Source organism: Bradyrhizobium sp. 45 (genome assembly GCF_023073155.1).
Lineage (GTDB): Bacteria > Pseudomonadota > Alphaproteobacteria > Rhizobiales > Xanthobacteraceae > Bradyrhizobium > Bradyrhizobium canariense_D.
This window is the reverse complement of sequence record NZ_JADPIX010000143.1, coordinates 285841-670432: the sequence shown is the minus strand read 5'-3', so window position 1 is coordinate 670432 and position 384592 is coordinate 285841. Positions and strand designations below refer to the sequence as shown.

General features: G+C 63.9%; 366 protein-coding genes, 6 pseudogenes and 3 riboswitches (1 of these 375 cut by a window edge). Of the genes and pseudogenes, 174 read left to right on the top strand and 198 right to left on the bottom strand.

Translation table 11 applies throughout. The features are described from left to right. Positions 1 to 437 precede the first annotated feature (437 nt). A complete protein-coding gene (locus IVB42_RS35670; RefSeq protein ID WP_247397007.1) occupies positions 438 to 824 on the top strand; it encodes an H-NS histone family protein in 387 nt (128 codons plus the stop codon). 69 nt (positions 825 to 893) lie between these two features. Here the strand turns inward: IVB42_RS35670 and IVB42_RS35665 are convergent, their stop codons facing one another. From IVB42_RS35665 to IVB42_RS35655, 3 genes are all read right to left on the bottom strand, one after another. Then, positions 894 to 1919, bottom strand: coding sequence for a nucleotidyltransferase family protein (locus IVB42_RS35665; RefSeq protein ID WP_247397005.1), 1026 nt, complete (start codon positions 1917 to 1919; stop codon positions 894 to 896). A 37-nt stretch (positions 1920 to 1956) separates the two neighbouring features. After that, positions 1957 to 3072 carry a serine/threonine protein kinase gene (locus IVB42_RS35660; RefSeq protein ID WP_247397001.1) on the bottom strand — a complete coding sequence of 372 codons (1116 nt, stop codon included), beginning with the start codon at positions 3070 to 3072 and terminating at the stop codon, positions 1957 to 1959. 213 nt (positions 3073 to 3285) lie between these two features. Beyond that, positions 3286 to 3531 carry a hypothetical protein gene (locus IVB42_RS35655; RefSeq protein ID WP_247396998.1) on the bottom strand — a complete coding sequence of 82 codons (246 nt, stop codon included), beginning with the start codon at positions 3529 to 3531 and terminating at the stop codon, positions 3286 to 3288. A gap of 693 nt (positions 3532 to 4224) precedes the next feature. On the opposite strand from IVB42_RS35655, the gene IVB42_RS35650 reads away from it, so the two are divergent. Beyond that, the gene (locus IVB42_RS35650) at positions 4225 to 4440 is read left to right on the top strand and encodes a hypothetical protein (protein WP_085349052.1); all 216 of its coding nucleotides are present in this window, start codon (positions 4225 to 4227) and stop codon (positions 4438 to 4440) included. Between the two features lie 2058 nt (positions 4441 to 6498). On the opposite strand, the gene IVB42_RS35645 is transcribed toward IVB42_RS35650, so the two are convergent. Then, a complete protein-coding gene (locus IVB42_RS35645; RefSeq protein WP_143273084.1) occupies positions 6499 to 6792 on the bottom strand; it encodes a hypothetical protein in 294 nt (97 codons plus the stop codon). Here IVB42_RS35645 and IVB42_RS35640 point away from each other — a divergent pair. From IVB42_RS35640 to IVB42_RS35605, 7 genes are all read left to right on the top strand, one after another. Continuing rightward, positions 6785 to 8242: a hypothetical protein gene (locus IVB42_RS35640; protein ID WP_247372050.1), complete on the top strand. Its 1458-nt coding sequence runs from the start codon at positions 6785 to 6787 to the stop codon at positions 8240 to 8242. The genes IVB42_RS35645 and IVB42_RS35640 overlap by 8 nt on opposite strands. A gap of 118 nt (positions 8243 to 8360) precedes the next feature. Beyond that, positions 8361 to 9380 (top strand): TAXI family TRAP transporter solute-binding subunit, encoded by a 1020-nt coding sequence (locus IVB42_RS35635; protein WP_085349055.1) that lies wholly within the window; start codon positions 8361 to 8363, stop codon positions 9378 to 9380. After that, a complete protein-coding gene (locus tag IVB42_RS35630) occupies positions 9377 to 9928 on the top strand; it encodes a hypothetical protein (protein ID WP_085349056.1) in 552 nt (183 codons plus the stop codon). The genes IVB42_RS35635 and IVB42_RS35630 overlap by 4 nt, the downstream gene beginning before the upstream one ends. Before the next feature lie 34 nt (positions 9929 to 9962). Beyond that, positions 9963 to 10559, top strand: coding sequence for a DsrE family protein (locus IVB42_RS35625; RefSeq protein ID WP_085349057.1), 597 nt, complete (start codon positions 9963 to 9965; stop codon positions 10557 to 10559). Between the two features lie 482 nt (positions 10560 to 11041). After that, complete coding sequence (locus IVB42_RS35620) at positions 11042 to 11338, top strand: hypothetical protein (protein WP_085349058.1); 297 nt, start codon at positions 11042 to 11044, stop codon at positions 11336 to 11338. 391 nt (positions 11339 to 11729) lie between these two features. Further along, positions 11730 to 11972 (top strand): hypothetical protein, encoded by a 243-nt coding sequence (locus IVB42_RS35615; protein ID WP_247397010.1) that lies wholly within the window; start codon positions 11730 to 11732, stop codon positions 11970 to 11972. 690 nt (positions 11973 to 12662) lie between these two features. After that, positions 12663 to 12821 (top strand): hypothetical protein, encoded by a 159-nt coding sequence (locus tag IVB42_RS35605; protein ID WP_018456767.1) that lies wholly within the window; start codon positions 12663 to 12665, stop codon positions 12819 to 12821. Positions 12822 to 13493: 672 nt separating this feature from the next. On the opposite strand, the gene IVB42_RS35600 is transcribed toward IVB42_RS35605, so the two are convergent. Beyond that, positions 13494 to 13709 (bottom strand): hypothetical protein, encoded by a 216-nt coding sequence (locus IVB42_RS35600; protein ID WP_018456770.1) that lies wholly within the window; start codon positions 13707 to 13709, stop codon positions 13494 to 13496. Between the two features lie 80 nt (positions 13710 to 13789). On the opposite strand from IVB42_RS35600, the gene IVB42_RS35595 reads away from it, so the two are divergent. The 6 genes from IVB42_RS35595 (at position 13790) to IVB42_RS35570 (ending at position 17170) form a co-directional block, all read left to right on the top strand. Further along, on the top strand, positions 13790 to 14215 hold the full coding sequence (locus tag IVB42_RS35595) for a hypothetical protein (RefSeq protein WP_157642985.1): 426 nt from the start codon (positions 13790 to 13792) through the stop codon (positions 14213 to 14215). Positions 14216 to 14987: 772 nt separating this feature from the next. Continuing rightward, positions 14988 to 15356 (top strand): hypothetical protein, encoded by a 369-nt coding sequence (locus IVB42_RS35590; RefSeq protein WP_143273771.1) that lies wholly within the window; start codon positions 14988 to 14990, stop codon positions 15354 to 15356. After that, on the top strand, positions 15356 to 15568 hold the full coding sequence (locus tag IVB42_RS35585) for a hypothetical protein (protein ID WP_085409711.1): 213 nt from the start codon (positions 15356 to 15358) through the stop codon (positions 15566 to 15568). Before IVB42_RS35590 ends, IVB42_RS35585 begins: the two co-directional genes overlap by 1 nt. A 322-nt stretch (positions 15569 to 15890) precedes the next feature. After that, positions 15891 to 16064, top strand: coding sequence for a hypothetical protein (locus IVB42_RS35580; RefSeq protein WP_162847236.1), 174 nt, complete (start codon positions 15891 to 15893; stop codon positions 16062 to 16064). 697 nt (positions 16065 to 16761) lie between these two features. Continuing rightward, the gene (locus IVB42_RS35575; RefSeq protein ID WP_247366697.1) at positions 16762 to 16923 is read left to right on the top strand and encodes a hypothetical protein; all 162 of its coding nucleotides are present in this window, start codon (positions 16762 to 16764) and stop codon (positions 16921 to 16923) included. Between the two features lie 34 nt (positions 16924 to 16957). After that, the gene (locus tag IVB42_RS35570; protein WP_018456774.1) at positions 16958 to 17170 is read left to right on the top strand and encodes a hypothetical protein; all 213 of its coding nucleotides are present in this window, start codon (positions 16958 to 16960) and stop codon (positions 17168 to 17170) included. Positions 17171 to 17269: 99 nt separating this feature from the next. Here IVB42_RS35570 and IVB42_RS35565 read toward each other — a convergent pair. Together IVB42_RS35565 and IVB42_RS35560 are read right to left on the bottom strand one after the other, a co-directional pair. Continuing rightward, positions 17270 to 17465: pseudogene (locus IVB42_RS35565) on the bottom strand (cold-shock protein). 396 nt (positions 17466 to 17861) lie between these two features. After that, positions 17862 to 18161 carry a hypothetical protein gene (locus IVB42_RS35560; RefSeq protein WP_026233247.1) on the bottom strand — a complete coding sequence of 100 codons (300 nt, stop codon included), beginning with the start codon at positions 18159 to 18161 and terminating at the stop codon, positions 17862 to 17864. A 765-nt stretch (positions 18162 to 18926) separates the two neighbouring features. On the opposite strand from IVB42_RS35560, the gene IVB42_RS35555 reads away from it, so the two are divergent. The 3 genes from IVB42_RS35555 to IVB42_RS35545 all read left to right on the top strand — a co-directional run bounded on the left by IVB42_RS35555 (position 18927) and on the right by IVB42_RS35545 (position 21111). Further along, positions 18927 to 20273 (top strand): IS5 family transposase, encoded by a 1347-nt coding sequence (locus tag IVB42_RS35555; protein ID WP_247357271.1) that lies wholly within the window; start codon positions 18927 to 18929, stop codon positions 20271 to 20273. Positions 20274 to 20573: 300 nt separating this feature from the next. Next, positions 20574 to 20744 carry a hypothetical protein gene (locus tag IVB42_RS35550; protein WP_166517563.1) on the top strand — a complete coding sequence of 57 codons (171 nt, stop codon included), beginning with the start codon at positions 20574 to 20576 and terminating at the stop codon, positions 20742 to 20744. Further along, positions 20668 to 21111, top strand: coding sequence for a GcrA family cell cycle regulator (locus IVB42_RS35545; RefSeq protein WP_311979542.1), 444 nt, complete (start codon positions 20668 to 20670; stop codon positions 21109 to 21111). Before IVB42_RS35550 ends, IVB42_RS35545 begins: the two co-directional genes overlap by 77 nt. A 128-nt stretch (positions 21112 to 21239) precedes the next feature. Here the strand turns inward: IVB42_RS35545 and IVB42_RS35540 are convergent, their stop codons facing one another. The 3 genes and pseudogenes from IVB42_RS35540 to IVB42_RS35525 form a co-directional block, all read right to left on the bottom strand. Further along, complete coding sequence (locus IVB42_RS35540; protein ID WP_247366731.1) at positions 21240 to 21794, bottom strand: hypothetical protein; 555 nt, start codon at positions 21792 to 21794, stop codon at positions 21240 to 21242. A gap of 1247 nt (positions 21795 to 23041) precedes the next feature. Continuing rightward, a complete protein-coding gene (locus tag IVB42_RS35530; protein ID WP_247370638.1) occupies positions 23042 to 24703 on the bottom strand; it encodes a cytochrome b5 domain-containing protein in 1662 nt (553 codons plus the stop codon). 550 nt (positions 24704 to 25253) lie between these two features. Beyond that, positions 25254 to 25574, bottom strand: a pseudogene (locus IVB42_RS35525) (MBL fold metallo-hydrolase); the annotation flags it as partial. A gap of 427 nt (positions 25575 to 26001) precedes the next feature. On the opposite strand from IVB42_RS35525, the gene IVB42_RS35515 reads away from it, so the two are divergent. Further along, on the top strand, positions 26002 to 26154 hold the full coding sequence (locus IVB42_RS35515) for a hypothetical protein (protein WP_157643068.1): 153 nt from the start codon (positions 26002 to 26004) through the stop codon (positions 26152 to 26154). 28 nt (positions 26155 to 26182) lie between these two features. On the opposite strand, the gene IVB42_RS35510 is transcribed toward IVB42_RS35515, so the two are convergent. Beyond that, positions 26183 to 26488 (bottom strand): response regulator, encoded by a 306-nt coding sequence (locus IVB42_RS35510; RefSeq protein WP_247370640.1) that lies wholly within the window; start codon positions 26486 to 26488, stop codon positions 26183 to 26185. A 197-nt stretch (positions 26489 to 26685) separates the two neighbouring features. On the opposite strand from IVB42_RS35510, the gene IVB42_RS35505 reads away from it, so the two are divergent. From IVB42_RS35505 to IVB42_RS35480, 6 genes are all read left to right on the top strand, one after another. After that, positions 26686 to 26943: a response regulator gene (locus IVB42_RS35505; RefSeq protein WP_345946361.1), complete on the top strand. Its 258-nt coding sequence runs from the start codon at positions 26686 to 26688 to the stop codon at positions 26941 to 26943. A 184-nt stretch (positions 26944 to 27127) separates the two neighbouring features. Continuing rightward, positions 27128 to 27403: a hypothetical protein gene (locus IVB42_RS35500; protein WP_247370642.1), complete on the top strand. Its 276-nt coding sequence runs from the start codon at positions 27128 to 27130 to the stop codon at positions 27401 to 27403. Between the two features lie 201 nt (positions 27404 to 27604). Beyond that, positions 27605 to 28198: a hypothetical protein gene (locus IVB42_RS35495; RefSeq protein ID WP_247370644.1), complete on the top strand. Its 594-nt coding sequence runs from the start codon at positions 27605 to 27607 to the stop codon at positions 28196 to 28198. A gap of 16 nt (positions 28199 to 28214) precedes the next feature. Continuing rightward, positions 28215 to 28640, top strand: coding sequence for a hypothetical protein (locus IVB42_RS35490; protein WP_244560462.1), 426 nt, complete (start codon positions 28215 to 28217; stop codon positions 28638 to 28640). A 5-nt stretch (positions 28641 to 28645) separates the two neighbouring features. Continuing rightward, positions 28646 to 28801: a hypothetical protein gene (locus tag IVB42_RS35485; protein WP_240543190.1), complete on the top strand. Its 156-nt coding sequence runs from the start codon at positions 28646 to 28648 to the stop codon at positions 28799 to 28801. Between the two features lie 248 nt (positions 28802 to 29049). Further along, positions 29050 to 30252, top strand: coding sequence for a hypothetical protein (locus IVB42_RS35480; protein WP_247370646.1), 1203 nt, complete (start codon positions 29050 to 29052; stop codon positions 30250 to 30252). Positions 30253 to 30558: 306 nt separating this feature from the next. Here the strand turns inward: IVB42_RS35480 and IVB42_RS35475 are convergent, their stop codons facing one another. From IVB42_RS35475 to IVB42_RS35450, 6 genes are all read right to left on the bottom strand, one after another. Beyond that, the gene (locus IVB42_RS35475) at positions 30559 to 32184 is read right to left on the bottom strand and encodes an FGGY-family carbohydrate kinase (RefSeq protein WP_204510827.1); all 1626 of its coding nucleotides are present in this window, start codon (positions 32182 to 32184) and stop codon (positions 30559 to 30561) included. A 24-nt stretch (positions 32185 to 32208) separates the two neighbouring features. Continuing rightward, the gene (locus tag IVB42_RS35470; RefSeq protein WP_085350868.1) at positions 32209 to 32937 is read right to left on the bottom strand and encodes an SDR family oxidoreductase; all 729 of its coding nucleotides are present in this window, start codon (positions 32935 to 32937) and stop codon (positions 32209 to 32211) included. Between the two features lie 27 nt (positions 32938 to 32964). Beyond that, on the bottom strand, positions 32965 to 34221 hold the full coding sequence (locus tag IVB42_RS35465; RefSeq protein WP_247393660.1) for a sugar ABC transporter permease: 1257 nt from the start codon (positions 34219 to 34221) through the stop codon (positions 32965 to 32967). After that, positions 34218 to 35042 (bottom strand): ATP-binding cassette domain-containing protein, encoded by an 825-nt coding sequence (locus IVB42_RS35460; RefSeq protein ID WP_247393663.1) that lies wholly within the window; start codon positions 35040 to 35042, stop codon positions 34218 to 34220. Before IVB42_RS35460 ends, IVB42_RS35465 begins: the two co-directional genes overlap by 4 nt. A 60-nt stretch (positions 35043 to 35102) precedes the next feature. Next, the gene (locus IVB42_RS35455) at positions 35103 to 36176 is read right to left on the bottom strand and encodes a sugar ABC transporter substrate-binding protein (protein ID WP_247393665.1); all 1074 of its coding nucleotides are present in this window, start codon (positions 36174 to 36176) and stop codon (positions 35103 to 35105) included. Between the two features lie 206 nt (positions 36177 to 36382). Further along, complete coding sequence (locus tag IVB42_RS35450) at positions 36383 to 37270, bottom strand: AraC family transcriptional regulator (RefSeq protein WP_247393667.1); 888 nt, start codon at positions 37268 to 37270, stop codon at positions 36383 to 36385. Between the two features lie 170 nt (positions 37271 to 37440). Between IVB42_RS35450 and IVB42_RS35445 the strand changes: the two are divergent. Then, positions 37441 to 37614, top strand: a pseudogene (locus IVB42_RS35445) (acetyl-CoA C-acetyltransferase); the annotation flags it as partial. 18 nt (positions 37615 to 37632) lie between these two features. On the opposite strand, the gene IVB42_RS35440 reads toward IVB42_RS35445, so the two are convergent. From IVB42_RS35440 to IVB42_RS35410, 7 genes are all read right to left on the bottom strand, one after another. Then, a complete protein-coding gene (locus tag IVB42_RS35440; RefSeq protein ID WP_247393670.1) occupies positions 37633 to 37929 on the bottom strand; it encodes a YciI family protein in 297 nt (98 codons plus the stop codon). A gap of 147 nt (positions 37930 to 38076) precedes the next feature. Further along, entirely contained in the window at positions 38077 to 39087 is a 1011-nt protein-coding gene (locus IVB42_RS35435; protein WP_247393673.1) for a nitronate monooxygenase family protein, read from the bottom strand. Positions 39088 to 39109: 22 nt separating this feature from the next. Then, positions 39110 to 40297, bottom strand: coding sequence for an acetyl-CoA C-acyltransferase (locus IVB42_RS35430; protein WP_247337499.1), 1188 nt, complete (start codon positions 40295 to 40297; stop codon positions 39110 to 39112). 14 nt (positions 40298 to 40311) lie between these two features. Continuing rightward, on the bottom strand, positions 40312 to 41442 hold the full coding sequence (locus IVB42_RS35425) for an acyl-CoA dehydrogenase family protein (RefSeq protein ID WP_018458776.1): 1131 nt from the start codon (positions 41440 to 41442) through the stop codon (positions 40312 to 40314). Between the two features lie 23 nt (positions 41443 to 41465). Then, positions 41466 to 42647: an acyl-CoA dehydrogenase family protein gene (locus IVB42_RS35420; protein WP_247393679.1), complete on the bottom strand. Its 1182-nt coding sequence runs from the start codon at positions 42645 to 42647 to the stop codon at positions 41466 to 41468. A 9-nt stretch (positions 42648 to 42656) separates the two neighbouring features. Continuing rightward, positions 42657 to 43394: an SDR family oxidoreductase gene (locus IVB42_RS35415; RefSeq protein ID WP_085362432.1), complete on the bottom strand. Its 738-nt coding sequence runs from the start codon at positions 43392 to 43394 to the stop codon at positions 42657 to 42659. A 14-nt stretch (positions 43395 to 43408) separates the two neighbouring features. Beyond that, entirely contained in the window at positions 43409 to 43654 is a 246-nt protein-coding gene (locus tag IVB42_RS35410) for a hypothetical protein (RefSeq protein ID WP_247393682.1), read from the bottom strand. Between the two features lie 228 nt (positions 43655 to 43882). Between IVB42_RS35410 and IVB42_RS35405 the strand changes: the two genes are divergently transcribed. Then, a complete protein-coding gene (locus IVB42_RS35405) occupies positions 43883 to 44626 on the top strand; it encodes an SDR family NAD(P)-dependent oxidoreductase (protein WP_247393684.1) in 744 nt (247 codons plus the stop codon). 1 nt (position 44627) lies between these two features. After that, positions 44628 to 45305 carry a glutathione S-transferase family protein gene (locus IVB42_RS35400; protein WP_085350860.1) on the top strand — a complete coding sequence of 226 codons (678 nt, stop codon included), beginning with the start codon at positions 44628 to 44630 and terminating at the stop codon, positions 45303 to 45305. 33 nt (positions 45306 to 45338) lie between these two features. On the opposite strand, the gene IVB42_RS35395 is transcribed toward IVB42_RS35400, so the two are convergent. Both IVB42_RS35395 and IVB42_RS35390 read right to left on the bottom strand, forming a co-directional pair. Then, positions 45339 to 46538: a CaiB/BaiF CoA-transferase family protein gene (locus tag IVB42_RS35395; RefSeq protein WP_247393692.1), complete on the bottom strand. Its 1200-nt coding sequence runs from the start codon at positions 46536 to 46538 to the stop codon at positions 45339 to 45341. Between the two features lie 99 nt (positions 46539 to 46637). Further along, entirely contained in the window at positions 46638 to 47270 is a 633-nt protein-coding gene (locus IVB42_RS35390; RefSeq protein WP_018458769.1) for a 2-hydroxychromene-2-carboxylate isomerase, read from the bottom strand. Positions 47271 to 47509: 239 nt separating this feature from the next. Between IVB42_RS35390 and IVB42_RS35385 the strand changes: the two genes are divergently transcribed. Beyond that, a complete protein-coding gene (locus tag IVB42_RS35385; protein ID WP_018458768.1) occupies positions 47510 to 48022 on the top strand; it encodes a helix-turn-helix domain-containing protein in 513 nt (170 codons plus the stop codon). A 26-nt stretch (positions 48023 to 48048) separates the two neighbouring features. Here IVB42_RS35385 and IVB42_RS35380 read toward each other — a convergent pair whose 3' ends face one another. The 5 genes and pseudogenes from IVB42_RS35380 to IVB42_RS35360 form a co-directional block, all read right to left on the bottom strand. Then, complete coding sequence (locus IVB42_RS35380; protein WP_247393695.1) at positions 48049 to 49851, bottom strand: AMP-binding protein; 1803 nt, start codon at positions 49849 to 49851, stop codon at positions 48049 to 48051. Positions 49852 to 49909: 58 nt separating this feature from the next. After that, positions 49910 to 51109: an ABC transporter substrate-binding protein gene (locus IVB42_RS35375; protein ID WP_247393697.1), complete on the bottom strand. Its 1200-nt coding sequence runs from the start codon at positions 51107 to 51109 to the stop codon at positions 49910 to 49912. Positions 51110 to 51539: 430 nt separating this feature from the next. Further along, positions 51540 to 51917: pseudogene (locus tag IVB42_RS35370) on the bottom strand (efflux RND transporter permease subunit); the annotation flags it as partial. Between the two features lie 70 nt (positions 51918 to 51987). Then, positions 51988 to 52443, bottom strand: a complete 456-nt coding sequence (locus IVB42_RS35365) for a nuclear transport factor 2 family protein (RefSeq protein WP_018458764.1) — start codon at positions 52441 to 52443, stop codon at positions 51988 to 51990. A 39-nt stretch (positions 52444 to 52482) separates the two neighbouring features. Then, positions 52483 to 53589: an efflux RND transporter periplasmic adaptor subunit gene (locus IVB42_RS35360; RefSeq protein WP_247370660.1), complete on the bottom strand. Its 1107-nt coding sequence runs from the start codon at positions 53587 to 53589 to the stop codon at positions 52483 to 52485. Positions 53590 to 53675: 86 nt separating this feature from the next. Between IVB42_RS35360 and IVB42_RS35355 the strand changes: the two genes are divergently transcribed. The 3 genes from IVB42_RS35355 (at position 53676) to IVB42_RS35345 (ending at position 55887) form a co-directional block, all read left to right on the top strand. Further along, complete coding sequence (locus IVB42_RS35355) at positions 53676 to 54254, top strand: TetR/AcrR family transcriptional regulator (RefSeq protein ID WP_026233656.1); 579 nt, start codon at positions 53676 to 53678, stop codon at positions 54252 to 54254. 35 nt (positions 54255 to 54289) lie between these two features. Beyond that, positions 54290 to 55450, top strand: coding sequence for an iron-containing alcohol dehydrogenase (locus IVB42_RS35350; RefSeq protein WP_247393698.1), 1161 nt, complete (start codon positions 54290 to 54292; stop codon positions 55448 to 55450). 125 nt (positions 55451 to 55575) lie between these two features. After that, a complete protein-coding gene (locus IVB42_RS35345) occupies positions 55576 to 55887 on the top strand; it encodes a hypothetical protein (protein WP_247370663.1) in 312 nt (103 codons plus the stop codon). A 225-nt stretch (positions 55888 to 56112) separates the two neighbouring features. Here IVB42_RS35345 and hydA (IVB42_RS35340) read toward each other — a convergent pair whose 3' ends face one another. Both hydA (IVB42_RS35340) and IVB42_RS35335 read right to left on the bottom strand, forming a co-directional pair. Continuing rightward, the gene (hydA, locus tag IVB42_RS35340) at positions 56113 to 57534 is read right to left on the bottom strand and encodes a dihydropyrimidinase (RefSeq protein WP_247394646.1); all 1422 of its coding nucleotides are present in this window, start codon (positions 57532 to 57534) and stop codon (positions 56113 to 56115) included. Beyond that, complete coding sequence (locus IVB42_RS35335; protein WP_018458758.1) at positions 57534 to 58274, bottom strand: aspartate/glutamate racemase family protein; 741 nt, start codon at positions 58272 to 58274, stop codon at positions 57534 to 57536. The genes hydA (IVB42_RS35340) and IVB42_RS35335 overlap by 1 nt, the downstream gene beginning before the upstream one ends. A gap of 206 nt (positions 58275 to 58480) precedes the next feature. Here IVB42_RS35335 and IVB42_RS35330 point away from each other — a divergent pair, with 206 nt between their 5' ends. Continuing rightward, positions 58481 to 59197 carry a GntR family transcriptional regulator gene (locus IVB42_RS35330; RefSeq protein WP_018458757.1) on the top strand — a complete coding sequence of 239 codons (717 nt, stop codon included), beginning with the start codon at positions 58481 to 58483 and terminating at the stop codon, positions 59195 to 59197. After that, positions 59194 to 59943 (top strand): aspartate/glutamate racemase family protein, encoded by a 750-nt coding sequence (locus IVB42_RS35325; protein WP_018458756.1) that lies wholly within the window; start codon positions 59194 to 59196, stop codon positions 59941 to 59943. The genes IVB42_RS35330 and IVB42_RS35325 overlap by 4 nt, the downstream gene beginning before the upstream one ends. Here IVB42_RS35325 and IVB42_RS35320 read toward each other — a convergent pair. Continuing rightward, entirely contained in the window at positions 59940 to 61379 is a 1440-nt protein-coding gene (locus IVB42_RS35320; RefSeq protein ID WP_247393700.1) for an amidase, read from the bottom strand. The genes IVB42_RS35325 and IVB42_RS35320 overlap by 4 nt on opposite strands. A gap of 40 nt (positions 61380 to 61419) precedes the next feature. Here IVB42_RS35320 and IVB42_RS35315 point away from each other — a divergent pair, with 40 nt between their 5' ends. The 4 genes from IVB42_RS35315 to IVB42_RS35300 are packed head-to-tail and all read left to right on the top strand — an operon-like array spanning position 61420 to position 65287. Then, complete coding sequence (locus IVB42_RS35315; protein WP_247393702.1) at positions 61420 to 62514, top strand: ABC transporter ATP-binding protein; 1095 nt, start codon at positions 61420 to 61422, stop codon at positions 62512 to 62514. A gap of 30 nt (positions 62515 to 62544) precedes the next feature. Continuing rightward, positions 62545 to 63591, top strand: coding sequence for an ABC transporter substrate-binding protein (locus tag IVB42_RS35310; RefSeq protein WP_007608710.1), 1047 nt, complete (start codon positions 62545 to 62547; stop codon positions 63589 to 63591). Positions 63592 to 63608: 17 nt separating this feature from the next. Then, on the top strand, positions 63609 to 64472 hold the full coding sequence (locus IVB42_RS35305; protein WP_247471919.1) for an ABC transporter permease: 864 nt from the start codon (positions 63609 to 63611) through the stop codon (positions 64470 to 64472). Beyond that, a complete protein-coding gene (locus tag IVB42_RS35300) occupies positions 64472 to 65287 on the top strand; it encodes an ABC transporter permease (RefSeq protein ID WP_018458752.1) in 816 nt (271 codons plus the stop codon). Before IVB42_RS35305 ends, IVB42_RS35300 begins: the two co-directional genes overlap by 1 nt. Here IVB42_RS35300 and IVB42_RS35295 read toward each other — a convergent pair whose 3' ends face one another. Continuing rightward, the gene (locus IVB42_RS35295; RefSeq protein WP_026233653.1) at positions 65288 to 65623 is read right to left on the bottom strand and encodes a hydroxyisourate hydrolase; all 336 of its coding nucleotides are present in this window, start codon (positions 65621 to 65623) and stop codon (positions 65288 to 65290) included. It abuts the gene before it with no gap. Positions 65624 to 65649: 26 nt separating this feature from the next. On the opposite strand from IVB42_RS35295, the gene IVB42_RS35290 reads away from it, so the two are divergent. Both IVB42_RS35290 and IVB42_RS35285 read left to right on the top strand, forming a co-directional pair. Further along, on the top strand, positions 65650 to 66846 hold the full coding sequence (locus IVB42_RS35290; RefSeq protein ID WP_026233652.1) for an MFS transporter: 1197 nt from the start codon (positions 65650 to 65652) through the stop codon (positions 66844 to 66846). Then, positions 66827 to 68194 carry an amidase gene (locus IVB42_RS35285; RefSeq protein WP_018458749.1) on the top strand — a complete coding sequence of 456 codons (1368 nt, stop codon included), beginning with the start codon at positions 66827 to 66829 and terminating at the stop codon, positions 68192 to 68194. The genes IVB42_RS35290 and IVB42_RS35285 overlap by 20 nt, the downstream gene beginning before the upstream one ends. 33 nt (positions 68195 to 68227) lie before the next feature. On the opposite strand, the gene IVB42_RS35280 is transcribed toward IVB42_RS35285, so the two are convergent. Further along, the gene (locus tag IVB42_RS35280) at positions 68228 to 69106 is read right to left on the bottom strand and encodes a MurR/RpiR family transcriptional regulator (protein WP_247299698.1); all 879 of its coding nucleotides are present in this window, start codon (positions 69104 to 69106) and stop codon (positions 68228 to 68230) included. Between the two features lie 317 nt (positions 69107 to 69423). On the opposite strand from IVB42_RS35280, the gene IVB42_RS35275 reads away from it, so the two are divergent. From IVB42_RS35275 to IVB42_RS35155, 25 genes are all read left to right on the top strand, one after another. Next, the gene (locus tag IVB42_RS35275) at positions 69424 to 70965 is read left to right on the top strand and encodes an ABC transporter substrate-binding protein (protein WP_026233651.1); all 1542 of its coding nucleotides are present in this window, start codon (positions 69424 to 69426) and stop codon (positions 70963 to 70965) included. 78 nt (positions 70966 to 71043) lie between these two features. Then, a complete protein-coding gene (locus IVB42_RS35270; RefSeq protein ID WP_007608695.1) occupies positions 71044 to 71988 on the top strand; it encodes an ABC transporter permease in 945 nt (314 codons plus the stop codon). Between the two features lie 11 nt (positions 71989 to 71999). Further along, positions 72000 to 72845 (top strand): ABC transporter permease, encoded by an 846-nt coding sequence (locus tag IVB42_RS35265; protein WP_240543193.1) that lies wholly within the window; start codon positions 72000 to 72002, stop codon positions 72843 to 72845. A 3-nt stretch (positions 72846 to 72848) separates the two neighbouring features. Further along, entirely contained in the window at positions 72849 to 73823 is a 975-nt protein-coding gene (locus IVB42_RS35260; RefSeq protein ID WP_026233650.1) for an ABC transporter ATP-binding protein, read from the top strand. A gap of 29 nt (positions 73824 to 73852) precedes the next feature. After that, a complete protein-coding gene (locus tag IVB42_RS35255; RefSeq protein WP_247363395.1) occupies positions 73853 to 74785 on the top strand; it encodes an ABC transporter ATP-binding protein in 933 nt (310 codons plus the stop codon). A 339-nt stretch (positions 74786 to 75124) separates the two neighbouring features. Beyond that, the gene (locus IVB42_RS35250; protein ID WP_026233649.1) at positions 75125 to 76375 is read left to right on the top strand and encodes an ABC transporter substrate-binding protein; all 1251 of its coding nucleotides are present in this window, start codon (positions 75125 to 75127) and stop codon (positions 76373 to 76375) included. A 130-nt stretch (positions 76376 to 76505) separates the two neighbouring features. Further along, positions 76506 to 77333 carry an AraC family transcriptional regulator gene (locus IVB42_RS35245; RefSeq protein WP_027569321.1) on the top strand — a complete coding sequence of 276 codons (828 nt, stop codon included), beginning with the start codon at positions 76506 to 76508 and terminating at the stop codon, positions 77331 to 77333. A gap of 200 nt (positions 77334 to 77533) precedes the next feature. After that, positions 77534 to 78544: a branched-chain amino acid ABC transporter permease gene (locus tag IVB42_RS35240; RefSeq protein ID WP_085350842.1), complete on the top strand. Its 1011-nt coding sequence runs from the start codon at positions 77534 to 77536 to the stop codon at positions 78542 to 78544. 1 nt (position 78545) lies between these two features. Continuing rightward, the gene (locus IVB42_RS35235) at positions 78546 to 79667 is read left to right on the top strand and encodes a branched-chain amino acid ABC transporter permease (RefSeq protein ID WP_247471918.1); all 1122 of its coding nucleotides are present in this window, start codon (positions 78546 to 78548) and stop codon (positions 79665 to 79667) included. After that, entirely contained in the window at positions 79660 to 80442 is a 783-nt protein-coding gene (locus tag IVB42_RS35230) for an ABC transporter ATP-binding protein (protein ID WP_007593014.1), read from the top strand. Before IVB42_RS35235 ends, IVB42_RS35230 begins: the two co-directional genes overlap by 8 nt. Continuing rightward, complete coding sequence (locus IVB42_RS35225; protein WP_247393705.1) at positions 80435 to 82648, top strand: ABC transporter permease; 2214 nt, start codon at positions 80435 to 80437, stop codon at positions 82646 to 82648. Before IVB42_RS35230 ends, IVB42_RS35225 begins: the two co-directional genes overlap by 8 nt. A 3-nt stretch (positions 82649 to 82651) precedes the next feature. Continuing rightward, entirely contained in the window at positions 82652 to 83485 is an 834-nt protein-coding gene (locus IVB42_RS35220; RefSeq protein ID WP_018458736.1) for a phosphoenolpyruvate hydrolase family protein, read from the top strand. A gap of 25 nt (positions 83486 to 83510) precedes the next feature. Further along, positions 83511 to 86414, top strand: coding sequence for a flotillin family protein (locus IVB42_RS35215; protein WP_247393706.1), 2904 nt, complete (start codon positions 83511 to 83513; stop codon positions 86412 to 86414). Positions 86415 to 86423: 9 nt separating this feature from the next. Beyond that, positions 86424 to 86861: an SRPBCC family protein gene (locus tag IVB42_RS35210; protein ID WP_247393709.1), complete on the top strand. Its 438-nt coding sequence runs from the start codon at positions 86424 to 86426 to the stop codon at positions 86859 to 86861. A gap of 5 nt (positions 86862 to 86866) precedes the next feature. Further along, entirely contained in the window at positions 86867 to 87316 is a 450-nt protein-coding gene (locus IVB42_RS35205; protein ID WP_247393712.1) for an SRPBCC family protein, read from the top strand. After that, a complete protein-coding gene (locus tag IVB42_RS35200; RefSeq protein ID WP_085350839.1) occupies positions 87313 to 88131 on the top strand; it encodes an FAD binding domain-containing protein in 819 nt (272 codons plus the stop codon). The genes IVB42_RS35205 and IVB42_RS35200 overlap by 4 nt, the downstream gene beginning before the upstream one ends. Positions 88132 to 88136: 5 nt before the next feature. Then, positions 88137 to 88613 carry a (2Fe-2S)-binding protein gene (locus IVB42_RS35195; RefSeq protein ID WP_085350838.1) on the top strand — a complete coding sequence of 159 codons (477 nt, stop codon included), beginning with the start codon at positions 88137 to 88139 and terminating at the stop codon, positions 88611 to 88613. 11 nt (positions 88614 to 88624) lie between these two features. Further along, a complete protein-coding gene (locus IVB42_RS35190; RefSeq protein WP_204510806.1) occupies positions 88625 to 90226 on the top strand; it encodes a molybdopterin cofactor-binding domain-containing protein in 1602 nt (533 codons plus the stop codon). Position 90227: 1 nt separating this feature from the next. Continuing rightward, positions 90228 to 91250, top strand: coding sequence for a molybdopterin cofactor-binding domain-containing protein (locus IVB42_RS35185; RefSeq protein ID WP_085352430.1), 1023 nt, complete (start codon positions 90228 to 90230; stop codon positions 91248 to 91250). A gap of 7 nt (positions 91251 to 91257) precedes the next feature. Further along, positions 91258 to 92139, top strand: coding sequence for a MoxR family ATPase (locus tag IVB42_RS35180; RefSeq protein ID WP_247393715.1), 882 nt, complete (start codon positions 91258 to 91260; stop codon positions 92137 to 92139). Beyond that, complete coding sequence (locus IVB42_RS35175) at positions 92136 to 93257, top strand: VWA domain-containing protein (protein ID WP_247393718.1); 1122 nt, start codon at positions 92136 to 92138, stop codon at positions 93255 to 93257. Before IVB42_RS35180 ends, IVB42_RS35175 begins: the two co-directional genes overlap by 4 nt. Beyond that, positions 93254 to 94138, top strand: coding sequence for an amidohydrolase family protein (locus IVB42_RS35170; RefSeq protein WP_247393721.1), 885 nt, complete (start codon positions 93254 to 93256; stop codon positions 94136 to 94138). The genes IVB42_RS35175 and IVB42_RS35170 overlap by 4 nt, the downstream gene beginning before the upstream one ends. A 41-nt stretch (positions 94139 to 94179) precedes the next feature. After that, positions 94180 to 95028, top strand: coding sequence for an MBL fold metallo-hydrolase (locus IVB42_RS35165; RefSeq protein WP_007593031.1), 849 nt, complete (start codon positions 94180 to 94182; stop codon positions 95026 to 95028). Between the two features lie 18 nt (positions 95029 to 95046). Next, the gene (locus IVB42_RS35160; RefSeq protein WP_247393725.1) at positions 95047 to 96621 is read left to right on the top strand and encodes an isochorismatase family protein; all 1575 of its coding nucleotides are present in this window, start codon (positions 95047 to 95049) and stop codon (positions 96619 to 96621) included. A 3-nt stretch (positions 96622 to 96624) separates the two neighbouring features. Next, positions 96625 to 97251 (top strand): NAD(P)H-dependent oxidoreductase, encoded by a 627-nt coding sequence (locus tag IVB42_RS35155; RefSeq protein WP_247338704.1) that lies wholly within the window; start codon positions 96625 to 96627, stop codon positions 97249 to 97251. Positions 97252 to 97274: 23 nt separating this feature from the next. Here IVB42_RS35155 and IVB42_RS35150 read toward each other — a convergent pair whose 3' ends face one another. Genes IVB42_RS35150 through IVB42_RS35125 form a run of 6 tightly spaced genes read right to left on the bottom strand, consistent with a single transcriptional unit; the run spans position 97275 to position 103140 of the window. Then, positions 97275 to 98324 carry a LacI family DNA-binding transcriptional regulator gene (locus IVB42_RS35150; RefSeq protein WP_247393728.1) on the bottom strand — a complete coding sequence of 350 codons (1050 nt, stop codon included), beginning with the start codon at positions 98322 to 98324 and terminating at the stop codon, positions 97275 to 97277. Continuing rightward, positions 98321 to 98965: a ThuA domain-containing protein gene (locus tag IVB42_RS35145; RefSeq protein WP_085352425.1), complete on the bottom strand. Its 645-nt coding sequence runs from the start codon at positions 98963 to 98965 to the stop codon at positions 98321 to 98323. The genes IVB42_RS35150 and IVB42_RS35145 overlap by 4 nt, the downstream gene beginning before the upstream one ends. Before the next feature lie 10 nt (positions 98966 to 98975). Beyond that, positions 98976 to 100073, bottom strand: coding sequence for a Gfo/Idh/MocA family oxidoreductase (locus IVB42_RS35140; protein ID WP_247393731.1), 1098 nt, complete (start codon positions 100071 to 100073; stop codon positions 98976 to 98978). A gap of 22 nt (positions 100074 to 100095) precedes the next feature. Further along, positions 100096 to 100944, bottom strand: coding sequence for a carbohydrate ABC transporter permease (locus IVB42_RS35135; RefSeq protein WP_247370710.1), 849 nt, complete (start codon positions 100942 to 100944; stop codon positions 100096 to 100098). Continuing rightward, positions 100937 to 101830 carry a sugar ABC transporter permease gene (locus tag IVB42_RS35130; protein WP_247338721.1) on the bottom strand — a complete coding sequence of 298 codons (894 nt, stop codon included), beginning with the start codon at positions 101828 to 101830 and terminating at the stop codon, positions 100937 to 100939. Before IVB42_RS35130 ends, IVB42_RS35135 begins: the two co-directional genes overlap by 8 nt. 50 nt (positions 101831 to 101880) lie before the next feature. Beyond that, positions 101881 to 103140, bottom strand: coding sequence for an extracellular solute-binding protein (locus tag IVB42_RS35125; protein WP_247393733.1), 1260 nt, complete (start codon positions 103138 to 103140; stop codon positions 101881 to 101883). Positions 103141 to 103303: 163 nt separating this feature from the next. On the opposite strand from IVB42_RS35125, the gene IVB42_RS35120 reads away from it, so the two are divergent. Beyond that, a complete protein-coding gene (locus tag IVB42_RS35120) occupies positions 103304 to 104062 on the top strand; it encodes an SDR family NAD(P)-dependent oxidoreductase (RefSeq protein ID WP_018458719.1) in 759 nt (252 codons plus the stop codon). A gap of 34 nt (positions 104063 to 104096) precedes the next feature. Here the strand turns inward: IVB42_RS35120 and IVB42_RS35115 are convergent, their stop codons facing one another. After that, positions 104097 to 105245, bottom strand: coding sequence for an ABC transporter substrate-binding protein (locus IVB42_RS35115; RefSeq protein ID WP_247393735.1), 1149 nt, complete (start codon positions 105243 to 105245; stop codon positions 104097 to 104099). A 1066-nt stretch (positions 105246 to 106311) separates the two neighbouring features. Here IVB42_RS35115 and IVB42_RS35110 point away from each other — a divergent pair. Continuing rightward, on the top strand, positions 106312 to 107448 hold the full coding sequence (locus IVB42_RS35110) for a GNAT family N-acetyltransferase (RefSeq protein ID WP_204510800.1): 1137 nt from the start codon (positions 106312 to 106314) through the stop codon (positions 107446 to 107448). A 29-nt stretch (positions 107449 to 107477) separates the two neighbouring features. Here the strand turns inward: IVB42_RS35110 and IVB42_RS35105 are convergent, their stop codons facing one another. Next, complete coding sequence (locus IVB42_RS35105; protein ID WP_247393738.1) at positions 107478 to 108701, bottom strand: NAD(P)/FAD-dependent oxidoreductase; 1224 nt, start codon at positions 108699 to 108701, stop codon at positions 107478 to 107480. Positions 108702 to 109134: 433 nt separating this feature from the next. Here IVB42_RS35105 and IVB42_RS35100 point away from each other — a divergent pair, with 433 nt between their 5' ends. The 3 genes from IVB42_RS35100 to IVB42_RS35090 all read left to right on the top strand — a co-directional run bounded on the left by IVB42_RS35100 (position 109135) and on the right by IVB42_RS35090 (position 113525). Next, positions 109135 to 110481 (top strand): polysaccharide biosynthesis C-terminal domain-containing protein, encoded by a 1347-nt coding sequence (locus tag IVB42_RS35100; RefSeq protein WP_018458715.1) that lies wholly within the window; start codon positions 109135 to 109137, stop codon positions 110479 to 110481. A 302-nt stretch (positions 110482 to 110783) separates the two neighbouring features. Next, positions 110784 to 111959: a glycosyltransferase family 4 protein gene (locus IVB42_RS35095; protein WP_018458714.1), complete on the top strand. Its 1176-nt coding sequence runs from the start codon at positions 110784 to 110786 to the stop codon at positions 111957 to 111959. 30 nt (positions 111960 to 111989) lie between these two features. Next, positions 111990 to 113525, top strand: a complete 1536-nt coding sequence (locus tag IVB42_RS35090) for a hypothetical protein (RefSeq protein ID WP_085395552.1) — start codon at positions 111990 to 111992, stop codon at positions 113523 to 113525. Here IVB42_RS35090 and mdlC read toward each other — a convergent pair. From mdlC to IVB42_RS35060, 6 genes are all read right to left on the bottom strand, one after another. Further along, entirely contained in the window at positions 113522 to 115129 is a 1608-nt protein-coding gene (gene mdlC, locus IVB42_RS35085; RefSeq protein ID WP_247393740.1) for a benzoylformate decarboxylase, read from the bottom strand. The two genes, IVB42_RS35090 and mdlC, sit on opposite strands and share 4 nt — an antisense overlap. A 35-nt stretch (positions 115130 to 115164) precedes the next feature. After that, positions 115165 to 116613 (bottom strand): aldehyde dehydrogenase, encoded by a 1449-nt coding sequence (locus IVB42_RS35080; protein WP_247393742.1) that lies wholly within the window; start codon positions 116611 to 116613, stop codon positions 115165 to 115167. A 34-nt stretch (positions 116614 to 116647) separates the two neighbouring features. Next, positions 116648 to 117973 carry an MFS transporter gene (locus tag IVB42_RS35075; RefSeq protein ID WP_247393744.1) on the bottom strand — a complete coding sequence of 442 codons (1326 nt, stop codon included), beginning with the start codon at positions 117971 to 117973 and terminating at the stop codon, positions 116648 to 116650. 89 nt (positions 117974 to 118062) lie between these two features. After that, the gene (locus tag IVB42_RS35070) at positions 118063 to 119772 is read right to left on the bottom strand and encodes an FAD-dependent oxidoreductase (protein WP_247455616.1); all 1710 of its coding nucleotides are present in this window, start codon (positions 119770 to 119772) and stop codon (positions 118063 to 118065) included. Between the two features lie 46 nt (positions 119773 to 119818). After that, on the bottom strand, positions 119819 to 120286 hold the full coding sequence (locus IVB42_RS35065; RefSeq protein ID WP_247393748.1) for a MarR family transcriptional regulator: 468 nt from the start codon (positions 120284 to 120286) through the stop codon (positions 119819 to 119821). 43 nt (positions 120287 to 120329) lie between these two features. Continuing rightward, on the bottom strand, positions 120330 to 121253 hold the full coding sequence (locus IVB42_RS35060; RefSeq protein ID WP_247471917.1) for a LysR family transcriptional regulator: 924 nt from the start codon (positions 121251 to 121253) through the stop codon (positions 120330 to 120332). Between the two features lie 108 nt (positions 121254 to 121361). On the opposite strand from IVB42_RS35060, the gene IVB42_RS35055 reads away from it, so the two are divergent. From IVB42_RS35055 to IVB42_RS35005, 11 genes are all read left to right on the top strand, one after another. After that, positions 121362 to 121685, top strand: a complete 324-nt coding sequence (locus IVB42_RS35055) for a Dabb family protein (protein ID WP_247393752.1) — start codon at positions 121362 to 121364, stop codon at positions 121683 to 121685. Then, complete coding sequence (locus IVB42_RS35050; RefSeq protein WP_247393755.1) at positions 121682 to 122761, top strand: maleylacetate reductase; 1080 nt, start codon at positions 121682 to 121684, stop codon at positions 122759 to 122761. The genes IVB42_RS35055 and IVB42_RS35050 overlap by 4 nt, the downstream gene beginning before the upstream one ends. Positions 122762 to 122765: 4 nt before the next feature. Then, positions 122766 to 124136 (top strand): amidohydrolase family protein, encoded by a 1371-nt coding sequence (locus IVB42_RS35045; protein ID WP_247393757.1) that lies wholly within the window; start codon positions 122766 to 122768, stop codon positions 124134 to 124136. Positions 124137 to 124156: 20 nt separating this feature from the next. Beyond that, entirely contained in the window at positions 124157 to 125059 is a 903-nt protein-coding gene (locus IVB42_RS35040; RefSeq protein WP_247393760.1) for an NAD(P)-dependent oxidoreductase, read from the top strand. Positions 125060 to 125074: 15 nt separating this feature from the next. Beyond that, a complete protein-coding gene (locus tag IVB42_RS35035) occupies positions 125075 to 125959 on the top strand; it encodes an intradiol ring-cleavage dioxygenase (protein WP_247393762.1) in 885 nt (294 codons plus the stop codon). Between the two features lie 55 nt (positions 125960 to 126014). Further along, entirely contained in the window at positions 126015 to 127409 is a 1395-nt protein-coding gene (locus tag IVB42_RS35030; protein ID WP_247393764.1) for an FAD-linked oxidase C-terminal domain-containing protein, read from the top strand. Next, the gene (locus IVB42_RS35025; RefSeq protein WP_085352395.1) at positions 127406 to 128932 is read left to right on the top strand and encodes a sugar ABC transporter ATP-binding protein; all 1527 of its coding nucleotides are present in this window, start codon (positions 127406 to 127408) and stop codon (positions 128930 to 128932) included. Before IVB42_RS35030 ends, IVB42_RS35025 begins: the two co-directional genes overlap by 4 nt. Further along, positions 128925 to 129875, top strand: coding sequence for an ABC transporter permease (locus tag IVB42_RS35020; protein WP_247370737.1), 951 nt, complete (start codon positions 128925 to 128927; stop codon positions 129873 to 129875). Before IVB42_RS35025 ends, IVB42_RS35020 begins: the two co-directional genes overlap by 8 nt. Next, on the top strand, positions 129872 to 130849 hold the full coding sequence (locus IVB42_RS35015) for an ABC transporter permease (RefSeq protein WP_204510789.1): 978 nt from the start codon (positions 129872 to 129874) through the stop codon (positions 130847 to 130849). Before IVB42_RS35020 ends, IVB42_RS35015 begins: the two co-directional genes overlap by 4 nt. 42 nt (positions 130850 to 130891) lie before the next feature. Beyond that, a complete protein-coding gene (locus tag IVB42_RS35010; RefSeq protein WP_247393767.1) occupies positions 130892 to 131866 on the top strand; it encodes a sugar ABC transporter substrate-binding protein in 975 nt (324 codons plus the stop codon). A gap of 80 nt (positions 131867 to 131946) precedes the next feature. Beyond that, the gene (locus tag IVB42_RS35005; RefSeq protein WP_018458696.1) at positions 131947 to 132234 is read left to right on the top strand and encodes a YciI family protein; all 288 of its coding nucleotides are present in this window, start codon (positions 131947 to 131949) and stop codon (positions 132232 to 132234) included. Between the two features lie 179 nt (positions 132235 to 132413). Here the strand turns inward: IVB42_RS35005 and IVB42_RS35000 are convergent, their stop codons facing one another. From IVB42_RS35000 to hydA (IVB42_RS34940), 13 genes are all read right to left on the bottom strand, one after another. Then, a complete protein-coding gene (locus IVB42_RS35000) occupies positions 132414 to 133406 on the bottom strand; it encodes an oligopeptide/dipeptide ABC transporter ATP-binding protein (protein ID WP_018458695.1) in 993 nt (330 codons plus the stop codon). Then, positions 133403 to 134392, bottom strand: a complete 990-nt coding sequence (locus IVB42_RS34995; RefSeq protein ID WP_247338679.1) for an ABC transporter ATP-binding protein — start codon at positions 134390 to 134392, stop codon at positions 133403 to 133405. The genes IVB42_RS35000 and IVB42_RS34995 overlap by 4 nt, the downstream gene beginning before the upstream one ends. Positions 134393 to 134411: 19 nt before the next feature. Next, positions 134412 to 135335 carry an ABC transporter permease gene (locus IVB42_RS34990; protein WP_018458693.1) on the bottom strand — a complete coding sequence of 308 codons (924 nt, stop codon included), beginning with the start codon at positions 135333 to 135335 and terminating at the stop codon, positions 134412 to 134414. Further along, positions 135332 to 136273: an ABC transporter permease gene (locus IVB42_RS34985; protein ID WP_085352392.1), complete on the bottom strand. Its 942-nt coding sequence runs from the start codon at positions 136271 to 136273 to the stop codon at positions 135332 to 135334. The genes IVB42_RS34990 and IVB42_RS34985 overlap by 4 nt, the downstream gene beginning before the upstream one ends. Before the next feature lie 17 nt (positions 136274 to 136290). Beyond that, complete coding sequence (locus IVB42_RS34980) at positions 136291 to 137892, bottom strand: ABC transporter substrate-binding protein (protein ID WP_085352391.1); 1602 nt, start codon at positions 137890 to 137892, stop codon at positions 136291 to 136293. A gap of 141 nt (positions 137893 to 138033) precedes the next feature. After that, a complete protein-coding gene (locus IVB42_RS34975) occupies positions 138034 to 139704 on the bottom strand; it encodes an ABC transporter ATP-binding protein (protein WP_018458690.1) in 1671 nt (556 codons plus the stop codon). Further along, on the bottom strand, positions 139701 to 140549 hold the full coding sequence (locus IVB42_RS34970) for an ABC transporter permease (RefSeq protein ID WP_247393769.1): 849 nt from the start codon (positions 140547 to 140549) through the stop codon (positions 139701 to 139703). Before IVB42_RS34970 ends, IVB42_RS34975 begins: the two co-directional genes overlap by 4 nt. Continuing rightward, a complete protein-coding gene (locus IVB42_RS34965; RefSeq protein ID WP_247393771.1) occupies positions 140546 to 141577 on the bottom strand; it encodes an ABC transporter permease in 1032 nt (343 codons plus the stop codon). The genes IVB42_RS34970 and IVB42_RS34965 overlap by 4 nt, the downstream gene beginning before the upstream one ends. A 57-nt stretch (positions 141578 to 141634) precedes the next feature. Then, positions 141635 to 143254 carry an ABC transporter substrate-binding protein gene (locus IVB42_RS34960; RefSeq protein ID WP_247393774.1) on the bottom strand — a complete coding sequence of 540 codons (1620 nt, stop codon included), beginning with the start codon at positions 143252 to 143254 and terminating at the stop codon, positions 141635 to 141637. Positions 143255 to 143373: 119 nt separating this feature from the next. Next, positions 143374 to 144810, bottom strand: a complete 1437-nt coding sequence (locus tag IVB42_RS34955; RefSeq protein WP_247393775.1) for an NAD(P)/FAD-dependent oxidoreductase — start codon at positions 144808 to 144810, stop codon at positions 143374 to 143376. Beyond that, on the bottom strand, positions 144807 to 145556 hold the full coding sequence (locus IVB42_RS34950) for an SDR family oxidoreductase (RefSeq protein WP_085352387.1): 750 nt from the start codon (positions 145554 to 145556) through the stop codon (positions 144807 to 144809). Before IVB42_RS34950 ends, IVB42_RS34955 begins: the two co-directional genes overlap by 4 nt. Position 145557: 1 nt before the next feature. Further along, entirely contained in the window at positions 145558 to 146532 is a 975-nt protein-coding gene (locus tag IVB42_RS34945; RefSeq protein ID WP_247393777.1) for an NAD(P)-dependent oxidoreductase, read from the bottom strand. 16 nt (positions 146533 to 146548) lie between these two features. Then, a complete protein-coding gene (hydA, locus tag IVB42_RS34940) occupies positions 146549 to 148018 on the bottom strand; it encodes a dihydropyrimidinase (RefSeq protein WP_247393780.1) in 1470 nt (489 codons plus the stop codon). Between the two features lie 56 nt (positions 148019 to 148074). On the opposite strand from hydA (IVB42_RS34940), the gene IVB42_RS34935 reads away from it, so the two are divergent. Continuing rightward, positions 148075 to 148737 carry an aspartate/glutamate racemase family protein gene (locus tag IVB42_RS34935; RefSeq protein ID WP_247393783.1) on the top strand — a complete coding sequence of 221 codons (663 nt, stop codon included), beginning with the start codon at positions 148075 to 148077 and terminating at the stop codon, positions 148735 to 148737. Here the strand turns inward: IVB42_RS34935 and IVB42_RS34930 are convergent. The 7 genes from IVB42_RS34930 to IVB42_RS34900 form a co-directional block, all read right to left on the bottom strand. Continuing rightward, complete coding sequence (locus IVB42_RS34930) at positions 148734 to 149402, bottom strand: flavin reductase family protein (protein ID WP_247394664.1); 669 nt, start codon at positions 149400 to 149402, stop codon at positions 148734 to 148736. The two genes, IVB42_RS34935 and IVB42_RS34930, sit on opposite strands and share 4 nt — an antisense overlap. 5 nt (positions 149403 to 149407) lie before the next feature. Next, positions 149408 to 150340 (bottom strand): N-carbamoyl-D-amino-acid hydrolase, encoded by a 933-nt coding sequence (locus IVB42_RS34925; protein WP_085352384.1) that lies wholly within the window; start codon positions 150338 to 150340, stop codon positions 149408 to 149410. Positions 150341 to 150477: 137 nt separating this feature from the next. Beyond that, on the bottom strand, positions 150478 to 151773 hold the full coding sequence (locus tag IVB42_RS34920) for an aminotransferase class III-fold pyridoxal phosphate-dependent enzyme (RefSeq protein ID WP_085352383.1): 1296 nt from the start codon (positions 151771 to 151773) through the stop codon (positions 150478 to 150480). Between the two features lie 10 nt (positions 151774 to 151783). Next, positions 151784 to 153364, bottom strand: a complete 1581-nt coding sequence (locus IVB42_RS34915; protein ID WP_247393785.1) for a hydantoinase B/oxoprolinase family protein — start codon at positions 153362 to 153364, stop codon at positions 151784 to 151786. Next, entirely contained in the window at positions 153361 to 155367 is a 2007-nt protein-coding gene (locus IVB42_RS34910; protein WP_247393788.1) for a hydantoinase/oxoprolinase family protein, read from the bottom strand. Before IVB42_RS34910 ends, IVB42_RS34915 begins: the two co-directional genes overlap by 4 nt. Before the next feature lie 469 nt (positions 155368 to 155836). Continuing rightward, positions 155837 to 157273 carry a PepSY domain-containing protein gene (locus IVB42_RS34905; RefSeq protein WP_247393791.1) on the bottom strand — a complete coding sequence of 479 codons (1437 nt, stop codon included), beginning with the start codon at positions 157271 to 157273 and terminating at the stop codon, positions 155837 to 155839. Positions 157274 to 157284: 11 nt separating this feature from the next. Further along, entirely contained in the window at positions 157285 to 159642 is a 2358-nt protein-coding gene (locus IVB42_RS34900; protein WP_247393794.1) for a TonB-dependent receptor, read from the bottom strand. A gap of 115 nt (positions 159643 to 159757) precedes the next feature. Further along, positions 159758 to 159960, bottom strand: a riboswitch (cobalamin riboswitch). Positions 159961 to 160032: 72 nt separating this feature from the next. Here IVB42_RS34900 and IVB42_RS34895 point away from each other — a divergent pair. Beyond that, positions 160033 to 160605 (top strand): histidine phosphatase family protein, encoded by a 573-nt coding sequence (locus tag IVB42_RS34895; RefSeq protein WP_247393796.1) that lies wholly within the window; start codon positions 160033 to 160035, stop codon positions 160603 to 160605. On the opposite strand, the gene cobT is transcribed toward IVB42_RS34895, so the two are convergent. The 8 genes from cobT to cbiE all read right to left on the bottom strand — a co-directional run bounded on the left by cobT (position 160606) and on the right by cbiE (position 167812). Further along, the gene (gene cobT / locus IVB42_RS34890; protein WP_247393798.1) at positions 160606 to 161658 is read right to left on the bottom strand and encodes a nicotinate-nucleotide--dimethylbenzimidazole phosphoribosyltransferase; all 1053 of its coding nucleotides are present in this window, start codon (positions 161656 to 161658) and stop codon (positions 160606 to 160608) included. Positions 161659 to 161673: 15 nt separating this feature from the next. Then, a complete protein-coding gene (gene cobF / locus IVB42_RS34885; RefSeq protein ID WP_247393801.1) occupies positions 161674 to 162423 on the bottom strand; it encodes a precorrin-6A synthase (deacetylating) in 750 nt (249 codons plus the stop codon). Between the two features lie 45 nt (positions 162424 to 162468). Further along, on the bottom strand, positions 162469 to 163146 hold the full coding sequence (locus IVB42_RS34880; protein ID WP_085352375.1) for an energy-coupling factor ABC transporter permease: 678 nt from the start codon (positions 163144 to 163146) through the stop codon (positions 162469 to 162471). 36 nt (positions 163147 to 163182) lie between these two features. Then, positions 163183 to 163403: riboswitch (cobalamin riboswitch) on the bottom strand. 45 nt (positions 163404 to 163448) lie between these two features. Next, complete coding sequence (cobA, locus tag IVB42_RS34875; RefSeq protein ID WP_247393804.1) at positions 163449 to 164180, bottom strand: uroporphyrinogen-III C-methyltransferase; 732 nt, start codon at positions 164178 to 164180, stop codon at positions 163449 to 163451. Beyond that, entirely contained in the window at positions 164177 to 165487 is a 1311-nt protein-coding gene (locus IVB42_RS34870; RefSeq protein ID WP_247393806.1) for a cobyrinate a,c-diamide synthase, read from the bottom strand. Before IVB42_RS34870 ends, cobA begins: the two co-directional genes overlap by 4 nt. Further along, positions 165487 to 166269: a precorrin-4 C(11)-methyltransferase gene (cobM, locus tag IVB42_RS34865; RefSeq protein ID WP_018458668.1), complete on the bottom strand. Its 783-nt coding sequence runs from the start codon at positions 166267 to 166269 to the stop codon at positions 165487 to 165489. The genes IVB42_RS34870 and cobM overlap by 1 nt, the downstream gene beginning before the upstream one ends. Beyond that, the gene (locus IVB42_RS34860) at positions 166266 to 166634 is read right to left on the bottom strand and encodes a cobalamin biosynthesis protein (RefSeq protein ID WP_018458667.1); all 369 of its coding nucleotides are present in this window, start codon (positions 166632 to 166634) and stop codon (positions 166266 to 166268) included. The genes cobM and IVB42_RS34860 overlap by 4 nt, the downstream gene beginning before the upstream one ends. Beyond that, entirely contained in the window at positions 166631 to 167812 is a 1182-nt protein-coding gene (cbiE, locus tag IVB42_RS34855; protein ID WP_247393808.1) for a precorrin-6y C5,15-methyltransferase (decarboxylating) subunit CbiE, read from the bottom strand. The genes IVB42_RS34860 and cbiE overlap by 4 nt, the downstream gene beginning before the upstream one ends. Here cbiE and IVB42_RS34850 point away from each other — a divergent pair. Further along, positions 167811 to 168557: a cobalt-precorrin-6A reductase gene (locus IVB42_RS34850; protein ID WP_247370795.1), complete on the top strand. Its 747-nt coding sequence runs from the start codon at positions 167811 to 167813 to the stop codon at positions 168555 to 168557. The genes cbiE and IVB42_RS34850 overlap by 2 nt on opposite strands. Here the strand turns inward: IVB42_RS34850 and cobJ are convergent. Genes cobJ through IVB42_RS34815 form a run of 7 tightly spaced genes read right to left on the bottom strand, consistent with a single transcriptional unit; the run spans position 168533 to position 176464 of the window. Continuing rightward, complete coding sequence (gene cobJ / locus IVB42_RS34845) at positions 168533 to 169267, bottom strand: precorrin-3B C(17)-methyltransferase (protein WP_018458664.1); 735 nt, start codon at positions 169265 to 169267, stop codon at positions 168533 to 168535. The two genes, IVB42_RS34850 and cobJ, sit on opposite strands and share 25 nt — an antisense overlap. Beyond that, positions 169264 to 169995, bottom strand: coding sequence for a precorrin-2 C(20)-methyltransferase (locus tag IVB42_RS34840; RefSeq protein WP_026233633.1), 732 nt, complete (start codon positions 169993 to 169995; stop codon positions 169264 to 169266). Before IVB42_RS34840 ends, cobJ begins: the two co-directional genes overlap by 4 nt. A 2-nt stretch (positions 169996 to 169997) precedes the next feature. Beyond that, entirely contained in the window at positions 169998 to 170627 is a 630-nt protein-coding gene (locus IVB42_RS34835) for a precorrin-8X methylmutase (RefSeq protein WP_018458662.1), read from the bottom strand. After that, positions 170627 to 171790, bottom strand: coding sequence for a precorrin-3B synthase (gene cobG, locus IVB42_RS34830; RefSeq protein ID WP_247393812.1), 1164 nt, complete (start codon positions 171788 to 171790; stop codon positions 170627 to 170629). Before cobG ends, IVB42_RS34835 begins: the two co-directional genes overlap by 1 nt. Then, a complete protein-coding gene (gene cobN, locus IVB42_RS34825; RefSeq protein ID WP_247393816.1) occupies positions 171787 to 175035 on the bottom strand; it encodes a cobaltochelatase subunit CobN in 3249 nt (1082 codons plus the stop codon). Before cobN ends, cobG begins: the two co-directional genes overlap by 4 nt. After that, entirely contained in the window at positions 175035 to 176084 is a 1050-nt protein-coding gene (cobW, locus tag IVB42_RS34820) for a cobalamin biosynthesis protein CobW (RefSeq protein WP_247393819.1), read from the bottom strand. The genes cobN and cobW overlap by 1 nt, the downstream gene beginning before the upstream one ends. Next, positions 176081 to 176464 carry a DUF1636 domain-containing protein gene (locus IVB42_RS34815; protein ID WP_085395474.1) on the bottom strand — a complete coding sequence of 128 codons (384 nt, stop codon included), beginning with the start codon at positions 176462 to 176464 and terminating at the stop codon, positions 176081 to 176083. The genes cobW and IVB42_RS34815 overlap by 4 nt, the downstream gene beginning before the upstream one ends. 94 nt (positions 176465 to 176558) lie before the next feature. After that, a riboswitch (cobalamin riboswitch) is annotated at positions 176559 to 176777 on the bottom strand. A gap of 40 nt (positions 176778 to 176817) precedes the next feature. Between IVB42_RS34815 and cobO the strand changes: the two genes are divergently transcribed. Both cobO and IVB42_RS34805 read left to right on the top strand, forming a co-directional pair. Beyond that, the gene (gene cobO / locus IVB42_RS34810) at positions 176818 to 177453 is read left to right on the top strand and encodes a cob(I)yrinic acid a,c-diamide adenosyltransferase (protein WP_085352366.1); all 636 of its coding nucleotides are present in this window, start codon (positions 176818 to 176820) and stop codon (positions 177451 to 177453) included. A gap of 10 nt (positions 177454 to 177463) precedes the next feature. After that, entirely contained in the window at positions 177464 to 178912 is a 1449-nt protein-coding gene (locus IVB42_RS34805) for a cobyric acid synthase (RefSeq protein ID WP_247471916.1), read from the top strand. Here the strand turns inward: IVB42_RS34805 and cobD are convergent. Further along, positions 178901 to 179863, bottom strand: a complete 963-nt coding sequence (gene cobD, locus IVB42_RS34800) for a threonine-phosphate decarboxylase CobD (protein WP_018458655.1) — start codon at positions 179861 to 179863, stop codon at positions 178901 to 178903. The two genes, IVB42_RS34805 and cobD, sit on opposite strands and share 12 nt — an antisense overlap. Positions 179864 to 179874: 11 nt before the next feature. Further along, a complete protein-coding gene (gene cbiB / locus IVB42_RS34795) occupies positions 179875 to 180816 on the bottom strand; it encodes an adenosylcobinamide-phosphate synthase CbiB (RefSeq protein ID WP_247393825.1) in 942 nt (313 codons plus the stop codon). 121 nt (positions 180817 to 180937) lie between these two features. Here cbiB and cobU point away from each other — a divergent pair, with 121 nt between their 5' ends. The 6 genes and pseudogenes from cobU (at position 180938) to IVB42_RS34765 (ending at position 187696) form a co-directional block, all read left to right on the top strand. Next, positions 180938 to 181441 carry a bifunctional adenosylcobinamide kinase/adenosylcobinamide-phosphate guanylyltransferase gene (gene cobU / locus IVB42_RS34790; protein ID WP_247393829.1) on the top strand — a complete coding sequence of 168 codons (504 nt, stop codon included), beginning with the start codon at positions 180938 to 180940 and terminating at the stop codon, positions 181439 to 181441. After that, positions 181438 to 182220: an adenosylcobinamide-GDP ribazoletransferase gene (gene cobS, locus IVB42_RS34785; protein WP_085395480.1), complete on the top strand. Its 783-nt coding sequence runs from the start codon at positions 181438 to 181440 to the stop codon at positions 182218 to 182220. The genes cobU and cobS overlap by 4 nt, the downstream gene beginning before the upstream one ends. Before the next feature lie 4 nt (positions 182221 to 182224). Continuing rightward, positions 182225 to 182857, top strand: coding sequence for a 5,6-dimethylbenzimidazole synthase (gene bluB, locus IVB42_RS34780; RefSeq protein ID WP_026233630.1), 633 nt, complete (start codon positions 182225 to 182227; stop codon positions 182855 to 182857). A gap of 177 nt (positions 182858 to 183034) precedes the next feature. After that, the gene (locus IVB42_RS34775; RefSeq protein ID WP_204510761.1) at positions 183035 to 184066 is read left to right on the top strand and encodes an ABC transporter substrate-binding protein; all 1032 of its coding nucleotides are present in this window, start codon (positions 183035 to 183037) and stop codon (positions 184064 to 184066) included. Next, entirely contained in the window at positions 184063 to 186738 is a 2676-nt protein-coding gene (locus IVB42_RS34770; protein ID WP_247393831.1) for a hybrid sensor histidine kinase/response regulator, read from the top strand. Before IVB42_RS34775 ends, IVB42_RS34770 begins: the two co-directional genes overlap by 4 nt. Before the next feature lie 76 nt (positions 186739 to 186814). Beyond that, positions 186815 to 187696, top strand: a pseudogene (locus IVB42_RS34765) (alpha/beta hydrolase). 52 nt (positions 187697 to 187748) lie between these two features. On the opposite strand, the gene IVB42_RS34760 reads toward IVB42_RS34765, so the two are convergent. Then, positions 187749 to 188660, bottom strand: coding sequence for a LysR family transcriptional regulator (locus tag IVB42_RS34760; protein WP_018458647.1), 912 nt, complete (start codon positions 188658 to 188660; stop codon positions 187749 to 187751). 130 nt (positions 188661 to 188790) lie between these two features. Between IVB42_RS34760 and IVB42_RS34755 the strand changes: the two genes are divergently transcribed. Then, positions 188791 to 189729, top strand: coding sequence for a ring-cleaving dioxygenase (locus IVB42_RS34755; RefSeq protein WP_247393834.1), 939 nt, complete (start codon positions 188791 to 188793; stop codon positions 189727 to 189729). Continuing rightward, positions 189726 to 190352 (top strand): alpha/beta hydrolase, encoded by a 627-nt coding sequence (locus IVB42_RS34750; RefSeq protein WP_247393837.1) that lies wholly within the window; start codon positions 189726 to 189728, stop codon positions 190350 to 190352. Before IVB42_RS34755 ends, IVB42_RS34750 begins: the two co-directional genes overlap by 4 nt. 42 nt (positions 190353 to 190394) lie before the next feature. Here IVB42_RS34750 and IVB42_RS34745 read toward each other — a convergent pair whose 3' ends face one another. From IVB42_RS34745 to IVB42_RS34715, 7 genes are all read right to left on the bottom strand, one after another. Then, complete coding sequence (locus IVB42_RS34745) at positions 190395 to 191369, bottom strand: magnesium transporter CorA family protein (protein WP_204510757.1); 975 nt, start codon at positions 191367 to 191369, stop codon at positions 190395 to 190397. Between the two features lie 354 nt (positions 191370 to 191723). Further along, a complete protein-coding gene (locus IVB42_RS34740) occupies positions 191724 to 193220 on the bottom strand; it encodes an ABC transporter substrate-binding protein (RefSeq protein WP_018458643.1) in 1497 nt (498 codons plus the stop codon). Positions 193221 to 193275: 55 nt separating this feature from the next. Then, positions 193276 to 194280, bottom strand: coding sequence for an oligopeptide/dipeptide ABC transporter ATP-binding protein (locus IVB42_RS34735; protein WP_018458642.1), 1005 nt, complete (start codon positions 194278 to 194280; stop codon positions 193276 to 193278). Then, a complete protein-coding gene (locus IVB42_RS34730) occupies positions 194277 to 195290 on the bottom strand; it encodes an ABC transporter ATP-binding protein (RefSeq protein ID WP_247393840.1) in 1014 nt (337 codons plus the stop codon). The genes IVB42_RS34735 and IVB42_RS34730 overlap by 4 nt, the downstream gene beginning before the upstream one ends. 2 nt (positions 195291 to 195292) lie before the next feature. After that, positions 195293 to 196186: an ABC transporter permease gene (locus IVB42_RS34725; RefSeq protein WP_018458640.1), complete on the bottom strand. Its 894-nt coding sequence runs from the start codon at positions 196184 to 196186 to the stop codon at positions 195293 to 195295. Then, a complete protein-coding gene (locus IVB42_RS34720) occupies positions 196183 to 197133 on the bottom strand; it encodes an ABC transporter permease (protein WP_026233628.1) in 951 nt (316 codons plus the stop codon). Before IVB42_RS34720 ends, IVB42_RS34725 begins: the two co-directional genes overlap by 4 nt. Before the next feature lie 99 nt (positions 197134 to 197232). Beyond that, positions 197233 to 198654 carry an amidase gene (locus IVB42_RS34715; protein WP_247393842.1) on the bottom strand — a complete coding sequence of 474 codons (1422 nt, stop codon included), beginning with the start codon at positions 198652 to 198654 and terminating at the stop codon, positions 197233 to 197235. Positions 198655 to 198775: 121 nt separating this feature from the next. On the opposite strand from IVB42_RS34715, the gene IVB42_RS34710 reads away from it, so the two are divergent. Then, positions 198776 to 199663 carry a LysR substrate-binding domain-containing protein gene (locus tag IVB42_RS34710; RefSeq protein WP_018458637.1) on the top strand — a complete coding sequence of 296 codons (888 nt, stop codon included), beginning with the start codon at positions 198776 to 198778 and terminating at the stop codon, positions 199661 to 199663. 7 nt (positions 199664 to 199670) lie between these two features. Here IVB42_RS34710 and IVB42_RS34705 read toward each other — a convergent pair whose 3' ends face one another. The 25 genes from IVB42_RS34705 to IVB42_RS34585 all read right to left on the bottom strand — a co-directional run bounded on the left by IVB42_RS34705 (position 199671) and on the right by IVB42_RS34585 (position 227230). Next, a complete protein-coding gene (locus IVB42_RS34705; RefSeq protein WP_247393844.1) occupies positions 199671 to 200606 on the bottom strand; it encodes a carbohydrate kinase in 936 nt (311 codons plus the stop codon). 5 nt (positions 200607 to 200611) lie between these two features. Next, a complete protein-coding gene (locus IVB42_RS34700) occupies positions 200612 to 202258 on the bottom strand; it encodes an FGGY-family carbohydrate kinase (RefSeq protein WP_247393845.1) in 1647 nt (548 codons plus the stop codon). Positions 202259 to 202296: 38 nt separating this feature from the next. Beyond that, complete coding sequence (locus tag IVB42_RS34695) at positions 202297 to 203070, bottom strand: SDR family oxidoreductase (protein ID WP_018458634.1); 774 nt, start codon at positions 203068 to 203070, stop codon at positions 202297 to 202299. A gap of 30 nt (positions 203071 to 203100) precedes the next feature. Further along, positions 203101 to 204108 carry an ABC transporter ATP-binding protein gene (locus IVB42_RS34690; protein ID WP_247471912.1) on the bottom strand — a complete coding sequence of 336 codons (1008 nt, stop codon included), beginning with the start codon at positions 204106 to 204108 and terminating at the stop codon, positions 203101 to 203103. A 16-nt stretch (positions 204109 to 204124) separates the two neighbouring features. Next, on the bottom strand, positions 204125 to 204955 hold the full coding sequence (locus IVB42_RS34685; protein ID WP_085352347.1) for a carbohydrate ABC transporter permease: 831 nt from the start codon (positions 204953 to 204955) through the stop codon (positions 204125 to 204127). Positions 204956 to 204958: 3 nt separating this feature from the next. Then, positions 204959 to 205831, bottom strand: coding sequence for a sugar ABC transporter permease (locus IVB42_RS34680; protein ID WP_085385945.1), 873 nt, complete (start codon positions 205829 to 205831; stop codon positions 204959 to 204961). Between the two features lie 90 nt (positions 205832 to 205921). Continuing rightward, positions 205922 to 207232 (bottom strand): sugar ABC transporter substrate-binding protein, encoded by a 1311-nt coding sequence (locus tag IVB42_RS34675; protein WP_247393847.1) that lies wholly within the window; start codon positions 207230 to 207232, stop codon positions 205922 to 205924. A gap of 372 nt (positions 207233 to 207604) precedes the next feature. After that, positions 207605 to 208555 carry a sugar-binding domain-containing protein gene (locus IVB42_RS34670; RefSeq protein ID WP_085352344.1) on the bottom strand — a complete coding sequence of 317 codons (951 nt, stop codon included), beginning with the start codon at positions 208553 to 208555 and terminating at the stop codon, positions 207605 to 207607. 8 nt (positions 208556 to 208563) lie between these two features. Continuing rightward, the gene (locus IVB42_RS34665) at positions 208564 to 209223 is read right to left on the bottom strand and encodes an HAD family hydrolase (protein WP_018458628.1); all 660 of its coding nucleotides are present in this window, start codon (positions 209221 to 209223) and stop codon (positions 208564 to 208566) included. 70 nt (positions 209224 to 209293) lie between these two features. After that, positions 209294 to 210484, bottom strand: a complete 1191-nt coding sequence (gene mmsB, locus IVB42_RS34660; protein ID WP_007608442.1) for a multiple monosaccharide ABC transporter permease — start codon at positions 210482 to 210484, stop codon at positions 209294 to 209296. After that, positions 210481 to 212058 carry a multiple monosaccharide ABC transporter ATP-binding protein gene (mmsA, locus tag IVB42_RS34655; RefSeq protein ID WP_247393849.1) on the bottom strand — a complete coding sequence of 526 codons (1578 nt, stop codon included), beginning with the start codon at positions 212056 to 212058 and terminating at the stop codon, positions 210481 to 210483. Before mmsA ends, mmsB begins: the two co-directional genes overlap by 4 nt. A gap of 184 nt (positions 212059 to 212242) precedes the next feature. Beyond that, positions 212243 to 213316, bottom strand: coding sequence for a multiple monosaccharide ABC transporter substrate-binding protein (chvE, locus tag IVB42_RS34650; protein WP_007593237.1), 1074 nt, complete (start codon positions 213314 to 213316; stop codon positions 212243 to 212245). A gap of 70 nt (positions 213317 to 213386) precedes the next feature. Then, positions 213387 to 214265 carry an SMP-30/gluconolactonase/LRE family protein gene (locus IVB42_RS34645; RefSeq protein ID WP_247393850.1) on the bottom strand — a complete coding sequence of 293 codons (879 nt, stop codon included), beginning with the start codon at positions 214263 to 214265 and terminating at the stop codon, positions 213387 to 213389. Next, entirely contained in the window at positions 214265 to 215341 is a 1077-nt protein-coding gene (locus IVB42_RS34640; RefSeq protein ID WP_204510746.1) for an aldose epimerase family protein, read from the bottom strand. Before IVB42_RS34640 ends, IVB42_RS34645 begins: the two co-directional genes overlap by 1 nt. Before the next feature lie 2 nt (positions 215342 to 215343). Next, positions 215344 to 216270: a Gfo/Idh/MocA family oxidoreductase gene (locus tag IVB42_RS34635; RefSeq protein ID WP_247393852.1), complete on the bottom strand. Its 927-nt coding sequence runs from the start codon at positions 216268 to 216270 to the stop codon at positions 215344 to 215346. Continuing rightward, a complete protein-coding gene (locus tag IVB42_RS34630; protein WP_204510744.1) occupies positions 216267 to 217046 on the bottom strand; it encodes a FadR/GntR family transcriptional regulator in 780 nt (259 codons plus the stop codon). The genes IVB42_RS34635 and IVB42_RS34630 overlap by 4 nt, the downstream gene beginning before the upstream one ends. Then, positions 217043 to 218023 carry a galactofuranose ABC transporter, permease protein YjfF gene (gene yjfF / locus IVB42_RS34625; RefSeq protein WP_247393855.1) on the bottom strand — a complete coding sequence of 327 codons (981 nt, stop codon included), beginning with the start codon at positions 218021 to 218023 and terminating at the stop codon, positions 217043 to 217045. The genes IVB42_RS34630 and yjfF overlap by 4 nt, the downstream gene beginning before the upstream one ends. Continuing rightward, on the bottom strand, positions 218020 to 219012 hold the full coding sequence (locus IVB42_RS34620; RefSeq protein ID WP_204510742.1) for an ABC transporter permease: 993 nt from the start codon (positions 219010 to 219012) through the stop codon (positions 218020 to 218022). Before IVB42_RS34620 ends, yjfF begins: the two co-directional genes overlap by 4 nt. After that, positions 219009 to 220553 (bottom strand): sugar ABC transporter ATP-binding protein, encoded by a 1545-nt coding sequence (locus IVB42_RS34615; protein ID WP_204510741.1) that lies wholly within the window; start codon positions 220551 to 220553, stop codon positions 219009 to 219011. Before IVB42_RS34615 ends, IVB42_RS34620 begins: the two co-directional genes overlap by 4 nt. A gap of 121 nt (positions 220554 to 220674) precedes the next feature. After that, positions 220675 to 221640: a galactofuranose ABC transporter, galactofuranose-binding protein YtfQ gene (gene ytfQ, locus IVB42_RS34610; protein WP_247471911.1), complete on the bottom strand. Its 966-nt coding sequence runs from the start codon at positions 221638 to 221640 to the stop codon at positions 220675 to 220677. Positions 221641 to 222083: 443 nt separating this feature from the next. Continuing rightward, positions 222084 to 223256: a fumarylacetoacetate hydrolase family protein gene (locus IVB42_RS34605; protein ID WP_026233621.1), complete on the bottom strand. Its 1173-nt coding sequence runs from the start codon at positions 223254 to 223256 to the stop codon at positions 222084 to 222086. Positions 223257 to 223367: 111 nt separating this feature from the next. Continuing rightward, positions 223368 to 224345, bottom strand: a complete 978-nt coding sequence (locus tag IVB42_RS34600; protein WP_247393861.1) for a HEAT repeat domain-containing protein — start codon at positions 224343 to 224345, stop codon at positions 223368 to 223370. Positions 224346 to 224347: 2 nt separating this feature from the next. Further along, positions 224348 to 224581: a ferredoxin family protein gene (locus tag IVB42_RS34595; protein ID WP_007593252.1), complete on the bottom strand. Its 234-nt coding sequence runs from the start codon at positions 224579 to 224581 to the stop codon at positions 224348 to 224350. Between the two features lie 28 nt (positions 224582 to 224609). Further along, entirely contained in the window at positions 224610 to 226352 is a 1743-nt protein-coding gene (locus IVB42_RS34590) for a fumarate reductase/succinate dehydrogenase flavoprotein subunit (RefSeq protein ID WP_026233620.1), read from the bottom strand. 104 nt (positions 226353 to 226456) lie between these two features. Beyond that, the gene (locus IVB42_RS34585; protein ID WP_018458612.1) at positions 226457 to 227230 is read right to left on the bottom strand and encodes a ferredoxin--NADP reductase; all 774 of its coding nucleotides are present in this window, start codon (positions 227228 to 227230) and stop codon (positions 226457 to 226459) included. A gap of 209 nt (positions 227231 to 227439) precedes the next feature. On the opposite strand from IVB42_RS34585, the gene IVB42_RS34580 reads away from it, so the two are divergent. The 5 genes from IVB42_RS34580 (at position 227440) to IVB42_RS34560 (ending at position 232084) form a co-directional block, all read left to right on the top strand. Beyond that, positions 227440 to 227736, top strand: a complete 297-nt coding sequence (locus IVB42_RS34580) for a gamma-butyrobetaine hydroxylase-like domain-containing protein (RefSeq protein ID WP_018458611.1) — start codon at positions 227440 to 227442, stop codon at positions 227734 to 227736. A 195-nt stretch (positions 227737 to 227931) separates the two neighbouring features. Continuing rightward, complete coding sequence (locus IVB42_RS34575; RefSeq protein WP_198293387.1) at positions 227932 to 228708, top strand: Crp/Fnr family transcriptional regulator; 777 nt, start codon at positions 227932 to 227934, stop codon at positions 228706 to 228708. Positions 228709 to 228888: 180 nt separating this feature from the next. Continuing rightward, on the top strand, positions 228889 to 230310 hold the full coding sequence (locus IVB42_RS34570) for an ABC transporter substrate-binding protein (RefSeq protein WP_247393864.1): 1422 nt from the start codon (positions 228889 to 228891) through the stop codon (positions 230308 to 230310). 68 nt (positions 230311 to 230378) lie between these two features. After that, complete coding sequence (locus tag IVB42_RS34565; RefSeq protein WP_162496367.1) at positions 230379 to 231215, top strand: ABC transporter permease; 837 nt, start codon at positions 230379 to 230381, stop codon at positions 231213 to 231215. Then, positions 231212 to 232084 carry an ABC transporter ATP-binding protein gene (locus IVB42_RS34560; protein WP_026233618.1) on the top strand — a complete coding sequence of 291 codons (873 nt, stop codon included), beginning with the start codon at positions 231212 to 231214 and terminating at the stop codon, positions 232082 to 232084. Before IVB42_RS34565 ends, IVB42_RS34560 begins: the two co-directional genes overlap by 4 nt. A gap of 74 nt (positions 232085 to 232158) precedes the next feature. Here the strand turns inward: IVB42_RS34560 and IVB42_RS34555 are convergent, their stop codons facing one another. Beyond that, the gene (locus IVB42_RS34555) at positions 232159 to 233217 is read right to left on the bottom strand and encodes a putative sulfate exporter family transporter (protein ID WP_085352331.1); all 1059 of its coding nucleotides are present in this window, start codon (positions 233215 to 233217) and stop codon (positions 232159 to 232161) included. A 149-nt stretch (positions 233218 to 233366) separates the two neighbouring features. Then, positions 233367 to 233585, bottom strand: coding sequence for a hypothetical protein (locus tag IVB42_RS34550; protein ID WP_007593267.1), 219 nt, complete (start codon positions 233583 to 233585; stop codon positions 233367 to 233369). Positions 233586 to 233786: 201 nt separating this feature from the next. On the opposite strand from IVB42_RS34550, the gene IVB42_RS34545 reads away from it, so the two are divergent. Beyond that, positions 233787 to 234422 (top strand): DsbA family protein, encoded by a 636-nt coding sequence (locus IVB42_RS34545; protein WP_204510736.1) that lies wholly within the window; start codon positions 233787 to 233789, stop codon positions 234420 to 234422. Positions 234423 to 234431: 9 nt separating this feature from the next. Here IVB42_RS34545 and ald read toward each other — a convergent pair whose 3' ends face one another. Then, complete coding sequence (ald, locus tag IVB42_RS34540) at positions 234432 to 235547, bottom strand: alanine dehydrogenase (RefSeq protein ID WP_085362406.1); 1116 nt, start codon at positions 235545 to 235547, stop codon at positions 234432 to 234434. A gap of 134 nt (positions 235548 to 235681) precedes the next feature. On the opposite strand from ald, the gene IVB42_RS34535 reads away from it, so the two are divergent. The 4 genes from IVB42_RS34535 to IVB42_RS34520 all read left to right on the top strand — a co-directional run bounded on the left by IVB42_RS34535 (position 235682) and on the right by IVB42_RS34520 (position 240017). Further along, positions 235682 to 236161: an Lrp/AsnC family transcriptional regulator gene (locus IVB42_RS34535; protein WP_018458603.1), complete on the top strand. Its 480-nt coding sequence runs from the start codon at positions 235682 to 235684 to the stop codon at positions 236159 to 236161. A 139-nt stretch (positions 236162 to 236300) separates the two neighbouring features. Beyond that, a complete protein-coding gene (locus IVB42_RS34530; protein ID WP_018458602.1) occupies positions 236301 to 236792 on the top strand; it encodes a (2Fe-2S)-binding protein in 492 nt (163 codons plus the stop codon). Next, on the top strand, positions 236789 to 237805 hold the full coding sequence (locus IVB42_RS34525) for a xanthine dehydrogenase family protein subunit M (protein WP_018458601.1): 1017 nt from the start codon (positions 236789 to 236791) through the stop codon (positions 237803 to 237805). Before IVB42_RS34530 ends, IVB42_RS34525 begins: the two co-directional genes overlap by 4 nt. 7 nt (positions 237806 to 237812) lie before the next feature. Then, entirely contained in the window at positions 237813 to 240017 is a 2205-nt protein-coding gene (locus tag IVB42_RS34520; RefSeq protein ID WP_247471910.1) for a xanthine dehydrogenase family protein molybdopterin-binding subunit, read from the top strand. A 60-nt stretch (positions 240018 to 240077) separates the two neighbouring features. Here the strand turns inward: IVB42_RS34520 and IVB42_RS34515 are convergent, their stop codons facing one another. Next, a complete protein-coding gene (locus IVB42_RS34515) occupies positions 240078 to 240290 on the bottom strand; it encodes a hypothetical protein (protein ID WP_007608382.1) in 213 nt (70 codons plus the stop codon). A 185-nt stretch (positions 240291 to 240475) separates the two neighbouring features. Beyond that, positions 240476 to 241525, bottom strand: coding sequence for a hydroxyacid dehydrogenase (locus tag IVB42_RS34510; protein ID WP_247471909.1), 1050 nt, complete (start codon positions 241523 to 241525; stop codon positions 240476 to 240478). Positions 241526 to 241789: 264 nt separating this feature from the next. Between IVB42_RS34510 and IVB42_RS34505 the strand changes: the two genes are divergently transcribed. From IVB42_RS34505 to IVB42_RS34495, 3 genes are all read left to right on the top strand, one after another. Further along, a complete protein-coding gene (locus IVB42_RS34505) occupies positions 241790 to 242356 on the top strand; it encodes a thiamine pyrophosphate-binding protein (protein ID WP_247393873.1) in 567 nt (188 codons plus the stop codon). An 11-nt stretch (positions 242357 to 242367) separates the two neighbouring features. After that, positions 242368 to 242970, top strand: a complete 603-nt coding sequence (locus IVB42_RS34500) for a thiamine pyrophosphate-dependent enzyme (protein WP_247393883.1) — start codon at positions 242368 to 242370, stop codon at positions 242968 to 242970. A gap of 75 nt (positions 242971 to 243045) precedes the next feature. Further along, positions 243046 to 243423, top strand: coding sequence for a VanZ family protein (locus IVB42_RS34495; protein WP_247393886.1), 378 nt, complete (start codon positions 243046 to 243048; stop codon positions 243421 to 243423). 43 nt (positions 243424 to 243466) lie between these two features. Here the strand turns inward: IVB42_RS34495 and IVB42_RS34490 are convergent, their stop codons facing one another. The 11 genes from IVB42_RS34490 to IVB42_RS34440 all read right to left on the bottom strand — a co-directional run bounded on the left by IVB42_RS34490 (position 243467) and on the right by IVB42_RS34440 (position 256435). Continuing rightward, a complete protein-coding gene (locus tag IVB42_RS34490; RefSeq protein ID WP_018458594.1) occupies positions 243467 to 243850 on the bottom strand; it encodes a DUF1236 domain-containing protein in 384 nt (127 codons plus the stop codon). A gap of 115 nt (positions 243851 to 243965) precedes the next feature. Continuing rightward, entirely contained in the window at positions 243966 to 244853 is an 888-nt protein-coding gene (locus IVB42_RS34485) for a 2-hydroxy-3-oxopropionate reductase (protein WP_085352323.1), read from the bottom strand. Positions 244854 to 244865: 12 nt separating this feature from the next. Next, positions 244866 to 245651, bottom strand: a complete 786-nt coding sequence (gene hyi / locus IVB42_RS34480; RefSeq protein ID WP_247393889.1) for a hydroxypyruvate isomerase — start codon at positions 245649 to 245651, stop codon at positions 244866 to 244868. 12 nt (positions 245652 to 245663) lie between these two features. Beyond that, on the bottom strand, positions 245664 to 247454 hold the full coding sequence (gene gcl / locus IVB42_RS34475) for a glyoxylate carboligase (protein WP_018458591.1): 1791 nt from the start codon (positions 247452 to 247454) through the stop codon (positions 245664 to 245666). A 153-nt stretch (positions 247455 to 247607) separates the two neighbouring features. Further along, positions 247608 to 249410, bottom strand: coding sequence for an adenine deaminase C-terminal domain-containing protein (locus tag IVB42_RS34470; protein WP_247393892.1), 1803 nt, complete (start codon positions 249408 to 249410; stop codon positions 247608 to 247610). An 85-nt stretch (positions 249411 to 249495) separates the two neighbouring features. Continuing rightward, positions 249496 to 250296, bottom strand: coding sequence for an NYN domain-containing protein (locus IVB42_RS34465; RefSeq protein ID WP_085352320.1), 801 nt, complete (start codon positions 250294 to 250296; stop codon positions 249496 to 249498). Positions 250297 to 250348: 52 nt separating this feature from the next. Continuing rightward, entirely contained in the window at positions 250349 to 251848 is a 1500-nt protein-coding gene (locus tag IVB42_RS34460; RefSeq protein ID WP_247393907.1) for a tripartite tricarboxylate transporter permease, read from the bottom strand. Beyond that, positions 251848 to 252333 (bottom strand): tripartite tricarboxylate transporter TctB family protein, encoded by a 486-nt coding sequence (locus tag IVB42_RS34455; protein WP_247393909.1) that lies wholly within the window; start codon positions 252331 to 252333, stop codon positions 251848 to 251850. The genes IVB42_RS34460 and IVB42_RS34455 overlap by 1 nt, the downstream gene beginning before the upstream one ends. Then, a complete protein-coding gene (locus tag IVB42_RS34450) occupies positions 252330 to 253298 on the bottom strand; it encodes a tripartite tricarboxylate transporter substrate binding protein (RefSeq protein WP_247393911.1) in 969 nt (322 codons plus the stop codon). The genes IVB42_RS34455 and IVB42_RS34450 overlap by 4 nt, the downstream gene beginning before the upstream one ends. 103 nt (positions 253299 to 253401) lie before the next feature. Then, the gene (locus IVB42_RS34445; RefSeq protein WP_018458585.1) at positions 253402 to 254244 is read right to left on the bottom strand and encodes an IclR family transcriptional regulator; all 843 of its coding nucleotides are present in this window, start codon (positions 254242 to 254244) and stop codon (positions 253402 to 253404) included. A 61-nt stretch (positions 254245 to 254305) separates the two neighbouring features. Next, positions 254306 to 256435, bottom strand: a complete 2130-nt coding sequence (locus IVB42_RS34440) for an acetate--CoA ligase family protein (RefSeq protein WP_018458584.1) — start codon at positions 256433 to 256435, stop codon at positions 254306 to 254308. A 348-nt stretch (positions 256436 to 256783) separates the two neighbouring features. On the opposite strand from IVB42_RS34440, the gene IVB42_RS34435 reads away from it, so the two are divergent. The 4 genes from IVB42_RS34435 to IVB42_RS34420 all read left to right on the top strand — a co-directional run bounded on the left by IVB42_RS34435 (position 256784) and on the right by IVB42_RS34420 (position 261186). Continuing rightward, positions 256784 to 257476, top strand: a complete 693-nt coding sequence (locus IVB42_RS34435; RefSeq protein ID WP_162496371.1) for a GntR family transcriptional regulator — start codon at positions 256784 to 256786, stop codon at positions 257474 to 257476. 78 nt (positions 257477 to 257554) lie between these two features. After that, on the top strand, positions 257555 to 259288 hold the full coding sequence (gene oxc, locus IVB42_RS34430; protein WP_007608367.1) for an oxalyl-CoA decarboxylase: 1734 nt from the start codon (positions 257555 to 257557) through the stop codon (positions 259286 to 259288). A gap of 64 nt (positions 259289 to 259352) precedes the next feature. Further along, a complete protein-coding gene (frc, locus tag IVB42_RS34425; RefSeq protein ID WP_018458582.1) occupies positions 259353 to 260630 on the top strand; it encodes a formyl-CoA transferase in 1278 nt (425 codons plus the stop codon). A 373-nt stretch (positions 260631 to 261003) separates the two neighbouring features. After that, positions 261004 to 261186 (top strand): hypothetical protein, encoded by a 183-nt coding sequence (locus IVB42_RS34420; RefSeq protein WP_007608360.1) that lies wholly within the window; start codon positions 261004 to 261006, stop codon positions 261184 to 261186. Between the two features lie 64 nt (positions 261187 to 261250). Here the strand turns inward: IVB42_RS34420 and IVB42_RS34415 are convergent, their stop codons facing one another. From IVB42_RS34415 to IVB42_RS34405, 3 genes are all read right to left on the bottom strand, one after another. Continuing rightward, positions 261251 to 261475, bottom strand: coding sequence for a hypothetical protein (locus IVB42_RS34415; protein ID WP_026233616.1), 225 nt, complete (start codon positions 261473 to 261475; stop codon positions 261251 to 261253). A 54-nt stretch (positions 261476 to 261529) separates the two neighbouring features. Continuing rightward, a complete protein-coding gene (locus IVB42_RS34410; protein WP_026233615.1) occupies positions 261530 to 261772 on the bottom strand; it encodes a hypothetical protein in 243 nt (80 codons plus the stop codon). Positions 261773 to 261869: 97 nt separating this feature from the next. After that, entirely contained in the window at positions 261870 to 262079 is a 210-nt protein-coding gene (locus IVB42_RS34405) for a cold-shock protein (RefSeq protein ID WP_007593324.1), read from the bottom strand. Positions 262080 to 262477: 398 nt separating this feature from the next. Here IVB42_RS34405 and IVB42_RS34400 point away from each other — a divergent pair, with 398 nt between their 5' ends. After that, entirely contained in the window at positions 262478 to 262921 is a 444-nt protein-coding gene (locus IVB42_RS34400) for an SRPBCC family protein (RefSeq protein ID WP_026233614.1), read from the top strand. A 39-nt stretch (positions 262922 to 262960) separates the two neighbouring features. Here IVB42_RS34400 and IVB42_RS34395 read toward each other — a convergent pair whose 3' ends face one another. After that, complete coding sequence (locus IVB42_RS34395) at positions 262961 to 264292, bottom strand: Hsp70 family protein (protein ID WP_018458577.1); 1332 nt, start codon at positions 264290 to 264292, stop codon at positions 262961 to 262963. Between the two features lie 278 nt (positions 264293 to 264570). Between IVB42_RS34395 and IVB42_RS34390 the strand changes: the two genes are divergently transcribed. From IVB42_RS34390 to IVB42_RS34330, 13 genes are all read left to right on the top strand, one after another. Next, entirely contained in the window at positions 264571 to 264708 is a 138-nt protein-coding gene (locus IVB42_RS34390; protein WP_018458576.1) for a hypothetical protein, read from the top strand. Positions 264709 to 264959: 251 nt separating this feature from the next. Further along, entirely contained in the window at positions 264960 to 266246 is a 1287-nt protein-coding gene (oxlT, locus tag IVB42_RS34385; RefSeq protein ID WP_026233613.1) for an oxalate/formate MFS antiporter, read from the top strand. 255 nt (positions 266247 to 266501) lie between these two features. Further along, a complete protein-coding gene (oxlT, locus tag IVB42_RS34380) occupies positions 266502 to 267824 on the top strand; it encodes an oxalate/formate MFS antiporter (protein WP_018458574.1) in 1323 nt (440 codons plus the stop codon). Between the two features lie 174 nt (positions 267825 to 267998). Continuing rightward, a complete protein-coding gene (locus IVB42_RS34375; protein ID WP_018458573.1) occupies positions 267999 to 268424 on the top strand; it encodes a CBS domain-containing protein in 426 nt (141 codons plus the stop codon). Positions 268425 to 268527: 103 nt separating this feature from the next. Then, positions 268528 to 269547 carry a 2-dehydropantoate 2-reductase gene (locus tag IVB42_RS34370; protein ID WP_018458572.1) on the top strand — a complete coding sequence of 340 codons (1020 nt, stop codon included), beginning with the start codon at positions 268528 to 268530 and terminating at the stop codon, positions 269545 to 269547. Next, complete coding sequence (locus tag IVB42_RS34365; RefSeq protein WP_204510720.1) at positions 269547 to 270332, top strand: fumarylacetoacetate hydrolase family protein; 786 nt, start codon at positions 269547 to 269549, stop codon at positions 270330 to 270332. Before IVB42_RS34370 ends, IVB42_RS34365 begins: the two co-directional genes overlap by 1 nt. A 274-nt stretch (positions 270333 to 270606) precedes the next feature. Next, the gene (locus IVB42_RS34360; RefSeq protein WP_085385855.1) at positions 270607 to 272013 is read left to right on the top strand and encodes a hypothetical protein; all 1407 of its coding nucleotides are present in this window, start codon (positions 270607 to 270609) and stop codon (positions 272011 to 272013) included. Positions 272014 to 272196: 183 nt separating this feature from the next. Further along, positions 272197 to 272397 (top strand): hypothetical protein, encoded by a 201-nt coding sequence (locus IVB42_RS34355; RefSeq protein WP_007608336.1) that lies wholly within the window; start codon positions 272197 to 272199, stop codon positions 272395 to 272397. 70 nt (positions 272398 to 272467) lie between these two features. Beyond that, a complete protein-coding gene (locus IVB42_RS34350) occupies positions 272468 to 273115 on the top strand; it encodes a hypothetical protein (protein ID WP_247471903.1) in 648 nt (215 codons plus the stop codon). Between the two features lie 1028 nt (positions 273116 to 274143). Then, the gene (locus tag IVB42_RS34345) at positions 274144 to 275139 is read left to right on the top strand and encodes a nitronate monooxygenase family protein (RefSeq protein ID WP_018458568.1); all 996 of its coding nucleotides are present in this window, start codon (positions 274144 to 274146) and stop codon (positions 275137 to 275139) included. A 25-nt stretch (positions 275140 to 275164) separates the two neighbouring features. Further along, the gene (locus tag IVB42_RS34340; RefSeq protein WP_018458567.1) at positions 275165 to 276133 is read left to right on the top strand and encodes a zinc-binding dehydrogenase; all 969 of its coding nucleotides are present in this window, start codon (positions 275165 to 275167) and stop codon (positions 276131 to 276133) included. Positions 276134 to 276347: 214 nt separating this feature from the next. Beyond that, positions 276348 to 277721 (top strand): cation-efflux pump, encoded by a 1374-nt coding sequence (locus IVB42_RS34335; RefSeq protein WP_085362399.1) that lies wholly within the window; start codon positions 276348 to 276350, stop codon positions 277719 to 277721. A gap of 227 nt (positions 277722 to 277948) precedes the next feature. Then, complete coding sequence (locus IVB42_RS34330) at positions 277949 to 280279, top strand: PAS domain-containing sensor histidine kinase (protein WP_018458565.1); 2331 nt, start codon at positions 277949 to 277951, stop codon at positions 280277 to 280279. A gap of 3 nt (positions 280280 to 280282) precedes the next feature. On the opposite strand, the gene IVB42_RS34325 is transcribed toward IVB42_RS34330, so the two are convergent. From IVB42_RS34325 to IVB42_RS34260, 14 genes are all read right to left on the bottom strand, one after another. After that, a complete protein-coding gene (locus IVB42_RS34325; protein ID WP_018458564.1) occupies positions 280283 to 281176 on the bottom strand; it encodes a LysR family transcriptional regulator in 894 nt (297 codons plus the stop codon). A gap of 152 nt (positions 281177 to 281328) precedes the next feature. After that, positions 281329 to 284319, bottom strand: a complete 2991-nt coding sequence (locus IVB42_RS34320) for a bifunctional [glutamine synthetase] adenylyltransferase/[glutamine synthetase]-adenylyl-L-tyrosine phosphorylase (RefSeq protein WP_247300167.1) — start codon at positions 284317 to 284319, stop codon at positions 281329 to 281331. Further along, on the bottom strand, positions 284316 to 285770 hold the full coding sequence (locus IVB42_RS34315; RefSeq protein ID WP_018458562.1) for an ATP-binding protein: 1455 nt from the start codon (positions 285768 to 285770) through the stop codon (positions 284316 to 284318). The genes IVB42_RS34320 and IVB42_RS34315 overlap by 4 nt, the downstream gene beginning before the upstream one ends. Beyond that, positions 285754 to 286434, bottom strand: a complete 681-nt coding sequence (locus IVB42_RS34310; protein ID WP_035969420.1) for a response regulator transcription factor — start codon at positions 286432 to 286434, stop codon at positions 285754 to 285756. The genes IVB42_RS34315 and IVB42_RS34310 overlap by 17 nt, the downstream gene beginning before the upstream one ends. 283 nt (positions 286435 to 286717) lie before the next feature. Continuing rightward, positions 286718 to 288301, bottom strand: a complete 1584-nt coding sequence (locus tag IVB42_RS34305; RefSeq protein ID WP_018458561.1) for a Do family serine endopeptidase — start codon at positions 288299 to 288301, stop codon at positions 286718 to 286720. A gap of 232 nt (positions 288302 to 288533) precedes the next feature. After that, entirely contained in the window at positions 288534 to 289016 is a 483-nt protein-coding gene (locus IVB42_RS34300) for a cytochrome c-type biogenesis protein (RefSeq protein ID WP_026233610.1), read from the bottom strand. Between the two features lie 4 nt (positions 289017 to 289020). Continuing rightward, complete coding sequence (locus IVB42_RS34295; RefSeq protein WP_018458559.1) at positions 289021 to 291003, bottom strand: heme lyase CcmF/NrfE family subunit; 1983 nt, start codon at positions 291001 to 291003, stop codon at positions 289021 to 289023. Further along, positions 291000 to 291509 (bottom strand): cytochrome c maturation protein CcmE, encoded by a 510-nt coding sequence (gene ccmE / locus IVB42_RS34290; RefSeq protein WP_026233609.1) that lies wholly within the window; start codon positions 291507 to 291509, stop codon positions 291000 to 291002. Before ccmE ends, IVB42_RS34295 begins: the two co-directional genes overlap by 4 nt. A gap of 37 nt (positions 291510 to 291546) precedes the next feature. After that, the gene (gene ccmI, locus IVB42_RS34285) at positions 291547 to 292662 is read right to left on the bottom strand and encodes a c-type cytochrome biogenesis protein CcmI (protein WP_026233608.1); all 1116 of its coding nucleotides are present in this window, start codon (positions 292660 to 292662) and stop codon (positions 291547 to 291549) included. A 131-nt stretch (positions 292663 to 292793) separates the two neighbouring features. Beyond that, positions 292794 to 293063, bottom strand: a complete 270-nt coding sequence (locus IVB42_RS34280) for a hypothetical protein (protein WP_007593394.1) — start codon at positions 293061 to 293063, stop codon at positions 292794 to 292796. Positions 293064 to 293163: 100 nt separating this feature from the next. After that, positions 293164 to 294564 carry a hypothetical protein gene (locus IVB42_RS34275; protein WP_018458556.1) on the bottom strand — a complete coding sequence of 467 codons (1401 nt, stop codon included), beginning with the start codon at positions 294562 to 294564 and terminating at the stop codon, positions 293164 to 293166. A 158-nt stretch (positions 294565 to 294722) separates the two neighbouring features. Next, the gene (locus tag IVB42_RS34270) at positions 294723 to 296099 is read right to left on the bottom strand and encodes a sensor histidine kinase (RefSeq protein WP_018458555.1); all 1377 of its coding nucleotides are present in this window, start codon (positions 296097 to 296099) and stop codon (positions 294723 to 294725) included. Between the two features lie 121 nt (positions 296100 to 296220). Then, entirely contained in the window at positions 296221 to 296892 is a 672-nt protein-coding gene (locus IVB42_RS34265) for a response regulator transcription factor (RefSeq protein ID WP_018458554.1), read from the bottom strand. A gap of 231 nt (positions 296893 to 297123) precedes the next feature. Beyond that, on the bottom strand, positions 297124 to 297279 hold the full coding sequence (locus IVB42_RS34260; RefSeq protein WP_007593402.1) for a hypothetical protein: 156 nt from the start codon (positions 297277 to 297279) through the stop codon (positions 297124 to 297126). A 233-nt stretch (positions 297280 to 297512) separates the two neighbouring features. Here IVB42_RS34260 and IVB42_RS34255 point away from each other — a divergent pair, with 233 nt between their 5' ends. The 7 genes from IVB42_RS34255 to IVB42_RS34225 all read left to right on the top strand — a co-directional run bounded on the left by IVB42_RS34255 (position 297513) and on the right by IVB42_RS34225 (position 303110). Continuing rightward, the gene (locus tag IVB42_RS34255) at positions 297513 to 298496 is read left to right on the top strand and encodes a Ku protein (RefSeq protein ID WP_018458552.1); all 984 of its coding nucleotides are present in this window, start codon (positions 297513 to 297515) and stop codon (positions 298494 to 298496) included. A gap of 57 nt (positions 298497 to 298553) precedes the next feature. After that, positions 298554 to 298790, top strand: coding sequence for a hypothetical protein (locus IVB42_RS34250; RefSeq protein WP_018458551.1), 237 nt, complete (start codon positions 298554 to 298556; stop codon positions 298788 to 298790). A gap of 169 nt (positions 298791 to 298959) precedes the next feature. Further along, complete coding sequence (locus tag IVB42_RS34245) at positions 298960 to 299142, top strand: hypothetical protein (RefSeq protein ID WP_018458550.1); 183 nt, start codon at positions 298960 to 298962, stop codon at positions 299140 to 299142. Between the two features lie 192 nt (positions 299143 to 299334). Then, a complete protein-coding gene (locus IVB42_RS34240) occupies positions 299335 to 299499 on the top strand; it encodes a Flp family type IVb pilin (protein ID WP_018458549.1) in 165 nt (54 codons plus the stop codon). Between the two features lie 185 nt (positions 299500 to 299684). Next, complete coding sequence (locus IVB42_RS34235) at positions 299685 to 301247, top strand: hypothetical protein (protein ID WP_018458548.1); 1563 nt, start codon at positions 299685 to 299687, stop codon at positions 301245 to 301247. Between the two features lie 175 nt (positions 301248 to 301422). Then, the gene (locus IVB42_RS42405) at positions 301423 to 302418 is read left to right on the top strand and encodes a glycosyltransferase family 2 protein (protein WP_018458547.1); all 996 of its coding nucleotides are present in this window, start codon (positions 301423 to 301425) and stop codon (positions 302416 to 302418) included. Positions 302419 to 302426: 8 nt separating this feature from the next. Further along, complete coding sequence (locus tag IVB42_RS34225) at positions 302427 to 303110, top strand: class I SAM-dependent methyltransferase (protein ID WP_018458546.1); 684 nt, start codon at positions 302427 to 302429, stop codon at positions 303108 to 303110. A gap of 1 nt (position 303111) precedes the next feature. Here IVB42_RS34225 and IVB42_RS34220 read toward each other — a convergent pair whose 3' ends face one another. Together IVB42_RS34220 and IVB42_RS34215 are read right to left on the bottom strand one after the other, a co-directional pair. After that, positions 303112 to 303513: a hypothetical protein gene (locus tag IVB42_RS34220; protein ID WP_247471899.1), complete on the bottom strand. Its 402-nt coding sequence runs from the start codon at positions 303511 to 303513 to the stop codon at positions 303112 to 303114. Beyond that, on the bottom strand, positions 303507 to 304556 hold the full coding sequence (locus tag IVB42_RS34215) for a hypothetical protein (protein WP_247471896.1): 1050 nt from the start codon (positions 304554 to 304556) through the stop codon (positions 303507 to 303509). The genes IVB42_RS34220 and IVB42_RS34215 overlap by 7 nt, the downstream gene beginning before the upstream one ends. Positions 304557 to 304754: 198 nt before the next feature. Between IVB42_RS34215 and IVB42_RS34210 the strand changes: the two genes are divergently transcribed. From IVB42_RS34210 to IVB42_RS34200, 3 genes are all read left to right on the top strand, one after another. Continuing rightward, the gene (locus IVB42_RS34210; RefSeq protein WP_026233607.1) at positions 304755 to 305174 is read left to right on the top strand and encodes a hypothetical protein; all 420 of its coding nucleotides are present in this window, start codon (positions 304755 to 304757) and stop codon (positions 305172 to 305174) included. Between the two features lie 215 nt (positions 305175 to 305389). Continuing rightward, positions 305390 to 307024 (top strand): thiamine pyrophosphate-requiring protein, encoded by a 1635-nt coding sequence (locus IVB42_RS34205; RefSeq protein ID WP_018458542.1) that lies wholly within the window; start codon positions 305390 to 305392, stop codon positions 307022 to 307024. A 114-nt stretch (positions 307025 to 307138) separates the two neighbouring features. Then, positions 307139 to 309640, top strand: a complete 2502-nt coding sequence (locus IVB42_RS34200) for a GAF domain-containing protein (RefSeq protein ID WP_247393932.1) — start codon at positions 307139 to 307141, stop codon at positions 309638 to 309640. Positions 309641 to 309646: 6 nt separating this feature from the next. On the opposite strand, the gene IVB42_RS34195 is transcribed toward IVB42_RS34200, so the two are convergent. Together IVB42_RS34195 and IVB42_RS34190 are read right to left on the bottom strand one after the other, a co-directional pair. After that, entirely contained in the window at positions 309647 to 311227 is a 1581-nt protein-coding gene (locus tag IVB42_RS34195) for an MDR family MFS transporter (protein ID WP_018458540.1), read from the bottom strand. A gap of 155 nt (positions 311228 to 311382) precedes the next feature. Then, the gene (locus tag IVB42_RS34190) at positions 311383 to 311898 is read right to left on the bottom strand and encodes a YcgN family cysteine cluster protein (protein WP_026233606.1); all 516 of its coding nucleotides are present in this window, start codon (positions 311896 to 311898) and stop codon (positions 311383 to 311385) included. A gap of 295 nt (positions 311899 to 312193) precedes the next feature. On the opposite strand from IVB42_RS34190, the gene IVB42_RS34185 reads away from it, so the two are divergent. From IVB42_RS34185 to IVB42_RS34170, 4 genes are all read left to right on the top strand, one after another. Beyond that, positions 312194 to 314482, top strand: coding sequence for a PBP1A family penicillin-binding protein (locus tag IVB42_RS34185; RefSeq protein WP_085352296.1), 2289 nt, complete (start codon positions 312194 to 312196; stop codon positions 314480 to 314482). 8 nt (positions 314483 to 314490) lie between these two features. Beyond that, positions 314491 to 315069, top strand: a complete 579-nt coding sequence (locus IVB42_RS34180) for a DUF1214 domain-containing protein (protein ID WP_247471893.1) — start codon at positions 314491 to 314493, stop codon at positions 315067 to 315069. After that, positions 315066 to 315650, top strand: a complete 585-nt coding sequence (locus IVB42_RS34175; protein WP_018458536.1) for a DUF1254 domain-containing protein — start codon at positions 315066 to 315068, stop codon at positions 315648 to 315650. The genes IVB42_RS34180 and IVB42_RS34175 overlap by 4 nt, the downstream gene beginning before the upstream one ends. Positions 315651 to 316074: 424 nt before the next feature. Beyond that, entirely contained in the window at positions 316075 to 316251 is a 177-nt protein-coding gene (locus tag IVB42_RS34170; RefSeq protein WP_247393934.1) for a hypothetical protein, read from the top strand. An 81-nt stretch (positions 316252 to 316332) separates the two neighbouring features. Here IVB42_RS34170 and IVB42_RS34165 read toward each other — a convergent pair whose 3' ends face one another. From IVB42_RS34165 to IVB42_RS34135, 8 genes are all read right to left on the bottom strand, one after another. After that, a complete protein-coding gene (locus IVB42_RS34165; protein WP_018458534.1) occupies positions 316333 to 317235 on the bottom strand; it encodes a universal stress protein in 903 nt (300 codons plus the stop codon). Between the two features lie 253 nt (positions 317236 to 317488). Then, positions 317489 to 317617, bottom strand: coding sequence for a hypothetical protein (locus IVB42_RS42105; protein WP_018458533.1), 129 nt, complete (start codon positions 317615 to 317617; stop codon positions 317489 to 317491). A 408-nt stretch (positions 317618 to 318025) separates the two neighbouring features. Beyond that, complete coding sequence (gene mnhG, locus IVB42_RS34160) at positions 318026 to 318376, bottom strand: monovalent cation/H(+) antiporter subunit G (RefSeq protein ID WP_018458532.1); 351 nt, start codon at positions 318374 to 318376, stop codon at positions 318026 to 318028. Then, entirely contained in the window at positions 318373 to 318654 is a 282-nt protein-coding gene (locus IVB42_RS34155) for a K+/H+ antiporter subunit F (protein ID WP_018458531.1), read from the bottom strand. The genes mnhG and IVB42_RS34155 overlap by 4 nt, the downstream gene beginning before the upstream one ends. Beyond that, a complete protein-coding gene (locus IVB42_RS34150) occupies positions 318651 to 319139 on the bottom strand; it encodes a Na+/H+ antiporter subunit E (RefSeq protein WP_018458530.1) in 489 nt (162 codons plus the stop codon). The genes IVB42_RS34155 and IVB42_RS34150 overlap by 4 nt, the downstream gene beginning before the upstream one ends. Then, the gene (locus IVB42_RS34145) at positions 319136 to 320767 is read right to left on the bottom strand and encodes a monovalent cation/H+ antiporter subunit D (protein WP_018458529.1); all 1632 of its coding nucleotides are present in this window, start codon (positions 320765 to 320767) and stop codon (positions 319136 to 319138) included. Before IVB42_RS34145 ends, IVB42_RS34150 begins: the two co-directional genes overlap by 4 nt. Beyond that, positions 320764 to 321105 (bottom strand): Na+/H+ antiporter subunit C, encoded by a 342-nt coding sequence (locus tag IVB42_RS34140; protein WP_018458528.1) that lies wholly within the window; start codon positions 321103 to 321105, stop codon positions 320764 to 320766. Before IVB42_RS34140 ends, IVB42_RS34145 begins: the two co-directional genes overlap by 4 nt. Next, the gene (locus IVB42_RS34135) at positions 321105 to 324026 is read right to left on the bottom strand and encodes a monovalent cation/H+ antiporter subunit A (RefSeq protein WP_018458527.1); all 2922 of its coding nucleotides are present in this window, start codon (positions 324024 to 324026) and stop codon (positions 321105 to 321107) included. The genes IVB42_RS34140 and IVB42_RS34135 overlap by 1 nt, the downstream gene beginning before the upstream one ends. A gap of 797 nt (positions 324027 to 324823) precedes the next feature. Here IVB42_RS34135 and IVB42_RS34130 point away from each other — a divergent pair. The 3 genes from IVB42_RS34130 to IVB42_RS34120 all read left to right on the top strand — a co-directional run bounded on the left by IVB42_RS34130 (position 324824) and on the right by IVB42_RS34120 (position 326590). After that, positions 324824 to 325315 carry a GreA/GreB family elongation factor gene (locus IVB42_RS34130; RefSeq protein ID WP_018458525.1) on the top strand — a complete coding sequence of 164 codons (492 nt, stop codon included), beginning with the start codon at positions 324824 to 324826 and terminating at the stop codon, positions 325313 to 325315. A 9-nt stretch (positions 325316 to 325324) separates the two neighbouring features. Next, positions 325325 to 325738, top strand: a complete 414-nt coding sequence (gene rnk, locus IVB42_RS34125) for a nucleoside diphosphate kinase regulator (RefSeq protein ID WP_039800433.1) — start codon at positions 325325 to 325327, stop codon at positions 325736 to 325738. A 657-nt stretch (positions 325739 to 326395) separates the two neighbouring features. Beyond that, complete coding sequence (locus IVB42_RS34120; protein ID WP_026233604.1) at positions 326396 to 326590, top strand: hypothetical protein; 195 nt, start codon at positions 326396 to 326398, stop codon at positions 326588 to 326590. Positions 326591 to 326626: 36 nt separating this feature from the next. Here the strand turns inward: IVB42_RS34120 and IVB42_RS34115 are convergent, their stop codons facing one another. The 3 genes from IVB42_RS34115 to IVB42_RS34105 form a co-directional block, all read right to left on the bottom strand. After that, complete coding sequence (locus IVB42_RS34115) at positions 326627 to 327022, bottom strand: response regulator (protein ID WP_085352290.1); 396 nt, start codon at positions 327020 to 327022, stop codon at positions 326627 to 326629. Positions 327023 to 327286: 264 nt separating this feature from the next. Beyond that, entirely contained in the window at positions 327287 to 327475 is a 189-nt protein-coding gene (locus IVB42_RS34110; protein WP_018458521.1) for a hypothetical protein, read from the bottom strand. Between the two features lie 236 nt (positions 327476 to 327711). Beyond that, the gene (locus IVB42_RS34105; RefSeq protein WP_247300173.1) at positions 327712 to 329673 is read right to left on the bottom strand and encodes a PAS domain-containing sensor histidine kinase; all 1962 of its coding nucleotides are present in this window, start codon (positions 329671 to 329673) and stop codon (positions 327712 to 327714) included. Between the two features lie 408 nt (positions 329674 to 330081). Between IVB42_RS34105 and IVB42_RS34100 the strand changes: the two genes are divergently transcribed. Continuing rightward, entirely contained in the window at positions 330082 to 330342 is a 261-nt protein-coding gene (locus tag IVB42_RS34100) for a DUF1127 domain-containing protein (protein ID WP_083926524.1), read from the top strand. A 113-nt stretch (positions 330343 to 330455) separates the two neighbouring features. On the opposite strand, the gene IVB42_RS34095 is transcribed toward IVB42_RS34100, so the two are convergent. The 7 genes from IVB42_RS34095 to IVB42_RS34070 form a co-directional block, all read right to left on the bottom strand. Continuing rightward, on the bottom strand, positions 330456 to 330956 hold the full coding sequence (locus tag IVB42_RS34095) for a heme-binding protein (protein ID WP_026233603.1): 501 nt from the start codon (positions 330954 to 330956) through the stop codon (positions 330456 to 330458). A 29-nt stretch (positions 330957 to 330985) separates the two neighbouring features. Then, positions 330986 to 331579 (bottom strand): hypothetical protein, encoded by a 594-nt coding sequence (locus IVB42_RS34090; protein WP_039800453.1) that lies wholly within the window; start codon positions 331577 to 331579, stop codon positions 330986 to 330988. 238 nt (positions 331580 to 331817) lie between these two features. Beyond that, positions 331818 to 332567 carry a sulfite exporter TauE/SafE family protein gene (locus IVB42_RS34085; protein ID WP_018458517.1) on the bottom strand — a complete coding sequence of 250 codons (750 nt, stop codon included), beginning with the start codon at positions 332565 to 332567 and terminating at the stop codon, positions 331818 to 331820. A gap of 90 nt (positions 332568 to 332657) precedes the next feature. Next, positions 332658 to 332792, bottom strand: a complete 135-nt coding sequence (locus IVB42_RS42100; RefSeq protein WP_018458516.1) for a hypothetical protein — start codon at positions 332790 to 332792, stop codon at positions 332658 to 332660. 403 nt (positions 332793 to 333195) lie between these two features. Beyond that, entirely contained in the window at positions 333196 to 333507 is a 312-nt protein-coding gene (locus IVB42_RS34080; protein ID WP_240543400.1) for a conotoxin, read from the bottom strand. 153 nt (positions 333508 to 333660) lie between these two features. After that, positions 333661 to 334569, bottom strand: a complete 909-nt coding sequence (locus tag IVB42_RS34075) for a DUF1259 domain-containing protein (RefSeq protein WP_018458514.1) — start codon at positions 334567 to 334569, stop codon at positions 333661 to 333663. 16 nt (positions 334570 to 334585) lie between these two features. Beyond that, a complete protein-coding gene (locus IVB42_RS34070; RefSeq protein ID WP_026233600.1) occupies positions 334586 to 334819 on the bottom strand; it encodes a hypothetical protein in 234 nt (77 codons plus the stop codon). 481 nt (positions 334820 to 335300) lie between these two features. Here IVB42_RS34070 and IVB42_RS34065 point away from each other — a divergent pair, with 481 nt between their 5' ends. Genes IVB42_RS34065 through fetB form a run of 3 tightly spaced genes read left to right on the top strand, consistent with a single transcriptional unit; the run spans position 335301 to position 337731 of the window. Further along, on the top strand, positions 335301 to 336344 hold the full coding sequence (locus tag IVB42_RS34065; RefSeq protein WP_026233598.1) for a Cj0069 family protein: 1044 nt from the start codon (positions 335301 to 335303) through the stop codon (positions 336342 to 336344). Then, entirely contained in the window at positions 336338 to 336934 is a 597-nt protein-coding gene (locus IVB42_RS34060) for an ABC transporter ATP-binding protein (protein WP_018458508.1), read from the top strand. Before IVB42_RS34065 ends, IVB42_RS34060 begins: the two co-directional genes overlap by 7 nt. Next, on the top strand, positions 336931 to 337731 hold the full coding sequence (gene fetB / locus IVB42_RS34055; RefSeq protein ID WP_018458507.1) for an iron export ABC transporter permease subunit FetB: 801 nt from the start codon (positions 336931 to 336933) through the stop codon (positions 337729 to 337731). The genes IVB42_RS34060 and fetB overlap by 4 nt, the downstream gene beginning before the upstream one ends. Before the next feature lie 12 nt (positions 337732 to 337743). Here fetB and IVB42_RS34050 read toward each other — a convergent pair whose 3' ends face one another. From IVB42_RS34050 to IVB42_RS34040, 3 genes are all read right to left on the bottom strand, one after another. Further along, positions 337744 to 338925 carry an MFS transporter gene (locus IVB42_RS34050; protein ID WP_018458506.1) on the bottom strand — a complete coding sequence of 394 codons (1182 nt, stop codon included), beginning with the start codon at positions 338923 to 338925 and terminating at the stop codon, positions 337744 to 337746. 115 nt (positions 338926 to 339040) lie between these two features. Next, positions 339041 to 340408 carry an NAD(P)-binding domain-containing protein gene (locus IVB42_RS34045; RefSeq protein ID WP_247393938.1) on the bottom strand — a complete coding sequence of 456 codons (1368 nt, stop codon included), beginning with the start codon at positions 340406 to 340408 and terminating at the stop codon, positions 339041 to 339043. A gap of 50 nt (positions 340409 to 340458) precedes the next feature. Next, on the bottom strand, positions 340459 to 340776 hold the full coding sequence (locus tag IVB42_RS34040; protein ID WP_247393941.1) for a helix-turn-helix domain-containing protein: 318 nt from the start codon (positions 340774 to 340776) through the stop codon (positions 340459 to 340461). Positions 340777 to 340905: 129 nt separating this feature from the next. Between IVB42_RS34040 and IVB42_RS34035 the strand changes: the two genes are divergently transcribed. The 3 genes from IVB42_RS34035 to arsC are packed head-to-tail and all read left to right on the top strand — an operon-like array spanning position 340906 to position 342363. Next, positions 340906 to 341268, top strand: a complete 363-nt coding sequence (locus tag IVB42_RS34035; protein WP_018458503.1) for a metalloregulator ArsR/SmtB family transcription factor — start codon at positions 340906 to 340908, stop codon at positions 341266 to 341268. Next, entirely contained in the window at positions 341261 to 341965 is a 705-nt protein-coding gene (locus IVB42_RS34030; protein ID WP_247393944.1) for an MIP/aquaporin family protein, read from the top strand. Before IVB42_RS34035 ends, IVB42_RS34030 begins: the two co-directional genes overlap by 8 nt. Next, entirely contained in the window at positions 341962 to 342363 is a 402-nt protein-coding gene (gene arsC, locus IVB42_RS34025; RefSeq protein WP_018458501.1) for an arsenate reductase (glutaredoxin), read from the top strand. Before IVB42_RS34030 ends, arsC begins: the two co-directional genes overlap by 4 nt. Before the next feature lie 34 nt (positions 342364 to 342397). Here the strand turns inward: arsC and IVB42_RS41940 are convergent, their stop codons facing one another. From IVB42_RS41940 to IVB42_RS34005, 5 genes and pseudogenes are all read right to left on the bottom strand, one after another. Beyond that, complete coding sequence (locus tag IVB42_RS41940; RefSeq protein ID WP_346732240.1) at positions 342398 to 342772, bottom strand: carbohydrate porin; 375 nt, start codon at positions 342770 to 342772, stop codon at positions 342398 to 342400. Between the two features lie 92 nt (positions 342773 to 342864). After that, positions 342865 to 343776: pseudogene (locus IVB42_RS34020) on the bottom strand (carbohydrate porin); the annotation flags it as partial. A 177-nt stretch (positions 343777 to 343953) separates the two neighbouring features. Continuing rightward, entirely contained in the window at positions 343954 to 344931 is a 978-nt protein-coding gene (locus tag IVB42_RS34015; protein WP_026233596.1) for a tripartite tricarboxylate transporter substrate binding protein, read from the bottom strand. A gap of 75 nt (positions 344932 to 345006) precedes the next feature. Then, positions 345007 to 345912, bottom strand: coding sequence for a VOC family protein (locus IVB42_RS34010; protein ID WP_018458498.1), 906 nt, complete (start codon positions 345910 to 345912; stop codon positions 345007 to 345009). A gap of 16 nt (positions 345913 to 345928) precedes the next feature. Next, on the bottom strand, positions 345929 to 346921 hold the full coding sequence (locus tag IVB42_RS34005; protein WP_247393947.1) for a zinc-dependent alcohol dehydrogenase family protein: 993 nt from the start codon (positions 346919 to 346921) through the stop codon (positions 345929 to 345931). A 112-nt stretch (positions 346922 to 347033) separates the two neighbouring features. Between IVB42_RS34005 and IVB42_RS34000 the strand changes: the two genes are divergently transcribed. From IVB42_RS34000 to IVB42_RS33990, 3 genes are all read left to right on the top strand, one after another. Next, positions 347034 to 347735, top strand: coding sequence for an FCD domain-containing protein (locus IVB42_RS34000; protein ID WP_018458496.1), 702 nt, complete (start codon positions 347034 to 347036; stop codon positions 347733 to 347735). Positions 347736 to 347828: 93 nt separating this feature from the next. After that, entirely contained in the window at positions 347829 to 348692 is an 864-nt protein-coding gene (locus tag IVB42_RS33995; RefSeq protein ID WP_018458495.1) for a fumarylacetoacetate hydrolase family protein, read from the top strand. A gap of 9 nt (positions 348693 to 348701) precedes the next feature. Then, positions 348702 to 349295 (top strand): amino acid synthesis family protein, encoded by a 594-nt coding sequence (locus IVB42_RS33990; protein ID WP_018458494.1) that lies wholly within the window; start codon positions 348702 to 348704, stop codon positions 349293 to 349295. 9 nt (positions 349296 to 349304) lie between these two features. Here the strand turns inward: IVB42_RS33990 and IVB42_RS33985 are convergent, their stop codons facing one another. Then, positions 349305 to 350132, bottom strand: a complete 828-nt coding sequence (locus IVB42_RS33985) for an MBL fold metallo-hydrolase (RefSeq protein WP_026233595.1) — start codon at positions 350130 to 350132, stop codon at positions 349305 to 349307. A 95-nt stretch (positions 350133 to 350227) separates the two neighbouring features. Here IVB42_RS33985 and IVB42_RS33980 point away from each other — a divergent pair, with 95 nt between their 5' ends. Next, the gene (locus IVB42_RS33980; RefSeq protein WP_018458492.1) at positions 350228 to 351085 is read left to right on the top strand and encodes a LysR family transcriptional regulator; all 858 of its coding nucleotides are present in this window, start codon (positions 350228 to 350230) and stop codon (positions 351083 to 351085) included. Here the strand turns inward: IVB42_RS33980 and IVB42_RS33975 are convergent. Both IVB42_RS33975 and IVB42_RS33970 read right to left on the bottom strand, forming a co-directional pair. Further along, positions 351082 to 351843: a hypothetical protein gene (locus IVB42_RS33975; RefSeq protein WP_018458491.1), complete on the bottom strand. Its 762-nt coding sequence runs from the start codon at positions 351841 to 351843 to the stop codon at positions 351082 to 351084. The genes IVB42_RS33980 and IVB42_RS33975 overlap by 4 nt on opposite strands. Positions 351844 to 351858: 15 nt before the next feature. Continuing rightward, positions 351859 to 352047 (bottom strand): hypothetical protein, encoded by a 189-nt coding sequence (locus IVB42_RS33970; protein ID WP_018458490.1) that lies wholly within the window; start codon positions 352045 to 352047, stop codon positions 351859 to 351861. A gap of 253 nt (positions 352048 to 352300) precedes the next feature. Between IVB42_RS33970 and IVB42_RS33965 the strand changes: the two genes are divergently transcribed. Further along, positions 352301 to 353287, top strand: coding sequence for a DUF2336 domain-containing protein (locus IVB42_RS33965; RefSeq protein WP_018458489.1), 987 nt, complete (start codon positions 352301 to 352303; stop codon positions 353285 to 353287). On the opposite strand, the gene IVB42_RS33960 is transcribed toward IVB42_RS33965, so the two are convergent. The 3 genes from IVB42_RS33960 to IVB42_RS33950 are packed head-to-tail and all read right to left on the bottom strand — an operon-like array spanning position 353284 to position 356288. After that, a complete protein-coding gene (locus IVB42_RS33960) occupies positions 353284 to 353628 on the bottom strand; it encodes a DUF1491 family protein (protein WP_018458488.1) in 345 nt (114 codons plus the stop codon). The two genes, IVB42_RS33965 and IVB42_RS33960, sit on opposite strands and share 4 nt — an antisense overlap. A gap of 55 nt (positions 353629 to 353683) precedes the next feature. Further along, positions 353684 to 354379, bottom strand: a complete 696-nt coding sequence (locus IVB42_RS33955; protein ID WP_018458487.1) for a peptidoglycan-binding domain-containing protein — start codon at positions 354377 to 354379, stop codon at positions 353684 to 353686. Continuing rightward, on the bottom strand, positions 354372 to 356288 hold the full coding sequence (locus IVB42_RS33950; protein WP_088930786.1) for a PAS domain-containing sensor histidine kinase: 1917 nt from the start codon (positions 356286 to 356288) through the stop codon (positions 354372 to 354374). Before IVB42_RS33950 ends, IVB42_RS33955 begins: the two co-directional genes overlap by 8 nt. Positions 356289 to 356672: 384 nt before the next feature. On the opposite strand from IVB42_RS33950, the gene IVB42_RS33945 reads away from it, so the two are divergent. Further along, the gene (locus tag IVB42_RS33945) at positions 356673 to 357098 is read left to right on the top strand and encodes a DUF5330 domain-containing protein (protein WP_018458485.1); all 426 of its coding nucleotides are present in this window, start codon (positions 356673 to 356675) and stop codon (positions 357096 to 357098) included. 68 nt (positions 357099 to 357166) lie between these two features. Beyond that, entirely contained in the window at positions 357167 to 357598 is a 432-nt protein-coding gene (locus IVB42_RS33940) for a SufE family protein (protein WP_018456863.1), read from the top strand. 5 nt (positions 357599 to 357603) lie between these two features. Here the strand turns inward: IVB42_RS33940 and IVB42_RS33935 are convergent, their stop codons facing one another. Further along, the gene (locus IVB42_RS33935) at positions 357604 to 358020 is read right to left on the bottom strand and encodes a MucR family transcriptional regulator (RefSeq protein WP_018456864.1); all 417 of its coding nucleotides are present in this window, start codon (positions 358018 to 358020) and stop codon (positions 357604 to 357606) included. 189 nt (positions 358021 to 358209) lie between these two features. Beyond that, positions 358210 to 359085, bottom strand: coding sequence for a DUF308 domain-containing protein (locus IVB42_RS33930; protein WP_247393949.1), 876 nt, complete (start codon positions 359083 to 359085; stop codon positions 358210 to 358212). Positions 359086 to 359398: 313 nt separating this feature from the next. On the opposite strand from IVB42_RS33930, the gene IVB42_RS33925 reads away from it, so the two are divergent. Then, complete coding sequence (locus IVB42_RS33925; protein WP_247300178.1) at positions 359399 to 361048, top strand: glycosyltransferase family 39 protein; 1650 nt, start codon at positions 359399 to 359401, stop codon at positions 361046 to 361048. A gap of 187 nt (positions 361049 to 361235) precedes the next feature. After that, the gene (locus tag IVB42_RS33920) at positions 361236 to 362015 is read left to right on the top strand and encodes a class II aldolase/adducin family protein (RefSeq protein WP_018456867.1); all 780 of its coding nucleotides are present in this window, start codon (positions 361236 to 361238) and stop codon (positions 362013 to 362015) included. A 196-nt stretch (positions 362016 to 362211) separates the two neighbouring features. Here IVB42_RS33920 and IVB42_RS33915 read toward each other — a convergent pair whose 3' ends face one another. From IVB42_RS33915 to IVB42_RS33905, 3 genes are all read right to left on the bottom strand, one after another. Beyond that, positions 362212 to 363606: a M20/M25/M40 family metallo-hydrolase gene (locus IVB42_RS33915; RefSeq protein ID WP_018456868.1), complete on the bottom strand. Its 1395-nt coding sequence runs from the start codon at positions 363604 to 363606 to the stop codon at positions 362212 to 362214. Between the two features lie 53 nt (positions 363607 to 363659). Continuing rightward, positions 363660 to 364988, bottom strand: a complete 1329-nt coding sequence (locus tag IVB42_RS33910; RefSeq protein WP_026233257.1) for a glycosyltransferase family 87 protein — start codon at positions 364986 to 364988, stop codon at positions 363660 to 363662. A gap of 133 nt (positions 364989 to 365121) precedes the next feature. Then, the gene (locus IVB42_RS33905) at positions 365122 to 366750 is read right to left on the bottom strand and encodes a helicase HerA-like domain-containing protein (RefSeq protein WP_018456870.1); all 1629 of its coding nucleotides are present in this window, start codon (positions 366748 to 366750) and stop codon (positions 365122 to 365124) included. Positions 366751 to 367096: 346 nt separating this feature from the next. Between IVB42_RS33905 and IVB42_RS33900 the strand changes: the two genes are divergently transcribed. The 15 genes from IVB42_RS33900 to IVB42_RS33830 all read left to right on the top strand — a co-directional run bounded on the left by IVB42_RS33900 (position 367097) and on the right by IVB42_RS33830 (position 381360). Continuing rightward, positions 367097 to 367462 (top strand): hypothetical protein, encoded by a 366-nt coding sequence (locus tag IVB42_RS33900; protein WP_018456871.1) that lies wholly within the window; start codon positions 367097 to 367099, stop codon positions 367460 to 367462. A gap of 26 nt (positions 367463 to 367488) precedes the next feature. Continuing rightward, entirely contained in the window at positions 367489 to 367896 is a 408-nt protein-coding gene (locus IVB42_RS33895) for a DUF4332 domain-containing protein (RefSeq protein WP_018456872.1), read from the top strand. 271 nt (positions 367897 to 368167) lie between these two features. Continuing rightward, on the top strand, positions 368168 to 369028 hold the full coding sequence (gene folP / locus IVB42_RS33890) for a dihydropteroate synthase (RefSeq protein WP_026233258.1): 861 nt from the start codon (positions 368168 to 368170) through the stop codon (positions 369026 to 369028). Continuing rightward, the gene (folB, locus tag IVB42_RS33885; RefSeq protein WP_018456874.1) at positions 369025 to 369393 is read left to right on the top strand and encodes a dihydroneopterin aldolase; all 369 of its coding nucleotides are present in this window, start codon (positions 369025 to 369027) and stop codon (positions 369391 to 369393) included. The genes folP and folB overlap by 4 nt, the downstream gene beginning before the upstream one ends. 1 nt (position 369394) lies before the next feature. Next, positions 369395 to 369886, top strand: coding sequence for a 2-amino-4-hydroxy-6-hydroxymethyldihydropteridine diphosphokinase (gene folK / locus IVB42_RS33880; protein ID WP_018456875.1), 492 nt, complete (start codon positions 369395 to 369397; stop codon positions 369884 to 369886). Between the two features lie 81 nt (positions 369887 to 369967). Beyond that, entirely contained in the window at positions 369968 to 371839 is a 1872-nt protein-coding gene (locus IVB42_RS33875) for a methylmalonyl-CoA mutase subunit beta (protein WP_018456876.1), read from the top strand. After that, complete coding sequence (locus IVB42_RS33870; RefSeq protein WP_007608185.1) at positions 371836 to 372300, top strand: GFA family protein; 465 nt, start codon at positions 371836 to 371838, stop codon at positions 372298 to 372300. The genes IVB42_RS33875 and IVB42_RS33870 overlap by 4 nt, the downstream gene beginning before the upstream one ends. Before the next feature lie 9 nt (positions 372301 to 372309). Continuing rightward, positions 372310 to 372495 carry a hypothetical protein gene (locus tag IVB42_RS33865; RefSeq protein ID WP_018456878.1) on the top strand — a complete coding sequence of 62 codons (186 nt, stop codon included), beginning with the start codon at positions 372310 to 372312 and terminating at the stop codon, positions 372493 to 372495. Further along, the gene (gene scpA, locus IVB42_RS33860) at positions 372492 to 374648 is read left to right on the top strand and encodes a methylmalonyl-CoA mutase (RefSeq protein ID WP_018456879.1); all 2157 of its coding nucleotides are present in this window, start codon (positions 372492 to 372494) and stop codon (positions 374646 to 374648) included. Before IVB42_RS33865 ends, scpA begins: the two co-directional genes overlap by 4 nt. Before the next feature lie 366 nt (positions 374649 to 375014). Next, the gene (locus IVB42_RS33855) at positions 375015 to 376007 is read left to right on the top strand and encodes a tripartite tricarboxylate transporter substrate binding protein (protein ID WP_018456881.1); all 993 of its coding nucleotides are present in this window, start codon (positions 375015 to 375017) and stop codon (positions 376005 to 376007) included. A gap of 174 nt (positions 376008 to 376181) precedes the next feature. Beyond that, positions 376182 to 376676 (top strand): tripartite tricarboxylate transporter TctB family protein, encoded by a 495-nt coding sequence (locus IVB42_RS33850; protein WP_007608177.1) that lies wholly within the window; start codon positions 376182 to 376184, stop codon positions 376674 to 376676. A 4-nt stretch (positions 376677 to 376680) separates the two neighbouring features. Beyond that, positions 376681 to 378195: a tripartite tricarboxylate transporter permease gene (locus IVB42_RS33845; RefSeq protein WP_247393952.1), complete on the top strand. Its 1515-nt coding sequence runs from the start codon at positions 376681 to 376683 to the stop codon at positions 378193 to 378195. Positions 378196 to 378246: 51 nt separating this feature from the next. Beyond that, positions 378247 to 379236 carry a methylmalonyl Co-A mutase-associated GTPase MeaB gene (gene meaB, locus IVB42_RS33840; RefSeq protein WP_018456883.1) on the top strand — a complete coding sequence of 330 codons (990 nt, stop codon included), beginning with the start codon at positions 378247 to 378249 and terminating at the stop codon, positions 379234 to 379236. Further along, complete coding sequence (locus IVB42_RS33835; RefSeq protein ID WP_018456884.1) at positions 379233 to 379886, top strand: pyroglutamyl-peptidase I; 654 nt, start codon at positions 379233 to 379235, stop codon at positions 379884 to 379886. Before meaB ends, IVB42_RS33835 begins: the two co-directional genes overlap by 4 nt. Before the next feature lie 103 nt (positions 379887 to 379989). Further along, a complete protein-coding gene (locus IVB42_RS33830) occupies positions 379990 to 381360 on the top strand; it encodes a TIGR03808 family TAT-translocated repetitive protein (RefSeq protein WP_247471887.1) in 1371 nt (456 codons plus the stop codon). Between the two features lie 27 nt (positions 381361 to 381387). Here the strand turns inward: IVB42_RS33830 and IVB42_RS33825 are convergent, their stop codons facing one another. The 3 genes from IVB42_RS33825 to IVB42_RS33815 all read right to left on the bottom strand — a co-directional run. Beyond that, a complete protein-coding gene (locus tag IVB42_RS33825; RefSeq protein ID WP_018456886.1) occupies positions 381388 to 382029 on the bottom strand; it encodes a TIGR03809 family protein in 642 nt (213 codons plus the stop codon). Between the two features lie 508 nt (positions 382030 to 382537). Further along, positions 382538 to 384244: a S8 family serine peptidase gene (locus IVB42_RS33820; RefSeq protein ID WP_247471885.1), complete on the bottom strand. Its 1707-nt coding sequence runs from the start codon at positions 384242 to 384244 to the stop codon at positions 382538 to 382540. 15 nt (positions 384245 to 384259) lie between these two features. Continuing rightward, positions 384260 to 384592 carry the 3' portion of a hypothetical protein gene (locus IVB42_RS33815; protein WP_026233260.1) on the bottom strand. 363 nt of this gene lie beyond the right edge of the window, so the window shows 333 of its 696 coding nt (coding positions 364-696); its start codon lies off the right edge, out of view; it ends in the stop codon at positions 384260 to 384262.

Genomic DNA, 384592 nt, shown 5'->3' with positions numbered 1-384592 from the left:
ATGGTCAGCCCTCCAAGAGCCGACCACCCATGAATCATTGAAAAATTGATTCGGGAATCCTATAAATCGCGGCAAAATCAACAATCTGCCAAAGTAGTGCTAGTCGCCTGGGCTCGATTTGAGCCTTCAGGTCCCCAATGTCCGACCGTGCAGCCGCGGGAAGAACGCTCCGAATGTATCTTTGAAAACTTGAAAATGCCCAAGAGGAACTCGATTGTGGTTTCCTCTCTGTTTTGCCCTGCGGCAAATCACTGGATCTGCCCGTCCCATTTAATGAAATAACCCTCGCAATAATTATTAAATAATATATTATTTATTTATTGTAGTGTGAATTTGAAGCACTGACTTTGCCCTATCGTTGATCCGCTGCTCGGGCAACGATGCCTCGAAAGCTGAGGATGACAGATGCATCAGGCGTCGATCGAACGGTGACGAGAATGCTGCGACGGCAAGATCTCGAAGCCATGGACTTTGAGGAACTTTGGCTCCTTCACGAAGAGCTGACAAAGATACTTGCCGAAAAAATCACAGTCGAGAAGCGGGAGCTCGAAAAACGTCTTGCGCAACTCAACCAGCCGGACCAATTCGGTGACGCTGAAAGCCGGGCCGCCAGCGCCGGAACGAGCGAGCCGCCGCGCCGCAAATACCCAAAAGTCGTGCCAAAATACTTCAATCCACTCCACCCGACAGAGACCTGGTCCGGACGTGGTAAACAGCCTCGCTGGCTAGTTGCCGCGCTCCAATCGGGGCACACGCTCGAAGAGTTCAGGATTCGCGAGAACGACGAGTCGTCCGATCGGAATGCCGGTGGACAAGGGCATTAACTCCGCGCAACTGCAGACATGTCGTTTGCTAAAACTGTTTGGCCTTGAAGGCGTGCGAGCGTGCTGGCTTTACACCTTTCCGACACGAACGGCGGTGGCGGCCCTCAACAGGAACTGTAAGGTGTCCGTTCTTGGCACAGACCACAATCCAGGCCGCCGCATGCCGGTTTGCGTGCAACCAGAGGTCGCCTCCCGCCGGTAGTTTCTGAGGTCCAGGACCGTCATTGCGAGGAACGGCACACGTGTGGCCGGAAGGCGCGCTTGCATTAATTGTCGCATGAACTGCAGACGAGGAATCAGCCGGGTGCGCATTGAGCGCGGGATATCGACCCCAAGCAGCGCAGCAAGGGCGAGCAGTTGGGTTTCGACCGCGTTTTTCATCAGTTCGCCCGAGAAATGAGAGGCAAGTTCCTGCCAGTCCAGCCCTTCGGAATCATTCAAGTCGCGCAACTCAACCAGATGCCGCAGATCGAGTTCGCCAAGCCAGTAGCCGTAGTCTTGAAACTGATCGTGGATGATCAACATCAGCGCTCGATAAGTGGGCGTCGGGACGTACACGCGTCCCCGCCCCAGCAGCGCGGGGACGCAATGGTTCAGGGCATGTCCGGAGCCAGCATAGAGGTACGCGGGGCCTGGAGCGGCCCGTTGCAGATCGATGGTTCCGACATCCCGCGGTCGACTTAGCTCGACATACCATCTCCGGCTTTCGGGGCGCGCTTGATCATGAATTTCATAGCCAATTGCGCCCAGAGCGGCGACCGCCCTTTCAGCTTCGTCCGGCACGACCATAATATCCAGATCACACATCAGCCGAACTCCTCGCCGCTCGACAGGTGCTGTGGCTAGCGTTGCCGCACCCTTGAGCAACACCGGCGTAACTCCCTGGCCGTTCATCGCAATGACGGCCTCTTCCAGTTGACCGGCCAACCGATCGTTGCGCAGCACGTTTCGGCGATGGATCTGGCGGATATAGGTGCACACGTCCTCTGGCAACACCGATGCAAATTGATCAACGAAGTCAATGAGCGCAGGCGTCGTCAACGTCTGGTTTGCGAGCCCGATGACGGAGGTCCACTCCACTTCGACGGGCGGCAAGCCTCGCAAGCAATTGCATAGGCTTGTCAGTGCCGCACTATGCCTTGTCATCGCACAAGTCCATCAGCAGCTGTCGAGCCTGCGCCGATTCCGAATAGATAAGTTGGAACGATCGTGCGCCCGCAACAATCCGCTTCAAAGCGAAAAAGCCGGACTGCGACAGCTTCCCGTCTGCGGCAAAAGCTCCCTCAATGAGCCGCTTGATCGAATCAAGCTGATCCAGGGGGGTCAGCTCGACGGGGCCGCTTGCGACCCGGTTCAGAAAGATGATCCACTTGGCAGAGAGGCTCCCATTGTGCGCATCCGGAATCGGCAAATACCGCACTTCGGCGCCATCGGACCGGCGGTGCGTCACGTCGTTCCAATCGCCATACAGTCGGGATAGCAACCGCCACGATCCCTGCTTGAGGGTGAGGGCAAATGGGATGCCGCAGATCGTTCCGTCAGCCCCAATCAGCGCAACGTCATCGCCGGCATACTGAAATCCAGCGTCTACCAATTCTAGTGCAAGAGTCGACTTGCCGGCTCCCGGTTGGCCGCACAGCAGTAAGCCCATGCCGCACTTTGCAAGAGAAGCGGCGTGGAGCGCGAAAGCCCACTGATTGCTTCGGATAAGTCGCTCGGTGATGTGAGCTTTGATTGTAGGGGCCAGAGCTGCGGCTTCACATCTATGGATGCTCCCGTCATTCCCGCGGAAGAATACCCGATCGCCGAGCATCATTGTCTCGATCGCAATATCCTCCTCCTCGCCGCTGTCGTCCGTAACACAAAATAGCGAAATCAACTGTTGCGAGAGCTCCCGATTTGCAGCCCGGACGCTGATCCTGCGCTGACCAAGAACCGTTGAGAAGGCACAATCGGCCGACATTCGCCAGTCGAGATCGAGCACCCCTCGATCGATCCAGACGTTCATCGCCTGCCACGTGAACTCGCGCGCTGCGCGCTCGCCAATGCCTAGCTGCCCGAGCTCCTGATGGACGTCTTCCAAAGAAGCGCCTTCTGCCAACTTGCACCAAATGAATGCCCCTAGCTGGTCCAACTCATAGAGCTTCTGCCTTGTCTCGCTGAAAAGCACTGATCGACCGTCCACCAGCGCGAAGACTGCACCCGCGGCGGGTCTCAACACCATCTCTGCCGATGTTTTTTCCAGCATGGCTATTCCCGATAGCAACGATATCTGTTTCGCCGCCGTGTCGACGCGGTGGCGACAACATCCTGCAATGTACTGTCCGCGGTGCGTTCAAACGAGCTGCAGTTGCCGAGGAAATTCGGCTTGATTGCCGTGCTGCAGCGGTGCAAATCCACCTTCAGTGCGGATGCACATCGCCTGACTGAGATTCGTTTCGAATGACCATACGGCCCCGGGTCACGCCGCCAGCTGACCACCCTCGTTCACCCCAGATGGAGAAATATTCAACACTTGTCCTCCGAGAAAGGTCGCCGGCGCGGTCGACCGGTGAGAGTCCAGCAGATAGCGGTAAAGTTCGCGAGCAGCACTCCGCTCTCCTAGAACGCGCTCCCTCTCGCTGATGCTCGCTAGGTTCTCGCGCATTTGAGCCAACTGCTTCGCAGCCGAGGTGGAGTTGCGCTTCTTCTGGACTGATTCCCGCATCGTCTCCTCCGACCAAGAAAATGACGAAAACAGCTTACGTCATTGACAACAATTAACAACGATATTTATATGATTTCAATATAATCAATATTTATTTCATGTTTGAACCGGATGCAACCATTCAAATACCAAGAAGCGGGTCCTGCGTAGAAATAACAGCCTACCGAGAACAACATCGCAGAAATCGCCGCGATGATCTTGGCCTCCTGCGTGCAGGACAGCAAAAATAAAACTTGACGAGAGTCGCAAACCAGACCGACAGCGCAAGGCTTAATTTGCAGGATTAAATCCTAACGACGAATATCTCGCTGACGAGAGTGGAGTGAAACCGGTGATCGAATTAGCCAATTTGCCCATCACGGGCGACATGATCGTCTTCGTCGCGAGCGGCATAGCACGCCCAAAACTCACACCCGCTCAGATTGGCCCATTTTCAGTGGCGCCCCAGGAGCTTTCGAGAGACGAATAATCAACGCCCGCGCTGTCGAGCCAAAGAGCGGCGGCGTCCAAGGAATCGCTCAAGCAGCGATCCGGCCGGTTGGAAAAACGTCGTCACGAGCAACCCGCCCTGCTCGAACAAGCACTCCCAGTGTGCGATGCCCCCCAAGTAACCCACACTGAGATGACGACGCGCTCCAGCCGGCCGGTTCTCTTTCGTTCGACAACGAATAATAATTTCCTAGGGAGGCTCGCATGGGAATGATCATGGTCAAATGTCCGCAAACCGGTCGCGCGATTCCTACTGGTATTAGGTCGGACCGTGAGGCTTTCCTGCGGAGCGTTGTGTTTTATGGCAATACTCGTTGCCCGGTCTGTCGCGCCAATCACAACTGGTTCGCTCGCGAGGCCTGGGTCGATGAGCCGGTCGTGCGGCCCGGGGAGATATTCGAGGAAGCGCCGCTGTGCTGATGCGTAGCGGGCTTCGGTACAGACGCGGAGCCGAACTGACTAGCATTACACGAGTTTGGGCCGACCGCCTCATTTGACGCCCCGTGTGCGGAGTTGACCTGTTGCGGCATGGTTGCCGCACCGACTAGTCTTGGTACGGGCTGGATGCGCTCAATCATGGCGCAGCGTTCATCCAGATTCCTGTCTTGGCGGCTATTTCTGCCAGGGCTTACTGGAGGGATGCGAAATATTTTGGCCTATCGCCGTAAAGCGAACTGACGCCCTCATGAACCGTAAGTTAAGCGTCACACCGGCAGGTCGGCGCAAACTAACGCTTCCGATCGCTGATCCTGCAAGGGCCTGTTTGGGGGTATTGTAGTGAGTAGTGGGGTTTGCAGCCGCTTGGCTGTTCTGCGTCAAACGGCGATGGAGCTCGTTAGCCTGCTTGCCCAATTGCACAGGCTACGAGAGCAAGTGCGAAGGGCGGAAGGGCGAAGCCTCGGAGAAAGAGCGAGACTAGGGCCGGCGTCACGGATGCGTAGGCCCCGGTTTGGGACGAGTTGCCGCACGCGGATTCAATGATGGCGAGCGGCGCGCGTAATTTCAGCGAACTCGAAGACGATCGTTTCACGGATCGACCTTGAAGCCTCCGATAACCCTTGCACAGCTCCAAGCCGCCCGATCGCTCCCCAATGAGGCGTGCGCACAGCGGGGTTTCAAGGCAGGCCGATGCGAGTGAAGGCTCTGTGTCGGGAAAAGTGCTGCACTTGGATCCGGCGTCCCTTTCCGGCTCTGACCGAGATCATCCACGAGCGGCATGCTGCGGATCATGTCCCGCACCTGAGTTGGTTTAAGCCTGACTTTTTATCTGTTTTAGTCTTTTGAAGCAGCGCTTCATCTGAAAGACAATTTGAAAGCAAAGCCGAAAGTCGTTCGCGTCAAATCGTTTCGGTAGTCGCGCCACGGAAGGCAAATTTGATTATCCGGTATAATCATAATTAATATGACGCAAAACAGAAAATAAGGTGGGGAAAAATAATGGGAGGAGTGGATGGAGACCGTACGCCGCTTGCGCGCGATGGCGTCGCTGTGCCGACAGACTTCTGCGCATCATCCAGATCGAAGCTGGAAGCTTCTCGCCGAAGCTGAGTTCTGGGAGCACTTGGCTAATGACATGCTTCGCGAGCATTTCGAACAATGCACGGCTGGCTCCTCGCTCCGACCGATCGGACGTGATCCGAATGCCGCGGAATCGAGCGCTCGCATAACCGCGTGAATGCTCTCGCCTAGCCCAAATCCCACTCGGCCGTGTGCCGGGCGTCAGTCCTCTTCAAGGCGCCCCATGGAGAACCAAGCCCTGCCGGCGCCTTCGTCGGGCGGCGCGCAGACCTGAGCAGGGACGCCAAAGCGCGCTCGGCTGCCCGGCTCGGTCCGCTCAGACTACCGAGTTCTGTTTTCTGAGGCGGGAATGCGCTTATGCGAAACTGTCGTTCGCCGTTGGACTTGCACTTTGGCGTCCAGCGGCGTCCAGCACTTTTTCCCCAGTTCGTGCGGCGCGCGGCCGGCTCACTTGGTCCGAAAGGCTGGAGCCCCTACCAACTATTCCAGCGATATTTCCGTCGACCTTCGCTGCCGGTATTTTTCGGTTAGGTGACGGTCCAACGATCATCTGCTCCTCGTTGCTCGTGCCGGTGCCAAAAGCTCCGATCGGCAGACCATTTTGAGCGTGGCCAGCGCAGGCAGTTCTCTTGGCCTCGCCGCCGCCCGCGACTTCGACGTGGTGGGTTGAACGTCCGGGCTGTTGGTTTGACTGGTGCGGTTCAGGTTTGCACCGGTACCAACGTCTCGTGTCCCTATTCCTGGAGGCGCCGATGGACCAGGGTTGGCGCTGCTCGCATTTGTACCCATGCCGGACGGAGCTGACCCACCAGTGTTGGCGCTGCCCGTGCCCGTCCCAGTGCCGGCACCCGCGGAGCCCGCCACTGCGCCGCCTGCTTGGGCCAGGGCCAGTACAGCTACGCTCGTGATAATCGCAATGATCAGCGAGGGGAGTCGGTGCAGCATTGGACGATCTCCTTCTCAAGCGACCGGCAGCATCGGCCGAACATTTAATTGGCGATAAATGATTGAATAAAATAAAATATGGTTTATTTTTGCCTGAGGGTAAATTGAAATTGAGAAACGGATTGACGCATTAATGTCGCGGATGTGGGCACAAGCGTCGATGCAGGCAGGGTCGGGCCTTGGATCGCCCGTTCGCCGCGCAGACGTGTGGATTGCCTCGGATTGTGTTCGTAGCTGTGCGCGCACCTGCGCAACAAGGTCGGCGTGGGTTGCACCGACTGTCCTGACGATAATATCGGTTTTGACCATACCCGTTCTCGCGCAGCAGCCAAATCGGCCGGCGAGCGACGCCCATGTCATGGCGACGCACTTGCGCGGCACGACCGGCTCGGGAGGGTGGCGCGCGGCGCGGCTGAAACCATCTGCCGACACGACACCCCTGAAGCTCGCACAAGCCACAATCAGCAATACCGAGCGATCGCGGCAAGTGCTCGCCACAGAACAGGAGAGGATACGGGCCCTTGCTGCTGACCTTCGAACATGCCGACGGGAGCAGGATACCGTGCTGGGGCTGTTGCAGCATGCACGCGAGCAATGGACCAGCATTGCGGAGGCCACCGAGAATGAAACCGATGAGCTCCAGAAATCGCTCCGGGAGGAGCGCTTGCACACGCAGCGTCTGGAACGGGAACTTGTCAAGGCGCGCAACGATTTCGAAGTGCAGGCACGGCTAAGCCGCGAAATCGGCGCAGAGGGTCGCGAACCCGAACGCCGGGCACAGAGCGATCCGAGAGAGCTGCAACAGGCTGTCGAGCGGGAGAAAGATCGGGCAAACCGGCTGGAGCAGAATCTGACAGCCGCTCATCACGACCTGGAGACCCAGTCCGCAGAGGTAACCAGACAAGCCGCAGAGATCAGTGCAAAAGAGGCAGCGGAGGCTCAGGTACAGGCAAGCCTCCGACAGGAGCACGATCGTACCAAACAGCTGGAGGAGACGCTCGCGACGACGCGAATCGAGCTCGACAACCGATCCCAGCAGATCGCGAAGGCAACCGAAGAAACGGTGCAGACCAAACGAACGGCGGAGAATACCTCGGCTAAACTGAAGCTCTCATTAAAGGAGGAGCACGAAAGAGCAGATGCGCTGGCGCAAGAGCTCTCGTTGGCTCGTTCCACGCTGTTCGCCTATGAAGCGCAAGCCGCGGCAAACGATGATCGAGCCGAACAGTTGAAAAAGCGGCTCCGGCGAGAATGCAACCAATCCGGCCGAGATGAGCAAGAACTTGCCGCAGCGCGCCCGAGTATCGGACCGTGGCTACCCGCCGGGGTGTCGGGCGAAGGCGGAGCCGGCAATTCGCCAACAAGGGAACTGCTCCGAACACTGCTGCTGGGATCGCCGCAGGCGCCGCCCGCGCAATTCGCGCGAGAGCTCGTGGTCACAGCAGCTGAGCCGAAGGCGCCATCCCCGGTTCCCCGGAACGAAAACGCCGCCGAACTCGTGCGATTGATCGCTCGCGCAACCGGATTGCTTCGACAAGGCGATATTGGCGCGGCACGAGTTGTCCTGGAGCGTGCTGCTGAATTAGGGAGCGCACCGGCAAGTTTCGCCCTCGCGGAAACGTATGATCCGAGCCTGCTTGCAAAATGGGGCGCGAGCGGAACGCGCGGCGACACGTCCAAGGCGCGAGAGCTTTACGCCAGAGCAGCAGCCGGAGGGGTCAAGGAGGCAAGGGAGCGATTCGACGCACTTGGTCATTAGCAGCATCGGTGCAGACAAATGGTCGTGCGCTGTATCGACAGATCGAACTTAAACTTACGTGTCGAAGTGAAGAGCGCAGCGGACAAAACAGAGTAGACGTTCCTGGGGAGCCGGATCGATGAAGCAGCTGGTTGGAATACGCTCTTGGTTTCTCCTCATCGTGATAGCCACTCCGCTTTTGATCATGGGCTGTTGCCCAGCAATGGCCCAGCAGACTCCGCGGGCACGTGCGGATCATGCAAGGGCGGAAATTGCGGCCATGAACGATTGGACTGTCGGAATAGCCGGAGGTCTGCTGGAAGGAGCTCCCATTCGGCTTGCCGCGGAAATGGCGCGAGTGGCCGATGATGGAACGGACCTCCACGTGCTGCCCATCGTGACCCGTGGCGCAACCGAAAACGTCAATTCGCTGCTGTATTTGCGGGGCATTGATGCAGCAATCATCAATTCCGACGCACTTGACGAGTACAAGAGCCAAGTGCCGGACATCCAGCGACGGATCACCTATGTGCTCAACCTGTTTCCATCTGAACTGCACGTATTCGTCAGGCCCGAAATTCAGAGCTTGAGTGATCTGGTCGGAAAGAAGGTCAATTTCAACACCCAAGGTACCGCCGCAGCTTATTCGGGCCCGCTGATCTTCAGCCGGCTGGGGATCGAGGTCGATAAGGCATTCATCCCCCATCAGGTTGCGATGGAACAAATGCGCAGGGGTGAGCTGGCCGCCGTCGTTTTCATAACATCGAAGCCGGTGGATGCATTCATACGTGGTCGCTGGGATGCCGGCTTCAAGTTCTTGCCGGTCCCCTACGAGAGCAAGTTCGAAGATTATTATCTGCCATCTTGGCTGGACGCAGCTGATTATCCAAACTTGATCAGGCAGGGGGAACGCGTGACAACTATTGCCGTTCCAACCGTGCTGGTCGCTTTCAATTGGCCGATCAAATCCAATCGCTTTAATCGTGTGGCGCGCTTTGTTGACCGCCTGTTCTCGCGGATCAACAAACTGCAGGAGCCCGGTTTCGATCCGAAATGGAAGTCGATCAACTTGGCGGCGACGGTCCCTGGCCTGACGCGTTCTCCCGCGGCGCAGGCCTGGCTCGATCGTCTGCCGCGTTCGAGCCAGGCGGCGCAATGACGTTCACCCTGATCGCTCTCGTCGTGACGCTCGCGATCGCAAATGACCTCGCTCGGGCCCGAGGCGCCGAAGACCCTATGGCGCCGGTTCGCGTCTCTGATCGGCCCGCAAATGGAGCCGGGGCGTGGATCGTCAGCGAGACCACCTCGCCAGTTGATTATTCATCGATCATCAAGGCGACACTACCATCTCAAGGGGACGCAGCAATGAGCCTGTCGATACGCTGTCGCGGCGGCCTGACCGAAGTGTTGCTTGATGGAGCCGGCCTGTCGGGCCGTCGCGAGGATTACACCCTATCCCTGCGCATCAATGATGATCCACCTCTTCAGGTCTCAACAATTACGTCGGTACGCGGTGTCGCGCTTGAAGGCGATGTCGTTCGCCTGTTGCAATCGATCCCAGGCCACAGCGAACTTTCCGTGCATGTGTCACGCCGAACGGGGACTAGCGCCGGTGCAGTGTTCGCTCTCGATGGTATCGAGAGCGTACGTGCAAAATTGGCGGCAACATGCAAATGGCCACGCGCGATCGCGAAGCCCAACAATTGATCATGAACCTCAGCTTGCTTGGAGAAACAACATAATGCACAAATTTCCGAAGATTATCACAGCGATGATCGCGACAATCATCTCGCTCCCGGTCGGGCTGTCTAGTTCCGCGGCACAGGAGACTCGCCTGCTCTCGGCACAGCCCAGTTTGCCTGCAGCCTCAACACATGGCGCGGCAAGAACGCACGCGAATTCATCGGCGCGGGCCGCGACGCCAAAACAATTTGAGCTGGCGCGCATCGCGCCATCGTCTGCTGCCAAGAAAGAGCACCGCTTAATCCTTCAGGTCAACACAAGCGACTCCGCGTCAATGAATCTTGCATTGAACAATGCACTCAACGTCGCGCAATACTACAAGGAGGTTGGTGAAGGAGTGAAAGTGGAGGTGATTACCTTCGGCCCCGGCCTCCATATGCTCCGCGATGACACATCGCCGGTGAAAGCGCGAATTGAGGAAATGGCTCTGAGCACGCCGGAAGTATCATTCAAAGCCTGTGGAAACACGCAAGAGAAAATGCAAAAGGCCGAAAATAAAGACATTCCGATCGTTGCCCAAGCCCAAGTGGTGAGGTCGGGCGTCGTTAGGGTGATGCAGTTGCAGGAGCAGGGATGGACCTACGTCAAGCCATGAAATGGCGACCAGACAATGCCTATCGAGCGGCTAGGTGCCGGCCTGCGGTCGCGACACCCCGATCGAGTGGGTCGCCGCAGCCGATGCAAATTGACTGGCCTCGATCGGGACAGATCTATCGCGCGCTATTGACCGGGCAGCGCCAGACCGACTGTCTGATCATGCGCACGAGAGCGACTTCGGGAGCGGGTTGAGCGAACATCGGTTCGTCTCAGTCACTTGCGAGGTCTGGTAGCAATTTTGCGGGGCAGCCCCTGCCCCGCCCATCCTACTCGGCCGCCTGCTAAGGTCGATTGTCCCGTAGCAGCATAGGGTATCGGAGATGCAGGGCGGCGCGAGCTGTGACGCACAGTGCTTCGATTTACGTCAGTTCTGATGACCTCTTTTTCGAGGGCAAGCGATTAAATTACACTGGATTTTATTTTGTTAACGCGTCAGATTTCTAAACTTAAAGCGAGTCGATTTTACGTTGGGGATGTTAAATGGCAAAACCTGCCGTTTCCCGTAATGCCTTTCGAGCGTTATTCGCTCTTTATGCGAAAGCTGATCACAAGCACAATGGCGATTATTGTGTGTTGAAGCTGCCTGGATCCGCTCAAGGCATTCCTGATCGGCTGCTACAGCAGTGGTCGCACCAGGCTGATCTACCCGGCGCTGAAGCCATCGCCAGCACACTGGAGCCGCGCACCCGCGAGATCGTGAATGGTCGTAAACGCTATGACCACGCCAGCGACTTTCTCCACGTGCTGCTGAGAGACCTAGAGCTAAGGGAACACTGAAGAGACGTCGCTGCGTCAGGCTCCGCGAGGTCTTGCAGACCTGAATGATAATGCCTTTTGCCTCCGCGCTCTATATGCACCAGTCTGCTATTCCAATGCCGGGCAGCCGGCCCATTTTGTCGATATGGTGCTCGCATGCCGAGGTCGATTTACCAGCCATTGCATGAAAGGCTGCGAACGGAGAACGGTCAAAGTCTCCGCCTCACCTTTTCAGAAATTGAAGCGATCTTGGGGAAGCCTCTGCCGAGATCGGCCTACACCTTCACTGCGTGGTGGAGCACACTGAAGAGAGCAGGTCCTCAAGCGAGAGCGTGGATATCCGCTGGTTATCGTGTCCGGGTCTCAATGAAGCACCGCATCGTCGAATTCTATCGTTCTGATGTGAACACCAATGATCGTCATGGAACGCCCTGGCTGCATTGAAGCTTCCCATGATGGCGGACCTATCAACCTCGGTGTTCGGGACAAACTGCGAGAACAAGCCGGCGCAGAATCAAGTTGCAACTTCAGGGGCGCAGCGAAAACTGCTGCGGCCCTGTTTTTGAGCGGAAGCCGCGAACCGGATGCTCCGGAACGTGGCGAGAAAACTCTAACGGGAACGCTGCGCGATGGCTTTAAGCCGCATGAGGGTTGACGATGGTGTACCCTCGCAGGGAGCGCGGGTGAATTCGCGTTGCGTGCCCACCTGAGTTGGCATCGTACGCCTTCCAGATGTCACCAGCGATGTGCTGTTCAAGGACGAAGACGTGTCCACGTCGCGCGGCAACCATTCCCGGTGCTGGCGAGGTGCGGGGAAAGCGCAGCCAATTGGCTGCGAGGTTCAGTTCCGGTACTACCCGACCAAACACTCGGATCGCCGCACCACATCCGCAGAACGATCGAGGGCAACCGGCCGGACGACCGCTAACGATCTCACTACTTAAGGCCCCTGAGCTGGCCACAGACATCCGTAGGCTAGCAACGGCACCTCGCTGCAGGCGCGGTGCCGGTCTCGTGTATCTCTGCGCCTGCACCAGCGAAGATGAAAAGTCGCATGGCATAATCACGTTGCATTCAGGTGGCAAAGCGGCGCGCAAGGGGCGCGCTTCAGATGAAATGGATGTCGCAAAAGCGAGCAATAAAGCTACGACTACTCGAGTGAACATGCAGGACTCCGGGTTAATAGCCCTGCCCCGACGCGCAGAAAGCGCCTTTTAATTTGGCGAAATTAAGTTGCAAAACTAGCATTAAATAGGATTTTATGGCCGAGTTAAATCAAGAAAGGAACGTTTCGATTTGCCTCGAGTCCTTGTGCGACCGATCCCTTGTTGTCGTGGATCGATAGATGGAAAAGGCAGTCGCCTACGCAATCTCAGCGGCCCTCGTAGGTATCGGTGTTTTGATACTGGTCGTTGGCCTGTCCTCCAGCTCGCCCGCTTTGTGGGTGATGGTCGCGCTCGTGCCGATCACGATCGGGATCGTGAGCGCTTTTGGCCCCGTGTAAGGATGGGGAAAACGGCCGATGCGTCAGATCGTCTGCATTTTCCGAATCGCGCCTCTGTGCACGCTCTCAACTGGTTTCAGATTTGCGGGTACACGCGCGTGAGCCATTTCGTCTCTATGCTTCTGCTTGCCCTCGCCCTGACGCTGACCTTGTGCTTCGGGGTGGCAGCCTGGCGCGTGTCGGCCGGCAATGACGTCGAGATCACCGCAACGATTCCGCATGGGGAATACGGATGGAGATCGAGGTCGAGGAACTGAATGCCTTGCGCTCACCCTTCGGCTACATCCTGGCGACTATGAACGTGGACCTTGACGACTCGCCATCGAGCGGAGGCTGCCCCGCGTCTCCTACCGTTCCTGCCTCGGGCTCGCCGACGGGCCTTTAGGACCGCAGGTCGTCCGTTCGCAACATAGCGATCAGGTTCGCGACCGCCAGCTCCAGGTGCGGCAGGGCATCACAGGGCTCTGCGGCATCGAGATCGTCTACGTGCCAATTCTGGACCCGGTCCGCGATGGCCAGGAAAGCGGCGTTCGACCATCGATTGATGCTCCGCCTCTTTTAATCCTATGACGATATCTGCTTGCCGGAAGTCAGGTAAGGTGCACGGCAGCGGAAGTTCATCAGCATCGTTGCCGAAAAATCCCCGACACGCGGCGAGGTCATAGCTTACCGTCAACTATTCTGACGAAGGAGGAATGGCATCAGCTTCTCAAAGATTTCTATCCGAAAGCGATCAATCTCCCAACTGAGCGCATCGCTGAATCCCGCGGCATACGCATGGATGATCGCTCGGTCCGCAGTCACTTTGGTCGTCACGCCATTTACGACCACCGAGCCTGTCAGGATCTTTCCGTCCCATTCAACAGCGCGACCATAACCCACCGACATGGCAACTCCAAACACAAGAAGGGTTGGTCTTATGCCGCACCAGGCGGTTATCTCACACCCACGTCGTCGCTTGTTTGTTCGTGCTGCCGCTCATCGTCCTCATCTCGGATAAGTTTGTGAGATTAGCGCAAACCAAAGCAAGGCACGACTGCGCACCACAGTCAGTTCCTTCCGATTCTCTCGATGAATTCCAACGCGGCTGGCGCAATGTCATCGAACTCGACAAAGCAGCGGCGCAGTTCATCTGCGATCTCTACGGTTACATCACGCGACCATCCCTCAACCGTGTTGAAGACCACGATCCGAGCAGGGTGCTTGTATTGACCTTCCATTATTTGGCGCATCAGCGTCGCTCGACCAGTGTCGTCTTCGGAGGTTTCGCTCCAGGCACGGCCGAGCCCACCTCCATAATCCTCGAGCACAAGATAGACGTCACGTGGATATGGATGAGGCACGATGGACGGAGAATGAGGCATGATCCCAAAACTCTGAAAATCGTCATTTAATTTCTATATTAAACTATATTAAATATGGAATTTCAATCTAATTTACAGCCGTCCGGCTGCGCTTTCGATCGGTCGACACTGCCTATCGAGCGACCCACTCGCCGGCACACGCGCTTTTGGAGGCGAGCAAAAAGCGAGCCGTGGGGTAACGGCGGCGGCGATGGCTGTCCCGATGGCAAGGACGACAGGGGCCGCTAACGTTTTTCGGAGGCACGGCGGTTGGTACGGGCTCGCCAATTACCGCGTTTGCCCGATTCCTCTCCCCAACTGGGCGATGCAGTCGGGCCCCAGCTTTCCCCACTGCCCCAAGGCAAGGCTCATTTTGTTCGGCTTGGAACGACTTACTGATTGCCAAGTTTTCCCGTGCCTCCCCAAGGGGCAGCTGCCTTCACCAAGGCGGCTCGATAGCCCCAGCTTCACCGCCCTGAGGCTGGGGTCCTTTTGCTGTCTGGATAGCTGCAGACTCAGGAGGGCGTTGATGCAGGGTTATAGCTCGATCCTTCTTGTCCAACGGTTGAACGACCTCGTTTGTCAACTGTCAGAGCTGGAAGATCTGCGGCTTAAAGTCCAAGAGGCGGAGCGACGCGCCTCGGCTGTACCTGCATTGCAGTCGCCTCCGAGCACTCAATCGCAGCGACGGCGAGCCGCGGGGGAGCGGACCCCCGAGGAGTGACTGGAACCCGATTTATCCTGCGTTAGCGAACGAGCGTAGAGGCTGTGCAGCTCGACTGCCCTGAAGGGAGTGAACTTCACGATCCTCGCGTGGTGAGGCTTGAGCAAGGGGCTTCGCATTCCGCATTTATCTTCGGCTTTCTCGCGCGACAACACGCGCCAGTCAATTATCCGCGCAGAGCGACTGGCCGCCGAACTGATTGAAAATATCGATCGGCTGTTTGCCCCTCTTCCTCTCGATGAGGGAAATAGGGCGCAGCGCGCTCGAGCGGTCGACCAGCGCAAGCGTGTATTGGCGGATTGGCGCAGGCCGCACGCGACAGCAATGGCGATGAGACAGCATGGCGTTCTGAAGCCTTGCCCCACGCTGATGTTCGTCAATGGCGCCAGCGAACTCGACCAAAGCACGACCAGGACTTACGTGATACCTGCGTCATGCTGCTCGATCGGGCTGGCTGCGACTTGCTGATGACCTGCGACATCACTGGGCATTCATACCGAAGCGCGCAGACCATTGTGAAACACTACCGCGCCCGGAAGGCGGCTCAGGCCGAGTCCGGCATCGACTGGCTTGAATTGCAGGTGCGGAAGGAAGGGCTGAACCTGGATCGTCATTCTGTCGGTATTCAGCGGTGCATGGCTCCGGCCAAAGCCTTCGGCTATGCGCGCTCTCGGGCGTGAGAGAGGTGCGCGTGAGCTAGTTCATGTCCGCGCTGCTAGTGGTGACTGCGTTGACGCTGACCCTATGCTTCGGCCTGGCAGCCTCGCGCCAGTCCACCGGCAGGGCAGCCGATTTCACCATTGCCTCCCAAAATTCCAGACTGGGACGCGGATGGGATGCCCCTGAAGACTAATGGCCTCGCCTCGGAAGCAGTAGCATGGCTTCCATTTGACGGGGGCTCCCCACCTATCGTGAGCACCGCATCATCAACCGGCAATAAAGGATCTGGAACTATCTTACACGTAGGTTCTTCCGTTCTGATTGGCCACTGGGGGCTAACAGATGACGGATGAACAGCTAGCTCTTCAGGCTGTGAGTGACGCCCAGCGCATTTTGGAAAAATACTTAGAACCGAGGCCCCGGAATAACGAGCGCATCATCTTGGACAAGCTGGTGGAGGTGCTCGAGCGGCCAGATCTTCTGGTCGCTGTTCATCGGATGCAGCGCGGCTCGTAAGCGCGCCGTTGCTGGTCGGCTCGTGCGAATTCGAGCCAGTCCTCAGCAAGCTTTAGCCACGGCTCCGCGTCGACGGGACTGACGGGCTTGCGCCGTCCGTTCCCTGCACACGTCAGCTAACTGGTAGAAGCGAAGTACATCTTCAGACATGCAAAATGACGCGACTAGGCCCATCACCCCGCCTCAAGAGTATCGCCTCTTCCGACACTGCCTGTCGAGTATCTTACATATCATCCTGATTGGGTGACTCCTCGCCCACTGTGCTAACTGGCAACCCCGCCGGCCCGCAGACGCTTTCAAGTGCCGGCTTTGCCGGTTGCCAGCACCATATAGGCAGACGCCGCGTCACAACTCAGCAGGTGGCGTACCAGCCATCAGGAAACGGGAGCGGAGGCCATTCGCCCGCGGTGTCATTCGCGGCCTCCGGCTCGGCGTCGATTGGTCCACCTGCCGAAGGACGCCACGCAGGAGGCGCACCCGGCTCGCGATCATAGGGGTGCTGGTCGGAAGGCGCTGTGCTGCCGAAGTGCATAGACTCTATCGAGGGCATAAGTGCACCCCGCGCTCTTGATATCTCGCAATTAAATAGACAATGCATCTATTAAATATATTAAATGTTTGACTTGTTCAATCGCGAAATGATTGAATAGGTTTGTCCTACGGCGCCCGTGAGCGCGGTATTTTGAGGCCAGCGACCATGTCCTTGGCATTCCCGCACTGGCTGATGATCGCAGGGCAAGGTGACGGCTATATTGGTGTCCTCGTCAGCGGAAAGAAAGCGAACCGGGTTGATCGACCGCCAGGCGAGCCGATCGATGTGCCGGCTTTACCGCTCCTCAACTCGCATGACCCGCAGTAGCTCGCGCGCGTTCCGCTAAGAGCGAGGGTTAGCAATGGCTGTCAGAATTGAATGGGGTCCGCTTGAGGCGATAACGAACGTCCGCAACGAAGCGTGCAAGGCCCGAGACTTCATCATCCAATCCCATGATGGACACGTGCAGGGGCAGATTGTCGTGCCTGACGACGCCGATCAGTTCGTCATGGGGGCATGTGAAATCCGGCTTCTCGAGCTGCTAAAGGACGCCATCAAGGAACTGGAGCGGTGAAAGCGCCGAAGATTGCCGCCAAAGCGAGTACTAAATTCGATACGTGGTCAAAGCGCCCGGCCCGCCTGTGCGAACCGGCGGGCCCTGTCCCAGCCACGCCTACCGTCTCAGATTACCTGCGGACTGCTCGCCCCGATCGCTCACGATCTCGTAGCTCACCTTTGCACCTTCTGCCAAACCACTGAAGCCAGCCTTCTCCACCGCTGAAATGTGGACAAAGACGTCCTTCCCGCCGTCGTCGGGCTGAATGAAGCCATAGCCTTTGGTTGAGCCACTTCACAATACCTGTCGCCACGCACGTCTCTCCTAAATGACCGTCGCCACATGACAGAAGCTGATAAAAACGAAAAGCCCACCAACTTAGGATTTAGTTCAAAATGCGAGTTGGATGAATGACCGCCTGTACTGGGACAGGCGTCATGTTGCCCACATGAGGAAGGCAGCCAACGTGAACCGGCGCCCTCCCGTCAATTTCCCACGGTGGACCAGCAGGGAACGAACACCTCGATAGGGAGCTTGAGAATCTTGCCGGCTCCTCGCGAGCTAACTGAGCGGCCGCGGCCACCCAAAAGTCGGCCTGAAGCCGGAGCAATCTCACTGCTGGCGCCTACACAGCCGGGACGAACTCGTCGGCTTGGAAATGGCCCGCAGTGTGAACCGGCGAATTTTTGTCGCAATCAAATGCGACGCGCTAACGCACTGAGCGCAGATAATGGTCTGGTCGGTTGGCGCGATTCATCTCAGCGAAGGCCTTCCCCAACTCTTCCGCCGTATGCTTCGCCTTGAAATTCTCCCATGCGATCATGAACCGCCCCTTCGCTTCATCGAGTGAGCCAGCTTTCCCGAACGGCGGACCGGGAAGCGTCACGATGCACGTCCACAACCAGAACCCCGGGGAGCATTCGTTGGCATAGCGGATGCGCCCGACTAGCTGCCGGTCCTCGTGAACCGTGTAATCATCCAGGCCTATCATCCGCAGTGTCAGAGGCATTGTGGCTTGCCGCAGGGTAGAAACGAAGATAAGGCGCGGCGGATTACATTGTGCCAATTAAACCTCGCCTGACCTGCGCGGCGAGGAACCCGTGTCCTCCACTGCGCCGTTGCTGTCTCGCTAGCTTGCCCAAGCTGGCGGAGCGGCTCCGGCGTACCTCAAAAGCCAACCCTGAAGCCGGGGCCGTCTCTCCGCCATCGGTCTTTTCGGAGCATATGTTGTTGCGCGGCGCACAACGCAGGTCCTACCGCCATAACCCCAGCTTGAGTCACGACCGCGTGCAGGAAACCGTTTCGAGCCTCACACGCAATGACGCGAAACAACGCCCTCCAAGACTGAACGGCATTGACGTCCTCTCGAGGAGAGTAAGATGAGGAAACTATTTTTCGGTGCGGCCTTACTCGCGATCGCATTCGTGGGGTGTTCAACGATTATCTCGGCCGCTCTTTCTGCAGCCCCGGAGCCAAGGCCGCAACATTCTCCGAACGCTTTGCGCCCGCGCTGAAGTCCGCCTCGAGCGGCTAAATGCACTCATAGCCGTTATGAACCTGATCTGGCGGCGCCTTACTTACATGATACTGGCCGGCATGCGGTCTAGTCGTCCGTGAACAAGGCACTAAGCGATTGAGCAGGAGTCAGTTTTCCGGTTGCGGCGGCATTTGAGATTGCAGGGATTGGGGGCTTGAGGCCCCCAAACCTTGCAATTTTCGTTTGTGGATTCCCTTTCGCTGCGGACCATGATTCTGTGGTGCATCGGAGGGGCCGATGCGACCGAAGAAGCACAGGACGACGGGATCGAACGATCTGTTCCGGGCGCGGCTGGACCAGATCATCAATCTGAAGCACGAGTTGGTTCTGCTTGCCGGCAAGATCGATTGGGACTGGATCGACGGCGAGATCGCGCCGCTCTACAGCGAGAACGGCCGGCCCGGGATCGAGACCCGCTTCATGATCGGGCTGTTGTTGCTCAAGCATATCTACGGGCTGTCCGATGAGGGGGTGTGCGAGCGCTGGGTCCACGACCCTTATTTCCAGTTCTTCACCGGCGAAGAGTTTTTCCAGCACGCTTTCCCGCACGAACGCTCGGACCTGAGCCATTGGCGCAAGCGGCTCGGCGACAAGCTGGAGCTGCTGCTGGCCGAGAGCCTGCGGGTGGCGCACGAAGCCGGCGCCTTACGCAGCCAGGACCTCAAGCGCGTCACGGTTGATACCACGGTGCAGCCGAAGGCCATCACCTTTCCGACCGACGCCAAGCTGCTTCATGCGGCCATCCAGGGCCTCAATCGCCTGGCGAGAAGGCACGCCGTCAGGCTGCGGCAATCCTATTCTCGCGTGGCCAAGGCCGCTGCGATGATGGCGGGCCGCTACGCCCATGCCAAACAGTTCAGCCGGCATCAGCGGCAGTTGCGTATCCTGCGCAGCCGGCTGGGCCGGATCATCCGCGACATCCGTCGCAAGATCGAGCGCCAGCCAGCCCTCGAGGAGGCATTCGCCCTTCCGCTTGGCCGAGCCAGCCAGATCCGCTCCCAGCAGCAGCGCCAGCGCGGCTGGAAGCTCTATTCATTTCATGCCCCGGAGGTGGAGTGCATCGGCAAAGGCAAGGCCTCAGCCCCTTACGAGTTCGGCGTGAAGGCCTCCATCGTCACCAACAATCGCCGAGCTCCCGGTGGCCTGTTCGTACTGCATGCCAGGTCGCTGCCCGATAATCCCTACGACGGTCATACCCTGCGGGACGTCATCGACCGCACCGAGGCGCTCACCGGCTGTCCGATCGAGCGGGCCTATGTCGACAAGGGATATCGCGGCCACGACACGCAAAATCCACGTCGCGTCTTCATTTCGGGCCAGAAGCGCGGCGTGTTCGGCGCCATCAAGCGCGAGCTCCGGCGCCGCTCCGCCATCGAGCCCATCATCGGACATCTGAAGGCCGAAGGTCACCTTGGCCGCTGCTATCTCAAAGGCCGCGCCGGCGACGCCGCCAACGTCGTGCTCTCAGCAGTCGGCCACAACTTCCGCCGTATCCTCGCCTGGCTCAGAGAACTCTTGTGCCTCTTCCTGATCCAGCTATCGCATACGCTTGCCTGTCCGCTCCCGCTCAATTCGGCTTCTTAACGGACGACGAAAGCGCCAATGCAGCGAACGACAAGATACTCGCGTTTGTTCAAGCAAGTCTACATGACCTCGATCTTGGAGTTCCCGAAATCACCACCGGCGAGGTTTTGGTGAACATAGAGCCGAATGAGTTCTCGGGCATAAAGTAGCTGAAACGCCGCCATTTGCGTGCCGGTTGCCCTCCTTTGCTCATGTCGTCGACTTGATGTTTCCATCTCGTTTGCACCGATCGCGCCCTGGACGCGCGTGCCATCCGCCATGAATATGCGACTACGCGTATTCTCGAGGAGTAGCAGCCACATGAAGCAACATACCTTCGAAGCATTTTCCACCGCCGCGATCTACTGGACACCGCTTGTGCTTATGGGCACCGCGATGCCGCCAAGAGATCCCGATGAAGACGACGAGGACGACGAAGAGGAAGATGACGCTGACGAACCGCCGGTCGTGCGCGAGCCGGACGAAGACTAGACTGGCGTGTTCGGCAGCCGGCGCTATAATATCTCTCATGGGCTGGGATGCGAAAGACATAGCGCTCCTCAACAGGCTCTGGTCCGCAGGACAGAGCGCGGCGCAGATTGCGCGTCGTCTCGGGTGCAGTCGTAACGCGGTCTGCGGCATGCTGACCCGTCTGGGGTTGAAGCGCGGCCACAAGCCGCCCACAGCAACGCCCAAGATAAGGCCGCGCCCGAAGCTGAGGCCGACCTCGTCGGCTGCCTGCGCCCGTCCAGTCGCACGGAAGGTGTCGCGGAACGCAGTGCAGAGGCAGCCGCCCAAGGAATTCAGCAAGCAGCAGCTCTACTCCATGCTGGCAGAGGCGGTCAGAAACACTGGCTAAGAGCTCACCAAGAATGTGGTTGTGCTCCCGCAAGTCCCTGGCCCAGTTCGACGGGTTCGGCAGTCGTATACCCATCCCAAGGCTTCATCTGCTTGGAGTCAACAGCAGCGGTAGATGATAGGCTGAACTTACTTGTGGTTTGCCGCCGAAAGCCGACATGTCACCGATTCAAGAGATCTTCGAGTAAGCGGCACGAAGTGGAAGCCGTAATGCCGGATCTGGCCCTTTGAATGACCTGCCGTCGATATCGATGACGCCGCAACGTCGGTGGCGATCGTCGTGCGCTCGAAAAGCGATGCTTGCCAACGGTAAGGCGCTGCTTGCGGCCAACTCACCTGTTCCGCCGCGAGGAACGATTGCATCAGCCGTGCTTTAACCGTCCGCACCTTTAATTGTTCGATCAGCAGTTTGCGAAAGCCGCCGCCGATCGAAGGACCAGTCAATGCGCATCCGTCTCGTTGGTGGCACGGGGCTTGTTCGATCGGCAATCCAGGCCAGACTGTCCGCCGAAGGGCCCGAATGCGTATTGGTGTCGCGCCACCCACCGCACCTGATACGCACCACATCACCCTCGATATGGTCGGACCACCGACGCTTCGAAATGGAAGGACGCTCTTGCCGGCGTTGATGTCGTTGTCAATGCGGCGGGTGCCCTGCAGGAACGGGACATGCAGGCGGTTCATGTTGCTGGCAGCGCGGCGCGGGGGCCAATGCAACAGTGCGAAGTCATTGGAGGTCTCAGCAGGCAGTTGCTGGGCCCGGCCCGGACCTAGCAGAATCCCGCGCTAGCTTCATTGTATGCGGCGCGCGAACCGTTGGGGCTGACTGACATCAGCGCCGAACTGAACCAAGGCTGGAGCCGAGTGACTTCCGCAGTTTGCCCGAAGCTGCAAATCAGAGTCCTCTGCTCTTGTCGCCGTTTGACCCTGAACGGACGTGCTAGGCATAAACAGCTGGACGCGGTGTGGTGTGAGGTCTTGGCTTTGGTTTGCTCGGACGTCCGCATCACGGACTGACGCGCTCGCACCAAACCCCTGTCTTACTGGGCTTGATCGCAGGCCTGCAGGATCCGGACAAAATCAGCCATGCTGGATCGATCTTCAGCCATAGCTGCAACCTGAGTATTGGACACGCGTTGGCTTCCCCGTCTGAACCACATCAGGAGGTCGGCGATGTTTCTCATGGCGGACTCTCTGCACAAACTACGGCCGTAAGCGTCTGTTGAGCGGCGAAGCGCCGCTAGATCGGGAGAAGGGCCGGCGGGCGCTACGCCGCCGGTCTCGTCCCGCAACTGCCGGCTCGCAGGGCCGGTTCCGTTACTTTTCAGTCTGGATGTATCAGTAACATTAGCCCTCGGTCGGCGCCATCGCGCGCAGGTATGAAGTGACCATACTTAGGTAGACGTGGGTTAGTGAATCGGGATCGGGAGCCATCCCGACCGGCACCGTTCGAATTGGAGGCTGCCGCCGACCAGGCCATCGCTGCCTGCGGTCGAGACACCCGGGAGGCGGTCAAGGCGCTCATTGTCGCGAACGGCTTCCTCGAGGCGCAGGTCGAGGATTGCGAGCCTCGGTTTCCCCCGGCTACTCGCGCGGCCGGTTCGTCGTCCGCGCGACCGTCCCCCGAATTGATCAAGTAGGACCTCGAAACCGCCGTCGAAAAGGCGTCCTCGATCAAGCTGCAGATCCGAGCTTCATCCTCCACGACCAGAACTCGAATGGCATTACTCGCCTCGGCGACCGATGCGGTCGTCTCGCGTGACGGTAAGTGCGTTGGCCCGCGAATGTCGTGCGCCTCAGCCGTCGCGAGCCGTTATTTGGAAGTCTACCGGTTGTCGGAATGCTCTTCGCGATGTGCGAGGCGGGTCGACGGCGCGGCTCGGATGCGGCCTACGGCAGTGCCGCCAGGTGCCCGGCTACGACGAGGTGGTTCAATTCTCGACGAGAGCGCCCACGCAAAAATTTGCCATGTGCGCGACGGCCTCGGTGCTGTGATAGTCACCGAATTCGGCAGTGGCCTCCTTGCCAGCGTACATTCGTGCGATTCCAGCGCCGCCAGGGTGATGAGGGGCCCACTCGGTGATGTCATAAACTTTTCCCGAGATGATGATCCAGCAGTCGTTCTGTGTGTTGTGCAGAGCGACCTCTTCGCGCGTGACGCGGCGCGTACCCTTCGCCGGATTGGCGGGCATCCAGAGCTTGATCCCACCGTACCTTACCTTGGCGGTTCGGCGGAAGTCCCACGGACCTAGCCTCTTGGCAGGCAACTCGCTGCCGATCTTGCGGGCGTCGTAGGCGTAGATCCAGGAATCGTCCTCGCCGCCGCGCTTATCGTGGGCAAAGGCAGGACTCACACGCTCATCGAGTCTCTCCAGTAGCGCCTTCTGCTCAGCGGTGTCCTTCGCTCGCAAATGGTCGAAGGCGAATTTGGATCCCAATTGAAAGCGGGTAGCGCGGTAATGCCGCACGCGTTCGTAGTGCAACAAGGCTGTAGGCACATCGCGCTGGTGAAGCGCAAAGGCGCTGGCAAGGGCGGCGGCGTCTTCGAAGGACTGAGCAGCTCCTTGACCGAATGTGGGAAGCATCGGGTGCGCCGCGTCACCGAGCAGGCAGATGCGGCCCTGCACCCAGGTTTCGAGCGCATCGCGATCGTAGAGACCCCACTTGGTAGGACGAACGATCGCCCCCGACAGAGCGATGAGGTCGTCTCTGCTGGGATGGCCCGCGAATGCCTCGCCGACCTCGCGAACGATCTCCTGCTGACTGACGGGAAACCAGTCGCCCTCCTCCTGCTCGAACGCGGCGGACTCAGGCTCATAATGCGCGATCCACACGTTCAACAACTCGCCGCCGCGTACCCAGTACGTGGTCGCGCCGCTCCTATCCGCCCGATGGCGGTCCATGCTGAAGGAGTTGATGGGATTGTGGTCCAGCGGGTTACCGTTCGCTTTGCGGAGGGACGCAACCCCCGTCCGCGGAATGAGTCCTCGAAAGCAGGTTACCTCCGTCCAACGCTTGGGACGCGAATTCGGCCACGCCAGCTGTAACGTCGCAGAGTTGATCCCGTCCGCACCTACGAGAAGCTCTCCCGTGGCGGTTCGACCATTCGAAAAGGTCGCTATTACCTCGCCTGCGGTCTGACGCAGCTGCGTCAGTCTGCAGTCCATGTGCACCGCGATCGGGCATGGCGCGCCGCTGTCCATACCGAAGTCGGACACTCGCTTGTACAGGCACATCAAAAGGTCCAGCCTGTGCATGTGATGAAAGCCGGCGCCGTCGCCTGCGGCGGTGACATGATCGAATGGCCTCTTTGTCACGCTCCCATCTGCGTTGAACTGTCGTGTCGACTCCAGGATTGCCGCGCGGCCGCCGTCAAGGACCCCGTCGGGGCCTTTGGAATCTCCCCCATCCAGGTCGACGCCTAGCCAACGACATATTCGCGCCCCGTTGGGCGGGATGTTCAACCCGGCGCCTGCGGTGCTAGGCACCTTCGCTTGCTCGTAGACATCGACCGATGCGAACACTCCCGACTGACGCAGCGCCAAGGCCGTCATCAACCCGCCCATTCCCGCACCGACGATCACTGCCCTCATCCATCTTCCTTCCGATGCAATCGAACGCCCCTCAACTCGCGGCTGGAATAAGTTTAAGGCGCCTCAATGGGCTCGAGACTAGCGCCGGGCTGATTGGCAATAAAGGATCTTGTCGCACGCCAAATAGAGTTCTGGAGTTCCTCGGTCATCGGCCTCCGTGAGCAAACGCGCCGACCGAGCGCCAACTTCCATTGAGGATGAGCCAGTCGCGTCGGCTTGGCGCTGCGTTGCAAACCTCGGTCCTCGTCTACGAACCGACATTTGGCGCCGCCTTCCGAAGGGAGCGACCGGGCAGTGCGAAAGGTCGTCGGACCTACCCGATCCTTTCATTGGCCCTCGCAGCCAGCAGCCAGACGGTGCGGTATACTCGGCGGTACAGGCATCATCGGCAGCACCGGCACGAATGGCGGCGCCCTGGCGCCCGGCAGCGGGTCCGGTACCCTGCGGCCCAAGGCAGCCTGGTATTCACGGCAGCATCGAGCCATTTGGTCGAGGTCTCGTCGGCGAGCAGCGACCGCACCGATGTAACGTGCACAGCTTGCTTCCCGGCATCCTCGACTTCGAACGAATGCGACAGCCGAGGATAAAGCATGTAGCGCCCGGGCGCACAGGCAAGCTCGCGCTCCTGAAGGTGAAACCGCGCATGCGCAAATCGGTCGAAATTGCCGGCGTGGTCGTAGTGCAGATGCGTGAGAATCACGTCCTTGACGTGGGCAGCGTCGATATCGAACGCGGCAAGCGTCTCTACCGGGCAGCGCAGGTAATTTCGCCTGCGCTGCTTCGCGACCTCGGCATTGAACCCGGTGTCGATGACGAAGATGCGGCCGCCTCCCCTCGCCAGCCACACGAAATAGTCCATCGGCATTGGTCCAAACGCGCCCTTGATCATGGGCCGTTTCGCTTTTGCGTCACCAGTCGCAGCGGGATGTTATGCAGGTTGGCGCGGCCTCGCACGGCCGGCTCTGTCCTGCCGAGCGCCTGGGCGATCTCGTCGGGTCGGCGCCCAGCCGCCGCCATCACCAGCAGCTGTTGATGCTCTTCCGGTGTCCACCTCCGGATCAACGGATAGCGTGACTGTGCCATCGTCCCGCGTCCCCAGCCTGTTGCCAGGTTATCGGGCTGCAATTGCTGAGTCGCGCTTTAACATATGATGCCTATCTCGCAGGACGAGGCGAGCGGATGGCGCCGGACTGAGCCAGCACAGGGCTTGGATGGAGGCTCCACGGCGGGGCAAGCCGGTAGTTTTCCGGGCCGTAAATTTTCGTCGGCTTTAATAATTCGAGCGAATGATCGCTCCGATGACCGGAGACCTTGACCATCAAGCAGAGGCCATCGCCGCAATGCGCAAAGCGGTCGCCGCGACCTGTGCTGCCGAGCGTTTGAAGTGGTTGAGGGCCGCTTTGGCGTGGAAACATCTTGAAAGCTTGGCGAAGGGCAAGTTGGCAGCGTGAAACTCCCCGCGAGCGGCCTGTTCGCTGGTCAAGACCTGGCGCAGTTTTCGATCATCTCCGCGAGCGCGGAGCAGAGGACGGGCTTCTCCAATCGGGGAGCATTGCGGAAGCCGCCCGGCAATCCATCGGATGTGTGGCCGGTCAGGAAGAAAAATTGCAACCCGCGACCACGAGTGATCTCCGCCACCAGTTCAGTTGTTTCATCGGCAAGCCTCAGGTCGAGAATGGCCAGATCGAAGTCAGCCACCCGCGCGACTTCGATTGCTTCCTTCAGGGTGCCTGCTTCGGCGATGACCTTGTCGCCCAACTCCTCCAGCATGTCGCAGAACATCATGCGGATCGGCGCTACGTCCTCCACCACGGAAGATTGAGAGTGCGCCCATGCTCCGTCTCGTCGGCCTTGATATCCGCCATGCAGCCGGCCAGCTCCCTGGGGCCCTCGGATCGGCCTATGTTCACTTTTGGACACATTTTCAGGGAACAAAGCCGCCGCAACATAGGTAGGTTCCAGCGTTCCGAGACGGAGTGAACATGACAGCGCCGTCGCCTCTCATCTTGGTGGTGGAGGATGAATACCCATTGCAGGCGGTGGTTGAGGAAGCCCTGCTGGAGGCAGGCTTCGCGACTGACATCCTCTCGTCTGCCGAGGAAGCTCTGACTCTCTTCAGAAGCGGCATGAAGGAGTACCGGGCGCTCGTCGCGGATGTGAACCTCAAGGGCACGCTCAGCGGTTGGGAATTGGCCAGACAGCTCAGACACGAGAGCCGACGTTTCCCGTGGTCTACATGACGGGCGCTGCGGCGAACGATTGGGGTTCGCAGGGCGTCCCAAATAGCATCCTGTTGCAGAAGCCGTTTGCACCGGCCCAGCTTGTCACTGCGGTCTCGAAGCTCCTCAATGAGGTCCCACCGACGCACAAGTAAAAACCGCGGCCGTCATTGGCTCACACAGCAAGCCAGCTTCCCAACCGTCCATGGCGGCAGGAACGAAGCTCGGCAATGAACATTTTTTAGTCCCAGGTGGCTCGTTCGCTCTGCCTGCAATGGCGCAGGGTATGCTCACGTGCGGCAAATGCGATGAGATCAACAACAAGATCGCGCACCATAGCCGGTTGTTGTCTCTTGTCACTGACAAGATCGCGAGAGAGGGTATCGCCGACTTGATCGAGGAAATGACGACGGAGAAAGCGGCACTTCATCCCAACCAGAGGAGAAGTAAGCTCGCAGTCGATTGCGCCAATCCGCGGTAGATCCTCGCCGACAGTTCCATCAACATTCTCTTTCTCGCAGCGCGACCGCAGATGCGAGCAATCAAACTCTCTCCTGAATTCTTGCAAATCTCTGCCATTTACCAAGGGCAGATTTGCTTCCGGTGAAGCGTGTCGATCAAGCGTGTCGCAAGACTGGTGCACACGTCAGGCCCGCTACCGACATGAAATGGGAGTTACGCCATGCAGCATCTGCCGAACGATACCTTCGACGTCATCCTTGACCAGTTTGGTCAAATCGAGACCGTGTACGGAGATCTCGGATTTCCCGCAGCCAAGGACGTCTGGGGCGGCAACGACACCGTGACGGCAACCGTCACCGAGCTCAATACGAGGCTCACGATCTTCGGCGATGACCAATCGATGCTGCTTGGTCACTCGCAAGGCGGAAACGACACATTGTTCGCCGATATCGGCGGCGGCTGGAACACCGCTCTCGTGGTAGGCGATGCCCAATCGATGATCGACGACGCCAACGGCGGCAACGACACCATCGTCGCGGATGCCCATGGCACGGTCTACACCACTGTCTCGGCCTTCGGCGACGTCGCGGGCGACATGTCGGGCAACGCGCAGGGCGGCCATGACGACATAACCGGCTCGATCGCGTGGCGCGGTGGCGCCAACCTGTTCGCCGGCGATGCCGGCGGTTCCATGATGACACCTCGCACGGCGGCAACGACACGCTCGATGTCAGCGTGCTCACCACGACGGCGTGGCGACCGTCAGTGGCGACGCCATCGGCGCCTTGCGCGGCCTTGCGCAAGGCGGCAATGACAATATGACGGTCACCTTGAACGGCGACAGCGCCATAGCCGGCGCGACCTTGTCGGGGGACTCGTCGACGTCCCTGATGGATCTTACCGAGGGCGGCGACGATGTCCTGACCGTCAAGATCGAAGGCCAGTACGCGGATGCGGTCTCGTCAGTGTACGGCGACGCGCCGATCATGGCCGGTCATTCTCATGGTGGCAACGATATCAATGGCGGCGTCGGCCGGGATTTCATGTATGGCGATGCAGGAATCTATGAACCGGCGGCGCCAGGCTCGATCACCGGCGGCAGCGACACGCTGAACGGCGGATCGGGCGACGACTGGATGTGGGGCGGAGGAAACAGCGACTTCTTCGCCTTCAGCACCGGCTCCGGCAACGACACGATCGCCGACTTCGATCAGGGCACAAGGCCGTCGGCAGCACCGCAGCGGAACACGATCTGATCGATGTGCAGGATTACGGCTTCGCGGACTGGGCGGCGCTGTCGAGTCTGATCAGCGACAATGCTTCCGGCGATGTCGTGATTCATCTCTCCGGCAACGACTCGATCACGCTGGACGGGATTCACGCGGCGAACCTGCATCCGACCGACTTCATCATCTGAGGGAATAAATCAAAGCGGCGATGTCGTACCCCGACGCGCGGGGCGACATCGCAATCGCGAGTGCGCAACGACCAGTTTCGCCGCACGGCGCAGCGAAGCCTGTCGCGAACAAACTCTGTCCCGAATTCCAGCAAATCTCCGCCATCGACCAAAACTAGATTCGTCTCCGTGAAGCGTGGTCACAGCACGTCGCGCAAGAGTTTTGCCGATGTCAGGCCCGCCTCCGACAATGAAATGGGAGTTACGCCATGCAGCATCTGCCGAACGACACCATCGACATCCTGCTCGACCAATTTGGCCAAATCGAAACCGTCATCGGAGATCCGAACTTTCCGACCACCACGGACGCCTGGGGCGGCAACGACACCGTGACCGCAACCATCACTCAGCCCGAAGCAGAGGTCACGATCTTTGGCGACGACAACACGACGCTGCATGGCCAGTCCCACGGCGGCAACGACACGCTCACGGTCAACGTCAACTACGGCTGGAACGCCGCCCTCGTGGTCGGCGATGCCCAGGCGATGACCGACGACGCCAAGGGCGGCAACGACACGATCGATACCCAAGACCACTCGATGTACACCAACGTGCATGCTTTCGGCGATGTCGCCGGCGACATGTCCGGCAATTCGCACGGCGGCAGTGACACCATCACGGGCGCTGTGGGCTGGCGAGGCTTCGACAATGTGTACGCCGGCGATGCCGGTGGCTCCATGAGCGGCACGGCGCAGGGCGGCAACGACACGCTCGACATCAGCTTGAACACCCGGGAGGGTTCAGCGAGAGCCAGCGGCGATGCCATCGGCTCCATCAGCGGCGATGCGCATGGCGGCAACGACAACATCATCTTGACCATGAGCGGCGAAAACGTCTGGGCCGGTGCGTCGCTGTCGGGAGATTCCTCCACGTCCCTGACCGACAACGCACAGGGTGGCGACGACATCCTCAAGGTCAAGATCAGCACCGAGTACACCGACGATGCGCGCGATCTGCTGTTCGGCGACGCTCCGACCATGTCCGGCAATGCCCATGGCGGCAACGATATCCTCACCGGCGGAGCGGCCACCGACTTTCTGTATGGCGATGCGAAGGTCTATGATCCCGCAACACCGGGCTCGATCACCGGCGGCAAGGATATGCTCAACGGGGGCGCCGGAAATGACCAGCTTTCGGGCGGCGGAAACAGCGACACCTTCGTCTTCAACACCGGGTCCGGCAACGACCTCATCACCGACTTCGATCAAGGAAACAAGGCGGCCTGCAGCACCGTGACCGAGCACGATCTGATCAACCTGCACGATTACGGCTTTACGGACTGGACGGCGCTGTCGAAGCTGATCAGCGACAATGCCGACGGCGATGCCGTGATTCATGTATCGGCGAGCGACACCATTACACTCGACGGTGTCCACGCCGCGAGCCTGCACCCGACCGACTTCCTCATCTGAGAAAAGCAGGCATCTCGCCCCGCCTACAGCGGGGCGAGACCCGGGTTCCTCCCCGCCCACAGGATCCCTTCAGCCGCCCCCTGACGCTGGCCACCCGCCTTTGGCCGCGACGAGCGAGTTGATGTCGTCGAACTTCTCCGTCAGGTCCGCGACCAGATGCGTCGTGCCGGGATGTAGCGGTCCTGCCTCATTGGCGGTCACCGTTCACGAACTTGCCCCATGGGCTCTCCGAACCGCGGATAGTCTAGGATCGCGGCTCGGCCCGGGTCAGATGCCGTGCTTGGTGCCGGGTCCAGTTGGCAAGAGCTAAGAAGCTCTTCTAATTGCCCGGCCGACCTTCTGCAGAGCCTCGAAGGCTCCCATGCGCTGATCAACCCAGCCTGCCAAAGCGGCCTGGGGTTGATGGATGTCTCCCAAGACCGACATCGCCTGCATCGCCTCACTGAGGTCGGAATGGTCGCCCGAGGCAACTGATCCAAGCATCGCGGAGCCGAGCAGGACGGCCTCCGGAGAGGCTGGCGCAGCGACCGTCAAACCCGTCATATCGGCGAGGACCTGCCGCACGAGGCGGCTCTTTGCGGCACCGCCGCTGACCACGATCGTATCGACCGCAATGCCCTTGTCTTGCTGAGCGCGAACGATCTGCCGGGCCCCGCAGCCGAGGCCGCAAAGCCCTGCAAGATAAAGCGCGAGCAGACTCTCCAGATCCGAGCGCATATCAAGGCCCGCAATCAGTGCGCGCGCGCCGGGATCGGCGAACGGCGCTCGATTGCCGAGGAATTCGGGGACGACATGAAGCTGGCCGACCAAATCCGGGAGCATTTCGGCACCGCCGCGTGATTCGATTTCCGAGGCAAGCCAATCGGCAAGCGTCTGCTGCTTCTGGCCCGCAGCCTGTGTCGCTTGCGCGGAATTCGGATGCATCTGCAACAGATGCTCGATCGCAGCGCCGGCGGCCGACTGTCCGCCTTCATTGAGCCAAAGCCCAGGCACCATGGCGGAGAAATAAGGTCCCCAAACGCCAGGGACGAAGGATGGGTCCGGTGTGGTCGACATGGTGCAGGCGGACGTTCCGAATACATAGGCCATGCGCGTGAGCACCGTACCCGCCGCTCCGCGCGCCCCCACCGTACCAACCCCGCCGGCATGTGCATCGATGAGGCCGGCGGCGACCGGCGTACCCGTCGCGAGTCCGAGATCGGCCGCGGCCTTCGCCGTCAGGCCCGCTGCCAGCCTGGTCCCGCCGGGCACGATCTCGGTGCCGATCCTGCGGAACTGCTCATCCGGCAGCACGCCGAGGCCAATCCTGCGGAAGAATTGATCGTCCCAGCGGTCTTCGTGGCCCAGATAGGTCCACTTGCACGTCACGGTACAAATGGAGCGGGACAAACTCCCTGTTGCACGCCAAGTGAGAAAATCAGTCAAGTCCATAAACTGCCACGCATGGGAGAACGTCTCGGGCATGTTTTCGGCGAGCCACAACAGTTTCGGCGTCTCCATCTCGGGAGAGATCGTTCCGCCGACATAGTCGAGAACTTTCTCGCCCGACTGGTTGATACGGCGCGCCTGATCCGCAGCGCGGTGATCCATCCATACAACGACGTTGCGAGCAGGATCGCCGGACGGCCCGACGGGCAGCGGCACACCCGCCTCGCCAAGCACCACCAGCGAGCAGGTCGCGTCAAAGCCGATGCCAGCGATACTGTCCGCCGCGATACCCGCCTGCACCACCGCGCTACGCACGCTGCGGCATACGGCACGCCAGATATCCTCGCTCGACTGCTCGACCACGTCGCCAGCCTCCCGCCAAAGTGCAACAGGGGCGCTGTCACTCGCCAGGAGCCTGCCGGAGCGGTCGAAGAGTCCGGCCCGTGCGCTGCCGGTGCCGACATCGATGCCAAGGAAATGGCGGTTATCGGGTTGCTTGTTCATCTCAGGATCGCCGATCGGAAGATGTTACAGATCGTTGCTCTGCGGCAGAATGACGAGGTCGCGGATGGTGACGTTTCTCGGGCGCGTCAACATGAAGAGCACTGCCTGCGCGACTTCCACGGGCTGCATCAAGCCACCGGCCGCCATTTCCTCCTCGATCTTCTCTTTGGGCCAATCCTTGATGAGCGCGGTCACGACTGGACCGGGCGCAACGGCGCCGACGCGCAAACCGTGTTTCGCGACCTGCCGGCGCAGAGTATGCACAAAAGCCTGCACGGCGTGCTTGGACGCGGTATAGATCGGTTCCCAGACGACAGGCACGAGACCTGCGATCGAACTGGTGACGATGATGTCGCCGCTCTTGCGCTCAACCATGTGCGGCAGCACCGCATGGATCGACCGGAACAGCGCATTGACGTTCAAATTGAGCATGCGGTCCCACGCGTCGGGATCGCCGCCAAGCACCTCGCCGCCGACATAGGCACCAGCATTCGCATGGAAGATGTCCAGTTGACCCGCTTTCTCCAGCACCTGCGGCATCATCTCTTCCATGCTCAGGGGATCGGTGAGGTCGATACGTAAAGGAATCGCCTGATCGCCCAGCGCAACGCAGGCGCTGCTCAGCGCCTCCTCCGCCCGATCGATCAGCACTACCCGCGCGCCGGCCCCGATCAATGTTCTAGCGCATTCGAGACCGATGCCCGATGCGGCGCCGGTGATCGCCGCGACTTTTTCTGCAAGTTCCTGGGCCAAGGCTTGTCCTTTTCCTATGAGAGTTGTTCAAGCTCGGCCGTGGGAAAGGCGCGAGCGCCGTGCCAGCGAATCGACGATGACTGCAATGGCAAGGACTGCGCCCGTAATCATGTACCGCAGCGACGAGGAGAGATCGAGCAGCGTGAGGCCGCTCGCGATGGACTGGATGACGATGACGCCGAGGAGCGCGGAATAGGCGCTCCCGCGGCCGCCAAACAGGCTCGTGCCACCGATGACCGCGGCGGCGATCGCGTTGAGGTTCACATCCCCGGTCCCGGCCTGCTGGCTGGAAGATGCCAGCCGCGCTGCGGCCAGAATGCCGCCGGCAGCGGCCAGCGTGGAGCACAACATGAATGCGGTCGAATAGACCCGGCGAACGTTGATGCCAGCCCGACGGGCCGCCTCGCGATTGCCGCCGACGGCAGACATCGAGCGGCCCCATTTGGTTCTCGTCAATGCGTAATTCATGATCACGCACAAGCCGACGAACAGACCAAACATCCAGGGAATGCCGCGCCCGAGATTGAGATAATAGACAACGAATTCGAGCACGATGGTGACCAGCAGCGCCTTCAGCACCATGCGGCCAAGCGAACTGGCCGATAGCCCCGCCGCCCGCCGGCGCGCGGCCGTTCGGTAGCCGGTCACGAACATAACCACGCTCGCGACCGCCGCCAGCACGTAGGATACGATCGACGGCATGACGAGCATCTGTCCGAAATTGACCAGCGCCGATCCATACGGAAGGTTGATCGAGCCGGAGGAGCCGAGCAGATACAGCTGCAGGCCGAGCCACGTCAGCAGGCCGGCCAGCGTCGAGACGAAGCTCGGCATACCCAGACGATTGAACAAAAATGCATAGAGCGCGCCGATGGCAGCGCCCAGCACCAACGCCGTGACGATCGCCACGGCGACCGGCCAATCCTGAGCGACCCAAAGCACGCCGACGAGCGCCGAAGAGAACCCGCTCACCGATCCGACCGACAGATCGATCTCGCCGACCATCAGGATACAGACGATGCCCAGCGAGATCACACCCACTGTCGCGCAATCGAAAAGCAAATTGACCAGATTGTTCGGCGCGAAAAAAACAGGGTTGAGAGTCTCGAACGCCGCGCAGATGACGATGAGCCCGACGACCACCGGCAGCGATCCGAGATCACCCGACCGCACACGGTCCACAAAGGCGCCGATCATGTTTCCAAGCGTGTCCGCGTGCTTGACTCGTTCGTCACTGCGGTCGAGCAACCGCGCCGTCGAAACCTGTTGCGTGTCGTCGGTCATCGCCCAAGCTCCGGCGACTGAAGGGCGCGGCGCCGCCTGGCGCGGCGCGAGACAGAATTTTCGTCCGCTCCGGTAATCGCCGTAACGAGATCCTGATTGGACACGTCGGGATCGAACTCGCCGTTGTTGCGACCGAGGCGCAGCACCACGATCCGATCGGCAACCGCGCGGACGTCCTCCATGTTGTGACTGATCATGATGACGCCGAGACCGCGTGCGCGAACGCGTTCGACGAGGTCTAGCACCTCAGCGGTTTGGGCAACGCCGAGCGCCGCAGTCGGCTCGTCGAGCAGAATGAGTTTCGGCTCAGTCAGCAGCGAGCGCGCGATCGCCACGGTCTGGCGCTGTCCGCCGGAGAGCGACGCCACGGGCTCTCGCACGCTCGGGATCCGCGCTGACAGCTCGTTGAGCAAGGTCCAGGCGCGAAGCTCCATGGAGACCTCGTCGAGCCGCAGCGGGTTGAGCTCGCGGCCGAGGAAGATGTTTGCGACCACGTCGAGATTCTCGCAGAGGGCCAAATCCTGGAAAACGGTGGCGATGCCGAGGCCGAGTGCCATGGATGGGTCGGACAGGACAACATGTTCACCGCCGAACGTGATCGTTCCGGAGGTGGGTTGGTGCACGCCGGCAAGGATCTTCACCAGCGTCGATTTTCCTGCACCGTTGTCACCCACAAGCGCCACGACTTCGCCGGCATGCACATCGAGATCAACATCGGTCAGGGCGGACACGGCGCCGAAATGCTTGGAAATTCCGCGAAGACTCAAGACCGGCTTGCGCGGTCCGCCCTGCGCGTCATCGGCATCCGAGATCGTGGTCATGTCCCAATTCGCCCTCTCATCCTTCGCCCCGGCCGCCGGAAGCGGCCGGGACCGACGTCGTCACTGCGTGATGCCAAGCTTCTTGCAACCCGCGGCATATCGGCCCGTGCAGAGCTGATCGGCCGTCTGGATCTTCTTATCGATAATCTCCGCCTTCAGGTTCTCCTGAGTGACGACGGCCGGCACGAACAACTTCGATGGCGCATTGAATAGCGTAGCTTCCGCCTTGGGCATCTCTCTGGAGAGGAATTTCACCGCCGCTTGCGCCGCAGCAGCTGCCACGATCTCACTGGGTTTGGAGATCGTGTTGTACTGATCGCCTGCGATGACGAGCTGAAGCGCGGCAATCGTCGCATCGTTGCCCGTCACCGGCGGCACCGGCTCGATACCTGCGGCCTTGAAGGCGGCAATTGCGCCACCGCCCGTGCCGTCATTGGCAGCTACGACGCCGAGGATCTTCTTGCCGAAGCGGGTGATCTGGCCACTCGCCCATTGCTGCGCCTTCGGCGGCGCCCAGTCCGGCGTGTCGTATTCGGCCAGAATTGGATAGCCGCTCTTATCAAGCCCCTCGTGGATCCCCTTCTTGATGAGTCCCGCAGCGGCATCGGTCGGCGATCCATTGATTTCGAGTACGCCTTCGCCCTCCTTCGCCGTCGCGTTGGCGGCCTTAAGATGCTTGACGAACGATTCGGAGATAGCCTTGCCGATGGCTTGATTGTCGAAGGACACGTAAAAATCGACCTTGGCGTCGGGGACCGGCCGGTCATAGGCAATGACCTTGATGCCTTGCGATTGTGCCATCTTGACCAGGGATGCCGCGGCAGTGGAGTCGACGGAGTCGAGCACGATTACCTTGGCGCCCTGCGAAATCACCGAGTTGAATTGCTGTTGCTGCCGCGCGGCATCCGCGCTGGCGTTCTGGTAGATCACCTTGCAACTGTCGCACAGCTTCTTCATCTCTGCGACGAAACCCGGATAATCATGTTGTTCATAGCGGGTGGAGGCCTGGTCCGGCATCAGGAAGGCGACGGTCGCGTTCTTCACCTCTGCGGCCCGCGAAGAAATGGCTGTTGTGCCGAGCAGCGAGAAGGCTATGCCAATTGTGCCCGCATATTTAGCAGAGAACTTTCTCATTTCAGATTTCCTTTCCAGACTGGGTGTCAGGGTGTCGTCGTTGATCCTTCGAAGTCAGGCCCTCGCTGCTTCCGTTTCCGACGGCACGATGAGCGCCGGTGCTCGGAGCCGCGCAGAATTCTGGTCGAACGATTGCTGTCGCGGACCGCCGTCGGCGTGTCCGCGTCATTCTTCCGTAACGATCCTCCTTCTTTGCTCCTATGCGGCTAGGCCGCGTGCGCCGCATCGATGTTGTGCGCCAACAATCGTCTGAAGCGCGAAGGGGGCATGCCTTTCTCGGCCAGGAACTGCCGGTTAAAATTGGAGAGATTGTTGAAGCCGACCTCGAAGCAGATGTCGGTGATGGAAGCCTGCTCGTCGCTCATCAATATCTGACAAGCGAGATTGATACGCAGCCGCTTAACGTATTGCACCAATGACATGCCCGTGTGCCGGCGGAACGAGCGCGAAAATGCGCTTTGCGATTGACCGGCGATCGCAGCAAGCTCCGCTTCGCCGAAAGGTTGCGTCAGATTCTTCCGGATGAATGCGAGTGCCTTGTTCATTCCCACCGACATGTAGCCAGACGGATCGGGCAGATAGTTTGGGCCGGACAGCGGACGCGCCTGTCGGGCGGCGCGACAGAGTATCCCCAAGATCATCAAGAATAGCTCGATCCGGCGCACGCCGTTCGCCGTGACGATCTCCTCCATGAGTGGGACGAGCGCATCGCTCGTGCTGCGGGTGAACAGCGCACCACGCCGGGAAAAATCCAGCAGTGCGGCAAGGCCCGAAAGCTCAGGCATGACCTTCATCAGGTCGCCGATGAATTCTTCGCTGAATTGAAGGATGCGTCCGCGTAGCGGGATGGCGCACTCTGCCGGCAGATCGCTCACCCAATTGTGCGGCAAATTGGGGCCGGTGAGCACGAGATTACCTGGTTCGAAGTCGCCGATGAAGTCACCGACGAAATAGCGTCCGCCGGTGGCCACGACCTGATGGAGCTCGTACTCGGGATGGAAATGCCAGCGGACGGTGTGGAATGGGTAGCCGTGCGACCACGCCTTGAATGACTCGCCGCGCCGTATCTGGACAACTTCCAGGTCCGGTTCCATGTCCGCTCCCTTCAGGCCGGTGCGGCTTGTAATGATCCGCCTCCGCTCCCTTATCGGCTGATTGGTTCAGCGCTTCCTCTCGTTGGCAGAGTAGCGACCAGTACCTAGGCACGCCACCACCATTTCAGATGTGAACTGATACTTTTTTGACGTGCAGCACGCCGTCCGGCCAAGTTCCCGGATTGAAGGCAGCGTTCCGCACCAACGGCACTATTACGCCGGCCGCCTCCCCCGCCAATGCCGACGGCGCCGCGGCTCCCATCCTTGCAAAACGCTGTCTCGCCGATCGCGATGGCCTACCCGTGCTGGCACAGATCAAAGGTCATGCCACCCACGCTGCCAAATTGGTCCAGGGGAGGATCTCAGCCGCGCGCCTTCATATACATCATCGGGTAATGCTCATAGTGGCCGGCGCCGTTCTTCACGACAGGATCTTCCGAGGTGACCGCCTCGATGTCGAGATCGTCCGGGATCTGATAGAGCGACACGCCATAACCGCCACGCGGGTCCGTGACGGGACCGTGCGCGACGATCTGCCCCTTTGCGAGCAGATCATCCAGGAACGCACCGTGCTGCTTCATCCATTGTTTCTCAGCGGCGCTCATGGTCGCCAGGAAATCCGCCCGGGGCGGAATGTACTTGCAGAGATAGTACTTCATTGGCCGCTCCTCGGTGAAAACGACATTTCAGCTTGCTTGTCGGCCTGCCCCCCCAACTTGAGAGATCAATCGGTCACGCCGATCCGCTGCTCAATGCGATCAGCGAGCATTGATCTCGGCACTGAAGCTCTCGCATGCAAACCTTTGTCAAACAACGGCGCGCGTGGCCAGATCGGCGACAGTACCGTCAAGAAATCCAGTCAGCCGCTGCCGGATGATCTGCTCGGCTTCCCTCATGATGCGGTCGATCAGCTCCTTCACCGTCGGGATATCGTGGATCAGTCCGACCACCATGCCGCAGCTCCAAGCACCGGCATCCATGTCACCATCGACCATCACCCTGGGGTAGACACCCGCGACCTGCTCATGGATGTCCTCGATCTTGAGGCTCGCCCCCTTCTCGCGCTCGACCTCGAGCAATTGATCGACACCCTTGTTCTTCAGCACGCGCTCGGTGTTACGCAGCGCGCGCATGACCAGCACGGTATCGAGTTCGGTGGCTTTGACGAGGGCCTGCTTGACGTTGGCGTGGACGGGAGCTTCCCTGGTTGCGACGAAGCGGGTACCCATGTTCATGCCGGCGGCGCCCATCGACAGCGCAGCAACGAGGCTGCGCGCATCCGCCATGCCACCCGACGCCACGAGCGGAATCTTCAGTTCATCCGCCGCGCGCGGCAGCAGGATCATGTTCGGGATATCGTCCTCGCCGGGATGGCCGCCGCATTCGAAGCCGTCGACGCTGACGGCGTCGCATCCGATCTTCTCGGCTTTCAGCGAATGCCGCACCGAAGTGCATTTGTGGATCACCTTGATGCCGGCAGCCTTCAGCGCGGGCATGTACGCTTCCGGGCTGCGGCCGGCGGTCTCCACCGCCTTGACGCCACCTTCCTTGATGGCGGCGATATATTCCGGATAAGGCGGTGCAGTGAAGCTCGGCAGGAAGGTCAGGTTCACACCGAACGGCTTGTCGGTCATGTCGCGACAGCGCGCGATTTCCTTCGCCAGCAGCTCCGGCGTCCTCTGGGTCAGGCCGGTGATGATGCCGAGACCGCCGGCATTCGAGACCGCGGCGGCAAGCTCGGCAAAGCCGACATAATGCATGCCGCCCTGGATGATCGGATGCTGGATGCCGAACAGTTCAGTGATTGCTGTCTTCACGTGCGCTTTCTCCGCTTTCCGATCAGTTGACGAGTTCAAATAGGCCGGCCGCGCCCATGCCGCCGCCGATGCACATGGTCACCACGCCGTACTTCGCCTTGCGCCGCCGCCCCTCGATCAGAATATGGCCCGCAAGCCGGCTGCCCGTCATGCCGTAGGGATGGCCGATCGCGATCGAGCCGCCATTGACGTTCAGCTTGTCCGGATCGATGCCGAGCTTGTCGCGACAGTAGATCACCTGGACAGCATAGGCTTCGTTCAGCTCCCAAAGATCGATGTCATCGATCCTCAGGCCGTGGCGCTTGAGAAGGCGCGGGATCGCCGCGACCGGACCGATGCCCATTTCGTCCGGCTCGACTCCGGCGGCGACGAAGCCGCGGAAGATGCCGAGCGGCTTAAGGCCCTTCTTGGCGGCGGTCTTGTCGCTCATGAGCACGCAGGCCGATGCTCCGTCGGAGAGCTGGCTGGCATTGCCGGCCGTGATGGTCTTGCCTTCGAATACCGGCTTGATCTTCGCCAGTCCTTCCGCCGTGGTCTCGGGGCGCGGCCCTTCGTCCTTCGACAGCGTCACCTGCTGATAGGAGACCTCCCTGGTGTCCTTGTTGACGACGGCCATCGTCGTTGTGATCGGGACGATCTCGTCATTGAAGCGACCGGCCTGCATCGCGGCACCAATGCGGCGCTGACATTCGAGGCTGTATTCGTCCTGCCGGTCGCGACCGATCTTGTAGCGCTCGGCGACAATCTCGGCAGTGTCGAGCATCGACATGTACATCTCGGGCTTCATCGCCATCAGCTCGTCGTCGACGGCGTGGAACCTGTTCATGTGTTCGTTCTGCACCAGGCTGATCGATTCGATGCCGCCTCCGATCGCGATCTCGACGCCATCCAGCATAATCGAGCGGGCCGCGACCGCGATCGCCTGCAGGCCGGAGGCGCACTGCCGATCGATCGTGGTGCCGGCGACGGTGACCGGCAGGCCGGCACGAACCGCCCCCTTGCGTGCGACGTTCATCACCATGGTGCCCTGCTGCATCGCGCAACCCATCACCACGTCTTCGACCTCGTCCGGCTCAACGCCCGCGCGCCTCACCGCTTCGGCCATCACATGGCCAGCCATGGTCGGCCCCTCGGTGTTGTTCAGCGCACCGCGATAGGCCTTGCCGACGCCGGTGCGGGCGGTGGAAACGATAACTGCCTCTGTCGTCATGGCTGCCTCTTTGGTTACGCTGCCGCGTCGAGCTGCACATAACGCAGCAAGTGGTGAGCGGGATCGCCGAACTGGATATTGATCGAGGAGATTCGCTTAAAGTAGTGACCGACGTTCAATTCGTCGGTCATGCCCATGCCGCCGTGGAGCTGCACCGCCTGGTCGGCGATGAACTTGCCGGCATAGCCGACCCTCGACTTGGCGCCGGAGGCGAGGCGCGAGATGCCACTTTCGCCGGCACCGAGGCTGAGACTGAGATGCTGCATCAGGGAAAGCGCCTCCTGATGCGCGATGAACATGTCGACCATCCGGTGCTGCAACACCTGGAAGCTGCCGATGGTGACGCCGAACTGCTTTCGGGCCTTGGCGTATTCCAGCGTCGCAGAGTTCAGTTCGGCCATCGCGCCGACCGCCTCGGCGCAGAGCGCGCCGATGGCCCTGTCGCGGCAGCCTTCCAGCAGGGCGACGCCTTCGCCCTCGCTGCCGAGCAACTCGCCGCGCACATCGCGGAAAGTGATCTCCGCGGCACGGCGGCCGTCGATGGTCTTGAAGCTCCGCAATTCGAGATTCGCCGCCCGGGCGTCGACGACGAACAGGCTGACGCCGCCACAATCGTCGCGCTTGCCGGCAGTCCGGGCGGAGACGATGAGATAATCGGCCCAAGGCGCCGCTATGACGGCGGTCTTCTCACCACTAAGCGTGTAGTCCTTTCCCTCTCGCCGCGCCGTGGCCGCGACATTGGCGAGATCGAAGCGCGAGTTTTTTTCGGTCCAGGCCAGCGCCCAGATCTTGTGTCCGGCGATGATATCGGGAATGAAGGCCTGCTTCTGCTCTTTCGTCCCTGCCTGCTCGATCAAGCCGCCGACCAGCACGACCGTCTCCACGTACGGCTCCACGACAAGGTGGCGGCCGAACTCCTGGGCAACGATCATAGTAGAGAGCGGGCCGCCACCAAGTCCGCCGCTCTCCTCGGAGAATGGCGCGGCGAGCAGGCCGAGCTCCGCAAAAGCGCCCCACTGCTTGCGGCTCCAGCCCTCTTCGCTGGCCACGATCTTGCGGCGCGCCTCGAAGCTGTATTGGTCGCGTAGCATACGCTGTACGCTGGAGCGCAACAGTTCCTGCTCTTCCGTGAACTGGATATCCATCCGATCCTCTTGTTGCGCTGTTGCTAGAGACCGAGCACCGCTTTGGCGATGATGTTGCGCTGGATCTCGTTTGATCCACCGTAGATGCTGAGCTTGCGCGCGTTCAGGTATTTCTCCGACGCTGTGTGGCCGTAATCGGCACCCGGCATGAACTGGTTTGCGCCCGACGGTTGCTCGCGAAGCGCCAGGCCATAGTTGCCGATGGCACGATGTGTGAGCTCGGTAATGCCCTGGAAGATCTCGGTGCCGCGGATCTTGAACAGCGAGGCCGCGGGCCCCGGATCGATGCCGCGCGCCATCTGGGCAACGACCCGCAGCTCGGTGGCCTCGAGCGCGAGCACATCGAGCTCGAGCCGGCCGATCTCCTTGCGAAATTCGAGATGCGCCGGATCGTCCGCTGCGATCTCCGCTTTCACGATCTTCTTCAACCGGTCGAGGTAGCGCGTCGACCGGCCGATCCCGGCCATGCTGGTGCGCTCGTTGCCCAGCAGGAATTTTGCGTAGGTCCAGCCCTTGTTCTCCTCGCCGATCAGGTTCTCGACGGGAACGCGGACATCCTCGAGGAAGACGTCATTGACCTCGTGCGAACCGTCGATCGTGATGATCGGACGCACGGTCACGCCTGGCGACTTCATGTCGATCAGGAGGAACGAGATGCCCGCCTGAGGCTTGGCGCTCGAATCAGTACGCACCAGGCAGAAGATCCAGTCGGCGTGCTGCGCCAACGTTGTCCAGGTCTTGTGACCGTTGACGATGTAATGGTCGCCGTCGCGCACAGCCTTGGTCCGGACGGTGGCGAGGTCTGAGCCTGAGCCCGGCTCGGAATAGCCTTGGCACCACCAGTCTTCACCCGACAGTATCCGCGGCAAGAACTTCTGCTTCTGGGCATCATTGCCGAAGGTGTAAATGACCGGACCAACCATGGTGACGCTGAACGCCAACGGCGGCAGCGTCCCGGCCCGGCTGGTCTCCTGCTCGAAGATGAAACGCCGGGTGATCGACCAGCCGGGGCCGCCAAATTCCTTGGGCCAAAGCGGCGCGATCCAGCCCTTCTCGTAGAGAATTTGGTGCCAGAGCAACGATTGCTCTTTGGTCAGGTCGGTCTCCGGATTAGGGACCCGCATTTCCTTCGGATAGTTTTCGGCGATGAAAGCGCGCACCTCATCACGGAAGGCCGCATCTTCGGGAGGCAGTGCGAGTTCCATCTGCGCTTCCTACCACTTCTCACCGAAGGGGCGGATTTCCAGCTCAAAGGTCCAGGCGCTCTTCGGTTGCTGATACAGCTGCCAATAGGACGCCGCGACCGAGGCCGGCGGCATCAGCAGATCCGGATCGTCGAGCGCATTAGGCCCGAGCGCTTCCAGGCGCCGCTGGCGGACCCATTCGGTGTCGACGCCGGAATCGATAACGAGGTGCGCGACGTGGATATTCTTCGGGCCGAGCTCTCGCGCCATCGCCTGCGCCACAGCGCGCAGCCCGAATTTGGCACTGGCAAAGGCGGCATAGCCGCTGCCGCCGCGTAAGGACGCGGTCGCGCCGGTGAAAAAAATGTTGCCTTGCCCGCGCGACAGCATCAGCCGGGCCGCCTCGCGGCCGGCGAGGAAGCCGGAGTAGCAAGCCATCTCCCAGACCTTGCGAAACACGCGCTCGGTCGTGTCGAGGATCGGGAAGTTGACGTTGGCACCGATGTTGAAGATGCAGACATCCAGAGGCGCGTGCTTGTCGGCGTCGCTCAGGAAGGAGACGATCTCCTCCTCCTTGCGCGCGTCGAGCGAACGTGCGTGGATCTCGCCGCCGGCGGCCTCGATCTCCTTGACCAGCGGCGCTAGCTTGTCGCCGTTGCGGCGACCCGCGAAGACAGTAAAGCCCTCGGAGGCAAATTTCTTGGCGATCTCGCCGCCGATGAAATCGCCCGCGCCGATCACGGCGACGGTTGCATTTCTCTTTTTCAAGGAACTTCTCCCAGTTAGGTTAGGCGCGCTGTGTGCGAAGCTGTTCTATCGGCCCTGGTGGACCACGTTTTTTGAGCGAGACCAGAACGATCGGGATTCGCCATCGCGCCGATCGAGGCTACCATGGTCGTGGCGCAGTCCTCGATCGGCCCGATCTGGTCCACCGCTTTGGCAAGATGGCGATCTGTCGATTGGTCGATGCGGCCAGCAAACCGAAAAGCGGTTTGATCGAGACCGAGTGCTTGCGACAGCTTCGCCACGACTAACCGCCTCCCGACTGAAAAACATCGGCGCCTTTTTCAGCATTGCGCCCCGAGGCGGAACATGCGTTCTTTTTTAGAACTCGTCAATCGCTATTTTATTATCGCGGTCAAATCAGAAAACGGCAAGCTCACTGCCCTACTTCAGCGCTCTGAGAACACCGTTTACAACCGGACTTCCAACCGATACCCATACCGTATCAAATAAGAACTTATGGGAGAGGCAGCATGGGAGAAAGTCGCGGGGTCGCGATGCTGGTCGGCGCGGGTGATGCCATCGGCGCTGCCGTTGCGCGGCGGTTTGCCAGCGGCGGCTACACTATTTGCATCTGCAGACGCGATCCGACCAAATCTCAGGCGCTTGTCGACGAGCTCAGGGCGAAAGGCCACAACATCCACGCCTTCAGCGTCGACGCCCGTCAGGAAGCAGAAATCCAGAAGCTATTCGCGGGCGTCGAGCGTGACATCGGTCCGATCGAGATCTGCCTGTTCAATGCCGGTTCGAACGTCAACAAGCCCCTGCTGGAGACTACCGAAAAGCTCTTCTTCAAGGCCTGGGAGCTGGCCTGTTACGCCGGCTTCCTGGTCGGACGCGAAGCCGCGCGCGTCATGCTGCCGCGCCGATGCGGCACCATTCTTTTTACCGGTGCGACCGCAAGCATCCGGGGCAGCAAGGGATTTGTCGCGTTCTCGTCGGCAAAATTCGGCCTTCGCGCGCTGGCCCAGGCGATGGCGCGCGAGCTCGGGCCCAAGAACATTCACGTCGTCCATCTCATCATCGACGCTGGCGTCGATAGCGAGGCTATTCATCAGCGCATGAAAGCGGCCAGGGGGATCGAGGCCAGTGAGATCCCGCCCGACAGCCTGACCAAGACCTCCTCAATTGCCGAAGCGTATTGGTTTGCCCATCAGCAAAGCCGCGACGGCTGGACCCATGAACTCGATCTTCGCCCCGCCGTAGAGAAATGGTGACATGAGCGACAATCCAGACCTCACTTTGTGGGGCGTCGGGACAAGCCGCACCGTTCGGCCGCACTGGGCGATGCACGAGCTGGGGCTGGCCTACGAGATCAAACCGATCGGCCCACGGACCGGCGAGACCAAGACCGCCGAATATACCAGGCTCAATCCGCGCCAGAAGATTCCGCTGCTGCAGGACGGTGATTTCCGCATCGGCGAGAGCGCCGCGATCGTCGCTTATCTGTCGCGGATGTACTCGACGCCGGAGCGTGCCTTGATTCCGGAAGCCACGCGCGACTATGCCGCGTGGCTGGAATGGTGCTTCTTTATCGTCACCGAGCTCGACTCCACCAGCCTGTACGTGATGCGCCGTCACAGCGCCGATGCGCTCGGCCCGATCTACGGCGTCGCGCCGGAGGTCGTAGCTCAAGCCGCAGAATACTTTCGGGCGCAGCTGCGCCATGTCGAGGTCGCGCTGGCCGACGGCCGACATTTTATCATGGGCGAGCGATTCAGCAGCGCCGACATCCTGCTGACGACGTGCCTGGACTGGGCGATCGCCTACGGGGTAGGCATCTGCGACAATGCGCAGCCCTATCTCGAGCGCATGCGAAGCCGGGAGGCTTACCAGCGAGCGGTTGCCGCGAATGCTCCGCGCGCACCAATTAAACCGACGCCTGCCAAGGCCTGAGAACCGTTCGCCGGACGCGCGAAGCGCTTCGACCTACATGGCCACGCCTAGCGTCCGTGCAGCGACCATATCGTCGATCGCGCCATCATCGTAGCCCAGTTCGCGCAGCACCTCGCGCGAGTGCTCCCCGACGCGCGGGGCCGGTCCGCCGATGGCAGCCTGGTTGACCTCGAAGCGGGCCGCGGGTTTGGGCTGGCGCACACGACCGACCTTCGGTTGGTCGAACTCCGCGATGATTCCTCGCGCCACGACCTGCTCATTGTGGATGATCTCGCCGCGCCGCAGGATCGGCGCGCAAGGGACATCCGCAGCGTCCAACCGCTCCAGCCATTCGGCGGTCGTGTGCCGGCCGATATACTCCGCCATCTTGTTGATGCGCGCCGTGGCGTTCACCGAACGCGCGGACGGGGTCGCAAACCGGGCATCGTTGGCGAGCTCGGGATCGCCGGACGCGCGGCAGAAGCCCTGCCATTCGGAATCTGAGATGGTGCCGGCCGTGATGTAACCATCGCTGGTCTTGAACACGAGATCCGGGCGGTCGTTGGGATCGGCGGCAGCGGCCTCGGCTCCGACCACCGTGTACTGCATCATGCCTTCCGGCCAGAGGTAGGAAATCATCGCGTCCAGCATCGCGACCTGGATATGATCCCCCTGCCCCGTCTTCTCACGCGCGTAGAGCGCCGCCGCCACCGCCTGCGCGGTGAACACGGCGGTGGTCTTGTCGCACACGATGGTGCGGATCATCTGCGGGCGATTGGTGACCGGCTGCGACTGGATATCGGCAAAGCCCGACAGGCCCTGAATGATTGGATCGTAGACGCGCTTCTTCACATAGGGCCCGGTGTCGCCGACGCCGCTGATCGAGACATAGATCAAGCGCGGATGACGCTGGCGCAGTTCTTCGACGCCGAGGCCGAGGCGCTCCATGGTGCCGGGCCGGAAGTTCTGCACCAGAACATCGGCCTGCGCGACCAGCTTGGCCAGCACCTCGTGCCCGGCGGGGCTCTTGACGTCGATCGAGAGCGAACGCTTGCCGCGGTTGGACGAGATGAACAGCGCGGAGAACTCGCCGTCCTTGTCGATGGTGGCCCGGCTGCGACGGGTGATATCGCCACCGATCGGCTCGATCTTGAGCACGTCGGCGCCCTGGTCCGCCAGAAACATGGTCGCAAACGGGCCCGACACCACGCCGGTCAGATCGAGGACACGAACGCCGCTAAGCGGACCAGCCATTTCACTCTCCCTGGATTGTTTTTCTGCCGACGGGCTGAGGATAAACTCCGGCTTACCGTCAGCCCTTCGCCTCAACCCGCACGGACCGCAAGTCGGTAACTAGCCGGTCTTGGAAACGGGCTGCCGGGTCTGTTCGACGATCGATTCCTCGACGTCCCGGAGTTGATCCTTGCCGAAAAACATCTCCTTACCGACGAAGAATGTCGGCGAGCCGAAGGCACCGCGGGCGACCGCGTCATTGGTCAGGTCAATCAGCTTCTTTTTGACGTCATCCTGCTGCGCGCGCGTAACCAGCCTGTCGATGTCGATCCCCGAGGAGGCAAATGCGGTCCGGAACACTTCGGGATCATCCATCTTCTTGGGCTCCTCCCACATGTGATGATAGGCGGCGCGGAAATAGGGTTCGAATACGCCTTCGAACTGGGCCGCGACGGCGCCGCGCATCAGCATCAAAGTGTTGACTGGAAAGAAGGTATTCTGACGAAATTTCGTGATGTTGTGGCGGCGGATAAACCGCTGGGTCTCGAGCGCCTGGTATTCCGGCTTGTTCTTGATCCCGCGAAGCGAGTCGAACGGGGACATGTTGCCGGTCGCCTTGTAGATCCCGCCGAGCAGGACCGGGACGTACTCGAATTTTACCCCGGTCCGCCGCTCGATCCCGGGGATGGCGACCTCCGCCAGATACGCGTTTGGGCTGCCGAAATCGAACTGGAATTCAACCTTGAGGGTCATGACCGCTTTCTCCCGCAGAGCGTATTGGATGGTCAGGGACCGGCGATCCAATCGCATGGCTTGCCTGTTCTCACTTCTACAGTTCTAAAAACGAACTGTCAAATTCGGCTAGATTTATGCTGGTTTGACCGTTTCATCGGGTATTGTTTGGAATTCAGTACCTATCTAGAATGCAAGGCAAACATGGCGGCCTCGGCAGCGATTCGAGCGGGTCTCGCTGGGATGACTGGAGAATACGGATGAAGTGGAAAGAACTGGAGGAAGAGCCGTGTTCGATGGCCCGAACCATCGGCGTGATCGGTGACCGCTGGACCCTTCTGATCCTGCGCGAATGTTTTTTGCGCACGCGGCGCTTCGAAGGATTCCAGTCGGCGCTCGGAATTACACGTCATCTCCTCGCCGAACGGCTGAAGAAGCTGGTCCGGCAGGGCATTCTGCGCCGCATTCCCTACCAGGAGGCGCCAAAGCGGCACGAATATATCCTGACCCAGAAGGGTCTCGATCTTTATCCGATCATGATGGCGCTCGTGCATTGGGGCGACACTCACATGGTCGACGAGCGCGGCCGGCCGCTGCTGCACCAGCACCGCAAGTGCGGAAAGGACTTCGACCCGGTCATGGTGTGCTCTGAATGCGGCGAGCCGCTCTCGGCCAAGGAGGTTCATACCCATCCAGGCCCCGGCGCCCAAAGCCCGCTGACGACAGCCGCACCTGACAAGCCGAAGGCAAAGGCGCGCCGCAGCGCCGCTTGAGCCGGCCACCGGCGTCAGGCACTGAATCAGACTCGAATCACGGCTGCGTCGGGTTCGTTGCAGTGGAGACGGTCCGCTTGTTCAGCCCGGTGCTTGAGCACAGCACGTTGATTGACATAGGCCTTGTCGGTGATTTCTCCCGCGGCCAATGAGGGCGGATCCTTCAGCAGGGTGAACGTGCAGATTTTTTCGCTGCTTCCGACGGCCTCATTGTATTCCTGCAAACGATGTCTCAGGAATTCGATCACCTTGGGGTCGCAGGTCAAATCCGCAGCCGGCGCGTTCGAAATCCGCGCCGCCTCGGTTGGATTCAGCCAGCATAGCAGCGCGCAGGCATCACGGTTTTCTCCGGCAACGACAATGTCCAGTAGGACGCCGCGCGTTGCGGCCAGGATGGCGGCACGCATATTGCCGATCGCAACCCAGGTGCCGTTCGCGAGCTTGAAGTTCTCCGAAATTCTGCCGGTGAAACGCAGACCGAACTCCGGCTTCTCGGGATCGATAAACGACACGGTGTCGCCGATGCGGTAGAACCCCTCCTCGTCGAAAGCCTTCTCCGTCAGATCGGCTCTGCCGAGATAACCGGGGGTGACGTTGGGGCCCTTGACCCTGGCCTCGTACGTGTCGGAAACAGGGATCAGTTTCAGCTGCACGCCCGGCGCGGGAAGGCCAATCTCGCCCGGCCGATCCGTTGCCCAATGCGTCGTGCTGATTGTCGGCGCCGTTTCGGTCGTCCCGTACCCCGACATCACCGGAATCCGCCGGCCCGTGACCGATGAAGTCAGCCGATAGAGTTTTTCGAGCGTTCCTTGCGAAATGGCAGCCCCCGCGTAGCTCAATCGATCCAGCCGTTTGAAGATGCTGGCGCCGAGGGCGAAGTCGTTCTCGATGGCATCGCACAACAGGTTATAGCCGGCGGGAACGTTGAACATCGCCGTCGGCGAGATCTCCTTGAGGTTCGCCACCGATTTGTGAAAGAGCTGAGGCAGCGGCCGACCGTCATCGATGTAGAGCGTCCCGCCGTTCCTGAGAATGCCGTGAAGAATGACGTTGCTGCCCATCGTATGGTGCCACGGCAGCCATTCGACCTGAACCGGCGCCTCCGGAGGCGACACCAGCAGGCTCCCCATTTGCAGCGAGCTCGCCATCATGCGATGCGTGTTCAGCACGCCCTTTGGCAGGCCGGTCGAACCGGAGGTGAAGAGAATTTTTGCAGCGGCGTCGCTGGGAATTGCACCCGACGCACGCGTGAATCCTTCACGGTCCGTTCGATCCGTCAGGACCCGGAAGGGCGTCGTCTCCGGCGCGCCATCGACGCTGATCCAGGTCGAGTCTGCCAATTCGGGAATGGAACGGGCCGCGGAAAAGTCGCGTCCACTCTGAACGAAAACGAAGTTCGGACGCAGCACCTGCGCGATGTCCTTGAGGCGCGCAAGGCCGCCGGGCATCAGCGTGTAGTTCGGCGATATAGGCGCCAGAATGACACCTATCGACATCGCCGCAAAGGAGATCACCGCGTTCTCGATGGAGTTGCCCGAAAGCACTGCCAGCCTGTCAGCCGGCTTTGCGCCCATGTCGATCAAGCTCTGGCCGACCGCCTGCACCTGCGACCATGCCTCGCTATAGGTGATCTCGTCCCATCCCCCTTTGGGATTGCGTTGCGCGAGGAATATTCTGTCCGGAGCCGCGTTTGCCCAGCGCGGCAGAAAATCGGTGACGCGCCAGTCGCATGGCCCCAATTCGAGCGGCGACCTCAATATGAGCGTGCCGTCGGTGCGGCGCTCGACAGAGAGCTCCCGTGGCGCAAACGTCAATGGCTTCGCCGACATCGAAAACGATCTCCTGAATTACCGCGGATGGATAGAACGGGGCGGGCTGCGCCAAGCGTCACTCCGACCTGGCGTCCAAGACGTCTCCGAACGCTTGCCACGTCGTGCCGGTCCAGCGCTGCAGCCGCATCTGCGTCCAGATCATGTTCTCGGTCTCGCTCGTGTTGACCTTGATCCCGGGCAGCACAGTCGGAACGACGACGTCTTTCAGGTTCTTCGCCTGCGCCAGAATATTCTTCCGCGACAGATCATCACCGCATTGCTTGAGGATCCGCTCGAGCAGGACGCCTTGCTGATAACCGGTCAGATAGCTGCCGTTGGTGATATCGGCGCCCATCAGATACTTTTCGAAAAACGCCCGGTAGGCCTGCATACCCGGGTCGTCTTTCCATGTCTCGTCCAGGACGTCCTTGTTGGTGGTCCCGACCATCACGCCGACCGATTTGTCGAGGCCGGCCGGTGCGAGCGTGCCTCCGACCGATCCGGACGGGAAATTGATGATTACGGTCGCCTTCCAGCCAATCACCGAAGCTTGCCGGATGGCCTGCGCCGCAAACTTCGGCGTCCCGGCGATCACCAAGGCCTCGGCACCCGAGCTCTTCAGATTGGTAATCTGTGAGTCAATCGTCGGTTCAGTGACCTCGTAGGAAGCACTGACGACCTTGCGGTCGAAATCCTTGCCGAGAAACGCCTTGAAGGCAGCGACGTAATCTTTGCCAAGATCGTCGTTCTGATAGAGGATGGCATACTTGGCGTTCGGTAGCGTTCTCGTCAGGTATTTGGCGTAGATTTTTCCTTCGGTGTCGTAGCTGACAAGACCCGTGGTGATCAGCGGGTAATTGGCGACGTCCGTGAACTTGGACGAGCCGCTGACGATGGCGACACTCGGTACCCCTTTGGCCCTCAGGTATTTTGCAGTGGCCGAGATGCCGGGCGTGCCGAGCTGGCCGAACATGAACGACACTTCGTCGCTTTCGACCAGCTTGCGGACGTGCTCCACCGCTTTGGGAGGACTATATCCGTCGTCATAGGCGATGTAGTTGATCTTGCGTCCTTTGACGCCGCCGCGGTCGTTCAACGCCTGAACGTAGGCCATGAGCCCCTTGCCCACGAGACCGATCGATGATGCCGGTCCGCTGAAGGGAAAAACCCCGCCAATCTTGATTTCGGTAGCAGAGATTCCCGGCTCGTCGGCGGCGAATGCGGGACCACTCAGGAATAGAGCCAGAGCCGCGACGATCTTCCATCTCACCAGCATTGCGTCCTCCCAAACTTGCACCCCTTCTCGAGTGTGCGGCTTTGTTTTGTTGCGCCGGTGGCGGCTCGTCGCGCCCTTTGCGAAGAGGCATCGCGCAGAACAGGTCCAGCCGTAAATCCGGCACGTCGCGGCCGTTGCGTTCGGCCATCTCGTGCGCAGCCTACAGTTCTTTTTTTGAACTCGTCAAGCGATTAGATGCTCACGTGCCGTGACTTGGACGACAGGCCCCGTCCTCGTACTTGGAAATAATTTGGTCTAGATCCTGCGTATAAGGCCGCGTTTTCGGCTGTTCTAGGACAGGATCGCTGGCGCATTTCCATGCTGCTGCACACATTCTTTTTTTGAACTATAAGGCCGCCGCGAGACCACGCAGTGCCTGGCTTATCTAGCCAGGCACCCACGGCGCAGCAGGGATAGATTTCGCCGAGCCCTACTCGGCGGCGATTGCTGTTCGCAATTCTGCATCCTTCGCCGAACGCTCATAGGGGGCTGGCTTGATGCGAAACCAGGCCACATAAAGCGCAGGAAGGAACAGCAGGATCAGGACCTTGCCAACTGCCGTGCCGCCAATCAGCGTATAAGCCATCGATCCCCAGAACACGGAATGCGTCAGAGGAATGAAGGCCAGCACGGCGGCAAGTGCGGTCAGGATCACCGGCCTGGTGCGTTGCACGGTGGCTTCGATGACGGCGTGATAGTCATCGAGGCCGGCAGCACGATTCTCCTTGATCTGTTCGGTCAGGATCAGGGTATTGCGCATCAGGATGCCTGCCAGTCCGATCAGGCCAAGAATGGCGTTGAACCCGAACGCAGGATGATGAAGACAGGGTAACGGCCCGTTCGCGAACGGCGATCGCGGAAAGATTAAGGTTCATCTGCTAACTTACAATTGGCTGGGCGGCAGCTTCCTTGAGGCCAGCTGCCGCTTGGGCGGCAAGCCCGCGCGCGGCTTCCTGTGAATCTTGAAATTCCTCGAGGGCATGGACTCTGCCCCACCGCAGGGTGAACACGTGGAGACCGCGGTTGACGTACGAGCCGTCGCCATCGAGCAGCGTTGCGGTGCCGTCCCATTCGACAAACACGGTGGTGTTCCAGGGCCAGCCCTTCACCCAGACGTTGTTGACCCTGATATGGAGCGTGGGCAGGACGCGTCCGAGCCGCTCGAACCAGCGGCGCAGGGCCGCTTTGTCGTGGCGCTCCCCGCCCAACGCGTGATGGCCGGAAACACGGTGATGGATGTGCGGCGCGACCGCCTTCACCGCTTCATCCCAGCGATGGTTGTTGACATGGTCGAAGGTCTTTCGGATTTCCTGCTCGACGATGTAGCTGTACATGTGCTTCTCCAGCGGCTGGGGCGGAACGATTGAGACTCTTCAGTTGCTCCGGCTTTCAGCGGCGGTCCTGACACGAGCGCCCTCCTGCAGGAGGTGAGCGCCGAGCGAAACAATTGGATCACCAGAATTCAAGCCGGAGATCACGGCGGTTTCGTCGGTCACCCGAACAAGCTTGATCGGCCGAAAGCGTACGGTTGAGGTGGCGCTGTCGAGGATCCAAACTCCGGTCTTGCGGCCATCATCGAGCACTGCTCGGAGCGGCACCTGAACTTGCGGCTCGCTCGTTTGGCTCGGTAGCCGAATGGTCACCGTCGCGCCAAGTGGTGCGGCCGCGGCTTCACCGTCCAGGACATACCGGGCTTCATAGGTTCGGGTCTGGGCATCGGCGGCGTCGGACAATTGCCGCAAACGCGCCGTATAGCGCCACCCTTCGGCTGCTCCGTACACGCTGGCCTCGGCCACGGAGTCGATTGCCGGCCGGATCGTTTCAGGGAGCGCGACCACCGCCTCGCGAGGACCGGCCTTGGCAATCCGAACAACCGTCTGGCCGGCCGAAACGACCTGCCCGGGCTCGCCAAGCGTTTCGACCACCGTTCCGTCCGCGTCCGCGACCAGGATCGAGTACGTCGCCTCGTTCTCGGCAACCCGTGCATCGGCTTCAGCGCTCGCAAGCTGCGCCTCGGCCGTATCCAGCGCGGCCTTGGCTTGCTCGTAGCGCTGTCGGGAAGCCCAGCCGTTGCTCACCAACTTGGCGTATCGCGGTTCGTCCGCTTCGGTCTGCACGACGGACGCGCGCGCGGCAGCAACGGCGTTGCGCTTCGCCGTGACCGCAAGACGAAGGTCGGTTTCGTCGATCCGCATCAGCGGCTGACCGGCTTTGACCTGCTCACCGGTATTCACAAGCCGCTCCACGATCTTGCCGGGAACGCGAAAACCGAGGCTGCTCTGCACCCGCGCCCCGATGATGCCGGTGAAGCCACGCTCCGATCCGGTCACCCGCGCCGCGGCCGCGATCCTGACGATCGGGGCTTCTTGCCTCGGATCGCTCACGGCCGAGGCCGCCGGCGCGCGAAGCGTAACGAATGCGGCCACCGCGCATCCCGCGATCAGGACGCTCCCCAGCACGATCATCTGTCGCTTTTTCATAACGTGGCCTCATGCCAGATAGATTGCGTTCGAGCTCTATACCGGATAATAGATGTCGAACGCAATCTAAAATGGGGAGACCAATGATGCGAGTGAGTCGCATTCAGGCTGAGGAAAACCGGCAAAACGTCATCAATGTCGCAAGCCGCCTGTTTCGGTCGCGGGGATTTGACGGCATCGGCCTCAAGGACCTGATGGAAGCTGCCGGGCTGACCCAAGGCGCATTCTACAAGCAGTTTGAGTCAAAGGAGGACCTGGCCGCGCAGGCGTCGACGCGCGCGCTGGAGAGCGCCACGCTGCGATGGTCGACCGCCATCGCCGCGGCCCCTGAGGATCCCCTCGGGGCGGTGATGGGGTTCTATCTCAGCACGGATCATCGCGACGAAAAGATGGACGGTTGCCCGATCGTGGCGCTCGGCTCGGATGTGGCCAGACAGAGCAGCGAGGTGAAAGCGTCGTTCGAAGGCGGGATCAAAGCGCATATCGAAATCCTCAGCCGCCTGATTGCCGAAACGAGCGACGAGGAATCCAGGAGCAAAGCCATGGCCATTCTTTCGACGATGGTCGGAGCGTTGACACTCTCACGCGTCGTCAACGATCCCGATCTCGCTCAGGCCTTTCTGGAAACGGCGTCGCGACAGATTCGCGACACTGTCGCCGCTTGAAGATCGGTGCTTGATAACTCACAGGGAGAACGCAAATGCGCAAAGCAGGGATACACAATTTTCCGGCGATCGACCGTGTCGTTTACGGCAAAGCTGCGTCTGAGGCCTTGAACGATGAAGCGGTGCGGCTGGATGCCAAGCGCGTCTTCCTGATCGTCAGCCGCACCTTGAATACCAAGACCGACGAGATCGAGAAGATCCGGCGTGCGCTCGGCGAAAGACATGTCGCGACCTTCGATGGAATTGCAGAGCACACCACGCGCAAGCAAGCTGCCGAGGTTGCCCGTCAAGCCAAAGACGCCGGAGCCGACCTGGTGGTCGCCGTCGGGGGAGGCTCGGCGATCGATCTCGCCAAGATCGTCATCATGGCGATGGAACATGACGTCCGTGACGAAGCGGGTTTCGATCCATTTCCCATGGGCCCGGGCGTCACCGTCTCTCCGTTCCGATCGCCAAAAGTTCGACAGATCGCGGTGCCATCCACGCTGAACGGCGGCGAATACAATGCAGCAGCGCTCGTCACCGATGAACGCAGCAGGCTGAAGCAGATCTTCTTCCATTCTCTGATGATGCCGGTGGCGATCATTCTCGACCCTGCCCTTACCGTCCATACGCCCTCGAAGCTCTGGATGGGATCGGGAACGCGCTCGATGGACCACGGCATCGAAGCATTGTGCTCACCCGCCGGCACGCCGCTTAGCGACGAGGTGGTCCTGGCCGGCATCCGCACGCTTCGGGAGGGAATGCAACGGACCTTGCAGCAACCCGATGATCTGGAGGCGCGTCGACTGTCTCAATATGGCGCGTGGCTCGCCGCTTTCGGCCTCCAGGCGCGGGTCCCGATGGGAGCCAGTCACGGCATCGGCCACGTGCTTGGCGGGACCTTCGGCGTACCACACTATTATTGCACACCGGTCATCATGCCGAGCCTACTTCGCTACAACAAGGCGTTCACAGAGGATGCGCAAACGCGCTTAGCAGCGGCTCTTGGCGAGCCGGGCATGGAAGCGGCAGCCGCCTTCGCAGAATTCACCAGGAGACTTGGACTACCCGGTCGCCTTGCCGACGTCGGGATCGGCGAAGACAAGTTCGAGCAGATCAGCAAGATTGCGATCAATCATCGCTTCGTGCAGGCCAATCCGCGGCCTTTTAAAAGCGAAGCCGACATCGTCGATCTGTTGCGAATGGCCGCCTAGCCAAATCCGAATGAACTGATACTTGCCCAAATTGACGTGCGGGAGAATCCAGCCATGACATCAGCTCCGCGCCCACGCCGGCAAGTAGGGCCGGCGACGCGCCGGCAACCGTCTATCAACTGTTCATGCAGGAGAGCGCGGATGCTGCCCGCTGGCATGAACATCCAGGCGGAGAAAGCCGTAAAGACAAGGAAGCGATCCCTTGCTCAACCTGTCACATGACTTCGACGCAAGTAAACGAACCGGCTCCCGCTCCGCCCCGCGCCGGCATCGACTGGCAACTCGCTCCCGTTGACTTCATCCGGTTCGGAAAAAGCGGCGCCGAGATCTGCGCGCAAATGAAGGATCCCAAGCGCAATGGCGGCCGCGATGCCGCCGGGCTGGTCGAACATCTGCGCCATGACGCTTCGTTGAACGGCTTCATTCCGCGCGGCTGAGCGCCCGGCACAGGTCGGACGACGCCACCAGGCAGCTTCGAGAATCGTGTCAAGGACGTCGCCTTATGGGGGACGGCCTGACAACCTTGTCCGAATTGATTAGATTCGTTTTGCCGCATGCGAAGGCTGGATACGAACATATGACCGGCATGATCTGTGGACTTGAGACGGCCGTCGCGCCGCGCGCACGGGCGCCATAGTTGAGCAGCAACGCGTTGAGTCCGATCAGATCAGGCTCGACCTGCCGCGGCTGAGAATGTCGCCTGCGCCTTTGTCGCCGACGATCCTGCCGTGTTCGTACACCACCCGGCCACGGGCGATCGTCGTTACCGGCCATCCGGTGACGTCGAACCCTTCCCATGGCGTGTAGTCCGAACCGTGATGCAGATCGGCCTGCCGAATAGGCTTCTTCAATTTGGGATCCCAGAGCACGATATCCGCATCGAAGCCGACGCCGATCGAGCCCTTGCGCGGATAGAGGCCGTAGATGCGCGCATGGTTGGTCGCGGTCAGCTCGACGAATTTTTGCAGGCTGATCCGTCCCTTCGACACGCCTTCGGAGAACAGAATCGGCAGCCGGGTCTCGACACCTGGAATGCCGTTCGGCACCCAGCGGAACGAGGTGCGGCCGTTCGGCGTCAGCTTGCCCCTGGGATCGTCGTAACGGAACGGGCAGTGATCGGACGAGAAAGTCTGGAACACGCCCGTGGTGATGCCTTCCCAGATCGCCTGCTGGCTTTCCGCGTCGCGCGGCGGCGGCGAGCAGACATATTTCGCGCCTGACATGTCCATGTTCAGACCCTTCATGTCGTCAGCCGTCAGCGTAATGTATTGCGGGCAGGTCTCGGCATGAACAGGCAATCCGCGCTGCTGAGCCCAGCGCACCTGCTCCATCGCCTCGCGCCCGGAGACGTGCACGATCATGATGGGAACGCCGATCACCTCGGCATGACTGATGGCGCGATGCGTGGCTTCGCGCTCGACCGCCTGTGGCCGCGACACGCCGTGATAATAGGGCGCGATATGGCCCTCGCGTTCCAGCTTGGAGGTCAGGAAACGGATGGCGTCGTAACCCTCGCAATGGACCATCACCAGCGCCTCCTCGCGGCGCGCGACCTCGAAGACCTCGAGCAGCTGCTTGTCACTGAGCACGAGGTCGTCATAGGTCATGAACACCTTGAACGAGGTGTAGCCGTCCTTGACCAGGGCCGGCAACTCCTGCCCGAGCACGACCGCGGTCGGATCGGAGATGATGAGATGGAACGCCGTGTCGATATAGCACTCGCCTTCGGCAAGCTTGCGGTAGTTCTCGACACAGGTCCGCAGCGACGTGCCCTTCTGCTGCAGCGCGAACGGCAGCACCATGGTGTTGCCGCCGGCGGCTGCCGAACGGGTCGCTGAGGCGAAGTCGTCGGCCATCACCACGTCGGGGCCGGAGGCCTGCGAGATGTGGACATGGCTGTCGATCCCGCCCGGCAGGGCCAGCAGCCCGGTCGCGTCGATCTCGCGCGCTGGGCCTTCGAGATGATCGGCAATGCTGACGATGCGGCCGTCGCGAATGCCGATATCGGCGCGGAACTCGTCGTTGGCCGTCACGATGGTGCCGCCGCGAATAGCAAGATCGAGGTGCGTCACAGGAGTCTCCATCACTTGATGACCGTCGATGTCTGGAAGATCCGCCCCCAGTCGGCAAGAGCCCCGGCATCGCCGCCGGCGAGCTCCAGGGTTCGCCACAGCGTGACCGCTACCGAATCGACCACCGCGACATTCAATTCCCGTTCGAGCGAAGCCGCCAGCGCGGCGCCGTCGAGGTTGGTGCAGAGGATGACGACAGCATCGGCGCCGTCAGCCGCCACAGCGCGGATCATGCCAGCAATCGTCGCAGGCGCGACCTCGCCGAAAGAGAAATTGTCGCGCAGTCCGAGGTGCCGCTCCGCGTGCGGGGCGATCCCCTCCTCGGCCCAGACGTGACCGATCCGCCGCTGCACGTCGTCGGTATAGGGCGAGACCAGGCCGACACGTTTGGCGCCGAGCGCGCGAGCGGCATCGATGCAGGCGAGCGTGGAGGTCGTCGCCGGCACGCCGGTGCGCACCGTGATTGCCTCGCAAAGGCTCCGGTCTCTGCCGATGCCGAGCCAGCTTGCGGACGTACCGTTCCAGGCGATGGCATCGACCTTCGCATCGGCCAGCAGGTCCGCCGCAGGCAGCATCACCGAGGCGTCGAACTGGTTCAGCGCGGCGGCGTCGAGTGCGATCTCGGTGACGCGGAAACGCGAGAAATGCGCGGTGACATCGGCCACGCCGGCGAGCATCGCACTGGTGACGGGCTCCAGCACCGAATTGGAGGACGGCGTGATCATGCCGAGGCGTTTGCGCACAATTGACATCGATCGCAGTCGCTCCGTTGCGGCGAAAGCGCTCCTCCGCTTCCTCAAAAGGATCATCCGCGTCCGCATCGGTCCACGCAACCCGCAATCTGCATGCTGCATACAATTTATTCGATATGCACGTGTTTTGAGCCACATACGTCTTCTATTTGGGCACCTCACGTGAAGGAAATTAGCTACGATCGCACGTCAGCAGGAAGGCCGGCGTGCCGCAAAAATCCGAACCGAACCCGGGCCGAAAGTCGCCCAAACTCAAACGGATGGGCCTGCATGAGCGCGCCGCCGCGCGGATGCGGACGATGATCATTCGCGGCGAGCTGCCGCCGGGATCGCAGACCCAGGAAACCAGGCTGTCGAAGGAGCTGGGCGTATCGCGCACTCCGCTGCGCGAGGCGATGAAAGTGCTCGCGGCCGAGGGATTGATTGAGCTCCGCCCCAACCGCAGCCCGCGCATCGCCGACCTCGCCGTCGACGGCATCTCGGAATTGTTTGAGGCGCTGGCCGGCATCGAGCGGCTGGCCGCCGAGCTCGCCGCCGAGCGCGCCACCGAGCGCGATCTCGCCCGCCTGCGCACGCTTCAGACCCGCATGGAAGGTCATCATCGCAACGGCAAGCTCGACGAGTACTTCGCCATCAACGGCGAGATCCACGACACCATCGTCCGCATGGCGCGCAACACGCCGCTGCGCGAGGCGCACGTGACGCTGATCTCCCGCGCCGAGCGCGCGCGTTACCTCGCGCTCGGCGCCGACCGGCGCTGGAGCAATTCGGTCGACGAGCATGCCGGCGTCCTGGCCGCGCTCGAGGCGCGCGATAGCGAAACCGCAGGACGCCTGCTCGGCGCCCATGTTCGGCGCACCGGCACGGCGCTGCTCGAAGTCATCGCGGCCTCTCAAGCCAAGCAGACGGCGGCGCAATCATGAAGCTGCTGCTGCTCAACCCGAACACCAGCACCGCAGTCACCCAGTTGATGACGGATGTCGGGCAGCGCGCGGCTGCGCCCGGGACCGAGCTGATCCCCTGCACCGCGACCCGCGGCGTGCCCTATATCTCGACACGCACCGAGGCACAGATCGGCGGTGCCATTGCGCTGGAGATGCTGGCCGGGCAGCATCGCAAGGTCGACGCCGCGATCATCGCCGCCTTCGGCGACCCCGGCCTGTTCGCCGCGCGCGAAACCTTCGACATTCCCGTAGTCGGCATGGCGGAAGCGGCGATGCTGACCGCCTGCATGGCCGGACGGCGTTTCGCCATCGTCACCTTCGCCCAGGCGCTCGGCCCCTGGTACGAGGAATGCGTCCGCGCCCACGGGCTGTGGGAGCGCTGCGCCGGCATCCGCATGCTCGATACGCCGTTCCAGGCGATCTCCGAGGTCGGCACCGAGAAGGAGGATGTGCTGGTCGATCTCGCCCGGCGCGCGATCGTGGAGGACGACGCGGACGTCTTGATTTTTGCAGGTGCGCCGCTCTCGGGCCTCGCTGAGCGCGTGGCCGACCGGATCCCCGTCCCAGTCGTCGATCAAGTCATCGCGTCGGTGAAGCAGGCCGAAGCCCTGGTCGCGCTTCGCCTGCGCAAGGCAACCGCAGGCACGTACCGCCGGCCCGCCGCCAAACCCACCCTTGGTCTTGCCGATGCGCTCGCCGCCCGGCTCGAGCATCGCGATAACTAGGGGAGCTGCGGCCAGCGATGCGAAAAACCAAGCTTGTTCTCAATCGCACGGCCGAAGGCAAACAGGCGGGATTCGCATCCCAGCGGTGCAATGATCTGGATACCGAACGGCAGCTCGTTCTCCGCTCGGGGGGCCGGCAGGGTCAGCACCGGGAAACCGACCAGCGACACGATGAAGGTGACGGCGAGATAATCGATCGGCGTCTCCAGCGCCGCGCCATCGATCGTGGTGACGTCGCTGATCTCATTCGGCCAGGGCAAAACGGACGCCGCCGGCGCCACCAGGAAATCGGCGCGGCTGAACAGCTCGCGAAAGCTGCGGTAGATCGCGGTGCGGCGCTGCTCGGCATTGAGATAGTCCTCCGCGGAGAGCTTTGCGCCCGCCTCGATATTCCAGATCACGGTGGGCGTCAGCTCGGCGCGGCGCGACTTCAGCAGCTCGCCATAGCCGTTGGCGATGTGCGCGGCGCGCAGCGTCCGAAATGCCTCGATCGCACCGCCGCAATCGGGCGCGGACGGCACCACATCGGCCACGGCTCCGAGCGCCTCGCAGGCCGCGGCGAAACGTGCACGGACATCGCGCGCGACGGCCGCGATCCCGAAATCGGGCGTCGCGGCGATCCGGGGACGCACTGCAACCGGCCGATCCTCATTGACGACACCGATCGAGAGTGGGTCGTGCACATCGCCTCCCCCACAGATCGACAGCGCAAGCTCGAGATCGTCGACGCCGCGGGCGAGAAAACCGTGGGTGGCGAGCATGTCCCAGCCGAGGGGGCGATGCGGCGCCGGGATGCGACCGGGCGTCGGCCGGATCGAGGCGACGTCGCAAAAACTTGCGGGCGTGCGCACGGAGCCACCGAAATCGGTGCCATGGGCCAACGGCACCATGCCGGCCGCGACCGCAACCGCGGAGCCACCGGAAGATCCACCCGAAGTCAGTACCGGATCGAACGGATTGCGCGTCGGCCCGCACAATTTGTTGGTACAGACCGCGCCGAAGCCGAATTCGGGTGTGTTGGTCTTTCCCAGAATGATCGCGCCAGCGCGCCGCAATCGCGCGACCACGAGATCGTCTTCGGCCGGAATATGATCGCGGAACAGAGCCGATCCGTACGTGGTCGCAACCCCCGCAGTGTCGGTGAGGTCCTTGATCCCTATGGGCACCCCATGCAGCGGGCCGACCCGCGTTGGCGCGGCGTCGCAGATATCAGCGGCACGGCGGGCCCCCTCCGCATCGACAGTCACGAAGGCCGCCAATTGGCTATCAAGACTCGCGATCCGCGCCAGATGCGCCTCGACCGCGTCGCGCGAGGAGAGTTCGCCCTTCGCGAGGGCGCGTGCGAGGGCCGTGGCAGTGAGGTCGCAAACCGATCGATCCGACGTCATCACGCCACCATGCCAAACCTCGCGGCGAAAAGCGACCGGTGCGGGCATGAGACTTGCTTTCTACTCCGGGGCAACGGGAGGCAACACCATGGCTGAAGCGCAAGGCGGCCGATCGCTCGTGGTCGACGCCGTCACCCACCGCTATCCGAGCGGCGCGCTCGCGGTCGAGAACATCAATCTCAACATCAAAGGGGGCGAGATCATCGCCCTGCTCGGCCCCTCCGGCTGCGGCAAGACTACCCTGCTGCGCATCATCGCCGGCTTCATCGCGCAGACGCAGGGGCGGATCATCATCGGCGACGACATCGTCGACGCGCTACCGCCGAACCGCCGCGCGGTCGGCATCGTGTTCCAGAACTACGCACTATTCCCCCATCTCAGCATCAGCGAGAACGTCGCTTATGGGCTTGCCGCGCGCGGGATCGACAAGGCGACCCGCCAGCGCGAAGCACACCGCTTGCTGGATCTGGTGCAGCTGCCGACCATGTCGGAACGGTTGCCACGGCAGCTCTCCGGCGGCCAGCAGCAGCGCGTCGCGCTGGCCCGCGCGCTCGCGATCAAGCCGTCAATCCTGTTGCTCGACGAGCCCTTTGCCGCGCTCGACAAGAATCTGCGGCTCGACATGCAGATCGAGGTCAAGCGGCTCCAGCGCGTCTCCGGCATCACCACGCTGATCGTGACCCACGACCAGGAAGAAGCGCTGTCGATGGCCGACCGCGTCGCCGTCCTGAGCCACGGCAAGCTCGAGCAGTTCGGGTCGCCGTCGGACGTCTACGACCGGCCGCAGACCCTGTTCGTCAACACGTTCGTCGGCGCCAGCAACCGCATGCCCGGCGTGGTCGTCTCGGCAGACCGCACGGCCGCAAAAGTCCGCCTCGATGCCGGCGCGGAAATCATTGCGCGTCCCGCCGGCGGCGCTCTCACCGAGGGCGGCCGCGTCACCGTGTGCATACGCCCCGAGCATCTGCAATTCGTTGGCGACGAGACCGGCTTTGCCGGCGTGGTCGGCATGTCGCTGCCGTTAGGAGCCACCGTCGTCCACGAGGTCACCACCGCGGACGGCTCCGGCGTCAAGATCTCCCAGGCGCGCATCGGCGAGACGCGCACCCTGGAGAGCGGCGCCGCGGTGCGCCTCGCGCCGCTCGCCCCGTCGCTCGCAAACGCTTTTCCTGCAACGCTTTGAATTCAGTTTTTGTCCAGAGGGAGTTCGACCATGATCATGAACCGCCGAAGCCTGATGACGACCGCACTCACACTCGGCGCCATGAAGGCGTTTCCCGGACTGAGCTACGCCCAGGCCCGCCCGCTGGTGTTTGCGACCTTCACCGGAAGCTGGGAGGAGGCGCACAAGGCCGTGCTGGTGCCGGCCTTTCGCAAGGCGAACGCCGATGCCGCGATGGTGCTCGACCCCATGCTCTCGGTCGACCAGATCGCCAAGGTGAACGCCGCCAAGGCCAATCCGCCGATTGACGTCATGCTGCACGATCCCGGCCCGGCCCTGGTCGCAATCGGCCAGGATCTGGTCGAGCCATACCCCGTCGAGAAGAGCGCCTATTACAAGGACCTGATCGCCGAGGCCCAGGAGCCGATGGGCCCTGCCCCCTTCTTTCAGGTCGTCGGCCTCACCTACAATCCGGAAGCCGTCAAGACGCCGCCGACCTCCTGGGCCGATCTGTGGAAGCCCGAGTTCAAGGGCCGCGTTGGCATCACCAACCTTAACTCGACGCTCGGCACCGGCTGGCTGGTCGAGATCGCCAAGATGCGCGGCGGTTCGGAAGCCAATGTCGATCCCGGCTTCAAGGCGATCGAGGAGCTGAAGCCCAACCTCGCCGCGGTCGCCGCCAATCCCGGCGCGCTCGCCACCCTGTTCCAGCAGGGCCAGATCGATATCTCGCCCGGCAATTTCAACGCCATCCAGATCCTGAAAGCGCGCGGCGTGCCGGTCGAGTTCGTGGCCCCGAAGGAAGGTGCCATCGCCTTCAAGACCACGATCCACATCGTCAAGAACTCGCCCAACCGCGAGCTCGCCTTCAAGCTGATCGAGGCGTCGTTGACCCCGGAAGTGCAGACCACGCTGATGAACCCGCCCTACCTGATCGTGCCGACCAATTCCAAGGTGGCGATGGGCGGCGAGATCGCGCGCGTGCTCGCCAAGGACACGGCCGAGCTGAAGCAGAAATTCGTGTTCCAGGACTGGAAGAAGATCAACGAGCAGCGCTCGGCCTGGATCGAGCGTTTCAACCGCGAGATCAAGATCTAGAGCTTCAAGGACTCATGATGGGCACAGCACCGGCATCACGAGACGTCACGTCCTACAGGATGGGATTGGCAGCGCCGCTGGCGCTGTTCTTCCTAGTGTTCTTCGTGGCGCCGCTGCTGCAATTACTGTGGCTCTCGTTGCACAACGACACGGCCGCGCTCCATTGGGGACTCGGCCAGTATCTGCACTTCCTCACCGATCCCTTCAGCCTCAGCGTGCTCGGCTCGACGCTGCTGCTTGGGGCCGAGGTGACGGCCGTCTGCCTCGTGCTCGGCTTTCCCATCGCCTGGCTTTACCAGCGGGTCGGGCCGCGGCTTCAGACCATCATCATCCTGATCGTGCTGCTGCCGCTTTTGACCAGCGTCGTGGTCCGTACCTTCGCCTGGATCGTCATCCTGGGCCGCCAGGGCATCATCAACGCGACGCTGCAATCGCTCGGCATCATCGAGACGCCCCTGAAACTGCTCTACACCCAGTTCGGCGTCGTCCTCGCGCTGGCGCAGGTGCAGATGCCGCTGATGACGCTGCCGCTGATCACCGCGCTCGGCCGGATCGATTCCAATCTCGACGACGCCTCCTGCTCGCTCGGCGCTGGAAGCTGGCGCACGTTCTTCCGGATCGTGCTGCCGCTGTCGCTGCCCGGCGTGATCGCCGGCTGCACGCTGACCTATGCCGCCGCGATCACGGCCTTCATCACCCAGTCGCTGATCGGCGGCAGACAGATGCTGTTCATGCCGATGTATCTTTACCAGCAGGCTTCGACCCTGCAGAACTGGCCGTTTGCCTCCGCAATCTCGATCATCTTTTTGCTCGCGGTGCTCGCGGTCGTCTCCGTCTTCACCACGCTCGGCCGCCTGTCGCGCGGCTATGGAGGTGCGTGATGAGCGGGCGCAAGCGCACCCTGGAGGCGTTCAGTTTCGAGCTGGTCATGAGCCTGATCGCCGCGATTGCGCTGATCATCATCATCGCGCCGTCGCTGGTGGTGCTGATCGTCTCGTTCACCAGCGGCTTCTCGCTGCGTTTTCCGCCGCCGGGCTATTCGCTGCGCTGGTACGCCGAATTGTGGAACGCCTGGCAGCTGCACTTCGCAGCCAAGAACAGCCTCATCGTGGCACTGTGGGCGACGGGCCTGTCCGTGGTGCTCGGCGTTGCCGCCGCGCTCGCGATCTCGCGCTCACCGACGCTGTCGGCGCGGCTGCTCGATTCCCTCTTCATGTCGCCGCTGGTTCTGCCGGCGCTGGCCTTTGGCCTTGCCGCGTTGATGCTGTTCTCGCTGGTCGGCCTGCCGGTGTCGCCGTTGACGCTGGTAATCGGCCACACCGTGGTCTGCGTGCCCTATGTCGTGCGCAATACGATTGCGGCGCTTGCCCAGCTGGAGCCGACCCTGCTGGAGAGCTCGGCCGTGCTGGGCGCCGGCCGCATCTACACGTTCCGGCGCATCGTGCTGCCGCTGATCCGGCCGGGCATCATCGCGGGCGCCTTCATCGCCTTCATGTCGTCCTTCGACAACGTGCCGGTGTCGCTGTTCCTGCGTGATGCCGCCACCGACATGCTGCCGATCCGGATGTGGCAGGACCTCGAGGGCAAGCTCGACGTCACCATCGCCGCGCTGTCGGGCGTGCTGATCATTGCAACCGTCGCGTTGGTCGCGATTATGGAGCGCGTCACGGGGTTATCGCGGCGGCTGACCAACTGATCAGGCGCCGCGGAACAGCGAATAGCCCCAGCGCGTGAATTTCAGCGGCAGGTGAAAATGCTCGTCAACATTCTTGATGCGAAAGCGGAACGGCGTCACCGTGAGAAACCCGTCGCGCTCGCCAAAGAACTCGCCGAGATGAAACAGGACCTCATACTCGCCCGCCGTCACGCCCGCCCCCTGCGCAACGGGATGATCGAGCACGCCGTTGACACCAAGCCGTCCGTCGGCGACGCGCAGCGAGTCCGGATCGATCCGCCAGATCTCGACGCGCAGACCCTGCGCCGGGCGTCCGCTCGCCACATCGACCGCGTGAATGGAAATGCCACCTGCCACAATGTTCCCCCCGAGAGCGCTGCACCATGGTAGACGCAAACACGGCCGTTCGACCAGCGCCCGCATTGCTGCCCGCGCTTGGCGCCACGACCTCATTGCAGGCGCTGGTGGCTCTGGCTCTGTTCGCGCCGGGCGTGGTGGCACCGCGCGCCCATATCGAGGTCTGGCAGCTCTCGATGTTCTCCTGCGCCGTGTTCGCGGTCGGCATTCCCGCCTCGTTCTGGGGCGGCGGCTTCATCGCCCGCCTGGGCTCGATGCGGATCGCGAGCCTCTGCGCGGCGGCGATCATCGCCAGCATGGCGCTGGCTTCGCTCGGCTCGACGGCGGCCCTGCTCGCAGCCGGCCTCTGTCTTGGCCTCGCCTTCGGACCGGAGACGCCCGCAAGCGCGGTGCTGCTGGCGCGGCTCGTGACGGCCGAGCGGCGCGCGTTCGTGTTCTCGGTTCGCCAGACCGGAAACCAGATCGGCGCCGTCTGCGGCTCGCTGGTTCTGCCCGCGATCGCAATCTCGCTCGGGCCCGCCTGGTGCTATGCCGCCGTGGGCGCCTGTGCGCTGCTGGCGATAGCGTGGTTCGAGCGCCTGCGGCCCGCCTACGCCGTCAAGGTCGTGCCACTGCCGGAGCTTAGCCTTCGCACGCGGCTGGCACTGGTGATCGCGGACCGGCGCATCGCAATGCTGGCGCTGGCCTCGATGCCCTTCAGCGCGATGCAGGTGTCGCTCAATACGGTCTTCGTCACGCTCGGCACCCGCGAGCTCGGCCTCAGCCATGTCGAGGCCGGCATGGCGCTTGCCTGCGCCCAGGCCGGCGGCCTGATCGGCCGGCTCGGCTGGGGCTTCGTCGCAACGCGCCTCAATGCCTCGCGCGGAGTTCTCGTCGTCATCGGCCTCGGTATGACGTTCTGCGCCGCGCTGCTGGGTCTCGATGGCGTATCGCTCGGGCGGACCGGCCAGTTCGCGATTGCAACTCTGTTCGGCCTGACGGCCTCCGGGTGGAACGGTGTCTTCGTCGCCGAGATCGCACGCCTCGCCCCGCAGGACAGGATTGGCGAAACCACCGGCGCGGTGCTGACCGCATCCTACGCCGGCCTCTTGGCAGCACCGGCGCTGGTGTCCTTCCTGGACAGCGCAGCCAGTCTCGGTGCCGCCTTCTTCGCCTTGGCTTGCCTCGCCCTCTGCGGCACATTGGCACTGGTCTGGGGAGGCCATGACAAAGGGAAGAAGTAGCGCGTGCGAGATTGCGGCCGACGTCTCCGCCGGACGAACGAGTGCGGTCGAGACCGCCAAGGCCGCGCTTGCGCGCATCGAGGCCGCCAAGGCGCTGAACGCAGTGGTGACGACCGCTCCTGCGCGTACGCTTGCCGACGCCGCAGCGGTCGATGATCGCCTGCGTGCCGGCGAGACGATGCCGCTCGCCGGTGTCCCCGTCGTCGTCAAGGACAACATCTGGGTCCGTGACTGGCGTGTGACACAGGGCTCGCGCCTGTTCGCCGAATTCGTCGCGCCGCAGGATGCGATTGCGATCGAGCAGCTGCGCAAGGCCGGCGCCGTCGTCGTCGGCATCGGCGCAACGTCGGAATTCGCCTGCAAGGGCGTGACCACCTCGCCGCTGTATGGGCCAACGCGGCATCCGCTGGATCCCACGTTGACGCCCGGCGGCTCGTCGGGCGGCCCTGCCACGGCGGTTGCGGCCGGCCTCGTGCCGCTAGCGATCGGCACCGATGCGGGCGGCTCGAGCCGCAGGCCGCCGGCCCATGTCGGCGTCGCGGGGTTCAAACCGTCCTATGGCGCGATCCCCTATGGGCCAGGCTTCGCCGAACCGTTTTTCGGCCTCTCCGTCATCGCGCCGATCGCCACTGACGTTGCCGATATCGCGCTGGCGTTCGAGGCCATGGCCGGCGTCGATCCGCGCGATCCGGATTCAGCCGGCATCGCTCAAGAGGCCAAAAACATCGCCGGTCTGCGCATCGCGTTCTCGCCGCGCCTTGGGCTCGACGTCGCCGTCGACGATGTTGTCGCTGAAGGGCTCGCTTTCGCCATCGCGCGTCTCTCCGCCGCTGGCCTCAGCATCGCGCAGCGCGATCCCGTCTGGCCGGCGGGCGCGACGGAAGAGGCTATCATGCCGCTTCAGCAGGCCGGCCTCGCCGCACTCTATCGAGATGCCTTCCGCGAGGATCCGACCGTGTTCGATCCTGACATCGCCAGACAGATCGAGCGAGGGCTGTCGTGGTCGGGCGCCGACGTTGCCGGTGCGCTGCTGGCAAGCGCCGCAATCGCCAATGCTTTCGCGGCATTCTTCACCGAGGTTGATCTGCTGCTGGCGCCAACCGTTCCCTGTGTCGCCTGGCCATTCACCCAGCTCGGACCCGACATGATCGGTGGCCGCGCGGCGAGCCCGCGCGCGCACGCGGCGTTAACGCCCTTTGTCAATCATGCTCGTCTGCCGGCGATTTCGCTGCCGTGCGGAACGGATCGGTGCGAACTTCCATTCGGCCTTCAGGTCATCGCCGCGCGCGGACAAGACCGCACGCTGCTTGAAGCAGCGCAAGAGATCGAGGCCATATTGCGAACATAATCCCGAGAGGCGGGCGGTGGGCTAATTGCCCGCTCAGTCTCCCAGCGGCCCTTTGGCGTCCCCGTCGCTCCCCTTCAGCAACTCGTATTTGATCCGCCGCATGCGCGCCTGGGCTTCGAGCGGTTTGCAATAGGCAGTTGACGCCGCAAGCAGATCGATGGTGGCGAGAAATGCATAGCGCGACGCCGTCGGCTTGAGCGCGTCGGGCGCCTCGGGCACGTGTACGCCAAGCGCAATATCGGCGATCGAGGCCAGCCTGCTTTGCGGCTTGGTAATTGCGATGACCAAGGCGCCGTATTGCTTGGCGATACTGGCTGCCTCGATCACCTCGTTGGCTGCACCGGTGGTCGAGATGGCAACGACGACATCATCCCGTCCGAAGGTCGCGGCAATCATGCGCATCAAGCTCGGATCGGAGGCATGCGAGACGGCAATCCCAAGACGAAAGAACCGGTTCTGAACCTCCGCCGCCGCAAGAGTGGAACCGCCCCCCACCCCGAACGCTGCAAGCTTCGAACAGCGGGAGATAGCTTCGGCAGCCCGCTCGATGTCCTCCTTGCGAAGTCCCTCCTCGGCAGCGGCAATTGCACGGCGAATTTCCTGAAACACCGACCGCCAGAGCGCGGGGCGCGCCAGATCGGTCCCGACATGCGGGGGAAGCTCAACGTAAATCCGCCCGACCGCCATTGCTTGAGCCAGCCTCACCTTGAGGTCGCGGACGCCCCGGCAACCGACGGAGCGGCTGAACCGGGTTACCGTCGGCTCGCTGACGCGCGCCCGACGGGCCAACTCGGAATTGCTGGCGTGAACGGCAAACTCCATATCGGCCAGCAGCACCGTGGCAACGCGTTGCTCGGACGGGCTGAGGCTTAGAGCGCTCTGCCTGATGAGGGAGATGATGTCGCCGGCCACGACATTGTCGTCGCCGGGCGGCTTCGAGATTGCTGCACCAACGGCTCTCGCCGGGTGATTTCGCTTTGCACGCGCCATTGCCCGCCCTTTCCCAGGTCAGATCAACCTGCGCCCTTGGCAAGAAGCTGCCGTAAGAAACCTTCAGCGTCGACCAAACGTATATCGGCATGCCACATCAATAACAGCATTTTCTGCTTGATAATTGCCAAATTGTGTATGTAACTTTCAAACAAGCAATAGCGTGCCGTCAGCCCAGCAGCTGAAAGGCACATCCCTGCACCGGGAAGCAGGCGGCTCAACAAGGCGGGAGGGCGATCATGAGATACGGTCCAAGTGTCTTGATGCGTGGCGTCGTGGGGCTGGCCACCGCGTCATTTTTGATTGCGCAGGCCAATGCCGCCACCCTGCTACGCGAAGCCACCATCGGAGAACCGCCGCCGCTCGATGTCATGCTGACGACCGCCGACGTCGCATCGGTCATCGGCCGCCACATCTTCGAGACCCTGTATGCGCTAGACTCGACCTATACGCCGCGTCCGATGCTGGCCGAGAGCGATCGCACGGAAGACGGCGGTCGGACCATCGTCATCAAGCTCCGCGAAGGAGTCCTCTTCCACAACGGCAAGGAGATGACCGCCAAGGACGTAGTCGCCTCGATGACGCGATGGGGCAGTTTCGGTGCACGCGGCAAGCTCCTGATGGCGGCGGCTACGTCGGTCGAGGCGACCGGAAAGTATGAAGTCACGCTGAAATTGTCCGCGCCGAACGGCGCCTGGAAGGCTCTCATTGCGGACGTCAATGGCGGTCTTGCGATCTATCCGGAAGACATAGCCGCCAAAGCGGGGAACCGGCCGATCGAGCAGAAGGACTATATCGGCACCGGGCCCTACAAGTTCGTGGAGTGGCGGCCGAACCGCTATGTCGAGGTGGAGAGGTTCGAGGGCTACAAGCCGGTGAAGGAAAAGGGTGACGGCTTCGCCGGCGCCCGCGTTGCGAGCTTCGACAAGATCCGGTTCATTCCGGTGCCTGACGTCGGCACGCGCGTGAGCGGCGTGCAGGCGGGTGACTACGACTATGCGGAAATGATCTCCGGCGATCTGTACGAGTCCCTGAGCAAAGATCCATCGGTCCAGGTGCAGCGTACCAACGCGCCGATCTTCGGCCTTTTCTTCATGAACTCGAAGCAGGGAATCCTGAAGGACAATTACAAGCTCCGCCGCGCCATCCAGACCGCGCTGGACAAGTCGCAGGCGCTGCGCGTCGCCTTCGGTCCCAAAGACCTGTGGAATGCCGAAGGATCGATCTTTCCCAATGGCACCCCCTGGTACTCGACGGAAGGCGCCTCAAATTATAGTGCGCACGATCCGAAGAAGGCCAAGGAGCTCGCAAAGGAGGCGGACTACACGGGGACGCCGATCCGCCTGCTGGTCTCGACGAACTATCAGGCACACTATGACGAAGCCTCCGTCTTCACCCGTCAGCTGGCCGACGCCGGAATCAATGTTCAGATGATGGTCGTCGATTGGGCGACCCTTCTGAAGATGCGCGGCCAGCCGGAACAGTGGGACATCTTCGTCACGCACCATTCCTTCGCGCCGGACCCGCTGCTGCTCACGTTCCTGAATGCGAGCTATCCCGGCTGGTGGGACAGCCCCGAGATCGGCTCGCTTCGGGCCGAGTTGATCAACACGACCGATCCAGCCGCGCGCAAGTCGACATGGGACAAGATCCAGTCGCTGATCTATGAGCAGGTACCGGTGATGAAAGTAGGCGATGCCTACACCTACGACATTGCTTCTCCCAAGCTCAAGGGGCTCAACCCAAACGGTCCGGTGTTCTGGAATGTGTCCACGAAATAAGGACGGGCAATGAGGCCGCGAGGACTGTCGAGCGCCGGCGCCGGCGCGCATCGTTGCCGCTGACAGGCGCCCAATCACATGTGGTCTTACGCATTCAAGCGCGCAGGAACGACGGCGGTGACGCTGCTGGCAGCGTCCATCATCATCTTCGCGTTCATCCATATCGTGCCGGGTGACCCGATCTATGTTTTGCTCGGTGATACCGCGACTCCCGACCAGATCGACGCCTTGCGACACCAGCTCGGTCTCGACCAGCCGATCATCCTGCAATATCTCACTTGGGCCGGCCATGTGCTCGAGGGCGACCTCGGGCGGTCGATCTTCTTCCAGGCGCCCGTGCTGTCGGTGATTGCCGATGGCGCCGAGACCAGCACCTTGCTCGCCACCATGACGATGATCTGGGTTGCCGTCATCGGCGTGCCGATCGGAATGATTGCGGCGGTCCGGCACGGCACGTGGCTCGATCAGGGATTGTCCGGTGGGGCGATGCTGATGGCCTCGATACCCACGTTCTGGGTCGGGCTCTATCTGATCCTGATCTTCGCCGCGTGGCTCGGCTGGTTTCCGAGCTCCGGCTATCCGTCGATCTTCGAAGGCGGTGTCGTCAATCTCCGCTATCTCGTCCTCCCCAGCCTGGCGCTTGCGGCTCCGAATGCTGCTTTGATCCTGCGGCTGACGCGCGCCAGCATGCTCGACGTCTCCCGGGAGGACTACGTGCGCACGGCGCGGGCAAAGGGAATCCGGCCGTGGCAGGTCGTGCGCCGCCACATCTGGCGCAATGCACTCCTGGCGGTCGTCTCGGCCTTCGGCTTCACCTTCGCCGCGCTGCTGTCCGAGGCGGTGGTGACCGAAACCGTGTTTGCCCTGCCCGGCATCGGCCGCCTCGTCGTTCAGTCGATCCTTCGCCGAGACTACCCTGTGATCCAGGGCGTCATCCTGGTCATCGTGGTGGTTTATCTCCTGATCAATCTGATCGTCGATCTGAGCTATCGTCTGCTCGATCCGCGGGTTGAACTTCAATGAGCAGCAACAGCGTGACATTGTGGCTCAAGCCGTTCATCGCCCGCCCGATCGCGCTGGCCGGGCTCGGCGTCCTTCTGGCGACTGTGCTCGCCGCGGTCTTCGCACCCTGGCTGTCGCCTTACGATCCGTATGCCATCGATCCCCTGATCCGCCTGACGCCCCCGAACATGACCCACTGGTTCGGCACCGACCAATTCGGCCGGGATACCCTGTCGCGCACCATTCATTCAGCACGCATGGCACTTTTGATCGGCTCGGGCGTGGTCGTCTTCGCTCTCGCGACAGGCGTTCCGGCCGGCGTACTTTCCGCACTGTTCCCGCGGCTGGGTCACCTGCTGATGCGCATGGTCGACGTGCTGATGGCCTTCCCGACTCTGCTTCTCGCACTTGGCCTGATTGTCATCTTGAGCCCGAGTGTGGCCACCGTCATTCTGGCCATTGGGATCGGCTACATGACGACGACGACCCGCATCGTCTACGGACTGACGCTGCGCTTGCGCGCGGAAACCTATGTCGAGGCGTCCCGCAGCATGGGCGCCGGAGCGGCATGGCTCATCAGTCGGCACATCTTGCCGAACCTGGTCTCGCCACTTCTCGTGCAGGCCAGCTTCGTCTTCGCGTTCGCGCAGCTCGGCGCGGCTTCACTCGATTTCCTGGGCCTCGGCGCCCCTCCGGACATTCCGAGCTGGGGCAATATGCTGGCGGAGTCACGGACCTTCATCACCCGCGCGCCGTGGCTGCTCTTCTTCCCGGGCATGATGATCGTGGCGACGGCATTTTCTCTGAACCTGGTCGGCGATGCATTGCGCGATCGACTCGATCCGCGGTTCCGTCAAGTCTTTGGTGAGAAGGGTTAGGCCGTGCTGACAGTTTGCGACCTTACGGTGTCAGTGGGGCCGGAAACCGCGCCGGTCGACATCGTCGCGGGCGTGTCCTTCGGCTTGGCCAAGGGCGAAATCCTCGGCCTCGTCGGCGAGTCCGGCTGCGGAAAGAGCATGACCTCGCTTGCGGTCATGGGATTGCTGCCGCAGCCCGGTCCCCGAGTCCGGGCCGGGCGCGTCCTGTTGGAGGGCTGCGACGTAACGCAGCTGCAGCCCTGGCAACGTGTCGAAGCGGGCCACGGCCGCATGGCAATGATCTTTCAGGAGCCGATGACCTCACTGAACCCTGTTCGTCGGATCGGCGATCAGATCGCCGAAGCCGTACGCGTGCATGAGGGAATTTCGGGCGCAGCGGCGCTGGTCCGTGCGCGCGAACTGCTCGAACTGGTACGTATGCCCGACCCCAAAATGCAGCTGTCCGCGTATCCCCATCAGTTGTCCGGAGGCCAACGCCAGCGGGTCATGATCGCGATTGCGCTGGCCTGCAGGCCACAGGTGCTGGTCGCCGACGAACCGACCACTGCGCTGGATGTCACCATACAGGTTCAGATTCTCGGGCTCTTGCGCGAGCTCTGCAATCGGCTCGATATGGCGATATTGTTCATCACTCACGACATGGGAGTCATTGCGCAGCTCGCCGATCGTGTCGCTGTCATGTACGCCGGCCAGATCGTGGAAACCGCTTCAGTCGATGCGCTGTTCGGCGCACCCCGTCATCATTACACCCGCGGACTGATGGATTGCATGCCGTCGCGAAATTCCGGCGCGCGCCGGCTGCCGACCATTTCTGGTCAGCCGCCGCTGCCAGGTTCGGTCGCCGCTGGCTGCGTGTTTGCCTTGCGTTGCGCAGCGGTGCGCGATGAGTGCCGCGTGGCGACCCCGCCCCGCCTGGAGGCTTCCCAAGGGCACGAGGTGCTCTGCGCGTTTCCGCTGGCCGGCGGAGAGCTGCCATGAGCGGCAATGTAATCCTCGAGGTCCGGGACATGATGGTCTCGTTCAGTGCCAGGCGGGCCGGTCGGAAATACCGGGTGCAGGCGGTGGATGGTGTATCGCTGTCGCTGGCCGAAGGCGAGGTCCTCGGGATCGTGGGCGAGTCCGGCTGCGGCAAGACCACGCTGGGCCGAGCCCTCGTCGGGCTGGTCCAGCCCGACAGCGGCAACTTCAATTTGAAGGGAACCGAAATGATCGGAGCCCGCGGCTCCGGCCTCCGCGAGATGCGTCTGAGCGTCCGGATGGTTTTCCAGGACCCCAATGCATCGCTCAACCCGCGGCGCGCAATTGGAGATTCGGTGGCGGAGGCGGCCGACATCAGCGGCTTCTTCAAGAACCGCGCCGAGCGCAGCGCGGCCATAGCTGCCACCTTGACGGCCGTCGGGTTGAACCCGTCTTTCGCCGCTCGCTACCCCTACGAACTGAGTGGCGGGCAACGGCAACGGGTCGGAATCGCACGCGCCATTCTTCCCACGCCGTGCATCATCGTCGCCGACGAGCCGGTCTCGGCCCTCGACGTGTCCGTGCAGGCCCAAGTGCTCAATCTGATGATGGATCTGCGTGACCAATTGAGACTGTCGATGCTCTTCATCTCGCACGACCTTGGCGTGATCGGGCAGATCAGCAGCCGCGTTGCTGTCATGTATATGGGCCGCATCGTGGAGCAGGCCGGGACGCGGACGGTCCTGGATCATCCGCTCCATCCCTATACGCGCGCGTTGGTGGCGGCAATTCCGAAGCCCGATCCATCGAAACGGATCCAGGGCGCGATCGAAATGGGTGAACCGCCAAGCCTCTTCACGCGACCGCACGGCTGTGCATATGCGCCCCGCTGCCCTATGGCCAGCGATCGCTGTCTCGTCGATGTGCCACAACTTCGATTTGTCGGTGCGGACGGTCGGACGATCGCCTGCCACAACGTATAACCAGCGAGTGCCGCGCGCCGCGAAATGACGCAACGCCTACGATTGATTTCTCCTCTATTCGAGCGATCCAATTCAAGCGGCGGCAGTCCGCGGCCGCCATGCGGCTGGCGGGTGCAAATCGGGAAGCCTGACGCCTGTTGCACCGCGATGTTAATCGCGACGCAACATTCAAAATGAGACTGCCCGTTAAGCCGCGCACGGCTCCAGCACGTGCGCTGCATCGGAGTTCGGTTAGCCTCCGTTTCAAGAACCGTTAGCCTTGTCCGAACGCCGCACCGCGCGGCGGGCGCGTCAAGGCGCGGTGAAAAACAGTGACAAGAACGCCCAGGGAGGAGAGCAATGTTGAAAGGCAGTCTAGGACTGATCGCGTTGAGCAGCCTGTTACTTTCGGGCACCGCCTTCGCACAGGAGAAGATCAAGGTCGGCGTCACCGCGACGCTCGAAGGCACCTACACCGTACTCGGCGAGGACGGCATCCGCGGCTTCCAGACGGCCCTCAACGTCCTCGGCAAGAAGGTCGGCGACAAGGAACTCGAATTTGTCATCGCCTCGACCGACGCGACGCCGGACTCCGCCGTACGAGCCGTGCGCAAGCTGATCGAGCAGGACAAGGTACAGATCCTGCTGTCGCCGCTCTCTGGTGACGAAGGCATCGCGGTCAAAAATTTTGCAAAGACCCATCCCGAACTGACCTTCATCAACGCCGCCTCCGGGGCCCAGGAAACGACCTATGTCGATCCGGCTCCGAACTTTTTCCGCTACAACATGGACGGTGCGCAGTGGCAGGTGGGCCTCGGCAAATATGCTTATGACGAAAAGAAGTATCGCAAGATCGCGACCGTCGGCGAAGACTACTCCTTCATCTATACGCAGGTGTTCGGCCTCGTGCTCGAGTTCTGCGGTGCCGGCGGACAGGTCACCAACCGGCAATGGGTGCCGCTCGGCACCAAGGACTTTGCCTCGGTCATCGCCGCACTGCCCGACGACGTCGACGCAATCTATCTCGGCCTCGGCGGCGCCGACGCCGTCAACTTCCTGAATCAGTACCAGCAGGCCGGCGGCAAGGCGCATCTGATGGGCGGCTCGATCATGATCGACCAGACCATCCTGTCGTCCAAGGGAAACGCCAAGAATGCCCTGATCGGCACGCTGGCCGCGAGCGGCCAGGCCGACACTTGGGAGAACCCAAGTTGGCAGAAGTTCGTGAAGGACTATCAGGACGCCTTCCCGCCCAACAAGCGCTTCCCGAGCCCATCGCTGCTCGCCACCAACTATTACGGCTCGACCATGGCGCTGATCCAGGCGCTCCGCCAGGTCAATGGCGATCTCTCCAACAATCAGGCCAAGTACAAGGAGGCCCTTGCCAAGATCGAGATCGACGCACCCAACGGCAAGATCAAGCTGGACTCCAACCGCCAGGCGATCGGCACCAACTTTGTCACCGAGGTCGTCGACGACGGCAAGGGCGCGCTGTTCTCAAAGGTCGTGAAGGTGATCCCGGACGTCAACCAAACGCTGGGCTACGATCCCGCGGTGTTCGCCAAAATCGGTTTGCCGAGCCGCACAGTACCGGAATGTAAGAAATACTGACCTAGTCTCATTCGCGAGCGATGACCGGCCGGGGAGAGATTTGCCAGAAGCGCGACACGTGCGCCCTTGCATTCTCTCCTCGGTTGTTGAACGCTACCAAAAAATACCAAGAGCTTTTGGGAGGAGAGGCATGAGCCGGGCGCTCGCCGTCTTCCACGGCCGCTTTGGTCGGGCGACGGTCTATCAGTTGAACCGCCCTTTCAACATCCACGCACATCGCGAAGGTCATTTGATCTTCCATGTCGGCGGGCGTTCCGCATGCATCGATGTCAGTGACGGACGTTACGAGCTCACCGAAGGTTCCGTCGTCGCGGTCAATCCGTGGGAGCCGCATAATTTCCTGCCGTCCGATCTCGAAGGCGGCGCCGTTTTCTTCGTGCTCTACGTCAATGCGGAGTGGTTTGCGCCCGACGCGCCCGGCGCCGACCGCCTGCGCTTCGGCCGCACCCAGTTCACGCGGTCCGTTGCGCTGGACAAGCACATCAGGCACGCAGCCGCCCTCGTGTGCGGCGCTCCCTCGCTCAACAGCCTCGATGGCGAGCTGAGAAGCCTGATCGACATCTGTTATGACGAAAGCTGGCAACAGGCGGCGACCGCGCGCGATCCGCGCGCAAACGGTTCCGTCACGGATTTTCGCGTGCGCAAGTGCATCAAGATGATGTCGGAGAGTCCTGGCGCCGAGATCGAGCTCGATACCATCGCGCGCGAATCTGGCCTTTCCCGGCCGCATTTCTACCGGCTCTTCCGCACCCAGACCGGCGTCACGCCACACCTCTATCTCAACACGCTGATGATGGAGCAGGCGCTGGAGGCGCTGGTGGCGAGCGAAGCGCCGATCGCCGATATCGGCTTCGATCTCGGCTTCTCGTCGCAGAGCGGATTCACCCGCTTCTTCGCTGCCAATGTCGGCATGGCGCCGACCGATTATCGCCGCGCGGCCAAGGTTTTGCGCGCCTGAGGTCACGCGAAAAGATACTCACGATCAAGCGCCTCCCTTACAGCCGCATTAGGATGCGACAAACGCGATCCCGAAACGAGGATCGCGCGCGATAGGGAGCGCACGTTCATGGCAGGGCTTGCGGCCGGCGACGGTCTGCGTGCCCCTCCGCCCCGCTTGCGGGGTGAGAGATGGGGTGACGCGAAGACGGAGCGGCGATCATGACCCGCTTTGTCGAACGCCATCCCGCCTGGGCACTGATTGTCATCATCGCAATCGCGGTAGCACTCTGGCTGATTTTCGCAGTGTGGCCGCAGAGCGTCGAAGATGCGTTCGGCCGCAAGCGGGTCTTCCTCAACGCGCTCTTCAACGGCATCACGCTCGGCGGTCTCTATTTCCTCGTCGCCAGCGGCTTTACGCTGATCTTCGGCTTAATGCGTAACGTCAACCTCGCGCACGGCTCGCTCTATTTGTTCGGCGGCTATGTCGGCTACGCCATCAGCGTCGCGACCGGTTCATGGGTCCTCAGCTTCATCGTCGCTTTCATCCTGACGGCACTGGTCGGCGTCCTGCTCCAGGTCCTCGTCTTCCGCCGCATGGAAGGCCAGGACCTGCGCCAGACCATGGTGACGATCGGACTCTCGATCGTGTTCGCCGATTTGATGCTGTGGGCATGCGGTGGCGATTTCTATCAGATCCAGACCCCGAACTGGCTGATCGGACCTGTGGAGCTGCCGCTGGTCACTGCGGTCAAGTCCTCAGGTGAGCCGGTCTATCTCCGCTATCCCCTGGTCCGACTCGTGATCTTCGTCGCCTCCGTCGTGATCGGCGTGGCGATGTGGCTGGCGCTCAACCGCACGCGCATCGGCATGATCATCCGCGCCGGGGTCGACGATCGCGACATCCTGGCTGCGACCGGAGTACGGATCCAACTCGTTTTCGTGGTGGTGTTTGCGCTCGGCGCCGGCCTCGCTGGCGTTGCGGGCGTTGTCGGCGGAACGTTCCAGTCGCTCTCACCCGGCGAGGATATCCGCTTCCTGCTCGCCTCCCTCGTCGTTGTGATCGTCGGTGGCATGGGCTCGATCCCAGGGGCTGCGCTGGGCGCGCTCATCATCGGCCTCGCCGAACAGCTCGGCTCAGTCTACATCCCGACCTACGCCATCGTCGTGACCTTCCTGATCATGGTTTTGGTGCTGGCAATTCGGCCGCAGGGCCTGTTGGCGAGGCGCTGACATGTCCCTCGCTCATGACGCCCGCGTCCCGGTTCGTCCCGCCACTGCGGTGCAGCGCTCGAAATTGCGCGGATGGCCGGAGATCGACAATCCGGCGGCCTGGGCCGTCGCGGCCATTCTCCTAATCATGCCCCTGATCGCCAACGGCTTCTTCCTGATCGAGATCTTTGCGACCACGCTGATCCTCGGAACCATGGCGCTGAGTCTGATGTTTCTTGCCGGCTATGGCGGCATGGTCAGCCTGATGCAGCTCACCATCGCGGGTTTCTCCGCCTATATGGTCGCGGTGTTTGGCGTCAGCGGCAACGCCAATATCAGCCTGGGCTGGCCGTGGTGGCTTGCGGTCCCAATGGCGCTCGCGCTCGCGACCATATTCGGCACGCTCGGCGGCGCGCTGGCGGTGCGCACCGAGGGCATCTACACCATCATGATCACGCTCGCGATCGGCGCGGCGTTCTATTATTTCACTAACCAGAACTGGGCGATCTTCAACGGTCATACCGGCATCAATACCGTTGCCACACCGCATTTCTGGGGCGTCAACTGGCGCGCCGACATTCCATTCTACTATATCGTCCTCGCAGTAGCCGCGCTGTGCTACTTCGCCGTCGACTACATCTCCCGCGCACCGTTCGGCCTCGCGTTGCAAGGTGTCCGCGACAATCCCCGCCGCATGGCGGCACTCGGCTTCAACGTCAATGCGCATCGCGTCGCGGCCTACGTCTTCGCGTCCTTCGTCGCGGCGCTGGCAGGGGTACTCCAGGTCTGGAATTACCGGCAGATTTCGCCGGGATCCGTGAGCGTTGGGGCCTGCATCGATATCCTCATCATCGCAGTCGTCGGCGGCATCACGCGTCCCATCGGACCCTTTATCGGCGCGCTGATCTTCGTACTGCTGCGGACCTTCGCACTCGACTTCCTGGTCAAGCTGGGGCTCGACGGCAACCGCTTTCGGCTCCTGATCGGCCTCGGCTTCCTCGCTATCGTGTTCTGGTCCTCGGACGGCGTCATCGGACTCTGGCAGAGCTGGCGGCGCCGCCAACGCTCCGGCGCGGCAAGTTCAGGCGGACGACGTGGCCGAGAATCTGACCAAGGATCCAGCCAAGGATCCCACCATGGATAGCGTCGCGCAACGCCTCTCTGTCGTGGGCGCCGGCGCGGCGCTGGAGCTGCGCGGCGTGACACGTCTGTTCGGCGCGCTGGCGGCACTCACCGACATCACCATTACCGTCCGCCCCGGCGAACGGCGCGCCGTGCTTGGCTCTAACGGCGCCGGCAAGACTACGCTGTTCAACTGCATCACCGGCGACTTCCCACCTTCTTCCGGCACCATCCGCTTCTTCGGCGAGGACGTCACGCACTTCCCGCCCTATGAGCGCATCCGCCGTGGCCTGCGCCGGACTTACCAGATCTCCGCGCTGTTTCCGGGCCTTACCGTCCAGGACAATGTCTACCTCGCCTGCCGTGGCGTCTCACGGGGACGCTTCTCGTTTCTCCGCCCCGGTCAGAACGATGCGTTGATGCACGCGGCCGAAAATCTCGTGCAGGCCGTCCATCTCTCGGGCGTGAAGGATCAGCGCGTTGCCGAGCTCGCGCATGGCCAGCAGCGCCAGCTCGAGATCGCACTTGCGCTTGCCGGCGCGCCGCGATTCGTCCTGTTCGATGAACCCGCCGCGGGGCTGTCGCCGACCGAGCGTGCCGAGCTGATCGAGATATTGACCTCCCTGCCCGCGCATATCGGCTACATCATCATCGAGCACGACATGGACGTCGCCCTGCGCGTCGTCGAGAGCGTCACGATGATGCACAACGGGCGGATCTTCAAGGAAGGCCGTCCGCAAGAGATCGAGTCCGATCCCGAAGTGCAGGAGCTTTACCTCGGAGGCGGCCATGAATGAGGTCCGCCGTACCGCCGCCGCGCTCGAAGTCCGCGGCCTGGACGTCTATTACGGCCATTCGCATGCGCTGCAGGGCGTGGATCTGACGCTCGAGGCCGGCGTGTTCTCGGTCGTTGGCCGCAACGGCATGGGCAAGACCACGCTATGCAAGGCCATCATGGGGCTGGTGCCGGTCAGCGGCGGCTCGATCCGCATCCGCGGGGATGAGATCACCCGACAGCCGCCTGCCCACATAGCCCGACTCGGCGTCGGCTACGTTCCGCAGGGACGGCGGCTGTGGCGTTCACTCAGCGTCGATGAGCATCTGCGGCTTGCCGCCGGCTTGCGCCGCGGCGCCTGGACGGTCGAGCGCATCTACAAGACGTTTCCGCGGTTGGCCGAGCGCAAGGATCACGGCGGCGGCCAGCTCTCCGGCGGCGAGCAACAGATGCTTGCGATCTCGCGCGCGTTGCTCACCAACCCGCGGCTCCTGATCATGGACGAGCCCACTGAGGGGCTCGCGCCCGTCATCGTGGCCCAGGTCGAGGAGATGCTGCTACGACTTGGCGAGGACGGCAACATGTCCGTGCTCGTGATCGAGCAGAATATCGGCGTGGCGACCGCCGTGTCGCGCAATGTCGCGATCATGGTCAACGGCCGCGTCAACCGCATCATCGATTCGGTGCGGCTTGCCGCCGATCGCGAACTGCAGCAGCGCCTGCTCGGTGTCGGAATGCACGCCGGACTCGAGCTCGACCTCGACGTGCCACCGGCGGATACGGAAGCGAAGCCTCCTCCGCAGCAGACGCGTCCAGGCGGCGCGATCCGCATCTACATGTCAAACCCGACGCCGCCGACACGGTGGTCGCAACCTGTGCCGATCGCCCGCATCGAGGCTGCGGCCCGCATGTTCTCGACACAGGTGATGCGACTCGACGAGACGGCACGGCGACGGCGCGAACCGGTCGCCGCACAAACGCAGGGCCCTCCGGTCGTCCTCGTCGTCGGTACGCTGGACACCAAGGGCACGGAGCTCCGCTTCATCCGCGACATCATCGCCGGGACCGGCCTGCGAACCCGATTGGTCGATGTCTCCACCAGCGGCAGGCACGCGGCCAGCGACGTCTCCGCCCAGGAGATTGCCTTGAACCATGGTCGCGGCGGATCGGCGGTACTCGGACCCGACCGCGGCGCCGCCGTCGCCGCGATGGCCGAGGCCTTCGCCAGCTGGTTGCGACGCCAGAACAATGTTGCCGGCGTGATTTCTGCCGGTGGCTCGGGCGCAGCGTCGCTGGTCGCGCCCGGTATGCGGATGCTTCCTGTCGGGGTGCCGAAGCTCATCGTCTCGTCCGTCGCCTCTGGCGACGTCGGGCCCTATGTCGGCCCCGCGGACATCACCATGATGCATTCGGTTACCGACGTTCAGGGCCTCAACTCGATCTCGCGCGCCGTGCTGGCCAACGGCGCCAACGCGCTGGCCGGCATGGTCAAGGCGCGCCTTGATCAGCATTCGCGGAAGGATCGCGGCGACAGCGGATTGCCGTCGGTCGGCATCACCATGTTTGGTGTCACCACGCCGGCGGGGCAGAAGATCGCGGCCGACTTGCGCGAGGATTTCGAGTGCCTGGTCTTCCACGCCACCGGCGTCGGAGGACGCTCAATGGAGAAGCTCGTCGATTCCGGACAGCTCGCAGGCGTCATCGACCTCACGACCACGGAGGTCGGCGATCTCCTGATGGGCGGCGTGTTCCCGGCCATCGACGACCGCTTTGGCGCCATCATCCGCAGCCGGGTGCCTTATGTCGGCTCGGTGGGCGCTCTGGACATGGTGAATTTCGGCGCCCCCGAGACCATCCCGGAGCGCTACCGCGGCAGGAAATTCCACGTCCACAACCCGCAGGTCACGCTGATGCGCACCACTGCAGAGGAGAACGAGCGCATGGGGCACTGGATCGCCGACCGGCTCAACCGGATGGACGGCCCGGTGCGCTTCTTCCTGCCTGAGGGCGGTGTCTCCGCGCTCGACGCGCGAGGACAGCCATTCTGGGATCCGGACGCCGATGCGGCGCTGTTCCGCACGCTGGAGCGCAACGTGCGGCAGACCGCCAACCGTCAGCTCATCCGCATTCCCAAGAATATCAATGACCCCGAGTTCGCCTCCACCATCGTCAGCGCGTTCCGAACATTGTTCGGCCGCATTGGGGCGCGCCGGAGACTAGCGAGGTGACCGATGGCCCGGTTTGAACGCGCTGCACTGTTGAATCGCTTCCGCGAGATGGCAAGGCGCGGCGAGCCCATCGTCGGCGGCGGCGCCGGCACCGGCCTGTCGGCCAAGTGCGAGGAGGCCGGCGGTGTCGACCTCATCGTCGTCTACAATTCCGGCCGCTACCGCATGGCCGGCCGAGGCTCGCTCGCGGGATTGATGGCTTACGGCGACGCCAACGCCATCGTGCTGGAGATGGCCGGCGAAGTGCTGCCCGTGGTGACCAGGACGCCAGTGCTCGCCGGCGTCAATGGCACGGATCCGTTCCGCGACATGGATCTTTTCCTGGACCAATTGAAAGCGCTCGGATTCGCTGGCGTACAAAACTTTCCGACCGTCGGCCTTATCGACGGCGTGTTCCGCGCCAATCTCGAAGAGACCGGTATGTCCTATGCCCTCGAGATCGACATGATCGCAAAGGCGCGCGAGAAGGACCTGCTGACGACGCCCTACGTCTTTAGCGAGAAGGAAGCTGCCGCGATGGCGATCGCAGGCGCGGATATCATCGTCTGTCATCTGGGCCTGACGACCGGGGGCAGCATCGGCGCGCAGACCGCACTCAAGCTGACCGATTGCCCAGCGCACATCGACACCTGGGCCTCCGCCGCGCTCGGCGTCAATCCGGACATTCTGGTGCTCGCTCACGGCGGACCAATCTCCGATCCGGACGATGCCGATTTCATCATGAGGAACACACGCAACTGCCACGGCTTCTACGGCGCCTCCTCAATGGAACGGCTGCCGGTCGAGCGGGCGCTGACGGATCAGGTTCGCAAATTCAAGGCGATCGGCGCGCGATAACGCCGAAAGGTCGAGGGAGAGAAACATGTCAGGGACTCTGGTCGGTGAATTGATCCTCTGGCTGATCGTCGCCGTCGTGGTGATCGTGGTCGGCGTCTACATCGTGAACTGGCTCTATCACCGCTCGTCCAAGGAGACCTCATTCGTCCGGACCGGCCTGCTCGGCGAGCGCGTTGTGATCAACGGCGGCGCCTTCGTGCTGCCGTTCATCCACGACTACACGCCCGTCAACATGAACGTGCAGCCGATGGGCATCGTGCGCTCCCGCCAGGACGCCGTGATCACCCGTGACCGCATGCGCGTCGACATCGAGGCCGATTTCTATGTCCGCGTGCAGGCGACCCGCGAAGCCGTGTCTATCGCGGCCGCCACACTCGGCCGCCGCACCATGGAGCCCGAACAGCTCCACGCCCTCCTCGCCGGCAAATTCATCTCGGCCATTCGTTCCGTTGCCTCGGAGATGACCCTCGAGCAGATGCACGAGCAGCGCGGTGAGTACGTCGCCCGCCTCAAGGCGAACGCCGCAGAGGCCCTCGCCCAGAACGGGCTCGAGCTGGAATCAGTCGCGATCACCGATCTCGACCAGACCGATCTCGAATTCTTCAACCCCTCGAACCGCTTCGACGCCGAAGGTCTGACCCGCCTGATGGAGGACATCGAGGCCAAGCGCAAACTGCGCAACGACATCGAGCAGGATTCGATGATCAAGATCCGCTCCCGCAACCTGGAGGCCGAGCGGCAGGCTCTCGAGATCGAACGCGAAAGCGAGACGGCGCGCCTCGAACAGGAGCGTGACATCGAGATGCGCCGCGCCCTGCAACGCACCGAGGTCGCACGCGAACGGGCCCTGCGCGAGACCGAAGCTGAGCAGGCGCAGATTTCCGCCCGTGAAACCATCGAGAAGGCGCGAATCGCCAACGACCAGGCGATCGCCGAAGCCCGTATCGCCTCGGAGCGTGAGACCCGCCAGCGGGAGATCGAGCGCACCCGCACCATCGAGGAGAAGGAACTGCTCGCACGGGAGGAAATCGAAAAAGCCCGGATCGCCAACCAGCGCTCGATCGATACCAGCCGCATCGCTTCCGAGCGCGAGGTGCGCCAGCGCGAAATCGAGCGGATGCGGACCGTCGAGGAAGCCGAGATCACCGCCCGCGAAGCGATCGAGAAAGCGCGTATCCAGCAGGACCGCGTCGTGACCGACGCCCGCATCGCTAACGAAGAGGAGACCCGGCGCCGCGAGATCGACCGGACCCGCGCCGTGGACGAAGCCGAGATTGCTGCCCGCGAGACGACCGAAAAGGCCCGCATCGCCCAGACCATGATTGTCAATGTCGAGCGCATCGCATCCGATGAGCGCACCCGTGCGCTGGAGATCCAGCAGGTGCGTAACATCCAGGAAGCCGAGATTGAGGCGCAGCGCGCGGTCGAGGCGGCGCGAATCGACCGGGAGCACAGGCTCGCCGTCGAGCGCATCGCGGTCGAGCAGAATACCCGGCAGTTGGAAATCGAGCGAAATCAGACGCTGGAAGTCGCAGAGGTCGCGGCGCGCGAAGCCACTGAAGCTGCCCGCATCACCCAGCAAGAGCGCGTGCGGTCGCTGGAAATCGCCCGCAACCGCGCCGTCGAGGAAGCCGACATTGCCTCGCGGGAAGCCATCGAAGCCGCCCGGATCGCGCAGGAGAAGTCCGTTGCAGCCGAGCGTATCCAGGCCGAGCGTGACACACGCGCGCTCGAGATCGAGCGCTCAGCCGTGCTCGAGGCGGCCGAGTTGAAGCGCCGCGACGCCATCGAGCGCCAGCGCATCGGCGTCGATCTCGCGCTCGAGGCCGAGCGGATCACGTCCTCCAAGAAGCGCGAAGTCCTCAATATCGAGCACAAGAAGGCGATCGAGATCGCGGATGAGGACCGCGTCATCGCGCTCTCGACCAAGAAGTCCGAGCGCATCGACGCCGACCGCCAGGTCAGGCAGGCCGAGATTGTCGCGCGCAAGGAGGTCGAGACCACCGACGTCTCGCGCGAGCATGCGCTGGACGCGGCGCGAATCGAGCGCCGCCGTTCGATCGAACAGCTCGAAGTCGCTCGCGTCCAGTCGCTCCAGGAAGCCGAGATTGCCGCGCGGGAAGAGGTTGAGCGCTCCCGCATCGCCTCCGATCGCGGCCTCGACGAGGCCCGCATCGGCCGCGAGCGCGAGTTGCGCAAGCTCGAAATCAATCGCGAGAAGGAGGTCGAGACCGTCTTGATGGAAAAGGCGATTGCTATCCACCTCAAGTCGCTGGAGGAATCCGCGGCCAAGGCCTCGGCTGAGGAAGCGCGGGTGCATGCCACTGAAGCCACCGAGCGCGTCATAACCGCGCGCGAGAGCGAGATCGCGAAGCGTCGCAAGACCGTGGAGATCCTGATCGCCGAGAAGCAGGCCGAAGAGACGCGAATTGCCGCGGAAGCCGAACGGATCCGCGCTGCAGTCGAGGCCGAGGCGCAGCGTATGCTCAACGAGGCCGAGAACGTGCTGACCGACCAGGCGCGCTACTCGCTATTCCGTAGAAAGCTGCTCGACCGCATCGAGGGCATCGTCCGTGAGAGCGTCAAGCCGATGGAGAAGATCGAGGGCATCCGCATCCTGCAAGTCGATGGTCTCAACGGCAACGGCCATGGCGGCAATGGCGGCCGTAGCGCCACCGACGAGGTGATCGACTCGGCGCTGCGCTACCGCGTCCAGGCGCCGCTGATCGACTCGCTCCTGGCGGACATCGGCGTCGAAGGCGGCAGCCTCGCCAAGATGCCAGGCCTGATCCGGGAAGCTCGCGACATGCAGGGCATCAAGGACTCCGCGCGCAAGAGCGGCGGCGGTGGCGAGAAGCCAGCCGCTGCACCCTCGCCTTCGGCCGACGGCGAGCCGCCCGCCGAGCGCAGCCCCCGGAAGAAGAGTTGAGGTCGCACCATGGCCCGCGTCTACGTCTCAACCGTCGTCAACGCACGCAACGATCGCGTCTGGGCGCGGGTACGCGACTTCAACGGTCTGCCGAACTGGCATCCCGCGATTGCGGAAAGCCGCATCGAGGGCGGCGAGCCCTCCGACAAGATCGGCTGCGTCAGGGATTTTCGCCTGCGCAACGGCGATCGAATCCGGGAAAAGCTGCTCGGCCTGTCGGATTACGACATGTTCTGCACCTACTCGATCCTCGAATCCCCGATGGGGGTCGAGGACTACGTCGCGACGCTTCGGCTGACGCCGGTCACGGATGGCGACCAGACCTTCATGGAATGGACCGCTGAGTTCGAATGCGCACCCGAGCGGGAGGCGGAGCTTGTCGCGAATATCGGCGGCGGCGTGTTCCAGGGCGGCTTCGACGCCCTCAAACGCCAGTTCGGAGGCTGAGCGCAGTGCCGCATATCGTCAAGAGCACGATCCTGGATGCGCCGACCGGCTCCGTGTGGGGCGTGCTGCGCGATTTCAACGGGCACGATCGCTGGCATCCGGCGGTCGCGACCTCCACGATCGAGCGCGCGCAGGCTTCGGACAAGATCGGCTGTGTCAGGCGCTTCAAGCTGCAGGACGGCTCGGAGCTGCGCGAGCAATTGCTGACGCTGTCGGATCTGGAGCAGGCCTTCAGCTATTGCCTGCTCGATACGCCTGTCCCGATGTTCAACTATGTGGCCCACGTCCGCCTGCTGCCCGTGACCGACGGCGACCGCACCTTCTGGCACTGGGAATCCCGCTTTTCGACACGGCCGGAGGACAAGGACCGGATCACCCACATGGTCGCGGAAGATATCTACCAGGCGGGATTCGAAGCGATCCGCCGGTACCTCAAGGAGGCTGTGTCAACATGACTGTGACGGTGAAGACCTTCACGAGCTCGAGCGAGGCCGCCGCCGCGCTGTCGTCCGATCGCACCGCGCGCTATCTCGGTGGCGGCACGCTGGTGATGCGCGCGCTGAACGAAGGCGATATCTCGCTCTCGACCATCGTGCGCGCCAATGACCAAGCCTTGACGCGCATCGACCCATCTGGTCCGCGGATCACCTTGGGTGCTGGCGTAACTTTCGCCCGGATTCTGGGCGAGCGTGACCTCGCTTTCCTGCACGCCCCTGCCCGCTCGATTGGCGGCCCGGCGGTGCGCAACATGGGTACGGTGGGCGGCAATCTGTTTGCGCCTAATCCCTATGGCGATTTCACCGTCGCCCTGCTTGCGCTCGATGCCACGGTGGCCCTGCAAGGCGGCTTTGGATCGCGCGACATTCCAATTGAGGAGTTTTTGCAGTCGCGTGAAAGGCAGGCGGGCATGCTCGTGCTGTCGGTGTCCTGCACGCGACCGACAAGCCCGGAGGCTTTCCGCTACCGCAAGATCGCGCGGATCAAGCCCAAAGGCGGCTCGGTCATCACGCTCGCCGCACATCTACCCATCAGTGGCGGACGGATCGCCGGGGCACGAATTGCATTGGGATCGATGGCGCCGACGCAAATACGTGCGCGGGCGGCCGAACGCGCTTTGGAAGGCCGATCGCTCGATGCCGCGACCGTTGCGGCCGCAGCCTCCGCAGCCGCGGAAGGAACATCGCCATCCGACAACGCGCTCGGCAGCGCCTGGTATCGCCGCGAGATCGTCGGCGTCCATCTGCGTCGTCTTCTCTTGGGTCAGGAATAGATCGTATGGCCAAGACTGCCCTGCAATTTCGTCACAACGGCAGCGAGGTCGCCATTTTCGTCGATGGCGGCACCAACCTGCTCGTCGCCCTCCGCGAATTGATCGGCGACATAACGCCGAAATTCGGTTGCGGCCAGGGCGGCTGCGGCACGTGCAGCGTTCTGATCGATGGCGAGCTTCATCTCTCCTGTCTGACGCTGGCCGAGACGGTCGCGGGCCGCTCCGTCGAGACGCTGGATAGCCTGAAGCAGGGACCGAACCTCCATCCGCTGCAACGCGCCTTTGCCGAGAATTTTGCTGCCCAGTGCGGATATTGCACGCCGGGCATGCTGATGGCTGCCAAGGCATTGCTCGATCGCAATCCCTCCCCGAGCCGCGCTGAAGTCGTCGAGGCGATCTCCGGCAACATCTGCCGGTGCACCGGCTACGAGCCGATCATCAACGCCATCCTCGCCGCCTCCGGCGGCAGGGTGAGCGCCTGAAGGACCAGATCATGCTGGAACTACGCAAGGACATCTTCGCCGACGAGCGCGACGATAATCTCAACGAGATCGGCAAGGGCACACAGCGCCAGGACATGCTCGGCCATGTCACGGGCACCTCGAGCTATTTCAACGACCACAAGCTCCAGGGCATGCTGCACCTGAAAGTCGTTCGCTCGACCCATTCGCATGCAAGGATCCGGCGGATCGATACCGCGGACGCCGAGCGCTCAGCCGGCGTGCGCCGGATCATCCGCGGCTCCGACGTGCCCCGCAACCTCAACACACTTTTGAGCCTGATCAATTTCGGCAAGGACGACGAACCATCGCTGGCCGTCGACAAGGTCCGCTACAAGGGTGAGCCGATCCTGGCCATCGTCGCCGACAGCGAGCGCGAGGCGTTCGAGGCGATCGCAAAGGTGCGGATCGACTATGAGCCGTTGCCAACCGTGTTCGACGTGGAAGATGCGCTGAAGGCCGGCGCGCCCGTCGTCAACGATACCTATCCGAAGAATGCCTTCATTTATCACGACACATACGACCACCAAAAGCTCCGCTTCGGCGATGCCGATGCCGCACTCGCGACCGCCGATCACGTGCTTGAACAACGCTACCAGATGTCACCAATCGAGCACGCGCCGACCGAAACCAATGGGTCGATCGCGGCGCCCGACACCAACGGGCGCTATGTCGTCTATACGTCGACGCAGGCGCTGTTCTTCTCGGTCGACACCTGCGCCAAGATCCTCGACGTCCCTTCCAACACCTTCCATTTCATTGGCGGCACCGTCGGCGGCGGCTTTGGCGGCAAGGTCGACACGCTGACCGAACCGTTATGCATCCTAGGTGCGATGCTGACGGGACGTCCCGTGCGCTACGTGTTCGGACGCGAAGAAGAGATGCAATACGGCCCGCCGCGCGGCGCCGAGCGCATCTACATCAAGGACGGCGTGATGCGCGATGGCCGCGTCGTCGCGAGAAAGATCCGCGCATATTTCGACAGCGGCGCATATACGCGGCTCTCCAGTTATGCAGCCGTGAAATGCGCAGCCCATCTGCCAGGACCCTACACCATCCCGAACGTCTATGGCGACGTCTACTGCGTCTTCACCAACCGTACGCCTGCAACCGCGATGCGCGGCTTCGGCGTCACCGCCATGGACTTTGCGATCGAATGCCAGATGGACAAGCTCGCGAACCTCGTCGGCATGGATCCGATGGAGTTCCGCATCCTCAATGCCTATCGCGACGGCGACATGAAGGCGCATCGGCGCGAGGCCAAGAACACGGCGCTGATCGAGTGCGTCCAGGTCGCGGCCGAGAAAGCCAAATGGCCGATCCGCGACGAGTTCAAGCGCGCCTCCTCCCGCAAAGACGGAGGCGGCAGCCGCGCTGCCATCCCGCGGACGCCTGCCGACATCCACGCACGGACGACCGCGCCGGCGCAGCAGCGCACGAGCTATGATCGCCTGCCAACGGCCGCGTCGCGCGAACCCCCGCGCGAGCCCCCACCGCCCGCGCCGCCACCGCCATCGCCGTCGCCACCGCGACCAACATCATCCTCGCATGGGGCGGGCCGATTCTCATCCGTGTTCGGCACCAGGAGGCGTTGAGATGACGCGACATCGCGGACGCGGCATCGCGTCGGTCAACTATCCCATCGGCATGAACCTCGGCGGCGATCCCAGCCAAGCCCTGGTTCATTCCAATCCAAGCGGCAAGTTCACCGTAGCGCTGTCCTCGATCGACCTCGGCCAAGGCATGAAGTCGGTCACGCGGCAGATTTGCGCAGAGACGCTCGGCGTACCCGTCGAGGACGTCTATGTCGATACCGCCGATTCCGATACTGGCCCGCATTGCATGGGCTCGTTCGCCTCGCGCGGCACCCATCGCGTCGGCAATGCAGTGATGGCGGCGGCGCGCGAGGCGCGCGGCGTGATGATGGAGGCGGCCGCAGAAGAACTCGAGGTCAACGCCGCCGATCTCGAAACCGACGGACGTGGCAACATCCACGTCAAGGGCGCGCCGCACCGCTCGATCTCCACCAAGGACGTCGCCATCGCCGCGCAGTTCAAGCAGGGCAAGACTATCGCGGGTCGTGGCATCTTCCTGGTTCCTCTGTCCAATGTCGATCCGGAAACCGGCGAGATGTCGCCGGCGACCTGTTACGCCCATGCCTGTCTCGTCGCCGAGGTCGAGGTTGACGACGAGACCGGCGAGGTCACGATGATCCGCATGGATTCTGCCTATGAGCTCGGCCGTGCGCTCAACCCGCGCCTGGTCGAGCAACAGCTCGTCGGCGGCGCCTGGATGGGCGTCAGTCACGCGCTCTACGAGACGCCAGAACCCTATTATCCCGACCCGGTCCACGGCCCTCGCGACTTCGTCGAATATGTCATGCCCGGTCCTGGCGATATCTGCCCGCACGACATCGCCGTATTGGAACGCCCCGCTCCCGATGGCCCCTTCGGCGCCAAGGGGCCCGGCGAAATGTGCGCGAATCCCGTATTGCCGGCCGTTGCGAACGCCATCTTCAACGCCGTCGGCGTGCGCATCGACGATCTGCCGATTACGCCGGAGAAGGTGCTGCGCGCGATCAAGGCCGAGGGCGGCGCGCGCCCTCAGGCGCGGCGCTGAGGTCTCGATGGCCGTCCGCAGCAACATCGTCGGCATCGATAGCCCAGAGGCACTGGAGAAAGCGCTTCGGGCAGCCTATTACCTTGCCGACGAGGGGCTGGCGACCGCAGCCTATCTCGGGCTGGCACTCGGCAAGCCATTGCTGCTCGAGGGCGCGCCGGGCGTCGGCAAGACCGAGGCCGCCAAAGCCATTGCCGCGGTCCTCGGCCGCCGCCTGATCCGCCTGCAATGCTACGAAGGCATCGACGCATCTGCCGCACTCTACGAATGGAACTATCCGCGCCAGATGCTCGCAATCCGCCAGGCCGACGATGAGAGCGTCGACATCTACGGCGAAACGTTTTTAATCGAGCGACCGATGCTGGCGACGCTGCGCGCACCTGACTCAACTGTGCTGCTGATCGACGAAATCGACCGCGCCGACCAAGAATTCGAAGCCTTCCTGCTCGAGTTCCTGTCCGACTTCCAGATCTCGATTCCGGAGCGCGGTACGGTTCGCGCCTCTGAGCGCCCGGTTGTCGTCCTGACCTCGAACCGCACGCGGGATCTTCATGAAGCGTTGCGGAGGCGATGCGTCTATCACTGGATCGACTATCCCTCCGCCGAGCGCGAAGCGCGCATCGTGATGATGCGGGCCTCCAGCGTCGCCGAGGGCACCGCGCGGGCCGTCGTCGCCGCCGTCGAGAAGCTGCGACGCGAACCACTCAGCAAGGCGCCCGGGATCGCCGAGGCCGTCGACTGGGCCGAGGCCGCCACGCTGCTGCACAAGGGCGGCGCACGGTGGCCTGATGCCTTCAGGCGCTCGATCGGCGTTGCCTTGAAAGACGAGGAGGATCTGCACTTCATTTCGCCGCGCCTCGATGCCCTGCTGGCGGAGGCCTCTGCATGAGCGCCGAACCCGAACTGCCGCGCGCTGCGCGTGTATTCATCTCGTTCGTCGGCTTGTTGCGAACGAACGGATTTGCCGTCGCACCGGAACAGACGACGTCGTTCCTGGCCGCAATCCAGTTGCTCGGTCCCCGCAGCCTGGAGGACATTCGGCAGGCAGCCCTCGCAACACTAGCCCCTCCACCAGAGCGTCGCGCAACGTTCGACCGGCTGTTCGATCTGCACTTTCGCGGGAACGAGGCAATCGACCGCGTCGATGACGGTGAGGACGACGAGACTGTTCGGCTGCAAGAGGAGGCCCGTGGAAACGACGAGCCGCTGTTGTCGGACGAGGCCAACGAGTCCGGTCTCGCAGCTGCGCGCGCCGAAGCCCTGGTCGAGCGCCGCTTTGCGCAGCTCTCGACCACCGATGCGCTGCGCCGGCTGTCCCGCGAGGCGCCGAGGCGCCTGCCGAAGCGGCGCGGCCATCGCCGCATGCGGGCTCGCAGCGGACCCTACGCGGATTTGCGCCGCACCCTGCGCGACTCCGTTCGCAGCGATGGCGAAATCCTCCGGATGGGGCGTTTGAAGCGGCGGCAGCGCCCACGCAAGGTGTTGCTTCTGATTGACGTCTCCGGCTCGATGAAGACCCGCACCGAAGAGAATATGAAGTTCGCGCACACGTTGGTGCAGGCGGCGCCCAACGTCGAGGTCTTCACCTTCGGCACGCGGCTGACCCGCATCACCCGCCCGTTGCGACTCAAACGCCGAGAGCAGGCGCTCAGGGCGGCGGCCCATGCGGTCAGCGACTGGGACGGCGGCACCCGAATCGGTGACGCCCTTCAGGCCTTTCTCGCCGTGCCCCGCTTCGGCGGATACGCTCGGGGCGCTGCCGTGATCATCGTTTCCGACGGCCTGGAACGGGGCGAACCCGATGCACTGCGCGATGCGGTCGCGAAACTATCGCGCCGCGCGTGGCGCGTGAGCTGGCTGACACCGCTCGCGGCTGGTCCCGACTTTCGCCCGCAGACCGAAGCGCTGGTCGCGATCGAACGCTTCGTCGACGACCTCGTCGATGGTGGCTCGAGCGCGTCGATCGTCGCGCATGTGCTGGCGCTGGGACAAAGGAGAGTTGCGTGACCGACGTCGTCGATGGACACCATCATATCTGGCGCCAGACCGACCTGCCCTGGCTGGTGGGTCCGATGCAGCCGCGCATCTTCGGTCCATACGAGCCGATCCGGCGCGATTACCCGATCGAGGAATATCTCGGCGACATCGAGGGCAGCGGCGTTACCCGCTCGGTCTATGTCCAGACCAACTGGGCCAATGACCGCTTCGAGGACGAGGCCGCTTGGGTGCAGCAGACCGCCGAGGAGCACGGCTGGCAGCATGCCATCGTAGCTTACGCCGACTTTTCGGTGGACGACGTGCGTCCACAGCTCGACCGCCTGAAGCGCTATGCCCTCGTACGCGGCGTTCGCATGCAACTGCATTGGCACGAGAACCCGCTTTATCGCTTTGCCGGGCGGCCGGACCTTTGCACCGATCCCGTGATCCAGCGCAATATCGCCCGCCTTGCGGATTATGGCTGGAGCTTTGACCTTCAGGTGTTCACGCCACAGATGCCTGACGCTGCGCGCCTTGCGGAATCCTGCCCTAAGGTGACCTTTATCCTCCAGCACGCCGGCATGCTGGAGGACCTTTCACCGGCAGGCCGCGCCGCGTGGCGCGCCGGGATGGCCCGCCTCGCCGCATGCCCGAACGTCGTGTCGAAACTATCGGGGCTCGGAACCTTCATCCACCGCAACGACCCCGCGCATATCGCATCCGTCCTGACCGATACGATTGCAATCTTCGGCGCCGAACGCTGCCTGTTCGGCTCGAATTTTCCGATCGAGAAATTGTGGACCAGCTATCGCGCGTTGATCGATGCATTCCGTGCCGCCGCGGCGCCGCTACGCGATGATCAGCGCGAAGCCATTTTCAAGACCACCGCTATGCGCGTCTATCGGCTCTGAGCGCCGAGGAAACAACGAGAACGGACACAGGGAGGGACGGAATGCCGCTGGAGATCAAGATTTTGGACTATGGCGATATTGAGCTGGAATCGAGCTTTTTGGTTCTCGGCCGCGATTGCGGCCGCACCCGCCGCGTCCTCACCCTCGGTTTCCTGATCCTCGGCGGCAAGTATCCGGTCGTGGTAGACACCGGTTACCGTTCCAACCAGATCATGGAAACGCTGGGGATGCGCGGCCTGCAGTATCACGAGCACATGATCGAGAACCAGCTTGCGCGGCACGGCGTGCGGATGGGCGATGTGCGTTTCGTCTGCCACACCCATCTGCACATCGACCACGCCGGCAAGGACGATCTGTTTCCGATGAACACGACCGTCGTCCTCAACCGTCGGGAGCTTGAATATTCTGTGTCCGGCCTGATGCATCCGCAATATCCGGCGCCGGATATCAAGCATCTGATCGACCGTCTGCACACCAAGAGTGCGCTGCGCTTTCTCGACCTCGAGATCACAGGTCCCATCGAGTTGATGCCGGGTGTCTACTGCGACGCCGCGAATGCGCATACCGAGGGATCGATGAATATCATCGTCGAAACGGCCGACGGCATCGCCACCATCTGCGGCGACGTCATCTATGATTTCAACGACCAGATCGTGACGCCCTTCAACGAGATCCACGACTGGGAGCCGCGCACCACTGGCAACCACGGCACCACCAAGCGGGCCGAGAAGGCCGCCATCAAAAAGCTGCTCAGCAATTCGCGCTATCTGCTGCCGGTCCACGACCGCCCCGCCAAGATCGAAGGCGGCAACGTCGTCGGCCGGCTGCACGACCAGGTGCCTGGGCCGGTCGTGCAGTCTCTGCCCCAGCGCAACTGGTTTCCGGCCTAGACGCCAGAGGATCGACCGATGACCCACGTCACCTTGCGCTCCGAATTCGAGACCCTGATCGATCCCTACGCACCAGTCGCGCAAATCGGCACCGGTTTTGACTTCACGGAGGGACCGATCTGGCATCCGGTCGATCATTATCTGCTGTTCTCAGACATGCCGGGCGACGTGCGCCGGCGCTGGGATTCGCGGCACGGCATTGCCGAGGTCAAACGCCCGTCGAACAAATGCAACGGCATGACCTATGACGCCGAACTTAATTTGGTCGTTTGCGAGCACGCGACATCGTCGTTGATCCGCGAGCGGCCGGACGGGCGGCGCGAGGTGCTGGCCTCGCACTTTGGGGGACAGGAGCTCAACAGCCCCAACGACGTCTGCGTGCACTCCTCCGGCGCGATCTATTTCTCGGACCCCTGGTATGGCCGCATGCCGGTCTATGGCGTCGAGCGGCCGAGGCAGCTCGGTTTCCAGGGCGTCTATCGCGTCGTGCCCGGCGCCGAGCCGAAGCTGGTCGTGGATCGCAATCTGTTCGACCAGCCGAATGGGCTGTGCTTCTCGCCCGACGAGCAATTGCTCTATGTCAACGACACCGTGCAGGCACTCATCCATGTATTCGACGTCAACGGTGACGGCTCGCTGTCGAGTGCGCGTGTGTTCGCGAGCGGTATCCGCTCCGAGCTCGAGCCCGGCTTGCCCGACGGCATGAAGTGCGACCAGCACGGCAACATCTGGGTTACGGCACCCGGCGGGGTCTGGGTCTATTCGCCGCGGAGCGAGCTGCTCGGCAAGCTCCGCTTGCCCGAACTCGTCGCCAACCTTACCTGGGGCGGGCCGGATTTCCGCACGCTGTATCTGACTTCGACGCACTCGGTCTATGCCATTCCCACCAGGGTCGGACCGCGCCACGAGCCCTATATGAGCGGCAAGCGAGGCAGCGGCACGGCGGCCGCGGGCTCTGCTTCCGCTGCCCCCATCCTTGCCGACGGCGAAATGCAGCTCGACCCGCGACGCTGCGCCATGATCATCCAGGATCTCCAGAACGACGTCATCATGGACGGCGGCGCCTTTGCCGATTCCGGCGCGCCAGGTCACGCGAAGCAGCAGCGCGTCGTCGAGAATGTCCGCCGCCTGGCCGAATCGGCGCGGGTGCGCGGCGTCGCTATCATTCATGTCTGGTTCGTCGTCGAGCCCGGCGCGCCCGGCGTGACGCTGAATGCGCCGCTGTTCGAGGGTCTCGTCGACAGCAAGGCGATGGTGCGCGGAAGCTGGGGGGCGGCACCGGTGTCAGGTCTCGAACCACGGCCCGGCGATTTCGTGGTCGAGAAGGTACGAATGAGCGCCTGGGAGGGCACGAGGCTCGAAACGATCCTGAAAGCCACCGGCCGCGACATGATCATCAACACCGGCGCCTGGACCAACATGTCGGTCGAGCACACGGCGCGGACCGGTGCCGACAAGGGCTACTTCATGATCGTTCCCGAGGATTGCTGCTCGACCATGAACGCCGATTGGCACGCCGCGTCGATCAATTTCGCCATGCAGAACGTCGCCGTCGTGACCAAGGCCGATGCGGTCATCAAAGCGCTGGGATGAACGGTGGCGAAGCTCCTGCACCTGTCCTGCTCGCCCCGCGACGACTCCTGGTCAGGCGCCGGCGCACGCGTTTTCCTCGACGGCTTTCGCCAAGCTCGGCCCGACTGGGACGTGGACGTTATGGATCTCTGGCGCGAGCGCTTGCCGGAATTTTCAGGCCCCATTGTCGAAGCCAAATATGCACGGATGAAGGCGCAGGCCTTCAACGACGCGCAGCGCGACAGCTTCGCGGAAGCCGAGCGGATGGCGGTGCGCTTAGCGCTCGCCGAGCGGGTGCTGATTTCGACGCCGATGTGGAACTTCGGTATTCCCTATAAGCTCAAGCAATGGTTCGACATCATCGTCCAGCCCGGGCTCACCTTTCGGTTCGATCCGTCGCTGGGGTATATCCCGTTGCTGAAGGACCGGCCGACCATCGTCATCATTGCCAGTGGCAGCGATTTCGCCACCGGAATGAACCGCGGGCGCATCGACATGGCAACGCCTTACCTGCGCGAAATTTTGCGTTTTGTCGGCATCAGCAATGTCCGTTTCATTCCGATCGGACCAACCACTGGACCACAACAGCCCATCGAGGCGTCCCGCGAAAGAGCCCACCAACGTCTGGCCGCAATGGCCGAGAGCTTCTGATGCGCCCCGCAGGTCAGTCGAGGCTACGGCAGATTGTCCCGCAGAAAAATGTCGATGCGGATGCGCTCCTGGTCGGGGCTGATCGGCTCACCCGAACAATGCGCGAGCAGGACTCGCGCCGCAGACCGTGCCTCGTGGCCGGGATCCTGGTTGATGATGGCATCGAGCGTGCCGCGGACCAGGAAACGCCGCGTGTATTGGGTCAGCTCATGGGCAATCCAGACCACCTCGCGCGACCGTCCCGAGGCCTCGAGCGCGTCGGCGATGCCACGGTTCCCGGCGCCGCAGCAGTATATGCCGCGCAGATCGGGCTGGCGCGCGAGCAGTGCCGCAGTGAGCTCCCGGGTGCGCTCGCTGTCGTCGCGGCCCTCGATCACGGGCAGCGCGTGCAGGTTCGGATACTCGCTGGACAGGATCTGGTGGAAGCCGAATTGCCGTTCGGTGTGATCGCGCAGCGACAACGATCCCGCGATGACGGCCACCGTCCCCTTGCGACCAGTGAGGAACCGTCCCATCAGCGTTGCAGCGGTGCGGCCTGCCGCCGGGTTGTCGATGCCGACATAGTGCAGCCGGCGCGAGCTCGGCGCGTCCGACACGAGGGTCACCACAGCGACCCCGCGCGCAGTGAGTTCGTCGATCGCGGCGCGCACCCTGGGATGGTCGAGCGCGATCACGGCGACGCCCTGATAGGAAGGCGAGAGATTTTCCAGCGCGGCGGCGAGTACGTCCGGATCGAACACGTCGACACGCAGGATATCAATGAAGCCGCGCTGGCCGGCGAGCCAGTCTGCGGTGCGCTGGACCTGCTCGGTCAGGTTGGTCATGAAGCTGTTGCTGCCCGTCGGCAGCACAAAGGCAAAGCGGAACGTCTGCCCGCGGGCAAGCCGCGCGGCCGCGACGTCGGCTCGATAGCCGAGTTTTGCCACCGCGGCCTCGACCCGCGCGACGGTCTTGGCGCGCACGCCCTCGCGCCGGTTGACGACGCGGTCGACCGTGGCGAGCGAAACACCCGCCGTGCGCGCAACGTCCTCAAGCGTGGCACGAATCACCGGCTGGCTCGCACCAGCATTCATTCGCGCGCCGCCCACAGCATGCCGCGGGTCATCAACGTTCGGATTTCCGGTACGTCGAGTTCGTAAGCGCGGTGGCCGAGCGAGGAATAGAACACCCTGCCCGCGCCGTATCGCTTCTTCCAGACCACGGGCATTACCACGCCCTCGATCCAGGGCGCGTGCTCGCCGGTGAAGGTCGTCGTCGCCAACACCTCGTTGGCGGGGTCGACATGCATGTAGTACTGCTCGGAACGATGCTCGAAACTCTTCAGGCCCTTCATGATGGGATCATCCGGCTTCGTCAAGTCGACCTTGTAGTCGATGATGTTGCCGGGATGCGCAACCCACTGCCCGCCGCACAGGAACTGGTAGTCGACGGAATCGCGGAATGCGTCGCCCATGCCGCCATGATGGCCGGCGAGCCCGACGCCGCTCCGGACCGCAGCGCAGAGATTGAGCGCTTCCGCCTTCTCGATTGTCGACATGGTGTAGATCGGGATGATCAGCGACAGGTCGTGAATCGCGGGATCGGCGAACGCGGCGGTGGTGGTTTCGATCCGCACCTCGAAGCCTTCAGCCTTCAGCCAACCACGGATCATCGAAGCACAGAGATCGGGATCGTGCCCGGGCCAACCGCCCCATACAATCATTGCCTTGCGCATGTTTCTGTCCTCAGTCGATCTGTCCGGTTTCACGCCCGGCCGGCAGCATCGCCGGCCGCTCGACGCGGCTCTCGATCTTGACGCGCCGGCCTTCCTCGGCAGAGATCTGGAACGCCTCCATCACCTCCAGCACGTGGAAAGCGAGCGCGCCGCTCGCACGATGCGGCCGGTTGTTCAGTATCGCGGAGGCCATATCGGCGGCGCCAATGGAACGGAACTCGCCATCGACATGACCGTGGGTCAGCGACACCGGTTCCCAGTCGCCGCCGGTCTTGGCGACCTGCACCTCGCCACCGAAGCGGTTCGGATCGGGCACGAGCATGCTGCCCTTGTCGCCATAGATCTCGATCGGCGCGTGCCGGTGCTTCGGCACATCAAAGCTCATCGCGATCGAGACGACCGCCCCGCCCTCGAATTCGAGCGTGCCGGCGACATGGGTCGAAACTTCGACCGGGATCAGCGTTCCGTTCATCGGCTGGCTGGTGACCAGCCGCTCGGATTTCGGACGCGCGGTCGAGCCCATCACGCTCGCCACCGGGCCGAGCAGCTGCACGAGATCGGTGATGTAGTACGGGCCCATGTCAAGCATAGGGCCGCCGCCGCGCAAATAATAGAAACCCGGCGCCGGATGCCAGCGCTCATGGCCGGGGCAGCCGAAGAACGCGCTGCCGGCCACGGGCGTGCCGATCGCGTCATCGTCGATCAGCTTGCGCGCGGTCTGGTGCCCACCGCCCAGGAACGTATCGGGCGCGCAACCGACGCGAAGATTCTTCTGCGCGGCGAGCTCCATCACCTTGCGCGCTTCGGCGACGTTAATGCCGAGCGGCTTCTCGGAATGAACGTGCTTGCCGGCGTTCAGCACCGCCAGGCTGACGTCGGTGTGGGCGAGTGGCACAGTGAGATTGATGACGATCTCGACGTCGTCTCGCTTGAGCAGCTGATCAACCCGCATCGCCGGCAACCCGAAGGCGGCGCCCTGCCGCTCTGCCGCATCGCTGCGCATATCGGCGAGCGCCTTGATTTCCATGACCGCGAAGCGCTGGGCCGCCTTCAGATAAGCGGTGCTGATATTGCCGCAGCCGATGATGCCGATGCCGACTTTTCTCATTGTGATCTCCGTGAGGTACCGTTCATCCCTTGACCGCGCCGGCGGTGAGGCCTGCGACTATGTGCTTCTGCGCCAGGAGGAAGAGAATGATCGTCGGCAGGATGGTCAACGTGATGAAGGCCAGGATCAGATGCCACTCGGACGAATACTCGCCCTGATAAATCATGATACCGAGCGGCCAGGGATAGAGCGCGTCGGTGTTGAGCATCACCAGCGGCAGCAGATAGGCGTTCCAGCTGTTGACGAAGGTGATGGTACCGACGGTCGCCAGGATCGGCCGGGACAAAGGCAAGGTCACATAGCGGAAGAATTTGATATAGCTGCAGCCGTCGACCAGCGCGGCCTCCAGCAATTCGTACGGGATGTCCTTGAAGAAACGCCGCAGCAGCAGCACGCTCATGGCGAGACTGAAAGCCGTCTGCGGCAGGGCAACGCCAAAATATGTATCGAGCAGCCCGAGATCGCGGACCTTGATGAAGAGCGGCAGCACCGCCGTCGCGGCCGGAAACAGCAGGCCCAGCGTCAGGTAGCTCAGCAGCATCGAGCTGCCGTAGAACCTGATATGGGCGAAGGTGAACGCCGCCATCGAGGCGACGATCAGGGTCAAGGCTACCGTGAGGGTCGAGATGATCAGCGAGTTGCGCAAGAGCTGCCAGTAGCGTGCCGAGAACAGGATGTCGGCATAGTTCTGCCACTCCCAGTGACGTGGCAGGCCGAACGGATTGACGCGCAGTTCGCCGAGCGACTTGAAACCACCGAACAAGGTCGCGAGCAGCGGCACCATTACGATGATGGCAACAACGGCCAGGAACACCAGCTTGAACAATACTGAGGGATCGAACGGCGCTCGGATGGTCCTGACGTTACTCATCGCGCATGAACCATCGCTTGTACGTGAAGGCAAAGGTCACGCAGATCGCAAACAAAATGACGCCGATGGCACTGCCGTAGCCGACCCGCATGCGCGAGATGCCGTTGTTGTAGAGAAAGCTCACCATCGTGTTCGAGGAGTCCGCTGGCCCCCCGCGCGTCAGCGGCATGACGAGGTCGAACAGCTGCAGCGAGCCGACGATGGCGAAGAACACGGAGAGCCTTATCGTCGGATAGAGCAAGGGGATGACCACATGTCGCAAGGCTTGCGATCGGGTCGCGCCGTCGATACGCGCCGCCTCGACCAGGCTCTTGTCGAGGCCCTGGAGCGCTGCGATGAATAGCATCATGTGGAAGCCAAAGTACTTCCAGACGACCACGATCAGCACCGCCAGCATGGCCGTATCCGTCGATGCAAGCAGATGCGGCGGCTCGGCGCCGAAGCTGCGCCAGATCGAGGCCACAAGGCCGTAGTCGCCATCATAGACGAAGCTGAAGATCAGCCCGGTTGCGATCTCCGCCAGGATATAGGGCATGAAGAACAGCATGCGCAGCGCCACCGCCCCTCGAAAGCGTTCGGCGAGCATCAAGGCCAGGGTGAGCGCAAGCGGCAGCTGGATGGCGAGCGAAACAGCGATGATCAGGCCGTTGTTGCGCAGAGCGAGCCAGAAGGCGCGGGTCTCCAGCACAAAGCGGTAATTGTCCAGGCCAATCCAGTTGGTCGGCCTGCCGAATCCGTTCCAATTGAAGCCCGAGTACCAAGCTGCTTCGCCGATCGGCAGCACAACGAACAACGTGAACAACAGCAGCGCCGGCGGCAGGAACAGGATGAGCACCGTCAGCCTGCCGTCCCAACTCGGGCCACGGACCGTGACCTGCGGGACCATCTCGCCAGCAGCGCCGATCGCCGACACGCTCGCGGTCCGCCGCGTCACCGTCAGTTGCCCTGTTTCCACGCCGCCTCGATCGCCTTGGCAGCCTCTTGCGGGCTCATGCTGCCGCCGGCGATCTCGGCCGTGACGTCGTTGACGACGCGGCCGACGGACGGACCCAGGCTCTGGTCATAGAAGTTCTGGTGGTAGTTCGACTTCGCCAGATTGGCGGCGATCAGCTTCATGAAGCCGTTGTTGAGGCCGACATCCGCGCCCTGCACCACCGGGATGATGAAGTTGCCGGCGGCAAGCCGCGTCTGCACCTCTTTGGAGACGAAGTACTTCAGGAAATCGACAGCCTCCTTCGGCGAGCCTTTCGTAATCAGCCAACCGGTGATGCCCCCGAGCGTATCGGTCGGCGCGCCCTTACCGCCGGTCACGACCGGGAAGTCGAACCAGCACATCTTGTCCTCGGTCAATCCGATCTTGTCGGCGGCGAGAGCGCGCTGCAGATGATAGACCGTGCTGATCGCGAGCGTCATCGCCGCCTTGCCGTCGCCGAAATAGCCGACCGCCTGCGGGTTCTTGAAACCCAGGAAGCCATTCTGGAACGGTTGGAGATCCACGAGTTGCTTGAACAGCTCGCCGGATTTCTGGAAGGTTCCCCCGGCAAAGCCGCCGTTCTCGCCACGCAGCGCCGCATCGAACGCCGCCTTGCCGCCGATGCGCACAGCAAGATGCGTCCAGTAGAAGTGCAGTGGCCACTTATCGGCGCCGCCGACCACGATCGGGGTCACGCCGGCGGATTTCAACGTCTTCACGGCAGCAAGCAGATCGTCCCAGCTCTTGATCCCGGCAGGGTCGACCTTCGCCTTGGCCATCAGCTCCTTGTTGCAGAGGAAGCCGACCTGCGAGAGCGCCGTGGGCAGACCATAAACACGGCCGTTGCTGGTGAAGGCGGCGAGCGCCGCCGGTGTGAGACTGTCGCTGTAGCCCTTCACAGAATCGGTGATGTCGTCGAGCACACCGGCCTCGATCTGCGTCTTCAGGACACCGCCGGCCCAGCTGTAGATGATGTTGGGCCGGTCTTTGGATTGCAGGATGGTCGGCAGCTTGGCCTTGTAGGCCTCGTTCTCGAGGAACTGCATCTCGACCTTGACGCCGGGATGCGACCCCTCATAGGCGCGCGCAACCTCCTCCCAGATTTTGACCTGGGCCGGGTTGGCCTCGATGTGCAGCCACTTGACCGTCGTTTCGGCCGCAGCGAGTTTCGCTCCGAACAGGCATGCGACAACGGCTAGTCCCAGTTTCCCGAGCAGTCTCATCACATTCCTCCCAAGGGCTCTTATTCTTTGATGCAATCCTGCCTTCGATTTTTGAGGTACGCAACTGAAATTCTGACCTATGCACCTCACGAGGGAGGTCGCTAAGGTGAGCGGGAGAGTCGGGCCGCGTCGCGCTGCCCCCAACGCAAATCGAGGGATATCCATGGCTGCCGTTTATTCCGACCTCGCCGGCAAGGTCGTTCTCGTCACCGGAGGCGCATCGGGAATTGGCGCTGCGATCGTGCGGCGCTTCGCACAGCAGAAATCCAATGTCGTGTTCTTCGACATCAATGTCGACGCGGGCCAATCGCTGGCACGCGAGCTCTCGGATCAAGGTCTTAGCGCGCGTTTCATGCGTGTCGACTTGACCGATATTGCCGCGTTACGTGCCGGTGTCGCGGAGGCGCGCAATGTGCGCGGCGCGATCAACATCCTCGTCAACAATGCCGCGCATGACGAGCGGCACAGCACCGAGGAAATGACACCGGAATATTGGGACGACCGCATCGGGGTCAACTTGAAGCACCAGTTCTTTGCTGCGCAGGCCGTGTTGCCGGACATGAAGGCGGCGAACGCCGGCGCTATCATCAATTTCGGCTCGGTATCGTGGATCGCCGGACAAGGCGGCATGGCCGCCTACACCGCCAGCAAATCGGGTGTGATCGGTCTCACACGCTCTCTGGCGCGCGATTACGGCGCCTACAATATCCGCGTGAACGCGATAGCGCCTGGATGGATCATGACTGAGCGCCAGCTCGATAAATGGATGACACCCCAGGGCGAGGTCGAGCTCATGCAACGACAATGCCTGAAGCGCAAGCTCATGCCCGACGAGGTCGCGAAGTTCACCATCTTCCTCGCTTCCGACGAGGCTTCTGCCTGCACAGCCCAGCACTACATCGTCGATGGCGGCTGGGTCTGAGGCGGACCAGACCAGATCGTGCATCGGCGCGCCGCTACTTTGCCAGGCGGAACTTCCCGCCTTCGACCTTGATGAGAAAGGCCGAGCGCTCATCATAGCCGTTGTGATCGGCCTTGCTCATGTTCGACAGCCCATTGTTGAGATAGATGTTCTGCCCACGCTCGAGTGCGTCCCGCAGCGCCGCGCGAAATTCGATTGTGCCAGGCTTTGCCGTCTTCAGCGCATCCGGTGCAGCTTTTCCGATCAGTGCCACGACATCCCAGAGGTGAGCAGCGAACATGTTGGGCTTTTGTCCGTTGGCCGCTTCATACGCGGTCACGAACTCCTCCGTCGAACGACGGAACGGATCTCCTGCGGGAAGATCGGCGGCAATGGTAAAAGCTTCGCCCGCGAATACCGCACCTTCGACGTTCGCGCCGCCGAGCTTGATGAACTCCTCACTGGCCACGCCGTGTGTCTGAAATATCTTCCCGGCGTATCCGCGCTCGCGGAGCGCCTGCTGCGGCAGGACGGCCGGAGTTCCTGCGGACGCGATGAAGACGGCATCGGGATTGGTCGACATCACCTTCAGCGCCTGACCGGTGACGCTGGTGTCGGCGCGCGCGTAGACCTCATGTGTGGTTACGGTCAGCCCCAACGCAGGCGCGAGGCGGCTCACCTCCTTGTAGTAGCCCTCGCCGTAGCCATCCGAAACGCCAATATAGCCGAGCGTCTTCACGCCTGATGTCGCGATATGCTTGAGGATGGCGGCCGCCATGAGGTCGTCATTGGGAACGACCTTGAAAGCCCAGACGCGCTTCTCATCCATCGGTTGAACGATGGCGGTAGCGGCAGCGAGCGACAGCAGCGGCGTCTTCGATTCGAGTGCAACATCCAGCATCGGCATGGTCACCGGGGTCAGAGAGGAGCCGACCAGCACGTCGACCTTATCCTGGATCACCAGCCGGCGTGCGTTCTGGACCCCTTTGGTCGAATCCGACTCGTCGTCCAGGACGATATAGGTCACCTTCTCTCCACCGATCTCTTTCGGAAGAGCTGCAACCGTCTTGAGCTGCGGCTGTCCCAGAGCGGATCCCGGGCCGCTTGCCGAAATCACAATTCCAATTTTGATGTCCGCGTGAGCAGCATTTCCAAAAAGGACGCATGCCACAAGAAGCGAGGCTCGCGCGAAACCGACCTTCATGTCCCGTTCCTCCCTGTCCGCTTTGATGACTCCGCCGGCTGCATCGGGCGCCCCGGCTCGAGCTTGCACTGCTCTCCGGGACGCACCGACGCTGCCCAGAAGGCATGTCGTCCGACATACGCGTTCCCTCCTGCGGTCCCGAGCAAGCGGGCGGATCATGCTAAGCGGATCGCGGCAACGTGTCTGTCCCTAGCGTTAGGGACAAGACATCGGTGCTCGAACCGAATCTCGAGGTCGGCGGACACGCCGTCGCGTTCTCGCGGCTGATTCCGCCCGAGCTTTGCTTCGTCGCTTCACCCTCTTGTCCAAGAGGGCGCAGGGAAGGCCGGGTGCCGGCTGGCACCCGCGGTCCGCTGCGCGAAAAGCACACGCAGAGAGAACCGCACAGCAGCATACAGGTGTAGCCAATCACTCGGCCTTCCCTGCGCGATGGTTGGACGGCTTATGCCGTGCTCTCCCGGGAGCCGAGTTCCTGCTGGCCTCCCTCACCCTGCGAAAGTCACCGACACCGCGCCGGTTGACGCAGATGCCGCATTCGCCAGGGCTTGACCGTAGCAACGACGGCCAGGACCACACGGTTTTGCCGTACGCACGGCCCGCCATTTCGCCGCAGTTTTCCCAGCCCTGTCGACGGAGCCGGAAACTTACAGACGAGACGAAGCCTAGCAGCGCCGCTCGTCGGAACGCAGCCTTGGGCTCACGGAGAGCAATCCGCCCTGCCCTTGGCCTCTCGCACCCGAACGCTGCCGCGTCCACCGCAAGCCCGGCTCGCGAACATGACGACCACAAGATCGCCCCTCAAGGATGAGCCGGGATGCGCGACACATACGCCGTTTCCGAATTTCGGTAAAGCGGAATATATTTGACGAGGGGGGTTGACGCGGTCTTGGCTGTTTCGGCTGCGAGGCCGCTCGATGAGGAATTAACGGTTTGGTAACCATACGCGCCTCGCTCGAAGGATTAATGCAAATCATACGCCGCCGGTGTCTCCCCCGTAACGACCCTGCTATAGAGCGTAGATCCGGCTCCATCAATCGTCCCGAGCCATCTGCTTTCTTGGTTGCGTATGAACAGACCTAGCAACACATTCGACATCGCCATCGAGCAGGGATTCGACTTCCTGTCGCCGGACTACGCGGAGCTGTTCGACAACTCGGCCGCCACCGCGTTCCAGCATCCGCTCTGGCTCGACACCCTCTACACCAGGCTCGCGTCTCATGTGGGCGCAACTCCTCTGGTTGTCGTGGTCCGCCACCGCGCGACGGGCGCCCTTGCGATGGTGTTGCCCTTGCTGCGGATCCGGCGCGGCCCGATACGGACCGTCGAATTCGCCGACCTCCGCGTTTCCGACTACCTCGCGCCCGTATGCAGCCCGCAGGTATTTTCCGAGCTGCTCAAGGACGAGAGTGCCTGCGCAGAAATCCGGTGCCTCGTCCGCCCGTTCGATCTGCTCCGGATGACCAAGCTGCCGGATGGACGGCTTCCGATCGAGAACCTGCTGGCTGCGCCCCGCCGCATAGCGATGGACACCAATGCCTATGCGACCGTTCTGGTCGCGCCGTTCGAGCAATGGCGCGCCAGTGCGCTGGACCGTTCCTACCAGAAGGAGCTCGCAAAGAAAGCCCGGCAGCTCCAGAAGAAGGGGGACTTGAGTTTTTCATGCTGCCGCGACAGTGCCGCTGTCTTGGAGGTGCTGGACGTGATGAAGAAATTTCGCGGGCCGCGCTTTCAGGCACACGGCGACGGAGATCTGCTCCAGCGCCCCGAATATTACGGCTTCTATTCCGACGTGGCGCAGCGCGGCCTCGGCTCCTTTGTCCGGCTCTATGCGATGAAGATGAACGGCGAGGTAATCGCAGCCGTGCTCGGACTCAGCCATCACGGCAGCTTCCTCGTGATCATGGGCGCCTTCGACATTGCCGGATACAAAAGCCAGTCCTTGGGCGCGCTGATGTTCGAGCAGGTGGCGAAGGATTGCATCGAGCGCGGGGATCAGATGCTCGATTTCACCATCGGCGACGAGCCCTACAAGAAGCAGTTCGGCGCTCAGCCTTCACCGATGTGGACGGTCACGCAGGCGGGCAGCACCACGGGCGCCATCTCCTTGTTCGCACTGAAACAGGCGCCTTGGCTCAAGCTGGCCGCCAAGCGGATGTCGGAGTTCAGGTTCCTGCCGACCCGGACCTCAACGCCGACGCGCTGACCGGTGCGAGGGCCGACCGGGTGCCGCTCTCAGGCGCGTAGCGCGCTTCGAACCTGCGCGAGCCAGCCGGGCCGCATCTGATCGACCCGGTGGGTGATACTGCGTCGCAGGAAGTGCAGCCGCCGCCGCACGTCCCAGCCAATATCGTTGCGGGACGTCAGGGCCTGCCGGAAGCGCGCCATCTTCAGTGACTGCTGGTCCGCCGCGACCTTGTCGGGATCGGAATAGAATTCAGAAATCTTCTCCCGGCCCATGCCCTCGGTCCCGAGCCAACGCGGCGCATATTCGGTGCAGAGGCGCTCGACGTCGACCAGCAGACGGGCGACGCCCGTGCCGGCGGCCGGACAATTCGTTTGGAACGCATCACCGATGAGCACGACGCCGGGCTGGAGATGTCCTTCCACGACGGACAGGTCCATCACCCAATTCTGCACCCGGTCGATCACGTGGAAATCGCCAAGGTAGGGCCGCAATCCCGGAAGCAGGCGCAAGACCGTCGCCTCCGGTTCACGGCGCAGCTCGCGCATGATCGGATCGGTCGGGTCTCGGAACATGAAGAGATTTGCCCGCATGCCGGCACGCACGGGAAACAGGCTGAGATAATCGATGCCGTCCGCTGTGCGCTCCCCATAACAGGTCAACGCCTCGAAATCGAACGGCGCGTGGTCGCGGCGGGCGATCGTGAAGCCGAACGAAACCGAATGGCGCTCGGCCAGCACGCGCCGCTTGATGCCGAGCTTGTAGCCGAGCACGCCCGCCATGCCCGTGGCCAGCACGACGAGGCGCGCAGTTATGCGCCCCCCTGACGCGAGCTCGACATGTTGGAGATCGTCGCGACAATTGACCGCAGTGACCTCGTCGACAATGAGGCTGGACGGATCTGGCAGCTGGCTGCGCGCCATGGCGACGAGATCGGCATATGGAAGCCCGTAAGCCCGGCCGACGCTGACATCGACCACCTTGCCTTCCCTGATGTTGAGCACCTGATCATATCGACAGGCCACGTTGTCGAGCGCATCGAGGAAGCCCAGCTTGCGCAACATCTCCAGCTGACGGCCGCCTATTTTTTCGACCCGAAACTCGTCCGGATGGACCGCGCGCTTGTCGACGAGAGCGACACGATGCCCTGCCCGCGCGAGCACGGCCGCCGCGAGCGAGCCCGCAAGGCCGCCGCCGACGATCGCGATATCGACGACGATCGCCGCGGTCGCAGATCCAGCGCTCGGCTCGGTCACGTTGCTATCCGCCGTCATGGTTCAGGCTCCCACGGTCAACGATGGTTGCCCGTGCAATTCTCTCGCCTGATGTCGCATCGTAGGACCAAACGCGATCATTTCTCGATATCTCGGTTAACGCAGCGGAGACCTGCCCGGCCCGATGAGATCAGGCACGCGCCTTGCTCGGGATGGCCATTCCCGTTGAGCCGGTCCGCATTCCAATGGCTCATCTCGCCTCATCGGCCGTCGATGCGGCGCTCTGCCGCCACGCGACCGGGCCGCACTTTGCTCTATCTGGGACAATGGGGTCAGCGATGTTCCATAGTGAAGCAACAGGCATGGCCGCGACGTCGCCGCGGAGGGCGGGATCATGGAGGCCGTCCATTAACACTCGCGGTTTTTCGGCATGCTAGGCTGTCGCAGGTAATCGGAAAATGTCTCTTCAGGGGAAGTTGCCCCTTAAATCTCCATGATCGAATCCATCGTCCAGTTCATGCGGCGCGACGTGACGCGCGGTGTTGCCGGAACCATCCTTCTCAAGGTTGGTAGCGGCGCGCTTGCGTTCGCGTTGTTCTCGCTTGCGGCACGAACGATGTCGCCCGATGGGTTTGGCATCTTTGCGACCTGGCTTTCGGTCGCCCAGATGGCAGCGGTCGTCGGTCTGGTGGGCCAGGAATCGCTGCTGGTGCGTTTTCTGAACGAGTATCGGGTGGGAAATCAGCCTGATCTCACCAAGGGCGTGCTGCTATCGAGCTTCAAGATTTCCTCCGTCGCGATGCTGATTGCGATCGGCGCGATCGCGATCGGCGCGAACATCAAAGGCGCCTCGTGGCTGCTGGTTGTCGCGGTGTCGGCCTACACAGCCGTGAATGCCGGACTGATGCTTGGCAGCCAGATCGCACGCTCGCTGGTCAGCATTCTCATGGGGGAAGGAAACAGGGAGTTCTTCTGGCGAGTCAGCGTGGTGCTGTTTCTGCTCGCAATCATGTTCGGCCATCGGCAGCTTGATCCCGCCGAATTGATCGCCGTGATGACGATTGCCATGTCGGTCGGACTGGTCGCACAGATCATCGCGATTGCGCGAGTTCTACCGGATTTCCGCGGCACGGCGGTGCGTTCCGAGCCGTCGCGCTGGAGATCGAGCGCGCTTCATTTCTGGGTCGCATCCATTCTCGAAGCCGCGAACCAGTATTTCGACGTCATTCTGGTCTACTGGATGCTGGACCCGGCAACCGCCGGAATTTATTTTGCCGCTTCGCGCCTGGCCAACATCTTCGCCATGCTGTCGGCCGCATTGTACAGCTTTGGCGCACGTCGGCTCCCCTCGCTGTACTTCAGCAAGAACCATCAGGAATTCGAGCGAACGTTGCGGCTCATGGCGGAAGTGACCGCGGTGTGCGTGGTCAGCGGACTCCTCCTGATCTGGGTTGGAGGTCCCCATCTACTCAACTTGTTCGGGCCACATTTCGCTGCGCAGCACTGGGTCCTGATCGTGCTCGCGATCGGAACGGCGGTCCAGGCGGCGGGCGGTCCGTCTGCGGCGATATTGCAACTGACCGGCCATGAGCGCGAGTATGTCCCCGTGATTGCCGGGAACGTAGCGCTACGGCTGGTTGGATTTCTCGTCCTCATTCCCTGGCTCGGCGTTCTTGGCGCGGCGATCTCGGCCACTGTGTCGCTCGCGTTAGCGACCATCGTCCTCAACATCCTCTGTCGCCGGCGAACCGGCGTCGATCCTTCGATTCTAGGGCTTCTGCGCTTCTCGGCATCGAAGCCCAGCGCCTACGCGGTCCGTGGCGCGGACTCCGGCGAATAGAGCGTCAGCATATGTCGCGCGTGTCCCGCATGAAGGAGAGCGCACCAGCAGCCGTCGGCGCACCGGCGGAATGTGCGTCGTTTTCATATGCTTTAGTGGGCCCGCTCCAACCCAAATATCGATGGTTAATCGGCGGTTGCCCGCGTCCTCTGCACTTCGTCGGGAACCAGCGGAATTCCCTCATGCCCTTGCGGCAGGGCGCATTAACTCCGTTTATTGCTAGTCGGTGTCCGCGCGATGCCCGCATGGTAGATACGGAGTTAAGAAGGTGAAAAATTCGCTTCTCTAATGGGTCGGGATCCGTGCTGCATTACCAGCCAAACAAGGCGTTGGGCGAGACGACTGCGACAGCACTCCCGTCGCCCAACGGTGGCGGACGCAAGCCGCACGTGCTGCTCGTACAGACCCAGGCTGAGAACGCCGGTGCGCAGGAGATCTCGCGCCTGCTTGGCGCCGGGCTGACCGCCCGCGGCTACCGCGTCACCAATCTTTTCTTCTTCCGCAAGTCGGATTCGTTCGATGAGCCGCCCCACACGGTCTATTGCGCGTCGAGCCGGCCGGGAAATCCGCTGGCGCTGCTGCAAATGCTGTGGACGCTCGGCCGCCATATCAGGGCCACCAGGCCTGACGCCGTTCTGACCTTTCAGCACTTCGGCAATGTCATCGGCGCCGGTGTGGCGCGCCTGATCTGCCGCGCACCTGTCATCGCCAATCAGGTTTCATCCGCGCTGTCGATGAGCTGGCCGGTCCGTACGGCCGACATCGTCATGGGCAGCCTCGGCTTCTTCGACCGCATCACGCTCAACTCGCTGGACATGCAGCGCGAGTATTCGCGCTACCCCAGGGCTTATCGCGCGCGCATGGTGCATGTCCCGCACGGCTTCGACGACAAGGCGCTCACCCTGTCGAAGCAAGCTGCGCGACAGAAGTTCAATCTCCCGCCGGATAGCCCCCTGCTCGGCTGCGCAGCAAGATTGCACCCGCACAAGCGGCTCGACGCGGCGATACGTCTGTTGCCGGATCAACCATCCTGGCATCTCGCGCTGGCCGGCCAGGGAGCCGACGAGGCCCGGCTGCGGCAGTTGGCGGATGAGCTGAGAGTATCGGACAGGCTGCATCTGCTCGGCGAAATCACCCCGCGCCAGATGGCGGAGTTTCTCGCCGCTCTCGACGTGTTCGTATTTCCGACGCAGGCGGAGACCTTCGGCCTCGCCGCTGTGGAGGCTGCAAACGCCGGCGTTCCCTCGGTCGTCACCGATCTTCCGGTCTTGCGCGAAGTGTTGTCCGTCGAAGGGAAGCCGACAGCGCTGTTCGTCGATACCTCCGATCACGCCAAGCTGTCAGCGGCCGTCTCGAGGCTCCTGACGGACCAAAGACTGAGCGACGAACTGCGGCAAAACGCCAAAGGCCTGAAGCTGCGCTATTCAGTGGACGCCATGGTGGAGGAATACGTTCGAATTCTCGGCCAGGTCATTTGATCGGGGCGCATGGAAACGGATCGGCTCGACATGACCATCGAGTTTCGCTGTGAAATTGAGAATGCGCGGCGGTGGATGGGCCGCGAGACGCTGTCGATCGACGGGCGGGATGTACCGGTCCAGATCGCGTGGACGGCAACGGCGGAGCCGCGGCCGGCGGGTCTCGACATGCTGTTCGAGCTCGAACGTTTGGTGTTGCACAAGGGCAAACACAGCGGCACCGAAAGGCTGAAGATCAGTCCGGACCGGATGCAGGCTCGCGCCGGCACGGCAGACGTCATCGTCGATTTCACCGGTGGCGCGCGGGATCCGAACTGCTCCGCCCGGCAGTATCTCCGCCCGCTGTTCAATGGAGTGGCAGGCGAAAACGCAGCTCTTGCCGCCATTCTCGCCGGCGATCTGCCGGTGATCGAAATCGTCGACGAGGTCGACGGTGCAGTCCTCGATCGTGGCCATCCCTCCGCCGAAATCGCGGCCGGTCTGAGCGGGGGCCTGGAAACGGTGATGGCGCGAACCCTGACCATGGTGGCCGCCATCCTGTCGGGACGACCGCGCATCGTGCCGCAGCTGGCACGACCGGCCCGAGCGGACAACGGCCGCCCGCCAACGGCTTATGTCGCGCGCGGCCTCACCATATCGATCGCCAAGGAGATCTATCGCCTCTGCTGCTATGCCCCGCATTGGCATGTCGGATGGCGCATCAACAAGGGCGCAGGCGTCTGGCAGACCGGAGACCTGTCAGGGCCTCGCTGGAACGTCCTTGCCGATCCCGGAAACCACTTCTACGCCGATCCTTTCCCCATCACGTGGCAGGGAAGAACATTCGTCTTCTTTGAGGATCTCGATCACCGGATTGGAAAAGGAATCATTTCCGCGATCGAGTTCGACGATAAGGGCCCGGTCGGAGCGGTCGTGCCCGTATTGGACGAGCCCTGGCACCTCTCCTATCCGTTCCTGATCGAGGACGATGGCGCATTGTGGATGATCCCGGAGAGCTCGACCAATGGGGACGTCGCCATCTATAAATGCGTTCGGTTCCCGGACAAATGGGAGCGCCACGCGACGCTGCTTTCAGGACTTGAACTCGCCGATGTGACGATCACGCGGCACAACGGCCTGCACTATCTGTTCGGAGCCTGGCGCGATGGCACTGGCGGGTATTCGGATTCGTTGGCGATCTATCACGCCGAGCACCTCATGGGCCCGTGGTTGCCGCATGCCAGCAACCCGGTCCTGATCGACCGCGCGAGCACGCGGCCTGCGGGGAATTTCGTCACCATCAATGACAAATTGTGGCGCCCGGTCCAGGATTGTGCCGGCGGATATGGGGCAGCGCTCGCCCTGGCGGAAATCGTCGAACTGTCGCCGACGACGTTCAAGCAGATTATCCGCCACTCTCTGCGGCCAGGGCCAGCATGGCCCGGCAGGAAGTTGCATACCTTGAATCGCTGCGGACAACTCGAGGTGATCGACGGGTCGCGTGTCCAACCCAAGACCCGTGCCTTCGGAGGCAAATTTCCATCGGCTGTCTTGTCGCCGCGGACCAGCCCCTCTGCCGCCAGCTAGCGCGGATGGCTGAACAGGTCCGTCGTGGCGTCGTCGACGGCGATATCGACCAGCGCGGGACCGCTTGATGCCAACGCTTCGGTCAAGATGGCGTCGACGTCGCCGACATCGGTCACGCGCTGCCCCGGACAACCCATTCCCCTTGCGAGCGCCACGAAGTCGAGCCCGGGCAGGTCGATCCCGGGCGGGCGATGCGCCTGCATCAGCTGGCTGAAGGCGCGCATCGCGCCATAGCCTGAATTGTTCATGATCACGAAAGTGATCGGCAGGCGGCGTTGCACCGCGGTCCAGATTGCCTGGATGCAATACATCGCCGATCCGTCACCGATCAGGGCGACGATGCGGCGGCCTGGCCGCGCCAGCGCCACGCCGACCGAGGCCGGCAGGCTATAACCAAGTCCGCCGCTCGCCATCGTGTAGAAGCTGTCCGCGCCAGGCCGTGGTAGGAATTGTTGGATGGCGGGACGATGCGACGGCGCCTCCTCGACCACGATCGCATCGGCCGGCATCAACGCGGAGAGCCGGGCGAGCGCATAAGCGGGCGGAAGCGGATTTTGCGCGGCAGGAACGGCAGGCCGCATCCGCGCGGCCGGCACCTCGCGCTCCGCGATCCCTGGCATCGCCGACAGCAGCCCAGCCAGCGCCTTTGGGAGCGTGCTGATGATGGTGTCACCGACAGAAGCGGATGCGGCTTCCGTCGGATCATCCGTGATCTGCCAGACCGGCGTTCCGTCGTCGAGCAATTCACATTGTCCTTCGACATGGAAAGTAAACACCGGCGCGCCGACCACGACGATCAGATCGGCGCCGCGCAATGCGCGGGCGAGCCCTCCCGGTGCTGCCGGAAGGAAGCCGGCGAACAGCGGATGCAATTCCGGAAAGCTCGAACGGCTCGACATCGGGCTTGCCCAAACGGCCGCGCTCGCCTGCTCGGCCACAGCGACCATCGCGTCGACGCAGCCGCTGCGATCGATCTCGGGTCCGACAACGAAGATAGGTTTTTTGGCGGCTCGGATCGCCGCGCCGAGCCGAACGATCGCCGCCGGATCGGGCGCAAACTCCGTCGCGATGCAGCGGACCGGTGGAGCGGTTGCGGGCCGCGCCCAATCATCCGACGGGACCGACACGAATGTCGGACCGCGGGGATGCTGCATGGCGGTGAGGAAGGCCTGCGCGATCGCCGCTGGAACATCTTCGGCGCGCGCCGGTTCGGCGCTCCATTTCACATAGGGCTTTGGAAACTGTGCGGCGTCCTCGGAGAAGAGATAGGGTCGCATCCGCAATAGGCTGCGCGCCTGCTGCCCGGCTGTCACGACCATCGGTGTCTTGTTGCGGAATGCGGTGAAGAGATTGCCGAGGGCATGACCGAGCCCGGCCGCCGAGTGCAGATTGACGAACGCCGCTCGTCCCGTGGCCTGCGCATAGCCGTCTGCCATACCGACGACGCAGGCTTCCTGCAATCCGAGCACGTAGTCGATGTCGTCGGGCCAGTCGCCAAGGAAGGCAAGCTCGGTCGAGCCGGGGTTGCCGAAAACGCGATCGACGCCAAAGGAGCGAAGCACACCGAGGGTCGCTTCCCGAACCGTGAGAACTTTCGAATTCATGAATAGCGTCCTGATGGGCTTCGCTTGTTGCGCGGTCAGAAGGGATAGTGCTGCGGCTGGGTCTCGATGGTGATCCAGCGCAGATCGGTGAACTCGGCGATCCCGGCCTGACCTCCGAAGCGGCCGTAGCCCGATCCCTTCATGCCGCCGAACGGCATCTGCGCCTCGTCATGCACGGTCGGGCCGTTGACGTGGCAGATGCCGCTTTCGATCCGCTGCGCCACCGTCAGCGCGCGCGCGACGTCGCGGCCGAACACGGCGGCCGAGAGGCCGTACTCGGTATCGTTGGCGAGCCGCACCGCGTCATCCACGCCACTTGCCCGGATCACCGAGACGACGGGACCAAAGCTCTCCTCGGTATAGATGCGCATGCCGGGCACCACGCGGTCGAGCACGGTGGCCGGAACGACCGTGCCAACCCGGTCGCCGCCCGCGAGCTTGACGGCGCCTTTGGCGATCGCGTCGTCGATCAGTGCAACGACATGCTTGGCCGGCGCTTCGTCGATCATTGAGCCGATGACGACCGGACCGGAGCGCGGGTCGCCGGCCGGAAGCGCAGCTGTCTTCTTCGCGAGCTTGTCGACAAAGGACGCCGCTACCGCCTCGTCGACGATCACCCGCTCGGTCGACATGCAGACCTGGCCCTGATTGATGAAGGCGCCGAATGCGACCGCCGCGACGGCGGCATCGAGGTCGGCATCGTCGAGCACGACAAGAGGCGCCTTGCCGCCAAGCTCGAGCAGCACCGGTTTGAGGTGGCGCCCGGCGAGCTCGGCGATGACGCGCCCGACGCGGGTCGAGCCGGTGAAATTGATCCGCCGCACGGCCGGATTGGCGATCAGACGCTCGACCAGAGCGGGCGCATCGGCCGGTGCGTTGGTCAGGACATTTACGACACCGGGCGGAAAGCCTGCGTCCTTGAAGACCTCGCCGATCAACCGGTGCGTCCCCGGGCATATCTCGGAGGCCTTGAGCACGACGGAATTGCCGCAGGCGAGCGCCGTCGCCACGGCGCGAACGCCGAGAATGATCGGCGCATTCCACGGGGCGATGCCGAGGCACACGCCGGCGGGCTGTCGAATGGACATCGCGAGACATCCAGGCTTGTCCGACGGGATCACCTCGCCGGCGATCTGCGTGGTGAGCGACGCCGCTTCGCGCAGCATGCCGGTCGCGAACTTGACGTTGAAGGCCGACCAGATCTCCGTCGTGCCGATCTCGGCCATCATGATCCGGACGAAGGCGTCGCGCTTGGCCTCAAGCGCATCTGCGGCCTTCAGCAACAGGGCTCGCCTCGCATTCGGGCCAAGTGCCGACCATGCGGCAAACGCGGCGGAGGCCGCCGCCACCGCGGCGTCGGCATCGGAAGCGGTCGCGGCGGCCGCGCGGCTTGCGACCTCCTGCGACAGCGGATTGCGCCGCTCGAACACCTTGCCGCTGGAAGCGGCCCGATCCTGCCCGTTGATGAGAAGACTGACGTCCATGAAAACCTCCCTGGTGTTGATGATGGCGCTCGCTCTAGCCGAGCAGCCGCGATTTTCCGGTTTCACGCGCAAAGCCGAGCGCAATCATCGCCGCGAGCGCGAGCGCAACGTAGTATCCTGTGATCGCGTAGGTGGAGCCCGTCTGCGCAAACAGGCTGGTGGCGACCAGCGGCGCAATGCCGCCGCCGAGCACCGTCCCGAGCTGCTTTCCGATCGACACGCCGGTGAAGCGAATGCGGGTCGGAAACAATTCCGGAAAATAGCTTCCTTCGCTGCCGAACATCAGCGGATGGATCACCCCCGCGGCGAGGATCACCGCGCCCGTCACCAGCACCATGTCGCGGCTCGCGACCACACCGTAGAATGCAAACATCGAGATGGCTGCAAGCACCACGCCGGCCAAGAACAGACGCTTTCGTCCGATACGGTCGGACCAGGCGCCGATGAGTGGCATCGCAACGAGCCCGACGAGATTGGCGAACAGCACGGCCTGCGTGATGACGTCTTTCTGGACGCCGAGCTGACGGGTCGCGAAGGAGATGGTGAAGATGGCTGTCAGATAGAAATAGGACGTCTGCGCCATCTCGGCGAAGAATACGATGAGGATCGGCCGCCAATGTTCCCGCAGCGCTTCGACCACAGGCGCGACTTCCGTCACCTTCGCCTTTCGGAATGTCGCGCTCTCCTCGATGCGCAGGCGCATATAGACGCCGAGTGCGACCAGAACCGCGCTGATCAGGAACGGCACGCGCCAGCCCCATGACAGCAGGTCCGCTTCCGGCAGCCGCGCGATCGTGAGCGCCGCAAACGAGGCGAGCACGACACCGACAGGTCCTGCGGCCTGGATCACCGCGGCCGAGAAGCCGCGCCGGTGCCCGGGCGCCGTCTCGATCGCCATAAGGATCGCCGCGGTCGACTCGCCGCCGAGCGCAAACCCCTGAACGAAGCGCAACGCCACGAGCGCGACGGTCGCAGCCACGCCTGCACTGGCATAGGTCGGCAACAGCCCGATCGACATGGTCGCAAGTCCCATCATGAGCAGCGTACACAGCAAGACGGACTTTCGGCCGAGACGGTCACCGAAATGGCCGAATACAAGCCCGCCAAGCGGACGCGCCAAAAATCCGACGGCAAACGTCGCGAACACCGCAATCGTCGCCGTGAGCTGGTCGAACTTCGGAAAGAACAATTGATCGAACACCAGCGGCGCGATCAGGCCGTAGATGAAGAAGTCGTACCATTCGATCGCGGTGCCGATGGTGCCGGCGATCAGGATACGCCGGCGGCTGCTCGCCGTCTGCTCGGCAGTGGCGCCGGCGGCGGCATGGTCGTCGTAGTGCTCCAATGCTCTTGTCGTCACGGTTTCCTCCTCCGGTGTCATTTGTCGTTTTGTTGTCTTGTTGTTATTGGCCGCCGCAGCCGCTGGTCGGGTGCAACGGCGAGAGTCGATCAGCTTGCCAGCCGTGCGCCGTCGCTCGCGTTGTGTCCGAGTGCTCGGGCAAGGACGCGCCCGATCGTACCAGCCTGTGACGCGCTGCCGCGCCAGGCCACGATCTGGTCGGGGCGTATCAAAGCCACATCCGCCTCATAGAGATCGCGCAGGGATTTCGGCAGCGTGACGAGTTTCACATCAACCCCGATCGCACGGATGGTCTCGACGACTGACGCATGAGCGGTCATGACCTCGCCGAACTGGAGCAGCGTCCACTCGAACCCGAACAGGTCGTACAGCGAGACGCCGTCCTCCAACCACGTATGCGGGGCGCGGCCGCCGGGACAGGCGCTCGGAACGTAGACGTTCGCGGCATCGGGCGGCGGCTGGCTGCCGTCGGAGACGATGATCGGCGAGCCGTCGTAGCGCCCACCGAAGGTGACGCCGGGAATGTTGAATTCCGCGCGGGCGTGCTGTTCGAGATAGACGCCCGCCGTCCGCCGCGCCTCGTCGCCGGCCTCGGTGGCGTCCTCGATGTCAGGCGCAGGCGCGAACAGACCGAGCGAGTCGGCAAAGCGACGCGCATAATCGGTGTTGCGCAGCGCCACCGGACGCCGCTCGACCTCATAGCTGTCGAGCAGCCCCGCCGGGCTCACACCCTTGACGACGCTTGCGAGCTTCCAGCCGAGGTTGACCGCATCCTCGATCGCCGTGTTGTAGCCAAGGCCTCCGGTCGGCGTGAACAGATGCGCCGCGTCGCCGCCGAGGAACACTCTGCCCCGCTGCATTCCGTTCGCGACCAGCGCGTGGCCGGCGGTCCAGGTCACGAATGACAGCACTTCGCAGTCAATCGGCGCGTCGCAGGCACGCTGGAACGCTGCTTTGGCCTCGTTGATTGTGATCGCACTCTCGTCTTCGCCGGGCCGAAGCTGCGTGTGAAACGCAAATTCGTCGCGACCATTCACGGATGCCATGAAGGCGCGGCGGTCGCCGTTGAAGCAATTGTACATCCACGCCTTGGCATGCGGGATGCTCGCGTAGAAGCCAGGCGAACGGAGATAGACCGCCAGCATGCGGCCGCCCATGAAATCGCGCTGCGTTCCGGTTTCGCCGCCGTAGACGATCCCGAGCGATTGCCGGACCATCGAGCGCGGCCCGTCGGCTCCGACCAGGAAGTCGGCCCGGACCTGAAAGCGGCTGTTGTCATCGAGACATTCGATCTCGGCGATAACGCCGTCATCGCTCTCGACGTAGCTGATCAGACGATGACCGTAGCTGAGCCGTATTCCGGGAAGCCGTTCGGCGTGGCGGCGCAGCACCGCCTCGACGTATTTTTGCGAGACCCGATGCGGCAGCTCGGCGGCGCTCCAGGAGCCCGACATGCCCTTGACGAGCTCGCCCGCGCGTGACGATGACGGCAACTGAAATCGGGCCAGCTCGTAACCGGTGTAGCGCGTGAAATACGCAACGTCGGTCGGGTAATCCGCAGGCAGACCTTCGCGTCGGATCTCGTCGGCAAAACCCAGCCGCCGATAGTGCTCCATCGAGCGCGCTTGCGTCGCATTGGCTTGCGGATTGAATGCTGTGCCCGGCTTTTCATCGACCAGGATCGCGGACACGCCGCGCCGGCCGAGCTCGTTGGCGAGCATCAGGCCGCAGGGCCCCCCACCCACGATGAGCACCGAGGCCGTCAGACATGTTTCCAAGGCGCTTCTCCTTACCAGCATTATTCTGCATGGTAAGGTCGCCTGACGATATCGTCAAGTAGCCTGACTAATTGGCGTCGTCGAGCGTATCGAACGTCGCGCCATAGACCGTCAGTCCCTTCAGGATCGCGTCCATCGTGGCCTTGCCGAGCTCGGCGCGCATCTCCTGCTCGGCGACGTCGACCGCATCGCGGAACGCATCGAGCCATTTGCGCCCGGCCGGCGTGAACATGACGATGCGCGCGCGCCGATCGGTCGGATCGGCGATGCGATCGACCAAGCCGAGCTCAGCGCATTGATCGACCAGCTCGCCCATCGCCTGCTTGCTCATGGAGGCGCGGCGGGCGAGCTCCGTCAGTCTGGTCCCCTCCACGTCGAGATTACGTGTGAGGCCGACATGCGCGATCCGCGTTTCGCCATGCCCCTTCTCGCTCATCAGTTCGAGCACACGACCTTCGAAGCGCCGCACCGCGTTGTTGAGCAGCCGACCGATGTTGGCATGCCGCCATGCGGTGCCGGATGTCCTGGCTTTCAATGGATGTGCCTTCTACAAAGCCGCCTGAATTCGAAAATGTCGCTCACTTCGCCGCGTCGATCCAGATCCCCGGCTGCGAATGCTCGCGGATGTGGGTGACCAGGAAGTCGGAAAAGACCCTGATCTTGGCAGGCAGTCCGGCACGGTTCTGGTAGGCGATGTTCATCGTGAGCAGCGGCAGCTCCCAGTCCATCAGAACGGGGACGAGGCGGCCGGCAGCGATATCGCTTTGCACGATATAGAGCGGCTGGATGAGGATGCCGAGCCCCGCCAGCGCGGCGCCGCGGATGACCTGGCCGTCATTGCTGTCGAGCGTCGGCGTGATGCGAACAGTCTGGGCGCTATTGCCCTTGCGCAGGCGCAGCGAATAGGGATCGTTGGCGAGATTGTAGACCAGCATGTTGTGGCGCGCGAGATCGGCGGGCTGCTCCGGCTCGCCGCAGCTTGCGAGGTAGGACGGCGCAGCAGCGAGCACCCGCCGCATCTGGCCGATGCGGCGGACGATGATGTTGGAATCCGGCTCCTGCTCGCGCGTCCTGATCGCCACGTCAATGCCGGCCTCGATAAAATCGGAGTACCGGTTGGCGGTGGTGATCTGCATATTGAGCTTCGGATAGCGCGCGCGGAAGGCTGGCAGCATCGGCGCCAGATAGATCACCGCAAAGGACAGCGAGCTCGTGACCCGCAGCATGCCTTGCGGCGACAGCGCGCGATCGCTGACGATGTCCTCGGCCTCCGCCAGCTCGCTCAAAACCCGGCTCGAGCGCTCCAGCAGCTCCTGCCCCGCCTCAGTCAACCACAGCCGACGGGTGTTGCGCTCGATCAGCCGGACTGCAAGGCGCTCCTCGAGAGCGCTGAGATGGCGGCTCGCGGCAGCATTCGACATGCGTAGGGCTTCGGCAGCTTTGGACATGCTGCCGAGCTCAGCCGTCTTGGCGAATACTTCCAACTGGAGCAGGCGGTCCATTTTTTCGCAAACGGGAAAAGAGACTTACGATTATTGAGCTTTATTTCCGTATCCCGCAAGTCAAAATGGCCCAAACACAAGCAAGATAGCAGGCGAGGAAACAGGGAAATGTCGGGCCGGATCAGGCACATCGTGATGTGGCGGCTGCGCGGGGAGACGCCCGCGGAGCGGGCCGCCGCCCGGGTCAAGGTCAAGACCCTGTTCGAGGGCTTGCGCGGCCGGATCGACGGCCTCACCCATATCGAAGTCGGTCTCGATGTCAGCGATGTCGACTACGCCTGCGACGTCGTTCTGTTCTCCGAATTCACCGACCACGCTGCGCTCGCGGCCTATGCCACCCACCCGGAACATCTGCGCGTGCGCGAGGCGCTGGGCGACTTGCGGATCGGACGCTTCCAGGTCGATTATCCCATCAAAGAGACCGGCGCATGATCGGTACGTTCACCTTTGAAAACCTGCCCTGCCGCGTCGTGTTCGGCAGCGGAACTTTGGCCTCGGCCAAGGCCGAGGTCGAGCGGCTCGGTGGCAAGCGCGCCCTGGTGCTGACGACGCCGCAGCAGGAGGCGCAAGGCAAAAGTTTGGGCGCGGCGCTCGGTCCGCTCTACGGCGGCATCTTTCCGGGCGCGACCATGCACACGCCGGTCGAGGTCACGGAGCGGGCGCTCGCGGCGATGAAGGCGTGCGAGGCCGACTGCGTCATTTCCCTCGGTGGCGGATCCACGACCGGCCTCGGCAAGGCGCTGGCCTTGCGCACCGGCATCAACCAGCTTTGCATTCCCACGACCTATGCCGGCTCGGAGATGACGCCGATCGTCGGCCAGACCGAGAATGGCCTGAAGACCACGGTCCGCGACGCCGCCATCCTGCCGGAGACCGTGATCTACGATGTCGATCTCACTTTGACGCTGCCGGCGAGCCTGGCCGCGACATCAGGCATCAACGCCATCGCACATGCGGTAGAAGCGCTCTACGCGCGCGACACCAATCCCGTCACCTCGCTGATGGCAGAAGAAGGCATTCGCGCGTTGGCATATGCCCTGCCCGCCATCGCCGCCAAGGGCGACGATCGCGAGGCTCGCACCGAGGCGCTCTATGGCGCCTGGCTGTGCGGCGTCTGCCTTGGTACCGTCGGCATGGCGCTGCATCACAAGCTCTGCCACACGCTCGGCGGCACCTTCGACCTGCCGCATGCCGAGACCCACACCATCGTGCTGCCGCACGCGCTGGCCTATAACGCGCCGGCCGTGCCCGATGCGATGGCGCGGATCTCACGCGCAATCGGCGCCGCCGATGCACCGCAAGGACTTTTCGAGCTCGCGAAGCGGCTGGGTGCGAAGGTCGCATTGCGCGACATCGGCATGCCCGAAGGCGGCATCGACAAGGCTGCGGATCTCGCCGTCACCAACGCCTACTGGAACCCGCGCCCGCTTGATCGCAACGCCATTCGCGACCTGATCGCGCGCGCCTGGGCCGGCGAGCCGCCCGGCGCCATCAAAACGGCAGTTTGATTCGATGCGGCGCACGCTCATCAAATCCGCTGTCATCATCAGCATGGATGACACGATCGGCGATTTACCTGGCGGCGACGTGCTGATCGAGGGCAGCCGCATCGTTGACGTCCGTCCATCGATCGACGTCGGCGGCGCGGCCGAAACCGAGATCGTCGACGGCACCGGGCGCATCGTCATCCCCGGCCTGATCAACGCCCATATGCACACCTGGCAGACGGGCTTACGCGGCTATGCCGCCAACTGGACGCTGCTGGAATACTTCCGCCGCATGCATGCGGGGCTCGCTACGGTGTTCAGGCCCGAGGACATTTATATCGCGACCTTGGTCGGCGCGCTGAACCAGATGAACCAGGGCACCACCACGCTGGTCGACTGGTGCCACAACAATCCGACGCCTGATCATACCGACGCCGCCGTGCGCGGCCTGATCGAGAGCGGTATCCGTGCGGCCTTCTTCCACGGCTCGCCCAAGCCCGAACCGAAGCCGGGCGAGCGGCACTTCTCGGAAGTGCCGCATCCACGCAATGAGGTCGAACGACTGCTGGCGGGGCCCCTCGCCGACCGCGACGGCCTCGTCACGCTTGGACTCGCGATCCTCGGCCCGCACTATTCGACGCTGGACGTCGCCATGCACGATTTTCGCATGGCGCGGGAATTCAAGCTGATCGCATCGATGCATCAGGGCGGTGGTCCTGCGAAGACGCCCGGTGGCTGGGAGAAGCTGATCGAGGCGGGTCTCGTGGGCGCCGGAATCAACATCGTCCACGGCAACGACCTGCCTGACCCACTGCTGGACCGGATGGTCGATCTCGGCGTCTCCTTCTCGGTGACGCCGGAGAACGAAATGATCCAGGGCCACGGCTTTCCGATCACCGGACGGCTGCTCAAGCGCGGCGTGCGGCCGACCATCGGCATCGATCTGGAATCCGTACTGGCGGGCGACCTCTTCTCCGCCGCGCGCGTTGCGCTCTCGATGCAGCGGGCGCTCGACAACGCCGAGTCGCTCAAGGCCAGCGGCACCATTCCAGCGACGACCACGATCCCCGTCCGCGAGGCGCTGCGCTGGATCACGACGGAAGGCGCCCGCATGCTCGGCCGCGAGGACCAGATCGGCTCGCTGACACCGGGCAAGCTCGCCGACCTCGTCATCATCAATTGCTCCGATCTCAACCTCGTCCCGGTGCACGATCCCGTTTCCACCGTGGTGATGCAGACGAGCCTTGCCAATATCGAGGCCGTGATGATCGGCGGCGTGTGGAAGAAGCGGAATGGTCGGCTGCTGGCCGAGGGCCTGGGGGCGAAGAAGGAACTGCTCGTGCAATCCGGCCGGCGACTGGTGCACGACATCGAACGACAGGGACACGCCGCCTGAGGGCGTCAAGGACAACAACGATGACGGACGCTTCGAAACACATCGCTTTCATCGGGATCGGCAAGATGGGCCTGCCAATGTCGGTGCTCGTCGCCAAGGCCGGTTATGCCGTGACCGCGTTCGACCGGAGCGCCGCACGGCTCGAGGAGGCTCGCACGCAAGGCATTTCGATTGCCGCTTCACCGGCCGAGGCCGTGGATGGCAAGGCCGCGATCGTCACGTCCTTGCCCGATGACGCTGCCTTGCGCGGCGCATTGCTCGGCTCCACCGGCCTCATCGCCGCGATGGCTGCCGGATCTGTCCTGATCGAGACCAGCACCGTGAGCGTCGAGGCGTCGGCAGAGGTCGACGCCGCCGCCCAGGCGCGCGGCGTCTTCTACCTGCGTACGCCGGTCTCGGGCAATGCCAGTATCGTCCACACCGGCGCGCTGAGCTGCTTCGTCTCCGGCCCGGAGGACACCTACGAAAACGCAAAGCCGCTGCTCGCCGCCTTCACCCGCGCCCAGACCTATCTCGGGCCTGGCGAGGAAGCGCGATATGCGAAGCTTGCGGTCAATCTGATGATCGCGGTGTCGGCCGCGATGATGGCGGAGAGCCTGGCGCTGGCGCGCAAGGGCGGCATCGGCTGGCAGGACGTTCTGAAAGTCCTCGACGACAGCGCGGTCGCCTCGCCGATGGTGAAGTACAAGACCGCGCCGCTGCGTAACCGCGATTTCGGCTCGACCTTCTCCTGCAGGCAGATGGCCAAGGATCTCGATCTGATCCTCGGTGCCGGCCACGCCATCGGCGTGCCGCTTCAGCTCGCAGCCCAGGTGCGCGAGACTTATGGCTCGCTGGTCGCGCAGGGCGACGGCGACGCCGACTTCATCGCGACCGTCAAGCACCTCGAGCGGCTGTCCGGCCTCGGCGAGCCCAAACTCTGATTCACGGAGGCACCTATGCGAAATTTCAACGAGAACACGATCACGGACGCGGTGCTGGAGCGGATCGCAGGCGCGACCGATCCGCGGATCAAGCAGGTCAGCGAAGCGCTGGTGCGCCACCTTCATGCCTTCGTCCGCGAGGTGCGACCGACCCAGAAGGAATGGGAATACGGCATCGAGTTCCTGACCCGCACCGGCCACATGTGCGACGACAAGCGCCAGGAGTTCATCCTGCTGTCGGACGCGCTCGGCGTCTCCATGCTGGTCGACGCGATCAATCATCCCGTGCCGGAAGGCGCCACCGAAACCACGGTGCTCGGTCCGTTCTTCGTGCAGGCGTCGCCCGAGAAAGACAACGGCGCTGACATCTCCGGCCCGATGGAAGGCGATCCGATGCTCGTCACCGGCTCGGTGTCGACCGTCGACGGACGGCCGCTTGCCGGCGCCGTCGTGGATGTCTGGCATTCCGACGATGATGGCTATTACGACGTGCAGCAGCTCGACAAGATCGGCGATCTTGCGATGCGGGCGCGCTTCCACACCGACCAGAACGGCCGCTTCAATTTCTGGTCGATCAAGCCGGCTGCCTATCCGATCCCACATGACGGCACAGTTGGGGACATGCTGGCGGTCCAGGGCCGCCATCCCTGGCGCCCGGCGCACGTGCATTTCATGATCTCGGCGCCCGGCTTCGAGCAACTCGTGACCCATGTGTTCGTGGCCGGCGACCAGTATCTCGACAGCGACGTGGTGTTCGGCGTCAAGGACAGCCTGATCCGCGAATTTGTGCAGTGCCCGCCCGGCCGTGCGCCCGATGGTCGCATGGTAGACAGCGAGTATTTTCACCTCAACTATGATTTCGGCTTGAAGCAGGTCGCGAGCAGCGCGAGAGCCGCATAAGCTGAACACCGCGGACCAGACAAGAGTCCGACAACAAGGCAGACAGGGAGCAAGGATGGGACCGCGGGTCAGCACGAGCATATTGGCCGATCGCCTCATGGGCATGATCGGCCCGCGCGCGAGCGTCGCGCGTGGCGTGCTCGATCAGCATGGGCAGAGCGAGTCGCATTATCGCAACCTGCCGCCCGACATCGTCGTCTTTCCTGAAACCACGCAGGAGGTCGCGGAGATCGTCAAACTGTGCGCCGGCGCGAATATGCCCATCGTTCCGTTCGGCGCCGGGACCTCGCTCGAAGGCAATGCGGCCGCGGTCGCGGGCGGCGTCTGCTTCGACTTCGCACGCATGAACAAGGTGCTGACGGTGCACGATAGCGACATGGACGTCGTCGTGCAGCCCGGCATCACCCGAAAGCAGCTCAATGCGGAGCTGCGCGGCACTGGGCTTTTCTTTCCGATCGATCCCGGCGCCGACGCCTCGATCGGCGGCATGACGTCCACGCGAGCTTCCGGCACGATGGCGGTGCGCTACGGCACCATGAAGGACAACGTCATGGCGCTGGAGGTGGTTCTGGCCGACGGCCGCGTGATCCTGACCGCCAGACGCGCGCGCAAGTCAGCCGCCGGTTACGACCTGACGCGCATGTTCGTCGGCGCCGAGGGCACGCTCGGACTCATCACCGAAATCACGCTGAAGGTGCATCCCGTGCCGCAGGCGATCTCGGCCGCGGTTTGCAGCTTCGACACCCTGCACAACGCCGTGGACACCGCGATCTCCGTGATCCAGTCCGCGATCCCCATCGCGCGTATCGAGTTGCTCGACGACGTCATGATGCGCGGCATCAACGCCTACGCGAAGCTCGGCTATCGCGAAGCCCCGACGCTGTTCTTTGAATTCCATGGTTCCGAGACTTCCGTCGCCGAGCAGGCCGAGGCCGCACAGGCCATCGCCGCCGACCATGGCGGCCACGGCTTTGCCTGGTCCAAGGCACCGGAGGATCGCAGCCGGCTCTGGCACGCCCGCGACAACACGCTCTATGCGGGCCTGGGCCTGCGCCCCGGCGCGCGTGCCGTGATCACCGACGTCTGCGTGCCGATCTCGCGACTGGCGGAATGCCTCACGGATACCCGGCGCGACGCGGACGAGCACGGTTTTACGGCGCCGATCGTCGGGCATGTCGGCGACGGCAATTTCCACATGCTGATTCTGATCGATCCGGCCAGGCCCGAGGAAGCCGAAGGCGCCAAGGCGCTGCAGGCCCGCATGGTCGCCCGCGCGATTGCCATGGACGGCACCTGCACCGGCGAGCACGGCATTGGGCTCGGCAAGATCGATTATCTCACCGACGAGCTCGGCGAGGCCGTCGATGTGATGCGGTCGATCAAGACCGCGCTCGACCCTGACGGACTGATGAACCCCGGAAAGATCTTTGCAGGCGGAGCGCAGGCATGAGCACCGCCGCATTAGCCGTCGAGCCCGCCTCACCTGTCCCGCTCCTTGAGCTGCGCGACATCAGTAAGGAGTTTCCCGGCGTCAAGGCGCTGGACGACGTCTCCTTTGCCGTCTTCCCCGGCGAAGTCCACATGCTGCTGGGCGAGAACGGCGCCGGCAAGTCGAGCCTGATGAAGGTGCTGTGCGGCGCCTATCGCGCCGATGCCGGCGAGTTCTACTACAGAGGCGAGCCGGTCGCGATCCACTCGGCCGCGGACGCGCAGAAGCTCGGCATTGCCGTGATCTTCCAGGAATTCTCCCTCGTCCCCCATCTCGATATCGCCCAGAACATTTTTCTCGGCCGCGAGCCGAAGGGCCGCATCCCCGGCACGATCGATCGCCGCAAGATTTTGGCCGACGCGGCGCGCGTGCTCGGCACGATCGGCTTTGACATCGATCCCTCCACCATCGTTGACAAGCTGGGGGTGGCGCAGCAGCAGATGGTCGAGATCGCGAAGGCGATCAGCCAGAACGCCCGCATCCTGGTGATGGACGAGCCGACTGCGGCGCTATCCGATCGCGAGACCGAGCTGCTGTTCGCGCTGATCGCGCGGCTGAAGGCCGACGGCGTCTCGATCGTCTACATCTCGCACCGCATGGCGGAGGTGTTCGCGCTCGGCGACCGCATCACCGTGCTGCGTGACGGCCGCCGCATCGACGGCGTCAAACCTGCTGACGTCACGCCGGACCAGCTCGTCCGCATGATGGTCGGTCGCAACGTCGACATGACCTACCCGCGCAATTTTGCCGACAAGCCCGGCGAGCTGCTGCTCGAGGTCAAGGCCTTGAGTTCATCGACGGGGATCGCCGACATCAACATCGAGGTGCGCCGCGGTGAGATTGTCGGCCTGTGTGGCCTGGTCGGCTCCGGTCGCAGCGAAGTCGCGCGCGCGATCTTCGGTGCCGATCCCGTGACATCAGGCGAGATCGTGTTCGACGGCAAAGTCATTTCCGGTGAGCCCGACCTCGCCGCCCGCCGCGGCATTGCGCTGATCCCGGAGAGCCGCAAGAGCGAAGGTCTCGCGCTGCTGCGATCGGTGAGCGACAATCTGGTAGTGTCGGCGCTGCGAAAACTGTTCCCGAGCGGGTTGTTCGACCAGCGCAGTGCGCAGCGCACTGCCGACGGCCTGATCCGTCAGCTACGCATTGCGACGCCTAGCGCACGGCAGACCGTCGGCCTGCTTTCAGGCGGCAATCAGCAGAAGGTCGTGATCGGCAAGTGGCTCGCCGCCGGCTCGAAACTTTTCATCTTCGACGAGCCGACCCGGGGCATCGACATCGGCGCCAAGGCCGAAATCTTCGCCCTGATCGACCGCCTTGTCGCGGAAGGCGCGGCCGCGCTGATGATCTCGTCCGAACAGGTCGAGATCTGCCACGTCTGCGACCGCGCCTATGTGATGCGCGAAGGGCGCATCGCCGGGCATCTCGCGCGTAGCGAGCTGACCGAGGAGAACATCGTGCGACTGGGGATGCATCATGCGTGAGGCCGCGGTCGTCTCTCAACCGAATCCGCTGCAACGGGTTCCCGGCGTTGCCATCGTGCTGGTGCTGCTGATCGCGCTGTTCAGCACGATCGCGCCCGGCTTCCTGTCGGTCGCCAACCTCTCCAACGTGCTGGTGCAGTCGACGATCCTGACCATGCTCGCGCTGCCGATGACCTTGATCATCATGACCGAGGGGCTGGACCTGTCGATGGGCGCGGTGCTGACGCTGACCTCGCTCTGCGTCGCCATCGTCTCGCTCACCACCCACTCGATGTTGCTCGGCCTCGGTGCCGGGCTCCTCGTCGGCGCGGCCTTCGGCTTCGCCAATGGCTGGCTGGTCGCCATCGTGGGCATCCCGCCCTTCGTTGCGACCTTGGGCACGCTCGGCATGGCGCAGGGCCTATCGCTGATCGTCAGCGACGGCCAGAGCGTGGTCGGCATCCCCCACAGCGTGCGCGACATCTATTCGGCGACGCTTTTGGGAATTCCCGTGCCGATCGTGATGGCACTAGTGACCTACGCGGTCTTCCACGGCCTGCTCTATCACACCCGCTTCGGCACCTACATCTTCGCGCTCGGCGGCAACCGCGAGGCGCTGCGCTACGCCGGCCTCTCACCGAACAAGCTGCTGATCGCGGTCTATGCGATCGGCGGCGCCATGGCCGGCATCGCCGGCCTCTTGATGACTGCGCGGATGAATTCCGGGCATCCAACCGCGGGCCTCGGTCTCGAATTCGATGCGATCGCGGCCGTCGCCGTCGGCGGCACGTCGTTCGAGCGCGGCAATGGCTGGCTGCTCGGCACGCTGCTCGGGGTGCTCTCGGTCGGCGTGCTGCGCAACGGGCTGAACCTGATCTCGCTGCCGTCCTCGGTGCAGGTCGCAAGCGTCGGCGTCCTCGTCATCGTTGCCCTCTTCCTTGACGGCCTGCGGAGCCGCGCATGACCGACATCAGCAAAGACGCCATCGCGCCGCCCCGCTCGTTCCTGTCGCAGGACGCGATCCAAATGTTCTATCGCCTGCTTGCGGCGCTGCTGATTTGTGCGGTGCTCGCCGTGCTCAGCGATTCCTTCCTGAGCCTCGGCAACATTCTCAATGTGCTCAGGCAGGCGAGCCTGACCTTCTTCATCGCCTCCGGCCTGACCCTGGTGGTGCTGACCGCGGGCCTCGATCTCTCCGTCGGCGCCAATGTCGCGCTGTCCGCCTGCATCGCCGGGACCGTGATCCACAAGACCGGCTCGCCGGCGCTCGGCATCCTCACCGGACTTGCCTGCGGCGGCATCGTTGGGCTCCTCAACGGCGTCATGGTCACCGCGCTGCGCATCCCCTCCTTCATCGCCACTTACGGCATGCTCTGGGTGCTGAACGGCCTCACCTATTGGTACATGGCGGGTGAAACCCTTCACGGCTTCCCGGCCGGGTTCCGCCAGATCGGCAGCGGCTATCTATTCGGCCTGCCGATCCCGGTCTATCTGCTGCTGGTGTTCCTCGGGATCGGAACGCTGTTTGCGCAGCGAACGATCTGGGGCCAGGAGATCTACGCGATCGGCGCCAATCCGGTCGCGGCGCGGCTCTCCGGCATTCCGGTCGCCCGACGCCTGCTGCTGGTCTACGCCGTCTCCGGCACCATGGCGGGGCTCGCCTCGATCATCTTCCTGTCGCGGCTCAATTCGGCCGAGGCCGACATCGGCGAAAGCCTGACGCTGCCCGCGATCGCCGCGGTGCTGATCGGCGGCACCTCCCTGTTCGGCGGCGTCGGCACCGTGTTCGGCACTTTCATCGGTGCGCTGATCCTGACGCTGGTGCTGAACGGCATGAACCTCTTGTCGGTCAGCGCCAACTGGCAGCCGCTGGTGACAGGCATCATCGTCATTCTCGCGGTCTGGCTCGACATGAAGACCCGCCGCCGCGCGCAATGAGCTCTTGAACGACCAACAAGCAAAATGAGGGATGGAGGCAACATGAAACAGACACTGGGTTATTTGGCGCTGCCGCTGCTGATGGCGGCCGCGCTCACCACGCAAGCGCGAGCCGATGGCGAGACCATCGCCGTCTTTACCAAGAACCAGACCAATCCGTTCTTCCAGACGGTGCGGGTCGGCGCGGACAACATGGCGAAGACGCTGAACGCGAAGACGCTGCAATACATCCCGACCAAGCCCGACAGCATTCCCGAGCAGCTCAGCCAGATCGAGGACGTCGTGGTGAAGAAGCCTAGCGCCATCGTCTTCACGCCGGTCGACTACAAGGCGATGGTGCCGGGCGTGGAGAAGATCAACGAGGCCAAGATCCCCGTCGTCAACATCACCGATCGCTCGGCCGGCGGCAAGTTCCTGTCTTTCGTCGGCGCCGACGATTACAGCCTCGGGCTCGAGACCGCGCGCTTCCTGCTCAAGAGGCTCGGCGGCAAGGGCAACATCGTCATCATCGAGGGCGTCAAGGGCTCACTGACCAATGTCGACCGCGTCCGCGGTTTCAACGACGCGCTGAAGGAAAATGCCGGTGCGAAGCTGCTGGCCTCGCAGCCCGGCAATTACCAGCGGCTCCAGGCGCTCCAGGTGATGGAGAATCTGATGCAGTCGAACGCGCAGATCGACGGCGTGCTCGCCGCCAACGACGCCATGGCGGTCGGCGCGATCGAGGCCCTCGACGGCGCCAACCGCAAGGCGCAGGTGATCGGCATCAACGGCACCAAGGAAGCGATCGACGCGATCAAGTCCGGCAAGCTGCTCGCGAGCGGCGATTACAACGGATTCTTTCAAGGCTGCCTCGGCACCATGATGGCGATCCGCTCCTTGCGCAACCAGCCCGTCATTGCTGAGATCGTGCTGAAGCCGACCGTGATCACCAAGGACAATTACCAGCCGTTCGACGTGCCGCTGGAGCAACGGAGCTGCCCGACTTTCGAAGAAGCCAGCAAGCTCGGCGGCAAGTAACCAACCGCCGCCATCACGACAAGCCCGGACGGCCGCAGCCGCGGCCGTCCCAAGAAAACGTGATATAAACGGAGACCATCATGCTGTTCGCCATTCACGCCCTCGACCGCGCCGGCGCGCTGCCGATCCGGCTCGCCAATTACGACGCCCACAAGGCTTTCCTGAGCGACACCTCGCGCTTCGGCGTCAAGATCGTGATGTCAGGGCCGCTGGTCTCCGACGACGGCGAGAGGATGATTGGCAGCCTGTTCCTGATCGAGGCGCCCGGCCGCAGCGAGGTCGAGGCTTTCAACCAAGCCGATCCGTTTGCCGCGGCCGACATCTGGGAAAAGGTCACGATCACGGGCTTCCTGCGCCGCCAGGGTTGAAGGCGGCTAAAACAAAAAACGCGAAAACAACCCCATGCACAGTAGAATGAGGTTGTTTTTACACATGAATTTTCGTCGCAAACGTTTTTGACTCGTCGGGCAAAACAGGAGCAGAGTGTCATCCTCGCCCGATTGACGCCCCTGCGCCTCGATCCAGAGCTTTGCGACCGCCCAGACGGCTAGCCGCTCGTCACCGTCGCACCTTCTTCGAGATGACAGGCCACCCACTGCTCGGGTCCAGCCGCGCGCAATGTCGGCTCCTCGGTCCGGCAGCGATCGAATACGTATGGGCAACGGGTGTGGAAGCGGCACCCGCTCGGCGGGTTGATCGGACTCGGCACGTCTCCCTTGAGGATGATGGGATTGCGCTGAGCGCCAGGCTCGGGCAGCGGCACCGCCGAGAGCAGCGCCTTGGTGTAAGGATGCTTTGGCGCGGCGAAGATCTCGTAGCGCGGCGCCACCTCGACGATCTTGCCGAGATACATCACCGCGACGCGATGGGTCATGTGCTCGACGATCGCGAGGTCATGGCTGATGAACAGCAGCGCCAGGCCGAACTCGCGCTGCAGATCCTGCAGCAGATTGACGATCTGGGCCTTAACCGAGACGTCGAGCGCCGACACCGCCTCGTCGCAGACGATCAGCTCGGGCTCGGCGGCGAGCGCACGCGCGATGCCGATGCGCTGGCGCTGGCCCCCGGAGAATTCGTGCGGCCTGCGGTTCAGCGCCTCGCGCGGCAGGCGCACGGTGTCCATCAGCGCCGTCACGCGTGTCTCGAGATCGATCGCGGATTTGGCGAGGCCGAAATTGCGGATCGGCTCGGCCAGGATGTCGCGCACGCGCATGCGCGGATTGAGGCTCGAGAACGGGTCCTGGAACACCACCTGCACGCGGCGGCGCATCTGACGCATCGTGCTCGGATGAGCGTCGTCGATACGCTGGCCGTCGAGGATGACCTGCCCTGCCGTGATGTCGAACAGGCGCAGGATCGCACGGCCGACCGTCGATTTGCCGCAGCCGGACTCGCCGACCAGCGAGAGCGTCTCGCCGCGCGCGATCTCGAACGACACACCGTCCACCGCATAGACCCATTCGGACTTGCGGCTGAACAGGCCTTTTTTGACCGGGAAGTGCTTCTTGAGGTCGTTGACCTGGAGCAGCGGAGGACTCATGCCGCGACCGCTCCCTTGGCCGCATAATGGCAGGCCGCGACGTGACGTGGGCCCTTCTCTTCGAGCCCCGGCGCATACTGCCGGCAGAGATCGGTCGCGAGCGCGCAACGTCCGGCGAAGACGCAGCCGACGATGGGCTTGCGCAGATCAGGCACCTGCCCGGGGATCTCCGCCAGCCGTCTCGCCGTGCCGGTCAGCGACGAGCCGAGCCGCGGCACTGCGCCGAGCAGGCCTTGCGTATACGGATGACGCGGCGAACGGAACAGTTCCGCCACCGGCGCCTCCTCGACCTTGCGGCCGGCATACATGACCATGACGCGTTCGGCGATCTCGGCGACGACACCGAGATCGTGGGTGATCAGGATGATGGCTGCGCCAACCCGGTGCTTGAGATCCAGCATCAATTTCAGGATCTGCGCCTGGATCGTCACGTCGAGGGCGGTGGTCGGCTCGTCCGCAATGAGAAGCTTTGGATTGCAGGCGAGTGCAATGGCGATCATGACGCGCTGGCGCATGCCGCCGGAGAGCTGATGCGGATATTCACGCACGCGACGCGTCGGCTCGGGAATGCCGACCAGAATCAACATCTCAATGGCGTGCGCCTCCGCGGCCTGCTTGTCCAGGCCCTGGTGGATCATCAGCGTCTCGCGGATCTGGCGGCCGACAGTCAGGACCGGATTGAGGCTGGTCATCGGCTCCTGAAAAATCATCGAGATGTCGTTGCCGCGGATCGCGCGCATCTCGCGATCCGACATTTGCAGCAGGTCCTTGCCCGCGAAGCGGATGCTGCCGGCGATCCTTCCCGGTGGTTCCGGAATCAGCCGCATCAGCGACATGGAGGTCACCGACTTGCCGCAACCGGACTCACCGACGATGGCGAGGGTCTCGCCCTCGTTGACATGGAACGACACGCCTTCCACCGCGCGGTTGATGCCGCTGGGCGTGCGGAAGTGGGTCTGGAGGTTTTCGACTTCAAGCAGCGCCATCGGGATCAGCCCCTCGCCATTACAGGCTCTTGGCCATGCGCGGATCGAGCGCATCGCGAAGACCGTCGCCGAGCAAATTCACGGCGAGCACGGTGACGGACAGAAACGCCGCCGGAAAGAACACGATGTAGGGCTTGACCTGCCACAGCGCCCGCCCCTCGGCCATGATGTTGCCCCAAGACGGAATGGTCGGCGGCGTTCCCGCGCCGATGAAGGACAGGATCGCTTCCGTGATCATCGCACTGGCGCAAATGTAAGTTGCCTGGATCAGCATCGGCGCCAGCGTGTTGGGCAGGATGTGGCGCAGGATGATCATCGGTGTGCGCGTACCGCAGGCGACCGCCGCATCCACGTAAGGCTGTTCGCGCAGCGACAGCACCACACTACGGACAAGGCGGGAAACCCGCGGGATTTCGGCAACCGTAATCGCCAGAATGACGTTGCCGACGCTGCCGCGTGTCAGCGCCATCAGCGCGATCGCCAGCAGGATCGGCGGGATCGACATCAGGCCGTCCATGAAGCGCATCAAGATGCCGTCGGCCCAGCGGATGAAGCCGGAGACGATGCCGATGGCGAGACCGGCCGCGGAGGCGAAGATCGCAACGGACAAGCCGACCGTGAGCGAGACGCGCGCGCCGAACAGCACGCGTGAATAGATGTCGCGACCGAGCACGTCGGAGCCAAACCAGTAAAGCGCCGACGGCGCGCGGGTGCGCTTGGCCGGCGCAAGTGCGGTCGGATCCACCGTGCCAAGATAAGGCGCAAAAATCGCGATCAGGACGAGTATCAGCAGCAACGTGCCACCGATGGCGACGGTGGGATGGCCCCGCAGCAGGCCGATGAAGCCGCGCCGGATCACGACGGGCCGAAGAATCTCCGGCAGTTGCGGCGCGAGGACGAAGCCCGCCGGCAGCGCTTGCGGATTGACGGTCGTGTCGGTCAATAGCGGATCCTCGGGTCAACGAGCGTATAAACGACGTCGATCATCAGATTGACGAGGACGTAGACGAAGCTGAACAGCAGCACGATGCCCTGGATGACGGGATAATCGCGGCGCAGGATCGCGTCGATCGTGAGCCGGCCGAGGCCGGGAATCGCGAACACGCTTTCCGTGACGACCGCGCCGCCGATCAGAAGCGCAATGCCGATCCCGATCACCGTGACGATCGGCACTGCCGCGTTCTTCAGCGCGTGGACGAACAGGATGCCGCCCTGCCCGAGGCCCTTGGCGCGCGCGGTGCGGATATAATCCTGTTGCAGCACTTCGAGCATGGTGGCGCGCGTGATACGCGCGATCAGCGCGATGTAGACACAGCCGAGTGCGATCGACGGCAGGATCAGGTTTTGCAGCCAGGGCCAGAGGCCCTGGGCGAGCGGCGTATAGCCCTGCACGGGAAGCCATTCGAGCTCCAGCGCAAAGACGTAGGCGAGGACATAGCCGACGACGAAGACCGGCAGGGAGAAGCCGAACACGGCAAAGGCCATGATGGCCCGGTCGATCAGGCTTCCCGCCTTCCAGGCCGCCAGCACGCCGAGCGGCACCGCGACCACGATCGTGAGCAGGAGCGTGACCATCATCAGCGACAGCGTCGGCCCGAGACGCTGGCCGATCATGGTCGAGACCGGCAGATTGGTGAAGATCGAGGTGCCGAGATCGCCGTGCAGAATGCGCCAGACCCAGCTGCCGAACTGGATCAGGAAGGGTCGGTCGAGCCCGAGGCTCTGACGGATGCGCTCCACATCCTCCGGACTTGCCTGATCGCCCGCGATCACCACGGCGGGATCCCCCGGCGCGATGTAGAGCAGGCTGAACACGAACAGCGCGACGATCGCCATCACGGGCAAGGTCGAGGCGATACGCCGGAGGATGTAGGAGAGCATCTGGCTTCAGCGCAGGGTCATGCGGATTTCGACACGCCCCAGAAGAACGGCAGCGGCCCTTTCGTGATGCCGGAGACGTTCTTGCGCCAGGCCGTGTAGCTGAGGAAGAAGCCGGTCGGCGCGTAGACGACGTCCTCGAGCGCGACCTTGTTGAGGCGAGCGACCGCGGCCTTCTCCTCGTCGAGGTTCTTGGCCTCGAACCAGGACGTGACCTCCTTCTCGGTGCCGGGGCTGCTCGGCCAGCCGAACCACGCCTTGTCGCCGTTGGCGCGAATGGCGGTGTAGGGCGCCGGATTGATGCAGTCCGAGCCCGCATGCCAGGTGTGGAACATGTTCCAGCCGCCCTGTCCGGGCGGCGTCTTCTGCGCGCGGCGGGAGCCGACCGTGCCCCAATCGGTCGCGACGAAATCGACATTCATGCCGAGCTGCTTCAAGAGATCGGCGGTCACATCGCCGAACGCCTTGGTGATCGGCTGGTCCTGCGCCACCAGGCACGTCACCGGTTGGCCGGAATAGCCGCTCTCCGCGAGCAGCTTCTTGGCGGCGTCGAGATCGCGCTTGCCCTTCAAGACTTCGCCGCCCGCCTCGGTGTAGAGCGGCGTATCGGGCGTGAAGAAGCCCGGCAGCGACTTCCACAGCGAATTGTCGTCGCCGACGAGCGCACGCATATAGTCTTCCTGGCTCATCGCCATCAGCACTGCGCGCCGCGCCCGCACGTCGTTGAAGGGCGGATACAGGAAGTTCATGCGGAACGAGCCGACATTGCCGAGGGGATCGCCGATGTCGACGCTGATGTTCTTGTTCTTCTTCAGGACCGGGACGAGGTCCGCGATGGGGTTCTCCCACCAGTCGATCTCGCCGTTTTGCAACGCGGCCGCGGCGGTCGCCGGATCCGGCATCACGATCCATTCGACGCGGTCGAGCAGCATCTGCTTGCCGCCGGCGAGCCACGATGCCTTCTCCTGCCGCGGCACATAGTCGGCGAATTTTTCGAACACGGCTTTGGCGCCCGGGACCCACTCACCCTTGGCGAACTTCATCGGCCCCGAGCCGACATAATCGCCGATCTGCTTGAACGGGTCGGTCTGCGCGATGCGCTCCGGCATGATGAAGGCGCAAGGCGAGTTGTTCTTGCCGAGCGCATAGAGCATCTTCGGGAACGGCTGCTTCAGCACCCATTTGAAGGTGCGGTCGTCGACAGCGGTGAGTTCCTGCTGCAGCGCCTTGAGCATCAGCCCCATCGGATCGCGTGCCGCCCAGCGAGTGAGACTCGCAACGACGTCCTTGCTCAGCACCGGCTCGCCGTCATGGAATTTGAGCCCCGGCCGCAATTTGAACGTCCAGGTGGTGCCGTCGTCGGTCACTTCCTCGGCCTCGACCATCTGCCGCTGCGGCTGCAGCGCGGAATCGACGCCGTAGAGCGTATCCCAGACCAGCGCGGCGGCATTGCGCACGACATATTGCGTGCCCCAGATCGGGTCGAAATTGGCAAGGTTTGCTTGCGGCACGAAGCGCAGGGTGCGCGCGGAGGCGCCTTGTGCGATCGCCGGGGCCGAGAGGCCGCTCAATGCCAGACCGCCCGCGCCGGCCAGTCCCTTCAATACGGTCCTGCGATCCATGAAATCCTCCCAATAGTGCCGTGATGCCGGCCATCGTTGGCCAAGAACAGGTGAAACCAGAGCTCATTGGCGTGCAAATGGTATGCCACTAACCAGACCTTCGCCAGCGCGATATCCGCACTAGCTGGGCCAGTCGAGACCTCAAAGCGCGGCCGCCAGCACCGGGCCGGTCTCGATATGCGGGATCGCCTCGACCAGCTTGCGCGTGTAGTCGGTCTTGGGATTGTCGAACAACGCCCGGCTCTCGCCCTGCTCCACGATGCCGCCATTGCGCAGCACGATGGTGCGGTCGCAGAGCATCCGCACCACGTTGAGATCGTGGCTGACGAACAGCAGCGCGATGTCGTTCTCGCGCCGCAGGCGGTCGAGCAGTTGCAGCACCACGGCCTGAACGGAGACGTCGAGCGCAGCGGTCGGCTCGTCCAGCACCAGAAGGCGCGGCCGGCAGGCGATGGCACGGGCGATGCCGACGCGCGCCTTCTGGCCGCCGGAGAGCTGATGCGGAAAGCGCGGCAACAGATCCAGCGGCAGCCCCACGCGATCGGCGCAGTCTTCCACCCGCTTGCGCAGCGCATCGCCCCCACGCATACGATCGAGCCGCATCAGGGGATGGGCGATGCAGTCGAAGGCGGTGAAGCGCGGATTGAGGCTCTCGTTCGGGTCCTGGAACACCATCTGGATATCTTTGCGGAACTGCGAGCGGTGAAAGTCGCGCGACGCCACATGGCCGATCGCCTGGCCGTCGAACACGATCTCGCCCTCGCTCGGGTCGATCAGGCGGCAGATCATGCGCGACGTCGTGCTCTTGCCGGAGCCGGATTCACCGACGAGGCCGACGCTCTCGCCGCCCGCCATCGTCATCGAGAAGTCCGCCACCGCCGCAGCGCCCTCGTCGAAGCGTTTTGCGAGCTTGCGCACCTCCAGCAGCGGCGGAGTCCCGTGGACGGGCTCCCGTCTGGGCCTGCCGATGACAGCCGCGTAGCCTTCCCGCTCCTCTTCCGTCACGAGGTCCGCGATCCCGGAGGTCGCGGTTGGCGACGCCGCCACCAGCCGCCTGGTATAGGCGTGCTGCGGCGCGCCGAAGAGCGTCCTGGGGCTTGCCTCTTCGACGATGCGGCCGCGTTCCATCACCGCGATACGGCGGCAATATCGCGCCGCTAACCCGAGATCGTGCGTGATCAGGATCGTCGCCATGCCGCGCGCGGCGGCAATCTCCGCCAGGAGGTCCATCACCACCTTCTGCGTGGTGACATCGAGTCCGGTCGTCGGCTCATCGGCGATCAAGAGCGCGGGATTGCAGGAAATCGCGATCGCGATCATGACGCGCTGGCACATGCCGCCGGAAAGTTCGTGCGGATAGGCGTTCATCCGCGTCTCGGGGTCGCGGATCTGGACGGCGCGCAACAGCTCCAGCGCTTCGGCGCGGGCGGCATCCTTCGATATCCGCTTGTGCGTGAGGATCGCGTCCGCGATCTGCAAACCGATCGCGCGGATCGGATTGAGCGCCGCCCGCGGGTTCTGGAAGATCATCGACATCGCGGCGCCCTGGAGCTGCCGGAGATCGTCACCCCTGAGTTTTGTGACGTCCTGCCCGCGAAACAGTATCTTGCCTGCGGTGACGCGGCCGGCCGCATCGAGCAGCCGCGTCGTGGCAAAACCGGTGACCGACTTACCAGAGCCGCTTTCGCCGACGAGGCCAAGCATCTCGCCGGCTTCGACCGTGAGCGTCACACCGCGCACGGCCTCGACCATCCCTCGTCGCGTCGAGAATTCGACGTGGAGGTCGTCGATCCTGAGCAATTCCTCGCTCATGTGCGCATGCGCGGATCGAGAATGTCCCGCATCCCGTCACCGAGGAGGTTAAAGCACAGCACGGCCATCATCAACGCGAGGCCCGGAAAGGCCACCAGCCACCACCGCCCCGTCGAGATGAAGCGCGCCCCCTCCGCGACCATGATGCCCCATTCCGGGGTCGGCGGCTTGACGCCAAGGCCGATGAAGGAAAGACCGGCGGCGTTCAGGATCGCCCAGCCGAGGTTGAGTGAGATTTGCACCGCCATCGCCGGCAGGATGTTCGGCAACAGGAAGCGCAGCACCACCGAGAAATGGCTCTCGCCGCAGGAACGCGCCGCCTCCACCCAGCCGACATTGCGCCGGACGTTGACCTCGGCACGGGCGAAGCGGATGTAGAAGGGCAGATTGATGATCGCGGTCGCAATCACGATGTTCTCGATCCGGTTGCCGAGCGCCGCAACCATCGCCATCGCCAGCACAAACAGCGGAAAGGCCATCATGACATCGACGAAGCGGCCGACCGAGCGGTCGAGCCTGCCGCCGGCATAGCCGCAGAACGAGCCCACGACGGCGCCGATGACGAAGGAGATGCCGACCGCCGAGACCGCGATGGCGAGGTCGAGCCGTGCCGCAACGACGAGGCGGCTGAACACGTCGCGCCCGAGCTGGTCGGTGCCGGCAAGGTGCGCCGCGCTCGGCGGCTGCAAGGCCTCCGAGACATTGGAGACGATGGGATCATAGGGCACGAGCCACGGTCCGAAGATCGCGATCAGGACGAACAGCAGGACACCGGCCGCGGCGACGCCGGTCAGCGGGTTGCCGCGCAAAATCCAGACCGAATGGCGGAGGGTTGCGCTGATCATCCGATCGACACCCTGGGATCGGCGATGCCGTAGCAGATATCGACGACCAGATTGACCAGCACGAAGATGCCAGCCATCAGCAGCACAAAACCCTGCACCGGCGCATAGTCGGACGACAGCAGCGCATCGAGCGCGTAGGAGGCGACGCCCGGCCAGGAGAACACCTTCTCCACCAGGACATTCGCGCCAAGCATGGTCGAGAACACGATGCCTGCAATGGTGATGACGGGAAGGATCGCATTGCGCAGCGCATAGGTGACGACGACCTTCTGCCAGGACAATCCGACGGAGCGCGCGGTGCGCACGAAATCGCTACCGAGCGAGACCAGCATCGAGGCACGTGTGATCCGCGCCAGCGGCGCGATGACGAACAGGGCCATGCTCAGCGCCGGCAGGATCAACTGCTTGCAGGCCGCCCACCAGCCTTCGATGTCCCCCGCGAGCAGGAAATCGATCGACAGGAACCCGGTGCGCTGCGGCGGCAGTGAGGTGAAGACGTCGATCCGCCCGGTCGGATCAGGCGCAAGACCGAGCAGATAGTAGAACACATAGATCAGCAGCAGGCCCGAGACGAAGGTCGGCACGCAGACGCCGAGCGCACAGAACAGCCGCACGCCGTGATCGACCAGCGATCCCGGTTTCAAGGCTGCGACCACGCCGAGCGGGACCGCCGCGATCAGCGCGATCAGCAGCGCCGTGAAGGTGAGCTCCAGCGAGGCCGGCAGCCGTTCGCGAAGGTCCTTCAGGACCGGCTGTCCGGTCATCATAGAGCGGCCGAGATTGCCGCGGCCGATATCGGACAGATAGAACACGAGCTGCTCCGGCACCGACTTGTCGAGCCCCATCTGCTTGCGGATTTGCTCGATCTCATCCTTGCCGGCATTGGGCCCCGAGGCGAAGAACACCGCGGGATCTCCGGGGAGGACCCGCATCAGGAGAAAGGTGAAGACCAGCACGCCGAACAACGCCGGCAGCGACGACAGAAGCCGCCTCCCCGCCCGCGCCACCGTCGCACCAAGACCTGTCATCACCTTCAGAGCCTCTGGTTTGCAGACATGATTTCTTGCTCAAGTTACTTTTTGAAGTCACTTGCGGCTGACGTCGCGATAGTCGACCTGACGATGGAATTCATAGGTGTAGCCCTCGATCGACGAGGCCATCACGGCGTCCTGGTTGGGCTGCCACAGCGGGATCTGCGGCATCTCGCTGAAATGGATCGCGTTGAGCTTGCGGCCGGCTTCCTCGTACTTGGCCTTATCAGGCTCGAAGCGCGCTTCCTGCGCGATCGTCGCCAGCTCCGGATTGTTGATCGAGCTGTAGTTCCAGCGCTGATTGCCGGTGTAGAAATTGCGGTAGAAGTAATCGGTCGAGGGCAGCCAGGCGACGATGCCTTCCGTGAACAAGGGCAGCTTCTTCTCGTTGATTTGCGTGGACATCTGCGCATCCGGCAGCTTCTGGATGTCGACCTTGATCCCGATCTTGGCAAGCGATTCCTTCACGAGGGCCGCCATCGGCTCGGCGGTCGAGGCCTGGCCGACGTTGAAGCTGAAGGTGGTCGAAAAACCCTCCGGGAGTCCAGCAGCTTTCAGATACTCCCTCGCCTTGTCGAGATCAGTCTTCACCGGCGCCTGGAACGGATAGATGCCGTTCAACGGCTTGCCATCCGGCCAAGTCGCACCGAACAGCGGGGCTCCGCGACCGAACAGGGCAGCCTTGAACATGTCCTCATAGGGCAGCGCGAAGGCGACGGCGCGGCGGACGTTGACGTTGTCGAAAGGCGGGATCTGGTTGTTCATCGAGACGAAGGTGATCGAATTGTATTGCGGCGTCGAGATCACCTTGAGCTTGCCCTTGACTTCGAGCGACTGCACGTCGCTGGCCTGGAGATCAACGACGAGATCGGCATCGCCACGCTCGACCAGATTGGCCCGGGTCGCGGGCTCCGGCACGGACTGCACGATCACGCGCTTGAAAAAGGCTGGCTTGTCGGGCGAGCCGCGGTTCCAGGCCTCGTTGCGCTTGATGATCACCTGCTCGCCGGGCTTGAAGCTCTCGATCACATAAGCACCGCTGCCGGCGGTGTGCTCCTTCAGCCAGGCCGTGGCCCATGGATCCTCTGGTGTCGCATGCTCCTTGGCGACTTTCGAGTTGATGATCAGCGGGTAGACGGTCGCGAGATTCGGCAGCGCGAGCTTGTCGGGTTTCGGCAGCGTCACTTCGATTGTGAGGGGATCAATCACCTTGAACTGGTCAGCCGACGTCAATGATCCCGTCAGCAATTGTGCCTTGCCGAGGATCGGCGCGGTGACGCAGCGATCCAGCGACCATTTGACGTCCTCGGCGGTCACGGGCGAGCCGTCCTGGAACTTAGCATCCTTGCGCAGACGGAACGTCAGCTTCAGTCCGTCCGGACTGACGTCGTAGGATTCGGCGAGCTCGCCGGTGATCTTGTCGAGATCGAACACCCATTTGCCGTTGAGCTGCTTGCGGCCGAACGCCACAAGGCGGTCGTAAGTGCTCATGCTCAGTGCGAAGGATTCCCGCGTCGAGCCCGGGATGTTGGGATCGAGCGTGTTGACCGATGCACCGGTGACATAGCGCAGCGTCTCCGCCCTGGTTTGCGCTTGCGCAGGCGCAGCGGCGACAAGCAGAAGCGCAGTGGTGGCGAGCACGGAGGATGCCATCCTGAAAGACACAAAACGCATTCGTTTTCCCCAAAATTTTCGACAAGAACGCCGACAGGACAGGTTAAGAAAGAAGCAAGTTGCGCGCCAGTCTCTTGATGCGCTCTTGTGGACGCTTTGTCGCGGCGGCGCATGGACGATCATCGCGATTCCTCCAAGTTTCGCGCTGGCCGCGTCACCACGGCCTGCGGCACGTCATAGGCGCGAAGCGAGGCCCAATGCCGTTCGACATCGGCACGAAACAGGCCGCGCGTCAGGCCATTCACTAGCTTCGGCGCCGCGGTCGTCATCGCGTTGATCGACGATCCCGACGGACCGAAACTCATGGTGGAGGCGATGGCGAAGAGATGGATATTCGAGATCCACGGCGTATCGCCCGCGACACGCTCGGTGAAGGCATAATCGTCGGCGAGATAGGGAAAGCGACCGAGCCGCGCGCTGCGCTCGCTCTCCGGGGGCTGGTAGCGGTCGGCCCAGGTTGCGATATTGCCGGCAAATGCGCGCAACTCGCCACGGCCGGAAAAATCCATGTCGATGCCGGTGCCGCAGATGACGAAATCCGCAGGTATGGCGCCGCGCGGCGTCTGCAATTCCACACCACGATCGGTCTCGCGGGCCGCCTCGATCGGGGCGCCCTCGTGCAATGTGAAATTGGCGTGATTTGCGCAGCGATCGTAAGTTGCCTGCGGAAAGCCTTCGCGCATGTCGAGGATGGTGCGCATGAAGCGCCACCGCCAGGCATCGTCGAGATCGCTGAGATGGCGGAGGAAGCCGCGGAAAGTCAGCCAGCGATAGGGCTGGATCAGCTGGATCTGCGCACGACGACACAGCAGGTGCACCTCCGCCGCGCCCGCTTCCAGCGCGGTTGCTGCGTTGTCGAAGGCAGATGCGCCGGCACCGATCACGGCGACGCGCTTGCCGCGAAGGTTTTCGAAGTCGATGTCGTCGGCGACGGTTGCGACCGAGCTCATGGGCAGATGGCTCAGCGGCTCGGGGATCATCCAGTTCCCCATCCCCTCCTGCCCCGTCGCAAGCACGATCTTGCGCGCATGGAGTGTCTCGACGCCATCGCCACGTTTCACGCGTGCGGCCAGCAAACCATCCCGCGCCGGCCGGATTTCCAGAAGCTCGCTCCCGTTGCGCACCGGCAAGCCGACTGTGCGCCGCAGCCAGAGCAGATACTCAGCCCAGTGGCCGCGCGGGATCAGGTCGAGTGTCTGCCAGCTCTCCGTGCCGAAGCGGGCCTCATGCCAGGATTGATAGGTCAGGCTGGGGATGTCGAGGTCAGGTCCCGTATAGTCCTTCGGGCTGCGCAGCGTCGGCATGCGGGCATAGGCGAGCCATGGCCCCTCCTTCCCCTCCTCGGCCTTGTCCAGCAGCAGGATGTTGCTGACGCGGGAGCGCAGCAGGCCGAAGCCGATGGCGATGCCGGATTGGCCGGCGCCGATCACGAGCACATCCAGCGCCGGCTTGCCATCCGGTCCCGTCTTCGGTTCGAGCCAGGCGGCACCGGGATGCGCGATCCGCGCGAGATCGGCGCGAACGTTCGCTTCCAGCTCTGTCAGCGCATCACTCATGCCGCGAGCCAGCCTCCGTCGACCACCATCACGGTGCCGGTCGTAAACGAGGAGGCATCGCTTGCGAGGTGGAGCGCGGCCTGCGCGATCTCATCGGCCTGGCCGAACCGCTTCATGGCATGGCGGTCGCGGGAGGCTTCGCGCACCTCGTCCGCATTGGCGTGGCGCGCAAAGCTGCGGCGAAGCATCGGCGTGTCGATCGCACCGGGCGCGATGGCGTTGACGCGAATGCCGTCCGCCGCGAAATCCACCGCCATCGTCCGGGTCAGGCTGACAATCGCGCCCTTGGCGGCGATATAGGCACTGTTGCCCTTGCCGCCGGCAATCGCAAGCTGCGACGCCAGCGTGATGATCGAACCGCTGTTCTGCCGCTGCATCTGCGGCACGGCTGCCCTCGCCCACAGCCAGGTGCCGCCGACATTGGTGCGGAACACCGCATCCCAATCGGCGGGGTCCGTTGTCAACACGGTGCCGCCACAGGAGAAGCCAGCGGCAGTCATCAGGATATCGAGCTGGCCGTGCCGTGCTACCACATCATTTGCCACCGCCTCGGCGAAATCGGCATCGCCGACGTCGCCAATATGCGTCGTTGCCTCGCCGACCAAGCTCAACGTTTCCTGAAGTCCGGCTGGATCGCGATCGACCAGAGCAAGACGTGCGCCCTCTTCCGCGAACAGCTTTGCACTGGCGCGGCCGATGCCGGAGCCTGCGCCCGTGATGATGGCCGTGCGCCCCTGCAGCCGCATGTCAGATCCACTCCTTGTGCTGCGTCAACCAGGCACTCATCGCGGCCCCCGACTCGGCGCAGCCGAACTGCGCGCGCCAGCCGAATTCATCCGCCATCCGGTTCACCGACAGCGGCGCGCGATAGGGCCCATGCAGCTTGATGACGGTTTTCTCGCCGGGCGCCGCGACCCGGCACTCCAGGCCGGGATGCAATGCCGCAAAGGCCTCGCCCCATTGCAGCGCAGGCCAAAGTTCTCCGCGGGAGATGTTGTAGAGCCGGTGGCGCGGCCGCTCGGCTTCGATCAGCAGTGCGACGGCCTCGGCCGCATCCGGCGCGTAGATCCAATCCCGCATGCCCGCTTCAGGCATGATCGCCGGCTCGCCGCGCGCGAACGCGGCCAAGATCTGGAACTGGAGGCTTGGCGTGTCGCGCACGGAACTCGGTCGCTCCCACGGTCCGAATAGCGCGCTCAGCCGCACATTTAGGAAATCACCGCCGAAGAGCTCGGCGTGACGCGCAACCGATCGCTCCGATGTGAACTTGCTGATCGCGTAGAACGAGACCGGATCGCAAGGCGTGTCCTCGTCCAGAATCTCGACCCGCGCGCCCGCGGCGCCATAGGCCGATGCCGAGGAGAGATTGACGACCCGGCGCACGCCATGCCGGATCGCGGAGAGCAGGATCGGGATCTGCGCCATCACATTAATTTCGAGAACGCGCGCGGTCGATGCCCTCTCCAGTTCATCACCGGCGGTGATGGCCGCGCCGAGCATGATCGCATCAACGCCTTCGGCGATGAGGGCATCGATGGCCTCTGCGTCGGTGATATCGCCCTGTACGGCTTGGAGCCGTGCGCCGTATTTGGCAAGAGACCGCCGCGCGGCTGGCGGCAACTCTGCACGGTCATACAGCGTGACGTCATGCCCGCGCGCGAGCAGCGCCTCCGCAACATTGAGGCCGACAAACCCCGTGCCGCCGAAGATGACGATCTTCATCGCGCGCGATCCACCGTCACAGTAGCTTCGCTCCGAAATTGCGCTCGGGATCCATGTCGGCCACGAGCCGGCCGGTGGGCATGGCCGCCTCGCCGCCGCTGCGTGCCAGGAACTGGCCGCTGCCGGCGCTCGCGAGGCACTTGTTTCCGTCGATGATCACCCGACCACGCGACAGCACCGACACCGGCCAGCCCTTCAGCTTGCGGCCTGCAAACGGCGTGTAGCCGGCAAGGTCGTGCATCATCTCGTCGGCGATCACGGTCTCGCGATCGGGGTCCCAGATTGCAATATCGGCATCGGCGCCGACCGCGATCGAGCCCTTGCGCGGATGCAGATTGTAAATCTTGGCCGGCGCCGTCGACGTCAGTTCGACGAACTTTTCCAGGCCCAGCCGCCCGTTCGACACCATCGCGTCGAACAGCAGCGGCAACCGCAGCTCCAATCCCGGCAGGCCATTCGCGACCTGCTTGAAGTTCGGATTGGGGCCGGCGCGCAGCTTGCCGGTCTCGTCGTAGCGATACGGCGCGTGATCCGACGAGATGGTCTGGAGATCGCCGAGCGACAGCGCCTGCCACAGCGCCTCCTGGTCTGAATGCGTCCGCGGCGGCGGGCTGCACATCCACTTGGCCCCTTCCACCCCGGGCTTGTCGAGATCGGCTGCGGTGAGGAACAGGTATTGCGGACAGGTCTCGGCAAACACCTTCAATCCCAGCCCGCGCGAATCGCGGATCACCTTGGCGCCTTCGGCGGTGGAGACGTGGAAGATCATGATGGGCTGGTCGATCAGCGCAGCCATGCCGATCAACCGGGTAAAGGCTTCCGCCTCCGACACGCGGGCGTGGCTGACGGCGTGATATTTCGGCATTGTGTAGCCGCGCGCGAGCAGGCGCTTCACCATCCAGGCGATGATGCCGTGGTTTTCGGCATGGGCGCACAACATCGCGCCGGACTGGCGCGCGGCAAGAAGGATGTCCAGCAGCGGCTCATCATCCACCTTGAGCCGGTCATAGGTCATGAAAATCTTGATCGAGGCATGGCCCTGCTTCACCAGCGCCGGAATATGCTCCTCGACCGTTTCCTTGGTCGCATCCGCGATGATCATGTGAAAGGCGTAGTCAATCACGGCGCCCTCCTTCGCCAGCGCGTGGTAATCCTCCACCACCTGCGGCAGCTTCATGCCGACATGCTGGGCTGCAAACGGGATCACTGTGGTGGTGCCGCCGAACGCGGCCGAGACGGTCGCGCTCTCGAAGGTGTCGGCGTTCATGATGCCGGCAGCGGACAATTGCTCGATATGGGCGTGGCTGTCGACGCCGCCTGGCAGCACCAGCTTGCCGCGGGCATCAATCTCGCGCTTCGCGGACGGAAGCCCGCGCCCGATAGCGGCGATGGTCTCGCCGGAGATGGCGACATCGGCTTCAAAGACGTCGGTTGTCGTCGCGACGCGTCCGCCGCGAATGATCAGGTCGTAAGCGGGTTCAGTCATGAGGCACTCCATGATAGGCTCAAGCCAAGTGATCGAAATTTTGCAGGAAGACCAGCATGTCCCGACCGCGCATTCTCGTCATCAATCCAAATTCCAACCCTGCGGTCACGCGAGGGCTGGAGGACGCGCTGAAGCCGCTCGGTTTCGAGGGCGGGCCGGAACTGGTCTGCCAGACGCTGGCCGAGGGTCCCTTCGGCATCGAAAGCCAGGCCGATGTCGATGGCGTCGCCATGCCGCTGCGCCGGCTGGTCGAGGGCGACAACAGCTCGGCGGCCTTTGTCATCGCCTGCTACAGCGATCCCGGGCTTCAGGTCTGTCGCGAAGGCACCGACCGCCCCGTGTTCGGCATCGCCGAGTGCGGCGTGCTGACCGCACTGGCTCGCGCCGAAACCTTTGGCGTCATCGCGATCGCCCAGCGCTCGATCCCACGTCACATGCGCTATCTCAGGCAGATGGGACTGACCGAACGGCTCGCCGGCGAGCGGCCGCTCAACATGAGCGTCGCGGAAACCGCCTCGGGCGAAGGCACGCTGGCGAAGATGATCGAAATCGGCCGCGCGCTGCGCGACGAGGACGGCGCCCGCGCCATCGTGATGGGCTGCGCCGGCATGGCGCGGCACCGCCGCCCGCTGGAAGACGCGCTCGGCATTGCCGTGATCGACCCGACACAGGCGGCCGTCACCATGGCGCTGGGTACGGTGCAATTCTCGAATCACTAGGCGTCCTTCAGCTCTTTGGCGTCCTGCCGCGCGAGCCATTGCGCGTGGCTCTCGCGGACTAGCGCGAACGTGTCCCGCTGCGTCGTGTAGAGATTGCCGAACATGCGGCCGATCGGCCGGTAGGCGTCGAGGTCGACATACATATTGGCCTCGTCGACGAGTCCCTCGCGGGCGTGAACCCGGAGCACTTCGCCGACCAGCAGTTCGCGATCGGGGGAGAAGGTCAGCGCGACGTGGCGCCGGCATTCGAGCGCAAAGGGAGCGGCGGCGAGCCGCGGTACCTTCACGTCTACAGAGGGAAGCGTCACCAGCCCGGCCGCAGCGACCTCGCTGTCACCGGACGGAAAATCGACCGCGCAGTCGTTCATCGCCACCGACAGCGCCTCGTCCACCATGTGAACGACGAACTCGCCGTCGCGATGGATATTGCGGGTGGTGTCCTTTGGGCTGTGATCCGGCTTGTGCTGAAGCCCGAGTACGATCAGCGCCGGGCTCTCCGAGAACACGTTGAAGAAGCTGAAGGGCGCGGCGTTGACCGCCCCGTTGGCATCGAGCGTCGTCACCAGCGCAATCGGCCGTGGCACCACCACGCCGCAAAGCAGCTTGTAGCGGTCGCGCGGATCGAGCTCGCGCAAGGGAATACCTGATGTGCCCTTGTCCGCCATCGACATCACTTCTCCGGCGGTGGCACCGCGCCGGTCTGGCTGGTGATCAGGCCGTAATGCTCGATGCGGCGGTGCTGCGCGAAATTGAAGATCGTGGTCTTGCCGAATGTGGTGGCATCGAGATCGCAAGGGTGGACCAGCAGCTCGTCCTCCTCCGTCTTCGCTTCGGCGACGATTTCGCCATTGGGATCGACGATCAGGCTGCCGCCGAACAGCGGGTGTCCGTCCTCGTTACCGGCCTTGGCCACCGCGACAACCCAGGTCGCGTTCTGATAGGCGCCGGCCTGCGCCGAGAGGCGGTTATGGAACAACCGTTTCTCGACGCCTTCATCGCTCCTCTCCGCATTCACCGACGGGGTGTTGTAGCCGATCAGCACCATCTCGACGCCCTGCAGGCCCATCACGCGATAGGTCTCGGGCCAGCGCCGGTCGTTGCAGATGGCCATGCCGATGATGCCGCCCAGCTCGCGCCAGACATTAAAGCCGAGATCGCCCGGCTCGAAATAGCGCTTCTCCAGATGCTGGTGCGAGCGCTTGGTGTCGTATTCCACATGGCCCGGCAAATGGATCTTGCGATATTTGCCGACGATCTTGCCGGATTTGTCGGTGAGAACAGCAGTGTTGAAATGATGCCCGTCCGGCGTCAGCTCCGCATAGCCGAAATTCATCGCCATCTCGTGCTGTGCCGCGCGCTCGAACAACGGCCGGGTCGCCGCATTGGGCATCTCGCGCTCGAACCAATTGTCGAACTCGGCCCGGTCCTCCACGTACCAACGCGGAAAGAAGGTCGTGAGCGCCAGTTCCGGATAGACGATCAGGTCGGCGCCCTTGCTCTTGGCCTCATCCATCAGCGCGATCATGCGCTTGACCACGGCCTCGCGGCTGTCCGCTTTCTGGATCGGGCCCATCTGGGCGGCGGCAACATTGACGATACGCATCAGCGATTTCCTGGTGATGTCTTTGAGCTAAGCTACAGTTTCAAGCACGTGCCGGCGCGCGCAGCATAACGCAGCATCGCCCGGACTTGCCAGCCGGCGCCTGCACATCGGCATCGTGTGCGCTGCACGCTCCATCCTCATGTCTGCTCCTCATCCGCAACATCGAGACCGTGGTCCAGCGCGTCCAGAAGCTGTCCGGCCTCATGCTCGGAAATCACGAGTGGCGGCGCGAGGAACAGGGAAGTCTGCTCGCCGCTGGTCCCGATCACGGCGCCCGCCTCCAGCGCCCGCTCCGCGACGCGCGAGGCAATCGGCACCTCGGTGGTGTCGGCATGCCAGGAGCGCCAGTCCGGCCCGTGCAACTCCACGGTCCAGTGCAGCCCCTGCCCCGCCAGGCGCTGCACGCTTGGATGTTTCTGCGCGATGGCCAGAAGGCGGCGGGTGAACAGCTTTTCGAGACCCCTGACGTGCTCCAAAATCTCGTCATCGCTGATGACTTTCAGATAGGCGCTGACGGCAGCCATGCTGATGGGATGCCCGCGCAACGTGCCGTAATTCTGCCAGCTCGTGCCCTTGAGCCGCTCGACGATGTCTTTCGACACCACGACCGCGGCAACCGCCGCCGCGCCACCGCCGAGCGATTTTCCGAGCGTCACGATATCGGGACGACTTTCGGCTCCCTGGAACGCGAACCAGCGCCCGGCACGGCCCGCACCAGTCACCACTTCGTCGGCGATCCAGTAGGAGCCGGCCTGCCGCGCGCACCGCGCCACCTCGTCCTGATAGGCGCCATCGTAGTAGATGCCGCCTTGCGTGTAGTCGATGATCGTCGCTGCCGTATCCGAAAGCAGGCGCGTGGCATCGGCCAGATATTCGCTGGGGGGAACATTGTTGGCCGGCGCGCCGTAGATCGCGCCCTGCGGCGCCGGCAATATCCGCACCGGCGCCATCGGCGCCGGCAGCTTCGAGCCGCCTGAGTGCACCGCGAGGCCGCCATGCCATTGCGGCTGCACGGTCATGCTGCGCGACAGGCCCGTAATGCCGTGATAGGCGCGTTCGCGCGTCGCCAGCGCGGACCGCTGCGTCAGGGCCTGACAGAGCGACAGCGCCATGTCATTGGCCTCGCTGCCGCTGATGCAGAAGCGCACCGCACCGACCCAATCGTCTTCGCCCTTGAACGCGGTGGCCATCAAGTCGTCAGCCGCCTGCTCGCGGCCGACCCAGGTCCAGCCCTCGTTCACGACGGGCGTATCCGCGGCGCGGCGGATCGCCTCCACCATCGCGGGATGACGATGTCCGAGACCGCCGCCGGTGTTGCTGCCGTCGATGAGCTTGCGACCATCCGACAGATGAAAATAGACGCCCTCGCCGCCGACCACGTCCATGGGCGCGCTGTCGCCGGCATTCAGCCCGGTTCGCAACAATCTGCTCATTGCAATCCCCTCATTCCGCAGCCTCGGCGCCGTAGCCACCGCCACCACAGGTCTCGATCGTGACGAGATCGCCTTGCTGCAGCACCAGGTTCGACTTGCCGTCGATCGCGACGTTCGCGCTCTGCCTGATCAGCGAGATGCGGCAGGCCTTGCCGGGTTCGCCGCCTTGCATGCCGAACGGCGCAATCACCATGCGCTCGATGCAGGTAGTCAGATGCATCGACGGCGCCAGGATGCGATAGGTACGGATGACGCCGTCCCCGCCGCGATGGACTCCCGTGCCGCCGGAATTCCGACGAATGGCCTGCTGCTCGACTTGGATCGCGTAATTCGCCTCGATCACCTCGATTGGCGTGTTCGAAGTGTTGGACAGATGCACCCGCGTCGCGGAGATGCCGTCCCGATCATGCCGCGCACCCTCGCCACCACCGTGGACCTCGTAGAGCATCTTCCACGAACCGTTTTGCCGCGGCTCGGCGAAGAAGAGGACGCCTGCCGTGGTCGCCCCACCAGCCGACAGACGTTCGGGAATGGTGTCCTGCATAGCGCGGAAGATCGCATCGACGATGCGCATCGAGGTCTCGTGATTGCCAGCCGCAACCGAGGCATTCCACCCCGGCTCGAGAATGGAGCCCGGGCGCGTGATGATGGTCAGCGGCCGCAGCGCGCCCGCGTTCTGGTTCATGTCGCGCCCGCTCATGATGCGCGCGGCATAGGCCACCGCAGAGCGCGCCATGAACGGCGTCGTGTTACAGAAATTCGAGACGCGGTCGCAGCTTCCCGAGAGATCGAAGGTCGCTTCGTCGCCTGCAATGGTGATCTTGACATGAATGCGCGCGGGCGCGTCGTCGACGCCGCCGTCGTCCAGATAATCCTCGCCCTCGTAGACGCCGTCAGGCAGATCGCGGAGCGCCTCGCGCATCTCGATTTCGGAAAGATCGTGCAGGCGCGACTGCGCCGCCGTGAAGACCGCCTTGCCGTGCTCGCGGCATAGCTCGACGATGCGCTTCTCACCGGCTTTCGTTGCGGCGATCTGGGCGAGAAGATCGCCCTCGCAGGATTCCGGATCTCGAACATTGGCCTTGAGCAGCTGCACGATCGGCGTATTGACGCCGCTTGCCGTGGCGATCAGAACCGGCGGAATGCGCATCGCCTCCTGGAAGGTGTCGATGGCTTTCGCAAAATAGCTGCCGGGCCAGGTGCCGCCGATATCGGGCCAGTGTGCGAGGCTGACCGCGAACGCCACGATCTCGCCGTCGATGAAGACCGGGCGCACGACCTTGACGTCATTGAGATGATTGCCGCCGAGCGGGCCGACATTGTAGATCAGAGCGTCGCCGTCCTTCAGGCTGTCGCGCGGCACCACTTTCAGCAATTCGAGGACCGTATAGGCCATCGCGCCGAGATGGATCGGGATGTCGCGGCCCTGCCCGACCAGGTCGCCGCGGCCGTCCGTGATCGCCGACGACAGGTCGCCGGCTTCACGCAGCAGCGGCGAGCGCGCCGAGCGCGTCATCACCAGGCTCATCTCCTCTGCCGCGGCCGACAGCCCGTGCCTGATGACCTCGACGACGAACGGATCGAGCTTCATGCGGCCCCCCGCGTCAGGAACAGATTGCCTGAAACATCGGGCCGCGCCTGCCAACCGGGCGGGACCACCACGGTCGACCATGCGTCTTCAATGATGGCCGGGCCGCTGACGATCTCGGTCAGCGAGGCGCGATCGATGATGCTTGTGGCGATGTCATGAAAGCCGTCGAACGAGCAAATGCGATTGCCGGCGGATACCCTGGCCGCGACGGCCGGCCGGCTCACGACGGTCGTCGACGGACGGCGTGCCTGCACCCGCACGGATTCGATGACGCAGCTCTCGCTCGTCGCATAGCCGAACAGCTCGTGGTGCCGGGCCAGAAAATCCTTCTTCAGCCTGATAATGTCGAGCGGTCGCACGAACGGCACCGGAATGGCGTCGTTCTGCGCCGCGTAGCGCATCAAGGCCACCAGCTCGATCTGAATCTCGGTCGCGGCAACCCCGTTGGCGATCAGCGGCGCCGAGGCATCGTCGATCAGCACCCCGATCCGCTCCGACACACGGGCGAGGTCGATGCCGTCAAGCGCCGCGCGCAGGGTTTGCTGCTGGAGGAAGCTGAAATCGGCGGTGAGACAGCCCAGCGCCGAGAACGCGCTCGATGCACTGGGAACGACGACCTCGGCAATCCCGTAGAGATCGGCTAGGCCCGCGGCGTGCATCGGGCCGCCACCGCCAAAGGCGAGCAGCGTGCAGTCGCGCCCGTCGATGCCGCGCTCGACGGTGACGCGGCGGAGGGCGCGCGCCATTGTCGCGTTCGCGACCTTGATGATGCCGAGCGCGGTGTCGGTCAGGCTCAGCCCCAGAGTGCCCGCGATCGGTGCGATGACATCAGTCGCTGCCTTGATATCGATTCCGATCCGGTCGCCGAGTTTGGTTTCGGGATTGAGATAGCCGAGCACGGCGTTGGCATCGGTGATGGTCGGCTCGGTACCGCCGCGGCCGTAGCAGGCCGGTCCAGGCTCGGAGCCGGCGCTTTCCGGTCCGACCGTCAGGCCACCGGAGCCGTTGCGCACGATCGAGCCGCCGCCCGCCCCGATCGAGTGCACCGCGAGCATCGGCTGGCGCAGCGGCTTGTCGCCGAGCATGCGGCCGTCGGTCATCTCGGCCTGACCGTCGACGATCAGGCACACGTCGGTCGTGGTGCCGCCCATATCGAACGTCAGCATCCGGGACGTGCCGAGCTGGCGCGCGATGCTGACCGATGCGGAGACGCCGGCCGCGGGGCCCGACATCGCCATCACCAGCGGCCGCCGCTTCACGGCCGAGATCGGCACCATGGCGCCGGCCGAGTGAAACACCTGCAGGCCGGGACCGATCGGCAGCCGCAGCTCCAGTTCGCTGAGATATTCCACCGCAATCGGCATCGCCGCGGCGTTGAACACGGTCGCCGAAGTCCGCTCGTATTCGCGCGCCTCGGGATTGAGCTCGTGCGACAGCGAGACGTGGGCAACGACGCCCTTGAGCCGCTCGCCGAGCATCTTCTCGTGCAGCGGATTGGCATAGGCATGCAGCAGCGCGACCGCGACACTCTGCACGCCGGTCCCCTTCAGCCAGGCCACCAGACGCTCGATCTCCGCGTCATCCAGCGCCTTCAGCACCCGGCCCTCGTGATCGAGGCGCTCAGCAAGCCCGAAGCATCGTTCCGGCGGCACCAGCGGCAGCGATTTTGGTGGGACGTCGAGACGATAGAGATCGCGGCGGCGATAGCGCGCGATCTCCAGCACGTCGGCAAAGCCTTCGGTCGCCACCAGTGCCACTTTCGGCAGCCGTCCTTCGACAATGGCGTTGGTCACGCGCGTGGTGCCATGGACGAAGCGCTTGACCTCGCTCTTGCGCAGGCCGACCGCCTCGATCGCCTCCAGCATCGCCTGAACCGGAGCTTGAGGTCGCGACGGCACCTTCGCGATCCGTGCCTCCGCGGGGGAGTGTCGGATCGCGATGATGTCGGTGAAGGTGCCGCCGATATCGGTGCCGACTTCCCAGTGGTTTTCGTCAGTGCTCATGTGTGGGTCAGCTGCGGACGACATTCGAACCGGACGCCGGGTGGTTACCGTCCTTCGCGAGGTTCAATCGCAAACCGAGAGCGCTCATCATCATCCCCTGTCATGCCACCGCTGGCGAGCGTGCGACAGAGCGATGGCCTCGGGATAGGGCCAGAGTTGTCGCAATGCACTGGACCAGCCCGCGACCGGCGCGGCGCGGCGAGGCACATTTTAGTGCAGCCCTGCCCGCATGGAGAGCACGTCGGTGTGGATCGTTCGACGCGACATAAGTGCGGCGCACCACGAATTTTCCCGGACGAAACACCACATCCGCTGCAGCGCAATCCACGCGCCCCGCACGCACTGTCTAATTTGCAGGCGATCGACCGGCCCTACGGACCATCCGATTGCTTATGAGCTATGCATGGCAGTCGGCTCAGCCTCTCTTTATTGTACGATCAGTAAGCGGTGGTTTTGCCCGCTCCGGCTCTCAGGCCGCGAAGGACGGACGCAGGCGGCGCCAGCCGATGAGGATGCCCGTGATGGAGAAGAGAAAGCCAAGGGAGCAGAGCCCGACGACCAAGCCGTCGCGCAGCAACGGATGCGCGACGAGAACCGGAAAATCCAACGTATGCAGCGCGCCGTAGAACCAGCGATAAGCCCGCCGCGATGAATCCAGCCTTTGCAGCAAATTGCCGTCGGCGCCGTCGATGTCGAACCAGAGGTCACCGCAATACGAGCGGTAGACCGGGGCGCCCGGGACAGTGGACCGCGCGGGATAGTTGTCGTCCTCGGCAAGTACAGACGGACCGCCGCAGCCGGCCGCGAGGCGCGCGGTCAGCCCCTGGACCTCGTGCACATCCAGAGATCTCGTTGGTCCATCGCGGGGCGCATCCCCTGCCTCGATCAAGGTCTGACCGGCAAGGGCGATCCGATCCCGCCGATAGAGATTGCCGTTGAAGGCAAACCATTCGATCTCACGGGCCGACGGCGATACAGGCTGCCGATCGAGCGATGGGGCCGCCGTCCAGTTCGGTGAAGCGTTCATCACGCTGGATTCAGCGGAGGCCCATTGCCCGCGCGAGAACAGCCGCCCGTGATCCATGGAGAGCCAGCCGCTGAAAATCCAGCTCAGCACGAACACCATCGCAGCGAGGCCGATGAGATGATGCAGCGCGTGCCAGCCGCGATAGGGCGAGCCGATCAGACCGCTTCGAGGTTTGATCCGCGCAAGGCCGAGCACAGCGCCCAGCAAGGCCGCGATCAGGGCCAGCAGCGACAAGGTCCAGACCACGCGATCCCACAGCGACCAATTGCTTCGCAGGATCGTTGGATAGATCCAGTGCAGCACGCTGCCGACGAGATTCCAGGTCCGCTCGCTGCGCGTCGTATCCAGGACGATCTCGCCGGTGAGCGAGGAGACATAGACCTCCGTTCCAGCGGCGTCGCCCAGGGCAACCCGAAACAAGGGCCGGTGGCGGTCAAAGCCGTTCGGCACGCTCCATTGGTCATAGTCCGCGCGCGCAAGGATTGCGGCCCGCGCGGCATCCAGCCCGCGGCTGCGCGCGTGGTCTCGCGCGATGGCCAGCGCGACGTCGGAAGATGCGACCGAGGCGCCGGCTCCGTCGGAGGCGCGCACTGCGCCCGCGCGCGACGGCCCCGAGACGACATAGACCGGTCCGTCACTGCGCTGGATCAGGCGAACGCGAGTCGCATCAGCAATGCCGCTCGCGGCCACGGCATCGGCGACCGCAAGCTGCCTCGTCTCGGCGCCATCCAGCGGCCCAAGCCCGGCGAAGCGTTCCGCTTCCGTCAGAGACGGAAACGGAACGAAGTGCATCACGATTCCCGTCGCGAACCACATCGCGAACAGCAGGCAGAACGCGATCCCGAGCCATCGATGCAGCAGGACGATCGCGCGCATCATCGATCAGCATCCTACCATTTGAATGCGGCCGAGAGTTCATAGGTGCGCGGTGCACCCAAGAGGATCTGGTCGGGATAGAACGGATCGCCCCAGATCGCATAGCGCTTGTCGGCGATGTTGCGCACCCGGAAAGTCAGGCGAGCCTGGTCGACCGCGTTGAACACCGTCTTCGGGATGTCGACGAAGGCATAGACGTCCGCGACAGTGTAGGCCTTCATCGTCACGACATTCGCATCGGTGTTGTAGCGGTCGCCGACGTGACGGCCGGTGACGCCGACTTCCACGGGCCACGGCGTGAAGAACCGATACGACGCTCCGGCATTCGCCACGACGCGCGGCACGTTCGGCGGCGTGCTGCCGGAGAACGAGCCGCCGACAAAATTAAAGTCGGCGTAGCGCGCATCGACATAGGCGATGTTGCCCCAGAGACGCAGGGGATCGATCGGACGCACGGACGCGGCAAGCTCGACGCCCTTCGATTCCTGCCGTCCGGCAAGGTTGAGCTGCATGCCGCCGGCCGCGGCATAGACGTTCTTGCGCAGGATGTCGTAGGCCGAGAACGACCACTCCGCCCGGTTGTCCCAGAACAGGTGCTTGACGCCGGTCTCGTAGGTGCGCGCGGTGGTCAGGTTCAGCGGATCGGTCGGATTGAGCAGGAAGATGTTGTTGGCCGAGATGTCGGCGCCGGTGGCGTATTGGCTGAAAAAGGTCAGGCCCGGTACGGCTTCCCAGGTGTAGCCGATACGGCCCGTGGTCGGGACCCAGGATTGCGAGAACGGGAAGTTCGCCTTCTCCAGACCGAACTTGTCGGTCGAATTGCGGTCGAGCCCGATATGCTCGACGCGCAGGCCGCCGACCAGCGCAAAGCTGCGCGTGAACTTCAGCCGGTCCTCGAATGACAGCGCCTCATTGTCGATGCGCGCGGTCTGCTGCTGAATGGTGAGCAGGCCGTAATAGCCGCGAGGCGGATCGACCAGCGGAACGGAATCGCCGGGGAAATTTGCGGCGCCCGGCCTCACGAAATCAAGGTAGCTTGAGGAAAGCGTCGTGACCAAACGGTTGTCAAAGCCGGCGATATTCGCATCCCAGATCAAATCGGTGACGTTGCCGACCAAGCGTTGGCTGTGCGCGACATAGAAGCGCTCACGATCGACCATGTTGGTCCCGGAATTGAACGCCTCGATCTCATTGTTGAACCATGTGCGCTCAGCTCCGTAAGCATAGGCTTGACTTTTCAGCGTCAGGTCGGGCGCCAGATTCAGCTCGAAACCGCCGCGCAGCCACACCTCCTTCGCCACGTTCTTGTTGTCGAGGACGTTGTAGTTGGTATTGAAGGTGCGGTCGTCGATCGTGACCGCACCGAGATCGGTTTTGTTGTAGTTCGAGACGTAATTGCCGGAAACGATCCCCGTCGTCGCATGCGAGCCGCTGAAGGCAATCGGCACCAGCGGCGCACCCCAATAGGCTTTCGAGCGATCTTCGCGATACTCGATCGCGCCCCAGACCTTGAGGCTGTCGGAGATGCGGTAGTTGAGCTGGCCGGAGACATCGACCGTCTTGGTGTTGGTGTCGTCGGCAAAGCCGTTGAGCGAGGAACGGCTGACGTCGAAGCGGTAGTCCAGCCCCTGCACATTGGTGCTGCCGCCCGAGCCGTAATGCGCCCGGAACGAGTTCAGCGAGTCCCAGGAGAAATCCGCCTCGTTCCGGATCGGACCGGTGTGCGGCTGCTTGGTGACGAAGTTGATCGCGCCGCCGGCGGCGCCCTCGCCTGACATCAGTGATGCCGGACCCTTCAGGAATTCGACAGCCTCCAGATTGGCCGTGTCCATGATCCGCGAGGTCATGTTCTGCGGACCGATCTTGATGCCGTTGTAGAGCGTGTTGATCTGGCTGTTGGTGAAGCCGCGCATGGAGAAAGCCGAAGGCTCGGCCGGATTGTCGCCGGCTGTGACGCCCACCGCTCCCTGCGCGACGTCGGAGACTGTGCGGTAGCCCTGCTCGCGCATGGTTGCGGCCGAGATCACCTCCACGGTCGCGGGTGTTTCTCGCACGGTCAGGTCGAGGCGCGAAGCGCTTTCGGCGACGGCATTGGTGTTGAGCGGCGTCTGTGCCGCCGTGGTCGGCACGACGGGCTTGGGCACTGCGGATGCAGTCCCCGGCCGGCGCGCTGCTGCGCGGCGTGAGCTCTGCGCGTCCCGTCCGGCCGGGCTGGACTGCCTGCGGGATTGTGGCGCCGACACCTCGACGGGCGGCAGTGGCTCGCGGGCCTGCTGCGCCAAGGCCGCTGGCATGTCGATGGCGACGAAAGATGTGAGAGCGGCGGATGCCAGTAGGAAACGGCGTGGTCGTACGATACGAAGGGAATACACGGTCTTGGACCTCGGAGTGACGTCAGTGGCACGTCACCGCGAACCAGGGTCCCATCGTCCGGCTTGCAGCCTTCCGATGAAGCCGAATGTCTGTACTCCCCGACCGACATCTTCGCGTGTGACCACGGCTGACGGCAGGTCTCCTGGCTCGCGGGTCAGTACCTTGCATCGCCTTCCCGGGACCGAGATACCCAGTGGCTCGTGACGCAAGATTCGCCGCTTACAGTTGCGGGGGCAGCCACGGCATTGGGGACAAACTCCCCGCACCGCATTCCCTTTTCATCCCCTCTCGGGGAAACCGTCGCGAGCATCTAGGATTACGATCCAGACAGAGTCAATGTGCCAGTTGCGGCGTTATTGCCACAACGACCAGTTTCCTTGGAGATAAGCATGGGAGGCGAGACCTTCCTCTGGCTGATACGGCACGCGCCCGTCGATGGCGTCGCGGGGACGATCCATGCGGCCGACGCACCGGCCGATCTCGGCGCTCGGGCGCAGCTGGAGGCACTGCGGCAGCGCCTGCCACGGGACGCCGCGAGCTATGCGAGCCCGTCGCGGCGCACCGTCGAAACGGCCCGCGCGCTGGGGCTCGAGCCGCTGCAGCTGGACGAATTCAGCGAGCAAGACTTTGGCGACTGGACCGGCCGTCGGCATGACGAACTCGCCGCGACCGGTGGCGAGGCCTATGCACGGTTCTGGAGCGATCTGGCGCGCGGACGGCCGCCCGGCGGCGAAAGCTTTGAGGAACAGGTCGCGCGGGTCCGCCTGGGTTTGTCGAAGATCGGCACCGGGGCCGCAACGCTCGTCGTGCATTCCGGCACGATCCGGGCGGCGCTGTGCATCGCGCTCGACCTGACGCCACAAGCGGCCCTGCGCTTCATGATCGATCCGCTGTCGCTGACCAGGATTGACCGCCTCGCGACCGGCTGGCGCGTCGTCTCCGTCAATCAGCGGACGATTTGATCAGGCCGGACGATCAGGCACATTGGCCTGCGCAAAGGTCGCCATGCCGTTGTGGAGCGCGCAGGCCGACCGCACCAGCGGCAGCGCGATGGCCGCGCCCGATCCTTCGCCGAGCCTGAGATCCAGGCTGATCAGCGGCTGCACGTTCAGCGCGCGCAGCACCAGCCGATGCCCCTGCTCCGCCGACTGGTGCGAGGCCAGCAGGAACAGCTGGCACGAAGGGTTGAGCCGCACCGCCGCCAGCGCCGCGACCGACACGATGAAGCCGTCGATCAACACGGGGATGCGGTGCTGTGCAGCCGCGATAACGGCACCGCAGATGGCGGCGATCTCGAGACCGCCGACGGCGCACAGGATCTTTTCGGGCGCAGCGCCCGCAATGTCATGGCGTGCGATTGCAGCGTCGATCACCCGCGCCTTGTGCACACGGCCGGCCGCGTCGATGCCGGTACCGCTGCCCGCGACCTCCGCGGCGCTCACGCCGAGCAAGCCGGCCGCGATCGCCGCCGATGTCGTGGTGTTGCCGATGCCCATCTCGCCGAAGATCAGAAGATCGGGCTGCCCGGCCTGTGCGCGCGTCACCGCACGTCGGCCGGCTTCGAACGCAAATGCCAGCTCCGTGGGGGTGAGCGCAGCTTCGACGCTGAAATCGCGCGTACCGCTGCGCGGCTTGTCGGTCATGATTCCAGCCATCTCCCCCTGCGCCAGCGTGCCGGCGTCGACGACCTCCAGGCTGGAGCCCAGCTCACGCGCGAGCACCGAGATTGCCGCACCGCCGGAGGCAAAGTTCGCCAGCATCGCGATGGTCACTTCCTGCGGATAGGCCGAGACGCCCTGCGCGACGATGCCGTGATCGCCGGCGAAGATGATGATCGGCACCCGCGCCGCGCGCGGCTGCTCGGTTGCTTGCAGGCCCGCAAGCTCGATCGCGAGCTGCTCGAGCCGGCCGAGCGCGCCGGTCGGTTTCGTCAGTTGCGCCTGCCGCGCCACCGCCGCCTCGCGGTGGACTGCGGAGATATCGGGGCATTGTTGGGTGACCCATTCGGGGAGCATGCTGCCTCGCTTGCCTCACGGCCTGCGCTTGAGGATGTAACTGTCCATGATCCAGCCGTGCCGTTCGCGCGCCTCTTGCCGCACGGCGACGATGCGCGGGCCGATCTCGGCCAGCGCGCCGGACATCACGATCTGATCGGGCATGCCGAGATAGGCCCCCCACCAGATGTGCAGGCCCGCCGGATCAAGCGACTGGAATGCCGTGCCGCCGTCGAGCATCACCACCACGGTGTCGACACCTGCCGGCCAACCGCCATCGCGCAAGCGGCGTCCGGTCGTGATCAGAAACGGCTCGCCGATGTCGTTGAGCGGCATCGCATGCGCCGCGCACAGCGTCTGGATCGAGGTGATGCCGGGCACGACTTCGATTGTCGGCAAGGGATCGAGCCGCCGCGCGATACGCAGCGAGGAATCGTAAAGCGAGGGATCGCCCCAGATCAACAGCGCGACCTTGCCTTCGCCTTCGAGATGATCCCCGATCGTCTGCGACCAGACGGCGGCCACGGCATCATGCCAATCGTCCACGCCCTTGCGATAGTCCGCTTCAGCGGCGTCCCGCACGGGCAGATCGAACTCGGCAATACGCGTCCTGTCGCTGGTGAGCGCATCCGCGCAGATCGTCCGCCTGAGATCGGCGAGATCGGATTTTGTAGTCCCCTTGCGCGGGATCAGGACGAGATCGGCCGCGTCGATGGCAGTAATCGCGGCGCGCGTCAGCTGCTCGGGATCGCCGCAACCGATGCCTATCAGAGAGAGCGTGAGCATCGTGGCTGCGAAGGGCGGCCATCATGGCCGCCCGTTCGCTTGTCTCTAGGCCGCGTTGTGCAAACGCGGCGTGACGAGGCCGGGCGCGGTGACGCCGCGCAACGACTTCGCCAGCGCGAGCACGCCGAGATCGGCGAGCGGCTCGATCACGATGACCAGCGCATAGGACGCCGCGAAGGTCGCGATGTTGGCGAGGTTGGTCGCGCCGAAGCCGGAGCCATAAATCGCCCAGAACGCCACCCAGGCGATGACGCCCGCCTGATAGGTCGTCGAAAGCGCCAGCGCCTGGCGGTACTTCAGATCGACATAGGCCGTGTTGCTCGAAATGATCCGCGTGGCGATCGCCTGGATTCCGAACAGCGGCACCAATAGCGTGGTGACGTTCATGCCATATTGCGGCAGGTCGGGCGGCTCGAAGAAGATGCCCTGGAACAGCAGGCCAAACGCGAGGCCGAAGGCCGCAGGCGCCGCGCCAAACAGCAGGAACAAGGTCGAGCCGAGGATGAAGTGCACTTCGGAGACGCCGACCGGGAAGTGCGGCAGGATCTCGAAGAAGATAAACACAAGTCCCGTGGTGGCGAGCGTCCGCGCCGCGAACGACGTGATGCCCTGCTCGCGCACGGTCTCAGCCGCGAGCTTCAGGGCAACACCGCCGACAGCGATGCCGGTTGCGTAACTCAATACGAGCTTGGCGTCCGAGACTAGTCCGGGTTCGATATGCATGGCTCAGATCCTTCTTGCCGTCACACCCGACGGCCTTGGCCTCAAAACATGCACGGCCGGTCTCCTGGCTCGCGGTTCACTGGGAGTCTCCGGCCTTCCCGGGCCTCGCGGCCCAGTGGCTGATCGAAGTCCCTCACCGCTTACAGTCGCGGGGGCGGCTGGGGTTTTGGGCGCCGCAACTGGGTCCGCCCATCCCCATTCCCGATTATGCTCCGGCGCTTTGCGCCGCGTCGAGCACCATGCGTCTCCTGTGTGCCTCTTTCGCCGGCCGGGCGTCAAGGGGCGACGGGCGGACGAGGCGGTCATGACGGATAATTCCCCGCCAGCGCGCCGAACAGGATGACGGCCGCCGTGGAGGCCGCTCCCTCCCGCGCAAGCTGCTCTGCAAGTTCCGAAATGGTGGTGCGGACCAGCCGCTCATCGGGACGGCCGAGCGATTCGGCAAACAACGCCGGCGTGGTTGGGGCGAGCCCGTGCTCGATCAATTTGACGACCAACGCCGGAAACGTCCGGCGGCCCATATAGACCACGGTCGTCGCCTCCGGATCGGCCAGCGCCGCCCAATTGAGATCTGGCGGCAGCTCGCCGGTGACGTCCGCCCCGGTCACGAACTGCACGCGGCGCGAGGTGTGACGCCGGGTCAGCGGAATGCCGGCTTGCGCGGCGGCGACACAGGCCGAGGTGACGCCGGGAATGATCTCGTAGCCGATGCCCGCTTCACGCAGCGTCTCGAGCTCCTCCTCGAGCCGGCCAAAGATGCCGGCATCGCCCGACTTCAACCGGACCACGCGCGCGCCTGTCACGGCATAGTCGACCAGCAGGCGGTTGACATGGTGCTGCTTGGTCGAGGCCCGCCCTGCCCGCTTTCCCACCGCGACGAGATTGGCGCCGGGCCGGGCCAGATCGAGGATCGCGCCTGAAGCAAGATCGTCATAGAGCACAACGTCGGCCTCGCGCAGCCGCGCTGCACCCTTGAGCGTGAGCAGCTCGGGATCGCCGGGCCCGGCGGAGACAAAGGAGACAAAACCGCTCACCGGTCCTCCGCGATCAGATGGAAGAACGTGCCGGTAGCTTGTCCCCGCCGCGAGCCGGTCTCGGCAATGACCGCACCTGTCGCGTCGTGCACGACCGCCAGCGCCGTGTCGGGCTGCGCGACTATGGTCGAATAGTGGAATTCATGGCCACGCAGGCGTGCACCCGCCTGATGACCCGGCATCGGCGCGGCGAGCTCGGCCAGACGATAGCCCAGATGCATGCGGCGCTTGGCAAAGCTCGTCTCCAAGCCGAGCAGGCCCGTCATCTCGTGGCTGATGCCATCGGCGTCGGTCAAAGCGGTGCCCAGCACCATATAGCCCCCGCATTCGCCGTGCACCGGGCGCGTCTCGGCGAAGGCGCGCAATCCGCTGCGGAAGCGCGCATTGGCCGCGATCCTGCCGGCCTGCAGCTCGGGATAGCCGCCAGGCAGCCAGCACACATCGGCGACCGGATCAGGGGCTTCATCGGCGAGCGGCGAGAATGTCGAGATCTCCGCACCCGCCGCGCGCCACGCTTCCAGCATGTGCGGATAGACGAAGGAGAACGCGGCATCACGGGCAAGCGCAATGCGCTGGCCGGGGGGCGTCACGTTGACGCCGCTTGCGGCAGGTTGCGGCGACCAGGTGGCCGCCGAACGCAGCACCGCGTCGAGATCGACATGCTCGGCAACGAAGCGCGCGGCCTCGTCGATCAGCTTGCCGATCTCCGCCTGCTCCTCGGCCTGGACCAGTCCGAGATGCCGTTTCGGCAGGCTGATCTCCGCATGGCGCGGCAACGCGCCGAACACGGCGATGCCGGCATCCAGCAGCGCGCGCCGCACGAGGGCTTCGTGGCGCGGGCTGGCAACGCGATTGAGCACGACGCCTGCAAGGCGCACACCGGGGCGGTAGTCGCGAAGGCCCCCGGCAATCGCGGCCGCCGTTTGTGCCTGGCCCGAGGGATCGATCACCAGCAGCACCGGCCAGTCCAGCATCTCTGCGATGTCGGCGGTCGCTCCGGTGCCGCAGACGCCGCGCGCGGCAACGCCGTCGAACAGGCCCATTGAGCCTTCGGCCAGCACGACATCGGCGTCAATGCCACGACTGACGAGATGCGAGATTGTCCCGCGATCCATCGCCCAGCTGTCCACGTTGACCGAGGCGCGTCCCGTCGCGGCGGCATGAAACGCGGGATCGATGTAATCGGGGCCGCTCTTGAAGCACTGCACCCGCAATCCGCTGTTGCGCCAGGCGCGGGCAAGCGCCAGCGTCAGTGTGGTCTTGCCGACGCCGGAGGCCGGCGCGGAGATAACGAGCCCTGCCGCCATCACGACACCTCCGGAAAGCGCGGCTCGGCGCCGACCGGCCGATAGCGGCGGTCATAGTCGGCAGCATAGAGACGGCTCTCGGAAAAATCCGCCGAGCCCAGCGTCTTGCCGACCAGGATCAACGCGGTGCGCTCCATCTCGCCCCCGACAGCAGCGTCGAGTGTTGCGAGCGTGGCGCGGATGATGCGCTGCTCGGGCCAGCTCGCACGCCAGACGATCGCGACCGGGCAATCCGCGCCATAATGCGGCGTCAGCTCAGCGACGACCTTGTCGAGCAGATGAATCGACAGATGGATGGCGAGCACCGCGCCGGTGGCGGCGAAGGCGGCAAGCTTCTCGCCTTCGGGCATCGCGCTGGCGCGGCCCGGCGTGCGCGTCAGCACCACGGTCTGGGCAAGGCCGGGCAGCGTCAGCTCGGCCTCCAGCGCAGCCGCGGCGGCCGAGAAAGAGGGAACGCCGGGCGTGACCGTGTAGGGAATGTCGAGCGTGCGCAGGCGGCGGAGCTGTTCGCCCATCGCCGACCAGATCGAGAGATCACCGGAATGCAGCCGCGCAACGTCCTTGCCATCGGCATGGGCGGCGGCGATCTCCGCGACGATCTCATCGAGCGACAGCGGCGCGGTGTTGACGATCCGCGCCCCGGGCGGGCAATGCGCCAAGACGCCCTCGGGCACAAGTGAGCCAGCATAGAGGCAGACCGGACAGGCGGCGATGAGATCGCGGCCGCGCAACGTCAGCAAGTCAGGAGCGCCTGGCCCTGCCCCGATGAAATGCACCGTCATGCGCCGTCTCCTTCCGCGATCGCCGCGGTCGCGGTGCGATCCTGCGAGACCACCCGCGTCGCAATCAATCGAGCGCGAGGTCCGGCCGCTGCGAGCGCCGCCGCCTCGGCAACCGATCCCGTCCCGAACTTTTCCACGACGAGCTTTGACTGCGTCGGCGTGTCGATGCCAACAAGCATTTCGGCGGCAACCGCCTTGATCGGCAAGCCGCATTCGCGCGCGAGCTGCTTCAACACCTCCTCGTCGGCCTTATCGCTGACCGTCGCCACTGCTGCGAGGCCTTCGGGACCACCGGCCGCCAGAAGCGCCTCACGCAGCGAGGCCAGCGTGACGTCCCGCTTGAATCCGAGCCCGGCGACCTTCATCGGACCGCGCTCCATTGCACCACGGGCCGCACGGCCTCCCAGGACCGGTAGCGGCCGAGCGAAGCGGCATGCGCAATCTCGACCCGCATCAATTCGCCGCCGTGGCGCTGGTGCAGCTCACCGAGCAACGCTTCCGTCTCCAACGTTACTGAATGCGCGACCAGCCGCGTACCGGGCGAGAGCCGCGGCCAGATGGCGTCGAACATCGCGATGTCGAGACCGCCGCCGATGAACACGGCGTCAGGCCCGTCCAGCGTAGCAAGGGCTTCAGGCGCTTTTCCCGCGATGACTGTGATCCGATGTGCCAACCCGAACGCCGTCGCATTGCTGCGAATGTTCGCTGCGCGATCCTCGCGCGCCTCGACGGCGATCGCGGTGCCCCCGCACAGCGTCCACTCGACCGAGATCGAGCCCGAGCCCGCACCGATGTCCCATAGCCGTTCACCGGGACGCGGCGCCAGCGCCGAAAGCGCGAGCGCACGGACCGGACGCTTGGTGATTTGGCCGTCATGGACGAAGAGTTCGTCCGATAGTCCCGAGCTGTGGGGGATGCCCTGCGCGCCCGCCGCCTCAACGGCTACCGCGACCAGATTTCCGGCAAGATCGCCTGCGAAGCTGTCGGCGCGATGCGCGTTGATCCTTTCGCGCGGCCCGCCAAGCGCAGCGAGTGTCCAGAATGCCGAGGCACCCCATCCGCGCGCCGTCAGCCATTTCGCGAGATCGCCTGCCGCCTTTGCGTCGCGCACGAGACAAATGATGCGTGCCCCTCGCGCCAGGTGTGGCACGAGACGCTCGAATGGCGCGGCGTGGAGACCGAGACAGGCAACGGATTCCAGACGCCAGCCAAGCCGCGCAGCAACGAGCGAGAATGTCGAGGGAGCCGCATACGCGATCCATTCGTCGCCATGGAGCTTCTCGGCGAGGCTCGCGCCGGCCCCGTGCCAGAACGGATCGCCGGAGGCGAGCACCGCCGTCGGGCGACCACGGCAGCTCAACACGATTTCTGCATCGAACGGCACCGGCCATGGACGGCCGCGCCCGGTTATGCCGGCGAGTGCAAGATGCCGTTCACCGCCAAAGACAGTTTCGGCATCATCGAGCGCCTTTCGGCTTGCCTCGGACAGCCCGGCAAGGCCATCTTCGCCGATACCGATGATGGTCAGCCAGGGATCAGCCATGACGCGCGCCCTCATTCTGGGCGGAACGGCCGACGCGAGCCTGCTCGCGGCGGAGATCGCGCGCGCCAGCGTCGATGCCGTGTATTCCTATGGCGGCCGCACCCGCGCGCCCGCCGGTCAGCCGTTGCCGACGCGGATCGGCGGTTTTGGCGGCGCAAGCGGACTTGTCGATTACATTGGTCGGGAACACATCACGCATGTAATCGACGCGACGCATCCCTTTGCCGCCGAGATGAGCCGCAATGCGGTCGCGGCATGTGCGGAAACCGGCACGCCGCTGATCGCTCTCGAGCGAGCGCCGTGGACCAAAGCGCCCGGCGACAACTGGATCGAAATACCTGATGTCGACGCCGCGGTCACCGCACTGCCTGAAGTGCCGGCAAATGTGTTCCTCCCCATCGGCCGCCAGCACATCGCGCCGTTCGCGACCAAGCCGCAGCACGCCTACACGCTGAGATTCGTCGATCCGCCCGATGCGCCGCTGCCCTTCGCCGCGGACGTCATCGTGTCGCGTGGGCCGTTTACGCTTGAGGGCGAACTGGAGATGCTGCGCGCGCGAGGCATCACCCGGATCGTCGCCCGCAATTCCGGCGGCGACGGCGCGCGCGCCAAGATCGACGCCGCCCGCAGGCTCGGCCTGCCCGTGATCATGATCTCGCGGCCGCAACTGCCGGAACGCTTGCGGGTCGAGAGCGTGGCCGAGATCATGCAGTGGCTCGGTCATCGGGCCTGCCTCGGCGCATAGACCCAGCGGCCGACGCGGCGTGTCTGCGAGTTGCCGACGATCACCAGCGTGCGCATGTCGGCCATCTCGGGCCGGGCTTCGTTCAGCCTGACGGTCTCGATCTTTTCGTCGGCGGCGCTGATCGCGCGCGCGAAAATCACAAGACGGTCGCCACAGCCGGCCTCGTTCAGCACCGCGAGCGCACGGCCAAATCCTTCCGGCCGGCTCGCCGAGCGCGGATTGTACATCGCGATGGCAAAATCGGCTTCCGCGGCGAGCCGCAGGCGCTTCTCGATCACCGCCCACGGCTTGAGATTATCGGAGAGATTGATCGCGCAGAAATCATGGCCGAGCGGTGCGCCGGCGCGCGCGGCAGCCGCCAGCATCGCAGTGACGCCGGGCAGCACGCGGATCGGCAGCTCCTGCCATTGCGGCGCCTGTTCGAGCGCCTCGAACACGGCGGACGCCATCGCGAAGACGCCGGGGTCGCCGGAGGACACGATGACGACTTGGCCGCCTTCGGCCGCGAGCCGCAGCGCCTCGCTCGCGCGCTGCAGCTCTTCGCGATTGTCGGAAGGATGCAAAGTGAGCCCTGCCCGCGCTGGCACGCGCGCGACATAGGGCGCGTAGCCCAGAATGTCGGTCGCGGCGGCAAGCGCGGCGGAGACCTCGGGCGTCACCAGCGCAGCGCTGCCCGGGCCGAGGCCAGCGATGGTCAGCGTGCCCGTCATTCGGCGGCGTCCGGATGCCGGCCCTTGCCGTGCACGAGCACGATCGCAAAATAGGGGCAGTCGGCGGCGTCGATCTCCGCAAGCCGCACCACGCGCTCGCCCGGCATGGTGCCGCGCTCGACCAGCCACGCATCGTCCAGCCGTCCGGCGGCAGCGAGCGCGCGGCGCACTTTCGCGAGATTGCGCCCAGTCTTCATGATCACGAGCGCATCGGAATCGCGCATGCGGCGTTCGAGCTCGTCCTCGGCGAGCGTGCCCATGAGCACCGTCGTCACGTCGTCGCCGAGCGCAATCGGCTGTCCCACGCCATTCCAGCAGCCGACCATGCCGGGAATGCCGGCGATCACCTCGATCTCGACGCGGCCCTGCAGGCGCATGTGCAGATGCATGAAGGAGCCGTAGAAGTAAGGATCGCCCTCGCAGAGCACGACGACGTCGACCGCGCGCGCCAGCCGCGCCAGTCGCTCCGCCCATTCGTCGTAGAAGCCGGCAAGCAACTGGACATATTCAGGCGTGTCGAAGGCGATCTCGGTCGTAACAGGATATTCCATCGGATATTCGGTGACATCGGCAGCCAGCATGCCCTCGACGATGCGGCGCGCCTGGCCGGGCCGGCCCTTTTTGCGGAAATAGGCGACATGCCTCGCGCCGCGCACCGTGCGATCGGCGCGCACGCTCATCATATCAGGGTCACCGGGGCCGAGACCGCAGCAGATGATGCGTCCCATCGCTATTCGCTCCGGCTCGCCAGCGCGTTCACGGCGGCGACCGTGATCGCGGAACCGCCAAGGCGGCCCTCGACCGTCAGCGCCGGCACCGGGGAAACGGCCATCAGCGCAGCCTTGGATTCGGCCGCGCCGACGAAGCCGACCGGACAGCCGATGATTGCCGCGGGCCGTGGGCAGTCCCGGTCCTCCAGCATGTTGAGGAGATGGAACAGCGCGGTCGGCGCATTGCCGATCGCCACGATCGCGCCGTCGAGATGCGGCCGCCACAGCTCCAGGGCCGCGGCCGAACGGGTGTTGCGCATGGACTGCGCGAGCGCGGGAACGGTCTCGTCGCCCAGCGTGCAGATGACGGCGTTGGCGGCGGGAAGCCGCGCCCGCGTAATTCCTTCAGAGACCATGCGCGCGTCGCACAGGATCGGTGCGCCCTTCTGCAAGGCCGCGCGTGCGGCGACCGCCATGCCTGATGTGAAGCGGATATGCGCTTCGAGGCCCACCATGCCGGCGGCATGGATCATCCGCACCACCACCTGCTCCTCGTCCGGCGTGAAGCGCGCAAGATCGGCTTCGGCCCGGATGGTGGCAAAGGACTGCCGGTAGATCGCCGCGCCGTCGGTCTCGTACGTGTGCGGCATCAGTGCCCTCCCATCAGGATGGAGGGATCTTTGACGATGTCGTCGCGATTCAGCCCGCGCAGGATGGGCTCATCGCGCGTCGACCCGGCGCGCACGAGATCGAAGCCTGCGCCGGTCGCGACCAGAGTGATGGCGGCGGGACCAGAATGGGCGCAGCCCTTGGCACAGCCGGAGACGTGTAGCCGTGCGGCCGCGCCGATGTTCGGCGCCAGGGCCGCGGCAAGGCCACGGGTATCGGCATACGCCTCGCCACAGCGTGGCGCACCGCTACAGGCGATGACGCGCAGCGCAGGGTCGTAGGCCTCGGTGATCAGGCCGGTCGCGTTCGGCATCACGCGCTTGCCTTCGCTCAAAACCATTCGCCACGGCGTCATGCGCAGCGCATGTCCGCAACCGGCGAACTGGTTGAGCGTTGCATGCGCCATCTGTCCGAAGGCGACCCCGACCATCGCACCTTGCGCATAGAGGCCGGGACGCGCCGCGGCCATGATCGGCGCCGGCTCGGCCTCGCCGCGCAATTCCGCCGGCAGGATTGCACCGGCCGCAAGATGCGCCGCCATCCGCCCTCGCCCGCCTCTCGCGCCGCCTGAGGTCACGAACCAGCCGGCGAATGCGAGCGCGGTGCTCACGGCCTCGCCACGGGCGACGGAGCGGCCGAGTTTGTCGCCATCAGCCCGCACCAGCAGTCCGCCGGAACGATCGCGCTCGATCCGCACGTCCGCGGAAGCGCCCGCCAGCACGCGTGAGGTGCCGTCATCGATGGCGAAGCCGAACTTGGTTGGAAGTTCGAGCCGGCTGTCGGCAAGCGCCTCCTCGAGTTCGGCGGCGAGCGATTGGGTCGCGTCGCCGCTACGCCAGAACGGCGTCACGAGGATGTTGCGACGGGATTCGGTCTCCGCATCCGGGTCGAGCAGCGCCAGTTGGGAGAGGCCATCGAGCAGCAGCCTGTGGCTGGTCTCGTTGACGCCCCTGATCTGGAGATTGGCCCGGCTGGTCACGTCGATCAGGCCATTGCCATGGCGTTCGGCGAGATGAGCCAGTCCGGAGATCTGCGCCGCGTCGAGCCGTCCGCCGAACGGACGCACGCGGACCACCAGCCCGTCGCCCGATTGCATCGGGCGCAGCGCGCCGGGACACCAGCCCTTGACCACGGAAGCACTCATGAGGCCTCCCGCAGCGCAGCCGCAATCGAGTTGCGGCGCGTTCGCCAGAGCGAGGCTTCATGCAGGCGCGTGAAACACGCTTCCATCGCGGCGAGTGCCGCCGGATTTTCGCGGGCCATGAAGGCGCGGACGTCGTCATGGCCGAGCGTCGCATCGTAGTAGAGGTCGAACAGATGCGGCGGCACGGCGCCGGCCAGATGCGCGAAGGCGGCCATGTGCTCGAGCGTCGCGGTGATCTCGGCCGCCCCGCGAAAACCGTGGCGCATCATGCCCCCGATCCAGGCCGGGTTGGCCGCGCGCGCGCGGACGACACGGGAGATTTCCTCGGTCAGCGTACGCGCATGCGGCTGCTCGGGGCGCGTCGCGTCGAGATGATAGAGCGATGGTCCTGCCGCGCCGAGATGTGCTGCGGCGGCCGCAATGCCGGCCTCATGCGCGGCATAGTCGGCCGCGAGCAGAAGATCGGTTTCCGGCAGATCCTGCACGTGAACAAAAGCATCGGCCGACAAAAGCCGCTTCTCGATGCCGGCGCGATCGGGCTTGACCTCGCCATCGGCCGAGAACGCCCATGACGATGCCGAGAGCCACGCTTCGCCGGCGGCTTCGCGCGTCTCGGGCGTGAAGGCGTCCGGGATTGCCGAGAGGCCCACGCCGTATTGCCCGGGACGCGGCGCGAACACGCGCGATGTGCGATGGCGATAGGGATTTTCGTCGCCCTCGTCCTCGCGGGCCGACAGCGCCTCGGCTGCCGCCTGGAACAATTGCGCAAGGCCTGAGAAGACGTCGCGAAACAGGCCCGAGACGCGCAGCGTGACGTCGATGCGGGGTCGGCCAAGCTCGGCGGGCGCGATGATGTCGTAGCCGGTCACACGGCCGGAAGCATGATCCCAGCGCGGTGCGAGGCCAGCCAGATGCAGCGCCATGGCAAACTCTTCGCCCGCGGTGCGCATCGTCGCCGAGCCCCAAAGATCGACGACAAGGCCCTTTGGCCAGTCGCCATGATCCTGCAAATGACGACGTAGCAGTTCTTCGGCGAGCTTGATGCCTTGCGCGTGCGCCGACGGCGTCGGCACCGCGCGTGGATCGACGGCAAAGAGATTGCGACCCGTCGGCAGCACGTCCTGACGGCCGCGATAGGGTGAGCCTGACGGCCCCGGCGCGACGCGCCGGCCCGCAAGCGCGGCCCGCAAAGCGTCGCGTTCCGCGTCGCCGCAGGCGCCGCGGCCGAACACGTGCAGGCCGTCGCCGAACTGGCTTTCCTTGAGATCGCAAACGAAACGGTCGATCCGCGGGATCGCTTCGGCCGGCGCGGCCGCTGCATCGAGGCCAAGATCGTCTTCGAGGCCGGCCGCGCGTGCCTCATCGCGGATCGCGGCGATCAGACGCTGGCGGCGGGCGGGATCGAGGCCATCGGCCGTCGAGTACTCGTCGAGGAGCTGTTCGAGCCTGCGCAGCCCGTCCGGCACCGCTGATGCGGCGAGCTGCGGCGGCAGATGGCCGATCGTGACGGCACCCAGGCGCCGCTTGGCCTGCGCGGCCTCGCCGGGATCGTTGACGATGAAGGGATAGATGACGGGCAAATCGCCGACCAGGGCTTCCGGCCAGCACGCCTGCGACAGCGCCACGGATTTTCCGGGCAGCCATTCCAGCGTGCCGTGCGCGCCCATGTGCACGACGGCATCACAGCCCTGCTCGCGGAGCCAGAGATAGAACGCGACATAGGCATGGCGCGGCGTGCGGGCGAGATCGTGATAGTCGGCATCGCGCGCGGTCGCATCGCCACGCTCCGGCTGAACCGCGATGATCGACCGGCCGCATTGAATCGCAGCGAAATGGAACGCGCCGTCGCGACAACCCGGATCGGTCTCCAGCGCGCCCCAGGCTTGCGCGAGATCATCCTGCAACACTTGCGGAAGGCGCGACAGTGCAGCACGGTAATCGGCGACGCTCCAGCTCAAGGTCTGCTTGAGCAGCGTCTCACCGAGCGCATGGACCGGATCGAGATCGAAGCCGGCCTCCGCGAGATCGGACACCAGGGCCTCGACCGACGCCAGCGCATCGAGACCCACCGCGTGCGCGATCTGATGCGGACGGCCCGGATAGTTGGAGAGCACGAGTGCCATCCGCTTGTCAGCGGCCGGCGTCTCCGCAAGACGCCGCCAGGCCGCAACGCGCGCGGCCACGGCCTTCACGCGCTCCTCGTCGGGCTTGTGTGCCAGATGCGAAAATTGCAAATCGGGATCGCGCATCGCGGCAGACTTGAAGCTCACCACGCCCGCGAACAGGCGGCCGTCGACCTCGGGCAGCACCACATGCATCGCGAGGTCGCCGGGCGACAGGCCGCGGAGCGAGCTCGCCCAGTCCTCGCGGCGGGCCGTGGAGAGCGCGACCTGGAACACGGGGCAGGATGCGGCATCGAACGGCGTCGTGCCGTCGTCGCCCATCGCCGAGAACGCCGTCGCATTGACGATCGCGGCCGCAGGATTTTGCGCAAGATGCACCCGCAACCAATCCGCGACCCCCGCGGCTTTCAGCGAGGTGACGAACACACCAAACACGTCGAATCCCTTCTCGCGCAATGCGGCGATCAGGGCATCGACCGGGCCGGTGTCGGCAGCGGTGAGATAGGAGCGATAGAAGGTCACGAGCGCGCGCGGCCTGCCCTCACCCGACGTCGGCGCGGCGACGACGCCGCGCGCGGGGTCGTAAAAGCCCATCTCGGGCACTGTCATCTCGCCGATAACTGGCCCCGCATAGAGTCCGGAGGCCAGCGCAAGCTGCGCGATCGCGGCTTGCGATGGGACGGGGCCGCCGGTGTCGCAGAGCACCTTGAGCCGCCGCAACGTCGAGACCGGCAGGGTCGAATACGCGTCCAGCCGCGTATCGTCGCGGCCGTCGGCCGGCAGCACGGCCAGCACGATGCCGCGCTCCTTCGCCAGCTGCTGCAGGGCCGCGAGCCCATACGGCCAATAGGATTCCCCGCCGATCAAACGCACGAGAATGCCGCGCGCGTGCGCAAGCGTGCGTTCGACATAGGTGTCGACCGAGAGCGGATGACGAAGTTCTGCGAGATTGACGAGCCGCAGCGACGGCAGGCTGTCGCGGCCACGGCGCCAGCCGGCCGCGAACGCGGCAAGATCGGAATCCGAATACGAGAGCACCACGAGATCGGCCGGGTCCTGGCCAATGTCTCTTGGTATCGCGGTCTCCTCGAGACCGCGGCTCTCGCGGAAGACGACGTGCATCAGATACCGGATCCTGAAAGACCGAGTCCCGCCTTGATCGCGGCCTCGTCGATATCGCCGTGCTCGCCGATCACGACCAGCTTTGACTGCCTCGCACCCGCGCCCCAGGGCTTGTCGAACTGGTGGCGCACGCGCTCGCCGACCGCTTGCAGCAAGAGGCGCATCGGCTTGCCTTGCACCGCGATGTAACCCTTGACGCGCAGCACATTCTGCTCGCGCGCCAGACGCTGAACGGATGCAACCAGCGCTTCGATATCGGTGACCTCAGGAAGATCGATCACGACGGACGCAAAATCGTCGTGCTCGTGATCCTCTTCGCCGTCGTGATGCGAGGGACGCGCGGCGAGATCGTTCTCGGCGGCAGCACCGAGGCCGAGGATGAGGCGCGCGTCGATCGCGCCGTCGGTGATCGCCAGCATCGGCACGCGGCGCGACATCTCGGCGGTGATCGCCGCCTTGGTTGCTTCGAGGCCTGCCGCGCCCGCAAGATCGGCCTTGGTCAGCAGCACGATGTCGGCGCAGGCGATCTGGTCCTCAAACACTTCCGACAGTGGCGTCTCATGGTCGAGATTGCCGTCCGCCGCGCGCTGCGCTTCGACGGCGTCAGGGTCGGGCGCAAAACGGCCGGCGGCGACAGCTTCGGCGTCGGCCAGCGCGATCACGCCGTCGACCGTGATGCGCGAACGGATCTCCGGCCAATCGAACGCCTTGAGCAACGGCTTGGGCAGCGCCAGGCCCGAGGTCTCGATCAGGATGTGATCGGGCTTGACGGCCCGCGACAGCAGCTTCTCCATGGTCGGAATAAAATCGTCGGCGACGGTGCAGCAGATGCAGCCATTGGCGAGCTCGATGATGTTCTCTTCCGGGCAATTCGCATCGGCGCAGGATTTCAGAATCTCGCCATCGACGCCCTCGCTGCCGAACTCGTTGACGAGCACCGCGAGCTTCTTGCCGTTGGCATTGGAAAGCAGATGCTGGATCAGCGTGGTCTTGCCGGAGCCGAGAAAGCCCGTGACGACCGTGACCGGGACTTTTGCGAGCGAATTCATTCGGCGGCCTCCGGCACGACGGCCAAGGGGGAAATGGGGGGAATGCGGGCAAGCGATTGCTTGCGGAATATCTCCGGGCGGCTGCGCCAGGGCACGAGGCCGTCGGGCGCGGCCGCATAGGCCGCGGCGCCCGCGACCACATCGCTCGCATTCGCATCCGACAGACGGCCATAGACATAGGACCAGCGGCCGGGCGCGCTGAGCGCGACGGAGCAACCCTGGTTGCATGCAGACAGGCATTCGACGGGAACCACGCTGACGCCGTCGGGCACGCCGGCCTCGAGGATCGCGCCATGCAGGCGCTTGCCGGGCGTCGTCTCGCCTTCGCCAAGTGTCTGGCCGGCGCGGCAGGTAATGCAGACATGAAGTGTGACGGTCATCGCTTCTTCCAGAATAAACAGCGGGAAGCGATGAGGCCCACGAACCGTTCTTGCGAAGGCCCGTTTCCCCGTCGCGGAACACCCCGTCCGCCGGTCCAAAATCGTCCGCGTTGGCAGGTCTCCCGGCTTGCGGAGCAGGGTTTCCCCTTCGATCCCCGCCTTCCCGATCCCCTAGGGGTCAGTGGCTTCGGGCATCTCTCCGGTCACGGTCGCGGGGGCGGCTGCATTTTGGAACCAAATCTTGCCGATTCGGACCCTATCGCATTCCCTCTTCGCCTGTCGTAGGACAGGAACCAACGCCGGGCCACCATTTGCCCCCGACCGCCTCTTGTCAAGCCGAAGGACCCCGTCCGATGACGCCCGAACCGGATACCCAGACGGCCGACGAAACCGACGCCCGTCACGCCTCGAAAATGGCGAAGAAGAAGGTCGCCCGCGACAAGATCATGGCGACCAAGAGCGGCGAAAAGGGCCTGATCATCGTCCACACCGGCGCCGGCAAGGGCAAGTCCTCCTCGGCCTTCGGCATGATCGTCCGCTGCGTCGCCCATGGCTTCCCCTGCGCGGTCGTGCAGTTCATCAAGGGCGCCTGGGACACCGGCGAGCGCCGCATGCTGACCGGCCATTTCGGCGACCTCTGCCAATTCCACGCCATGGGCGAGGGTTTTACCTGGGAGACGCAGGACCGCGCCCGCGACATCGCCGCCGCGCGCGCCGGCTGGGAGAAGGCCAAGGAGCTGATCCTCGACCAGAATCTCCGCATGGTCGTGCTCGATGAGATCAACATCGCGCTGCGCTACGACTATCTCGACATCGCCGAAGTTGTCGATTTCCTGGTGACCTCAAAGCCGCCGATGACGCATGTCGTGCTCACCGGCCGCAACGCCAAGGACGAGCTGATCGAGATCGCCGATCTCGTCACCGAGATGACGCTGGTCAAGCATCCGTTCCGCTCCGGCATCAAGGCGCAAGCCGGCGTCGAGTTCTAAGAAACTCGCGATGGCGCGCGCATTGATGATCCAGGGAGCCGGCTCGGACGTGGGCAAGTCGCTCATCGTTGCCGGCCTCGCACGCGCCTTTGTGCGACGCGGCCTGCGCGTGGTCCCGTTCAAGCCGCAGAACATGTCGAACAATGCAGCCGTCACCGTTGACGGCGGCGAGATCGGCCGCGCCCAGGCACTCCAGGCGCTCGCCGCCGGCGTCGAGCCGCACACCGACATGAACCCGGTGCTGCTCAAGCCCGAGACCGATGTCGGCGCGCAGGTGATCGTGCAAGGAAAACGCATCGCGACCGCGCGTGCGCGTGAATATGCGGCGATGAAACCGTCATTGATGGGCGCCGTGCTGGAGAGCTTCGAGCGGCTGAAGGCGCGCGCCGATCTCGTTCTGGTGGAGGGTGCCGGCAGTCCGGCCGAAGTGAACCTGCGCAAGGCCGACATCGCCAATATGGGTTTTGCGCGCAAGGCCGACGTGCCGGTCGTGCTGGTTGGCGACATCAACCGCGGCGGTGTCATCGCGCAACTCGTCGGCATCAAGACGGTGATCGACCCGGACGATGCCGCGATGATCCAGGGATTTGTCATCAACAAGTTCCGCGGCGATCCCACATTGTTCGACGACGGCTACAGACTGATCGAAGAAAAGACCGCATGGCGCGGCCTCGGCGTGCTGCCCTGGTTCGCGCGCGCCGGCGAGCTGCCGGCCGAGGATGCGCTGGGCCTGAGCGATGCGCGCAAACCGGGCCAATGCAAGATCGCCTGTCTCGCGCTGTCGCGAATCGCCAATTTCGACGATCTCGATCCGCTCAAGCTCGAGCCTGGCGTCGATCTCGTGATGGTGCGGCCGGGCGAGGCCATTCCCGGCGACGTGCGCCTCGTCATCATTCCCGGCTCGAAATCCACTCGTGGCGACCTCGCCTTTCTGCGCGCGCAGGGCTGGGACATCGATCTCCTGGCGCATTACCGCAGAGGCGGCCATGTGCTCGGCCTCTGCGGCGGCTATCAGATGCTCGGACGCAGCGTCGCTGATCCCGAGGGGATCGAGGGCCCCGCCGGCGACACACCGGGTCTCGGACTTCTGGATGTGGAAACGGTGATGAGCTCGGAGAAGACGTTGACACGCGTCGCGGCGCTGCATGCCGCCACCAATCAGCCGATCGAGGCTTATGAAATCCACATCGGCCGCACTGATGGGCCGGATCGCGCGCGGCCATTCGCAAGGCTGAATGGCGAACCGGAAGGCGCGATCTCGGGCGACGGACGCGTGCAGGGCAGCTATCTGCACGGCCTGTTCACGTCGGATGATTTCCGCAAGGCCTTTTTGGCGAAGCTCGACATTCCCGCCGGCGACGAGCCCTATCACGCCAGGGTCGAGAGTGCGCTCGACGCGCTCGCCGATCACATCGAGCGACATCTCGACGTCGGCGGCCTGCTCGCGCTAGCGCGCTAGAGCCTCGGCCAGGCGCGACCATTCGGGTTCGCCGCCCGGAAGCCCGAGGCGCAGCCATGTCGGCTCCCGCGCGAATACGCGCGACCAGATATGGCGACGCGCCAGCTTCTCCTGCGCGGCAAGGGCGTCGGGCGTCTCGTAGAGACGAAACAGCTGCGTCCCGCCAACGAGCGTCCAGCCTTGCGACTGAACAATGCGATCGAGGCGACCGCAGTCTCGCGCGAGCCGCGCGGAGGTGGCCTCGGCCCAGGCATCGTCACCCAAAGCGCGGCAACCGATCGCGATTGCCGCTCCCGAGACCGGCCAAGGTCCCGACATCGCCGCAAGCCTAGCGATATCGGACGAATTGCCGAGCGCGAAACCGAGCCGCAGGCCGGCAAGGCCGTAAAACTTTCCGAAGGAGCGCAGGATCAGCAGCCCCGGCCGATCCTCGGATGCAAGCGATAGCTGCGGGGCCACATCGGCAAAACTCTCGTCGACGACGAGACGGCCGACGCGCGGCAGCAGCGCCAGCAAATCCTTTGGCGTATGACATCGGCCGTCGGGATTGTTGGGATTGACGACAATGGCGAGGTCGGCGCCCGCGAGCGCGTCGAGCGCGCTGACCTCTTCCACCTCCCAGCCCGCGGCCGAGAGCACACCCGCATATTCGTTGTAGGTCGGCGCGAGGATGCGCGCGCGGCCGGGCGGCGCAAGTTGCGGCAGCAGTTGAATCGCCGCCTGTGCGCCGCCAAGCGCGACAACCGCCGCGCTCGTGCGGTAAGCGTGCCGCGCCGCCTGATGCAGCGCCTCGATCTCGGCGCGCGACGGCAACGCGCTCCACGCGCGCGAACTCACCTCGCCCACGGGATAAGGCAGGCGGTTGATACCGGTCGACAGATCGATCCAGTCCTCCGCGCGACCGCCGAAGCGCTGCTGGGCCTGATCGAGATTTCCACCGTGCTCGCGCATGCGCTGTTCTTTCACGCGAAGGCCAGGATCGCAAGGATGCCGGCGAGCAGCAGCATGGTGCGGCGGTAAACCGTCAAGCCTCGATCGATGTCGGCGGCAAGCGGATCGCGCGCAGCTTCATTCAGCCATGGCTCGTTCGTGATGCTGCCGTGATAGATCCGCGGACCGCTGAGCCGCACGCCGAGTGCTCCCGCCATGGCTGCTTCCGGCCAGCCGGCATTGGGCGAACGGTGACGACGTGCATCCCGCGTCATGCACGACAGCGCCTCTGATCGCCGGGGCGCCAGCAGCACGAACAGAAATCCGGTCAGCCGCGCCGGAATGAAATTGGCGACATCGTCGATGCGCGCCGCGGCCCAGCCGAAGGCTTCGTGGCGTTCAGAGCGATGGCCGATCATGGAGTCCAGCGTGTTGATCGCCTTGTAGCCCAAAATGCCGGGCAGACCGAACAGCGCGCCCCAGAACACCGGTGCGACGATGCCGTCGGACGCATTCTCGGCGAGGCTCTCGATTGCAGCGCGCGCGATCCCGGCCTCGTCGAGCGCGGCGGGATCGCGGCCAACGATGCGCGAGACCGCGTCTCGGGCGGCGGCGATGTCACCGGCCCGCATGGGATTTGCGACGGCAGCAACGTGGTCGTGCAACGAGCGCAAGGCGATCAGCGGCCAGGCCAGAACCCCGACCAGCACGAGCTGGATCAATCCCAAGGGAAGCAGAGACTGCAGCACCCAGCCGAGCGCGACAGCGAGCGCGATCACGACGAGTGCTCCGGCAAGACCCGCGGCGCGGCGAAATGCCGGCGGATCGGACGGTCGATTCCACGAGGTGTCGATGGCAGAGATCAGCCCGCCCAGCCAGGTGACGGGATGGCCGATCCGCGCGAACAACCACAACGGCCAGCCCAACAGGGCATCCACCACCATCGCCACCGCCATCGCACCCGCAAAACCCACACCCGCCTCCTGTCCCGCCCCTGTTGCGCAAACGACGGCCGGAGCGCAAGCCCCCGGCTGGCGGATTTCGGCTTTGTTTTTGGCCGCGTTTGGTGATTAGTCAGACCCACAGGAGATTTTTATGGCCGTCATCTTGATCACGGGCGGAGCGCGATCGGGCAAGAGCGCCCATGCGGAAAAACGCGCACGCAGCTTTCCGGGCCGACCCGTCTACATCGCGACGGCCGAGGCGCTCGACGCGGAAATGGAAGCACGCATCGAAAAGCATCGCAGACGCCGCTCAACCGATTGGATCGAGCGGGAGGTACCGCTCGATCTTCTGCAGGCGCTGATCGAGACCGATGGCGGCGGGCCTAGACTGGTGGACTGCCTGACCCTGTGGCTCTCCAACATGATGCATGCGCAGCGCAACTGGGATCACGAAGTCATGAAGCTCGCCCTCTTCCTGCGCGGCCAGGAGAGCCCCGTCGTCTTCGTCACCAACGAAGTCGGCCTCGGCATCGTCCCCGACAATGCGCTGGCGCGGAGCTTCCGCGACGCCGCCGGCTTCATGAACCAGGCCATCGCGGCCGTTGCGGACGAGGCCGAGTTCGTCGTCGCCGGCCTGCCGATGAAACTGAAATGATGCCGCGCGACCAATTTTTGCGAGACGTCATCGCCGATCTCAGGATGGCGGCATCGTTCGTGACAATCCTCCCCGTCGCATTGTCGAAGCCCGCAGCTGACGGCGCCGTCGCACGCGCGACCTGGGCTCTTCCAGTCGCGGGACTGCTGGTCGGCCTTGCCGGCGCCTTGGTCTACAAGGTCGCGAGCCTGTTGGGTCTGTCGCCGAACCTGGCCGCCCTGCTCGCGCTGGCCGCGACCGCCCTCGTCACCGGCGCGCTGCACGAGGACGGCCTTGCCGATACCGCCGACGGGCTCGGCGGCGGCCGCACCCGCGAGCGCAAGCTCGAGATCATGCGCGACAGCCGGATCGGCACCTATGGCCTCTGCGCGCTGATCCTGTCGTTCGGCCTGCGCTGGAGCGCGCTCGCGACGATCGCCAATCCGTGGGCCGTCGCGCTCGCACTGTGCGCTGCGCACACTGCGGCCCGCGCGGGCTTGCCGGCCTTCATGTCGCAGGTCGCGCCTGCGCGACCTGACGGCCTGTCGGCGAGTGCGGGATCACCGCCGGGCCGCAGCGTTGCGATCGCATTCGCTGTTGGAATCCTCGCGCTCGTGCTCGCGCTTGGGCCGGGCAAGGCGCTGGTGAGCCTGATCCTGCTCGCCCTCTCCGGCCTGATGCTGGCGCGACTTGCCATCCGCCAGATCGGCGGGCAGACCGGCGACATCCTTGGCGCGTTCGAGCAGACCGGCGAGATCCTGATCCTGCTGGTTGCCGCAGCTGTCCAGATCGGAGGCTGACGTGATGGTCGAGTTCGACGACACCTTTCGCCAGCACTTGCGCGAGCTGTTCGTGTGGCGCCGCGACGTGCGCCGCTTTCGCGCCGATCCGTTGCCGGACGGCGCCATCGATCGCCTGATCGAGACGGCCTGTCTCTCGCCCTCGGTCGGCCTCAGCCAGCCCTGGCGCTTCGTCATCGTCGATGACGCCGCACGGCGTCGCGCCGTGATCGACGACTTCAAAGCGTGCAACGCGGACGCGCTGAATTCCTATGCCGGTGAGCGCGCAGCACGCTATGCCACGCTGAAACTCTCGGGTCTCGAACAGGCCCCGGGCCACCTCGCCGTATTCGCGGACAAGGCCAGCGACACCGGTCACGGCCTCGGCCGCGCGACGATGCCGGAGACGACGGAATATTCCGTGGTTGCGGCGATCACCGCGATGTGGCTCGCCGCGCGCGCCGAGGGCATCGGGCTTGGCTGGGTATCGATCCTCCATCCGGATCGCATCCACGCCATTCTCGACGTGCCCGACACCTGGAAATTCATCGCCTATCTCTGTATCGGCTATCCGGAAGTCGAATGCGACCGGCCCGAGCTGGAACAGGCGAAGTGGGAGCAGCGGCGGGGGGCAGAGGAATTCACGCTGCAGCGTTAATCAGGCCACGCCGGATATCCATCTTCCGTGTTGCGAGCGACTGCCGACGTAGGAATACGGTATCGGACTGCCAAACGCTACGAATGAGCAGTCACAAGCGCATTTTTTCGTCAATTGTGGATGCCGGCCGTTCGCGCTAAGCATGCGCCTGGGGCTAGCCACCATGCAAAGAATGTCATGACCGAACGGCCTTCCGCTCTCGCGGTCGATCGCCGCGGGTTCATTCGTCTTGCCAGCACGACCGCCGCGGGGTGGCTGGCGCTCGGCGCAACATCTGATCGCGTGCGGGTCGTGGGATCGCTGACGGCGTTGCCGCTCGACGACGAGCTGACCAGAAGGAGCATGATCGACAGCCCGACGTCCCGCCTGGGTGGCCTCATCGTGGGCTTGAGGCAGCGAGGCTGGGTCGAAGGCGTCAATTTCCGCCTCGAGCTCCGATCGACCTTCGGCGCGCCGGATCGGCTGAAGACCGCGGTTCAGGAATTGCTGGCGCTCAAGCCGGATGTGATCCTGACCGGCTCGACGGTCGAAACCGCGGCCGTCCTGGAAGCCACAAAAACCATCCCGATCGTGTTCGCGACCGCCAACGATCCCGTCGGCAACGGCTTCGTCGAAAGCCTTGCTCATCCCGGCGGCAACGTGACCGGCTTCACCAACAGCACCGCCGAGATGGGCGGCAAATGGCTTCAGCTCATCCGGGAGGCCGTGCCGGATCTTGCGCGCGTCGGTATCCTGTACAACCCGGCGACCACTCCTCGCGGCGGCCGTTTCTTCCTCGATTCCATCGAGCAAGAGGCAGCACTGGCCGGCGTGTCCGTGATCCCCGCCCCCGTCAGCGCGCCAACGGAGATCGACGAAGCCGTCAGGCCCTTTTCCGCTCCCCCCAAGGCGGCAATGATTGCGCTGGTCGACAGCTTCCTGGTGGTCCACCGGCAGGCGGCGGTGGCGGCGGCGGCCAAATATCGCGTCCCTGCGATTTACCCGTTCTATTATTTCATGGATGCGGGCGGGCTGATGAGCTACGGGCCGACGCTCGAAGTGCGCTCGGCCGACTATGTCGATCTCATCCTGCGCGGTACCAAGGCCGGAGATCTGCCGGTGCAATCGCCGCGAAAATACGAGCTCCTGATCAACCGCACGGTCGCTCGCACGCTGGATTTGACGATACCATTCACACTGCTCGCGCGCGCCGACGAGATTCGCGAGTGAACGAGACGATCGATCAGGGAGATTTGCGGCCACCTCCCGGCCGGCTGTTCCGCAAATACCTCTACTCGATCGTCGCGCTCGCTTTTGCCGCGCTCGCCATCAACACCGGCTTCGACGTCTGGTTCTCCTATCGCGAGCAGAAGCAACTCCTGGCGGCGACCCAGCGCGAGCAGGCAGCAAGCGCCGCCCTCCAGATCGGCCAGTTCATTGGCCAGATCGAAAACCAGATCAGATGGCTCTCGCGCCTGCCCCCGGAGCTGTCCACGAACGAGGACCAGCGCCTGAACGCCATCCGCCTCCTGCGCCTCTCGCCTGCGATTGCGGACATCGCCGAGCTCGACGCCCAAGGCCGCGAGCAGGTGCGCGTGTCGCGCCGTGTCGCGGACAGGATCGGCAGCAAGACCGACCTCTCCGCCTCGCAGGCCTTCCGCGGCGCCAACGAAAGCCGCGCATATTACGGGCCTGTCTACTTCCTCGGCGACACCGAGCCGTTCATGACGCTCGCCACGCGCGGAACGGGCCTGGCGCCGGATGTGATTGTCGCCGAGGTCAATCTTCGCTTCATCTGGGACCTCGTCGCCGGAATCAGGGTCGGCAACACCGGCAAGGCCTATGTGGTCGATCGCATGGGTATCCTGATCGCGCATCCCGATTTGTGGCGGGCGCTGCGCCGCAGCGATCTCTCCGGCCATCCCGACGTCCGGGCCGCGCTCGATGGCATCGGGCCCCCCTCCGGCGGCCTGGTCAAGGAGGATCTGTCCGGTCAACGCGTGCTGTCGACCTATGCGACGGTCCCCTCGCTGGGCTGGCTGGTGTTTGTCGAGCTGCCGCTCACCGAAGCCTATGCGCCGATATATGCGTCGATCGGGCGCTCGACTTTCCTCCTGGTCATCCTGCTGGCATGTGCGGTGCTGGTCTCTCTCTTTCTGAGCCGGCGCATGACCGTGCCGATCCAGATCCTCACGCAGGGCGCGCGGCGGATCGGCAGCGGCGACCTCGGGCTGCGGCTCGCGATCAAGACCGGTGACGAGCTCGAGGCGCTCGGCGATCAGTTCAACCGGATGGCCGCTCACTTGCGCGAATCCTATGCGACGCTCGAGCGTAAGGTGATCGAACGCACCTCCGAGCTGGAAAAGACCCGCGACCAGGCCCTTGCCGAGCACGATGCCGCCGAGCGCGCGCGCAGCGCAGCGGTCGCGGCCAACGAGACCAAATCGCGCTTTCTCGCGGTCGTCAGCCACGAGCTGCGCACGCCGCTGAACGGCGTCATGGGCGTGCTGCAACTGCTCGACGACGGCAGCCTCGGCGAAGCGCAGCGGCGCCACCTTACGACCGCGGCCGCATCGGGCGAAACACTGATCGCGCTGGTCGACGGCATCCTCGAATACGCGCGCCTGGAGGCCAGCGCCGAGACTCTGGAGACCCGCGATTTCCGCCTCGACCAGCTCATCGAGACGGCGGCCGATCTGATGCGTCCGCAGGCCTCTCACAAGGGCCTCTCCTTCGATCTCGCCTGCGATGCGACGGTCAATACCTCCGTGCACGGCGATCCGGTGCGGCTCAATCGCATCCTGCTCAATCTGATCGGTAACGCGATCAAATTCACCCCGCGGGGCGGCATCGGCTTGAGCGCGGCCGCCGAGAGACATGACGGTCATGTGCTGCTGCGCATCACTGTGCGCGATACCGGCATCGGCATCGCGCGCGACATGCACGAGCGGATTTTCGAGGATTTCGTCCAGGCTGACGACAGCATCGCGCGGCGGTTCGGCGGCACCGGCCTTGGACTGGCGATCGCGCGGCGGCTCACCCGCCTGATGGGCGGCGAGCTGACGGTGGCGAGCACGCCCGGTAGCGGCAGCTCGTTCATGTTTGAGGTACCGCTTGGCCTCGCCACGAGCGGCATCGCGCAAGGCGCGGTTCAGCCGCCATCGCGGCAGCTTCGCGTGCTGCTGGTCGACGACGATCCCGTCAATTGCGAGGTTGGTGAAGCGATGCTCGAGAGGCTCGGCCACCGCGCCACCATCGCCACGAACGGCGCGTCGGCCATCGCGCTCGCCCGCGATCAGGCGTTCGACATCATCCTGATGGATCTGCACATGCCCGACGTCGACGGCGTCGAGGCGGCATCGCGGATCCGCAAGCTCGGTCTGCCGACCATGCCGCGCATCATCGCGGTAACCGCGGACATGTCGGGCCGCGCCCGCGAGCGGCTCGCGGGGGCAGGCATTGCCAGGATCGTCAGCAAGCCGATCCTGATCAATGCGCTGCGCGAGGCGATCGAGGACGATGCCCAGAACCAGCCGGCCGCGCCGCAACTCGCCGCAGGCGCATTGATCGACCGGCATTTCCTTGACGACCAGAAGGAGCTGCTGGGCGCGGCGCAGATCGCAAAACTCCACGACCTGCTGGAACAGACCAGCGAAAAGCTGGTCGAGGAGATCGCCAAGGCAGCAGTGATTGGCGATCCCGCGCAGCTCGCACGCTGCGCGCATCAACTCGGCAGCGGCGCGAGTGCGCTCGGCCTCGTCCGCCTGTTCGAGCGCTGCCGCGAGGTCGAGCTGGCAGCAGCCTCGATGTCCTCTCCCGAATCCCAGAGCGCCGCCCGCGAGCTCGCCGCGCTTCGAGAGGCCTCGATGAGCGCGCTGGACGATCTGCTTCGGCCAGCCTAAGAGCGTTCGGTCACTGGACTGAAATACAAGATGATCGGAGGCGCCGGTGCGCGCAAGATATCTCGCCATTCTTCTTATGCTGCTCGCCCCTGCCGCGCGCGCCGAGGTCGAACAGTTTCCGTCCGGCTTCAAGACCAAAATAATCGCGGCCAACGGCACGCACGTTCACGTTCGCGTCGGTGGTCAGGGGCCTGCCGTGATCCTGATCCACGGTTTTGGTGATACCGGCGACATGTGGGTTAAGCTCGCCGCTGAGCTTGCGCGCGACCACACCGTTGTTGTGCCAGATCTGCGTGGTATGGGCCTCTCGAGCAAGCCCGACAATGGCTACGACAAATGGACCCAGGCTGCCGACATGCGGGCCGTTCTCGCAGCGCTCGGCATCGAAAAGGCCGTCGTCGTCGGCCACGACATCGGAACCATGGTGGCCTAGGCCTACGCGGCCCGTTATCGCGACCTGGCCGAGAAGCTGATCGTGATGGATGCCCCGGTGCCTGGGGTGCCGCCATGGGACGAGGTGGTTCGCAGCCCGCAGCTTTGGCATTTTGATCTCGGAGGCCCGGACATGGAGCGGCTGGTCAAGGGCCGCGAGCGCATCTACCTCGACCGCTTCTGGAATGACTTCGCGGGGACGCCTTCCAGGATCGCGGACGCAACACGCCGTCATTACGCAGCGCTCTATGCGCGGCCGGGCGCCATGCGTGCTGCGTTCGCCCAGTTCAGGTCGATCCGAACCGACGCCGAGGACAACAAGAAGGCGATCGCGACCAAGTTGACCATTCCCGTGCTGGCTGTCGGGGGCGAAAAATCCTTCGGTGCGACAGAGGCGGTCGTGATGCGAAACGCCGCGACTGACGTCACCGAATTGGTCATTCCGGACGCCGGTCATTGGCTGATGGAAGAGCAACCGGCGGTGACCGTGAAGGCGTTACGCCAATTCCTCGATACCAAAAAATAGAGCAGCGAGCCGCGCGGAGCCGACATATCTCGGCTCAGCCCTTCCGCGCGGGTCATTTTGATCGGGTTGACGCCTCGCCCTCCCGGCCAAAGCGCTCGACCAGGAAATCAATGAACAGCCGCACTTTCACCGACAGATGTCGGGTCGGCGGATAGACCGCATAGAGCGCAAGCGGCGGCGCAGAATACTTGTCCAGCACCGTCCGCAGCTCGCCTGTCCTCAAGGCGTCGGCGGCGATGAACTCCGGGAGCAGCGCGAGCCCCCTGCCCTTGATCGCGACATCGCGCAGCACCTCGGCATTGTTGACGCAGAGCGACCAGGCCGGCTGGATCCAGTGGTCGCCGCCCGCTCCCGTGAGCTTCCACTGATTGCCAGTGAGCAGGAAGCCGTAGGTCAGCGAGACATGTTCGCGCAGATCCTGCGGATGTTTTGGGGTGCCGTGACGCGCCAGATAATCGGGCGAAGCGCAGATCATGCGCGCCACCGGGATGATCTTTCGCGCGATCAAACTCGACGATTCCAATTCCGCGATGCGCAAGGTCACGTCAAAACCGTCCTGCACGGGATCGAGCAGGTCGTCGCTGAGCACGAGCTGGAGCTGCAGCTCCGGATATCGCGCCATGAAATCGGCAAGCACCGGCCCGAGCCGCAGGGTGCCGAACGACATCGGCGCGTTGACGCGCAACAGGCCGCGCGGCGCCGATTGCGCTTGCGCCACGGCCTGGTCGGCCGCCTCGATCTCCGACAGGATCACGACCGCGCGCTCGAAATAGCGCTGGCCGTTCTCGGTCGGGCTCGCATGGCGCGTGGTCCGGTTCAGGAGCTGCACGCCGAGGCTTTCTTCGAGGTCGGCGATGTATTTGCTGATCGCCGAGCGTGACAGCCGCAACTGCCGGCCCGCCTCGGCAAAACTGCCGCTTTCGACCACCTTTACGAAGGCTCGCAGGCTGGCGACCTTATCCACGGGCTGGCGCCGGCGATTGTTTCCAAATCGTAGACATAGCCGTCATATTTGCATGGATTGTCTCCAATCCAAAGCGGAACGATATTTCCCTGCAGAGCAAGACCGCTCCCCGAGCTTTGGAGGACCGACAATGTCTGGACTGCACCATGTGACCGCGATCGCGGGCGACCCCATCAGGAATTTCGGCTTTTACACCCGTGATCTCGGTCTGCGCTTCGTCAAGAAGACGGTCAATTTCGACGATCCCGGCACCTATCACTTCTATTATGGCGACGAGACCGGCCGCCCCGGCACCATCCTGACGTTCTTTCCTTGGGCCGGCGTGCCGGCCGGGCGCCGCGGCGTCGGCGACACGCACCAGACCGCCTTCCGCGTGCCGCAAAGCTCGCTCGGCTATTGGACGCAACGCTTCGTCGAGAAGGGCATCGCTTATGAGGCGCTGGAGAAGCGTTTTGGCGAGTCCGTGCTGCCGTTCACAGACCCTGATGGCATGGCGCTCGCGCTCGTCGGTATCCCCGGCGCCGAGAGCGAGCCCGGCTGGAGCAATGGCGAGGTGCCGGCCGAGCATGCGATCCGCGGCTTCCATGGCGTGACCTTGCTGCTCGACAGCGCGGCAAAAACGGCTGCCGTCCTCACCGACGTGTTCGGCTTCAAGGGGACGGCGCGCGAAGGCTCGGTGATCCGCTTCAAGGCACCGGGCGATGCCGAAGGCAGCGTCGTCGACATCTACGAAGCCAAGGGCTTCCTGCGCGGACACCAAGGTGGCGGCTCCGTGCATCACATCGCCTTCCGCGCGGCCGATGACGCCGAGCAGGGCAAGATGGCGCAAAGGCTCGTGAGCAATCACGGCCTGCACCCGACCGAACAGCGCGACCGCAACTACTTCCGCTCGATCTACTTCCGCGAGCCCGGCGGCGTGCTGTTCGAGATCGCGACCGACATCCCAGGCTTCGCCGTCGACGAGCCCGTGGCAACGCTGGGACACGACCTGAAGCTGCCGAGCTTCCTCGAAGCACAGCGCAAGCAGATCGAGGGCGTGTTGCCGAACCTGGAAGAGAGGGTGTCGTGACCGAGAGTTCATTCATCCATCGTTTCGAGCCCGCGCGTGACGCGGGCTCTCCTCCTCTCCTGCTGCTGCACGGCACCGGCGGCGACGAGAACGACCTGCTCGGGCTCGGCAAGATGATCTCGCCCGGCTCGGCCCTGCTATCGCCGCGCGGCCGCGTGCTCGAACACGGCATGCCGCGCTTCTTCCGCCGCCTCACTGAGGGCGTGTTCGACGAAGACGACGTGCGCCGCCGCGCCCTTGAGCTCGGCGACTTCGTTGCGGAAGCGCGGCAGCGATATGGCCTCGCCGCGCCGGTCGCGGTCGGCTTCTCCAACGGCGCCAACATCGCAGCCGCGCTGTTGTTGCTGAAGCCGGACGCGCTTGCTGGTGCGATCCTGCTCCGCGCCATGGTGCCGCTGTCGGATCCGCCCAAGGTCAACCTCGCAGGCAAGCCGATCCTGCTGTTGTCCGGGCAGGCTGATCCGATCGTGCCGGCGAGCAATTCGGCCCGGCTCGCATCACTGCTTTCCGAAGCGGGCGCGCAGGTCGGTCACAAGGTCCTGCCGGCGGGCCATCAATTATCGCAGGCCGACGTGACGCTTGCCCGCGACTGGATCGGCAAATTCGCCGCCGAAGTCGCCTGACAGAAGAAGCGGCGCATCGATTTCGAACGGTGCGCCGCGGCTTCATTCGAACCAGCCGCGCCGCTTGAACCAGATCAGCGGCAGCACGCCGCTGGCAATGATGGCGAGCCACGCCAGCGGATAGCCGAAGGTCCAGTCCAGCTCCGGCATGTGCTTGAAGTTCATGCCCCAGATGCCGACCAGAATCGTGGGCGGCACGCCGACGACCGAGACGATCGTCAAGATCTTGAACAGCTCGTTCTGCTGGATGTTGATGAAGCCGAGCACGGCATCGAGCAGAAGCTGGATCTTGTCCGACAATCGCGTCTCGTAATCGCCGAGCGAAGCGACATCCTTGGAGACGGCTTCGAGCCGCTTCTTCGACGCGGCGGTGATCCATTCACCCCCGACATCGCCGGCGAATGAAGCGATGCGGCCAACGCCAAGCAGGACATCGCGCGCCTTGGCGAGCCGATCCGCCAACTCGCCGATGTTTTCCAGCGCCTCGCGCATCCGCCGGCTGGAGCGGACCGGCCGCTTGCTGCGAACGAGCCCGCCCTTGAAGACGTCCCGCGAGAGCCTGTCGACCTTCGCGCCGAGATGCTCAAGGACATCGGCGCCGCGGTCGACCATGGCCTCGATCAGGCTGGTGAACACGCACATGCCGTTCTCCAGGCTGTCATCGGAACCGATGCGCTTGCCGATGTCCTCGAAGATCGGCAGCTGCGCGAAACGCACCGTCACCAGCACGTGCGGTCCGATGACGAATCCCACCGGCGTGATCTCGGCCTCGTTGTTCTCGTTGAGCCGGACCGCCGGCGAGCTGAGATAGAGCGTGCCGTTGTCGAGGATCAGGCGGCTCGACGCTTCGATCTCGCTGAGCGAATCCTCGGACGGAACGCGTATCCCGAGCAATCGTTCGACGAACTGCTTTTCCTCCGCGGTTGCGTCCAATAGATCAGCCCAGATGATCTCGGAGGGCATCTCCGCGCCGATCTTCTGCCAGTCGTCGGATGGCCACCTGTATAGTTTGAGCAAGAACCGAACTCCGCATACCCTCGCGCCGGATCGCACGGCCTGCGGCCATCCTGCGCCAAGCTAACGCATGAGGGTTCCGAACGTTCAAAGTCGGGGGAGCATCGAGCGGCCCAATCAAACCAAGCGGGCGCGGCCCTCTTCGATGATGCCATCATGCCAGTGTTTTGCCCGACGCGTCAACGGCATCGCGCGACGCGCAACTCATCAATCGCGTCGCGCGCAAGTCATTGAAATCACTACCCTCGGCTACTGTGCATGGGGTTGTTCTTCAGGTTTTTTGTTTGGACCGGTCTCGTGACGATCTCTTCCGTTGGGAGAGATCGTCACCGACATCGCGCAATCGACATGCGCGCCCTACTCCCACGCCCATGTCGAGAAATCGTTCTCGTATTGGGGTACGTCCTTCCAGACGCCCTTCAGCTTCTTGTTGGTGATGGTGATCAGCTGCGGCTGGTACAAATAGCCCGAGACTGCATCGGTGGCCAGCATGCGCTGGGCGTCGCCGAGAAGCTTGGCACGGGCGGCTTCATCCGGCGTCGACACGATCTGCTTGTAGAGCGCATTGAAGGCGTCGTTGTTGTAGCCGAGATAGTAGTCCGGCTCGGTGATCTTGACGAGATCGAACGGCTCGACATGGCTGACGATGGTGAGGTCGAAATTATGCGGACCATTGCCGGCAAACACCTGCGACAGCCATTGCGCCCATTCGACGTTCTCGATCTTGGCGATGATGCCGACCTTGGCAAGCTGGGCCGCGAGGACCTCGCCGCCCTGGCGCGCATAGGACGGCGGCGGCAGCTTCAACGACAGCTCGAGCGGGGTGGTAACGCCGGCTTCGGCCAGCAGCTTCTTGGCCTTCTCGGGATCGTAGGGGTTGATGCCTGTCGTGTCGACATAGCCGAGCGCGCCCGGCACGTAGAAGCTTCCGATCGGCGTGCCGAAACCGTCGACCGCACCGTCGATCATCGCCTTGCGATCGATCGCGGCGAGGATGGCACGGCGCACGCGAACATCGTCGAGCGGCTTTTTGCGATGGTTGATACCGACGATGGTCTTGGCCCTGGAGCCGCCGACCATAACGTTGAAGCGCGGATCCGCCTTGAACTGCGCGATGGTGCGCTGGGCCGACACCCGGGGAAACGCGTCGACGTCGCCCGACAGCAGCGCCGCCGTCTGTGCGGACGGATCGGAGATGAAGCGGATCGTCACCTTCGCGAGCTTGATCGCGGCGGCGTTGCGATAGTCAGCCCATTTGGTCAGGGTCATCGAGGAGCCCTTGGCCCAGGCGCCCAGCTGATAGGGCCCGGTCCCGACCGGCTGCGTGATATTGGTGGCAGCGCTCTTCGGCTCGACGATCGAGCCGCTCGCCTGCCCCAGCAGGAACGGCAGGTTCGGCTCGGAATTTTTCAGGCTGATCACGACCGTGTCGGCGTCGGGCGCATCGACCTTCTCGAAGCTCTGGAACAGGCTCTTGTCCTTGTTGGTGCTGGTGGGGACCGCGTTGCGCTCGAACGAGAACTTCACGGCTGCGGAGTCAAACGGCTCGCCGTTGTGGAACTTGACGCCCTTGCGCAGCTTGAACGTATAGGTCTTCAGATCGGGCGCTGCAGTCCAGCTCTCCGCCAGCAGGGGCGAGGTGGTGCCGTCCTCGTTGATCTTGGTCAGGGTCTCATAGATGTTGTAGAGCGTGACCTCGGCGATCGCGGCGGCGGCGGCGTTGGTGGGATCGAGCCCCGGCGGTTCCAGCGCCATCGCCATGACGACGCTGTCCTTCTTGCTCTGAGCCAGCACCGGCAACGGAGCAGCGGCAAGTGCGGCGGCGAATGCGACGATCGATAGTTTCCTGAACATGCGTAACTCCCCGGCCTTGTCTTGTCTCAAGCCTACGCCAATCCTGCCGCGGACGCTAACCTTCCACGGGCAATTGCGGCAACGCCATCACGGCTTCCGCCTTGTGGCAAGCGGCCAGATGCGTCTCGCCCACCTTGCGTAGCTCAGGCAGAACCTCGCGGCAATGCTGGTCGGCTAGCGCGCACCGCGAGACATAGGGGCAGCCGGTCGCGGCCGCCGATTGCGAGGCGATCGCCTGGGCTCCGCGCCGCCGCCGGCCTCCGCCGGCGCGCACCCGCGGCACGGCCTCCAGCAGCGCTCGCGTATAGGGATGGGCGCAACGCTCGAACAAATCCTCAGGCCTGCCCTGTTCGACGATCCGGCCCAGATACATCACCGCGACCTCGTCGCAGAGATAGTCGACGACGGCCAGGTCGTGGCTGATCAGGACGTAACTGAGGCCGAACTGCTCCTGGAGGTCCTGCATCAGGTTCAAGACTTGCGCCTGCACGGAAACGTCGAGCGCGGAGACCGGCTCGTCGGCGACGATCAGCTTCGGCTGGGTGATCAGCGCGCGCGCAATGGCGATGCGCTGGCGCTGGCCGCCGGAGAACTCGTGTGGATATTTCTCCATGTCGGCATCGCGCAGACCCACCTGCCGTAGCACTGCGGAGACGCGGGCACGTAGCGTCGTGCGATCAATCCCCTCCAGCACGGTGAGCGGTTCGGCGACGATGCGCGCGATGGTCTGGCGCGGGTCGAGCGATCCGTAGGGATCCTGGAACACCATCTGGAAATCGCGGCGGGCGCGGCGCAACTCGTCGGCGGAGATGCGGTTGAGGTCGCGGCCGAGCAGCGCGACCTGCCCCGATGTCGGCCGCTCCAGCGCCATCACCACCCGCGCGAATGTCGACTTCCCGGAGCCGGATTCGCCGACGATGCCGAGGCTCTTGCCGGCGTCGACCCGCACGCTGACACCGTTGAGCGCGCGCACCTGCCCGGGCGGGCGGAACACGCTTTCGCGCGGCAACGTGTAGCGCTGCTCGAGATCCTTCACGTCGAGAAGAGGCGCCGTGCTCATACGGTCAGCGCTCCGACGCGTTCGGCCATCGACACGTCCGTCCGGATGCAGCGCACGAAATGGCCCGGTCCGACGTCCACCATTGCTGGAAGCGCAGCCCGGCACTGCTCGATCACGAGCGGACACCGATCGGCGAAGGTGCAACCGGAAGGCAGATCGGCGAGCTCCGGCACCGTGCCCGATATCGTCGTCAGCCGCGTCCCCTTGCGTGCGCCGAGTTTCGGTCGGGCGCGGAACAGGCCCTGCGTGTAGGGATGGCCCATCCGGCGGAACACCTCGTCGGTCGGTCCGCTCTCGATGATCGTGCCGCCGTACATCACCATCATGCGCTGCACGTTCTCGGCGATGACGCCGAGATCGTGCGAGATCAGGATCATCGACATGCCGCGCTCCTCGATGAGATCGGCGATGAGGTCGAGGATCTGGCCCTGGATGGTGACGTCGAGCGCCGTGGTCGGCTCGTCCGCGATCAGAAGGTCGGGCTCGCAGGCGAGCGCCATCGCGATCGTGACGCGCTGACGCTGGCCGCCGGAAAACTGGTGCGGATAAGCGTCGACGCGCCTGGCCGGATCAGGCAACCCGACGCGGTCGAGCAAGGCGATCGCCTCTCGCCGCGCCTGCGATGCCGAAAATTTCCTGTGACGCCGCAGCGGCTCGGCGACCTGGTTGCCGATCGTGTGCATCGGATTGAGCGCGGTCATCGGCTCCTGGAAGATCATGCTGATGCGATTGCCGCGCAGCCGACAATATTCCGCGTCCGACAAACCAGCGAGTTCGCCGCCATCCAGCTTGATGCTGCCGGTGACGGACGCGCTATCCGGCAGCAGCCCCATCAGCGACAACGCGGTGACCGACTTGCCGCAGCCGGATTCGCCGACGAGCCCGAGCGTCTCGCCGCGCTTCAGCGCAAAGCTGACGCCGCGCACGGCCTGCGCCGGCCCGCGGCTGGTGTTGAGGCGCACGCCGAGATTGACAACCTCGATCAACGGCATGGACGAGCGCTCGCTCATCATCATCGCTCCCGCGCCAGTCGAGGGTCGAGCAGATCGCGCAGTCCGTCGCCGAGCAGATTGAGGCCGAGCACCGCGATTGCAATCGCAGCACCCGGGTAGACGGCGAGCATCGGCGACTGGAACAGCAGCGACTGCGCGTCGTTCAGCATCCGTCCCCAGGACGGCTGCGGCGGCTGCGTGCCGAGACCGAGATACGACAAGGCGGCTTCGGCAAGGATCGCGAGCGCAAACTGGATCGTCGCCTGTACGATCAGAATCGACATGATGTTGGGCAGCACGTGCTCGATGGTGATGCGAAAGCGCCCTTTCCCCGCGGCGCGCGCGGCCAGCACGAATTCGCGCGCCCAGATCGCGTTGGCCGAGCCGCGCGTCAGCCGGATCAGCGTCGGGATCTGGAAGATGCCGATGGCGACGATCGAGGTCACCATGCCGGGCCCCACGACCGCGGCGAGCATGATCGCCGAGAGCACGGCCGGAAAGGCGAAGGTGAAATCGGAGAAGCGCATGATGATCTCTTCGGTCCAGCCGCGCCTGGCCGACGCGATGAGGCCGAGACAGACGCCGAAGGTGAGCCCGATGCTGACCGCGATGATGCCGACCATGATGGTGGAGCGGGCGCCGGCGAGCAGCAGCGAAACGATGTCGCGGCCGAAGACGTCGGTGCCGAGCCAGTGCGCGGCCGAGGGCGGCCGGAGCTTTGACGCGATGTCGATCTCATAGGGCGACCAGGGCGTCCACACCAGCGACAGCAGCGCCGAGGCGAGAACCAGCAGGCTCAGCGCGCCGCCGAGCACGAAGCTGCGATGACGCAGCGCGCGGCGCCAGAAGGTCCGGGCCGGCAGAGGGCGCGCTACGGCCGGCGCGTCGACGAGGGTGGTCAACGGCGCGCTCACAGATCATGGACCTTGATGCGGGGATCGACGAAGGCATAGAGCACGTCGACCACGAAATTGACGATGACCACCATGGTCGCGAGCAGCATCACGCAGTTGCGCACCACGATGAGGTCGCGGTTGGCGATCGACTGAAAGATCAGGCGGCCGAGCCCCGGCAGATAGAACACGTTCTCGATCACGATGGTGCCGGCGAGCAGATTGGCGAATTGCAGGCCCATGACCGTCATCACAGGGATCATGGCGTTGCGCAGCACATGACTCCACAGTACCTCGCGCTTGCCGAGGCCCTTCGCGCGCGCCGTGCGGACGAAGTCTTCGCGCAGCACTTCCAGCACAGCCGAGCGCGTGACGCGTGCGAGGATCGCGGCCTGCACGACCGCAAGCGACACCGCCGGCAGCAGCAGCGACTTGATGCCGAGCCAGACGCCGTCCTCCCAACCGGGAAAGCCGCCCGCGGAGAGCCATTGCAGCCGTACCGAGAACAGTAGCACCAGCAGGATTGCGAACCAGAAATTCGGCAGCGCGATGCCGATCTGCGTCAGCGACATCACGCCGACGTCGCCGAGCTTGTTGTGGTTGGCGGCGGTGTAGATGCCGGCCGAGAGCGCCAGCGTCACCGTGATCAGCATGGACATCATCGCGAGCGGGATGGTCAACACCAGCCGCTCCACGATCAGGCTGGCGACCGGTGTGCCGTAGACATAGGAGTTGCCGAGATCGCCGACGAGCAGCCCTTTGATCCAATGCAGATAGCGAACCGCCAGCGGCTGGTCGAGCCCGAGCTTGACGGTGAGCGCGCGGACCGCATCTGGCGAGGCGTCGGCGCCCATCAGCATCTGCGCGGCGTTGCCCGGAAGCGCATCCAGCACCAGGAAAATGATCACGGACGCGCCGACCAGCGTCGCCAGCAGGGTCAGCACACGTCGGAGGACAAATACGCTCATGCGCGCTCGGATTCAGGGCTCATCCGCAGCACGATCAACATGTCCGGGCATCGGAGGCAAGTGCTTTGCAAACAAGTCCCTTGCGGCATGTGCCTCACCTCAGCCGGGCCAGCGGGACAGGAGGTCATGCGACGCCTCGAACAGCGCGCTCACGCGCAGCAAGTCCGCATCAGCGCGGAAGCGGCCGACGAGTTGCAAGCCGATCGGCAGGCCGTCGCGGCCGAAGCCGCAGGGCAGACTGAGCGCGGGGTGTCCGGTCATGTTGAACGGCATGGTCCAGGGGAACCAGTGCGGCCGGACGCTGTCAAACTGCTTGCCGTCGATCTCGATGGTGCCGAACAGGTCCTGATCGATCGGCAGGGCGGTGCGGGTGAGGGTCGGCATCGCCAGCAGATGCCCATGCGCAAGCAGGGACTGCACCCGGCGGAACAGCGCCGTGCGCGCGAACATCGCCTCCTGATAGGCAACGCCGCTGAAGTCGGTGGCGAGCGCAAGCTGCCTGAGGAAGGCCTCGCTCAGCGCGTCCCCATGCTCGGCCGCGAATTTTGCAAAGCGCGTCCGCCAGACCGTGTGATTGATGGCGCGCCAGATCGGCTCGATGTCGAACCCCTCGCCCGAAAACTCCTCGAGCTCGGCACCTAGGCCCGCGAGTCGATCGAGGCTCGCCTTGAAGCCGGCCTCGACGTCGACAGATACCGGGCGTCCGGGTGGCGACAGGCAATACAGGATTTTCTGCCCACGCAGATCGCCACGCGGGGCGGCCGTGCCGATGAAGTCGGGCACGGGAACCCCGATCGACCAGGGATCGCAAGAATCCTCGCCGGCCATCGCCTGCATCATCAGCGCGGTGTCGGGGACGGACCGCGTCATCGGCGTGACATAGGTCTGGTTGCCGAACACGTCCAGCGCCTGGCTATGCGGGATGACGCCATTGCTCTGCTTCAGCCCGACCACGCCGTTGCAAGCGGCGGGAATCCGCGTCGAGCCGCCGCCATCGGTTGCGATCGCAAGCGGCGCGATGCCGCTCGCCACCGCCACCGCCGCGCCGCCACTGGAGCCGCCCGACGAGCGCTCGGCGCTCCACGCATTGCGGGTGCGGCCGAACAGCGGCGAGTCGGTCAGGCATTTGCTGCCGAATTCGGGCGTCGTGGTCTTGCCGATCAGAATGGCGCCTTCCGCACGCAGCCTTGCAACCGCGACGGCATCCTCGTTCGGAACATTATCCTTGTAGGGAATGGCGCCGAAACTGGTCGTGACACCCCTGGTGTTGACGATGTCCTTGACGGTTGCGGGGATGCCGTGCAGCAGGCCGAGCGGCTCGCCCGCCATCAGCTTGCGCTCGGCTTCGCGCGCGGCGGCAAGCGCCTCGTCGCCGCAGATCGTGATGAAGCAGTTCAGCTCGGGCTGGAGCGCTTCGGCGCGGGCGAGCACCGCGCGGGTGAGCTCGAAGGGCGAGATCTGCTTTGTCGCGATGAGACCGCGCAGCACGGTTGCGGATAGCAGGCAAGGATCGCCGTTCATCGTCACATCGCTCCGAAGCGGGCCGCCGTTGGCCGATAGCATTGACAGCCAGGATGACAGTTTTGTTAACTCGCCGTCCAATACGATTTTGAGCACCAACCCATACGATTTCGGTATGCCAATGGATCTTCGCCGGCTCCGCTATTTCGTTGCCGTCGCCGAGGCGCGCAGCGTCGGCAAGGCGGCCGAGCGGCTGCGGATGGCGCAGCCGCCGCTCTCGGTCCAAATCCGCAAGCTGGAGGCCGAGGTCGGCGCGCCGCTGTTCCGCCGCGGCACGCGCGGCATGGATTTGACCGAAGCGGGCCAGGCGCTGCTGGCGCGCGCCGGCGAGGCGCTGGCGCTGGCGGCCGACGGCATCGAGGCCGCGCGCGCGGTCGCGGCCGGCAGCCGTGGTCGGCTGTCCGTCGGCTACATGTTCGTACTGGCGAACGCGATGCTGCCGCGTCTCATCCCCGAGTTGCGGCGATCCGTTCCCGGCGTCGATCTCGATTTCGCCGAGCTCAGTGCCACGACGCGCGAGCCGCGTCTGCTCGACCGCAGCGTCACGGTCGCGCTGTGCATGCCGGCGATCCACCATCCCGAGATCCAGGTGGCCCGAATCGGCGCGCAGCCGTTCGTGCTGGCGGTGCGAAACCGTTCGCCGCTTGCGCGCCTGAGCGCGGTGTCAATGACACGACTACAAGGCCGTCCGCTGATCGCGTTGCCGCCGCCGGAGCGGGACCCCTCCTCCTCCGCGGTCGCGGCCCTGCTGCGGCGGCATCAGATCGTGATGCCGATTGCGAGCCGGGTAGAGACAGTGCATTCGGCGATGAACCTGGTTCTCGCCGGTGAAGGCCTCGCCATCCTGCCCGCCTGCGCCCAGCTCGGGGCGCCGCGCGGCATCGTGTTCCGGCCGTTGCGGGATGCGACCGATTCCATCGACATCGCGGTCTGCTGGCGGCGGGATTCTCACAGCCCGCTGATCCGGACCTTCCTCAAATGCGCCGAGAAGGTCGTGGCACCGCTGTGACGCGACGCTACAAGCTCCAGATAATCTCGTGACTCCACGGCGGATCGGCACCGGGACGGGTGCAGGTGAGACCGGCGCAATTGGCAGCAAAGGATAGTGCACCGCGAAGCTCGTCCGCGCCGATATCCTTCAGTTGCTGTCGGGCGAGGCGTCCCTGCTTGTGCAGGGCGAACAACAACGCCGCCTGAAAACTGTCACCCGCGCCGATGGTGTCGGCGACCACGACCTTGGGGGCGGCGACCTCGATCTGCCCTGCCCCCGCATGCCACGCGATCGCACCGTTGTCGCCACGGGTGATGACGACGAGGCTCGCGCCGCGTGCAAGCAGCGTGCTCGCACGCTGGTGATACGGCTCGTCGGCGAACAGATAGGTAAAATCGACGTCTGACATCTTGATGAGATCGGCACAGCCGGCAAACTCGGCCATGCGGGCGAGATAAGCCGGCTTGTCCTTCACGAGGTTGGGCCGGCAGTTCGGATCAAAGGAGATTGTCGAGGACGCTCGTGCGTCCGCGATCAGGGCCATGGTCTCGCTCGCGCCCTGGTCATTGACCAGCGTGGTCGAGCCGACATGGAGAACTTCGACCGTATCGAAGGGAATAGAGCCGCGCCGGTAGGTCCAATTCCGCGTCGCGGTCTCGGCGTCGTAGAAAGCATAATGCGACTCTCCCGCGACGATACGCACGAAGGCGAGCGTGGTCTGGTGATCGCTGCTTGTGGCGAGACCGAGCTCGACATTGGATGCAGCGGCGTGGTCGGTGATCATGCGCCCGAACATGTCCGTCGAGATCCCGCCGACAAAGCCGGTCGGCGCGCCGAGCCGCGCCATGCCGATTGCGACGTTGAGGCAGGAGCCGCCGACCGCCGGCATCACCGCTTCGCGCCTGTCGGTATTTCGCGTCGGGACAAAATCGATCAGCGCGTCGCCGCAGGAAATCAACATCCGTTTCAACCTCCGGCCATTCCACGCATCGCCGCGCGGCTGCCGCGATCGACCTCGCGCAGCAACTTGTAGACCTCGCGCTTGCGGGCGTGAAAGGCGGCAATGTCGGGCGTAGTGGGCTCGCTCTTCCGTCCCAGCGCCGACATCTTGGCCATGGTTTCGCCGATCGAGGCATAGGCGCCGCCGGCGACTGCGCCGAGCATCGCGGCGCCGAGCAGCACGGGCTCCCTGGTCTGCGGCAGCGCCACGGTGAGGCCAGTCGTATCCGCCATGATCTGCCGCACCAGCGGACTGCGGCTGGCGCCGCCGCCCATGATCATGATGCTGGAATGGACGCCATGCGCGGCAAAGGCCTCGATCACCTCGGCAAGCCCATAGGCGAGCCCGCACAGACCGGCGACGAACAGCCGTTCCATCGAGGCGATGTCGGTGTCGAGATCGAGGCCCGCGATCACCGCGCGCGTGTCAGGGTCGGCATAGGGCGAGCGGTTGCCGATGAACTCAGGAAGCACATGGACGTTGCGGGCCAGCAGCACGGCGCGGCTGGCGCCGCCTGCGCGCGCGATGATGCGGCGCTCGAGAAACTCGATGAGGTCGAGGCCCTCGCTGCGCGCCGCCACGCTCGCCTCGGCGTGGCCGGGATGCGACTTGAGAAGATGGTCGATCGCAGCGCCCGCAGCCGACTGCCCGCCCTCGTTGAGCCAGAAATTTGGTACCATGCCCGAATAGTAAGGACCCCACACGCCCGGTACGAAGCACGGTTCTTTCGTCGTCGCCATGATGCAGGCCGACGTTCCCATGATGTAGGCGAGGCGGTCGCAGACATCTGTCGCGCCCTCCGATTCATCGCGGCCGCCGATGGCGCCGATGCCGCCGGCATGGGCATCAATCAGGGACGCTCCGACCGGCGTGCCCGGTGACAAGCCGAGATCGGCAGCTGCCGTACCGGTTAGACCGGCGCCGAGCCGCGTGCCAGGCGCGACGATCTCGGTGCCGATGCGGGCGTATTTCTCGTTGACGAAGTCCGACAGGCCGATGCGCTTGAAGAATGGCGCGCTCCAGCCACCGCCGTCATGCGCGAGGTAGTTCCATTTGCAAGTGACCGTGCAGGTCGAGCGTTGCAACGAGCCGGTGGCGCGCCAGGTCAGGTAATCCGCCAGATCGAAGAAGTGCCCTGCGGCGTCGAAGCTCGTGCGCATGTGCCGCTTCAGCCACAGCAGTTTCGGCATCTCCATCTCGGGCGAGATCGAGCCGCCGACATAGCGCAGCACGGCATCACCGGTTTCGTTGATCAGCCGCGCCTCGGCCGTGGCGCGGTGATCCATCCAGACGATGACGTTGCGCTGCCGGTCGCCGGAGGCGCTGATGGTGAGCGGCTCGCCTTGCCGGTCGAGCACCACGAGGGAGCAGGTGGCGTCGAAACCGATACCGCCGACGCTGTCGGGCGCGATTGCAGCTTCCGCCATCGCGGCCCGCACCGACGCCGTGCAAGCGTCCCAGATATCCTGGGACGACTGTTCGACGATGTCACCGGCCTCGGGCCATATCCTGATCGGATGCCGTGCGATAGCCAGCAAGGTGCCCGCCTCGTCGAACACCCCTGCCCGCGTGCTTGTGGTCCCTACATCGACGCCGATATACGCTCGCGGCATTGTCGCCCCCGGAAGCTCTCGTCAGTTTTGACGCAAGCCTACCAGCAAGTGTAGCCGCCATCCACCAGCACGATGCTGCCGGTCATCAGGCTCGCGGCCTCGGACGAGAGAAAGAGCACCACGGAGGCGATCTCCTCGACCTGCCCCATCCGCGCCATCGGGGTTCCACCGATCCAGGCGTCGTACATTCTCGGATTGCTCTTCACGAAGGCGTTGAGCGGCGTCTCGATATAGGTCGGCGCCACCGCGTTGACGCGGATGCCGCGCGCGCCCCATTCGGCGGCGAGCGATTTCGTCAGATGGTGCACGCCGGCCTTGGACGCATTGTAGAAGCACTGCTCCTGCGGCTTGTTGACGATGAAGCCGGACATCGAGCCGACATTGACGATGGCGCCGCTCTTCGCCTTGAGCATGTGCTTGCCGAACTCGCGGCAGCACCAGAAGGTGCCGTTGAGATTGACGTCGATCACATTGAGCCAGTGCTCGTCGGTCACGGTCTCCGCCGGCGTCTCGCTGCGGGCGATGCCGGCGTTGTTGACGAGGATGTCCACCTTGCCGTGCCGGGCAACGACGTCGTTGGCCACTTCCGCCACGCGCTTGGTATCGGTGACGTCCATGATCGCCGTCTCGGCGTCATACCCCTTCGCCTTCAGGCTGGCTTTTGCACTGTCGGCGACCTTACTGTCGCGATCGCCGATGACGACCCTGGCGCCGGCTTCAGCCAGCGCTTCGGCGCAGGCGAAGCCGATGCCTTGCCCGCCGCCGGTGATGAAAGCGGTCTTGCCGTTCAGCTTGAATTTTTCCAGGTACATGTTGCTTTTTCCGATTCTTGCCGTTTCTTGTCAGCCCCGGATGGCGCTGCCGCTTGCGTCGAAGCGATGGATGCGCGCGGGCTCCGGCAGCAGCGATACATGGTCGCCGGCGTGCAGGCTCAACTCACCGATGTAGCGCGCCGTCAGCATGCCGAGCTGACCGGCATCGACATAAAGGAAGGTGTCGCTGCCGAGGTGCTCGGCCACCGCGATCGTTCCCTGCCAGCCGCCGGCACCGTCGCGCTCGATCTTGAGATGCTCAGGCCGTACGCCGATCGTTGCTGCGCCCTTCTGCAAGGCGTGCTCGCCGGTCACGAAGTTCATCTTGGGCGAGCCGATGAAGCCGGCGACGAAGAGGTTGGCCGGCTTCTCGTAGAGCTCCAGCGGCGAGCCGTATTGCTCGATCTTGCCGCCGTTGAGCACCACGATCTTGTCGGCCATGGTCATGGCCTCGACCTGGTCGTGGGTGACATAGATCGCGGTGGTGCCGAGCTGCTTCTGGAGCCGCGTCACCTCGATCCGCATCTGCACGCGCAGCGCCGCGTAGAGGTTGGAGAGCGGCTCGTCGAACAAAAACGCCTTGGGCTCGCGGACGATGGCACGCCCGATCGCGACGCGCTGGCGCTGGCCGCCGGAGAGCTCGCGCGGCTTGCGATCGAGATAGGGCGTGAGGTTCAGCGTTGCGGCGGCGGCCTCGACCTTACGGTTGATCTCGTCCTTGGCCAGCCCCGCCATCTTCAGGCCGAAGCCGATGTTGCCGCGCACGCTCATATGCGGATAGAGCGCATAGGACTGGAACACCATCGAGAGCCCGCGCTTGGCCGGCGGCGTGTCGACCACGTTCTTGCCGTCGATCAGGATCTTGCCGCCGGAGACGTCCTCGAGCCCCGCGATCAGCCGCAAGAGCGTGGTCTTGCCGCAGCCCGACGGCCCCACGAACACCACGAACGACCCATCGGCGATCTCCAGGTCCGCGCCCTTGATGATGTGCACGGGGCCGAAGGATTTCTGCACGTCCTGAAGTGTGATCTGACCCATGATCCGGCAGCCCTTCCTACTTTACCGCGCCAAAGGTGAGCCCGCGCACGAGCTGCTTCTGGCTGAACCAACCGAGGACGAGAATGGGCGCGATCGCCAACGTGGAAGCCGCCGACAGCTTTGCCCAGAACAGCCCTTCCGGGCTCGAATAGGACGCGATGAACGTGGTGAGCGGCGCAGCGTTCGAGGTCGACAGATTGAGCGTCCAGAACGCCTCGTTCCAGGCCAGGATCAGGTTCAGCAGCATGGTCGATGCGAGCCCCGGGATCGCCATCGGCGTCAGCACGTAGATCAGCTCGCGGCCGATGGTGGCGCCGTCCATGCGCGCGGCTTCCAGGATGTCGCGCGGAATCTCCTTGAAATATGTGAACAGCATCCAGATCACGATCGGCAAGTTTCCGAGACACAGGATGAAGACGAGGCCGATGCGGGAATCGAGCAGGCCGAATGACTTGTAGATCAGGTAGATCGGCACCAGCACGCCGACCGGCGGCATCATCTTGGTCGAGAGCATCCAGAGCAGGATGTCCTTGGTGCGCTTGGTCGGCGAGAACGCCATCGACCAGGCCGCGGGGATCGCGATCAAAAGCGCGATCAAGGTCGAGCCGCCGGCGATGATGATCGAGTTCATCGCGTGGAGGACATAATCGCTGCGCTCCTGCACCGTCGCGTAGTTTTCCGCGGTCCAGTGGAAGAACAGGAAGGACGGCGGGATCGCGAAAGCCTCGAGCTCGGTCTTGAAGCTCGCCAATACCATCCAGAGGATCGGGAAGAAGATCAGGAAGCCGAAGAACCACGCCCCGATGGTCGAGACCACCACCCGCTGCCTCGTCGCCGTACGCGCCATGTCTTATGCCTCCAGGTTGCGACCGACGATACGGACGAGGAAAAAGGCAACAACGTTGGCGATCACGACAGCGACGAGGCCGCCTGCCGAGGCAGTACCGACATCGTACTGGATCAGTGCCTGCGAATAGATCAGGAAGGCGATGTTGGTGGTCGAGAGTCCCGGGCCGCCGCCCGTGGTGACGTAGATCTCGGCAAAGACGGTGAGCAGGAAGATCGTCTCGATCAGGATCACCACCGTGACGGGGCGCGCGAGGTGCGGCAGCGTGATGTAGATGAAGGTCGAGACCGCGCTGGCACCGTCCATTTCAGCGGCTTCCTTCTGCTCCTCGTCGAGCGACTGCATCGCGGTGAGCAAAATCAGGGTCGCGAACGGCAGCCATTGCCAGGACACGATCAGGATCACGGCGAGCAGCGGCGCGTCGGTAAACCAGTCAATCGGCGTCAACCCGAACAGCGAGGCGATCCAGGCAAACAGCCCGGACACAGGATGCATCAGCAGGTTCTTCCAGACCAGCGCGCTCACCGTCGGCATCACGAAGAACGGCGCGATCACCATCAACCGCACGATGTTGAGGCCGATCACCGGCTGGTCGAGCAATAGCGCCAGCGGAACTCCGAGCAGGACGGTCAGCGCCAGCACCGAGCCGACCAGCACCAGCGTGTTCTGGAGCGAGGCGAGGAACGCGGGGTCGGTGAGGAAGTAGCGGAAGTTTTCCAGCCCGACGAACGCTTCCGAGCCGGGATCGAGTAAGCTGTAATGCAGCGTCGAGAAATAGATCGTCAACGCGAGCGGGACGATCATCCAGATGAACAGCAGCCCGACGGCCGGCGTCAGGAGCGTCCGTGCGAGAAGCTGCGTCTGCCGGGTTGCCATTCTTGGCTTCTCCGCTTGCGGGAAGAAGGCGGCCATCCACCTGGAGCGGTGGATGGCCGCAAGTCTGAGCTCAGGAGGGAGAGCTCGAGCTCACTTGATGTAACCCGCGCGCTTCATCTCGCGCTCGGTTGAAGATTGCGCCGCGGTGAGCGCGGCATCGACCGTCATCGATCCCGCAAGCGCGGCCGAGAAATGCTGGCCCACCTGCGTACCGATGCCCTGGAATTCGGGGATGGCCGCATATTGCACGCCGACGTAGGGCACCGGCTTCACCGTCGGCTTGTTCGGATCGGCGGCATCGATCGAGGCCAGCGTCAGCTTGGCGAACGGGGCGACCTTCAGATAATCAGGGTTTTGGTAGAGCGAGGTTCGGGTGCCCGGCGGCACGTTCGCCCAGCCCTCCTTCGCAGCCACGACCTTGGTGTAATCCTTGCTGGTGGCCCAGGCGATGAACTTCTCGGCGGCTTCGGCCTTCTTCGAGCCGGCGGGAATTGCGAGGCTCCAGGCCCACAGCCAGTTGGCGTTCTTGCCGAGCCCGGTGTTGGGCGCCAGCGCGAAGCCGACCTTGTCGGCGACCTTGGAGTCCTTCGGGTTGGTGACGAACGACGCCGCGACGGTGGCATCGATCCACATTGCGCACTTGCCGGCATTGAACAGCGCGAGGTTCTCGTTGAAGCCGTTCGAGCTCGCACCGGGAGGGCCGGCCTGCTTCATCAGGTCGACATAGGTCGTGAGCGTCGCCTTCCATTCCGGCGTGTTGAACTGCGGCTGCCACTTCTCGTCGAACCAGCGCGCGCCGTAGGAATTGGCCATGGCGGAGAGGAACGCCATGTTCTCGCCCCAGCCGGCCTTGCCGCGCAGGCAGATGCCGTAGACGCCGGCGCTCTTGTCGGTGAGCTTCTTGGCGGCGTCGACGACGAAATCCCAGGTGGGGCTTTCCGGCATCTTGAGGCCGGCCTTGTCGAACAGGTCGGTGCGGTACATCACCATCGAGCTCTCGCCGTAGAATGGCGCGGCGTAGAGCTTGCCGTCGACCGAGACCGCATCCTTGATCTTGGGCAGGAGGTCGGCGACGTCGTAGTCGGCGCCGAGATTGGCGAGCGGCACCAGCCAACCCTTCTTGGCCCAGATCGGCACCTCGTAGGTGCCGATGGTGAGGACGTCGAACTGGCCGCCCTTGGTGGCGATGTCGGTGGTGACGCGCTGGCGCAGCACGTTCTCTTCCAGCGTCACCCATTTGACGCTGATATCGGGGTTCTTCTTGGTGAATTCACCCGTCAGCCCCTGCATGCGGATCATGTCGCCGTTGTTCACGGTGGCAATCGTCAGGGTCGTTTCGGCCATCGCGGGGACAGCCAGCAGGACAGACGCGCCACAGACGGCGCCGAGGACGTGTTTCACGGTGACCTCCCTAAGCTCGCGCTTTTGAGCATATGCCCACGCGTTGGGCGTATGTTCGGCTGAGGGCGGGCCGTTGTCAAGCAGGCGCGCGGACGTTTCGGCAACTTATGAGTGCTGCGATGCGGGGAGCTCGTGCGTCGCCCTCCCCGTCATGCCCCGCGAAGGGGCATCCAGTACTCCGTGCCGTCTGTCGGTTTGCCTCAAGCGGCGCTGCGGCGTCCTGGATCGTCCGCCTGCCGCCTTCGCTAAACCTTCGGCGCCCCCAGACCTCAACCCCGGCGAAGCCTTGGCGTAGCCGGGTCGCGGACGACGACAGCGGCGTGGGTGGCGAAATCCCTGCCTCGCGCCCCGCGCGGGAAACGACGAACCGCCTCAGCGCTCCAGAATCGCCCTTGCGGTCGCCTCGTCCGTAATCAGACCGTTGATCAGCCGCCCATTCAGCGCCGCCGCGATCGCCGGCACCTTGGCTGCGCCGACGGCGGCGCCGATCGTCGTGGTCTTCGCCGGGACCTCCGGCGGAATGCTGGTCAACCGTTTGTTGGTGCCGGCCTTCAGCAGGCGGCCCTTGGAATCATAGGCCCAGCCCGTGATCTCGCCGATCGCCCCTTGCCGCATCATCTCGAACAATTCGTCGCGGGTGACGAAGCCGTCGACATGGACCTGCGCCTTCTGGTCCATCTGGCCGATGCCGACGAGGCGCAAATCCGCCTTCTCCGCGACCGCCTTCACCTTCGCGATCGGCTCGATCCGGACCATCTTGTTGCGCTCGTCCTCGGACGACATCAGGAACGGTAGCGGCATCGGGTAATGCCGTGCGCCGGTGCGATCGGCGAGCCGGCCGACGGTATCGTAGAAGCTCGCAGAACCGTCGGCGGAGATGTTGCCGACGAGCGAGACGATCTGGTGATTGGGCCGGTCGATCGGCGTGACGCGCTCGACCGCGGCGCGCACGGCGCGTCCCGTCCCGAGCGCGACGATGACGGGGGTTTCCGAACGCAGAGTGGAATCGAGCAGGTTGGCGCAGCGTTCGGCTATGCCCGCTGTGGCCTGCGGCGCGGCGGGATCAGCCGGCACCACCTCGCAATAGGTAAGCTCGAAACGCTCCTTCAGACGCGCCGCCAATTCCATGCACGCGGCGATGGGGTGTTCGAGCCGGAAGGTGATGAGCCGTTCGGCGAGACATAGCGACACCAGCCGCTGCGCCGACGCGCGCGACACCTGGAGCATCTTCGCGATCTCGTCCTGGGTGTGACCGGCAATGAAATAGAGCCAGCCGGCACGCGCGGCGTCGTCGAGCCTGGACTTTTCGTTCTCGGCGGCCATGGCAGGCGTCAGTCGTCTTTCCAGAAATCGATCATGCGCGCGAAGACCCGGTCGGCCCCCGCACCCGACAATATAGCCTGCCCGTCGCGTCCGCGATAATGGCTGCCGCCGGCAAATCCCCAGACCGTCATGCCGGCCGCCTTGCCCGCCTGCACGCCGCTCGCACTATCCTCGATCACCAGCGTGCGCGCAGGTTTCGCGCCCATCTGCTCGGCCGCGTAGAGAAAGAGATCGGGCGCCGGCTTGCCGTGCCTGACCATCTGCGCGGTGTAGATCCGGTCGCCGAAATGCGCCCGCAGGCCGGTGACGTCAAGGGAGAGCGCGACACGGTCGATGTCGCTGGAGGAAGCCACGCAGAATGGTGCCCGCAGGCCCGACAAGATCATATCGACATCAGAAACCGGATGAAGCGCCTTTTCGAACGCCATCAACACGCGCGACTTCAGCCGGGACGGAAAATCGACCGGCATTGCGTGGCCGAGCTCGCGATAATGCCGAGTAATTGCGCTCGTGCTTCGTCCAAGGAACAGCTCCAGCGCTTGTGCAAGTGTCAGCGATATCCCGGATTCGGACAGCTCGTCCGACAGGCATTGACAGCTCAACAGCTCGCTGTCGACGAGCACACCGTCGCAATCGAAGATAATGAGATCGAACTGACCAGGATCCATTCGGCCATTCGATCATATGCTCACCTGTTGAGCAATAGCTCACTGAAGCCGATCGTAGTCGGCGGCAGCCTCATCTCCGCTGATTATAAACGTCGATGCACACCGCCCCGAGCAGGACCAGGCCCTTGATGACCTGCTGATAGTCGATGCCGATGCCGAGGATGGACATGCCGTTGTTCATCACGCCCATGATCATGGCGCCGACCACGGCGCCACCGACGCGGCCGACACCGCCATAGGCCGAGGCGCCGCCGATGAAGCAGGCCGCGATGACGTCGAGCTCGAAGCCGAGGCCCGCCTTCGGCGTTGCTGTGTTGAGGCGCGCGGCGAAGACGAGGCCGGCGAGCGCAGCGAGCACGCCCATGTTGACGAAGGTGAGGAAGGTCAACCGTTCCGTCTTGATGCCCGACAGGCTTGCCGCTTTCGCATTGCCGCCAACCGCGTAGACCTGCCGACCGATGACGGTGCGGCGGGTGACGAAACCGTACAGCGCGATCAGCGCGGTCATGATGACCAGCACGTTCGGCAGACCGCGATGCGAGGCGATCAGATAGGTGAAATAGAGCACAGCGCAAGCCAGGAGAATGCTCTTGCCGAGGAAGAACGCGTAAGGCTCGACCTCGATGCCGTGCAGCTGCTCGCGCGAGCGCCCCTTGGCGCTGGCGTAGACGAGGCCGAGCGCGAGCACCGCACCGACCAGCATCGACGTCGGATGCAGCGTGCCGGCCTCGGGCAGCATCTCCGGAATGAAGCCGGAGGACAGCTTCTGGAAGGTGGCCGGGAACGGTCCTAGTGACTGGCCTTGCAATACCGCAAGCGCGAGGCCCTTGAACACCAGCATGCCGGCCAGCGTCACGATGAAGGACGGTATCTTGAAATAGGCCACCCAATAGCCCTGCGCGGCGCCGATTGCCGCGCCCAGCAGCAGGCAGGCGATAAAGGCGAGCGTGTAGTCGACCTTGTAGGTCACCATGAGCACGGCAGCCACCGCGCCGACGAAGCCCGCGACCGAGCCGACCGAGAGGTCGATATGGCCGGTGACGATGACGAGCAGCATGCCGAGCGCCATGATAACGATGTAGCTGTTCTGGAGCACCAGATTGGTCAGGTTGAGCGGCTGCAGTAGCGTGCCGCCAGTCATGACCTGAAAGAACAGCATGATCGCGATCAGCGACATCAGCATGCCGTAATTGCGCAGATTGTTCTTGATGAAGCTGCCGTGCCGACCCTCCTCGGGCAGCGAAACCGTCTTGTCGGTCATGGCTGCGATCCTCCCATCTCTGCACCCGCCAGGGCGCGGCTTCCATAATTTGTGTCGTTGCGCATGATGGCGCGCATGATCTTTTCCTGTGTCGCTTCGGCGCCGGGGAACTCGCCGACGAAGGCACCGTCGTTCATGACGCAGATGCGGTCGCAGATGCCGAGCAGCTCGGGCATCTCCGATGAGATCACCACCACGCCGCGGCCGGCCTCTGCAAGCTCGTTGATGATACAGTAGATCTCGTATTTGGCACCGACGTCGATGCCCCGGGTCGGCTCGTCCAGGATCAAGACCTTGGGGTCGGTCATCAGCCATTTCGACAGCACGACCTTTTGCTGGTTGCCGCCGGAGAGCTGGCTGGTCTCCTGATAAACGTCGGAGCAGCGGATGCGCATCCGGTTGCGGTAGTCGCTGGCGACCTTCAGCTCGGCGATGTCGTCGATGACGCGGCGAGGAGCGACCTGGTCGAGGCTTGCGAGCGTGATGTTCTTGCGGACGTCGTCGGCGAGGATCAGTCCCAGCTGCTTGCGGTCCTCCGTGACATAGGCAAGGCCGGCGTCGATCGCGGCCGCCACGTTTGGCAGCACGATCTCATGGCCCTCGAGCCGGATGCGACCGCTGATCGTGGTGCCCCACGACCGGCCAAACAGGCTCATGGCGAATTCGGTGCGGCCGGCGCCCATCAATCCGGCAATGCCGACGACCTCGCCGCGCTTCACGCTGAAATCGACGTTCTTGATCACCTGCCGCTCGGGATGGATGGGATGGTAGACCGACCAGCTCTCGACGGTGAGAACGGGCTCGCCGATCTTTGCGCTGCGCTCCGGAAAGCGATGGGCGAGATCGCGGTTGACCATGCTGCGGATGATGCGGTCCTCCTGGATCGGCTCGGCGCGGCAGTCGATGCCGTCGACGGTGCGGCCGTCGCGCAGGACGGTGATGTGATCGGCAACGCGGGCGACCTCGTTGAGCTTGTGCGAGATCAGGATCGAGCCGATGCCCTGCTCGCGGAAGGCCATGAGACGTTCGAGCAGCGCGGCACTGTCGGCCTCGTTGAGGCTGGCGGTCGGCTCGTCCAGGATCAGCATCCGCACCCGCTTGGACAGCGCCTTGGCGATCTCGACCAGCTGCTGCTTGCCGACGCCGAGATCGGTGATCAGCGTGTCCGGCGATTCCTTGAGGCCGACCTGAGCCAGGAGTTCCCGGGTACGCCGATAGACCTCGTCGCGATCGATCACACCGAGCTTGGACGGCGGATGCGACAGGAAGATGTTTTCGGCAATCGACATCAGCGGGATCAGCGCCAGCTCCTGATGGATGATGATGATGCCGAGCGCCTCGGAATCGTTGATGTCGCGGAAGCGGCGCTCCTCGCCATCGAAGATGATGGTGCCCTCGTAGCTGCCGGCCGGGTAGACGCCGCTGAGGACCTTCATCAGCGTGGACTTGCCGGCACCGTTCTCGCCGACGAGGGCGTGGATCTGCCCGGCTTCAACCGAGAAGTTGACATCACGCAGCGCCTGCACACCGGAAAAGCTCTTGCTGACGTTACGCATCTCCAGCATTGCGGTCATGATTTCACGTCCCTCAATCAGTGTTAGATCACCTCTCCCCGCTCGCGGCGAGAGGTCGGATCGCATCGTTCGATGCGATCCGGTGAGGGGGAGTCTCCGCGAGACGCACTGCTTCCTTCCTCGCGGAGGCTTCCCCTCACCCTAACCCTCTCCCCGCAAGCGGGGAGAGGGAAAGAAAAGAAGCCTACTGGAACTGCGACTTCTTGTAGTAGCCGCTGTCGACCAGGACCTTCTCCCAATTGTCCTTGTAGACCACGACCGGCTTGAGCAGATAGGACGGCACGGTCTTGGCGCCGTTCTCGTAGGTCTTGGTGTCGTTCACGGTGACCTGCTTGCCGGCAAGCGCAGCGTCGACCATGTCGGCGGTCACCTTGGCGAGATCGCGGGTGTCCTTGAAGATGGTCGAATACTGGTCGCCGCGCAGCATCGCCTTGATCGAGGGCACCTCGGCATCCTGGCCCGAGATGATAGGCATCGGCTGGCCGGCGCTGCCATAACCGACGCCCTTCAGCGAGGAGATGATGCCGATCGACAGGCCGTCATACGGCGACAGCACCGCGTTGACCTTCTTGTTGCCGTAGTAGGCACTGAGCAGATTGTCCATGCGGGCCTGCGCGGTGGCGCCGTCCCAGCGCAACGTCGCGACTTTATCCATGCCCATCTGGCCGGAGACGACGACGAGCTTGCCGCTGTCGATGTACGGCTTCAGCACGCTCATCGCGCCGTTGTAGAAGAAGTAAGCGTTGTTGTCGTCGGGCGAGCCGCCGAACAGCTCGATGTTGAACGGGCCCTTGCCGTCCTTAAGACCGAGGCCCTGCACGATCGATTCGGCCTGGAGCACGCCAACCTGGAAATTGTCGAAGGTGGCGTAATAGTCGACGTTCGGCGTGCCGCGGATCAGGCGGTCATAGGCGATCACGGTGATGCCTTTTGCTTTCGCCTGCTTGAGCACGTCGGAGAGCGTGGTGCCGTCGATCGCGGCGATCACCAGCGCTTTCGCGCCCTTGGTCACCATGTTCTCGACCTGCGAGAGCTGGTTCGGAATGTCGTCCTCGGCATATTGCAGGTCGGTGTTGTAGCCGCGCTCCTTCAGCACCTTCACCATATTGTTGCCATCGTCGATCCAGCGCGCCGACGATTTGGTCGGCATGGCGATGCCGACTGTTGCTTTGTCCTGGGCCGAGGCGGTGACGCCCGCGGCCATCGTCGCAGCGCCGGCCAGCGCCAGCGCGAGGAAGGTCGTCTTCAGTTTCAACATGTTTCACTCCCTTGGATGTCAGACTGTTTTTTCGTGTCGTCGAGAAATTTGGTGTGCGGCTTCTAGCCTCCTATGCGAGCTTGACGTCAGGCTCCGCGCGACCGCGCGCGGTGGCCTCCAACAGGAAGGTGTAGCCGGCTTGCGGATCGGCGGCACGCGCCGCCGCATCCATGTCCTGCCAGGCCGAGGTGACGAGGAGACGCGACAGACCAGGACCGACAAAAGCGGGGCAGCTCGCCTGCTTTGCCGGCACGCTCAGCGAACGCAGGCGTTCGCCTTGCGGAGAGTAGACGTCGATGCGGCTCGCGCCCCAGCACGCGTTCCAAATCTGCCCGTCGGCATCGCACACCGAACCGTCGAGGCCGCCAACGCCGGTGTGGCGCAGCAGCACCTCCGGCTCGCCGCGCGGCAGGCCGGTGACGGGATTGAGCGGCACCGCGTAGAGCACCGCGCGCGCCGTGTCGGCGAAGTAGCCCGTGGCGCCATCGGGCGAGAAGCAGATCGAGTTGGGAATGCTGATGCGCGGAAACAGCATCGATATCTCGCCGTGATGGAACGCGTAGATCGCGCCTGCCCCTGCTTCCGCCTTCCGACCCATAGTGCCGATCCAAAACGTGCCGGAGGGATGCACGCGGGCATCGTTGCAGCGGGTCGCGGGATTGTCGGCTTCAAGCGGACAGAGCAGCCTCATCGCGCCGTCGGCAATTTTGCGGATATAGAGGCCGTCTTCCGCGACGATCAACTGCCGTTCAGCATCAATCCGCCCAAGCGCGCTCGCCATCCGGCCCAGCGCATGAACGCGAATGCTGCCGCTGCCGAGCTGCGCCTCGAACAGTCGCCCCTCCCGGATATCGAACCACCAGGCGGTGTCGGTGGTCACGTCATAGGTCGGTCCCTCGCCGAGATGGCAAGGATCGTCCGAAAGAACCGAGGTCGGCACCTGTTCCATCAGGACCTCCTCACCGCAAAGCGATAGACCGTATGATGGCGATAGACCTCGCCGGGCGCTAGGCGCGGGCTCGGGAAATCCGGCCGGTTCGGTGCGTCCGGCCAGATATGCGGCTCCAGGCACATCGCGTCCGACTGCCGGTAGAGCTTGCCGCCCTTGCCCGAAATCGTGCCGTCGAGATAATTGCCCGAATAGACCTGCAGACCGGGCTGATCGGTGAACAGCTCCATGATGCGCCCCGAGCGCGGCGCCTCCAGTCGCGCCGCGAGACTGAGCTTACCGTCGCGCGCGAGACAGTAGGTATGGTCGTAGCCCCTGCCGTTGCGCAATTGCTGGTCGCTCTCGCGGATGCGCTCGCCGATCGCCCGCGGCTCGCGGAAGTCGAACGGCGTGCCGGCAACGCTGCGCGGCGGCTCCGGCAACGGAATGGCCGTGGGGTCGATCGCGAGGAAATGCCCGGCCGCGACCGTCAGCTTGTGATCGAGAATGGGCGTGCCTGATGTCGCGCCCTCCAGATTGAAGAAGCTGTGGTTGGTCAGGTTGACGATGGTCGGCCGGTCGGTCCGCGCCTCCATGATCAGGGATAGCTCAGCCGGGCCGGTAACACGATAGGTCAGGCGCACATCGAGCCGACCGGGATAGTTTTCCTCGCCATGCGAGCTCGTGTAGGTCAGCGTGACCGCGGGCTCGGCGCCATCGTCGATCTCCGCAATGTCCCAGAGCTTGCGGTCGAAGCCGTCGAGGCCGCCATGCAGCGCATTCGGACCGTTGTTGACGGGAAGCTGCACCGTCTCGCCGTCCAGCGAAAATTGTCCGTTGGCGATGCGATTGGCGTAGCGGCCGACGGTGGCGCCGAAGAACTTTCGTTCGGCGAGATAGCCGGCAAACCCATCATGGCCGAGCACGACGTCGTCGTGGCCGCCCTTGCCGTCCGGCGCGATCAAGGCCTGCAAGACTGCACCATGGGTGATGATGCGCGCCTCGAACCCGCCCTCGCTGCGCAGCACGATGCGGTCCACCTTGCGGCCGTCCGGCAGCGTTCCGAACACGTCTCTTTCTGTTTTCGATCCAGCCATGATCAATCCACAAACGGTTCGACGATCGTGCGCCTGCCGAGCAGGAAGGCGTCCGCGACGAGACGAAGCGGCGCCAAATCGACGTCGCTCGCGCCTGTCGCGGCGAGCGCGACGAAGCGCCGGTAAAGCTCCCGATATTCCTCATCGGGCGCCTCGGCAACGGTCTTGCCGTCGATCACCATGATCCGGCCGCCGCGTGATAGCGTCATCCGGCCCTGGTCGGTTTCGACGAGGATATCCCAGCTCTGCGGCCCGGTCTGGCGGAAGTCGAACTCGGCGGTCACAGGTAGGCCGTCGATGTCGGTCAGCGTCAGCTTCGCGGCGATCGGCGCCTGGCAATTGGCGGGGAAGGCGAGCTCGGCCGCGGTGACGAACACGGGCTTCGGCAGGATCCTGGTCAGGATCGACAGCGCATTGATGCCGGGATCGAACACCCCGAGCCCGCCCGGCTCCCAGATCCACGCCTGCCCGGGATGCCAGACGCGGACGTCCTCTTTCCAGTTGACGTGCACGGAACGGATGCGGCGCGCGGCGAGCCACTCGCGCGCCGGCTCGACTGCCGGCGCATGGCGCGAATGCCAGGTCGCAAACAGCGTTCGCTTGGTTTCACCCGCCATCGCGATCAGCGGATCGAGCTCGGCAACGCCGGCGCCGGGCGGCTTCTCCAGCATGACGTGCTTGCCGGCCCTCAGCGCTGCGATCGCCTGGGCGCGGCGCACTTGAGGCGGCGTGCAGAGCGACACCGCGTCGATCGGCGGACCTTTTTCCAGCAGCTCTTCGATGGTCGCGAAATGCGGCAGATCCGGCAACGAGGCATTGCGGCTGGCGACGGCCGCCAGCGTCGCGCCGGGAACCGCTGCGATGGCGCCGACATGCTGGTCCCGCGCGATCTTGCCGAAGCCGACGATGGCGATGCGAAGTTCAGTCACGATCTTTCTCCAGCTTCCGCGGACGGCAGCGCTTCGGCCGGTACAGTCTCGATCACTGTACCCTCGTGGCGGCGCATGCCGTTGTGAATGACGTAGACCATCGCCTCCGCCGCGGTCGTGGCATCACCGGCCGCGATGGCATCGACGATCTTCTGATGCCAGAGCAGAACGGTGTCGCGGTCCTCTGGTTCGACCGGTGCGCTGAGCAGGAATGAGGCGCGCAACGCAGCCTCGATGACGTGCCCGATCGAGCGCATGAACAGATTTCCGGAGGCGCGCGCGACGGCGACGTGGAGCGCGAGGTCGGCATCGGCGAAGCCAACGGAGTCGGAGGCTTCAAGTCGCATCCGCTCCATGCAGCGCCGGAGCTCGGACAGATCCTGCTCCGACCGCTGCGCCGCCGCCAGCATCGCCGCGCGCGGCTCGACCGCAAGGCGGATCTCGGCGAGGTCGTTGAGGAAACGCTTGTCGATCCCGGCGTCCAGGTGCCAGGCCAGCACGTCGGCGTCGAACATGTTCCAGGCGACGCGTTCGCGCACGACAGTGCCGACGCGGGCCTTGGTGGTGAGCAGACCCTTGGCGACCAGCGTCTTCACGCTCTCCCGCAATACCGGCCGCGACACCCCGAACATCGCAATCATTTCGGCATCGCCAGGCAGGCGCGTTCCCTCCGCGTAGCGGCCGGCAATGATGTCAACGCCGATCGAACGGGCCACCTCCGCGTGATTGGAGTGCGCCCGGCGCGTCGGGATGACGAGGATGCGCGAGGTGGTCATGAGACTGCTCCCGCGCGCTTTGCCACAGGCCGGCGCGCGAGCGCGACCAATCCTTGTTGCAAGGCGATGAAGGCGAACAGCAGCACGCCGGTCGCGATCTTGGTCCACCAGCTCGACAGTGTCCCGTCGAAATTGATGTAGGTCTGAATCATGCCCTGGATCAGCACGCCGAGGAAGGTGCCGATCACCGAGCCCTGACCGCCCGTGAGCAGCGTGCCGCCGATCACGACGGCCGCGATGCTGTCAAGCTCGACGCCGACGGCGGACAGCGAATAGCCGGCGCTGGTGTAAAAGGAGAAGACGATGCCGGCGATGCCGGCGAGCAGGCTCGACAGCATGTAGATCTTCACCGTCATCTTGCCGACGGCGACGCCCATCAGGCTAGCGGTCGCCCGGCTGCCGCCGAGCGCATAGACATTGGCGCCGAACCGGGTGAGCTGCAGCAGCAATGCGCCGCCGATCACGATCGCAAGCATGATGATCGCGACCGCCGTCAGCCGCCCGCCGCCGGGTAGTCGCAGTGCGAAGTCCGACACGGTGGAATAGACCGGTGCTGTGATCGGCACCGATTCCGTCGAGAGCAGGAAGCTGGCACCCCGGGCCAAGAACATGCCGGCGAGCGTCACGATGAAAGGCGGCAAATCGAAGACGTGGATCACCGCGCCCATCGCCGCTCCGAAGGCGGCCGAGAGCGCGAGAATGGCGACGAAGGCGACCAGGGGCGGCATTCCCCAGCGCTCGATCGCCAGCGCGACGAACACCGTGGTGAAGCCGATCACCGAGCCGACCGAGAGATCGATGCCGCCGGAAATGATGACGAAGGTCATGCCGGTCGCGACGATGCCGAGGAAGGCGTTGTCGGTGAGGAGATTGCCGACCACGCGGGTGGAGGCGATGTTGGGAAACTGCATCGCGCAGAGCGCGAATCCGGCGACGAGCACGATCGCCGTGATGAGGACGGGCGGCAGGCCTTTCATGCCTTGGTCCTCCGCAGCCGCGCCACGGCGCCGGCAAAGCCGGACAGCTTCGGCGATTGCAGCAGCAGCACGGCGAGCACCACCACCGCCTTGACCAGCAAATTGAACTCCGGCGGATAGCCCGACAGCAGAATGCCCGTGTTCATGGTCTGGATGATCAGCGCGCCGAGTACGGCCAGCACGAGACTGAAGCGGCCGCCGAACAGGGAGGTGCCGCCGATCACCACTGCGAGGATGGCATCAAGCTCGAGCCAGAGGCCGGCATTGTTGGCATCCGCGCCCATAATGTCGGCCGCCGCGATGACGCCGGCAAGCGCTGCGCAAACGCCGCACCAGACATAGACCGCCAAAATCATCGCGCGCGTGCCGACGCCGGCGAGCTCGCTTGCCCGCGCATTGCCGCCAGTGGCCTCGATCAGCAATCCGAGTGCCGAGCCGCGCACCACCGCGCCGGTGAGGATCAGCATGCCCAGCGCAATCGCGACCGGCACCGGCAGGCCGAGGATAGAGCCATTGCCGAGCCAGACCAGATCGGGCGAGGAGAAGGTCACGATGCGGCCTTCGGTAATGAGCTGGGCGATGCCGCGCCCCGCCACCATCAGGATCAAGGTCGCCACGATCGGCTGCATGCCGAGCACCGCGACGAGAAATCCGTTCCACAACCCGCAGATCAGGCCGGTGCCGAGCGCAGCCGCCAGCACCACGACCAGACTGTGGTTGTCGGCGAGGCTCGCCGCGATCGCGCCCGAGATCGCCATCACAGCGCCAACTGACAGATCGATGCCGCGCGTCGCGATCACCAGGACCATGCCGAGCGAGAGCAGCGCCACCGGCGTGCCGCGGTTGAGCACGTCGATCAGGCTGCCGAACAGCCGGCCGTCCTGGAGGCGCAGATCGAAGAATTGCGGCGACACCACGCGATCGACCGCCAGGATGACGATCAACGCGAGGATCTGGGCAAGGCCGCGGCGCGGCAACAGCGCGGTCATGCCCAGCCCTCATGCGCTGTCGCGGCGCCGTCGGCCGCAATGGCCGCGAGAATGTTGCCGACATCGATCGCCTCGCCGGCGAGCTCTTCGACATGCGCGCGGTCGCGCAGCACCACGACCCGGTCCGAATAGGTCACGATCTCGTCGAGCTCGGAGGAGATCACGAGCAGCGCGAGCCCGTCGTCGCAGAGCTCGCGTATCAGGCGGATGATCTCGGCATGCGCACCGACATCGATGCCGCGGGTCGGCTCGTCCAGCACGAGCAGCCGCGGCGAAGTCGCAAGCCACCGTGCCAACAGGACCTTCTGCTGATTGCCGCCGGAGAGCAGGCAGACGGGACGCTCCGGATCGGGCGGACGGATGTCGAGCATCTTGACGTAACGGCTTGCGATCTCGTCCTGCTCGCGTCGCGACAGCGGCCGATGCAAACCGCGCTTGGCTTGGAGCGCGAGCACGATGTTCTCGCGGACGGTGAGCTCGGCGACGATGCCGTCGGTTTTGCGCTCCTCAGGGCAATAGCCAAAGCCGTGACGCACCCCGTCGCGCGGCGACTGAAGCCGGACAGGCGCGCCTTCCACCCTCGCCTGTCCGCGATCGGCGCGCTCGGCGCCGAACACCAGCCGCGCCGTCTCGGTCCGGCCCGAGCCGAGCAGGCCGGCGAGACCGACGACCTCGCCATGGCGCAGCTCGAGATTGAACGGCGCGACATAGCCTGATTTGCCATAGTTCTCGAAGCTCGCGCAGACTTCGCGGGCCTGATGCTCGCGCGTCGCGGTCCGCGCGCTGGTGGTCTCGGCCAGTTCGCGGCCGAGCATCATCCGGATCAGCTCGAGCCGCGACAGCGACGCGGTCTCGCGCTCGCCGACCAGGCGACCATTTCGCAAAACCGTGATGCGATCGGAGATCTCGTAGACCTGGTCGAGGAAATGGCTGACGAAGACGATGCCAATGCCGCGCTTGGCAAGCTGACGCATGATGCGAAAGAGGATCTCGACCTCATGGCGATCGAGGCTCGCGGTCGGCTCGTCCAGGATCAGCATGCGCGCCGAGAGATCGACGGCACGCGCGATCGCGGTGACATGCTGGATCGCCACCGAATAATTGCCAAGCGGCGCTGATACGTCGATGTCAAGTCCGAAATCCGCGAGCAGCGCCTTGGCGCGGCGTCGCATCTCGCCTTCGCGCACGATGCCGAAGCGCATCGGTTGCCGATCAAGAAACAGGTTCTGCGCCACCGAGAGATTCGGCAGCAAATTGACTTCCTGGTAGACCGTGGCGATGCCGGCCTGAAGCGCCGCCTTGGCCGACCGCGGCGCGACCTCTTCGCCGCCCAGCCTGACGATGCCGGCATCGCGCGGAAATACGCCCGTGACGACCTTGATCAGCGTGGACTTGCCGGCGCCGTTCTCACCGAGCAGCGCATGGATCTCGCCGGCGCGAAGCGTGAAGTCGACCTCCTGCAACGCACGCACGGCGCCAAAGCTCTTGCTGATCCCACGCACCTCCAGCAGGGAAGCAGCGGAAATCGGGCTGTTCTCCATGACAAATATACTCCCAAGGGCGCCCGCTGACGATGCGGACACGGAGCCTGTTCGTTCGCGCAGCGGTTTAGAGCGGGATCGCCGGACTGCCGACACACGGCCGTCCGGCAACGCACCCGCCTCAGTAACCGAGGCCCTTCTTGCTGTCGTAGATCTTCTGCGGATCATTGGTGGGCGTGTAGAGCTTGGATTCCGTCTGGATCCATTTCGGCGGAACGGTGCCCTTGTCCTTGAAGGCCGCGATGGCATCGAGCGCGGGGCCAGCCATGTTCGGCGTCAGCTCGACCGTGGCATTGGCTTCGCCGGCGACCATCGCCTTGAAGATGTCGGGGACCGCATCGATCGAGACGGTGAGGATCTCCTTGCCGGGCTTGAGGCCGGCCTCCTTCATCGCCTGGATCGCGCCGACCATCATGTCGTCGTTATGCGCATAGACCGCGCAGATCGACTTGCCGCCGCCTTCGGCCTTGATGAAGCTTTCCATCACTTCCTTGCCCTTGGCTCGGGTGAAGTCTCCGGTCTGGCTGCGCACCACCTTCAGGTTCGCATGCTTGGCGATGGCGGTGTCAAAACCCTTCTTGCGGTTGGCGGCGACGCTGGCGCCGACGGTGCCCTGCAATTCGACGATGTTGCAGGCCTTGGACCCGACGGTCTTGGCCAGCCAGTCGCCGGCGACCTCGCCTTCGTGCACGCTGTCGGAGGTCACGGCGGTGAGATAGAGCTCCTTCCCGGAGGGATCGATGTCGCGGTCGAGCAGCACGACCGGGATCTTGGCCTCCTTGGCTTCCTTCAGCACCGAGTCCCAGCCGGTTGAGACGACGGGCGCGAGGAAGATCGCATCGACATTCTGCGCGATGAAGGAGCGGATCGCCTTGATCTGGTTCTCCTGCTTCTGCTGCGCGTCGGCGATCTTGAGATTGACCTTGCGCTTGGTGGCCTCCTGCTTGGAGACCGAGGTCTCGGCCGCGCGCCAGCCGGATTCCGATCCGATCTGCGAGAAGCCAATGGTGAGCTCGGCGGCATTCGCCGGCAGCGCGAGCAGCAACGCGGCCGTCGCGCTGGCCGCAAAGAGGGCTTTGACGATCATCAGGCGTGTCTCCCAAAATGTTATCCGGGGGCGCCGATTGGTAGCATCGCACCCACAGGCCGGCCTTTGAGGTGGCGGGAGGGACTATTTCACGGAAGTTTGGTTCCGACTAGTCATATTATTTGACTATTGAGGGGGAAAGCGCGCGCGAGCGGATGAGCCTTCTATGTCACGCGCAGCGCGATTTTATTCCACGGATGCAACGCGGAGATGAACGAAATGATGCGGCAGTTGGGGCGAGGACACTGTCTAGGAGGATGGTGAAAGGCGAACCCGCAACCCCTCCCCCCATCACCGCGAGCGCAGCGAAGCAATCCTGAGTCTTTCCGGGGAGGGATTCTGGATTGCTTCGCTGCGCTCGCAATGACGGTGGGGAGAGAGTTTCTGCGTCGATCGAGGCAAAGCGACTCGTGGAGAGTCCCCCACATCCGGCGTGCAGTGAGCTAGATCAGCTTGCGCTGCGCGAGATTCTTCATCAGCGCGCCGATGCCGAACGTCCAGGGCTCGCATTCGTCGCTGGCCCGCATGCGGTTGACGAGTTTGCCAAGCTGGGGCGCCGAGATCGTGACGATGTCGTCGCGTTTGTGGGTGAACCCCTGTCCCGGCGCGTCGCGATCCTTAACCGGCGCGAACATGGTCCCGAGGAACAGCACGAAGCCATCGGGATATTGGTGCACCTTGCCGATGGTCTGCTCGACCAGATCGGTCGGATCGCGGCTGATCATGCTGATCGAGGAATGGCCGTCGAGGACGAAACCGTCCTGCCCCTTGACGTTCAGGCTGATGTCGAGCTTGCGGGCGTCGTCGAGGGTAAAGCTGTCGTCGAACAGGCGCAGCAGCGGGCCGATGGAGCACGAGGCGTTGTTGTCTTTGGCCTTCGACAACAGCAGTGCCGAACGGCCCTCGAAGTCGCGCAGATTGACGTCGTTGCCGAGGGCGCCACCGACGATCGTGCCGCGGCTCGAGACGAACAGCACCAGCTCCGGCTCGGGGTTGTTCCAGGTCGACTTCGGATGCAGCCCCGCATCCATGCCGGTGCCGACCGACGACAAGGTCGGCGCCTTGGTGAAGACCTCGGCATCGGGGCCAATGCCGACCTCGAGATATTGGCTCCAGGCGTTCTGGTCGATCAGCACCTGCTTCAGGTGCATCGCCTTGTCCGAGCCCGGCTTGAGCTTCGACAGATCGTCGCCGATCAGCCGGGTCACTTCCTTCCGGATCGCTTCGGCCGAGGCCGGATTGCCCTTTGCCCGCTCCTCGATCACGCGCTCCAGCATCGAGATGGCAAAGGTGACGCCGGCCGCCTTCAGCGTCTGGAGATCGACGGGCGCAAGCAACCACGGCTTTTTCGGATCGCGCTGATCGGGAGGCGTGTTGGCGACGATGGCCTCGAGATCGCCGATGCGCTCGCCCTTGGTCGCGGCAAGCGCCTTCGCCGGATTGTCTTCCTCGCAGAGTGCGCTGACGGTCGGGAATTTTGCGGTGACGTCGAACACACCATCGCCGCGCACGGCGACCACGGCCGGGCCATTCGCCTGCGGCAGCCAGACGCGGCCGACGAGCGTTCCCCGCGTGCCGTCCTCGGGAAGAAGGTCCTTTACCGTCAATGTCGTCATGGGCGTATCCTCGCTCTTTTCGGATCGGCCTCGCTCGCGGAGGCCTATCACATTGGCGAAGACCAATAAACGTCTGGGACGGGAAGTCCAGCGCGGCAGCCCGCCGCGCTTCTATGCCCCCGGCCGCGCTTTTCGGGCCGCAATCTGCTGAAGCGCCCAGCGCGCGTTCTTGCGCACCTCGGGATCGGGATCGTCGGCGATGACGGCAAGGAACGCTTCGCCGTCGTGGTGGGCGATCTCGCCAAGCGCAGCCGCCGCCTCTTTCCGCAGATTGGCCTGCTCATGGTTCACGCAGTTGCCGATCGGGCGCACCGCGCGCTCGATTTTCATCCGGCCAAGGCTGCGGATTGCCTTCAGCCGCACCTGCCAGAACTCGTCACTGAGCGAAGCGATGAGCTGGTCGGCGGCAATCGATCCGTTGACGTTGAGGCCCAGCGTTTCCGCGGCCATCTCCCGCACCATCCAGTCCGAATCCTTCAACGCGCGCGTGATCATCTCGGCCGCGGGCTTCATCTGCGAGAAGGCGAGCGCGCTGACGGCGGCACGGCGCACATGCGCGTCGGGATCGTTGATCAGCGCGGTCAGCGCCGGAATTGATTCCTCCAGCTTGAGGAACCCGATCACGCCGATCGCCTGCACCCGCACGGCGGCATCGGAATCCTGGAGCGCTTCCAGCGCCGGTTTCAGTGTGTCCTTGCAGCGCAGCTCCTTCAGCGCACGCAACGCGCCCATGCGGACGAAGGCGTGGGCATGCTTGACCAGCGGCAGGATGATCTCGGCGCAAGCCGGATCCTTGAACTCCGCCATGCTGTCGGCCGCGGCGGACGCAACGATTCGTTCAGGATCGACGAGCAGCTTCACCAGCGCAGCCGCGGCCTCCGGCCCGTCGAACTCGCCGAGCGCCATCGCGACCTGCTGGCGGACGCCGGCATCAGGATCGGCGACCATTTTGGCGAGATGGCCGACGGCGGCGGGATCGCCGGAATGGCCGAGCGCGATGATCGCGACGCGGCGCTCCCCTGGATCGGCAGCCTGGAGCCGCTCGTCGGCGTCTTCGAGATCGTCGTAGGATTCGAACGGGCTCGACATGGCTACCTCAGGAGATAAGGAATGTTGACGGTGACGGCGCCGGTCGGGCAATCCGCCTCGCAGGGCATGCAGTACCAGCATTCGTCATAGGCCATGTAGGCCTTGTTGGTCATATCGCTGATACGCAGTACGTCGAGCGGACAGACGTCGACGCACACCGTGCAGCCCTTGTCCGCGATGCATTTGGCGTCATCGACGACCACCGGAACCGATGTCTGATAGGAAGCGAGAGGCATCGTATGTCTCCTGTATTTGTGCGGCGGGTCAGGCTGTCGCGCGGATGCGCTGCTTGTCGTAGAGATCCTTCTCATCGTCGGCGATCGGTACGATATAGGGCTCCACGGCACGCTTCTCGCTGGTCATCTTGCCATCCTGCTTGCTGAGCAACGTGTGGCAGAACCAGTTCTCGTTGTCCTTCTCCGGGAAATCCGTCCGCCAGTGATAGAGGCCCCAACGGCTTTCTTCGCGGTAGAGCGAGGCATGCACAGCCATGTCCGCGCAATCCATGATCGACTGGACTTCGAGCGCGCGGAGCAGTTCGTGCGCATTGCGCGCGATCATGCGCTCCTGCATGTCTTCCCTCGCTTCAGCGAGCCGGCGCATGCCGAGCTCGTATTTGCGCGTGACTTTCGGCGGCTGGAGATAGTCATTGACGAGACGCCGCGTCTTGTACTCGATCTGGTTCGGCGGAATACCGTCCTCGCGTTTGGTCGGCGCCATGACGCGGTCACGTTCGCGGGCGACCTCAGCCGCGTCGAATTCCGCGAAGTCGTGATTGTCCGCAAACTCCATCGCGTCGACGCCGGCGACCGAACCGTTGGTGAAGGCGCCGAGCATGTAGTTGTGCGGCACGCTCGCCATGTCGCCGGCGGCATAGAGGCCCGGGACGGTGGTGCGCGCGTTGTCGTCGACGAACACGCCCGACGCGCTGTGACCGGAGCAGAAGCCGATCTCGGAGATGTGCATCTCGATCGACTCGCTGCGGTAGTCGACCCCGCGCCCCTGCTGGAACAGGCCGCGCGTGGGACGTTCGACCTTGTGCAGCGTCGATTCGATCTCCGAGATGGTGTCGGGGTGAAGATGCTTGAGCTGGAGAAACACCGGGCCCTTCCCGGACAACAGCTCGTTGTAGAACTCCAGCATCATCTGGCCGGACCAGTAATCGCATTCGATGAAGCGCGATCCCTCGTTGTTGGCGGTGAAGGCGCCGAAGGGACCGGCGACGTAGGCGCAGGCCGGGCCGTTATAGTCCTTGATTAGCGGATTGATCTGATAGCATTCGAGGTTCGCCAGTGCTGCACCGGCGTGATAGGCCATGGAATAGCCGTCGCCGGAATTGGCCGCGTTCTCGTAGGTGCCGAACATGTAGCCCGAGGTCGGCAGGCCGAGACGGCCGGCGGCGCCCATGCACAGGATGACGGCCTTGGCCTTGATCACCAGCATCTCGGCGGTGCGGGTGTTGACGCTGATCGCGCCGGCGATGCGGCCATCGGCGGATTTGAGCAGCCGCGTCGCCATATAGCGGTTGGAGATCAGGATGCGGGCACGCCGGAGCTGGCGATACAGCGCCTTCTTCACGGTCTCGCCGTTCGGCATCGGCAGCACGTAGGTGCCGATGTGGTGCACCTTCTTGACGGCGTAGTCGCCGTTCTCGTTCTTCAGGAAGCGGATGCCGAAACTGTCGAGTTCCTCGATGATCGAGTAGCAGTTCTGCGCGTATTTGTAGACCGCCTTCTGATCGACGATGCCGTCATTGGCGATGGTGATTTCCTTGGTGTACTGCTCCGGCGTCGCGTAGCCGGGAATGACGGCATTGTTTAAGCCGTCCATGCCCATCGAGATCGCTCCGGAGCGCTTGACGTTCGCCTTTTCGAGCAGGACGACGTTGGCCTTCGGATTCTTCAGCTTCGCCTTCAACGCCGCCATCGGGCCGGCAGTGCCGCCGCCGATAACGAGCACGTCGCAGGAAACCTCCGAAAGTCCGTCGACGATCTGATCTAGTGACATCGCTTGCTCCTGGTCCGCCGGCAGATCCGGCGCCTTTGCATCAGATTTGTTCAGCAGGCGTCCCGGCGATAGCAATTAGTTGTCGCCGGGCTGCGATTTGCGCCTCAGCGCTCGACAAAGGCCTTTTCGATCACGAAATGGCCGGGCCGGCTGTGATTGCCCTCGACAAAGCCGCGCGCAGAAAGCATCGCGGGAAGTTCCTCCAACATCGCCGGGCTGCCGCACAGCATGATGCGGTCGGTCTCGATGTCGAGTCCCGACTGCCCGATATCGTCGAAGAGCTGGTTCGACGCGATCAGGTCGGAGATGCGGCCGCGATTCCTGAACGGCTCGCGGGTGACGGTCGGGTAGTAGACGAGCTTGTCACGGATAAGCGGCCCGAAGAACTCGTGATCTCGCAGGCCTTCCACGAGGTGCTCGCCATAGGAGAGCTCGGAGACCTGGCGGCAGCCATGGGCGAGCACGATGGTTTCATAATTCTCGTAGACGTCGGGGTCCTTGATCAGGCTGGCGAACGGCGCGAGTCCCGTTCCGGTCGAGAGCAGCAACAGGCGTTTGCCGGGAATGAGATTGCCCGTGATCAGCGTGCCCGTGGCCTTGCGGCCGACCAGGATGACGTCTCCCTCCCTGATCTTCTGAAGGCGTGAGGTCAGCGGACCGTCCTGTACCTTGATCGAGAAGAACTCGAGCGCCTCCTCGTGATTGGCGCTCGCCATGCTGTAGGCCCGCAGCAACGGCTTGCCCTCGACTTCCAACCCGATCATCGCGAACTGGCCGTTCTGGAAGCGGAAGCCCGGATCGCGCGTCGCGGTGAAGCTGAACAGGCTATCGGTCCAGTGCCTGACCGACAGGACCGTTTCCCTCTGAAATGCACTCATTGTCTCTCCTGATCTCGATTGCGCACAAGGTTTCGGAGAGACAGGAATCCGGCAACGCCGAACTGAAATTGCCGGTCGATTAGTTTCACATTTCGTGGGCGATGATCGAACAGCAGGCAGCGACGATCAGCGCCGCGCACCCTGCGCCTGGCAATTAGTTGCTATCGCGGCAGTGCTGCGGCAAGGTAGAGAAGGGTCGGAGACACGTCATGACCTTGGTGGGACCGACCGTGGCAGATTACGAAGCAAGCGCCGACCTCGCGACGCTCCGCGTCCGCACCGCTCAGGACGACACGCTGGACTTGGCGGCGGAAACGCTCCGCCTCTCCTGCAAATGCGCCCACTGCACCCGCGCCCGCTTCGACGGCCGCTTTCCCGAGCGGTTTCCAGGCATCGCGATCACCGAGATCGGCGATCTCGGTTACGGGCTGAACATCTCGTTTTCGGATGGGCACAATCGGGGGATTTACCCGAAGCCGTATTTGCTGAGCCTGGTGGGGCGGTAGACGCCACAGGTCGTCTTCCAAGCTTCGCTGTCATTCCCCGCGAAGGCGGGAATCCAGTACGCCGCGGCTTCTCGATAGCCCATTGACGTCTCTGGAATACTGGATCGCCCGGTCAAGCCGGGCGATGACAGCGGAGTGAATCTGGCACGGACATTGCTCCTCTTTAGAACGGTTTGAACGTTCCGGAGGCAGATGATGTTGCAGGCGGCGGCCAATGTGGTTCGCGGGACGGTTCCCGCAACGGTCCGGCCTACCGGCGGTTCCTCGCTGCTGCTCACCGAGAACCAGCAATGGATCGGCGGACCGCCGCCCTTGATGGACAAGCTCAGCCAGCGCGAGCGGGAGCTGGTGCTGAAGCAGGGCCGCCGAAAAGTGCTCAACCGTGGCCAGACGCTGTTCAGCCAGGGTGGCAAGCATGACGGTATCTGGCTGATCGAGAGCGGCCGGATCCGGGTGTTCTACACCTCTCCGCTCGGCCGCGAGATCACGCTGGCCTATTGGCATGTCGGCAATTTCGTCGGCGGGCCGGAAGTGTTCGAAGGCACCGTGCATCAATGGTCCGGCGTTGCATCCAGCAATTGCAGCGTGGTGCATCTGCCCGGAAAGGAGCTACGATCCCTTGCGGTCGAGATCCCGAACCTCGCGATCGGCCTGATCGAAGGCCTGACCTTCAAGGGCAAGTGCTATTCGGCGCTGGCCCAGATGTTGGGAACGCGCTCGATCACACAGCGCCTTGCGCATCTGTTGCTGCATCTCGTCGACCTCTATGGCGTCGATGACGCCGACGGCCGGGTGATCGCGGCCGCCTTCACCCATGCCGATATCGCCCACATGGTCGGTGCCACCAGGCAATGGGTCACGATCAGCCTGAAGCGCATGCAGGAAAAGGGAATCGTGCTGACCAAGCGCTCGCAGATCGTGGTCTGCCGGTCCGACGTGCTGGAAGAAATGCGAGGGCAGGCGGCCGACTGACCGAGCTTGCGACCAGGCCGGTGCCCATGCAAGCGGCTTAATAGTGCAGGACTGCCCAAGGAGTAGGCAATCAACTTTTCCCGGCAACTAATCGACTGTGGCGCTCATTCCGGATTTGCCCTGCCCACGCCCTCACCCAATCATGGCAACCACAGCACATCCAACCGAATGAGGATGAGAATGGTCCGCCATCTTCCCACGCTCTCGATCGCGATGTCGGTGACGTCGCTGGCGCTTCTCCTCGCGCAGCCGGCCGCGGCGGAAACCGTCACGCTGGGCATCGGAACGCAGGACACCACGACCAACACGGTGACCGCCGGCGTCGTCATCCGCCAGCTCCATCTCCTCGAAAAATATCTGCCGAAGGACGGCAAATACGCCAACATCAAGTTCGAGCTGGAGTGGCAGAACTTCACCTCCGGCCCGCCCGTCACCAACGCGATGATGGCCAACAAGCTGCAGATCGGCATGATGGGCGACTATCCGCTGATCGTGAACGGCTTCACTTTCGACAGCAATCCCGAGAGCAAGAGCCGGCTGATCGGTATCGCCGCCTACAGCCTGTCGGGCTCCGGCAACGGCATCGTCGTTCACAAGGATTCGCCCTACTACGATCTCGCCGATCTCAAGGGCAAGCTCGTGAGCGTGCCGTTCGGCTCTGCCGCGCACGGCATGGTGTTGAAGGCGATGCAGGACCGCGGCTATGCATCTGATTTCTTCCAGCTGGTCAGCCAAAGCCCGGAGGTCGGCTCGACCAATCTCCAGGAGAAGAAGATCGACGCGCATGCCGACTTCGTTCCGTTCGCCGAGTTGCTGCCGTTCCGCGGTTTCGCGCGAAAGATCTTTGACGGCGTCGAGACCAATCTCCCGACTTTCCACGGCATCGTCGTGCGAACCGATTTCGCCGAGAAATACCCGGAAGTCGTCGTCGCCTACTTCAAGGCGGTGATCGCCGCCAATCAATGGCTGCGCGACGATCCCAAGCTCGCCGCCGAGAAGATCCAGGAATGGACCGGCATCAGCAAGGAGGTCGTCTACATCTTCCTCGGCCCCAGCGGCAACATGACCACCGATCCCTCGATCAAGCCGGCGCTGATCGACGCCGCCGCGGCTGACGTCAAGGTGCTGCAGAACCTCGGCCGGATGAAGGAGTTCGAGCCGAAGAAATGGGTCGACGACAGCTACATCCGTAAAGCTTATTCCGAGATGAAGCTCGACTACGACGCGCAGCTTGCGAGCACCAAGAATTACGAGATCTCCGGCGACGATTCCTTCTGCAAGAAACCGATCGCCGATCCGCGCAAGGCCGGCGAGGTCTGGGTCGACGATTCAGGCATCGTGCCCTTCTCGTCAGCCAGCTGCACGCTCGGGGCCTATGCCGACTACAAAGCCAAGGGCAAGAAGATCAACGTCGCCTACGTTTTCGATACAACCCGCGGCATCAAGCTGTTCGCCGACCAGGCTTTCTTCGCGGTCGGCAATGGCGAGGTTGCGCCGTTCCTGTTGAAAAAGGACGCCGAAGCCTATGCCGCCAAGATCAGCGGCAAGGTGCTCGGCTTCGACGACGCGGTGAAGGCGGCGGTCGGCGGGGGTAAGACGTGAGCAGTCCCGCCCTCCGCAGACATTCCGAGGACAGCATGCCGGCAAGTGCAATCGCGGAGGCAAGCGCCATGCCCGCCTCCACTCCACCTGCATCTCCACCCTCCTTCGGCACGCTCGCACTGCGCTGGTACCGGCTCAACCGCGGCGGGCTGCGTGCGACCGCGATTGGCATCATCTCCCTGGTCACCTTTCTGCTGGTCTGGCACCTGCTGACAACCTATCGCGTCGTGTTCTTCGTGCGCTTCACCAACGTGCCCTCACCGCTCGCCGTCTATGCGAGCTTCACCAAGGCGATCCACGATCCGAAATTCCTGCTGCACGTCCTCTTGAGCTGCCGTCGCATCTTCTTCGGTTTCTCGCTCGCGGCGATCGTCGCGGTGCCGCTCGGCCTGATCATGGGCCGCTTCAAGCTGATCCACGAGATCATCTTCCCAGTAGCGGAGGTGCTGCGGCCGATCCCGGCGATTGCCTGGGTGCCGATGGCCATCATGCTGTGGCCGACCAACGAGCAGAGCATCGTCTACATCACGTTCCTCGGATCGTTCTTCCCGATCCTGGTCAACACGCTGCACGGCATGTCGCTGGTCGATCCCGTGCTGGTGCGTGCCGCGCAATGTCTCGGCGCGCGGGAGCGCTCGATCTTCCGCGATGTGTATTTTCCGGCCTCGCTCCCGCACATCTTCACCGGCCTCACCGTCGGCATGGGCGTGGCCTGGGTGTCGCTGATCGCTGCCGAGATGATCTCCGGACAGTACGGCATCGGCTATTTCACCTGGGAGGCCTATTCGCTGGTCCAGTATGCCGACATCGCGCTCGGCATGATCGCGATCGGCGTGCTCGGCCTCGGATCGAGCATGTTGATCCGAGGCGCCGGACAATTGGTGATGCCGTGGAGGTCAAGATGAGTGAGATCGTTGTCAAGGCACCGCAGGGCCATATCGAGGTCAAGAACTTCTCCCTCAGCTACGACAGCATCGAGGGGCCGGTCGAAGCCGTCGCCGATACGCAGATTCATGTGAAGCCTGGCGAGTTCGTCTCGATCGTCGGGCCCTCCGGCTGCGGAAAGTCGACGCTGCTCAACGCGGTTGCCGGCTTCCTCAAGCCGACCACGGGCATCGTCACCGTCGACGGCGAGAAGGTGAACGGCCCCAGCGCGGAGCGCGGCATGGTGTTTCAGCAATATTCGCTGTTTCCCTGGAAGACCGTGCGGGAGAACGTCGAGTTCGGCCTGAAGATGCGCGGCATGCCGCGCTCGCAGCGCGAGCGCGCCGCCCGCACGCTGCTGGGACTCGCGGGCCTCGAAGCCTTCGAAAAGCATTACCCCGAGAAACTCTCAGGTGGCATGAAGCAGCGCGTCGGCATCGTCCGCGCGCTCGCGACGGGACCCAAAGTGTTGCTGCTCGACGAACCCTTCGGCGCGCTCGACGCGCAGACCCGGGTCATCATGCAGCAGATCCTCACCAACATGTGGCAGCGGCTGAAGATCTCGGTGCTGTTCGTCACCCACGACATCGACGAGGCGATCTTCCTGTCCGACCGTGTCTACTGCATGACCGCACGCCCCGGCTCGATCAAGGCGGAGATTCCGATCCCGCTGGAGCGGCCGCGGCAGCAGTCGATGATGATGTCGTCGGAATTCCTGGCATTGCGCCGCGGACTGATGTCGCTGATCCGCGAGGAGAGCATCAAGGCGATGGGCGGCGAGCTCAACGACATGGGCATGCAGGGGCTGAACATCGAGCTGCACGGGCATTCGCTCGCGGATGTGATTTAGGGATCCTCGACTTGCGCGCTGACTTCCTTCTCCCCTTGTGGGAGAAGGAAGTGGAGTATGCGCAGCAGCTTGCCTTACTTGAACCAGTGCACCAGCGCGATGCTAATGCCGAGCAGCAGCAGTAGCGACAAGGTCACGGCCGCCGTCACCCGTCCCCCGACATTGGCAAGCACCTTCACATCGACGCCGAGGCCAAGCGCGGCCATCGATACCACCGTGAGAAAACCCGTGATCCGCGTGATCGGGGCAATCACCGTGGACGGCACGATCTCGAGCGAGCGCAAGGTCGCCAGCGCAAGGAAGCCGAGGATGAACCACGGGACCAGGCGGAAGAAGCCGACATTGGTCTTCTTGGCATCGCTGTGCCAGCGCGACGCCGTCAGCGAGAGGCCGACGACCACCGGCCCGAGCATCAGCACGCGCATCAGCTTGACGAGCGTGCCGATCTGCGTCGAGACGAGTCCCGCCGGCACCGTCGCAGCCAGCACCTGCGGCACGGCATAGACAGTGAGGCCTGCAAGGATGCCGTATTGCGTAGCCGATAGCTGCAGCAGCGGAATTAGCAGCGGCAGGCCGAGCACCATCATCACGCCGAGGATCGCGGTGAAGGAGATCGAGGATGCGATCTCGTCATTGTTGGCGCCGATGATCGGCGCCACCGCCGCAATCGCCGAATTGCCGCAGATCGAGTTTCCGCAGGCGATCAGGATCGAGAGCCGCGTCGAGAGACCAAGCAGCCGGCTGATGCCGAAGGAAACGCAGAGCGCGACCACAACGACGGCCGCGATCGAGGCCAACAGCGCGACGCCGGACGCCGCGATAGCAGCGAAGCTGATCGAGGCCCCCAGCAGCATGACGGCGACTTCGAGCAGCTGCTTGGCGCTGAAGGCGATGCCGGACTGCCAGCGCGGCGCGGGCTTCCAAAAGCTGCGCACAGCCATGCCGAGCAAGATCGCCATCACCAGCGCCTCGACATAGGGATGTTCGAAGATGCCCAATTCCGCCCGTTCGAGCAGGGCCGAAACGCCGGCCACGGCGATGCAGAGGAGGATCCCGGGAATCAGCGCGACGATGCGGCTGATGGCCGTGGTCCGCTTGGCGTCGGCCGGGCTGGATGCTTGATTCTGCGACACAAATCTCTCCCCAAGGAGAAGGATTTATACGCAGCGCCATCCGATTGGGAAATAAGTTTTCGACATATCAGGGCCGAGGGAAGTTCTATCCTCAATCCGGAATAATCTGGCTCGGAAGATCAGGCGCCCGTTGGAAGATCAGGCGCGCCTCAGAAGATCAGGCTCTTGGCCAGCGAGGCGACGCGGCTGAAGCCGTCGTAGACGCCGGGCTCGAAGAAGGCCGCACGCGCCAGCACGATGCCGGCGACCAGCGACCAGAACAGACCGGTGCCGACCCGCAGCAGCAGCTTTGACCCGCGCGAGCGCGGCTGGGTGTCCGTTGCGGACACCAATTGCTCGCCGAAAGGCTCAAACCTGGTGCGTTCCATAGCAGTCAATCCATCAATTTCTGATGGAAATGTCGTCGTTTCGGCCCCAAACAGCAATGGAAGCGATTGGCTTTTTTGCCTCCCGAAGAGGAAACTCCTTCCGCCGGACGGACCCGGGGCAATAGTTTTCTTCTTCCGGCCTATTTGAGCACCGGCGCCACGGCGAGTAGGTAGCGCCGCGCGTATGAAAGGAATCTGCCAATGCCAAACCCCCGCGTGCGCGTCTACACCGACTACAAGAGCCCCTACGCGTTCGTGGCCAACAAGCGCCTATTCGAACTGCAGGAGACGCACGGCGTCGAGCTCGAATGGCTGCCCTATACGCTGCGCGTTGCCGAATTCATGGGGACCGTGGAACAGCGCACGCCGCATTTCTGGCGCAAGGTGCGCTACGCCTATATGGATGCCCGGCGCTATGCCAATGCGCAAGGGCTCATCATGAAAGGGCCCCGGCGGATCTACGACGCGTTCTATTCCAGCGTCGGCATGCTGTTCGCCCAACAGCATCGCTTCTTCCGTCCGTATCACGACACGGTGTTTCGTCGGTTCTGGAGCCATGAGCTCGAGATCGACGATCTCGCCGCAATCACGGACGTCATCACGTCCTGCGGTGGCTCGGCCAGTGAGTTCGAAGCCTACGTCCATGGCCCCGCCCGCGCCGAGCATGACCGTATCATCGACGAGGCCGAAGCGCTCGGCGTGTTCGGCGTGCCGACCATGGTGTTCAACGGCGAGTTGTTCTGGGGCGGCGACCGTATCGACATGCTGATCGAACGCATCGAGAAGCCTGAGACGATCGAAGCCGCGCTCGGCAGACGCCATCGCAAGCCAGCATGAGCAGCAACGCTACGCCGCCAGTCCGCTCCCCAGCGGAGCAAACTCCAGCCCGAGGCTCTCCGCCACCGCCTTGTTGGTGATACGGCCGCGATGCACATTCAGTCCGTTGCGCAGATGTGGATTTTCCAGCACAGCAGCAAACCCCTTGTTCGCGAGCATCAAGCCGAACGGCAGCGTCGCGTTGTTCAGCGCCTGGCTCGACGTCACCGGCACCGCGCCGGGCATATTGGCCACGCAATAATGCACGATGCCGTCGACAAGATAGGTCGGATCGGCATGCGTGGTCGGGTGCGAGGTCTCGAAGCAGCCGCCCTGATCGATCGCGACGTCGACCAGCACGGCGCCTGGGCGCATCGATGTCAGCATCGCACGCGTGACGAGCTTGGGCGCACTCGCGCCCGGCACCAGTACCGCGCCGATCACGACGTCGGCGGCGAACACCTCCTCCTCGACCGACTCGATGGTGGAGAAGCGGGTGCGCACGCGTCCGACAAAGAGATCATCAAGCTCCCGCAACCTTGGAATGGAGCGGTCGATCACGGTGACTTCGGCGCCAAGGCCCGCGGCCATGCGCGCGGCTTGCGTTCCCACCACGCCGCCGCCGAGCACGACGACCCGCGCCGGCTGCACGCCAGGGACACCGCCCAGCAGCAGCCCGCGACCGCCAGCGGAGCGCTTGAGCGCGGCGCCGGCGGCCTCGATAGCGAGGCGGCCGGCGACTTCGCTCATCGGCGCAAGCAGGGGGAGGTGACCGGCCGCGTCGGTGACGGTTTCATAGGCGATCGCAGTACAGCCGGAGGCGAGCAAACCCCTGGCCTGTTCGGGATCCGGCGCAAGATGAAGGTAAGTAAACAGGATCTGGCCTTCGCGGAGCTGGGGCCACTCGCTTGTCTGCGGCTCCTTCACCTTCACGATCATGTCGGACTTCGCGAAGATGTCGCGCGCGCTCTCGGCAATGGTGGCCCCTGCCCGCCGGTAGTCTTCGTCGGAGGCGCCGATGCCGCCGCCCGCACCGGTCTCGACCGTCACCTCGTGCCCCGCGGCGACATATTCGCGGACCGCACCCGGGGTGAGCCCGACGCGATATTCCTGCACTTTGATTTCCTTGGGCACACCGACGCGCATCCCGGGCCTCCTTGTGATTCACCTCATGATCGTAGCGACGTGCCCTGTTTGGTTTCGTGCAAATATCCGCTAGCTTTGGCCTCCCTGCGCCGGTTTCCGGCGCGCAAACGCCCTTTCACGCTGGAAACGAAACCTTGGCCCTCGACAGGAAAGATCTCGCCATCCTCGCGGAGCTCACGACCAACGCGCGGGCCAGTCACACCGAGCTCGCGCACAAGGTCGGGCTATCAAGCACCGCGCTCGCGCGGCGGCAGAAGGCGCTGCAAGACGACGGCTATATCCAGGGCTATCAGGCCACGCTCGACCTCGCGCAGTTCGGCCTCACCACCACGGTGCTGGTCCGTATCGCGCTGGAAAGCCAGAGCGATGAGGCGCTGAAGGCGTTCGAGGCGGAGGTGGTGAAATGCCCGTCCGTCGTGCGCTGCTTCCTGATGTCGGGGACCGACGACTATATCCTGATCGTGCTCGCCCGCGATATCCAGGATTTCGAGCGCATCCACCGCATGGAGCTGTCGCGCCTGCCGCGCGTCGCGAGGGTACAATCGAGCTTCGCGCTGCGCGAAGTTGTCGACCGCGCCGTGCCGAATGTGGTGTTCGGCGAAGCAAAGCGCTGACCGCAACCTCTCGGAAAGGCGAACTGCTGGCAAGGAACCAACCGGTCGGTGGTCCGTTGGGCGCTATTGGCCGGCGGAGGCGTGCCCCCGCGTCAACACGGCTGACGTCCGGCACGGTCGCCGTCGCAGGGAGCAGGACATGGGCGATGTCACGCATCAGATTTCCGAACGCATTCCGATCCATCTTGTCGTCAACGGCGTCAGTCACACGCTCGATCTCGTGCCATGGACCACGTTGCTCGATGCCTTGCGGGACCATCTTGCACTGAGCGGCACCAAGAAGGGCTGCGACCATGGTCAGTGCGGCGCCTGCACGGTGCTGGTGGACGGCCGGCGCGTCAATTCCTGTCTCACGCTCGCCGTCATGAAGGACGGCGCGGAGATCACGACTGTCGAAGGTCTTGCCAAGGATGGCGCGCTGCATCCCCTGCAACAGGCGTTCATCGACCATGACGCCTTCCAGTGCGGCTATTGCACGCCGGGACAGATATGCTCGGCGGCCGGACTGCTCGCCGAAGGCCGTGCCAAAGATACCGACGAGATCCGGGAGCTGATGAGCGGAAACCTTTGCCGCTGCGGCGCCTATCCAAACATCGTCGCCGCCATCCAGCAGGCAATGGGCCAGCCATGAACAACTTCCAGTACGCTCGAGCCACTGATGTCGCCGACGCCATCCGCTTGCTCGCCGCCGGTCCCGGCGCCAAACTGATTGCCGGCGGCACCAATCTGATCGACCTGATGAAAGAGAATGTCGAGCGCCCCTCCCGGCTGATCGACATTTCCCGCCTGCCGCTCCGCAAGGTCGAAGAGACGCCCGACGGGTCCTTGCGCATCGGCGCCTTGGTGCCGAACTCGGACCTCGCCTATCATCCATTGATCGAGCAGCGCTATCCCCTGCTCGCCAGCGCCATCCTGGCCGGCGCCTCGGCGCAACTGCGCAACATGGCATCGGTCGGCGGCAATCTGATGCAACGAACGCGCTGCGCTTATTTCTATGACACGGCCACGCCGTGCAACAAGCGACATCCCGGCAGCGGCTGCTCGGCAATGGACGGGCTGAACCGCAACCATGGGATCCTGGGCACGAGCGCCGCCTGCATCGCGACCAATCCATCCGACATGAGCGTGGCGCTCGCCGCGCTCGATGCGCTCGTGCACATCGCGGGTCCCTCCGGCGAACGCACCATCGCGCTGACCGATCTCCATCGGCTGCCCGGCGACAAGCCTCATGTCGATACCAATCTCGGCACCGGCGAGATCATCACCGGGATTGAGCTTCCGCCGCGCGGCTTTGCTCAAAACTACAGCTATCTAAAAATTCGCGACCGGATGTCTTATGCTTTTGCTTTGGTCTCGGTTGCCGCCGCGCTCGAATTGGAGGGCAACGCGATCAGCGGGGCACGCGTGGCGGTCGGCGGCGTGGCTCACAAGCCTTGGCGCAGCCTCGAGGCCGAAGCTACGTTGCGCGGCCAGGCCGCAACGCCCGATCACTTCTCGCACGCCGCGGATCTCTTGCTCCAGGGAGCAACGGCCCGCTCACATAACGGCTTCAAGGTCGAGCTCGCACGCCGCGCCATCGTGCGGACGCTGACACAGGCGGCGAACGCCACGCCGCAATCTCAGGCGCACAAGAAGATCGCGTGAGGACCCCATGAACGCTTATGTCGGAACGCCAACGTCGCGTGTCGACGGCCGGGCCAAGGTCACCGGCGCCGCCAAATACGCCGGCGAATTTCCAGCCGACAAGCTCCTCCATGGCTTCGTGGTCGAGGCCATCATTCCATGCGGGCGCATTGCCCGCCTCGACGCGAGCGAGGCGTTGAAGGTCGAGGGCGTACTCAACGTGCTCACGCATGCGAACCGTCCGCCGCTGGCCGACAAGGACGAGGCGTGGAAGGACGAGGTGGCGCCCGAGGAAGGCTCGCCTTTCCGTCCGCTTTATGATGACAAGATCAAGTTCAAGGGCCAGCCGATCGCACTTGTCGTCGCAGAGGACTGGGAAACCGCGAAATTCGCCGCGACGCTCGTGCGGGTCGAATATGAGCAGCATGGTTTTGCAACCGACCTCGAAGGCGAACGCAGCAACGCCGCCGAGAAGAACGAGCCGCATAAACCGCGGGGCGACGCCGCAGCCGCCCTTGCGGGAGCTGATGTGCGCCACGAGGCGGACTACGTGATACCGACCGAGCATCACAACCCGATGGAGCTCTATGCGACCACGGCGGTCTGGGACAGCAATGGCAAGCTCACGATCTACGACAAGACCCAAGGCGTCCAGAACGTCCACAAATTTCTCTGCAGCGTGTTCGACAAGAAGCCGGACGACATTCGCGTGGTCTCGCCGTACGTCGGCGGCGCCTTCGGCTCCGGCTTGCGGCCGCAATATCAGGTGGTGTTGGCAACACTCGGCGCGCTCGCGCTGAAGCGGTCCGTTCGCGTCGTACTGACGCGGCAGCAGATGTACGGGCTCGGCTACCGGCCGATGACCATCGAGCGCGTCGGGCTCGGCGCAAGATCCGATGGCGCCCTCGACGCGGTCACGCACGAGGCCATTGCCGTCACCTCGCGCTATGAGGATTTTGCCCGCAACGATACCGGCTGGGCCGAACAGCTCTACAAGAGCCCGAACAGCCGCTTCTCCCACAAGCTGGTGCAACTTGACGTCTCCACCCCCTGCGACATGCGCGCACCGGGCGCTGCGTCGGGCGTCTGCGCGCTGGAATGCGCGATGGACGAGCTCGCCGTCGCACTCAAGCTCGACCCGATCGAATTGCGGCTGAAGTGCTACTCGGATCGCGACCAGAGCGAAAACCTGCCCTACACCAGCAAGCAGTTGCGCGAATGCTACGCGCGCGGCGCGGACGCCTTCGGCTGGAGCAGACGCGATCCTGCGCCGCGCTCGATGCGCGACGGCAAGGATCTGATCGGCTGGGGCATGGCGACGGGTGTGTGGGAAGCACTGCAGATGCCGGTCGCCGTCCGTATCGTGCTGACGTCGAACGGACATGCCGAGGTGTCCTGCGCCGCATCCGACATCGGCACCGGCACCTACACCATTGTGGCTCAGGTCGCAGCCGATGCGCTCGGCCTGCCGATTGAGAACATCAGCGTCCGGCTCGCAGATTCCAGTCTGCCGCAGGCGCCTGTGGAGGGCGGCTCCTGGATGGCCGCTTCGAGCGCGCATGCGGTGCTCGCAGCCGCCGAGGAAGTGCGCAAGGAACTGTTACGCCTGGCCGGGAAGATGCCAGGCTCGCCGCTCGCCAGCGCCGAGCTAGCCGATACGGTGCTGACCGACGGCAGCATTGCCAGCGCCAGCAACAACAGCCGCGCGGTCTCGATCGCCGACGCGATGCGTCACGGCGGCGTCGAACGCATCGAGAAGGAAAAGCTCAATCAATTCGGCGAGGACAAGAAGCACGCGCGTAACACCCACTCGGCCGTCTTCGCCGAGGTCAAGGTGGACGAAGAGCTAAACGTCATTCGCGTGACGCGGGTCGTGAGCGCCGTCGCGGCCGGGCGGATTCTCAACACCAAGACAGGCCGCAGCCAGATCATGGGCGGCGTGGTCTGGGGGATTGGGATGGCCCTGCACGAGGAGACGGTGATGGATCACCGCTTCGGGCGGATCATGAACGCGAACATCGCCGAGTACCACATTCCCGTGAATGCCGATGTTCACGACATCGACGTGATCTTCGTCGACGAGCCGGACGCGCACATCAACGCGCTCGGCATCAAGGGGCTGGGCGAGATCGGCATCGTCGGCGTTCCCGCCGCGATCGCGAACGCCGTCTATCACGCCACCGGCAAACGCATCCGTCGATTTCCGATCACACTGGACAAGCTGCTCGACTGAGACGGTGCAGCAGTCCCCTCTCGGCGCCGGCGTCACCTCACGGCGCCCGGCCGCCAGGCCTCACGAGGGAAAGTCAGCCGGTCTGACTTGGATGCGGTCGGCATGCAGCGACCAGTGGTGCAACGCCTGATCCTCGCAAAACCTCGCCTTCGCCCGCTCTCTGGCTTCGTCCTCGTCGGAAGCGTCGATCTCGAGCGTGCCCTGGCACACCTCGATCTGCCGGCCGTACTGGCCGAGCACGTCCTTCATGAACCTGACCACATAAGTTGACATGGGACCTCCTGCCTGCCCCGGCGGCGCTCACTCTTATCCCATTTAGGCGGAATCCGGGAGGGAGATTTTGACACGGATCAAAGTCGGGCGCGGTTCCCCCCGCCGATCGTTCCGTGGCGCGTAGCTCTAACCGGGACATTGGGCAGCAGGAGCATCGCACCCCGGAAGGACAGAGCGACTGTCAACTACGCCGGCGTCACACCAAACGCCTGCTTGAATCGCTCCACATAGCGTGGCCAGACCTCCGGATTGATGATGCGCGGCGGCCGCTTGCCATCGAGCGTATCCAGCACCTGCTCGGCCGCGATGCGGCCCATGTTCTGCCGCGCCTCGATCGTGACGCCCGCGGTATGCGGGCTCGCCAGCACGTTGTCGAGCTGGAGCAGCGGATGCTCCGGCGGCGGCGGCTCCTTGGACCAGACGTCGAGACCGGCGCCCGCAATGCGCTTCTCGCGCAAGGCCTGGAGCAGCGCATCCTCATCGTGGATGAAGCCGCGCGCCGTGGTGATAAAGTACGCATGCGGCTGCATCAACGCAAATTCGCGCACGCTGATCATGTTGCGGCTGCCCCTGTCGAGCGGGCAGGAGATGGAGACGAAATCGGCGCGGCGCAGCAGCTCGTCGAGCTCGACCTTCTCGCCGCCCCGCTCGGCCATCACCTCGGCCGCGAGGTAAGGATCGTAGGCCAGCACCTTCATGCCGAACAGGCCCTTGCACAGCGCGGCGATGCGGCGACCGACATTGCCGAGGCCGATGATGCCGACGGTCTTGTGCTCGATCTCGTTGCCGACGAGTTCGTTGCGGTTGACGTTGGACTCCCTGCGGAGCTTGCGGTCGGACTGGATGATGCGCTTGGACAGCGTCAGCATCATCGCCAGCGCATGCTCGGCGACCGAGTGGGCATTGCCGCCGGACTGGTTGACGACCAGCACGCCGGCATCGGTGCAAGCCTCGACATCGACAGGATCGAATCCCGCGCCGTTGCTGGAGACGAGCAGCAGGTTCGGCGCGCGCTTCAGGAAGGCAGCATCGACATGGAAGTGCGGGGCCAGTTCGTCACGGGCGGCGCCGATCTGGTAGACATGAGCCGCCTCGATGATCGGCGCGAAATAATCCTCGGGGCTCTCGTTCTCGATGCGATCGAGCCGGACGTCGGGCCGCGCCTTCAGGATGTCGATATAGATCGGATTGGCCAGATATTTGACGTAGAAGACGCGCTTGCTGTTGACGGACATCAGGACCCTTCCGGCTTTCTCCAGGAGATCCGCAGGGCCAGCGCTTCGCGCGTTCCTGTCATGCGTTCCTCCGTTCTCTTGTTGTTGCCGCTTATGACACGGCGGCACCAGCTGCGGCAGGCCGTCTGGCGCAGATCACGGTGCAGTCCGGACATGTTGACAATCCCGCTGCCTGCGTCAAGTTCGGCAGACCGCCGCGACGGAAGACGACGGCCAAGACAATGGCAAAGACCAAGAAGCATGCGCGGCCGAAGGGAGAACGCAATGCCGATTGCGGAGCAACAAACCTCGACCGAGGCGGCGCAGACCTCCAGTGACAAGAGCTGGCACGGCATCATCCTGCAAACCCTAAAGCGGAATGAGATCAGCCTCGTCCCTTACGTGCCCGACCGCGTGCTGACGCCGCTGATCAAGAACCTGCACGCCGATCAGTTCTTCACCACCTTTGCCACCGCCCGCGAGGAGGAGGCCGTCGGCATCGTCTCGGGCGCCTGGATGGGCGGACGGCGCGGTGCGGTGCTGATGCAGACCTCAGGCTTTGCGACGCTCGCCAACGTGCTGGCCTCGCTCGCGGTGCCCTACCAGATTCCGCTTATCATGTTCGTGTCCGAGCGCGGCACGCTCGGCGAGTTCAACTACGGCCAGTCACTGGTCTGCCGCACCATGCGTCCGGTGCTGGATTCGCTGGCGCTGGAGCATCACACCATCACCCGGCTCGACGAGCTCGAATTCATTGCCGATCGTTCGATCAAGCAGGCCGTCACGACGCAGGCGCCAGTCGCGCTGATCCTCAACCCGCTGCTCACGGGCGGCAAGGTGTTCGACAAGTGAGTCCGGCCCAAATGAATACAGACGTGCGCAACACCAAAGTGATGAACCGCTTCGACGTCACCTCGCGCCTGATCGCGAAACTCGAGCACGAGGAAGCCGTGATCGGCGGCATCGGCAACACCAATTTCGACCTCTGGGCCGCCGGCCACCGTGCGCAAAATTTCTACATGCTCGGCAGCATGGGGCTCGCCTTCCCGATCGCGCTGGGCGTGGCGCTGGCGCAGCCGGACCGGCGCGTCTTTGCGCTCGAAGGCGACGGCTCGCTGCTGATGCAGCTCGGCGCACTCTCGACGATCGCGGCGTTGAAGCCGAAGAACCTCATCATGATCGTGATGGACAACGGCATCTACCAGATCACGGGCGCGCAGTCGACACCGGCCGCGAACGTGGCTGACATCGTCGCCATCGCAACCGGCTCCGGGCTTGCCAACAGCGCCTGGGCCGCGGACGAGGCGGATTTCGAGCGTCTGGTCGAGGAAGCCATGTCGGCCGGCGAGCCCAGCCTGATCGCCGTCCGCATCGATGACAAGCCCGGCGTCGGCGCCACCCGACGCGATCCCGTACAAATCCGGGAACGCTTCATGCACGGCCTTGGCGTGCGCGAGCCACTTTAACTTTCGTCATTAACTACACGGCGATCTGATCCCGACGCCTCGGCAGGCTGCTGCAATCCGTGCTAAGCGGTGCGGATGTCCATTTTGCTTCGCTCCTCTGCCTGGCTGCTTGCCGCCGCCGTCGCCTTTGCAACCCTCGGCCCGCCCGGCCTGCGGCCCCATTCCGACCTTGGCCAGGACGGCGAACATGCCCTAGCCTTCGTCCTGGTGGGACTAGCCTTCGGCCTCGCCTATCCGCGCCGCCGCCTGTCGGCCACAGCGATCGCGATGGTTCTGATCGGCCTGCTCGAACTGATGCAATTCTGGGCACCGGGACGGCACGCGCGGCTGGAGGACTTTCTGGTCGATGCCGGCACCACCTGCATCGGTTTCGTGCTCGCGGCCATCGCCGATTGGGCCATGACGCGGTTTCGCGCAAATTCGGCCCTGACGAGCCAAGGCCCCGCGGAGTGACGCTCCGCAGGGCCCGCCTCTTCAAAGCTCACGCTTCGATCGATCAGTCGATGATCTTGACGACGCGGCGCGTGCGCGGCTCGACGATCACGCGGCGATCGTTCACGACCGCATAGCGGTATTCGGTGTAGTTCGGCACCGGCCGCAGCACCACGGTCGGCGGCAGTGGCTCGCCGACCACGACGCGCTCGTGGACCACGACGGAATCATCGCGCGGAATTCCGCCGAGGATCGCATTCGGGATTTCCAGGCCAGCGCCGACCGCCGCACCGACGGTACCACCGACCATCGCTCCGACCGGGCCGCCGATGTCGCCGCCCGCGCGAGCGCCGTCCCTGGCGCCCTGTTCGGTCGTCGACTGGGCAAAGGCTGCACTCGACGCCAGCAGCGACGCGGCAGCGAACGTAATCGCAAGACGGGTCTTCATGTGCTTATGTCTCCAGTGATTGTTGTGCGCCTTCAACCGCGGGGCCGGATCATTGTTCCGGTTCCCCGCCGGATCTAGGCAGAACTACAAGTGGAGACTGTTACCTGGTAACAGTTCAGGCTGCGGCGATCTCGTGCCGCGCCATCAGTTCCAGCGCACGCACCATTGCCGAGTGATCCCAACCCTTGCCGCCATGTGCGGTGCAAGACGAGAACAATTGCTGCGCCACTGCCGTGCTTGGCAGTGACAGGCCGAGCGCGCGGGCGCCTTCAAGCGCGAGGTTGAGATCCTTCTGGTGCAGCTCGATGCGGAAGCCGGGATCGAAATTGCGCTTCACCATGCGCTCGCCATGCACTTCGAGAATCCGGGACGACGCAAAGCCGCCCATCAGGGCCTGCCGCACCAGCGCCGGATCCGCACCGGCTTTCGACGCGAACAGCAGCGCTTCGCTGACCGCCTCGATCGTCAACGCGACGATGATCTGGTTGGCGACCTTCGTCGTCTGGCCGTCGCCATTGGCGCCGACCCGGGTGACGTTCTTCCCCATCCGGTCGAAGATCGGCTTCATGGTGTTGAAAGCGCGCTCGGGGCCACCCACCATGATGGTGAGGCTTGCCGCCTTGGCACCGACCTCCCCGCCTGACACCGGTGCGTCGAGATAATCCGCGCCGAGCGCCTCGATCTTCTTCGCAAACTCCTTGGTCGCCAGCGGCGAGATTGAGCTCATGTCGACCACGATCTTCCCCTTGGAAATGCCGCCCGCGACGCCGTCCTTGCCGAACAGCACGGCCTCCACATGCGGCGTATCCGGCACCATGATGATGACCGCATCCGCCTCCTCCGCGACCTCCTTGCTTGACTTGCAGCCAACGCCGCCGGCCGCGATCAGCTCGGGCGCGACCGGCCCGACATCGTGCAGGAGAACGCGATGGCCTGCGGTCAGAAGATGGCCGGCCATCGGCCGTCCCATGGTGCCAAGTCCGATAAAGCCGATGTCGATCATGTCAACGTTTCCTCAGGTCTCGAACGTCTGCGCCGCGTGCCAGGACAGGCCTTCCAGCGTCGTGGTGCGCGGCTTGTATTCGCAGCCGACCCAGCCGCGGTAACCGATCGCGTCGAGATGGCGGAACAGGAAGGGATAGTTGATCTCGCCGGTGCCAGGCTCGTGACGGCCGGGGTTGTCGGCGAGCTGGATGTGCGCGATCTGCGGCAGGTATTCCTGCATAGTACGGGCGAGGTCGCCCTCCATGATCTGCATGTGGTAGATGTCGTACTGGACGAACAGATTGTTCGAGCGCACCTCGGAGATCAGCTGCACGGCCTGCTCGGTGCCGTTCAGAAAGAAGCCGGGCATGTCGAGCGTGTTGATCGGCTCGATCAGCAGCTTGATGTTTTCCCGCGCCAGCGTCGACGCCGCAAAGCGCAGATTCCCAACCAGCGTTTCGTTGAGCTCACGCGGATCGGCATCCGCAGGCGCGATGCCGACGAGACAGTTGAGCTGCTCGCAATCGAGCGCCTTGGCATAGTCGATGGCGCGAAACACACCGTCCCTGAACTCGCTGATACGATCAGGCAGGATCGCGATGCCGCGCTCGCCCGCCCCCCAATTGCCGGCCGGCAGATTGTGCAGCACCTGCGTCAGCCCATGGCCGTCGAGTTGCTCGCGCAGCTGCGCCTTGTCGAATTCGTAGGGGAAGAGGTACTCGACCCCGCCGAAGCTCGCTGCTTTGGCCGCTGCGAAGCGGTCCACGAACGGCATTTCGTTGAAGAGCATGGTGAGGTTGGCGGCGAATTTCGGCATGATGCTATCTCCCTATTCCGCCGGCTGCAGCACGCCGGGCCGCGCGGTCGCGACCTCGTCGAGCGGCAGATCCAGCACCTCCTCGAATTCGACGATGTTGTCGATTTCCGTGCCCATCGCGATGTTGGTGACGCGTTCGAGGATGAACTCGACCATCACGGGCACGCGATGCTTGGCCATCCATTCGCGCGCGGTCGCGAACGCCGCCTGCGAGTCCTTCGGGTCGGTGACGCGGATCGCCTTGCAGCCGAGCCCTTCGGCGACAGCGACGTGATCGACACCGTAGCCGCCGAGCTCAGGCGCGTTGATGTTCTCGAACGAGAGCTGGACGTGATAGTCCATGTCGAAGCCGCGCTGGGCTTGGCGGATCAGGCCGAGATAGGAATTGTTCACGACGACGTGGATGTAGGGCAGATTGAATTGCGCCCCAACTGCGAGCTCCTCGATCAGGAATTGGAAATCGTAGTCGCCTGAGAGCGCGACGATATCACGATCCGGACACGCCGCGCGCACGCCGAGCGCCGCGGGTAGCGTCCAGCCGAGCGGGCCCGCCTGCCCGGCATTGATCCAGTTGCGCGGCTTGTAGACGCCCAGGAACTGCGCGCCGGCGATCTGCGACAGGCCGATCACGGAGACGTAGCAGGTGTCACGGCCAAACGCCTTGGTCATCTCCTCGTAGACGCGCTGGGGCTTGATCGGGACGTTATCGAAATGGCTCTTGCGCAACATTGTCTTCTTCCGGTCGCGGCAGGCAGCGGGCCACGCCTGGCGCTCGCGCAACCTGCCGGACCGGCGCCACTCCCTGGCGACGGTGACGAAGAGTTCGAGAGCGGCCTTCGCGTCCGAGACGATGCCGAGATCGGGATTGAACACGCGCCCGATCTGCGTCGGCTCGATGTCGACATGCACGAAGGTGCGCCCCTTGGTGTAGGTCTCGACCGAGCCGGTGTGGCGGTTGGCCCAGCGATTGCCGATGCCGAGCACGAAATCGGATTCGAGCATGGTGGCATTGCCGTAACGGTGACTGGTCTGAAGACCGACCATGCCGGCCATCAGCACGTGGTCGTCGGGGATGGCCCCCCAGCCCATCAGCGTCGGCACGACCGGCACGTTGGCAATCTCGGCGAATTCCACCAGCAGATCCGAGGCGTCGGCATTGATCACGCCGCCGCCCGCGACGATCAGCGGCCGTTCGGCCGCATTGAGCATCTCCAGCGCCTTCTCGACCTGCTTGCGGGTCGCGGTCGGCTTGTAGACCGGCAATGGCTCATAGGTCTCGTCGTCGAACTCGATCTCGGCGAGCTGCACGTCGAGCGGCATGTCGATCAGCACCGGGCCGGGCCTTCCCGAGCGCATCACGTGAAACGCCTGGCTGAACACGCGGGGCACCAGCGCCGGCTCGCGCACCGTCACCGCCCATTTGGTCACGGGCTTTGCGATCGACTCGATGTCGACGGCTTGGAAATCCTCCTTGTAGAGCCGCGCGCGCGGCGCCTGCCCGGTGATGCAGAGGATCGGGATGGAATCAGCGATCGCGGAATAGAGCCCGGTGATCATGTCGGTCCCGGCCGGCCCCGAGGTGCCGATGCAGACGCCGATATTGCCGGCCTTGGCCCGCGTATAGCCCTCGGCCATGTGCGAGGCACCCTCGACATGGCGCGCCAGGATATGGCGGATCGAGCCGCGCTTCTTCAGCGCCGAGTAAAGCGGATTGATCGCGGCCCCGGGAACGCCGAAGGCAGTCGAGATGCCCTCCTTCTCCAGAATTCGCACGGCAGCATCGATGGCTCGCATCTTCGCCATATCGGACCTCGCTTGAGTTGCATTGGCTCGAGCGAGATCATCGGGCCCGCGAGGGCTTCACTCAACGAGATCGATTTTATTTTCCACGATGCGGCAGCCGCGGAAAAAACGTGGCGGTCTCAATCGGTTAGATCGAGATATCCGTGAAAGCGATCACTCGAACAGCGGCGCCAGCTGCATCTGCGGCACCAGCACGAGGCCCTTGTCGGTGATACGAATTTCCGGAATGACCGATAGCGGAATCAGATTGAAACCCATGTAGGGGATGGTGCAGCCGGCCTCCGCCCATTCCTTCTTCAGCGCCTTGACCTCTTCCGCCACCTCCGTGACGCGCTTGTCGGACAAGAGCCCAGCGATCGGCAGCGGCACTAGCGCCCTCACCTTGCCCTCGGCGACGAGGCAGACGGCGCCCTGTTGCTCCTTGATGGCGGCGACCGCGACCTGCATATCGGCCTCGTTGGTGCCGGCAACGATGATGTTGTGGCTGTCGTGCCCGACGCTGGAGGCGACCGCGCCGCGCTTCAGTCCAAAGTCCTTCAACAGGCCGTAGGCGACATTGCCGGCCGACTTGCCGTGGCGTTCGACCACCGTGACGAAGCATAGGCCGTAGCGGGCGAACAGTGAGGGCCAGTCCTTTGCGGGCTCGATCGCGATCTTCTCATGGATCAGCGTGATGCCGGGCAACGCGGTCTTGATCGCGTTGACAGTGCAGGCCTTCGCCGGCAGCTCCGGCGTCAGCTTGACCTTCTCGGGCAGCTTCACCGTCGCATAGGCCGCCTGCGGATATTGATAGCGCTGCGACAGCGCCTGCTCGAGCTTCGGCGTGATTTTTCGGTTTTCGACCACGAGTTCGCCGCCATACCAGGTGCATTGCGGCTTCAGATTGTCGTCCATCAGCACCAGATCGGCGCGGCGCCCGCCGCCGAGCCCGCCGATATCGCTGTCCATGTTGAAGCGCGTCGCGCCATGCAGCGAGCCCATCGACCAGGCCTGCTCCGGCGACATCCCTGCTTTCACGGCTTCGCGCACAACCCAGTCGAGACCGAACAGCAGGAGATCGTCGGCGTCGCGATCGTCGGTGCACACGGCCGTGCGCTTGTGCGAGGCGCCGAGCTCGGTGATGGTCCGGATCGCCTGCGGCAGCGAGTGCCAGGGCGTGGTCGGCGGTCCCCCGCGCAGGAACACCCAGACCCCGGCATCGAGCAGATCGTCGGCGATGTCGCGGTCGATCGCCTCATGGGTGTCGGTGATGCCGCTCGCCGCATAGGCCGCAACGAAGTCGCGGCCATAGATATGGCCGGACACCGGCCGGCCGCGCTTCAGGGCGGCAGCGAGGATGGCGTGGCTTCGCTCATCGCCCATGGTGACAGGCACGAAATCCATCTTCTCGCCGAGCCCGACGGCTTCCGGCCAACGGTCGAACAGGCCGGCGATCTTGTCGGGCGTCAGATCGCCGCCCGCAGTCTCCAGTGCGGCCGAAGTCGCAGGAACCGTCGAGGGCACCGTCAGGAAGATCGAGAGCGGAGCCTCGCGTGCGTCCTCCAGCATCGCCTCGACGCCGACGACGTCCATGACGTTGCCGATCTCGTGGCTGTCGCAGAAGATTGTGGTGGTGCCGTTGAGCAGGGCGGCCTCGGCATAGGCGCAGGCCGTCACCATCGAGGATTCGATGTGGATGTGCGGGTCGACCAGCCCCGGCGCGATGATGCCGCCCGCCGCGTCGTAAACCGGCACGTCGCCGAAGACTTTCTTCGCAGCGCCGGCCGGCTTCATCGCAGCAATGCGGCCGCCGGTGATCCAGATTTCGCGGTTCGCATGGATGCGCTCCGAATAGGTCGAGAGCACCCGCGCGCCGGTGACGACGAGATCCGGCGCGACACGCGCCGAGGCCACATCGGCGAGACGCCGGGTCATCGAATGCAGCGGTGCGACGGCGAAGCGGGTAAGTCTGGTCATCAGAACCCTCGCGTGGCGTTATGGCCCTGCGATGGTTACGCCCTGCGCCCGACCGGGCAAGCGCAAATATAACGGCAGGCTCTGCTTACGCTTTAGGCGGAGAAGCGCCTGCCGCCGCTGGCCTCGCAGGTCTGCGCGAGTTCCGTCGTCGCGGGGCCGGTGCGGCAGCGGGCTTGACCCGAATCCGCATCGACCTCCCGTTCTGCTCGTCAATCTCGAACGCATTCGTCTTGCGCACGAGGTCACTCAGCTTGCGGAAGCCGAAGGTTCGCGGATCGAAATCGGACGCGAGATTGGCGAGCTGGCGGCCAACTTCCCCGAGCGTCACCCAGCCGTCCTCGCTCTCCATCTGGGTGATGACCTTCTTGATGATGGGGGTTGCGGCATCGAGCGGCTGAAGCGACGTCGATCTCGAGGCGGCGTCCTGGGTGTTCGCTGGGGCGGCAAGCAAGTTCTCCGTGTAGACGAACCTTCGACAGGCCTGCCGGAAGCTCTCCGGCGTCTTCTGTTCGCCGAACCCAAAGACGTCGATGCCCTGCTCCCGGATGCGGGCGGCCAGACGGGTGAAATCGCTGTCCGACGACACCAGGCAAAAGCCATCGAACCGGCCGCTGTGAAGCAGGTCCATTGCGTCGATGACCAGCGTGATGTCGGAGGCATTCTTCCCCGTCGTATAGGCGAACTGCTGCTGCGGGATGATGGCGTGTTTGGACAGGATGTCGGCCCAGCCCCTCGACCTGGCATTGGAGAAGTCGCCGTAGATGCGGCGAACGCTGGCCTCGCCGATCTTGGCAATCTCCTCGAACAGCCCATCGGCGATCTTTGCCGAAGCATTGTCTGCATCGATCAGGACAGCGAGACGGGGCGAACGGAGCTCTGACGGCATGACTTTTCCCACGAGATGAACGTAACATTAGAAGACACTCGCGGCGGAATGGCTAGTCCTCGTTCGCCTTGAAGCGTCCCATCCCTTTCAGCACGAAGGGTGCCAGCAGCGCGATGAACGCCAGCGCAAGCAGCGTCGCCGAGATCGGGCTCTGGAGCAACGTCATGGGATCGCCGAGACTGATCGCGAGCGCGCGACGCAGCTGGCTCTCGGCGATCGGGCCGAGGATCAGGCCGACCACGACGGGCGCGATCGGAAAATCGAACCGCCGCATCAGAAAGCCGAGCACGCCGAAGCCGGCCAGCATCGACAGTTCGACCACCGACGGCTTTGCGGCGATGGTGCCCATGGTCGCGAACACGAGGATGCCGGCATAGAGCCACGGCTGCGGGATCGCCAGCAGCCGCACCCACAGGCCAATCAGCGGCAGATTGAGCACCAGCAGCATGCAATTGGCGATGAACAGGCTCGCGATCAGGCCCCACACGAGGTCGGGCCGCTCGGCGAACAGCAGCGGCCCCGGGTTGAGGCCGTATTGCTGGAAGCCCGCCAGCATCATCGCGGCCGTCGCCGAGGTCGGCAATCCCAGCGTCAAGAGCGGCACCAGCGTGCCGGCAGCCGAAGCGTTGTTGGCGGCCTCCGGTCCTGCGACACCTTCGATCGCGCCCTTGCCGAATTCTTCGGGGTATTTGGTCAGTCGCTTCTCGCAGGAATAGGACAGGAAAGTCGGGATCTCCGCGCCGCCGGCAGGCAGCGCACCGATCGGGAAGCCGAACATGGTGCCGCGCAGCCACGGCTTCCACGATCGCTTCCAGTCTTCCTTGGTCATCCACAGCGAGCCGCGCACCGGCTCGAGCTTCTCTTCGGTGTGGTGGCGGCGCGATGCGACGTAGAGCGCCTCGCCCACCGCGAACAGGCCGACCGCGAGCGTCGTCACCTCGACGCCGTCGAGCAGCTCGGGCACCCCGAACGCAAGCCGCGCCTGACCGGTCAGCTTGTCTATACCGACGAGACCTAATGTCAGACCAATAAACAGGCTGGTCAGGCCGCGGATCGGGGAATCGCCGAAGGTCGCCGACACCGTGACGAAGGCGACGCACATCAGCGCGAAATAATCCTCCGGACCAAAGCGCACGGCGAAATCGACCAACCACGGCGCGAGAAAGGCAAGCCCGATGGTGGCAATGGTGCCCGCGACGAAGGAGCCGATCGCGGAGGTCGCGAGCGCCGGTCCGCCGCGGCCGGCCTTGGCCATCTTGTTGCCTTCGAGCGCCGTCGCCATCGAGGCGCTCTCGCCGGGCGTGTTGATCAAGATGGCCGTAGTCGATCCGCCATACATGCCGCCGTAATAGATGCCGGCAAACATGATCAGCGAACCGCCGGGATCGAGCTTGTACGTCACCGGCAGCAGCAGCGCGACCGTCAACGCCGGGCCGATGCCGGGCAGCACGCCCACGGCCGTGCCAAGGAACACGCCGATCAGGGCGTAGAGGAGATTCATCGGCTGGACGGCGACCGCCATGCCGTGGGCCAGCGCCGCGAAAGTTTCCATCACAGCAGTCGCTCCAGGGGGCCGGCTGGAAGACTCAACGTCAACAGGCGGTCGAACGCGAGGTAAATGAGGGTCGACATCACGAGGGCGATGGCGGAATCGACGAGGACAGCCCGGCGCCCAAATGCCGCCGAGGTCGTGACGAACAGCGCCGACGTCGCCAGGATGAACCCGCCGCCGAAGCCGATGATGGCAATCAGCAGCGCAAGGCCGGCGAGGATCAAGACCACAGGCACGGGATCTGCGCTCTCGCGCGCTGGCAGACCGCCGCGCAGCGCGTCAACGAGATTGCCGATCGCGAGCAGCGCGAGGCCGGAGGCGATCACGACCGGCATGGCTTCCGGCCCCATCCCGTACATCGCGGTCGATTGCAGGCCGTGCGCATCCCAGACCAGCACCGCGGCAAGACCTGCGAGCAGCGCGGCGATGACGACGCCGGCGCGATCGACGCGCCGCGGTGGCTGGACGGGATCGCCTGAGCTCATGACTTGACCAGGCCGACTGATCTCAGCACGTCCGTCACACGCACCGTTTCTTTCTTCAGGAAATCGGCGAAGGCGTCACCGCTGAGATAGGCATCCTCCCAGCCCTTCTGCTTGAGGATGTCTTTCCAGGCGTCCGACTTCACCATCTTCTCGACCGCGTCGCTCAGCGTCTTGCGCTGCTCCGGCGTGATTCCGGGAGGCGCGACCACCGAGCGCCAGTTGGCGATCACGAGGTCGATGCCCTGCTCCTTGAAGGTCGGGATGTCGCTGCCTGGAATGCGCTTCTCCGAGGTCACGCCGATCGCGCGCAGCTTGCCCGACTTGATCTGCCCATCATATTCGCTGAGGCCGGAAATGCCGGCAGTGACCTTCGCGCCGAGAATGGCGGCGAGCGACTCGCCGCCGCCCGAAAACGGGATGTAGTTGATCTTCTTCGCGTCGGCGCCAACGGCGCCGGCGAACAATGCTGCCATCACATGATCGACGCCACCGGCCGAGCCCCCGGCGAAGGTCACTTTGGCGATGTCGGCCTTCACCGCTGCGGCCAGATCCTGCGCGGTCTTGATCGGAGAATTCGCCGGCACCACGATCACCTGGATTTCCTCGGTGAGGCGCGCGATCGGCGTCACCTGCTCGAGCGTGACGGGTGATTTGTTCATGGCGAGCGCGCCCACCATGACGAAGCCGTTGACCATCAGCTGGTTGCCGTCGCCCTTGGCGCCGTTGACGAACTGCGCGATGCCGACACTGCCGCCTGCGCCGGGAACGTTGGTGACCTGCACGCTGCGTGCGACGCCGGCAGCGACCAGCGCCTGCTGCATCGAGCGCGCGGTCTGGTCCCAACCACCGCCCGGCGCCGCCGGTGCCATCAGCTTGAGCTCGAGCTGCTGGGCAAAGGCCGGCGTGGCTGCCGCAAGGGTCAGCGCGACGGCTGCGCCGACGAGGCGCGCGGGAAGTTGAAACATGGGACGTCTCCGGGCTCATGCGGACGTTTGCCGCATCGTGTCGTTTGGTCGCATATCAGCCAAAACGGCCGACACTGTCCAGTGACATACCCCCGGTTTCCGATTAGCGGGGCGTCGGAATTGCCCCGCCGAGCGCTGCCGTCAGTTCGGCGGCAACATCACGGACGATTTGCCCGATTTCCGGTAACCGCTGATCGGTCAGCCGGCTGGTCATGCCGGACACCGAAATCGCAGCAAGCGGCTCGGCGCAGGCGTTGTAGACCACCGCTGCAACGCAGCGCAGGCCCATGCAGGCCTCTTCATCATCCAGCGCGTAGCCTTGCTTGCGGATCTTTTCGAGCTCCTTGAACAGGTCGCTCGGCCGCACGATCGACTTCTCGGTCAGGCGTGGCATGCCGTGATGGCGGATGACGGCGCCGACGTCCTCGTCGGAATAGGTCGCGAGCACCGCCTTGCCGACGCCGGAGGTCACCATCGGAACGCGGCCGCCGACTTGGGTCAGCGAGCGCATGATCTCGCGGCTCTCCATCCGGGTCAGCACGATGATGAACTCGTCGTCGACCACGGCGAGATTGGCGGTCTCGCGGGTAAGATCACGCAGCTTGCGCAAGTAAGGAATGGCCTGGGCACTGAAATTGCGCCGCCGCGCAAAGCTCGCGCCCACCGTGAAGCTGCGCACGCCGACATGCCATTTGGATTCGGCGCGGTCGAACTGCACGAAGCGGCGGCTTTCCAGCGTCGCCAGCAGGCGATGCACGGTCGAGGCCGAGAGCCCGGTGCGGACGGCGAGATCGCTGAGGCGATAGCCTTCGTCGTCTTCGGACAATGTCTCGAGGATCGACAGCGCGCGATCGACGGACTGCACGCCGCCGTCGCGCGCGTCGTGATCGGCCGCCGATGGCGATCGGGGCTCGATCGATTTGCGCCGGATCACGTTCCTGCCCATCGCGACCTGACTGTTCTCACCTCTCCCCGCGCGCGGGGAGAGGTGAAGCGGCATCGTCGGCTCAGAGCAGCCCTGCTCCGCGCGCCCATTTGTACTTGGCACCGAGGACCTCGACCGGCAGTTCGGTCGAGTAGGCATAGGCCGGAATGCCGTTCTGGTAGAGATATTCGGCGGCTTCCTCAACCTCGACGTCGCCGGCGAGCGAGGCGACGATCGGCTTCACGAAGCCCTTGGCCTCCATCTCCTTCTTCACCTCGACCATGTTGCGGGCGAACACCATCGGCGGCGTGACGATGGTGTGCCAGTAGCCGAGGATCAGCGAGTGGATGCGCTCGTCCGTCAGGCCGAGTTTTACGGTGTTGACGTAGGTGATCGGCGGCTCACCGCCGGTGATGTCCACGGGATTTCCGGCCGCGCCAAACGGCGGGATGAACTTGCGGAAGGCCGCATCCAGATCCGGCGGCATCGACATCAGCGACAAGCCGTTGTCGACGCAGGAGTCCGACAACAGCACGCCCGAACCGCCTGCACCGGTAATGATCAGCACGTTCTCGCCCTTCGGCGTCGGCAGCACCGGCACGCCGCGCGCGAATTCGAGCAGCTGCCGCAAGCTACGGGCGCGGATCACGCCGGACTGGGCCAGGACATCCTCGTAGATCTTGTCGTTGCCGGCGAGCGCGCCGGTGTGCGACGAGGCCGCCTTGGCACCGGCGGAGGTGCGGCCGGCCTTGAGCACGATGACCGGTTTTTTCTTGGAGACGCGTTTTGCGGCTTCCGCAAAGGCGCGGCCGTCCTTGAGGTCTTCGCAGTGCTGCGCGATCAGGTTCGTGTTCGGATCCTGCTCGAAGAAGGCGAGCAGATCGTCCTCGTCGATGTCGGACTTGTTGCCGAGGCCGACGATCGCCGACACGCCCATCTTGGCCGAACGGGAGAAGCCGATGATGGCCATGCCGATGCCGCCCGATTGCGAAGACAGTGCCGCGTGGCCCTTGACATCATAGGCGGTGCAGAAGGTCGCGCAGAGGTTGGCAGGCGTATAATAGAAGCCGTAGATGTTCGGTCCCATCAGGCGGATGTCGTACTTCTTGCCGACTTCGACGATCTCGGCCTGGAGCTCCGGCGCGCCGGCTTCCGCGAAGCCCGACGGAATCAGAACCGCGCCGGGAATTTTCTTCTCGCCGCATTCGGTGAGCGCCGCGGCCACGAACTTCGCGGGAATTGCGAACACCGCGGTGTCGATCACGCCGGGCACGTCCTTGACGCTCTTATACGCCTTGTAGCCGAGGATCTCGGCGGCCTTGGGATGAATCGGGTAGATGTCGCCCTTGTAGCCGCCGTTGATGAGGTTCTTCATCACGGAATTTCCGATCTTGCCGTCTTCGGCTGAAGCGCCGACCACTGCAACCGCCTTCGGCTGCATGATGCGGCTCATGGCCGCGACGATCTCTTCGGTCGGGCGCGGCTTCGGCTTGGGCACGTAAGCGAAGTCGACGACGATGCGGACGTCGGCCGCGATGGCGTCCTTGGCCGTCGCGAACACCGGGTTGAGATCGAGCTCGACGATCTCGGGGAAATCCGTGACGAGCTGCGAGACCTTGACGATGACATCCGCAAGCGCGGTGCGGTTCACCGGCTCGCCACCGCGAACGCCCTTCAAAATCTCATGCGCCTGGATGCCGTCGAGCATCGACAGCGCATCTTGCTTGGTCGCGGGCGCGAGGCGGAAGGTTATGTCCTTCAGAACTTCGACCAGCACGCCGCCGAGGCCGAAGGCAACCAGCTTGCCGAACGAGGCGTCGGTGATCGACCCCACGATCACTTCGGTGCCGCCGGCCAGCATCTGCTGCACCTGGACACCCTCGATCTTGGCATCGGACTTGTACTTCCTGGCGTTGGAGAGAATCGTCTCGTAGGCCTTCTCGGCGTCTTCGGCCGTCTTGAGGCCGACGATGACACCGCCGGCTTCGGTCTTGTGGAGAATGTCCGGCGAGACGATCTTCATCACCACCGGAAACCCCATCGAGGCGGCCATTTTGCCGGCCTCGCCGGCCGACTTCGCCACACCCTCCTTCGGCACCGCAATGCCGTAGGCGTCGCAGACCAGCTTGCCTTCCGGCGCGGTCAGGCTGGTGCGCTTGTCCGCCTTGACCTGGTCAAGCACCTTGCGGACGGCATCTTTGGAATTGGACATGTGGCTCTCCCTTGACCTTGGTTCTTGCGTTCTCAAAGCGCGCGCGCGTTGCGGCTGCCCGTGATGCTTTCCATTCGCCGCGCTCTGTTCCATGTCGCGGAACGGAGTGGCATAAAGCCGAGATTACTCCGCCGGCTTGGATCAAAAATGGCTGGCGATGGCATTTGGTATGCCAGAAGCCAACTTGTCAAGCTGCAGCGCACCTTAGAACGCTGCAAAAAATAGGCAGCTTGACATTCTGGTATTTGGTATGCCAAAAACTTTCCCGTTAATAATCCTGTAAAAGACGACTCCCACTGGAGGAGATTCGTCGTGTCACTGCGGAAACCAACCAAGGCGTTGCCGAACATGGCCGAGGCAGATATCGCAATCGTTCGTATTGCCCCGGAGTCGAGCTTCAAGAACAAGGCGTATGACGCCTTGAAGGAAGCCATCCTCAAGATGGACATCTACTCGACGCCCGAACCCGTCATGCTCGACGAGCGCGCGTTGTCCGAGCGCCTCGGCGTGAGCCGCACGCCGATCCGCGAAGCCATCGCGATGCTAGAGCAAGACGGTTTCGTGAAGACGGTTCCTCGCCGCGGCATCATGGTGGTCCGAAGGACCAAGAGCGAGATCGTCGACATGATCCGCGCCTGGGCGGCGCTGGAGAGCATGGCGGCTCGCCTCATCACCGCCACAGCGCGCAAGAAAGACATCACGGCGCTGCGCGACTACTTCAAGGAATTTGGCAAGGATCGCCTGCCCGAGGATCACGTCGAGGAATATTCGCGCGCCAACATCGCCTTCCACCAGGCGCTGATCTCGCTGTCGGAATCACCGGTGCTGGTCGATCTCACCAACGACTTGCTGCTGCATGTGCGTGGCTATCGGCAATTGACCATCGGACGCAAGGACCGCACCGCGACGTCGCTTCCCGAGCATCTCGGCATGATCGAAGCCCTGGAGGCGCGCGATACCGAGCTCGCCGAGAAGCGCGCCCGCGATCACACCCTTGGCCTTGCCGCTTACGTCGAAGCGCATGGTCAGGAACTCTTCTAGCCGGCAACGTTCACCAAAGGGCGAGGCATCGCCCCCAAAAGCCTGAAACGGCATCTTGAGACCAGGGAGACAAGGCCCATGCTGAATACCGCGACCAAGTCCGAAGCACCGGGCACCGAGCAGGAATTGACGGATGGTTTTCATCTCGTCATTGACGCGCTCAAGCTGAACGGCATCAACACCATCTATAATGTGCCGGGCATCCCGATCACGGATTTGGGCCGCATGGCGCAGGCGGCCGGTATTCGCATGATTTCGTTCCGCCACGAGCAGAACGCCGGTTATGCGGCGGGCATCGCCGGCTACCTCACCAAGAAGCCCGGCATCTGCCTCACCGTCTCCGCGCCCGGCTTCCTCAACGGTCTCACCGCGCTCGCCCACGCCACCACCAACTGCTACCCGATGATCCTGATCTCGGGCTCCTCCGAGCGCGAGATCGTCGACCTCCAGCAGGGCGACTATGAAGAGATGGACCAGCTCGCGATCGCCAAGCCGCTGTGCAAGGCAGCCTACCGTGTGCTGCACGCCCAGGACATCGGCATTGGTCTTGCCCGTGCCATCCGTGCCGCCGTCTCCGGCCGTCCGGGCGGCGTCTATCTCGACCTGCCGGCAAAGCTGTTCGGCCAGGTGATGAACGCCGATGCCGGCCAGAAGTCGCTGGTCAAGGTAATCGACGCGGCTCCCGCGCAGATCCCCTCGCCCGCTTCGATCAAGCGCGCGCTTGATGTTTTGAAGAGCGCAAAGCGCCCTCTCATCATCCTCGGCAAGGGCGCGGCCTACGCGCAGGCCGACGAGGAGATCAAAACCTTCGTCGAGAAGAGCGGTATCCCCTTCCTGCCGATGAGCATGGCCAAGGGTCTCCTCTCAGACACCCATCCGCAGTGCGCAGGCGCTGCCCGCTCGACGGTGCTGAAGGAATCCGACGTCGTCCTGCTGATCGGCGCCCGGCTGAACTGGCTGCTCTCGCACGGCAAGGGCAAGAACTGGGGCGAAGCGCCCAAGAAGTTCATCCAGGTCGACATCGAACCGCGCGAGATGGACTCCAACGTCGAGATCGTCGCGCCCGTCGTCGGCGACATCGGCTCGGTCGTCTCCGCCTTCAACCAGGCGATGGCTTCGGGCTGGACCGCCCCGCCTGCCGAATGGACCAAGGCGATTTCGACCAAGCGCGAAGAGAACGTCGCCAAGATGGCGCCGAAGCTCATGAACAACAAATCGCCGATGGACTATCACGGCGCGCTCGGCGTGCTGAAAAACGTCATCAAGGATCATCCCGAGGCGATCCTCGTCAACGAGGGCGCCAACACGCTCGACCTCGCCCGCGGCGTCATCGACATGTATCGCCCACGCAAGCGTCTCGACGTCGGCACCTGGGGCGTGATGGGCATTGGCATGGGCCAGGCGATCGCGGCTGCTCTCGAGACCGGCCATCCCGTGCTCGCGGTCGAAGGCGACTCGGCCTTCGGCTTCTCCGGCATGGAGGTCGAGACCATCTGCCGCTACAATTTGCCGATCTGCGTCGTCATCTTCAACAATGACGGCATCTATCGCGGCACCGACGTCAACGGCGCCAACGCCGATCCGGCGACGACGGTGTTCGTCAAGGGCGCCCGCTACGACAAGATGATGGAAGCCTTCGGCGGCGTCGGCGTCAATGCCACCTCACCGGACGAGCTCAAGCGCGCCGTCAACGAGGCCATGGCTTCGGGCAAGCCGACGCTCATCAACGCCGTGATCGATCCGGCCGCCGGTTCCGAGAGCGGCCGCATCGGCAACCTCAATCCGCAGAGCGTTCTGCAGAAGAAGAAGTAAGCATCCCCGTCAACCCACAAGGTCCCTGCGGGTGCAGGGGTAGATCAGAGTACGGAGCAACACGATGACAAAAGCGCTCGAGGGCGTTCGCATTCTCGACTTCACCCACGTCCAGTCCGGGCCGACCTGCACGCAGTTGCTCGCATGGTTCGGCGCCGACGTGATCAAGGTGGAGCGCCCGGGCGTGGGTGACATCACCCGCGGCCAGCTGCAGGACATCCCGAATGTGGACAGCCTGTATTTCACCATGCTCAACCACAACAAGCGCTCGATCACGCTCGACACCAAGAACCCCAAGGGCAAGGAAGTCCTCACCGAGCTCATCAAGAAGTGCGACGTGTTGGTCGAGAATTTCGGCCCCGGCGTGCTCGACCGCATGGGCTTCCCCTGGGAGAAGATCCAGGCGATCAACCCGAAGATGATCGTCGCCTCTATTAAGGGCTTTGGTCCCGGACCATACGAGGACTGCAAGGTTTATGAGAACGTCGCCCAGTGCACCGGCGGCGCCGCCTCCACCACCGGCTTCCGCGACGGCTTGCCCCTCGTGACCGGCGCGCAGATCGGCGACAGCGGCACCGGTCTGCATCTGGCGCTCGGCATCGTCACCGCACTCTATCAGCGCACCCATTCCGGCAAGGGCCAGCGCGTCACCGCCGCGATGCAGGACGGCGTGCTCAATCTCGCGCGCGTCAAGCTGCGCGACCAGCAGCGCCTCGCCCATGGTCCGCTCAAGGAATACAGCCAGTTCGGCGAAGGCATTCCGTTCGGCGATGCCGTGCCGCGTGCCGGCAACGATTCCGGCGGCGGCCAGCCCGGCCGCATCCTGAAGTGCAAGGGCTGGGAGACCGATCCCAACGCCTATATCTACTTCATCACCCAGGCCCCGGTCTGGGAGAAGATCTGCGACGTGATCGGTGAGCCCTCCTGGAAGACCGATCCGAACTACGCCAAGCCGGCCGTCCGCCTGCCGCGCCTGAATGAGATCTTCGGCCGCATCGAACAATGGACGATGACGAAGACGAAGTTCGAGGCGATGGAAATCCTCAACAAGGACGACATTCCCTGCGGCCCGATCCTGTCGATGAAGGAGATCGCCGAGGACCAGTCGCTGCGCGCGACCGGCACCGTGGTCGAGGTCGACCACCCCACCCGCGGCAAGTACATCTCCGTCGGCAACCCGATCAAGCTGTCGGACTCCCCGAGCGAGGTGGAGCGATCCCCGCTGCTCGGCGAGCACACCGACGAGATCCTGCGCACCGTGCTGGGCTTCTCGGACCATCAGGTCGCCGATATCCACAAGTCCGGCGCGCTCGATCCGCCGCAGAAGCAGGCCGCCGAATAAGCGGGCTTATCTCACGACGCGAAAGGCCGCCGGCTTCGGCGGCCTTTTTGTTGGCGCGCAAAGGCTGCATCGCACGATCGGCGCGCTTGCCGCGCCGCCAAGGCTGGATTAAAGATTGGTTCGCGAGGAACAGATGCGGTGGCCGGCCGTTGCTCCCTCGACCGGTGTGCTCCCGGAAATGCGAGCATGCCGGAAATGCCAGCATGCCATCTCCACGGCGAGTGCAGTACGCCTCGCAAAGACCCTGCCCCACGCTGAAGAACTGGTCGCCTTCGCTTCCGAGGATGGCAAGTCGGCCTTTCAGTTCGGGCACGGGTGGCGTCGCGTCCGGCACTCGCCAGGACCACGCTCGTTGATCAAATTGAGGGCTTAAATGTCGAAAGATCAATCCTCTGATCGCGCCAAGCGTGAAGCCAACAAGGCGTTCAAGCCTGCGACAACGCAGAAGCCGATCAATGACTATGCGAAGGACCAGAACTCCTTCAACGAGAATCGCGAACGGCTGAAAGCGGAGCGATTGGCCCGGGAGGCGAAGCCGGGAAGCGGCTCCGAATAGGCACGACGATCCCAGACTCCGACCGCGAATTCCGCTAAAGGCGGGGCGCCGAAATCCGCCTGGTCTACAGCATCGAGAGCACGACGATTCCGTCTTCGACTGCACCAGAAGCGAGCTGCGCCCGCGCCATGCGCTCGAACTCGGTCCGGTTCTTGCGAAGATAACTGAAAGCCTGCTTCTGCGTCAGGAACGTCGTCGCAAGACGGCACATCTGTCGTCCCGCGCCAAGCGCGAGAAAGAAGGTGATGGTGCCACCGCCATCCGACTTTATTCTAGGCACGACCCGCACTCTTTGGCATGTGATCGGCCCTCTCCAAATTGTCCTCGGCGCAATGGAAGCCAGTTATGGCGTCACCTTCTTCTTGCGCTTCGTCGGGACGGGCGGCGGCAGCGACGCCTGAAGGGCGGCGTCTGCCGCTTCCTTGGCCTGGCGCAGCTCTCGAAGCCGCGCCATGTTCTTGCGAACATCGACGGCTTGCTTTCCAACGTCCACCATCGCCCGCGCGCCTTCCTCAGCGGCCAAACGCTGACGGTTAGAACGCGCGATGCTTTCGGGTGACGGTTCGGCCGGTCTCTTGGCGCTCATTATTCACCCTGCTCTGCAACGGACAAAAACCCGCTCAATCCTGGGATCGAGCGGGTGGCATGGCCGTTTCAGTACATCCGTGAAACGGCACCAAGGCTTAGGCCAGCGAGAGATTCTCAGCGCTGACCTTGCCCCGCATCTTGTCGGTCTTGAGTTCGAAGTTGACCTTTTGGCCTTCAGCGAGACCTGCAAGACCAGCCCGCTCGACCGCGCTGATGTGAACGAACACATCGTTGCCGCCGTCGTTCGGCTGAATGAATCCAAAGCCCTTCTGGCCGTTAAACCACTTTACAGTACCTGTCGTCATTTTCTTCTCCAAAGCGCATACGCGCAGGTTCCGCGTGATCGTCACGCAGAACAAATTCTATTCGTCGATGTCTATGGAAAAGGAGCCCGCGGGCGCATTCAACAAGGCACAGCGGCTGAACGAACAGCCTCAACGTATACCTCATCCTCGCCATTTGCAAGGCTTGACGGAATTTAACGGCTCGGGAGCCCGGCGGTAGGTGCAGGACGCGCGCTATTCAGCGCTCATCTTTCGCCCCCCGGCGAGCTGCTCTCGAAGGCTGCCGAGCGCCCCATGCGTGGATCCATCAAAAAAAATCGAGACGCCGCGTCGGATCGGCAGCATCTCCTTCGTCATCTGGACATGAACGGGCAGTAGACGCCCACGTCGAGCCCGGCGATTCATGAGGAAGAATGATCATGCCCAGCACTGTCCGCCTGCACCGCGTTCTCACGACCAGCCCGGAGAAAGTCTATCGCGCCTTCCTGGAGGCGGATGCGTTGGCAAAATGGCTTCCGCCGAATGGCTTCACCTGCACCGTCCATCATTTCGAGCCGAAGGTCAGGGGCACGTTCAAGATGTCGTTCCGTAACTTCACGACGGGCAACAGCCACGCCTTCGGCGGCGAATATCTCGAGCTCGTCCCCGGCGAACGTCTCCGTTACACCGACAGGTTCGACGACCCCAATCTGCCGGGAGAGATCCAGGTCACCGTGATCCTGAAGAAAGTATCCGTAGGCACCGAGCTGGATATCACGCAGGCCGGCATCCCCGACGTCATCCCGCCGGAGGCTTGTTATCTCGGCTGGCAGGAATCGCTGCGCAATCTGGCGAAGCTCGTCGAGCCTGAGATCAAGCAATAGCGATCGGACGCGACTTAGGGGCGGCCGCGTGACCGTAGGCTACGCGCCCGCCCTCGACTGGAGCCCGCCGCTTGCGGTCCAGCGGTCCGGGTCCGGGCTGTGTCCGATCAAAGCAAGGCCGTACGCAATCGACTCGAACTGATCGCCCGACATCAGCCGTTCGTTGCCGAACCGCTCGGCGAACAGTTTTCGAACGGCCGGCACGAAAGACGTGCCGCCGGTCAAAAACACCTTCTCGACCTCGCGCGCGGTGATGCCGGCTTCGCCCAGCACCTTGTCGACGGTGGCCCCGAGCCTCGCGATGTCGTCGGCAATCCAGGCTTCGAAATTCTTCCGCGTGATAGTCGAGCCGATATCGACCCCGCCTCCTTTGAAGCGGAACTCCACCTGATCCTGGGCCGACAGCGCGACCTTGGCGTCGGACACCGCGCGGTACAGCGCAAAGCCGAGGTCGAGATCGACGATGGTGATGAAATCCTCGAGCAGAGCCGGCTTCACCGCGGTGCGCGCAAGCTCCCGGAGTTCGCGCAGGTCGCCGTTGCTCTTCATCATCGCGAGCTGATGCCAGCGCGCGAGATTAGTGTAGTGGCCGGTGGGGATCGGCAGCACCTTGTCGAACGAGCGGAAGCTCGAGCCCTTGCCCAGCCGCGGCGAGACGACGTGATCGACGATACGGTAGTCGAAGGTGTCGCCCGCAATCCCGATGCCGGCATGGCCGAGCGGCTCGGCGCGCAAGGCGCCGCCGGCACGCGAGAACCGCATCACCGAGAAATCGCTGGTGCCGCCACCGAAATCCGCGACCAGCACGGTCGCATCGCGCTCCAGCCGGCGGGCGAAGGAGAACGCCGCGCCCACGGGTTCGTAGACATAGCGGGCGTGGCCGGCGCCGAGGCGCTCGAACGCGGCCCGGTAGCGCTGCATCGCCAGCGCTTCGTCGGGATTGCCCCCGGCGAAGCGGACGGGGCGACCGACTGTAATGGTGGACGTCTCGAAGCCGAATTTATCGCCGCCATGCCGCGCCAGCGTCCGCAGGAACGCCGCCAAAATATCCTCGAACTTGTAGCGCTGCCGGAACACCTGGGTGGTGTTGAAGCTGGAGCTTGCGGCAAAGGTCTTGAACGACTGGAGGAAGCGGTAGACATGGCGTCCTTCCAGGAACTGCTCGATCGCCCACGGGCCGCCTTCAGCCTGGGCGCCGGCTCCCGGCCGGTCCTCCCAGAAGCACAGCGCTGACACGAAGACGCTGTGGCGCTGCTCACCATGGTCGAAGCGGATGGCCTCGACCCGGCGATCGTCCGCCGCAAGGGCCACGACCGTGTTGCTGGTCCCAAAATCGATGCCGATCGAGACGGCGGGCGAGGCGCTCGACATGAACCACTCTGACAGATGATTGGAGGGGGCAGACCACTAACGGCTTCATGTGCCGCTGCCAAGGCTCCGTTTTTGGATATCGACGGTCAAATGGTTCAGTTTCGGCCGGCTTTGGGCATATCCCGCTCAAATCGGCCCATTTAACTGATTATTATGCTGCAATGCGAAAAGCTAAATGCTGCTATGCAATGGCATGCATAGACATTGGCATCTGGTATACATAAATTCCCTTTCGAAATGAGACAGCACTACTGACCGTCTCGAGAAAGGGATTTCCGATGTCCAAGACCGCTTCCGTCGCTCTCGCGCCCTCCTCCACGCTGTTCGCCCGCCTGATGGCAACGATCGACCGCCTCCTGATGGCGAGCGCCGAGATCTCGAATCACAACGGCGACCTGCCGCGCTTTGGCCTGTAGGCCGGACAGCCGCCCGCGCCTGCGCGCGCAGCGGGAGACGGTTTTAGATCAGTCCGCATACTACTTTTGATGAATGGCCCCGGATCACGGGGCCATTTCTACTTGTGCTGTCCTGAGTCACAGCCGCAACCGGGCAAGGTCCTGCGGCATTTGCGCACGGTGACCGGACCAGCGCTTGAAGCTTGGCATAATGCATACAAGAATGCCGTTCCAGCGCTCGCAGAAAAATGAGAGGCGCCACGGGAGGCTTTATGACGGACATGGTGCAAGCAACCGCCCCGACAGCCGCGCGCGTTAGCGACACGTATCGCTGGACGCAATTGGCAGTTGGCGTCGCGGCGATGGTAATGATCGCCAATTATCAATACGGCTGGACGTTCTTCGTCCCCGACATCCAGAAGAAGTTCGGCTGGGATCGTGCGTCGATCCAATGGGCCTTTACGCTGTTCGTGCTGTTCGAGACCTGGCTCGTGCCGATCGAAGGATGGTTCGTCGACAAATACGGTCCGCGCATCGTGGTGCTGGTCGGCGGCGTGCTCTGTGCCGCCGGCTGGGCGATCAACGCGGAGGCGACCACGCTCAACGGCTACTATCTCGGCATGATCATCGCAGGCATCGGCGCCGGCGGCGTCTACGGCACCTGCGTCGGTAACGCGCTGAAGTGGTTTCCGGACAAGCGCGGTCTTGCCGCGGGCATCACGGCCGCTGGTTTCGGTGCGGGCTCCGCGCTGACCGTCGCGCCGATCCAGGCCATGATCAAGGACAGCGGTTTCCAGACCACCTTCCTTTATTTCGGCCTCGGACAAGGCATTATCATCTGCATCCTCGCCTTCTTCCTGCTCGCGCCGAAAGCAGGTCAGGTGCCGAACGCGGTCGTGAACGCCAATCTGCAGCAGACCCGGCGCAACTACCAGCCGACCGAGGTGCTGCGTCAGCCGATCTTCTGGCTGATGTACTTCATGTTCGTGATTGTCGGCGCTGGCGGCCTGATGGTGACGGCGAACCTGAAGCCGATCGCGGCGGACTGGAAGATCGACAACGTGCCGGTCACGCTGATGGCGGTGACGATGACCGCGGTGACCTTCGCGGCCACGATCGACCGCGTGCTCAACGGCCTGACGCGTCCGTTCTTCGGCTGGATCTCCGACATGATCGGCCGCGAGAACACGATGTTCATCGCCTTCGGCATGGAAGGTATCGGCATCTGGATGCTCTACCTCTGGGGCCACGATCCGCTCTGGTTCGTGCTGCTCTCGGGCTTCGTGTTCTTCGCTTGGGGTGAGATCTACTCGCTGTTCCCCTCGACCTGCACCGACACGTTCGGCGCCAAGTTCGCGACCACCAATGCCGGCCTGCTCTACACCGCGAAGGGTACGGCCGCGCTGCTGGTCCCGATCGGCAACTACATGCAGCAGTCGTCGGGCAGTTGGGACAACGTGTTTATCATCGCAGCCGGCGCCAACATCCTGGCCTCGGCGCTGGCGATCGCGGTGCTCAAGCCCTGGCGCAAGGTCGTGGTCGCGCAATCGACCGTCTGACGCGCTCCAAAAGCGCTTCTCGCGCAAAACGCCCGGCCTCGCGGCCGGGCGTTTTCGTTGTGCGCGACGTTTTCGTGAACCCGCCGTCCCTAAAGGAACTCCGCAAATTTTCAGGCGCGCGCCAAGATAGGGCTTGCAATCTGGAATATGGTATACCAAGGTCGCCACCGCGCTTGCGACGATAAGCCACAATATTGCGACATCAGGTCATCTTGCGACCGGTGTCGAACCAGACAGGCGCTTGGGAGGTTCTTGATGATTTCCAGCACCGATGGCGCTGTCACGGCCGCGCCTCTCCGCACAGGTTTCCGCTGGCTCCAGCTGGTCATGGGCATCGTCTGCATGGCGATGATCGCCAACCTGCAATATGGCTGGACCCTGTTCGTCGATCCGATCGATCACGCGCACCATTGGGGACGCGCCGCGATCCAGCTCGCCTTCACCATCTTCGTCGTCACCGAAACCTGGCTGGTGCCGATCGAGGCCTGGTTCGTCGACAAATACGGCCCGCGCATCGTCATCATGTTCGGCGGCGTCATGATCGCGCTGTCGTGGATTCTCAACTCCTATGCCGATAGCCTCACCTTGCTCTACGCGGCCGCGATCATCGGCGGCATGGGCGCGGGCGCCGTGTACGGCACCTGCGTCGGCAACGCGCTGAAATGGTTTCCCGATCGCCGGGGCCTTGCCGCCGGTGCGACTGCCGCCGGCTTCGGCGCAGGCGCTGCACTCACCGTCGTGCCGATCGCAGCCATGATCGCAACGAGCGGCTATCAGCACGCGTTCCTCACCTTCGGCATCGGCCAGGGCGTGATCGTCTTCGTGCTCGCCTTCTTCATTCAGCCGCCGCGGATCTCGATCCCGCCGAAGAAGAAGCAGCTCAATCTGCCGCAGACCAAGATCGACTTCACCCCGCCCCAGGTGCTGCGCACCCCTATTTTCTGGGTCATGTATCTCGTGTTCGTCATGGTCGCCTCCGGCGGCCTGATGACCGCGGCGCAGATCGCCCCGATCGCACACGACTTCAAGATCGCCGACACGCCGGTCACGCTCGCCGGATTCCAGATGGCGGCATTGACGTTCGCGATCTCGCTCGACCGCATCTTCGACGGTTTCGGACGGCCGTTCTTCGGCTTCGTCTCCGACACGATCGGCCGCGAGCACACCATGTTCATCGCCTTCGGCACCGCCGCGCTGATGCTGCTGACGCTGTCGGCCTATGGCCACGTCCCTGTCGTCTTCGTGCTCGCCACCGCGGTCTATTTCGGCGTGTTCGGCGAGATCTACTCGCTGTTCCCAGCGACCTGCGGCGACACCTTCGGCTCGAAGTTCGCAACCACCAACAACGGCATGCTCTACACGGCGAAGGGGACCGCGTCCCTGCTCGTTCCGCTCGCCAGCGTGATCTCGGCCACGTATGGCTGGAAGGCCGTGTTCGTGGTCGCAGTCGCGCTGAACGCGACGGCGGCCCTGACGGCGCTGTTCGTGATCAAGCCGATGCGCCGCTCCTTCATCCTCGGCAAGGAAGCCGAGAGCGCCAACGCCGCGACGGGGAACGCCAAGACCGAGACGGCATAACGAACACTCCTTGCACGGTGAGACAGGGGGCGCAGCGATGCGCCTCTTTCTTTTTGGCTCACGGCAAACGTCAGCATTGTTGCCTCAAGATTTTTCGGAACAGCCAAATCGAGTGCTTGACGATTGGCATTATGTATACCACACTTGCCGCATCATTCACCCAGGGAGGTTGCAATGCTGGTCGGAGACATTCTGCGCAAGAAGACACCGCGCGTTGTCACGGTGCGAATGAACGAAACGGTGGGTATCGCCGCCAAGCTGATGCGCGCCAACAATATCAGCGCACTTGTGGTGAAGGACGTGGTCCGCTCCGAGGGTAACACCGCGGTCGGCATGTTCACCGAGCGCGACGTCGTGCGCGCCGTCGCCGAGCACGGCGCCAATGCCGTCAACGTCAAGGTTTCGCAGCTCGTCTCGGTGCAGCAGCTCGTATCCTGCACCTCAAACGACACGATCGAGCACGTCCGCCATCTGATGAACCGGAATCACATCCGGCACCTGCCTGTCATCGACGATTACAGCCTCGTCTCGGTCATCAGCATGCGTGACATCGCCTCCTTCGTGGACGAAGCGATCAACGGCACGCCGCAAGCAGCTTAAAGCGTCTCACTTCCCCTGCGACTACCGTCCCCGGCTCGGACCTTCCGAGCCGGACCGGATCTTTCGTCCCGAAATCCGGCTTCCGCTGCTTCGCGAGGATTCCATGAAGATCTGCATCTACGGCGCCGGCGCAATCGGCGGATATCTCGGGGTTCAGCTCGCGCGCGCGGGCGCCGACGTCAGCCTCGTCGCACGCGGCGCGCACCTTGCCGCGATGCGCGAGCGCGGCCTGACGTTGCTCGCGGGCGAGGAGAAGCACACCGTGCATCCGCGCTGCACCGACGATCCCGCCGAGCTCGGTGTGCAGGACTACATCATCATCACGCTGAAGGCGCACTCGATCACCGGCGTGATCGAGACAATGCAGCCGCTGCTCGGACCCCACACCCGCATCGTCACCGCCGTCAACGGCATCCCCTATTGGTACTTCTACAAGCACGGCGGCCAATACGAGAATTCGACGCTGGAGAGCATCGACCCCGGCGGACGGCAGTGGCGCGAAATTGGCGCCGAGCGCGCCATCGGTTGCATCGTCTATCCCGCCACCGAGATCGAGGCGCCCGGCGTGATCCGTCACGTCTACGGCAACAACTTTCCGCTCGGCGAGCCCTCCGGCGAGATCACCCCGGACGTGCAACGCCTCGCCGATCTCTTCGTCGCAGCCGGGCTGAAGGCGCCGGTGCTCGACCGCATCCGCGACGAGATCTGGCTCAAGCTGTGGGGCAATGTCTGCTTCAACCCGATCAGCGCACTCACCCATGCAACGCTCGACGTGATCTGCACCGATCCGGCCACTCGCGCGCTGTCGCGCGCGATCATGATGGAGACGCAAGGCATCGCCGAAACGTTCGGCGTCAAATTCCGCGTCGACGTCGAGCGCCGCATCGAAGGTGCGCGCAAGGTCGGCGCGCACAAGACCTCGATGCTCCAGGATCTCGAGCGCGGCCGCCCGATGGAGATCGACCCGCTCGTCACCGTCGTGCAGGAGATGGGCCGCCTCACCGGCGTCGCCACCCCCGCCCTCGATTCAGTGCTGGCGATGGTGACCCAGCGCGCCCGCATTGCCGGTCTCTACGACGGCATCCCGACCCCATCGGATCCGCGCGCACTGGCGGTGGCGTGATGGCTGGCGAGATCAAACAATGGCTCCGCTTCCGGAATAGCGGTGCGACCGGCTTCGGCACGCTAACGTCGTCGGGTATCAGCGTCCATGAGGGCGAGATGTTTGGCCGCCATGCAGCCACCGGCAAGACGCTGGCGCTGTCGGAGGTCGAACTGCTCGCGCCCTGCGTGCCCAGCAAGATCGTCGCGCTCTGGAACAATTTTCATGCACTCGCGGCCAGGCTCAACCAGCCCGAGCCACCGGAGCCGCTCTACCTCCTGAAGGCCACCACCAGCATTACGACGCCAGGCGCGGTGATCCGCCGTCCCTCTTATTACGATGGCAAGACCACGTATGAAGGCGAGCTCGGCATCGTCATCGGCAAGACCTGTGCCCGGGTGTCGCCGGCGGAAGCGGACAGCTTCATCTTCGGCTACACCTGCGTCAACGACATCACCGCCAACGACATCCTGACCAGCGACCCGACCTTCCCGCAATGGGCACGGGCCAAAGGCATCGACGATTACGGCCCGTTCGGCCCCGTCATCGCGACCGGTCTCGATCCGGTCAGGCTGGTGGTCCGCACCATCCTCAACGGTGCGGAGCGACAGAACTATCCGATATCGGACATGATCTTCACCGCGCAGGAGCTGGTCAGCAGGATCTCCCACGACATGACCCTGCTCCCCGGCGACCTCATTGCCGTCGGCACCTCGGTCGGCGTCGGCGTGATGAAAGAGCCGGTGAACATTGTGACCGTCGCGATCGACGGCATCGGCGAGCTGACCAACGAGTTTCGGCTGTAGCTTCTCTCTCCGTCATGGCCGGGCTTGTCCCGGCCATCCACGTTCTGTTGGCGCGGAGGCGCGTGGATGCCTGGGACAAGCCCGGGCATGACCAGCGCCCTGAACGTCTGCCCCCAACACGGGAAACGCGCCTCTCCCCCTCCACCGATCGGCTGACGCATTCAGCCGTGGATCGTGAGGCCGGACCTATCCAGCAAGCTCCCGCCGCCCTTGATCTCGGTTCCGCTCTCCAATAGCAATTATGGCGATAATGTGCCGGCGTGAGGAAGTCACGATGTGGCTGTTTTTCCTGGTTGCCTGGTTTGTTCTGCTCACTGCCATCGCGATCTTCGCCCAGCAGGCGCTCGGTTACGATGTCGGCCACCTGCCTGCCTGGTTCGGAGGCCTGCCCGTCCCGCAGCGTGTTGCGACCGGCGCGATCCTGGCCTTGGCGTTGGCACTGATCGGCGCCTCCGCCTGGCGGCTCTCGCGCCAGGACCGGCGCCTCGACACATTGCGCGACCGCCTCAAGAAGACCCGCGAGGACGTGGTCGTCGCCCACGCCCTGCAGAACCACCTCGACGCCACCGTCCAGCACCTGATCGAGAGCGATCCCCGGGAGGCCGTTTCCGCCCTGCACGACAAGCTGGGCGAGACCGAGCAGCGCGCCCTGCTGCAGCGGGGCCGCAACGAATCCACCGACATGCACGACCAGCTCGCCGAAATCCGCCGCCGCCAGCAGGAATTGCGCGATATGGTCGGCAAGATCGCCGAGCAGCGCCGCGCGGTCGAGCCGGTTTTCACTGAGATCCGCGACCGCCAGAACCAGCTCGAACGCTCGCTGCACGACCTCGAGACCGACGACCGCAAGAACAACCTCGCCGACCGGCTCAAGGACATCGCGGGCGACGTATCGACGCTGCTGTCCCGGGTCGGCGCGGTCCAGGACACCTTTGCGACCCTGAACCAGTACAAGGACGATCTAGCGAAGTCCCACGCTGAGCTGGTGCCGCTGCGCGCGTCGGACGCTGGCCTCAATGCGTTGATCGGCGAGCTGAGCCTCAGCCATGAGCGCCTCGCCAAGAGCGTCGACGAGCTCGAAACCGGCGGCGAAGCACCGCTCGGCGCCCGCGTCGAGACGCTGTCGAAGAACAAGATCGAGATCGAGCAGCGCCTGGCCCGCATCGACGACAGCTTCCACATCCTGAAAGGCATCGGGCTCGACTTCGAAGAGCTCGGCGAGCGCCGGGCCCAGCTCGAACGCTCGCTCGCCCGTGTCGAGATCGACGCCGAGGGCAAGACGCTTGCCGACCGCCAGAATGCGTTGAACGATTTTGTTCTCCAGTCGCGCCAGCGCCTCGGTGCGTTACAGGAAACGCTGGCGACGCTGAACGCCTTCAAGACAGAGCTGTCGAAGTCGCAGGCTGACCTCGTCCCGCTGAAGGCGCCCGTGTTCGGAATCGAGGCCATGATCGCGGACGTCGGCACGACGCACGACCTCCTCGCCAAAACCGTCGGCGAGATCGAGGCAAACGGCGACGTCACCCTCGCCTCGCGCGTCGACGCGCTGACCAAGAGCAAACGCGAGGTCGAAGACCGCCTCGCCCGCATCTTCGACAGTTTCAACGCGCTCGACGGTTTGCGAAAAGACATCGGCGGCATCTTCTCGACGATCAGGAACAGCCTGAACCGGATCGGGTGAGGCCGAGTCGCGTAGGCTGGGCAGAGCGCGCCGAAACATCCAGACACATCACATCTCCGCGCGGCCGGCAGATGCCGCCAACATGTCGCGCCGATGCCGCACTGTGGACGCATTCGGCCGCCCTTCTGTGAGGCGTGTCTGGGGGCACGGCGGTGCCGTGTTTGGACCAAACCTTCTAGGGGTATGACTGTGAAGAAGATTGTATTTGTCGTGGGTGCTACGCTTGCTCTGGTAACGGTCGCGAATGCCGCGGATCTGCCGCGCCGGCAGCCCGTTCCCGTCTATTCGGAGCAGGCGCCGATCGGCAAGATGCCGATTGGCAAGAGCCCGGTTGGAAAGGCCCCGATCGGCAAGGCGCCCGGCCCCGTCGCAGCGCGCTACTGACGCGTTAGCGAAATACCCGCAGAAGCAAGCGTAGACTCTGCGTGAGTGGCCGACAGTCGAGGGGCACAGCGTGACGAACAAACCTGATCGATCGGGACCCTGCATCCTTGCGGGATTCGCGCTCGCGGCCATGCTCGCGTGTACGACACCTTCGGCCTCGGCCCACGAAGCGAACAAGCGCGTTGCTGACGCAAACGCGCTTGCCACGACCGACACCGTATCACGGCCGGCGCCATCGACCCGGCGCCCGGTCGCGGGCGCGGAAAAAGGTCCGTACTACGTCGATTTCCGCGCCCGCACGGCGGCGAGCTGGGGCCACGCCTTCGTCTGGTACGGCAAGACCAGCGAGCGCGCCGTCGAAGTGGCAGGGCTCACGCCCGCCGGCGACACCTGGGCCTATGTGCTTGGTCACCTCACCTGGGTGCCGGCGGAGACCGGCGCGAGCTACGGCGATCTCGACCCGGAGTATCTGACCGCGAACTACCGCGTATATCTGAACGAAGCCGACGCCAAGCGCGTGTTTGCCTATATCAAGAAATTGCAGGCGAGCTCGCCGGTCTGGAACGCCGAGACCACCAATTGCACCGGCTTCATCGGCGACATCGCCGAGTACATGGGATTGAAGGTCCCCTACCGCTGGCAGCGCCCCGAAAACTTCGTCAACAGCCTCAAGGAAATGAACGGCGGCCGCCAGATGGTGCGGCTGTCGACGGAATAGCCCGGCAGGGTTCGCCCGTCGGGCAAAACAGCCGCACAAATTTCGCGCGCCGCCTGTCAATCCCCGTCTGCCAAAATATTCCACTTTACCGAAATTCGGATTTGGCGCACCTACGACACACCCTGACCCGGGACAAGGGGCGGATCGCGATCGTCACGGACCGCGGGTGGGGCAGCGATGGACGCGACGGCGTCGGGCGCGGCGAGCCTTGCAGGGCGGGAAACCGTGAGCACAGGCTTTCGCGCCTACGACACGGCGCCGACAGCGTCTTCGCATGGCTTCGGGTGCGAGCACACGCCAGCTCCCGAAGACCCAGCGAGGACGTGCGCGGACGGCGAAGTCGTGTGGTCCTGACGCCCGGGGTCTGTGCGTCAAGTCCTGTGGTGATGCGTGCTGCCCGACCGGGCGCTTGCATCAGCCATCTGCGGGGCGACGGGGGCAATAGTGCATCGCTCCCCGGGGAGAGCACGAAGTAAGCCGTAAACCACCGCGCAGGGAAGGCCGGGCGATTGGCTGACCTGTGGTCCACCCCCGTGTGCATTCTTCTGGCGCACGGACTTGCGGGTGCCAGCCGGCGCCCGGCCTTCCCTGCGCCCTTGTCACGACGAGGGCGATGCGATCAGGCAAAGCTCGGGCGAAATGCGCCGCGAGGATGCGAAGATGCGTCTGCTGTTTGCAAGTCGGATCGAGATTGATCGGAAGATTGTGCGTCCGTGCCCCGGACGCAGCGCAGCATCCCCCGGCAGAGCGAAGCATCGTCCGGTTCGACGGTGCGCTGCAGAGCCGGCGCCCATCTTTCAGAGCGCTCGCTGGGCATGGGTCGCGGCTCTGCGCGGCAACGCGAAGAGGCGTTGCAGCGCGTCCGGGACACGAGCCCGCGTCAATTATCCGCCTCACGGAATCCCCCCACTCCCCGCATGATCGCCCCGCCTCCACCGCACGCCCTCGCAATAGACTTTTCCCGACCCGGGCGGCATCCTGCCGGCATCGACCGATAAAAGAGCGCCACGCAAGCGGGGAAACAGATCATGCTGCAGACACGGTTCACCAAGCTCGTCGGAGTCGAGCACCCGATCGTCCAGGGCGGCATGCAGTGGGTCGGGCGCGCCGAGCTGGTCGCCGCCGTCGCCAATGCCGGCGCGCTCGGCTTCATCACGGCGCTGACCCAGCCGACACCGGAGGACCTCAGGAAGGAGATCGCCCGCTGCCGCGATCTCACCGACAAGCCGTTTGGCGTCAACCTCACCATCCTGCCCGCAATCAAGCCGCCGCCTTATGCCGAATATCGCGCCGCCATCATCGAGAGCGGCATCAAGGTGGTCGAAACCGCCGGCAACAAGCCGCAGGAGCATGTCGACGAGTTCAAGAAGCACGGCGTCAAGGTCGTGCACAAATGCACTAGCGTCCGTCACGGGCTCTCGGCCGAGCGCATGGGCGTCGACGCCATCTCGATCGACGGGTTCGAATGCGCCGGCCATCCCGGCGAGGACGACACCCCCGGCCTGATCCTAATCCCGGCCGCCGCCAACAAGATCAAGATCCCGATGATCGCCTCCGGCGGCTTTGCCGACGCCCGCGGCCTCGTCGCCGCACTGGCGCTCGGCGCCGAAGGCATCAACATGGGCACCCGCTTCATGGCGACCAAAGAGAGCCCCATTCATCAGCTCATCAAGGAGAAGATCGTGGCCAATGACGAGCGCGAAACCGAGCTGATCTTCCGCACCATGCGCAACACCTCCCGCGTCGCCAGGAACGAGATCTCGACCAAGGTCGTAGCGATGGAGAAGGAAGGCGCCAAGTTCGAGGACATCCGCGAACTCGTCGCGGGCGCCCGCGGCAAGATGGTCTACGCGACCGGCAACTCGGACGAAGGCATCTGGTCGGCGGGCCAGGTCCAGGGCCTGATCCAGGACATCCCGACCTGCGCGGAACTGATCTCCCGCATCGTGCGCGAAGCGGAGGCCATCATCCGCAGCCGGCTCGAAGGCATGATCGTTCATCCGACAGCGCAGGCTGCTGAATAATCACTGCAAGAAGCGAGAGCAATTCATGAAGGCTTATGTCTACGGCCCTGGTGGCGCTACGATTTCCGACGTCGCTCAACCAAAGCCTGAAGGCACGCAGGTGCTGGTCCGGGTCCGCGCCTGTGGCCTCAATCGCGCCGACACCGGCATGCGCAAGGGCCACGCCCATGGCGCGGCCGGCGGCGCCGGCACCGTGCTCGGCATGGAATGGGCCGGCGAGGTCGCCGCGCTCGGACCGGATGCCAAGGGCCTCAAGGTCGGCGACCGCATCATGGGCTCGGGCGGCGCGGCGTTTGCCGAATACACGCTGGCCGATCACGGCCGGCTTTTCCACGCGCCCTCGAACATGAACTTCGAGGAAGCCGCCACCCTGCCCGTCGCACTCGCGACCATGCACAACGCCGTCGTCACCATCGGCGGCGTGCAGCCCGGGCAAGCCGTGCTGATCCAGGGCGCAAGCTCCGGCGTCGGCCTGATGGCGATGCAGATTGCGAAGCTCAAGGGCGCCAGGCTCGTGATCGGCTCCTCGACCGATGCTTATCGCCGCAGCCGGCTGAAGGAGTATGGCGCCGATCTTGCGGTCGACTCCTCTGACCCCTCATGGGTCGACGAGGTGCTGAAGGCGACGAACGGCGAAGGTGTCGACCTCATCGTCGACCAGGTCTCGGGCAAGGTCGCGAACCAGAACCTCGCGGCGACCAAGGTCAAGGGTTGCATCGTCAATGTCGGCCGGCTCGGCGGCACCCATGCCGATTTCAACTTCGACCTGCACGCGGCCCGCCGCATCGATTATGTCGGCGTCACCTTCCGCACCCGCACCGTCGCGGAGGTCCGTGAGATTTTTGAGGAGGTCCGCAAGGACATCTGGGGCGCCGTCGAGTCGCGAAAGCTGCAGCTGCCGATCGACAAGGTGTTTGCCTTCGACGACATCGACAAGGCCTTCGAGCACATGGAGGCCAACAAGCACCTGGGGAAGATCGTCGTGACGGTGTAGTGGCCGCGACGACCAGAGAGAGCGGCAGCGCACCAGTCTCTCCACTCGTCATGGCCGGGCTTGTCCCGGCCGTCCACGTCTTTGTCGCTCCGAAGAACGTGGATGCCCGGGACAAGTCCGGGCACGACGGAGTTCACCCGCTCCTGCAACTCACTAGCGTCTACGCCTGTGGATCGTCGCTTGATGTTCACCCGCGGCCTGCTAAATCCCCGCCATGAGCTCCCAACACAACAAGACCTCAGTCGCAGCGATCTCGATATTCGCCAGCGGCGGCATGGCGGCGGCCAAGTTCGCGGTCGGGATCGCGATCGGCTCGCTGGCGCTAATCTCCGAGGCGCTGCATTCGTCGATCGACCTGGTCGCCACCATCATCACCTGGGCGGTGGTGCGGGTGTCCGACAAGCCGGCGGACGAAGAGCATCATTACGGCCACGGCAAGCTCGAAAGTGTCTCGGCACTGGGCGTCACCGCCCTGCTCTACGTGCTCGCCGGTGGAATCCTGGTCCAGTCCTACAGCCATCTCCGAGAGGGAGTTGCGCCGCCGACGATCTCCGCCGTCCCTTTCGTCGTGCTGGTGATCGACATCGCCGTCAATTTCTGGCGCGCCCGTGCCCTGCACCGTGCCGCACGGGAGACCAGGAGCCAGGCGCTCGCCGCCGATGCGCTGCATTTCGCCTCCGACGTGATGGGCTCGTTCGCCGTGATCGTGGGCCTGATCCTCGCCGGCCTCGGCTTCTGGTGGGGCGACGCGGCTGCCGCCGCCGCAGTGGCCGTGATGATCGCCCTGCTCGGCCTGCGCATGGCCGGCTCGACCGTGCAGACGCTGGTGGACCGCGCTCCGGAAGGCGCGCATGAGACGGCCACGGCCGCGATCCGCAGCGTGCCGGGCGTGATCGACATCGAGCGGCTCCGCGTGCGCATGGTCGGTGCCACCACGTTTATCGACACGATCGCAAAGGTGCCGCGGACCTACCCCATCGACCGGGTCGAGGACATCAAGCGCAACGCGCAAGCAGCCGTCGAGACGGCCTTCGGCGATACCGACCTCACCTTCACCGCAGTCCCCGTGGCGCGCGACAACGAGACCGTGCGCGACCGCATCATGGTCATCGCCCACAATTCGGGCCTCGCCATCCACCACGTCACCGTGCACGATCTCGGCGCCAAGCTGATCGTCAGCATCGACCTCGAGGTCGACGGGGGGATGCAGCTCTACGCCGCCCATGACGTCGCCAACACGCTGGAACGCAACATCCAGGAAGAGTTCGGCGCAGATGTCGAGGTCGACGTCCACATCGAGCCGCTGGAACCGGAACTGCCGTTCGGGGTCGATGCCGAACCGGAACGGGTGCGGGCCATCGCCGCAGCCTTGACGGAATATGCCGCCAGCGGCGAGATCCACGACATCCATAATGTTCGCGTCCGCAACACCGACGCCGGCGAGATCGTGAATTTCCACTGCCGCGCCGAGCCGTCGATGAGCGTGATCAAGGTGCACGAGCATGTCGATGCGATCGAGCGCGCGTTGCGGCGCGCGTTCCCGAGCGTGAAGCGCGTCATCAGTCACGCCGAACCGCCGCGCGCGTGACAGAGAATGTGCGAGGAGTCACACGTTCTCGTTTCGGACTCGCCGCGCACGTAAGTTTGCGGACGCACGACGCACAAACTGCGCGTTGGATAAGAATAAATTCGCGTTAACGATTCGTTGACTCTCGACAGCCCGCGAAATCTGGATTCAAATCGACCATGATTCGGAAGCGATGTGGGGCTGCTTCCGAAGTCCAGTTGCAAGCAGGTTTCCAGGGGGCTTTAGGCATGTCGCGTGCAGACGCCGCGAACGCGTGCGTCCAATCCGATTCGATCAAAGGATTGGCGCAATCGATCGCGAAACCTGCCTATCATCGGCTCCTGATAGCGGAGCCTGCGCTGCGCCGCGCCGTGCCGACGCTCATCATCGCATTCCTGATCACGATCTGCCTCGGCGCGTTCGTGCAGGTCGTCGACCAGACGCGCCAGAAGCGGCTGGTGATCCGCCACGACATCTCGGCGCTCGCCGACCTGCTCGCCGAGCGTATCGACCGCCTCACCTCCGGGCGACAGGAGCGGCTGAAGAACATCGAGAGCCTCCCGGCGTTGCTGCCCGACCTCATTCCAACCTGGGGCACCGCCTCGGGCCGCCACGTCATCGTCACCTCGGCTGGAATCGACCGCCGCATCCTCGCTCGCATCCCGATCGACAGCGATCCCTCGGGCAACGACCGCCTGCTCGACGCAATCACGACGGCGCAACTGCTGGCGGCACCGCCGCGCGACGACAACATCTCCGATATGACGCTGCCGAACGGCAACGCCGCAATGGCGACCGCGCGGCAGATCAAATCGTTGCCCGGCTTCGTGACCGTGATCCAGGAGCGCAACGAGCCGATCTGGGGCTCGGACGCCGCGCTATCGGTGACGCTGTCGGCCACCACCGGCTTCGTGGTCCTGATCCTCGGCTTCGCCTTCCACTGGCAGTCCACCCGTGCCCGCGAGGGCGACCTGATCAACGACGCCGTGCGCGGCCGGATCGACACCGCGCTCAACCGCGGCCGCTGCGGGCTGTGGGACTGGGACCTGTCGCGCGGCCGCATCTTCTGGTCGCAGTCAATGTTTTCAATGCTCGGCCTCGACGGCCGCAACGAGCTCCTCACCTTCGGCGAGGTCAACGCGCTGGTGAAGTCCGACGACATCGACCTGTTCGAGATCGCCGACCAGCTCATCTCCGAGAAGATCGACCACATCGACCAGACCTTCCGCATGCAGCATGTCGACGGCCACTGGATCTGGCTCCGCGTCCGCTGCGAGAAGACCAGCGGCGCGACCGATTCCAGCGTTCACCTGATCGGGATCGCGGTCGACATCACCGAGCAGAAGAGCCTCGCCGAGCGGACCGTGGAAGCCGATTTGCGCCTGCGCGACGCGATCGAGACCATTCCCGAAGCCTTCGTCCTGTGGGACGCCAGCGACCGCTTGGTGCTCTGCAATTCGCACTTCCAGCGCCTGCACAAGCTGCCCGACAGCGCCGTCATCCCCGGCACCTCCTACGAGACCGTGCTGGAGGTCGGCCGCATGCCGGAGGTTCGCACCCGGCACAACGAGACTGCGAGCCAGGGCCCCGGTGCGCGGACCTTCGAGGCGCAGCTCGACGACGGCAGCTGGCTGCACATCAGCGAGCGCCGCACCAAGGACGGCGGCTACGTCTCGGTCGGCACCGACATCACCCGCATCAAGGAGCACGAGCAGAAGCTGGTCGACAACGATCTACGCCTGCGCGCCACCGTCATCGACCTTAAGCGCTCGCAGGCAGCCCTGGAGCGCCAGGCGGGCGAACTCGCCGATCTCGCCGAGAAATACCAGCGCGAGAAGACCCGCGCCGAGGAAGCCAACCAGACCAAGTCGAAATTCCTCGCCAATATGAGCCACGAGCTGCGCACGCCGCTGAACGCGATCATCGGCTTTTCCGAAATCATGGGCTCGGGCATGTTCGGCGAGCTCGGCTCGGAGAAGTACCAGGAATACTGCCACGACATCCTGACCAGCGGGCATTACCTGCTCGAAGTCATCAACGACATCCTCGACATGTCCAAGATCGAGGCCGGCCGCATGAAGCTCGACATGGAAGAGCTCGACCTGGCGCAGACGCTGGCGGAATCCCTGCGGGTCGTCACCGGCCGCGCGCAGGACAAGCACCTGACGCTCGACGCCGACATCGCAAAGTCCATCTCCGTCGTCGCCGACCGTCGCGCCACCAAGCAGATCATCGTCAATTTGCTCTCCAACGCCGTGAAGTTCACGCCCGACGGCGGACGCATCGTGGTGCGCAGCCGGCAGCTCGACGACAGGATCGTGCTGATGATCGCCGACACCGGCATCGGCATCGCGCCGCATTCGCTGGCGCGGCTCGGCCGCCCCTTCGAGCAAGTCGAGAGCCAGCTCACCAAGACCTATCACGGCTCGGGACTGGGGTTGGCGATCGCCCGCTCGCTGGCGCAGCTTCATGGCGGCTCGATGCGGCTGCGCTCCAAACTCGAGGTCGGCACCGTCGTGCGCGTCACCCTGCCCCGCAACGCGATCAAGTCGGCGTCCGGAATATCGGCCGCGGCCTGAATTCTACGATTGCAGCGACGGCGCGACTTCTCGCGCGACATTGACCAGCGCCGCGATCAGCGGCGTCATCGGATCACGCTGCGGGATCACCATGCCGATGCTGTAATTGACATCGGGATCGATGATCGGGATCGAGCGCACCGTATCGGACAGGCCGAGCGTCTCGGCGAGCTTGGCCGGCATCACGCTGGCCCAGCGCCCCGTCTTCACATGCGTGAACAGCACCAGCAGCGAATTCGAGGTCAAGGTCGGCGTCGCCTCGGCGCCGACCGAACGTAACGCGCGGTCGATGATGCGGCGGTTCTGCATGTCGGGCGTCAGCAGGCACAGCGGCACCTGTCCGACCTCCCGCCACGTCACCGTCTCGCGATCACCGAACATTCCATCCGGCGCGGTGAGCAGACGATAGCTCTCGCTGTAGAGCGGAATGGTGCGCACCTTGCCGATCGGCTCGTTCTCGATATAGGTCAGGCCTGCATCCACCTCGAGATTCTCGAGCAACCCCAGCACCTCGGATGAGGTGGTGGACTGGATGCGGAAACGCACCTCGGGATGCCTGGCGCGGAACGGCGTCGTCAGCGCAGCGACCATACCGAGCACGGTCGGGATTGCCGCAATTCGGATCTCGCCGGAGAGCTGATGCTTCAGCCCGTTGATCTCGTCACGCATCGCGCGGGCATCGCCCACGATCCGCCGCGCCCAATCCAGCGCCCGCTCGCCTTCCGGCGTAAAACCCTGGAAGCGGGAGCCGCGCTGGACCAACATCACGCCGAGGATCTCCTCGAGCTGCTTCAGCCCGGTCGACATCGTCGGTTGCGTCACGCCGCACATTTCGGCGGCCCGGCCGAAATGCCGTTCCTTCGCCAGCGCCAGCAATAGTTCAAGCTTGTCGAGCAACCGTTCGTTCCCTCGGATCGTATGGTGGCATGCAAGCTAGCATGCCCTACCCCTTGCGACACGCAAAAACCGCCACGAATGCCTAGCGCTGCATCCAGCGCGTCGCCGCGACGCCCGCGGCGCGGGCTTGGAGCCGAACGTGCGGGAGGCGCTCACCTCGCTGAAGCCGACGACGACGTCCCTTCCAGCAGCGCCCTGAAGACACGGCGCACCTCGCTCTGCGTCTCCTTCACGCGCGCCTCCAGCGAGGAGAAATGCGGCGCATCGCCGGCGCGTGCCATCACGCGCAGAAGGTCGGTGCCGGCGGTCTCCGGCTTGAACCGGTCGCTGACGCAGAGCCGCAGGATCTGCGTCAGGTCGTGATACAGCCGCGCCGCGGCCCGCAATATCTCGGTCTCCGATTGCGCCAGCACGCCCAGCCTGCATGCATTTTCCAGCACCTGCATGGTGCCGGCGTCGAGAATCTCCGGCTTCTCGTGCGCATGCACGAGCTGGAGATATTGCGCGATGAAATCGATGTCGACCATGCCGCCGGCGGCATATTTGAGATCCCAGCAATCGGCCTCGCCCTTCTCCTGGGCGATCGCGCGCCGCATGTCGGCAACATCGTTGGCGATGATTCCGGGATCGCGGCGGCGGGTCAGGACATCGCGGATGACGCGCTCGATCCGTTCCCGGAATTCGGGCGAAGCGGACACGACGCGCGCGCGCGTCAGCGCCATGTGCTCCCAGGTCCAGGCCTCGTTGGCCTGGTAGTCCGCGAACGAGACGAGGCTCGAGGCCACAGGGCCGGCACGCCCCGAGGGGCGCAGCCGCATGTCGATCTCGTAGAGCACTCCGTAATTGGTGCGCGTCGTGAACGCGCTGATCAGGCGTTGGGTGAAACGCGCGAAGTAATGTGCACCTTGCAGCGACTTCGCACCGTCGGAGTCCGGACTGTCGCCGTCGAAATCGTAAAGCAGGATCAGGTCGAGATCGGACGACGCGGTCATCTCGCGGCTGCCGAGCCGGCCCATCGCGATGATCGCGGTCTCCTGCCCCTTGATCCGGCCATGCTGGGCGGCGAAGCGGTCGGCGACGAGGCCATGCACGGTATGGACGATGCCCTCGGCGACGTCAGCAAAGGCCGTGCTCGCTTGCTGCGCCGAGACCGTGCCCGAGAGAATGCGCGTGCCGATCAGGAACAGGCTCTCCTGCCCGAACAGGCGCAGGCGGTCGAGGAACTCTTCGTAAGAGCCGGCATCCTGCACCGTGCTCGCAAGCCGCCCCGACAATTCCTGCCTGTCGGGCATGGCACCGAAGAAGCGCGGATCGATCAGGCCGTCCATGAGCTGCGGCTGCCGCGCCAGCATCTCGCCGAGTCGGGGCGCCGCGCCCAGCACCAGGGCGACCAGTGCGACGAGATCGCGGTTCTGCCCGAGCAGCGTGATCAGCCGGCCGCCGCGCTGAAGCGCTCCAAGGAAATGGTCGAACGCCACGACGGCCCGATCCGGCTCCTCGGCATGAGCGAGACCGTCGATGAGAGCCGGCACGAATTCGACGAATGCGTTGCGCGTCGCTTCGACGCGGAACACGCGGTACTCGCCGGTGATCCAGTCACGCACGGTCTGCGCGACGGCGGCAGGCTTCTTGAAGCCGAGCGTGGCCAGATACTGAAGCAGCCGCGGATCGTCGGGACCCGCACTGTAGTCGAGCGCCGGCAGCTTGGCCGTGCCGGTCGGATCGTCGCCTTCGAACAGTTTTTCGTAGTGGCCCTGGACGATCTCGAGCTGCCGCAGAAGGTCGCGGGCAAAGGCCTCGCGATCCGGATAGCCGAAGAACCAGGCGAAACGCTCGACCGCCTCCTTGTCCTCGGGCAGCGTGTGGGTCTGCTCGTCTGCGATCATCTGGAGGCGATGCTCGACCCGGCGCAGGAATTGGTAGGCCGTGGTCAGCTCGTCACGCGCCGAAACCGTGATCCAGTTGCTGGAAGCAAGCACGCCGAGCGCGGCGAGCGTCGGCCGCACACGCAGTTCGGGATGTCGCCCCCCGGCGATCAATTGCTGGGTCTGGGCGAAGAACTCGATCTCGCGGATTCCGCCGCGCCCGACCTTCACGTTATGCCCTTCGACCGCAACCTCGCTCTGGCCGCGATAGGTCTGCATCTGCCGCTTCATGTCGTGAACGTCGGCAAGCGCGGCAAAGTCGAGATGCTTGCGCCAGACGAAGGGCGCGATCTCCGCGAGTAGCGCCGCGCCCGCCCTGGGATCGCCGGCGCAGACTCGCGCCTTGATCATCGCGGCGCGCTCCCAGGTACGCCCTTCCCGCTCATAATAGTTCAGCGCGGCATCGCGCGAAATCGCCACCTGCGTCGAGGATGGATCGGGACGCAGGCGCAGATCGACGCGGAAGACGTAGCCGTCATAAGTGCGCTGCTGGAGAATGCGTGCCATCCCCTGCGTCACCCTCACGAAGAACGGCTGGGGTTCGATATCCGCGGCAAGCGTCGTATTGTCGGGATCGAAGAACACGATGAGATCGATGTCGCTGGAATAGTTCAGCTCGCCTGCGCCCATCTTGCCCATCGCAAGCACGATCAGCCCGCAGCCCTCCTCCGGCGCCTCGGGATTGGGCGGCGAGAGCTTGCCGCGCGCGGCTTCCTGCCGCAGGAGGTATTGAAGCGCCGCCCGCACCGAGGCCACCGCGAGATCGGTGAGCGCTGCGGTCACCCGCATCACCGGCCAGACCCCGCCGATGTCGCACAGTGCGATCAGGAGCGCGGCCTCCGCCTTCATGCGGCGAAGCAGCCGCATCACCTCGGCTTCATCGGATGCCGCGAGCACGGCGCCGTTCGCCTCCGCGATCAGCGTGGCGAGATGCGCATCCGGATCGCATTCCAGCAGCCGGATCAGGCGCTGCGGATCAGCGCGCAGCAGCTCAAACAGATAAGGCGAGAATTCCGCGATGCCGGCCAGGATGTCCCGCGCGAAGCGGTGAGCCAGCAGCGTTTCAAGACGGGTGAATTGCGCTGGCTCGAGCTCGGCCAGCCAGCTTTCAAAACGTCCTTGGTCGGTGACGGAAGCGGCAATATGGGGAGCCTCCGCGAAGCGTGCGGCAAGTCTCTCACCATGCTTGTCCGCGTTTCCCGGCGCGGAGTGGTTCATGCCACCTTCTGTGGCACATCCGGCATTGGCGGAGCAACCCTGTCGCCCGCGCGCGCCGGCAGCACCAGCGTGGCGACAAGACCGGGCTGGGCGTCACCCAACCTTAACTCACCGCCATGCAATGTCGCGACCGCGGAGGCGAGACTGAGACCGAGGCCGGATCCAGGCAGCGTGCGGCTCGCTTCCAGCCGCACGAATCGTTCCACCACATGCTTGCGGTCGCCTTCGGGGATTCCGGGACCGCGATCGGTGACGCTGAGCAGCACCTGATCGCCCTCGCGCCTCGATTCGATCGTGATCTGCCTGCCCTCCATGCTGACCACGGTTCCCGCGGATTGCGCGACCGGCTTGCCGTATTTGATCGCATTCTCGACAAGATTGGCGAGGGCCTGGCTGATCAATTCGCGGTTGGCGTGAACCGGGGTCGGCTCGCACCTGACCTTCAAAGTCATGCCGTCGTCTTCGGCCAGCGGCTCGTAGAGTTCGTGAATGCCGTTGGCGACATCGGCCGCGTCGAAATCATCCATGTTGCCGCGCGCCTGCCCGGACTCGGCGCGCGCGATCATCAGAAGCGCGTTGAAGGTACGGATCAGCCCGTCGGATTCCTCGATGGTCCGTTCCAGCGCGGCGCGGTAATCGGCCTCGCCGCCGGATTTCGCCAGCGCCTCCTCGGCGCGGTTGCGAAGTCGCGTCAGCGGCGTCTTGAGATCGTGGGCGATGTTGTCGGAGACCTCCTTCAGCCCCGCCATCAGCGCCTCGATCCGCTCCAGCATGGCGTTGAGATTTTCGGCGAGGCGGTCGAGCTCGTCGCCACTGCGCCCTACCGGCAGGCGTTCGCTGAGATCGCCGGTCATGATCCGATGGGCGGTGCCGCTCATCGCATCAATGCGCCTCAAAACCCTGCGCGCCACAAAGATGCCGCCGCCCAGGCCGAGCACAACGACGATCAGGATCGACCATTGCGCGGCCTTCGCCACGATGCCGAACAGCCGTCGCCGCTCGGCCAGATCGCGTCCGATCAGAAGCCGGAAGCCGTTTTCCAGTTCGGTGACGCGGACGAGCGCAAGGTGGTCGCGATCGTCGGTGTCCTCGATACGCCGGTAGGCGGTCTCGGACCAGCCGCGCTTCGCCATCACGCCGGGCGCCAGCGAGCCGACATTGCCGGCGATCGCCTGCCCGGTCGGCGTCGTCACGAGATAGAGGTTGGCACCCGGACGCAGCGCCCGGTACTCGATCGCGAGCACGAGAGCGCGCAAGCCGCGGCGGCCGTAGATCTCGCTGATCTCCGAGGTCTCGGCATTGACCGTCTGCGTGATCTCCTCGGTGATCAGCCGCCGCGTATTCCAGGCGAAATAGGCCAGCAGCGAGGCCGCGAACATCGCGAACAACAGCAAATAGACCAGCGTCAGCCGGAATGCCGTGGTGCGGACGAGTTTACCGAATGCCGTCACGGATCATGTATCCCGCGCCGCGGATCGTGTGCAGCAGCGGCCGCTCAAAACCCTTGTCGATCTTGGAGCGCAGCCGCGAAATGTGCACGTCGATGACGTTGGTCTGCGGATCGAAATGATAGTCCCAGACGTTCTCCAGCAGCATGGTGCGGGTCACCACCTGGCCCGCATGCTTCATGAGGTATTCGAGCAGGCGGAATTCGCGCGGCTGGAGCGTCAGCTCGTCCTTGCCGCGCGCGACGCGATGGGAGAGCCGGTCGAGCTCGAGATCGCCGACGCGGTACAGCGTGTCCTCGGCCGGACCGCCGCGGCGGCGCGACAGCACCTCGACCCGGGCCAACAGCTCGGCGAAGGAATAGGGTTTCGGCAGATAATCGTCGCCGCCAGCGCGCAGGCCCTTGATGCGGTCGTCGACCTGGCCGAGCGCCGAGAGAATCAGCACTGGCGTCGAATCGTCCTTGTCGCGGAGCGCGCCGATCACCGACAGGCCGTCGCGCTTGGGCAGCATGCGGTCGACCACCAGCACGTCGTAATCGCCGTTCTCGGCCATGGCAAGGCCTTCCTCGCCGTCGGCGGCGTGGTCGGCAATGTGCCCGACCTCACGAAAAGCCTTCACGAGGTAGTCGGCGGATTCGCGGTCGTCTTCGATGATGAGGAGGCGCATCGTGCGTTCGGCAACGGTCAAGGGAGTGAACCTTCTCTAAACATGGCGCGAGCGGCAATCGCATGCAAGCCGAGTGAGAGACTCTGGCATCGAGAAAAAGGCGGGCGGTGAAGCTGGGGGGACTTCACCGCCCTAGGCCTTCCGACGGAGGGGGGCGTATTCCACCGGAAGGTAGATAGGGGAAGCAAACGTTGCGCTGCTCCCCCGAAGGGCGCCGTCGGCGGGGGCGACTGATGCCGGCGACACCCTTCATCTCGGAGGCCTCCTGAGGCCGAGCCCTTGGTTAGCCCTTCGCGATGGGCACGGCGACGAAGCGCGACTGACCGCCGCTCTTCACCCGCATCAGGACGCTGTTCTTGTTGTCAGTCCGCGCCGTGTTGATGGCGTCGCGAACTTCGCCGGCGGTGCTCACGCTCTTGCCGCCGACTTCGAGAATCACGTCACCTTCCTTGAAGCCGCGTTCGGCTGCGGCGCTCTTCGGATCGACTTCGGTGACCACGACGCCTTCCTTGCCGGCGCCGGCCACGGAATCGGCGGGCGCGACGGTCATGCCGAGCTTGGGCACGTCGGTGCCGCGGCTCGCGCCCTTGCCGCTGTCCTTGTCGATGTCGGCCTTTGCTTCGATCGTGTTCGGCAGCTGGCCGAGGGTGAGGTTCACCACCTTGTCCTGGCCCTTGTGCAGCACGTTGAGCTTCACGGTCGCGCCGGGCGCCAGGCCGCCAATGGTGCGGGCGAGCTCGCGCGCGTCCTTGACCGATTCGCCGTTGACCGACGTGATCACGTCACCGGACTCGATGCCGGCCTTGGCCGCCGGACCATTCGCCTGCGGCTCCGCAACCAGCGCACCTTCGGCCTTCTTCATGCCGAGGCTGTCTGCGATGTCGGGTGTCACCGGCTGGATCTGCACGCCGATCCAGCCGCGGCTGACCGAGCCCTTGTCCTTGAGCTGCGCCACCACGCTCTTCACGGTGCTGGCGGGGATCGAGAACGCGATGCCGACGCTGCCGCCGGAAGGCGAGTAGATCGCGGTGTTGACGCCCATCACCTCACCATTGGTGTCGAACGCGGGACCGCCGGAATTGCCCTTGTTCACGGGGGCGTCGATCTGGATGAAATCGTCGTAGGGGCCGTTGCCGATGTCGCGGCCGCTGGCCGAAACGATGCCGGCAGTCACGGTGCCGCCGAGGCCGAACGGGTTGCCCACCGCGAGCACCCAGTCGCCGATCCGCGGCTTGCCGTCGGCAAGCTTCGCGAACGGGAAGTTCGAGCTGCCCTCGACCTTGATCAAGGCAAGGTCGGTGCGCTGGTCGGTACCGATCACCTTGGCGGTGTAGGTCTTGCCGTCGTCGGTGGTGACCTCGACCTTGTCGGCGCCGTCGACCACGTGGTTGTTGGTCACGGCAAAGCCATCAGCCGAGATGAAGAAGCCGGAGCCCTGGCCCTGCACGACGCGGCCACGACCGCCACCACCCTTCAGGCCCGGGACGCCATCCGGACCGCCGAAGCGGCGGAAGAACCGCTCCATCGGCGAGCCCGGCTGGAACGGCGAGGAGGAATCATCGCCGTCGTCGTTGCTCGCGGTCTTCTCCTTCATGTTGACCTTCACCGAGATCACCGACGGCTTCACGCGCTCGACAATGTCGGCGAAACCGATCGGGCGTTCGACCTTGCGGACCTCGTTGTTGACCTGCGCAAGCGCCGGGGTCGAGAACAGGTCGGCGGGCGAGGTTGACGTGCCGAAGCCGTAGACGGCGGCGCCGAGGCCGGCGACGACCGAGGCCATCAGCGCGATCTTGCGGGCCGAGAAAACGGGCCGGCGGGGCTGCCGGTAGGACGGAAGGTTCGAGAGGTCGGAACGGTCGGTCATGCAGAGATCTCCAGGGCCTTGAAATCCATTTGGCGCCTGACGGCGGCACCTTACGGACCTGAAGATGGGGGCTGTCGCCTTACCGTGCGCTGGCGGCGGGGTTAAACTTTTGTAATGAACCGGACATGCGGATGCGGCAGTTTATCGCGGCCAAAACTAGTGAACCTGCAGGAACTTAACCAAGTTCCAGGAACCCCCGCGCAGTGCCGGCTTGATGCGCGCAGCAACGTAGCTAGCTGGATTTGGCTTCATCCGCCATCAATGCGGCGAGCCGCGCTTCCTCGTCGGGCGTGAGCGGCGGAGCCGGTAGGTCTGCACCATTTCGCGCGCGCCGGCGGATTTGCAGCCATAGCGCCAGGCTGCCGCCAATCAGCAGCAACGGCGCGAGCAGCCACAGCAGCATGTTCTGGCGCTCGAAGCGCGGCTTGAGCAGCACGAACTCGCCGTAGCGCGCGACCAGGAAATCGAGCACTTGCGAATTGCTGTCGCCGGCCGCGATACGCTCGCGCACCAGGAGCCGCAAATCGCGCGCCAGCGGCGCATCGGAATCGTCGATCGACTGGTTCTGGCAGACCATGCAGCGCAGCTCACGCGACAGATCGCGTGCACGCGACTCCTTCACCGGATCCGACATGATCTCGTCCGGCTGCACGGCATGCGCCGCAGGCAAGGCCAGCAGCATCAGCGCGATGAACGCGACCATCATTCGGCGCATCAGATCACTCCGCCGGCTGCAGGCGCTGCTTGGCACGCGCCGGTTTCGGCGCGCCGACTCGCAGGCGCCGGTCCGACAGCGATAGCACGCCGCCGAACGCCATCAGCACCGGTCCCCACCAGATCAGCAGCACCAGCGGCTTGTGATAGATGCGCACGGCAATGGCGCCTTCGGCAGTGGCGTCGCCGAGCGAGATGTAGAGCTGGCTGGCGCCGCGCGTCAGCAGCGCGGCCTCGGTGGTCGAGGAGCCGCGGGTGGTGAAGCTGCGCTTGGACGGCGTCATCACGCTGAGCATCTCGCCGTCGTGGCTGACGTTGAATTCGGCGATCATCTCGTGGAAGTTCGGTCCCTGGCGCTGAAACAGGCCGTCCAGCTTGACGTCATAGCCGGCGACATGGGCGACGTCGTTCTGCTTCATCGTCGCGATATATTCGCTGTTCCAGGTGGTCTCGCAGACGATTCCGATCAGCGCAACGCCGAGGCCGGCATGCGCAAATACCGAGCCCCAGGCCGAGCGCGGCAGACCGCGGGCACGATGCAGCGTCGTCGCGAACGGCAGCCGGAACAAGCCGGTTCGTTCGGCCAGATCCGTGACGGCGCCGGCAATGACGAAGACGCCAAGTCCGATTGCCAATGGCGCGAGCGCGCTGCCGCCGCGCACCCAGCCCCAGACCATCGCGACGGCGATAAGCCCGGCAACGCCGGCCGCCAGCAGGCGTTGGGTGACGCCTAGCAGATCGCCGCGTTTCCACGCCAGCATCGGCCCGAACGGCACGGCGAGCAGCAATAGCGTGAACAGCGGAGCGAAGGTGAGATTGTAGAACGGCGCGCCGACCGACATCTTGAAATCGGCGAGCATCTCCATCGCCAGCGGATAGAGCGTGCCGAACAGCACCACCGCGCAGGCCACAGTGAGCAGCAGATTGTTCAGCACCAGCGCACCCTCGCGCGAGATCGGTGCAAACAGGCCGCCCTGCTTCAACGACGTCGCGCGCCCCGCGAACAGCGACAGGCTGCCCCCGATGAACAGGCAGAGAATCAGGAGAATGAACACCCCGCGGGTTGGATCGGTCGCGAAGGCATGCACCGAGGTGATGACCCCCGAGCGCACCAGGAAGGTCCCAAGCAGCGATAGCGAGAAGGTCAAGATCGACAAGAGGATGGTCCAGACCTTCAGCGCGTTGCGCTTCTCCATCACCAGAGCCGAATGAAGCAGCGCGGTGCCGGCAAGCCAAGGCATCAGCGAGGCGTTCTCGACCGGGTCCCAGAACCACCAGCCGCCCCAACCCAGTTCGTAATAGGCCCAGTACGAGCCCATGGCGATACCGAGCGTCAGGAAGATCCAGGCGACCAGCGTCCACGGCCGCACCCAACGCGCCCAGGCGGCATCGATCCGCCCCTCCAGCAACGCCGCGATCGCGAAGGAAAACGAAATTGAGAAGCCGACATAGCCGAGATAGAGCATCGGCGGATGCACGGCGAGACCGATGTCCTGAAGCACCGGATTGAGATCGCGTCCCTCGATCGGCGGGTTGGTGATGCGCAGGAACGGGTTGGAGGTCACCAGGATGAAGAGATAGAAGGCGCTGGCGATCCACGCCTGTACGGCCAGCACGTGCGCGCGCAGCGACAGCGGCAGATTGTTGCCGAAGGCCGCGACCAATCCGCCGAACAGCGCGAGGATCGACACCCACAAGAGCATCGAGCCTTCATGGTTTCCCCACACGCCAGTGATCTTGTAGAGCAGCGGCTTCATGGAGTGGGAATTCTCGTAGACGTTGACGACGGAGAAGTCCGACTCCACGTGCAGCATCACAAGCGCGATGAACGACGCACCGACGAACAGAAGCTGCGCCAGCGCAGTGGAGCGCGCCACATTCATCAGCGCGTCATCGCGCAGCCGCGCGCCGATCAGGGGCACGATGGACTGGATCAGTGCCAGTCCGAGCGCCAGCACCAGCGCGTAATGTCCTGACTCCGCGATCACCGAACTGCTCCCTGCGGATTGCCCTGCGCGGTCGTGGCCGCGGGCTTGACGCCGTCGGAAGCTTTGGCGCCGTAATCATCCTTCCAGTGCCCCTGCTTCTTCAGGGCATCGGCGACGTCCTTTGGCATGTAGGTCTCGTCGTGCTTGGCGAGCACGGTGTCGGCCTTGAACACGCCGTCAGCATCGAGCGCGCCTTCGGCGACGACGCCCTGCCCTTCGCGGAACAGATCGGGCAAAATGCCCTTGAAGGCGACCGGAAGCTTTGCGCCGCCGTCGGCGACCTCGAAGGTCACAGCGAGATTGTCGCCGCGCTGGAGCGAGCCGGGCTGCACCAGGCCGCCGAGGCGAAACCGCTTGCCGGGCGCAACGTGCTTCTCGGCGACCATGGTCGGCGTCGAGAAGAACACGATGGAATCGCGCAGAGCGTTGAGCACCAGCGCGGCCGCGAGGGCGAGCACGGCAAGCGAGCCGCCGATGATGGTCATACGTCGCTGCTTGCGCGTCATGGCGTATCCATTCCCTGCCCGTCTCGTCCTGACATCATCATCCGTCGAGCCCGAGTGTCTTGAGGCCTTCATCAAGCTGGCGCAACCGTGCTGCATCGTTGGCAACCGCCTGGCGGGCATCGGTCGATGCCCCCACCGCCTTGTCGCGATCACCCATGACGAGATAGGCGCGCACCAGGCGCAGCCAACCCTCGACGTCGTCGCCGTTCTGCTTGAGGCGCGTGGCGAGCCGTTCGACCATGCCGCGAACCATCGCGTTGCGATCGACCTCTTTCATGTCCTTGGAAGCTGCGAGGGTCTCATCCGACAGCGCCGGCATCGTCGCGCCACCGCCACCGACCCGCGCGAGCGAGGTCTGCACCAGAGGTCGCCACGGCGCATCCGCCGGCGCTTTCGCCAGCAGCGCGCGCCAGATATTGGCGGCATCGGCCTTGCGGCCGTCCTGCTCGGCGGCGAGACCGAGAAAATAGTTCGCCTTGGGGTCGTCGGCGCTGAGCGCGCGCGCGCGCTCGAACTCGGTCTTGGCTTCGGCGGTCACGACGCCGCCGGCGGCGGCCGAGATCGCTTCGCCGAGATCGGACCGGCGCTCCGCGCTCTCGCCATTGTAGGTGAGCGAGTTGCGATAGGCGCGCACGGCGTCGTCGAAGCGACCGAGCCGTTCCAGCACGGGCGCGATCACGTTCCAGCCGCGCCCGTCGGTCGGATTCTTTTCCAGATGTTGCTCGACCTGTACGACCAGATTCTCGAGCGACTGCGCCATGCCGGACCCGGATCCGCGCTCCCGCTGCGCCAGTGGAAAGTCCTGAAGCCTGGGCGAGCCGAGCGGCACATAGACACCAATCGCAACCAGCGGCAGGCCGGCAAGCGCCAGCACGGCCGCCGCGCGGCGCCATTTGAGGCTGGATTTCGGTGCCGTTGCGGGCTCGCTGCCGGCCGCGGCAAGCAGCCTGCGGCTGACCTCGACGCGCGCGGCCTCGGCTTCGGGCGCGGCGATCAGCCCTGCGGCAAGATCACGCTCGATCTCGGCGAGTTGGTCCTTGTAGACCGCGACCTCGCTGCCCTGATTTTGCGCGCGTCCGCTACGGCCGAGCGGCAAAAGCACGGCGAAGATCGCCGCGACCGTCATCAGCGCGAACACGAACCATAGCATCATCTGGCAAGCTTCCGGCAGCGCGCAAGCCGCGCCCACAGGTCGCTTTACACCACGGCCGGACGATGCGGCAATTGACAATTGTCAATTCGGCGCGACCGCGCACAGTCCCGAAATGGTGAAAATCCAACGGCTTAGCCGATCTCGAAGTCCGCGCTTTGAGCGGCGTCCTCGCCATGCCCGTTGAAGGCCTTCAGGAAATATGTTCCCGGCTCGATAGCGTCGGGCAATCTGATGCGCAACGCCCCGACGGGAACGGGTGATGCAACCCTGGTGACGGTCTCAGGAAGCTGCCGACCGCTTGCCTTCTCGACCAGCACCACCTTCGCGCCGACCATCAGCCTTTGATATTTGGCAACAACGACGCGATTCTCGATTTCGATGGAACTGATAACGGATTTCATGCGCCCACAGATAGAAATATAAAAAACCTGCACGGCGACCGTAGGGCCAGCCACCGACACCGTCAACCTGAAATTGTGACTACTGAAATATGCGCCTGGATCAGCTAGCGCGCGACGATTTGCGCTCGCCCGTGGCCGCGTTCTCCGCGGCGCGGCTCATCAGCGAGGCATAATCATCGCCGAACAGCACCTGGCAGAAGCGGATCGCGGCCTGCACCTGCTGCTGCCGATAGGTGCGGACCTTGTGATCGGCGCCGCGCAGCGACTGCACCAGCTGCTCAGTCGAACGCTCGACATATTGCTGGAGGTCGGAATAGGTGCGCAGTGTCACCTCGTTGATCGCAAGCTCGCTCGCATAATTGCGGCAGGTGGCGACGAAATCGATCAGCGCGACGGTTTCCTCGACCTCGGTGCTGTCGATCCGCGCGCCCGGCGGAATGTCCTTCTCGGCGCGCTGGCGCAGGATGCGGCGGACGCGGCCGGGAACACTGTCGATCTCGGATTGCAGCGCGTTAGAGATGTCGGCCCGGATCGAGGTCAACTGCTTGCCCCAGGCGGAATCGTTGCGCAGGTCGAGCTCGGTACGCAGGCCTCGCACGCCGTCGTGCAGCGTCTTGAGATTGGCGGCGACATTGTCGAAATGGCCGCGCTTGATGTCCATGCGCAGGATGGCCGCCACGCAGGACAGATCATGCAGCGCGATCGTGACGGCGACGCCATAGGGCGTTGCCGCAACACGGATCTCGTCGTCGGATGCGGCAATCTTGATGGCGAGGCGGATGATCTGCCACGGCGCGGTCATCCGCTGCACGACGATGGAGAGCGCGAAGGGCAGCATCTGCGGGGTCTGGAGGACGGGAATGTTGAGCGCTGCAGTCACCGATGCGATCTGGGCATCGCCGAAGGCGCGCAAAGAGCGCGGCAGCTTCTCGTTCAAGGTGGCAATGGCGTCGCGGACCGCGAGCACCGCCCCGCTCGAATAGAAGTCCTCGATCACGTTGGGCGGGCCAACGCGTGCGAGCGCACGCGACTTGTCGCCCCCGCCCGGCCCCGTCAGCTCGAAGATGGCATCCGCAGCGACCGCCTGGAGCTTCGAGGTCAGCGCTTCGACCTGGCCTGCGCTGTCGGCCGGCGTGCGCGCCAGCGCCGCCTCGAGTTCCTTCAGCTTGTCCGGAGCACCGTCGCGGCCGAGCCATTGCCAGATCGGAGCCAGCGAGGAGCGGCGGACCTGCCCGACCCGGATCGGAGCGCCTGCTTCGACGAGGAATGGTTCCAGCACCTGGAACAGCAGCCGCGACAGATCGTCCGTACGCGGCGGTGCGGCCTCGTCGGCTTCCGTCTTGCGGACAATCTTGCGCAGCTGATCGAGCACGAGGGTTGCCACGGCCGTGTCCTGGCCGCGCTCGAGCGCACGCTCGAACTCTCGCATCAGCAGCGCCTGCGCCTGCGGCGGGAGCTGCGCGAGATAGTCCCTCAGCCGCTCGATCGATGTCTGGCTCATGCGCCCGGGTAATGAACGGTAAATGGCGGACGTGGGATCCGTCCTCCTCGATCATAGGTGGGGCCACTTAAGAAGCCGTTTAGGAAGTCGCTCCGAATACCCCTGGTTTCGTCCGGATCGGGGTGCCGCAAGCCAAATAGTCGCGTCGGAACAAGGGATTATATTCCGGGGAGGACCAGCTCCGCCCGCAGGCCCCCCGTCGGTGCGCGGCCGAGGGAGAGGCTGCCGCCATAGAGCGCAGCGAGCTCGGTCACGATCGACAGTCCCAGGCCCGATCCGGGCTTGGACTCGTCGAGCCGCTGGCCGCGCCGTGAGACCTGGGTGCGCTCGGCCTCCGACAGGCCGCGGCCGTCATCGTCGACGATGATATGCAGCCGCGGACCGATGCTCGCCTGCTGCGGCGCTTCCGCCAGAACTTCGATGAAGACCCGCGACGCCGCCCATTTGCAGGCGTTGTCGACGAGGTTGCCGACCATCTCCTCCAGATCCTGCCGCTCGCCGCGAAATTTCGCCGACGGATCGGCCTCGGCCTCGACCACGATGCCGCGGCCGCGGTGGATCTTCTCCATGGTCCGCCGCAGTGCCTCGATGGCCGGTGCCACCTCCGTCACCGTCGCAACGACCGAGACCCGCGCCGCGATGCGCGCGCGCTCGAGATGATGGGCGACCTGGTCGCGCATCACGTCGGCCTGCTCCATCACCTTGGCCGCGAACGGATCGGTGGCATGCGCGCCGGCCTCGTTCACGATGACCGAGAGCGGCGTCTTGATGGCGTGGGCGAGATTGCCGACATGGGTGCGCGCGCGCTCCACGATCTCGCGATTGGCGTCGATCAGCGCGTTGGTCTCGCGCGCCAGCGGTGCGATCTCGACCGGGAACTCGCCCTCGAGCCGCTCCGCCCGCCCGGACCGGATGTCGGCGATGGATTCGGAGATGCGCTTGAGCGGCGCGAGACCGAAGCGGACCTGAAACACGGTGGTCAGCAGCAACACGATACCGAGCGCGGTGAAGGTGCCGCCGAGGTAGTAATCGAAACTGCGCGTCTCGTCGAAAATCTCGGTGTCGTCACCGGCGACACTGACGAGAAATTTGCCGTCCGCGCCGAGATCGACCGGCCGCTCCACCATGCGCAGGTTCTGTCCCTCTGGACCGTCGACATAAGCGATCCGGATGCCCGCGGCTGTGAGCTCGGTGCCCTGCTCTTCAAGCTTTGGCAGCTTCTTGTCCCAGAGCGAGCGCGAGGAGCGCACCTCCGGCTTTTCGGTGTCGGTCCGCGTGATCTGCCAGTACCAGCCGGACAACGGCAATTCGAACAAGGGCTCGCCGAGCGACTGGAACTGGCGGTCCGGCGGCTCGTCGGGGGTGGCGACCTCGGCGATCAGCGTGCGGAGATAGAGATTGAGCCGGCGGTCGAAGGCGCGCTCGGTGGCGTTCTTGTAGACCGACGACAGCACCACGCCGGTGATGGCCAGGATCACGACGAGCCACGCGGTCGCCGACAGAAACAGGCGGTTCGCAAGCGAGCTGGCGGGCATCGGAATGATCCCGGAGGCGCGGGGTGGCATGGCGTCGGAACTCATGACCCGAACAAGGCCCCTGCTGCGCCGCCCGTCAAGCCAAGATACGTCTAGACGAGATAGTTCGAGACACCGCGCTTCAAGCGCCGGGGGCCGGCGGGGTCAGGAGATAGCCGAGGCCACGGACAGTCTGGATGATGTCGACGTCGAGCTTCTTGCGGATGCGGCCGACGAAGACCTCGATCGTGTTGGAGTCGCGGTCGAAGTCCTGGTCGTAGAGATGCTCGACCAGCTCGGTACGGGACACGACACGCCCCGAATGGTGCATCAAGTAGGCCAGAAGCCGATATTCGTGCGACGTCATCTTGATGGGATTACCCGACACGCTGACCCGGCCGGTCCTGGTGTCGAGCGTGACGGGGCCGCAGGTCAGCTCGCTCTGGGCGTGGCCGGTGGAGCGGCGCAGCAGCGCGCGGATCCGCGCCAGCACCTCCTCCAGGTGGAACGGCTTTGCGACATAGTCGTCGGCACCGGCATCGAAGCCCTGGACCTTGTCGCTCCAGCGGTCGCGCGCGGTGAGGATCAGGACCGGCATGGTGCGGCCGTTGCGCCGCCAGGCCTCCAGCACCGAGATGCCGTCCTTCTTCGGCAGGCCGATGTCGAGCACCACGGCATCGTAGGGCTCGTTGTCACCGAGAAAATGCCCCTCCTCCCCGTCGAAGGCGCGATCGACGACATAGCCGGCGTCGGTCAGCGCCTTGGTAAGCTGGCGATTGAGATCGGGGTCGTCCTCAACGACGAGCAGGCGCACGCTTCTCTCCAGAATTAGGCCGCATGAACACCTGCACAGATGAGCAATTCCGGCGTGAACTGAATATGAACACCGGGGAACCGGCCGCGTTACTTTTTGGTCATATCCGACCAGTTCGCAGTCAACGCACTGCGCCCGCCATGCCACCGGACGAACCGACGGCATGGCGGGCGCAATGTGCCGCGTTACGCGGCGAGTCGGAAGGTGCAAACCGTCCGGTCGATCTGCCGATCAGGTCCGGAAGAACACGAACCAGATGACCGCGAGGATCAGGATCGCGAGCCCGGTTGATATGGCGAGCAGCGCCGCCACCGACGGCCCAGGCTCGCCCTGGCGCGCCTCCGTCGGAGTTTCCACGATCTGACGTTGGTCTCGCGTGGTTGCCATGGTGACCTCAATTTCTGGCCGTCGCATCGGATGGCCGCGACTCCTCGCGGCGAATGTCCAGTGGCAACGCATGATCGGATATGATGTTCCGGTTTTTGCAGCCGGATCGGGCTGCAACCGCGCGCCGGGCGGCCGATTAACGCAGTTGCAAGATTCAGCGATCCGCCTTGCTATGATTCGGTGTTCCCCGATGGTATCTTCGTCTTCTGTCCCCGTTGCGTTTGGAGTAGCCCATGGCCCCCCGCGCCAATTGGAAGGGTTTTCTGCGTTTGTCGCTCGTGACCTGCCCGGTCGCGCTCTATCCGGCCACTTCGGATACCGAGAAAGTCTCGTTCAACCAGATAAACCGCAAGACCGGCCACCGGATCAAGTACCTCAAGGTCGACGCCGAGACCGGTGACGAGGTGACTTCGGAGGACATCGTCAAGGGCTACAAGGTCGACACCGACACCTATATCGAGGTCACCAAGGACGAGCTCGACGACATCGCGCTGGAGTCCACCCACACGATCGAGATCGACGAGTTCGTACCGAAGACCGACATCGACAGCCGCTATCTGATCCGCCCCTACTATCTCGTGCCCGACGGCAAGGTCGGCCACGACGCATTTGCGGTGATCCGCGAGACGATCCGGAGCATGGACAAGGTCGCGATCGGCCGCGTGGTGCTGACCAACCGCGAGCACATCATCGCGCTGGAGCCGCTCGGGAGCGGCCTGATGGGGACGCTGCTGCGCTACCCCTACGAGGTGCGCGGCGAGAAGGACTATTTCGACGACATCCAGGACGTGAAGCTGACCAAGGACATGCTCGACCTTGCAAAGCACATCGTCGAGAAGAAGTCCGGCGCGTTCGAGCCTGAGCTGTTCGAGGACCATTACGAGACCGCACTGATCGACCTCATCAACAAGAAGCGCAGCGGCGCGCCCATCGCAGCAAAGGCCGCGCCCAAGACCAGCGGCAACGTTATCAACCTCATGGACGCGCTGAAGAAGAGCATCGCGAACGAGAAGGACGCAGGCCCCGCGGCGAAGGTGGCCAAGGACGTGACCAAGGACGCCGTCAAGGGCAAGAAGCCGAAGAAGCGCGTCGAAGGCCAGCGTGAGATGCTGCTGCCGATCACCGGCAAGGGCGGCAAGGACACTGCTGCGAAAGCCGCTCCCAAAAAGGCGGACAAGCCGGTGCGCGCGCCGGCCCGGGCGAAGAAGGCCGGCTAGCGGCATCGCACAGCGCCGACGCCGTGATGCTGCCCCTCGTCGATCGGCCGACCTGACATGCCCTGGTCGACCGCGTTCGACGAACCCATCTCGTTACGTGGCGGGCGCAAGCTGCGGACGCTGCAAGAAGCTGCCGATCACATCATGCGACTGCCCGAGGATACGCAGGATGCGAGCCACTGGCAGACCGCGATCGAAACCCTGATCAACGCGGCCGAGACCGGCGGCGGCTGGATGATGTTCGCCCGCATCGCGGTGTTGCGGGCGCTGAATGCGGACGGTCGGCGCGAGTGAGCCGGGCGCCCCGCTCGAGAACAGGCTCAACAATCCGTTAAGTCAAGCCGCGCTTTCAGCGTCTGCCTGCGGCCGGAGGGCACGTAATCCTACGGAAGACAAAATTAACCGACGCTTCCCGCTCAGCGCAGCATCGTCGCCCCTCGATTGAACTCGGGGTTGCAGGCTCGTGAAGCAGCAGGACGCCAGAAAGAATTACATCGGCATCGTCAACGACGCGGCCGAGGAAGAAAGCCTGGCCGGCAGCTCCGCGCGAGCGCAGCCGTCCGTGGTCAGCTATCTGGTCGGACGTCTGGCGATAGTGCTGAAACGCTCCAGCAAGGCCGCACCGGAACGCCAGATCTCGTCCTGAGACGGGATGACGACATCGCCAAATGCGTCCGAATTGGGTGACGAAACCTTAAGTCAATCGATGTCACCATATCAAACGGCAGGTGAGGACCATCCGCCCTGCGTTTTGGCGCGCTCACGAAAACTTAGTGAATCAATTTACCATTCCGAAAACGGCACCGGCCTAGGTTGGACGGATGAACAGGAGTTGACGATGACTTTGCTCAAGTCATTTCTTGCCGACGAAAATGGTGCCACCGCCATCGAGTATTGTCTGATCGCCACCGGCATCGCGTTCGCGATCATCACGGCCGTGAACAACACGGGCAGCGCACTCCTGAGCAGCAAATTCAACTCGATCAGCGCGGCGATGAAGTAGCCGGCATAGCCGGCGCGCCGCAATCGCATCAGCACGAATCCGCGTGCAGCGCGCCGGATGATAGGCTCCTCCTTCCGATGCGGCGGCGACCCCAGTTTGATTTTCGCGAAGTTCGCATTATTGGCGTTGTGTCGCGCGGTTGCGCTGTCGTAGAGCGTAAGCTCAAACTCTAGCGGCCCTATGACATGATTCCTTCCGACAAGCCGACCTCGACAATCTGGGCTCGTCTTGGCTCGGACCGATCGACGCCGATCAGCGTTCTTGCTGTCCTGGCGGCCCTGTCGTTTCTTCCGGTGCTGCTGACCGCTATCCCCGCGATGGTCGACTATCCCAATCATCTCGCCCGGATGTACATTCTGAGCCAGAACGGCACTCCCAATGCCAATCCGTATTACGAAGTGGCCTGGGCATTCTATCCCAACCTTGGAATGGATCTGCTGGTCCCGCAAATGGCGCGGCTGATCAACGTCGAGAACGCCACGCGCCTGTTTCTGCTCCTGAGCCAATTGCTGATCGTCGGAGGCGCGCTTTTGCTCGAATGGGCCCGGAAGGGACGGGTCCATCTCGCCGGCTTTGCGGCGCTCGCTTTCCTTTATTGTCTGCCGTTCAGCTGGGGCTTCGTGAATTTCGAGTTCGGACTGGGCCTCGCTCTTTGCGGCATCGCCGTCTATCTGATGCTCGCGGAGCGCCCATGGCCACTGCGTTTCGTCGTCAACATGGTCTTCGTCGCTGCGCTGTTTGCAGCACATTTCTTCTCCCTCGGCGTCTATGGCGCGACGCTCGGCGTCTACGAGCTCTCGCGCATCCGCCATGGGCGAAGGTCGTACGGGGTCGCCGCCGCGCGGCTCGGCGCGTTGGCCATACCGGCGCTTGCCCTCTTTGGGATCATGCGCATGACCGCGGGATCGATCGGAAGCGAAGGAACGAGCTGGTTCATCGGATTCAAGCCGATCTGGCCGTTGCGCATCATGAACGGTTACAATCTGACAATCGCAGCGGCGACCGGGCTTACGCTGATGGTCTCGCTGTTCTTCGCCGCAAGACGCGGCGTCCTCAAGCTCGAAACAGCCGGGACCTGGCTCGCGATCGGCTTCGCGCTGCTCTACGTCGTCATTCCCTCGAAGCTGTTCGGAACCTCGTTCGTCGACCTGCGCGTCATTCCCGCTGCGGCTCTGATCCTGCCGGCCTTCTGCTCGCTGACGCTGCCCAGCCGGGCGTGGAGAATGGCAGCGCTCGCCGCGATCAGTGGCGTCATACTGATCAATCTCGCCGTCGTGCTCACGGTGTGGCTGCCTTACCGCACCGACTATGCGGCCATCGTCGAGTCGTTCCACAAGATCGATCGCGGCTCGCGCATCCTCGTCGCCAGCACGGACGACAATGGAGACCCGCCCTTCGCCGACCTCACCTCATATCCGATGTACTATGCACCTACGCTGGCCGTGCACTATGCCAACGCGTTCGTGCCCAATCTATTCACGGAAGCGGGCAAGCAGCCCGTGCGGCCACGCGAGGACGTGCGCCGTCTTGCCATTCCCTACGGGGGGCCGGTGCCGCTGGGCGTGCTTACCGCGATTGCGGCAAGCCGGCCGCCGGCAGGCGTTCCGCCGTTCGTCCGCACCTGGCATCAGGACTTCGACTATCTCTATGTCCTCGGGCCGCGAGCCGCAAACCCGCTGCCGGATCTGCTGGAAGCGCTGGACACCTCTGAGCGATTTGTTCTCTACAAGATCCGCCGCAAGTCCTAGACCGCAAGTCCTAGGCCGAAGCCGCGGCTGCCCAGCGTGGTTAATCGGGCATCACCATCTGCACCCGCCTTTTGGAAGCCACCGCGGTGCCCCATATCCTTAATGGTTGTGGCAAGGCGACCTTAACCACCGCCGGCATAGACTTCCGCTCCTGCAACGAGTTGGACTCTCTCGCATGGCGGCCAATTTCCAGTCGATCCGCTACAGCCTCGTCATCCCCGTGTTCAACGAGGAAGCCGTGCTGCCGGTGCTGCTGCGCAGGCTCGACCTCGTCTTGTCCCGGCTCGACGGGCCGGCAGAGGCGATCTTCGTTGACGACGGCAGCAGCGATTCCAGCTCGATCGTGCTACAGGCACTCGCCACGCGCGACCCGCGCTTTCGCTATATCGGCCTGTCGCGAAATTTCGGGCATCAGATCGCCATCACCGCCGGCATGGACGCCGCGCAAGGTGAAGCGATCATCGTCATGGATGCCGATTTGCAGGATCCGCCCGAAGTGATCGAGCAATTGATCGCAAAATGGCAGGAAGGCAACGACATCGTCCACGCCCGCCGCCTGTCGCGCGACGGCGAAAGCCGATTCAAGCGCGCGACCGCGCATCTGTTCTACCGGCTTCTCGGCAGGATGTCCTCGGTCGGCATCCCCGCCGACGTCGGCGACTTCCGCCTGATCGATCGCAAGGTGCTCGACGCGCTTCGGCAGATGCCGGAGCAGGACCGCTTCGTACGCGGCATGATCGCCTGGCTCGGCTTCCGGCAGGCGGAGGTCACCTTCCACCGCCTCGAGCGAGCAGCGGGCGAGACCAAATATCCGCTGTTCAAGATGCTGCGGCTCGCGATGAACGCCGCGCTCGGCTTTTCCGATCTGCCCTTGCGCCTGGCAATCTGGTGCGGATTGACGGTCTCAGGTCTGGCACTGCTCTATGGCGGCTGGGTGATCCTGTTGTGGCTCAGCAACGATAGTCATCTCGTGACCGGCTGGTCCTCGACGATGGTCGTCATGTCCCTGCTGTGTGGAATGAACATGCTGATGACGGGTATCGTGGGGCTTTACGTCGGCCGCATCCATGCCGAGGTGAAACGTCGACCGCTCTACGTGGTGCAGACCCGCGCTGGCTTCGACCGCAACGAGGCGGCAGCCGCACCCGCGATCCACGCCGTCAACGAGTGACACAGCGCATGACCGAGCTCTTCGACGGCTATCACGACAACTACCGTGACGTGGTCCAATCCTCGATCGACTTCTCCGGCTTGCCGCATCATTTCTTCATGCGCGCCAAGGCCGATCTGCTGGGCAACCTGATCGCGCAGCGGCTCGACACGGAGAGGCCCGACATGCTGGACGTCGGCTGCGGCGTAGGCAGCCTTCATCCACTGCTGCACGGCATGGTCGGCCGCTTGAGCGGCATCGACGTCTCGTCGGCCAGCCTGGCGCAGGCGCGCGCTGACAACGGCAGGGTCGACTACCGTGAGTTCGACGGCCGCACCTTTCCTTTCGACGATGCCAGCTTCGATCTGGTCACGGCCGTCTGCGTGATGCACCATCTCGTGCCAACGGAATGGGCGCAATTCATCGCGGAGATGCGGCGCGTGACGCGCCCCGGTGGACTCGTCTGCGTCATCGAGCACAATCCGTACAACCCGCTGACCCGTCTTGCCGTCGCGCGTTGTGAGTTCGACCGGGACGCCGTCTTGCTCGGGGCCGGCACAACCCGAAAATTGATGGCTGCCGGCGGCTTGCGCGAGATCGGTGCGCGCCATTTCCTGCTGCTGCCCTGCGACACCAAGCCGTCGCGGCGTCTCGAAGCGACCCTGAGCGGCGTGCCGCTCGGCGGCCAATACGCCGCCTACGGGACCGCTTGATCTATCTTTGCGGTATATCTCGCCGCTTGTGCACGACCGCCACGTCGTCGCTGTAGACGCGCTGCCATTGGGGCAGCCGGTCCAGCATCGCTATAGCCGGCGTCCCCGGCGCGAGCAACGTCGCGCCGATGCTGTATTCGTCGAGCAATCTGAGAAAGTCGCCGAGATCGACGAGCGCCAGGGCGCGATTGTAGCGGTTGATGAACGCTCCCCCGTACAGTTCACCGCGACCGTCGATAAAGGTGGGAATGCCGGCAAAGATCAAATAGCCACCGAAGGTATAATCGTTGAGCACGTGCCCCGCTGCGGCGAGGTTGGCTTCAGCGATGGCAGCCTGAGGGGTGATGGCCGGAGCCGGCCGTATATCACGGGCCAGCGTCGCCCCGCTCACCGCAATCAACACACCGAGGGCGGCCAGTTCAGGCGGCGCGACGAGCCGGCCGCATCTTTCCCAATCGGTCCGCCGAACTTTCGCCCCAGCGGAGCCGCCAGATAGAGCGGCGCCAGCATGGCCAGCAGATCCGCATTGCGGATCTGGGCCAGCGCGAAATGCAGCAAGCCGATCACGACCAAGGCCCGGACCACCGGCAGCGTCACGCCGCGCGAGAGCGCGAAGATCCCGGCCAGCAGCAACAGCTCGAAGAAGCCTATATGGCTGAAATCCTGCGGCCGCCATTCCGCGATCCAACCGAGCGCGGGGCCGAGGCCGAGCGTGGTCAGCGGCATCAGCAGCGGTTCCGGCCCGTAGGGGGTCAGGCAGGACGCCGCGACCGCAAGCGCCGTGAACGGCAGCCAACGCAGGAATACGCGTGGCCATTCACTACGCTCCTCGCAGAGCAGCGCCTCGAGCCCTGCAGGGCCGATCAGTCCAAGCGCCAGCACCACACTGCCGTGCAGATTGGCCCACACGACCAGCAGCGGAAGGGCCCAGTACGGCGGAGGCCCTCGACAATCCATGCAGCGTACCAGGGCCGCCGCCCAGGTCACCATCAGCGGCAGCACCAGTACATGTGGCCGCGCCAGCATATGCGGCGCCAAGAGGATGACGGCCACGATCACCATGAGCAGCGTCTGGGTCGGCGAAAGCTCGCGCAGCAGGAAGAAGGTGAACAGGCCAAAGGCGAGCGCTATCGCCGCGGCGCCGACGACGAGGACGCCTGGCCAGCCGGCGAGCGCGTAGGCTGCGGCGTAGATCACCTCCGAGAGCCATTCGAAGGTGATCCAGGGAGCGCCGTGCCTCGAAAAGGAAAATGGGTCGGTCGCTGGCAGCGTGCCATGCGCGATGATCCAGCGCCCGACCTCGATGTGGGAATAGCTGTCGGGATCATTGAGCAGCCGCGGTCCAAGGATCAGCAGCAGGCCATAGACGCCAAGGCTCACCAGCCAGGGAAGCGCCGCACGCGCCGAAAACGGTTGAACCTCGCTGTGGACGACCTGGTCACTCATGGCGAGCGCAAGTTAGGGCGCAAGCGTTAAATTCCTCTTTGACTTGACAGGGCCTGGCTTGGTGCGCGGCGGGCCGGTCACGCTTTGTGAACTATATTCCCGGTAGCGAAATCCGGGCTGCGGCGCTTTGACGACCATGCGGGTCCTGATACGCTTCACACTGTCAATCGACGAACCACGGCGGCTTGAAGGATGCGGATGAGAAGCGTGATGCTCTTGGCTTTCAGCCTCATCTTTGTTGGCGTCTGGTCGCAGGACAGCGCGAGAGGGCAGACTTCGGCCGCGCCGTCGGTTTCGCTTTCTCCGCCCAATGCATCGCCGCCGCATGCGGGCGCCAAAACTTCCAGACCTCCGCCGGCAGCATCCATCAGAGAAGCTTCGCCGCCGGTGATCGGCGGGCTTCCATCGGCGCCGAACCCAGCTGCCGACTACGATGGCTTCAGCGTAGGTATCGGCGACGGCAACGACACCTCGAGCCAGGTAGTCCCGCCTGTGAGGTCACGCAATGCGAAGGGCTCCAGGGCCGATCCGGGTGCGAAAGGCGCCGCTGAGCAATTGATCGATCAAGAAGACGAGTCGCTGAAACGCAAGCTGATGATCTGCCAAAGCTGCAAGTAGCGGTCGTAGTCCGGATGGAGCGCAGCGAAATTCGTCACTGGTCTATCCGGGTGGAACGGCCCCGGATTGCGCTGCGCTCCATCCGGGCTATGGCACTCGCTGCATAGCTGACCCACCGCGACTCTCATCGTCCGCGCTTTACCCTCCCCGGATTTCCTGATCCTCTCTCCCCTAATCGGCCGGAGCAACCGGCCTACGCCAGGGAGAGAGACGCCATGAAGCTCGGCACCGCGATTGCGGAAATCATGAAGCGCGAGGGGATCGGGATCCTCTGCGGCTATCCGGTCAACCATCTGATCGAGCATGCGGCCAAGGCCGATATCCGGCCGGTGATGGTGCGGCAGGAGCGCGTCGGCATCCACATGGCGGATGCGATCTCGCGGGTGACATCGGGACGCTCGATCGGCGCGTTCTGCATGCAGCATGGCCCCGGTGCGGAGAATGCGATGGGCGGCGTTGCGCAATGCTACGGCGAATCCGTTCCCGTACTGGTGCTGCCAATGGGCTATCAGCGCAGGCTTGCGCATATCGAGCCGAACTTCAATTCCAGCGAGGCGATGAAGGCGTTTTCGAAATCGTCGGAGCCGATCATCCTGGCCGCGGAAGTCGCCAACATTTTTCGCCGCGCCTTTACCAAGCTGAAGAACGGCCGCGGCGGCCCTGTGATCGTCGAGATCCCTGCGGACATGTGGAACGAGGAGGTGCCGGAGCCGCTGAACTACACGCCTGTGCTGCGCACCCGCTACGGCGCGGATCCCATTCATATGAAGGAGGCGGCCGACCTGCTCGTCAACGCCAAGCGCGCGGCGATCTATGCCGGCCAGGGCGTGCATTACGCCCAGGCGTGGCCACAACTGAAGCGGCTGGCCGAACGGCTCGCCATTCCCGTCACGACCAGCCTTGGGGGCAAATCGTCCTTCCCGGAAACGCATCCGCTCTCGCTCGGCTCCGGCGGCCTTGCGGTGCCGCGCGCCGTGCCGAAGTTTCTGGCTGAGGCCGACCTCATTTTCGGCATCGGCTGCTCCTTCACTGAAACAAGCTTCGGCATCGCGATGCCCAAAGACAAAACCATCATCCACTCCACACTCGATCCGAACCATCTCAACAAGGACGTGGAAGCCAGGATTGGCCTCGTCGGCGATGCCGGGCTTGTGCTCGACGCGCTGCTGGAGGAGATCGGCAAGACCGTCAGCGCGGATCGCGACGCGTCGGCGGTGGCAGCCGAGATCGCGGCTTCGCACAAGGAGTGGCTGGCGAAATGGATGCCGAAGCTCACCAGCAATGATGCGCCCTTGAGCCCCTATCGCGTGCTGTGGGACCTGCAACATACCGTCGACATCCGCAACACCATCATCACCCACGATGCCGGCAGCCCCCGCGACCAGCTTTCGCCGTTCTGGAAGTCGGTCGAGCCCCTCACCTATCTTGGCTGGGGCAAGACGACGCAACTCGGCTACGGCCTTGGGCTGGCCATGGGCGCAAAGCTCGCAAAGCCTGACAAGCTCTGCATCAATGTCTGGGGCGACGCCGCGATCGGCTTCACCGGCATGGATTTCGAGACCGCGGTGCGCGAGCGCATCCCGATCATGTCGATCCTGCTGAACAATTTTTCAATGGCGATCGAATTGAAGGTGATGCCGGTCTCGACCGAGAAATATCGCTCGACCGACATTTCCGGAGACTACGCCGCGATGGCGCGCGCCTTCGGCGGCTATGGAGAGCGGGTGACGAGACCTGAGGACATCACCCCCGCGATCAGGCGCGGCATCCAGAAGACGCAGGAAGGCGTTCCCGTGCTGCTGGAGTTCATCACCAGCAAGGAGACCGAGGTGTCGCGGCCGGGCACGTGAAGCGGGCCGGATTCCGGCAGCAAAACTCGCTGTCGCGGAGGCTGGCTCCGGCCGCAGGAGATGTGATAATCCGCCTCGGTGCCGCGCTTGTCGCGGCATCAAGCCGGATTGCGAATGACCGCCCCTTCCAACGACATCGCGGAATTTAAACGCCTGTTGCAGGCGGCCACAGCCGAGAACGCGCAGCTTCGCAGCGAGCTCGCGATTGCGCGCGATCGTCAGAACGCCAGCGCCGGGATTCTGCGCACCATCGCGGCCTCTCCGTCCGATGCCCGGCCGGTCTTCGAGGCGATCGCGTCCAGCTCCCGGCGCTTGCTCGGCGGCTTCTCCGCCACCGTGCTTCAGTTCATCGAGGACGAGCTCCACCTCGTGGCGTTTACACCAACGAGCCCCGAGGCGGACGAAGGGCTCAAGGCGTCGTTCCCGCGCAAGATTGCCGACTTTCCGACCTTTGCGCTGGTGCGTGGCGGCGAGACGATCCAGTTTCCCGATAGCGAAGCCGCGGAGGTCCCGGAGCTGAATCGGAACCTTGCGCGGCTGCGCGGCTTCCGCAGCGTGCTGTTCATGCCCCTGATGAATCGGGCGACGCCAGTCGGCATGATCAGCGTCACGCGCGCCGAGCCCGGCGCGTTCGCAGCCGACCACGTCCAGCTGCTCCAGACCTTCGCCGATCAGGCAGTGATCGCGATCGAGAATGCGCGCCTGTTCAACGAGACACGCGAGACGCTGGAGCGTCAGACCGCCACCGCCGACATTCTGAAAGTGATGGCCGCCTCGCCGTCCGACGTACAGCCGGTGTTCGACGCCATCGCGGCCAATGCCGACCGGCTGATCGGCGGCTTCTCCACCGCGGTGCTGCGCTACATTGGGGGCGCGGCGCACCTTGCGGCGTTCACGCCGACCGATCCGGCCGGCGATCGCGTGCTGCAGGCCTCGTTCCCGGTGCCATTCGCGCAGTTCCCGCCCTACCGGCTCGTGGCCAATGGTGTGGCGGCGCAATTGCCCGACACCGAAGTCGAACCCGCAGCCCGCGACATCGCGCGCGCCCGGGGCTACCGCAGCATGCTGTTCGCGCCCTTGATGAGCGACGGCGCGGCGATCGGCGTCATCATCGCCACGCGGCGCGCGACCGGCGCGTTCGGCGAGCATCACGTGCGGCTATTGCAGACCTTCGCTGACCAAGCGGTGATTGCGATCAAGAATGTCAGCCTGTTCAACACCACGAGGGAAGCGCTGGAACGGCAGACCGCGACCGCCGACATCCTCAAGGTGATCGCGGCCTCGCCCGCGGATGTGACGCCGGTGTTCCAGGCGATCTCCGACAGCGCCAAGTCCCTGGTCGGCGGACATTCCTCCACCGTCACGCGCGTCATCGACGACCTGCTGCACCTGGCCGCCTTCAGCACCGACAACGAAGCCGGCAATGAAGAGCTGCTCAATTCGTTCCCGGTGCCGCTGTCGGCATCCGGCATTCACAGCCGGGTGGCAAGAAGCGGAGAGTTCGCATTCCGCAGCGACATGCAGAACGAGCCCGACCTCACGGACGCCATGAGAGAGCTGGCGCGGACGCGAGGCTATCGCAGCATCCTCGTGATCCCGATGCTACGCGACGGCGTCGCGATCGGCACCATCGGCGTGACGCGGCCGGAGGCCGGTCCTTTCCCGGACAAGGCGATCGCCCTGCTCAAGACCTTTGCAGACCAGGCCGTGATCGCCATCGAGAACACGCGCCTGTTCAACGAGGTGCAGGACCGCACCCGGGACCTCGCCAAATCGCTCGACGATTTGCGCGCTGCCCAGGACCGGCTGGTCCAGACCGAGAAGCTGGCTTCGCTCGGCCAGCTCACCGCCGGCATCGCGCACGAGATCAAGAACCCGCTCAACTTCGTCAACAACTTTGCATCGCTCTCCGCCGAGCTGACGGACGAGCTGAACGCGGCGCTCGCGCCTGTCCCGCTCGCGGACGACGTTCGTAGCGAGGTCGACGAGCTGACCGGACTGTTGAAGGACAATCTCGCGAAGATCGTGCAGCATGGCAGGCGCGCCGACTCCATCGTCAAGAACATGCTGCTGCATTCCCGCGAGGGCGGCGGCGAGCATCGGCTGAGCGACATCAACGCACTGGTCGAGGAGAGCCTCAACCTCGCCTATCACGGCGCCCGCGCCGAGAAGCCACAGTTCGACGTGACGCTGAAGCGCGAGCTCGATCCGGCGGCCGGACAAGCGGAAGTGTTTCCGCAGGAGATCACCCGGGTGCTGCTGAACCTAATCTCGAATGGCTTCCACGCGGTCGCCAAGCGCAAGTCGGATGACGGCGCCGCCGATTACGAGCCGGTAGTGATCGCCGCGACACGCGACCGGGGCGACAGTATCGAGATCCGCATCCGCGACAATGGCACCGGCATTCCGCACGAGGTGAAGGAAAAGATGTTCGATCCGTTCTTCACCACCAAGCCGGCCGGCGAAGGCACCGGCCTCGGATTGTCGATGAGCCACGATATCGTGGTGAAGCAGCACGGCGGCACAATCGACGTCGCGACGGAGCCCGGCGCGTTCACCGAGTTCACGATTCGATTGCCGCGAAGCAGCAGCTTTCCGGACGGACGCCGCGGCTAGCGGTTCTTATTCCGCCATCTCGACGGGTTGCGTCGTGGACGGACCGGCCAGCGGCCGCTCCTCCATCATGATCAGGCAGAGCGCGGCGCCAGCCATCAGCGCGGTGGCGGCGCCGAAGACGTAGCGGAACGCATGCCGCATGTCGTCCGCGGGGATCGCATTGACGGCGCCGTGATGCTCGCCGGCGAGCGGAACGTCGGCACCGAGCGCGATGAGCAGGATGGCCGCGAACGCCGCAACCGTGAACGAGGACATAAGCGAGCGGAAGAAGTTCAACGCGCCCGTGATGGTGCCGACCTGCGGACGGGCGACCGAATTCTGCACCGAGACGACGCAGACCGGAAAGGTGGTGCCGAGGCCAAGCGCAAACGCAGCCATCAGCGTCAGCAGCGCCCAGAGCGGCAACGTCGTCAACGTGAGGCCGAGGCCGCACAGCGCTGCCCAGGACGTTCCTACGATGGCGACCCGCTTGTAGTGCTTGGCCCGCGCCATGGTGCGACCAGCGATGGCCGCGCCGCAGGTCGAGACCGCCGCGAGCGGAATCAGCGCGAGGCCCGCTTCGCTGGCGCTGAGGTGATAGACCGCCTCGTAATAGAGCGGCAGCTGCACCGTGAGGCCCGTGATCGCACCGAGCGCGCAACCGCCGGCCGTCAGCCCGAACGGCACAACCGATCCTCCGAGCAGCGGCAGCGGCAGGAACGGCTCTTCCGCCCGGCGCGCGTGCCACACGAAGGTGACCGCGAGCGCTACAGCGCCGCCCACCATCGCAAGCACGGTGGGCGAGAGCCACGGGAAGCGCGTGCCCCCCCAGGTCAGCACCAGCATGAAGACGACGGCAGAGGCCATCAGCAGCACGCCGCCGATCCAGTCGACCTTGCGCTTGCGGTGGAACACCGGAATCTTCTTCATCCTGGGCAGCAGCAACGCGATCGCCGCCGCCGCGAGCGGCACATTGATCCAGAAGATCATCGACCAGTGCAGATGCTCGGCGAACACGCCGCCGATGACCGGGCCGAGAATGCCGCCGACCATCCAGACGCTGGAGAAATAGGCTTGATACTGGCCGCGCTCGCGTGGGCTCACGACGTCGGAGATCACGGTCTGCACCACCGGCATGATGCCGCCGCCACCCAGTCCCTGGAGACCGCGTGCAAGAATCAGCATCGGCAGGTTCGGAGCGATCGCGCACAGCACCGAGCCCGCGACGAACAGGCTGAGCGAGATGATGATCATCACACGGCGCCCGTAGATGTCGCTGAGCGTGCCGAAAACCGGCGCGACCGCGGTCGAGGCGAGCAGATAGGCGGTGATGACCCAGGAGAGATTGGAGACGTCGTGGAACTGGCGTCCGATGGTCGGCAGCGCGGTGGCGACGATGGTCTGGTCCAGTGCGGCCAGGAACATCGTCAACATCAGGCTGATGACGATGGTGCGGACCTCGTCCTGCGACAGCGGCGCCGGCGGCGCGAGCGAAGGAGCGTCATCGACGCTCAAGACCTCGCTCGGAAGGCGCGACAATTCCTCGGCGATGTCGTCGGGCAATGTCTGGGTGTCGGCAGAACTGCTCTGCCGCTCGAACTTGTTCATCTCGACCGGAAGCCATGAGGCGGCGCAACACCGCGAAGGATTCGTTCTATGCAGTCAATGTAGACAGCAAAGTTCTTCTCAGGCAGGCACCGCGGCGCATGGGAGCATCCCACCCCACGGCCATCGCGAGGACGTGATCTACCTGGTGCGGCGGATCAGTCCTTCGGACGTCGCTTCAGGCGCGCCCGTTTTGGCAGCTGCGCCGGCCACTGCACGATGTGGTTCTCGAGCTCATCGTCCGGAATCTCGACCTCGCTGCCTTCGACCCGTCCGCGTACGGAGACGCCCGCGTCATGCACGGTGTCGGGATCGCCTGACACCAGGGGATGCCACCAATAGAGGTCGCGGCCTTCCGCAACAAGCTTGTAGCCGCAGCTCGGCGGCAGCCAGTTCAGGGTGCGGACATTGGCCGGGGTCAGGCGGACGCAGTCCGGAACCTTGTCGGAACGATTCGCGTAGTCCTTGCAGCCGCAGGTCACCCCATCGAGCAGCTTGCAGCCGACATGGGTGAAATAGATGTCGCCGGTGCCATCTTCCTCGAGCTTGTTCAGGCAGCAGCGGCCGCAGCCGTCGCACAGGCTCTCCCATTCGGGCCCCGACATCTCTTCCAACGTCTTGGTTTTCCAGAAGAATCCTTCCTGGCCTGAAGGTCGTTTGGGAGCTGCGGTCATGCGCCTCAACAAAAGTTCGAAAGAGCTACGGTTGGTGCCATCTAGGGCGTGCGGCCGTGGGGCTGCAAGCAACGCCCGCGTGAGGCCCGTAATGAACCGGGGTCAATTAGGCCTGTTGTTCAAAATCGCAAGCGTGACCATTGGTTTATAGGCCCTGCTCGGCTAGAAGGAACAGCGAGTCCCCACCGTCGCTGGCCGGGCGCCTTGGGTTTGCCGCAACACTCCCGCAAGACGTCTCGATGCCGCCCCCGGCCGGGTGCTTGAACGCTTTCGAACCAAGCCGCAAGGGTTCTAGGTGCGCCAGATCATACCACCGCATTGGAAGGCCCGGATCCGGAATTTCTTCCTGGACCTCGATGCGCGCATCGACTCCTCGCTGTTCTCCTCGGCCAAGGGCATCCGCGAGCTCTACGAGCGCTACTCGACCTTCATGGACCGCTTCTATGTCGGGCGTTGGAAGCGCTGGGTGTTCATCGAGCCGCTGTCGGAGGCCGCGACGCTGGGCCTCGGCGGCCTGGTTGTGATGCTGACCCTCGCCATCCCCGCCTTCCGCGAGACCGCGGACGAGGACTGGCTGAAGAAGTCCGACCTCGCGGTGACCTTCCTCGACCGCTACGGCAACCCGATCGGCAGCCGCGGCATCAAGCACAACGATTCGATCCCGTTGGAAGATTTTCCGGACGTGCTGATCAAGGCGACGCTCGCGACCGAGGACCGCCGCTTCTACGAGCATTTCGGCATCGACATCGCCGGCACCGCGCGCGCGCTCGTCACCAACGCCCAGGCCGGCGGCGTCCGCCAGGGCGGCTCTTCGATCACCCAGCAGCTCGCCAAGAACCTGTTCCTGAGCAACGAGCGCACCATCGAGCGCAAGGTCAACGAAGCCTTCCTCGCGGTCTGGCTGGAATGGCGCCTGACCAAGAACGAGATCCTCAAACTGTATCTCGACCGCGCCTATATGGGCGGCGGCACCTTCGGCGTCGACGGCGCCGCGCATTTCTACTTCAACAAGTCGGCACGTGACGTGACGCTCGCCGAAGCCGCGATGCTCGCCGGCCTGTTCAAGGCGCCGACCAAATACGCGCCCCACATCAACCTGCCCGCCGCCCGCGCCCGCGCCAATGTCGTTCTCGACAATCTCGTCGACGCCGGCTTCATGACCGAGGGCCAGGTGTTCGGCGCCCGCCGCAACCCCGCCTTCGCGGTCGACCGCCGCTACGAGGCGTCGCCGAATTATTATCTCGACTACGCCTTCGACGAGATGCGCAAGCTGGTCGACACCTTCCCGAAATCCTACACTGAGCGCGTCTTCGTGGTCCGGCTCGCGATCGACACCAACGTGCAGAAGGCGGCGGAGGACGCGGTCGAGAACCAGCTGCGCCAGTTCGGCCGCGACTATCACGCGACGCAGGCCGCGACCGTCGTCTCCGATCTCGACGGCGGCATCCGCGCCATGGTCGGCGGCCGCGACTACGGCGCCAGCCAGTTCAACCGCGCCACCGACGCCTATCGCCAGCCGGGCTCGTCGTTCAAGCCTTACGTCTACACCACCGCGCTCCTCAACGGCTTCACGCCGAATTCGATCGTGGTCGACGGCCCGGTCTGCATCGGCAATTGGTGCCCGCAGAACTATGGCCATTCCTATTCCGGCGCGGTGACACTGACGCAGGCGATCACGCGCTCGATCAACGTTGTACCCGTCAAGCTGTCGATCGCGATCGGCCAGAAGGAGCAGCCGAAGGCGCCGAACCCGGCCAAGATCGGCCGCGCCAAGATCGTCGAGGTCGCGCGCCGCTTCGGCCTCAAGGCACCGCTGCCCGACACGCCGTCGCTGCCGATCGGCTCGGACGAAGTCACCGTGCTCGAGCACGCGGTGGCGTACGCGACTTTCCCCAACCGCGGCAAGGCAGTGACGCCGCATTCCGTGCTGGAAGTGCGCACCGGCGCGGGCGATCCGGTCTGGCGCTGGGACCGCGACGGGCCGAAGCCGCGCCAGGCGATTCCCGCCTCCGTAGCCGCCGACATGGCCGGCATGATGAGCCACGTCGTCAGCGAAGGCACCGCGCGCCGCGCAGCCCTCGACGGCATTCCGACCGCGGGCAAGACCGGCACGACGAATGCGTATCGCGACGCCTGGTTCGTCGGCTACACCGGCAATTTCACCTGCGCGGTCTGGTACGGCAATGACGACTATTCGCCGACCAACCGCATGACCGGCGGCTCGCTGCCGGCGCAGACCTGGCACGACATCATGCTCGCGGCGCATCAGGGCGTCGAGGTCCGGGAGATCGCCGGTATCGGCATGGGCCAGAAGCTGCCGCCCGAGCGGATCACCAACGCACAGGCCAATGCGGCGCCGAAGGTGCTGGAGACCAAGCCCGGTCCGCCGCCCGTATTGACCAAGCGCGGCGCCGACGTTTTGGTGCGCGTCGAGAAGCTGCTGGATGACGCGGCCAGGACCGCGGCCAAAGCGGCCGCCACCGACCCCAAGCAAGCCAAACCGGCATCGTCCACGAGCGCGCTCGCCTTCCCGCAGAACTATGCGGAAGAGAATGCGAACGCATCCGCCCCGCGCAAGAACTGACCGAACAAGTGCGGCTGATCCTGATCACATTGACGGCCCTTCTGCTCGCAACCGTGGTGGGCGTCGGCGCGACCTGGATGACGACGATGCGCGGCACCGAGATCGGCGCGCTGACCATCGGCCCCTGGACCGCGCGTCCGCGCACCGGCACCGCCGACGTCGATCCCTATTCGCGCGCCACCATCGTGCGCAACGGCGAGCTGCCTATCGGCACCGGCGACGGCGTCGCCTTCACCGCCACCGCCGACGACAAGAAGAAGGTGCTCGACGGCCGCTGCGACGTCGTGGTCTCCGGCGTGACACCGCCGGCACGGTTCTGGACGCTGACGCTCTATGACCGCAAGGGTCATCTCGTTCCCAATTCGCTGCAGCGCTACGGCTTCACCAGCCAGGAGATCGTGCGGCAGTCCGACGGCTCGTTCGAGATCCGCATCGCCTCGCGCTCGCGCGCCGGCAACTGGCTGCCGACTGGCGGCATCGAACGCTACACGCTGATGCTGCGGCTCTACGACACCCCGGTCGGCGTTGCCACGCGCACCCAGCGCGACGCGCCGATGCCCACGATCACGACGGCGGGCTGCTCATGATCCGGCTGTTGTTCACCATCGTTGCCGGCGTGGTGCTGGGCCTCGTGGTCCATCTCGTCAGCGTGCTGGCGTTGCCGCGGATCGCGACCCAGGACGCCTATTCGCGGCTGACGCCGATGACGAAACTCAACGCCGTCACGCAGCTTCCGCTCGCCGATCCGCAGACCTCGCCGATGCCGTTCATGGACCCGGCCTTTGCGCTCGCGATCTGCCGCTACGATCTGTCGAACGGGCCGATCAAGCTGACGGTCCCCGTCAGCCAGGCCTACACGTCGGTGTCGTTCTACACCCGCAACGAGATCGCCTACTACGCCATCAACGACCGCTCGGCCGGCAAGAAGGTGATCGAGCTCGACCTGATGACCGAGCCGCAGCACAACGAGCTGCCCGAAGACGAAGAGATCACCGCCGCCGACCGCCTGATCATCGATTCCCCCAGCACCACCGGCCTGATCGTGATGAAGGCGCTCGCCCCCGAGCCCGGCCTGATGCCGCAAGCGCAGTCAACCCTCGCTGCCGCGAGCTGCGGACCGCAGACCGAGCCGCCGGCCAAGGCGGAAGCACCGCGCGGACGGCGCTGAGGTGCGGCTTCGGCGGCGCAAAAACAAAAAAACGAAAAACAACCCCATGCACAGTAGCGGGGGTATTGAAATCATTAGCCATTTTGATTGCACCAACTAGGCGTTTGCCGAACCGATACATCCCTGCCCGTCGTGCTGTTCAGCTTTGACACGTCGGGCAAAACACTGGCAGAATGGCATCATCGAAAGTTCACCCGCGCGGAGCAATCCGCCGCGGGTTTTTTCATGCCGGAGCGCAGGTGCCATGATCGAGAAACACTATTGTCCCCCGTGCGGGCGGGACTAGCGACGCTGATGTCCCGAGCACCGGTCTGTTACTTCAAGATCCGTGCTGATTCCAAATCCTCAATTCCGCTCGGTTTGGCGTCAACTGTTCCCGATCACGGACGGCCGGTCACCAAGTGCTAAACGCGGAGATTGAGCAATGCCAAAGCATGACGAAACATCGAAGCAGCGGGACAAGCGGGAACTCGACGAGGAATTGGACCGGCAATTGCAGCAAACCTTTCCGGCCAGCGATCCGCTGAAGATCACGCGGGGCTCAACCAAACCACAAGCAGCAAAGCCGGCTGCGCGCGACAGCGAACGACGGCGCCGCTAGTCTATCGATCAGCCGACAGAGCGGGAGCCGTGGTCTCGCGGAAAGAAGGGTTCGCCGGCGAGCGATGAGCCGCGGTACGCGTCACGCCTTCGGGTCGGTGCCGATCAGCGGATTTGACATTGTGCGTTCAGAGCCGGCGGGAGGAACAACGAGAACGTCCACACTCAACGAACGCAGGACTTCTTCCGTTACGCTCCCGATCAAGGCCCGAACCAATCCAGATCGCCCGTGCGTCCCCATCACCAGCATGTCAGGCTGCCTCTCCGAAACAGCACGGGTGATGACCTGCATGGGCCCGCCCTCGCCGACCTGGAGAGACCATCGTTGCGTGCCGAGCTTGTTCGCCACCAGAAACTTCGTCAGCTCCTCCGTTGCCTTCAGACGCTCGCTATCGACATATCCGCTGATGACGGCCGCGCTCGCACCGGAGCGGACCAATCGCGCTTTCGTCATCGGCGAGAAGGCGTGAAGGATCGTTGTTGCGCCCTGTGTCAAGAGTCCGGTGGACAGCCCCACGCGGATTGCATCGGCGGATGTATCCGACATATCGACCGGCACCAGAGCGCGTTCATAGCGCCGCTGCGCCTCGTTGTTCACCATCAGAACCGGATACCTTCCTCCGCGAATTACACGCTCGATTGTGGTGCCTGTGAAGATGTCGCGCAGAAACTGCTTACGATGGGCTCCCATTACAACGAGATCCGCGTCGGCTGCTGCAGCCGCTCGCAATATCCCGTCAAAGGGATGGCCCTTGACCACGATCGGGTAGCACTGAACGTTTTGCAGCTCCGGCATGGATGCGATCTGCTCAACCAGCACCCGCTGTGCCTCACGCTCTTCGATGCGGATCAGCTCGGCTGGCTGATCCTCGTCGACGACATGAACAAGGTGCAGAGTTGCATCAGGGGAGCGCGCCAGGAGGCCGGCCTGCCGCAAAGCGCGATTGGACCGCGTCGAGAAATCTGTCGCAGCGACGATATTCATGTCAGAATCCTTACAATTGCGAACGGCCGCCGGCCCGATGGCCTGCCAAGCTCGACCAGCGCGGCAATTCGGTTGCCTTGCGGAGGGCCTATGACGCTGTTGCCTGCCAGCTTCGTTCGTCCGGTTTGGCCTGGACCGACGATCTGGAGCCGAGAAGCAACCAAGCATCGCGCCCCGCGAACATGCGGCGCACGATATCTTTCTCGCTCATAAGCAACTGTTGTACGCGGTGACGGAGGTGAACCTCCCAACGTCACCTTTTAGGATCGTGAGGAATTGGCGCTCGGCGGCGAGCGAATGCCTCGCGGAAGCCATCGGGATCTGAAATCCAGATGAACATGACCCATGAGGTCAGGACGAGCAGCGCGAAGAACACCGACATGAGAAATTCCCGGCTTTGGTTGCAGAAATGTTGAGGTACCATCCCGGACGATCTGAATCGTCCGGGTTACCGGCGGATCTGCAGCTGGGTCCTATAAATCCGGCGTCGTAGCGTTGTAGTCATCACTGCCTCTGTTTGCGGTGCGGCTCGCTTGCGAGCGGCATGTGCATTGCTCGCTCTGCCGGGCACCGAGCTTCCAGCCCTCGCGAACGCGGCATGGACTGAGTTCGGGGCTGATTGCCTCCGATCAGGCGGCCAACATGCAAAGACTTCGGCGAACTCGCCTACTACTCAGCGTCATGCATCATGTACTTAGAGGTGGGCATGCGATGCAGGAAATCAAATGCGACATTTAGCCTGGATTGACCGACTGGCCGGTCAAGGAACCAAAAAATCGCGCGTCTCGCGCTAATTGCCCTCTGGTCCGCGAACTTGCGCACTCTTTTCGGCGGTATCGCGAAATCGCGCTGCGCCCACCAATACGGTCAGCGCAATAGGCGTGGTTACCACGCCAAGCCCGATGATCAGGATTTCGTGCAGCACGGGCCTGCTCTGAAGTACCGAAAAGCAAACGATTGAAGCAGCTGCAATGAATACGGTGCCCAGCGTTGTCCCGAGCGTCGGCGCGTGGACCCGCTCGTAGAATGTGCCGAACCGCAAAAGGCCCAGCGAACCGACCAGTGTGGCGGCGGCGCCGACAAGAAGGAGAAATGCCGTGAGAGCCGCAGCCCAGGGCGGCAGGTGTTCGATGCCGTTCATTCCATCACCTCGCCGCGCAGCAGAAACTTCGCTAGCGCAACCGTACCAACAAAACCGAAGAGGGCCATGGCCAGAGCCGCCTCGAAATAGAGCGTTTCGCCGGATCGAATCCCGAACGTCAGAAGCAATAACATCGCGTTCACGGACAGCGTGTCGAAACCCAGAACGCGATCCTGTGCTCGCGGCCCCCGAAAGATGCGAGCCGCGCCACAGCCGATAGCCAACACCAGAAGTACCTGTGCGGCGACAAGCGCGTAGATCAGCAAGAGCTGGCTCATTCGAATATCTCCAGCAGATGGCGTTCGTAGCGCTGCTTGATCGTGCGGATCCACTCGGCTTCATCGACCAGGTCGAGAACATGGATCATCAACAAGCCCTTCTGTGCATCGAAATTCACCCACAGCGTTCCGGGCGTCGAGGTGATGATGCAAGCCAACATGGCCAGTCCGTAGGGATTGCGCATGTCGAGCGGAATGTTCACGAACCCGGATTTTCGCTGCCGGCGCCCAAAGCCGAGAATGATCCGGCCAACCGCCAAGTTGGAGCGGATGATATCAATCGCTACCAATCCCAACAGGCGGAGAAGGACGCCGGGTCGCCTGACGTGCGTGCTTGGCAGCTCCAGCACGGTGAGGATCCGCCCGCCGACGAGCGCGATCACACAACCGAGGAGGACATGTCCGACCGTGACTGCTTGATTGAGCAGCAGCCACAATGCGAGAAGACAGAAGCTCACCCGCGGAAAGGGCAGGAATCGCGTCATTCGCCACCCGCCTTTCGGCTGCCTTGGACGCTGATCTCCAGGACGTCGCTGACGTAGCCCGCCGGGGCGTGCAGCGATTGCGCCGTTGCCTGCATGAAACGCATCACCGGACCGGCGAGCACTGTCTGGGTCGCGCAAATGATCAACAGGAACATGATGGGCGCCATTTCGATCAGGCGCACACGCGGCACGGTGCGATCTGGCGAGGCCCAGAAGGAGCGGATACCTGCTCGGGTCAGCGCGACCAACGCCGCAAAACTGGACACGAGGAGCGCCAACAGGAGCGCCCATCCACTGCCGGGAACGGCACCGCCCGGATGCATGTCTGAAGGATGAAGCGCCGCCGTCAGCAGCGCGAATTTGGCTATGAACCCCGACAGCGGCGGAAGCCCGGCGATGACCAGGGCGCATCCGATAAAGGCGACGCCGAGCAATCCCATCGTGGCCACAATGGCCATGCCGACTTCCTCTTCGGTATCGTCCGCACCGTGGTCTTCTCCGTAAGCTTCTCGCGTGACGGCGATCACGTCAGCTCCGGGTTCGCGGCCGCGCTCGATGAGTTCGGCCAGAAGGAAGAACGCGCTGATGCCGAGAGTCGAGCTGACCAGGTAAAACAGTGCTCCGCCGGCGACACTGACTTGCCCGGTCCCGGTGGCTGCCAGCACGGTTCCGGAGGATACGAGCACCGAAAAGCCGCCGAGACGGGCGGTGTCCTGGGATGCCAATGTGCCGATTGCTCCGAAGGCGATCGTCGCCACCCCGCCCCACAACAGCCAGTCACTGCCGAAGCCCGCTGACGCGCCGCTGCCCTCACCGAAAAGCAACAGCGATAGACGCAGGATGATATATACGCCGACCTTGGTCATGATCGCAAAGATCGACGCCACCGGTGGACTCGCAGATGCGTAGGCCGTCGGCAGCCAGAAACACAGAGGCCACATGCCGGCCTTGAGCAGGAAGGCCACGGCCAGCATGCCGGCGCCTGCTTCGAGCAAACCGCGGCTCTCCGCAGCGATTGCAGGTATCCGCGCCGAGAGGTCCGCCATATTGAGCGTCCCGGTGACGCCATAGATCAGGCTGACCCCGATCAGGAACAATAGAGACGCGACCAGATTCACGACGATGTAGTGCAACCCGGCCTTCACCCGTGCAAGACCGGAACCATGCAGCAGAAGTCCGTACGAAGCGGCCAGCAACAACTCGAAGAAGACAAACAGGTTGAAGAGATCGCCGGTCAGGAAGGCACCATTGAGGCCCATCAACAGAAATTGAAAGAGCGGATGAAAATGCGCGCCTGTCCGGTGCCAACGGGCAAGAGAGAACACAACCGACGCCAACGCCAGGATGCTGGTCAGGAGCAGCATGAGCGCGGAGAGCCGATCGAGAACGAGGACAATTCCGAACGGAGCAGGCCAATCGCCCAGGCGATAGACTTCCCTGATTCCGGGGTGACCCGAATCAGACATTCCGAGCAAGATCACCGCGACGCAAACGAGTGCAACCGTTGCGGCGACATTGACCGCAGCCACGATGTTGCGGTGCCGCTCTCCATTCAAGAGCAGCATGCCTGCGCCGGCAAGCAGGGGCAGGACGATAGGCGCAACGACGAGATTTGCGATTCCGCTCACGCCTCGGGCTCCTGACCATCGACGTGATCGGTGCGAGCCAGGCCGCGCGACGCGAGGAGAACGACAAGGAACAACGCCGTCGTCGCAAAACTGATGACGATTGCAGTCAGTACGAGCGCCTGTGGTAGCGGGTCAGCATGTTTCGTTGCATCCCCGATCTCCTTTGCGATCAGCACCGGCGCTCCCGTCCGCACCCGTCCCATGGCCACGATGAAGAGATTGACGGCGTAAGAGAGCAACGAAAGCCCGATGATGACTTGAAACGTGCGCGGCCTGAGGATCAGCCACACTCCGGACGCCGTAAGCGCACCTATGCCGATGGCCAGGCTAAGCTCCATTACACCAACTCCTCTTTCGCTCGCTCATCGTGCGCGCGTTGCCCCGCCTGGAGCGGCACGCCATAGCGACGCAGCGATTGATGCGCGATTGCGATGAGCATCAATACCGTGGCGCCGACGACGAGCGAGAACACACCGATATCGAAGAGAAGAGCGCTGGCCGTGGGGACGCGACCGAGCAGAGGCAGTTCGGCATATGCAAAGTACGAGGTCAGGAAGGGGTGTCCGAAAACGCAGGCGGCAGCTCCCGCACACCCTGCCAGCAAGAGGCCGAAACCCATCCAACGCACCGGCATGACGTGAAGACGAGCTTCCACCCACACCGTGCCGCGAGCCATATACTGCAGGATGAATGCTGTTGCCATGGCGATGCCGGCGATGAAGCCGCCGCCCGGAAGGTCGTGCCCGCGCAAGAGAAGGAAAATGGCCACGACGCCGATCACGGGAAACAGCAGCCCCATCATCAATGCCGCGGTAGCAAGCGTGTCTTTGGCAGTGTCGCCCTTCTGTCGATCGGGATGAGCCTCGTCGTGGGCATCCTGGGCATGCTGCTGTTCGGGAACGGGAATGCTTTCGGGGGCCGGACGGAAACGGCGCAAAAGCGCAAAGACGGTCAGTGCGACGACCGCAAGCACGGTGATCTCGCCGAGCGTATCGAACCCGCGAAAATCCACCAGGATGACGTTCACCACGTTGGTTCCGCCCCCCTTCGTGTAGGCGTTTTCCACGAAGTATCGCGAAATGCTGTGGTTGTCCGGGAGCTGCATGGCCGCCAGCGCAAGCGTGCCCAAACCGAGCCCGGCGAGGAGCGCGATGGAGAAATCGCGAACGCGGTGCCACCGAATGCTGTCGGGCGCCTCTGCCGGGCCTGGTCGCGCGATGCGTTTCGGCAGCCACCGCAAGCCGAGCAACAGGAGAACCGTCGTAACCGTCTCAACGACGATCTGCGTCAGCGCGACATCGGGAGCGGATAACCAGACGAAGCTGACGCAGGTGACGAGACCCGCGGTCCCGAGCAGTATCAGCGCCACCACCCGATGAAATTTGGCCTGGACCGCGGCCGCCACCGCGCAGCCAACGCCCACCACCCAGAGTAGTCCAAAGACGAGGTCGAATTCCCTCCTTGACGGTCCCGTCAGCGAGAGGCCGCGGGCGTAGAGGGGCAGCAGAGCAGCGACGAACGCCACGCCAGCCAACAGTCTCAATTGTGGTTGGAGACGCCTCGTGCCGAGATTGGTGGCGAGCCATCGCGCAAACCGCCAGGACAATGTCACCAACACCCAGTCAAAGATCCGCTTGCCATTGATGCGACCGAGCAAGGGCGGTCCCTCATGCGCGAGCAGGTAGGAGCGCAGCATGACGTAGACGCCCAACCCACCGGCCATCGCTACGATGCTCATCAGAAGTTCAGGCGTAATTCCGTGCCAGAGACGAAGGCTGTACTCCGGCATCGCGGAGCCGAGAACCGCCCGGGCAGCCGTATCGAGGATCGGCGCCACTGTGAGAGCCGGCGCGACACCGACGATGAGGCATGCCAGCACGAGCAGTTCGGCCGGAAGTCGCATCAACAGGGGCGGCTCATGTGGAACGCGTGGCAAGCCGGTTGGAGCCGGGCCGAAGAACACGTCGCGAATGAAGCGCAGCGAATAGGCAACCGTGAACGTGCTGGCGAGAGTGACGATGTACGGCAGCGCCTGATCGACGAGGGAATTGTCATGGACCTCGATCGTCTCGGCAAAAAACATTTCCTTCGACAGAAAACCATTCAGCAACGGCACTCCCGCCATTGCCGCGGCAGCCACCATGGCCAGCGTCGCCGTAATCGGCATGAAGGCCCATAGCCCGCTAAGGCGGCGGATGTCGCGCGTGCCGGTTTCGTGATCGATGATGCCGGCCGCCATGAACAGCGATGCCTTGAAGGTCGCGTGGTTCATGATATGGAAAATCGCCGCGATCTGTCCGAATGGGGTATCGAGTCCGGTCAAAAGCGTGATCAATCCGAGATGGCTGATCGTCGAGTAGGCCAATAGCCCCTTCAGATCCTGCTGGAACACGGCGAGAAAGGCGCCCAGAAAAAACGTGATCAGGCCGATCGAGCCCACCAGCCACAGCCATTCATTCGTTCCACCCATTGCCGGCCAGAGCCGCACTAGAAGGAACACTCCGGCCTTCACCATTGTTGCCGAATGGAGATAAGCTGAAACGGGAGTTGGAGCGGCCATCGCGTGCGGCAGCCAGAAATGAAACGGGAACTGGGCGCTTTTTGTGAGAGCGCCGAGAAGGATCAGAACGAGTGCGGGGACATAAAGCGCGTGCGAACGGATCGCGTTTCCGGAAGCCAGCACCTGCTCCAGGTCATAGCTGCCGACGATGTGCCCGATGAGCAGCACGCCGGCGAAGAGGCAAAGCCCACCCGTCGACGTGATCACCAGCGCCATCCGCGCGCCGTCTCTCGCCGCCGCGTTGTGGTGCCAGTAACTGATCAGCAGGAATGAAAAGAGACTGGTCAGCTCCCAGAAAAAAACCAGTTGGAGCAGGTTGCCGGAGAGCACGATTCCCAGCATTGCTCCCATGAAGGCGAGCAGCAGGGAGAAGAACCGCGGAACGGGATCACTGGGTGACATGTAGTACCGGGCATACAGCACCACCAGAAAACCGATGCCGGTGATCAGCATGGCGAAGGCCCATGCGAACCCGTCAAGCCTCAGCACAAATGCGAGTCCAAGTTCAGCGACCCAGTCCGTTCGCCACCCGACAACGCCACCATTCGTCACGTTCGGATAAGCCGCGCCGATGAGGCAAAAAGCTGTAAGTGCGACCGCTCCAGCGAGCCATGCCTCAGCGTTGCGTGCATTGACCCGCAAGAGTGCCGCAATAAAGCTTCCCGCGAAAGGAAGGACGAGAACGGCAAGCAGGAACATTTGCGTTCATTGCCCCAGGCTGCGAGGTGGAGAGATGCTTTCGCTGATCCTCAATTGCTTAGCCGAGGCGGATCGATATCTCCACTGCTAGATTTTAGCGCCATTGTGATGGTTTGGCCGGAAACCGCCATTCCCGCGGACACTGGCTCCGCGATCGAGCGGTTCAGATCCAGTGTGGAAGGGTGCCAGTCGCGGCGGCAACGACGGCGGCGAGAGCGCCCAGCAACGCACAGAATCCGCAGAGCGCGATCCCCCGCCAGCCACTCATCTCGACCGGCTCGGTGTCCTCAGCTGGGCTGACCTCGAAGCGGTATCGCATGTCATGGCGCCCGTTCAGTGTTCCATCGCCAGGTGCAAGCGATCGATGCCGACTATAATAATGGTTCTGTAGAACTACGGCTCACATTCACGTCAAACCGCCGCCCGGGGCCTACCGGTGCGACAAGAGCGTTCGCCTGCAGCAACGTCAGCCTGTCCATCCCACGCGATGTAATCTTCGACGCACGTTCTTGCGCAGCTGGGTAGACCCGCGTGATTGTTCGATGTCTCACTTCAATGACGCTCCTTGTCTCCTCTCGATATTTCGCGTGTACAGGTGCTGTGCGGTTTCGTCGCAATGTTTCCAGGGAAATGAACCACTATAGTCAGAGCAACATGGCTTATGACATCGACATTGATGCGCGCACCGCGCGTTTTGCTCTTCACGCCGGCCGCCTCCAAGCAGGCGGTTAGCCGGACGGTGTTCGCGCCGTCCGGGCTCTTTTCCAGCTTTCGTGACCTCCACTCGAGAGGTCGTCTTGAAGCAGAAGGAGTGCGCCGTGCTGCCTCTTCCGAAAATCGCACTGACCTCATCAGACTATCCGCGGCTCGAACAGCTCGCCCGCCTCGCCGTCCAAAAAGGAGATTTGGACGGGATATTCCTCATGGGCGAAATCAACCGCGCCGATATCGTCGCGGACGAAACGGACAACGTCCGTCCTTTCGTGACGATCGGATCATGGGTCACCCATTGCACGAATTGGGGCGTTCCGCGTCGCACCGTGCAACTGGTCTGGCCCGAGGAGTGCTGGTCGGATCCCGCCTGCATTTCGGTGTTGACCCCGCTGGGTACAGCTTTGATCGGACTGCGGGTCGGCGATCAGATGCCGTACTTCGTCGCCGGATGTCTGAATGTCGTCAGGGTCCAAAGCCTGACCCCATCGGATTCAAAGGTCGTCCCATTCTTCCGGAGAGGGCCGACGCGGTCAGGCAACCCGTTCGATGACGACCCCGGACCAACTGCAGCATAGGAGCGACCAATGCGCAATTTCGAAGCTGAGAGCCGGCGAGAACAGTCGGCGTTGCCGCCGATCAAGATTACTGAGGACGAATCACGGCGCCTCAGTTCCTTGGCCAATTCGAGCATGGATCTGTTTCCGCGAGTGGCCCATTTTCTGGCTCGAGAGATGGAACGTGCCACGGTGACGGACGAGAACAACTTGCGAGGCGTGATCAGGATGGGATCGAAAGTGACCTATCGCGATGACGAGACGGGTGCGAGCCGAGAGATCGTGCTGGTCTATCCGCATGAGGCAAACATCGAGCTCAGTCGGATTTCGGTCCTGACGCCTGTTGGAGCGGCTTTGATCGGCCTATCGCCGGGGCAGCGGATCGACTTCGAGACGCCCCACAAGCGCACCAGGGGCCTGACCGTTCTCGCTGTGTCCGAATAAGGCACGTACGTTAAGTCAGACCGAGCATCGCCGTCTTGCGATGTGGGCGCGTAGTCCCGGGGGCGTCGCGCCCGGATCTGGCCCTTTCGTATGAATTCGACAGCGCACACGCCTTGGTTTCGTAGCGCTGTGGATCACCGCGCCTCTCACTATTGCAGGACTGGTCGCCCAACGACTCTGCGCGGCTTCGATCCATCATAGCGAGTTTGCAACGCGGTGTGTCCCCGGAGGACCGGGGCTCAGGGGGTCATGAAGTCCTTCACGAGGACGTCTCAAGTCGCGGCCGTGCGGTTGATCTACACACTCGCTCTTTGGAAAAGACAGGAACATTCCTGCGATTGCCAAGTTTTCCCGATGCCCTTCCCCAAGGGCGACCCCGAGTGGCCCCAGCTCCATGCCCCCCAATAGCCCCGCGAGCTGGGGCCCGTTTTTTTCTCGAAATTTGGGCTGATAACCGGGAACCAAGAACCACCTCTTTAGTTGGGCATCATTCGGAACCGCGCTCCAATAACGTGGTGCCGACACACGAAGGACCTCAGCTGGCCCAGCCCCGAGCTGAAGCCCTTCTTGTGTCGTGCGCGCATTTTTAAGCCGAATTCGGAACGAATATTCGACCCTTGAATCATTCCACGTCAGCTAAGTGTCGGATGTCCAACCGTGTCGCGCTTAAATCAGTTCGCCCGTGAGGCCGCAGCGGCATTGCTGCGCATGGCAAAAACAACAAAAAATCCCACGGTCGCTGCTGGCTTGGTCCAGCGTGCGGCAGACCTGAAAGACCGCACTGGCGAGCTTCCTGCCATTGATGTCGAGGCCATGGCCGAAGAGCCGCCCAAGCCCTTGACGAAGAACTAAGGCTGCCTCGGTCGGAGAAGGCTTCGTCCACTCCCCTCAGGACTGAGCGGGCGGAGTTCCGGTATTCAGAAGTTGAGCTACGGCGGTCACGATTTGCGCAGGTGCAAATGGCTTGGTCAGCAAGATGCTGTTGGGCACGCCGTGGGCGGGCCATTGATCGGCCGCCGCGCCTGTCATGTAAATCACAGAGATGTCCGGATTTAGCTCCCTGGCGCGATGGCCGACTTGCCAGCCATCGAGCTTTCCGAACAAATTTATATCGGTAACGAGTGCGCGATACTTGGTTTGGTTGCCCTGCAGAAGACTAACTGCATCCTCCCCGCTGACGGCGACTTCGGCTTCAAAGCCGCCATCTGACAATGCGTCGGCCACCATGTCGCGGATAAGCTGTTCGTCTTCGACGACGAGGATAGTAACTCCCGTCCCTTGCATGCTGGCCCCCTGCGCACCCCGCTGTGCGATCGGGAAGGAACTCGCGATAAAGAGTTATGTTCCATTTTGAACACAGGGAGCAAGGGTCCCCCGCCCAACGGATGTCAGCTCGACTTCGGGAGTGCAGCTTCTTGCGCAACTTCCCGATCAATTCGCGAAAGCCCGCGACATACTCTTGGAGGATGCGTCACCGGGCCTCGTCGCCCTCGCTGACCAGCCGCACGGCCGCAGGCGGCCCTGATCCAGATCGATCTTTTAACTCTCTCAGGGCTGCGGCGGGTCTTCTGGCGGGCTTGGTGGCGGCAGTCCGTATTCCAAGGCGCGCTTTGCCGCCAGCTTTCTGTAAGCCGCGGCCTGGTTCAACAGCTGAGTTTTGAAGGTCGAATCCTGCTCGCCCGCCGCCAATTTCTCCAGACCGACGGCACGCTCCAGGTATTCGTTCAACAGTTTCATCGCCGCCCCCGGCTTTTTTCGGACCCTTAAAAATCTCACGGCGCGAAAAAAGGTCAAGCGGGGAAGTCCGGCTACCGATCCACTCCCTCAGGGTGAGCGCAGTATGGGAATCCTGGTGCCCGTTGAGGCACCAGGCAGTCAGGGAAGGGATGACGGCTAAGGCCCCAGAGAACGGACGGTGCTACGGTGGCCGCCGCCGGCCAGCGGTCAGGATAGTACCGCTGGTCAGACCCTGGTCATTCAAACTGATCCAGAATCTCTCGCACCTTCAGCGCCAGTTTTGCTTGCGAGATTGGCTTCTCCAGCAGGTTGACACCTTCATCAAGCCTTCCCTGATGGACCACGGCATTACGCGAATAGCCCGTCATGTACAGGATCTTCAGTCCCGGTCTAATTTGATGCGCGCGCCTGCCGAGTTCGCGACCATTGATCCCCGGCATGACCACGTCAGTGAGAAGAAGGTCCACCTTCGAGTCGTCTTGCAGGAGAATGGTCAGAGCGGCCTGAGCGCTGCGGGCCGAGAGGACGCGATAGTTGAGATCCCGCAGGACGTCAGAAATATAGACGCGCAGATCCTCATCGTCCTCGACGACGAGAACGGTCTCGGATAGCTCACCCTCGGCAATTTCCTCAGGTGCGATTTCTTCGGGCCGTGTGCTTCCGGAGAAGCGCGGAAAGTACATCTTGATGGTGGTGCCCTGCCCCACCTCGCTGTAGATTTTTGCGTGGCCTCCGGATTGCTTGACGAAGCCGTAGACCTGGCTCAGGCCAAGGCCGGTGCCGTGGCCCGGCTCCTTTGTCGTAAAGAAGGGCTCAAAAGCGTGACTGAGAACGTCGCGCGACATTCCGCCTCCGGTGTCAGTCACGCAAATGGCGACGTACTGACCGGGCGCCAGTTCAGGATTGAGCCGGCAGTAATCATCGTCGGCGGAGATGTTGGCTGCTTCCAAAGTCAGCTTTCCGCCGTCGGGCATGGCGTCACGAGCGTTGATTGCCAGGTTGACGATGGCTGACTCCAGATGATTGGCGTCGGCTTCGATTTCCCAAAGACCCGCACTTCCGACGGTCTGGACTTCGATGCGCTCTCCGAGCGTGCGCTGAAGGAATTCCTGCAGGCCATTGACGTAGTTGTTTACGTTGATTGGCTTGGGATCGAGCGCTTGTCGGCGCGAAAATGCCAACAAGCGACTGGTTAACGCCGCGGCTCTCTGTGCGCCGCGCTTCGCGTTTGCGAGCGCCCGGTTCAGATTGGCTCCGGGCGCCTTGGCGTGCCGCTCAGCTGTTTCGAGATTGCCAAGGACGATCATGAGCAGATTGTTGAAGTCGTGCGCGATGCCACCGCTGAGTTGCCCCACCGCTTCCAGCTTTTGGGATGCGGCGAGTTGCTCCTGAACGTGCTTGAGCTCGTCCTCGGCGCGCTTCCGGTCCGTAACGTCGCGCGTGACTTTGGCAAACCCGACGATGTTTCCGGCCTCGTCCGTGATGCGATCGATGATGACCGACGCCCAGAAGCGGGAGCCGTCTTTTCGCAAACGCCAGCCTTCCGCCTCGAAGCGACCATGCTCCGCCGCCTCTGAAAGCGCACGCTTGGGCACACCGAGTTCGATGTCTTCGGGCGTGTAAAAAGCGCTAAAATGCTGACCGATGATCTCCGGCGGCGCGTAGCCCTTGATCCGCTCTGCTCCGGGATTCCAGGTTGTCACGTTGCCCAGTGGGTCGAGCTGAAAGATCGCGTAATCGACCACGGCCTCGATTAGCTGGCGATAGCGCCGCTCACTATTGAGAAGCTCTTCATGGGCTTCCTGACGTTCGGTAACATCTCGCGTGACCTTGGCGAAGCCGATCACTTCGCCGGCTTGATTGCGGACGGCATCGATGATGACCGATGCCCAGAAACGGCTTCCGTCCTTGCGGACTCTCCATCCTTCGGCGCTGAAGCGGCCTTCTCGTGCTGCGACGCTCAAGGCGCGCTCTGGAAGCCCATTGGTGCGATCATCTGGCGTATAGAAGGATGCGAACGACTTGCCGATGATTTCGTCGGGCGAGTAGCCCTTCAACCGCTGGGCACCGGAGTTCCAGCTGCGGACTGTGCCGTCGAGGTCGATCATGTAGATGGCGTAATCAACGATTGCGTCGATGAGCAGTTGAAGGCGCGCAGTATCGTCGATCCCGTCAAGTTTTGACTGATGGGCTTGCAAATGGTCGACTCCGGTGTCGGGGGAGACCGTTTAACCGCGAAGTCTTTTTATTGTTCCGTGGTGCTGCTTCGTGCGTTGCATGCCTCTGTCGGAATCTGGATCTCAGTTGCACCACTGAGGGAGCGAGGATCTTAACCATCAGGCGGCGCTCCGATCAGTGCTCCTCGGTCGGATACACTCATTTGCAGGGTGTGATGCTTCGCGTTGCGGTCAGCTTGATCCAGTGGACGGGCGGCGCCGAACGTTCCTTTCAGCATGACCGGCACTCCAGCGACGCCTCCAGCTTCCAGATCAGCGGATCGCTTGTGCGGCAGAGACGAGCATGATAGAAAAGGCCATCGGGTCAAACACAACCGCCCGACCAGCTTTCGAGCCAAGCGTTGTTTCGCTCCATTATGGAGGTGAAACATGTCTTGCGACAGCACCACTGGCTCAATCGGCACATCCAGCGCAGCCTTCGTTCCTTCTCCAAGCCCTGCATGGTTCTGGAAACTCACGCTCGCGCTGCTGGACGGCATCACACGGCGCCGCCAATACGACGAGCTTCTCGAACTGGATGACCGGCTTCTCGCGGACATCGGCTTGTCGAGAACAATCGTTGGGGAAGCTCGACGGTGTTACTTCTCAGGTTGGCGCGACAAATCGGATATTGTCGATTCCTGTCGGTGAGCGCCCCACACCTGCGCGTGCGAAGGCGGCGCGTCTGCTTGTCCCTGTGGATCAGACGGCCGCCAGGCTCGTGAAAGGCCGAAGGACTTTTTGACCGCGATCTTGACGTCTTCTCAGAAGTCCAGCTTGTCGCGTATGGCATCAATTCCGGCTTTCGCGCACGCTTCGTCCGCGTCACCGCCCGGCGCGCCGGACACGCCGACCGCTCCGACCAGGGAGCCGCCGGCTTCAACGATCAGTCCTCCGGCAATGACGACCGCTCCGGGAAGGTTGCGAATGCCCGCCTGCATCATCCCCGGCTGGCTGATCGCATTGAGCTCGGTCGTGCTGGTCTTGAACGAGGCTGCTGTCCACGCCTTGCCTGCTGCCGTCGAGGGCGTGTGAGGGCCTGCAAAGCGATCGCGCAACATCACTTGCGTGACGCCGAAGCGATCGACGACGGCAACTGCAACCTGGTATCCACGGGTGCGGCAGTTCGCCAACGCAGCGCGCGCAAGATCGAGCGCCAGTTCTGGACCGAGCGATTTGTAGGCGACCAGACCTTCCTCCGCCCGTACTGGGCAGATGGACGCAATCAGCAGGGCCGTCGCGACCGACAGGCATCGAACGTTCATGGCAATCTCCGGCATAGGTGACCAAAGGCCTATTTGCTCTCACCATATGTCAGATCATCGAACAGGGTCACGCTATCTGCCTTGGTCCACAGGCCGATCATGCCCGCGTCCGGAATGGTGGCGTCTTCCACCTCGAACAATTGCTTTCCGTCATAGCTCACCTTGAACCGACTTCCTGCAAAGTCGCAGCGCAGCAGGTGCCATTGCCCGGACGACACCGGCGCGCTGACGCCATAGCCGCCTCTGCGACCCACGATCTCGAGCGACATTCGAACGCCATTGATCGTCTTGTAGAGAACGACATTGTCCTCCAGCGCGTTAGCCCGGACCACGTAGTAATTGTCGGCATCCTTCGCACGCCAAATGACTCCCGCGGCGCGATCCTCGGAGCCGGCAACGGCCTTGAATTTCACCTCGACGAAGCCGTCACGGATGGACGTATCGCGCTTGATGGCGAGGGGAAACGTCGCCCGTCCGGATTGCTTGAGAACGTTCGGCTTGCTTGGCGCCGTAGCCTCGGCCTCGACGGTCCATTTCGGCTGTCCCTTGCCGGTCATCGTCAAAGTCCACCCGTCGGGCGAAGTTCCGACAGCAGCGCTGTCGAAATTCAGGGTCTCGGCCATGGCATTTCCTCCCATCAACAAAGCCAGCATGGATGGCAGCGCAAGCCTGGCCCATGCAGAAGATTGAATTCGCGCGCGGCCTGCCGCGCTCGATCTGCACTCATCACTCATCGGAGAATGCGAGGAGGCCCCCGTGAAGACGCGGCGCGTCTTCGGATCGAACGCGGCGTGATCGAAATCGCTGTTCAGTCCGTTCGGGATGGCGATGGCGCCCAGTCGCTTCAATAGCATGATGCCCTTATCGATCAGCGGAAAAAGGGAGGGTCGAGACGACCAGCGAGAGCCCCGCCAACAGCAACAGTGCCAACACAGCCTTGCGAAAGGTCTCGTCCTGGATGGTCCCGAACATCTTGAAGCCGGACCAAAGGCCGGCGACCATGAAGGGAACGCCCAACGCGTACAGCACCAGTGTTTCCCTGGTAATGGAGCCGGCCGCTGCCTGGGACAAGGAGATGACCACGAAGGCGATGAACAGCACCGGCTGAAACACGGCCCGCTGCAAATCCTTCGGCCAACCGCGCCATTGGCACGATATCGTGGAGATCACGCCGCCGAGCCCCGTCAACCCGCCAAGCATCCCATTCGAGATGCCTATTGCGATGTCTGCTCCGGTGCCGATTCTCATGGGCGCGAACACAGGGCGCGCCAAGCCGTAAATGGAGTAAATCATCAACAACACACCGACTCCGAACCTCAGATAGAGGGGATTGAGATAGACGAGAATTTCAACGCCAATCGGAATGCCGATGACTGTTCCAAGCGCGAGAGGCCATGCCTTGCGCAGATCCAGGACATGTCGCAGCCTATAAATGCCGTAGCCTTGGGTGAGCAGACCGTACCCCGCGATCAAAGTGGCGGTCTGGATCGGCGTGATGATGTGCAGCCAGACACCAGAGACGACCAGGCCCATCGCGAAGCCAGAGAAGCCGCTGACGAAGCCACCGGCAAGGGCGGCAAGAGCAAAGATAGCGAAGCCAAGTGCGTCCATATGATCGTCCCCGGATCGAGGTGGCGAGCGCTTGGATGGGACTCCATCTCACGGGGAGGTCTCGGTATCCCCGAATCGTCAGTTGTTATGTCAGATGCTTCGCTCGCCCATCGAATAGCTTCGAAGCGTGCCGTCCTGGTCGTAGACGAAGCGATAATGGACTTCGTCCGACATGCCGCGGATTCGACTCGGGTCGCACGACAGCGGCTTCATGACGTAGGTCATGGCAGTCCTCCGTTGAGATCACGGATGAATTTCGAGTTGGATGGTTCACGATCGCTGCCCGCCCGGCAGAGTCCGTCGGCACGGTGATCCCACCGCCGACAGCGAGGCCCTGGCGGGCGCGAGACGGATAAAGCGGCTTGGAGAGGGGATCGGAAAACGGAAGACATGCAGCGTCCTTGTCGAAACCGGGACGCGATTCTTGGGCATGTCGCCTCGCGGGGAGATCGCTTCCCCGTGAGGCAAATATTACGCGCCGGTCGAATTTGTCAATGCCGTCGAAGCTTTGTTTCTAACCACTAGACGGCGCGGATCCGACCAAGCTTCTCGTCACCTGCTGGTGCTCGTGATCGTGTCACCCATATATGTCGCTGTCGGCTTGGACCGCAGAGGATTCGATTTTGTCTCAACGACGCTCGGCGTTGTCTGGCCGGGCCCGCCAATCACGTCCCACCGTTTGATGATCCTGATCCGATTGATTGGCTCGGCCGGCGCGATCGCCATCGGTGCCGCCTTGCGCCTTCCAATCACGTTCGATCTTAACGTCTTCGGCGTTCTTCCTGTCTTGGTCTCGGGCCTGTTCAGCTTGCTCGGGAGTTCGATCCGGCTGCACCGGAACGGTCGCCTGCGCCTGACGTGCAGGAGCCGTCTCGTCGGCGCGTGAGGGACTGAGCGTACAAGACAGTAATACTGCCGCGGTGATCACTAGGACACGCATGCCTACCTCCTCCGTTCGTAGAACGGTAACGACCGATACAAGCTTGGGTTCGGAACGGTCGGAGCCGTTTCAGTGCTGCAATGCGATACTTGCACGTGAATTTGGCCGGCTCGCATTTCCCCGAACCTCTTCGCGCGCAGCTCCCGCCTCGCATCAGCTCTTCGTGCTCGCCGTCTTGTCGAGCGCCGCGCGGAGGCCTTCGGCAAGCTTGACGGCATCGTCGTTGGCCCAGAAGTGCATGAAGAAGAGCCGAGGCTGTTCGTCCAGCATGTGGCTGTGCAGCGCGGTCACCTCGATGCCGTGCGTCCGAAGCGCGAGGATGACCTGGTTCACTTCGTCGCTGGTCAGCACGAAGTCGCCCGTGATGGCCGCCCTACCCGCGCCCGTCGGCTGGAAGTTGATGGCGATTGCGACACCCATGGCGGCGACGGGCGTCAACAGCATGCCGTCCTCCGTGATGGGGTCGCGCCGCTTCACGTTGAACTGGTAGACGCCGCCGTTCGCCTGCCCCTTGACGCCGATGATCTGGTCGAGCTTCGCCGTGTCGAGGTCGATGGCGGGCGGCGGATTCGCCGGCGCCGTGACCGTCAGCGGGGTCTTGCTTTCGGCCAGGGCATCATGGATCGCCGCGGCCAGCTTGACCGGGTCGCCATGTCCGGCGACGTGCATGTAGAACGTCGCCGGGCTCGCACGCAGCAGATGATTGTGCACGGCGGTGATCTCGAGCCCGCTCGCGATCATCTTCGCCATCACCGGATTGATCTCGGTTTCGAGCAGCACAAGATCGCCCATGACCATGGCGCCGCCATGCGCAGGCTTGAACGCGATCCAGCCACCGAGCGCCAGCGCCGGCTTGATCGCGACGCCGTCCAATGTCACGGAGAGATCGGTGCGGGGAAAGCCGAAACGGCGGACGTCGTCCGAGACGGCGGGCTTGCGGCCCAGGGTCTCGTCCACCTTCTGCCAGTCGGCATCCTGGGCATATGCCGGGATGAAGGGGCCGAAGCGAAATGCAAGAAGGCAGACGCCAATGCCGACCACGGCCCAGATGATTCTTTTCATCGTGCTACTCCTCGGCTTAGTTTCGCTCTTTAACCCGACCACTGCTGTCGACGACCAGCGTCACCGCCTTGCCGTTCTTCACCGCCTTGGCGGTGACGCCTTCAGCCGTCGACTTGATATCGCTGACTTGCGCGTAGCCGGCCGCCTGGATCTTGGCGACCAACTCCTCCTGTGTCAGAGCGTGCGCGCTCGACAGCACGCCCGCGATCGCAAGCAACAGGACCGTGCGGAAGATTGCTCGTGTTCGCATGATCATTCTCCTGGTCTTGTCCTGCCCCAAGTGAAGTCCGTTTCGCGATCTTCCCCTACTCGGTGCCAACACGGCGCAACAGGCCGCGGGCATCAATGCGCACAGCGATGCGACCGGCGCGGACGCCGTGCCGAGAAATCGAGCCAGTCTGCTGGATGCAATCGAGGAAAGTATGATGACATGGTGCGCCCTTGGTGATCAGGACGCGATGCTTGGGCATGTCGCCTCACGGGGAGATCGCACATCCCCGAACCCCAAGTAAAAACCCGAGGGCGGCGGCTGTCAACGGGCGTAGGCTTCGGGCGGCCCACCGAAGTCGCCGACGAACGTCACAAAGAATTCACCGCTCCGCGGAACCGCGCCAGCCATGTCTTGAAACTCGCGGACGGCCCCGCTAGTGTCCTTTGCGTGGGGACAAAGCAGACTCCCCGTGAGGCCTCGGTCCAAGCTCTGCGCAGCACGCCATTCGTGGAGCTTGCGCATGGACATCGAACGACACCCTTCTCATCGACACACCGTCGCCATCCTCTCACGCGGAGACGCTGCCGCGCGGCGGGATGCGACGGCGCAAAAAAGCCGCTTCGTACACGTCTTCGAAGCACTCGCCGCCGTCGGCATTGAAGCCCAGCCGGCGATCTATGATGAAAGCTTCGCCGAGGACGTTCGTGAACAATTGCTCGCGATTGACGGCGTGCTGGTCTGGGTCAACCCCATTCAAGACCGTCGAGATCGCGCTGGTCTCGACGCATTGCTGCGAGACGTCGCGGCTCAGGGCGTGTGGGTCAGCGCTCATCCCGATGTCATCCTCAAGATGGGCACCAAGGAGGTACTCTATCGTACCCGCTCGATGGGCTGGGGATGCGACACGGCGTTATATCAAAGCGCCGAGGCCATGCGCGCCGAGTTGCCGACACGGCTCGCCGCTGGTCCGCGCGTGATCAAGCGCAACCGGGGCAATGGCGGCCAAGGCGTCTGGAAGGTCGAGAGTCTGCCGACCTCCTCCATGATAAAGGTGCTGGACGCGACGAAAGACGCGCCCGAGGAACTGACGCTGGATGATTTTCTCCGTCGTTGCGCGGAGTATTTCGAGAACGGCAGCGTGATCGACCAACCATTCCAGCCTCGCTTAAGCGAAGGCGTGGTGCGTTGCTACATGGCGGGCGATCGCTGTGCCGGCTTCGGCTATCACAAGGTCAAAGCCCTGGTCGACTCGCCGGCCGCCCGTTCCGAGGCCGGACCGCGCCTCTACACCTCGAACGCAGAGCCGCGTTTCCAGCGGCTGCGTCGGTTGATGGAAGACGAGTGGACGCCCCAGCTGACGTCGTTGCTGGATATTGCGCGACTTGACCTGCCTGCGATTTGGGACGCCGACTTCATGCTTGGTCCGGTCCTTCCCGACGGGACCGACAGCTATGTCCTCGGCGAGATCAATGTCAGCTCGGTGCATCCTTATCCGGACGAGGCGCCGGCGGAGATCGCGAGGCGAGTTGCCGATCGGCTCCGGCGAAGCTTTGACACATGCTGACGGTCCGCGCGCTCAAGCGCTTGCACCTCTCCGTTTCATTCGACTTGCAGGACGGCGAATGCGTCGCCCTGCAAGGGCCTTCTGGCGCCGGGAAGACCCAGCTCCTTCGCTCGATCGCGGACCTCGATCCCAACGAAGGAATGGTCGAACTGGACGGAACGCTCAGGGAGGCCATGCCCGCTCCGGCTTGGCGCAAGCGGGTGACCTACCTCGCTGCCGAGCCGGGCTGGTGGTCAGACATCGTGCAAGATCACTTCAGCTGCTGGGATGATGCCTTACCGCTGGTCATGAGACTGGGGTTGCCGTGCAGTTGCGGTCCCTGGCCGGTCCAAAGACTGTCGACCGGCGAGCGACAACGGCTGGGGCTAGTGCGGGCGCTGATGCTGCGGTCGCGGGTTCTTCTCCTGGACGAGCCGACATCGGCCCTCGATTCGGCATCGACGGCGGCAGTGGAATCTTTGATCGCGGAACGCATTTCGAACGGAACGAGTGTCGTCTGGAGCACTCACGACAACGCCCAGGCCTGCCGCGTCGGGTCGAGGGTCATTGTGATGAATGCCGACGGCGGGATCGAGGACAATCGGCCGTGAATTACATTCACTTGGCATACGGCGATTTGGTTCTGCCCGCGCTCCTTGTCGTCATGGACGGCGCTCTCTCGCTCGCTCTCCGCCTCAAGCTTGAAAAGCAGCTGGCCATCGCCACCGTGCGGATGGTGCTTCAGCTGGTGCTCGTTGGATACGTATTGACGTTCCTGTTTGCCGCGGTCTCGCCGCTCTGGACCGCCCTCGCCGCCGTCATCATGGTTCTCTTCGCGTCACGGGAAATCGTCGCTCGGCAAAAGCGACGCCTGCCGGGTATCTGGAGCTATGGCTTAGGAGCGGGATGCATGCTGCTGGCGGCCGGTACCGTCACGATGTTCGCGCTCCTGACGGAGCTACGTCCGGATCCGTGGTATCATCCGCGCTATGCGCTGCCATTGTTGGGCATGATCCTGGGCAACACCATGACGGGAATAAGCCTGGGCCTGGACGTGCTGACGAATACACTGGTGCGCGAACGAGCCGCCGTCGAAGCTTGCCTTGCTCTTGGCGGTACCCGGTATCAGGCGTTGCTGCCGGTTCTGCGGGACGCATTGAGAAGCGGCTTCACGCCAATCATGAACAGCATGGCTGCGATCGGCCTTGTCTCTTTGCCGGGGATGATGACCGGTCAAATCCTTGCAGGCGTCGAACCGATCGACGCCGTCAAGTATCAACTCTTGATCATGTTCTTGATCGCCGGCGGGACGGGATTGGGGACGCTCGCCGCCGTGACGGGAGGCGCTCGCCTTCTGACCGATCATCGGCATCGATTGCGCCTCGATCGATTTTCCACCGCCGAGTAGAATTGCGCGACCTCATATCGACTTCGCCCCACCAGGCTGCACCTTCCGCGCCCACAGCAGCGCCAGCGGCCCCAGTGCAATCCCGACCGCGAGGACGCTGAACGCCAAGAGCCAGCCGGTCGCGCTCTGCGGGCCGCCGGCTGCATCGAGGGCGGCGCCGGTGCCCCAGGCGCCGACCGCCGACAGGCCGAAGCCGACCGTCGAATGCAGAGCCAGGGTCGCGCCGCGATGTTCGGACACAGCCGCGGCCGACATGCCGGCGGTCAATGCGCCCGAATCCGCCGGCACGGTCAGGCCATAGACGAGCAGCAGCAGTGCCAGCACCCATGCCGGCGCTGTCGCGTTAAGGCCGATGACCAGCGCGACGCAAGCCGACGCGATCATCACGACCGTGATCGCGCGATGGCGCCCGAATTTCAGCGCGGCCTCGTTGCCGAGGATGCTGGCCGGCATCGAGATCACCGCAAAGCAGAAGCTCAGCACGACGGGGCTCAACCACGACGGGGCGCCTTGATGGGCGACGACGAAGGTCCAAAACCCGACCAGCCAGGTGCGGATGCCGTAGAGCTCGAAGCAATGGGCGCCGTAGCCGAAGATGTATCCGAGCGCCTCGCGATTGGCGAAGACGGGCGCGAAGTTGAGCAGACGCCCCGCCTTCGGCGCGGGCCGCTGCTCCTGCATCAGAAGGCACGCGACGACCATCGCGATCGGACCGAAGCCGGTGACAAGAAAGGCGGTCCGCCATCCCCAACGGTCGGCGATCAGCTGCGCGACCAGGAACGAGAGACCGACGCCGACCGAGAAGCTCGACGTGTATAGCGTGACGGCGCGTGAACTATCGCCGGCGGGAAGCCGATCCGTCAGCGCCTTCAGGCCCGGCATGTAGGCGCCGGCAAATCCAAGCCCTGCCAGGGACCAGATCGCGGTCGCGGACCAAAACCCTTGCGCGAAGATTCCGAACGCTGCGGTCGCCAGCCCGCTGACGATCGAACCCCAGAGCAGGACGAGCCGTGCGTCGATCCGGTCGGTCAATGTCGTCAGCACGGGCACGGCGAGCATGTAGCCGAACGCGTAACCGCTCGCCATCAAGCCGCCTTCGGCCGCCGAGAGGCCCCACGTCGGCATCAGATGCTGCGCCAGATTGGCGGATAGCGTCACGTGCGGCAGCAGATTGCCGACCTGGCCGATGCACATCACCGCGATCAGAGACCGGCCGCTCAAGTTACGAATGCTGTCCTCCCGCCCCCACGCCGAAACGGCGCACGAACCACAATGGATAACTCTCCGGCATCAGCTGCAAGAACCGACTTCATAAACAACCGCACCCCGAAGCGCCGGCCTTCTTTGCTGCTTCGTCGGCGGCGCAACAGGCCGTTGATTCCTGCTTCGCCGGCCCACCGCAACATCCTGATACGGCGCCGGCGGCTTCGACGCCGCCGCGCGTGCAGACGCCGGTCTCCGGTAGCACGAGCTCCACCCTTGCGGCGGCTTTCTTGTCGCCGGCGAGATCGGCCGCAATCGAGCGCACCTGCTCATATCCTGTCATCATGAGAAAGGTTGGCGCGCGACCATACGACTTCATGCCCGCCATGTAGAAGCCCGGCTCTTCGTGCGCGAGCTCGCGGGCGCCGTGCGGGCGCACGGTGCCGCAGCTGTGCTCGTTAGGATCGATCAGCGGCGCCAGGGCGACCGGCGCCTCGATAGCGGGATCGAGCCGCAGGCGCAATTCGGACAGGAACGAAAAATCGGGACGAAAGCCCGTCGAGACGATCAGCTCGTCCACGATCACGCTTCGCGCACCACCATCCGAGCCAGCCGCGATCTCGAGGCGACCTTCGGCCTCCGCCAGATGCGTGACGCCGAATTCGGTTTCCACCCTGATCTTGCCAGAGGCAACGAGCGCAGCGAACGCACTGCCGAGCTCTCCGCGTGCAGCGAGCTTGTCATTCCGGCCGCCACCAAACGCCTTGGCGGGATCGGCGGCGCGCAACAGCCAGATAGCTTGCGTCCCCGGCGCCTCGCCCGCGAGATGCACGAGATCGATCAGTGTGCCCACCGCGGAGTGGCCAGCGCCGAGCACCGCAACGGTCCTCCCGGCATATCTGGCGCGACCGGCCCCCCGGACATCGGGCATGCCGTAGGCGATGTGGCCAGCGCATTCACGCTCGCCGATCGCGGGCAGACCATTACCTCCGGCAGGATTGGGCGAGAACCATGTACCTGATGTGTCGATCACCGCATCGGCGCGCAGCACTTCGGGGCCCTTGCCGTTCTGGTAGCGGATTTCGAAAGGGGCCAGCTCACGCCCCTTCGTCTTCGCCTTGTCGAAGCCGACGCGGCTGATAGCGGAGACACGGCTGGATGTCCGGATCACCTCGCGCAATGGCGTTCGCGTCGCAAGCGGCGTCAGATATCGATCGATCAGCTCGCCGCCGGTCGGATAGGCGCTCGGGTCCGGCGAATTCCATCCCGTCGGCGCGAGCAGGCGCGCGGCGGCCTTGTCGACATTGTACTCCCACGGCGAGAAGAGCTGGACCTGCTGCCACTGGCGCACCGCGTGCCCCGCTTCGGATCCTGCCTCCAGAACGATGGGTGACATGCCACGCTCCAGGACGTGCGCAGCTGCTGCGAGTCCGACAGGCCCTGCCCCGATGATGGCGACCGTCTTAGCGTTCATTCGGCTTCTCCCATACTTCTAGAATCATCGAACAATATCAGCCAAAAAAATCACGCCGCCGTTTGCGTCGTCTTGCATCCGACTTGGTCTGCGCAGCACTCCGCCGCCAGGAAATCGACCAGACCCCGCATCGCGTCGAAGTTTGCGTGGCAAATCAGAGTCGTCGATTCCCGGACCTGGCTGACGAGCCCGACCGAGACCAGGGTCTTGATGTGATGCGACAGGGTCGACGCCGGTACCTTCAGCTTGTCCTGCAAGCGACCGACGGGCATGCCGGAGTGCCCGGCCCGGACCAGGGCCCGGTAGATCTGGAGTCGCGTCCGGTTACCCAAAGCTTCGAGGCGTGCTGCTGCGTCGTCGATCTTCATGGCCGCCACGATGCGCCTGCCGATGTCAACTGTCAAACCATATTTCTAGAATATTCGAAATAACTATTCGGTCGCCCACCATGGAATTCCGGATTGACGCGTTCCAATTAGTTCCATAAGTCTGGATATATGGAAACAGAAGAAGCCGTCCTGGCGCTCGCCGCGCTGTCCCAGCCGACCCGACTGGAGGCGTTCCGAACGCTTGTCCGGCACGAGCCCGATGGCCTTGCGGCGGGCGATCTCGCCCGCCTGCTGGAAGTCCCATCGAACACGCTATCTGCCCATCTGTCGATCCTGACGCGCGCGCGCCTCGTCACCTCCGAGCGGCACAGCCGTTCGATCGTCTACCGCGCCAACCTCACCGAATTCCGCGACGTTGCGGTCTTCCTGCTGCGGGATTGCTGCGGCGGGCGGCCGGAAGTTTGCGAGCCGGTCGTCGAAACCCTGCAAGCCTGCTGCAAGCCGAGACGAAGGGAGCGGAGCCGTGCCTGATCAATTCGATCTTCCGCGCCGCCTCGCGGCCGAGGCGCTCGGCACGGGCATTCTCGTCGCCACCGTGGTCGGCTCCGGCATCATGGCGGAGACGCTGACCAAGGATGTCGCGCTTGCGCTTCTCTGCAACACGTTGCGGACCGGCGCCATTCTGGTCGTCCTGATCACCGTGCTCGGACCGATCTCCGGCGCGCACTTCAATCCGGCCGTCACGCTGGTCTTCACCGGCAAGCGCGAGCTACCGGTGAACGACGCCGCACTTTACGTCGTCGCGCAGGTTGCCGGCGGCATCGCGGGAACGATGGCGGCGCATCTGATGTTCGGACTGCCGTTGATCGACCTCTCGGCGAAGATGCGAACCGGGGGACCGCAATGGTTCGCCGAAGCCGTCGCCGCCTTCGGCCTCATCGCGACGATCCTGGCCGGCATCCGGTTTCAGCGGACGGCGGTCCCTTGGCTGGTCGGCCTGTACATCACGGCGGCCTATTGGTTCACGGCCTCGACCTCATTCGCCAATCCGGCCGTGGCCATCGCAAGGTCGCTGACGAACACGTTCTCGGGCATACGTCCCGCCGACCTGCCCGGATTCATTCTCGCGGAGCTCTGCGGAGCCTTAGCCGCCATGCTGTTGATGAATTGGCTGCTCGGACACCCCCAGGCGCGAGGCCCCATCCCAATCGCGGAGACAACCCGATGAGCGTCACGATCTATCACAACCCCGCCTGCGGCACCTCGCGCAACACGCTGGCGATGATCCGGCAGAGCGGCGTCGAGCCCGACGTGATCGAGTATCTGAAGACGCCGCCGTCGCGCGAAAAGCTCGTCGAGCTCGTCAAGGCCCTCGGCATCTCCGTTCGCGCGCTGCTGCGGGAAAAAGGCACGCCCTACAAGGAGCTCGGCCTCCACGACCCCAAATGGTCGGACGACGAGCTGATCGACCAGATGCTCGCGCACCCCATCCTGATCAACCGTCCAATCGTGGTGACGCCCAAGGGCACACGCTTGTGCCGGCCCTCGGAAGCCGTCATCGATCTCCTGGACAATCCCGTCGGCCGGTTCGTGAAGGAGGATGGCGAGGTGGTCGAGGCGCGATGATTGCCGACATGGCCTCACTCGCGTTTGCCTCGACTTAAAATTTCAGGGTCGTGCGCAATCCGAAAACCGAGGCATTGCGCAATGCCCGTCCCGGCAGCGGACTAGCCGGAGCCGTCGCGCCGCCACCGGGATGGACGATGTATTGAAAGTTCGGCTGAACGGTCCAGCCATCCTTGATCTGGTATTGATAGACGGCCGTGAGCAGCCCCTCGAAGCTTCGCACCGGCCAGCGCGGATCGACGAACCTGGCATAATCGGCGTCGAGCGTCTGGGCCCGTTTTGAGACATGCGCATATCCGGCGGCAATGCCGAACTTGTCGTCGGGGCGTGCATTGCTGAGCCCGATGAGCTCGACGCCGCCATCTGCATAGACATCGACCAGATTGCGGTCAGCCGGCGCGCCGGACACGCGTGCGAAAATGCCGTGCCGCGATCGTCGCTGTTCGGCATCCGATAAATCTGCTGCTCGAAGACCGCCCAGGCTCCAATATCGCCCGACAAGAGCCGCGGTTCCCCGCTGCTCGTTGGCGCGGCCAGCGAGACGCCGTTGGATGCGAAGCGCTGATCCCCGAACGATCCGAAATGACGCCAGCCACCGACCTTGAACTGGCCGGTCAAGTTCGGGTCACGATTCCTGTTATTCCAGGCATATTGAACCTGGCCGAGCAGAAGCGGCGGATCGTTGACCCGGAAATTGACGCCATACCGGTTACGCTCCTGCGGATCGCCGGAACCGGGCCCGGCCTGGTCGCCGTCGAAAATCGCGCCAAGGACGGACAACTGGTCCGTCACGTTCCACAGGAGGCGCGCGCCCACGGCCGCCAAGGGCGGCGACGGCCCGCCGCTTGGCAAAGCAAGCGACGTGATCGCCGGCCAACCCATCGAGGCGTTGGTGAACACATCCGTGTACTTGATATTGAAGAACTCGCTGTCGGCCGCCAGCTGCCCGAGCTTGAGCGATAGTTTCTTGTCGCCCCACTGCTTCTCGAAATAGGCCTCGTAGAGTCGCGTCGAGGGCAACGCTTCGATCCCGCTGACGACGAAGAAATTCTGCAGATTCGAGCGCGAGAGGCCTTCGCCGTGGATCTGAAACATGTTGGCGTGAAAGGTCAGCTTGTCGATGCCGACGAGTTTTTCGAAATCCAGATCGACGGCGAGATTGAGCCTGCCTTCGTAGACCGCACCTTTCTTCAGACCGCCGGTCGGATTTCCGAGCACCTCGCCGATATAGGTGGCCGCAAACTTCACCCCGTACTTTTGCCAGGGGTTCGGCAGCAGCCCGAGCGTTTTCTCCTCGATGGTGCTCTCGCCTGTATCGGGATCGGCAGGCTTGTCGTCGTCGGTTTTCTTGTCTTCCTGAGCCGCGGACTGGGCAGCCGCGACCAGGCAAGCCGCAACGATCAACGCCCGCATCGAATACCTGATTGCTCTGGCGGCCACGCTCACCTCCCGAGCGATCAATGACGCACGCCGCTGCCCGACATTCAAGCGGGCCGTCGAACAATGTGCGCCGGCGCGGAAATCCGATTCGCGCGCTGTTAACTACCGCATGCGCGAGGCGGTACTATGTTCACTTTTGCACTTCGACCATCAGATCTTCGGGATCTTCGCCCGCTCCACCACGCCGATCCATTTGCTGATCTCGGTCTCGATCAGCGTCTTCATCTCCTCCGGCGAGCTGCCGCGAACCTCGCCGCCGACGGCGGTCTCCAGGCGCTGCTTGAGGTCGGGATCCCTGAGTGCATCCAGCGTCGCCGCATTGAGTGCGGCGATGATGCCGGGCGGCGTTCCCTTCGGGGCCAGCAGGCCGGCCCAGGTGCGCACGTCATATCCCTTGATCCCGGCTTCCTGAACGGTCGGCACGTCGGGCAACAATGCGGTGCGCGTCGGCGAGGTCACCGCCAGGCCGCGGATCGCACCGGCCTGGATCTGCGGGGCGAGCAGGACCGGCGTGCCGACGATCACCGGAACCTCTCCGCCGAGCAGCGCGGTGACGGATTGGGAATCGCCGCGATAGGGCACGTGCACGATCTCGACGCCGGCGGCTGCGTTCAACAGCTCTCCTGCAAGATGGTGCGTGCTGCCGAAACCGACCGATCCAAAGCTGAGCGCACCGGGCTTCTGCTTTGCCATGGCGACGAGCTCGCCCAGCGATTTTGCCGGATAGTCGCTACGCACGGCAATGACGAGCGCGTAATAGACCAGCGTCGAGATCATCTCGAAGCTCTCGGCCGGCTGGTAGGCGAGGCTCTTGTAGGTCGCCGCGGAAATGGCGTGAGCGCCGGTGACGAGCCCGATCGTGTAGCCGTCGGGCGCCGCCTTCGCGATGGCATCCGCGGCGATGTTGCCGCCGGCGCCCGGCTTGGCCTCGACAATGATCGGCTGCCCGAGCTTTTTCGAGAGCCCGTCGGCGATGATGCGCGACAGCGTGTCGGCCGCGCCGCCGGCGGCAAATCCATGCAACAGCCGGATCGGGCGCGACGGATAATTCTCCGCCGACGCCGAAGTGGTTGCGAAAAAACCGCCAAACAGAAAAATCGCCGCAGCAAGCCGCTTCATCCGTTGCATGGATGCGTCCTCCCTTTTGGTTGTTCTATCGTTGGCCGCGACGAGGCGGCGTTTCTTCAACTCGCGTTTGATCCGCTAGCGGGCGAACTCCGTGCATTCAGGCGATGGCGGCATGCCCCAGACGTCGCGCGGCAGGCCGACCCAGACTTTTGGCCGCTGCGGTCGATCGCGATGCCAGGGACGCGGCTCGAAATAGCCGAGCGCCTCGTCGGTCATGCGGTCGAGATCGAAGAACAGCTCGACCACATGCCCGTCGGGATTGCGGTGGTAGATCGCGGTGTTGTGCCCGGGGCCATGACGCACCGGCCCCCAGAGAACCGGCAGCTTGTGCCGCGCGAGATGATCGCAGGCCTCGTGCATGTGGGCGGCACCACGCAGCTCGAACGCGACATGATGCAGGCCACGGACGGGCGCGCGGGCGAAGTTCAGCGTGTGATGTTCGAAGCCGCTGCGCATGAACACGAAGCGATCCTCGATCCAGTCGGAGACGCGCAGGCCCATCATGTTCGCGTAGAACTCCGAGGCCGCGCGCGGATCGGGCGTAGCAAGCGCGACATGGCCGATCTTGCTGACGGCAAGCGCTCCGATCCGCTCCTGCGCGGGCGTCGGCGTCCAGCCCTGGATCAACTCGAAGCGCGTTCCTTCGGGATCGCTGAACGACAGCAGCCTGGAAACGCCAGGCAGGGGATCGCTCTGAAGTTCGGGCCGCAGATCGGCCTGCTTCAGCGCCGCGCCGAGCGTCTCGATCTGGACATCGGGAGCTATCTCGAAGGCGATGCTCGTCAGCGCCGCGTGGCCGGGTTCGATCACCAGCGAAAGCTGCTCGGCATCGTTGGCGAGGAAGATGCGGTTGCCGTCGCGGCCGACGAGGCCAAGACCGATCGCGGCGCGGTAATAGTCGAGCAACCGCTCGGGATCTGGCGAGGCAAAGCTCGCGTGCCGGAGCCGGGTGAAGCGTGCAATGGGTGCTTGTGTCGTCATTGTGCGATCCACCCCCTCATGGCGTCATGATGATCTTGCCGAGCGCGGAGCCCTGCTCGAGCAGCGTGTGGGCCTGCCTGACCTCGTCGAGCTTCAGGACCGCCGAGATCGCCGGCTTGATCGCATTGCGGCTCAGCGCGTCAATCACATTGCGCATGAGCGCGCGACGCCCGTCGCGATCGTGGTCGTAGATATGAAAGGAGAAGCAGCGTATCGCCGGGCAGATGTCGAGATGGTCGCGCATCGCCGCCATCAGGTTTTCTTCCGGCAACCCGGCGAAGGCGTTGTACGACAGCAGCGTCCCCCATTTGCCGAGCGCGCCGAGATAGCCGGTGAACTCAGGCCCACAGACGTGATCGAGCACGAGGCCGACGCCCTCGCCCTTGGTCAGCTCGCGGGCCCGCGCCACCACGTCTTCGCGGCGGTAGAAGATGATCTCATCGGCGCCGTTGCCCCGCGCGAATGCGGCCTTCTCCTCGGTGGAGACCGTGCCGATGACATTCATCTGTGCGAGCTTGGCAAGCTGTACCAGCGCGGTGCCGACACCACCCGCCGCCCCGATCACCAGCACGCTCGCCGGTGCGCGCGGATGGCGGCACTCGTGCAGCAGCGCGTAAGCGACCTGGTAGTTCGACAGGCACACGGCCGCCTGCAGATCGACATTGTCGGGCAGCACATGAATGGCGTCCGCAGGCGCGACCACATAGTCGGCGTAGCAGCCGCCGCGCTGCGACAGGTCGCGTGCGCTCAGCAGCACCTTCTGGCCGATCGCAAGCCCCTCGACGCCGGACCCGAGCGCGGCGATGCGGCCGGCGACGTCGTTGCCCGGATTGGCCGGCGCTGGCGGCATCCATTTGTAGACGCCACGCCGGATCAGCACATCGGGCTGCCCAACGCCGAACGCTTCGGCGCGAATCTGCACCTGGCCTGGTCCGGGCACAGGCACCGGAAGCTCAACCAACTCGAGTGCATCCGGCCCACCCGGCTGACGCACCAGCACCGCTCTCATGATGTCACACGCCTCCCCAGCTATATTTTCGAAAATCATACCGTTTACGAAAATTATTGCAAGATGGTCGTTGGCGCGGCATGTTGAGCCATCGATTCAAATGACAGAAATCATGTCCGAAAGCGCCATTCGCTCCCGCAAGGAATTCGGCAAGACCGTTGCCGCCGACATCACCCATCGGCTGCGCGAGGAGATCATTGCCTGCGGCCTGGCGCCGGGCGAGCCGCTGCGATTCGACGTCCTGCGCGAACGATTCGGCGTAAGTTTCACGACGCTGCGCGAGGCGCTGACGGCGCTTACCGCCGAAGGCCTGGTCGACGCGCAGGAGCAGCGCGGATTTCGGGTGGCGCCGGTCAGCCGCCAGGACCTGGTGGAAGTCACCGATGCCCGGGTGCTGATCGAGGTGGAATTGATCCGCCGCGCGATCGAGCGGGGCGACGACGACTGGGAAATCGCCGTCATCTCGACCCTGCACAGATTGAAGCGAATCGAGCAGCGCGATCCGGAACATCCCCTGCGCGATCCCGAATGGAAGATCGCCCACCGCCAATTCCACCAGGCGCTGGTGTCCGCCTGCGGCTCCGCGACACTCCTCGCCATTCGCGCCGATCTGTTCGATCGCGCCGAGCGCTATCGGCACCTTTCGGCCAATTTCCGCCCCCGCCCGCGCGACAAGGCCGGCGAGCACCAGGCGATCATGCAAGCCGCCATCTCGCGCAATCCGGATCTCGCGGTGCAGCTGATCGAGGCGCATATCCGCACGACCGCCGACAACGTGGCGACCTACGCCGCGCATCTGCTCGATACCGAATAGGCGGCAACGGCTTTTTATCGCCGCGGGCTTGCGCCTCGCCTGATTTTCGAAAATAATAGGCAAGATCGAAAATGCCAACCTTTGAGGCGTACCATGAAGCTGCTGTCGTTCTTGGATGGGAATCGGGAGAGCTGGGGCGCCGTTGCCGAGAATGGCGTGGTGGATCTCGGTCGCGCCCTGCCCCAGTATCCTGTTCTCGCGGACTTCCTCGGCAGCGACGACTATGCGCGGCGCGAGGCCATCGTCGCCGGGCACAAGCCCACAATGGCGCTCAGTGACGTCAAATATCTGCCGGTGATCCCGCGTCCGGAGAAGATCGTCTGCGCCGTGCGCAATTATCTCGACCACCACAATGAAGCCGTGGCGTTCGGGATGAAGCGCGAGATCACGGAATTTCCGCCGATCTTCCTCCGGGTCTGGCGCTCCCAGGTCGCGCACAACGCGCCGGTGATCCGGCCGAAAGTCTCGGACAATTTCGACTGGGAGGGCGAGCTTGCCGTGGTCATCGGCAAGAGCGGCCGTCACATCAGCCAGGCCGACGCCTGGGATCACGTGGCAGGCTATTCGATCTACAACGACGTCAGCGTGCGCGACTGGCAGCGTCACGCCCAGCAGATCGCCTCCGGCAAGAACTTCGTCGGCACCGGCCCGTTCGGACCATGGCTGGTGACGCCGGACGAGATCGGCGATCCCACCAAATTGAAGCTCGAGACGCGCGTCAACGGCGCGGTGGTGCAGTCGTCCGACACCTCGATGCTGATCTTCTCGATTCCGCGGCTGATCGAGTACAGCTCGACCATCTTCGACCTCGTCCCCGGCGACGTCATCGCCACCGGCACGCCGGCCGGCGTCGGCTTCACTCGCAAGCCGCCTGTTTTCCTCACGCCCGGCGATGTGGTCGAGGTCGAGATCGAGAACATCGGCGTGCTGCGCAATCCCGTCGTCGACGAAGCATAGCGCCTGCGCATGTCGTCTCAAGACGTGTCCCATGACATCCGCAAGACCGCGCTTAGCGTCGAGACCACCTGGCACGAGCGCGGTCCCCGGCTGGAGAAGCCTCTGCTGGTCGGGACGGCCATTGCGGTGATCCGCAATCCTTTCGCGGGCCGCTTCGAACCCGACCTGATGCCGTTTCAGGCATCCTTGCGCGAACTCGGGCGCGAGCTCGCAACACGGCTGATCGCGCAGCTCGGCGGCGCCGCGCAGATCGAAGCCTATGGCAAGGGCATCATCGTCGGCGAGGACGGCGAGCTCGAGCACGGCGCGGTCTGGCACGAGGCCGGCGGTCAGGGCATGCGCGAGGTGCTCGGTCAGCCCAAGGCGATCGTTCCGGCGGCGAAGACCATCGGCGGTCCGGGCACGCGGCTCATGGTTCCGCTCGGGCACATCCACGCCGCCTATGTCCGCAGCCATTTCGGCACCGCGGAGATGACGCTGTGGGATTCACCACGGCGCGACGAGATCGCCTTCGGGCTCGTGATGGCGACCGGCGGCCGGCCTCACGCGCGCATCGGAGGCCTCGCGGCATCCGCGATCTCCGCGCACGACGGACAGCGCTGACGGGCGCGATCAATGCGCGTTGCAGCGGCAACGCTCGTAATCGACGGGATCATGGCTGTTGACGATCGTGACGCGTTCGCCGTGGTTCAGCTTCAGCGCGCGCAGTCGCACCTGGTTGGCGATCCGCATGCCGCGGTCCATGTCGGCGCGACGCTGGAAATAGCCCAGCACCAGCGGCATGCGGGGCGATGCGTCGAGCTGGCCGTGATGGAAATAGCTGTCGCCGGCGTGCAGCAGCCATTTGTCGCCTGATCGCACCGCGATACCGCAATGGCCGAGCGTATGGCCGGCGAGCGGGATCATCAGGATGTCCGCCTCTGCGTCGCCGAGGGCGCGCACGCCCTTGAAACCGAACCAGTCTTCGCCGGCTTCGCCATAGAATGTCCAGCTCGGTCCATGGCTCCACTGCCCGGTGACATAGCGCCCTTCCGGCGGCGCCGGCTTGCGCTGCACCGCCATGTCGTATTCGGCGCGATGGACATGGATCGCGGCATGCGGGAAGTCCGGCACGCCGCCAGCGTGATCGCGGTCGAGATGGGTCAGCAGCACATGGCGCACGTCCTTGGGGGAATAGCCGAGTGCCTTCACCTGTTGCACCGCCGTCTCCGCCGGATCGAGCCTTGGCGCGGTCTGCCGCAGCCATCGTCGTCCCAGCCGATCGGGCGTTGCGATATCGCCAAGTCCAATGCCGGTATCGACCAGGGCGAGCCCGTCATTGGTCTCCACTAGCAGGCAATGGCAGACCATGCGGGCGCGCTGGAACAGGCTGCCGGTGCCGTTCACGAGGCGCCGCCCCATCGGGCACATCGTGCCGGTGTTGAGATGGTGAATTTTCATCGCGCGTTCCCTGCCTGTTGTGAGCAGAGCGTTCTTGTCATCGTTAGATCCATAGGTAAAATATCGAATATTGATAATATCTCTAGGCATATCCTATGGACATACGCGAACTCCGCTACTTCGCCGCCGTCTACCGCGAGCGCAACCTGACCGCGGCGGCGCGCGTCTGCTTCGTTTCGCAGCCGTCGATCTCCACCGCGATCACCCATCTGGAGGCCGAGCTCGGCACCACGCTGTTCATCCGGCACAAGAAGGGCGTCGCGCCAACCGCCTCGGCCGAGCAGTTTCACACGCTCGCCCGCCGCATCATCGACGAGACCGACGCGGCGCGCAGCCTGTTCAGGAGACCGAGCACCAAAACCAATGTGACGCTCGGCCTGATGCGCACGCTCGACGTGCCCCGGACGATCGCACTGCTCAAGCCGCTGACGGCGCGCGCCGACATCGCACTCCGCCTCGTCGGCAGCGACGAGCGCGCCGACGCGCGGATCATCTCCAAGAGCGTGCTGCGCGCTGACGAACATTTCGTGGCGCTGTGGAGTGAGCGCTATGTCGCAGCGCTGCCGCCGTCGCATCCGCTGGCCCTGAAGGAGAAGCTTCGCACCGCCGATCTCGCCGGCGTCCCCTTGATCGACCGCTGCCATTGCGAGCAAAGCGAGTTCTTCCGCCGCAACCCGCAGGCCCGACAGACCGCGGCGATCGCGCAATCAGAGGATTGGGCCATGGCGCTGGTCGCAGCCGGCGTTGGCATCGCCATCGTCCCGGAAGGCGTAGCGCGCGGCAATCCGGATGTCGCGGTGCGCGAGATCGAGGTCAAGGTCAAGCGCGAGGTCGGGCTCGCCTATCGCGCATCCGTGCCGCTACCGGATGCGCTGAAGGATCTTGTCAGCAAGCTCCGGAAGCAGCGGCGCAAGCCCGCGGGGCAACGATCGCGCGCCCGCGGAAAATCCTAACCCTTCGAGACGACCGCACGGCCGTAGGGCGGCTGGGCCGCGACCGGCGGGTTGGCGGTCTGGGCGGCGAGTTCGCCGATCAGGCGGTCGGCATCGGCGGCCATGCCGTCGGGCGCCTGGATCACCAGCCGCTCCAGACCCCAGCGATAGGACGACACGCGCTGCTCGAGGCACTGCTGCACCCACTGGATGATCAGCGAATTCTCCTGCATGCGCTCGACCGCGTCCTCCTTCTCCTTCGGCGAGAGGGAGGAGACGCGCGCCATGCTGGCATTGCGCTTCTTGTCGAGGTCGATGACGCGGATCGCGGAGGCGAAGAACGGCTCGAAGCGGGTGATGTCGTTGCGCACGTCTTCCATCAACTGCGTATAGCGCGAAGAATGCGAACGGTGCGGCTCGTCGATCAGCGTGCGACCATACATGGTGCGGTCGAACACGATCGTTTGCCGCCAGGGCGAGGGCAGCGCTTTGTAGTCGCCGAACACGCTCTTCCAGGCGGGCCGCGACAGCGGCGGCTCGATCAGGGGATAGGCGAGGTCGCGAAGCTGGCGCTCCTCGTCGGTGAGCTGGAATTGGGATGGCTTCAGGCCAACGCTGGAGGTGACTTCCGCGCCCAGCCAGCGATGCATGTCGTCGCTGCGCATGTCGGCACGGGTCCGGCCGAAATCGCCGCCACTACAGGCGGCAAGCGTCGCGCCCAGCACTGCGAGCATGAGGGCCGTTACGATGGGCCGGATCTGACGGAGGTTCTCCGGCATTGCAAAGTCCGAAGGCTAACGGCGACGACGACGGCGCCCCGGCGCTGTGCCCTGCTCCGGCCCGTGATCGCCGCTGGTTTCGTCGCTCTCGCGCTCGATGCGGATCACGGGAAGGATCAAAATCGTGCCCATGTCCGCGCGCGGAGCCACGTCCACCGACGCGCCCACCCGGCGACCGGCCGGAAATTCGATGATGGTCCCCATATCAGCTCTCTTCAATTGCCGCGCGACCCGGCGCGCCTCTGCAACATGGGGATCATTAAGATCAGTTCATGGTTAACGGGGTGTAAACGTGCCGGCGGCACCGTAACCGCACGGGCGGGACCCACCGTCCCGTTGCGGCACGAGAACGCTTCAAAGCAGGCGTTCGGCTTCACGCCTCGTTTTCCTTAACGAGCCTTTAAAGGAGCCCGCGATAGGCTCCGGCGAGTATCTCTTCCAGGTCGCGTATCTCTCCATGACCAAGTCGTTGTTTCCAGGATTCGACGGGCTGATGACCCTCTCCCGTCGCGAAGGCGTCGATGTTCGTCCGACGCTGCTGCGCGTGCTGACCGACCTCTATGTCCAGTCGAGCACCCACAGCGACGACGAGCAGCGCCAGTTCGTCGAGCTCGCCACACGACTGATCGACCAGGTCGACGACGCGACGCGCGCGGCCGTCAAGGCGCGGCTTGCGATCTATCCGTCGACGCCCGCCCCGATCATGCAGAAGCTCGGACTGTCGGCCGCGCAGGAGGGCCGCAGGGTTCCGCTCGCGCGCGAAACCCCGGCGCCCGCCTCTGCTCCCCCTCCTGCCCCCTTGCCGGTTCGCACGCCAAGCGACGCCGAGCTGCGCATGGCCTCGAACATGGCAATGCAGCCAACGGACGCGGCCGATATCCACGACATGTTCTTCCGCGCCGGCGCCCCCGAGCGCGCGCTGATCCTGCACAATCTGGCGCAGACCCCGCTGAAGGCGGCGCCGCGGATTCCGATCGTGCGCGCCAAGCGCGCGATCCAGATCCTCGAGATGGCGGCGATCGCGGGCGATGTCGAGAATTTCACCTCCGAGCTCGGCGACAGCCTGATCCTGCCCTCGCGCGTCGCAGCCCAGATCGTCGACGATGCAAGCGGCGAAGCGCTCGCAGTCGCCGCGCGCGCGCTCGACATGCCGAGCCCGGTGTTCCAGCGTATCCTGCTGTTCTTCAAGCCGGAGATCGGCAACTCCGTGACCGACGTGTACCGGCTGTCGCGTCTTTACGATCGCCTCAGCGATCGCGCGGCGCTGGTGATGCTGGCCGCCTGGCGCGGCTCGACGCTCGCCGTCACCCGCGCAAAGTACCAGCCCTCGCTGCATGACAGCGAGCGCCAGCGCGCACGTGTGGGCGCAAGCCAGACGCGCCCGGGCGTGCAGCCCGGCTCCGCGCCCGCGGTGCGGACAGGGACTGACGGCTCGGATCGTTAGGCCTTCGCCAGCTCGAGAAAATGCCGCCCGGCGCGGTCTTCGGTCTCGACGATCCAGATATCGGAGTCGAAGCGGATTTCCTTGGTCAGGCGCTCCTCCACCGCGGGCTCCGGCATCGGTTGCGGCGCAAGCGGCACAAAGAAGCGATCGACCGGCCGACCGTCGTCATAAGAGGTCTGCGGCGCCGGCACATAGAGCATCGCATTGCCGTCAAGCAGCGAGACCTTCACGAACACCGCACCCGCCTCCTCCGCGCCGCGACGCCGCACCGCGCCGTACACGCCCTCGGTCTGGCACCGGCGCAGATAGGCTGAGACCCAGATATTTGATTTCAAACGCATGGAGCGCACGATAGGACAGCGCTGCAATCAGCACCAGCCTTCGCAACAGTCACGACTATTCGACGGGGTGTCCGATCGCGGCGCCGAGCTCGCGGAGCAGGCGGTCGGACAGCTGGCCGGTGACCTGCATCTTGTGCTCGCGCTCGAATTTCTGGATCGCGGACTGGGTCTCGGCGCCCATCGCCCCCGTGATCTTCAAATTCCCGTAGCCATATTCGGACAGCGCGCGCTGCACGCCGGCGATGCGCCGCGCGGCCGGGCTCTGCTGCACGGGGATCGGCGCCGGAGGACGCGTGACGGAGGGCGGCGCCGAAATCGTTTGCTTGACCAGATTGGTCATGGGATCGCCCGAGCGCGGCGTCGATGCGGTCGCCTCGACGGGCCTCTCCGGCGGCTTTTCCGCAGGTCTGGGTTCGGCACGAAACTCCGTCGCTCTCGGCTCGAGCGGCGAGGTATCGGCGCCGACGGGACGCGGACGCGGCAAGGGGTTCGACAGCGCCAGGGACGACGGTGCGGGAAGATTGATCACGGTGCCGAACATCGGCGCTGGATGCCGGCCGGTCTGCAGGAACAGCGCATTGGCAACGATCGCGCCGATGGCGGCAACGGCGACGAGACCGGCCAGGGTATCCTTGGGGCTATGCAGCAGCACGCGCAGCACGAGATTGCGCTCGGTCTCGACATCGATGACCGCGGCCTTGGCGCCACGGCGGCGCGGAGCGGCTTCGTCCTTGGCAGACTTTTTAGGCACTTTTCTTCACCAGAGCGGGTTGGTCCTGAACTTGGTCGTGAGGATGGTCCTGAACTTCCTGGCGTAGCACCGGCGTCAGGGTCGCGATCTTGCTCTCGCTCGCCTTGCTGTCGGACATCTTGCCATCAGAAGTCTTCATATCAGACGTCTTGGCTTGCGGCGTGTAGACGAGCGGCAGCTTGACGGTGACGGCAGTGCCCTCGCCGAGCCTGCTTTGTACCGTCAATTCGCCGAGATGCAACGCCACCAGGCTCTTCACGATCGAAAGTCCGAGGCCGGTGCCTTCGTGACGGCGCTGATAGGTCTTGCCGGCCTGGAAGAACGGCGCGCCGATGCGCTTGAGATCGTCAGGCGCGATGCCTATACCGGTGTCGCTGACGCGCAGCGCAAGCTGCGAGCCCGAGACCGCGGCCGTGACGGTGACCTGACCGCCACGCTCGGTGAACTTGACGGCGTTCGCGACGAGGTTGAGCACGATCTGCTTGAAGGCGCGCGGATCGCCGGTCATGACAGGCAGGTCCTGCGGCGCATCGGTGACGAGATCGACGCCGTTCTCCCGCGCCTTCAGCGCCAGCAGATTGCAGCAATGCATCAATGATGCACGCGGCGCGAACGGTTCGGACGCCATCTCGAAATTGCCCGACTCCATCTTGGACATGTCCAGGATGCCGTTGACGACCGAGAGCAGATGCTGGCCGGAATCGTTGATGAGCTGGGCGTATTCCCTCCGCTGGGCCGCGCCCAGCATCAAGGTCTGCTCCTGCGTGATCATCTCGGAGAAGCCGATGATGGCGTTCAGCGGCGTGCGCAGCTCATGGCTCATGGTGGCGAGGAAGCGCGTCTTGGCGGCGTCCGCCGCCTCTGCAGCGCTGCGCGCCTGATCGAACGCCTGCTCCCCCAGCTTGCGGTCGGTGACATCGCGCATCACGGCGACGACATCGGCCTCGCGCGTGGCATCACGGCCCAGATCCTGATCGAGCGGGCGGCAGCGCATCTCGACCCAGATGAAATCAACCTGGCCGCGCTCCGAGCCGGCACGCTCCCGGCGCAACCGGAACTCAACGCTACGCACGTCGCCGCGCGCGGCATCGGACAGCGCCGTCAGATACGCCGGCCGATCGGCGACATGGACGCGATCGAACAGGCCGTGGCCGAGCAGCTGCGCGACGGGCACGCCGAGCATGGCTTCCACCGCCGGTGAAATGAACTGCACCGCGCCGTTGCGCTGATGCCGCGAGATGACGTCGCTCATGTTCCGCGCCAGGAGGCGGTAACGCTCTTCCTCACGCAACAGGAGCGCAACGCTGGTGCGCGCGAGCGATTCCGCTCCGAAGGCCAGACCTGCGGCATAGAGCGTCGCCGAGGCGACGCCGAACGCTATCAGCACGCCGCGTTCCGCAGCGCTGGTATCGCCAATCGTCAGCCAGCCGAGCTGGCTGACGAGGATCAGGATGCCGGCGCAGGACAGCGCCAGCAGCGAGGCAAAGGCCGCGACGCGGCGCGAGGCCGACAGCGCAGCTTCGAGGGGAACGACAACCAGCCAGATTGCGGCGAATGATTCGATGCCGCCGGTCGTCACCGCAACCGCCATGATCAGGCCCGAGAGCGCCAGCGACGACAGCACATGCGCGCCTTCGTAACGGCCGGTGCGCGACAGGAACCAGGACAACAGGATCGGCGCAATCAGCCAGGCGAAGGCTGCCACCTCGATCGCGCTCGGCGCGCCGCGCATGGCGAGATAGACCGGGAATGCGGCAAAGGCGGCTAGGCTGCCGAGCAGCCGCGGGGCCATGAAGGCACGATGGCGCGCTCGCGTCAGCGCGTCGTAACGCGCGGAGGGATGCAGCAGCGCATCGAGACAATCGCGGATGATACTCAAAACTGTCACGGGTCTCGCGCTTCGGCTCATTCGTCGGGAAGACGCGCCGGAACGCCTCCTTATCGTTGAGCCACCGTGTCAGAGCGACCTTAAACGAACACTAAGGCATCGCGGCGCGCCGCCGGACACCCCGTCATCGCAGGGCTTTTTAGACGATTTGACGACGTCATCGGCGAGGATGGTGAACACAGGGTTTCACCGTGATGCGCATGGTTTCGAAATGGTGGACGGGCGTGGCGGCAGCGCTCACGGCACGGACGTCAATCGAAAATTTACGACACCATCGATAGCAAAGATTCTTGAGTCAATTTTCCGCGAATTAAGCGGAAGGCAATCACTTGCGATTTATCGAGAGTTGCTAGGTCCGACATCCGCGGAGATCGCCGCGGCGGGATCTAACATACAGGTCGCAAGATGCGCTTTCTGCTTCGCATCACATTCTGGCTCGGGCTGGTGCTGGTGCTCCTGCCGCGGGACAAGACGCCCGAATCGGACAAGCTGCCGCAGATCGGCGCTGCCGACGCGGTGCAGGCTGCGACCGCGGCCGTCTCCGACATGACCCAGTTCTGCAAGCGCCAGCCAGCGGCCTGCGAGGTCGGCGGACAGGCCGCCACCATCATCGGCCAGCGGGCGCAGGACGGCGCAAAGAAGATCTACCAGATCATCAACGACAAGAAAGAGCAGCTCGAGAAGCCCGACAAGAAGGCGCCCGACCACACCGGCTCGATCGCGCTGGCCGGCGAAGGCGATCTTGCTGCGAGCGAGGCGCCGCGCGACACCCTGTCCCAGGACGACCTCGCGCTGGAATGGCGCGGCCCGGCGCCCGCGACAGCGAATTAGGGCCCAAACCCTATCGATTTCGGCGCTTTGCGTCCCTATATTGGCCTGAACGGGAACTTTGGGCCAGCATGACGACGATCGATGAAATCAGGGATAATTTCGAGATTCTGGACGAGTGGGACGACCGCTATCGGTACGTCATCGAGCTCGGCCGCACCCTGGAACCGATGTCCGAAGCCGAGCATTCGGCCGAGAACAAGGTGAATGGCTGTGTCAGCCAGGTCTGGCTTCAGAAGCTGATTGATCGTCGCGATGACGGCGCGCCGATCCTGACATATCGCGGCGACAGTGACGCCCACATCGTGCGCGGGCTGGTCGCGATCGTGCTGTCGCTTTACTCCGGCCGCACGCCACAGGAGATTCTTGCGACCGACGCCATTGCCGTATTCGACGAGTTCGGCTTTCGCGACCATCTGACGCCGCAGCGTTCCAACGGCCTGCGCTCGATGGTCGAGCGGATCAAGACCGACGCGAAAGAGGCGCTCGCGGAAGCGTCGTAGAAACTCTACTTCCGCTTCCGCTGCTGCTGTCCCAGTCCCATCTGCTTCGCAAGCTGCGAGCGGGCCACCGCATAGTTCGGTGCGACCATGGGATAGTCGGCCGGCAGGCCCCATTTCTCGCGATATTGCTCCGGCGTCATGTTGTATTGGGTGCGCAGATGGCGCTTCAGCGACTTGAAGCGCTTGCCGTCTTCCAGACAAACCAGATAATCGGGCGCGATCGACTTCTTCAGCGAGACCGCCGGCTTCGCTGGCTCGAGCGGCGCCGTCTCGGTGCGGCCTGACGAAACGCGCACCAGCGCGCCATGCACCTGGCTGATCAGATTCGGAATCTCAGCCGCAGGCGTTGGATTGTTGCTGAGATAGGCCGACACGATGCCCGCCGTCAGCTCAACGAAATTCTTAGCCCCAGCATCCGACATAAGCCCCGCCTTTCTCCACCTTGCGTCTCACGCGAGAGACGACGCCAAAGTATTCCGTGTCAACAATACGTTCGGCTGAAATGGGACGACTAAGGAATCCGGGCTGATTACTGACGAAGTGACAAGAACACCACCGCTTTACTTGTCTACGCTAGCCTTTGCCTGCACCAGATTTGCCTGCGCCCGCTCTCAAGCGCCGCGCTGGTCGAGGTGGGAGCGCAGCTCGTCGATCGAGGCAAAGCGCATCATCCCCTCAGGCATCTGGGCTTCGATCGAGCCATCGGAATAGAGCGAATAAGCCATGCCGTCGACGATGCCGGATTTGAGCACGGTCACAGGCGCCTGCTCGGCCGCAGCCGCAGGCTCGGGTGCGGGCGGCGGAGCAGGCTCAGCGAAGGTCGACGGCGAGCGCGATGGCGGGCGCCGCGCGGCGGCCGGCGGCTCCGGAGGCCTCATACGGTCCGGCTTCGGCCAGGCGTCGTCAAAGCTCGCAGGCGGCGTCTCCGGGGCGGCAGGCTCCGCCGACGGCTCGGCATGCGGCAGCGGCGGCAAGCCCTCGCCGGTCTTCGCTTCCGCGCGCTCACGCTCCTTGCGGGAGGTCGAGGCGAACAACAGGTTGCGCCGGCGCGGCGGTTCCGGAACCTCAGGCGGGCTCGGAGCTTCCGGCGCTGGCGGCGGCTCGACGCGCGGACGCTCGCGCGCGGCTGCTTCGTTCTGCCAAGGCGGCGGTCCTGCGGCCGGCAATGGCGGCGCCGGCTCCATCTTCTCGGCGCCCGCCGGCTCAGGCGCGGGGGCAGGCGTCCCGGCCATCCCGAGACCCGGCAGCACGGGCCTGACCCGAACGTCGGATGGTGCAATTGATCCAGCCAGCCGGCGAGCGATGCCCTTCAACTCCGCGACCACCACGTAGAGGCCGGCCAGTAACAGTCCGGAGCAGACGCCGATGGTACCGGAGATTATGAGGGTACTGCCGAGACTGAATTCCCTGACGGTGAAGCCGAACAGGATCGCAAGGAGGCCCGCCAAAACGGCGAAAATCCCCGCGATCAACAATGCCAACGCCATCGAACTCACCCCCGGCCGCGCAGCCATACGCGACACTCGTCACGCCACGATACCGTCATCCGGTGTTCCACGCCAACGTCGAATTATAGGCTGCGTTCCTAAAGGAAAGGAAATCAGGGACTTATTCACATTCCCTTCAGCTACGGCTCGCTACTTCTAGGCTGCTCTCAAGTTGGTCGGATTTGCTGCGTTGCATCAGGAATTTAGCCATAATGCCCAATTACTTGGTAATGGAACTGCGCTATAGGGATTCCGGGGAGCAGGCCCGCGCGCACCAGCAGGGCCAAGAGGGGATTCCGGGTCACCAATAGCCATGACATCCATCACGACTTCGGCGATCGACACGCCTCTGCGGCGCTCGGTTGAACGGACTTGCGACGATCTCGCCATGCTGGTGCTGGCTGCGGTCGCCGTCATTGCAGGCTTGACCTTCCGCGACTATGGGCTCGGCTGGGACGACTACACCCACGCCGAATATGCCGACCTGCTGCTGCGCATGTTCGGTTCCGGTTTCAAGGACACCGCGGCACTCTCCTTCGCCAACCTCTATATGTATGGCGGCGGCTTCGACATGGTCGCGGCCCTCCTGCACAAGGTGATTCCGCTCGAGCTGTTCGAGACGCGCCGTCTGGTCGGCGCCGTCGTCGGCGTGATCGGACTTGCCGTGACGTGGCGGCTCGGCCGCCGTATCGGCGGCCCGCTTGCGGGACTTGCCTCACTCTTGCTGCTCGCGCTCTGCCCCATCTTCTACGGCCACATGTTCATGAACCCGAAGGATGCGCCCTTCGCCGTGGCCATGATCATCCTGATGCTGGGCCTTGTGCGCCTCGCCGAGGAATATCCGCGGCCTTCGCCGCGCACGATCTTGATCGTCGGCCTTGGTGCCGGCCTCTCGCTCGGCACCCGCATCCTCGGCGGCCTTGCGCTGGTCTATGCCGTAATCGGCTTCATGCCGCTGTTCCTGGAGGAACTGCGCAGCGAGGGCCTGCGCGAGTCGGTCCGACGCTTCGCTCATGTCGTCTACGTGCTGCTGCCCGGCCTCGTGCTCGGCTATCTCGTGATGGGGCTGATCTGGCCGTGGTCGATCATGGAGCCCGGCAATCCCTTCGAGGCGCTGACCTACTTCTCGCACTTCTTCGAGAAACCCTGGAAGGAGATGTTCGACGGCGCGATCGTATCCGTGCCTGACATGCCCTGGTCCTATCTGCCGACGCTGTTCGCACTTCAGTTGCCCGAGGTGATGCTAGTGCTGACGTTCGGCGCCGTGATCGGCACCTTGGTTATGCTGCCCCGCCGCGAGGTCCCAGCCCGCCGCAAGACCATCCTGCTGATGCTCACGCTCGCCGCGACGCTGCCGCTCGCGATCGCGATGGTGAAGCGACCGGCGCTGTACAATGGCATCCGCCATTTCGTCTTCGTGATCCCGCCGATGGCGGTGCTCGGCGGCGTCGCCTTTGGCTGGGCCATGGAGCGCCTGCGCGCCAATCATCGCACCTGGCAGCCGGTCGTGCTCGCCACCTTCTGCTTTGGCCTTGCGCTCTCGCTCGCCGAGATGATCCGCCTGCATCCCTATCAATACACCCACTTCAACCACATCGCCGGCACCGTGCGCGGCGCCGACGACCGCTTCATGCTGGATTATTGGGGCCTCGCGCTGAAGCAGGCCTCCGACGAATTGCGCGAGCAGCTGGTCGAACGCCAGGAAGTGCCGCCGCGCAACCGGAAATGGAAGGTCGCCGTGTGCGGTCCGCAGCGTCCCGCCCAGGTCGCGCTCGGCCCCGACTTCACCATTGGCTGGGATTCCAATGCCGCCGATTTCGCCATGACGCTCGGTGAGTTCTACTGCAAGGGCCTCACCGCCCCCGTGCTGGTCGAGATCAAGCGCGACGACGTGGTGTTCGCCCGCGTCTACGATATCCGCGGCAGCAGCATTTCCAGCCTGCTCTCGATCCCGGCGCCGTAAAAATTCTTCTCTCTTGTAGGACCGTAGCCCGGATGAGCGCAGCGACATCCGGGGCCTATCAGGCAGCCCCGCATGTCGCTTCGCCCATGCGGGCTACGCTGGACTGCCGCGCTTTGTGTGCCTTGCTGGCAGGTCGCGGCAGGACTACGCTCCCTCCCTGCAACAACGATGTTCGGAGAGATCAGCCATGTCGCCAGCGGAAGCGCGCCTGAAGGAAGTGCCGTCGAACATGACGGAGGCCGAGTGGCAGCAACGGGTCAATCTCGCCGCCTGCTATCGCCTCGTCTCGCTCTACGGCTGGGACGACTTGGTCGACACCCACATCTCAGCGCGCGTGCCCGGCCCCGACCATCATTTCCTCATCAACCCCTACGGGCTGATGTTCGACGAGATCACGGCGTCGAGCCTCGTCAAGGTCGATCTGCACGGCAACCAGCTCTCCGAGAGCGAATACAGCGTCAACCCCGCCGGCTTCACCATCCACTCGGCGATCCACGAGGTTCGCGAGGACGCCATCTGCGTGCTGCATCTTCACACCCTCGACGGCACCGCTGTCTCGAGCAGCGCCGAAGGCCTGCTGCCGCTGAACCAGACCGCCCAGCTCGTCACCCACGACCTCGCCTATCACGACTATGAAGGTATCGCCCTCGACCACGACGAGCGGCCGCGGCTGCAGAAGGACCTAGGCGACCACAACCACATGCTCTTGCGCAACCACGGCACGCTGACGGTCGGGCGCTCGGTCGCCTCGGCCTTCGAGCGCATGTATCACCTCGAGCGAGCCTGCTCGATGCAGGTGCGTACGCGCGCGCTGGGCACGCCGGTCTACCCGGTCGACGATGTCGCGATCGACAAGAACACCGAGCTGCTCGCCAACCGCGACCGCGCCGAGCTGCGCGCCACCAACCTCGTGTGGCCACCGCTGCTACGCAAGCTGGACCGCGAGCTTCCGGGCTACCGCTCTTGAAATTTTCGGGATTTGGTGTAGGGTAACGGTCAACGAACCTCTACGCCTTTTGGAATGAAACGCCGCCCAATTCCGGGCGGCGTTTTTATTTGGCCCCGTCATTGCGAGGAGCGAAGCGACGAAGCAATCCAGGCTGGCGCCGGAGAGAGATTTCTGGATTGCTTCGCTACGCTCGCAATGACGAGGAAAGAGCGCCCTACTTCACCTCCGCCAGCGCCGCGAGGATGCGGGCCCAGGAACGGATGCCTTTCTGGAAACTGCGGAGGTCGTACTTCTCGTTCGGCGAGTGGATATTGTCGTCGTCGAGGCCGAAACCGACGAGCAGCGAATCCAGCCCAAGCGTACGCTTGAAGTCCGCGACGATCGGGATCGAGGCGCCCGAGCCCATCAACACGGTCTCCTTGCCCCATTCCTCGGTCAGCGCGGTCTTGGCCGCGGCGAGCGGCTTCATGTTCCAGTCGAGCGCAATCGCAGGCCCGGCAGAGTGGTCGCCGAACTCGACCTTGCAGTCTCCCGGAATGCGCGCCGTCACGTACTCACGGAAAGCCTTGCGGATCTTTTGCGGATCCTGCCCTTCGACCAGTCGGAACGAGACCTTGGCCGAGGCGTGCGACGGGATCACCGTCTTCGAGCCCTCACCGATATAACCGCCCCAGATGCCGTTGACGTCGCAGGTCGGACGCGTGGAAGCTTGCTCGACCAGGAGCCTGCCCTTCTCGCCGGCCGGTATCGATAGCCCAACGGGCTTGAGGAATGTGTCCGGCGTGAAATCGAGCTTCTTCCACTGCGCGAGAATATCCGGCGGCGTGTCCTTCACCCCATCATAGAAGCCCGGAATGGTGATGCGATTGTCGTCGTCGAACAGCGCGCCGAGAATTTTGGTCAGCACCCGGATCGGGTTCATCGCGCTACCGCCGAACACGCCGGAATGCAGGTCGCGATTGGCGGCGGTGATCTTGAGCTCCTCATAGAGCAGGCCGCGCAGCGAGGTCGTGATCGCCGGCGTGTTGCGGTCCCACATGCCGGTGTCGCAGACCAGCACGTAGTCAGCCTTAAACTCGTCCTTGTTGGCTTCGATGAAGGGCACGAAGTTCTTCGAGCCGACTTCTTCCTCGCCTTCAATCAAAAACGTGACGTCGATCGGCAGCGACCCCGTCACCTTCTTCCAGGCGCGGCAGGCCTCGACGAAGGTCATGACCTGGCCCTTGTCGTCCTCGGCGCCGCGCGCCACGATGATCTTGCGGCCATCGGCATGGTCGGTCACAACAGGCTCGAATGGCGGGCGGTGCCAGAGCTCGAGCGGATCGACCGGCTGCACATCATAGTGGCCGTAGAACAGCACATGCGGACGGCCGCCCGCGAAGCTCTTGCCGACGACCGCGGGATGGCCGGCGGTTGGCCTCACTTCAGTGGCAACGCCGAGGCTCGCGATGTCCCTGGCAAGATGCTCGGCCGCCGCCTTGCAATCGGCCGCGAAGGCCGGATCGGCGGAGATCGACTTGATCCGCAACAGCGAGAACAGGCGCTCCAGGCTGTTGTCGAACTCCTTATCGATGTGGTCGAGCACGGATTGAAGCTGCGCATTTGCCATTGGTCGTATTCCCTGCGTTCGAATCCCAAGACGTCGGGGCTCAAGATGTCTTCTCAAGAACTATCGGCTTTTAGCGCTGCCGCGGCGTTGGGGCCAGCCGCAACCGGCGGATGCCGGATGTGCCATGCGAGACTAGCTGCGAGCACCGCCGTGGCGACGAGGTTGTTGCCCCAGGCCTGCAAGACATTTGGAAACCACGGCAGCGCCAGCAGCATGAGGATGCCGGCGGCGCCAAGGGCGAGCCAGGTTCCAAGGCGCACGTTCGCCCGCTCGTCGAAGGCGGCACGATGCATCAGCACCGTCATCGGGAAGAACAGCCACATGAAGTAGTATTGCCGCGCCAGAGGCGATGCCACCGTCATCAGGCAGAACAGGATGCCGAGTTCCTCGGCGTCCGAACGCGCCGTGCGCCGCGCTTGCCGTGGCATGACCGCGACGAAGCCGAGTCCGAGCAACGCCGACAGCGCCAGCACGATCCAGTTCGCCGTCCTGTAATCGACGTCGATGACATTCATCGTGCGCGGCGGCTTGCTCGGATCCTCCTGATTGTAGTTGATTGGCCGGACCAGCCGGTGCGTGACAGCAATGAGTGACTGGTTCACCCACGACCAGTTCTGCTCGTCGCGCTGGCCAAATCCTTTTTCCGAACTCGACCCGACCATGCCCTGATACCAGGTCTTGACCTCGGCGGCGTTGCGCTCGAAGCCGCGAATGGGGGCCGGCACGATATAGAGAAGTATGCCGGCGAACGCGACCGTAGCGACGGCGGCTCCCCACTTTCGCCGCCAGACCAGATAGGGCAGCACCGCAATGGGAAACACCTTGATGGCGGCGGCGAGCGCGAACATGAAGCCTGCGAGCCAGGAGCGCTGATGCTGCAAACTCCAGAAGCCGTAGAGCATCATCGCCAGCAAGACGAGGTTCGGCTGGCCAAGATCGAACATGTCGAACACGAAGGTCACGGTGACGAGAGCGGGCAGCGCCTCCAGCCAAGGGCCAGGCGTCCGGCCCGAACCGCTCATGGCATTGGAGAGCATCCCGGTGTACCACCACGCCGCAATATTCAGGATCGACAGCACGCTGTAGAGCGCGATCTTGCCGAACCAGCTCGGGACTGCCAGCAGGATCGCCGGCAGCGGTGGGTAGATGAACTCGAAGTACTGGTGGATATCGCCGGGATAGAGCGGCCCACCCTTCAAGACCTGCTGCCCGGCCCAGTACCACAGGCCGTAGTCCTTGGTCTTGCCGTGCCCGAAGATCTCGGGACCAAGGACATCGGCAGCCAGGATGAAGCAGCAGAGCAGGAAGAGCAGGTCGAGTGGCGCACGCAACGACAGGGTTCGGAGTGCGCCGGATCGAACGAAAGATTTAGGTGAGGTCACGATGTGGTCCAGTCAGGGGCCATAGCACCTAGCAGACCAACGAACGCTTGGAGAGTCCTGATCACCCGAATTTGTACCCGCCGCGCACAAGCGGCGGGTTTGCGGAGGAGTTGCCTCAAACGAGGCTTTCTGCCTACCTGCGCAGCAAGCCGCCGAGCGCGCCGCGGACCAGCGTGCGGCCGATCGAGCCACCAAGCTGGCCGGCGACGGACTTGCCGATATTGGCCGCCATCCCCCCGATTACCTGATTGGTGACCGATCGGGTCACGTCGCGGGCGATGACCTGGCCCGTCGAGAGGCGGCCGCGCTTGACGTTCGTGCCGAAGATGGTGCCGACCATCGAGCCGATCTGGCCGAGGATGCCACCGCCTCCAATGCCGCCGGCCGCGCCGGGATCGGCAGTCGCCGCCGTGCCGGCAATGCGCTTCTGGATGATCTCGTAGGCGGACTCTGCATCAACGGCGGTGTCGTATTTGCCCTTCACCGGGCTTGCATCCATGATCGCCTTGCGCTCTTCCGGCGTGATCGGTCCGATCCGGGCCGATGGCGGCCGGATCATCACCCGCTCGACCATCGCCGGCGTGCCGTTGCCTTCGAGAAAGGACACCAGCGCCTCGCCCTTGCCGAGCTCCATGATCACCTTGGCGGTGTCGAGCTTCGGGTTGGGGCGGAAGGTCTGGGCCGCAGCGGCGACCGCCTTCTGGTCGCGCGGGGTGAAGGCGCGCAGCGCGTGCTGCACCCGGTTGCCCAATTGTCCGAGCACGCGGTCGGGCACGTCGACCGGGTTTTGAGTCACGAAATAAACGCCGACGCCTTTGGAGCGGATCAGGCGCACCACCTGCTCGATCTTGTCCATCAGCGCCTTGGGCGCGTCGTTGAACAACAGATGCGCCTCGTCGAAGAAGAAGACCAGCTTCGGCTTGGGCAGGTCACCGGCCTCGGGCAGCTCCTCGAACAATTCCGACAGCATCCACAGCAGGAATGTCGCGTAAAGCCGTGGGCTCTGCAGCAGTTTGTCGGCGACGAGGATGTTGACCATGCCGCGGCCGTCGCGGTCGGTCTTCATGAAGTCCTTCAGCGTCAGCGCCGGCTCGCCGAAGAATTTGGTGGCGCCCTGGTTCTCGAGCACCAGAAGCTGGCGCTGGATGGTGCCGACCGTGGCCTTGGTGACATTACCAAAACCCTGCGCCGCCTTCTTGATCTCGGCAAGCGGACTGTCCTCGGCATCCGTCCCCTTCTTGCCCGCATCGGGCACGATGGCATCGAGCAGCGCGCGCAGATCCTTCATGTCGATCAGGGTCAGCCCGTTGTCGTCGGCGACGCGAAAGGCGACGTTGAGCACGCCTTCCTGCACGTCGTTCAGGTCCAGCATACGTGCGAGCAGCAGCGGGCCCATTTCTGTGACGGTCGCACGGACCGGGTGGCCCTGCTCGCCGAACACGTCCCAGAACACCGTCGAGAACTGGTCGGGCTCGAACGTCAGTCCCATCTCGGTGGCGCGCTTGACGATGAAATCCGCGGGCACGCCGACCTCGGAGATGCCCGAGAGGTCGCCCTTGATGTCGGCCGCGAAGACCGGAACACCGGCGCGCGCAAATCCTTCCGCCATAACCTGCAGCGAGACCGTCTTGCCGGTTCCGGTTGCACCTGTGACGAGGCCGTGGCGATTGGCGAACGCCAGCGTCAGCCAAGCCTGCTCGTTTCCTTTACCGACGAAGATTTTGTCGTCGGTATCACCGAGCTTGCTGTCCTGTGCGGTCATTATTCCCTGATCTCTCTGCCCTGTTTCGCATATCGAAACTCGAATGCACAGTTCCGTAGTTTAACGCATGTCGCGCGCTGATTGAAACCATTCAACGCGCTCCGGGCATGCGACATCGTCGGAAATATGCAGGTGGACATCCGCCGAAAGTAGGAAGGACGCATTCGCATCGCGGCATTTTTTTGCCGATTTCATCTCCGCTCTTGCATCACTGCAACACTTCTCGCGCGTTCGAGAATGAATCGGAACGTTGATGGCGTTCATCGCTTGTATTTCACACCACACCGGCTCAAGATCATTTTCGAAAGCAATACTCCGGCATGTGAACCGGCTGAGGGGCGGCCATATGGACGAGCTAATCGGGCGGCTGGCGACAAACGCCAGCATAGATAGTGCTGTCGCCGAAAAGACCGTCGGCATTATCTTGGGCTTCCTCCGCAACGAGGGTCCTTCCGACAGCGTCCAGGTCCTGATCGACCAGATTCCAGGTGCAGAAGCGGCAATCGAGGCATCCGGCACCGGCGGAGGACTGTCGCGGCTGATGGGCGGCGGCCTGATGGCGGTCGGCACGCGCCTGATGGGCCTGGGACTTGGCATGTCCGAGATTCAGAACATCGCCCGTGAACTTTTTCGCTTCGGCCGAGACAAAATCGGAGCGGATCAGATGGGCAAGATCATCGCGGGGACCCCGGGCCTCAGCCAGTTCGCCTGACGCCTGCGCATTTCACATCGAGTATCATGACATATCCGATCTCCGAGATTGAGGGCCTGTCGGCCTTTGCCGCCAACAAGTTGAAGGCGCAGGGTATCCGCACCACCGACGCGCTGCTCGAGGCGGCTTCGACCGTGAAGGGCCGCAAGGCGCTCTCCGTGAAGACCGGCATCAGCGAGCAGTTGCTGCTGGAATGGGCCAACGTCTCCGACTACATGCGCATCCCCGGCATGGGCAGGGCCAAGGTCGGTCTGGTCCGCGCCGCCGGCGTCACCACCGTGCGCGAGCTCGCCTACCGTAACCCGGCAAGGCTCGCCCAGAGCATGCGGGACGCCAACGAGAAGAAAAAGCTGCTCCGCATCCTGCCCTCGGAGAAGTCGGTCGGCGACATCATCGCCAAGGCGAAGAAGCTGCCGCCGAAGATTTCGTATTAGGACTGCTGCTCTCCGCATACGGGGTGGGCGCTACTCTCTCGGCATTGTTTTGCCCGATGAGCAACAATGCATCCCAACTCTGCCGTCATACCCCGCGAAAGCGGGGTATCCAGTACGCCGCGGCTCCTCCGTATCGCGGCACTGTCTCTGGATACTGGATTGCCCGCTTTCGCGGGCAATGACAGCGAGGGTGTGCGACGCCCTGTCCAAACGCTGGCAACCCACGCCTTCCCGTCTTGACTCCCCCTCCCCGACCGCTAAAGCGGGCCGCATGAATGCCTCGCCCTCCCCATCCGTCCCGGCGGCCGGTTCAGTCGGGCTTGACGTGCTGCGGACGTTACTGGAGCGGCCGATCCCGGCGGTGATGGGCGTGCTCAACGTCACCCCGGATTCATTCTCCGACGGCGGCGAATTCATCGCGCCCGAGCAGGCACTCGCGCGGGCGCGGGCGATGATCGAGGTGGGGGTCGACATCATCGATATCGGTGCCGAGTCCACCCGGCCCTACAAGGGCGCCCGGCCGGTCACCGCGGCAGACGAACTGGCCCGGCTCAAGCCGGTGCTATCGGACATCGTGGCGCTCGGCGTGCCGGTCTCGATCGACAGCATGAAGGCCGAGGTGGTGGCCTTTGCGCTCGATCAGGGCGCTGCGATCGCCAACGACGTCTGGGGCCTGCAACGCGACGCCGGCATGGCGCCGCTGGTGGCCGCGAGGAGCGTCCCTGTCATCGTCATGCATAACCGCGACAGGGTCGATCCCGCCATCGACATCATTGCGGACATGAAGGCGTTCTTCCAGCGCTCGCTGGATATCGCGGCACAAGCCGGCATCGCCCGCGACAAGATCGTGCTCGATCCCGGCATCGGCTTCGGCAAGACGGCAGAACAGAGCATGATTGCACTGGCACGACTTCGCGAGCTCGACATGTTCGGCCTGCCGATCCTCGTTGGTGCCTCGCGAAAACGCTTCATCGCCTCGGTGTCGCCGTCGGAGCCGACCGAGCGGCTCGCCGGCTCGATCGCCGCACATCTGCTCGCCGCACAACGCGGCGCGAAAATCATCCGCACCCACGACGTCGCCGAGACCTTGCAGGCCCTGCGAGTGGCGCACGCAATCGAGAGCAAGCCATGACCGATACGATCTTCGTAACCGGCCTGTCGATCCATGCCCGCCACGGCGTGATGGAGCACGAGACCGAGGTCGGCCAACGCTTTGTCATCGACCTCGAGCTCTATACCGACCTGTCGGAGCCTTCCCGCAGCGACCGGCTCGCCGACACCGTGTCCTACGCCGACGTCGTGGCGACCACCACCGCGGCCTTCAAGAACACCAATTACAAGCTACTGGAGCGCGCGGCCGGCGCGGTGGCCGACGCCATCCTGTCGCACTTTCCGCGCATCCGTGCGGTCAAGATCACCGTGCACAAGCCGCATGCGCCGATCGCCGCGATCTTCGACGACGTCGGCGTCATGCTGACGCGCTCGCGGCACCCCTGACATGGCGAGCGTCCTGATTGCGCTCGGCGGCAATGTCGGCGATGTCCGCGCGACCTTCCAGAAGGCAATCGCCCATATCTGCGGCATGGCGCAGGCCGCTTTGATCGCGCGCTCGTCGGACTATGCGACGCCGCCCTGGGGCGACGAGGACCAGGCTCCCTTCATCAACGCCTGCATCGAGATCGAGACCAGCCTTGATCCGCATGCGCTCCTGTTCGTGATGCAGAAGGTCGAGCAGAAATTCGGCCGCACGCGCGATAAAGAGCGGCGCTGGGGCCCGCGCACGCTCGATCTCGACATGATCGCCTATGACGATGTGTCGATGCAGAAGCCTGACCTGACCCTGCCGCATCCGCGCCTATTCGAGCGCGCCTTTGTGCTGGTGCCGCTGGCCGAGATCGCGCCCGACCGCGTGATCGCAGGCATTCGTGTCCATGACGGTCTCGCCAGCGTCTCGACACAAGGCATTGAGCGGCTTCCGGATACCGGTTAACCAAAAACAACCGTTTGCAGGGACGGCCGGCCGTGGCAATTTCGCCTGCGAACAACAAGATTTTCGGGAGCCCTTCGCCGCATGACCTCCGCGACTGACGACCTGCCGCTGGCGGCGGATTTTCCCAAGGCGACCGTCGACGACTGGCGCAAGCTGGTCGATGGCGTGCTAAAGGGCGCGCCGTTCGAGAAGCTGGTCGCCAAGACCTATGACGGACTCAAGATCGATCCGCTCTATCCGCGCGCCAAAGGTGTTGCGCCCGTGGTGGGCCGGCCGGCGGCGGCGCCCTGGCGGATCATGCAGCGGATCGACCATCCCGATGCAAGTGCGGCGAATGCGCAGGCACTGACCGATCTCGAAAATGGCGCGACGGGTCTGGCGCTGGTGTTCGCCGGCGGCAATGCCGCTCACGGTTTCGGGCTGGAACCGACCGCCGACGCAGTCGCAAGGATCTTGAAGGACGTCCATCTCGATGCCGGCATCGGCCTCGAGCTCGAGATCGGTCCGCAATCGCGGATGGCGGCGATCCACGTCGCGGAATATGTGAAGAGCAAGGGCATCGATCCCGGGGCCTGCGACATCCGCTTCGGGCTCGATCCGCTCGCGGCCTGCGCGGTGTGGGGCCACAGCCCCTATACCTGGGATGAGATCGTTCCGGCCATCACCGGCGGCGTCAAGGGCCTCTCCGCGCTCGGCTTCAAGGGGCCGTTTACATCGGCCGACGGACGCGTGATCCACGATGCCGGTGGCTCGGAGGCGCAGGAGCTCGCCTTCGCGCTCGCCTGCGGCGTCGCTTATTTCCGCGCGATCGAGGGCGCGGGCGTTCCTCTGGAGCAGGCGCAGGGCATGGTCTATGCGCGGCTTGCCGCGGATGCAGACCAGTTCCTCACCATGGCAAAATTCCGCGCATTGCGGCTGCTGTGGGCGCGTATCGAGACGGCGTGCGGGCTCACGCCAAAACCGCTGTACATCGCCGCCGATACCGCTTGGCGCATCCTGACGCAGCGCGATCCCTATGTGAACATGCTGCGCGCGACCATGGCGACGTTTGCGGCCGGACTTGCCGGCGCCAACGCGGTCACCGTGCTGCCGCATACGCTGGCGCTCGGCCTGCCCGATCCATTCGCACGGCGCGTGGCGCGCAATACTCAGCTCGTGCTGCTGGAAGAGAGCAACCTCGCCAAGGTCAGCGATCCCGCGGCAGGCGCAGGCGGCATCGAGACGCTGACCGGCCAGCTCTGCGACGCGGCTTGGGCGCTCTTCCAGGAGAGCGAGAGAGCCGGCGGCGCCTTCGCTGCGCTTCAGCAGGGCCTGTTCCAGAGCAAGGTCGCGGCTGCGCGAAAAGCCCGCGACGCCAACATCGCAAAACGCCGCGACGTGCTGACCGGCGCCAGTGAGTTTCCGAACCTGCACGAGAACGAGACTGCGGTGCTGAAGGCGACGCCGATCGCGCTGGCGCCCTATGGCGAGCAAAAATACAAGTTCGACCCGCTGCCGCCGATCCGGCTTGCGGAACCGTTCGAGGCGCTGCGCGACAAATCCGATGCGGCCTTGAAGGCACACGGCGCGCGGCCGAAAGTCTTCTTGGCCAATCTCGGCACGCCCGCTGATTTCACGGCGCGCGCGACCTTTGCCAAAAGCCTGTTCGAGACCGGCGGCATCCAGGCTGTCGACAGCGAGGGCTTCGCTGATCCGGCCCAGCTAGCTGCGGCCTTCAAGGCCTCCGGCGCCGGGCTCGCCTGTCTTTGTTCCAGCGACAAGGTTTATGCGGAACACGCCCAAGCCGCGGCGCAGGCCCTGCAAACCGCCGGGGCCCGACTTATCTATCTGGCAGGCCGCCCGACCGATGTCGAGGCGGCGCTGCGTGCAGCCGGCGTCACCGGCTTCGTCTTTGCCGGTGCCGATGCGCTTGCGACGCTGCAAGACACGTATCGACGGATGGAGCAGCCATGACGGAAGCAGGCAAACCCGTTCTCACCGGCGGCTGCCAATGCGGGGCAGTGCGCTTTGGAGTCATGACGGCGCCGAACAGGGTTTCGATCTGCCACTGCCGGATGTGCCAGAAGGCCAGCGGCGCGCCGTTCGCCTCTTTTGCCGACATCAACAAGACGGACTTCGCCTGGACCAAGGGAAAGCCGTCGTTCTTCCGCTCCTCCTCCATCGCCGAGCGCGGCTTTTGCGCCGCCTGCGGCACGCCGCTGAGCTTTGGCCGCATCGACGGCGATCGGATCGAGATCATGACCGGCGCGTTCGACCGCCCGGACCACGTGGTGCCGACGCGGCAGTTCGGCACCGAGTCCCGTCTCGGCTGGGTGGTCGGGATCGCCAATCTTCCAAGCCAGACCACGCAGCAGAATTACGGACCGGAGAAGATGGCGACCATCGTCAGCCATCAGCATCCGGACCATGATTGAGGCGCCGCCATGTTTCAGCTGCTCGGACAAACGTTGCTCGGTCTGGCAGAATGGAAGATTGGGAAGCTGTTCGCGCGGCTGCTCTGGGTTGGGACCGGCCAAATTACTCAGAGCCGCTTGGACGATCCCGTCTACAAGAAAAATGTGCAAAAGCTGATTGAGCGCAATCGCAGGTTTGAGGATCCCAAGGAATGACCCGCATTCCCAATTTCGCCGACGTCGCCTTCGAGCGCGCCGCCGCCGGCGCCCCGACCGGCAGCGCCGAGCCGTGGCTGACGCCCGAGGGCATTCTGGTGAAGCCCGCTTATAGCGAGGCCGATCTGGCCGGGCTCGACTTCCTCGATACCTATCCGGGCATCGCGCCTTATCTGCGCGGCCCCTACCCGACCATGTATGTCAACCAGCCTTGGACCGTCAGGCAATATGCCGGCTTCTCCACCGCGGAGGATTCCAACGCGTTCTACCGCCGCAATCTCGCGGCCGGACAGAAGGGCCTCTCGGTCGCGTTCGATCTCGCCACCCATCGCGGCTATGACAGCGACCATCCGCGCGTCGGCGGCGACGTCGGCATGGCCGGCGTTGCCATCGATTCCATCTACGACATGCGCACGCTGTTTGCGGGCATTCCGCTCGACCAGATGAGCGTGTCCATGACCATGAACGGCGCGGTGCTGCCGATCCTCGCGCTCTACGTTGCGGCGGCCGAGGAACAGGGCGTGCCGCCGGAGAAGCTCTCAGGGACCATTCAGAACGACATTCTGAAAGAGTTCATGGTGCGCAACACCTACATCTATCCGCCCGCGCCTTCGATGCGGATCATCTCGGACATTTTTGCGTATACCTCGCAAAAAATGCCGAAATACAATTCGATCTCGATCTCCGGCTATCACATGCAAGAGGCCGGCGCGACGCAGGACCTCGAGCTCGCCTATACGCTGGCCGACGGCGTCGAATACCTTCGTGCCGGCCTTGCGGCGGGCCTCGATGTCGACCGCTTCGCGCCGCGGCTGTCGTTCTTCTGGGCGACCGGGATGAACTTCTTCATGGAAGTGGCCAAGATGCGCGCCGCGCGGCTGCTCTGGGCGAAGCTGCTGAAGCCTTTCAATCCGAAGGATCCGCGCTCGCTGTCACTGCGCACGCATTGCCAGACATCCGGCTGGTCGCTGACCGCGCAGGACGTCTTCAACAACGTGATGCGCACGACTGTGGAAGCGATGGCGGCGACGCAAGGCCACACCCAGTCGCTGCACACCAATGCGCTCGACGAGGCGCTCGCTTTGCCGACCGACTTTTCGGCGCGCATTGCCCGCAACACCCAGCTCTTCCTGCAGCACGAGAGCGGCACCACCCGCATCATCGATCCCTGGGGCGGCTCGTATTATGTCGAGCGTCTCACCCGCGACCTCGCCGCCAAGGCCTGGGGCCACATCCAGGAGGTCGAGGAGCTCGGGGGTATGGCCAAGGCGATCGAGGCCGGCGTACCGAAGCTGCGCATCGAGGAAGCCTCGGCCAAGACCCAGGCCCGCATCGACGCCGGCAAGCAGGCGGTGATCGGCGTCAACAAATACAAGCCGACGGACGAAGCTCCGATCGATATCCTCAAGGTCGACAATACCAATGTCCGCCGGCTCCAGATCGACAAGCTGACGCGGCTGAAGTCCGAACGCAACCAAAAGGACGTCGAGGCCGCGCTCGCCGCGCTGACGCGCTCGGCGGGCGAAGGCAACGGCAATCTGTTGGCGCTGGCCATCGACGCTGCGCGCGCGAAGGCAACCGTCGGCGAGATCTCGGACGCGATGGAGAAGGTGTTCGGCCGGCACCGCGCCGAGATCAAATCCATCACCGGCGTCTACAAGCGGGAGGCGTCCAGCATGGGTAACCGGGTCGAGAAGGTTCAGGCGCTGATCGACGCCTTCGAGGAGGCGGAAGGCCGCCGTCCGCGCATCCTGGTCGCAAAAATCGGTCAGGACGGTCACGACCGCGGCCAGAAGGTGATCGCGTCGGCCTTCGCCGATATCGGCTTCGACGTCGACATTGGGCCGCTGTTCGCGACCGCCGACGAAGCCGCGCGCCAAGCGGTCGAGAACGACGTCCACATCCTCGGCGTCTCCTCGCTTGCCGCCGCCCACCTCACCGCAGTGCCGGAGCTCAAGGCCGCGCTGAAGAAGCAGGGCCGCGACGACATCATGATCATCGTCGGCGGCGTGGTGCCGCCACAGGATTACGATGCGCTCTACGCGGCCGGCGCGGAAGCCATCTTCCCGCCGGGCACGGTGATCGCGGACGCGGCCGAGGAGCTGATCCGCAAGCTGAACGCCCGGCTCGGGCATAGCGAGGCGGCAGAGTAATTCGGCCGCCGCTCGGCAATCCGCCCATTCTTCACCGAGACCGCCGACAACGACGCCGCCATGACCGCAATGGTGAAGGGGGTGACTGCATCGCTCATGGTCGCAAAGATGAAGCGCGATGCGAGCGCGACTGCGACGACTGGTTCGCGGAATTGAAGCGGAGCCTGCTCAGATGGGCGCGGTGACGTTTGCGTCCTCAACCGAGGCGGGCAAGACTCCCGGCCTCGCCTTCCACTATTCCACGCATGAGGGCCGCGTTGCCCGCAGAGCGCTGGTAGCGCTACCTTGCAGCCGCGCTGCAAAGCCGACTAGAATGTCGCCATAGACAAGAGCGCCCGACGTCGTGGGCGCCGCTGGGAGGCATTGATGTCCAAGATTACGCGCCGCAGCTTTGCGGCTTCATCTGCCGCAGTCGCGGCATCCGCCGCATTCGGTCTCACACCCGTACGCGCGCAAGCCTATCCAGCGCGGCCCGTCACCGTGATCGTTCCCTGGGGCGCGGGCGGCGGCACTGACGCGACCGCGCGCATTGTCGCAGCGCTTCTGGAGAAGGATCTCGGCCAGCCCTTCAACGTGGTCAATCGCACCGGCGGCTCCGGCGTCGTCGGCCATACCGCGATCGCGACCGCGCAACCTGATGGCTACACCATCGGCATGCTCACCGTCGAAATCTCGATGATGCACTGGCAAGGGCTGACCGAGCTGGCGCCGAAGAGCTACACCCCGCTGGCGCTGATGAACGAAGACCCCCCGGGCATCCAGGTCTCCTCCTCCTCGCCCTACAAGACGGTGAAGGAGCTCGCGGAAGCCATCAAGGCGGCCCCTCCCGGCAAGTTCAAGGCCTCCGGCACCGGCCAGGGCGGCATCTGGCATCTGGCGCTGGTCGGCTGGATGCAGGCGATGGGCCTGCCTGCCAACCAGGTCGCCTGGGTGCCGTCCAACGGCGCCGCACCCGCGATGCAGGACCTCGCCGCCGGCGGCCTCGACCTCACCACCTGCTCGGTGCCGGAAGCCCGCGCCATCATCGAGGCCGGCAAGGCCAGGAGCCTTGCTATCATGGCGCCGGCGCGCAATCCCATCTTCAAGGACGTGCCGACGCTGAAGGAGGCGATGGGCATCGACTACGCGACCGGCGCCTGGCGCGGCATCGCCGGGCCGAAGAACCTGCCGCCGGAGATCGCAACGAAGCTCACCGCGGCGCTGCAGAAGGTCTACGACTCCGCCGAGTTCAAGGACTTCATGAGCAATCGCGGCTTCGGCACCGTGTGGGGCGATGCCGGCCAGTTCGCAAGCTTCATGGACAAGGGCGACGCCCAGATGGGCGAAGCGATGAAGGCGGCGGGTCTGAGCAAGGCGTGATCTTGTCACCTCTCCCCGCTTGCGGGGAGAGGTCGAATTTGAGCGCAGCCCAAATTCGGGTGAGGGGGAGTCTCTCCAAGTCCAGCTTTCACCGCCAACGCGGACGCAGCCCCGGACTCCACCCTCTCTCCGTAAGAACGGGGTGAGGGATAAGAAATCTCATAGGATCCTCCCATGCGCCTTCCCGACTCCGTCACGGGATCGTTTCTCGTCGTGCTCGGCACCGCAGCCGCCTATGGCGGCTGGCTGCTGCCGCCGGTACCCGGGCAGCCGGTCGGCCCCAACGTATTTCCGCTCGTGATCGGCATTGGGCTTGCGCTGTGCGGGCTCGCGATCGTGTTCGGGATCGGTCACACCTTCGAAGAGGCGGAAGAGCTGATCCCGCTCGAGGATGGCCAGGCAGCGGCTGCCCCGCCGCCTCAGGGAAAGTTGTACGGCCTGCGCGCGCTGCTGCCGCCGGCGCTGTTGCTGTTCTACGTGGTCGCGGCCGACCGGCTCGGCTTCATCATCACCGCGGCGATCATGGTCTACGTCACCTCGACCGCGTTGGGGGCAAAGTGGAAGCTGGCGCTGCCGCTCGCAGCGCTGGCGCCGTTCGCCATCCACCTCATCTTCGGCAAGCTGCTGCGCGTGCCGCTTCCCGCCGGCCTGTTGCCGACACCCTGGTGACCCCATGCTGAAAACCCTGATTGAAGCGTTCGCACTGATCTCCACCTGGGAGGTCATCATCGCGATCTTCGCAGCCTCGGTGTACGGGCTCGTGATCGGCTCGCTGCCGGGCCTGTCGGCGACGATGGCAACCGCCCTGCTCGTCCCCGTCACCTTCTATCTCTCGCCGATCGCGGCGATTGCGACCATCGTGGCGGCCTCCTCGATGGCGATCTTCTCCGGCGACATCCCCGGTGCGCTGCTGCGCATCCCCGGCACGCCCGCCTCCGCCGCCTATGCCGACGAGGCTTACGCCATGACCCGGAAGGGACAGGCCGAGTTGGCGCTCGGGGCCGGCGTGTGGTTCTCGGCCGTGGGCGGCATCGCCGGCGTGCTGTCGCTGATGATTCTGGCGCCGCCGCTAGCCGAGATCGCGCTCTCGTTCTCGACCTTCGAGTATTTCTGGCTGGCGCTGCTCGGCCTGATGTGCGCGACGCTGGTGGCGCGCTCCTCGCCGGTGAAGGCGATCGCCGGCATGTTCCTCGGTCTGCTGGTCTCCTGCGTCGGCATCGAAAATCCCGGCGGCGTGCCGCGCTTCACCTTCGGCCTCACCGATCTGTTCGGCGGCATCGAGCCGATCCCCGCGCTGGTCGGCGTGTTCGCGGTCGCCCAGGTGATGCGCGCGATGCTGACGCCCGAGCCGCCGCCGCTGCCGCGGCGCAAATTCGGAAGCATCATGGCCGGTCAGTGGAAGCTGACCAAGAAATACCATTGGCAGATGACGCGCGGGAACATCGTCGGCATCATCATCGGCGTGCTGCCCGGAGCCGGCGCCGACATGGCCGCCTGGGTGTCCTATGCGATGTCGAAGCGCTTCTCCAAGGAACCGGAGAAATTCGGTACCGGCCATGTCGAGGGCCTGGTCGAGGCCGGCGCCAGCAACAATGCCAGCATCGCCTCGGGCTGGGTGCCATCATTACTGTTCGGCATTCCCGGCGACACCATCGCTGCGATCGCGATCGGCGTGCTCTACATGAAGGGGCTCAACCCCGGACCGACGCTGTTCACCGAGAAAGCGTCGAGCATGTACGCGATCTATCTGATGTTCATCATCGCGAACATTTTGATGATCCCGCTCGGAATCGCCATGATCCGGGTTGCCGCCTACATCCTGCTGGCACCGCGCTCCGCCATCATGCCCATCATCATGCTGTGCTGCGCAGTCGGCTCGTTCGCTATCGGCAACAACATGTTCGGCGTCGTCACCGTCGCCGCCTTCGGCGTGATCGGCTATGTCATGGAAGCCAACGGTTATCCCGTCGCCGCGATGGTGCTCGGCATCGTCATGGGCACCATGGTCGAGCAGGCCTTTGTCACTTCGCTGATCAAGTCGGACGGCAGCATTTTGCCGTTTTTCGAGCGCCCCGTGGCCGCGATCCTCGCCGCCATGGCGATCGGGGCGCTGCTGTGGCCGGTGATGGTCTGGGCGTGGCGAAAGCTGAAACCGGTGCGGACCGGAGTGGCGGCGACATCCCGGTGATATCGGGCGGGCGGCCCTCGCCTGCCCCACGCGGGCGTTGTAAAGCAGGGCATGGTTGAGAAAAAGCCTTCACTGGACATCAAATCCCTCGCCCATGACCTTCGCGCCGGCAGCCGCGCGGCGCTGGCGCGGGCCATCACGCTGGTCGAGAGCCGGCGCAGCGACCATCAGGCGCTGGCGCGCGAGCTGGTGCAGATGCTCTTGCCTGACACCGGCAGAGCGCTCCGCGTCGGCATCACCGGCTCGCCCGGCGTCGGCAAATCCACCACCATCGACGCGCTCGGCATCCATCTGATCGAACAGGGTCACAAGATCGCGGTGCTCGCAGTCGATCCGTCCTCAGCCCGCAGCGGCGGCTCGATCCTCGGCGACAAGACGCGGATGGCCCGGCTCTCGGCTTCCGACGATGCCTTCATCCGACCCTCGCCGTCCTCGGGCACGCTCGGCGGCGTCGCGGCCAAGACACGCGAGGCGATGCTGCTGTGCGAGGCGGCCGGCTTCGACGTCGTGCTGGTCGAGACCGTCGGCATCGGCCAGTCCGAGACCGCGGTCTGCGACATGACCGATTTCTTCCTGGCCTTGATGCTGCCAGGCGGCGGCGACGAATTGCAGGGCATCAAGAAGGGCCTGGTCGAACTCGCCGACATGATCGCGATCAACAAGGCCGACGGCGACAATCTCAAGCGCGCCAACATCACCGCCGCCGATTATCGCGGCGCGCTGCATATCCTGACGCCACGCTCCGAGCACTGGCATCCGCCGGTCGAGACCTATTCGGCGCTGACTGGCGACGGCATTGCGAAGATCTGGCAGAAAGTCCTCGATCACCGCAAGGCGATGAATGCCTCCGGCGACTTCGCCGCACGGCGGCGCGAGCAGCAGGTGAAATGGATGTGGTCGATGCTGGAGCAACGCATGCTGGCGCGGTTGCGCAGCGAGGCGTCGGTGCGAACCAAGGTCCGGAAGATCGAGACCGAGGTGGCCGACGGCCATCTCACGCCGGCGCTCGCCGCCGAAAAGATCCTGGAGTTGCTGCAATGAGCGACAAGCTCCGCGTTCTCCTCACCGCCTTCGGCCCGTTCCCCGGCGCGCCCTACAATCCGACCCAGCCGCTGGTCGCCCGGCTGGTGCAATTGCGCCGTCCCGCACTCGACGATGCCGCGATCTCCAGCCACATCTTCCCAGTCACCTATGCCGCGGTGGACCGGCAATTGCCGGAGGTGCTCGCGAAAGAGAAGCCCGACGCGCTGCTGATGTTCGGCCTCGCCGCACGCACGCCCTATCTGCGCATCGAGAGCCGCGCGCGCAACGCCGTCACCATGCTCTGGCCCGATGCCGCCAACACCCGCTCGAGCAAGCGCGGCATCGCCGGTAATGCGGACGCGCTGATTTTCGGCCCGCACACCGCAAGGCTGCTGCGCGCCGCCCGCCTCACCGGCATCGACGCGCGGCCCTCGCGCGACGCCGGCGCCTATCTCTGCAATTACCTGAGCTGGCGCGCGATCGAAAACGTCAGGGGCGGCGGGCCAAAGCTCGCCGCATTTATCCATATTCCCCTGCTCGCGCGCAGTGGCGCCGTGCGCCGCAAGGGCGCGCCGCGGATCACGCTGGAGGAACTGGTGGACGCCGGGGAAGCGATGCTGATGGAGATGGTACAGTTGGCACGGAAGGCTCGGAACACGACTGTGTAAACATTTAACCCTACCGCGAACAATCCTCACGGCCCCAGCCGCGCGGTCCCGTTTTTGCGCTACCTAACCGCTGCGGACCCCCGCGTCCGCCGGAGGACGCGTCATGGACCTCAATCGCCGCCATCTCATTGGAGCATCGACCGCAGGCCTCGCCGGCGCGCTCGCGATACCAGCCGACGCCGCGCGTGCGGCGCCGCTGACGTCGCTGCTCGGCCGCGATGCCACGCAATATGGCGTGCGGCCCGGCAGCAGCGAGGATCAGACCCGCGCGCTCCAGCGGGCGATCGACGAGGCTGCGCGGGCGCAGATGCCGCTAGCGCTGCCACCCGGCATCTACCGCACTGGGTTGCTACGCTTGCCAAACGGCGCGCAACTGATCGGCGTGCGCGGCGCGACAAAATTCGTCTTCACCGGCGGGGCCTCGGCGATCCAGAGCGACGGCTCCGATGCAATCGGCCTTTCCGGCATCACCTTTGACGGCGGCGGCATTCCGCTGCCGACGCGGCGCGGGCTGATCCAGATCCTCGGCGGACGCGACGTCCGCATCACCGATTGCGCGATCACCGGCTCCGGCGGCAGCGGCATCTGGCTCGAGCAGGTCTCCGGCGACATCTCGGGCAACATCTTTACCAACATCGCGGTGACGGCAGTGGTGTCGTTCGACGCCAGGGGTCTCAGCGTCTCCCACAACACCATCACCGGCACCAACGACAACGGCATCGAGATCCTGCGCACGGCCATCGGCGATGACGGCACGCTGGTCACCGATAACCGCATCGAGGACATCAAGGCCGGCCCCGGCGGCTCCGGCCAGTACGGCAACGCCATCAACACGTTCCGCGCCGGCAACGTCATCGTGCGCGGCAATCGCATCAAGAACTGCGATTACTCCGCCGTGCGCGGCAACTCGGCCTCGAACATCCACATCACCGGCAACAGCGTCAGCGATGTGCGCGAGGTCGCGCTCTATTCGGAATTCGCTTTCGAGGCCGCGGTGATCGCCAACAACATTGTGGACGGCGCCGCGGTCGGCGTCTCCGTCTGCAATTTCAACGAAGGCGGCCGCATCGCCGTGGTCCAGGGCAACATCATCCGCAATCTGATCCCGAAGCGGCCGATCGGCACCGCGCCGGATGACGATGCCGGCATCGGCATCTACATCGAGGCGGATTCATCTGTCACCGGCAACGTGATCGAGAACGCGCCGTCCTACGGCATCGTCGCCGGCTGGGGCAAATATCTCCGCGACGTCGCGATCACGGGCAACGTGGTCCGCAAGGCACTGGCCGGCGTCGGGGTGTCCGTCGTGCCCGGCGCCGGCACCGCGCTCGTCAACAACAACATGATCTCGGAAACCCCGCGCGGCGCCGTGGTCGGGCTCGATCATGCGCGCGCCGTGACGTCCGATCTGTCGGTGGACGGCGCCCAGCGGTTTGCGCAATTGGTGGTCGGCGGGAATGCGGTGCGGCGATAGCTGCCGCTGCTCGCCTCCTCCCGAACGCTAGAACGCGTTCCGCAGCAGTGGATACTTCGCTTCGAGCCCGTCGAGGCTGAAGGTGAACTCAACCAGGCGCTCGGGGGCTGCGACAATTTCGGCTGCCGGCGGAGAGAACTGCGGCAGAAGCGCCGCCATCGCAGCCAGCGCCTTGGGCGCTGCCGTCGCGGCCGGCACCTTGGGCCCCGTCATCGCGACGGGCGCGGTGGGCGGCGCCATGGCAGCCGGCACTTGGAGCGGTGCCATCGGGGCAGGCGCGGCGACCCGCGCGGCCGGGGCTTCGGAGATGTCGGCGAGAACGCCCGGCTTGGGATCGAGCCTGACCGGCACGGCGGTCTCCGGGACGATGTGCACGGCCTTCGGTTGCACTGTCTGCGCCTGCTGCTCGCGCGGAAACATGCGGGGCATGGTCGCCGGCGACCAGCCGAATGCGGGCGACACGCTCGCGGCCGCCGTGGCGACGTCAGCGCCGGTGGCAAGGGCGCGCCAGGTCTGGACGGCGAGCTTCGCTTCCTGGATGTTTTCGAGAAATGCGATCTCGGAGTGATAGCGGCGCCAGCGCCCGGTCTCGAACATCTCGGAGAGATGCACCAGCCGCTGCTCGGCGAGAGCGCACCAGCGTGCCGCAATGTCGCGGCCAATAGCCACGTCGCGAATAGCCTCTTGGCGATGTGTCATAAATCAGCCCGTCAGGAGAAAATACGGACGCGACGCAACGCACACGAATCAATTTAGACGCGACGTGAATATTTTGTGGAAAAGTTTTGACTTGTCCAGCAACGACGATGTTTTCGTCGCCAAACTCCGTAGTCGTGCGGAGATTCAAGCGGTTTTGGAGTCAAGCTTCGCACAAGCATAGCGCGCTTGCGGCGTGCCGGCGGAGCAGTGGCGATGAGTGAGCCACGATCTCTCAACCGGAAGCTGATCTCGCGCAGGCTTCGAGGGATTGGACGCCCAAAAAGAAAAGACCCGTCCGGGGGGACAACCGGACGGGTCGAGCCATATGGGCGCTTGGGGTGGATGGGCGCTCGCGCCTGATATGACTTATGGGGAGGGATAACCGCTCCCACATAATTTGGTCGTGGCAGCGGGCCGAACGTTCAATGCGGCGTTTGATTTTTCAACCTTCGCGCCGCGCGCAAAGTTGTCGCAGCCGCTATCGCGTCGCCGGCCTATCCGCCTGAGAAACCGTGGCTTTATCCTCGGTGCTCGACAACGAGGGTTGCTCTAATGCGCGGATGCCAGGCTCGTCGCGACGCTTCTCGATATCTTCACGTTTTGTTGTACCGGATGCGGCCGCGACCGGCGTCGCGCCGGCGGCGGGAACGGCCATGACCGCGGCAAACGCGTCGGCCCCGCCATCGCCGAACAGATCATCACGCCCGGGTGAACCGAGGTCACGCGCCGTCTTCGCCAGCGTCGTGCGCAGCGCTTCCGGCTTCAAGGCGGAGTTGCGCTCGAGCAGCAGCGCTGCGACGCCGGAGACATACGCGGCCGAGAACGAGGTGCCCGACGTCATCTGGTATTTGCCGTCAGGCGCTGGCAGGAAGATATCGACGCCGGGAGCCGCGACCGCGATGTAGTTGCCACGGTTGGAGGCGGTGAACAGCCGGTCCTGCTGGTCGGTTGCGCTGACCGCGATCACGTTGGGATTGGCGGCCGGATAGAGCGGCGGCGACTTCGCGCCGGCATTGCCGGCGGCTGCGATCAGCACCAGGCCACGCGCGGCGGTCGCCGCGATGGCCCGCTCGATCACCGCGTCTTTGGGACCGGCAAAGCTCATGTTGACGATCTGCGCGCCGTGCTCGGCGGCATAGTTCAGAGAGCGCAGGATGATGTAGGACGAGCTCTCGGCCCCGCCGGTGGTGCCGCCGAAGGCGCGGATGGCGATGATGCGCGCCTCGGGCGCGCTGCCCATCAGCTTGGCATGCGCCACGATGGCGCCTGCAATGCCGGTGCCATGAATGTGCGGGCCTTCGGCGCTACCGAGCGCATCGAAATTATCGGCAATGGAATTGGCAAGTTCCGGATGTCGGGCGTCGATGCCGGAGTCGATCACAGCAACCGTCACATTGGCGCCATGCGCGAGAGTATGTGCCTGCGGCAGGCGGAGCTTGGCCAGCGCATATTGCGCGGGATCTCCCTCGGTCGGCACCGACGATTTCTGGTCCTGAAGCAGGTAGCGGAAGTTCGGCTGGACCGAACGCACGCTGCCGTCGGCCGCGAATTCACGCCGCACCGTCGCGGAGGGCCGGCCGTCGGTGATGCGGAACAGTCCGAACGTCGCCCCGATCAGCGGAAAATTCTCGGAGGACACGCGCGTCAGGCCATGGCGACGCGCAAGCTCGTCGGCCTCGGTCGACGACAGCCCGCCATCGATCTCGGCGACGAATTCGTCGGCGAAGGTACGCAAATCCGCGGCGACGGGCGCGTTGTTGCCGCGCCGCTTTCCGGCGGTCTTCTTGCCCGATTTGCCCGAGCCATCGCCGCCTGCGTTCTGCTGCGCCAGGCATTCGCCGGCGGCGTCGCGATCGGGCGCGGTACAGGCGGGATAGAGGTTCGGGGAGTAGCGCGCATAAGGCAGCACCGGCGTCGGCCCCATCCGCGCCGAAATCCTCGTCGTCACGATCGGACCGGGACCGCGGCCGACGGCCACCGCTCTGGCTGCAACGCCCGGACTGACGCGTGCGGCGATGCCAGGAGAAATGGTCGGCATTCGGGAGGGGACGCTGATCGTCGGCGTGCGCATGATCGCCTGCGCCTGCGCAACCTCGACGCCGAGAGAGGCGGCGAGCAAAAGCGCGGCTGCGACCGACGAAGCGCAGACCCCGGCTCTTACTCCACTTTCGGACTTGCGCGTCATCAGCTTGGAAGCGCCTTACGGCGCCGCGACGGCGAGGTTGACGAACTTCTCGCGCTGCATCTTGCCAAGCAGCGAGTTGAGTTCGTCACGGCTCATCGCCTTGTCGAACTGGAGGCGGAACATGCCGCCCTTGGCATCACCGATGATCGAAGCCTGGTAGCCGTCGAGCAATGCGGTGATGTCGGCGACGCGCGCCTCGGGCGTGAAGCGTACCAGCGCGCGCGCTGGCGGGACGGTCGTGCCGAGGTCGCGTGTGATCGGAGCGCTGGTCGAAAGCGAAGCAGTCTGGAAGGTCGCAGTCTGGGTCTGCGTCAACACCGCGCCGATGATTCCGGCTTGCAGCACGAG

What these genes read in the sequence shown, in the direction of transcription:
- IVB42_RS35670 (WP_247397007.1), top strand. Translation starts at nt 438, where the DNA reads ATGCTGCGACGGCAAGATCTCGAAGCCATGGACTTTGAGGAACTTTGG.
- IVB42_RS35660 (WP_247397001.1), bottom strand. Translation starts at nt 3,072, where the DNA reads ATGCTGGAAAAAACATCGGCAGAGATGGTGTTGAGACCCGCCGCGGGT.
- IVB42_RS35655 (WP_247396998.1), bottom strand. Translation starts at nt 3,531, where the DNA reads ATGCGGGAATCAGTCCAGAAGAAGCGCAACTCCACCTCGGCTGCGAAG.
- IVB42_RS35650 (WP_085349052.1), top strand. Translation starts at nt 4,225, where the DNA reads ATGGGAATGATCATGGTCAAATGTCCGCAAACCGGTCGCGCGATTCCT.
- IVB42_RS35645 (WP_143273084.1), bottom strand. Translation starts at nt 6,792, where the DNA reads ATGGTCAAAACCGATATTATCGTCAGGACAGTCGGTGCAACCCACGCC.
- IVB42_RS35635 (WP_085349055.1), top strand. Translation starts at nt 8,361, where the DNA reads ATGAAGCAGCTGGTTGGAATACGCTCTTGGTTTCTCCTCATCGTGATA.
- IVB42_RS35630 (WP_085349056.1), top strand. Translation starts at nt 9,377, where the DNA reads ATGACGTTCACCCTGATCGCTCTCGTCGTGACGCTCGCGATCGCAAAT.
- IVB42_RS35625 (WP_085349057.1), top strand. Translation starts at nt 9,963, where the DNA reads ATGCACAAATTTCCGAAGATTATCACAGCGATGATCGCGACAATCATC.
- IVB42_RS35620 (WP_085349058.1), top strand. Translation starts at nt 11,042, where the DNA reads ATGGCAAAACCTGCCGTTTCCCGTAATGCCTTTCGAGCGTTATTCGCT.
- IVB42_RS35615 (WP_247397010.1), top strand. Translation starts at nt 11,730, where the DNA reads ATGATCGTCATGGAACGCCCTGGCTGCATTGAAGCTTCCCATGATGGC.
- IVB42_RS35605 (WP_018456767.1), top strand. Translation starts at nt 12,663, where the DNA reads ATGGAAAAGGCAGTCGCCTACGCAATCTCAGCGGCCCTCGTAGGTATC.
- IVB42_RS35600 (WP_018456770.1), bottom strand. Translation starts at nt 13,709, where the DNA reads ATGTCGGTGGGTTATGGTCGCGCTGTTGAATGGGACGGAAAGATCCTG.
- IVB42_RS35585 (WP_085409711.1), top strand. Translation starts at nt 15,356, where the DNA reads ATGACCTGCGACATCACTGGGCATTCATACCGAAGCGCGCAGACCATT.
- IVB42_RS35580 (WP_162847236.1), top strand. Translation starts at nt 15,891, where the DNA reads ATGACGGATGAACAGCTAGCTCTTCAGGCTGTGAGTGACGCCCAGCGC.
- IVB42_RS35575 (WP_247366697.1), top strand. Translation starts at nt 16,762, where the DNA reads ATGTCCTTGGCATTCCCGCACTGGCTGATGATCGCAGGGCAAGGTGAC.
- IVB42_RS35570 (WP_018456774.1), top strand. Translation starts at nt 16,958, where the DNA reads ATGGCTGTCAGAATTGAATGGGGTCCGCTTGAGGCGATAACGAACGTC.
- IVB42_RS35560 (WP_026233247.1), bottom strand. Translation starts at nt 18,161, where the DNA reads ATGCCTCTGACACTGCGGATGATAGGCCTGGATGATTACACGGTTCAC.
- IVB42_RS35555 (WP_247357271.1), top strand. Translation starts at nt 18,927, where the DNA reads ATGCGACCGAAGAAGCACAGGACGACGGGATCGAACGATCTGTTCCGG.
- IVB42_RS35550 (WP_166517563.1), top strand. Translation starts at nt 20,574, where the DNA reads ATGAAGCAACATACCTTCGAAGCATTTTCCACCGCCGCGATCTACTGG.
- IVB42_RS35545 (WP_311979542.1), top strand. Translation starts at nt 20,668, where the DNA reads ATGAAGACGACGAGGACGACGAAGAGGAAGATGACGCTGACGAACCGC.
- IVB42_RS35540 (WP_247366731.1), bottom strand. Translation starts at nt 21,794, where the DNA reads ATGAACCGCCTGCATGTCCCGTTCCTGCAGGGCACCCGCCGCATTGAC.
- IVB42_RS35530 (WP_247370638.1), bottom strand. Translation starts at nt 24,703, where the DNA reads ATGAGGGCAGTGATCGTCGGTGCGGGAATGGGCGGGTTGATGACGGCC.
- IVB42_RS35515 (WP_157643068.1), top strand. Translation starts at nt 26,002, where the DNA reads ATGACCGGAGACCTTGACCATCAAGCAGAGGCCATCGCCGCAATGCGC.
- IVB42_RS35510 (WP_247370640.1), bottom strand. Translation starts at nt 26,488, where the DNA reads ATGATGTTCTGCGACATGCTGGAGGAGTTGGGCGACAAGGTCATCGCC.
- IVB42_RS35505 (WP_345946361.1), top strand. Translation starts at nt 26,686, where the DNA reads ATGACAGCGCCGTCGCCTCTCATCTTGGTGGTGGAGGATGAATACCCA.
- IVB42_RS35500 (WP_247370642.1), top strand. Translation starts at nt 27,128, where the DNA reads ATGGCGGCAGGAACGAAGCTCGGCAATGAACATTTTTTAGTCCCAGGT.
- IVB42_RS35495 (WP_247370644.1), top strand. Translation starts at nt 27,605, where the DNA reads ATGCAGCATCTGCCGAACGATACCTTCGACGTCATCCTTGACCAGTTT.
- IVB42_RS35480 (WP_247370646.1), top strand. Translation starts at nt 29,050, where the DNA reads ATGCAGCATCTGCCGAACGACACCATCGACATCCTGCTCGACCAATTT.
- IVB42_RS35475 (WP_204510827.1), bottom strand. Translation starts at nt 32,184, where the DNA reads ATGAACAAGCAACCCGATAACCGCCATTTCCTTGGCATCGATGTCGGC.
- IVB42_RS35465 (WP_247393660.1), bottom strand. Translation starts at nt 34,221, where the DNA reads ATGACCGACGACACGCAACAGGTTTCGACGGCGCGGTTGCTCGACCGC.
- IVB42_RS35460 (WP_247393663.1), bottom strand. Translation starts at nt 35,042, where the DNA reads ATGACCACGATCTCGGATGCCGATGACGCGCAGGGCGGACCGCGCAAG.
- IVB42_RS35455 (WP_247393665.1), bottom strand. Translation starts at nt 36,176, where the DNA reads ATGAGAAAGTTCTCTGCTAAATATGCGGGCACAATTGGCATAGCCTTC.
- IVB42_RS35450 (WP_247393667.1), bottom strand. Translation starts at nt 37,270, where the DNA reads ATGGAACCGGACCTGGAAGTTGTCCAGATACGGCGCGGCGAGTCATTC.
- IVB42_RS35440 (WP_247393670.1), bottom strand. Translation starts at nt 37,929, where the DNA reads ATGAAGTACTATCTCTGCAAGTACATTCCGCCCCGGGCGGATTTCCTG.
- IVB42_RS35430 (WP_247337499.1), bottom strand. Translation starts at nt 40,297, where the DNA reads ATGACGACAGAGGCAGTTATCGTTTCCACCGCCCGCACCGGCGTCGGC.
- IVB42_RS35425 (WP_018458776.1), bottom strand. Translation starts at nt 41,442, where the DNA reads ATGGATATCCAGTTCACGGAAGAGCAGGAACTGTTGCGCTCCAGCGTA.
- IVB42_RS35420 (WP_247393679.1), bottom strand. Translation starts at nt 42,647, where the DNA reads ATGGAACTCGCACTGCCTCCCGAAGATGCGGCCTTCCGTGATGAGGTG.
- IVB42_RS35405 (WP_247393684.1), top strand. Translation starts at nt 43,883, where the DNA reads ATGGGAGAAAGTCGCGGGGTCGCGATGCTGGTCGGCGCGGGTGATGCC.
- IVB42_RS35400 (WP_085350860.1), top strand. Translation starts at nt 44,628, where the DNA reads ATGAGCGACAATCCAGACCTCACTTTGTGGGGCGTCGGGACAAGCCGC.
- IVB42_RS35395 (WP_247393692.1), bottom strand. Translation starts at nt 46,538, where the DNA reads ATGGCTGGTCCGCTTAGCGGCGTTCGTGTCCTCGATCTGACCGGCGTG.
- IVB42_RS35390 (WP_018458769.1), bottom strand. Translation starts at nt 47,270, where the DNA reads ATGACCCTCAAGGTTGAATTCCAGTTCGATTTCGGCAGCCCAAACGCG.
- IVB42_RS35385 (WP_018458768.1), top strand. Translation starts at nt 47,510, where the DNA reads ATGAAGTGGAAAGAACTGGAGGAAGAGCCGTGTTCGATGGCCCGAACC.
- IVB42_RS35380 (WP_247393695.1), bottom strand. Translation starts at nt 49,851, where the DNA reads ATGTCGGCGAAGCCATTGACGTTTGCGCCACGGGAGCTCTCTGTCGAG.
- IVB42_RS35375 (WP_247393697.1), bottom strand. Translation starts at nt 51,109, where the DNA reads ATGCTGGTGAGATGGAAGATCGTCGCGGCTCTGGCTCTATTCCTGAGT.
- IVB42_RS35365 (WP_018458764.1), bottom strand. Translation starts at nt 52,443, where the DNA reads ATGTACAGCTACATCGTCGAGCAGGAAATCCGAAAGACCTTCGACCAT.
- IVB42_RS35360 (WP_247370660.1), bottom strand. Translation starts at nt 53,589, where the DNA reads ATGAAAAAGCGACAGATGATCGTGCTGGGGAGCGTCCTGATCGCGGGA.
- IVB42_RS35355 (WP_026233656.1), top strand. Translation starts at nt 53,676, where the DNA reads ATGCGAGTGAGTCGCATTCAGGCTGAGGAAAACCGGCAAAACGTCATC.
- IVB42_RS35350 (WP_247393698.1), top strand. Translation starts at nt 54,290, where the DNA reads ATGCGCAAAGCAGGGATACACAATTTTCCGGCGATCGACCGTGTCGTT.
- IVB42_RS35345 (WP_247370663.1), top strand. Translation starts at nt 55,576, where the DNA reads ATGCAGGAGAGCGCGGATGCTGCCCGCTGGCATGAACATCCAGGCGGA.
- hydA (WP_247394646.1), bottom strand. Translation starts at nt 57,534, where the DNA reads ATGGAGACTCCTGTGACGCACCTCGATCTTGCTATTCGCGGCGGCACC.
- IVB42_RS35335 (WP_018458758.1), bottom strand. Translation starts at nt 58,274, where the DNA reads ATGTCAATTGTGCGCAAACGCCTCGGCATGATCACGCCGTCCTCCAAT.
- IVB42_RS35325 (WP_018458756.1), top strand. Translation starts at nt 59,194, where the DNA reads ATGAAGCTGCTGCTGCTCAACCCGAACACCAGCACCGCAGTCACCCAG.
- IVB42_RS35320 (WP_247393700.1), bottom strand. Translation starts at nt 61,379, where the DNA reads ATGCCCGCACCGGTCGCTTTTCGCCGCGAGGTTTGGCATGGTGGCGTG.
- IVB42_RS35315 (WP_247393702.1), top strand. Translation starts at nt 61,420, where the DNA reads ATGGCTGAAGCGCAAGGCGGCCGATCGCTCGTGGTCGACGCCGTCACC.
- IVB42_RS35310 (WP_007608710.1), top strand. Translation starts at nt 62,545, where the DNA reads ATGATCATGAACCGCCGAAGCCTGATGACGACCGCACTCACACTCGGC.
- IVB42_RS35305 (WP_247471919.1), top strand. Translation starts at nt 63,609, where the DNA reads ATGGGCACAGCACCGGCATCACGAGACGTCACGTCCTACAGGATGGGA.
- IVB42_RS35300 (WP_018458752.1), top strand. Translation starts at nt 64,472, where the DNA reads ATGAGCGGGCGCAAGCGCACCCTGGAGGCGTTCAGTTTCGAGCTGGTC.
- IVB42_RS35290 (WP_026233652.1), top strand. Translation starts at nt 65,650, where the DNA reads ATGGTAGACGCAAACACGGCCGTTCGACCAGCGCCCGCATTGCTGCCC.
- IVB42_RS35285 (WP_018458749.1), top strand. Translation starts at nt 66,827, where the DNA reads ATGACAAAGGGAAGAAGTAGCGCGTGCGAGATTGCGGCCGACGTCTCC.
- IVB42_RS35275 (WP_026233651.1), top strand. Translation starts at nt 69,424, where the DNA reads ATGAGATACGGTCCAAGTGTCTTGATGCGTGGCGTCGTGGGGCTGGCC.
- IVB42_RS35270 (WP_007608695.1), top strand. Translation starts at nt 71,044, where the DNA reads ATGTGGTCTTACGCATTCAAGCGCGCAGGAACGACGGCGGTGACGCTG.
- IVB42_RS35255 (WP_247363395.1), top strand. Translation starts at nt 73,853, where the DNA reads ATGATGGTCTCGTTCAGTGCCAGGCGGGCCGGTCGGAAATACCGGGTG.
- IVB42_RS35250 (WP_026233649.1), top strand. Translation starts at nt 75,125, where the DNA reads ATGTTGAAAGGCAGTCTAGGACTGATCGCGTTGAGCAGCCTGTTACTT.
- IVB42_RS35245 (WP_027569321.1), top strand. Translation starts at nt 76,506, where the DNA reads ATGAGCCGGGCGCTCGCCGTCTTCCACGGCCGCTTTGGTCGGGCGACG.
- IVB42_RS35240 (WP_085350842.1), top strand. Translation starts at nt 77,534, where the DNA reads ATGACCCGCTTTGTCGAACGCCATCCCGCCTGGGCACTGATTGTCATC.
- IVB42_RS35235 (WP_247471918.1), top strand. Translation starts at nt 78,546, where the DNA reads ATGTCCCTCGCTCATGACGCCCGCGTCCCGGTTCGTCCCGCCACTGCG.
- IVB42_RS35230 (WP_007593014.1), top strand. Translation starts at nt 79,660, where the DNA reads ATGGATAGCGTCGCGCAACGCCTCTCTGTCGTGGGCGCCGGCGCGGCG.
- IVB42_RS35225 (WP_247393705.1), top strand. Translation starts at nt 80,435, where the DNA reads ATGAATGAGGTCCGCCGTACCGCCGCCGCGCTCGAAGTCCGCGGCCTG.
- IVB42_RS35220 (WP_018458736.1), top strand. Translation starts at nt 82,652, where the DNA reads ATGGCCCGGTTTGAACGCGCTGCACTGTTGAATCGCTTCCGCGAGATG.
- IVB42_RS35215 (WP_247393706.1), top strand. Translation starts at nt 83,511, where the DNA reads ATGTCAGGGACTCTGGTCGGTGAATTGATCCTCTGGCTGATCGTCGCC.
- IVB42_RS35210 (WP_247393709.1), top strand. Translation starts at nt 86,424, where the DNA reads ATGGCCCGCGTCTACGTCTCAACCGTCGTCAACGCACGCAACGATCGC.
- IVB42_RS35200 (WP_085350839.1), top strand. Translation starts at nt 87,313, where the DNA reads ATGACTGTGACGGTGAAGACCTTCACGAGCTCGAGCGAGGCCGCCGCC.
- IVB42_RS35195 (WP_085350838.1), top strand. Translation starts at nt 88,137, where the DNA reads ATGGCCAAGACTGCCCTGCAATTTCGTCACAACGGCAGCGAGGTCGCC.
- IVB42_RS35190 (WP_204510806.1), top strand. Translation starts at nt 88,625, where the DNA reads ATGCTGGAACTACGCAAGGACATCTTCGCCGACGAGCGCGACGATAAT.
- IVB42_RS35185 (WP_085352430.1), top strand. Translation starts at nt 90,228, where the DNA reads ATGACGCGACATCGCGGACGCGGCATCGCGTCGGTCAACTATCCCATC.
- IVB42_RS35180 (WP_247393715.1), top strand. Translation starts at nt 91,258, where the DNA reads ATGGCCGTCCGCAGCAACATCGTCGGCATCGATAGCCCAGAGGCACTG.
- IVB42_RS35175 (WP_247393718.1), top strand. Translation starts at nt 92,136, where the DNA reads ATGAGCGCCGAACCCGAACTGCCGCGCGCTGCGCGTGTATTCATCTCG.
- IVB42_RS35165 (WP_007593031.1), top strand. Translation starts at nt 94,180, where the DNA reads ATGCCGCTGGAGATCAAGATTTTGGACTATGGCGATATTGAGCTGGAA.
- IVB42_RS35160 (WP_247393725.1), top strand. Translation starts at nt 95,047, where the DNA reads ATGACCCACGTCACCTTGCGCTCCGAATTCGAGACCCTGATCGATCCC.
- IVB42_RS35150 (WP_247393728.1), bottom strand. Translation starts at nt 98,324, where the DNA reads ATGAATGCTGGTGCGAGCCAGCCGGTGATTCGTGCCACGCTTGAGGAC.
- IVB42_RS35145 (WP_085352425.1), bottom strand. Translation starts at nt 98,965, where the DNA reads ATGCGCAAGGCAATGATTGTATGGGGCGGTTGGCCCGGGCACGATCCC.
- IVB42_RS35140 (WP_247393731.1), bottom strand. Translation starts at nt 100,073, where the DNA reads ATGAGAAAAGTCGGCATCGGCATCATCGGCTGCGGCAATATCAGCACC.
- IVB42_RS35135 (WP_247370710.1), bottom strand. Translation starts at nt 100,944, where the DNA reads ATGAGTAACGTCAGGACCATCCGAGCGCCGTTCGATCCCTCAGTATTG.
- IVB42_RS35130 (WP_247338721.1), bottom strand. Translation starts at nt 101,830, where the DNA reads ATGGTCCCGCAGGTCACGGTCCGTGGCCCGAGTTGGGACGGCAGGCTG.
- IVB42_RS35125 (WP_247393733.1), bottom strand. Translation starts at nt 103,140, where the DNA reads ATGAGACTGCTCGGGAAACTGGGACTAGCCGTTGTCGCATGCCTGTTC.
- IVB42_RS35120 (WP_018458719.1), top strand. Translation starts at nt 103,304, where the DNA reads ATGGCTGCCGTTTATTCCGACCTCGCCGGCAAGGTCGTTCTCGTCACC.
- IVB42_RS35115 (WP_247393735.1), bottom strand. Translation starts at nt 105,245, where the DNA reads ATGAAGGTCGGTTTCGCGCGAGCCTCGCTTCTTGTGGCATGCGTCCTT.
- IVB42_RS35110 (WP_204510800.1), top strand. Translation starts at nt 106,312, where the DNA reads ATGAACAGACCTAGCAACACATTCGACATCGCCATCGAGCAGGGATTC.
- IVB42_RS35105 (WP_247393738.1), bottom strand. Translation starts at nt 108,701, where the DNA reads ATGACGGCGGATAGCAACGTGACCGAGCCGAGCGCTGGATCTGCGACC.
- IVB42_RS35100 (WP_018458715.1), top strand. Translation starts at nt 109,135, where the DNA reads ATGATCGAATCCATCGTCCAGTTCATGCGGCGCGACGTGACGCGCGGT.
- IVB42_RS35090 (WP_085395552.1), top strand. Translation starts at nt 111,990, where the DNA reads ATGACCATCGAGTTTCGCTGTGAAATTGAGAATGCGCGGCGGTGGATG.
- mdlC (WP_247393740.1), bottom strand. Translation starts at nt 115,129, where the DNA reads ATGAATTCGAAAGTTCTCACGGTTCGGGAAGCGACCCTCGGTGTGCTT.
- IVB42_RS35080 (WP_247393742.1), bottom strand. Translation starts at nt 116,613, where the DNA reads ATGGACGTCAGTCTTCTCATCAACGGGCAGGATCGGGCCGCTTCCAGC.
- IVB42_RS35070 (WP_247455616.1), bottom strand. Translation starts at nt 119,772, where the DNA reads ATGCTGGTAAGGAGAAGCGCCTTGGAAACATGTCTGACGGCCTCGGTG.
- IVB42_RS35060 (WP_247471917.1), bottom strand. Translation starts at nt 121,253, where the DNA reads ATGGACCGCCTGCTCCAGTTGGAAGTATTCGCCAAGACGGCTGAGCTC.
- IVB42_RS35055 (WP_247393752.1), top strand. Translation starts at nt 121,362, where the DNA reads ATGTCGGGCCGGATCAGGCACATCGTGATGTGGCGGCTGCGCGGGGAG.
- IVB42_RS35050 (WP_247393755.1), top strand. Translation starts at nt 121,682, where the DNA reads ATGATCGGTACGTTCACCTTTGAAAACCTGCCCTGCCGCGTCGTGTTC.
- IVB42_RS35045 (WP_247393757.1), top strand. Translation starts at nt 122,766, where the DNA reads ATGCGGCGCACGCTCATCAAATCCGCTGTCATCATCAGCATGGATGAC.
- IVB42_RS35040 (WP_247393760.1), top strand. Translation starts at nt 124,157, where the DNA reads ATGACGGACGCTTCGAAACACATCGCTTTCATCGGGATCGGCAAGATG.
- IVB42_RS35035 (WP_247393762.1), top strand. Translation starts at nt 125,075, where the DNA reads ATGCGAAATTTCAACGAGAACACGATCACGGACGCGGTGCTGGAGCGG.
- IVB42_RS35030 (WP_247393764.1), top strand. Translation starts at nt 126,015, where the DNA reads ATGGGACCGCGGGTCAGCACGAGCATATTGGCCGATCGCCTCATGGGC.
- IVB42_RS35025 (WP_085352395.1), top strand. Translation starts at nt 127,406, where the DNA reads ATGAGCACCGCCGCATTAGCCGTCGAGCCCGCCTCACCTGTCCCGCTC.
- IVB42_RS35020 (WP_247370737.1), top strand. Translation starts at nt 128,925, where the DNA reads ATGCGTGAGGCCGCGGTCGTCTCTCAACCGAATCCGCTGCAACGGGTT.
- IVB42_RS35015 (WP_204510789.1), top strand. Translation starts at nt 129,872, where the DNA reads ATGACCGACATCAGCAAAGACGCCATCGCGCCGCCCCGCTCGTTCCTG.
- IVB42_RS35010 (WP_247393767.1), top strand. Translation starts at nt 130,892, where the DNA reads ATGAAACAGACACTGGGTTATTTGGCGCTGCCGCTGCTGATGGCGGCC.
- IVB42_RS35005 (WP_018458696.1), top strand. Translation starts at nt 131,947, where the DNA reads ATGCTGTTCGCCATTCACGCCCTCGACCGCGCCGGCGCGCTGCCGATC.
- IVB42_RS35000 (WP_018458695.1), bottom strand. Translation starts at nt 133,406, where the DNA reads ATGAGTCCTCCGCTGCTCCAGGTCAACGACCTCAAGAAGCACTTCCCG.
- IVB42_RS34995 (WP_247338679.1), bottom strand. Translation starts at nt 134,392, where the DNA reads ATGGCGCTGCTTGAAGTCGAAAACCTCCAGACCCACTTCCGCACGCCC.
- IVB42_RS34985 (WP_085352392.1), bottom strand. Translation starts at nt 136,273, where the DNA reads ATGCTCTCCTACATCCTCCGGCGTATCGCCTCGACCTTGCCCGTGATG.
- IVB42_RS34980 (WP_085352391.1), bottom strand. Translation starts at nt 137,892, where the DNA reads ATGGATCGCAGGACCGTATTGAAGGGACTGGCCGGCGCGGGCGGTCTG.
- IVB42_RS34975 (WP_018458690.1), bottom strand. Translation starts at nt 139,704, where the DNA reads ATGAGCGAGGAATTGCTCAGGATCGACGACCTCCACGTCGAATTCTCG.
- IVB42_RS34970 (WP_247393769.1), bottom strand. Translation starts at nt 140,549, where the DNA reads ATGATCAGCGCAACCCTCCGCCATTCGGTCTGGATTTTGCGCGGCAAC.
- IVB42_RS34965 (WP_247393771.1), bottom strand. Translation starts at nt 141,577, where the DNA reads ATGACAGGTCTTGGTGCGACGGTGGCGCGGGCGGGGAGGCGGCTTCTG.
- IVB42_RS34960 (WP_247393774.1), bottom strand. Translation starts at nt 143,254, where the DNA reads ATGCGTTTTGTGTCTTTCAGGATGGCATCCTCCGTGCTCGCCACCACT.
- IVB42_RS34955 (WP_247393775.1), bottom strand. Translation starts at nt 144,810, where the DNA reads ATGAGTGATGCGCTGACAGAGCTGGAAGCGAACGTTCGCGCCGATCTC.
- IVB42_RS34950 (WP_085352387.1), bottom strand. Translation starts at nt 145,556, where the DNA reads ATGCGGCTGCAGGGGCGCACGGCCATCATCACGGGCGCAGGCTCCGGC.
- IVB42_RS34945 (WP_247393777.1), bottom strand. Translation starts at nt 146,532, where the DNA reads ATGAAGATCGTCATCTTCGGCGGCACGGGGTTTGTCGGCCTCAATGTT.
- hydA (WP_247393780.1), bottom strand. Translation starts at nt 148,018, where the DNA reads ATGACTGAACCCGCTTACGACCTGATCATTCGCGGCGGACGCGTCGCG.
- IVB42_RS34935 (WP_247393783.1), top strand. Translation starts at nt 148,075, where the DNA reads ATGTCCCGACCGCGCATTCTCGTCATCAATCCAAATTCCAACCCTGCG.
- IVB42_RS34930 (WP_247394664.1), bottom strand. Translation starts at nt 149,402, where the DNA reads ATGGCGGACAAGGGCACATCAGGTATTCCCTTGCGCGAGCTCGATCCG.
- IVB42_RS34925 (WP_085352384.1), bottom strand. Translation starts at nt 150,340, where the DNA reads ATGCGTATCGTCAATGTTGCCGCCGCCCAGATGGGCCCGATCCAGAAA.
- IVB42_RS34920 (WP_085352383.1), bottom strand. Translation starts at nt 151,773, where the DNA reads ATGAGCAGATTGTTGCGAACCGGGCTGAATGCCGGCGACAGCGCGCCC.
- IVB42_RS34915 (WP_247393785.1), bottom strand. Translation starts at nt 153,364, where the DNA reads ATGAAGCTCGATCCGTTCGTCGTCGAGGTCATCAGGCACGGGCTGTCG.
- IVB42_RS34910 (WP_247393788.1), bottom strand. Translation starts at nt 155,367, where the DNA reads ATGAGCACTGACGAAAACCACTGGGAAGTCGGCACCGATATCGGCGGC.
- IVB42_RS34905 (WP_247393791.1), bottom strand. Translation starts at nt 157,273, where the DNA reads ATGATGCGCGCGATCGTCCTGCTGCATCGATGGCTCGGGATCGCGTTC.
- IVB42_RS34895 (WP_247393796.1), top strand. Translation starts at nt 160,033, where the DNA reads ATGGGAGGCGAGACCTTCCTCTGGCTGATACGGCACGCGCCCGTCGAT.
- cobT (WP_247393798.1), bottom strand. Translation starts at nt 161,658, where the DNA reads ATGCTCCCCGAATGGGTCACCCAACAATGCCCCGATATCTCCGCAGTC.
- cobF (WP_247393801.1), bottom strand. Translation starts at nt 162,423, where the DNA reads ATGCTCACGCTCTCTCTGATAGGCATCGGTTGCGGCGATCCCGAGCAG.
- IVB42_RS34880 (WP_085352375.1), bottom strand. Translation starts at nt 163,146, where the DNA reads ATGCATATCGAACCCGGACTAGTCTCGGACGCCAAGCTCGTATTGAGT.
- IVB42_RS34870 (WP_247393806.1), bottom strand. Translation starts at nt 165,487, where the DNA reads ATGGCGGCAGGGCTCGTTATCTCCGCGCCGGCCTCCGGCGTCGGCAAG.
- cobM (WP_018458668.1), bottom strand. Translation starts at nt 166,269, where the DNA reads ATGACGGTGCATTTCATCGGGGCAGGGCCAGGCGCTCCTGACTTGCTG.
- IVB42_RS34860 (WP_018458667.1), bottom strand. Translation starts at nt 166,634, where the DNA reads ATGAAGGTCGCCGGGCTCGGATTCAAGCGGGACGTCACGCTGGCCTCG.
- IVB42_RS34850 (WP_247370795.1), top strand. Translation starts at nt 167,811, where the DNA reads ATGACGCGCGCCCTCATTCTGGGCGGAACGGCCGACGCGAGCCTGCTC.
- cbiE (WP_247393808.1), bottom strand. Translation starts at nt 167,812, where the DNA reads ATGGCTGATCCCTGGCTGACCATCATCGGTATCGGCGAAGATGGCCTT.
- cobJ (WP_018458664.1), bottom strand. Translation starts at nt 169,267, where the DNA reads ATGACGGGCACGCTGACCATCGCTGGCCTCGGCCCGGGCAGCGCTGCG.
- IVB42_RS34840 (WP_026233633.1), bottom strand. Translation starts at nt 169,995, where the DNA reads ATGGGACGCATCATCTGCTGCGGTCTCGGCCCCGGTGACCCTGATATG.
- IVB42_RS34835 (WP_018458662.1), bottom strand. Translation starts at nt 170,627, where the DNA reads ATGCCGCACACGTACGAGACCGACGGCGCGGCGATCTACCGGCAGTCC.
- cobG (WP_247393812.1), bottom strand. Translation starts at nt 171,790, where the DNA reads ATGAGTGCTTCCGTGGTCAAGGGCTGGTGTCCCGGCGCGCTGCGCCCG.
- cobN (WP_247393816.1), bottom strand. Translation starts at nt 175,035, where the DNA reads ATGCACGTCGTCTTCCGCGAGAGCCGCGGTCTCGAGGAGACCGCGATA.
- cobW (WP_247393819.1), bottom strand. Translation starts at nt 176,084, where the DNA reads ATGAATTCGCTCGCAAAAGTCCCGGTCACGGTCGTCACGGGCTTTCTC.
- IVB42_RS34815 (WP_085395474.1), bottom strand. Translation starts at nt 176,464, where the DNA reads ATGACCGTCACACTTCATGTCTGCATTACCTGCCGCGCCGGCCAGACA.
- cobO (WP_085352366.1), top strand. Translation starts at nt 176,818, where the DNA reads ATGACGCCCGAACCGGATACCCAGACGGCCGACGAAACCGACGCCCGT.
- IVB42_RS34805 (WP_247471916.1), top strand. Translation starts at nt 177,464, where the DNA reads ATGGCGCGCGCATTGATGATCCAGGGAGCCGGCTCGGACGTGGGCAAG.
- cobD (WP_018458655.1), bottom strand. Translation starts at nt 179,863, where the DNA reads ATGCGCGAGCACGGTGGAAATCTCGATCAGGCCCAGCAGCGCTTCGGC.
- cobU (WP_247393829.1), top strand. Translation starts at nt 180,938, where the DNA reads ATGGCCGTCATCTTGATCACGGGCGGAGCGCGATCGGGCAAGAGCGCC.
- cobS (WP_085395480.1), top strand. Translation starts at nt 181,438, where the DNA reads ATGATGCCGCGCGACCAATTTTTGCGAGACGTCATCGCCGATCTCAGG.
- bluB (WP_026233630.1), top strand. Translation starts at nt 182,225, where the DNA reads ATGGTCGAGTTCGACGACACCTTTCGCCAGCACTTGCGCGAGCTGTTC.
- IVB42_RS34775 (WP_204510761.1), top strand. Translation starts at nt 183,035, where the DNA reads ATGACCGAACGGCCTTCCGCTCTCGCGGTCGATCGCCGCGGGTTCATT.
- IVB42_RS34755 (WP_247393834.1), top strand. Translation starts at nt 188,791, where the DNA reads ATGTCTGGACTGCACCATGTGACCGCGATCGCGGGCGACCCCATCAGG.
- IVB42_RS34740 (WP_018458643.1), bottom strand. Translation starts at nt 193,220, where the DNA reads ATGTTCAGGAAACTATCGATCGTCGCATTCGCCGCCGCACTTGCCGCT.
- IVB42_RS34735 (WP_018458642.1), bottom strand. Translation starts at nt 194,280, where the DNA reads ATGAGCACGGCGCCTCTTCTCGACGTGAAGGATCTCGAGCAGCGCTAC.
- IVB42_RS34730 (WP_247393840.1), bottom strand. Translation starts at nt 195,290, where the DNA reads ATGAGCGAGCGCTCGTCCATGCCGTTGATCGAGGTTGTCAATCTCGGC.
- IVB42_RS34720 (WP_026233628.1), bottom strand. Translation starts at nt 197,133, where the DNA reads ATGAGCGTATTTGTCCTCCGACGTGTGCTGACCCTGCTGGCGACGCTG.
- IVB42_RS34715 (WP_247393842.1), bottom strand. Translation starts at nt 198,654, where the DNA reads ATGAACGGCGATCCTTGCCTGCTATCCGCAACCGTGCTGCGCGGTCTC.
- IVB42_RS34710 (WP_018458637.1), top strand. Translation starts at nt 198,776, where the DNA reads ATGGATCTTCGCCGGCTCCGCTATTTCGTTGCCGTCGCCGAGGCGCGC.
- IVB42_RS34705 (WP_247393844.1), bottom strand. Translation starts at nt 200,606, where the DNA reads ATGTTGATTTCCTGCGGCGACGCGCTGATCGATTTTGTCCCGACGCGA.
- IVB42_RS34700 (WP_247393845.1), bottom strand. Translation starts at nt 202,258, where the DNA reads ATGCCGCGAGCGTATATCGGCGTCGATGTAGGGACCACAAGCACGCGG.
- IVB42_RS34695 (WP_018458634.1), bottom strand. Translation starts at nt 203,070, where the DNA reads ATGTACCTGGAAAAATTCAAGCTGAACGGCAAGACCGCTTTCATCACC.
- IVB42_RS34690 (WP_247471912.1), bottom strand. Translation starts at nt 204,108, where the DNA reads ATGGGTCAGATCACACTTCAGGACGTGCAGAAATCCTTCGGCCCCGTG.
- IVB42_RS34685 (WP_085352347.1), bottom strand. Translation starts at nt 204,955, where the DNA reads ATGGCGCGTACGGCGACGAGGCAGCGGGTGGTGGTCTCGACCATCGGG.
- IVB42_RS34680 (WP_085385945.1), bottom strand. Translation starts at nt 205,831, where the DNA reads ATGGCAACCCGGCAGACGCAGCTTCTCGCACGGACGCTCCTGACGCCG.
- IVB42_RS34670 (WP_085352344.1), bottom strand. Translation starts at nt 208,555, where the DNA reads ATGGCCGCCGAGAACGAAAAGTCCAGGCTCGACGACGCCGCGCGTGCC.
- IVB42_RS34665 (WP_018458628.1), bottom strand. Translation starts at nt 209,223, where the DNA reads ATGGATCCTGGTCAGTTCGATCTCATTATCTTCGATTGCGACGGTGTG.
- mmsB (WP_007608442.1), bottom strand. Translation starts at nt 210,484, where the DNA reads ATGACCGACAAGACGGTTTCGCTGCCCGAGGAGGGTCGGCACGGCAGC.
- mmsA (WP_247393849.1), bottom strand. Translation starts at nt 212,058, where the DNA reads ATGACCGCAATGCTGGAGATGCGTAACGTCAGCAAGAGCTTTTCCGGT.
- chvE (WP_007593237.1), bottom strand. Translation starts at nt 213,316, where the DNA reads ATGTTGAAACTGAAGACGACCTTCCTCGCGCTGGCGCTGGCCGGCGCT.
- IVB42_RS34645 (WP_247393850.1), bottom strand. Translation starts at nt 214,265, where the DNA reads ATGGAACAGGTGCCGACCTCGGTTCTTTCGGACGATCCTTGCCATCTC.
- IVB42_RS34640 (WP_204510746.1), bottom strand. Translation starts at nt 215,341, where the DNA reads ATGGCTGGATCGAAAACAGAAAGAGACGTGTTCGGAACGCTGCCGGAC.
- IVB42_RS34630 (WP_204510744.1), bottom strand. Translation starts at nt 217,046, where the DNA reads ATGACCACCTCGCGCATCCTCGTCATCCCGACGCGCCGGGCGCACTCC.
- yjfF (WP_247393855.1), bottom strand. Translation starts at nt 218,023, where the DNA reads ATGAAAGGCCTGCCGCCCGTCCTCATCACGGCGATCGTGCTCGTCGCC.
- IVB42_RS34620 (WP_204510742.1), bottom strand. Translation starts at nt 219,012, where the DNA reads ATGACCGCGCTGTTGCCGCGCCGCGGCCTTGCCCAGATCCTCGCGTTG.
- IVB42_RS34615 (WP_204510741.1), bottom strand. Translation starts at nt 220,553, where the DNA reads ATGGAGAACAGCCCGATTTCCGCTGCTTCCCTGCTGGAGGTGCGTGGG.
- ytfQ (WP_247471911.1), bottom strand. Translation starts at nt 221,640, where the DNA reads ATGATCGTCAAAGCCCTCTTTGCGGCCAGCGCGACGGCCGCGTTGCTG.
- IVB42_RS34605 (WP_026233621.1), bottom strand. Translation starts at nt 223,256, where the DNA reads ATGACGACATTGACGGTAAAGGACCTTCTTCCCGAGGACGGCACGCGG.
- IVB42_RS34600 (WP_247393861.1), bottom strand. Translation starts at nt 224,345, where the DNA reads ATGTCGAGCCCGTTCGAATCCTACGACGATCTCGAAGACGCCGACGAG.
- IVB42_RS34595 (WP_007593252.1), bottom strand. Translation starts at nt 224,581, where the DNA reads ATGCCTCTCGCTTCCTATCAGACATCGGTTCCGGTGGTCGTCGATGAC.
- IVB42_RS34590 (WP_026233620.1), bottom strand. Translation starts at nt 226,352, where the DNA reads ATGTCACTAGATCAGATCGTCGACGGACTTTCGGAGGTTTCCTGCGAC.
- IVB42_RS34585 (WP_018458612.1), bottom strand. Translation starts at nt 227,230, where the DNA reads ATGAGTGCATTTCAGAGGGAAACGGTCCTGTCGGTCAGGCACTGGACC.
- IVB42_RS34580 (WP_018458611.1), top strand. Translation starts at nt 227,440, where the DNA reads ATGACCTTGGTGGGACCGACCGTGGCAGATTACGAAGCAAGCGCCGAC.
- IVB42_RS34575 (WP_198293387.1), top strand. Translation starts at nt 227,932, where the DNA reads ATGTTGCAGGCGGCGGCCAATGTGGTTCGCGGGACGGTTCCCGCAACG.
- IVB42_RS34570 (WP_247393864.1), top strand. Translation starts at nt 228,889, where the DNA reads ATGGTCCGCCATCTTCCCACGCTCTCGATCGCGATGTCGGTGACGTCG.
- IVB42_RS34565 (WP_162496367.1), top strand. Translation starts at nt 230,379, where the DNA reads ATGCCCGCCTCCACTCCACCTGCATCTCCACCCTCCTTCGGCACGCTC.
- IVB42_RS34560 (WP_026233618.1), top strand. Translation starts at nt 231,212, where the DNA reads ATGAGTGAGATCGTTGTCAAGGCACCGCAGGGCCATATCGAGGTCAAG.
- IVB42_RS34550 (WP_007593267.1), bottom strand. Translation starts at nt 233,585, where the DNA reads ATGGAACGCACCAGGTTTGAGCCTTTCGGCGAGCAATTGGTGTCCGCA.
- IVB42_RS34545 (WP_204510736.1), top strand. Translation starts at nt 233,787, where the DNA reads ATGCCAAACCCCCGCGTGCGCGTCTACACCGACTACAAGAGCCCCTAC.
- ald (WP_085362406.1), bottom strand. Translation starts at nt 235,547, where the DNA reads ATGCGCGTCGGTGTGCCCAAGGAAATCAAAGTGCAGGAATATCGCGTC.
- IVB42_RS34530 (WP_018458602.1), top strand. Translation starts at nt 236,301, where the DNA reads ATGGGCGATGTCACGCATCAGATTTCCGAACGCATTCCGATCCATCTT.
- IVB42_RS34525 (WP_018458601.1), top strand. Translation starts at nt 236,789, where the DNA reads ATGAACAACTTCCAGTACGCTCGAGCCACTGATGTCGCCGACGCCATC.
- IVB42_RS34520 (WP_247471910.1), top strand. Translation starts at nt 237,813, where the DNA reads ATGAACGCTTATGTCGGAACGCCAACGTCGCGTGTCGACGGCCGGGCC.
- IVB42_RS34515 (WP_007608382.1), bottom strand. Translation starts at nt 240,290, where the DNA reads ATGTCAACTTATGTGGTCAGGTTCATGAAGGACGTGCTCGGCCAGTAC.
- IVB42_RS34510 (WP_247471909.1), bottom strand. Translation starts at nt 241,525, where the DNA reads ATGTCCGTCAACAGCAAGCGCGTCTTCTACGTCAAATATCTGGCCAAT.
- IVB42_RS34505 (WP_247393873.1), top strand. Translation starts at nt 241,790, where the DNA reads ATGCCGATTGCGGAGCAACAAACCTCGACCGAGGCGGCGCAGACCTCC.
- IVB42_RS34500 (WP_247393883.1), top strand. Translation starts at nt 242,368, where the DNA reads ATGAATACAGACGTGCGCAACACCAAAGTGATGAACCGCTTCGACGTC.
- IVB42_RS34495 (WP_247393886.1), top strand. Translation starts at nt 243,046, where the DNA reads ATGTCCATTTTGCTTCGCTCCTCTGCCTGGCTGCTTGCCGCCGCCGTC.
- IVB42_RS34490 (WP_018458594.1), bottom strand. Translation starts at nt 243,850, where the DNA reads ATGAAGACCCGTCTTGCGATTACGTTCGCTGCCGCGTCGCTGCTGGCG.
- IVB42_RS34485 (WP_085352323.1), bottom strand. Translation starts at nt 244,853, where the DNA reads ATGATCGACATCGGCTTTATCGGACTTGGCACCATGGGACGGCCGATG.
- hyi (WP_247393889.1), bottom strand. Translation starts at nt 245,651, where the DNA reads ATGCCGAAATTCGCCGCCAACCTCACCATGCTCTTCAACGAAATGCCG.
- gcl (WP_018458591.1), bottom strand. Translation starts at nt 247,454, where the DNA reads ATGGCGAAGATGCGAGCCATCGATGCTGCCGTGCGAATTCTGGAGAAG.
- IVB42_RS34470 (WP_247393892.1), bottom strand. Translation starts at nt 249,410, where the DNA reads ATGACCAGACTTACCCGCTTCGCCGTCGCACCGCTGCATTCGATGACC.
- IVB42_RS34465 (WP_085352320.1), bottom strand. Translation starts at nt 250,296, where the DNA reads ATGCCGTCAGAGCTCCGTTCGCCCCGTCTCGCTGTCCTGATCGATGCA.
- IVB42_RS34460 (WP_247393907.1), bottom strand. Translation starts at nt 251,848, where the DNA reads ATGGAAACTTTCGCGGCGCTGGCCCACGGCATGGCGGTCGCCGTCCAG.
- IVB42_RS34455 (WP_247393909.1), bottom strand. Translation starts at nt 252,333, where the DNA reads ATGAGCTCAGGCGATCCCGTCCAGCCACCGCGGCGCGTCGATCGCGCC.
- IVB42_RS34450 (WP_247393911.1), bottom strand. Translation starts at nt 253,298, where the DNA reads ATGTTTCAACTTCCCGCGCGCCTCGTCGGCGCAGCCGTCGCGCTGACC.
- IVB42_RS34445 (WP_018458585.1), bottom strand. Translation starts at nt 254,244, where the DNA reads ATGGGCAGGAACGTGATCCGGCGCAAATCGATCGAGCCCCGATCGCCA.
- IVB42_RS34440 (WP_018458584.1), bottom strand. Translation starts at nt 256,435, where the DNA reads ATGTCCAATTCCAAAGATGCCGTCCGCAAGGTGCTTGACCAGGTCAAG.
- IVB42_RS34435 (WP_162496371.1), top strand. Translation starts at nt 256,784, where the DNA reads ATGGCCGAGGCAGATATCGCAATCGTTCGTATTGCCCCGGAGTCGAGC.
- oxc (WP_007608367.1), top strand. Translation starts at nt 257,555, where the DNA reads ATGCTGAATACCGCGACCAAGTCCGAAGCACCGGGCACCGAGCAGGAA.
- frc (WP_018458582.1), top strand. Translation starts at nt 259,353, where the DNA reads ATGACAAAAGCGCTCGAGGGCGTTCGCATTCTCGACTTCACCCACGTC.
- IVB42_RS34420 (WP_007608360.1), top strand. Translation starts at nt 261,004, where the DNA reads ATGTCGAAAGATCAATCCTCTGATCGCGCCAAGCGTGAAGCCAACAAG.
- IVB42_RS34410 (WP_026233615.1), bottom strand. Translation starts at nt 261,772, where the DNA reads ATGAGCGCCAAGAGACCGGCCGAACCGTCACCCGAAAGCATCGCGCGT.
- IVB42_RS34405 (WP_007593324.1), bottom strand. Translation starts at nt 262,079, where the DNA reads ATGACGACAGGTACTGTAAAGTGGTTTAACGGCCAGAAGGGCTTTGGA.
- IVB42_RS34400 (WP_026233614.1), top strand. Translation starts at nt 262,478, where the DNA reads ATGCCCAGCACTGTCCGCCTGCACCGCGTTCTCACGACCAGCCCGGAG.
- IVB42_RS34395 (WP_018458577.1), bottom strand. Translation starts at nt 264,292, where the DNA reads ATGTCGAGCGCCTCGCCCGCCGTCTCGATCGGCATCGATTTTGGGACC.
- IVB42_RS34390 (WP_018458576.1), top strand. Translation starts at nt 264,571, where the DNA reads ATGTCCAAGACCGCTTCCGTCGCTCTCGCGCCCTCCTCCACGCTGTTC.
- oxlT (WP_026233613.1), top strand. Translation starts at nt 264,960, where the DNA reads ATGACGGACATGGTGCAAGCAACCGCCCCGACAGCCGCGCGCGTTAGC.
- oxlT (WP_018458574.1), top strand. Translation starts at nt 266,502, where the DNA reads ATGATTTCCAGCACCGATGGCGCTGTCACGGCCGCGCCTCTCCGCACA.
- IVB42_RS34375 (WP_018458573.1), top strand. Translation starts at nt 267,999, where the DNA reads ATGCTGGTCGGAGACATTCTGCGCAAGAAGACACCGCGCGTTGTCACG.
- IVB42_RS34370 (WP_018458572.1), top strand. Translation starts at nt 268,528, where the DNA reads ATGAAGATCTGCATCTACGGCGCCGGCGCAATCGGCGGATATCTCGGG.
- IVB42_RS34365 (WP_204510720.1), top strand. Translation starts at nt 269,547, where the DNA reads ATGGCTGGCGAGATCAAACAATGGCTCCGCTTCCGGAATAGCGGTGCG.
- IVB42_RS34360 (WP_085385855.1), top strand. Translation starts at nt 270,607, where the DNA reads ATGTGGCTGTTTTTCCTGGTTGCCTGGTTTGTTCTGCTCACTGCCATC.
- IVB42_RS34355 (WP_007608336.1), top strand. Translation starts at nt 272,197, where the DNA reads ATGACTGTGAAGAAGATTGTATTTGTCGTGGGTGCTACGCTTGCTCTG.
- IVB42_RS34345 (WP_018458568.1), top strand. Translation starts at nt 274,144, where the DNA reads ATGCTGCAGACACGGTTCACCAAGCTCGTCGGAGTCGAGCACCCGATC.
- IVB42_RS34340 (WP_018458567.1), top strand. Translation starts at nt 275,165, where the DNA reads ATGAAGGCTTATGTCTACGGCCCTGGTGGCGCTACGATTTCCGACGTC.
- IVB42_RS34335 (WP_085362399.1), top strand. Translation starts at nt 276,348, where the DNA reads ATGAGCTCCCAACACAACAAGACCTCAGTCGCAGCGATCTCGATATTC.
- IVB42_RS34330 (WP_018458565.1), top strand. Translation starts at nt 277,949, where the DNA reads ATGTCGCGTGCAGACGCCGCGAACGCGTGCGTCCAATCCGATTCGATC.
- IVB42_RS34320 (WP_247300167.1), bottom strand. Translation starts at nt 284,319, where the DNA reads ATGAACCACTCCGCGCCGGGAAACGCGGACAAGCATGGTGAGAGACTT.
- IVB42_RS34310 (WP_035969420.1), bottom strand. Translation starts at nt 286,434, where the DNA reads ATGCGCCTCCTCATCATCGAAGACGACCGCGAATCCGCCGACTACCTC.
- IVB42_RS34305 (WP_018458561.1), bottom strand. Translation starts at nt 288,301, where the DNA reads ATGACCGACCGTTCCGACCTCTCGAACCTTCCGTCCTACCGGCAGCCC.
- IVB42_RS34300 (WP_026233610.1), bottom strand. Translation starts at nt 289,016, where the DNA reads ATGCGCCGAATGATGGTCGCGTTCATCGCGCTGATGCTGCTGGCCTTG.
- ccmE (WP_026233609.1), bottom strand. Translation starts at nt 291,509, where the DNA reads ATGACGCGCAAGCAGCGACGTATGACCATCATCGGCGGCTCGCTTGCC.
- ccmI (WP_026233608.1), bottom strand. Translation starts at nt 292,662, where the DNA reads ATGATGCTATGGTTCGTGTTCGCGCTGATGACGGTCGCGGCGATCTTC.
- IVB42_RS34280 (WP_007593394.1), bottom strand. Translation starts at nt 293,063, where the DNA reads ATGAAATCCGTTATCAGTTCCATCGAAATCGAGAATCGCGTCGTTGTT.
- IVB42_RS34275 (WP_018458556.1), bottom strand. Translation starts at nt 294,564, where the DNA reads ATGAGCCAGACATCGATCGAGCGGCTGAGGGACTATCTCGCGCAGCTC.
- IVB42_RS34270 (WP_018458555.1), bottom strand. Translation starts at nt 296,099, where the DNA reads ATGCCCGCCAGCTCGCTTGCGAACCGCCTGTTTCTGTCGGCGACCGCG.
- IVB42_RS34260 (WP_007593402.1), bottom strand. Translation starts at nt 297,279, where the DNA reads ATGGCAACCACGCGAGACCAACGTCAGATCGTGGAAACTCCGACGGAG.
- IVB42_RS34255 (WP_018458552.1), top strand. Translation starts at nt 297,513, where the DNA reads ATGGCCCCCCGCGCCAATTGGAAGGGTTTTCTGCGTTTGTCGCTCGTG.
- IVB42_RS34250 (WP_018458551.1), top strand. Translation starts at nt 298,554, where the DNA reads ATGCCCTGGTCGACCGCGTTCGACGAACCCATCTCGTTACGTGGCGGG.
- IVB42_RS34240 (WP_018458549.1), top strand. Translation starts at nt 299,335, where the DNA reads ATGACTTTGCTCAAGTCATTTCTTGCCGACGAAAATGGTGCCACCGCC.
- IVB42_RS34235 (WP_018458548.1), top strand. Translation starts at nt 299,685, where the DNA reads ATGATTCCTTCCGACAAGCCGACCTCGACAATCTGGGCTCGTCTTGGC.
- IVB42_RS42405 (WP_018458547.1), top strand. Translation starts at nt 301,423, where the DNA reads ATGGCGGCCAATTTCCAGTCGATCCGCTACAGCCTCGTCATCCCCGTG.
- IVB42_RS34225 (WP_018458546.1), top strand. Translation starts at nt 302,427, where the DNA reads ATGACCGAGCTCTTCGACGGCTATCACGACAACTACCGTGACGTGGTC.
- IVB42_RS34215 (WP_247471896.1), bottom strand. Translation starts at nt 304,556, where the DNA reads ATGAGTGACCAGGTCGTCCACAGCGAGGTTCAACCGTTTTCGGCGCGT.
- IVB42_RS34210 (WP_026233607.1), top strand. Translation starts at nt 304,755, where the DNA reads ATGAGAAGCGTGATGCTCTTGGCTTTCAGCCTCATCTTTGTTGGCGTC.
- IVB42_RS34205 (WP_018458542.1), top strand. Translation starts at nt 305,390, where the DNA reads ATGAAGCTCGGCACCGCGATTGCGGAAATCATGAAGCGCGAGGGGATC.
- IVB42_RS34200 (WP_247393932.1), top strand. Translation starts at nt 307,139, where the DNA reads ATGACCGCCCCTTCCAACGACATCGCGGAATTTAAACGCCTGTTGCAG.
- IVB42_RS34195 (WP_018458540.1), bottom strand. Translation starts at nt 311,227, where the DNA reads ATGAACAAGTTCGAGCGGCAGAGCAGTTCTGCCGACACCCAGACATTG.
- IVB42_RS34190 (WP_026233606.1), bottom strand. Translation starts at nt 311,898, where the DNA reads ATGACCGCAGCTCCCAAACGACCTTCAGGCCAGGAAGGATTCTTCTGG.
- IVB42_RS34175 (WP_018458536.1), top strand. Translation starts at nt 315,066, where the DNA reads ATGATCCGGCTGTTGTTCACCATCGTTGCCGGCGTGGTGCTGGGCCTC.
- IVB42_RS34170 (WP_247393934.1), top strand. Translation starts at nt 316,075, where the DNA reads ATGCCAAAGCATGACGAAACATCGAAGCAGCGGGACAAGCGGGAACTC.
- IVB42_RS34165 (WP_018458534.1), bottom strand. Translation starts at nt 317,235, where the DNA reads ATGAATATCGTCGCTGCGACAGATTTCTCGACGCGGTCCAATCGCGCT.
- IVB42_RS42105 (WP_018458533.1), bottom strand. Translation starts at nt 317,617, where the DNA reads ATGTCGGTGTTCTTCGCGCTGCTCGTCCTGACCTCATGGGTCATGTTC.
- mnhG (WP_018458532.1), bottom strand. Translation starts at nt 318,376, where the DNA reads ATGAACGGCATCGAACACCTGCCGCCCTGGGCTGCGGCTCTCACGGCA.
- IVB42_RS34155 (WP_018458531.1), bottom strand. Translation starts at nt 318,654, where the DNA reads ATGAGCCAGCTCTTGCTGATCTACGCGCTTGTCGCCGCACAGGTACTT.
- IVB42_RS34150 (WP_018458530.1), bottom strand. Translation starts at nt 319,139, where the DNA reads ATGACGCGATTCCTGCCCTTTCCGCGGGTGAGCTTCTGTCTTCTCGCA.
- IVB42_RS34140 (WP_018458528.1), bottom strand. Translation starts at nt 321,105, where the DNA reads ATGGAGCTTAGCCTGGCCATCGGCATAGGTGCGCTTACGGCGTCCGGA.
- IVB42_RS34135 (WP_018458527.1), bottom strand. Translation starts at nt 324,026, where the DNA reads ATGTTCCTGCTTGCCGTTCTCGTCCTTCCTTTCGCGGGAAGCTTTATT.
- rnk (WP_039800433.1), top strand. Translation starts at nt 325,325, where the DNA reads ATGCGCAATTTCGAAGCTGAGAGCCGGCGAGAACAGTCGGCGTTGCCG.
- IVB42_RS34115 (WP_085352290.1), bottom strand. Translation starts at nt 327,022, where the DNA reads ATGCAAGGGACGGGAGTTACTATCCTCGTCGTCGAAGACGAACAGCTT.
- IVB42_RS34110 (WP_018458521.1), bottom strand. Translation starts at nt 327,475, where the DNA reads ATGAAACTGTTGAACGAATACCTGGAGCGTGCCGTCGGTCTGGAGAAA.
- IVB42_RS34100 (WP_083926524.1), top strand. Translation starts at nt 330,082, where the DNA reads ATGTCTTGCGACAGCACCACTGGCTCAATCGGCACATCCAGCGCAGCC.
- IVB42_RS34095 (WP_026233603.1), bottom strand. Translation starts at nt 330,956, where the DNA reads ATGAACGTTCGATGCCTGTCGGTCGCGACGGCCCTGCTGATTGCGTCC.
- IVB42_RS34090 (WP_039800453.1), bottom strand. Translation starts at nt 331,579, where the DNA reads ATGGCCGAGACCCTGAATTTCGACAGCGCTGCTGTCGGAACTTCGCCC.
- IVB42_RS34085 (WP_018458517.1), bottom strand. Translation starts at nt 332,567, where the DNA reads ATGGACGCACTTGGCTTCGCTATCTTTGCTCTTGCCGCCCTTGCCGGT.
- IVB42_RS42100 (WP_018458516.1), bottom strand. Translation starts at nt 332,792, where the DNA reads ATGACCTACGTCATGAAGCCGCTGTCGTGCGACCCGAGTCGAATCCGC.
- IVB42_RS34080 (WP_240543400.1), bottom strand. Translation starts at nt 333,507, where the DNA reads ATGCGTGTCCTAGTGATCACCGCGGCAGTATTACTGTCTTGTACGCTC.
- IVB42_RS34075 (WP_018458514.1), bottom strand. Translation starts at nt 334,569, where the DNA reads ATGAAAAGAATCATCTGGGCCGTGGTCGGCATTGGCGTCTGCCTTCTT.
- IVB42_RS34070 (WP_026233600.1), bottom strand. Translation starts at nt 334,819, where the DNA reads ATGCGAACACGAGCAATCTTCCGCACGGTCCTGTTGCTTGCGATCGCG.
- IVB42_RS34065 (WP_026233598.1), top strand. Translation starts at nt 335,301, where the DNA reads ATGGACATCGAACGACACCCTTCTCATCGACACACCGTCGCCATCCTC.
- IVB42_RS34060 (WP_018458508.1), top strand. Translation starts at nt 336,338, where the DNA reads ATGCTGACGGTCCGCGCGCTCAAGCGCTTGCACCTCTCCGTTTCATTC.
- IVB42_RS34050 (WP_018458506.1), bottom strand. Translation starts at nt 338,925, where the DNA reads ATGTGCATCGGCCAGGTCGGCAATCTGCTGCCGCACGTGACGCTATCC.
- IVB42_RS34045 (WP_247393938.1), bottom strand. Translation starts at nt 340,408, where the DNA reads ATGAACGCTAAGACGGTCGCCATCATCGGGGCAGGGCCTGTCGGACTC.
- IVB42_RS34040 (WP_247393941.1), bottom strand. Translation starts at nt 340,776, where the DNA reads ATGAAGATCGACGACGCAGCAGCACGCCTCGAAGCTTTGGGTAACCGG.
- IVB42_RS34035 (WP_018458503.1), top strand. Translation starts at nt 340,906, where the DNA reads ATGGAAACAGAAGAAGCCGTCCTGGCGCTCGCCGCGCTGTCCCAGCCG.
- arsC (WP_018458501.1), top strand. Translation starts at nt 341,962, where the DNA reads ATGAGCGTCACGATCTATCACAACCCCGCCTGCGGCACCTCGCGCAAC.
- IVB42_RS34015 (WP_026233596.1), bottom strand. Translation starts at nt 344,931, where the DNA reads ATGCAACGGATGAAGCGGCTTGCTGCGGCGATTTTTCTGTTTGGCGGT.
- IVB42_RS34010 (WP_018458498.1), bottom strand. Translation starts at nt 345,912, where the DNA reads ATGACGACACAAGCACCCATTGCACGCTTCACCCGGCTCCGGCACGCG.
- IVB42_RS34005 (WP_247393947.1), bottom strand. Translation starts at nt 346,921, where the DNA reads ATGAGAGCGGTGCTGGTGCGTCAGCCGGGTGGGCCGGATGCACTCGAG.
- IVB42_RS34000 (WP_018458496.1), top strand. Translation starts at nt 347,034, where the DNA reads ATGTCCGAAAGCGCCATTCGCTCCCGCAAGGAATTCGGCAAGACCGTT.
- IVB42_RS33995 (WP_018458495.1), top strand. Translation starts at nt 347,829, where the DNA reads ATGAAGCTGCTGTCGTTCTTGGATGGGAATCGGGAGAGCTGGGGCGCC.
- IVB42_RS33990 (WP_018458494.1), top strand. Translation starts at nt 348,702, where the DNA reads ATGTCGTCTCAAGACGTGTCCCATGACATCCGCAAGACCGCGCTTAGC.
- IVB42_RS33985 (WP_026233595.1), bottom strand. Translation starts at nt 350,132, where the DNA reads ATGAAAATTCACCATCTCAACACCGGCACGATGTGCCCGATGGGGCGG.
- IVB42_RS33980 (WP_018458492.1), top strand. Translation starts at nt 350,228, where the DNA reads ATGGACATACGCGAACTCCGCTACTTCGCCGCCGTCTACCGCGAGCGC.
- IVB42_RS33975 (WP_018458491.1), bottom strand. Translation starts at nt 351,843, where the DNA reads ATGCCGGAGAACCTCCGTCAGATCCGGCCCATCGTAACGGCCCTCATG.
- IVB42_RS33970 (WP_018458490.1), bottom strand. Translation starts at nt 352,047, where the DNA reads ATGGGGACCATCATCGAATTTCCGGCCGGTCGCCGGGTGGGCGCGTCG.
- IVB42_RS33965 (WP_018458489.1), top strand. Translation starts at nt 352,301, where the DNA reads ATGACCAAGTCGTTGTTTCCAGGATTCGACGGGCTGATGACCCTCTCC.
- IVB42_RS33960 (WP_018458488.1), bottom strand. Translation starts at nt 353,628, where the DNA reads ATGCGTTTGAAATCAAATATCTGGGTCTCAGCCTATCTGCGCCGGTGC.
- IVB42_RS33950 (WP_088930786.1), bottom strand. Translation starts at nt 356,288, where the DNA reads ATGAGCCGAAGCGCGAGACCCGTGACAGTTTTGAGTATCATCCGCGAT.
- IVB42_RS33945 (WP_018458485.1), top strand. Translation starts at nt 356,673, where the DNA reads ATGCGCTTTCTGCTTCGCATCACATTCTGGCTCGGGCTGGTGCTGGTG.
- IVB42_RS33940 (WP_018456863.1), top strand. Translation starts at nt 357,167, where the DNA reads ATGACGACGATCGATGAAATCAGGGATAATTTCGAGATTCTGGACGAG.
- IVB42_RS33935 (WP_018456864.1), bottom strand. Translation starts at nt 358,020, where the DNA reads ATGTCGGATGCTGGGGCTAAGAATTTCGTTGAGCTGACGGCGGGCATC.
- IVB42_RS33930 (WP_247393949.1), bottom strand. Translation starts at nt 359,085, where the DNA reads ATGGCGTTGGCATTGTTGATCGCGGGGATTTTCGCCGTTTTGGCGGGC.
- IVB42_RS33925 (WP_247300178.1), top strand. Translation starts at nt 359,399, where the DNA reads ATGACATCCATCACGACTTCGGCGATCGACACGCCTCTGCGGCGCTCG.
- IVB42_RS33920 (WP_018456867.1), top strand. Translation starts at nt 361,236, where the DNA reads ATGTCGCCAGCGGAAGCGCGCCTGAAGGAAGTGCCGTCGAACATGACG.
- IVB42_RS33915 (WP_018456868.1), bottom strand. Translation starts at nt 363,606, where the DNA reads ATGGCAAATGCGCAGCTTCAATCCGTGCTCGACCACATCGATAAGGAG.
- IVB42_RS33905 (WP_018456870.1), bottom strand. Translation starts at nt 366,750, where the DNA reads ATGACCGCACAGGACAGCAAGCTCGGTGATACCGACGACAAAATCTTC.
- IVB42_RS33900 (WP_018456871.1), top strand. Translation starts at nt 367,097, where the DNA reads ATGGACGAGCTAATCGGGCGGCTGGCGACAAACGCCAGCATAGATAGT.
- IVB42_RS33895 (WP_018456872.1), top strand. Translation starts at nt 367,489, where the DNA reads ATGACATATCCGATCTCCGAGATTGAGGGCCTGTCGGCCTTTGCCGCC.
- folP (WP_026233258.1), top strand. Translation starts at nt 368,168, where the DNA reads ATGAATGCCTCGCCCTCCCCATCCGTCCCGGCGGCCGGTTCAGTCGGG.
- folB (WP_018456874.1), top strand. Translation starts at nt 369,025, where the DNA reads ATGACCGATACGATCTTCGTAACCGGCCTGTCGATCCATGCCCGCCAC.
- folK (WP_018456875.1), top strand. Translation starts at nt 369,395, where the DNA reads ATGGCGAGCGTCCTGATTGCGCTCGGCGGCAATGTCGGCGATGTCCGC.
- IVB42_RS33875 (WP_018456876.1), top strand. Translation starts at nt 369,968, where the DNA reads ATGACCTCCGCGACTGACGACCTGCCGCTGGCGGCGGATTTTCCCAAG.
- IVB42_RS33870 (WP_007608185.1), top strand. Translation starts at nt 371,836, where the DNA reads ATGACGGAAGCAGGCAAACCCGTTCTCACCGGCGGCTGCCAATGCGGG.
- IVB42_RS33865 (WP_018456878.1), top strand. Translation starts at nt 372,310, where the DNA reads ATGTTTCAGCTGCTCGGACAAACGTTGCTCGGTCTGGCAGAATGGAAG.
- scpA (WP_018456879.1), top strand. Translation starts at nt 372,492, where the DNA reads ATGACCCGCATTCCCAATTTCGCCGACGTCGCCTTCGAGCGCGCCGCC.
- IVB42_RS33855 (WP_018456881.1), top strand. Translation starts at nt 375,015, where the DNA reads ATGTCCAAGATTACGCGCCGCAGCTTTGCGGCTTCATCTGCCGCAGTC.
- IVB42_RS33850 (WP_007608177.1), top strand. Translation starts at nt 376,182, where the DNA reads ATGCGCCTTCCCGACTCCGTCACGGGATCGTTTCTCGTCGTGCTCGGC.
- IVB42_RS33845 (WP_247393952.1), top strand. Translation starts at nt 376,681, where the DNA reads ATGCTGAAAACCCTGATTGAAGCGTTCGCACTGATCTCCACCTGGGAG.
- meaB (WP_018456883.1), top strand. Translation starts at nt 378,247, where the DNA reads ATGGTTGAGAAAAAGCCTTCACTGGACATCAAATCCCTCGCCCATGAC.
- IVB42_RS33835 (WP_018456884.1), top strand. Translation starts at nt 379,233, where the DNA reads ATGAGCGACAAGCTCCGCGTTCTCCTCACCGCCTTCGGCCCGTTCCCC.
- IVB42_RS33830 (WP_247471887.1), top strand. Translation starts at nt 379,990, where the DNA reads ATGGACCTCAATCGCCGCCATCTCATTGGAGCATCGACCGCAGGCCTC.
- IVB42_RS33820 (WP_247471885.1), bottom strand. Translation starts at nt 384,244, where the DNA reads ATGACGCGCAAGTCCGAAAGTGGAGTAAGAGCCGGGGTCTGCGCTTCG.